The sequence below is a fragment of the Maribacter sp. BPC-D8 genome (genome assembly GCF_035207705.1).
Taxonomy (GTDB): Bacteria; Bacteroidota; Bacteroidia; order Flavobacteriales; family Flavobacteriaceae; genus Maribacter.
This window is the reverse complement of record NZ_CP128187.1, coordinates 3229356-3690728: the sequence shown is the minus strand read 5'-3', so window position 1 is coordinate 3690728 and position 461373 is coordinate 3229356. Positions and strand designations below refer to the sequence as shown.

At 34.8% G+C, this 461373-nt stretch carries 394 protein-coding genes, 2 tRNA genes and 2 pseudogenes (2 of these 398 running past the window's edge); 180 read left to right on the top strand and 218 right to left on the bottom strand.

The window, feature by feature from the left end; translation table 11 throughout:
• The 4 genes from QSV08_RS16150 to QSV08_RS16135 form a co-directional block, all read left to right on the top strand.
• Nucleotides 1–15130 carry the 3' portion of a T9SS type B sorting domain-containing protein gene (locus QSV08_RS16150; protein ID WP_324024746.1) on the top strand. It extends 2210 nt beyond the left edge of the window, so only the last 15130 of its 17340 coding nucleotides appear in the window; its start codon lies beyond the left edge, outside the window; it ends in the stop codon at nucleotides 15128–15130.
• Nucleotides 15131–15151: 21 nt separating this feature from the next.
• On the top strand, nucleotides 15152–16099 hold the full coding sequence (locus QSV08_RS16145; RefSeq protein WP_324028381.1) for a type IX secretion system membrane protein PorP/SprF: 948 nt from the start codon (nucleotides 15152–15154) through the stop codon (nucleotides 16097–16099).
• 44 nt (nucleotides 16100–16143) lie between these two features.
• Nucleotides 16144–16515 (top strand): dihydroneopterin aldolase, encoded by a 372-nt coding sequence (folB, locus tag QSV08_RS16140; RefSeq protein WP_324024745.1) that lies wholly within the window; start codon nucleotides 16144–16146, stop codon nucleotides 16513–16515.
• 88 nt (nucleotides 16516–16603) lie between these two features.
• Nucleotides 16604–16677 (top strand) — tRNA-Cys (locus QSV08_RS16135).
• Nucleotides 16678–16761: 84 nt separating this feature from the next.
• Here the strand turns inward: QSV08_RS16135 and QSV08_RS16130 are convergent.
• Together QSV08_RS16130 and QSV08_RS16125 are read right to left on the bottom strand one after the other, a co-directional pair.
• Entirely contained in the window at nucleotides 16762–17175 is a 414-nt protein-coding gene (locus QSV08_RS16130) for a DoxX family protein (RefSeq protein ID WP_324024744.1), read from the bottom strand.
• 6 nt (nucleotides 17176–17181) lie between these two features.
• The gene (locus QSV08_RS16125) at nucleotides 17182–18342 is read right to left on the bottom strand and encodes an ATP-binding protein (protein WP_324024743.1); all 1161 of its coding nucleotides are present in this window, start codon (nucleotides 18340–18342) and stop codon (nucleotides 17182–17184) included.
• Nucleotides 18343–18466: 124 nt separating this feature from the next.
• Between QSV08_RS16125 and QSV08_RS16120 the strand changes: the two genes are divergently transcribed.
• The 3 genes from QSV08_RS16120 (at nucleotide 18467) to QSV08_RS16110 (ending at nucleotide 22422) form a co-directional block, all read left to right on the top strand.
• Nucleotides 18467–19657: a phosphoglycerate kinase gene (locus tag QSV08_RS16120; protein ID WP_324024742.1), complete on the top strand. Its 1191-nt coding sequence runs from the start codon at nucleotides 18467–18469 to the stop codon at nucleotides 19655–19657.
• Between the two features lie 119 nt (nucleotides 19658–19776).
• Nucleotides 19777–21405 (top strand): LysM peptidoglycan-binding domain-containing protein, encoded by a 1629-nt coding sequence (locus QSV08_RS16115; protein WP_324024741.1) that lies wholly within the window; start codon nucleotides 19777–19779, stop codon nucleotides 21403–21405.
• A 12-nt stretch (nucleotides 21406–21417) separates the two neighbouring features.
• Nucleotides 21418–22422, top strand: a complete 1005-nt coding sequence (locus tag QSV08_RS16110; RefSeq protein WP_324024740.1) for a DUF4837 family protein — start codon at nucleotides 21418–21420, stop codon at nucleotides 22420–22422.
• A gap of 108 nt (nucleotides 22423–22530) precedes the next feature.
• On the opposite strand, the gene QSV08_RS16105 is transcribed toward QSV08_RS16110, so the two are convergent.
• From QSV08_RS16105 to QSV08_RS16085, 5 genes are all read right to left on the bottom strand, one after another.
• A complete protein-coding gene (locus tag QSV08_RS16105; protein ID WP_324024739.1) occupies nucleotides 22531–22707 on the bottom strand; it encodes a DUF6747 family protein in 177 nt (58 codons plus the stop codon).
• Nucleotides 22708–23029: 322 nt separating this feature from the next.
• Nucleotides 23030–25573, bottom strand: coding sequence for an OmpA family protein (locus QSV08_RS16100; RefSeq protein ID WP_324024738.1), 2544 nt, complete (start codon nucleotides 25571–25573; stop codon nucleotides 23030–23032).
• Nucleotides 25574–25906: 333 nt separating this feature from the next.
• The gene (tatA, locus tag QSV08_RS16095) at nucleotides 25907–26092 is read right to left on the bottom strand and encodes a twin-arginine translocase TatA/TatE family subunit (RefSeq protein ID WP_299798826.1); all 186 of its coding nucleotides are present in this window, start codon (nucleotides 26090–26092) and stop codon (nucleotides 25907–25909) included.
• A 166-nt stretch (nucleotides 26093–26258) separates the two neighbouring features.
• A complete protein-coding gene (locus QSV08_RS16090) occupies nucleotides 26259–27191 on the bottom strand; it encodes a type IX secretion system membrane protein PorP/SprF (RefSeq protein WP_324024737.1) in 933 nt (310 codons plus the stop codon).
• A gap of 8 nt (nucleotides 27192–27199) precedes the next feature.
• Complete coding sequence (locus QSV08_RS16085) at nucleotides 27200–34669, bottom strand: gliding motility-associated C-terminal domain-containing protein (RefSeq protein ID WP_324024736.1); 7470 nt, start codon at nucleotides 34667–34669, stop codon at nucleotides 27200–27202.
• Nucleotides 34670–35030: 361 nt separating this feature from the next.
• On the opposite strand from QSV08_RS16085, the gene QSV08_RS16080 reads away from it, so the two are divergent.
• The 26 genes from QSV08_RS16080 (at nucleotide 35031) to purD (ending at nucleotide 61705) form a co-directional block, all read left to right on the top strand.
• Nucleotides 35031–35903, top strand: coding sequence for a M23 family metallopeptidase (locus QSV08_RS16080; RefSeq protein ID WP_324024735.1), 873 nt, complete (start codon nucleotides 35031–35033; stop codon nucleotides 35901–35903).
• 6 nt (nucleotides 35904–35909) lie between these two features.
• On the top strand, nucleotides 35910–37406 hold the full coding sequence (locus tag QSV08_RS16075; RefSeq protein ID WP_324024734.1) for a GH3 family domain-containing protein: 1497 nt from the start codon (nucleotides 35910–35912) through the stop codon (nucleotides 37404–37406).
• Nucleotides 37407–37462: 56 nt separating this feature from the next.
• Complete coding sequence (locus QSV08_RS16070) at nucleotides 37463–39145, top strand: DUF6909 family protein (RefSeq protein ID WP_324024733.1); 1683 nt, start codon at nucleotides 37463–37465, stop codon at nucleotides 39143–39145.
• Nucleotide 39146: 1 nt separating this feature from the next.
• A complete protein-coding gene (locus QSV08_RS16065; protein WP_324024732.1) occupies nucleotides 39147–40142 on the top strand; it encodes a hypothetical protein in 996 nt (331 codons plus the stop codon).
• Nucleotides 40143–40145: 3 nt separating this feature from the next.
• A complete protein-coding gene (rfbB, locus tag QSV08_RS16060; RefSeq protein WP_324024731.1) occupies nucleotides 40146–41150 on the top strand; it encodes a dTDP-glucose 4,6-dehydratase in 1005 nt (334 codons plus the stop codon).
• Nucleotides 41151–41154: 4 nt separating this feature from the next.
• On the top strand, nucleotides 41155–42015 hold the full coding sequence (gene rfbA / locus QSV08_RS16055) for a glucose-1-phosphate thymidylyltransferase RfbA (RefSeq protein ID WP_324024730.1): 861 nt from the start codon (nucleotides 41155–41157) through the stop codon (nucleotides 42013–42015).
• Nucleotides 42012–42557: a dTDP-4-dehydrorhamnose 3,5-epimerase gene (rfbC, locus tag QSV08_RS16050; RefSeq protein ID WP_324024729.1), complete on the top strand. Its 546-nt coding sequence runs from the start codon at nucleotides 42012–42014 to the stop codon at nucleotides 42555–42557. Before rfbA ends, rfbC begins: the two co-directional genes overlap by 4 nt.
• On the top strand, nucleotides 42554–43330 hold the full coding sequence (gene rfbD / locus QSV08_RS16045; RefSeq protein ID WP_324024728.1) for a dTDP-4-dehydrorhamnose reductase: 777 nt from the start codon (nucleotides 42554–42556) through the stop codon (nucleotides 43328–43330). The genes rfbC and rfbD overlap by 4 nt, the downstream gene beginning before the upstream one ends.
• A gap of 186 nt (nucleotides 43331–43516) precedes the next feature.
• On the top strand, nucleotides 43517–43900 hold the full coding sequence (locus QSV08_RS16040; protein WP_324024727.1) for a hypothetical protein: 384 nt from the start codon (nucleotides 43517–43519) through the stop codon (nucleotides 43898–43900).
• Between the two features lie 16 nt (nucleotides 43901–43916).
• Entirely contained in the window at nucleotides 43917–44939 is a 1023-nt protein-coding gene (gene pseB / locus QSV08_RS16035; protein ID WP_324024726.1) for a UDP-N-acetylglucosamine 4,6-dehydratase (inverting), read from the top strand.
• Complete coding sequence (gene pseC / locus QSV08_RS16030; RefSeq protein WP_324024725.1) at nucleotides 44936–46135, top strand: UDP-4-amino-4,6-dideoxy-N-acetyl-beta-L-altrosamine transaminase; 1200 nt, start codon at nucleotides 44936–44938, stop codon at nucleotides 46133–46135. Before pseB ends, pseC begins: the two co-directional genes overlap by 4 nt.
• Nucleotides 46119–46961: an aldo/keto reductase gene (locus QSV08_RS16025; protein WP_324024724.1), complete on the top strand. Its 843-nt coding sequence runs from the start codon at nucleotides 46119–46121 to the stop codon at nucleotides 46959–46961. Before pseC ends, QSV08_RS16025 begins: the two co-directional genes overlap by 17 nt.
• Before the next feature lie 6 nt (nucleotides 46962–46967).
• On the top strand, nucleotides 46968–47756 hold the full coding sequence (locus QSV08_RS16020) for an SDR family NAD(P)-dependent oxidoreductase (protein ID WP_324024723.1): 789 nt from the start codon (nucleotides 46968–46970) through the stop codon (nucleotides 47754–47756).
• Nucleotides 47734–48576: a cytidylyltransferase domain-containing protein gene (locus QSV08_RS16015; RefSeq protein ID WP_324024722.1), complete on the top strand. Its 843-nt coding sequence runs from the start codon at nucleotides 47734–47736 to the stop codon at nucleotides 48574–48576. Before QSV08_RS16020 ends, QSV08_RS16015 begins: the two co-directional genes overlap by 23 nt.
• Before the next feature lie 69 nt (nucleotides 48577–48645).
• The gene (gene pseG / locus QSV08_RS16010) at nucleotides 48646–49659 is read left to right on the top strand and encodes a UDP-2,4-diacetamido-2,4,6-trideoxy-beta-L-altropyranose hydrolase (protein ID WP_324024721.1); all 1014 of its coding nucleotides are present in this window, start codon (nucleotides 48646–48648) and stop codon (nucleotides 49657–49659) included.
• A complete protein-coding gene (locus tag QSV08_RS16005) occupies nucleotides 49653–50534 on the top strand; it encodes a methionyl-tRNA formyltransferase (RefSeq protein WP_324024720.1) in 882 nt (293 codons plus the stop codon). Before pseG ends, QSV08_RS16005 begins: the two co-directional genes overlap by 7 nt.
• Entirely contained in the window at nucleotides 50518–51558 is a 1041-nt protein-coding gene (gene pseI, locus QSV08_RS16000) for a pseudaminic acid synthase (protein WP_324024719.1), read from the top strand. Before QSV08_RS16005 ends, pseI begins: the two co-directional genes overlap by 17 nt.
• A 119-nt stretch (nucleotides 51559–51677) precedes the next feature.
• Nucleotides 51678–52790 carry a hypothetical protein gene (locus tag QSV08_RS15995; protein WP_324024718.1) on the top strand — a complete coding sequence of 371 codons (1113 nt, stop codon included), beginning with the start codon at nucleotides 51678–51680 and terminating at the stop codon, nucleotides 52788–52790.
• Nucleotides 52771–54051 (top strand): O-antigen ligase family protein, encoded by a 1281-nt coding sequence (locus tag QSV08_RS15990; protein WP_324024717.1) that lies wholly within the window; start codon nucleotides 52771–52773, stop codon nucleotides 54049–54051. Before QSV08_RS15995 ends, QSV08_RS15990 begins: the two co-directional genes overlap by 20 nt.
• Nucleotides 54052–54055: 4 nt before the next feature.
• Nucleotides 54056–55441 carry a hypothetical protein gene (locus tag QSV08_RS15985; RefSeq protein WP_324024716.1) on the top strand — a complete coding sequence of 462 codons (1386 nt, stop codon included), beginning with the start codon at nucleotides 54056–54058 and terminating at the stop codon, nucleotides 55439–55441.
• Between the two features lie 4 nt (nucleotides 55442–55445).
• Nucleotides 55446–56714, top strand: coding sequence for a lipopolysaccharide biosynthesis protein (locus QSV08_RS15980; protein WP_324024715.1), 1269 nt, complete (start codon nucleotides 55446–55448; stop codon nucleotides 56712–56714).
• Nucleotides 56714–57208: an acyltransferase gene (locus tag QSV08_RS15975; RefSeq protein ID WP_324024714.1), complete on the top strand. Its 495-nt coding sequence runs from the start codon at nucleotides 56714–56716 to the stop codon at nucleotides 57206–57208. Before QSV08_RS15980 ends, QSV08_RS15975 begins: the two co-directional genes overlap by 1 nt.
• A 64-nt stretch (nucleotides 57209–57272) precedes the next feature.
• Complete coding sequence (locus QSV08_RS15970; RefSeq protein WP_324024713.1) at nucleotides 57273–58019, top strand: glycosyltransferase family 2 protein; 747 nt, start codon at nucleotides 57273–57275, stop codon at nucleotides 58017–58019.
• 21 nt (nucleotides 58020–58040) lie between these two features.
• Complete coding sequence (locus QSV08_RS15965; protein ID WP_324024712.1) at nucleotides 58041–59405, top strand: sugar transferase; 1365 nt, start codon at nucleotides 58041–58043, stop codon at nucleotides 59403–59405.
• An 8-nt stretch (nucleotides 59406–59413) separates the two neighbouring features.
• A complete protein-coding gene (locus QSV08_RS15960) occupies nucleotides 59414–60391 on the top strand; it encodes a UDP-glucuronic acid decarboxylase family protein (RefSeq protein ID WP_324024711.1) in 978 nt (325 codons plus the stop codon).
• A gap of 42 nt (nucleotides 60392–60433) precedes the next feature.
• Nucleotides 60434–61705 (top strand): phosphoribosylamine--glycine ligase, encoded by a 1272-nt coding sequence (purD, locus tag QSV08_RS15955; protein WP_324024710.1) that lies wholly within the window; start codon nucleotides 60434–60436, stop codon nucleotides 61703–61705.
• Nucleotides 61706–61763: 58 nt separating this feature from the next.
• On the opposite strand, the gene QSV08_RS15950 is transcribed toward purD, so the two are convergent.
• On the bottom strand, nucleotides 61764–61985 hold the full coding sequence (locus QSV08_RS15950; RefSeq protein WP_324024709.1) for a DUF6341 family protein: 222 nt from the start codon (nucleotides 61983–61985) through the stop codon (nucleotides 61764–61766).
• 40 nt (nucleotides 61986–62025) lie between these two features.
• Here QSV08_RS15950 and QSV08_RS15945 point away from each other — a divergent pair, with 40 nt between their 5' ends.
• The 3 genes from QSV08_RS15945 to QSV08_RS15935 are packed head-to-tail and all read left to right on the top strand — an operon-like array spanning nucleotide 62026 to nucleotide 64636.
• Entirely contained in the window at nucleotides 62026–62955 is a 930-nt protein-coding gene (locus QSV08_RS15945; RefSeq protein WP_324024708.1) for a DUF6427 family protein, read from the top strand.
• Between the two features lie 39 nt (nucleotides 62956–62994).
• Nucleotides 62995–63597: a DUF4254 domain-containing protein gene (locus QSV08_RS15940; RefSeq protein WP_324024707.1), complete on the top strand. Its 603-nt coding sequence runs from the start codon at nucleotides 62995–62997 to the stop codon at nucleotides 63595–63597.
• The gene (locus QSV08_RS15935; protein WP_324024706.1) at nucleotides 63584–64636 is read left to right on the top strand and encodes a glycosyltransferase family 9 protein; all 1053 of its coding nucleotides are present in this window, start codon (nucleotides 63584–63586) and stop codon (nucleotides 64634–64636) included. The genes QSV08_RS15940 and QSV08_RS15935 overlap by 14 nt, the downstream gene beginning before the upstream one ends.
• Here the strand turns inward: QSV08_RS15935 and QSV08_RS15930 are convergent.
• From QSV08_RS15930 to QSV08_RS15895, 8 genes and pseudogenes are all read right to left on the bottom strand, one after another.
• Nucleotides 64633–65250 (bottom strand): TetR/AcrR family transcriptional regulator, encoded by a 618-nt coding sequence (locus tag QSV08_RS15930; RefSeq protein ID WP_324024705.1) that lies wholly within the window; start codon nucleotides 65248–65250, stop codon nucleotides 64633–64635. The two genes, QSV08_RS15935 and QSV08_RS15930, sit on opposite strands and share 4 nt — an antisense overlap.
• Before the next feature lie 272 nt (nucleotides 65251–65522).
• Nucleotides 65523–66578 (bottom strand): arsenosugar biosynthesis radical SAM (seleno)protein ArsS, encoded by a 1056-nt coding sequence (gene arsS, locus QSV08_RS15925; RefSeq protein ID WP_324024704.1) that lies wholly within the window; start codon nucleotides 66576–66578, stop codon nucleotides 65523–65525.
• 325 nt (nucleotides 66579–66903) lie between these two features.
• On the bottom strand, nucleotides 66904–67239 hold the full coding sequence (locus QSV08_RS15920) for an arsenosugar biosynthesis-associated peroxidase-like protein (RefSeq protein ID WP_081819435.1): 336 nt from the start codon (nucleotides 67237–67239) through the stop codon (nucleotides 66904–66906).
• 234 nt (nucleotides 67240–67473) lie between these two features.
• A pseudogene (locus QSV08_RS15915) lies at nucleotides 67474–68109 on the bottom strand (metallophosphoesterase family protein); the annotation flags it as partial.
• Nucleotides 68094–69434, bottom strand: coding sequence for a sodium:solute symporter family transporter (locus QSV08_RS15910; protein ID WP_324024703.1), 1341 nt, complete (start codon nucleotides 69432–69434; stop codon nucleotides 68094–68096). The gene QSV08_RS15910 and the pseudogene QSV08_RS15915, both read right to left, overlap by 16 nt.
• A gap of 46 nt (nucleotides 69435–69480) precedes the next feature.
• Nucleotides 69481–70905, bottom strand: coding sequence for a SusD/RagB family nutrient-binding outer membrane lipoprotein (locus QSV08_RS15905; protein WP_324024702.1), 1425 nt, complete (start codon nucleotides 70903–70905; stop codon nucleotides 69481–69483).
• A gap of 10 nt (nucleotides 70906–70915) precedes the next feature.
• Nucleotides 70916–74119: a SusC/RagA family TonB-linked outer membrane protein gene (locus tag QSV08_RS15900; RefSeq protein WP_324024701.1), complete on the bottom strand. Its 3204-nt coding sequence runs from the start codon at nucleotides 74117–74119 to the stop codon at nucleotides 70916–70918.
• A gap of 52 nt (nucleotides 74120–74171) precedes the next feature.
• A complete protein-coding gene (locus QSV08_RS15895) occupies nucleotides 74172–74861 on the bottom strand; it encodes a TIGR04282 family arsenosugar biosynthesis glycosyltransferase (protein ID WP_324024700.1) in 690 nt (229 codons plus the stop codon).
• A 374-nt stretch (nucleotides 74862–75235) separates the two neighbouring features.
• Here QSV08_RS15895 and QSV08_RS15890 point away from each other — a divergent pair, with 374 nt between their 5' ends.
• Both QSV08_RS15890 and QSV08_RS15885 read left to right on the top strand, forming a co-directional pair.
• Nucleotides 75236–76750, top strand: coding sequence for a Do family serine endopeptidase (locus tag QSV08_RS15890; protein WP_324024699.1), 1515 nt, complete (start codon nucleotides 75236–75238; stop codon nucleotides 76748–76750).
• A 78-nt stretch (nucleotides 76751–76828) separates the two neighbouring features.
• Nucleotides 76829–77602: a patatin-like phospholipase family protein gene (locus QSV08_RS15885; protein WP_324024698.1), complete on the top strand. Its 774-nt coding sequence runs from the start codon at nucleotides 76829–76831 to the stop codon at nucleotides 77600–77602.
• A gap of 184 nt (nucleotides 77603–77786) precedes the next feature.
• Here the strand turns inward: QSV08_RS15885 and QSV08_RS15880 are convergent, their stop codons facing one another.
• On the bottom strand, nucleotides 77787–78836 hold the full coding sequence (locus tag QSV08_RS15880; protein ID WP_324024697.1) for a ferredoxin--NADP reductase: 1050 nt from the start codon (nucleotides 78834–78836) through the stop codon (nucleotides 77787–77789).
• Between the two features lie 402 nt (nucleotides 78837–79238).
• Between QSV08_RS15880 and QSV08_RS15875 the strand changes: the two genes are divergently transcribed.
• From QSV08_RS15875 to QSV08_RS15765, 24 genes are all read left to right on the top strand, one after another.
• A complete protein-coding gene (locus tag QSV08_RS15875; RefSeq protein ID WP_324024696.1) occupies nucleotides 79239–80708 on the top strand; it encodes a DUF5687 family protein in 1470 nt (489 codons plus the stop codon).
• Between the two features lie 54 nt (nucleotides 80709–80762).
• Entirely contained in the window at nucleotides 80763–81482 is a 720-nt protein-coding gene (locus tag QSV08_RS15870) for an ABC transporter ATP-binding protein (RefSeq protein WP_324024695.1), read from the top strand.
• 433 nt (nucleotides 81483–81915) lie between these two features.
• Nucleotides 81916–84426 carry a tetratricopeptide repeat protein gene (locus tag QSV08_RS15865; RefSeq protein ID WP_416382064.1) on the top strand — a complete coding sequence of 837 codons (2511 nt, stop codon included), beginning with the start codon at nucleotides 81916–81918 and terminating at the stop codon, nucleotides 84424–84426.
• A gap of 3 nt (nucleotides 84427–84429) precedes the next feature.
• Complete coding sequence (locus tag QSV08_RS15860) at nucleotides 84430–84843, top strand: bactofilin family protein (protein WP_324024693.1); 414 nt, start codon at nucleotides 84430–84432, stop codon at nucleotides 84841–84843.
• Nucleotides 84821–85048, top strand: coding sequence for an AtpZ/AtpI family protein (locus QSV08_RS15855; RefSeq protein WP_036150997.1), 228 nt, complete (start codon nucleotides 84821–84823; stop codon nucleotides 85046–85048). The genes QSV08_RS15860 and QSV08_RS15855 overlap by 23 nt, the downstream gene beginning before the upstream one ends.
• A 3-nt stretch (nucleotides 85049–85051) precedes the next feature.
• On the top strand, nucleotides 85052–85444 hold the full coding sequence (locus QSV08_RS20850; protein ID WP_416382016.1) for a DUF6168 family protein: 393 nt from the start codon (nucleotides 85052–85054) through the stop codon (nucleotides 85442–85444).
• 90 nt (nucleotides 85445–85534) lie between these two features.
• On the top strand, nucleotides 85535–86713 hold the full coding sequence (atpB, locus tag QSV08_RS15850; RefSeq protein WP_416382015.1) for a F0F1 ATP synthase subunit A: 1179 nt from the start codon (nucleotides 85535–85537) through the stop codon (nucleotides 86711–86713).
• A 38-nt stretch (nucleotides 86714–86751) separates the two neighbouring features.
• Nucleotides 86752–86946 (top strand): ATP synthase F0 subunit C, encoded by a 195-nt coding sequence (gene atpE / locus QSV08_RS15845; protein WP_027065438.1) that lies wholly within the window; start codon nucleotides 86752–86754, stop codon nucleotides 86944–86946.
• An 89-nt stretch (nucleotides 86947–87035) separates the two neighbouring features.
• Complete coding sequence (locus tag QSV08_RS15840) at nucleotides 87036–87536, top strand: F0F1 ATP synthase subunit B (protein ID WP_073241516.1); 501 nt, start codon at nucleotides 87036–87038, stop codon at nucleotides 87534–87536.
• 8 nt (nucleotides 87537–87544) lie between these two features.
• A complete protein-coding gene (gene atpH / locus QSV08_RS15835) occupies nucleotides 87545–88084 on the top strand; it encodes an ATP synthase F1 subunit delta (RefSeq protein WP_324024692.1) in 540 nt (179 codons plus the stop codon).
• Between the two features lies 1 nt (nucleotide 88085).
• Nucleotides 88086–88895, top strand: coding sequence for a hypothetical protein (locus QSV08_RS15830; protein WP_324024691.1), 810 nt, complete (start codon nucleotides 88086–88088; stop codon nucleotides 88893–88895).
• A gap of 30 nt (nucleotides 88896–88925) precedes the next feature.
• Entirely contained in the window at nucleotides 88926–90506 is a 1581-nt protein-coding gene (gene atpA / locus QSV08_RS15825; protein ID WP_324024690.1) for a F0F1 ATP synthase subunit alpha, read from the top strand.
• 45 nt (nucleotides 90507–90551) lie between these two features.
• Complete coding sequence (locus tag QSV08_RS15820; protein WP_324024689.1) at nucleotides 90552–91109, top strand: hypothetical protein; 558 nt, start codon at nucleotides 90552–90554, stop codon at nucleotides 91107–91109.
• A gap of 89 nt (nucleotides 91110–91198) precedes the next feature.
• A complete protein-coding gene (gene atpG, locus QSV08_RS15815; RefSeq protein WP_324024688.1) occupies nucleotides 91199–92062 on the top strand; it encodes an ATP synthase F1 subunit gamma in 864 nt (287 codons plus the stop codon).
• 133 nt (nucleotides 92063–92195) lie between these two features.
• Complete coding sequence (locus QSV08_RS15810; protein WP_324024687.1) at nucleotides 92196–93416, top strand: TCR/Tet family MFS transporter; 1221 nt, start codon at nucleotides 92196–92198, stop codon at nucleotides 93414–93416.
• Between the two features lie 75 nt (nucleotides 93417–93491).
• Nucleotides 93492–94334 carry an alpha/beta fold hydrolase gene (locus tag QSV08_RS15805; protein ID WP_324024686.1) on the top strand — a complete coding sequence of 281 codons (843 nt, stop codon included), beginning with the start codon at nucleotides 93492–93494 and terminating at the stop codon, nucleotides 94332–94334.
• Nucleotides 94334–94828 carry an RNA polymerase sigma factor gene (locus QSV08_RS15800; protein WP_324024685.1) on the top strand — a complete coding sequence of 165 codons (495 nt, stop codon included), beginning with the start codon at nucleotides 94334–94336 and terminating at the stop codon, nucleotides 94826–94828. Before QSV08_RS15805 ends, QSV08_RS15800 begins: the two co-directional genes overlap by 1 nt.
• Entirely contained in the window at nucleotides 94821–95381 is a 561-nt protein-coding gene (locus tag QSV08_RS15795; protein ID WP_324024684.1) for a hypothetical protein, read from the top strand. Before QSV08_RS15800 ends, QSV08_RS15795 begins: the two co-directional genes overlap by 8 nt.
• 81 nt (nucleotides 95382–95462) lie before the next feature.
• A complete protein-coding gene (locus tag QSV08_RS15790; protein WP_324024683.1) occupies nucleotides 95463–95903 on the top strand; it encodes a hypothetical protein in 441 nt (146 codons plus the stop codon).
• 51 nt (nucleotides 95904–95954) lie between these two features.
• Complete coding sequence (locus QSV08_RS15785) at nucleotides 95955–97415, top strand: lipopolysaccharide biosynthesis protein (RefSeq protein WP_324024682.1); 1461 nt, start codon at nucleotides 95955–95957, stop codon at nucleotides 97413–97415.
• Nucleotides 97412–97846, top strand: coding sequence for a dUTP diphosphatase (gene dut, locus QSV08_RS15780; RefSeq protein WP_324024681.1), 435 nt, complete (start codon nucleotides 97412–97414; stop codon nucleotides 97844–97846). Before QSV08_RS15785 ends, dut begins: the two co-directional genes overlap by 4 nt.
• Nucleotides 97847–97862: 16 nt before the next feature.
• Nucleotides 97863–98804 (top strand): tetratricopeptide repeat protein, encoded by a 942-nt coding sequence (locus tag QSV08_RS15775; RefSeq protein ID WP_324024680.1) that lies wholly within the window; start codon nucleotides 97863–97865, stop codon nucleotides 98802–98804.
• Complete coding sequence (locus QSV08_RS15770; protein ID WP_324024679.1) at nucleotides 98805–99590, top strand: DUF4292 domain-containing protein; 786 nt, start codon at nucleotides 98805–98807, stop codon at nucleotides 99588–99590. It abuts the gene before it with no gap.
• Nucleotides 99591–99594: 4 nt separating this feature from the next.
• Complete coding sequence (locus QSV08_RS15765; RefSeq protein WP_324024678.1) at nucleotides 99595–100818, top strand: murein hydrolase activator EnvC family protein; 1224 nt, start codon at nucleotides 99595–99597, stop codon at nucleotides 100816–100818.
• Nucleotides 100819–101200: 382 nt separating this feature from the next.
• Here the strand turns inward: QSV08_RS15765 and QSV08_RS15760 are convergent, their stop codons facing one another.
• The 5 genes from QSV08_RS15760 to QSV08_RS15745 form a co-directional block, all read right to left on the bottom strand.
• Nucleotides 101201–101794: a hypothetical protein gene (locus QSV08_RS15760; RefSeq protein WP_324024677.1), complete on the bottom strand. Its 594-nt coding sequence runs from the start codon at nucleotides 101792–101794 to the stop codon at nucleotides 101201–101203.
• A gap of 64 nt (nucleotides 101795–101858) precedes the next feature.
• Complete coding sequence (locus QSV08_RS20845) at nucleotides 101859–102179, bottom strand: CPBP family intramembrane glutamic endopeptidase (protein ID WP_416382063.1); 321 nt, start codon at nucleotides 102177–102179, stop codon at nucleotides 101859–101861.
• Nucleotides 102180–102627: 448 nt separating this feature from the next.
• Nucleotides 102628–103008, bottom strand: a complete 381-nt coding sequence (locus QSV08_RS15755) for a hypothetical protein (protein ID WP_324024676.1) — start codon at nucleotides 103006–103008, stop codon at nucleotides 102628–102630.
• A gap of 71 nt (nucleotides 103009–103079) precedes the next feature.
• A complete protein-coding gene (locus tag QSV08_RS15750) occupies nucleotides 103080–103592 on the bottom strand; it encodes an acyl-CoA thioesterase (RefSeq protein ID WP_324024675.1) in 513 nt (170 codons plus the stop codon).
• Between the two features lie 60 nt (nucleotides 103593–103652).
• Nucleotides 103653–104618, bottom strand: a complete 966-nt coding sequence (locus QSV08_RS15745; RefSeq protein WP_324024674.1) for an SPOR domain-containing protein — start codon at nucleotides 104616–104618, stop codon at nucleotides 103653–103655.
• Nucleotides 104619–104710: 92 nt separating this feature from the next.
• Between QSV08_RS15745 and dprA the strand changes: the two genes are divergently transcribed.
• Nucleotides 104711–105829: a DNA-processing protein DprA gene (dprA, locus tag QSV08_RS15740; RefSeq protein ID WP_324024673.1), complete on the top strand. Its 1119-nt coding sequence runs from the start codon at nucleotides 104711–104713 to the stop codon at nucleotides 105827–105829.
• A gap of 181 nt (nucleotides 105830–106010) precedes the next feature.
• Here dprA and trpS read toward each other — a convergent pair whose 3' ends face one another.
• A complete protein-coding gene (trpS, locus tag QSV08_RS15735) occupies nucleotides 106011–106979 on the bottom strand; it encodes a tryptophan--tRNA ligase (protein ID WP_324024672.1) in 969 nt (322 codons plus the stop codon).
• A gap of 71 nt (nucleotides 106980–107050) precedes the next feature.
• Between trpS and QSV08_RS15730 the strand changes: the two genes are divergently transcribed.
• Nucleotides 107051–107791: a lysophospholipid acyltransferase family protein gene (locus tag QSV08_RS15730; protein WP_324024671.1), complete on the top strand. Its 741-nt coding sequence runs from the start codon at nucleotides 107051–107053 to the stop codon at nucleotides 107789–107791.
• A 29-nt stretch (nucleotides 107792–107820) separates the two neighbouring features.
• On the opposite strand, the gene QSV08_RS15725 is transcribed toward QSV08_RS15730, so the two are convergent.
• From QSV08_RS15725 to recA, 4 genes are all read right to left on the bottom strand, one after another.
• Complete coding sequence (locus QSV08_RS15725; RefSeq protein WP_324024670.1) at nucleotides 107821–109341, bottom strand: outer membrane beta-barrel protein; 1521 nt, start codon at nucleotides 109339–109341, stop codon at nucleotides 107821–107823.
• Between the two features lie 31 nt (nucleotides 109342–109372).
• A complete protein-coding gene (locus tag QSV08_RS15720) occupies nucleotides 109373–109939 on the bottom strand; it encodes an RNA polymerase sigma factor (protein ID WP_133685886.1) in 567 nt (188 codons plus the stop codon).
• Nucleotides 109940–109954: 15 nt separating this feature from the next.
• The gene (locus tag QSV08_RS15715) at nucleotides 109955–110380 is read right to left on the bottom strand and encodes a hypothetical protein (protein WP_324024669.1); all 426 of its coding nucleotides are present in this window, start codon (nucleotides 110378–110380) and stop codon (nucleotides 109955–109957) included.
• Between the two features lie 80 nt (nucleotides 110381–110460).
• A complete protein-coding gene (gene recA, locus QSV08_RS15710; RefSeq protein ID WP_282048826.1) occupies nucleotides 110461–111468 on the bottom strand; it encodes a recombinase RecA in 1008 nt (335 codons plus the stop codon).
• Nucleotides 111469–111841: 373 nt separating this feature from the next.
• Here recA and QSV08_RS15705 point away from each other — a divergent pair, with 373 nt between their 5' ends.
• The 9 genes from QSV08_RS15705 to QSV08_RS15665 all read left to right on the top strand — a co-directional run bounded on the left by QSV08_RS15705 (nucleotide 111842) and on the right by QSV08_RS15665 (nucleotide 121298).
• Nucleotides 111842–112873: a rhodanese-related sulfurtransferase gene (locus tag QSV08_RS15705; RefSeq protein ID WP_324024668.1), complete on the top strand. Its 1032-nt coding sequence runs from the start codon at nucleotides 111842–111844 to the stop codon at nucleotides 112871–112873.
• A gap of 243 nt (nucleotides 112874–113116) precedes the next feature.
• Nucleotides 113117–114313 carry a PSP1 domain-containing protein gene (locus QSV08_RS15700; RefSeq protein ID WP_324024667.1) on the top strand — a complete coding sequence of 399 codons (1197 nt, stop codon included), beginning with the start codon at nucleotides 113117–113119 and terminating at the stop codon, nucleotides 114311–114313.
• Nucleotides 114306–114791, top strand: coding sequence for a gliding motility lipoprotein GldH (locus QSV08_RS15695; protein WP_324024666.1), 486 nt, complete (start codon nucleotides 114306–114308; stop codon nucleotides 114789–114791). The genes QSV08_RS15700 and QSV08_RS15695 overlap by 8 nt, the downstream gene beginning before the upstream one ends.
• Nucleotides 114792–114794: 3 nt before the next feature.
• Nucleotides 114795–117140, top strand: a complete 2346-nt coding sequence (locus QSV08_RS15690) for a transglycosylase domain-containing protein (RefSeq protein WP_324024665.1) — start codon at nucleotides 114795–114797, stop codon at nucleotides 117138–117140.
• 105 nt (nucleotides 117141–117245) lie between these two features.
• The gene (locus tag QSV08_RS15685) at nucleotides 117246–117944 is read left to right on the top strand and encodes a CoA transferase subunit A (protein WP_299798695.1); all 699 of its coding nucleotides are present in this window, start codon (nucleotides 117246–117248) and stop codon (nucleotides 117942–117944) included.
• Nucleotides 117945–117948: 4 nt separating this feature from the next.
• Entirely contained in the window at nucleotides 117949–118602 is a 654-nt protein-coding gene (locus tag QSV08_RS15680; protein ID WP_324024664.1) for a CoA transferase subunit B, read from the top strand.
• Nucleotides 118603–119097: 495 nt separating this feature from the next.
• The gene (locus QSV08_RS15675) at nucleotides 119098–119463 is read left to right on the top strand and encodes a hypothetical protein (RefSeq protein ID WP_324024663.1); all 366 of its coding nucleotides are present in this window, start codon (nucleotides 119098–119100) and stop codon (nucleotides 119461–119463) included.
• 190 nt (nucleotides 119464–119653) lie between these two features.
• On the top strand, nucleotides 119654–120133 hold the full coding sequence (locus QSV08_RS15670; RefSeq protein ID WP_324024662.1) for a GNAT family N-acetyltransferase: 480 nt from the start codon (nucleotides 119654–119656) through the stop codon (nucleotides 120131–120133).
• 16 nt (nucleotides 120134–120149) lie between these two features.
• Nucleotides 120150–121298 carry a serine hydrolase domain-containing protein gene (locus tag QSV08_RS15665; protein WP_324024661.1) on the top strand — a complete coding sequence of 383 codons (1149 nt, stop codon included), beginning with the start codon at nucleotides 120150–120152 and terminating at the stop codon, nucleotides 121296–121298.
• A gap of 10 nt (nucleotides 121299–121308) precedes the next feature.
• Here QSV08_RS15665 and QSV08_RS15660 read toward each other — a convergent pair whose 3' ends face one another.
• The 12 genes from QSV08_RS15660 to QSV08_RS15605 all read right to left on the bottom strand — a co-directional run bounded on the left by QSV08_RS15660 (nucleotide 121309) and on the right by QSV08_RS15605 (nucleotide 134863).
• Nucleotides 121309–122466 carry a methionine aminotransferase gene (locus QSV08_RS15660; protein WP_324024660.1) on the bottom strand — a complete coding sequence of 386 codons (1158 nt, stop codon included), beginning with the start codon at nucleotides 122464–122466 and terminating at the stop codon, nucleotides 121309–121311.
• Between the two features lie 82 nt (nucleotides 122467–122548).
• The gene (locus tag QSV08_RS15655) at nucleotides 122549–123094 is read right to left on the bottom strand and encodes a type 1 glutamine amidotransferase domain-containing protein (protein ID WP_324024659.1); all 546 of its coding nucleotides are present in this window, start codon (nucleotides 123092–123094) and stop codon (nucleotides 122549–122551) included.
• A gap of 131 nt (nucleotides 123095–123225) precedes the next feature.
• Nucleotides 123226–123708, bottom strand: coding sequence for a very short patch repair endonuclease (locus tag QSV08_RS15650; RefSeq protein WP_324024658.1), 483 nt, complete (start codon nucleotides 123706–123708; stop codon nucleotides 123226–123228).
• 66 nt (nucleotides 123709–123774) lie between these two features.
• Entirely contained in the window at nucleotides 123775–124521 is a 747-nt protein-coding gene (locus QSV08_RS15645; protein ID WP_324024657.1) for a succinate dehydrogenase/fumarate reductase iron-sulfur subunit, read from the bottom strand.
• A 65-nt stretch (nucleotides 124522–124586) separates the two neighbouring features.
• On the bottom strand, nucleotides 124587–126602 hold the full coding sequence (locus QSV08_RS15640; RefSeq protein ID WP_324024656.1) for a fumarate reductase/succinate dehydrogenase flavoprotein subunit: 2016 nt from the start codon (nucleotides 126600–126602) through the stop codon (nucleotides 124587–124589).
• A gap of 12 nt (nucleotides 126603–126614) precedes the next feature.
• Nucleotides 126615–127295, bottom strand: coding sequence for a succinate dehydrogenase cytochrome b subunit (locus QSV08_RS15635; protein ID WP_324024655.1), 681 nt, complete (start codon nucleotides 127293–127295; stop codon nucleotides 126615–126617).
• A 181-nt stretch (nucleotides 127296–127476) separates the two neighbouring features.
• Nucleotides 127477–127896 carry a hypothetical protein gene (locus QSV08_RS15630; protein WP_324024654.1) on the bottom strand — a complete coding sequence of 140 codons (420 nt, stop codon included), beginning with the start codon at nucleotides 127894–127896 and terminating at the stop codon, nucleotides 127477–127479.
• 111 nt (nucleotides 127897–128007) lie between these two features.
• Nucleotides 128008–128397 (bottom strand): DUF2721 domain-containing protein, encoded by a 390-nt coding sequence (locus QSV08_RS15625; protein WP_324024653.1) that lies wholly within the window; start codon nucleotides 128395–128397, stop codon nucleotides 128008–128010.
• Nucleotides 128398–128409: 12 nt separating this feature from the next.
• Entirely contained in the window at nucleotides 128410–128748 is a 339-nt protein-coding gene (locus QSV08_RS15620) for a cupin domain-containing protein (protein WP_324024652.1), read from the bottom strand.
• A gap of 4 nt (nucleotides 128749–128752) precedes the next feature.
• Nucleotides 128753–131599 carry a WD40/YVTN/BNR-like repeat-containing protein gene (locus QSV08_RS15615; protein ID WP_324024651.1) on the bottom strand — a complete coding sequence of 949 codons (2847 nt, stop codon included), beginning with the start codon at nucleotides 131597–131599 and terminating at the stop codon, nucleotides 128753–128755.
• 82 nt (nucleotides 131600–131681) lie between these two features.
• Nucleotides 131682–133394: a M28 family peptidase gene (locus QSV08_RS15610; protein ID WP_324024650.1), complete on the bottom strand. Its 1713-nt coding sequence runs from the start codon at nucleotides 133392–133394 to the stop codon at nucleotides 131682–131684.
• Nucleotides 133395–133411: 17 nt separating this feature from the next.
• Nucleotides 133412–134863: a M20/M25/M40 family metallo-hydrolase gene (locus tag QSV08_RS15605; RefSeq protein ID WP_324024649.1), complete on the bottom strand. Its 1452-nt coding sequence runs from the start codon at nucleotides 134861–134863 to the stop codon at nucleotides 133412–133414.
• Between the two features lie 147 nt (nucleotides 134864–135010).
• Here QSV08_RS15605 and QSV08_RS15600 point away from each other — a divergent pair, with 147 nt between their 5' ends.
• The 3 genes from QSV08_RS15600 to QSV08_RS15590 are packed head-to-tail and all read left to right on the top strand — an operon-like array spanning nucleotide 135011 to nucleotide 137259.
• On the top strand, nucleotides 135011–136303 hold the full coding sequence (locus QSV08_RS15600; RefSeq protein WP_324024648.1) for an aminopeptidase P family protein: 1293 nt from the start codon (nucleotides 135011–135013) through the stop codon (nucleotides 136301–136303).
• Between the two features lie 9 nt (nucleotides 136304–136312).
• The gene (locus tag QSV08_RS15595; protein ID WP_324024647.1) at nucleotides 136313–137083 is read left to right on the top strand and encodes an exodeoxyribonuclease III; all 771 of its coding nucleotides are present in this window, start codon (nucleotides 136313–136315) and stop codon (nucleotides 137081–137083) included.
• 2 nt (nucleotides 137084–137085) lie between these two features.
• Nucleotides 137086–137259, top strand: coding sequence for a hypothetical protein (locus tag QSV08_RS15590; protein WP_324024646.1), 174 nt, complete (start codon nucleotides 137086–137088; stop codon nucleotides 137257–137259).
• Nucleotides 137260–137274: 15 nt separating this feature from the next.
• On the opposite strand, the gene QSV08_RS15585 is transcribed toward QSV08_RS15590, so the two are convergent.
• Nucleotides 137275–138552 carry a branched-chain amino acid transport system II carrier protein gene (locus tag QSV08_RS15585; protein WP_324024645.1) on the bottom strand — a complete coding sequence of 426 codons (1278 nt, stop codon included), beginning with the start codon at nucleotides 138550–138552 and terminating at the stop codon, nucleotides 137275–137277.
• A 250-nt stretch (nucleotides 138553–138802) separates the two neighbouring features.
• On the opposite strand from QSV08_RS15585, the gene QSV08_RS15580 reads away from it, so the two are divergent.
• Entirely contained in the window at nucleotides 138803–139030 is a 228-nt protein-coding gene (locus QSV08_RS15580; protein ID WP_324024644.1) for a hypothetical protein, read from the top strand.
• Nucleotides 139031–139041: 11 nt separating this feature from the next.
• Here QSV08_RS15580 and thiL read toward each other — a convergent pair whose 3' ends face one another.
• Together thiL and QSV08_RS15570 are read right to left on the bottom strand one after the other, a co-directional pair.
• Entirely contained in the window at nucleotides 139042–140085 is a 1044-nt protein-coding gene (gene thiL, locus QSV08_RS15575) for a thiamine-phosphate kinase (RefSeq protein WP_324024643.1), read from the bottom strand.
• A 98-nt stretch (nucleotides 140086–140183) separates the two neighbouring features.
• Nucleotides 140184–141641, bottom strand: a complete 1458-nt coding sequence (locus QSV08_RS15570; protein ID WP_324024642.1) for a Gfo/Idh/MocA family protein — start codon at nucleotides 141639–141641, stop codon at nucleotides 140184–140186.
• 465 nt (nucleotides 141642–142106) lie between these two features.
• Here QSV08_RS15570 and QSV08_RS15565 point away from each other — a divergent pair, with 465 nt between their 5' ends.
• The 11 genes from QSV08_RS15565 (at nucleotide 142107) to QSV08_RS15515 (ending at nucleotide 151369) form a co-directional block, all read left to right on the top strand.
• A complete protein-coding gene (locus tag QSV08_RS15565) occupies nucleotides 142107–142436 on the top strand; it encodes a HesB/IscA family protein (RefSeq protein ID WP_324024641.1) in 330 nt (109 codons plus the stop codon).
• Between the two features lie 78 nt (nucleotides 142437–142514).
• A complete protein-coding gene (gene sufB, locus QSV08_RS15560) occupies nucleotides 142515–143960 on the top strand; it encodes a Fe-S cluster assembly protein SufB (protein ID WP_324024640.1) in 1446 nt (481 codons plus the stop codon).
• 59 nt (nucleotides 143961–144019) lie between these two features.
• Complete coding sequence (sufC, locus tag QSV08_RS15555) at nucleotides 144020–144772, top strand: Fe-S cluster assembly ATPase SufC (RefSeq protein ID WP_324024639.1); 753 nt, start codon at nucleotides 144020–144022, stop codon at nucleotides 144770–144772.
• Nucleotides 144773–144851: 79 nt separating this feature from the next.
• Nucleotides 144852–146168: a Fe-S cluster assembly protein SufD gene (sufD, locus tag QSV08_RS15550; protein WP_324024638.1), complete on the top strand. Its 1317-nt coding sequence runs from the start codon at nucleotides 144852–144854 to the stop codon at nucleotides 146166–146168.
• Between the two features lie 131 nt (nucleotides 146169–146299).
• Nucleotides 146300–146950: a porin family protein gene (locus tag QSV08_RS15545; RefSeq protein WP_324024637.1), complete on the top strand. Its 651-nt coding sequence runs from the start codon at nucleotides 146300–146302 to the stop codon at nucleotides 146948–146950.
• Between the two features lie 111 nt (nucleotides 146951–147061).
• A complete protein-coding gene (locus tag QSV08_RS15540) occupies nucleotides 147062–147682 on the top strand; it encodes an outer membrane protein (RefSeq protein ID WP_324024636.1) in 621 nt (206 codons plus the stop codon).
• A gap of 92 nt (nucleotides 147683–147774) precedes the next feature.
• Nucleotides 147775–148989, top strand: coding sequence for an aminotransferase class V-fold PLP-dependent enzyme (locus QSV08_RS15535; protein WP_324024635.1), 1215 nt, complete (start codon nucleotides 147775–147777; stop codon nucleotides 148987–148989).
• Between the two features lie 73 nt (nucleotides 148990–149062).
• Nucleotides 149063–149488, top strand: coding sequence for a SufE family protein (locus QSV08_RS15530; RefSeq protein WP_299318741.1), 426 nt, complete (start codon nucleotides 149063–149065; stop codon nucleotides 149486–149488).
• 6 nt (nucleotides 149489–149494) lie between these two features.
• A complete protein-coding gene (locus QSV08_RS15525) occupies nucleotides 149495–149827 on the top strand; it encodes an SUF system Fe-S cluster assembly protein (protein WP_073241624.1) in 333 nt (110 codons plus the stop codon).
• 33 nt (nucleotides 149828–149860) lie between these two features.
• Nucleotides 149861–150367, top strand: a complete 507-nt coding sequence (locus tag QSV08_RS15520) for a DUF2480 family protein (protein WP_324024634.1) — start codon at nucleotides 149861–149863, stop codon at nucleotides 150365–150367.
• 72 nt (nucleotides 150368–150439) lie between these two features.
• Nucleotides 150440–151369, top strand: a complete 930-nt coding sequence (locus QSV08_RS15515) for a DUF3078 domain-containing protein (protein ID WP_324024633.1) — start codon at nucleotides 150440–150442, stop codon at nucleotides 151367–151369.
• 281 nt (nucleotides 151370–151650) lie between these two features.
• Here QSV08_RS15515 and hflX read toward each other — a convergent pair whose 3' ends face one another.
• Complete coding sequence (hflX, locus tag QSV08_RS15510) at nucleotides 151651–152862, bottom strand: GTPase HflX (RefSeq protein WP_324024632.1); 1212 nt, start codon at nucleotides 152860–152862, stop codon at nucleotides 151651–151653.
• Nucleotides 152863–153028: 166 nt separating this feature from the next.
• On the opposite strand from hflX, the gene QSV08_RS15505 reads away from it, so the two are divergent.
• Both QSV08_RS15505 and QSV08_RS15500 read left to right on the top strand, forming a co-directional pair.
• Entirely contained in the window at nucleotides 153029–154006 is a 978-nt protein-coding gene (locus QSV08_RS15505; protein ID WP_324024631.1) for an endonuclease, read from the top strand.
• Nucleotides 154007–154167: 161 nt separating this feature from the next.
• Entirely contained in the window at nucleotides 154168–156369 is a 2202-nt protein-coding gene (locus QSV08_RS15500; RefSeq protein WP_324024630.1) for a S8 family serine peptidase, read from the top strand.
• A 4-nt stretch (nucleotides 156370–156373) separates the two neighbouring features.
• Here the strand turns inward: QSV08_RS15500 and QSV08_RS15495 are convergent, their stop codons facing one another.
• The 42 genes and pseudogenes from QSV08_RS15495 to QSV08_RS15290 all read right to left on the bottom strand — a co-directional run bounded on the left by QSV08_RS15495 (nucleotide 156374) and on the right by QSV08_RS15290 (nucleotide 194102).
• Nucleotides 156374–156883 carry a DUF3124 domain-containing protein gene (locus QSV08_RS15495; RefSeq protein WP_324024629.1) on the bottom strand — a complete coding sequence of 170 codons (510 nt, stop codon included), beginning with the start codon at nucleotides 156881–156883 and terminating at the stop codon, nucleotides 156374–156376.
• A gap of 92 nt (nucleotides 156884–156975) precedes the next feature.
• Complete coding sequence (locus QSV08_RS15490; RefSeq protein ID WP_324024628.1) at nucleotides 156976–157698, bottom strand: 3'-5' exonuclease; 723 nt, start codon at nucleotides 157696–157698, stop codon at nucleotides 156976–156978.
• 164 nt (nucleotides 157699–157862) lie between these two features.
• On the bottom strand, nucleotides 157863–158147 hold the full coding sequence (locus tag QSV08_RS15485; protein WP_324024627.1) for an addiction module antidote protein: 285 nt from the start codon (nucleotides 158145–158147) through the stop codon (nucleotides 157863–157865).
• Between the two features lie 3 nt (nucleotides 158148–158150).
• Complete coding sequence (locus QSV08_RS15480) at nucleotides 158151–158450, bottom strand: type II toxin-antitoxin system RelE/ParE family toxin (protein WP_324024626.1); 300 nt, start codon at nucleotides 158448–158450, stop codon at nucleotides 158151–158153.
• A gap of 181 nt (nucleotides 158451–158631) precedes the next feature.
• Nucleotides 158632–159294 (bottom strand): CPBP family intramembrane glutamic endopeptidase, encoded by a 663-nt coding sequence (locus QSV08_RS15475; protein ID WP_324024625.1) that lies wholly within the window; start codon nucleotides 159292–159294, stop codon nucleotides 158632–158634.
• A gap of 114 nt (nucleotides 159295–159408) precedes the next feature.
• On the bottom strand, nucleotides 159409–160245 hold the full coding sequence (locus tag QSV08_RS15470; RefSeq protein WP_324024624.1) for a LytR/AlgR family response regulator transcription factor: 837 nt from the start codon (nucleotides 160243–160245) through the stop codon (nucleotides 159409–159411).
• 144 nt (nucleotides 160246–160389) lie between these two features.
• Nucleotides 160390–160603 (bottom strand): annotated as a pseudogene (locus QSV08_RS15465) (type II toxin-antitoxin system ParD family antitoxin).
• A gap of 77 nt (nucleotides 160604–160680) precedes the next feature.
• Entirely contained in the window at nucleotides 160681–161310 is a 630-nt protein-coding gene (locus QSV08_RS15460; RefSeq protein WP_324024623.1) for a hypothetical protein, read from the bottom strand.
• Nucleotides 161311–161544: 234 nt separating this feature from the next.
• Entirely contained in the window at nucleotides 161545–163155 is a 1611-nt protein-coding gene (locus QSV08_RS15455; protein ID WP_324024622.1) for an oleate hydratase, read from the bottom strand.
• A 568-nt stretch (nucleotides 163156–163723) separates the two neighbouring features.
• Nucleotides 163724–164254, bottom strand: coding sequence for a hypothetical protein (locus QSV08_RS15450; protein WP_324024621.1), 531 nt, complete (start codon nucleotides 164252–164254; stop codon nucleotides 163724–163726).
• A 197-nt stretch (nucleotides 164255–164451) separates the two neighbouring features.
• Nucleotides 164452–165294, bottom strand: a complete 843-nt coding sequence (locus QSV08_RS15445) for a tetratricopeptide repeat protein (protein ID WP_324024620.1) — start codon at nucleotides 165292–165294, stop codon at nucleotides 164452–164454.
• Between the two features lie 424 nt (nucleotides 165295–165718).
• Nucleotides 165719–166339, bottom strand: a complete 621-nt coding sequence (locus tag QSV08_RS15440; RefSeq protein WP_324024619.1) for a hypothetical protein — start codon at nucleotides 166337–166339, stop codon at nucleotides 165719–165721.
• Between the two features lie 150 nt (nucleotides 166340–166489).
• On the bottom strand, nucleotides 166490–167425 hold the full coding sequence (locus tag QSV08_RS15435) for a hypothetical protein (RefSeq protein WP_324024618.1): 936 nt from the start codon (nucleotides 167423–167425) through the stop codon (nucleotides 166490–166492).
• Nucleotides 167426–168069: 644 nt separating this feature from the next.
• Entirely contained in the window at nucleotides 168070–168756 is a 687-nt protein-coding gene (locus QSV08_RS15430; RefSeq protein ID WP_324024616.1) for a hypothetical protein, read from the bottom strand.
• A 41-nt stretch (nucleotides 168757–168797) separates the two neighbouring features.
• On the bottom strand, nucleotides 168798–169358 hold the full coding sequence (locus tag QSV08_RS15425; protein ID WP_324024614.1) for a hypothetical protein: 561 nt from the start codon (nucleotides 169356–169358) through the stop codon (nucleotides 168798–168800).
• A 175-nt stretch (nucleotides 169359–169533) separates the two neighbouring features.
• Nucleotides 169534–170367 carry an EcsC family protein gene (locus QSV08_RS15420; RefSeq protein WP_324024612.1) on the bottom strand — a complete coding sequence of 278 codons (834 nt, stop codon included), beginning with the start codon at nucleotides 170365–170367 and terminating at the stop codon, nucleotides 169534–169536.
• 17 nt (nucleotides 170368–170384) lie between these two features.
• Nucleotides 170385–170558, bottom strand: coding sequence for a hypothetical protein (locus QSV08_RS15415; RefSeq protein WP_324024610.1), 174 nt, complete (start codon nucleotides 170556–170558; stop codon nucleotides 170385–170387).
• A gap of 224 nt (nucleotides 170559–170782) precedes the next feature.
• Complete coding sequence (locus QSV08_RS15410; RefSeq protein ID WP_324024608.1) at nucleotides 170783–171688, bottom strand: hypothetical protein; 906 nt, start codon at nucleotides 171686–171688, stop codon at nucleotides 170783–170785.
• Nucleotides 171689–172091: 403 nt separating this feature from the next.
• Complete coding sequence (locus tag QSV08_RS15405; RefSeq protein WP_324024606.1) at nucleotides 172092–172682, bottom strand: histidine phosphatase family protein; 591 nt, start codon at nucleotides 172680–172682, stop codon at nucleotides 172092–172094.
• 103 nt (nucleotides 172683–172785) lie between these two features.
• Nucleotides 172786–173427, bottom strand: coding sequence for an Imm19 family immunity protein (locus QSV08_RS15400; RefSeq protein ID WP_324024604.1), 642 nt, complete (start codon nucleotides 173425–173427; stop codon nucleotides 172786–172788).
• Nucleotides 173428–173648: 221 nt separating this feature from the next.
• The gene (locus QSV08_RS15395) at nucleotides 173649–174083 is read right to left on the bottom strand and encodes a hypothetical protein (RefSeq protein ID WP_324024602.1); all 435 of its coding nucleotides are present in this window, start codon (nucleotides 174081–174083) and stop codon (nucleotides 173649–173651) included.
• A 1054-nt stretch (nucleotides 174084–175137) separates the two neighbouring features.
• The gene (locus tag QSV08_RS15390; protein WP_324024600.1) at nucleotides 175138–175404 is read right to left on the bottom strand and encodes a hypothetical protein; all 267 of its coding nucleotides are present in this window, start codon (nucleotides 175402–175404) and stop codon (nucleotides 175138–175140) included.
• Nucleotides 175405–175775: 371 nt separating this feature from the next.
• The gene (locus tag QSV08_RS15385; RefSeq protein WP_324024598.1) at nucleotides 175776–176360 is read right to left on the bottom strand and encodes a hypothetical protein; all 585 of its coding nucleotides are present in this window, start codon (nucleotides 176358–176360) and stop codon (nucleotides 175776–175778) included.
• A 324-nt stretch (nucleotides 176361–176684) separates the two neighbouring features.
• Nucleotides 176685–177908 (bottom strand): hypothetical protein, encoded by a 1224-nt coding sequence (locus QSV08_RS15380; RefSeq protein ID WP_324024596.1) that lies wholly within the window; start codon nucleotides 177906–177908, stop codon nucleotides 176685–176687.
• A 696-nt stretch (nucleotides 177909–178604) separates the two neighbouring features.
• A complete protein-coding gene (locus QSV08_RS15375; RefSeq protein ID WP_324024594.1) occupies nucleotides 178605–178913 on the bottom strand; it encodes a hypothetical protein in 309 nt (102 codons plus the stop codon).
• A 393-nt stretch (nucleotides 178914–179306) separates the two neighbouring features.
• Nucleotides 179307–180281 carry a hypothetical protein gene (locus QSV08_RS15370; RefSeq protein ID WP_324024592.1) on the bottom strand — a complete coding sequence of 325 codons (975 nt, stop codon included), beginning with the start codon at nucleotides 180279–180281 and terminating at the stop codon, nucleotides 179307–179309.
• Nucleotides 180282–180541: 260 nt separating this feature from the next.
• Nucleotides 180542–181261, bottom strand: coding sequence for a hypothetical protein (locus QSV08_RS15365; RefSeq protein ID WP_324024591.1), 720 nt, complete (start codon nucleotides 181259–181261; stop codon nucleotides 180542–180544).
• Between the two features lie 268 nt (nucleotides 181262–181529).
• Nucleotides 181530–182078, bottom strand: coding sequence for a T6SS immunity protein Tdi1 domain-containing protein (locus QSV08_RS15360; RefSeq protein WP_324024589.1), 549 nt, complete (start codon nucleotides 182076–182078; stop codon nucleotides 181530–181532).
• Nucleotides 182079–182339: 261 nt separating this feature from the next.
• Entirely contained in the window at nucleotides 182340–183311 is a 972-nt protein-coding gene (locus QSV08_RS15355; protein WP_055437642.1) for a hypothetical protein, read from the bottom strand.
• 289 nt (nucleotides 183312–183600) lie between these two features.
• On the bottom strand, nucleotides 183601–184164 hold the full coding sequence (locus QSV08_RS15350; protein WP_324024587.1) for a nucleoside monophosphate kinase: 564 nt from the start codon (nucleotides 184162–184164) through the stop codon (nucleotides 183601–183603).
• Nucleotides 184165–184403: 239 nt separating this feature from the next.
• Entirely contained in the window at nucleotides 184404–185009 is a 606-nt protein-coding gene (locus QSV08_RS15345) for a hypothetical protein (protein WP_324024585.1), read from the bottom strand.
• 398 nt (nucleotides 185010–185407) lie between these two features.
• On the bottom strand, nucleotides 185408–186187 hold the full coding sequence (locus tag QSV08_RS15340) for a tetratricopeptide repeat protein (protein WP_324024583.1): 780 nt from the start codon (nucleotides 186185–186187) through the stop codon (nucleotides 185408–185410).
• Nucleotides 186171–186596, bottom strand: a complete 426-nt coding sequence (locus QSV08_RS15335; RefSeq protein ID WP_324024581.1) for a hypothetical protein — start codon at nucleotides 186594–186596, stop codon at nucleotides 186171–186173. The genes QSV08_RS15340 and QSV08_RS15335 overlap by 17 nt, the downstream gene beginning before the upstream one ends.
• Nucleotides 186597–186750: 154 nt before the next feature.
• Complete coding sequence (locus QSV08_RS15330) at nucleotides 186751–187665, bottom strand: tetratricopeptide repeat protein (protein ID WP_324024579.1); 915 nt, start codon at nucleotides 187663–187665, stop codon at nucleotides 186751–186753.
• A gap of 212 nt (nucleotides 187666–187877) precedes the next feature.
• The gene (locus QSV08_RS15325) at nucleotides 187878–188153 is read right to left on the bottom strand and encodes a hypothetical protein (RefSeq protein ID WP_324024577.1); all 276 of its coding nucleotides are present in this window, start codon (nucleotides 188151–188153) and stop codon (nucleotides 187878–187880) included.
• Nucleotides 188150–188770, bottom strand: a complete 621-nt coding sequence (locus QSV08_RS15320; RefSeq protein WP_324024575.1) for a hypothetical protein — start codon at nucleotides 188768–188770, stop codon at nucleotides 188150–188152. Before QSV08_RS15320 ends, QSV08_RS15325 begins: the two co-directional genes overlap by 4 nt.
• 224 nt (nucleotides 188771–188994) lie before the next feature.
• Entirely contained in the window at nucleotides 188995–189534 is a 540-nt protein-coding gene (locus QSV08_RS15315) for a hypothetical protein (protein ID WP_324024574.1), read from the bottom strand.
• A 386-nt stretch (nucleotides 189535–189920) separates the two neighbouring features.
• Complete coding sequence (locus QSV08_RS15310; protein WP_324024572.1) at nucleotides 189921–190397, bottom strand: methylated-DNA--[protein]-cysteine S-methyltransferase; 477 nt, start codon at nucleotides 190395–190397, stop codon at nucleotides 189921–189923.
• A gap of 15 nt (nucleotides 190398–190412) precedes the next feature.
• Complete coding sequence (locus QSV08_RS15305) at nucleotides 190413–191537, bottom strand: hemolysin family protein (protein ID WP_324024570.1); 1125 nt, start codon at nucleotides 191535–191537, stop codon at nucleotides 190413–190415.
• 37 nt (nucleotides 191538–191574) lie between these two features.
• Entirely contained in the window at nucleotides 191575–192918 is a 1344-nt protein-coding gene (locus tag QSV08_RS15300) for a serine hydrolase domain-containing protein (protein WP_324024568.1), read from the bottom strand.
• Nucleotides 192919–192939: 21 nt separating this feature from the next.
• Nucleotides 192940–193929 carry a porphobilinogen synthase gene (gene hemB, locus QSV08_RS15295; protein ID WP_324024566.1) on the bottom strand — a complete coding sequence of 330 codons (990 nt, stop codon included), beginning with the start codon at nucleotides 193927–193929 and terminating at the stop codon, nucleotides 192940–192942.
• Nucleotides 193930–193952: 23 nt separating this feature from the next.
• Entirely contained in the window at nucleotides 193953–194102 is a 150-nt protein-coding gene (locus QSV08_RS15290; RefSeq protein WP_324024564.1) for a hypothetical protein, read from the bottom strand.
• A 374-nt stretch (nucleotides 194103–194476) separates the two neighbouring features.
• Here QSV08_RS15290 and QSV08_RS15285 point away from each other — a divergent pair, with 374 nt between their 5' ends.
• The 6 genes from QSV08_RS15285 to QSV08_RS15260 all read left to right on the top strand — a co-directional run bounded on the left by QSV08_RS15285 (nucleotide 194477) and on the right by QSV08_RS15260 (nucleotide 205003).
• Nucleotides 194477–196150, top strand: coding sequence for a helix-turn-helix domain-containing protein (locus QSV08_RS15285; RefSeq protein WP_324024562.1), 1674 nt, complete (start codon nucleotides 194477–194479; stop codon nucleotides 196148–196150).
• Entirely contained in the window at nucleotides 196151–197839 is a 1689-nt protein-coding gene (locus tag QSV08_RS15280; protein WP_324024560.1) for a helix-turn-helix domain-containing protein, read from the top strand. It begins immediately after the preceding gene.
• Nucleotides 197840–197866: 27 nt separating this feature from the next.
• Nucleotides 197867–199543, top strand: coding sequence for a helix-turn-helix domain-containing protein (locus tag QSV08_RS15275; protein ID WP_324024558.1), 1677 nt, complete (start codon nucleotides 197867–197869; stop codon nucleotides 199541–199543).
• A gap of 279 nt (nucleotides 199544–199822) precedes the next feature.
• Complete coding sequence (locus QSV08_RS15270; RefSeq protein ID WP_324024556.1) at nucleotides 199823–200212, top strand: ankyrin repeat domain-containing protein; 390 nt, start codon at nucleotides 199823–199825, stop codon at nucleotides 200210–200212.
• Nucleotides 200213–200523: 311 nt separating this feature from the next.
• A complete protein-coding gene (locus QSV08_RS15265) occupies nucleotides 200524–201399 on the top strand; it encodes an ABC transporter ATP-binding protein (protein WP_324024554.1) in 876 nt (291 codons plus the stop codon).
• A 1-nt stretch (nucleotide 201400) separates the two neighbouring features.
• Nucleotides 201401–205003, top strand: coding sequence for an ABC transporter permease/M1 family aminopeptidase (locus tag QSV08_RS15260; protein WP_324024552.1), 3603 nt, complete (start codon nucleotides 201401–201403; stop codon nucleotides 205001–205003).
• 133 nt (nucleotides 205004–205136) lie between these two features.
• On the opposite strand, the gene QSV08_RS15255 is transcribed toward QSV08_RS15260, so the two are convergent.
• From QSV08_RS15255 to hemA, 7 genes are all read right to left on the bottom strand, one after another.
• A complete protein-coding gene (locus tag QSV08_RS15255) occupies nucleotides 205137–205925 on the bottom strand; it encodes a PhzF family phenazine biosynthesis protein (protein WP_324024550.1) in 789 nt (262 codons plus the stop codon).
• Between the two features lie 104 nt (nucleotides 205926–206029).
• Entirely contained in the window at nucleotides 206030–206974 is a 945-nt protein-coding gene (locus QSV08_RS15250; protein WP_324024548.1) for a DUF4421 family protein, read from the bottom strand.
• Nucleotides 206965–207867, bottom strand: a complete 903-nt coding sequence (gene hemF, locus QSV08_RS15245) for an oxygen-dependent coproporphyrinogen oxidase (protein ID WP_324024545.1) — start codon at nucleotides 207865–207867, stop codon at nucleotides 206965–206967. The genes QSV08_RS15250 and hemF overlap by 10 nt, the downstream gene beginning before the upstream one ends.
• Nucleotides 207857–208399 (bottom strand): GNAT family N-acetyltransferase, encoded by a 543-nt coding sequence (locus QSV08_RS15240; protein ID WP_324024544.1) that lies wholly within the window; start codon nucleotides 208397–208399, stop codon nucleotides 207857–207859. The genes hemF and QSV08_RS15240 overlap by 11 nt, the downstream gene beginning before the upstream one ends.
• Before the next feature lie 49 nt (nucleotides 208400–208448).
• Nucleotides 208449–209480 (bottom strand): uroporphyrinogen decarboxylase, encoded by a 1032-nt coding sequence (gene hemE, locus QSV08_RS15235; RefSeq protein WP_324024543.1) that lies wholly within the window; start codon nucleotides 209478–209480, stop codon nucleotides 208449–208451.
• A gap of 149 nt (nucleotides 209481–209629) precedes the next feature.
• Complete coding sequence (gene hemC, locus QSV08_RS15230) at nucleotides 209630–211210, bottom strand: hydroxymethylbilane synthase (protein WP_324024541.1); 1581 nt, start codon at nucleotides 211208–211210, stop codon at nucleotides 209630–209632.
• The gene (gene hemA, locus QSV08_RS15225; RefSeq protein WP_324024539.1) at nucleotides 211207–212463 is read right to left on the bottom strand and encodes a glutamyl-tRNA reductase; all 1257 of its coding nucleotides are present in this window, start codon (nucleotides 212461–212463) and stop codon (nucleotides 211207–211209) included. Before hemA ends, hemC begins: the two co-directional genes overlap by 4 nt.
• A 192-nt stretch (nucleotides 212464–212655) precedes the next feature.
• Between hemA and QSV08_RS15220 the strand changes: the two genes are divergently transcribed.
• Nucleotides 212656–213546 (top strand): AraC family transcriptional regulator, encoded by an 891-nt coding sequence (locus tag QSV08_RS15220; RefSeq protein WP_324024538.1) that lies wholly within the window; start codon nucleotides 212656–212658, stop codon nucleotides 213544–213546.
• A gap of 4 nt (nucleotides 213547–213550) precedes the next feature.
• On the opposite strand, the gene QSV08_RS15215 is transcribed toward QSV08_RS15220, so the two are convergent.
• The 9 genes from QSV08_RS15215 to QSV08_RS15175 all read right to left on the bottom strand — a co-directional run bounded on the left by QSV08_RS15215 (nucleotide 213551) and on the right by QSV08_RS15175 (nucleotide 223085).
• Nucleotides 213551–214393 carry an N-acetylmuramoyl-L-alanine amidase-like domain-containing protein gene (locus QSV08_RS15215; protein ID WP_324024535.1) on the bottom strand — a complete coding sequence of 281 codons (843 nt, stop codon included), beginning with the start codon at nucleotides 214391–214393 and terminating at the stop codon, nucleotides 213551–213553.
• Nucleotides 214394–214409: 16 nt separating this feature from the next.
• A complete protein-coding gene (locus QSV08_RS15210; protein WP_324024534.1) occupies nucleotides 214410–215237 on the bottom strand; it encodes an ATP-binding cassette domain-containing protein in 828 nt (275 codons plus the stop codon).
• Nucleotides 215238–215241: 4 nt separating this feature from the next.
• Complete coding sequence (locus tag QSV08_RS15205) at nucleotides 215242–216012, bottom strand: ABC transporter permease (RefSeq protein ID WP_324024533.1); 771 nt, start codon at nucleotides 216010–216012, stop codon at nucleotides 215242–215244.
• A 105-nt stretch (nucleotides 216013–216117) separates the two neighbouring features.
• The gene (locus QSV08_RS15200; protein WP_324024532.1) at nucleotides 216118–217932 is read right to left on the bottom strand and encodes an OmpA family protein; all 1815 of its coding nucleotides are present in this window, start codon (nucleotides 217930–217932) and stop codon (nucleotides 216118–216120) included.
• 26 nt (nucleotides 217933–217958) lie between these two features.
• Nucleotides 217959–219080, bottom strand: coding sequence for a hypothetical protein (locus QSV08_RS15195; protein WP_324024531.1), 1122 nt, complete (start codon nucleotides 219078–219080; stop codon nucleotides 217959–217961).
• Nucleotides 219081–219089: 9 nt separating this feature from the next.
• Entirely contained in the window at nucleotides 219090–219776 is a 687-nt protein-coding gene (locus tag QSV08_RS15190) for a hypothetical protein (RefSeq protein ID WP_324024529.1), read from the bottom strand.
• A gap of 167 nt (nucleotides 219777–219943) precedes the next feature.
• The gene (locus tag QSV08_RS15185) at nucleotides 219944–220444 is read right to left on the bottom strand and encodes a hypothetical protein (protein ID WP_324024527.1); all 501 of its coding nucleotides are present in this window, start codon (nucleotides 220442–220444) and stop codon (nucleotides 219944–219946) included.
• Nucleotides 220445–220460: 16 nt separating this feature from the next.
• Nucleotides 220461–221930: an AAA family ATPase gene (locus QSV08_RS15180; protein ID WP_324024526.1), complete on the bottom strand. Its 1470-nt coding sequence runs from the start codon at nucleotides 221928–221930 to the stop codon at nucleotides 220461–220463.
• An 84-nt stretch (nucleotides 221931–222014) separates the two neighbouring features.
• Nucleotides 222015–223085, bottom strand: coding sequence for a mechanosensitive ion channel family protein (locus QSV08_RS15175; protein ID WP_324024525.1), 1071 nt, complete (start codon nucleotides 223083–223085; stop codon nucleotides 222015–222017).
• 176 nt (nucleotides 223086–223261) lie between these two features.
• Between QSV08_RS15175 and hemH the strand changes: the two genes are divergently transcribed.
• The 3 genes from hemH (at nucleotide 223262) to QSV08_RS15160 (ending at nucleotide 225986) form a co-directional block, all read left to right on the top strand.
• The gene (gene hemH / locus QSV08_RS15170; protein WP_324024523.1) at nucleotides 223262–224305 is read left to right on the top strand and encodes a ferrochelatase; all 1044 of its coding nucleotides are present in this window, start codon (nucleotides 223262–223264) and stop codon (nucleotides 224303–224305) included.
• 94 nt (nucleotides 224306–224399) lie between these two features.
• Nucleotides 224400–225776 carry an MATE family efflux transporter gene (locus QSV08_RS15165; protein WP_324024521.1) on the top strand — a complete coding sequence of 459 codons (1377 nt, stop codon included), beginning with the start codon at nucleotides 224400–224402 and terminating at the stop codon, nucleotides 225774–225776.
• A 69-nt stretch (nucleotides 225777–225845) separates the two neighbouring features.
• Nucleotides 225846–225986 (top strand): hypothetical protein, encoded by a 141-nt coding sequence (locus QSV08_RS15160; protein ID WP_324024519.1) that lies wholly within the window; start codon nucleotides 225846–225848, stop codon nucleotides 225984–225986.
• Here QSV08_RS15160 and QSV08_RS15155 read toward each other — a convergent pair.
• The gene (locus tag QSV08_RS15155; protein WP_324024517.1) at nucleotides 225983–227287 is read right to left on the bottom strand and encodes an alpha/beta hydrolase family protein; all 1305 of its coding nucleotides are present in this window, start codon (nucleotides 227285–227287) and stop codon (nucleotides 225983–225985) included. The two genes, QSV08_RS15160 and QSV08_RS15155, sit on opposite strands and share 4 nt — an antisense overlap.
• A 274-nt stretch (nucleotides 227288–227561) precedes the next feature.
• On the opposite strand from QSV08_RS15155, the gene QSV08_RS15150 reads away from it, so the two are divergent.
• The 3 genes from QSV08_RS15150 to QSV08_RS15140 all read left to right on the top strand — a co-directional run bounded on the left by QSV08_RS15150 (nucleotide 227562) and on the right by QSV08_RS15140 (nucleotide 234702).
• Nucleotides 227562–230705, top strand: a complete 3144-nt coding sequence (locus tag QSV08_RS15150) for a WD40/YVTN/BNR-like repeat-containing protein (RefSeq protein ID WP_416382013.1) — start codon at nucleotides 227562–227564, stop codon at nucleotides 230703–230705.
• 129 nt (nucleotides 230706–230834) lie between these two features.
• Nucleotides 230835–233960 (top strand): VPS10 domain-containing protein, encoded by a 3126-nt coding sequence (locus QSV08_RS15145; protein WP_324024515.1) that lies wholly within the window; start codon nucleotides 230835–230837, stop codon nucleotides 233958–233960.
• Between the two features lie 190 nt (nucleotides 233961–234150).
• Entirely contained in the window at nucleotides 234151–234702 is a 552-nt protein-coding gene (locus QSV08_RS15140) for a CopD family protein (protein ID WP_324024513.1), read from the top strand.
• Nucleotides 234703–234741: 39 nt separating this feature from the next.
• On the opposite strand, the gene QSV08_RS15135 is transcribed toward QSV08_RS15140, so the two are convergent.
• On the bottom strand, nucleotides 234742–237993 hold the full coding sequence (locus QSV08_RS15135) for a ligand-binding sensor domain-containing protein (RefSeq protein WP_324024511.1): 3252 nt from the start codon (nucleotides 237991–237993) through the stop codon (nucleotides 234742–234744).
• A gap of 237 nt (nucleotides 237994–238230) precedes the next feature.
• Here QSV08_RS15135 and QSV08_RS15130 point away from each other — a divergent pair, with 237 nt between their 5' ends.
• The 3 genes from QSV08_RS15130 to QSV08_RS15120 are packed head-to-tail and all read left to right on the top strand — an operon-like array spanning nucleotide 238231 to nucleotide 242015.
• Nucleotides 238231–239643: a sensor histidine kinase gene (locus tag QSV08_RS15130; protein WP_324024509.1), complete on the top strand. Its 1413-nt coding sequence runs from the start codon at nucleotides 238231–238233 to the stop codon at nucleotides 239641–239643.
• A gap of 18 nt (nucleotides 239644–239661) precedes the next feature.
• A complete protein-coding gene (locus QSV08_RS15125) occupies nucleotides 239662–240444 on the top strand; it encodes an enoyl-CoA hydratase/isomerase family protein (protein WP_324024507.1) in 783 nt (260 codons plus the stop codon).
• A gap of 17 nt (nucleotides 240445–240461) precedes the next feature.
• On the top strand, nucleotides 240462–242015 hold the full coding sequence (locus QSV08_RS15120; RefSeq protein ID WP_324024505.1) for a hypothetical protein: 1554 nt from the start codon (nucleotides 240462–240464) through the stop codon (nucleotides 242013–242015).
• On the opposite strand, the gene QSV08_RS15115 is transcribed toward QSV08_RS15120, so the two are convergent.
• Nucleotides 242008–242664 carry a hypothetical protein gene (locus tag QSV08_RS15115; RefSeq protein ID WP_324024503.1) on the bottom strand — a complete coding sequence of 219 codons (657 nt, stop codon included), beginning with the start codon at nucleotides 242662–242664 and terminating at the stop codon, nucleotides 242008–242010. The two genes, QSV08_RS15120 and QSV08_RS15115, sit on opposite strands and share 8 nt — an antisense overlap.
• 88 nt (nucleotides 242665–242752) lie before the next feature.
• On the opposite strand from QSV08_RS15115, the gene QSV08_RS15110 reads away from it, so the two are divergent.
• Nucleotides 242753–243826: a PA0069 family radical SAM protein gene (locus QSV08_RS15110; protein ID WP_324024501.1), complete on the top strand. Its 1074-nt coding sequence runs from the start codon at nucleotides 242753–242755 to the stop codon at nucleotides 243824–243826.
• A gap of 63 nt (nucleotides 243827–243889) precedes the next feature.
• Here QSV08_RS15110 and QSV08_RS15105 read toward each other — a convergent pair whose 3' ends face one another.
• Complete coding sequence (locus QSV08_RS15105) at nucleotides 243890–244324, bottom strand: endo-arabinase (RefSeq protein WP_324024499.1); 435 nt, start codon at nucleotides 244322–244324, stop codon at nucleotides 243890–243892.
• A 279-nt stretch (nucleotides 244325–244603) separates the two neighbouring features.
• Here QSV08_RS15105 and QSV08_RS15100 point away from each other — a divergent pair, with 279 nt between their 5' ends.
• Nucleotides 244604–246004 carry a glycosyltransferase gene (locus QSV08_RS15100; RefSeq protein ID WP_324024496.1) on the top strand — a complete coding sequence of 467 codons (1401 nt, stop codon included), beginning with the start codon at nucleotides 244604–244606 and terminating at the stop codon, nucleotides 246002–246004.
• An 88-nt stretch (nucleotides 246005–246092) separates the two neighbouring features.
• On the opposite strand, the gene QSV08_RS15095 is transcribed toward QSV08_RS15100, so the two are convergent.
• The 3 genes from QSV08_RS15095 to QSV08_RS15085 form a co-directional block, all read right to left on the bottom strand.
• Nucleotides 246093–246773, bottom strand: a complete 681-nt coding sequence (locus QSV08_RS15095; protein ID WP_324024494.1) for an HD domain-containing protein — start codon at nucleotides 246771–246773, stop codon at nucleotides 246093–246095.
• Nucleotides 246770–247354, bottom strand: coding sequence for a lysophospholipid acyltransferase family protein (locus QSV08_RS15090; protein ID WP_324024492.1), 585 nt, complete (start codon nucleotides 247352–247354; stop codon nucleotides 246770–246772). Before QSV08_RS15090 ends, QSV08_RS15095 begins: the two co-directional genes overlap by 4 nt.
• Before the next feature lie 234 nt (nucleotides 247355–247588).
• Nucleotides 247589–247999 carry a BrxA/BrxB family bacilliredoxin gene (locus QSV08_RS15085; protein WP_027065332.1) on the bottom strand — a complete coding sequence of 137 codons (411 nt, stop codon included), beginning with the start codon at nucleotides 247997–247999 and terminating at the stop codon, nucleotides 247589–247591.
• Between the two features lie 130 nt (nucleotides 248000–248129).
• On the opposite strand from QSV08_RS15085, the gene QSV08_RS15080 reads away from it, so the two are divergent.
• The 4 genes from QSV08_RS15080 to QSV08_RS15065 all read left to right on the top strand — a co-directional run bounded on the left by QSV08_RS15080 (nucleotide 248130) and on the right by QSV08_RS15065 (nucleotide 251642).
• Nucleotides 248130–248870: a TerB family tellurite resistance protein gene (locus tag QSV08_RS15080; protein WP_324024490.1), complete on the top strand. Its 741-nt coding sequence runs from the start codon at nucleotides 248130–248132 to the stop codon at nucleotides 248868–248870.
• 24 nt (nucleotides 248871–248894) lie between these two features.
• Nucleotides 248895–249479, top strand: coding sequence for a HupE/UreJ family protein (locus QSV08_RS15075; RefSeq protein ID WP_324024488.1), 585 nt, complete (start codon nucleotides 248895–248897; stop codon nucleotides 249477–249479).
• 85 nt (nucleotides 249480–249564) lie between these two features.
• Nucleotides 249565–250002, top strand: a complete 438-nt coding sequence (locus QSV08_RS15070) for a deoxycytidylate deaminase (RefSeq protein ID WP_073241743.1) — start codon at nucleotides 249565–249567, stop codon at nucleotides 250000–250002.
• 14 nt (nucleotides 250003–250016) lie between these two features.
• Nucleotides 250017–251642, top strand: a complete 1626-nt coding sequence (locus QSV08_RS15065) for a S41 family peptidase (protein ID WP_324028378.1) — start codon at nucleotides 250017–250019, stop codon at nucleotides 251640–251642.
• Here QSV08_RS15065 and QSV08_RS15060 read toward each other — a convergent pair.
• Nucleotides 251639–251842, bottom strand: coding sequence for a hypothetical protein (locus QSV08_RS15060; RefSeq protein ID WP_276491622.1), 204 nt, complete (start codon nucleotides 251840–251842; stop codon nucleotides 251639–251641). The genes QSV08_RS15065 and QSV08_RS15060 overlap by 4 nt on opposite strands.
• Before the next feature lie 36 nt (nucleotides 251843–251878).
• Nucleotides 251879–252457 (bottom strand): MarC family protein, encoded by a 579-nt coding sequence (locus QSV08_RS15055; protein WP_324024485.1) that lies wholly within the window; start codon nucleotides 252455–252457, stop codon nucleotides 251879–251881.
• A 115-nt stretch (nucleotides 252458–252572) separates the two neighbouring features.
• Between QSV08_RS15055 and QSV08_RS15050 the strand changes: the two genes are divergently transcribed.
• Nucleotides 252573–253142 (top strand): DUF3109 family protein, encoded by a 570-nt coding sequence (locus QSV08_RS15050; protein ID WP_303598433.1) that lies wholly within the window; start codon nucleotides 252573–252575, stop codon nucleotides 253140–253142.
• Here the strand turns inward: QSV08_RS15050 and QSV08_RS15045 are convergent.
• Both QSV08_RS15045 and QSV08_RS15040 read right to left on the bottom strand, forming a co-directional pair.
• Nucleotides 253135–255072 (bottom strand): tetratricopeptide repeat protein, encoded by a 1938-nt coding sequence (locus QSV08_RS15045; protein WP_324024482.1) that lies wholly within the window; start codon nucleotides 255070–255072, stop codon nucleotides 253135–253137. The genes QSV08_RS15050 and QSV08_RS15045 overlap by 8 nt on opposite strands.
• A gap of 53 nt (nucleotides 255073–255125) precedes the next feature.
• Complete coding sequence (locus QSV08_RS15040) at nucleotides 255126–255860, bottom strand: LytR/AlgR family response regulator transcription factor (protein ID WP_324024480.1); 735 nt, start codon at nucleotides 255858–255860, stop codon at nucleotides 255126–255128.
• A gap of 308 nt (nucleotides 255861–256168) precedes the next feature.
• On the opposite strand from QSV08_RS15040, the gene QSV08_RS15035 reads away from it, so the two are divergent.
• Together QSV08_RS15035 and QSV08_RS15030 are read left to right on the top strand one after the other, a co-directional pair.
• On the top strand, nucleotides 256169–256309 hold the full coding sequence (locus tag QSV08_RS15035; RefSeq protein ID WP_324024478.1) for a hypothetical protein: 141 nt from the start codon (nucleotides 256169–256171) through the stop codon (nucleotides 256307–256309).
• Nucleotides 256310–256330: 21 nt separating this feature from the next.
• Entirely contained in the window at nucleotides 256331–256888 is a 558-nt protein-coding gene (locus QSV08_RS15030) for a hypothetical protein (protein WP_324024476.1), read from the top strand.
• A 920-nt stretch (nucleotides 256889–257808) separates the two neighbouring features.
• Here QSV08_RS15030 and QSV08_RS15025 read toward each other — a convergent pair.
• The 3 genes from QSV08_RS15025 to QSV08_RS15015 form a co-directional block, all read right to left on the bottom strand.
• On the bottom strand, nucleotides 257809–258732 hold the full coding sequence (locus QSV08_RS15025) for a hydroxypyruvate isomerase family protein (protein ID WP_324024475.1): 924 nt from the start codon (nucleotides 258730–258732) through the stop codon (nucleotides 257809–257811).
• Between the two features lie 81 nt (nucleotides 258733–258813).
• On the bottom strand, nucleotides 258814–259461 hold the full coding sequence (locus QSV08_RS15020; RefSeq protein ID WP_324024473.1) for a gluconate 2-dehydrogenase subunit 3 family protein: 648 nt from the start codon (nucleotides 259459–259461) through the stop codon (nucleotides 258814–258816).
• On the bottom strand, nucleotides 259461–261173 hold the full coding sequence (locus QSV08_RS15015; protein ID WP_324024471.1) for a GMC family oxidoreductase: 1713 nt from the start codon (nucleotides 261171–261173) through the stop codon (nucleotides 259461–259463). The genes QSV08_RS15020 and QSV08_RS15015 overlap by 1 nt, the downstream gene beginning before the upstream one ends.
• 172 nt (nucleotides 261174–261345) lie before the next feature.
• On the opposite strand from QSV08_RS15015, the gene QSV08_RS15010 reads away from it, so the two are divergent.
• The 4 genes from QSV08_RS15010 to QSV08_RS14995 all read left to right on the top strand — a co-directional run bounded on the left by QSV08_RS15010 (nucleotide 261346) and on the right by QSV08_RS14995 (nucleotide 265322).
• Nucleotides 261346–262338: a sugar phosphate isomerase/epimerase family protein gene (locus tag QSV08_RS15010; RefSeq protein ID WP_324024469.1), complete on the top strand. Its 993-nt coding sequence runs from the start codon at nucleotides 261346–261348 to the stop codon at nucleotides 262336–262338.
• Nucleotides 262339–262353: 15 nt separating this feature from the next.
• Nucleotides 262354–262797, top strand: a complete 444-nt coding sequence (locus QSV08_RS15005) for a DinB family protein (protein WP_324024467.1) — start codon at nucleotides 262354–262356, stop codon at nucleotides 262795–262797.
• Entirely contained in the window at nucleotides 262798–264027 is a 1230-nt protein-coding gene (locus tag QSV08_RS15000; RefSeq protein WP_324024465.1) for a nucleoside permease, read from the top strand. It begins immediately after the preceding gene.
• Between the two features lie 155 nt (nucleotides 264028–264182).
• Entirely contained in the window at nucleotides 264183–265322 is a 1140-nt protein-coding gene (locus QSV08_RS14995; protein WP_324024463.1) for a Gfo/Idh/MocA family protein, read from the top strand.
• A gap of 71 nt (nucleotides 265323–265393) precedes the next feature.
• On the opposite strand, the gene QSV08_RS14990 is transcribed toward QSV08_RS14995, so the two are convergent.
• The gene (locus QSV08_RS14990; RefSeq protein ID WP_324024462.1) at nucleotides 265394–265855 is read right to left on the bottom strand and encodes an ASCH domain-containing protein; all 462 of its coding nucleotides are present in this window, start codon (nucleotides 265853–265855) and stop codon (nucleotides 265394–265396) included.
• Between the two features lie 64 nt (nucleotides 265856–265919).
• Nucleotides 265920–267623 (bottom strand): GMC family oxidoreductase, encoded by a 1704-nt coding sequence (locus QSV08_RS14985; RefSeq protein WP_324024460.1) that lies wholly within the window; start codon nucleotides 267621–267623, stop codon nucleotides 265920–265922.
• A 161-nt stretch (nucleotides 267624–267784) separates the two neighbouring features.
• Here QSV08_RS14985 and QSV08_RS14980 point away from each other — a divergent pair, with 161 nt between their 5' ends.
• From QSV08_RS14980 to nadD, 6 genes are all read left to right on the top strand, one after another.
• A complete protein-coding gene (locus QSV08_RS14980; RefSeq protein WP_282048924.1) occupies nucleotides 267785–268837 on the top strand; it encodes a sugar phosphate isomerase/epimerase family protein in 1053 nt (350 codons plus the stop codon).
• Nucleotides 268838–268849: 12 nt separating this feature from the next.
• Nucleotides 268850–269590 carry a 3-keto-disaccharide hydrolase gene (locus tag QSV08_RS14975; protein WP_324024458.1) on the top strand — a complete coding sequence of 247 codons (741 nt, stop codon included), beginning with the start codon at nucleotides 268850–268852 and terminating at the stop codon, nucleotides 269588–269590.
• 12 nt (nucleotides 269591–269602) lie between these two features.
• Complete coding sequence (locus tag QSV08_RS14970) at nucleotides 269603–270427, top strand: 3-keto-disaccharide hydrolase (protein ID WP_324024456.1); 825 nt, start codon at nucleotides 269603–269605, stop codon at nucleotides 270425–270427.
• 132 nt (nucleotides 270428–270559) lie between these two features.
• On the top strand, nucleotides 270560–271417 hold the full coding sequence (locus QSV08_RS14965) for a YicC/YloC family endoribonuclease (protein WP_324024455.1): 858 nt from the start codon (nucleotides 270560–270562) through the stop codon (nucleotides 271415–271417).
• Entirely contained in the window at nucleotides 271418–271999 is a 582-nt protein-coding gene (gmk, locus tag QSV08_RS14960) for a guanylate kinase (protein WP_324024453.1), read from the top strand.
• Between the two features lie 6 nt (nucleotides 272000–272005).
• Nucleotides 272006–272590 carry a nicotinate (nicotinamide) nucleotide adenylyltransferase gene (gene nadD / locus QSV08_RS14955; protein ID WP_324024451.1) on the top strand — a complete coding sequence of 195 codons (585 nt, stop codon included), beginning with the start codon at nucleotides 272006–272008 and terminating at the stop codon, nucleotides 272588–272590.
• Here nadD and QSV08_RS14950 read toward each other — a convergent pair.
• The 4 genes from QSV08_RS14950 to QSV08_RS14935 all read right to left on the bottom strand — a co-directional run bounded on the left by QSV08_RS14950 (nucleotide 272587) and on the right by QSV08_RS14935 (nucleotide 277614).
• Complete coding sequence (locus tag QSV08_RS14950) at nucleotides 272587–273330, bottom strand: DUF6503 family protein (protein ID WP_324024449.1); 744 nt, start codon at nucleotides 273328–273330, stop codon at nucleotides 272587–272589. The genes nadD and QSV08_RS14950 overlap by 4 nt on opposite strands.
• A 30-nt stretch (nucleotides 273331–273360) precedes the next feature.
• Nucleotides 273361–275664, bottom strand: a complete 2304-nt coding sequence (locus QSV08_RS14945) for an inorganic phosphate transporter (protein WP_324024446.1) — start codon at nucleotides 275662–275664, stop codon at nucleotides 273361–273363.
• A 73-nt stretch (nucleotides 275665–275737) separates the two neighbouring features.
• The gene (locus QSV08_RS14940; RefSeq protein ID WP_324024444.1) at nucleotides 275738–276940 is read right to left on the bottom strand and encodes a porin; all 1203 of its coding nucleotides are present in this window, start codon (nucleotides 276938–276940) and stop codon (nucleotides 275738–275740) included.
• 329 nt (nucleotides 276941–277269) lie between these two features.
• Nucleotides 277270–277614 (bottom strand): carboxypeptidase-like regulatory domain-containing protein, encoded by a 345-nt coding sequence (locus QSV08_RS14935; RefSeq protein WP_324024442.1) that lies wholly within the window; start codon nucleotides 277612–277614, stop codon nucleotides 277270–277272.
• Nucleotides 277615–277793: 179 nt separating this feature from the next.
• Here QSV08_RS14935 and QSV08_RS14930 point away from each other — a divergent pair, with 179 nt between their 5' ends.
• The gene (locus tag QSV08_RS14930) at nucleotides 277794–279137 is read left to right on the top strand and encodes a deoxyguanosinetriphosphate triphosphohydrolase (protein ID WP_324024440.1); all 1344 of its coding nucleotides are present in this window, start codon (nucleotides 277794–277796) and stop codon (nucleotides 279135–279137) included.
• Here the strand turns inward: QSV08_RS14930 and QSV08_RS14925 are convergent.
• Complete coding sequence (locus tag QSV08_RS14925; RefSeq protein WP_324024438.1) at nucleotides 279134–280252, bottom strand: DUF3078 domain-containing protein; 1119 nt, start codon at nucleotides 280250–280252, stop codon at nucleotides 279134–279136. The two genes, QSV08_RS14930 and QSV08_RS14925, sit on opposite strands and share 4 nt — an antisense overlap.
• 5 nt (nucleotides 280253–280257) lie before the next feature.
• Entirely contained in the window at nucleotides 280258–282024 is a 1767-nt protein-coding gene (locus tag QSV08_RS14920; RefSeq protein WP_324024437.1) for a 1-deoxy-D-xylulose-5-phosphate synthase, read from the bottom strand.
• A gap of 63 nt (nucleotides 282025–282087) precedes the next feature.
• Between QSV08_RS14920 and QSV08_RS14915 the strand changes: the two genes are divergently transcribed.
• A complete protein-coding gene (locus QSV08_RS14915; RefSeq protein ID WP_324024435.1) occupies nucleotides 282088–282531 on the top strand; it encodes a nucleoside deaminase in 444 nt (147 codons plus the stop codon).
• A gap of 69 nt (nucleotides 282532–282600) precedes the next feature.
• Here the strand turns inward: QSV08_RS14915 and QSV08_RS14910 are convergent, their stop codons facing one another.
• The 5 genes from QSV08_RS14910 to aspS form a co-directional block, all read right to left on the bottom strand.
• Nucleotides 282601–282792 carry a cold-shock protein gene (locus QSV08_RS14910; protein WP_324024433.1) on the bottom strand — a complete coding sequence of 64 codons (192 nt, stop codon included), beginning with the start codon at nucleotides 282790–282792 and terminating at the stop codon, nucleotides 282601–282603.
• Between the two features lie 76 nt (nucleotides 282793–282868).
• Nucleotides 282869–283129, bottom strand: a complete 261-nt coding sequence (locus tag QSV08_RS14905) for a hypothetical protein (RefSeq protein ID WP_324024431.1) — start codon at nucleotides 283127–283129, stop codon at nucleotides 282869–282871.
• Nucleotides 283130–283140: 11 nt separating this feature from the next.
• Nucleotides 283141–284925, bottom strand: coding sequence for a chloride channel protein (locus QSV08_RS14900; protein ID WP_324024429.1), 1785 nt, complete (start codon nucleotides 284923–284925; stop codon nucleotides 283141–283143).
• Nucleotides 284926–285070: 145 nt separating this feature from the next.
• Nucleotides 285071–285532: a hypothetical protein gene (locus QSV08_RS14895; protein WP_324024427.1), complete on the bottom strand. Its 462-nt coding sequence runs from the start codon at nucleotides 285530–285532 to the stop codon at nucleotides 285071–285073.
• Between the two features lie 276 nt (nucleotides 285533–285808).
• On the bottom strand, nucleotides 285809–287566 hold the full coding sequence (gene aspS, locus QSV08_RS14890) for an aspartate--tRNA ligase (RefSeq protein ID WP_324024424.1): 1758 nt from the start codon (nucleotides 287564–287566) through the stop codon (nucleotides 285809–285811).
• 257 nt (nucleotides 287567–287823) lie between these two features.
• Between aspS and QSV08_RS14885 the strand changes: the two genes are divergently transcribed.
• Nucleotides 287824–288171: a toxin-antitoxin system YwqK family antitoxin gene (locus tag QSV08_RS14885; RefSeq protein ID WP_324024423.1), complete on the top strand. Its 348-nt coding sequence runs from the start codon at nucleotides 287824–287826 to the stop codon at nucleotides 288169–288171.
• 78 nt (nucleotides 288172–288249) lie between these two features.
• Here the strand turns inward: QSV08_RS14885 and QSV08_RS14880 are convergent, their stop codons facing one another.
• From QSV08_RS14880 to QSV08_RS14840, 9 genes are all read right to left on the bottom strand, one after another.
• Entirely contained in the window at nucleotides 288250–291753 is a 3504-nt protein-coding gene (locus tag QSV08_RS14880) for an efflux RND transporter permease subunit (RefSeq protein ID WP_324024421.1), read from the bottom strand.
• A 6-nt stretch (nucleotides 291754–291759) separates the two neighbouring features.
• Nucleotides 291760–292926 carry an efflux RND transporter periplasmic adaptor subunit gene (locus QSV08_RS14875; RefSeq protein ID WP_324024419.1) on the bottom strand — a complete coding sequence of 389 codons (1167 nt, stop codon included), beginning with the start codon at nucleotides 292924–292926 and terminating at the stop codon, nucleotides 291760–291762.
• Between the two features lie 25 nt (nucleotides 292927–292951).
• Nucleotides 292952–294292, bottom strand: a complete 1341-nt coding sequence (locus QSV08_RS14870; protein ID WP_324024417.1) for a TolC family protein — start codon at nucleotides 294290–294292, stop codon at nucleotides 292952–292954.
• Entirely contained in the window at nucleotides 294293–294898 is a 606-nt protein-coding gene (locus QSV08_RS14865) for a TetR/AcrR family transcriptional regulator (RefSeq protein WP_324024415.1), read from the bottom strand.
• Between the two features lie 309 nt (nucleotides 294899–295207).
• A complete protein-coding gene (locus QSV08_RS14860; RefSeq protein ID WP_324024413.1) occupies nucleotides 295208–296905 on the bottom strand; it encodes a CRTAC1 family protein in 1698 nt (565 codons plus the stop codon).
• A complete protein-coding gene (locus QSV08_RS14855; RefSeq protein ID WP_324024411.1) occupies nucleotides 296892–298256 on the bottom strand; it encodes a phosphatase PAP2 family protein in 1365 nt (454 codons plus the stop codon). The genes QSV08_RS14860 and QSV08_RS14855 overlap by 14 nt, the downstream gene beginning before the upstream one ends.
• 14 nt (nucleotides 298257–298270) lie before the next feature.
• On the bottom strand, nucleotides 298271–301612 hold the full coding sequence (locus QSV08_RS14850) for a VCBS repeat-containing protein (RefSeq protein ID WP_324024409.1): 3342 nt from the start codon (nucleotides 301610–301612) through the stop codon (nucleotides 298271–298273).
• 67 nt (nucleotides 301613–301679) lie between these two features.
• Nucleotides 301680–303557: a RagB/SusD family nutrient uptake outer membrane protein gene (locus QSV08_RS14845; protein WP_324024408.1), complete on the bottom strand. Its 1878-nt coding sequence runs from the start codon at nucleotides 303555–303557 to the stop codon at nucleotides 301680–301682.
• A 9-nt stretch (nucleotides 303558–303566) separates the two neighbouring features.
• A complete protein-coding gene (locus QSV08_RS14840) occupies nucleotides 303567–306818 on the bottom strand; it encodes a SusC/RagA family TonB-linked outer membrane protein (RefSeq protein ID WP_324024406.1) in 3252 nt (1083 codons plus the stop codon).
• A gap of 444 nt (nucleotides 306819–307262) precedes the next feature.
• On the opposite strand from QSV08_RS14840, the gene QSV08_RS14835 reads away from it, so the two are divergent.
• Together QSV08_RS14835 and QSV08_RS14830 are read left to right on the top strand one after the other, a co-directional pair.
• Complete coding sequence (locus tag QSV08_RS14835; RefSeq protein ID WP_324024404.1) at nucleotides 307263–308279, top strand: GntR family transcriptional regulator; 1017 nt, start codon at nucleotides 307263–307265, stop codon at nucleotides 308277–308279.
• 140 nt (nucleotides 308280–308419) lie between these two features.
• A complete protein-coding gene (locus QSV08_RS14830) occupies nucleotides 308420–309394 on the top strand; it encodes a polyprenyl synthetase family protein (protein ID WP_324024402.1) in 975 nt (324 codons plus the stop codon).
• Here the strand turns inward: QSV08_RS14830 and QSV08_RS14825 are convergent.
• The gene (locus QSV08_RS14825; protein ID WP_324024401.1) at nucleotides 309391–310533 is read right to left on the bottom strand and encodes a lycopene cyclase family protein; all 1143 of its coding nucleotides are present in this window, start codon (nucleotides 310531–310533) and stop codon (nucleotides 309391–309393) included. The genes QSV08_RS14830 and QSV08_RS14825 overlap by 4 nt on opposite strands.
• 74 nt (nucleotides 310534–310607) lie before the next feature.
• A complete protein-coding gene (locus QSV08_RS14820) occupies nucleotides 310608–312884 on the bottom strand; it encodes a TonB-dependent receptor (protein WP_324024399.1) in 2277 nt (758 codons plus the stop codon).
• A gap of 77 nt (nucleotides 312885–312961) precedes the next feature.
• Here QSV08_RS14820 and QSV08_RS14815 point away from each other — a divergent pair, with 77 nt between their 5' ends.
• The 4 genes from QSV08_RS14815 (at nucleotide 312962) to QSV08_RS14800 (ending at nucleotide 315515) form a co-directional block, all read left to right on the top strand.
• A complete protein-coding gene (locus QSV08_RS14815; protein WP_324024397.1) occupies nucleotides 312962–313624 on the top strand; it encodes a metal-dependent transcriptional regulator in 663 nt (220 codons plus the stop codon).
• A 26-nt stretch (nucleotides 313625–313650) separates the two neighbouring features.
• The gene (locus tag QSV08_RS14810) at nucleotides 313651–314472 is read left to right on the top strand and encodes a ZIP family metal transporter (protein ID WP_299319107.1); all 822 of its coding nucleotides are present in this window, start codon (nucleotides 313651–313653) and stop codon (nucleotides 314470–314472) included.
• An 87-nt stretch (nucleotides 314473–314559) separates the two neighbouring features.
• Nucleotides 314560–315000: a hypothetical protein gene (locus QSV08_RS14805; protein ID WP_324024395.1), complete on the top strand. Its 441-nt coding sequence runs from the start codon at nucleotides 314560–314562 to the stop codon at nucleotides 314998–315000.
• A 92-nt stretch (nucleotides 315001–315092) separates the two neighbouring features.
• Nucleotides 315093–315515, top strand: a complete 423-nt coding sequence (locus QSV08_RS14800; protein WP_324024393.1) for a DUF2141 domain-containing protein — start codon at nucleotides 315093–315095, stop codon at nucleotides 315513–315515.
• Nucleotides 315516–315615: 100 nt separating this feature from the next.
• Here the strand turns inward: QSV08_RS14800 and QSV08_RS14795 are convergent, their stop codons facing one another.
• Nucleotides 315616–315912 carry a hypothetical protein gene (locus tag QSV08_RS14795; protein ID WP_324024391.1) on the bottom strand — a complete coding sequence of 99 codons (297 nt, stop codon included), beginning with the start codon at nucleotides 315910–315912 and terminating at the stop codon, nucleotides 315616–315618.
• Between the two features lie 26 nt (nucleotides 315913–315938).
• Complete coding sequence (locus QSV08_RS14790) at nucleotides 315939–316337, bottom strand: TonB-dependent receptor (protein WP_324024389.1); 399 nt, start codon at nucleotides 316335–316337, stop codon at nucleotides 315939–315941.
• 70 nt (nucleotides 316338–316407) lie between these two features.
• On the opposite strand from QSV08_RS14790, the gene QSV08_RS14785 reads away from it, so the two are divergent.
• Nucleotides 316408–316794, top strand: a complete 387-nt coding sequence (locus QSV08_RS14785) for a DUF423 domain-containing protein (protein WP_324024387.1) — start codon at nucleotides 316408–316410, stop codon at nucleotides 316792–316794.
• Between the two features lies 1 nt (nucleotide 316795).
• Here the strand turns inward: QSV08_RS14785 and QSV08_RS14780 are convergent, their stop codons facing one another.
• The 4 genes from QSV08_RS14780 to QSV08_RS14765 all read right to left on the bottom strand — a co-directional run bounded on the left by QSV08_RS14780 (nucleotide 316796) and on the right by QSV08_RS14765 (nucleotide 321019).
• Nucleotides 316796–318334 carry a carboxypeptidase-like regulatory domain-containing protein gene (locus tag QSV08_RS14780; RefSeq protein ID WP_324024385.1) on the bottom strand — a complete coding sequence of 513 codons (1539 nt, stop codon included), beginning with the start codon at nucleotides 318332–318334 and terminating at the stop codon, nucleotides 316796–316798.
• Nucleotides 318335–318439: 105 nt separating this feature from the next.
• Entirely contained in the window at nucleotides 318440–318583 is a 144-nt protein-coding gene (locus QSV08_RS14775) for a hypothetical protein (RefSeq protein ID WP_299319128.1), read from the bottom strand.
• A gap of 7 nt (nucleotides 318584–318590) precedes the next feature.
• The gene (gene feoB / locus QSV08_RS14770) at nucleotides 318591–320777 is read right to left on the bottom strand and encodes a ferrous iron transport protein B (protein WP_324024383.1); all 2187 of its coding nucleotides are present in this window, start codon (nucleotides 320775–320777) and stop codon (nucleotides 318591–318593) included.
• A complete protein-coding gene (locus tag QSV08_RS14765; RefSeq protein ID WP_073241858.1) occupies nucleotides 320774–321019 on the bottom strand; it encodes a FeoA family protein in 246 nt (81 codons plus the stop codon). Before QSV08_RS14765 ends, feoB begins: the two co-directional genes overlap by 4 nt.
• Nucleotides 321020–321352: 333 nt before the next feature.
• On the opposite strand from QSV08_RS14765, the gene QSV08_RS14760 reads away from it, so the two are divergent.
• Nucleotides 321353–323002, top strand: a complete 1650-nt coding sequence (locus QSV08_RS14760; RefSeq protein WP_324024381.1) for a hypothetical protein — start codon at nucleotides 321353–321355, stop codon at nucleotides 323000–323002.
• Between the two features lie 52 nt (nucleotides 323003–323054).
• On the opposite strand, the gene QSV08_RS14755 is transcribed toward QSV08_RS14760, so the two are convergent.
• Nucleotides 323055–323729: an SCO family protein gene (locus tag QSV08_RS14755; RefSeq protein ID WP_324024379.1), complete on the bottom strand. Its 675-nt coding sequence runs from the start codon at nucleotides 323727–323729 to the stop codon at nucleotides 323055–323057.
• A gap of 162 nt (nucleotides 323730–323891) precedes the next feature.
• Here QSV08_RS14755 and rseP point away from each other — a divergent pair, with 162 nt between their 5' ends.
• From rseP to QSV08_RS14730, 6 genes are all read left to right on the top strand, one after another.
• Nucleotides 323892–325244, top strand: a complete 1353-nt coding sequence (rseP, locus tag QSV08_RS14750; protein ID WP_324024377.1) for an RIP metalloprotease RseP — start codon at nucleotides 323892–323894, stop codon at nucleotides 325242–325244.
• Nucleotides 325245–325325: 81 nt separating this feature from the next.
• Nucleotides 325326–325399 (top strand) — tRNA-Asn (locus QSV08_RS14745).
• Between the two features lie 287 nt (nucleotides 325400–325686).
• Complete coding sequence (locus QSV08_RS14740) at nucleotides 325687–326019, top strand: hypothetical protein (protein WP_324024375.1); 333 nt, start codon at nucleotides 325687–325689, stop codon at nucleotides 326017–326019.
• A 155-nt stretch (nucleotides 326020–326174) separates the two neighbouring features.
• The gene (locus QSV08_RS20840) at nucleotides 326175–326303 is read left to right on the top strand and encodes a hypothetical protein (RefSeq protein ID WP_416382011.1); all 129 of its coding nucleotides are present in this window, start codon (nucleotides 326175–326177) and stop codon (nucleotides 326301–326303) included.
• 85 nt (nucleotides 326304–326388) lie between these two features.
• Entirely contained in the window at nucleotides 326389–327315 is a 927-nt protein-coding gene (locus QSV08_RS14735) for a hypothetical protein (protein ID WP_324024373.1), read from the top strand.
• Nucleotides 327316–327359: 44 nt separating this feature from the next.
• Nucleotides 327360–329459, top strand: coding sequence for a tetratricopeptide repeat protein (locus QSV08_RS14730; protein ID WP_324024371.1), 2100 nt, complete (start codon nucleotides 327360–327362; stop codon nucleotides 329457–329459).
• Nucleotides 329460–329929: 470 nt separating this feature from the next.
• On the opposite strand, the gene QSV08_RS14725 is transcribed toward QSV08_RS14730, so the two are convergent.
• Nucleotides 329930–331435, bottom strand: coding sequence for an aminotransferase class V-fold PLP-dependent enzyme (locus QSV08_RS14725; RefSeq protein ID WP_324024369.1), 1506 nt, complete (start codon nucleotides 331433–331435; stop codon nucleotides 329930–329932).
• Nucleotides 331436–331662: 227 nt separating this feature from the next.
• Here QSV08_RS14725 and QSV08_RS14720 point away from each other — a divergent pair, with 227 nt between their 5' ends.
• The 3 genes from QSV08_RS14720 (at nucleotide 331663) to QSV08_RS14710 (ending at nucleotide 335291) form a co-directional block, all read left to right on the top strand.
• The gene (locus tag QSV08_RS14720) at nucleotides 331663–332142 is read left to right on the top strand and encodes a biotin/lipoyl-containing protein (RefSeq protein WP_324024368.1); all 480 of its coding nucleotides are present in this window, start codon (nucleotides 331663–331665) and stop codon (nucleotides 332140–332142) included.
• 107 nt (nucleotides 332143–332249) lie between these two features.
• Nucleotides 332250–333722 carry an acetyl-CoA carboxylase biotin carboxylase subunit gene (locus QSV08_RS14715; RefSeq protein WP_324024366.1) on the top strand — a complete coding sequence of 491 codons (1473 nt, stop codon included), beginning with the start codon at nucleotides 332250–332252 and terminating at the stop codon, nucleotides 333720–333722.
• Nucleotides 333723–333749: 27 nt separating this feature from the next.
• Nucleotides 333750–335291, top strand: a complete 1542-nt coding sequence (locus tag QSV08_RS14710; protein ID WP_324024364.1) for an acyl-CoA carboxylase subunit beta — start codon at nucleotides 333750–333752, stop codon at nucleotides 335289–335291.
• 51 nt (nucleotides 335292–335342) lie between these two features.
• On the opposite strand, the gene QSV08_RS14705 is transcribed toward QSV08_RS14710, so the two are convergent.
• A complete protein-coding gene (locus tag QSV08_RS14705) occupies nucleotides 335343–336368 on the bottom strand; it encodes a LacI family DNA-binding transcriptional regulator (protein ID WP_324024362.1) in 1026 nt (341 codons plus the stop codon).
• Nucleotides 336369–336563: 195 nt separating this feature from the next.
• Between QSV08_RS14705 and QSV08_RS14700 the strand changes: the two genes are divergently transcribed.
• The 4 genes from QSV08_RS14700 to QSV08_RS14685 all read left to right on the top strand — a co-directional run bounded on the left by QSV08_RS14700 (nucleotide 336564) and on the right by QSV08_RS14685 (nucleotide 343595).
• On the top strand, nucleotides 336564–339239 hold the full coding sequence (locus tag QSV08_RS14700; protein WP_324024360.1) for a TonB-dependent receptor: 2676 nt from the start codon (nucleotides 336564–336566) through the stop codon (nucleotides 339237–339239).
• A gap of 179 nt (nucleotides 339240–339418) precedes the next feature.
• Nucleotides 339419–340732, top strand: a complete 1314-nt coding sequence (locus QSV08_RS14695; RefSeq protein WP_324024358.1) for an amylo-alpha-1,6-glucosidase — start codon at nucleotides 339419–339421, stop codon at nucleotides 340730–340732.
• 123 nt (nucleotides 340733–340855) lie between these two features.
• Nucleotides 340856–342460 (top strand): sodium:solute symporter, encoded by a 1605-nt coding sequence (locus QSV08_RS14690; protein WP_324024354.1) that lies wholly within the window; start codon nucleotides 340856–340858, stop codon nucleotides 342458–342460.
• Between the two features lie 10 nt (nucleotides 342461–342470).
• On the top strand, nucleotides 342471–343595 hold the full coding sequence (locus QSV08_RS14685; RefSeq protein WP_324024352.1) for a glycerate kinase: 1125 nt from the start codon (nucleotides 342471–342473) through the stop codon (nucleotides 343593–343595).
• Between the two features lie 53 nt (nucleotides 343596–343648).
• On the opposite strand, the gene QSV08_RS14680 is transcribed toward QSV08_RS14685, so the two are convergent.
• Genes QSV08_RS14680 through QSV08_RS14670 form a run of 3 tightly spaced genes read right to left on the bottom strand, consistent with a single transcriptional unit; the run spans nucleotide 343649 to nucleotide 349610 of the window.
• Nucleotides 343649–345427 carry a hypothetical protein gene (locus QSV08_RS14680; RefSeq protein ID WP_324024349.1) on the bottom strand — a complete coding sequence of 593 codons (1779 nt, stop codon included), beginning with the start codon at nucleotides 345425–345427 and terminating at the stop codon, nucleotides 343649–343651.
• 9 nt (nucleotides 345428–345436) lie between these two features.
• The gene (locus QSV08_RS14675; protein WP_324024346.1) at nucleotides 345437–346735 is read right to left on the bottom strand and encodes a DUF4249 domain-containing protein; all 1299 of its coding nucleotides are present in this window, start codon (nucleotides 346733–346735) and stop codon (nucleotides 345437–345439) included.
• A 25-nt stretch (nucleotides 346736–346760) separates the two neighbouring features.
• Nucleotides 346761–349610, bottom strand: a complete 2850-nt coding sequence (locus tag QSV08_RS14670; RefSeq protein ID WP_324024342.1) for a TonB-dependent receptor — start codon at nucleotides 349608–349610, stop codon at nucleotides 346761–346763.
• Between the two features lie 331 nt (nucleotides 349611–349941).
• Here QSV08_RS14670 and QSV08_RS14665 point away from each other — a divergent pair, with 331 nt between their 5' ends.
• The 6 genes from QSV08_RS14665 (at nucleotide 349942) to scpA (ending at nucleotide 358468) form a co-directional block, all read left to right on the top strand.
• On the top strand, nucleotides 349942–353043 hold the full coding sequence (locus tag QSV08_RS14665) for a PAS domain-containing sensor histidine kinase (protein ID WP_324024339.1): 3102 nt from the start codon (nucleotides 349942–349944) through the stop codon (nucleotides 353041–353043).
• 11 nt (nucleotides 353044–353054) lie between these two features.
• Complete coding sequence (locus QSV08_RS14660; protein ID WP_324024337.1) at nucleotides 353055–353471, top strand: response regulator; 417 nt, start codon at nucleotides 353055–353057, stop codon at nucleotides 353469–353471.
• A 105-nt stretch (nucleotides 353472–353576) separates the two neighbouring features.
• On the top strand, nucleotides 353577–353732 hold the full coding sequence (locus tag QSV08_RS14655; protein ID WP_133671524.1) for a YqaE/Pmp3 family membrane protein: 156 nt from the start codon (nucleotides 353577–353579) through the stop codon (nucleotides 353730–353732).
• Nucleotides 353733–354026: 294 nt separating this feature from the next.
• Nucleotides 354027–354833: a DUF6503 family protein gene (locus tag QSV08_RS14650; RefSeq protein ID WP_324024335.1), complete on the top strand. Its 807-nt coding sequence runs from the start codon at nucleotides 354027–354029 to the stop codon at nucleotides 354831–354833.
• Nucleotides 354834–354939: 106 nt separating this feature from the next.
• Nucleotides 354940–356313 carry a methylmalonyl-CoA mutase subunit beta gene (locus tag QSV08_RS14645; RefSeq protein WP_324024333.1) on the top strand — a complete coding sequence of 458 codons (1374 nt, stop codon included), beginning with the start codon at nucleotides 354940–354942 and terminating at the stop codon, nucleotides 356311–356313.
• Entirely contained in the window at nucleotides 356306–358468 is a 2163-nt protein-coding gene (gene scpA, locus QSV08_RS14640; protein WP_324024331.1) for a methylmalonyl-CoA mutase, read from the top strand. The genes QSV08_RS14645 and scpA overlap by 8 nt, the downstream gene beginning before the upstream one ends.
• A gap of 74 nt (nucleotides 358469–358542) precedes the next feature.
• Here scpA and QSV08_RS14635 read toward each other — a convergent pair whose 3' ends face one another.
• Nucleotides 358543–359787 carry an MFS transporter gene (locus QSV08_RS14635; RefSeq protein ID WP_324024329.1) on the bottom strand — a complete coding sequence of 415 codons (1245 nt, stop codon included), beginning with the start codon at nucleotides 359785–359787 and terminating at the stop codon, nucleotides 358543–358545.
• A 238-nt stretch (nucleotides 359788–360025) separates the two neighbouring features.
• On the opposite strand from QSV08_RS14635, the gene QSV08_RS14630 reads away from it, so the two are divergent.
• Nucleotides 360026–360598: a RidA family protein gene (locus tag QSV08_RS14630; protein ID WP_324024327.1), complete on the top strand. Its 573-nt coding sequence runs from the start codon at nucleotides 360026–360028 to the stop codon at nucleotides 360596–360598.
• A gap of 238 nt (nucleotides 360599–360836) precedes the next feature.
• On the opposite strand, the gene QSV08_RS14625 is transcribed toward QSV08_RS14630, so the two are convergent.
• Nucleotides 360837–361586 carry a hypothetical protein gene (locus tag QSV08_RS14625; protein WP_324024325.1) on the bottom strand — a complete coding sequence of 250 codons (750 nt, stop codon included), beginning with the start codon at nucleotides 361584–361586 and terminating at the stop codon, nucleotides 360837–360839.
• Between the two features lie 483 nt (nucleotides 361587–362069).
• On the opposite strand from QSV08_RS14625, the gene QSV08_RS14620 reads away from it, so the two are divergent.
• The 6 genes from QSV08_RS14620 (at nucleotide 362070) to rimK (ending at nucleotide 368862) form a co-directional block, all read left to right on the top strand.
• Nucleotides 362070–363482 (top strand): arginine decarboxylase, encoded by a 1413-nt coding sequence (locus QSV08_RS14620; RefSeq protein WP_324024323.1) that lies wholly within the window; start codon nucleotides 362070–362072, stop codon nucleotides 363480–363482.
• Nucleotides 363483–363575: 93 nt separating this feature from the next.
• The gene (gene speB / locus QSV08_RS14615; protein WP_324024321.1) at nucleotides 363576–364514 is read left to right on the top strand and encodes an agmatinase; all 939 of its coding nucleotides are present in this window, start codon (nucleotides 363576–363578) and stop codon (nucleotides 364512–364514) included.
• Nucleotides 364501–365478 (top strand): deoxyhypusine synthase family protein, encoded by a 978-nt coding sequence (locus QSV08_RS14610; RefSeq protein WP_324024319.1) that lies wholly within the window; start codon nucleotides 364501–364503, stop codon nucleotides 365476–365478. Before speB ends, QSV08_RS14610 begins: the two co-directional genes overlap by 14 nt.
• A gap of 2 nt (nucleotides 365479–365480) precedes the next feature.
• Entirely contained in the window at nucleotides 365481–365804 is a 324-nt protein-coding gene (locus QSV08_RS14605; RefSeq protein ID WP_324024317.1) for a hypothetical protein, read from the top strand.
• Between the two features lie 116 nt (nucleotides 365805–365920).
• Nucleotides 365921–367447, top strand: coding sequence for a bifunctional GNAT family N-acetyltransferase/carbon-nitrogen hydrolase family protein (locus QSV08_RS14600; protein ID WP_324024315.1), 1527 nt, complete (start codon nucleotides 365921–365923; stop codon nucleotides 367445–367447).
• A gap of 44 nt (nucleotides 367448–367491) precedes the next feature.
• Nucleotides 367492–368862 carry a 30S ribosomal protein S6--L-glutamate ligase gene (gene rimK / locus QSV08_RS14595; RefSeq protein WP_324024313.1) on the top strand — a complete coding sequence of 457 codons (1371 nt, stop codon included), beginning with the start codon at nucleotides 367492–367494 and terminating at the stop codon, nucleotides 368860–368862.
• Between the two features lie 108 nt (nucleotides 368863–368970).
• On the opposite strand, the gene QSV08_RS14590 is transcribed toward rimK, so the two are convergent.
• Nucleotides 368971–369393 carry a hypothetical protein gene (locus QSV08_RS14590; RefSeq protein WP_324024311.1) on the bottom strand — a complete coding sequence of 141 codons (423 nt, stop codon included), beginning with the start codon at nucleotides 369391–369393 and terminating at the stop codon, nucleotides 368971–368973.
• Nucleotides 369394–369499: 106 nt separating this feature from the next.
• A complete protein-coding gene (locus QSV08_RS14585; RefSeq protein ID WP_324024309.1) occupies nucleotides 369500–370441 on the bottom strand; it encodes an NAD-dependent epimerase/dehydratase family protein in 942 nt (313 codons plus the stop codon).
• A gap of 63 nt (nucleotides 370442–370504) precedes the next feature.
• Here QSV08_RS14585 and QSV08_RS14580 point away from each other — a divergent pair, with 63 nt between their 5' ends.
• Entirely contained in the window at nucleotides 370505–371005 is a 501-nt protein-coding gene (locus tag QSV08_RS14580) for a hypothetical protein (protein WP_324024307.1), read from the top strand.
• A 196-nt stretch (nucleotides 371006–371201) separates the two neighbouring features.
• Here QSV08_RS14580 and QSV08_RS14575 read toward each other — a convergent pair whose 3' ends face one another.
• The 4 genes from QSV08_RS14575 to QSV08_RS14560 all read right to left on the bottom strand — a co-directional run bounded on the left by QSV08_RS14575 (nucleotide 371202) and on the right by QSV08_RS14560 (nucleotide 375623).
• The gene (locus QSV08_RS14575) at nucleotides 371202–371906 is read right to left on the bottom strand and encodes a tetratricopeptide repeat protein (protein WP_324024305.1); all 705 of its coding nucleotides are present in this window, start codon (nucleotides 371904–371906) and stop codon (nucleotides 371202–371204) included.
• A 135-nt stretch (nucleotides 371907–372041) separates the two neighbouring features.
• Nucleotides 372042–372416 (bottom strand): hypothetical protein, encoded by a 375-nt coding sequence (locus QSV08_RS14570; RefSeq protein WP_324024303.1) that lies wholly within the window; start codon nucleotides 372414–372416, stop codon nucleotides 372042–372044.
• Between the two features lie 125 nt (nucleotides 372417–372541).
• On the bottom strand, nucleotides 372542–373348 hold the full coding sequence (locus tag QSV08_RS14565) for an SDR family oxidoreductase (RefSeq protein WP_324024301.1): 807 nt from the start codon (nucleotides 373346–373348) through the stop codon (nucleotides 372542–372544).
• The gene (locus QSV08_RS14560; RefSeq protein WP_324024300.1) at nucleotides 373341–375623 is read right to left on the bottom strand and encodes a M28 family peptidase; all 2283 of its coding nucleotides are present in this window, start codon (nucleotides 375621–375623) and stop codon (nucleotides 373341–373343) included. The genes QSV08_RS14565 and QSV08_RS14560 overlap by 8 nt, the downstream gene beginning before the upstream one ends.
• A gap of 120 nt (nucleotides 375624–375743) precedes the next feature.
• Here QSV08_RS14560 and QSV08_RS14555 point away from each other — a divergent pair, with 120 nt between their 5' ends.
• Nucleotides 375744–376208, top strand: coding sequence for a CBS domain-containing protein (locus QSV08_RS14555; RefSeq protein ID WP_036151428.1), 465 nt, complete (start codon nucleotides 375744–375746; stop codon nucleotides 376206–376208).
• A gap of 161 nt (nucleotides 376209–376369) precedes the next feature.
• On the opposite strand, the gene QSV08_RS14550 is transcribed toward QSV08_RS14555, so the two are convergent.
• The 10 genes from QSV08_RS14550 to QSV08_RS14505 all read right to left on the bottom strand — a co-directional run bounded on the left by QSV08_RS14550 (nucleotide 376370) and on the right by QSV08_RS14505 (nucleotide 384725).
• Nucleotides 376370–376720 carry a hypothetical protein gene (locus QSV08_RS14550; protein WP_073241936.1) on the bottom strand — a complete coding sequence of 117 codons (351 nt, stop codon included), beginning with the start codon at nucleotides 376718–376720 and terminating at the stop codon, nucleotides 376370–376372.
• A complete protein-coding gene (locus QSV08_RS14545; RefSeq protein ID WP_324024296.1) occupies nucleotides 376721–377212 on the bottom strand; it encodes a DUF6265 family protein in 492 nt (163 codons plus the stop codon). It abuts the gene before it with no gap.
• A 51-nt stretch (nucleotides 377213–377263) separates the two neighbouring features.
• Nucleotides 377264–377644, bottom strand: coding sequence for a VOC family protein (locus QSV08_RS14540; protein ID WP_324024295.1), 381 nt, complete (start codon nucleotides 377642–377644; stop codon nucleotides 377264–377266).
• Nucleotides 377645–377720: 76 nt separating this feature from the next.
• Nucleotides 377721–379133 (bottom strand): hypothetical protein, encoded by a 1413-nt coding sequence (locus QSV08_RS14535; protein ID WP_324024294.1) that lies wholly within the window; start codon nucleotides 379131–379133, stop codon nucleotides 377721–377723.
• A 163-nt stretch (nucleotides 379134–379296) separates the two neighbouring features.
• The gene (locus QSV08_RS14530) at nucleotides 379297–379806 is read right to left on the bottom strand and encodes an outer membrane beta-barrel protein (RefSeq protein WP_324024293.1); all 510 of its coding nucleotides are present in this window, start codon (nucleotides 379804–379806) and stop codon (nucleotides 379297–379299) included.
• A gap of 204 nt (nucleotides 379807–380010) precedes the next feature.
• Nucleotides 380011–380568 (bottom strand): hypothetical protein, encoded by a 558-nt coding sequence (locus QSV08_RS14525; protein WP_324024292.1) that lies wholly within the window; start codon nucleotides 380566–380568, stop codon nucleotides 380011–380013.
• Nucleotides 380565–380783 (bottom strand): DUF6500 family protein, encoded by a 219-nt coding sequence (locus QSV08_RS14520; RefSeq protein ID WP_324024290.1) that lies wholly within the window; start codon nucleotides 380781–380783, stop codon nucleotides 380565–380567. The genes QSV08_RS14525 and QSV08_RS14520 overlap by 4 nt, the downstream gene beginning before the upstream one ends.
• Nucleotides 380752–380979, bottom strand: coding sequence for a DUF4177 domain-containing protein (locus QSV08_RS14515; protein WP_324024289.1), 228 nt, complete (start codon nucleotides 380977–380979; stop codon nucleotides 380752–380754). Before QSV08_RS14515 ends, QSV08_RS14520 begins: the two co-directional genes overlap by 32 nt.
• 9 nt (nucleotides 380980–380988) lie before the next feature.
• Nucleotides 380989–381561, bottom strand: coding sequence for a pentapeptide repeat-containing protein (locus QSV08_RS14510; protein ID WP_324024287.1), 573 nt, complete (start codon nucleotides 381559–381561; stop codon nucleotides 380989–380991).
• Nucleotides 381562–381569: 8 nt separating this feature from the next.
• Nucleotides 381570–384725: a WD40/YVTN/BNR-like repeat-containing protein gene (locus QSV08_RS14505; RefSeq protein ID WP_324024285.1), complete on the bottom strand. Its 3156-nt coding sequence runs from the start codon at nucleotides 384723–384725 to the stop codon at nucleotides 381570–381572.
• Nucleotides 384726–384927: 202 nt separating this feature from the next.
• On the opposite strand from QSV08_RS14505, the gene QSV08_RS14500 reads away from it, so the two are divergent.
• Nucleotides 384928–387516, top strand: a complete 2589-nt coding sequence (locus tag QSV08_RS14500; RefSeq protein WP_324024283.1) for a cyclic nucleotide-binding domain-containing protein — start codon at nucleotides 384928–384930, stop codon at nucleotides 387514–387516.
• A 4-nt stretch (nucleotides 387517–387520) separates the two neighbouring features.
• On the opposite strand, the gene QSV08_RS14495 is transcribed toward QSV08_RS14500, so the two are convergent.
• The 6 genes from QSV08_RS14495 to QSV08_RS14470 form a co-directional block, all read right to left on the bottom strand.
• The gene (locus tag QSV08_RS14495) at nucleotides 387521–389071 is read right to left on the bottom strand and encodes a M20/M25/M40 family metallo-hydrolase (RefSeq protein WP_324024281.1); all 1551 of its coding nucleotides are present in this window, start codon (nucleotides 389069–389071) and stop codon (nucleotides 387521–387523) included.
• Between the two features lie 216 nt (nucleotides 389072–389287).
• Nucleotides 389288–390583, bottom strand: coding sequence for a Zn-dependent hydrolase (locus tag QSV08_RS14490; protein WP_324024279.1), 1296 nt, complete (start codon nucleotides 390581–390583; stop codon nucleotides 389288–389290).
• An 8-nt stretch (nucleotides 390584–390591) separates the two neighbouring features.
• Complete coding sequence (locus tag QSV08_RS14485) at nucleotides 390592–391554, bottom strand: 2-hydroxyacid dehydrogenase (protein WP_324024277.1); 963 nt, start codon at nucleotides 391552–391554, stop codon at nucleotides 390592–390594.
• The gene (locus QSV08_RS14480) at nucleotides 391547–392041 is read right to left on the bottom strand and encodes a VOC family protein (protein ID WP_324024276.1); all 495 of its coding nucleotides are present in this window, start codon (nucleotides 392039–392041) and stop codon (nucleotides 391547–391549) included. The genes QSV08_RS14485 and QSV08_RS14480 overlap by 8 nt, the downstream gene beginning before the upstream one ends.
• Before the next feature lie 3 nt (nucleotides 392042–392044).
• Nucleotides 392045–393208 (bottom strand): mandelate racemase/muconate lactonizing enzyme family protein, encoded by a 1164-nt coding sequence (locus QSV08_RS14475; protein WP_324024275.1) that lies wholly within the window; start codon nucleotides 393206–393208, stop codon nucleotides 392045–392047.
• Nucleotides 393208–394092 carry a sugar phosphate isomerase/epimerase family protein gene (locus QSV08_RS14470; protein WP_324024273.1) on the bottom strand — a complete coding sequence of 295 codons (885 nt, stop codon included), beginning with the start codon at nucleotides 394090–394092 and terminating at the stop codon, nucleotides 393208–393210. The genes QSV08_RS14475 and QSV08_RS14470 overlap by 1 nt, the downstream gene beginning before the upstream one ends.
• 334 nt (nucleotides 394093–394426) lie before the next feature.
• On the opposite strand from QSV08_RS14470, the gene QSV08_RS14465 reads away from it, so the two are divergent.
• Nucleotides 394427–395062, top strand: coding sequence for a CatA-like O-acetyltransferase (locus QSV08_RS14465; protein WP_324024272.1), 636 nt, complete (start codon nucleotides 394427–394429; stop codon nucleotides 395060–395062).
• A gap of 28 nt (nucleotides 395063–395090) precedes the next feature.
• Here the strand turns inward: QSV08_RS14465 and QSV08_RS14460 are convergent, their stop codons facing one another.
• Nucleotides 395091–396593 (bottom strand): sensor histidine kinase, encoded by a 1503-nt coding sequence (locus tag QSV08_RS14460; RefSeq protein ID WP_324024270.1) that lies wholly within the window; start codon nucleotides 396591–396593, stop codon nucleotides 395091–395093.
• Nucleotides 396594–396801: 208 nt separating this feature from the next.
• Here QSV08_RS14460 and QSV08_RS14455 point away from each other — a divergent pair, with 208 nt between their 5' ends.
• The 4 genes from QSV08_RS14455 to recQ all read left to right on the top strand — a co-directional run bounded on the left by QSV08_RS14455 (nucleotide 396802) and on the right by recQ (nucleotide 401126).
• On the top strand, nucleotides 396802–397488 hold the full coding sequence (locus tag QSV08_RS14455; RefSeq protein WP_324024268.1) for a GNAT family N-acetyltransferase: 687 nt from the start codon (nucleotides 396802–396804) through the stop codon (nucleotides 397486–397488).
• Nucleotides 397489–397753: 265 nt separating this feature from the next.
• The gene (locus QSV08_RS14450) at nucleotides 397754–398086 is read left to right on the top strand and encodes a single-stranded DNA-binding protein (RefSeq protein ID WP_324024266.1); all 333 of its coding nucleotides are present in this window, start codon (nucleotides 397754–397756) and stop codon (nucleotides 398084–398086) included.
• A 133-nt stretch (nucleotides 398087–398219) separates the two neighbouring features.
• Nucleotides 398220–398519: a GIY-YIG nuclease family protein gene (locus tag QSV08_RS14445; RefSeq protein ID WP_324024265.1), complete on the top strand. Its 300-nt coding sequence runs from the start codon at nucleotides 398220–398222 to the stop codon at nucleotides 398517–398519.
• A gap of 522 nt (nucleotides 398520–399041) precedes the next feature.
• A complete protein-coding gene (gene recQ / locus QSV08_RS14440) occupies nucleotides 399042–401126 on the top strand; it encodes a DNA helicase RecQ (protein ID WP_324024263.1) in 2085 nt (694 codons plus the stop codon).
• An 11-nt stretch (nucleotides 401127–401137) separates the two neighbouring features.
• On the opposite strand, the gene QSV08_RS14435 is transcribed toward recQ, so the two are convergent.
• The 8 genes from QSV08_RS14435 to metG form a co-directional block, all read right to left on the bottom strand.
• Nucleotides 401138–402277, bottom strand: a complete 1140-nt coding sequence (locus tag QSV08_RS14435) for a gliding motility-associated C-terminal domain-containing protein (protein WP_324024262.1) — start codon at nucleotides 402275–402277, stop codon at nucleotides 401138–401140.
• Between the two features lie 4 nt (nucleotides 402278–402281).
• Nucleotides 402282–403109 (bottom strand): hypothetical protein, encoded by an 828-nt coding sequence (locus tag QSV08_RS14430; RefSeq protein WP_324024261.1) that lies wholly within the window; start codon nucleotides 403107–403109, stop codon nucleotides 402282–402284.
• 52 nt (nucleotides 403110–403161) lie between these two features.
• The gene (locus QSV08_RS14425; RefSeq protein ID WP_324024258.1) at nucleotides 403162–403842 is read right to left on the bottom strand and encodes a hypothetical protein; all 681 of its coding nucleotides are present in this window, start codon (nucleotides 403840–403842) and stop codon (nucleotides 403162–403164) included.
• Nucleotides 403843–403887: 45 nt separating this feature from the next.
• On the bottom strand, nucleotides 403888–404469 hold the full coding sequence (locus QSV08_RS14420) for a hypothetical protein (RefSeq protein WP_324024257.1): 582 nt from the start codon (nucleotides 404467–404469) through the stop codon (nucleotides 403888–403890).
• Between the two features lie 341 nt (nucleotides 404470–404810).
• Complete coding sequence (locus tag QSV08_RS14415; protein ID WP_324024255.1) at nucleotides 404811–405644, bottom strand: phosphatase PAP2 family protein; 834 nt, start codon at nucleotides 405642–405644, stop codon at nucleotides 404811–404813.
• Between the two features lie 78 nt (nucleotides 405645–405722).
• Entirely contained in the window at nucleotides 405723–406625 is a 903-nt protein-coding gene (locus tag QSV08_RS14410; RefSeq protein WP_324024253.1) for a histone deacetylase, read from the bottom strand.
• Between the two features lie 8 nt (nucleotides 406626–406633).
• A complete protein-coding gene (locus tag QSV08_RS14405) occupies nucleotides 406634–408757 on the bottom strand; it encodes a Tex family protein (protein WP_324024252.1) in 2124 nt (707 codons plus the stop codon).
• Between the two features lie 225 nt (nucleotides 408758–408982).
• A complete protein-coding gene (metG, locus tag QSV08_RS14400; RefSeq protein WP_324024250.1) occupies nucleotides 408983–411073 on the bottom strand; it encodes a methionine--tRNA ligase in 2091 nt (696 codons plus the stop codon).
• Between the two features lie 211 nt (nucleotides 411074–411284).
• Here metG and QSV08_RS14395 point away from each other — a divergent pair, with 211 nt between their 5' ends.
• Complete coding sequence (locus QSV08_RS14395) at nucleotides 411285–411464, top strand: hypothetical protein (protein ID WP_324024249.1); 180 nt, start codon at nucleotides 411285–411287, stop codon at nucleotides 411462–411464.
• A gap of 56 nt (nucleotides 411465–411520) precedes the next feature.
• Here QSV08_RS14395 and QSV08_RS14390 read toward each other — a convergent pair whose 3' ends face one another.
• Complete coding sequence (locus QSV08_RS14390) at nucleotides 411521–413224, bottom strand: DUF1501 domain-containing protein (protein ID WP_324024247.1); 1704 nt, start codon at nucleotides 413222–413224, stop codon at nucleotides 411521–411523.
• Between the two features lie 12 nt (nucleotides 413225–413236).
• Nucleotides 413237–414730 carry a DUF1800 domain-containing protein gene (locus QSV08_RS14385; RefSeq protein ID WP_324024245.1) on the bottom strand — a complete coding sequence of 498 codons (1494 nt, stop codon included), beginning with the start codon at nucleotides 414728–414730 and terminating at the stop codon, nucleotides 413237–413239.
• Nucleotides 414731–414916: 186 nt separating this feature from the next.
• On the opposite strand from QSV08_RS14385, the gene QSV08_RS14380 reads away from it, so the two are divergent.
• On the top strand, nucleotides 414917–415276 hold the full coding sequence (locus tag QSV08_RS14380; protein ID WP_324024243.1) for a YraN family protein: 360 nt from the start codon (nucleotides 414917–414919) through the stop codon (nucleotides 415274–415276).
• Between the two features lie 88 nt (nucleotides 415277–415364).
• Nucleotides 415365–416024: an aspartate kinase gene (locus QSV08_RS14375; protein ID WP_324024241.1), complete on the top strand. Its 660-nt coding sequence runs from the start codon at nucleotides 415365–415367 to the stop codon at nucleotides 416022–416024.
• On the opposite strand, the gene QSV08_RS14370 is transcribed toward QSV08_RS14375, so the two are convergent.
• The 5 genes from QSV08_RS14370 to mfd all read right to left on the bottom strand — a co-directional run bounded on the left by QSV08_RS14370 (nucleotide 416021) and on the right by mfd (nucleotide 422020).
• Nucleotides 416021–417340: a TlpA family protein disulfide reductase gene (locus QSV08_RS14370; protein ID WP_324024239.1), complete on the bottom strand. Its 1320-nt coding sequence runs from the start codon at nucleotides 417338–417340 to the stop codon at nucleotides 416021–416023. The two genes, QSV08_RS14375 and QSV08_RS14370, sit on opposite strands and share 4 nt — an antisense overlap.
• A gap of 163 nt (nucleotides 417341–417503) precedes the next feature.
• On the bottom strand, nucleotides 417504–417836 hold the full coding sequence (locus QSV08_RS14365; RefSeq protein WP_324024237.1) for a hypothetical protein: 333 nt from the start codon (nucleotides 417834–417836) through the stop codon (nucleotides 417504–417506).
• 8 nt (nucleotides 417837–417844) lie between these two features.
• Nucleotides 417845–418174, bottom strand: coding sequence for a hypothetical protein (locus QSV08_RS14360; RefSeq protein ID WP_324024236.1), 330 nt, complete (start codon nucleotides 418172–418174; stop codon nucleotides 417845–417847).
• A 151-nt stretch (nucleotides 418175–418325) separates the two neighbouring features.
• Nucleotides 418326–418652, bottom strand: a complete 327-nt coding sequence (locus QSV08_RS14355; RefSeq protein ID WP_324024234.1) for a TerB family tellurite resistance protein — start codon at nucleotides 418650–418652, stop codon at nucleotides 418326–418328.
• Complete coding sequence (gene mfd, locus QSV08_RS14350; protein WP_324024233.1) at nucleotides 418652–422020, bottom strand: transcription-repair coupling factor; 3369 nt, start codon at nucleotides 422018–422020, stop codon at nucleotides 418652–418654. The genes QSV08_RS14355 and mfd overlap by 1 nt, the downstream gene beginning before the upstream one ends.
• 126 nt (nucleotides 422021–422146) lie before the next feature.
• Here mfd and QSV08_RS14345 point away from each other — a divergent pair, with 126 nt between their 5' ends.
• Entirely contained in the window at nucleotides 422147–423496 is a 1350-nt protein-coding gene (locus tag QSV08_RS14345) for a dihydrolipoyl dehydrogenase family protein (RefSeq protein WP_324024229.1), read from the top strand.
• Here QSV08_RS14345 and QSV08_RS14340 read toward each other — a convergent pair.
• From QSV08_RS14340 to QSV08_RS14320, 5 genes are all read right to left on the bottom strand, one after another.
• Complete coding sequence (locus QSV08_RS14340; protein WP_324024227.1) at nucleotides 423493–424296, bottom strand: tryptophan-rich sensory protein; 804 nt, start codon at nucleotides 424294–424296, stop codon at nucleotides 423493–423495. The genes QSV08_RS14345 and QSV08_RS14340 overlap by 4 nt on opposite strands.
• 58 nt (nucleotides 424297–424354) lie before the next feature.
• The gene (gene pdeM, locus QSV08_RS14335) at nucleotides 424355–425065 is read right to left on the bottom strand and encodes a ligase-associated DNA damage response endonuclease PdeM (protein WP_324024225.1); all 711 of its coding nucleotides are present in this window, start codon (nucleotides 425063–425065) and stop codon (nucleotides 424355–424357) included.
• Nucleotides 425066–425117: 52 nt separating this feature from the next.
• Nucleotides 425118–427589, bottom strand: coding sequence for a ligase-associated DNA damage response DEXH box helicase (locus QSV08_RS14330; protein WP_324024223.1), 2472 nt, complete (start codon nucleotides 427587–427589; stop codon nucleotides 425118–425120).
• Nucleotides 427590–427639: 50 nt separating this feature from the next.
• A complete protein-coding gene (locus QSV08_RS14325) occupies nucleotides 427640–429382 on the bottom strand; it encodes an ATP-dependent DNA ligase (RefSeq protein WP_324024221.1) in 1743 nt (580 codons plus the stop codon).
• A gap of 70 nt (nucleotides 429383–429452) precedes the next feature.
• Nucleotides 429453–430481: a ligase-associated DNA damage response exonuclease gene (locus tag QSV08_RS14320; RefSeq protein WP_324024219.1), complete on the bottom strand. Its 1029-nt coding sequence runs from the start codon at nucleotides 430479–430481 to the stop codon at nucleotides 429453–429455.
• A 102-nt stretch (nucleotides 430482–430583) separates the two neighbouring features.
• On the opposite strand from QSV08_RS14320, the gene QSV08_RS14315 reads away from it, so the two are divergent.
• Nucleotides 430584–431006: a TerB family tellurite resistance protein gene (locus QSV08_RS14315; protein ID WP_324024217.1), complete on the top strand. Its 423-nt coding sequence runs from the start codon at nucleotides 430584–430586 to the stop codon at nucleotides 431004–431006.
• Between the two features lie 50 nt (nucleotides 431007–431056).
• Here the strand turns inward: QSV08_RS14315 and fbp are convergent, their stop codons facing one another.
• Nucleotides 431057–432067: a class 1 fructose-bisphosphatase gene (fbp, locus tag QSV08_RS14310; RefSeq protein WP_324024215.1), complete on the bottom strand. Its 1011-nt coding sequence runs from the start codon at nucleotides 432065–432067 to the stop codon at nucleotides 431057–431059.
• A 107-nt stretch (nucleotides 432068–432174) separates the two neighbouring features.
• On the opposite strand from fbp, the gene QSV08_RS14305 reads away from it, so the two are divergent.
• The 3 genes from QSV08_RS14305 to QSV08_RS14295 all read left to right on the top strand — a co-directional run bounded on the left by QSV08_RS14305 (nucleotide 432175) and on the right by QSV08_RS14295 (nucleotide 435844).
• A complete protein-coding gene (locus tag QSV08_RS14305; RefSeq protein WP_324024213.1) occupies nucleotides 432175–432657 on the top strand; it encodes a GNAT family N-acetyltransferase in 483 nt (160 codons plus the stop codon).
• A gap of 37 nt (nucleotides 432658–432694) precedes the next feature.
• Nucleotides 432695–433942, top strand: a complete 1248-nt coding sequence (locus QSV08_RS14300; protein WP_324024211.1) for an aspartate kinase — start codon at nucleotides 432695–432697, stop codon at nucleotides 433940–433942.
• Nucleotides 433943–434023: 81 nt separating this feature from the next.
• Nucleotides 434024–435844, top strand: coding sequence for a lysophospholipid acyltransferase family protein (locus QSV08_RS14295; RefSeq protein ID WP_324024209.1), 1821 nt, complete (start codon nucleotides 434024–434026; stop codon nucleotides 435842–435844).
• Between the two features lies 1 nt (nucleotide 435845).
• Here QSV08_RS14295 and QSV08_RS14290 read toward each other — a convergent pair whose 3' ends face one another.
• From QSV08_RS14290 to QSV08_RS14205, 18 genes are all read right to left on the bottom strand, one after another.
• On the bottom strand, nucleotides 435846–436346 hold the full coding sequence (locus tag QSV08_RS14290) for a GNAT family N-acetyltransferase (protein ID WP_324024207.1): 501 nt from the start codon (nucleotides 436344–436346) through the stop codon (nucleotides 435846–435848).
• 11 nt (nucleotides 436347–436357) lie between these two features.
• Nucleotides 436358–436681, bottom strand: a complete 324-nt coding sequence (locus tag QSV08_RS14285; protein ID WP_324024205.1) for an ArsR/SmtB family transcription factor — start codon at nucleotides 436679–436681, stop codon at nucleotides 436358–436360.
• Nucleotides 436682–436760: 79 nt separating this feature from the next.
• Entirely contained in the window at nucleotides 436761–437144 is a 384-nt protein-coding gene (locus tag QSV08_RS14280) for a TM2 domain-containing protein (RefSeq protein ID WP_324024203.1), read from the bottom strand.
• Nucleotides 437145–437199: 55 nt separating this feature from the next.
• Nucleotides 437200–437586, bottom strand: coding sequence for a VOC family protein (locus QSV08_RS14275; protein ID WP_324024202.1), 387 nt, complete (start codon nucleotides 437584–437586; stop codon nucleotides 437200–437202).
• A 6-nt stretch (nucleotides 437587–437592) separates the two neighbouring features.
• Complete coding sequence (locus QSV08_RS14270) at nucleotides 437593–438048, bottom strand: DUF1801 domain-containing protein (protein ID WP_324024201.1); 456 nt, start codon at nucleotides 438046–438048, stop codon at nucleotides 437593–437595.
• Nucleotide 438049: 1 nt separating this feature from the next.
• Complete coding sequence (locus tag QSV08_RS14265; RefSeq protein ID WP_324024199.1) at nucleotides 438050–438994, bottom strand: 2-hydroxyacid dehydrogenase; 945 nt, start codon at nucleotides 438992–438994, stop codon at nucleotides 438050–438052.
• A gap of 10 nt (nucleotides 438995–439004) precedes the next feature.
• Nucleotides 439005–439370, bottom strand: a complete 366-nt coding sequence (locus tag QSV08_RS14260) for a cupin domain-containing protein (protein WP_324024197.1) — start codon at nucleotides 439368–439370, stop codon at nucleotides 439005–439007.
• A 117-nt stretch (nucleotides 439371–439487) separates the two neighbouring features.
• The gene (gene mgtE / locus QSV08_RS14255; RefSeq protein ID WP_324024195.1) at nucleotides 439488–440840 is read right to left on the bottom strand and encodes a magnesium transporter; all 1353 of its coding nucleotides are present in this window, start codon (nucleotides 440838–440840) and stop codon (nucleotides 439488–439490) included.
• Nucleotides 440827–441693, bottom strand: a complete 867-nt coding sequence (gene rsmA / locus QSV08_RS14250; protein WP_324024193.1) for a 16S rRNA (adenine(1518)-N(6)/adenine(1519)-N(6))-dimethyltransferase RsmA — start codon at nucleotides 441691–441693, stop codon at nucleotides 440827–440829. The genes mgtE and rsmA overlap by 14 nt, the downstream gene beginning before the upstream one ends.
• A gap of 20 nt (nucleotides 441694–441713) precedes the next feature.
• Nucleotides 441714–442346, bottom strand: a complete 633-nt coding sequence (locus QSV08_RS14245) for a DUF4286 family protein (RefSeq protein WP_324024191.1) — start codon at nucleotides 442344–442346, stop codon at nucleotides 441714–441716.
• A gap of 75 nt (nucleotides 442347–442421) precedes the next feature.
• Nucleotides 442422–444209, bottom strand: a complete 1788-nt coding sequence (locus tag QSV08_RS14240) for a tetratricopeptide repeat protein (RefSeq protein WP_324024189.1) — start codon at nucleotides 444207–444209, stop codon at nucleotides 442422–442424.
• A 115-nt stretch (nucleotides 444210–444324) separates the two neighbouring features.
• On the bottom strand, nucleotides 444325–444651 hold the full coding sequence (locus tag QSV08_RS14235; RefSeq protein WP_324024187.1) for a DMT family transporter: 327 nt from the start codon (nucleotides 444649–444651) through the stop codon (nucleotides 444325–444327).
• 45 nt (nucleotides 444652–444696) lie between these two features.
• Nucleotides 444697–445539 (bottom strand): endo alpha-1,4 polygalactosaminidase, encoded by an 843-nt coding sequence (locus QSV08_RS14230; RefSeq protein ID WP_324024186.1) that lies wholly within the window; start codon nucleotides 445537–445539, stop codon nucleotides 444697–444699.
• Between the two features lie 131 nt (nucleotides 445540–445670).
• Complete coding sequence (locus tag QSV08_RS14225) at nucleotides 445671–448409, bottom strand: T9SS type B sorting domain-containing protein (RefSeq protein ID WP_324024184.1); 2739 nt, start codon at nucleotides 448407–448409, stop codon at nucleotides 445671–445673.
• A gap of 175 nt (nucleotides 448410–448584) precedes the next feature.
• The gene (locus QSV08_RS14220) at nucleotides 448585–451332 is read right to left on the bottom strand and encodes a T9SS type B sorting domain-containing protein (RefSeq protein ID WP_324024183.1); all 2748 of its coding nucleotides are present in this window, start codon (nucleotides 451330–451332) and stop codon (nucleotides 448585–448587) included.
• Nucleotides 451333–451592: 260 nt separating this feature from the next.
• On the bottom strand, nucleotides 451593–452864 hold the full coding sequence (serS, locus tag QSV08_RS14215; RefSeq protein WP_324024181.1) for a serine--tRNA ligase: 1272 nt from the start codon (nucleotides 452862–452864) through the stop codon (nucleotides 451593–451595).
• A gap of 83 nt (nucleotides 452865–452947) precedes the next feature.
• Complete coding sequence (locus QSV08_RS14210; protein ID WP_324024179.1) at nucleotides 452948–454279, bottom strand: HTTM domain-containing protein; 1332 nt, start codon at nucleotides 454277–454279, stop codon at nucleotides 452948–452950.
• Nucleotides 454280–454281: 2 nt separating this feature from the next.
• Complete coding sequence (locus tag QSV08_RS14205) at nucleotides 454282–455208, bottom strand: bifunctional riboflavin kinase/FAD synthetase (protein WP_324024177.1); 927 nt, start codon at nucleotides 455206–455208, stop codon at nucleotides 454282–454284.
• A 53-nt stretch (nucleotides 455209–455261) separates the two neighbouring features.
• Between QSV08_RS14205 and QSV08_RS14200 the strand changes: the two genes are divergently transcribed.
• On the top strand, nucleotides 455262–459026 hold the full coding sequence (locus QSV08_RS14200) for a reprolysin-like metallopeptidase (protein ID WP_324024175.1): 3765 nt from the start codon (nucleotides 455262–455264) through the stop codon (nucleotides 459024–459026).
• On the top strand, nucleotides 459023–459709 hold the full coding sequence (locus QSV08_RS14195; protein ID WP_324024173.1) for a hypothetical protein: 687 nt from the start codon (nucleotides 459023–459025) through the stop codon (nucleotides 459707–459709). Before QSV08_RS14200 ends, QSV08_RS14195 begins: the two co-directional genes overlap by 4 nt.
• On the opposite strand, the gene pth is transcribed toward QSV08_RS14195, so the two are convergent.
• From pth to QSV08_RS14180, 3 genes are all read right to left on the bottom strand, one after another.
• Nucleotides 459706–460335, bottom strand: a complete 630-nt coding sequence (gene pth / locus QSV08_RS14190) for an aminoacyl-tRNA hydrolase (RefSeq protein ID WP_324024171.1) — start codon at nucleotides 460333–460335, stop codon at nucleotides 459706–459708. The genes QSV08_RS14195 and pth overlap by 4 nt on opposite strands.
• A gap of 86 nt (nucleotides 460336–460421) precedes the next feature.
• Nucleotides 460422–461045, bottom strand: a complete 624-nt coding sequence (locus QSV08_RS14185) for a 50S ribosomal protein L25/general stress protein Ctc (protein ID WP_324024169.1) — start codon at nucleotides 461043–461045, stop codon at nucleotides 460422–460424.
• 40 nt (nucleotides 461046–461085) lie between these two features.
• Nucleotides 461086–461373, bottom strand: partial view of a ribose-phosphate pyrophosphokinase gene (locus QSV08_RS14180; protein ID WP_324028377.1) — the 3' portion only. It continues 654 nt past the right edge of the window; 288 of the gene's 942 nt are visible here — the last part of the coding sequence; its start codon lies off the right edge, out of view — the gene reads right to left on this strand; its stop codon occupies nucleotides 461086–461088.

Sequence of the window (461373 nt, the reverse complement as noted above, 5' to 3'; positions counted from 1 at the left end):
GGAAAGATTAGTTGAAGGTAGTTGTGGTGTTGATGTTGGCGAAGATTGTGCCAATAGAGCACTTACATGTACATGGACAGAAGTTGGTACAGGTAGTAACTATTTATTAAATGCACCAGGCGAATACAGACTTTCTGTTATTTATCAAAATGGTTGTACAAGTCGCTTTTTCTTTAAAGGTTTTCAGAATAACTTAGATATAGATTTTAATAATAGAGATATTGTTTGTGATACCGATGGTAACATTACTATTACAAATCTTGGTAGTGGTTATGGATATCAACTTGTAGATAATGATACCAATGCTACAATCGTTCCATTTAGTGCTAACAACGGACCAAGTTTTGATTTTGCTTCTGGTGAAAATGGTTCTTATAGAGTAGAGGTTACTCAACTTGATACTAGCGGTAACCCCATTGAAGATGCTTGTATTTTTACAACTCCAGTAATTGGGGTGCGTGAGCGAGCAATTACATATAATGTTAGTGTAACGCCTGAAACCTGTTTTAATTTAGGAACAGTTAACCTACAGATTACAGATGCAAATCCACCATATGCTTTTGAACTTAGAATAGATGACGGTGCAAATGGAGGATTAGGTACTCTTATAGATAGTCAAAATGGTCATGCAGACAATAACTACACTTTTACAGATGTAAGTGCTGGTGACTATATAGCTTATATTTCTACAGATGATGGATGTTCTTATAGTGAATCAGTAACTGTTATTGATGAAAATGACTTAGAGCTAACCGCAAGGGTATCTCAGCATATTACGTGTAGAGAAGGTAATATTTTAATGGATTCTGATGGTGGTAAAACACCACACACCTATGCCATTTGGGAATATATAGATGATTCTGGTAATATAGTTACTTCTTACCCAACGTATGCTGATATACCAGCAACCGACTTTCAGTCTAGTCAAATTTTTGACATTTTAAATCCTGGTGATTATGTCTTTGTAGTATTAGATAGAAACGGTTGTTATAAAGAATCAAACACGGTAACCATAGAATTTCAGCCTGCTGCTGATTTCGATGCCACTACAGTTAATGATGTTTTGTGTTTTGGTGAATCTACTGGTAGAATTCAGTATAACTTAATAGATAATAATGGGTATCAATTAACATTCTCTCTTTTTGATTCTGATGACCAACCTTTAGCCGAGAATACAACAGGTCTTTTTCCAAACTTGGCAGATGGTGATTATAGAGTTGTAATCAATCAAAGAAAAGGTAGTGCATCATGTGATTATGAAGAGAACTATTCTATTTCTGCACCCTCTTCAGCTATTAGTGGTACTTCGGTTCTGATTCAAGATTATACATGTTTACAAGAGGGTATTATCGAGGCTCAAAACGTTACCGGTGGTACCGCTCCATATGAATATAGTATTGATGGAATCAACTTTGTTCCAGATACGACCGTAAATGCACATCGTTTTGAAAACTTAACAGACGGCACTTATAATCTTATCATTAGAGATGCCACTGGTTGTACGCTAAGTACTGACGAAATTGTGATAGACAGACCAAATCCTCCAACAGATTTAACTATTGTGGAGTCTCAGATTACATGCCCGGCACAAACCGTTAATTTAACGGTAAATGCAATTAATGGTACGGCGCCATATGTATATTCAATTATAGCACCTGCTACAATTGCACCAACAAGCACAACAGGAAACGAAGCCGCTTTTGATGGTTTAGCTCCTGACACCTATACGGTAAGAGTTACAGATGCCGATGGTTGTTTTTATGATGAAAATTATACAATAAATGCAATCAACCCAATTACTGCAAACGGTCAAACTACACAACCAATCAGTTGTTTTGGTGCTGCAGACGGAGTTATTCGTTTTAATGTAAACTTGCAAGCTGGTCAAAACTTTACGTATACAATTACTGGTCCTACAGGAGTTGAAAGAACTGGCGGTACCGAAGCTTTAATTGATAACATCAATAACTTAGCACCTGGTATATATACAATTGATATTGTAGATACAGATACTAACTGTATATATTCTGCTACTCATGAATTAGAAGGTCCTGCTTCGGCATTGGCAATTTCTAGCTTAATAGAAACACAACCTAGCTGTACATCAGATGGCAGTGTAAGTGTTCTAGCAACTGGTGGATGGGGTAGTTATGTATATGAATTAAGCAATCCAGATGCTACTGTATTTGGTTCTAATACTACAGGTTCTTTTAATGGATTATTACAAACAGGAACATATAATGGAACAATTACCGATGCTAACAACTGTAGTATTCCATTCACGTTCGATTTAAATCCGGCAACGGCACCAGTTTTAGTAATTACACCAAATCAAGATTGTTTTGATGATGCTGTATTATTAACCTTGACGGCAAGTGTTTCTTCTGGTGGCGACGGTACTTTTGAATATAGCTTAAACGGTGGTGCTTTTAGTGGTACTAATGTATTCTCTGGTTTATTAGCTGGTACATATACTATTGATGTTAGAGACGGAAATAATTGTACAGATACAGAAAGTATTACCATAGACCCAGCGTTAACGGTAAATGCAAGCGCAAGTGATATTACTGCTTGTGGTACCGATACCGATATTACTATTGTTGGTGCTGGCGGAGATGGTAACTATGTATACGCTGTTGTTGCTGACGGAATTACGCCAACTGCTGGTGATTTCAACGCAAGTAACTCAGTTACTGTTACTGGAACGGGTGACTATGATGTATATGTTAGAGATAATAGTGGAGCAGCTGATTTCTGTGAAACTTTATATGATATTACAATAGACCAGGAAGCTCCTGTTGCTGCAACACCGACTATTGTAGATGTAACTTGTTTTGGTGGTAATAATGGTAGTATTTCATTAGCCCCAAGTGGTGGTGAAGCTCCTTATAGGTATAGTATTGATGGTGGTACTTTTGGCACCGTAAGTTCATTTAATAATCTTACTGCAGGTACATATGATGTTAGAGTTAGAGATGTAAACGATTGTGAAGTTACTTTATCTGTTGATGTAGATGAGTTACCTGAAATAGTAGCAGAAAGTGTACAAACAGAAGCGTATACATGTAATCAATTAGCAGAAATTACTGTTGGTAGCGTAACACCTACAACTGGTGGTTCTGGCTCTTATCAATATAGCTTAAACGGCGGCATTTGGACAGCAGCGACTGCTGGCGGAACTTTCTATACAGATTTGACCGATAACACATACACTGTTCAAGTAAGAGACGCAAACAATATCAATTGTGTTGTAACTCTTCCTGAAATTATCATTGCTCCTTTACCAACCATACCTTCTTTAAGTAGTAGTGTTGCTTATAGTTGTGATGGAACAGGGATTATTACAATTCTTCCAAACGATGCAACGTATACGTATAGCATTGATGGCAACACACCTCAAACGAACAATGTATTTAGCAATGCAATAGTAGGTCAACATACAATTACCGTAGATTATGGTAGTGAGTGTACTACAGATATTATTGTAACTGTCGAAGATGGTTTTCAGTTTGAAGCAGCAATGCTTTCTTATAAAGATTTAGATTGTAATGCAGATAACTCTGGTTCGATCACTTTTGAAGTGGCTAATTATGGTGCAAGCGGATTTGAATATAGTTTAGATGATTTTGCCAGTATTTTAGGTAGTACTACGGTATCACCACAAACGATATCTGGTCTTGCAGCAGGTAGTTATAGAGTTTATGTTAGAGATGCAGCAAGTACTTTACCAGGTTGCGCAAAATTTTTCGATCAAATTATTGATGAGCCTACTTTAGTTGTTGCTGATGCAAATCTTACGCAAGATTTTACATGTAACAATGGTGGTGCAGAAATTACGGCTAGTGCAACAGGTGGTACTCCGGGCTATATGTATCAATTAGAAGAAGATGTGCTCGGAATTGTAACTGCATACCAAACAGAAACTGTTTTTAACGGACTGCCTGCAGGTACATATTATGTTCGTGCGAGAGACGCAAATGGTTGTTCAGACTTAAGCGATACACCAATTGTAGTTACTGCTCCATTAACTCCTGTATTTACACTTCAAGAAACGGTATGTTATAGTGGTAGTAATGATGCAACTATTGTTGTAGATGTGACTGCAGGAAATGGTGATTACCAATTTAGAATCAACGGCGGTTCTTATGTTACTCCGGCTCCAGTAAATGCAACGACTTATACGTTCACGGGATTATCAAATGGTACATATACCGTTGAGGTTACCGATGCTTTTGGTTGTGATGCTGCGGCTCAAACCATAACCATCGAACAACAAGTAACAGTTAGCGCAAGTGCAAGTACAATAACTGCTTGTGGTACTGATAGTGAAATAAATATTACCGCTGCAGGTGGTGATGGTAATTACGTTTATGCGGTCGTTGCTGACGGAGCTATTCCAACAGCTGGCGATTACGGAACAACGAATCCGGTTACCGTTACTGGTTCTGGAGATTACGATGTTTATGTTTTGGACAATAATGGAGGCGCAGATGCGTGTCCTGCCATGTATGATATTAATATTGCTCAAGATGCTCCTGTAGCAGCAACACCAACTGTTGTTGATGTTACTTGTTTTGGAGGTAATAACGGTAGTATTTCTTTAGCACCAAGTGGTGGTGAAGCACCATACACTTATAGTGTTGATGGTGGAACTACTTTTGGTTCGGTTAGCTTATTCAATAATTTAACTGCTGGTACTTATGATGTTCGAGTTAGAGATGTAAACGATTGTGAAGTTACATTATCTGTTGATGTAGATGAGTTACCTGAAATAGTAGCAGAAAGCATACAAACAGAAGATTATACATGTAACCAATTAGCAGAAATTACTGTTGGTAGCGTAACACCTACAACTGGTGGTTCTGGTTCTTATCAATATAGCTTAAACGGTGGTACTTGGACAGCGGCAACTGCTGGTGGAACAGTATTCACCGACTTGTCTGATGGTACATTTACCGTTCAAGTAAGAGATGCAAATAATATTGCATGTGTAATTAATCTTCCGAATATCATTATTGCTCCTTTACCAACAGCACCTTTATTAAGTAGTACTGTTGCTTATAGCTGTGATGGAACAGGGATAATTACAATTCTTCCAAATGATGCTACATACACTTATAGCATTGATGGCAATACGCCTCAAACGGGCAATGTGTTCAATAATGCTACAGTTGGTCAACATACCATTACTGTAGATTATGGTAGTGAGTGTACTACGGATATCATTGTTGATGTTCAAGATGGTAATGCTTTTGATGCTGCAATTTTATCTTATGAAGATTTAGATTGTAATGCAGATAATTCTGGTACGATAACTTTTGAAGTCGAGAATTTCGGAGCAGGTGGTTATGAGTATAGCTATGATAGTGCTTTTGCAACTATCGAAGGTAGTGATACTGCTGCAACACATCAAATAACTGGTTTATCTCAAGGCACTTATACAATTTATGTTAGAGATGTTGACAACCCAATTGCCGGTTGTACTAAAATGTTGACTCAAATTATTAATGAGCCTTCAGTTTTAACGGTTTCTAATACGCCAACACAACCTACATGTATTGATGACGGTGCTGTAAATATTACGGTAACAGGTGGTACTTCTGCATATTCTTATGTAATTGAATTACCAAATGCTTCATCAACGCCTGCACAGAATTCAGGAATATTTACAGGTCTTGATCAATTAGGTTTACATACCATTACGGTTACCGATGCAAATGGATGTACGGAAACGGACACCTTTACATTAACAGCACCTGTTGCTCCAGTAGCAAGTATTTTACCAAGTTCAGATGTATGTTTTGATTCTTCTGTTTCAGGTTCAGCGACTATTGAAGTTGGTGCAACTGGCGGTGTGGCTCCATATACCTATAGAATGGGTACAGGTACATTTACAACTGTTAATACTTTCGCAAGTCTTACGCCTGGTAGTTATACTTTTGAAATTAGAGATACCAATGGTTGTACCGATACGGTAACTTTTGATATTGAAGCTCAATTAACGGCAACACTTACATTGGATAAAGACCTAGATTGTACTGCATCACCAGATGCTACAATGAATTTAGTTGCAAGTGGTGGTTATGCTCCATTTACATATGAATTAGACGTTAATGGTGGTGGTTATGCTGCTTTCGTAGGAACATTCCCACACTCAACGGCAACAGCAGGTACATATAGATTTAGAGTAACAGACGACCAAGGTTGTACTGCTGTTTCTAATTTGGTTACGGTTACAGCAACGGTAAATCCTGTTGCGACTGAAACGGTAACGAACCCTACTTGTTTTGGTGATGCTAACGGTATTGTTGAAATTAACATTGACCCTAATTTTGGTTCTTCCCCTTATGAAATTAATTTTAATAGTGGTGGATTTTCAAATCAAAGAGTCTACACAGGTTTAGCTGCTGGCACATACACATATATTGTTAGAGATTCTAAAGAATGTACGTATAATGGCAGTGTAGATGTTGTTGACCCTGTATTGTTCGATGCAAATGTTGTGGCTACTGACGTTAGTTGTGGAGCAACAGGTGATATACCAGGAAGTATAGAAATTACAATTACAAGTGGTGGTGCACCAAACTTTACATATACACTTTACGATAATCTTAATAATATAGCGACAACAACTAGTCCAAATCCTGTTGTAAACACTACAGCTACTATAGTTAACTTCGGTGGTTTGGTGTTCGGAGATTACTATGTTCGTGTGTTAGATGCGAATGGTTGTGAATACTATGAAAACCCAGTAAGAGTTCTTTCTAACCCATATATTGCTGTTGATGCCGTAATACCTGCTGTTAGTTGTGTAACTGGTGGTACAGTTGAACTTACGGCTAGTGGTGGTTCTGGAAATTATGATTTCACGATTTATGGTGCAGGTACAACGCCAGATACTGAGACACCAGGTGCTACTACTGATGAGGAAGTAGCAACGTATAACGGACTTAATCCTGGTCAGAATTATGTATTCCAGGTGATTGATGTAACAACAGGTTGTTCTAGTTATATTGATGCTGACATTCCTAATTTATCAACTATTGATGTAGTACCAACCCCAACGGTAACCGATGTTGCTTGTTATGGTGATACCAATGGATCAATTGCTTTCCAATTCCAAGGTTATGATGCGGCGGTAACGACCATTAATTATGAATTAAGAGAAAGTATAACGAATACACCAGTTGGTGCTGCATATTCTGGTAGTGTAACGGGTCCAAACGGTCCTGGTCCAACTGCTACGGAAACAGTTTCGAATATTCCTCCTGGAGATTATGTGTTATTTTTCCAAGAAGCGGCTACACCAGAGTGTACAAATACTTTTGAGTTTAGAATATTAGAGCCTAATCCGGTTACATTGACTTTGGCAGACCAAAATAATGGGTACTGTTCAGAGGATGCTAACGTAACTGTTATTGCAGGTGGCGGTAATGGGTCTTACACATATGCTTATGTTCAAGATGGTGCTACTCCAGTATCTGGCGATTATGAAACTAATAATTACAAAGAATTAGATCCTTCTGTAAATACAGATTGGGATATTTATGTGATGGATGGTAATGGTTGTTCAACAGCTTTACCAATAGATGTTACTATTGCAGATGACCCAACCCCAGCTATTTCTGGTTTGGTAATCAACCAATGTACTGCAGATGAGGGTGACTTTATTATAGAAATTACGTTAGACGGCGAAGGGTCGCAACCATACACACTTAGTGTAAACAGTGGTTCATACCAGTCTTCTACATTAACAACTGCAGGTACTACGCATCAGTTTACTGACCTTAGTTCTGGTAGTTATACCGTTCAGGTTCGTGATTTTAACGGATGTGGAAATGTAGAAAACATTGAGATTTTCGCTCCAGTTTCTATTTCTGCTGAGGTTGTTGCACAACCATCATGTGCTGAAGGAGACGGTGAAATCTTAATAAAAGGCTTTGGCGGTTCTACAAATTACGAATATGAATTATTTGAAGGTGGAGTAAGTGTAAACGGAGCGCCACAACCAATGGCTAGCTTTACAGGTTTAGATTCTGGTACGTATACTGCATTTGTATATGATACTACACTAAGCGGATGTAGTGCCCAGGTAATAATATCACTTGAATTAGCTACACCGGTATTGTTTACTACGGTAATGACCGATGTTACTTGTTTTGGTGATTCTGACGGTACTATCGTTGCAACATTAGATGCAACAATGGATAATCCTGTTTATGAATATCAATTATACATTAGAACAGCTCCATTAACATTAACTCCGGTTGGTGTGTCACAAACATCAGGCATATTTACAAATTTACCTGCTGAAGATTATGTAGTAGGTGTTACTTCTGGTCGTGGTTGTGAATTAGAGGTTGATAGTCCGGTAAATACTCCGTTACAAATTACTAATGTGAATGCAAGCGTTGTTGAATTTGGTTGTACCGTTGGTAACAATTCAAACAATGCAACAGTAACTGTAGATACTGCAGCTATTACAGGCGGTAGTAGTACTTATGTTACGTATGAGTTTATTGATAGCAGTTCTGCTATTGTTCAGTCTGGACCATCAAACGTATTAACGGTTATTGATAGAACAGGGGAGACTTATACTATTAATGTATATGATGACAAAGGTTGTTCAGGTAGCACAACAGCTACGGTATTACCTTATGATGAAATGACAGGTGCAACGGCTGCGGTAACTACTACAGTTACGTGTGCTCCAGGAAGTGATGGTGTAATTACAGTTACAGCAACGTCTTCTGCTAGTGATGATACGAAATATGAATATAGTATCGATAACGGTACAAGTTATGTTCCAACCAATGTCTTTAGCGGATTGTCTGCAGGAAACTATAATTTCTTAATAAGACATACAGATACAGGTTGTATTGTAACGGCTTCAGCTATAATTGAAGAGCCAAATACGTTTACTATCGATGTTATAAAAACAAGTGATGTAGTTTGTTTTGGAACGGATACTGGCGAAGTAACTTTTGAATTAGTTGATGCTACATATAGCACAGGTTTTAATTGGGAAATTTTCCGTACCGATAATACTTCAGTTGATAGTGGTTCAGAATTGGCAAATGGTCCAACTCCAATAATTAACTTAGGTGTTGGTGAATACTATGTTTCTATTTCACAAACAAACAATCCGTTCTGTACTAATGTTGAATTTTTCAATATTGCAGGTCCTGATGCTGATATTAGCGGAAACACTGTAGTAACAGAAATTACATGTAACCCAGGAACTGATGGTTCAATTACAATTACTGACGTAGTCGGTGGTTGGGGTGGCTATACGTATTATGTAGGTGTAGGTGTTCCTGCTACTACAGATTTCGTAGCAGATGCTGCTTTCACAGGATTAGGAGCTAATACATACCAAGCATGGGCTCGTGACTCTGAAGGTTGTGAGCGATTGATTCAAGATAATATTGTTCTTGATGTTCCAGATCTTATTGATGCCGATTTACTTGTTACTCAAGAGAACTGTACAAACTTACAGGGTGAAGTAACGGTTAGCAACGTAGTTGGCGGGCAAGGAAGTAACTATACCTACCAATTAAGATTAAACGGTACAGATTTCCGAGCACCACAAAACACGCTAGTTTTTTCTGGTCTAGGTGCTGGCATATATGAAGTAATTGTTTCAGATCAATGGGGTTGTACATTTACAACTGACCCAGTGGAATTATACGAGCAGTTAAGCGCTACTACTTCTGTAGACAAAGCAATTGATTGTACAAGTATACCAGGTGGTACAATTACTATAAATGTAACGGGTGGTTCTACAAACCTTGAGTTTGTAATGACGCCTCCAACAGGTCCTAATGTTACACAAACAAACAATCCGATATTCACAGGATTAACTGTTGATGGTAGCTATAGTTTCTTAGTTAGAGATTTAGATACCACAAACCCTGTTTGTGAATTAACGGTAACGCAAGAGTTAGCTCCTGCAATTCAGCCAGTATTTACAGATTCTCATATAGATATTACATGTTTTGGATCTAACGACGGTTCAATTACATTGACACAGGTGGAAAACGGAGTAAACCCGTTGACATTTACCATATCTCCTGTGGCAGGAACATTTAATGCTAGCAACAATACGTTTGAAGGTTTACCTCCAAATACCTATGTAGTAACAGCAACGGGAACAAATGGTTGTAGTACTGCATCAGGTAACATTGTAATTGATGAACCTTTAGAGATACTTAATGTAACTACTTCGGTAGTAGAATTCGGTTGTACTGTGGGTAATAACCCTAACAATGCTACAATTACTGTTGACGAGACTGCCATTACAGGTGGTAGCGGTAACTATGTAATCTATGAGTTCGTAGATAGTAGTTCAGCTATTGTACAATCTGGTCCGTCTAGCGTGTTAACCGTTATAAACAAAGCAGGTGATACGTACACCATCAATGTTTATGATGACAAAGGATGTTCTGGTAGCACAACGGAAACCATACTTCCTTTTGATGAGATTGTCGATGCAGTTGCAAATGTTTCCAATACGGTTACTTGTGCACCAATTAGTGATGGAGAATTGACAGTAGTCGTAACTTCAACCTTAAGTGATGCTACGAAATTCGAGTATAGCATTGATAATGGCGTAAACTACCAACCAACCAACGTGTTCGGCGGATTATCTGCGGGATCGTATACGATTCTTGTGAAGCATTTAGATACAGGTTGTATCGTTTCTGCGACGCAAACGCTCGTAGAGCCAAATACATTTACCATCGATGTTGTAAAAACAAGTGATGTTATTTGTTATGGTACTGCAACAGGCGCTGTTAACTTTGAATTAGTTGATGCTACATACCCTGGCGGATTTACTTGGACTATTTATGACACCGAAGGTACATTAGCAAATACTGGTGATGATACCATTGTTATCTCTGGTACAGAAGCAACTACAAATGGTCCTACAGCAGATATTAGCTTAGAAGCCGGTAGTTACTATGTTTCAATTAGACAAGATAATAACCCATTCTGTACAAATGCAGAAGCATTCACTATAAACGGACCAACAGCTGATATCAGTGGTGATACCGTTGTAACTGAAATTACTTGTAACCCTGGTGATGATGGTTCAATTACAATAATCGATGTTGTCGGTGGTTGGGGTGGCTATACATACTATGTAGGTGTAGGTGTTCCTGCAACTGTAGATTTCGTGGCAGGTGCTACTTTCGATTCACTTACAGCTGGAACTTACCAAGCTTGGGCTCGTGACGCTGAAGGTTGTGAGAAATTAATTCAAGATAATATTGTACTTGATATTCCAGACCCGATAGCGGCAATATTAGAAGTAAATATAGAGAACTGTACAAACTTACAAGGAGAAATTGAAGTGAGTATGCCTACTGGCGGACAAGGAAGTAACTATACATACCAATTAAGATTAAACGGTACTGATTTCCGTGCACCACAAAACACAAGAGTATTTACAGGTCTTGGTGCTGGTAGTTATGACGTGACGATTATAGACCAATGGGGTTGTCCTTTTACAACTAATGCGGTGGTGCTTTATGAGCAAATGGATGTTTCTACGACAGTAGATAAGTCTATTGATTGTTCATCAATACCAGGTGGTGAAATCACGGTTAACGTAACCGGTGGTTCAACAAACCTTGAGTTTATAATGACACCTCCAACAGGTCCAGCAGTAACTCAGGCGAACAATCCAATTTTTACAGGTTTAGTTGCTGAGGGTACATATAGTTTCTTAGTAAGAGATTTAGATACAACGAATCCTGTTTGTGAAAGAACAGTGACTCAGACATTAGATGCTCCAGTAGATCCAGTATTATTAGACGCAACTATTGTAAACGTAAGTTGTTTCGGTGGTACAGACGGTAGTATTAGAGCTAATATTGATCCCGCTACAAATTCAAATCCTGAGTATCAATATGAATTATATGATATTGCTGACTTGGTTACTCCGATTGCAACACAGACCAATCCTTTGTTTACAGGGTTGCCAGAAGGTGATTATGAAGTAAGAGTTATTTCTAGTAGAGGTTGTGAAGACATCAAGAATGAAACGATCACAGAACCATTAGAATTAACGGTTAGTGCAGTGGCGACAGAATTTAGCTGTTCAGCAGATAATAGTGTTAACACGGCAACAATAACGGCGACTGCTGGCGTAGGTACAGGTACCGCACCTTATTTATACAGTATAGATAATATCATCTTCCAAGCATTGAATACATTTAATGTTAGCGATACAGGAAGTGCACAAACTATAGATGTATATGTAAAAGATGCCAAAGGTTGTACTACGTTCGATACGGTTACAATTCAACCTATCAACACGTTCACAGCTTCTATTGCTAAAGATGTAGCCATTAACTGTACAGTTGATGAAACAATAACAATCACGGTTGCAGATAATGGATTGGCACATAACTACGGTTATGAGTTGTTACCAATTGGTAATGCAACTGGTACATTGATAGGTACGACAGCAACTTCTGCGACCTATGAATTGAATACTGTAGGTTCTTATGTCTTTAGAGTTACAGATCTAGATACAGGTTGTTATGTAAATACAGCTAGTTATACTGTTGCACCGTTCGATTTCATAACGGCTACAGCAACAGCAACAACTGCAGTAACTTGTTTTGGTGAACTTAATGGAAGCTTAGAAATTGATGTTGACGGATATACTGGTAATTATACGTACGAGGTATTCAATGCTGCGGGTACATCTGTTATTCCTGCTACAGCATCAGATACTAGTGTTAATCCAAGAACGATTACAGGATTATCTGGCGGTAGTTACTATGTTACTATTACAGAAACTGATATTCCTTTATGTTCTGAAGACACTAATAGCGTAACTATAATTTCTCCGGACAGACCGTTGATTGGAACTGTTACAACGTTGGCTGAAGCTACTTGTACAGATGATCAAGGTGAAATTAGAGTTACCGCTGAAGGCGGATACAAACTTTATGATATTGTATTAACCAACACAACAACTGGTGATGTATATACAATGGATGACGTAAACGAGGCAGTCTTTACAGATTTAGCTGCGGGTGCTTATACAGTAAGCATTACCGATGATGCCGGATGTGAAGTAAACTATACAGAAACATTGGCAGCTGCGACTCCAATAGTAGCAAATGCTACTCCGCTTGTAACAGACTTAGCTTGTTACGGTGATACAGGAGCAGTAGTTACTGCAAATGTAACCGGTGGCGGTAGCGGCACATATAGCTATCAGTTGAACTATTACGATGCAACTGGTACTACGATTACGACTACTACGGGAGCCCAAACGAATCCTAATTTCAATGATTTAGGTGCAGGTTTCTATAGTGTTACCGTAGTTGACGGATGGAATTGTGATACCACAACAAATACCGTTGAGGTTAGAGAGCCAACCGAAGTACAGGCTAGCTTAATTAGAACCGACGCATTAACATGTGCTGAAGGCGCAGAATTTGAACTTACCGCATCAGGTGGTAGTGGTTCATATGAGTATAGTGTTGACAATATCAACTTCTTACCAATGACAGGCAATGTAGTTTACTTGCCAGAAACAGGTACGTATCAAGCGGGTAGATATCAATTCTATGTACGTGATGCAATTAACGGTTGTGCCTCTGCAATATCTAATGCAATTACTGAAAGCGAAATACCGCCATTATTGTTATTTGTTGATGATACTGCTGCAGTACTGAATTGTACTGGCGAAAGCACGGCTATTATTTATGCGACTGCCGATGGCGGATTAGGAAACTACCAATATGAATTGTTTACTGATAGTTCTTTAAGCGTAGCTTCTAGAATTGCAGGTCCACAATCGCAAGGAGTATTCAGAGATTTAAGTGCAGGTACATATTATGTAACTGTAATTAGTGATGACTGTGAAACAGCACCAGAAACTGTTGTTATTGCAGAGCCAACACCATTGACATATACAGAAAGCGTAATAGATATTACATGTTCTGGTGAAAATGATGGTGAAATAACGGTTACATTATCTGGTGGAGCTGGTGGTTATCAATATGCGATTTCTCCGAACTTAAATCAATTCTATTCTGAAGGTACATTTACAGAATTGACAGCCGGTGAGTATACGATAATCGCACAAGACCAAAATGGTTGTTTTGAATACTTGACATATACTATATCAGAGCCGTCTAGTTTAGAAGTAATGGCAGATACGACACCAGAAATTTGTGTTGATAGTAATGATGGTTCTATCATCCTTGAAATAACAGGAGGTACTGCACCATATAGTACGGCATTGAATTCTAATGACGATGCAGATTTTGTATTGAATAGAACAGAATTCTATGACATGGCAGCAGGTAATTACCTAATAGTAATTAAAGATGCTAATGGTTGTGATACTAACGTAGTAGTTGATATTGAAACCGGAGTAAACCTTAATGCTACTGTAGTGCCTATTTATGAATGCTCTAGTGATACACCAGATAATTTTGTGAATATCACTTTAGAAGATGATAGTGTAATTGGCGATGTGCTTTATGCGATAGATTCTGTTGATCCAGCTGCTTTACAGTTGAATCCTGATTTTAGAAACTCGGCACCAGGTAACCATTATATTACCATTGCACACTCTAATGGTTGTTTACAAACAATTGACTTTGTAATAGAAGCATTCGAACCATTGACACTTGTTTTAGAGCAAAATAACATGAATGAAATAACTGCTGTTGTAGAAGGTGGTCGTGAAGGTTATACTTACTACTTCGATGGTTTTGACAATGGTGATAATAATATATTCTATGTTACAAGAACAGATACCTATGAAGTGCGTGTTGTTGATGAGAACGGATGTTCTACTATTGCTAGCATATTTATGGAGTTCATAGACATTGAAATTGATAATTTCTTTACACCTAATGGTGATGGTCAGAATGATTTATGGATCCCTAGAAACATTGAACAATACCCTCAAATACTAATAAAAATATTTGACCGTTATGGTAGAGTGGTTTCCGAACAAGAAGTTGATTCTGAAGGTTGGGATGGAACATACTTAGACAACGAATTGCCAACCGGTGACTACTGGTACGTAGTTAAACTGAACGGCGATCGTGATGAAAGAGAATTTGTTGGACACTTTACTTTATACCGTTAAAAACTTAACCTAAAAATGATGATGCGGAACAGTCTATTGACACTGGTATTATTTATAAGCGTATTCTCCCTAAGAGGGCAGGAGCTTACTATACCTCAATTATCTCAATATCTTGCCGATAACCCCTTTGTAATGTCCCCAACTTACGCAGGTATTGGTGACCATGTTAAAATAAGACTTAACGGTCTTACACAATGGGTAGGTATTAAAGATGCACCCGATACCCAATCTCTAGCAGCAGATATGCGTGTTGGTGAAAAATCTGGTATTGGTATGGTTTTATATAACGATAGTAATGGTGAAACAAAGCAACAGGGAGCTAGATTCTCATTTGCGCACCACCTTACTTTAGACCGTTATGATGATGAGTTTTTATCATTCGGTCTCTCGTATAATTTTAACCAATTTAGAATTGATAACACAAATCCTGATTTAATTGCCGATCCAGCATATGTTGGCGATAAGGCAACAACAAATCACAACTTTGATATTGGTGCACTATATAGGTATGACAAATTTTATTTCAGTATCAATGCTTCAAATATCTTAGATAAAAATTTAAGTAATTTCAACGCCTTATACGAGCCTAATAGACTAAGAAACTATTATGTGTATACTGGTTATAGATACATGAAGAAAAGAACCAGCAAGATGGAAATTGAACCTTCTGTGTTGTTTCAGTTGTTCGAGAGTGATGGGCGTTCTGTTACGGATTTAAACTTGAAATTTAGATTTTACGATTTTGAAGATTATTTCTATGCAGGTGTCAACTATCGTTTCTTGAACGATCAAATTGGTAATCCGCTTTACATCGCTCCAATAGCAGGTTTAAAGAAAAGTAATTTTTACTTCGGATATTCTTATCAAGTTATACTTAACGAACTTCTTGGGTATAGTTCTGGTACGCATGTAATCACCTTAGGGGTAGATTTATTTCAAGGTATCAGTAATTGTCGTTGTACGTATTAATTCTACATGTAGATTGATTAAATTTGATCTCCAGAATATAAAGAATGGGTAAAGTACAATTAGAGAATATAAAAGCATATGCCCACCACGGGTGTTTGCCTCAAGAAACTAATATTGGTAGTGATTATTTGGTCAACGTTTCTGTTGATACAAATTTATTGATTGCCTCAGTTTCCGACGAGTTAAAAGATACTGTTGATTATGTTCATATTAACAAGATTGTAAAGCAAGAGATGGCAACGCCTTCTAAGTTATTGGAGCATGTCACTAAAAGAATAATTGACCGAATTTTTATTGAAATTCCGACCGTAGATTCTGCTATGGTATCTGTTTCTAAAATCAATCCGCCAATAAACGGAGACGTAGAAAAGGTAACGGTATCATTGAATTTACAAAGAGGACAATCTGTTCAGTAATTCATCAGACTTTAAATAATTATAATTTCTTAGTTTTTAATGCAGCTTAGATTGGGATAATTGTTTATTTTTGCTCTCGCTAAAAAATGGCATCGTGGCCGAGTGGCTAGGCGCAGCTCTGCAAAAGCTTGTACAGCGGTTCGAATCCGCTCGATGCCTCCAAAACCCTCCTAACTAGGAGGGTTTTTTGTTTCTAAGACTTTAGAATAAAAATTAGTCTTCACTTAAACCTAGGTTTATCACCTATTAAAAATGATAGCTCTGAGCTTGTAGTAGAAATACAAGTAAAATTGTTGGTATAAAATAAACCGCTATTGTTTTGGCACCTTCGTAATCTTTTGCAAGTCTCTGCCCGAATAATAGCATAAGCAATGTTATACCTGATAGTATTGCTCCATATAGTGCGAAACTTGATTTTCCTGAACTAAAAATCTCATATACACCTACTACACATAGTAAACCGGCAATAACCTCGGTTACCAAAATAATACCAACCAATAAAGGGACTATATTTTTAAAAATAGTTTTTGAGAAGTGTTCTTTCAGCCAAGATATATTACCGTTCCAATCGGTTATTTTATCAAATCCGCTTTGTAAAAAGGTGATGATCAAAAATAAGAGCAACAATATTACAGTAGAATTTTTCAGTAAAATATTCATGGTGGTTTATTTAAGTTCAGACTTCTTTCTGTGAAGCAGTCTAGTTAGTTTAATAGAAAGGTCGGTAAATATGATTTTAGAATTCCCATTTCTTTCCACATGGTAAATAGCATCTTCCAGCTCTTTGGTAATATCTATAATGTTGTTTTCATGAACAAAAGGTGCAAATTTCTTCAATTGAAATCCTTCGGCATGTATTTTTAGATAAGCAAGTTCTTCTGCACCATAATTAATCATGAGTGCCTGTCTCATAACCGTAATGCAGTAGCTTAGAAAGTTTTTCTGTGTTTCTCTACCGGTTTTTGCAACCTCTTCGCTCCACAATAACAATTCATGAATAGCGGCTTTATTGCCTTTTGCCTTAAAAGCAGTTCGAACCCATTGTACGAACCAATTTTCGAAAACTAAATCTTCAGAATCCTTATTTAAGAGATCAAGAGCTTTATTGTAGTTACCATTTGCCTCATGAGCCAATAGCATTGCTTCTGGTTTGCTAGCACCTTTCTCAGTTAAGGCTGAGGCAATAGCATCTTCTGCTAAAGGAGGAAAATGAACAACTTGACATCTAGATTTTATGGTCTGTATAATTTGCTCTTCGTCTTCACACAGTAGTAAGAAGATAGTTTTATCGGGCGGTTCTTCTATTAGCTTTAATAATTTGTTCGAAGCTGCAGTGTTCATCTTTTCTGCCATCCAAATTAACATCACCTTATAACCACCTTCATAAGATTTTAATGATAATTTTTTTACAATATCTTGTGCTTCATCAACACCTATTTGCCCTTGTTTCTTTTCAATTTCAATGTGGCGATACCAGTCAAAAAGATTTCCATAGGGCTGTTCTAGTATAAACTCTCGCCATTCTTTCATGTAATGGTTACTTACGGCGTGAGATTTTACCTTATCAGAATTAGAAACAGGAAAAGCAAAATGAACGTCTGGGTGGGCAAATGACTTGAACTTTAAATTGCAAGCTTCATTGCCACCATTGTTTTCTCCATTTGTATTTGAACATATAATATATTGAGCATATGCCAATGCCATAGGCAAAAGACCGCACCCCTCTGGACCAACAAATAATTGTGCATGTGGTATTCTACCGGCATCTGCACTTGATGCTAGGTGTTTTTTAATATGTGAAAGTCCTAAAATTTCATTGAATAACATAGATTCAAATATAGTTGTTTAAAGCACAACAAATTTAATGGTATTGGGTGTAAATTATCCTATTCAGCACTTTATCGCAAGCCATTTAATCTTTACATTTGTTACCTAACAAAAGTAATAGCACATGAAAGTATTGAATGACTTTAATTTTGAAGATAAAAAAGCGTTAATTAGAGTGGACTTCAATGTTCCATTAAATGACAAATTTGAAGTAACAGATAACACTAGAATTCAAGCAGCTAAGCCAACAATTATTAAAGTGTTGGAAGATGGCGGTAGTGCTGTGCTTATGAGCCATTTGGGAAGACCAAAAGGAGTGCGCAATCCAGATTTGTCTTTAAGTCATATCGTAGATGCTGTTTCTGATGTTATTGGGGTTACTGTAAAGTTTGTAAGCGACTGTGTTGGTGAAGAAGCTGAAAAAGCAGTTGCAGAATTACAGAATGGCGAGGTACTTTTATTAGAGAACCTTAGATTTCATAGTGAAGAAGAAAAAGGTGATGAAGCTTTCGCAGAAAAGCTTTCAAAGCTAGGAGATATATATGTTAATGATGCTTTTGGTACGGCTCACCGTGCACATGCATCTACTACTGTAATAGCTAAATTTTTTCCGGGTGCTAAGTGTTTTGGTTATTTATTAGCGAAAGAAATAGAGGCTATCGATAAGGTTATGGCTACAGGTGAAAAACCGGTATTGGCAATTTTAGGTGGAGCAAAAGTTTCTTCTAAGATTACTATCATCGAAAATATTCTTGATAAAATCGATGATTTGATCATCGGTGGCGGTATGACTTATACTTTTATTAAGGCGCAAGGTGGTAAAGTAGGAGATTCTATTTGTGAAGATGACAAGATGGAACTTGCGATGGAAATTCTTAAGCAGGCTAAGGAGAAAAATGTTAATGTACACATACCAGTAGATGTTATTGCTGCAGATGCTTTTGATGCGAATGCAAATACACAAGTAGTAGACGTTGACAAAATACCAGATGGTTGGCAAGGATTGGATGCCGGGCCTGATACATTACAAAACTTCAAAAAAGTGATTCTAGCTTCTAAAACAATTCTTTGGAACGGACCTATTGGTGTTTTTGAGATGGAAAAATTTGCAGCTGGTACTATTGCAGTTGGTAATTATATTGCAGAAGCTACTAAAGCAGGTTCTTTTTCATTAGTTGGTGGTGGAGATTCTGTTGCTGCAGTAAAACAATTCGGTTTTGAAAACAAAGTTAGTTATGTATCAACAGGCGGAGGTGCAATGCTAGAAAGTTTAGAAGGTAAAACTTTACCAGGGATCGCTGCTATATTAGACTAGTAAAGGGGTTATCGATAAACGGCATATAACGAAAATTTGTGCATTTTAAGAGAAATTATTTTATTCTCATTAAAAAATGTACGATTTTCGTTTGTTCCGTTAACGTAATTTACCCCACTATGAATAAAGTAACCTATAAGTGTTTTTATTTACTAGGATTAGCTTTGATGCCAGTCTTAGGATCTGCACAACAAGAAAATACTGTTTCTGCTGTTTCAGATTCTTTAAACAGCACTACTATAATTGTCAATGATTCAATCACAGAAGTGGTTCCTTTGAATCAATTAGATGTAGTAAAAAGTTCTAAAACCGAAAGTTTGGTTTTATACAAACCAACAGAATCTTCTTCTTATAATCTTCAGGATAATGCATTAGCAGCTAAGTTCGATAGTCTTTGGATGAAAGAACTCGTAGATGCAGCTCCGCTTTTTAATGAAATGTACCAAGAGGTATTAGAATTAGATACCGTTTCTACCTACGTTTTAGATTTGCCAACAGATACCTTAAAAATGCGTTTGGCAAAATTGAATGCGAAAACGCCTTTCAATGTAGAATACAATAAGTCTTTAGAAAGTGTCATTAAATCATTTCTAACTAGAAAAAGAGGTTTAATGGAGCGTATGCTTACCATTAGCCAATTTTACTTTCCTTTATTTGAACAAGAATTTGACAATAAGAACATTCCATTAGAAATGAAATATTTGTCTATTGTAGAATCTGCTTTAAACCCTAAGGCGCGTTCTAGAGTAGGGGCAACAGGTCTTTGGCAGTTTATGTACGGTACGGGTAAAGAAATGAAGCTGAACATTAACAGTTATGTTGATGAGCGTAGTGATCCAATAAAATCTACTGCTGCAGCCGCTAATTACTTAAATAGATTACATAGAATTTATGATGATTGGGATTTAGCCTTGGCTGCTTATAATTCTGGTCCTGGTAACGTAAATAAAGCTATTCGTAGAAGTGGCGGTCAACGTAATTACTGGAATATTAGAAGAAACTTACCTAGAGAAACTGCTGGCTATGTTCCAGCTTTTCAAGCTACCATGTATATTTTTGAGTATGCAGAAGAACATGGTTTGAAAGCAAAGATAGCGGATCGCGCCTATTTTGAAACAGATACAATTCATGTTAAAAGCTTAATAACCTTTGATCAGATCTCTGAATTGGCAGGTATTGATAAAGAAGAATTAAAGGTGCTTAACCCTCATTATAAATTAGACGTTATACCTTTTGTAGAAGGGAGAGCACATGCGCTAAGATTACCTGTTCATAAAATGGGAAAATTCGTAGCGAATGAAGAAGCTATATATGCTCATGTAGAAAAGGAATTGAAAAGTAAAGAAAGTCCGATTGCTCAAATAACGAAGCAAGCAGATGCAAATAGTATTAGATATAGAGTTAGAGATGGCGATTTTCTTGGAAAAATTGCTGAACGCTACGGTGTGCGTGTAAGCCAATTGAAACAATGGAACGGGTTGCGAAGTAATAATTTGAAAATCGGACAACGATTAACAATTTACCCAAAACATAATTCGGGTTCTTCTGTAAAACCTAAACAAACTCCTTCTAGAACGGCTGTTGCGAGCAATTCTAAAACACATGAAGTTAGAAGCGGAGACTCATTATGGACGATTTCTAAAAAATATCCTGGTGTAACTATAGATAATTTACGAAAGTGGAACGGTATTAGTGGTAACAATTTAAAGCTAGGCACAAAACTTAAATTGTGCGACTGTTCATCGTAAACCAAAACACCAATGAAAAAAAGAATTTCACTTTGTTTTTTAGCAATTTTAGGATTGTCAATTGCCTGTAAAGAAGACGGCAAAGCAGATTACCTACCAGAGTCGGTAGGCGCCATGAACACTTTAACGGTAGTTATAGATAATGATTTATGGAACAGTAATGTAGGCGATGCTATTCGTGAAAACTATACCGCTGCTGCACAAGGTTTAACTTGGGACGAAGCGCTTTTTAGTGTTACCCAAATACCACAACAAATTTTCACGGGATCTATTCGTAATACAAGCTCAGTGCTGTATGTTATGGAAGATACTTTGAATGTAGCCCACATGAAATCTAACATGTATTCGAAACCGCAGAAAGTGGGGGTGATCAAGGGGCGAAATAAAGAAGAGATAATTGCAAATATTAAAAAGACGGCTCCAGAATTTATTGCAGACTTTAAAGCCCTTGAAATTGCAAAAGCCCAAAAAAGATTCGAGAAATCATTAAATAAGGAAAAAGCACTAGAAGATAAATTCGATATTTCGATGAAAATACCTTCTATTTATAGAGTTGGAAGGGAAGAGGATAATTTTGTGTGGATAGATCGTCAAATTCAAAAAGGGAATATGAATATTATCGCATACACCATGCCTTGGGATAGTTTTCAGAACGATTCTACTTTTGTTCAAGACATTATAAAGATGCGTGATTCTATTGGCGGACTTTATATTGGCGGTGAAGATATTCCTGGAAAGAATAATCATATGATTACAGAAAAAGCTTTTTCTCCATATGTCTTTCCTGCTGAGGTTTCAGGTAGAAAAGCAGCAGAAGTGAGGGGAATTTGGGAAATGTCCGCTTATCCTATGGCAGGTCCGTTTTTAACCTATATCATAAGTGATAAAGAGAACAATCGTAAATTGATTGTTGAAGGGTTTGTTTTTGCCCCAGCAACCAAGAAAAGAGATTACATGTTCGAGCTAGAAGCAATTATGAAATCTGTACGGTTCAATGTTAATGAACAAGACAAATAACTAATTTCAATTTAGTTTTATAAAATGCAAAAGGCTCAGGAATTTCCTGAGCCTTTTTTATGTGAAATAGGTTTGTTGTTTGATTACAAACCTTATTATGGTGTTGTATTATAAATTACTGAAAGAAAAGCCGGTAGACACTCTAAAAATTAAAACGTAAGAGGCATAAGCAATCAATAAAAAACACAGCCACGAAAATATTTTAAAGTAGTGCTCTAAAAGAAAACTTTTCCAATTTCTAAAAGCTTCAACGTATATTTCTTTAACTAGGGTAATTTTTTCCATGTTCAATGATTTAGGAGTTCTTGCTGGTAAAGATGTTCAATCTTAATGCCTTTATTGAAAAGCTTAGGTAAAAAGCCCAATTATTCTATAAAATGTAATTGGTTAAAATCTATATCTATCAACAGTAAAAAAACATAGATAAACAGCACACACGACAGGTATTAGAAAATTGACCAAGAGTTTATAATCATAGTTAAGTAAAAAGTAATTTGCGTAAGTAAGAAGACAAGCATGGAGTTTTACTATCTATAAGAACTAAAACTTATTATAACAAAAAAGACCCGCTATTTAGCGGGTCTTTTTTTATTGATGTTATTTTGTATTACATGTCTACGATAATAAACTCTGATCTACGGTTAAGGTAATGTTGCTTTTCTGTACAACGAACTGTTCCATCACAATCATTAATTAACTGTTCTTCTCCATAACCAATGGCGCTTTCAATTCTACTTGGATCAATACCTTGAGCAATGATATAGTCTCTGGTAGATTTAGCACGCTTATCAGATAAGTATTTGTTATAAACGTCATCACCCCTTGAATCGGTATGAGATTCAATTTTAATAACCATATTAGGCGAATCGTTCATTACTTCTACTAGTTTATTAAGCTCTACAGCAGCATCGTCTCGTATGTATGATTTATCAAAGTTAAAGTGAATCATCTCTGTTTTAAGCTTCTTAATGCCATTCTCAACAGCGATCATATCATTAAGTTTTCTCATTGAAACATCTACATTAACAATCTCATTGTCTTTTGTTGCAGCTTCTCTAGTGTCATCAAAGTACGAACCTTTGGTGGTTTTTAAAACATATCTTGTATCAGCATCTAAATCTTCAAAAATGAAGTTTCCATTTTCGTCGGTTTCCATTTCTTTAAGTTTGATGTTGTTCTCATCAAGTAATTCAACTAATGCATTTGGCATTAAATCGCCAGTGATTAACTCGGTAACAATACCCGATATAGCATTTATACTGGTTGGTATTTCTTCGAGCTGTAATGTTTTAAAAGAATAGATATCATCATCACCTTTACCACCATCACGGTTAGATGCAAAGTATCCCTTCTGAGACTCTTCATCTACAATAAAAGAGAAATCATCTTTACTACTATTTACAGGCTTACCTACATTACGTACTTCTAAAAAGCCAGCTTCATCATCAAAGGCAACTTCAAAGACATCTAATCCTCCTAAGCCTACATGACCATCAGATGAAAAGTATAATTTTTTGTCATTTATAAACGGAAACATTTCTTTGTGCTCCGTATTAATTTCAGGACCAAGATTTCTTGGAGAAGAAAAAGAACCATCTTCAAGAACATCTACAACGAAAATATCTGTTTCGCCTAAAGTACCTGGCATATCAGAAACAAAATATAATTGCTTTCCATCAGGACTTAGTGCTGGGTGACCAGTAGAGTAATTGTCACTGTTGAAAGGTACTTCTTCAGCTTCTAACCATTCTCCATCTACTTTTTTAGAACGGTAGATCTTAAGGTGGTTTATTCCGTTTTTATCACGCTTTAGTTTTTTACCATAATTGTTTCTGGTAAAATACATCGTCTCATTATCAGGTGTGAAAGCAACAGATGCTTCGTGATATTTTGTATTTATCTTTTTAGAAAATTTAATGGCATCTTTAAAATCTTGAGATTCTTCATTTACCTTGGCAACAAATAAATCTAAGTAAGGTTGATTGTTCCATTTGTATTTTCTGGTAGTAAATATAGAAGAATCTTTAGCAGATGCATAAACCATTTCATCACCACCATAATACATTGGCGAAAATTCTGAATACTTTGAATTAATGTTCAGGTTGTCGATGTCAAACTTTTCCTCCATTCTTAGAAGACCATCTAAAACTATTTCATTCTGTTCTGTATCCTGTGCAATCTCTTCGCCAGCTAATTTTCTATTATATAACTTTAATAAACGTTTTGACCTTTTATAGTTTCCAATACCTTTAAGAGAGTGAGCATATTTAAATAGGTAGTCAGAACTCATGTCAGACTCATACTTTGTATATAATATGTTGTACCACTTATAAGCGTTTTCCATATCTGTATTAAAGTAATGCGCATCTCCCGCTTTCTTCAATACATCATATGTATAAGCTTTTTCTCCTTTAGATAGAGCTTGCTCATAAAGTTTGGCTGCTTCGGCGTACCACATTTTGTCAAAATACTCGTCAGCTCTTTTTACAAGCTTTGATTTAACAGCTGGGTCATTTTCTTTTGATGCCGTAAGCATATCATAAGAAACATCTTCTACTGGTATAGATGCTGTCTCTAACAAAGTTTCATTAGCTAATACTAGTTCTGGTGTTTTTTCTAATGTTGAGCTTTCTTCTAATATTGTAGTTGTTTCTATTTCTGATTCGGTTGGTAACTCAGCTACTGATTCTGATTCAGTATATAAATCACTATTGATCATTTTTAGTATCCAAACTTCATCATCATAACGATTATCGAATTGTGTAGAACAATCGTTAATAGCATCTTCCCAAGATGTATAATGATTTAAATATAGATAGTATAGTTGGTTTTGAGGATTTTGAAAGTATCCTGCTTCAAACCCTTTTTTATTAAATTTCTTAATTTGAGATTTAAGATTCTTGCTTTTAGAGAATGTACCAGAAATTATATAGTATCCATTTTTGGTTTCTGGAATATCATGAAAAGCCCTGTAAGGAATGGATAGCTCTTCAGCAGCCTTTTGAAATGCCTTTTTGTCATCAGCATCTATATCAGAAGCTATGGCATTGTTAGTATTGTTTGACACCTCAGACTCAAGTTCGTCTTGAAAGCCTTGGGCTTGTGCAAAAACGATAAAGAACAGAAAAAATAAATTTAATACACTTCTCATAGACATAATTCTTAGTTGAACATTACATTCAACTGGGGTTTTAAGTATAGTACCAACGGTTAGTTATGGATTTTTAGTACTATATGTCTAACGAAATTAGCAGTAAAGCGATATTCTGAATATTAATTGTTGTGAAAGAGGGTTTTTATGTCGTGTATGAATAGTATTTAGTAGCCTCGTAACCAATGAGATCCCGATAAACGGTTAATTTGAACGTTTTGTGGAGTGTGCGGGATTATAAAACGCGACCTAATACTCTAATAAAGAATCTAGAAAACAATAAAGTCCTGAAAATCAGGACTTTATAAATTATATGTAAGAATGGTTTGTTACCTATTCCTTTTTCTTTTCTTCTAGTTGCTCATCTTCTTTAGAGGCATCTTTAAATTCTTTTATTCCACTACCTAAACCTCGCATAAGTTCCGGAATCTTTTTACCTCCGAATAATAGTAGAATTACGACTACCACTAATATAATTTGTGGAGCGCCTATGGCCAAAAAAGTAGATAATAATGTCATAAGACTATGATTTAAAATGGATTTCAAAGATACTAAAAACTTATTAGTTTGATGTTAATATTAACATCAAGTGATTTTTTATTTGGTGGAATGAATCACTTACCCCTTCTTTAATTTAAATACCAAATGGTTTTTATTCTATTAAGTCCCGATATTGTTGCTTTAACTAGAAGAAACGTGGAGATTTTATCCTTGTAATTTTTGATATTAATCTATAGCGTAAAAATAGTTCATGTGTGCCCGAGTTGTAGGCTCCCAAGTTATTAGTTGTTAAATCATAGGCATATCCCAAATTGAATTGCGGATTGATTTGAAATCCTAATAAGGCACCAATAGAATCATCCCATCTATAATTTACACCTAGGGTTAACGCCTCATTAAGAAGAAAATTGAAAGAGACATCTGCAATTAATGGAGCTCCTTCAACATATTTTACAAACGTAGAAGGTTTAAATTTTACTGTAGAATTTAATTTGAAAACATAACCTGCAATTAAATATAGGTGCATTCTATCTGAACCGACGGCTTCTTCAATAGCATCATACCGTTTGTTATATAATACATTAGGTGTTGAAAGACCTACATAGGCATTATCTGTATAATAGAATAAACCAGCACCTACAGATGGTAAAAGTTCACTATTTATATTTTCATTGAAAAGAACATCTGGATCACGATACGTTCCTTTAGACCAATCTACGCTAAGAAAACGAGCACCAGCTTTTAGCCCTAAAGCCAATCGATGACCCTTTCTATTTAGAATTAGATTGTGTGCGTAATTAAAGTCTAAATATGTTTCTGAAGACGGACCAATTTGATCCTGTACAATCGATAAACCGATACCGTCATAGGTGCTAAGTGGAGAATCTATACCTAATGAAATAGTTTTAGGCGAACCATCTAGACCAACCCACTGACTTCGAAATAGAGATGTAACGGTTAAATGACCTTTAGATCCCGTATAAGCCGGGTTTACAGTCATAGTATTATAATTGTATTGCGTATACTGTGGTTCTTGCTGCGCATGTGCACTCTCAACCCCAAGTAGGATTAAGAGGAGCGTTGTGCTTATGTATATGTGGTATATTTTCAACTTCATTGCAACATTTATCTAGTTATATATAACCAACCTGTTTTTGCATCATTAATATCTTCATTAGGTACTAGTATATAATAGTAAGTACCTACAGGAAGTTTTTCGCTACCGTTTACAGTGGCTCTACCTTGAGATGTACCGTCCCAATCATTGTTATATCCTTTAGTTTCATAAACTAAAGTTCCCCATCGGTTGAATACCTGTAAGTTGTTATTCGGATAATCTTCAATACACTCAATAAAGAAATATTCATTACTACCATCTCCGTTAGGGGAGAACTCATTAAAAATGACCAAACACTCTTCTTCTAACGGTTCGTTTAAGTTAACGGTAGCTTCATCTTGGTCATTGCCCATATTTTGATCTAGTTGATCAACGTAATCTACACGGGCAATGTTGGTATATTCGTCTGCGTCTTGTACGGTTACCGTTAAAAGAAGTTCTGCAGTTTCGTTAGGTAGCAGCACTGAGATATCCCAGAAGCCTGTTTGCGAATCGTATGTTCCTATGTCAACGCTTTGAGCTGTCAACACAAAACCGTTAGGTATATTTTCTTCTATACTTAGGTTGGTTGCTTCTAAACTACCGATGTTACTTGCAGTTACCGTAAAAATGACTTCGTCTCCGATTGCTGCTGTTTCGCTAGAAACTGTTTTATTAATAGAAATATCTATAGAAGGTGTAGCAACTTCATACTCACTTTCGTCGTCTTCATTAGGAGTATTCGCATTATAATTATCTACGGATGAATCAGAATCTGGTTGATTTACCTGAGTTACCTGTGCTACGTTTTTATACTCATTTTCAGTTCCTGTCGGAATGTCGAGCATTGCGCTGTATGATAGTGTGATGCTCTCTATTTCTAAAGAAGCGATATTCCAGGTAATCGTATTATTAGCAAATGTTCCTCCGTTGGATATTGATGCTACATCTAAAATTAAACCTGATGGTATATAATCTTTTATAGTAATACCAGTTGCAGTTTCGGGACCTGCATTTGCTAAAGTAATTTCATAGGTAATACTTTCATTTATATTCGGGGTCGGATTAGAACCCGCAGCCAAAGTTTTATTTAATGATAAATCAATATTGTTAATAGAAATTGTATCCACCGAATCTTCATCATCTTCAGATTGATCTCCGTCATCATTGTTCGGAGTAGAGTTTGGGTCTGTTTGATCACTCGCAGTTACTTGCGCTATGTTTTTATATTCATCGGTTGCGCCAGTCGGTGTATTTACCGAAACATCGTATGTTAATGAAGTCGTGCCAGAAGTTACAGTTGCCAAGTTCCAAGTAATGGTGTTTCCAGAAATTGTTCCGCCATTTGAAATAGTAGCGACATCGACAGTATATCCAACAGGAACAACATCTTCAATGCTAACATTGGTTGCATCATTCGGACCAGTATTCGCTAAATCAATAGTAAAAGTTATTACATCTGAAATATCTGGGCTAGTATCCGAAACTGATTTATCTAAAGATAGATCTGCTTGTTCGTTAACACTTACCGTATCAACAGCATCTTCATCATCTTCCGATTGATCTCCGTCATCATTGTTCGGGGTAGAGTTAGGATCTGCTTGATCACTCGCGGTTACTTGCGCTATGTTTTTATATTCATCGATTGCGCCAGTCGGTGCGTTTACCGAAACATCGTATGTTAATGAAGTCGTACCAGAAGTTACAGTCGCCAAGTCCCAAGTAATAGTTGAACCGGATAATGTTCCGCCATTTGAAATAGTACCAACATCAACAGCATACCCAACAGGAACAACATCTTCAATACTAACATTAGTAGCGTCATTCGGACCGGCATTTGCTAAATCAATTGTAAAGGTTATAACATCTGAAATATCAGGATTAGTATCTGAAACCGATTTGTCAAGTGACAAATCTGCTTGTGCGTTAACACTAATGGTATCCACCGAATCCTCATCATCTTCAGATTGATCTCCGTCATCATTGTTCGGAGTAGAGTTAGGATCTGTTTGATCACTTGCGGTTACTTGTGCTATGTTTTTATATTCGTCGGTTGCGCCAGTTGGTGTATTTACCGAAACATCATAGGTCAATGAAATCGTACCAGAAGTTACAGTCGCCAAGTCCCAAGTAATAGTAGAACCGGTTAAAGTTCCACCATTTGAAATAGTAGCAACATCGACAGTATAACCAACAGGAACCACATCTTCGATGCTTACATTAGTAGCGTCATTAGGTCCGGCATTTGCTAAATCAATCGTAAACGTTATGATATCTAAAATATCAGGATTAGTATCTGAAACTGATTTATCTAAAGATAGATCTGCTTGTTCGTTAACACTTACCGTATCAACAGCATCCTCATCATCTTCCGATTGATCTCCGTCATCATTGTTCGGAGTCGAATTTGGGTCTGTCTGGTCACTTGCGATTACTTGCGCTATGTTTTTATATTCATCGGTTGCGCCGGTCGGTGCATTAACCGAAACATCATATGTTAATGAAGTCATACCAGAAGCCACAGTTGCCAAATTCCAAGTAATAGTTGAACCAGTTAATGTACCACCATTTGAAATGGTAGCAAAATCTACAGTATACCCAACAGGAACGACATCTTCAACGCTAACATTAGTAGCGTCATTCGGACCGGCATTTGCCAAGTCAATGGTAAAGGTTATAACATCTGAAATATCAGGATTAGTATCTGAAACCGACTTGTCCAAGGACAAATCTGCAGACGTATCAACTGATGCAATTAAAAATGAAACCGTATTACAAAAGCAATTTCCAACTGAAGGTTCTAATTCTATCAATAGATTTCCTCCAGCGCCACAAAAGTCACTCGTTGTAAAAGAAGCAATTTCGTTTATGGTATTACCGCTTAAAATTTCGACGTCTAAACTACCCGTATAAATTGCTGTGCCAGTTTTATTATCAGATGCATCGGTACAGTAAACAGCGTAAGTTGCTCCTGATGCAACTGTATACGCACCTATATTTTCAATACTAAAATCTAAATCATAAGTATAATCTGTACCATTATTTAGATAGGTAGCTTGTGGTGCAGGACTCGCAACCGCAATTTCAGATTTATATGTTTCGACAGGAATAGTAGCATTACCAGTAGCAATTTCTGTGGTACCACACGAAACACCCATACAACTTAAGGCCGTTGTTGTAACATATGTTGTTAAATCAATATCAGCTGTACTTGAACAACTAGTTGATTGATTACTAATATCAAAACTATAAGTTAAGGTGTCGGCAGATGTCGCACCTTGTGGTAATTTTAATTCTATTTCTTGATGACTACCGACTGTATTAGTACTTACGTAAGTAAGAGGTAGAGCGCTTGTCGATGTAAATGAGGAAGCTACATATTGTATACCATCTGGTAAAACTACACGCACATAATCATCATTACCCGAAACACCATCAACTATGATCGTATTTACAATTACTGTCTCTGCTTCACACCCTTCTAGTCTTGCAGTGTTTGAAACAGATAAACTGTTATTGGTACTGTAAGGTGGTTCTGCACCAGTCAATATTATAGGATTAGCAGAAGTTCTACTACCGCTACCTGTCGCTGGATCCCCAAACGGACTATTACCAGTTATTGTATATGCCGTACCTGTGTTTGATACATAATTACATTGTGCATTTAAGGTAAGACTAATAACAGCAATTTGTTCATCTATTGAGGCAGCATTCAATGATCCAGGTATTCCATTTATTGCCGAAATAAACGAGTGGTCTAAAAGGTTTATAGAAACATTATTGCCAGATATTGTTGGGGTCAATGTTTCAATATTACCAGAACCTCTAGGGTATTCAATAGTAAGACCATTGATTAATAGAGCTGAAATATCACCAGGCACATCAAAATCAATAATAGGAGAAATTAAATCTCCTTCGCCAGCATTTCTTGCTTCTAGGGTAATATTAAAATCGGTACAAGTATCAACTGTTGCACTTGGCTGGTTTAGTATTTGTAATTGTATTGCTGCTGGAACAGGATTTAAGGTAAAAACCTCTTCATCAAAATATGGAATGCCACTGTAACTTGTAGGGTAAGCAATACAATCATAATTATGTGAAACGCTTAAGTCAATTGGGCTACTAGAATTGTATGTGCCTTCAAACCTAATTTGTCTACAGATCCAGGTTCCACCTTCCATATCACCAAATTCAATATAGGTGACATCACTTTCGGTGGTGAAAGTTAACGCAGTTTCTGTTGCCCCATCTACTAAGTAGGCATTTGTAATCATATAATCGGAGCCGGTATCTACCCGAAGCCAATTGTTAGCAATTTCTGTTGAATTCTGTTTGCAAATATCAACCGTGAAACCTTCTAATTCTGAATTTCCAATTTCTGTAGGATTATCTGACGTTAAGAAGAAAACAGGTTGGTTGTAAGTAAAGTCTTTAGTATCGCTTTCTGTTTTAGTAACAGGCGAATCTGCATAGGCAAACTCATCATAATTTACTGAAATGTTATGTGAACTTAGTGCAGGGGTAGTACTGGTTGCTGTTAGGTTGATTGAAACACTAGGATATTTATTGCCACCCTGATCTAAATGAACAAATCGAGGTCCGGGAGTTATAGTAACAATATTACCTGAAACCGAATAATTTAATCCATTGTTCCACGATGCCGCATCATTATTCTCTGGCATTAGACTCGGGTAACCGTAGCTACTAACTAGGTCATTGAAATGCATACCGGTTGGTATTTCGATTGTAGTAGAATTCCATAATAATGGCGGTCTAAACTCATCAGGGAATTTATCATCTACCGATGAAGCTTGCGCTAGACCAACATAAAGCCATTTTTCATCACACCCCTCTGTTTTGTTATCAATATCTGCAGTAATATTAATTTCAGTTTGAAAAAAGTGTGCTCTTTCATTATACGCACCACAATCAATTTCATTATTAGAACTGTCTAAACTGTAAAAACGACCTTGAAAGGTGTGAAATTGATATAAAAAAGCTTCTTCAGGGAAGTCTTCTTTAAATTGAAAACTAAGTTCCAATGATATTTCATCAGCCTCTAATCCTTCTCCATATTCATATGTAGGGGAAATTAGTGTTTGATAAGAAGATAAGTCTAAAGTAAATCTATTATCATTAGTGCCAATTGTCGTAAGCACCGGTGTATTCGTAATAGGAAATGTTTGCGGTGTTCCAGAAGAAAGGTCATTTATTGTAATAGTACCGCCTGTAAAATCAATGATGTCTTGCATGCTTTCACCACTTTCAGTGATATAGCGCATTTCAAAAAGCAAATTGTCTTGAGTAGTATTCTGCATAACAGCACTAGTAGTAACAACCATTTCATCTTTTGGCATGTAATATTTGGTAGCATGAGTAGTAGGGTTTAAAACCACTTTGGTACTCATGGTTTCATCGGTCCAACCTGCAGTTGTTCTATTTGCGTCGAAAGAGGTTGTCATTGGAGCACTACAACCATTAGGGCAATGTGTTGTAACATTGAATGATCCACAATGTAAATCGGTATTATAACATGAACTTTCGTAAGAAGTAGCGTAATTTAAAACCAGATTTTCTGGACCCGAATACGTACTGCAATCTATATTTAATGCAAAATCGATTGGTATTCTTAAATAGTAAGAGTTGTATTCAAAATCTTTTAATTGTGTTTCGGTGAATATAATTTGATTGCCTACTTGTGCATAACGGGCATCTGCGCCAGAATCTAACGTAACTCCCGCTGGTACATCAAGTACGGCTTTGTAAATAGTTGACGCATCATTTGAAAACATTTCAATGCCGTCACATGTTGGTGCTTGATTCGATGCAATGAAATTTCCGATAAATGAAAGATTGAAAACAGCACCGTCTTCAGCATCTAAGTCATAATCTTCGGGGAAATCTTCATTAAATAACGCTGCTCTATTTACATAATGTCTTTCAATTTCTTCACGGACAGATTTATTACTGCTACCACAAGTATTTACTGCCCAAGCATCCATATTTAAACTGGCACTTTTCGAGTACTCGGCATCATTAGCATCACATGTAGGTGATAGCTGTAACATGGATAAATCTACATTGATTTCTGTAAAATCTCCAGGTAATAAATCATCAAAGAAACCATCGCCATCTAAATCTTGTAATCCGCCAGGTCCGTCAGGATCCGTAGTAAAGAAATCTTGACCAACAAGATAAGACCCTAAGCCAAGAGAGCTTCCGGTGGTTGTGTTTTCCCATCTTACGGGTGTAAATGAAGATCCACCAGTAAATCTGAAGTTAGATAATTGTCTGTTTGTATCGTTGTCATCTCCGTACATTGGGTTGAACCCTGTAGATGACATTCTATTATCCCAAGTATAGCCTATATTAAAATTAACATTATAGGCATTGTCTGCACTTGCGTCGTTTTCTAATCTGTATATATAAGTTACAGGAGCATCCCATCGAGGGCGAGGGTCACTTATGGTTTGAAAAGAGATGTCTGACCATTCTTGATTAAAACCAATAAACCCAGGTATTGCTGCACCAACTTGGCAATAGGCGCCAGCTGTGCATCCCCATCTAGGACTGTGCTGAGTAGATTGATTGTCTACACAGCTTGTTAATACTAGTTTTTCTACTAGTGTAATATTTTCGTTTTCAAATAAATTGTCACCATCACCAACTTGACCCGCAAAAGGAGCCGAGTTAAGATTGATAGTATAGGAATAGAAATCACCACTTATAGAAGGCGTTAAAACAGTGCCATTAAATGAGAGTTCATAGTTAGCTTGTAAACCCGGACTCACCTCTACCACATGATCAAATTGTGAAATGCTACCGTTACCAGAATTATTGATAACAATATTTCTATTGGTAACATCACCAACATAGGCATCTACGGCTGTAATATCATTTACTGCTAAATATGCTTTTAATAGTGTGTAGCCGTTAGAAGTTAGATCGCTATTGTTTGCTGTTTTGGCCGTTGTATTTTGTATGTAATTTATGGTTTGAACATCTTTAAAGAGTCCGCCATTATATGAGAATTGTACGGCATCGCAATCTCCTGTTTTTTCAAAGGTAAATGTAACAACATCGGAAATTTGCCAGTTTGCATTACTAGGTCTTTCAATTTGAAAGGTTGGTTGATTTAAATCTGTAACATCGAATTCAGATAACTGCAAATCGGCAGACCCCGTTTGAGAATCAATAGCTGCTGTTCCAGTTTTATAGGAAATACCTTCTGGTAAGTCAAAAATAATTTTAAAAGTATGAAGTTGAGCAGCTTTTGCGGTAATTGTAAGAGTGGTACTGCCATCATTTGATCCTCCGCAGACGCCCATATTTGTCGAGCTAATTTCTACGTGGTAATCTGAATTATTTATTTGGGATTGTATGGATTGTACAGCTGCAAAAAAAAGAAGTACGGTGATTAAAACCGCAGATTTTCTTAATTTATGCAAGAGTTTGGTATGAGTTTGAAAATGTGTCATTGTTACTTGATGATCAAGCATCTGTTTAAGTGGTTCGATTTGTAGGTCTTTTAACAGCTAAATCAAATCTAACTTTAAAGAAAGTTTAGGGGTAATTTATGTTGTGAATTGATGGTTTACCGAGGTAACAGCCTAAATACTTTGATGTTTAGATGATTAAGTAATAGGAAAAAAGAAGACTTTAACTTTCTTAAGCAGTATAATAGGCAAGAAGTAATTTATATTTAATTGTTATTTTTTGAAGTAAATATGAGCCAATCATAGGCGTAAGTGAACTAAAATTGTATTAAAAAACGTAAGTAAAGTAAAGTTGAGCATCTCTTTCTAAATTAATCAATTCAAAGAAGCTCTAAAATTAAATTCTAAGTTTATCTTTGTTAAGATGGCCAAAAAGAAAGTCAAAAAAAGAAAGGAAATAAAAAGGAAACTTCTTCATAAGTACCGTTTGGTAATACTAAACGAAAGTACTTTCGAAGAAAAGATTTCTTTTAAGTTAAGCAGGCTGAATGTTTTTGTGACAGGATCTCTTTTTATGATCACCTTAATAGGACTTACAACACTGTTAATTGCCTTTACGCCACTTCGAGAATATATACCGGGTTATTCTTCAACAAGATTAAAGAAAGAAGCCACAGAGCTTACATATAAAACAGATTCTTTAATTCGAACCCTAAATTATACCAATAAGTATTTAGATAATATTCGTATGGTGTTAAAGGGTGATATTGAGAATACGGTGGTAAATAGAGATTCTCTTTTTCAGCAGTTTAAATTAGATCCAGCTTCAGTGGATCTAAACCCTATTAAAGAAGATTCGTTATTACGTGCAGAGGTTGCTCTTGAAGACAAGTACAACTTATTTGAACGAACAATTGATAAGAAAAATTTAGTATTGTTTACTCCGGTTTCAGGATCAGTAACTATGAGCTTCAACCCTAATGAAAAACACTATGCGGTTGATATTACTGCTGTAACCGATAGCCCGGTGAAAGCAATTGCAAATGGTACAGTAATTTTTTCTGAATGGACTGCAGATACCGGTTATGTAATTATAATTGAACACGAAGGCGGATTGTTAAGTGTATATAAGCATAATGGTTCGTTATCGAAGTATCAAGGTAATATTGTAAGGGGTGGTGAAGTAATTGCTGCAGTTGGTAATACTGGTGAACTTACTACTGGCCCACATCTACATTTTGAACTTTGGGATAACGGAACACCTATTGATCCTTTAAATTATATCGACTTTAATTAAAACGAAATGTCACTAAAGACTATTGCTGCTAAAATATTTGCACACCGTATCGCGAAAAGAACCGATAAGTGGGTCAGTAATCCTATTGAGACACAAGAGATCGTTTTTAGAGAACTTATCGCAAAAGGTAGTGAGACAAAGTTTGGTAAAGACCATAACTTAAAAACGATTAAAACGCATAGCGATTTTATCGCTCAAGTTCCTATTAGAGATTATGAAGAACTTAAAGAATATGTAAATTTAGCGGTTGCTGGGCAAGAAGATATTCTTTGGCCAGGTAAACCATTATATTTTGCAAAAACCTCGGGTACTACTTCTGGAGCTAAATATATACCCATTACTGAAGGCAGTATTAAAGAACAGGTAAAAGCATCCAGAAATGCTATTCTTAATTACATTCATGAAACTGGCAAGGCAGATTTCGTAACTGGTAAAATGATTTTTTTGCAGGGTAGTCCGGTTTTAACTGAGAAAAATGGAGTGAAACTGGGTAGACTTTCTGGTATTTCGGCACACTATGTGCCTAATTATTTGCAAAAAAATAGAATGCCCAGTTGGGAGACTAACTGTATAGAAGATTGGGAAACCAAAGTGAATGCTATCGTAGAAGAAACCAAGAATGAAGATATGACGGTTATCGCCGGTATACCTTCTTGGGTTCAAATGTACTTTGAGAAACTAAAGGAAAATACCAATGAGTATGTAGGTGATTTGTTCAAGAATTTTGAACTTTTTATTTATGGCGGAGTCAATTATGAGCCGTATAGAAAGAAGTTTGAATCATTAATAGGTCGTAAAGTAGCAAGTATAGAATTGTTTCCAGCCAGTGAAGGTTTCTTTGCCTATCAGAATTCTCAAACAGAAAAGGGTATGTTACTGCTATTAGAAGCAGGCATATTTTATGAATTTGTAAGGTCTGATGAATTTTTTGATGAACACCCCAAAAGAATCACTTTAAAAGATGTAGAAATTGGTGTTGATTATGTTATGATTATCACCACGAATGCCGGGTTATGGGCATATAATCTTGGTGATACCATTCGGTTTATTTCAACATATCCTTTTAAAATAGTAGTGTCTGGGCGTATAAAACATTTTATTTCTGCGTTTGGGGAACACGTTATCGCTAAAGAAGTAGAAGAAGCAATGTTAGTTGCGACAAGTGTAACCGATGCCAGTGTAAGTGAATTTACCGTGGCACCACAAATTAATCCGCAAGAAAATGAATTGCCATATCACGAGTGGTTTATAGAATTTGAAAAACTACCATCTGATATGGGTCTTTTTATAAAAGAATTAGATTCGGCACTTCAAAAACAGAATAGTTATTATTATGACCTTATTGTGGGTAAGGTGTTGCAAACTTTAAAAGTTACTCCCGTTAAAAGCGGAGGGTTTTTAGAATATATGAAATCAATAGGTAAGCTCGGCGGACAAAACAAAGTTCAGCGACTATCTAACGACCGAAAAGTAGTTGAAAGCCTGTCAAAATATAAGGCATAGAGCAGCTAGCTTTTTAATTAACAAATTATAAATCGTAATTTCGTTTGAAATCACCAATGGGAAAAGCAATTACAACAACAAGAGCACAAGAGTCTACAAATGCTATAGAACGCATGTATATTACTATGCGCCATCTTTTTAATAGAGGTTTTTATAAGCCAAACGGAGTTTCTGGTGAAGCGTTGAAAAATGCTTTACTACAGTTAAGACCAGAAATATATGGTTCTGTAGGAGAAGAAAAAGCCGAATTAAACGGACTTATATACGTTTTAGAAAGATTACCTGAGGGAATAGAACAATGTTCTTTTATAAATCTAACTTCAGATGAAGGTTATGGTATTTCTCATATCAACCCGATCATTCCACCAAAAAGAAGAAGAAACTGTTATCGTATAGACGAAGAGCAGATGAATATTGAAATCACTAGAGGTCGTTCAGATATCTATGATATTCTTACGCACCTTACTTTCTTATTTATTGAATCTGAAAAAATATGTAAGCGTGTTTTAATAACAGATACAGAAAGAACTATAAGAGATTGGGCTAAACTTGAAGCTGCAGTTCAAAAAGAAGAATTGACCCAGGCTGAGAGAGAAATTGCACTTATTCATACAGCAAACATATTAGGCAGGTCTTTTGAGGAAATTTTAGAAGTCTATAAAAAATTCAGTACAAAAAGTAATCCCGATAGATTTCTGAATGTCATTTATTGGTTGGGTAAACTAGCTTTAGATGAAGAAATCTCAGGAGAGAAAAGAGCTGTTACATTTAGTGCTTTGCTAAGAGAACGATTAGGACATCATATTCATGGAGAAAGATGGGCAAATAACATAAAGGAGGTTTTAACCAAAAACAAACTTATGCATAGGCCTATTCATATTATCTCTGCCAATATGCATAGTGTAATGAATTCGTTATTTGCAAAAGCAGCTTTAAAAACGGAATTTCCGAATACAGATTCATTAGAAATTTTTGAAGCCCTTAGTAGTTCTGGCAATGCTGCGCTAAGAAAGAAAGTAACGGACTTGGCAGAGAAGAATGGTATGATCATTATGGATGATACCTCTGGAACAAATATTGATGTACAGATTTTTGATACCGCAAAAATTAAAATCAACAATTGTTCGTATGAATTTTCTGAACAAGATGTTGATAAAAAACCTGTTATATTTGTAATGGATTACGCATTTGGTGAGCAAGCGTATGAGACAATTGATGAGTTATTGAAACCATACAATACCAAAAAGAACAATGTGTCTTTGATAAATGTTGATTCTGTTTCAATAATGGGAAAAGCAGGTATTCTAGAAGGCGGAAAAGGAGATTTAATGATTCCTTCAGCACATATTTTCGAAGGCACTGCAGACAATTATCCATTTAAAAATGAATTGTGTGCCAAAGACTTTGAAGGTTATGGTTTAGAGGTTTTTGAAGGTACCATGGTGACTGTTTTAGGAACCTCACTGCAGAACAAAGATATTCTTAAGTTCTTTCATAAGTCAACTTGGAATGTAATTGGTTTAGAGATGGAAGGTGTGCATTACCAAAAAGCGATACAGTCTGCCTCTAAAATTAGAAAGAGTATAGGTGAAGATGTTAAAGTACGTTATGCGTACTATGCATCAGATAACCCATTAGAAACAGGTAGTACTTTAGCATCTGGAGGATTAGGTACAACTGGGGTAAAACCAACGTACTTAATTACAGATAAAATTTTAAAACAAATTTTTAATACATAGAATGGCAAGCAATCAATCACCATCTACCCAAAACAATTCTGATGAAATTGACTTGGGACAATTATTTCAATTAATAGGAAGGGGCTTTAATGCCATTTTTCGTTGGTTTTTAAAAGTGTTTCTTTATTTTAAGAAGAATCTTCTTTTACTTATTGGTCTTGTGGTTGTTGGCCTTGCGATTGGTTATGGGTTAAATAAAATTATATCTAAGAAGTATAAAACAGAGGTCATCGTTAAACCTCAAATTGAAAGCAAAAACTACTTGTATGATGTTGTAAATGAGTTGCAATCTAATATAGGCTCGAGAGACACTTTATTTTTTAAGTCTATAGGCATAGAAAATATTGATTTTAATGGTTTAAATATTGAAATCTCTAGAGTAGAAGAAGTAGGAAATACTGAAAGTGATACTCAATATTTAGAATTGCTTCAAAGTTTTGAGAATACAGATGCTATTGCAGATATTGTTAGGGCTGAACTACAGAACAAAAGTTCTTTTAATCATAGAATTACATTTTACTACAAAAATCCTACTGTTGGTAAAGTATTTGCAGAAAAAGTATTGAACTATATAAATACAAATACATATTTCAATGGTCTTTTGGAAGTGTATAGAAGCAATGCAACAGCAAGAATAAAGGAAGATGAAAAATTATTGGTTCAAGTAGATGAGATAATAGCTAATTATACAAATGGATTGGCATCTAAAGCCAATAATAGTTCAAACGATAAGATTATTTTAGATAATCAGGAACAAGTAAATATTGCAGATATATTCGAATATAAAACCGGCTTAATTAGAGATATTGAGGCTAAGAAGTTAGAATTAGAGGAGCGAACAGTGCCGGTAAGTATCATTAATTTGGGGCAACCTCAAGTCGAAAACAAATCCTTTTTTGGAAAGAGTATTGTTTTGCTTCCGATAATATTTATTACTGTTTTCTTTATTTTATCTATACTGGTATATTTGAACAGGAAATCTAAATCTCTACTATAATTTATGGTTGACCACCAATCTCATGACACAATACTAATTACTGGTGGTGCTGGTTTTATAGGGAGTAATTTTATTCCTTATTTTTTAGATAGAAACCCTAGTATTAAGGTCGTTAATTTAGATGTATTAACCTATGCTGGGGATCTGAGTAACCTTAAGGAAGTTGAGAACCATCCAAATTATACATTTGTAAAAGGAGATATATGCGATAACCTTATGGTTAAGCAATTATTTGAGGAGTATGACATTAGTGGCGTAATAAATTTTGCGGCAGAATCTCATGTAGATAATTCAATAAATTCTCCGAGACAGTTCATAAAAACAAATATAGAAGGCACTTTTAATCTTTTAGAGAATGCCAGAATTTTTTGGAAGAATAAAAACAATAGGTTCCATCATATATCAACGGATGAAGTATATGGTTCTTTAGGTGAAAATGGATTTTTCACAGAGGAATCGAACTTCCAACCTAATAGTCCATACAGTGCATCTAAGGCATCTTCTGATTTTTTGGTCAGAAGCTATTATCATACATATGACATGAATGTGGTAACCAGTAATTGTTCCAATAATTATGGTCCTAAACAACATGATGAAAAATTGATTCCTACAATAATTAGGTCCGCCATCAATGGTGTAAAGATTCCCATTTATGGGAATGGAAAAAATGTTAGAGACTGGTTATTTGTAAAAGATCATTGTACAGGTATTGACTCCATTTATCACAAAGGAAAAGCGGGAGAAACTTATTTGTTAGGTGGGAATAATGAATACGATAATCTGACGATAGCGACGAAGATTTGTAAAATTTTAGATTTAAAAATTCCTAAAGAAAAGGGAAGCTATAAAGATCAAATTAAATTTGTTGAAGATCGTCTTGGACATGATTTTAGGTATGCAATTGATGCGTCAAAGGTTTCAAAAGAACTAAGTTGGAAAGCCAATGAAAGCTTTGATTCTGGTCTAGAAAAAACTGTTGACTGGTATTTAAACAAATATCAACTTTAAATATATGAAAGGAATCATACTCGCAGGTGGTACTGGATCACGTTTATGGCCATTGACAAAGGCTTTAAGTAAGCAGCTCATGCCTATTTATGATAAACCAATGATATATTACCCGTTGTCCACTTTAATGACAACTGGCATACGAGAAATTTTAATTATTACTACTCCTGATGATTTGCCTTTATTTAAAAAGTTACTTTCAGACGGCAGTCAGTTAGGTTGTAGATTTGAATATGCCGTTCAAAAAGAACCTAAAGGATTAGCGGAAGCATTCATTATAGGTAAAGATTTTATTGGGTCAAGTAAGGTTGCCTTAATTTTAGGAGATAATATTTTTTATGGTAATGGTCTTGAGAGATTGTTAAAGGAAAATTATAAGCCAGACGGAGGTATTATATATGGATATCACGTAAATAACCCAAAGAGATATGGGGTAGTTGAATTTGATAAAGACGGAAAGGCTATTTCAATTGTTGAAAAACCAGAAACACCGAAATCTAATTATGCTATACCAGGAATCTATTTTTATGACAATGAAGTAATTGAAATTGCTGAAAACATAGCGCCAAGTAGCAGAGGAGAAATAGAAATTACAGATGTTAATATTGCTTATTTAAAAAAGGAAAGGCTACAAGTAAGTGTTCTTGATAAAGGAATTGCATGGCTAGATACCGGTACATTCAGTTCTTTAATGCAAGCCTCTCAATTTGTTCAGGTAATAGAAGAGCGGCAAGGATTAAAAATTGGTTGTATAGAAGAAGTAGCTTTTACCCAAGGTTTTATTGATGCAAAACAGCTTGAAGAGCTGGCTGAACCTTTGTTAAAGAGTGGTTATGGTAAATATTTAATGAATTTGATTAAATGAAAATAACCGAAACAAAACTAAAAGGTTGCTTAATTCTAGAGCCTCAAATTTTTAAAGATAATAGAGGTGTCTTTTTTGAAGTCTTTAAAAAGAAAGAACTAAGTGATTTTTTAGGGTATGAAGTTGATTTTGTACAGGAAAATAAATCTCTTTCTAAGAAAGGTGTTTTAAGAGGACTGCATTTTCAAAAAGGAAATAGCACACAAGCCAAGTTAGTTTCAGTTCAAAAAGGCGAGGTAGTCGATGTAATTGTTGATATTAGACCTGATAGTGTAACTTTTGGCGAACATGTTAAGGTGCATTTATCAGATGTAAATAATAAAAGCATTTTTATACCAAAAGGTATGGCACACGGATTTGTAACCCTTACCGAGAATGTAATATTCACCTATCTTTGCGATAACTATTATGACCCTAAAACGGAATCTGGAATTTTATATAATGATTCTGACTTAGCAATAGATTGGGGATTTGCTTCATCTGAATTAATAGTTTCAGAAAAAGATTTGATTTTGCCAACTTTCAAAGAATTGATGCAATGAAGAAGGTCTTAGTTACGGGGGCAAATGGGCAGTTAGGGCAATGTTTACAGAAAATAGCTGCGCAGTTTAAAAACTTGGAATTCACTTTCAAGAATTCTAAAGATTTAGATATTACAGATGCTTTATCAATTAAAAAAACTTTTGATCTCGTTGATTTTGACTATTGTATTAATTGTGCAGCATATACCGATGTTGAGCAAGCCGAAAAAACACCAGATATAGCAATTAGGGTTAATGCAGAAGGTGTCAAAAATCTTGCTTTTGCTTGTAAAAAACATGAAGTTGGACTAATTCATATTTCTACGGATTATGTTTTTGATGGTGAAAAGAAAGAACCCTATTCTGTAGATGATATACCTAACCCAATTAATGAATACGGAAAATCTAAATTGTTGGGCGAAAAATATATTCAGGCGATAATGGATGATTATTATATTATTAGAACTTCTTGGTTGTATTCGGAATTTGGAAAGAATTTTTATACTTCTATCTTGAAAAAAGCTAAGGCAGGGGAGAATCTTTCGGTAACAGATAGCCAAACAGGTTGTCCTACGAATGCAAATAATTTGGCAAAATATATTCTTACTGTATTATCTAGTAATGATAAATTCCCTGGAATTTATCATTTTACGGACGGTGAAATCCTTAATTGGTTTGAGTTCGCTGAGAAGATTCTTGCGAATAATAATTTAACCAAAAATGTAAAACTAGAGAAAGTGAAGAATTATCGTACTTTTGCTAGAAGACCTAATTATAGTGTATTAAAAGAGTGAATGTAATTTGTTAATACTTTTATTATTTTGATTAAAAATTTTACATTCTGTTTTTTTTATAAATTCAATTTTTTTTCAAAAGTAATTATATTTATATTTTTATTTTTGGGTTGCCAATCTTTTGTTTATAAAGAAAGGCATCATATAACTTCTATAGTGTACGAGAGAAAAGATATACTTAGATTTATGGTCAAAGAAGAAAATTTTAAAAAGGAGAACCTATCGCTTTTTTTTAAAAAAGTCTATCTTCAAAAAGAAGGCCTTAATGAAATTAGTATACAAATAGTTGCTAATTGTCCAATTAAGAATGTTGAATTTTATAAAAATTATTATATAATTATAGCTGTTTATCCATTAGATAAAGACATAAAACTTTTAAGTACCGAAAGAATAAAGTATGGCTTTGAAACATTTTCACTTAAAATAAGAAAAAACGAATTAAATGATTTAATTATCGCTAGAAAAATTAAAACTAAACTTAATTTTGCTCGAGCCATTACCATTTCGGTAATTGAATATAAGACCAAGCTTAAGAGTAAAGAAATTGTTTTACAGAACGTAAAATTTTAAATTAATATCTGCACAAATGAAATTTGAAATGAAAAATAAGTCTCTATTGATAACTGGAGGCACTGGGTCATTAGGAAAGGCTCTGACACAGCATATACTAACTAGGTATCCTGAAATTAGAAGGCTGATAATTTTTTCAAGAGATGAGCAGAAGCAATTTCAAATGGCTCAAGAGTTTTCCGAAAGTGAATATCCGCAGATTCGATATTTCATTGGAGATGTAAGAGATCGCGATCGTTTGATTAGGGCCTTTAAAGGGGTGGATTATGTAATTCATGCTGCAGCAATGAAACATGTTCATTTAGCAGAGTATAATCCTGAAGAATGTATAAAGACAAACATTGGGGGTGCTCAAAACGTAGTGGATGCTTGTTTGGAAACGAATGTGGAACGTGTTGTTGCACTGTCTACTGACAAAGCTTGTGCTCCAATTAATTTGTATGGTGCTACTAAATTAACTTCTGATAAGTTATTTGTTGCAGCAAATAATATAAAGGGAGACAGCCCAATTAGTTTTTCTGTAGTTAGATATGGCAATGTAATGGGTTCAAATGGTTCTGTAATACCATTTTTCATTTCTAAGAAAAAGAATGGAGGAATCTTACCAATTACGGATCCTAATATGACGAGGTTTAATATTTCGTTGCAAGGTGGTGTAGATATGGTTATGTATGCTCTAGAAGAAGCTTGGGGTGGTGAACTTTTCGTTCCGAAAATACCTTCTTACCGTATTACTGATGTTGCTGAAGCAGTTGGTCCTGAATGTGAGAAACCTGTGGTTGGAATACGTCCAGGAGAGAAGATTCACGAAGAGATGATTACACCGTCAGATTCTTTTTACACGTATGATTTAGGAGAATACTATGCTATTTTACCAGTTACACACCAGTGGAATTTGGAAGAGTACTTAAAAAAGTTTCAGGCTAAAAAAGTCCCTCAAGGATTTAGTTATAATTCGGGTGAAAATACGGAATGGGAAACTGTTCAAGGTCTTAGAGAGTTAATTAAGGAACATGTTGATTCAACTTTTACATTATGATGAAACCAATTCCATATGGTCGCCAAAATATTTCTCAGGAAGATATTGATGCTGTAATAGCCACATTAAAATCTGATTATCTTACTCAAGGCCCAAGAGTTTTAGAATTCGAAGAAGCCTTTGCTGAGTATGTTGGCAGTAAATATGCTGTTGCTGTCGCAAATGGGACTGCTGCGCTGCATCTTTGTACGCTTGCATTAAATGTTAAGGAAGGAGATAAGGTTATAACAACGCCCATTACTTTTGCAGCATCGGCTAACTGCGTTCGATATTGCGGCGGAGAAGTTGTATTTGCTGATATTGAACCAGATACTTATCTACTAGATATAGATAAGGTTGAAGAGCTCATATTGGCGTCACCAAAAGGAACATATAAGGGAATTATTCCAGTAGATTTTGCCGGGAGAAGTGTAGATATGGAAGCTTTTGCCAATTTAGCAAATAAACATGATTTATGGATTATAGAAGACTCATGTCATGCGCCGGGAGGGTATTTTAAAGATAGTAATGATATAAAACAACAATGTGGTAATGGGAAATTTGCTGATTTGGCTATTTTCTCTTTTCACCCTGTAAAACATATTGCTGCTGGTGAAGGAGGTATGATTACAACAAATGATGAGGATTTGTACAAGTCTTTATTAATGTTGAGAACGCATGGAATAACCAAGGATAGTGAAACATTTAAAAATAGTATAGACTTTGCTGCTGGTGAATCTGGTTTTTCGGAATACCCTACTTGGTATATGGAAATGCAAACTTTAGGCTACAATTACCGTTTAACCGATTTTCAATCGGCCTTAGGTCATTCTCAGCTTTCTCGTGCAGATCAAGGCTTGGAAATAAGAAGAAAACTTGCAAAAGTTTACAAAGACGCCTTTTTTGATAAAAAGTTTATTAAGGGTCAGTCTGATGTAGTGGAAGGCCATGCTTATCATTTGTATGTTGTAGAGGTAGATGATAGAACAGGGCTTTATAATCACTTAAGAGAACGTAAAATATACGCGCAGATACATTACATACCTTGTCACTTAATGCCTTATTACAGAAATCGAGGCTGGCAAGAAGGAGATTTGCCACAGGCAGAGCAATATTATAAAAGATGTATAAGTCTACCCATGTATCCAACACTAGAAACGAAAGAACAGCAATACGTGATAGATCAGGTACTTGAATTCTATGAAAAAAGTGTATAGCAAATTAGGGTTAGGTACGGTTCAATTTGGTATTGATTACGGTATTTCAAATACAAAAGGAAAGACTGATAGTGTAGAGATAGAAAAGATTTTGGATTATGCTGGAAAGAATAGGATCACTTATATAGATACAGCTTCAGCATATGGTAATGCCGAAAAGGTGCTGGGTTCATTTGACTTGAGCTCCTTTAGAGTCATATCCAAATTTATGCCTCCAAATCAAGGCTCAGTAAAAGATGAATTAGAAACAAGTCTCAAAAATCTTGGACTAGAAATGGTTTATGCTTATTTAGCACACAGACCTGAAGAGCTTTTGAAAAATCCAGAACAATGGCTTGACCTTAAAGAATTAAAAGAACAATCAAAGGTTGAGAAAATAGGTTATTCCCTAAATAGTCTTGAGGAGCTAGATACGTTATTGCAAAAAAACATGGAACCGGATTTAATTCAGGTGCCGTATAACCTTTTTGATAGAAGATTCGAAAGGCATATTGTGGAATTGAAGAAAAATGGTTGTGAAATACATGTCCGTTCTGCATTTTTACAGGGTCTTTTTTTTATTGAACCTAAAAACTTGCCCGTTTACTTTGAATCTGTTAAAAATGTGATAAGTGATTTGCAAAATGAATTTGGAGAAAACTTGTCAGGTGCACTTCTGAATTTTGCTTTAGAAAAGGAATTTATTGATGTAGTTGTTGTAGGAGTTGAAAATGTAAACCAACTCAGCCAGAATTTAAAAAATATTTCTTTAAAACAACCTGTAAAGACTAGAATACCAGTAGTTGCAGAAAAAATTTTAGTGCCGTCTTTATGGCCTAAAAAATAGATTACTATGATAAAAACATTCAATCTTGACAACAAGGTTATTTTAATATCTGGAGGGTATGGTTTTCTTGGTCATGCAATTACATTAAGTCTCTGTCATCATGGAGCCAAAGTTTATGTCTTGGGAAGAAGTGAGGAGAAATTTAAAAACACGTTCGCGGCAGAAGATAGTATAGTTAACTTGAATATCAATTTTATAAAATGTGATATTTCAACTACAGAATCAATCAAACAGGCTTTTCAAACTATTGATGAAAAAGAAGGTAAAATAGACGTATTAATTAATAACGCTTTTTATAGTCGTGGTCAATCTCCAGAACAGATGTCTGATGACGATTGGTCTTACGGAATTGATGGATCGCTCAATAGTGTGTTTAGAGCGATAAGGGAGGTAATACCTTATTTTAAGAAGAACGGAAGTGGAAAAATATTAAATGTATCTTCAATGTATGGAGTTGTAGCTCCGCAATTTGAAGTATATGATGAATATCCAGAATTTTTAAATCCCCCACATTACGGGGCGGCGAAAGCTGGCGTTATTCAGATAACAAAGTATTACGCTAGTTACTTGGGAAAACATAATATTAATGTAAATACAATAACCCCTGGGCCCTTTCCTTCAGATAAAGTAAAAGAAAACAAAGGCTTTATAAAAGCCTTAGCGGAAAAAACCTGTCTGGGGCGTGTAGGTTTACCAGAAGACCTGGCGGGTTGTTTCGTTTTTTTAGCGTCAAATGCGGCAGACTATATAACCGGTCAAAATTTTGTAGTAGATGGAGGATGGACAGCAAAATAAGAAAGTTGTTTTTATTATTCAGGCAAGAATGCAATCCAGTCGCCTTCCTGGTAAAGTTTTGATGCCATTACCATTATGGGGAGCTAAGCCTCTTCTAATGTGGGTAATTGAAGAATTACGTAAGTCAAAGCACTGCGGAGAAATTGTTATTGCCACCTCAAAGAATAAGGAAAACGATTCGCTTGAGGATTTTTGTATTAAAAATGAAATAACTTGTTTTCGAGGGGAAGAGGATGATGTGTTGAGCAGATTTATTACAATATTAAGAGATGCGGATTATAACACTGTAGTACGGCTAACTGCGGATAACCCAATTATTGATATTAATACATTAGACGAAACAATAAATTTTCATCTCCTAGAAGAGAATGATTATACTTGTACAGATATTCTGCCAACAGGAATGAATTTTGAAGTAATCAGAGCACAGTCTTTACTCAAAATGCCTGATCAAGTACTTACTGAAAATGACAGAGAGCATGTTACTTTGTTTATTAGAAACAACCAGAAGTATAAGAAAGGAGTTTTTAATCCTGTTCTAAACAAATCATTGAAATATTTAAGATTAACGGTTGATTATGCCTCTGATTTATTGGTGACTTCATCTGTATTGCAATACGGTGAAAGAAATGGATTAAGAGGTCTGAAGCTTGTTCAGGCGGTTCTTATTGATGCTCCTTATATTTTTCAGGCAAATACTAGTAATATTCAAAAAAAGCAGTTTAAAGACGCTAAGAATGAGTTGAATTTTGCAATTCAAATCTTGCAAAAATATGATTTACATCGATCTGTTTCTTTACTAGAGAAACATAAAGATTAAAGTTGAAAATTTTTAAAGATAGAACTGTTCGTTTTATTTTTTCTTTATAAAAACCGGAGAGTAAAAAAAATGACAAAAAAAATTATTTTCAGAGCAGATGGTAATTCTAAAACTGGTCTCGGCCACTTATACCGGTTATTAGCAATCGTAGAAATTGTAAGAGGTCATTATGAATTTATTTTTCTAACACGAGCATCCACTATTTCTTCAATGTTTGATGATAAAATATCCTTAGCTCTGATACCTGAAAAAATCACTTTAGAGGAAGAACCTGATTGGATAAGCAATAATTATCCTTCAGATGAATTTAATGTAATTGCAGACGGATATCAATTTAATTCCATTTATCAAAAGCAATTGAAAAATAAGGGATATAAATTAATTTACATCGATGACTTGGCAAAGGAATATATGTTTGCAGATTTAGTTATTAACCATTCGCCCTACGTCAATAAAACTGACTTTAGAAAAGAATCATATACAAAATTAGCTCTTGGAACCCCATATGCGATATTGAGGCCCCTTTTTTTGAATCAAGCAAAGCAATATAAGAGTGTTAATTTAATTGAAAATGTGTTTGTATGTTTCGGAGGAGCAGATCCATTTAATCTAAGCTTAAAAGCTGTAAAGGCACTCTTGCAAATTAAATCAATTAGAAAAATTCATGTGGTTCTAGGAGGAGCATATAATCATTCAGAAATTTTTGACTTAGAAAGGATATTCTCTAAAAGGATAAAAACTTTTGCTAATTTATCAGAAGAAAGTCTTTTGGAAGTCATGGGTTTTTGCAATTTCGCTATTGCCCCTGCAAGTACGATATTATATGAGCTATGTTGTGTTAAAATGCCTATTTTGAGTGGCTTTTTTGTAAATAATCAAGAATTAATTTATAAAGGGTTTTTAGAAAGTAAAGCTATATATCCTGGGGGAAACATGAAAAATTTTGAAGTTTCTAATTTCTTAGGTTTAATTGAAGCTATATTGAAAGAGGGTAATTTTAATGAACAAGTTGAGGCACAAAAAAAATTATTCGACGATAGAATTGCGTCAAGACATTTAAATTTAATAAAGACCTTATGTTAACAATTGGAGTTTTAGTTAGTGGTGTATTAGGATTTGAAACCTTGTGCAAGCTTGCAGAAGTTCATCCTATTAAATTTATCTTGACGGATAGTAATTCAAACACAATAATTGATTTCGCTCACAAACATAAAATTCCTTTATATGCAGGAAACCCACGAGGAGGCTCAGGACATAATTTTATAAAAAAAATTAACGTCGATGTGATTATATCCATTAACTATTTGTTTCTAATTGAACGTGATATATTCAACCACTCTAATATTCTTACTTTTAATATTCATGGATCATTATTACCTAAATACAGAGGGAGAACTCCACATGTATGGGCAATAATCAATGGTGAAACGATGACAGGTATAACAGCTCACATTATTGATAATGGTTGTGATACTGGTAAAATAATACGTCAAATTAAAATAGCTATTGGAGAAGAGGACACTGGAGCTGTGATTTTAACAAAATATTCAAAGGAATATTTCCCTTTGATTGAAAAAGTCCTTTCTGATATCATATCCAATAAAATTAGCCTTAGGGAACAAGATGAGTCAAAAGCTACTATTTTTGGTAAGCGTACGCCTTTAGATGGGGAAATTAATTGGAATTGGAATAAAGAAAAAATCAGAAATTGGATTAGGGCGCAAGCGAACCCTTATCCTGGGGCATTTACTTTTTTTCAGGGTCAAAAGATTATAATTGATAAAGCTTCCATTAGTAAAGTAAATACATTTGATAATCAGAAAAATGGACAAATTATTAATACTTCTCCTAATGTTGTTGTAAAAGTAAGGGATGGATCGCTAAATTTGGATGTTATAAGGACTCAAAATTGTACTTTTATAAAAGGAAATATATTTAGTAATGAAAATAGGAAATAGAGAAATAGGAGGAGATAATCCTTGTTTCATAATAGCAGAACTGTCTGCGAATCATAACGGAGATTTAAATGTAGCCATAGAAACAATAAGAGCTGCAAAAAAGACAGGAGCTGATGCAATAAAGTTACAAACCTATACGGCGGATACACTGACTATAGATTGCCACAATAAACATTTTAGAATAGAGAATGGAAGTTTGTGGGATGGTAAAACACTATATCAATTATATGACGAAGCGTATACTCCTTGGGAATGGCACAAAAAGTTATTCGAGGTTGCAAAAGAAGAAGGTATAATTTGTTTTTCATCACCTTTCGATTTTACTGCGGTTGATTTTCTTGAAGAGCTAAATGTGCCAGCCTATAAGATTGCCTCTTTTGAAATCCAAGATATTCCATTAATAAATTATGTCGCATCCAAAGGGAAACCAATCATCATATCTACTGGCATTGCAGAAGAGGAGGATATTAATTTAGCAGTTGAGACTTGTAGAAAAATGGGTAATAATGAAATTATTTTATTAAAATGCACATCTTCTTATCCAGCCCCCTTAGAGTTGGCTAATTTAAAAACTATACCAGATTTAAAGAAACGCTTTGATGTTGAAGTAGGTTTTAGTGATCATACATATGGTTCCCTTGCTCCTACAGTTGCCACAGCATTGGGTGCAAACGTTATAGAGAAGCATTTTATTTTGGATAAGTCAATAGGTGGACCTGATGCTGATTTTTCTCTAGATACAGAGGAGTTTACAAGAATGGTTACAGAAGTAAGGAATACGGAAAAGCTAATAGGAAAGGTGTCTTATGAAATTTCTGAAAAAATTAGAAATAACAGGAAATTTGCAAGGTCACTATTTATTGTAGAAGATGTGAGAATAGGAGATTTAATAACAAAGGACAACATTCGCTCTATTAGGCCTGGGTATGGCATGCACCCTAAATTTTTTCACGAAATACTTGGTAAAACTTTTACAGGGTCTTTTAAAAGAGGAACACCCTTAGAAAACAAACATATTAAATAAGTAATACAATATATGTGCAATTAAAGTTCAGAAATAAAATAAGTGTTAGAGAGCTTGAAACACTTGTTCATTTGGGAATCATTTTAATAGCTGGTCTTAGTACTATATTAAGACCCTCTATGGAAAGTAAAATAACGCTCTTTAGGGTGCTTTTGCCTTTTTTATTTTTATGGTTATTTTTTGTAAATACAAAACGCGGCATCAAATTATCAATAATAATTATTGGTTTTTTTTTATATTCTTTAATTGCTTCATTAGGTTCTAGGTTTCATGAAATTAATTGGGCTTATAATTTCTATTACATTACTATTTTCTTCTTTTATTTTTACTATAAAGAAATTATAAAACGTTGCAACAAGGAAACCGTGTACATTTTCTTGTCTATTTTATATAGAACATTAATTGTATTAGGCTTACTACAGTATTTTATTGGTGGGGTATATTTTAATACTCAAAATAGATTTCCGGCTATTAATCTCTTTTTTTGGAATGAAAATGAATACTCGGCTATTCTTGCTATTTTCACTCCACTATTCTTTTTAAAGCAAAGCTCTTATTTTAAATATATTTGGATACTTCTGTCTATATATTTGATAGCCTACAATGACGCAAAATTAGCAATATTATCGCTTATTATTTTTTTTGGAGGATACTTCATTATGAAGTTTAGGCTTTTTAGAATGCGTTATATTGGCTTCGGCTTAATTGTCTTAATTGGTGTTCTGGTTATGTTTTTTGCTCGTGAATACACTATTCAAGGAAAATATACTATTGAATATTTTATTTCGAGACTGGTAAACGGTTTATTCACAGGTACTCCTCTTGAACATATTGGGACTTTTAATTCTCGGTCGAATGCTGTAATCACGGGAATACATGAGTTCTTTAACTCTTATCTGATTGGAATAGGCCCTGGTAATTCTCTGCTGATGATTCAAGAATTAATTGTACCTGGTCAAGAAAAATGGGCAGCATACAGTATGCATAATTTCACGTTACAGCTTATAACAGAAATGGGTTTGTTCGGTTTTGGGATGCTTGGTTTTTTTATACTTGATATTAAGTCTACAATTCGCAATACTTTGTATTCACCAAATTTAATTTGGTTGTTCTTTTTTAGTTGTGTTGTTTCAATAACTTTGTTGTCGGGAGCGTGGTCCAATTACTTTTACCTTTTCATATTGTTTTATGCCCTAGATTTTTTTAAGAATAATGATAAAAGCAATAATTAAAGATTACCATTCAATTTTAAGAAAATCAGAGCAATATATTTTATTAGCACTTTTTTTTACAATTCCGCTTTCTCCAAAATTAACAACAGTTTTAATTATTATTTACTCTTTAGTATCCCTACTTACTTTTGAGCGTAAATATTTTAGAAATATTTGGTTCCGAAAACCTGTTTCTTTGTTGATGCTAGTATATTTAATTTTGATTGTTGGACTAAGTTATTCATCTGATATTACTTTAGGTTTTTCAAAAGTCCAAACACAGTTAAGCTTACTAGTTTTTCCTTTATTTCTTGGGGGAAAGAACTTATTAAAAGAACAAAAAGAGCAATACTTTCTTAGTTTTATTCTTGGAGTAGTATTTACTTCTTTATTATGTTTTGGTAATTCGTTTTATCGCTATTATGAAACAGGGGATCATTATGTTTTGGATGAATTTTCAAGAAAAATTAATATATTTTTTTATGTCGAATTTTCCGATTTTTTAGATTTGCATCCCACTTATTTTTCTATTTATATTGGTTTATCCTTGTTCTATTTATTAAGCTATTATCATAATGATAGAAAGTATGGATTAATTATAAAATGGACTTTGATGATCTTTCTATTTGTAACTTTTATATTTACTTCTAGTAAGGCCGGTATATTTTCATTTCTTATAGCTAGTTGCACTTATTTTATCTACAGTCTTATTAGGAGACCCAATAAGTATACGATTTCCCTTTTGAGTACTCTTATTTTAGGAGTCTCCTTTATTTTCTTAATTAACCCTTTAATGTACCAGCGCACAGAGCAGCTTGTAAGTTCTTTCGATAAGGTATGGATGAAACAAGAACAAACTAACGAATCAAGTTCAATACGTTTTGGATTGTGGAAATTGTCTACGCAAGTTATTAAAAACAGCCCTTTATATGGATACGGTACAGGTAGTGTTGTTAGATCACTTAATGAAAATTGTATAGCTTTGTTTAGTTTTTCTATTTGTGAGGGTTTAAGAAATAAAAATAGTCATAATCAGTATTTAAACTTTTTAGTTTCAAATGGTTTTTTAATCCTCATACCGTTTCTATTAGCTCTATTTTTGGGGCTGGTAAAGGCGCTTAATAATAAAGATCAAATTTTCTTTTTTTTTATTGTTTTTATGGGGCTAAATTTTGTATTTGAAAGTATTTTAGAAAGAGAAAGAGGTGTAGTGTTTTTTTCTGCATTTTTTATTTTGTTTCTTGTTTGTCAAAACTCTCAAAAAGAATTAAAAAATGTCTAACAGTATGGGGTTAAAAGAAATTGAATTATGTTATGATACGCAGTCAATTAAATTGGATGGAGATTGTGTTTGGCCCATTTTAAGATATAAAGTTAATGAGGAGCTGCGTACTAAGGAAGGACTAACATCCAGAACTGTAATAATCAATAAAAGCTTAATCATTGAGCTTTTGGTAACATTGTTTTATGGTTTAAAGGAGTTATTAATAATTAACCGTTATAAGTTTTGGGTCTTTTCTAATTCTGACAGGAGAAAAAAAATTCACGGGAAATACGTTGATCGTGTTATGGAGCCGATTGTGGAGCATGAATTAAGAACTTTAGTTATTGAAAATCCATATCCTCTTGGTCAGCATTATAAAAAGGAGGATCTTAAGAACGGGAATATTATAAGTCAGACTGTTTTTTTTTCATGCGCAAAATTAATTGGTCTCTTTTTAAGTAGAAATGTTAAGGTTGAAAACGAAGAAATACTTATCAAAATATTCAAAGAATCAGGTATTTCTCTAGATTATAAGGCTGTATTAAAAAATCATAGAGCTCAGTATCTATTTATGAAATTAATGCTTAAGGTGGCAACACCAAATGTTGTCTTTTTTGTTTATTCTGCATCTTCAATAGGATACATAAAAGCGTTAAAAGAAAAAAAGATTCCTGTTGTAGAGTTACAGCATGGTGTAATTAATGAGTTGCACTATGCTTATAACGTATTTAAAGATTTTGGAAACAATTTCTACCCAGACTATTTGTTGACTTATGGTGTTAATGAGTCTAAGATTTTCGATGCCAATAATTTTTTCATTAAACCTTCTAATGTAATTCCTATAGGATATTATTTTTTAGAAGAGTTTATTAATTCTCCTGTTGACGATTTCAAGCATCTACCCGATAAAAATGGTTTTACAAAAATCATTGTATTAAGTTTACAGGATCCTTTTGAGAAATTTATGTTTAAATTTTTAAATGATATCGCTTTAAGAGATAAAACTATCCTGTTTTTGTTAGTACCTAGAGATCCTAAGAGGTCATATCAAGAATTTCAGTTCCCAGATAATGTAAGAGTTGAACGAAATTCAAATGTATACGAGTGTTTGAAGATAGCTGATTTTCATATGACAATTAATTCTACATGCGCAATAGAATCGTTATGTTTTGGAGTACCTAATATTCTATACGATTATAAAAATTGGGCTTCGAATTATTATGGTGAAGTCCTTGATGATTCTGGGCATACGGTATTCGTAAATTCCATTAGTGAATTTGAGCATATTATTAAAAACCATCATTTTTACGACAAAGAAAGAATTGTACAGAAATCAAGAAATTTTATCGAAAGCAATTTTGTTAACAATTTAAATGACGTTATTGAGCAAAGGATATTAAGGAAGTAAGGGTATGAATAACAGAAAATTATTTAAGAATATTTCTTTTTTCACGTTGTTCAATGTAGTTAATTCAGCAATACCGTTTCTTTTGCTACCCATCTTAACAACTTACCTTAGTCCGGATGATTATGCTATAATTGATATCTTTTTTAATATATCGTTGATTGCTACACCTGTCGTTGGTCTAAGTGTGGTACAGTCTATAAGCCGTTATTATTTTGAAGATGTTGATTTACCAAAATTTGTTACTACTGTTTTCTTAGTGCTTTTTGGATCAGGTATAATTTTTATATTAATTTCTATTTTTATTACTTACATAGCGCAAGATTTTATTAAATCATATAGTTTCCCCCCTTTTATAATAATTGTAAGTATTTGTTATGTTCTTTTTTCACAGGTCAGTGAGATTTTATTAATATTATGGCGGGTATCGTATAAAACTGTTCAATTTGGAGTCTTTAGAGTGTCTAAAACACTACTGGACTTAGGTTTGTCAGTTCTTCTCATTGTAAGCTTTAAAATGGGTTGGGAGGGCAGGCTAATACCTCAGTTTTTGGTAGCCTTGCTTTTTGGTGCGGTCGCATGCTTTTTGCTTTATAGAAATGGATTTCTAAACATATTGCGTGTTGATAAGGTGTACAGGAAAGAAGCGTTGTCTTTTAGCTTGCCTTTGGTTTTTCACACTTTGGGCGGTAATTTAATTGGTTTTTCTGATCGTTTTTTTATACTTTTTATGCTTGGGCTTAGCGAAGTAGGAATCTACTCGGTAGGTTATCAAATAGGTATGGTGATAGCTTTATTACAAAATTCTTTCAACCAAGCTTGGGTTCCTTTCTTTTTTGGAAAATTAAAAGAAAACAATCATGCTGAAAAGGTTAGAATTGTAAAAATATCCTATGCTTATTTTTTCTTGATTCTTTTTTTGGTATTAGTATTTTATTTAATAACACCGTTGATTTATAAATATTTCATTGGTAAAGCCTTTACCACAGGAAGTGCTGTTGTGCTATGGATTTTATTGGGTTATGCGTTTAATGGTATGTATAAAATGGTTGCCAATTATTTATTCTATTTAAAGAAAACCAAATTAATAGCATACATGACTTTGGGGTCTGCAATTTTGAATTTAATTCTCAATTATTTGTTAATACAGAAAAATGGAATACTTGGGGCTGCTCAGGCCACGACTATTACATTTTTTATATTGTTTTTGGGCGTATTCATACTTAGCTATAAGAATTATAAAATGCCTTGGGGACTAAATAAAATAAATACATAATGATTAAATTATTTAAAAGAATACGGTCTTTGATTTTTACGTTTATAGCAAAGAAATCAAGTGGTAACTTTGGCCCTTCAATAAAAGCTAACGGCTATACAAGATTGAACAAATATACTCGTGTAGGCAAGAATGTTCATTTTAATGGCTTGATTGTATATGGTCAGGGCAATTTTGTTATCGGAGATAACTTTCATTCTGGTTTTGGTTGTAAAGTGTTAACCTCATATCATAATCATCTAGGTGATGCAATTCCATATGATGAAACCTTGATAGTTAAAGATGTTATTATAGGAGATAATGTTTGGATAGGGATTAATGTGACTGTTTTGGCTGGTGTTACAATTGGCGAGGGTGCTATAATTCAAGCTGGTAGCGTTGTAGTTTGTAATATTGAAGAATTGGGTATTGCGGGAGGTCATCCAGCAAAGGTCTTTTCTTCAAGGGATAGAACGAAGTATGATAATTTAAAGAGAGAAGGAAAGTTTATATAGAATAATATTATTATAACATTAGCTTGGTTTAACTGTTGAAGCATATAAATTAAAGAAAACTAAATTGAACAATCTAGTATCAATAATCACTCCGGTATATAATTCCCAAATGTTTTTGGATGATTGTATGAATTCGGTAATAGCTCAAACCTATGAGAAATGGGAGCATATTTTTGTAGATGATTGCTCATCGGATAATAGTGCTAAAATTATAGAAGAATATGCTCAAAAAGATTCTAGAATTAAATTTCATAGACTGTCAATTAATAGTGGAGCAGGTACTGCAAGAAACAAGGCAATAGAACTTGCTCAAGGGGATTACATTGCGTTTTTAGATAGTGATGATACTTGGTACCCCCAAAAATTGCAATTACAGATAAACTTCATGAAAGTAAATAATTACTATTTCACCTTTACCACTTATGATAAAATAGATGAAGTAGGGAATAATCTAAATATCATCATAAAATCAAAAAGGGTTGTTGATTATCATTCTGCTTTATATAAGAATCCCATAGGGTGCCTAACTGTTATGTATGACGTAAATTATTTTGGTAAACAATATATGCCATCTATTCGTAAACGTCAAGATTATGCACTTTGGTTAAATCTTTTAAAAAAAACCAAAGGATATGGTTTGAGTGAGTGTTTGTCAAGTTATCGTGTTGGTAAGGAATCAATTTCTTCCAATAAGTTAAAATTACTTAAGTATGAATGGCAAATTTATAGAGATGTCGAGGGTTTGTCAATTTTCAAATCTGCATTTTATACGGTTTCTGCTATTGTTTTAAAATTGAAAAGTTATTTTTGATTATTATAAGTACAATATAAAATGCCAAATCCTTCCATTTTAAATTCAATTGAACGTAAATTTATTCTCTTAGTTGGGGATTTAATTATAATTATAGCTAGTTTAAATGTATTTGTTAATAATGCAATTGATATTGAATTTATCTCGTTAAGGCTAAAAGTAATCATTACTCTATTTGGTGTAATCTCATTTCTAACACTTTCCTATATATTAGATCTATACAACTTACAAAAAACATTAAAAAGAAAGTACGTAGTATCTCAAGCCCTATATATAACTGCTTTATTTGTTTTTATAGTTTTTATTTTTTCAGTACTGTTTTTTGATACTAGTTTCTGGAGAATACCTTTATTAGTTTTCCTTATACTTACACCAATAGAAATTGCTCTTTGGAGACTTTTTTTTGTTAATGTTTTTAGGGTTATACCGACTACGAGGAATGTATTATTAATTTATGATAAGGAAACAGAAAAACATTTTAGGGAAGTAACTTCTTCTATTGACGGTGAAGATGTAGAAACATTTTATAAAGTCAAGTTAACTTATAATCTTAATCAACATACTGAGATAAGAAAAAAGTTTCTTGTAGCAACTGAGAAAGTTGACTCATGGGTAGTTAATATTAAGAATTATAGTGATTTTCCTGATGATCTGGAAAAGATATTACTAAGGTCAATATTGAAAGGGAAGGAAGTGATTTCTTATACTTCATTTTACGAAAATACTTATGAAGCTTTGCCAATTCAGTCTCATAACGATAGTTTTTATGAGATTCTACAATTGAGAAATAGAAAAATTAGATATTTACACACTATTTTTAGTTTTATTGTAAATTTTATTCTTTCCCTTTTTGTTGGCATCACTCTTTTAATATGTGTTCCATTTGTTTTTATTTTAAATCTTTTTTTTAACAAAGGACCATTGTTTTATACTCAAAAACGTATTGGTCTACACGGAAACGAATTTAAAATTTATAAATTTAGATCTATGGTTGTTAATGCGGAAAAGGAAGGCGCTAAAATGGCTGTTAAGAATGATACTAGAATAACTCCATTTGGTAGAATTCTAAGAATATTTAGAATTGATGAATTGCCTCAAATTATTTCGGTTATTAAAGGTGATATGCAATTTATTGGTCCACGTCCTGAAAGAAAAGTATTTGTTAATCAATTAAATTCTTTAGTCCCTTTTTATGAGACTAGACACTTAATCAAACCAGGTATTACTGGTTGGGCCCAGGTGAAGTATAAATATGGTGAAAATTTGGAAGACTCAATAAAGAAACTGGAGTATGATTTATACTATATTAAAAATCGAAGTATTACCTTAGATTTAAGGATTGTTTTTAAAACAGTAACTACAGTTTTGTTTTCCAGAGGTGTATAATAGAGAATATGAAAAAAATATTAATTACAGGTGCTGCTGGTTTTTTGGGTTCTCACTTGTGCGACCGTTTTATAGCTGAAGGTTTCCATGTCATTGGAATGGACAATTTAATTACTGGAGATCTTAATAACATCTCTCATTTATTTCCGCTTTCGAATTTCGAATTTCATCATCATGATGTAACTAAGTTTGTTCATGTTTCTGGAAAGCTTGATTACATTCTTCATTTTGCTTCGCCAGCGAGTCCTATTGATTATTTGAAGATTCCGATCAAAACGTTAAAAGTTGGTTCGCTAGGAACACTAAACTTATTGGGTTTAGCAAAGGAGAAAGGTGCTAGAATTTTGGTTGCTTCTACTTCCGAAGTTTATGGTGATCCATTGGTTCACCCTCAAAATGAGGAGTATTTTGGTAATGTTAACCCAATAGGTCCACGAGGAGTATATGATGAGGCTAAGCGCTTCATGGAGTCCATTACAATGGCTTATCATAGACATCATGGACTAGATACACGTATTGTTCGTATTTTTAATACTTACGGTCCTAGAATGCGCTTAAATGACGGTAGGGTTGTTCCTGCATTTATGGGACAAGCGCTACGTGGTGAAGATTTAACCGTATTCGGAGATGGCTCTCAAAGTAGGTCATTCTGTTATATCGATGATCAAGTCGAGGGAATATACCGCTTGCTATTTAGCGATTATACAGATCCTGTTAATATTGGTAATCCGCATGAAACAACTATTAAAGAGTTTGCAGAAGAGATTATTGCTTTGACAGGAACCAAACAAAAAGTTATTTATAAGCCCCTTCCTCAAGATGATCCTACACAACGTCAACCTGATATTACAAAAGCGAAAGAAATTCTGGGCTGGGAACCGAAAGTTCATAGAGCAGAAGGATTAAAAATCGTATACGATTATTTCAAATCGTTGTCTCCAGAAGACTTACAAAAGAAAGAGCATAGAGATTTCTCTACTAAATAGAAAATTAAAAGAGCAAGAAGTATTTTTGCAAAAATTGACAAAATGAATATTTTAATTCTAGGATCAGGTGGTCGTGAGCATACTTTTGCTTGGAAATTGGCACAGAGTAATAAATTATCAAAACTTTTCGTCGCCCCAGGAAATGCCGGCACAGAAAAAATCGCAACGAACATACCAATTGGTGTAAATGATTTTGAAGCTATTAAGAAATTAGTTTTAAAGGAGAATATTCAACTTGTTATGGTTGGTCCAGAAGATCCTTTGGTAAACGGAATTCATGATTTTTTTCTTGGTGACCAAGAATTAAAAAATGTGGCAGTTATCGGTCCTGAAAAATTAGCTGCTACTTTGGAGGGTAGTAAAGAGTTTGCGAAGGAGTTTATGATGCGTCATGAAATACCTACCGCTCAGTATAAAAGCTTTACAGCTGAGACTGTTGAAGACGGATTTAAATTTTTGGAAGAATTAAATCCTCCGTTTGTTTTAAAAGCTGACGGATTGGCTGCTGGTAAAGGTGTTGTTATTCTTAATGACTTAAACGAAGCCAAGGTTGAATTAAAATCTATGTTGGTTGATGAGAAGTTTGGAGCTGCTAGTGCAACTGTGGTTATTGAAGAGTTTCTTGATGGCATCGAATTAAGCGTTTTCGTGCTTACAGATGGTGATAGCTATAAAGTGCTACCAACAGCAAAAGACTATAAAAGAATTGGTGAAGGTGATACCGGACTCAATACTGGCGGTATGGGAGCTATTTCACCTGTTCCTTTCGCGAGTAAGGACTTGATGGATAAGATTGAGCAGCGAATTGTAAAACCTACGGTAGAGGGGCTTAAAAAGGATAATATGCCTTATAAAGGTTTTATCTTCATCGGACTCATAAAAGTTGGTGATGACCCTAAGGTTATTGAATACAACGTTAGAATGGGTGATCCTGAAACTGAAGTGGTTTTACCGCGTATAAAAAACGATATGGTAGAATTGCTACAAGCTGTTGCTGATCAGAAATTATCTGAAATAGATTTGCAGTTAGACGATAGAACGGCTACTACAGTTATGACGGTTTCTGGTGGCTACCCTGGCTCATACGAAAAAGGAAAAGAAATCACCGGTATTGATTCTATTACAGAATCACTGGTATTTCACGCAGGTACTACACTTAAAGATGGTAAAGTAGTTACTAACGGTGGTAGGGTAATGGCGATTACTTCTTTTGGCAGTGATTTTAAATCAGCACTGGCGCAATCGTATAAAAATGTAGATAAACTTTCCTTTGAAGGAATGAATTATAGAAAAGATCTAGGTTTTGATCTTTAATCAATAATCTGTTATCAGTTTTTAAAGACTAAAAGCTGATAACAGATTTAATTTGATATTATAAGTAAGAGTGAGAAGTACTCGACTTATCCTCTTCACCATTATCGTTATATTTTTTCAATTGAAGCATCCAATACACAAATGCTACAGAACCTATCAGCATAAATACCCAGTTTAAGATATTTGATAAAGCCCAACTATCTGTAAAACGTAAAAAATCTAACGGTGCAAATAGTACATTTACGAACAAATCTGCGATACCTTCAAAAAATGATTTCATCTTATTACTATATTTACCAGCAAAAATATAAAAAGCTTAGATGATTTCAAGCATTTTTGAGAAAACAAAACCGGTGAATTTCATAATTCTCCTGGTTTTTTTGTTTCTTTTCTACTGGTCAGTCCAATTTTACCTCTTTGATTTATCGATGAGCAATGTAGAAATTGCTCCGTCAATCGGTATTTTGACCATTTTATTATTCAGTGTTTTTATTGTTGACTTTGTTGTTAAACGTAACAAACTTACCAGTACAAATTCTTTTGCAATTTTGTTTTTCACCCTGCTTTTTGTGGTTTTCCCTGAGACACTAGGTGATAATAACGCCATTTTTACCAGTTTTTTCTTATTGCTAGCCATGAGGCGGTTACTAAGTATTAAGTCTTTAAAGAATATTAAACTTAAGATATTTGATGCCGGACTCTGGATATGCATATCAAGTGTATTCTATGAATGGGCTTTACTTTATTTGTTTTTGGTTTTCGCGGCGATATACATTTATGAACCAAAAAATATAAGAAACTGGTTGGTAATCTTATCTGTAGGCTTCTGCTTTTTTATGATACTATACGGTATATTAGTATTGCTTGACAAGCCTGATTTTATTCTAGAGCATTATGATTTTGCAATTAACTATGACGCTATATTCCCCATTAAATGGTGGACTAGCTTAAAAATGACTTTATACGCCTTATTCAATATGGCTCTTGCTTTTTCTGCTTTTGTTCATTTGAGTAAGTCGGGTGTAGGTAAGGTAATTGTTATGAGACTTATTGCATTTTCGTTTGTAATAGGGTTGGTAGTTAATGTACTTGTTACCTCAGAAAATAATAACGCTGTGATGATCACCTTCTTTCCTTCTGTGATTTTTATTGTCAATTATCTAGAATCTATTAAGAAACCTAAGTTGCTTGAATTAATTCTTGTTTCTAGTATTTTGGTGCCGATTATAGTTTTTGTTGTGAAACTTTAGGTTTATCCTTTAAACTTTATCTTTGTAAAAAAGGCTCATATGTTTAGCGAATTCGCATTTAATATATTTAATACCAGTATTGATAAATATCACGTAGAAGATGATGTATATCAAAGTTTTCATAATCCTTATTCGAAAGAAGAGATAGAGCACTTGTTATATCGCAAAAACTGGATTGATACCGTTCAATGGCATTATGAGGATATTATTAGAAATCCGGATATAAACCCTGACGACGCCTTGGTTTTAAAGCGTAAAATTGACGCAAGTAATCAAGACAGAACAGACTTGGTGGAGTTCATTGATAGTTATTTTCTTAATAAATACCAATCGGTAGATGTTAAGGCAGATGCTACTATTAATACAGAAAGCCCTGCTTGGGCAATAGATCGCTTATCTATTTTAGCCCTGAAAATCTATCATATGAAAGAGGAGGCTACCAGAGCAGACGCCTCTTTAGAGCATAGAGAAAAATGCCAAGTTAAACTCGAAATCTTACTTGAGCAGAAAAACGACCTTTTTGTAGCTATAGACCAACTACTTGCAGATATTGAGAGTGGTACGAAGTATATGAAGGTATACAAGCAAATGAAAATGTATAATGATGAGGAACTAAACCCCATCCTTCGTGGTAACAAATAAAACTGTTCATTTATTGGTAATACGACTTTCCGCAATGGGAGATGTCGCTATGACTGTTCCTGTTCTTTTGGGGATTTTAAAAAAATATCCTCAGGTAAAGATTACAGTTTTAACAAAAGGATTTACAGCACCTATATTTGAAAATATACCAAATGTCTCAGTTTTTAAGGCTGATGTAAAAGGAAGACATAACGGCTTTTTAGGACTTTGGAAATTATACAAAGAATTAAAGGCGTTACAGATTGATGCAGTTGCAGATTTGCATAATGTGCTCCGTAGTTCTATTCTAAAACAGTTTTTTAAACTATCAACAATTCCTTTTATACAAGTGGATAAGGGAAGGGCAGCTAAGAAAGCTTTGGTAAATCCTGAACGAACTTCATTTATTCCTTTATCGACTACTTTTGAGCGCTATTCTGAGGTTTTTGATAAGCTTGGGTATCCTATTGCTATAAGCGAGATGGAAACCTTATCTAAAAGACCAATTAGCGATTCAGCAAAAAGCTTAATAAATTTTGATGGAAAGGTGCTGATTGGTATTGCCCCGTTTGCAGCTTTTAGCGGAAAAATGTATCCACTACCAATGATGGAAAAGGTAATAGCTGAGTTGAATTCTACGAGTAAATATCAAATTGTATTGTTTGGAGGAGGGAAAAAAGAAATAGATGTTTTAGCAAAATGGGAAACTCAGTTTAACAATTGCGTTAATGCAGCAGGCAAATTATCATTCTCAGAAGAATTGAGTTTAATTTCTAATCTGAAATTAATGCTGGCGATGGATAGCGGCAATGCTCATTTAGCTGCAATGTTTGGTGTGCCAACCGTAACAATATGGGGTGTTACGCATCCGTATGCTGGTTTTTCGCCTTTCAATCAGCCAGAGAATAATGCCCTTTTATCCGATAGAAAAAAATATCCTGCAATACCAACTTCCATTTATGGTAATAAATATCCTGATGGTTATGATAAAGTCATGGAAACCCTTCTACCCGAAACAATCGTTCAGAAAATTAATGAAATTATAAGTACTTCGGTTTAAGAATTAACCGGCTTGGCTTCTATACCTTTAAAGTATTGACGTAGTTGAGACATAAATCTGTACTTTTTAGCTGACGGGGCTGCACTTGTCATTAAAATTCTAACTCCGAAGTACGAACTCATTAAAAAAGTAGCCGCAGCTTCACAATCTACATGACGATCTAAGTAACCATTAAATTTTCCTCTTTGTAATGTTGTAACCAAGTTTACTTCCCAAACGGTAACAATTTCATTTAAGTGACGCATAATCACTTCATTTTTACCATTGAATTCAGTTAAGAAATTACTTAAAATACACCCATAATCCATTTCATTATGCACGGCAGTTTCCATAGCATCATCAAAACATTTCGTTATTAATTTTAACGGGTTCTCATGCCCCTCTATTGGCTCTATTAAAGTACTATAGATTTTACGTGCTAGTAAATTTTGAATTATTTGAATGAAGAAGTCTTCTTTAGAATCGAAATGATAGTAAAAAGCCCCCTTAGAAAGATCTAGCTTTTTTAGAATATCATCTATACTAGTATCGTAATATCCTTGGGCATAAAACAATTCTAATCCGGTGTTCTGTAAACGTTGCATGGTTGCCATGCGCTTAAGGCTCTTGTTCATAATATTTAGATTTGGGTAAATCCGACCATGTGGTCTTTTTATAGAACGCCAGATTGTTAAACAACTTCAGTATTTATAGATTAGATGCGTCTTTTTTCGATAAACGACTATTTTATCGGTGTATAACATCCTTTTTACACTACAAAACAAACTAAGTGGTCAGTTCTATATGTGATATATTTGGTTTATTTATAGTATAATGAGTTGGTTTAAAACAAAAAACCGTTCAATGTAAATCATCAAACGGTTCTTAATTTTCATCTCGGAATGTGTTATGCTACAGTACCCTGGCAACTACTACCGGCACCTGCTGTACAACCATAACAATGCTGTGATATGATAATGTTTCTATCGTTCAACAAGTCTTCGTTATAATCTTTAATATGCTTCACCTTACTAGCTACTTTTAGGTCTAGCATTTGGTTAAAATCACAATCATAAAGCCAACCATCCCAACTAATAGAAATGGTATTGGTGCACATTACATTTTCTACTGCAGAGGGGTTATATGCTTCCACTAATGAATACATATAATCTTCGTAATTCTCAGATGCTATTAAATAATCTAAGAATCGTGCAATGGGTAAATTTGTGATGGCAAAAAGATTATGAAACTGAATATCAAAATCTTCTTTTAAGGCTTTTTTGAAATCCTTTTCCATCGCTGCTTGGTCACCTGGTAAATATGCACCTGACGGATTATAAACTAAATCTAAACGGAGTCCGCTACCTGGTAAACCATAACCTCTGTCGTTTAATTCTTGCAATGCTTTGATCGACTTGTCAAAAACACCGTCACCTCTTTGCTTATCTGTTTTACCACGGGTATAATGTGGCATTGAAGAAATAACATGTACATTATGCTTTTTAAAGAAATCTGGTAAATGATAATATTTTTTATTAGCCCTAATAATAGTAAGGTTAGAACGAACAATAAAATCTTTAATACCGGCTTTTGCAGCTTCTTCTACAAACCATTCAAAATCAGGATTCATTTCTGGTGCACCACCTGTTAAATCTAAGGTGTGAGCTCCTGTATTTTTAATGACCTCTAAACACTGTCGCATGGTATCGCGAGTCATAATCTCTTTGCGATCCGGACCAGCATCTACGTGGCAATGCTCACAAACCTGATTACACATGTAACCAACATTGATTTGCAAAATTTCCAGCTTTTTAGGGCGTAACGGGAAGTGACCAATTTCGGCAATCTTATCTTTAAAATAAGGAAGCTCTCCATCAGCAAAAATTCCTCCGTTTAATATTTCTAATTGCTTGTTGGAAACTGCTAATTCGTTCCCTTTAGCTTTTAATGATTTTGTAGCCATTCTTCTTTTGTTGTTGGTTGATGGTTGTCTGTTGTTCGTTTATTTTATTACGAATCAACAAACAATTCAACCTATTTTGATTTCTTCTTTAATAGATAGCAATTTCTATTTTGTTATATTTTGGATTAGTAATCATTGGCGAATATTGAGTAAAACTAACAACCGACAACAAACAACTAATATCACAACATTTTATTTCTTTTTCTTAATAATGGATGTTCATGAAGAGCATTCCATTTGCAATATTTTTATAAACTAACTTTAATTTCAAGTTATTGATTATTGAAGAAAGCTGCTAGGAACAACCATCAACGAACAACGAAATTTACATTGACAATTTGTTATACTTATTCATCATCTGTACACCATGCACTAATGTTGCACCGCTTTCTATGGCGGCGCCCACATGTACTGCTTCCATCATCTCTTCTTTCGTAATCCCTTTTTGCAATCCGTCTTTGGTATAGGCATCAATGCAATACGGACACTTAACTACATGAGAGACAGCTAAAGCAATTAGAGACTTTTCTCTAGCACTTAGTGCGCCTTCTTCGAAAACCTTACCATAATAATCGAAAAATTTTGTTCCAAGCTCTTCGCTCCACTCTGTTATTTTACCGAATTTTCTTAAATCTGCTGGGTCGTAGTACGTATTTGCCATCTTTTTTTGTGTTTTAGGTTTTATTGAATCTTTTTGTTCTTGGTTAAAATGAATCGGAATTCCCTGTCCCATTTTTTCGATTTCAGGGAGTATTTCCATATTGTCCCAAATGCCAGAAGTAAGCGTATCGCCATAGGCTTCGGGCAAGTGATTTTTGTACATTAATTTTTGTGCGGTTTCGGCATCATATTCGAATGAATGATGTTTATAGGTTACTTCACCATCTTCAGTATCCAATATCATATACCAAACTCGGGTAGTGCCATCATTTGCTGGCATACCAATAACACCAGGATTCAACCATAAATTTTCCTTTATAGTTTGATGAAAAGGTAAACCACAATGCCCCGCAATAATTATATCACTATTGGTCTCTTGAAAACAGTGTTCTTTACTTTCCGTGGCGTTTGATTTAAATACAAATTCTGAGGTATTACCATAATTTCCATGGACTACCGTAACTTTTTTGCTGCCATAGTCAAAACTGATGTACTCGGGAATTTCCTTCATCCACTCTAAAGACTGTTGCGATAAGTGCCCTTTAGTATATGGAAACCACATTTTCGAAAAATCGTCGCAACGGCTACCACTCTTAAAATCGCAACCACAATCTTCGCTATCGTTTGCTAGTTGCAATTCTACATTGCCAGCAATACTAATCGCGCCCCATTTTTGAAACAGTTGTACCGTTTCTTCTGGTTGTGCACAATAGCCGGTAAGGTCTCCGGTGCTTATACAGTTCTCGGGTTGAATTCCTGCTTCTTCAGCAATGGAAATCAGTTGCTCCAAAGCTTGAAGATTACTATACACGCCACCAAAAAGCAATAGCTTTCCGTTCTTGGCACCAATATGTTTTATTTCTTTATCCATGTAGGTATTATATAAACGAATAGGCAACATAAAATGCCCCAAAAATTAATCCAAAGTAAATCGGCATACTTGCCGGTCGTGAAAATCAAACTATCTGGAAACCAGTTAAAAATTAAAAGGAACCCAAATAGTAATCCTATAAATACGCTTAAGTGAAAACTGATTTTAGGTGCTTTATCCTTCCAAAATATAAAAACGGGAGTTAGCCCTATTACCATGGTTCCGCTAATTGTTGTAGCAGATAAAATCTCTGCATCTAAAAAAACGGGTATGGTTCCTAAAACAGCAATTGCTACCATAGACCAACGACCAAATTTTAATGTATTTCCTAGATTTAAATCTAATGCCAATAATTTTGAAAATGATGAAAATGTGGAGTCTAATGTAGATGCAGCTGATGTGATCATGATGAAATTGATGACTAATAATATTACGGTTCCAAATGCTTTACCAACTTGTACTGCAGCCTGACCGTGCATACCTTGAAATTGTGCATACACGCCGATAATACTAAATAAGATGATACAGATTGCACCTAATACACTTGCCCATAAAAAACTCTTCAATGTTACTTTCGGACTACTGATAAATCCTCTATCGGTTAACACCGGGTCATGAAAGGGGTAACTAAAGGATTGTAGTAATGCAGCGAATAATAAATTTAGCCCTGTTTCAAAGGACCAAATACCTGAATTAACTACTTCGGTAGTGGTGATTGCATTATCCTTCCCAAAAATAGTGAACAATATTACCGCTAATAGTATAGAAAATAGCCCCATTTGGACAACATCGGTAAAAATCGAGCTACTCATACCTCCTTTGAGTACATAGGCTAAAGTTAGTCCGGTAAACACTAAAATGGACCAATAATATGGACTCGTACCCATATCACCAAAGTAAGAACCAATAACCATAGTGTTACTCCAAACCTCATTGAATAGGCGAAATGCTATTAAAATGGAAAAAATATTTACTGCTGATTTACCAAATTTAGAGGATAAGAAATGATGAATACTTGTGTACTTTCCATGTAGTCTCATCTTATAAATTACAAGACCTGCTACAGCAAATGACAGATAATATCCAGCATAAGCAACACCACCAACAATACCATAGTCTAACCCTAAATTTGCGGCGTTGGTTATACTCTTGGCGAATATCCAAGAGATAATCAAACTACCCATTAACATGAACGTATTGGGCGCTTTCTTTTTTTGAACCGCTTTAAAAAACTGATTGGTATCTTTTGCCCATGGGGAAAGGAAAAATAACGCCAAACTTGATGCTATTATTAATCCCCATTGCCAAATCTTTACTTCAGTCATTTCTTTTTGATTTTTCCTAATTCCTAATTCCTAATTCCTAACTCTGTTACTCATCCCACCAAACTGCCACATTTATACTATTGCCTTCCGTGTTATTTGAAGCTTCGGTATAATTGGCATTATTTAAAGCTTCTTCCTCAGCAGGATAAGGCATGCGAATCGGAATCAAATCATTATTCAAACTAGCTGAAATTGTTTTCAATTGAGGGAAACCAGTTCTTCTATATTCAACCCAACCTTCATAACCATTAATGCTATTTGCAATCCATTTTTGAGTAATGATATTTTCTATAGGATTACCGTTTGTCAACGAAGCATCAACCGTTAAATAATCAGCAGGTAAATCTACTAGCCAATATTCAAATGCTTGTGTTACCCCAGTATTATATAGACTTTCAGCATCTGCAGTAATCAACCCTTTTTGGGCGGCTTCCGCTAATAGAAAGTGCGTTTCCATGCTTGTCATGAAGTTGGCGTCTAATAGTCCGGTATTCTCTCTGAAAATAGTACCTAGCAAAGAGTAATCAGCTAACGAGACTCCAACAGATGCATCAATCCCATTTAATAATCCGTTGTAACCACCATCTGTACTATTTGCAAATGGTTGATACAATTGTGCGATACGTGGGTCGTTTAAATCAGTCAAAATTTCATCCATCGTTTCAGAAAGCACGTAATTATTAAAATCACCAATCCTAAGTTGTGCCAGTCTAAAACTATTCGGCTCACCATCGGTAAAATTGAAAATCGCATTTTCGCTATTATCGTTAATGAAATTACCTTCACTTGCGATTGCCTGTAATTGAGAAGCAACATCTATTTTACCTGAAACACGCATTAGATATTTAATCTTCAACGAATTTGCAAAACGAATCCATCCATTTAAATCACCATTAAATAAAATATCACCTTCTAAAGCAATGGTTCCAGAATAGTTCTGTATGGCTAAAATTCCTTTATCAAGATTATCAAATATGCCGCCTTCGTCCATATAAATAGATTCTTGAGAATCATAAACGGCCGTCACGGTTTCTGTATCTCCCTTAAATGCTTCGGAATAAGGAACGTCACCAAATAAATCTGTTAAGCCAGCCGCCATATACGCTTTCATAATTCTTGCGGGACCTTCATAGACAGTATATGCGGTATTCTCTTGAGATAGATTCAATATAATTTCATTATCGCGTAAATTCTGATAGAATATAGGCCACGGATTTCCACCTAATTGTGGAGATTTTAAATCATGCCGGTCAAATAAGTTAAAATCTAATGACGTACTATATTGCCCTAATAAGTTACCTGCCGTAAACCCTTCATAAGACATTTGTTCACCAAAGTCATAGATAACCTGTCTTAACAATAGACTAGGTTGCACTGCTACAGGATCATTCGTATTTGTATTAATTTCTTCAAAATCTTTTGTGCAGCCAATGACCAACAACAAGATTAGAATGCTATATATATGTTTCATCTTCTTTTTCTTAAAAATTAAATCCGGCTTTGAAACCTATACTTCTGGTGGTTGCGTATGACATGTCTTCAACACCACTTATAAATCCTTGTCCTTGTACCGCTAATTGCTCTGGATCAAAATGTGGATTCTCTGTAATTGCAAATAAGTTTTTTCCAATAAGTGATAAACTCAAAGTTGCATCTTGGTTGAATATACTTAGGTTGTCAAAGGTGTAACCAACAGATAATTGACGCAACTTCAAAAACGAAGCATCATAGGTGTTGTTTTCTTCATGATTTCTATCATAAAACTGACGATAGTAACTTTCTGCCGATACTGCCACTGTATTTTCAGTATAAACAGAATTATCTGCAGTGCCTGTATTTACAACGCCTTCCGGTATAATACCTTCTTCTGGTCTATTTGCTGTTTCCGCTAGCTGACCACCAACATTACCTAATGCTCTTGTTCTAGATACAATGATTCCGCCTTGTCGCCAATCGAAAAGAAAACCTAGATTCCAGTTCTTGTAATTGAATTGATTATTAAAGCCCAACATAAAATCAGGATTGTAATTCCCCAATTTTTGCAATTCGTTATCAGGGATGTATCTGCCTTCATCCGTTAAGATAAAATCGCCATTTTCATTTTTAAGATATCCTGTTCCGTATAAATCACCAACGCGACCACCTTCTTCTGCCTGTAAAAATACCGTTTGGTTTTGACTGTCGTAAATTCTAGAGTACGCCAGTGTTAATCGACCTTCATCTTGTGGTAGGCTTTCTACTGTAGATCTATTAGTACTAAAATTTAAAGTGCTGTTCCATTTTAAATTCTCACTTAGTATTGGTGATATGCCCAAAATAATCTCTACTCCTTTAGAGCGAACTTCGCCACCATTAACTACTTGTTGGGTATAACCGGAAGAGATACCGATAGGTAAAGAAATGATTTGATCTTTGGTTAATGCGTTATAGTAAGAAACGTCGAATCTTAGTTGGTCGCCAAAGAATCTTACATCTGCGCCTACTTCAAATGAAGAGGTTAATTCTGGTTGTAGATTAGCATTTGCAATAGTGTTTGAATTACTGAAAGTCGGCTGACCATTAAACGGTGTCTGTGCTACAAAAGCACCTGTAGTCTGATATGGATTTGTATCATTACCAACCTGTGCCCAACTTGCTCTTAGTTTTGCAAATGAAATTACCTTAGGCAAATCAACTACTTCCGATAGTATAAAACTACTAGAAACCGACGGGTAAAAGAATGAGGTGTTATCTACTGAAAACGGAGCAGCCAAAGCACTTGACCAATCGTTTCTGCCTGTGATATCTAAGAATAGAAAGTCTTTGTATCCGAATTTTGCCAAGCCATAAAAACTGTTTATTCTTTTATTCGATTCAAATTCGAATACTTCAATAGGTGAAGCAGCATTCGATAATCTAAAAATACCTGGTTGTGCTAAACTTGTTGTTTGTGCTTGTGAAGTAAATGCTTTTTGATCCAATCGATTTCCGCCAAGGGACACATCAACTTTAAAGTCATTGAATTGATTTGCATAGTTTAATAGAAAATCGGTGTTCACTTCTCTGTAGAAAACATCATGCTCGGCATAAGCACCATTAGAAAAACGATTAGAACTATAGGCTCTTTTCAATTGGCGTAATTCACTTGAATAATCCATACCTGTTCTAATAGATGCCGTTATATGCTCTGAAATATCATAGCTAGCGGAGATGTTTCCGAAAACACGATCTCTATTGAACGAATTGGTATTTTCATTAAGAATGAAATACGGATTATCGAAAAAGGTATAGTTATACGAATACTGTTGTATGCCTTCTAAACCTGGTTGCCAGTAGTTTTTTAAATTCTCAATGTTTAAAGAACGCGGACCCCAAGCGACTAAAGAATAATTTGCGTTTTCAGATCCATAGCCGTTAGAGGGTCTGTTGTCACTATTAGAATTGATATAACTAATAGATGAATTTATGCGTAATCTATCAATAGGTTGAAAATTCAATTTTGCACTTACGGTTTGTCGGTCTAGATTAACACCGGGTATTATAGATTCACTTCTCAAATCGGTAAAAGAAAGACGATAGTTACCTTTTTCAAATCCGTTAGAAATAGCGATGTTGTTGATTAAGGTTGTCCCCGTTTCATAGAAGTTCTTCAAATTATCAGGATTCGATTTAAACTCGGTCGGTGTAATCGTATTTCCATTGTAAAGAGCAGTATCACCACCTCGAACAACAGTACCATCTGCCAATGTCACGGGACTATCATATTGCGGAATAAGATTACCAACATCTAAACGAGGTCCCCAACTGTAGGTGATTAAATCATTTGTTCCACCACCTAATCCGTCTACAAAAGCAAATTCCCCAGAATTCCCTTGTCCGTATTCATTTTGAAAATCAGGTAACTGAAATGCTGAATCTACAAAGAAACTGGTGTTGTAGCTCACGCCTAATCCTTTCGTATTCTTCCCGCTTTTGGTTTCTATGATGATTACACCGTTAGATGCTCTTGTTCCGTAAAGTGCAGCCGCACTAGGTCCTTTTAATACAGACACTTCGGCAATATCATCAGGATTCACATCCATAGCGCCATTTCCAAAATCGATTTCTTGAAATCCGGCTGCAGCCTCATTGGTAAAATTAAAGACAGAATTATTGTTTATAGGCACACCGTCCACAATAAACAGCGGATTGTTATTCGAGAAAGAAGCTTCACCACGAATAGTAATTTTTGAAGAAGAACCAACTCCTGTTGCACCTTGGTTAATCGTTACACCTGCCAATTTACCAGATAGGTTGTCTAAGAAATTCACTGATTTTACCTCGGTTACTCCTTTTGCATCTAAACTTTGAACGACATAACCCAATTCTTTGGTTTCCCTTTTTAGTCCTAATGCAGTCAATACTACTTCGTCTAAAACTTCAGAAGAGTCTTCTAGAGTTATATTTATTGTACTTCGATTGTTTATGGCGACTACTTGTGATTGATACCCTAAAACAGAAAATTCAATATTGCCTGAAAGGTTGGGTACATCGATTGTATACATACCATTTTCATTGGTGGTTGATCCAGTTACAGTGCCAGACAGTAAAATGTTTACGTACGGTATCGTATTTCCATCGGTATCTGTTACGATACCTGTTATAGTTTCTTGAGCATTGACCATGTTTATCATAAACAATGTCAACACTAGTGTTAAGTGTCTCATAAAAAGCTTTAAACTGAAGTTGTATTTGCCCAATTATTGGGCAAAGAGGGAATTAGATAAATGAAACCTCAGGTGAGCCTTTGTTATAAAGAAAGCTGTTAGGAAATAAGGTAGAGAAGTTCTGTTTAGTGTAGTATAGACTTCTGCTTCTTTTTAATAAACCGATGATCAACATTAATATGGTTGATGATAAACCAGAAGAAAACGATAGAATAGATTCTAAATCTCTTTCGTTATCCAAATCTTGTAGAACAGGTAATTTTATTAATTCAGACGCTTCTTCTTGTAACCATAATGAAATTTGGTGGTATAAGCTGAAGCGTTGCCATGGTAAATTTTGAAATTCAGTAACTTCAAAGTTAGATTTTTGAAGACCTAACAAATAGAAACCACCATCATTTGAAGGACCAATTACAGTCTTACCCATAGCTAATTGTTGGGCAGTATGCTTAAGATGCTGTGTATTTAAATGCGGAGTGTCATTACCAATGGTAATGATATTAGAAAAACCTCTTTCAAAAACGTTGGCAATGGCATTGGTAAAACGTTCACCAAAAGTTGCGCCAACTTGATCTTTATCTGAAAAGTGAAAAACAGGTAAACCTGTATTTTTAGCTTTCTTGAGTGTGGTTTGGGTTAAAACATCGAATAACTTTTCACCTTTGGCAATGTGCTTGTTCGCTAAATCTTCTTTAGCGGAATTGGCAAAAACCAGAATTGCAGTTGTACTCAGTGAATTCAATTAAAAGTTATTTCTTGTTGTTAAACTTACGTAAAAATATAGCAAAGGTTTTTTAAGTATGCATAATAACTAAATTAAAACATACGAAATATCTTACTTTAAGTCAAAATGACAGTTTTAGACCACTTGGTCGGTTTTATGCTACCTATTTAGTATCCTATCTTTTATATTCGACTATAAACATGCTAATAAATCAGATTAGTAACTTGTTTTTAGCCGTGATTTTGACAAAATTTTAAGGTTACAGACTGGTTAGTCTAAAAAAAGCCTTAAAATTTCAATCAGTTTTAATTTTTTTTTAGCATTGACATTCATATCCATGGCATAGCTATTGCGATTAGCACATCAGAAGAATTATAAAAATTTAAATACATATGAAATCAGACACAAATACCAGAAGCGCTTGGAAGGTTTACTTCTTCTCAGCAGTTATTGCTCTAGCAGTTAGTTACGGAGTAATACATTTTAACAAACAAGAGATAAAAGAATCTACCGGTGTAACCGTCGTAGAATCTGTACCGGGTGCACAAGCCTTATATACGAAGGACAATGAAGGAAACATTAAGCCTTTAGATTTTACCGAAACATCTGAAAAAGTTTTAGATGCTGTAGTGCATATTAAATCTACCCAAACAGGATCATCGAATCAAAGTCAAGGTGCGCGCGAATTGCCAGATCCTTTTAAAGAGTTTTTTGGCGATATGTTTAAAGGGCAATCTCCGCATGGTATGCAATCTCAACCGAGAGTTGGTACTGGATCGGGAGTGATTATCAACGATAAAGGATATATCGTTACAAATAATCATGTTATCGATAATGCCGATGAGGTCGAGGTAACCTTATATAATAACCAATCGTATAAAGCGACGGTTATTGGTACAGACCCAACTACAGATTTAGCACTTTTACAGATTAAAGCCGATAATTTAAAAACGATGTCATTGGTGAATTCTGATGATGTAGAAGTAGGTGAGTGGGTATTGGCAGTTGGTAATCCGTTAGGGTTGAACTCTACGGTTACTGCAGGTATCGTAAGTGCCAAGGCAAGAAGCATTCATATTAATACAGATAAGTTTGCTGTTGAAAGTTTTATTCAGACAGATGCAGCCATTAACCCTGGTAACAGTGGTGGTGCATTGGTTAATTTAGACGGAAACCTTGTTGGTATTAATACAGCCATTGCAAGTACAACAGGTACATATACAGGATACGGATTTGCAGTACCTAGTAACATCGTTACCAAAGTAGTTGAAGATTTACTGAAATTCGGTAACGTACAACGTGGTATGTTAGGGGTTAGTATTAGAACTATGGACAGTAACTTGGCGAAAGAGAAAAATGTTGATTTTACCAAAGGGGTATGGGTAGAACAAGTTGGTGAAGATAGTGGTGCAGATTTGGCAGGTATGGAATCTGGTGATATTATCGTTAGCGTAAATGGAAAAGAGACAGGAACTTCACCTAGGCTTCAAGAAATTATTGCAGGTAAAAGACCTGGTGATAAAGTTGCCATTGTTGTGAATAGAAATGGTAAGGAAAAAGAATTGGAAGTAGAGCTTCATAATTCGCAAGGCGGTACTGACATTATCAAAAAGGAAGAGAAAGAAGTGTTTAATTTTTTAGGTGCCGATTTTGAGAACGTGGATAAAGACATTGCCAAAAAGTTTGGTTTAGATGGCGGTGTTCAGGTAACTAAATTATATCCTGGTAAGATTAAGAAAGAAACTCAAATGAAAGAAGGGTTTATTATCACGCATATTGATGGTAAACGTGTAAAGGATGTTGATGACGTTGCTGCTATTTTAGAGAACAAAAAAGGCGGAGTAATGTTAGAAGGAGTTTATGAAGATGGCACTAAAAATTATTATGCCTTCGGATTGGATTCATAGTCCACTTTAATGACTAATTTTATGCCGAGCGGATAATAGTATCCGTTCGGCATTTTTTTTGAAATTAATTCTAGATAGATGCAAATAGGTTCTAAGTCCGTAGGTTTGGTGCTTTCCGGTGGGGGCATTCGAGGTATGGCACACATAGGTGTTATAAAGGCAATGCAAGAGTTTGGTCTAGAAGCCAGCGTTGTTTCCGGAAGCAGTATTGGCGCCTTGGTAGGTGCGTTGTATGCAGCCGATAAACCAGTTATTGATATGCTCCGTTTTTTTAAAGAGACTCCGCTTTTTAAATACAATTATTTCGCGGTCGCTAAACCGGGTTTATTGAATAGCGAGAGTTATATATCGTCCTTCAAACAGTATTTTCCTGAAGATAGTTTTGAGGCTTTGAATAGAGAACTTCACGTAGTAGCCACTAATTTGCAAAAGGGCGAAGAGCTTTTTATAGACAAAGGTGAATTGATAAAACCTTTATTGGCATCTGCCGCATTACCACCCGTCTTTAGTCCGGTAGAATATAATGGTGAATTATATGCCGATGGCGGAATAATGAATAATTTTCCTTCAGAGCCGGTTTTGTCTAGAGTAGAATATGTAATTGGCAGTAATGTTTCGGTAGTTTCTAAATTAGAGAAGAAGCATCTGAACAACTCGTTTCAATTAACAGGCAGAGTAACGGGGTTGATGATTTATGCCATCAACCGACAAAAAATAAACAACTGCCACCTTATTCTCGAATCGCAAGAATTGGAACATATCGGGTTATTAGATCGAAGAGGTATCGAAAAAGCTTATGCAATTGGGTATGAGACTGCGGTACGAAAATTTGAAACGATGTTTCCAGAATAGTTCTTTTCTATAGCATGGCACTTAATAATAAGGGGTAATACAAAAAGAAAAACGTCATTACGAACATAGTGAAGTAATCTGTCGAATAGTTGTTCCTATTGGTCAGATTGCATCGTGCCTCGCAATGACGTTTTAGAAGTAATTTTTTACTTCTTATAAGTTTCCCCTTCGGGGATTAATGGGATTACACATCATCATAATCTACCTTAATAGTAGGTGTAGTTGGGTGTGCTTGGCAGGTAAGAATAAATCCGTCTGCGATTTCTTTATCGGTCAAAATTTGGTTCATGACCATTTCTGCTTTTCCTTCCGTTACCTTGGCAATACAGCTACTACAAACTCCGCCTTGACATGAGTATGGGGCATCTATATTTTCTTTCAAAACAGCATCTAGTATCACTGTTTTCTTATCCATTGTAAACTGAAATTCCTCATCATCAACAAGAACAGTAATTGATGTTTGACCATCTGCCTGTACAGGTAATTCTTCTTTTATTTCAGTAGGAGTAAAAAGTTCAAAATGAATTTTATCTTTTTCAACTTCATTCTCTACTAAAGTATCTTGAACCAAACGAATCATCTCTTCTGGTCCGCATAAATAGTAGCCGTCAAAATCAACATCCTTATGCTTATTTAATAATGCATAGTTTACAGTTGAGGTATCTATTCTTCCAAATAAAGCCTTGTCTTCACGTGTTTGACTATTGGTGAAGTACACAAAAAACCGATTGGCATATTCTAGTTCTAATTTTACTAAGTCGGTGTAAAACATCGTCTCTTCGTAAGACTTGTTACCGTAAACCAAAACGAATTTGTTCTTTGGGTTACCGTCTAAAACAGATTTTACAATACTCATAATAGGGGTAATTCCACTACCTGCAGCAAAAGCAGCAATGTTCTGTATGTCTTTCGTAGTATTAAAAACAAAACGACCTTCTGGCTCCATTACTTCTAAGGTGTCACCAACCTTTAATTCTGAATTGGCGTAGTTCGAGAATCCGCCATTATCTACTTTTTTGATACCTATTGTGATACCATCTTTTTCGGTAGATGAACTAATAGAATATGCTCTTCTTAGTTCTTTACCTTTAATTTCTTTTTTTATGGTGATGTACTGACCTGCCGTAAAAGTGAAAGTCTGTGCCAATTCTTTCGGAATTGAAAATGTAACAGCAACAGAAGTTGGCGTTAATTTCTTAATATGTTTTACCGTTAATGGGTGAAAATGCGACATATGTTGGTTTCTTTAAATCGATTTACAAAATTAAGCATGCTTTTGCGATAAAATATGACATTTGTCAAAAAAGTCGGTATTACTGCTTTTTGTTTAACTTTTTAGATAATTACTTTGCTAGCGCTCGTCTGTGCCGAGTGCCGTACCTAGCAAGTATTGGTTAATAAATCGATAAAATATAATTTCCATACTGGTCCCAGTTGGCGTTAATTAGCTAATGGCTTACTGTTGTTTCCACCAGTTTTAAACTGGCGGTAGTGTGGAAGAAAGAGGACTTAATCGGTTAATTTTTTCTGGATACATAGTAAGGTATAAAATAAGAGCTTAAAGAATATTTTGAATTTTGTTTGTAACAAACTCAAGATTTTTCTTACTTATATTCTGAATACTAAAACCAACCGAATGTTTAAACGTTTTTCTTCATTACAATGGAAATCCTTTTTTAGATCCTCTAACCTTGGTAAAAGCCTGGGGATAAAAATAGTAATGGGCTTTTTCGGCGTATATATGCTTTTATCACTTGCTGGTGCAGGAGTAGGAATGTACTTTATCTTAAAAGAAATATTCCCAGATCAGAGCCCAATGTGGAGCATTAGCCAATATTTTATTTACTGGATTTTAATTGAATTATTTCTACGATACTTCATGCAAAAATTACCGGTGATGGATATAAAACCATTTTTGACAACTCCTGTTAAGAAAAGTACCATCGCACATTATATATTGGGTAGATCAGCAGCATCTATTTATAATTTATTAACGCTGTTCTTTATAGTTCCGTTTGCAATTGTTTTATTGTTTAATGGCTACCCTGCAGTAAATGTTTTACTATGGATAGTCGGTATCATGGGCATTATACTTAGTATTAATTATGTGAACCTGCTTGTAAATAAGAATGATAAAGTTCTTATTGGCATAGGTAGTATTCTTGCTTTAGGTTACGGATTGGATTATTTTGGAGTGTTCTCTGTTAAAGAGTTTTTTGCACCTGTTTTTCATGCGCTTTATGCATATCCAATTACGGTATTGATTCCGATAGCTTTAGCGGCAATTATATATTATGTCAATTTTAAGTATTTACGAGATAAGATTTATCTAGATGCTAAACTTCAATCGAAATCAGTGGAGGCAAATACTTCAGATATGTCTTGGACAAAGCGTTTTGGAGAAATGGGTTCTTTCTTGCAGCTTGATTTAAAAATGATTTGGAGAAATAAAAGAACCAAGTCTCAAGTATTTATTTCCTTACTTTTTGTTTTTTATGGTTTGGTATTCTATACAGTAGATGCTTATAGTAGTATGATGCCAATGAAAGCATTTGTTGGTGTATTTATGACAGGAATTTTCTTAAGTAATTTTGGTCAATTTATACCAGCTTGGGATAGTAGCTATTACAGCATGATGATGTCACAGAACATACCAATGCGAAAGTATTTAGAATCTAAAGTTATTTTAATTACTGTAAGTATCGTGGGTATGTTTTTATTGACGATACCCTATGTCTACTTTGGTTGGGAGGCTTTAGCTATTAATTTTAGTTGCGCATTGTATAATCTAGGTGTAAATATACCGGTCATTTTATATTTTGGTTCATTCAACAAAAAAAGAATCGAATTAGATCAGAGTCCGTTTGGTAATATGCAAGGCGCTAGTGCTACACAGTTTTTGGTAATGCTTCCGGTAATGGTGGTTCCAATAATTATCTTTTCCATCTTTTATTACATCTTTAATATTGAAGTTGCAGTCGCAGTATTATCGGTTTTAGGCATCATTGGTTTTGCTATGAAAAACTACTTACTTGGATTAATAACGGAGCAGTACAAGAAAAAGAAATACGGAATGATTGCAGGTTTTAAAGAGAAAGCTAGTTAAGGTTTTTCATTTGACGCATTTCATTTCATCTTAAAAAATTAGAACAATAAGATTATGATTACAATAGAAAATTTATCAAAGAAATACGGTTCACAACAAGTACTTAATATTGAATCTTTAAATATACCAACGGGGCAAAGCTTCGGATTAGTTGGTAACAACGGTGCAGGTAAAACTACACTTTTTAGTTTGTTGCTAGATTTGATTCAGCCAAGTACTGGTCATATCATTAATAATGATGTTCAAGTAAACACCAGCGAAGATTGGAAACCGTTTACATCATCGTTTATAGATGAAACATTTTTGATTGGGTACTTGACTCCCGAAGAGTATTTTTACTTTATAGGTGACCTACGTGGTCAAAATAAAGCCGATGTAGATGCATTATTGGCACAGTATCAAGATTTCTTTCACGGCGAAATTTTAGGGCAAAAGAAGTATTTGAGAGATTTATCTAAAGGAAATCAGAAAAAGGCTGGTATTGTAGCTTCTTTTATAGGAAACCCTAAAGTGGTTATATTAGATGAGCCTTTTGCAAATTTGGATCCGACGACTCAAATCCGCTTAAAGCAAATCATTAAAGAATTGGCAGAACAGAAAGACGTAACGGTATTAGTATCTAGTCACGATTTAATTCATGTAACCGAAGTTTGCGAACGTATTGTGGTATTGAACAAAGGTGAGGTGGTTAAAGACATAGAAACATCTACTGAAACATTGAAAGAACTAGAGGTCTTTTTTGGTGCAGAGAGTGCTAATGTGGTTGTGGAATAAATTCAGGGGTTTATATCGATTCGAGCTCAGTGGAGAACTACATGTGCTTGAAAAGTCAAAGATTTCTCATTATTGCTCGATCAGACGAACTACACTTTATACAAATAGCAATAAAATTCATAAAACCGACCTAGTGGTCGGTTTTTCATTTCTATATTTTATCTGGAGAATAATAAAATCCGTTGAAAATATATTTGATCAGATTATCTGCAGTTATTATATAAATTCTTGGTCATTATAATTCAAAACAAACTACCTAGTCGGTAAAAATTGGTTGTAGTAGTCTATAAATGTTACGAATGCTTAAAAATAAATATGCTGTTTACCGATGAACGGTATAATAATCTGGTTGTTTTTAAGTTAAACATACATACGTAGATCAACTATTTTGAATCTTAGAAACAAACTTATTTTATCGGGTCTTTTATCGAGTATGCTTTTTAATGCATGTTCTGTTAAGAAAGACAAGTTCGTAAACCGTAACTGGCATGCGCTCAATACCAAATACAATACCTTGTATAATGGTAATATTGCTTTTGAACTAGGTCGAGAAACTTTGAACGATACCTATCAAGACGATTATTTTGAAGTCTTACCTGTAGAACGTTTAGAGGTTAGCGGCGAAATTAAATTGGATTCAGAAGACAACAATCCTAATTTTCTTATTGCTGAAGAAAAAGCTACTAAGGCAATTCAACGCCATAGTATGGATATTAAAGATGAAGAGCGAAACCCACAAATAGATGAAGCTTTTCTTCTTTTGGGTAAAGCAAGGTATTTCGATGAGCGTTATATTCCTGCATTAGAATCTTTCAATTATGTACTAAACAAATATTCTGAAAGCGATAAGCTAAACGAAGCTAGTATTTGGAGAGAGAAAGTAAACATCAGATTAGAAAATGATGATCTAGCCATTAAGAACTTAAAACGCTTAATGAAGTATGAGCGTTTAAAAGAACAAGAATATGCCGATGCAAGAGCAATGATGGCGCAAGCGTTTATTAATCTTAATGCACCAGATACGGCAGTTCAAAATCTTAAAATAGCATCGCATTACACTACAAAAAATCCTGAGAAAGGAAGATACTACTATATAATAGGTCAGTTGTATAATCAATTGGGCTTTAAAGACAGTGCTAATTACGCATTTGACAAGGTGATCGAATTAAATAGAAAGTCGCCGCGTGTATACATGATCAATGCTGAAATTGAAAAATTAAAGAATACCGAGGTTACTGCTGAAAATAAAGAAGAGGTACTGGAGTATTTGACCAAATTAGAACTGAATAGAGAGAATAGATCATATTTAGATGGTATATATAGACAATTGGCAGAGTTTCATTTAAAGCAAGAGTCTGATAGTTTGGCATTGGTTTATTTCAATAAGTCTTTACGTGCTTCGCAAAACAAGCCAAAATTGAATGCGCTTAATTATGAGAATTTAGCGGAATATAATTTTGATGAAAGTGTTTATAAACCGGCTGGTGCATATTACGATAGTGTATTGACCAACCTTAATGAAAACACCAAGAAATTTCGTTCTATTAAAAAGAAGCGCGACAATTTAGAAGATGTTATTAAATACGAAGACATTGTTCAATATTCTGATAGCGTAATTACAATATATCAAATGCCTAAAGAAGAGCAATTGGCTTATTTCGGAAAGCATATTGAAGAATTACAGAAGGCAAAAGAAGCTGCACAGAAAAAAGAGAAAGAAAGAATCACCGATGGTTTTGCTGCATTTAGTAATAGTAAAGGTGGTAAAGAGAATAAGGGTAAATTCTATTTCTATAATATTACCAGTTTAGGCTACGGTCAAAATGATTTTAAGAATCGTTGGGGCAATAGAGAATTAACAGATGACTGGCGTTGGTCAGACAAATCGGTAATCAATACCGAAAATGTTGCTTTACAAGATGTAACAAGTGCTAACGATAGTTTAAGTGTGGTAAGTGAAGATGAGAAGTTCTCATTAGACTATTACATGGATCGTTTACCTACAGATGTTGCTGTTATTGATAGCTTAAAGACAGAGCGTAATTTCGCCAACTATCAATTAGGATTGATATATAAAGAGAAGTTCAACGAAAACCTTCTGGCAGCTGGTAAATTGGAAGATGTATTAGCATCTAATGCAGAAGAACGATTGATTCTTCCTTCAAAATATAATTTATATAAAATTTACGAAGAAGTTGATAGTCCGTTGAAAGAGACTATGAAGGCAGATATTATTGCCAACCATGCCGATTCGAGATATGCTGAGATTTTATTAAATCCGCAAGCGGTACTAGCAGATAGTTCTGATAGTCCAGAGAAGCGCTATGAGAGTCTTTTTAAACAGTATAAAGAACAACAGTATTTACAAGTAATTACTGGGGCAGAGCAAAACATCAATAGATTCACCGGCGACCCAATTGTTCCGAAATTTGAGATGTTGAAGGCTAATGCAATTGGTAGACTTCAAGGTTTTGAACCTTTTAAAGAAGCATTGAATTATGTGGCGCTGACGTATCCTAATAATCCAGAAGGTAAAAAGGCTGAGCAAATGATAGCAGAGCAGCTTCCGAAGTTAGAGCCAAAAGAGTTTTCTCCTGAGACAGACTCAAAAGGAACATCAAACTGGAAAGTAGTTTTTCCGTTTAAAAGAAGTAATACAGAACAAGCACTAAAGTTAATAGAATTGTTAGAGCAATCTATCATAGACCTTAGATATAAAAATATAGTTTCTAGAGATATTTACAATCTAGAAAACCAATTTGTAGTGGTGCACGGATTTAAATCTAAAGATTTTGCCCTTGGGTATGCCGAGCTACTAAAAAACAATAAGGATTACCTCGTTGCTGATGAGAATTTTGTAGTTTTATCGGAGAACTATAAGATTATACAAGTACACAAGAATATAATCGATTATAGAAATACGCTTTTAACCCCAAAACCGTGAACAATGTTTTCAGACAGACAAAAACCTAGAGTTATGAATGAAGTAGGAGGTCAACCTAACAGAATAGAGAAGAATACCAAGATTAAAGGAGATATTATATCTGAAGCAGATTTTCGTATAGACGGTAAGCTAGATGGTAATGTAAAAACTTCAGGTAAAGTTGTTATCGGTAAAGATGGCTACATTCATGGTAAAGTAGAATGTGTAAATGCAGATATAGAAGGTAGCTTTAATGGTGAACTTTTGGTGTCTGACCTGTTATCTTTAAAATCTTCTGCAGTAATAGAAGGTACAGTATCGGTAAATAAATTGGCTGTTGAGCCAGGTGCTACGTTTAACGCCTCATGTACAATGGGTGGCGGTAAAGGTGCTGCAGGTTTAAAATCTTCTAATAATGGAGCCGCAAAAGCCTCGTAATGACAATTCTGAACTTTTAAGAAATGCCGCAAGCTTATCTGGTGTTGCCATACAAATGGGTGTCACTATATTCTTGGGTAATCTTTTAGGGGAGTGGTTAGATCAAAAATTTGAAAAAACGTTTTTAGAAGACACATTTACTTTACTTGCTGTATTTTTGTCGATCTATTTAGTCATAAAAAAAGTTATGGCGTTAAATAAATAAACGTTGCTAAAAAATATCATTTTATATATAGTCGTGTTCACTGTTGTGGGCGCGACTTCTTATTTTCTACAAGATTTGGTGCTATCGACTGCACCAACTTATTTTGGTCCGCTTTTGATCAAGGCATATACTTTTCACTTCCTGTTTTCCTTAACATTGGTCGTCATATTCTTAATTGCTTCAAAAAACAATTCATTTTTTGAACAATTAGGTTTTATGTATATGGGTGTACTGGTTTTTAAGATTATGGTTTTCGCGATATTGTTTTATCCATACTTGTTAGATGAACTGATTATGCCTCAAATATATAGGGGTGCGCTGCTTATACCGGTGCTAATTTTTTTGTTTCTAGAAGTGTTTTTTATTTCGAAAATTATGCGCAAAAAAAGACTCTAAATTTTAAAGCTTTAAAATTGGGTAGATTATGCAATAATTAACTACTTTTGCGCAAAATTTCTAGGAGCTAAATTTTTTGATAAAGAACTAATGATGCAAGTTTCAAATACGATTAAAACCTTATTACAACTTCTAATACTTTGTTTTTCATTGCAAAGTTTCGCTATATCTGATACCGAACCAGAAGGAACAGTGAGTACTAAGGAACAGGTAGATGAGTATATTTTACACCACCTTAAAGATTCTCACGATTTTCATTTGTTTTCATATTCTAATGATGCAGGCGAAAGAAAGCACATTGGTTTTCCGCTGCCTGTAATTCTTTGGTCGAACAATGGATTGGCAACTTTTATGTCATCAGAATTTCATCATGACGATAATGGGCAGGTTGTAGTTGAAAGAAATGGCTCTAAATTTGTTAAACTTCACAGTAAAATATACGAATTAGATAATGGCGCAACATCAGTTAGTTTTGATGAGGAGCACCATGCAACTAACGCTCATAAAGCATTAGATTTCTCTATTACCAAAAGTGTTGTTGGGGTGTTATTAGTAGGTCTATTAATGTTATTGGCCTTTTCATCACTGGCGAAACAATACGGAAAGAAAAAAATACCTACCGGTTTTGGTAGAGTGTTAGAGCCATTAGTACTTTATGTAAGAGATGAGATCGCAAGACCTAATATTGGTGAAAAGCATTATAGAAAATTTACAGGATACCTTTTAACAGTATTCTTCTTTATTTGGATACTAAACTTAATGGGACTTACTCCATTCGGATTTAATGTAACGGGTCAAATTGCAGTAACAGCTTGTTTGGCAATATTTACTTTGGTTATCTATACAGTTAGTGGTAATAAAGATTATTGGATGCACATTTTGTGGATGCCAGGTGTACCTGTTTTCGTGAAGCCTATTTTGGCTATTATAGAATTAGCTGGTGCATTTATCATTAAGCCTTTCTCTTTATTAGTACGTTTATTCGCAAACATATCTGCAGGGCATATTGTAGTAATGAGTTTAATTGCTATCATGTTTACACTTAAGAAAAGTTTAGGTGTTGTTGGTGCAACAGGTTTATCTTTGGTTTTATCATTTTTCATCACCCTTATTGAGGTGTTGGTAGCCTTTTTACAGGCATATATTTTTACTGCACTTTCAGCCTTATTTATAGGTATGGCGGTTGCAGAACATGATCACGAGCATGAGCATGATTCGCATGGTCATGAAGTAGCAGATGCTGAAGATGTAAGAGGAGATTTTATTTAACAAGAGTTTTTTTAATTTAATTATATAAATCAATTAGTATGGTAACTTACAATTTAATTGGAGCAGGTTTAATCGTTATCGGAGCAGGTTTAGGTCTTGGTCAAATCGGTGGTAAAGCAATGGAAGGTATTGCTCGTCAACCAGAAGCGGCAGGAAAAATTCAAACAGCGATGATTATTGTTGCAGCACTTTTAGAAGGTTTAGCATTCGGTGCTTTGTTCTTAGGAAAATAAGAACACGAAAACCCAAAGACATTTTCCTGTAACGGTTGGTTACAGGAAATGTTTTTTTAATTATTGATTTAGATTTTAAAGATTAGGATATGGAAGTTTTATTGAACGATTTTTCACCAGGTTTGTTTGTTGTTCAAACAATATTATTATTGGCATTAATTTTCTTAATGGTAAAATTTGCTTGGAAACCAATTTTGAATTCGTTGAACGAAAGAGAAGCTGGTATAGAAGAAGCATTGGCTGCTGCTGATAAAGCACGTACCGATATGCAGAACTTACAAGCTGATAATGAGAAGATGCTTCAAGAAGCACGTGCTGAACGTGAGGGGATGTTGAAAGAAGCGCGTGAAATCAAAGAAAAAATGATTTCTGACTCTAAAGAACAAGCGAAGCTAGAAGGCGATAAAATGTTGAAGCAAGCACAAGCTGCAATCGAAAGTGAGAAAAAAGCTGCTGTTGCTGACATTAAAAGTCAAGTTGCAGAATTGTCTGTAGCTATAGCAGAGAAAGTATTGAAAGAAGATTTATCTAGCAATGACAAGCAATTGAAATTGGTTGATTCAATGTTGAGCGATATAAAACTTAACTAAAAGAAATAATGAGCGAATCTAGAGCTGCATTACGTTACGCAAAGGCAATATTGGATATGGCCAAGGAAAACAAAGCCTTGGATGCTGTTGAGAAAGATATGCGTTCAATCGCCGCTACTATTTCAGGTAGTAAAGAACTTAGAGATGTATTGGCTAGTCCGGTGGTTTCTGGTACTATGAAAAAGAATGCATTACTTGAAATTTTCAAGGGTAGTCATTCTATTACAGAAGGTGCTATTAATATGTTGGTAGACAACAAACGTTTAGGAATGCTAAACGAAGTTGCCTTAAAATACATTATCATCAATGAGCAATTAAAGGGTAAAGATGTAGCGTATGTTACAACTGCTGTTCCTTTAGATGCTGCAATGGAGAAAAAGATATTAAATAAAGTTGCTGCACTTACCGGTAATGAAGTTACCATTGAAAGTAAAGTTGACGAAAGTATCATTGGAGGTTTCATCTTAAGAGTTGGAGATTTACAGTATGATGCTAGCGTAAGCAACAAGCTTAATAATTTAAAAAGAGAATTTTCAAATAGTCTATAATATGAATAGAATAGTTTTTGGACTTGTTTTATTATTTAGCGTAGCTGTTAGTGCTCAAAAGATAGGTGTCAAAAAAGACATTATATTGATTGATAAAGTAGCAATACCTGTTAAGATAGAAACAGAAAACAGAGCTACAAAAACAATGGGTGATTATGATATTTTGTATTCTTTTACAAATACAAACTCATCAGAATTATTTCTTCAAATAAATAGTATTGGTAGAATGTTAGTGCCAAATGGTGCTAAAGAAAGTTGGTTAGAAATATCTAATGCCGATTTGTCAAAAACCAATGCAATTGATATTGATCCTGATTACGGAGTTTCCAAGAAAAAAATCATTAGTTTCTTAATTAATAAGCTTGAGTTTTTTGATTTAGCTGGAAATGTGAATACTGATAAGATTAATGCATTTTTAGAGACTACAACAGAAAGTAAAGCAAAAGCAGTTGTTAATAAAGCTAAAAACCAAGGTAAAGAGTTAGAAGCAAAAGTAGCAGCAATCAACCCTTTTGTACAACAAGATTTAAGTATTACAAAAGGTGGTAGAATGGGAACGGAAGTAATTGGTTCAGTTACTTCACCTAATGAATATCACGAAACAAGATCAACACCAATACAAGTATACGATGTTGATGGTAATTTAATTGCAACGGCTACAACAGATATACAATCACCTGTTATGGTTACATTGCAAAACGGTTCTAGTTTTGATTACAAAGCTAAAAGACAATTAAGCAAGGTTACAAAGCAAGAGTTTTTGACTGAATTGATTGGAGAGTTAATTAAAAAGGGCAATAGTCCTTGGTAAAAAATATTACAGTAATATAATAAGTGAGATATGGCAGGAGTAAAAGCCGCTGAAGTATCAGCAATTTTAAAGAAACAATTATCTGGATTTGATGCTACCGCTACTTTAGACGAAGTAGGTACTGTATTAACTGTAGGTGATGGTATCGCAAGAATCTACGGATTAGCTAATGCTCAATACGGAGAATTAGTTGAGTTCGAAGGCGGACTTGAAGGTATCGTTTTGAACCTTGAAGAAGACAACGTTGGTGTGGTTCTTTTAGGACCTTCTAAATCAGTTGGTGAGGGAGATACGGTAAAACGTACACAACGTATTGCTTCTGTAAAAGTTGGTGAAGGTATTGTTGGTCGTGTAGTGGATACTTTAGGTAACCCTATCGATGGTAAAGGACCTATTGCCGGTGATACTTATGAGATGCCATTAGAGCGTAAAGCTCCAGGGGTAATCTACAGAGAGCCTGTAACTGAGCCAATGCAATCTGGTATTAAAGCAATTGATGCGATGATCCCAGTTGGTAGAGGTCAAAGAGAACTTGTTATTGGTGACCGTCAAACTGGTAAGACTACAGTTTGTATCGATACCATATTGAACCAAAAAGAATTTTATGATGCTGGTGAGCCTGTTTACTGTATCTATGTTGCCATAGGTCAGAAAGCATCTACTGTTGCCGGTATCGCTCAAGTATTGGAAGATAAAGGAGCAATGGCATATACTACTATAGTAGCTGCTAATGCATCTGATCCTGCACCAATGCAGGTTTATGCACCATTTACTGGAGCATCTATCGGAGAATACTTCCGTGATACAGGTCGTCCTGCATTAATTATATATGATGATTTATCTAAACAAGCGGTTGCGTATCGTGAGGTGTCTCTTTTATTAAGAAGACCACCGGGACGTGAGGCTTACCCAGGTGATGTTTTCTACCTACACTCTAGATTATTGGAGCGTGCAGCAAAAGTTATCAATGATGATGATATCGCAAAAGAAATGAACGATTTGCCAGAGGTATTAAAGCCAATGGTAAAAGGTGGTGGTTCTTTAACGGCTTTGCCTATTATTGAAACACAAGCAGGTGATGTTTCTGCTTATATCCCAACAAACGTAATTTCTATTACTGACGGACAGATATTCTTAGAGCAAGATTTATTCAACCAAGGTGTAAGACCAGCAATTAACGTAGGTATTTCTGTATCTCGTGTTGGTGGTAACGCTCAGATTAAATCAATGAAGAAAGTTGCAGGTACATTGAAATTGGATCAAGCACAATTCCGTGAATTGGAAGCGTTTGCTAAATTCGGTTCAGATTTAGATGCAGCTACGTTGAACGTTATTGAAAAAGGACGTAGAAACGTTGAAATATTAAAACAAGCACAGAACGATCCTTTTACTGTTGAAGATCAGGTTGCAATTATCTACGCAGGTTCTAAGAACTTGTTAAGAGATGTTCCGGTAAATAAAATAAAAGAATTTGAACGTGATTACTTAGAGTTTTTGAACGCTAAGCATAGAGGTGTTCTTGATACTTTGAAGGCAGGTAAGTTAACCGATGAGGTTACAGATACATTGACTGCTGTTTGTAAAGAGCTTTCTGCGAAATATAAGAAATAGTAATTAGTTGGAACTTTTAAAAAATAATCTATAAACCATTACAATATGAAAACTGTTTTAAAAAGTATATTTTTTATAAGTCTATTAACGCTAATGTCTTGTGGCAACGGTAAAACAGATTACGCTGAGAATGCTGCTTCTATACAATCTTTAGGAGCTGAATTGCAAAGCGAATTTGGCGATGCCTACTATACTTCTATTAATGTAACATCAAGTGATTTAGGATCGGTAGTAACAGTAACAAATACTGAGGACCCTTCTTCAATGAAAATGGCAGATTGGGCTTACTTTCAAGGTTCATGGAAGCAAAACTCAGATATTACTCTAGAGGTTCCTGAAGGTGCAAAAGCTGAAGATTATATGTTTCAAGTTGGGAAACAAGTAAAGTTTGATGTTCTTGGTAAAATCGTAGATGATGCTAAAGCAAAGCTTAAAGCTGACAAGAAGATTGATGGAAAGGTGCAACTTATTTTAGTAAATGCTCCTAATGATGGTAATTTTGAATCAATGCAGTACTTTTTAACTTTAGAACCTATGTCTGGTGGTACTAGTTTTGATTTTCAATACCAAATGGATGGGACTTTAATTAAATATGATTATTAAAAATAGTTCAGAGTATTGAACACTAAGTAGTACGTACAAAGTGAAGGAGTAATTCATTACTTTGTACTACTTACTAAATACCGAATAAAATGGCAAATTTAAAGGAGATACGTAATAGGATTTCATCGGTTTCTTCAACGATGCAGATTACCAGTGCTATGAAAATGGTATCTGCTGCAAAATTGAAAAAGGCGCAAGATGCTATTACAGCAATGAGACCTTATGCAGATAAATTAACTGAGCTACTACAGAACTTAAGTGCTAGTTTAGAAGGTGATGCTGGTAGTGTTTATGCCGATAATAGAGTTGTGAATAAGGTTTTAATTGTTTCCGTTACTTCTAACAGAGGTCTTTGTGGAGCTTTTAACACTAATATTTTAAAGCAATCGGTTAATCTAGCAGATAATGTTTATGCTGGTAAATCGGTAGATTTTGTTGCTGTTGGTAAAAAAGCAAATGATTTTCTAGGTAAACGTTTTAATGTTATTGAAAATCATAGCGATGTATATGACGATTTAACCTTTGATAATGTTGCTGAAATAGCTGAGCGATTGATGGCCCTTTTTACAGAAGGTGCTTATGATCGTATTGAGGTTGTATATAACAAGTTCAAGAATGCAGCAACTCAAATTGTAATGACCGAGCAATTTTTACCTATTGTTCCATTAGAAGAAGTTGAAGAAACGGCAAGTGCAGATTATACTTTTGAACCTTCGAAATTAGAAATCATTGAAGAATTGATTCCTAAATCTTTAAAGACACAATTGTATAAGGGTATTAGAGATTCATTCGCTAGTGAGCACGGTGCTCGTATGACTGCTATGCACAAAGCAACCGATAACGCAACAGAAATGCGTGATCAATTGAAATTAACATACAACAAAGCAAGACAGGCTTCTATTACTAACGAGATTTTAGAAATCGTTGGTGGTGCAGAAGCATTGAATAGCTAGAACTGCTTTTGTAATTGATGACCAATCTTTTTGAAGTCATTAAAATTTTCAAAATATATTGATTTTAAAACCCCACCTAAAAGTGGGGTTTTTGCTTTTAGTTTACTTTTTTTACCCGACTTTTGTCTTGACCATGAAATCGAACAAAACCGCCTTACTTTTTATTTTCATTACCATCTTAGTTGATGTTATTGGTATTGGTATCATCCTTCCTATTATTCCCGATTTGATTATGGAGTTAACGGGTGAAGGTAATCACACGGCAATTATATACGGTATGTGGCTGACTACGGCTTTTGCGGGTATGCAGTTTTTGTTTTCACCGGTGTTAGGCGAAATATCTGATCGATTTGGTAGACGACCTATATTACTTTTGGCACTTTTAGGTTTAAGTATAGATTACTTGATTCATGCGTGGGCACCAACAATTACTTGGTTATTTCTAGGTCGTTTCTTAGCAGGAATTACAGGTGCTAGTTTCACTGTTGCCTCTGCTTACATTGCTGATGTTAGTACCAAGGAAAATAAGGCAAAGAACTTCGGATTAATTGGAGCGGCATTCGGAATCGGATTTATAATCGGTCCTGGTATTGGCGGATTTTTCGGAGAGATCAATATTCGACTTCCTTTTTACATTGCTGCTGGTTTAACGTTTGCCAACTTCCTTTTTGGTTATTTCTTTGTTCCAGAATCTTTAGCTCCTGAAAATAGAAGACAGATTAATTTTTCAAAGATGATTCCGGGGGTTTCTTTGTTTGCATTACGAAACTATAAAGGCATCCTGTTATTGATATCTGCTTTCTTTTTAGCGAATCTTGCTGGTCAGGCTTTACCATCAACATGGTCGTATTACGGAATTGAGCGATATGATTGGAATCCGAAACAAATTGGGTTGTCGCTAATGGTGGTTGGTCTTTTTGTGGCTATTGTACAAGGATATCTGGTAGGTAAGATTGTAACGAAATTTGGAAAGCGAAAAGTCATCATATTCGGATTTCTACTTTGGACAGTCGGTATGTTTCTTTTTTCATTCGCGAAAGAACCTTGGATGCTGTACGCATTCTTAATTCCATATGCATTAGGCGGTATTGCTGGTCCGACGGTACAAGGTGTAATTTCTAATCAAGTTTCAGAAAAGGAACAGGGAATCTTACAGGGATCCATTACTGGTCTGGTTAGTATTACTGCCATACTTGGGCAATTAATTTTTGCACCTGTATTTTATTATTTTATACGACCTGAGGCTTCTATTTACTTTCCGGGCGCTCCATATGCATTGGCAGCAGTATTTCTCTTAGCGGCTTTTATTTTGGCATCCACAGCTATAAAAAGAATGGATGTAGAGCCAGAATAAAACCTTTTTTCAATTTAGGATGTAACATTTTTTAATTTTTGAATCTAAAGGGTGAACAAAACAAAAACTCTTACGATGAAAACTATTAAAATATTACTATTCGGATTGCTAATTCTTTCCTCTCTTTCAATAACTGCTCAAGCCGAACCTTTTAAAGTTGAAGTTACTGGCGAAGGAGATCCAATTCTATTGTTTCCAGGATTTACCTGTACTGGTGATGTGTGGAATGAAACTGTAAGCGAACTATCAAAAAACTATGAATGCCACGTATTTACCTTTGCTGGATTTGGCGATGTACCCGCTATTGAAAAACCATGGTTACCCAAAATTAAAGACAGAGTTGTAGAATATATTTCAGAGAATAAATTAGATAATGCTGTTTTAGTAGGTCATAGTTTAGGTGGTGCGTTGGCATTGTGGATGGCGGCAGATGGCAATTCATATAAAGAACTAATCATCGTCGACGCTTTACCATCAACGGGTGCTTTAATGATGCCCGATTTTAAAAGTGAATACATGGTTTATGATTCTCCATATAACAAACAGCTATTAGCTATGAACGATACCGATTTTGAAGCTATGGTACAGCAAATGGCGAATAGTATGACTAAAGAACAATCAAATCTAGAAAGAATAAAAGATTGGATGATTCAGGCAGATCGAGAAACCTATGTCTATGGTTATACCGATTTATTAAAGTTAGATTTACGTGAAGATTTGGCTAAGATAAATACACCGGTTACGATACTAGCCGCTACAGAACCTTATGGCTTAGAAATGGCGAAATCTACTTATGAGCTACAATATAAAGCGCTTACAGAATACACTATTGAATTTGCTAATGGATCATCTCACTTTATTATGTATGATCAGCCACAATGGTTTATCGAGAATCTTAAAAATGCGTTGAACGACTAATGGGGTCTAAAGAAATTATATATCAAAAGATTTATAAGGAAAACTACCCCAAAGTTATGCGACTGTGCATGGGGTATACGGTAGGTGATGAGTCTCTTGCCAAAGATCTAACTCAAGAAACTTTTATTAAGGTTTGGCAGAATTTAGACGGATTTAGAAATGAAAGCGGACTCTCGACTTGGATCTACCGAATTTGTGTAAATACATGCCTGGCAGAAATAAGACGAAAACGTAAAAAGGATAAAAATCTACAAATTGATAATCTTCAGGTTAGCGCTTCTAATGATGACTCGGCTGAAAAAGAAGATATGTTAATTCAGCTTTACAAATGCATCAATAAATTAAGTAGTACCAATAAAGCCATAATATTATTGGAGTTAGAAGGATTGCCGCAGCTAGAGATTTCTGAGATAATGGGAATCAAGCATGAAGCCATCCGTACTAGAATACATAGAATAAAACAACAACTTACAAAATGTGTCCATAATGAATAATTTTGAAGATTTACAGAATAAATGGCAAAACCAAACTACAGTTTCTGCCACCGAAGACGGATTTCAAGCGCTTTTAAAAAGTGTAAAATCCATAGAACAAAAACAACGAACAGGTAACGTAGTTTTAACCATTACGATTATCATTTTGGTTGCGTTTCTACTATATGTTTCCGGTTATAAAAGCACTACGTTCTTACTAGGTATAGGTTTAATGATCGGTAGTTTAGTGGTTAGAATAGCTATTGAATTGTATAGCTTAAAGAAGTTAAGAACTATTAATTTCAGCAAAGAATCAAATACTTTTCGCAACGATTTAACCAGTTACTATAGTTTCAGAAAATATACACATTACTTAGTTACACCTTTGGCTGCAGGAATTTATACCGTTGGGTTTATAATTTTATTACCATTATTTAAGGCTACTTTATCAAACGGATTTTATATCTATATTCTATGCTCATCAGTAGTGTTTTTAGTGGTTTTCTCTGTGTTTTTATACAAACAAGCAAAGAGTGAACTCTTAAAATTGAAACAATTACAAATAGAGGACTAAGCCATTAATTTGTGATCACCATGTTAAATGACTTATTAAACCCATATTACTTATTATCTTTATAAGAATAATATGGGTCTAATGAAATACGTACTTAGTTGCTTTATACTTTTTTGTCTTTGTTTAACCAGCTGCACCTCGCAGAAAAAACTACAAACGGAAACTCCGTTCGAAATCGGTAAAGCTAGTAGTCAACCCTATGTTGGTGGACGAGAAGAAAGCGGTTCTGGTACAGAATTACGTATTCCGGTGTCATTCCTTAATACTACTGACATAGAAATTAAAGAGATTTATTTTCGTGGTAAGCAAGTAAAAGCACTTGTAAACACTGTAGATAATCAAGAAATGATTGTGGTTAGAATACCTAACAACAACCCTGAATCATCTGAAACATTAGATTTAAAATTAAATAAAGATGAGGCTGTTATAAGTTATAATGAAGATGGAGAAATGAAATATGCTAAAATAAATGGCATAAAACAAAAGCAACCATTAATTTATAAGGGCGCACCCAAAAACTAACTTTGTAACTAGGCTTTTAATAGGTACTTTTATCGCCTGAATGTATAGTGCTTGAATCCACTCAAAAAACTTTTTAAACAAACTGCAATCTATGGCTTGGCAACTGTCTTGCCAAGGATGCTTAATGTCATATTGGTGCCTATTTATACTGGTGTAATGAAGCCAGGTTCATATGGTGAAGTTGTTGTGATTTTTGCATATTTTGCTATTTTCAATGTCTTCTTAGCTTATGGTATGGAGACTGCCTTTTTTAGATTCTATAAGGATACAGAAAATAAAAAAAGAGTGGTTTCGACATCATTGTTGTCCATTTTGGGATCAACTTTGCTATTTATGCTCATTGGGTTTCTGTTTAAATCTTCGTTATCCGATGTTCTTGAAATATCAAATGAGTATATAGGCTATGTCTTTTGGATATTGGCTTTAGATGCTTTAGTTATAATTCCGTTTGCTTGGTTAAGAGCAAATGAAAGACCTATGCGTTATGCCATAGTAAAGTTGATAAACGTAGTCTTAAACTTAGGGTTGAATTCCTTTTTCTTAATTTTTCTTCCCAAAATTGCAGCAACAGATAGTTCAGGTTTCTTAGGTTCTATCTACAAACCAGATTTTGAGATTTCATACATCTTAATTTCTAACTTGGTTTCAAGTGCTGTTACATTAGTTTTAATGTTAAGGGTTTATCTACGAAGACCATATGTTTTTGATATGGATATTTGGAAGAGAATGCTAAAATATGCCATGCCGGTTATGGTGGCAGGTATTGCATTTACCGTTAATGAAGTGTTAGATAAAATTTTGCTCGAGAAGATATTACCTATAGAAATCGCTAGTGATGAAGTGGGTAAGTACGGGGCTTGTGTAAAATTAGCTGTATTTATGACGCTATTTGCAACTGCATTTAGAATGGGTATTGAGCCCTTCTTTTTTAGTCATTCAGACACCAAGCATCCACAGAAAGCATATGCTCAGATAACAAATTACTTTGTAGTATTAGGGAGTATCATATTGTTGGCGGTAGTGGTTTTTTCTGATGTATTAAAAGTTCTTTTTGTGCGTGATGAAGCGTATTGGGAAGCGATGCCTGTAGTGCCAATAATTTTATTAGCGGCTTTTTTCTTAGGTATCTATCACAACCTTTCTGTTTGGTATAAGGTTACAGACCGTACAAAATTCGGAGCTTATATATCCATGATCGGCGCCGTTTTGACCATAATTGTCAATTTAATTTTCATTCCTTATTTTGGATATATGGCATCTGCCGTGGCAACTTTATTAGCTTATGGCACCATGATGTTGCTTTCGTTTTATTTCGGACGTATGTATTATCCTATCCCATATAACTTCAGAAAAATTATCTTTTACTTAGTAGTATCTATCTTGTTTTCTGCAATATCATTTTACATTTTTGATAGAAATCTTTTTATTGGAATACCGCTATTATTGTTGTTCTTAGGCTTGGTGTATAAACTGGAGTTTCAGAATCTTAAAAAATTATATTTAAATAGATGAACATAAAAATAATTAATAAGTCGAATCACGACTTACCGCATTACGAGACAAGTGCTTCTGCAGGTATGGATCTAAGAGCTAACCTTACCGAGGCTGTTATATTACAACCTTTAGGTAGAGCTATAATACCAACTGGTCTTTTTATTGAGTTACCTGTTGGTATCGAAGCGCAGGTAAGACCTAGAAGTGGTCTTGCCGCTAAAAAAGGAGTCACTGTACTTAACGCACCTGGTACGATAGATGCTGATTATAGAGGAGAAGTCGGAGTGATATTGATAAACCTTGGTAGTGAAGATTTTGTTGTTGAAAACGGAGAGCGAATTGCACAAATGGTCATTGCCAAGCATGAGCGTGCTGATTGGAATCTTGTCGATAACCTTTCTGAAACCGCAAGAGGCGAAGGCGGCTTTGGTAGTACTGGCGTAAAGTAGTTTCTAAATTGTAAATATGAAGAAGTTGATTTTTTTGGGCTTGCTTGTTGGTGTCTTTAATACGCCAATGCAGTCTTATGCGCAAGAAAATCAAGAATTAGAGGTAGAGCAAAGTGCTGAAGTTTTTCTGGAAGAATATTCTGATACTTTTCAAGAGAATTTTTTCGAGGGATTAAAGCATATGGGCATACGAAATTATGACCGTGCCATTACCTACTTTTTAGAATGTAAACGGCTACAACCACAAAATACCGTTGTTACTTTTGAACTTGCCAAGTTTCATTTGTATGATAAGCAATTTATACTCGCTCAAGAATATGCGTTAGAAGCATTGAACGGAGAACCAGAAAATTACTGGTACGCTGAAACTTTGGTTAATATCGTTGATGCTAGAAAATCTGTACTAGAAGAGGTGAAAGCAGAATTACCTTGGAGTAATCTTGAACTAAGGGGTAATTTGGCAGAAATCTATTTTTTAAACGCAGATTATGTTACAGCAAAGTCTGTTTTAAAGGGAATTAAAACGTCTAAAAAACAAAAGTATTTAGAGCAGAAAATTAATGACTCGATTGCGAAACAAGAAAAGTTAGTAGTACCTGTAGCAAATGTAGAGAGAACAGAATCTTCTGAAGATTTAAATAGTGTAGAAGGGTATAAGTCAAAAATTGAAACCTTGCTTAGTTCTGGTTCTGACAATGATATGTTACTTGAAACAACCGAAGAAGCAATGGAGCGTTTCCCTTCTCAGCCTTATTTCTATTATGGTAACGGAGCTGCTTTAAATAAAGCGCTGAAATTTAAAGATGCTATAGATATTTTAGAAACTGCTTTAGATTATATTATTGATGATACTGCCTTAGAAAATGCTGTTTATAAAGAATTGGCAAATGCATATACGGCGACCAATAATACGTCTAAAGCAAATATGTACCTTAGTAAAATTAAATCAGGATTTTAAATGACGAAGTTTTTGAATATGATGAAGATAAAATATGTTTTACTAATGGTTGCGATAGTTTTTATGGCATCTTGTAAAAGCACAAAGGTGATTTCTGGTGGTACTATAGATGCAAAATTATCGTCTAAATCGGTTATAAAAGCGCATTACCAAAATGAAGCAGGTTTTAAAACATTGGCAGGTAGGGTAAAAATTAATTATTCAGATGGTGAATCTTCTCAGGGTGTTTCCGTCAGCTTGCGAATGGAAAAAGATAAAGCCATTTGGATGAGTGCTCCATTGGGCATTGTTAAAGCTTATATTACTCCGGATAGGGTATCGTTTTACAACAAATTACAAAACGAATATTTTGATGGCGACTTTTCTTATTTAAGCGATTTGCTGGGGACCGAGGTTGACTTTTCAATTTTGCAAAATTTACTGACCGGTCAAGCAATAGTAGATTTAAGAGATGAGAAGTATGATATTGGTATATCTGAAGATAATTATAGGCTTACTCCGAAGCAGCAAGGTACTTTGTACAAAACCTTGTTTCAAATAGAGCCTAAGAATTTTAAAATGGCTTTGCAGCAATTATCCCAACCTGCAGACAAACGTTTGTTAGAAATTAAGTATAAAAATTATCAAAGTATAGATAAAGAAGTTTTGCCTAATGAGATTATGGTAAAGGCTATAAGTAAAGATAAGATGAATACGATTGACCTTGAGTTTAAAAATTTAGAATTGAACGGAAAAGTTAACTTTCCCTATTCAATACCAAAAGGGTTTAATGAAATAGAGTTGTAAGCAGATGTTGTTCAAATTAAAATATGGTCTTTTCCTATTAGTGTTGTTCACTACGGTATCCGCTTTTGCACAAACTAGTGAGCAAAAAGCCTTAGAGGAAAAACGCGAGCAGCTGCAAACTGAAATACGCGATATCAACCGATTACTTTTTGCCGAGAAAAAAGAGAAAGGTAATGTCTTGGATCAGATGGAGGCGTTGGATAAAAAGATTACCGTACGCCAACAATTAATTCGTGTTACCAATCAACAATCAAATTTGTTGAACAGGCAAATCAATACCAATATTAGAAATATAGGTAAACTAAAGAACGAACTGCAAGAGGTAAAGGACGAGTATGCTAAAATGATTCAGAAGTCATATCAGAACAAATCAAAACAGAATAGATTAATGTTCTTGTTGTCTTCAGAAAGCTTCTTTCAGGGATTTAAAAGGCTTCAGTATATGAAGCAATATACTGACTATAGAAAAGAGCAGGGAGCGCAGATATTGACTAAAACCGAAGAGCTTTCGCGTTTAAATTCAGATTTGAATGAAGAGCGTAAAGTAAAAGAGGTGTTACTGGCTCAAAACAAAAAGGCGAAAAATCAATTATTTGGTGAAATACAGACTCAAAAAGCATTATTAGGTACTATTCGTAAGAATGAGAGTAAGTATACCAGTGCTATTGATAAGAAGAAGAAAGAATCTAGAAAAATAGATCAGCAAATTGAAAAACTGATCAGAAGTGCTATTGCTGCTTCCAATAAAAAAACAGGAAGTACTACCAAAAATTCTAGCAAGTTCGTGTTAACTCCGGAAGCTACTGTTATCGCAAATAACTTTTCTGCAAATAAAGGTAAATTAATTTGGCCTGTAGAAAAGGGAATAAAAAGTCAAGGATTCGGAGTCTATGCCGATCCTGTTTATCCGGGAATAAAGCACCAAAGTAACGGAGTAATCATTGCTACTGATGAGGGCTCAAAAGCGCGTGCCATTTTTGAAGGGGAAGTCATTGCTATTTTGGCTGTACCAGGTGGTAATAAAGGGGTGCAGATTAAACACGGTAATTTCATTAGTACCTATTATAACCTTTCTGAGCTATATGTCAAAAAAGGAGATAAAGTAACTAGTAAGGAAGAGCTTGGTGTTGTTTATACTAATAAGAACAATGGTCAAACCCGATTAAAATTCTACTTATACCAAGATACCTCACGTCTTAACCCAGAAGATTGGGTGTATCGTCTTTAATATGTTTTTTATAACTATTAAGGGAGTTCTTTGCTAACCAAACGGACTGGTGTCTTAGCTCATTAGACAAATATTGAGAGAACGTAGCTGTGCTTGAAAGTGCTTTTCCTTAAGGCAGTTTGGGATATTTGCAGCTATAACTTTCTTGGCTACATGTTTGACTTTAGCCTACGGCGGATTAGTAAGTTTATTCCATCGCCTTTTTCATAACAGGAAGCATTGGTTTAGCTGCTCTTTATATTTGGAATAATGAGAGTAAAATGGACCTTACTTTTAAAGTAGATTTAAAGCAGTCGGAATTGGAAAAAGACTTATACCGAGAGGCTATTTAGTAAGAAGTGGTTGGTAAGAGAACCTTAAATGATAAAAGATATTCTTTGAGCTATCTCAACCTAACATATTTTCCTTTTAGTGAATTTTCAGAAACATAGATTAAAGGAACATCGCCTGAATTTAGACAATGTAAAAGAAATGGTTTGGTCATTTTTGATTTCCAACCTGCACAGGCGGCAGCAAGCCCATATCTAGGGTCTCCTAATTCTTTTCTTCTGTTTATTCCTAAATTCCAACATTTAGTAATAATTTTATCTTGCTCTTCTAAAGTTGGAATTATTTTATCGTATCCTAATACATCAAGAGTCCCACGCGATTTTGAATAATTTTCTTCACTCAGAATTTCTATAAAATCTGAAATAGTGCTATTTATTCTAAGATAAGCAGCGCAAGAATCTGCTAAAAAGAAATCATTATTAATATAGTTTTCTTTTATGTAGGACTTTGCGTTTTCATTACCTAAATAACCCAAAGCTTTGATGATTTCTATTTCAGTAGCATTATGGTTTTTATCAAACTCCATTTTTAATGCTTCCAATAATTCAGTAGCATATCCGGGTAGTTTATTTTTCTTAATTTCAATGGCTGCTTTTCTTCGCGTAACAGTAGATTTTCCAAGAAGATTTATTTTTAAGTTATCCATTAAATGTTTGTAAAAGTAATTTTTAAAATTGTGAATAAGGCTTAAGCTTTGTTGCCAAGTCGTTTTACGTTAATGTACTATAAATTGTCAGGTTCCATACAATATGAAGCAATATAGGTGGTCCTACTGATTTTGATTTGAAAAACAGTAATCCAGTTATGATTCCCAAAAAGAATGCCGCAAAAGTCTTATAAAAATTGAGCTCTAACATACCATCATTGTAGATGAAGTCAGTTAGATGTATTATGCCGAAAAGAAAAGATGTAATAAAAATCGAAAGTATGGGCGAATATTTTTCTTGAAGCCCTTTTTGTATATAGTTTCTAAAGAAAAATTCCTCAGAAAAAGGAATGATTAGGATAGATGCAATCGAGTTCAATTTCATTAGCTTGCTATAGTCTATTTCAAAATGGAATAGGTTGACGGGTATTTCATGGTAATAAAGAATTTGTAATATTTCCTGAAAGAATACGGCGGACAATCCTAGTAGTAATGCAAAAAGATAAAATTTAAGTGCGGTTTCAGATATTGTTAACCCATTCAGTCCGTTAACTTTGTATATAAAATAGAGAACAATTAATAACTGAGGCAGCGAATTAATGAACTTAGAATTCAGTATTAGCTCAAAAATGTCAAAGTGAATTCCAGTAAGAACCCACATACCTATCAATTCCAAAACAATTGCGAATAAAAATGTATGGAATATTGATTTAGGTATTGTCATATTTAAATACTTGCTAACAATTGGCTAAGCGTGATTAAATCGTTTAAAAAAGTTGGTTTTAAGTCTAAGCAAGAATTAGATTTATTCTCTTCTAATTAAAGATTTTGTTTTAATGTCTTAGAATATATTTATTATAACCAAAACTAAACAAAGCTTGTACTATCAAATTCAGAATTAATGGTATCCAAAGAAAACGTATTAATTCATCAAAATGAAATGCTGTAAAATGAGTCCAAATTTTAGTAATTCCAAACATAAAAATGGATGGTAAAAAGAAGGTCATTAAAACAAGAATTCTGCTTTTAATTCTACTTAAAAATACATAAGGTAAATACGCTATCAGCCATGTCACAGCTGCAATTAATGTTAAGATAATAAACATTCCAGCTTCCCCCTTTGGCTTAATTATAAATCCTAAAAGAATGAATGGAAATATATTCATCATTACGGCCATTAAATACATTCTAAGCGGATAAAAGTATTTTTTCATTACACCTAGATTGCATTTTTATGATAATTCTCAATAGTGATTATTACTATAAAATAAAGGAAATAGTCTTCTTACTTCGTAAACAAAGCTTTAAGTTCTGTTGCATTGTCAGGCGTCATTTTACCCGCCAATACTAAACTTAATTGTTTTCTACGAAGTGCGCCTTCAAAACGGGTAATCTCTAGGGGAGTTTCCGGCGTTAATTCTGGTACTTCAGTTGGCGTGCCTGTTTCATCAACAGCTACAAAGGTATAAATAGCTTCATTTGCCTTAGTACTCTTGCCACTGTAGCGGTCTTCTATCCAAACATCTATATAGACCTCCATAGAGGTGTTATAGGCTCTAGAAACAGCTGCTTCGACAGTAACTACACTACCAAGTGGTATTGCCAAGTTAAAAGCTACATGGTTTACAGAAGCGGTAACAGTAATTCTACGGCTATGTCTACCGGCAGCAATACTAGCTGCACGATCCATACGGGCCAATAGTTCGCCCCCAAATAAATTTTGAAGTGCGTTGGTCTCACTTGGGAGCACCAAATCGGTCATTGTTGTACGAGATGCTGCAGGAGTCTTTGCTTCCATTAATTAGAAATTTTCCGCAAAGATACGGGCATCAAGGGTACTAATAAAATGTGTGTAGGTTTATTTTTCGGTTAATAACCAAGCATCTTTAGACTGCGTACTTTTAATTTCACGCAATGCTTTTAAAGCATCGTTTGCATTGGTATAACTATCAAAAGTTACCATGTGAAGTCCGTAAGCATTCGTGCCATAATAACCTGCATTAAAACCGTTTGCCTTAAGCTGTTCGATTTTTCTATCGGCATTACCTCTAACTCTAAAAGCGCCGGCAACAATAAAGTGCGTTGCCTCATCTTTGTTTATAGCTAGTTTTGAAGTTGTAGTAGCTTCAACGGTAACCGTTGGTAATTCTAATGGCGAAAGGTCGAAGAAGGTAGCTTCTTGTATTTGCTTGTTTACAAACTCTTCAGCATCTTGTCTTGCAACTTGTTCGTTTGTATTTTTTTGTTGGTATGCACGATAACCGGTTACGCCTGTAGAAAATGCTAGCATTAGAATAGCAGCATATTTTAAATAAGGTCTAAAACCTTTAGTTTCTCTACGCTCAGGACTAATAACGAACGGGGTTTTTTCTTCTATTTCTACAACTTCTTCTTTTAAAATTTCTCTAGTTACAGGTATAGAGTTAAAATTAGAAAGTCCGAATGAAGAGGTTAAATAGTTTGTTTCATTTGCAGGTTGAAACAATATTTTGTCTTCATGGTTTCTAGCTAAAGAACCGATATTTTTAAGGTGTAAAGAAGTTTCTTGAATCAAGACTTCTTGCCAAGTTTTCACTTGTTTTTCAATTTCAACCAATGCTGTTTCATAAGAAACCTTCTCTGCATTTGATACATAAGAAACCAAAAGCCCATCATTTGAGATTAGCTGTCTATTGAAAACAATAGATTTATTTGGTGCGCTAAACGTATTGGTAACCACGTTTATTTTGGCAGAATTTTTTTGGGTAAGGAATGCTCCAAATCCAGGAACAACAACACAGTTGTACCTATAAAGTAAATCGCTTATATAGTGTTCTAAAACCATCGGATCACAAATATGAAGAAAATAAAGAGGTATAAAAACACCTTCGGTAACTTTTTATTAACATATTTTTTTCCCTTATTTGTGAACAAGAAATGAAAACTACACAACATACTGCTGATGAACTTGTTGCGATACTTCGGTTACAACATGTTCCAAATATAGGAGATATCCTCGCGAAGAAATTAATTTCACATTGTGGGAGTCCATCCGCTATTTTCGAAGATAAAAAGCAAAATCTTCTAAAAATCGATGGTATCGGCGCCCATACGATCAGACATTTATTTGACTTAGAACATTTAGAAGCTGCCGAGTCAGAATATAATTATGTGCTCAAAAACGATATTAGCTGCACTTATTTTTTAGATGAAGATTATCCTAAATATTTAAAACATTGTATTGACGGACCTATTCTTTTATTTCAGAAAGGAAATATCGATTTACAGAATCGTAAATTGATTAGTGTTGTGGGTACCCGTAATATTACGAGCTACGGAATGGCTTTTTGTGAACAGTTTATTGAGGAAGTAGCTCCGCTAGATCCAGTCATTATTAGTGGTTTTGCATACGGAGTAGATATTTGTATTCAGCGGGAAGCCGTAAAACATGGTTTGCAAACTGTAGGATGCTTAGCGCACGGTCTAAATCAAATTTACCCAAAAGTACATGCCAAGTATCAAGCTGATGTTTTAAAGAATGGTGGATTCTACACCGAATTCTGGAGTACCAGTAACCCCGAACGCGAAAACTTTTTAAAACGAAACCGAATAATTGCTGGCGTAAGTGAAGCTACTGTTGTTGTGGAATCTGCCGAAAAAGGCGGAAGCCTAGTAACCGCAGATATTGCCAATAGTTATAATAGAGATGTTTTTGCCGTACCTGGTAGAACAACTGATAAATATAGTTTGGGCTGCAATAATCTAATTAAGCAGCAAAAAGCACATGTAATGACTTCCGCTGCAGATTTAATTTATCTGCTAGATTGGGATATAGCAGAGAAACAAAATAAGACCATTCAGAGACAGCTTTTTATTGAATTAGATGAGATTGAACAAAATATTTACACTTATTTACAGAATAACGGCAAGCAAATTCTAGATAGTATAGCTTTAGATTGTAAACTGCCAATTTATAGAACATCTTCTACCTTATTGAATATGGAAATGAAAGGCGTAATACGGCCTTTGCCAGGTAAATTGTTTGAGGCAATCTGATATTTTACAAACCACTCGGTTGGTTTTCATGCGTGTTGCTTAAAATCCATCATTAAATGCTCACTTAATCGATATTTTCTAATTTAATATCGATAGATGAATGACAGAAGGTGAATTAATAAAAACAAAAAACCGACCACTAGGTCGGTTTTTCAATTTTATATGTTTTCTGGGTTATTAATTAATATCCCAACTTTTCACGAACTCTTTCTAATACGCCGTCCGCTACTTTTCTTGCTTTTTCAGCGCCTAAAGCCAAAGCATCATCAATCTCGTTTAGGTGGTTCATGTAGTATTCGAACTTCTCACGAGGTTCTTCAAACTTATTTACAATCACTTCATAAAGGGCTTGTTTTGCATGACCGTATCCATAATTTCCGGCTAGGTAGTTGGCGCTCATTTCTTCAATTTGAGGCTGGCTAGCTAGTAGTTTGTATAGCCCGAATATATTATCATTTGTAGGGTCTTTTGGATCTTCCATAGGGATACTATCTGTTTGTATTCCCATTATTTGTTTACGTAATTTTTTATCCGTCTGAAAAAGACTAATTAAATTACCCTTACTCTTACTCATTTTAGCACCATCGGTACCTGGTATGTACATAGTTTCTTCTTGAACCTTGCCTTCTGGTATTACAAAAGTTTCACCTAATTGTGCATGAAAACGAGAAGCAACATCGCGTGTCATTTCTATGTGTTGCATTTGGTCTTTACCAACAGGTACAATATCTGCATCATATAATAGAATATCTGCAGCCATTAGCATTGGGTAGGTGAAGAGTCCGGCATTTACATCGTCTAATCTGTCAGCCTTATCTTTAAAAGAATGAGCAAGTGTTAAACGCTGGTACGGAAAAAAACAGCTTAAGTACCAAGATAGCTCTGTAGTTTGTGGTACATCGCTCTGTCTATAAAAAACGGTATTTTCAATATCCAATCCAAAGGCAAGCCAAGTTGCAGCAACTGCATAGGTGTTATGACGTAGTTCTGCACCATTTTTAATCTGAGTTAATGAATGCATGTCTGCAATAAAAAGAAAAGATTCGTTAGATGGGTCGTTGGCCATATCTATTGCAGGCTTTATCGCTCCTAGAATATTTCCTAAATGTGGTGTTCCTGTACTTTGAATACCTGTTAAAATTCTTGCCATTATCTTAATTTGTATAAAAGCAAAGGTAAAACAAATACGAAAAAACTATCCTAAATAACTACTTTTGATTTATGCTTAAATTGGTTAAACAAACCGGTCAAACGATATACCGTATTTGGTTTTATATTCTAGTGGCCATTCCTATTCTACTCTTTTTTCCATTCCTTGTTCTTTTTGCCTCAAGAGAAGCGTGGTATCCGCAATTTTTTTGGATGGCCAGAAACCTATGGGCTAGATTTATACTGTATGGTATGTTTTGCTTTCCGAAAATAAAATATGAACAACGTTTAGTGAAAGTAAAGAGTTATATGTTGGTGGCAAACCACACGAGTATGTTAGATATTATGTTGATGCTCGTAGTAAGTAGAAATCCTTTTGTATTTGTAGGCAAGAAGGAGTTAGTTAAAATTCCTTTATTCGGATTCTTCTATAAACGGGTATGTATAATGGTAGATAGAGACAATACTCAAAGTAGAACTGGTGTGTATAGAAGGGCTCAAAGAAGGTTGCAACAGGGGTTAAGTATTTGTATTTTTCCTGAAGGTGGTGTACCAGAAGAACATGTATTGTTAGATAAATTTAAAGATGGAGCTTTTAAAATGGCCATTGCCCATAAAATACCAGTAGTACCCATGACCTTTTATGATAATAAGAAAAGATTCTCTTTTACATTTTTAAGTGGAGGACCAGGTAAATGCAGGGCTAAAGTGCATTCATTTGTTGAAACCCATTCAATACGACCAGAAGATACGGCAGAGCTTAGAACAAGTGTTAGAGAAACGATACTTAATGACTTGGTTAAGAATAGTTAGACCTGCATATTTATTGTAACTAGTTTGGTTTAAAACTGAAAAGTAAGTCCGCTATAAACCCCAACTGAATATGGTCTAAAAGTACCATTTACATCAGAAAAGGTATTCAGTTGGTATTTAAAAATAGGCTCAATATTAAACTTGACTTTTTGAGAAAAGTTGTAATTAAGTCCAAGACCCATATTGGCGCTAAAATTTAGGTCGTTAATATTATTTGCCTCTCCTATTTCAGTGGTCAGTTCACCAGAAGTCAAGGATACGGCATTGTCTATTAAAAATAAAGAGCTTACACCACCAATAAGGTTGATGCCGAATTTCTTATCTATAAGCGCGTAATTTAATTCAACAGGTAATTCAAGATAACCGAACTGTTGCGACATATAGCCATCTCTTGATGGACTTTTTGCTGTAACATCTAAAGCCGAACTTATGGTGCTGAATTTGTCTGATGTAACTATTTTACTCGAAATGGTAAGTGTGTTAGATGTTTCTGCATAATCAATAGTGCTTAATTGACCAGTATTAGAAGCAAGAATTGAGGAAGATGAAAAAGCAACATCTTCAGTGTCATAACCATAATCTACCTTATTGATCCCCGAACGTATCGTCAATTTTTTGGTGACTGCATATGCTACCGAAACTCCGTAACTCATATTTACATTTCCTGATTTTGCATTAGGACTAAAAATTGAATTTACCGGAGAGCCTTCGCCAATGGCATTAAAATATACGGGTGCAACATTTGGGCCAGCAGACCATCTATTACTAGCTACCTTTTTCTTTTTTAGCTCTTCTTGATCTTCAATCTCCTCAAAAATAGATTTCTTGTTCGATTCAAGTTCTTCGGTAACTTCTTCAATATTGCTATTTTCAGCTATCGTGTTTTCTGATTTTGAAAGATTATAATCTAAATGAGTATCTGAATCTTTGTTTGTGGTAGCGATTGATTCTTCGGTGTTCTGATTGCTGATGGATGTGTTTTTTGAATCACTAGAGCCAACACCTTTTGTCAGTCTATTTTGTGCAAGTAAGGCCTCATTCGTAGAATTGCTATTTTCTGAAGCATTTTTATTGTATTCAGCTATAGCATCTTTCTCAGGTTCAATATTCTTGTTGTAACTGTTTTTAGTCTTTTGAGCAGCAATCTTATTAGATTCTTGCTGATTGTTCAGTGCCTTGTTTTCAGTACCGTTTATTTCGCTGTCACTAGCTATATTTTGTTCAACCACAGCATTGGTAGTCGTGTCTATGGAATCAATGAAAATTTCAGTTTCGGTAGTTGGTTGTATATCAATGATGGTTTTTGATTCATTTTCAGTGTCCACCAGAATTTCCTTGGTAGTATGTTCTTCTGTAAACGGATTAAAAACTAATAAACCAATCATTATAGCGGCAGCAATACCCCCAAATGACCACCATAAAGGTATGATCCTTTTCTTTTTTCTTTTGTTCAATGACGCATCAATCGCACGCCAGACTTTATTGTCTGGTGTTTGCTTGAAATCCGACAGCTTATCTCGGAAAAATTCGTCTATATTCTTCTTCTGCATCTAGTACTTTTTCTATCTATAATCACGAGGATTATAAAAAGTGTGTTGATATTATAATTAAGATACTTACAATTGATTGCGTGATCTTAGTTTCTATTTTTTCTTTTAATAATGCGCGTGCCCTAGCAAGATTAGATTTTGAGGTACCAATGGTGGTGCCTAAAAGTTCACTAATTTCTTTATGTGTGTAGCCATCCATTACATATAAATTAAATGTAGCGCGGTATTTATTAGGTAATTCTTGAATGTAGCTTAGTAACGTTTGCAAGCTGATGTCATCATAGACGTTATCTACGGTAACTTCTTCTTCGGTATTATCGGTAACTACATTAAGGTATTCTTGCTTTCTATATTTTTGCAGCGCAGTATTCACGGTAATTCTTTTCATCCAACCTTCAAAAGAACCTTTGTTTTTAAACTGACCTATTTTATCATAAATGGTCATAAAACTATCATGTAGGGTATCTTCTGCCTGCGATTTGGATTTGGAATATTTTAGGCATATACCATAGAGAGTTGTGGCATAGGCTCTATATAGTAGCTCCTGTGCTTTACGGTCTCCTTTTTTGCAATTATGTATGAGTTCTTCTAGACTCACAAATGGTTGGTTGTTTTAAGGGTTGTTTACTGGAACGACAATTTCCATATATTCTGCTTCTCCGTCGCTATTATCGCCTTTGTAAAATTTAAATGTATAGGGTTCGGTATAAATTACCTGGAAGTTGAAAGACGCCGTTTCTTGAATTAATTCTTCCATACAATCATCAATATCAGTTCTTACTGCCCCAATGGCAACAACACTTCTAGTGGTCAGGGAATCTTTAACAACGTCAAAACCTTCATAGTATGTACAACTATCGGGTTTTAAATAATTTACAGAAATCTTATAAGTCTCATTAAGAATAAAAGATTCTGGTACTTCTGCATCGACAATCTCCAATGCTGTAAAATGGAAATTGGCTTCATCATCATCAATAGAACAACCATTGCAAATAAATGCTATGACCAAGGTCAACAGCATCATCTTATTTCTCATCATATAACTGTTTTGTCTATAGGATGAAAATCAAGTACAATGGTTGCGTTAATTCATTTATGTTTACTTAAATAAAACTGAATTTAAGCATTTAAGGCTGCAATGGCTTCTCTAATTTTACCATCTAATTCCTCAAATAATTCAGGATTATCTAAAAGTATGTTTTTAACCGCATCACGACCTTGACCTAATTTTGTGTCGCCATAGCTAAACCATGATCCGCTCTTTTTTATAATTTCGTATTCAACCCCTAGGTCGATAACTTCACCAACTTTAGAAATACCTTCACCATACATAATATCAAATTCAGTGGTACGGAAAGGTGGTGCAACTTTATTCTTAACAACTTTAACTCTGGTCTTGTTACCTTGAACATTACCATCGGTATCTTTTATTTGTGTAGATCTTCTAATATCTAAACGAACAGATGCGTAAAATTTAAGTGCATTACCACCGGTAGTAGTTTCTGGGTTACCGAACATTACACCAATTTTTTCACGTAATTGGTTAATGAATATAACAGTACAATTTGTTTTACTGATAGAACCGGTTAGTTTTCTAAGTGCTTGTGACATTAAACGTGCGTGAAGTCCCATTTTAGAATCTCCCATTTCACCTTCAATTTCACTTTTTGGTGTCAATGCTGCAACTGAATCTATTACTACAATATCGATTGCTCCAGAACGAATTAAGTTATCTGCAATCTCTAATCCTTGCTCACCGTTATCTGGTTGAGAAATAATTAGGTTATCTATATCAACACCAAGTTTTTGAGCGTAAAAACGGTCAAAAGCATGCTCAGCATCAATAAATGCAGCAATACCTCCTTTTTTTTGTGCTTCTGCTATAGCGTGTAAAGTCAAGGTTGTTTTACCTGAAGATTCTGGTCCGTATATTTCAACTACACGACCTCTTGGGTAACCCCCTACGCCTAAGGCAATATCTAAACCTAATGAGCCAGAAGGTATCACTTCAACATCTGCAACAACACTATCTCCCAATTTCATTACAGCGCCCTTACCATAGGTCTTATCCATTTTGTCAAGGGTCAACTTTAATGCTTTTAATTTTGCTTCTTTTTCAGAACTCATTTTCTATTTTTTTGGAAAGCTAAATTACCAAATCTTTTTTGATTTGAATAATATTGAATCGATTACGCAACCATTTTAGGCAATTACTATCTTTTATAAAATAGAAGTTACTTCATTGGTTATAAATCGCTGTTTTTAGTGTCGGCGATTATAGGTGGCTATATCCTTTTTCTATTCTTTAAGAATGCTATGAAAAAGAAAAAAATGGAATAGTCGATAAAGAGTCTTGTAATAAGCAAGGCTCTTTTTTTATGAAGTAAAGTGGTTAAGCTTAATAAAATAGGTGCATTTTTCAATATTATAGTTATTTTTGCCCTTTAAAATTTTTCTATAAACCTTCTGCCTGTTGGCAGACTTAAATTATTAGTATAGCATGCAACTGTACAATACGTTAAGTGCAATAGAAAGAGCAGCTTTAATTGAAGAAGCGGGTAAGGAACGCCTTACTATCTCTTTCTATACCTATGCACACATTGGTAATACCAACATTTTTAGAAACCACCTTTTTATCAACTGGAACGATATGGATGTTCTTGGGCGAATTTATGTTGCCCACGAGGGTATAAATGCTCAGCTTTCTGTGCCAGCTGAAAACTTCAATGTTTTTAAAGAACATCTAGATAGTATTTCTTTTCTAGAGAATGTGCGACTCAATATTGCCATTGAACAAGACAACCTTTCTTTTTTAAAGTTAAAAGTGAAAGTCAGAAATAAGATTGTAGCTGACGGATTAGAAGATAATTCTTTTGATGTCACCAATAAAGGTATTCACGTAGGTGCAGAACGGTTCAATGAACTTATTGAAGATCCAGATACGGTTTTGGTAGATATGCGAAACCATTATGAAAGTGAAATAGGGCACTTTAAAAATGCCGTAACACCCGATGTTGATACGTTTAGAGATTCATTAGATATTATTGAACGCGATTTAGCAGATCATAAAAAGGATAAGAAACTGGTAATGTATTGTACTGGCGGAATTCGTTGCGAAAAAGCCAGTGCTTATTACAAGCACAAAGGTTTTGAGCAGGTATATCAACTAGAAGGCGGAATCATTGAATACACCCGACAAGTAGAGAAAAACTATCTTGAAAATAAATTCAAGGGTAAGAATTTTGTTTTTGATCACAGAAGGGGAGAGCGTATTAGTGATGACGTTATTGCCAACTGCCATCAATGTGGCGAGTCTTGCGATGAACATGTAAATTGTGCTAATGAAGCTTGTCATTTATTATTTATTCAATGCCCATCTTGTGCAGAAAAAATGAATAATTGCTGTTCAGACGGTTGTAAAGAAGTGCATGAATTACCTTTTGAAGAACAAAAAGCGTTGAGAAAAGGTAAGGTTGTAAGCAATAAGATATTTAAAAAAGGCCGATCAGAAGTGCTGAAGTTTAAAAAGTAGGCTTTAAGATTCCATAAGGTTTAAGTCATTAAACTATACGATACATTATAAAAAGGCAACGTTTTTCGTTGCCTTTTTATGTTTTTAAAATGCTCTTAGGTTATTGGTAAAGTCGCTATTTAAAACCTTCACCGCTAATTTCACTTTTATTTCACATTAAAAAAACTGTATCTTTACCTATAAGTTTTTTATGAACCTTTTTTGGTGAATTTTATATAATTCGACCAAACCAATATATATAATATGAGTTGTAGTAGTTGTTCTACCGGTAAGGATGGACAACCAAAGGGATGCAAGAATAACGGTACTTGCGGTACAGATGGTTGCAATAAACTGACAGTCTTTGACTGGCTTTCAAATATGTCGCTCCCTAATGGGGAACGACCATTCGATTTTGTTGAAGTTCGATTTAAAAATAGTAGAAAAGAATTTTTTCAGAACACAGAGAATCTTTCACTTTCCATTGGCGATATAGTTGCCACACAAGCACTTTCAGGTCATGACATAGGTATGGTTACCTTAACTGGTGAACTTGTGCGTGTGCAAATGAAGCGAAAGAAGGTATCTTTTACTGAAGAAGAAGCTCCGAAAGTTTACAGAAAAGCGAGTCAGAAAGATATAGATATTTGGCAAAAATGTAGAGATCGAGAAGAAGAAATTAAGAAAAGAGCGCGTGAAATCGCTATTATTTTAAAGCTTCAAATGAAGATCTCTGATGTAGAGTTTCAAGGTGATGGGTCTAAAGCTACTTTTTACTATACAGCCGATGAACGTGTAGATTTTCGTCAGTTGATAAAAGACATGGCAAAGGCGTTCGGTATTCGTATCGAAATGCGTCAAATTGGGTATCGTCAAGAAGCACAAAGGCTTGGCGGTATCGGATCTTGTGGTAGAGAGTTGTGTTGTTCAACATGGTTAACAGATTTTAGGTCTGTAAGTACTTCTGCAGCACGTTACCAACAATTATCATTGAATCCGCAAAAGCTTGCAGGTCAATGTGGTAAATTGAAGTGTTGTTTGAATTATGAGCTAGACGTCTATGTAGATGCTCTTAAAGATTTTCCTGCTCAAGACACAAAATTGTCTACTGAAAAAGGACTCGCTTTCTGTCAGAAAACTGATATTTTTAAAGAAATGCTATGGTTTTCATATAGAGATGATCCTGCTAATTGGCATGTGCTTTCTAAAGATCAGGTTAACGAAATTTTAGAGAAGAATAAAAATAAAGAGAAAGTAGCTAGTTTGGAGATGTACGCAATGGAAATTGCCGTTGAAGAAAAAGTAGTTTTCGAAAATGTAGTAGGGCAAGATAGCCTTACACGTTTCGATAGACCAAAAGGTGGCGGAAACAATAATAAAAATAGGAATAAGAACAAAAACCGCAACCGAAATAAGAACAAGAACAGCAATCGTAATAGAAATCAGAAGAAAGATGCGTAGTATATCTTGTTGTTTTTTAGCACTAGTGCTCTTTGCTTCTTGTGACAGCAATATTATCAAAACCGAGTACCGAACTCTAGAAGACGGTGTTTGGAACAAAGATAATGTGCTGGAATTTTCACTTTCTAAAATGGATACTATTGCGGCTCATGATATTTTCATCAACGTTCGCAATGACAATACTTTTCCTTATAGCAATCTATTTATTATTGCAGCATTGACTACGCCTGAGGGCGAAGTAACCAAAGACACTTTAGAGTATGCGATGTCGTTACCAGATGGCACTTGGCTAGGCAAGGGTAATGGTAGCATCAAAGAAAATAAATTATGGTATAAAGAAAAAATCGTTTTTTCATCTTCTGGCGTATATACTATAGAGGTATCGCAGGCGATGCGTAAAAATGGTAATGTTTCTGGTATAATTGGGCTAGAAGGTATTACCGATGTAGGTATAGAAGTAACAAAAAGCACCCCGTAAACAATGGCAAAAGAGGTAAAGAAAAAAACAACGAATAGTTTTTCGAAATTCATATTATGGTTTTGGATTTTGTTTGGGTCAGGTATTGCTATTGTGGCATTAATTTTCCTATCCGCTTCTTGGGGACTTTTCGGCGAACTGCCTTCTTACGAGTATTTAGAAAATCCGCAGACAAATTTAGCCTCACAAATCATCTCTTCTGATGGTAACTTGTTGGGTAAATTCTATTTAGATGATAACCGTACCGATGTAAAGTTCGAAGAATTACCAGATAACTTGGTAAATGCTTTAATAGCAACTGAAGATGCGCGTTTTAAAGATCATTCAGGTATTGATGCCAGAGGTACTGTTAGGGCATTCGCATATTTAGGTAGTAAAGGTGGGGCCAGTACCATTTCTCAGCAACTGGCACGTCAACTTTTTGTAGGGGTTCGTTCTAGAAATAAGTTAGAAACTATTCAGCAAAAAATAAAGGAATGGGTCTTAGCAATAAGATTAGAGCGTAGCTATACTAAAGAAGAAATCATTAGTATGTACTTTAATATCTATGATTTTGGTAATAATGCCGATGGTATTCGTTCTGCTGCTCGTATTTATTTTGGTAAAGAACCAAAAGACCTTAAAGTCGAAGAGTCTGCCATGTTGGTAGGTATGTTCAAAAACTCATCACTTTTTAATCCTATGCGTAGGGAAGAAATGGTGAAGAAACGTAGAGATGTGGTTTTAGCTCAAATGGCTAAATACGATTTCATCTCTGAAGTAGAGAAAGATTCCCTACAGGCCATGAAGATGGATATCAATTATAATCCAGAAACGCATAGTGTTGGTTTAGCAACTTACTTTAGAATGTATTTGCAACGTTTTATGAAGGGTTGGATAAATAAGAACCCAAAACCTGCGATAGGTGATGAGCCAGATAAGTATAATCTGTATTTAGACGGACTGAAAATCTACACTACCATTGACTCTAAAATGCAGGCTAATGCAGAAGAAGCAGTCAATGAGCACATGACAAAATTACAAGCGGAATTTTTTCATCAAAATACACCAGATAGAAATAAGACAGCACCTTTCTTAGATATTACTCCAGAGGAAACGAAGGGTATTATGGAACGTGCCATGAAGAATTCTGATCGTTGGAAAATCATGAAGGCTTCCGGAAAATCTGAAAAAGAGATTCGCGAGTCGTTTGATAAAAAGACCGAAATGACGGTTTTTGATTGGAAAAGTCCGACTAAAGAAAAAGATACCATTCTTACACCAAGAGATTCTATTCGTTATTACAAGACTTTTTTAAGAACTGCAATGATGTCTATGGAGCCACAAACAGGTCATGTTAAGGCATGGGTCGGTGGTATCAATTATAAGCATTTTCAGTATGATAATGTTATTATGGGGTCAAGACAGGCAGGTTCTACTTTTAAACCTTTTGTTTATGCAGCAGCAATAGATCAATTACGACTATCACCTTGTGAAACTCGCCCAGATACGCAATACTGTATTGAAGCGGGTAAGCATGGTAATATGGAACCATGGTGCCCAAGAAATTCTAATCTTAAATATTCGGGTAATAGCTATACTTTAAAAAAGGCATTGGCAAATTCTATAAATACTATAACTGCACAATTAATAGATGAGGTAGGTCCGAAATCTGTGGTTAGTATGGTGCGTAACTTAGGTTTGAGCGGAGATATTCTAGAAGTACCCGCAATTGCTTTAGGTACTGTAGATGTAAATGTATACGAGATGGTAGGAGCTTATGGTGCTTTTGCTAACCAAGGGGTATATGTAAAACCAGTTATGGTAACCCGTATAGAAAATAAAGATGGTACCGTTTTATACGAATACGTTCCTGAAACTAAAGATGTGTTGAGTAAAGATGTTTCATACGCTATTTTAGATTTAATGAAAGGTGTTACTCAAGGTGGTTCTGGTACACGTTTACGTACAACTGGTTATAATAAGTGGAGAAAAGAGTATGATGAAATTATTACTGGGTATCCTTATAAATTAACGAATCCTATTGCAGGTAAAACAGGTACTACACAAAATAATAGTGATGGTTGGTTTATGGGTATGGTTCCTAATCTAGTTACGGGTGTTTGGGTAGGTGGTGAAGAAAGAGCGGTTCACTTTAAAAGTATTACCTACGGTCAAGGCGCTTCAATGGCATTGCCAATTTGGGGCTTGTATATGACCAAGAATTATGCTGATGAGGAGTTAGGTATTTCTAAAGAAGATTTTGAGAGGCCAAGCAATATGTCTATACAAATTAATTGCGATGAGTTTGCAGCCGATATTAAAGAAGATAATGATATTGAAGATGATCTAGAAGATTTAGATTTCTAGGCATATTCTATTGTAATAATGAAAAGGTCTTGGTGCAAACCAAGACCTTTTTTTATTTTATCCATTTTAAATGGGTAATTTAGTGACTAGATAATTTAATAAAAAATGATACGTAAAACAGTAGCAAACGTAACCGATGCATTAGCAGGAGTAAAAGACGGAATGACCTTTATGTTAGGGGGATTCGGACTTTGTGGTATACCTGAAAATGCGATAAGTGAATTGGTCAAATTAGGTGTAAAAGACATCACTTGTATTTCTAATAATGCGGGAGTTGATGATTTTGGCTTGGGATTATTGTTGCAGCAACATCAAATTAAAAAAATGATCTCTTCTTATGTTGGCGAGAATGATGAATTTGAGCGACAGATGTTAAGTGGAGAGTTAGATGTTGAGCTAACACCACAAGGTACATTGGCTGAAAAATGTAGAGCTGCACAAGCTGGTTTTCCTGCTTTTTTCACTCCGGCTGGGTATGGAACCGAAGTAGCTGAAGGAAAAGAAGTACGCGAATTCAATGGTAAAATGTACATATTAGAAGAAGCTTTTAAGGCAGATTTTGCATTTGTTAAAGCTTGGAAAGGTGATGCTGCTGGTAACTTAATATTTAAGGGGACCGCACGAAATTTTAATCCGTGTATGTGTGGTGCGGCAACAATTACTGTAGCTGAGGTTGAAGAACTAGTACCTGAAGGAGAATTAGATCCAAATCAAATACATATTCCAGGAATATTCGTGCAGCGAATTTTCCAAGGAAAAGATTACGAGAAAAGAATAGAACAAAGAACGGTACGTCAAAAATAAGAGCATGTTAGATAAAAACGGAATTGCAAAGAGAATTGCACAAGAAGTGGAAGACGGTTATTATGTAAATTTAGGTATTGGTATTCCTACGCTAGTTGCTAATTATGTTCGTGATGATATTAGTGTAGAGTTTCAAAGTGAAAACGGAATTCTTGGTATGGGTCCATTTCCTTTTGAAGGGGAAGAAGACGCAGATTTAATAAATGCCGGTAAGCAAACTATTACCGCGCTACCTGGTGCATCTTATTTTGACTCTGCAACGAGTTTTGCTATGATTAGAGGTAAACATGTAGACCTTACTATACTTGGTGCTATGGAAGTTGCTGAAAATGGTGATATAGCCAACTGGAAAATTCCGGGTAAAATGGTTAAAGGTATGGGTGGTGCTATGGATCTTGTAGCATCGGCAGAGAATATCATCGTTGCTATGATGCATACCAATAGAGCAGGTGAGTCTAAACTATTAAAGAAATGTAGTCTCCCTTTAACAGGGGTAGGTTGTGTTAAGAAGATAGTAACTAATTTGGCAGTACTTGCGGTGGTAGAAGAAGGTTTTTTGCTGTTAGAAAGAGCGCCTGGTGTATCTGTAGAAGATATTAAAGCTGCTACTGAAGGTAATCTGATAATTAGAGGAGAAGTTGCAGAGATGAATGTTTAGTAGGGTTGGGTAAATCATCGATGAAATAAGCTTTTTATATTTTTCACAACAGGTTATATTCAGTACACAACATTTATTGTCATGTTTGAGAACAACAGATGTATCTTTAGACCTCAATGAAACCCATAACCTATTAATTGCTTAACCGTCATGAATTCTCAAATTAATCACACAGCAAACGAACATAAAATTCAAGTATATAGAAATGACTTCTTTAGTGGATTTCTAAGACTTACCAAAAAGTTATTTATGTTATAAATTACTTTAAAAAAATTATAAAAGAGCGACTTATTAAGTCGCTCTTTTTTTTTGCCTTTTTTTGGGAAATGAGAATGCTAATAACTTTTATTCTTTAGTTTGATGTTCTAACTTGTCTAGGTTCACCACAATTTTAAGAAGTTTTACCACAAATACTTTATTGTAAGAAAAAGACTACATATATTTGAAGTGTAATAAAAAGTGAATCCCAAATCGCTTTGAAAAACTTAACCTAAAATGAAGTATGTATTTAGTTGCCTAATCTTGTTGGTACTTGTTGCCTCCTGTTCAAAAATTGAAGAAAATAACGACCCTATTATTGGTATTTGGAACCATACAGTTAAAACCGCTACCAATACGAATAAAATGGTTGTTGATAATGAAGAATGGATCTTTAATGATGTCTATCTAGGTCGCTTTCACGGTTATAAAGATGGACAAGTTGTCTATCTAACAGATTTCAACTGGAGTATTAATGGAGATGTATATATCGTTAGCTACCCAGGTACTGATTTCCCCAATGATTTCGTAAAAATGCAAGAGACAGATGAAGGAACAATACTTATGAGAACAGAAGGTAAATTATTTGCCGAAAAACAATAAGAGTTCGCAATTGAAAAATGCCCACGAACTATCGCATGTTATAAACATGCAGTACTAGAAACAGAAAAGTTACCAAATCAACCATTTTATAAAATTTCCCCCGGTTAGGAGCAAAGTAATTTGCTCCTTTTTTTATTTTAGGGGTATGGTACTTACTTATACTTTATGTTCTCTTCAAGAACTAGATCAATTGAGGTTAATTTCGGAACAAACTTTTGTTACTGCCTTTGCTAAAGACAACGACCCCAAAGATTTTGAAACCTATATCGAAAAAGCTTTTCCATTAGAAACCATTAAAGAAGAACTTCTTAATCCTAATAGTGATTTTTACTTTGTATACGCTAATAATGAAGTTGTTGGTTACTTTAAGTTGAATGTAAATGATGCACAGTCAGAACTAAAGAAAGATGATAGCATGGAGTTAGAGCGTATTTATGTATTAGCTAAGCATCAAGGTTTGGGTTTAGGGGAGCAATTTCTACATCACATTAAAATTATTGCTCAAAAACGAAATAAGAAAATGTTATGGTTAGGTGTGTGGCAAGAGAACAAACGCGCCATAAAATTTTATGAACGCCACGGATTTCAAAAATTCGATACTCATCCCTATTTTATAGGTTCAGATGAGCAGACAGATTGGTTAATGCGTTTCAATTTAAGTACCTTGTAGTTTCAAACTAACTTTCATGAAATTACATTTTATCACCTTCGTAGCGCTTCTTGGTTTTTTAAATCTACAGGGGCAAGAATATTACTTTCCAGAACGAAATGCAGATTGGGAAATAAAATCACCAAAAGATTTTAAAATTAAAGATGCCAAGCTAAATGAAGCGGTAGATTTTGCAGAGGCAAATGAATATTCAGGCTCTAGAGATTTGCGTATTGCTATCGTAAAAGGTTTTGAAAAAGAACCTTTTCATAAAATATTAGGTCCGACTAAAAAACGTGGCGGTCCTGCAGGCATGATTCTTAAAAATGGATATATAGTTGCTCAATGGGGAGATACTAAAAGAGTTGACATGACTTTCAGTGTTACCAAGAGTTTTTTGAGCACGATGGCAGGTCTTGCGGAAGATAAAAAGCTAATTACCGATACTAAGAATTTGGTAGGTGACTACATTTGGGATGGCACTTTTGACGGTGAACATAATTCTAAAATTACTTGGGAACATTTATTGCAACAGAACTCCGCATGGTCTGGTGAACTTTGGGGCGGTAAAGATTGGGCAGATAGACCACCAAGTGAAGGTGGTATTGATGATTGGAAGTTGGCAACACCCAAAGAACCTGGTACTGTTATGGAGTATAATGATGTACGTGTAAACGTATTGGCATATTCACTTACACATGTATGGCGTAAACCAATGCCCTTGGTCTTAAAAGAGAAAATTATGGATAAAATCGATGCATCTTCTACATGGCGTTGGTTTGGTTATGATGATGCTTGGGCAGAGATTGACGGACTTCAAATGAAGTCGGTTACTGGCGGCGGACACTCAGGGGCGGGTATATTCATTAGCGCAGAAGATATGGCTCGTTTTGGTATGTTGTTCTTGAATAATGGTAAATGGAAGAATGACCAATTGATTTCAGAGAATTGGATTAAAAAAGCGACAACCCCTTCAACACCTAATGCAAATTATGGCTACATGTGGTGGTTAAATAAAAAAGGCGCTAGACATTGGGAAGGTCTATCAGAAAACATCTACTATGCTGCCGGTTTTGGCGGTAACTTTATTGTTATAGATAAAGAGAATGATGTTGTCGTAGTAACTCGTTGGTTAGAGCCTAGTAAAATTGGTGAATTTATGACTAAAGTAAATGCTGCTTTTTAGTAAGTAGGTATTAGAGCTTGCACAGAATTTCTACTGCTTTTTCTAAAGTTTCCTGTTTTTTGGCAAAGCAGAATCTCAACATATGGTCATTTCTATTATCGACATTGAAAGAGGAAATCGGTATAGATGCTATGCCGTTTTCGGTGATTAAACGCTTTCCAATTACTTCATCTTCTTCATTTGAAATATTGGTATAATCTAATAGTTGGAAATATGTTCCTTGGGATGGTTTGAACTTGAATTTGGACGATTTTATTCCTTCAAGGAAGAAATCTCGTTTTTGTTGGTAAAAATTGTTCAAATTTAGATAATGCGATGGATTCTTTAAATAAATAGCCAAAGCACGTTGCACCGGATGGTCTACACAGAAAACCGCAAATTGATGCACCTTTCTAAACTCAGCCATCAGTTCAGTTGGTGCTACACAATAGCCCATTTTCCAACCGGTTACATGAAATGTTTTTCCGAAAGAGGCGCAGACAAAACTTCTGTTGGCTAAATCTGGAAATCGCGAAGCACTTTCATGCACTTGTCCGTCGAAAATAATATGCTCATAAACCTCGTCGCTCAAAAGAATAATATTGGTGGGTTTTAATATCTTCTCTAACTGCTCCATATCCCATTTGGTAAGAATTGTTCCGCTGGGGTTATGAGGCGTATTTATGATGACCATTTTGGTTTTATCGGTTATCTTACTTTTAAAGGCTGTCCAGTCTATCTTATAATCAGCAGCATCTAATTGAACATAAACAGGTATTCCGCCATTTAAAGTAATTGCGGGCTCATAACAGTCGTAAGCTGGTTTTATGACAATTACCTCGTCACCTTTGTTTACGAAGGCTGTAATAGCCGTAAAAATAGCTTGGGTGGCGCCAACGGTTACCGTTATTTCACTTTCTGGATTATACTCGTAATTGTGTAGCGTTGCAATTTTGCTAGATATGACTTCTCTAAGACCATAATACCCTTGCATGGGCGCATATTGATTATAACCGATGTTAATCGCCTCGCTTACTAAGGACTTTAATTTGCTATCAGCCTGAAAATTTGGAAAACCTTGAGATAGGTCAATTGCTTTATGTTTACGTGCAAGATTACCAACCGTTGTAAAAATGGTAGTTTTTATATCGGGTAATTTAGAAGCTTTGGTAAGTGGTGTATAATCCATAATAGTAAATGTATGAATTTTAAATACGGACATAAAAAAAGCCCAACCTATTGGTTGGGCTTATCAATTCCATTAGAATGAATTATGCATGCTGCATTTCATGTTTTCCTTCTTTTATTTCCTCAATTAATTTGGAATTAAAAGCTGGTAAATCATCCGGATTTCTACTTGTTACAAATCCTTCATCAACTACTACCTCTTGGTCTACCCAATTGGCTCCTGCATTTACTAAATCATCTTTAATGGAATTAAATGATGTCATTTTTCTTCCTTTTACTACTCCTGCACTAATTAATGTCCATGGTGCATGGCAAATTGCTGCTACCGGTTTCTTTAATTTAAAGAAATCGCGTACAAAATCTAATGCAGTTTCTTCTCTTCTTAGTAAATCTGGATTGATTACTCCGCCAGGTAAAACCAATGCATTATAATCTTCCGCTTTTACTTCACTTAGTGTTTTGTCAACCTTATAGCTGTTAGACCAATTTCCATCTGCCCAACCTTTTATTTCTCCTTTTTGTAAACTAACAATTTCCACATTAAAGCCTTCTTTTTCCATGGCTTCTTTTGGAGATTTTAATTCACTTTCTTCAAATCCATTTGTAGCTAATATTGCTATCCTCTTCATATTATATAGTTTTTTAGATTAATAATTATGTTCGTCACTAAGTTAATAATCATACATGCTGATATCCGTTAAGGCTATATTAAATAAGGGTTTACAAGGGTTAAAGATTTATTAAATGAACTTTATAAAACTCATTTTGTGCTCATTTGCACGGTATTTAAATGATTTAAGGTTGTTGCTAAGCAGTCATCAAGATTCTTTTTGATTTCAGATTCCCAGAACCTGAATACCGTATATCCTAAATGACTAAGTTCTCTGTTTACTTCATCATCACGCTGCATATTTCGTTCTATTTTATCAATCCAAAATTCGCGATTGGTTTTCACCTTTGGCTTTCGCTCTGCCCAATTTTTACCATGCCAATATTCCCCATCAATAAATATGACCGTTTTGTATTTAGGCAAGGCAATGTCAGGTTTACCGATCAGCTTTTTGTAATCTATTCGATAGCGATATCCGGCAGCGTATAATGCTTTTCTAAAAGCTAGTTCAGGCTTGGTATTTTTTCCTTTTATTTTGCTCATTATTTTTGAGCGCTGTGGGGTAGTGTAGAAACCAGATTCTTCATTGAACCTAGGTACTTTAATTCTTTCTTTAGGATAGTCTTTTGACATATCTTAAAAATAAAAAATCCCGAACCTTTACGGTCGGGATTTTTAAAAACTTTATGATTGTTAAGTCTAACTTTTAACGTTAGCACTTAAGAACTCGCGGTTCATTCTTGCGATGTTTTCTAAAGAAATTCCTTTCGGGCATTCTACTTCACATGCTCCAGTATTGGTACAGTTACCAAAACCTTCTAGATCCATTTGTGCTACCATGTTTTTAACACGGTCTACTGCTTCTACTTGACCTTGTGGTAATAATGCGTATTGAGATACTTTAGCACCTACGAATAGCATTGCAGAAGCATTTTTACAACTTGCAACACAAGCACCACAACCAATACATGTAGCAGCATCCATTGCCTCATCTGCAGCGTGCTTAGATATTGGAATACCATTAGCATCTTGAGTGTTACCTGAAGTGTTTACAGAAATGTACCCACCTGCATGTTGTATACGGTCAAATGAACTTCTGTCAACAACTAAATCTTTAATTACAGGAAACGCTTTTGCTCTAAACGGCTCAATAGTAATAGTATCACCATCTTTGAACATACGCATGTGCAATTGACATGTTGTTACACCTCTATCTGGACCATGTGCTTCTCCGTTAATGAACATAGAGCACATACCGCAAATACCTTCTCTACAATCGTGGTCAAAAGCTACAGGCTCATCACCTTTGTTAATTAATTGTTCGTTAAGAACATCCATCATTTCTAAGAATGACATATGTTCAGAAATCTCTGTCACTTTATAATCGACCATTTTACCCTTATCTTGGGCATTTGATTGTCTCCAAATTTTTAATGTCAGATTCATATTTTAAGTATTGAGTAATGAGTATTATTTTATGAAGTAAATCATATTTAATAGCTCAATACTATTTATTTATAACTTCTTTGTTTTAATTCGATTTCGTTGAACTCAAGCTCTTCTTTGTGTAAAACGGCATCACTAGGTTCTCCTTTATATTCCCATGCAGAAACGAACGCGAAATCAACATCGTTACGTTTTGCTTCACCTGCTTGTTCTCCACCAATCTCAACAGACTCTTCTCTAAAGTGACCACCACAAGATTCTTCTCTTTCAAGAGCATCTTTAGCGAATAACTCACCAAGTTCTAAGAAATCTGCTACACGACCAGCTTTTTCTAATTCTGCATTAAGTTCGGTTGCAGTACCAGGTACACTTACGTTTTTATAGAAATCTTCACGTAAAGCCTTAATTTCTGCCATTGCTTCTTTTAAGCCTTCAGCGTTACGAGACATTCCACATTTCTCCCACATAATATTACCTAATTTTTTATGGTAATAATCTACAGAGTGAGACCCTTTGTTATTCACAAAGAAATTAATTTTATCTGTTACTTCTTTTTCAGCAGCATCAAATTCAGGAGTATCGGTTGCTATTTTACCTGTACGAATTTCGTGAGATAGGTAATCACCAATAGTGTATGGCAATACAAAGTAACCATCTGCTAAACCTTGCATTAAGGCAGAAGCACCAAGTCTGTTTGCACCGTGATCAGAGAAGTTAGCTTCACCAATACAGTAAAGGCCTTCTACGGTAGTCATTAAGTTATAATCAACCCAAACACCGCCCATTGTATAATGTACCGCTGGGTAAATCATCATTGGTGTTTTGTATGGATCTTGATCAACGATTTTCTCATACATTTGAAATAAGTTACCATACTTCTCTTTTACGATAGCAGCACCTAATTTATATAATTTATCGGCAGAAGCATTTGAGATGTTATGAATCTTAGCTTGTTCAACACCGTAGCGTTGAATTGCAGATGCAAAATCTAAATATACAGCTTCACCAGTTGCATTTACTCCGTAACCGGCATCGCAACGTTCTTTTGCAGCTCTCGATGCAACATCACGTGGAACCAAGTTACCAAATGCAGGGTATCTTCTTTCTAAGTAATAATCTCTTTCATCTTCAGACAAATCGGTAGGCTTTTTCTTGCCTTCACGGATTGCCATAACATCATCCATATTTTTAGGAACCCAAATACGACCATCATTACGTAAAGATTCAGACATCAACGTAAGTTTAGACTGATAATCTCCTGAACGAGGAATACAAGTTGGGTGAATTTGAGTATAACAAGGGTTTGCGAAAAATGCTCCTTTTTTGTGTATTTTCCAAGCAGCTGTAGCGTTAGAACCCATTGCATTTGTTGAAAGGAAATAAACATTTCCGTATCCACCAGAAGCAATAACTACTGCGTGTGCAGAGTGGCGTTCTATTTCACCAGTAACTAAGTCACGAGCAATAATACCACGAGCTTTACCATCAACCTTTACTACATCTAACATTTCATGACGATTGAACGGGGTAATTTTACCACGTGCAATTTGTCTGTTCATTGCCGAATAAGCGCCTAACAATAATTGTTGGCCAGTTTGTCCTTTAGCATAGAAAGTACGAGAAACCAATACACCACCGAAAGAACGGTTGTCTAAAAGTCCGCCATAATCACGTGCAAATGGTACACCTTGGGCAACACATTGGTCAATAATATTTGCAGAAACTTCTGCTAATCTATATACGTTTGCTTCTCTTGAACGGTAATCACCACCTTTTACGGTATCGTAAAATAAACGGTAAGTTGAATCACCATCGCCTTGATAGTTTTTTGCAGCATTAATACCACCTTGTGCAGCAATAGAGTGAGCTCTTCTTGGAGAATCTTGGTAGCAAAATGTTTTTACATTATAGCCTAATTCTGCTAAAGTTGCAGCAGCAGAACCACCTGCCAATCCTGTTCCAACAACGATTACATCAATATTACGTTTGTTAGCAGGGTTAACTAAATCTATGTGGTTCTTATAATCGATCCACTTCGTTTTCAATGGACCTTTAGGTACTTTTGAGTCTAATACAGACATAAGTAATAGGTATTAATGATGATTAAAATGATGAAAAAGGGCAATGAAGATAAATCCTAACGGAATTACGATCGAATACACTTTAGCAAACAATTGTAGTTTTTCTTTTCTCATGCTTGATGCACCGGCAGACTGAAATGCAGAACTGAAACCATGCATAAGGTGTAGCGATAAGAAAATGAAGGCAATAACATAGGCACCTACGCGTAATGGATTTTCAAATTTATGAGCTAATTCCTCATAGTATCTGAATCCTTCACCGTTTGGCAGTAAACCAGTCATGTCTCCTGCAATAAATTTGGTGTTGATTTCTGGTATCCAGAAATCGATAAAGTGAAGTACTAAGAAAGCCAAAATAGCTAATCCGCTGTAAATCATATTACGGCTCATCCAGGATGAATTGGCAGCACCATTGTTTTTTGCGTATGTTTTTACTCTTGCACTTCTATTTTTAGCTTCTAAAATGAAACCCATCACAAAGTGATAAATAACACCGAAAATTAAAACAGGCTGCAAAACATATTGTACGGCCCAAAAAGTGCCCATAAAATGCGAAGCTTCATTAAACGCATCGGGACTTATAACCGATAAGATGTTTATTGCAAAATGCTGAAGTAGAAAAAACATTAAAAAGAAAGCAGAAAGCGCCATTGCGTACTTTCTACCAATCGAAGATTTAAAAAATCCGCTCATTAGTCGTTAATTTTATATGCGAATTTACATCACAAGCTAGTTATTAACAAGAATTAAGCAGTTTTAGTATGTCTATTTAGATTGATTTTAAAATGTATTTTTAGTGTGTTTAAGAATTTCCTCGATTTTTTAGGTTTAAAATGGGAATTCTTGAACAAAAACCGATTTGATGTACGGCTGCTTAATGTGCTTTTTTAGAGATATGTAGTGCCCAATCTACAGCTTCGTCTAAATTATTGAAGTGATTGAATTTTTTTGCAAAAAATAAATTCTCAAAAATTAAACTCGTAATGCCACTTTTTGTCTTTCCAACGATAGCGTAATGCTTCATTACATGACGGTCTTGATAAAATTTATACCAGTCAAAAGGAAATACATAAAATCGATTAACCCGATTTGAAATATAGATTAGAGGATAATTTACGCCGTAAATTTCTTGAGCAGCTTTTATGGTTTTTCTTGAGTCTTTTGGTTTAAAAAAAACGCCATCTTTTATTTCTGCTATAATAATACCTCCTTTGAAAAAATAGAATATACCAAATCCGAACTCTCGTACTTCTTTAATTTGTTGGTATAATTCAATTTCTTTTGCTCTCTTCATTTCTAAATTTCAAACGGATGGCAAAGATACTGGATATTAACCTAATAGCTAATAAAAACATCGACGAACGGTAAGGTTATTAGTTGGGATTCTTTACTTGATGTGTGGTCTTTATTTCTCCATATCCTTTAACTGAATTTCTAAGGCTTTGGTCGATAATTGAACTTCAATCAATGAAAGTACTAAAGAGATCATTAGTGCAAATAAGCTTATACTAAATACCAAATTAGCCCAAAAAGTGAATTCTGCATAAATTAAGGTCATGGTAATTACAGCTAACAGGAAGCTTACAATAGCCGTTGCCTGCATATTTTTTATAATAGTAAGTCGCTTTCTTAATTTTTGTACCTGTAAACCAACCGACTGCGATGCCGTTTCTTGATATTTTTGATGTAATTGTCGAATTAAGGCTGCAATCGCTAAATAACGAGCATTATATGCTAGCATAGTCAATGAAATAGCTGGAAAAAGTAGTGCTGGTATCCCTAAAGTTAATTCCATAATTGGTTTTTCTTAATCTGTTGCAATTCCAAAATAGGTCCAAGTAACGTCTTTATCAAAAGGATTGTGCTGACCGTGAATTTCGCCTGGTTCTATGGTTATGCAATTTCCTGCGCCTACTTCGTACTCTTTGCCAGAGATAGTAAAAACTGCTTTACCGGTTTGGATATGAAATACTTCGAACATAGTATCATGTTTGTGTAATTCTACTTGTTGACCAGGTTTAAAAACGGCAGTGCCATACATCATCAATTGCGGAATTTCTCCACGGTTGATTAATGTTCTTTTTTTAATCTCCGCATTATGGCTTACTCCTAAATCTGGTAGTGTATTCCAATCTACTATTTTCATTATGTTACTCTATTTCGAAAGTGATGTTTTCGCTTGTTCCGTTTCCTTTAATTTCAACAACGTATGATCCTTTAGGTAGATAAGTACTTCCGTTATCAGCTTGCTTCAATATGGTTTTGTGCTTTTTAAGATAATTCAACTTTCCGATTTTTGAAAAGGCTATGTCGTATGACAGAATGTTCAATCCTTTATTCGCTATAATTTCTGTTTCACTAACTACGATGTCGTCAGATGTTTTAATCTTAGCTTGGTACACATCATCGCTATCAGAATAGAAAGTGATGTCTAAACCAGGTGTGCTTGCCTTTGACCAAGAGCTCCAAGAATTCCCCCAACGAGAAGAATACTTTATGTTTTCTAAAGGATAGGTGTGCAATGTCTTTTTTAATACCTTGGGAGTCATTGTTTGTAATGCTGAAATATCTGCCTTGTAAATGCTTCTGCCGTGTGTACCTACTATCAAATGCTTGGCTTCTTTTTGAATTACCAAATCATGTACCGCAACATTGGGCATTCCGTTTTGAAGAGATTCCCATGATGTACCACCATTTAAGCTTACGTATAAACCATTGTCGGTACCTACAAATAATACCTTCTCATTTTCGGTATCTTCAATAATTACATTAACTGCTGCAGTAGGTATGTTTGCTGCAATGTTTTTCCAAGTGGCACCTTTGTCTTCACTTACATATATATAAGGTGTAAAATCATCTGAGCGGTAGCCGTTTAAGGTTGCATACACTCTGTTTTTTTCATGTTTAGAAGCAACTACGCGACTTACCCATAAATTTTGAGGTAAGTTTTTAGAAATCACTTCCCAATTTCCACCACCATTTTCTGTACGTTGAATTAAGCCGTCATCACTACCAGTATACATCAATCCGAATTTGAATGGAGATTCTGATATGGTTGCTAAGGTTCCGAATGCTACGTTACCTTTTTTGCCGCCTTGGGTTAGGTCGCCCGAAATGGTTTCCCAAGTATCACCTTTATTTAAAGAGCGATGCAGCTTATTGCTTCCCATATATAAAATATCTTGATTATGGGGTGATAATAGAATAGGAGATTGCCAGTTGAAACGATATGGAGTCTCGCCTAATTCATGCTTAGGTTGAATATAGGTGCGTTGGTCATTCTCTAAATCTATTCTGAAATAGTTCCCGAATTGATATCCCGTGTAAACGATGTTAGCATTGCGACTATCTACTTGTACTTGCATGCCATCTCCACCCATGATAGATTTCCAAGGATATTGACCTGTTTGTTGCCATTTTGTGTTTTCTTCGGCATTATTCGGACCCATCCAAACACCATTATCTTGTAAACCACCATAAACATTGTACGGTTTTTCATTATCCACTGCAATGGCATAAAACTGACCTACGGTTGGTGAGTTGTTTTTGAACCAATTTTTACCATCATCATAACTAGTATTTACTCCGCCATCATTTCCGTTGATTAAATGTCCTGATAAATTTGGATTTACCCAGACTGCGTGATGGTCAGAGTGTACATTATCGCCATTTATAGAAGTGTAAGTTTTGCCTCCATCTTTTGATGAAATAATAGGAACGCCAGATAAATAGATGGCATCTACATAGTTTGGGTCTACCGTAATTTGTGCAAAATAATAACCGTAGCTATAAAACAAATCATCAATATAATCTTCGTTTTGCTTTACCCAAGTAGTGCCGCCATCATTACTGCGATATACTTCTGCGCCAACTACGGGCGTATCGAATAACATAGAATTTGCATCTTCTAAATACAAAGCAAGGTCTGTTGGTTTTACAGCATTGCTACGTACCATCTGTTTTACATTGGCAGCTCTATATTTTTCATGAAAATTATTGGTCTTTAAAAACTCATTTAGGTCTTTATCGTTCAGGTCTAAGAATTGTTCTTTTGAGAGCGCTTTAAAATCATTTTTGGTCAAGCCGGCTTGCTTCTCTTTCTTTTCTTTGGATGTGTTTCTTCTAAACTGACTGTCATGAACAGCATAAACGGTATTATCATCAAAAACAGCTAGACCAATTCTACCAACACCTTCCCCCGTAGGAAAACCACTTGTTGGAGTTGAAATTTTAGTCCAAGTACTGCCTGCATCTGTACTTTTGTAAATACCAGAACCTTCGCCGTTACCAATAAAATCCCATGCTTTTCTATCTTTTTGCCAAGCCGCAGCATATTGAATGTTATAATTGTTAGGGGAAACGGCGACGTCAATTATACCAGTTTTGTCATTTATGAATAAGGTATTTTTCCAAGTTTTACCACCATCTGTGGTTTTGTAGATACCACGTTCTTTATTGTTCGAATATAAATGCCCCGTTACACCAACGGTAACTTCGTTTGCATTATCTGGATTTACGACGATACGCCCAATATGGTGCGAATCGCTTAAACCCATATGTTGCCAAGTTTTACCTTTATCGGTAGATTTTAGAATACCGATACCTGCATACGATGAACGCGATGAATTATTTTCGCCAGTACCTGCCCAAATAGTGCCACTTTGCCAGTGAACGGCTATATCACCAAGATTTTGTGTTTGAGTTTCATCCATGACTGGGGTAAAAGTATTACCGTTGTTATTGGTATACCATAAACCGCCAGACGCATATGCGACATAGTATTCTGTAGGGTTATTTTCATTGACTGCTAAATCAACAACACGACCGCTCATAACAGACGGACCAATATTTTTTAATGGAATATTTTTAACCAGAGAATTGGTTTTCATCACTTTTTTTGCGACTAAAGATTCATCAACTTTTTGTGAAGAAGTGGGTTGAATTTGTGCCGATGCAATAGTAATACTGGCTAGAAATAACAGGAAAGAGTTTTTCATTTTCATTTGTTTGATCATACTGATGGTAAGTTACTGATTACTTATACCCTTGGCAAATTGTACTATAAAGCCTAATGGGCATTTATTTAAGCGCTTCTTTTAATTCATTCGATTTTAGCTGTATTTCATTTTGAGCATTTGAAATAGCAGTTTTAACGGCTGAATTTTTATTGGTACTTATATCGTTTATAGAGTTGAGAGATTTAATATACCAATCTTCCCAAGCAGAAATAACTAGTTTTTCTTCCTTTTTGGAGCTTCCATTTTTAAGTGCTAATAGACTTAATTTTGATTCATCTTCTAGTCGAACAATAGCCTGTTCTTTTAGAATTTGAATTTGTTCATACGCAAATACATCTGATGCATTTACCAATTGTAACCCGCTAACCAACGCTGCCGTACCTACATTTTTCAAGGTTTCTTGAGATACCTTGTCAATGCGGTCATTATCGGTATGGTAAAACTGATCTGTAAAATGCCAAAGTAAAAGTCCGGGAATATCAGCTTTTAAAAACGGAGTATGATCACTGCCGCCTTCAAAAGGGTTGGTTTTCACTACCCAATTGGCATATTCGCCTTGTTTTTTAAACGTAGATATTATAAAATCGTTCAGGTAATGCGGTTTCATATCTGCTAATTTCAAAACCTCGCCGCCCCATTCGCTGTGCTTGTCTTTTCCGCGAGTCCAAATAGCACTTGGGTCTGGCATTTTTTCAATTAAGAATGTACCGCCAGTTACTGCTGTATTTTCACCGACCATGTCTAAACTAATTCCCCATTTTATTCCTTTTGCACGTTCGCTATCTTCTTGAATATATCGCTGTGTAGAAATGATTTCATCGCCCCATAAAAAAGTCATGGTTCTTTTAAAACTGATTTTACCTTCAGCAAACAATTTAGCAGCTGTTTTAGCCATTTCTAACTGTGTGCCAACACCTGTAGCATTGTCATTCGCACCTGGTTCTTGAATATGCGCACTGAATACCAAACGCTCATCTGGTAATTCGCTACCTTTTATATTAGCAACTATTGTCAGTTCTTCGGATGGATATCTTTTGGTTTGAATATTCACTTGAACTTCTGTACTACCCTTTTTAAGTTCTGCTATTAATTTCTCTTTCGCTTCGTAGGATAGTGCAATGCCCCAAAAATTACCATCATCTTGAGAAGGAAGACTTCTAAACTGAATAGAGGTCTTGTTTTTTTCAGGCTGTAAGTAATCCGGATTATCATACGTAAGAATGCCGACAGCGCCTTTTTCAACCGCTAGTTTATACAATCTTCGAACACTCATTTCTGCAAAGACTACTTTGTCTTTTATTGAAGTGTTCTTTAAGTCTTCAATAGATTTTATCCAAATAACTTGTGTTTTCACACCTTCTTTTGGAGTAGAAACTGAATTTAAATAGGTCATGTTCCTATTCGTTTCTGAAAGTAACAAAGGCTTTTCTTCTCCTACAATTTGTAATGAAGCAGATCCAGGTTCCCATGTTTGGTGGGTCATTTTCCGTTTTTCAATACGGTAGGTCAATCGATCACTATCCTTTGCTTTTTCCTCTAAAACATAACCTGCAGCTTGTAAACTATCTGCAATAAGGTAAATGGTTTTATTGAAGCCTGTATTACCCACAACACGCCAATAATCTTCTACAAAGTCTGTAGTCTCATAAGCGAGTTGACCAGTAATTTCTGGACGAACAATATCGAAATAATCGACTGGTTTTTCTTCAGTATGCTGAGAGCACCCTGTTAAAAAAGAGAAGCAGAGTAATGCGGGAACAATACCCTGCTTCATTATATTTTTTAGTGAACCTATTCTTCCCATTTCCACTCGTTGCCAATGATTAATTTTTCCTTTAAATCATTCTTGATCATAAATTCTTTAGTGGTTTCGCTATCCATTTTCGTAGCAGGTAATGTATCTGCATTTGCAACGGCATAAAGCATCATAGTACCAAAACGAGCCGTGTTTTTCATATGGTCTTCATTTACCAAATTAAAATCATCACAGTCAGAATGGTAGCAGCCGTAAATAGAACGGTCCAAATTACTGTGTACAGATAAAATTGGAACACCTTCTAGCATAAAAGGTTGGTGATCACTATGTAAGCCAGATTTGTTTGAAAACTTATTTTGATAAATAGTGTCTTGTTGTTGAATGGCAGCACCTAAATCTGCAAAGAATTGTTCGTCATCTAATTTTCCGCCGGCATTCATGCCTATTGGGTTGCCAGACATATCTAAGTTCATCATGTATTTGATGTTCTCAATAGTATTGTTTTCAATAGCTTGTTCTACTAAAAATTTTGACCCAAGTAGTCCTTGTTCTTCGCCCATGAACATTACGAATTTCACAGTACGTTTTGGGTGAAGGTTATTTGCTTTAAATGCTCTTGCGATGTCTAAAACAGCAAATGATCCAATACCATTATCAATAGCACCTGTAGCTAAATCCCAAGAATCTAAATGTCCGCCAATTACTATTTCTTCTTGCGGAATTTCAGTACCTGGCAATGTTGCTACCACGTTTCTTGCCTTGATAACATCACTCGTATTGGTCATGTCAATTTTAGCTGTAGCCTTTTTAGTTTTTAAAGTTTCTTTCAATGCCATACCATCTTCTTTACCAATACACACAGCGGGGATCGGTATCAACTCTCCTGTAACCGATGCAGTACCTGTTAATAGAACTCCGTTGTCAACTTGGTTAATAATGATGATACCAATAGCACCATATTTAATGGCTAAAGCTGTTTTTTCACTTCGGTGTAAATTGCTTAAACCCTCTTCACTATCTGGTAAAAGAGAAATGTATACTAAAGAAATCTTTCCTTTCACAGCATCTGGGTTAGCAGCATAGTCTGCATCTAAGCCGTTGCCCATGTCAACAATCTCTCCGGTAACGTTTGCTTTAATTGGGGCGTGACCAAGTGTCACTACCTTAATGTCTTCATCATTAATTTTCAAAGAAACCTCGCCTCTTGCCCAAGCTTCTACTTCAAAAGTTTGGTAGGCTACGTCTTCAAAGCCGTATTCTTTAAATTTATTGAAGGTGTATTCTTCTGCTTTTGCTCCGTTAGTAGAACCTGTTAGTCGGTGTCCGATAGTTTCTGTTGCTTCTTTTAACGAACTATAACCTTTAGAGTTTGCTTTGATCTCGGTATCGATACGTGCAAAAAGTTCAGATTGAGTTTCTTCTTTTTTGGTTTCTGAGCATGCCTGTAGGCATAAAGCGCCTATTAATAGGTAAGCGATTTTTTTCATGAGTTGTTTGTGTTTGGTTTAGGTATACAAGTTAGCTAATTTGTAGCTAAGAATAAGAGAAGGTGTTCTTGTAAATCTGATAATTCGATGCCGTATTTTCTGAGGAAACAACACATAATGCTTAATTTTATATCAAAATAAGAATTCATGAAATACGATCAAATACCTAACTCCCTATTTATAAAGAACCGTAAGAAGTTTATGGACCGCATGCAGCCTAAAAGTATTGCTGTTTTTAACTCTAATGATATTTACCCGATAGGTGCAGATAGTGTGTTGCCTTTTGAGCAACATAGAGATATTTTTTACCTTTCTGGGGCTGATCAAGAAGAAACTATTTTAGTGTTGTTTCCTGATGCGATTAATAAAAAGCATCGCGAGGTGCTGTTCGTTCGCGAAACAAATGAGCATATTGCTATTTGGGAAGGTGAAAAATTAACGAAAGAGAGGGCTACAGAAGTTTCAGGTATTGAAACAGTTTGTTGGTTACAAGATTTCGAGAAAATCTTCTTCGATTTAATGACTGAGGCTGAAACTATTTATTTCAACACTAATGAGCATTACAGACAGGCGGTAGAAACGCAAACTCGCGAAGACCGATTTATTGAAAAATATAAGCATCAATATCCAGCACATAAAGTAGCAAAAAGCAACCCTATCCTTCAGGAAATTAGAGGAATTAAGGAACCTGAGGAAATTGATATCATGCAAACTGCATGTAATATCACCGAAAAAGGATTTCGTAGACTTCTTAGTTTTGTGAAACCGGGTGTGATGGAATATGAGATTGAAGCAGAACTATTACATGAATTCGTGCGAAACAGATCTAAAGGTTTCGCTTACCAGCCAATTATTGCTTCTGGTAATAATGCGAATGTATTGCACTACTTAGAGAATAATAAGCCTTGTAACGAAGGTGATTTAATTCTGATGGATGTTGCCGCGGAGTATGCGAATTACTCTAGTGATTTAACCAGAACGATACCTGTAAGCGGAAAATTTACCAAACGCCAAAAAGAGGTGTATAATGCTGTATTACGTGTTAAAGACGATGCTACTAAAATGTTGGTGCCAGGTACGCTTTGGGCAGAATACCATAAAGAATGTGGTAAATTAATGACTTCAGAATTACTCGGACTCGGTTTATTGGATAACGCAGATGTACAGAATGAAAATCCTGAATGGCCTGCATACAAAAAATACTTTATGCATGGTACTAGTCACCACATTGGTTTAAACACTCATGATTACGGAGCATTGAAAACACCAATGAAAGCAAATATGGTATTTACTGTAGAACCGGGTATTTACATTCCGGCAGAGAATATGGGTATTCGTTTAGAAGATGATGTGGTAATTCAAGAAAAGGGAGAGCCTTTTAACTTGATGGCGAACATCCCTATTAAGGCAGATGAGATTGAAGAATTAATGAACAAATAAAAACGGAATATGAAATTAGTATCGTGGAACGTTAATGGCATAAGGGCTTCTGTAAAAAAAGGATTCGAAGATATCGTTAAAGATTTTGATGCAGATGTATTTTGTGTTCAAGAAACAAAGGCGCAAGATGATCAGGTTGCCGAAGCATTGAAAGATATTACCGATTACGAGCTGTTTAGCAATAGTGCAGAACGAAAAGGTTATTCTGGTACCGGAATTTTATCTAAACAAGCACCTGTGAAGTTCGATAAGGACATGGGTATTGAAGAACATGATTTAGAAGGAAGAATTACACATTCTGAATTTGAGCATTTTCACTTGATCAACGTCTACATACCTAATAGTGGTAGTGGATTAAAACGTTTAGATTACCGTGCCGGATGGGATAAAGATTTTACCAACTACCTAAAGGAGCTATCAAAATCAAAACCTTTGATAATTACAGGCGATTTTAACGTAGCACATACCGAGAATGATTTGGCAAACCCAAAAAGTAATTACAATAAAACAGCGGGATTTACACAAGTCGAAATTGACGGATTCGAGCACATGCTTAAAGAAGTTAACTTGGTAGATAGCTTTAGAAAATTACACCCTACAACTTTCGATAAATATACCTTTTGGAGTGCACGTGGTGGCGCACGTGGTAGAAATGTTGGTTGGCGTTTAGATTACTTTTTGGTAAGTGAATCTATTTGGGATAAGGTAACATCTGCCGAAATTCATGATCAGGTATTGGGTAGTGATCATTGCCCTATCAGTTTAGAAATAGAGTTTTAAGTATGAGTTTATTTATATTCCTTCAAGAGGCTTCCGAAATTGAAGAGAAAATTAAAGAAGCACCCAATAGTGCTTATGAGATAGGTGTCGTTATCGGCACCTATCTACCTTTGGTGGTAATGATTTTAATCGCATATGCTTTTTACTATTATTCGAAAAAGAGAAAAAATAGGTAATAGGGATATCAAAATTTATTGAGGCTTTCTTCTACCTATTACATTGATTGCTAAAAATACAACCAAAGCTGGCAATACCCAGCCCAAACTATATTGTTGCAGCGGAATCCAAGAGAAGGTATCTGCTGCGGGCGATAATGCGCTTATACTACCTAAGAAATCTGGAATACTAAATAGTATGGTAGTAATCGTAACCGCTCTGAAAACAAAAACGGATGCATATTTGTCTGGCACTACATTCAATAATATTAGAATAATGGTTATCGGATAAATAAACATTAAAGATGGTATAGCTACGGCAATAATATAAGCTACATTAAATTGCCCTACTAAAACACCTAGTACACTGCCTAGAATTGCTGTTATTGTGTAAATAGATTTGGAGTCCTTAAATCTAGACGCCACAAAATCTGCAGTTCCCGTAACGATACCTACAGCAGTTGTAAAACAAGCTAAGCCAACAAGAATACTTAGAAATAAATTACCAATATTACCTAAACTCTGTATGGCTAAACCAGATAATATTTCTGTTCTTGTGGTATCGGCATCGAAGACAGAATGTACTAAGGATCCAGAAAGTATAAGTCCCATATAAATTAAAAACAGCGATAAGCCTGCAAACCAAGCTGCGTTGCGTATCAGTAGTTTTTTATCTTCATATGAGGCATCGGTATATTTTAAATTGATCGATATAATAATTACCCCACCAACAACGACAGCACCAATAGCATCAAATGTTTGATAGCCTTCTAGTATTCCGTTTGTAAACGGACTAGCGATAGCTGTGTTTCCGAATTCGAAAGGGAATGAGAAAACGGTAATCCCAATCACTAAAAGCAAAATTAGAATTATAGCAGGCGTTAATATTTTACCTAAAATGTTTAAGATTTTAGAACGGTTTAAGGCAAATAATAAAACCAAAGCGAAGTAAACGCTACTTGTAAACCAAGATGAGATATCCCAATAGGGCTGAATCGCCATTTCGTGCGTTACCGAAGCTGTTCTAGGGCTAGGCAGTGCTATAGCAATAGCATAAATGAAAAAGGCATAGATTAAACTGAAGGTTGGCGATACTTTATTGCCAAAATCTATTAGTGTTCCCTGAAGTTTTGCATGTGCCAAAATACCAAGTACCGGTATTGCAACTGCAGATAGTCCGAAACCTATGGTAACTATGAGCCATTGGTCGCCAGAATTAAAGCCTAATAATGGAGGTAAAATTAGATTGCCGGCTCCAAAAAAAAGAGAGAACAATGCAAAAGCCGTAACGAGGGTTTCCTTCTTTCTAAACATGAATACAAATTAAGTGAAAGATTATGAAATAACAGGTAAGGCAAGGTTTTTCATTTTCTGAAACACCAAAAAAAAGGGCATTGACAACAGGTTAGGTAAAACTCACAACAATTACTAGTACAGGCCTTTAATATGCTGTACTTTAACCAAAGGAAACAAAACGTATGTTAATTTCCTTGAAATTCAATCTAATATATAATCGCATTTTCTCGATTACCCAAATCGAAATTTTTGCATAAAATCCTACAGCATGAAAAAAATATTCTGCAGCATCTTCGGCCATCACTATTCAATTTCTAAAAAAGTGACGTCTCATATAAAAGAGTACAAATGTATTCATTGTCAAAAAGAAGTAACTACCGATGTAAGTGGTAACCTTTCTGCGTTAACACCTGAATTACAAGATATCAATAGAACTTTAGAACATATTTACCAAAGAAGACATACTGCGACTACTGCAACGCAACAAGTAGCTTAGTTTATCCTTTTTTAGTTAAATGAATTCCAACCCTGTGCGGTTAATGGAATCTTCGTATTACTTCTAGAAATTAAGAATGCCCCTTCGTCTTTTCCTGTGGTATGCCCTATGACGGTCAAGTTTGGATTACCCTTAATTTTCGCGAATTCTTTTTGGTCTATCGTGAACAATAATTCATAGTCCTCACCGCCACTAAGTGCGACAAGGGTGCTATCCATTTTAAACTCTTCACAAGCTGAAATTACGGTAGGGTCTAAAGGAATTTTGTCTTCGTATAAGTCAATACCTAATCCGCTACTTTTACTTAAATGTAAAATCTCAGATGATAGTCCGTCACTAATATCAATCATTGATGTTGGGTGAACATCTAATTTTTTCAATAGTTCAGTAATGTCTTTACGAGCCTCTGGCTTTAATTGTCTTTCAACGATATAAGAATACGGCTCTAGATCTGGCTGACTATTTGGATTTACTTTAAAAACTTCGTTTTCACGTTCTAATACTTGTAGCCCCATGTATGCGGCACCTAAGTCTCCACTAATAACTAGTAAATCGTTTGGCTGAGCACCTGAGCGGTAAGCAATATCTTCTTCATTTGCGATACCAATTGCGGTAACGCTAATCATTAATCCTGTTTTTGATGAGGTGGTGTCACCACCAACTAAATCGACATTATATGCTTTGCATGCTGTTGCCACGCCAGCGTAAAATTCTTCAAGTGCTTCTAATGGAAATCTGTTTGAAACTGCAATTGAAATAGTTACTTGAGTCGCCGTAGCGTTCATGGCGTAAATATCAGAAAGGTTGACCATAATAGATTTGTAACCTAAATGCTTTAGTGGCATATAGGCAAGGTCGAAATGTACCCCTTCTATTAAAAGATCTGTGCTTATAACTGTTTTTTTGTTTTCAAAATCTAAAACTGCAGCATCATCACCAATACCTTTTACAGTAGATTCTTGTTTGATTTTAAAATCTTTAGTCAGGTGTTCTATGAGTCCGAATTCACCTAATTTCTCTAACGATGTTCTTTCTTGTTCTTTATCTTCTAGCATGCTGCAAAAATAAGAAGTAAAACAAGATGAATGGTATAAAAAAATCCGAAGCTGAAAAGCTTCGGATTTAATATTGAAATTGTAACTATATTTTGGTCTTATCCTACCGAATACCCATCTCTATAGGTACGTTTCACGTATTTGTTTGCAGGTTCGAAATTGGTAACCTTCATATTTGCTGCATCCCACTGTAAACGTTTTCTGCCGTGGTATTGTTTTCCTCCACCCCAAAAGCTTTGGTTTTCAACGGTTGGGTCTACTTCAAAGTATGATTTTAATGCTAAGTTTCCGATAAGGATACTTTCTGTAAACGGACCAGCATAGTCAAAAGAAGAGCTAGTTTCTGCATTTCCGTAGCCTGCCATACAAGCATTTACCCATTGTAAATAATGACCTTCTGGGACACGTGCTATAGTTTGTTCTACTTCAAATTGTTCGTTAAGGGTTAATGGTAATAACCTCGGGTTTGCACCGTAACAATCTGCCATTAATTTTCCTTTTGTACCAATGAATAGTACGCCACCATCCCAGTTTCCTAAAGCTTCGTCATCGCCTAGTTCTTCTGGTCGTTCAGGTAACAGTCCGCCATCCATCCAAGTAACTTTTATTTTACCTTTACCATCTGTTCTTGGGTAGCTTAGGTGTATTTTACTGGAATTAGGAAAACTTTTCGGGTAGTCTTTATACTGAAAATTGCCGCTGAACGAGTCAGAAACGCTACATTCCACGGTATCAGGATATAAAATTGGTAATATTCTATAAACAGGATCCATAATATGACATGCCATATCGCCAAGTGCACCTGTTCCGAAATCAGACCATCCTCTCCAATCAAAAGGAAGGTAGGCATTATTATAATCTCTTGCTGCTGCGGTACCTAACCAAAGATCCCAATTTAAGCCTTTCGGAATTTTGTCTTTTTTGGTAGGTGTTTGTAATGCTTGTGGCCAAATAGCTCTATTTGTCCAGCATTTTACGGTATGTACTTCACCAATAATGCCTGTATCATAAATTTCTTTCATGGTGCGAACTCCGTCACCAGAGCCACCTTGGTTACCCATTTGTGTAACTACTTTGAATTTTTTCGCTGCTTCGGTCAACATTCTTGCTTCCCAAATATCATGCGTCAATGGTTTTTGAACGTAAACATGTTTACCCATTGACATTGCCTGGTAAGCTGCAACGGCATGGTTGTGATCTGGTGTAGATACAGATACGGCATCAATATTTTTGCCTTCTTTATCTAGCATTTCTCTAAAGTCATTGAAATAACTTGCTTTTGGGAAAGCTTCTCTAGATGCAATTGCTTGTCTATTATCTACATCGGCAAGTGATACGATATTTACATTCGGACTCTCGGCAAAAGAAGCAATATCGCTTTGACCTTTACCACCGACGCCAATACCGGCAATATTTAATTTATCGCTTGGTGCGACAAACCCTGTTCCACCTAAAACGTGTCTAGGTACAATCATAAAACCGGCTGCCGCCATACCCGTATTCTTCATGAATTTACGGCGGGTGTTGTTTTTGTCGTTTGATTTGTTGTTTGACATAATAAGTTGTTGTTGTTTGATTTGGTATTGAAGGTAACTCAATTCTGTTAGATTGAACCCTGTTTAGAGCTGGCTTGAATTTTAATTCACCCTAAATTTTAAGTTTAGTAGTTGATAATTAGTTAATTAAGTATTTATTGAGATGTAGTTTTTAACACTTTCTTAGCTTTTTTCAGTAATGAAATAATGTTATTTATACTTAGAATAATCAAATTTTATAACCTTTAATTGCTATGTATATACAGGCGCAAGTGTAATAGTGTTGAAAAAGAATGAATTTAGTTTTATTCGATGTTCAATTTTTAATAAAAACAAGTAGTTGTTCTTCTTCAATTATAACTGCGGTGTTCTTTCTAAGCATAGTATTTCTCTATTAATATATACGTTATAATAATGTTAGGTTCTATGAAAAAAACGGACTTATGATGTATATTTGTAAACTATTTAGATTAAATCTAGTTAATTATGATTGAAGTATCAGAAACGGCTAAACAGAAAGTAATCAACCTAATGACAGAAGAAGGTTTTGATGCTACGACGGATTATGTACGTGTTGGGGTAAAGAGTGGTGGATGTAGTGGATTGTCATACGAGTTAAATTTCGATGATAAGAAAGACGACGCTGATAAAGTATTCGAAGACAATAATGTACGTATCATCGTAGATAAGAAAAGCTTTTTATATTTAGTAGGAACGGTGTTGGAATACTCTGGTGGATTAAACGGAAAAGGGTTTGTTTTTAACAATCCGAACGCACAAAGAACGTGTGGTTGTGGCGAGAGTTTTTCATTGTAAAAAATAAGTTTTGAATATGTAAAATGATATGTGAGTAAGTTTTTAACTCATTTTCTTTTTACTTATTACATAGAATATATGGCATATACAGAAGAAGAATTAAAGAAAGAATTGGAAACCAAAGAGTATGAGTATGGTTTCTACACAGATATTGAATCTGATACATTTCCTGTTGGTTTAAACGAAGAAATTGTTATTGCGATTTCAAAGAAAAAGGAAGAACCAGAATGGATGACCCAGTGGCGTTTAGAAGCTTTCCGAATTTGGGAAAGTATGGAAGAGCCTACATGGGCGAATGTGCATTATGAAAAGCCAGATTTTCAAAAAATCAGTTATTATTCTGCGCCTAAATCTGCTGACCCTAACAAAACGTTAGATGATGTAGATCCAGACTTGTTAGAAATGTATCGTAAGCTTGGTATTTCTGTTGATGAGCAAAAGAAATTACAAAATGTAGCTGTTGATATTGTTGTCGATTCTGTTTCTGTAGCAACAACTTTCAAAAAGACACTAGCAGAAAAGGGAATTATTTTTATGCCTATTTCAGAGGCTATAAAAGAGCACCCAGAGTTAGTGAAAAAGTACATTGGTTCTGTAGTGCCACAAAAAGATAATTTTTATGCAGCTTTAAATTCAGCTGTATTTACCGACGGTTCTTTCTGTTATATTCCAAAAGGAGTAAGATGCCCAATGGAGCTTTCTACGTATTTTAGAATCAATCAAGCAGGTACAGGTCAATTTGAGCGTACATTGCTAATTGCAGATGAAGATAGTTATGTAAGTTACCTTGAAGGTTGCACTGCTCCGTCAAGAGATGAAAATCAATTACACGCTGCCGTAGTAGAGCTAATTGCTTTAGATGGTGCTGAAATAAAATATTCTACCGTTCAAAACTGGTTCCCTGGTAATAAAGAGGGTAAAGGTGGTGTTTTTAACTTCGTAACGAAAAGAGCTATTTGCGAGAAAAACGCGAAAGTATCTTGGACACAAGTTGAAACAGGTTCTGCAGTAACATGGAAATATCCTTCTTGTATTTTAAAAGGAGATAATTCTATCGGTGAATTTTATTCAATCGCTGTAACGAACAATTACCAACAAGCAGATACAGGTACCAAAATGGTTCACCTTGGTAAAAACACTAAGAGTACTATTATATCAAAAGGTATTTCTGCTGGTAAATCTCAAAATAGTTACCGCGGATTGGTACAGGTAAATAGCCGTGCCGATGGAGCGCGTAACTTCTCTCAATGCGATTCTTTGTTAATGGGTAACGAATGTGGTGCACATACCTTCCCGTATATCGAAGCAAAGAATAAAACTGCAATGATTGAGCATGAGGCTACAACTAGTAAAATTGGTGAAGATCAAATTTTCTATTGTAACCAAAGAGGTATTCCAACAGAGAAAGCGATTGCATTAATTGTAAATGGTTTCAGTAAAGAAGTATTAAATAAATTACCAATGGAATTTGCTGTAGAGGCACAAAAATTACTGGAAATTAGTTTAGAAGGTTCTGTAGGATAAAAAGTAATTAAGATTTTAGTAAAACGCCATTGGCGCCACAATATTTAAAGTAACATATTATGTTGAAAATTAAAGATCTACATGCTAGCGTAGACGATAAGGAGATATTAAGAGGAATAAACCTAGAGGTTAAAGCAGGTGAAGTACATGCTATAATGGGACCTAACGGTTCTGGTAAAAGTACATTGGCTTCTGTAATTGCCGGAAACGAGCGTTTTGAGGTTACTCAAGGTTCAATTGAATTAAGTGGTGAAGATTTAGAAGAAGTTTCTCCAGAAGAAAGAGCACATAAAGGTGTTTTTCTTTCTTTTCAATATCCAGTTGAGATTCCAGGTGTTTCTGTAACCAACTTTATGAAAACTGCTATTAACGAATCTCGTAAGGCTAAAGGTCTTGAAGATATGCCTGCAAAGGAAATGTTAAAGCTAATTCGTGAAAAATCTGAGTTATTAGAAATTGACCGTAAGTTCTTATCTAGATCATTGAACGAAGGTTTTTCTGGTGGTGAGAAAAAGAGAAACGAGATTTTTCAAATGGCAATGTTAGAGCCAAAGGTTGCTATATTAGATGAAACCGATTCTGGATTGGATATCGATGCTTTACGTATTGTTGCTAGCGGAGTTAACAAGCTAAAAAGTAAGGATAACGCAGTTATCTTAATTACGCACTACCAACGTTTATTGGAGTATATCGTACCTGATTTTGTTCACGTTTTACACAATGGTAAAATTGTAAAGTCTGGTGGTAAAGAACTTGCTCTAGAGCTTGAAGAAAAAGGATACGACTGGTTAAAGCAAGAAACAGCGGTGTAATTAAGTATACAGTATTCAGTGGCAGTAATTAGAGATTACGAACTGCCGACTGCTACTGTAAACTGGCAACTGAAAAAATATGGATTTAAAAGATAAATTGATTTCCTCTTTTATGGCGTTTGAGAACAACGTGGATGTTGAACATCCGGTACACGATGTTCGTATGGCAGCGATAAAAAACTTTGAGGAAAAAGGATTTCCTTCTAAAAAGGAAGAGGCTTGGAAATATACTTCATTAAATAGTTTACAAAAAATAGATTTCAGCATATTCCCTAAGGAACAGAATGCGTTGGAATATAAAGATGTAAAACGCTATTTTATTCACGAAATTGATACCTACAAGATTGTTTTTGTTGATGGTATTTATAGCTCTTACCTTTCTGAAACTACGCATGACGGAGTAGATATCTGCTTAATGAGTGCAGCGCTTACAAAGCCAATGTACAAGCAGATAATTGATGTGTATTTTAATAAAATTGCATCTAAAGATGAGTCGTTAACTACCTTGAACACTGCGTTTAGTAGAGAAGGAGCTTATATCTACATCCCCAAAAATAAAATGCCTAAAAAACCAATTGAGATATTACATTTCTCTACTGGTAATGAGGCTTCTCTTTTATTGCAACCAAGAAATTTAATTGTAGTAGAAGAAAATGCTGAGGTTCAAATTATTGAGCGTCACCAGAGTTTAACATCAAACGACACACTTACTAATGCAGTAACCGAAATATTTGCTGCTAAAAGTGCTATCGTTGATTTTTATAAAATTCAGAATGATGCGGCTACAGCTTCATTAATCGATAACACGTATGTTGACCAAAAAGACAAAAGTGTTGTTAACGTTCATACCTTCTCTTTTGGTGGTAAATTAACGCGTAACAACCTTAACTTTTATCAGAATGGTGAGTATATAGATTCTACTATGAATGGTGTTACTATTCTAGGGGAAAAGCAGCATGTGGATCATTACACATTAGTGCATCACATGCAACCTAATTGCGAAAGTCATCAAGATTATAAGGGAATTTATGGCGATAGCTCTACAGGTGTTTTTAATGGTAAAATTATCGTAGATAAAATTGCACAAAAGACAAATGCATTCCAAAAGAATAATAATATTCTAATTAGTGATAAAGCAAGCATCAATTCGAAACCTCAGTTAGAGATTTTTGCCGATGATGTAAAATGTTCTCACGGTTGTACAATTGGTCAGTTAGATGAAGATGCTTTATTCTATTTACAGTCAAGAGGTATACCGAAAAAAGAGGCAAAAGCTTTATTAATGTATGCTTTTTCTAACAATGTTTTAAATACGGTTCGTATTCCTGAACTGAAGACTAGAATAAATAAATTGATTGCTAAGAAGCTAGGGGTGAACCTTGGTTTTGATTTATAGATAAGAACGATTTTCTTAAATCATATTGTTATAAAACTTTAAAAAGCGACACTTCATCAGTGTCGCTTTTTTTATGAAAAAATTTACCTATAAATTAACGTCATAATAATAAACCATTAACCAATTTCTTTATGAATAAACACTACTTTTTTGCGCTTACTTTTCTTCTTTGTAATGCTTCCATTTTGGCTCAAGAATCTAGATTCGGTGTAAAAGCAGGATTAAATGTATCTAATATAGATACCAATGATTCATTTTACGGTGATAATAGTCAGTATAGATCTTCATTTCATGCAGGGATTTTTGCTGAGATACCGTTAAGTTCTAAATTTTCTTTTCAGCCAGAGTTACTATATTCTTCTATTGGTGCTGTATATGAATACGATCTTAACTTTAGAAGTTTTGATTTAGAACCTTTAACTGCGGACTCTTTTAAACAGGTGACTAAAAATAATTATTTAGCAGTTCCTTTAACATTCAAGTGGTACGTAGGAGAACGGTTTTATATTAATGCAGGACCTCAAGTAAGTTTTCTTTTAAATACGGTAAGTAAAGCTAAAGGAGATGATTTGCCTGAATCTATTTCTGAAGTCTATAGGTCTTCGGGAGATTTTAAACTGGATTATGGAGCTGTACTTGGAGCTGGCTATGTTATAAATGATGATTTACATATTGGTCTACAATATTATAGAGGATTGAAAAATTTATTTAACGATTCATTTATTGACCGTAAAGCTTATCATTCTGTATTTCAATTAACTGCAGCATATTCGATTTTTTAAAATACTTTCAATTAAAATTAACGGTTCGTTAGGTTATTCTTAACGAACCGTTGTATTTTCTTACATTGTCAATTAGTTATTTTCGTTGAATAAATAATTAACTTGAAATTTATGAAACGACTTTTACTTACCTCATTTTTAGTATTTACCGCTATTGTTTTACATGCTCAGGATCAAAAATGGAGTGTTGAGGCTAATTACCCTTTAATCCTCTCTAATAACACTACGCCCATTGAATTGAACGGTGTATTAGATTTGGGAATTAAATATCGATTTGTAGAGTTTGGTGCCTTTAAATTAGGGGCAAGTTTAAATGCTTCGTTTTTAAAAAACTATGATAATTTTACTTATGGAAGTGAACAGGGTAATAATGTTGAATTCGATTATAAAGCAAAACAGTTTTTATTTCAGCCCAAAATTTTCGCGGAAATAGCAATTCCAGGATTGGCCAAACTTAAGCCTCAAATAGGTTTAGGTTATGCCATAGTTGTAGATGATTCGTATTTGAAAGATGGTGGAGGTGTTCAGGTAGATGAATCAATTACCGATAGTGGATTAAACTTGAACTTAGGCATTAGTTATGATTTGTCGAGTCGATTTTTTATACAAGTCCAATATGATTTTTTAAATATTAATAGGAAAGGGGAGAACACAAGAAACAATCAAACTTATACTTATGATTTTAATGAAAAAATAGGTTTAATAAAAGCCGGTGTCGGATTTCGTTTCTAAATCTCTTTAAATACATATTATCACAAAAGGATAATGCAGTATACCCGATATGTTTTCATTATCGGGTATCTTTGTATATAAGAAGATTGACTATGCTAGATATTAAAAAAATAAGAGAAGATTTTCCAATTCTTAAGCGCGAGGTGAACGGTAAACCATTGGTTTATTTAGACAATGCCGCTACATCGCAAACTCCGCAGCAGGTTATAGATGCAATAGTAGATTACTATCAGAACTACAATGCAAATATTCACCGTGGGGTTCATACGCTTTCTCAAGAAGCTACTGATAAATACGAGCAGGCAAGAATAAAGATTCAGAAGCATTTTAATGCCGCTAAATCTTACGAGATAATTTTTACATCAGGCACAACGCACAGTATCAACCTTGTTGCAAACGGATTCGCTTCTTTAATCAAAAAAGGAGATGAGGTTTTAGTTTCTGCGATGGAGCATCATTCTAATATTGTGCCATGGCAAATGTTATGTGAACGTACTGGTGCTATTTTAAAAGTAATCCCTATGAATCAAGAAGGGGAATTACGAATGGATGTTTATGAGGAACTTCTAAACGATAAAACGAAACTGGTTTTTTGTAATCATATTTCAAATGCGTTAGGGACTATTAATCCGATAGAAGAAATTATAGAAAAGGCGCATAAGGTTGGTGCTGCCGTATTAATTGATGGCGCACAGGCTGCACCCCATTTAGTTGCAGATGTTCAAGCTTTAGATGTTGATTTTTATACCTGTTCTGCACATAAAATATGCGGACCAACTGGTGAAGGTATGTTGTATGGTAAAGAAGAGTGGCTAAATAAATTGCCGCCTTACCAAGGTGGTGGTGAAATGATTGCAGAGGTTACTTTCGAAAAAACTACCTATGCCGATTTACCACATAAATTTGAAGCTGGTACGCCTAATATTTGTGGTGGTATCGCTTTTGGTGCTGCATTAGATTATATGAATGCTATTGGCTTTGATGAAATTGCCAAATATGAGCATGAGTTACTAGAATATGCTACGCAAGAGTTACTGAAGATAGACGGACTCAAAATTTACGGTACGGCTAAAAATAAGACTTCTGTTATATCATTCAATATCGAGGGTATTCACCCATATGATATAGGTAGTATTCTAGATAAGTTGGGTATTGCTGTTCGTACAGGGCACCATTGTGCACAACCGATTATGGATTTCTATAAAATACCAGGTACCGTACGTGCTAGTTTTGCTTTCTATAATACCAAAGAAGAAGTAGATGTACTTGTTGCAGGTGTTTTGAAAGCAAAAAGTATGTTGTTGTAATACAAAGTTTAACAGGTAATGTTAAGGTTTGAAATCCTTCAATTGTTATCGTATTTTTGCATAAAATAAAGCAATGGAAATTAAAGAGATACAGGAAGAGATTATAGATGAATTTTCTATGTTCGATGATTGGATGCAGCGCTATGAGTACATGATCGATCTTGGCAAATCACTTCCATTAATTAACGAAGAGTTTAAGACTGACGATAACATTATTAAAGGTTGTCAAAGTAAGGTTTGGGTACACGCCGAATTAGAAGATAATAAATTGGTTTTCACAGCAGATAGTGATGCTATTATTACTAAAGGAATTATTGCCATTTTAATACGTGCATTTAGCAACCAAAAACCACAAGATATTTTAGATGCCGATACGCAGTTCATTGATGAAATTGGGCTAAAAGAGCATTTGTCGCCTACAAGGGCAAACGGTTTGGTAAGTATGATCAAACAATTAAAGTTATACGCAGTAGCGTATCAAACACAAATTGAAGACTAGAAGATTATGAGTGATGAAAATATAGCTGAAGACAGCGCAGAATTAGGAGAGAAAATTGTTAAGATTTTAAAGACCATATATGATCCAGAAATTCCTGTAGATATCTATGAACTAGGGTTGATCTATGATGTTTTGGTAAATGAAGATAATGAAGTTAAGATTTTAATGACACTTACTTCTCCAAATTGTCCGGTTGCCGAAAGTTTACCTGCAGAAGTAGAAGAAAAAGTGAAATCTTTAAATGCGATTAAAGATGCTGAGGTTGAAATTACTTTTGATCCGCCGTGGACACAAGATTTAATGAGTGAAGAAGCAAAATTAGAATTAGGACTTCTTTAATTAGATTGTTTTCTCAATTTAAAAGATGCCTTTATGCAAGATGAAATTGTAAATAAAGTTGCCCAAAGCAAACTGATTACTTTTAACCTAGAAGATTACTATCCGCTAGGTAATAGAGTCGTGCTAGATATTAAAGACTGGCTTTTTGAAGGTTTTATATTAAAGGAAAAAGAATTTAGGGCTTTTGTAGAAGCACATGATTGGTCTCAATACGGGGGTACTTATGTTGCTATGCACTGTTCTACCGATGCTATCGTACCCGGTTGGGCATATTTATTATTAAGTGTTAAGCTTAGTGGTATCGCAAAAAAAGCTATTCAAGGTACTTTAGTAGATTTAGAAACGAGTATTTATCAATCTATAATTGATGCTATTGACGTTTCTGAGTATCAAGATCAACTAATTATTATTAAAGGGTGCAGTAAAAAACCTGTACCTGCGAACGCCTATCTGTTTCTCGCAGAGCGTTTAAAACCGGTTGCAAAGTCTATTATGTATGGCGAAGCTTGTTCTTCTGTACCATTATATAAAAGAAAATAACATAATCGTGCTTAAAGAAGTTCTCAAGTATTATTACCTTTGCGCCACTATAAATTATAAACATTAATTATTATGAAGAAAATTGTATTAACTCTAGCTCTTGCATTTGTTGCAACTGTTGGTTTTTCTCAGACAGAAGAAGAACTAAAAGGTCAATTAGGTGCAGCGAAAGATTCTATCGCAGCTATTCAAGGAAGAGCTGACGCTATTCAAGGTGAAATAGATGCACTACCAGGTTGGAAAATAGGTGCATTCGGTACTATTGGTGCAAACCTTAGTAGCTTTAACAACTGGTACGGTCAAGGTACTCCAGATTTATCTTCTGGTAGCATCGGTGTAACAGTAAATGCTTTTGCTAATTTGAACGAAGAGAAATTCTTTTGGAGAAACTCTGGTAACTTAAATTTAGCATGGGTAAAGTTCGACGATAAGAGTATTGACACTGATGATGACAGTTTCAAAAATGGAACTGATGTATTTAATATTTCTTCTCTTTACGGTAGAAAGCTTAATGAAAAATGGGCTATTTCTGGTTTAGCTGAGTACAGAACTACAATTCTAGATAACTTTAATGATCCAGGATACCTTGACTTAGGTGTTGGTGCTACTTGGACTCCTATTGCTGATTTAGTTGTTGTAATTCACCCATTAAACTACAACTTTGTATTTAGTAATGGCGATTCTGTATTTGAATCTTCTTTAGGTGCTAAAATCGTTGCTGATTATACGAGACAAATCGGAGCGGTTAACTTTAAATCTAATCTTTCTATGTTTCAAAGCTATGAGAGCGGTAACCTTTCTAACACAACATGGATCAACTCATTTGGTTACACGTTATGGAATGGTATTGGTTTAGGATTTGAATTCGGTTTACGTGATAACAAGCAAGAAGCTTTAAATAATGCTTTAACACGTGCTATCCCTGATCCAACAGCTACATTCGATAATGTTGACAATAAATTACAGACTTACTTCTTAGTTGGTCTTAACTACTCTTTGTAGTCTCAGAGATTATATTAGAAAATAGTATATAATAAAAAAGCCCTCTACATAGAGGGCTTTTTTCGGTTAAGTATTATCGTAAAATTTGGGATTTTACTTTTTAGTTTTCATAAGTTAAATATCGATTTGGGGTCAAGACTTATCTTAAAGTACACTGTAAAATTAACTCATATGGTCTTGTTGAAAACAATTTATGTTGTGAACTGATCTCATATTGTGGTGAGATTTACCAACGGTTTAATTTCTTCGATGAACTACCTAAATTTGATTATAATTGGGTTCTAATACTCGTCTAAATGTTCTGGATATAGAAAATTATTATAAGGAAAACGAGTTACGTGAATATCTCTTACCTCGTCATACACACGTTTTCTAAATTCATCTAGATTTTCTTTGTTCAATGCGGATATAAAAATAGCACGGTCGCCCACTTTTTCCATCCAAGTTTGTTTCCAATCATTAATGGTAAAATGTCTTCCGGTACGTTCTGTAATTAAATCATCATCATCAATAGTATCATGCTCGTACTGATCAATTTTATTGAAGACCATAATTGTTTTCTTATCTGAACTTTTGATTTCAGATAATATCTTGTTAACAGATTCTATATGCTCATCAAACTGCGGGTGAGAAATATCTACTACATGTAATAGTAAATCTGCCTCGCGCACCTCGTCTAACGTACTTTTAAAGCTTTCTACAAGCTGTGTAGGTAGTTTTCTGATAAATCCTACTGTATCACTTAATAGAAAAGGGAGATTTCCTATAACAACCTTTCTTACTGTTGTATCTAATGTGGCAAATAGCTTGTTTTCGGCGAATACCTCACTCTTACTAATAACATTCATTAATGTAGACTTACCAACGTTGGTATACCCTACCAAAGCAACACGAACCAAAGCACCACGGTTACCTCTTTGGGTTTCCATTTGGCGATCAATTTTTTTAAGCTTCTTTTTTAGTAAAGTAATTCGGTCACGAACTATACGTCTATCTGTTTCAATTTCAGTTTCTCCAGGTCCACGCATTCCAATACCACCTTTTTGGCGCTCAAGGTGTGTCCATAGTCCGGTTAGTCTTGGCAGCAAATATTCATACTGTGCAAGTTCTACCTGTGTTCTGGCATAACTTGTTTGTGCACGCTGCGCAAAAATGTCCAATATTAAACTGGTACGATCAATAATTTTACAACGTAATTGTTTTTCAATATTACGTTGTTGACCAGGTGTAAGTTCATCATCAAAAATTACTGAACCAATTTCATGCTCATCAACATATTTTTCGATTTCTTCCATTTTCCCAGTACCTATTAAGGTTTTCGGATTTGGGATATCCATACGTTGGGTAAAACGTTTGAAAACTTCACCACCAGCAGTATAGGTAAGAAACTCTAGTTCATCTAGATATTCCTTTACCTTTTCTTCATTCTGGTCTTTATTGATGATACCAATAAGAACCGCTTTTTCATAATCTATACTCTTCTTTTCTATCATAAATTCCGTAAAGTGTAAAATTAAGCATTTACCGATAAGCTATTTCGTATTTTTATTGACTCGATAATCGAGATTTTGTGCTCTGAGGCTTTCCAAAGAATATTTAATTAATACTCGTTGAATGTCTCTTTGCTTCTCTAGAGTTAGTTTCTCCTTAAAATAATACATGCGATTTCCATTCTTTAAGAAAAAGACAAAAAAACAGCGTTATACGATTGCATTCTACAATTTAGAGAATCTATTTGATCCAGAGCGCAATACCAAAATATTAGACAAAGATTATACCCCTAATGGTGCAAAAAAGTGGACTGTAGAGCGCTATCAACGTAAATTAGAGAAACTCTCGAAGACTATAGTTAAGATAGGTGAAGAAGACCACCCTTACCCACCTGCACTAATAGGGGTTGCCGAAGCCGAAAATAATAGTGTTTTTAAAGCATTGTTAGATACCGATGCTATGGATGATTTGGATTATGGATTTATACATTACGATTCACCAGATGAACGGGGTATAGATACAGGTCTTATTTACCGAAAGCGCTTTTTTAAAGTATTACACTCAGAACCATTGTTATTACTAGTTGATAATGCTGGCGGAGTTAGGGATACAACCAGAGACATACTATATGTAAAGGGAGAATTGAATAAAGAATTGGTACATGTGTTTGTAAACCATTGGCCATCTAGAAGAGATGGTGGTGTAGAAACAGAATACAAGCGGATTATTGCTGCCAACGAAATAGTTGAGAAAATTAAACTAATAAAGGAAACCGAATTGGACCCCAATATTATTGTAATGGGAGATTTTAATGATGATCCGTCTTCAACAAGTCTTCAAAAGATGGCAGAAGGGGCTGGTCTATTTAATCCTTTTGAGAAAATACATATACCTAATAGTAAAGGCTCTTCTGTATATGGTAGTAAATGGAATATGTTTGATCAAATATTGTTATCGAACTCTTTTTTTAATTATGAAAAGAATACACATAGTTTCGATAATGCAGCAATCTTTGATCATAAGTCTTTAAAAGAGAAAGAAGGTAAGTATAAAGGTACGCCCTACAGAACATTTGTATCTGATCGGTATATGGGTGGTTATAGCGATCATTTTCCGGTTTATGCGATGTTTACCTTCAATTCTTAAAGTACCGTATATCGAGAGAAAAATCTTACACATCATAAATTGATGCTTTCACAACAGTTTGAACATTATGTTTAAGTATTTCGTCGAATAAAAGTGGTCATTCACCGAAACGTTCAACAAGGTTAATATGTTTGTAGTCCAAATCCTACAATTTAAAACCTATGTTGACTACCTACAACTTAATCTACCGTAAAAGTAGTATCATAATACTGATACTTTTTGTGTTCTCGGCAACAAATGTTATTACTGCGCAGACTTCGCAACAACGATTGAAAATTGCAGAAAATAATAAGAGAACCGAATTGGCAAATTTCAAGTCGAATTTGGTTTCTGAGTATGCTCTTGAAAGAACTCATCTTAAAGAGGCAGCAAAACTGAACAACTGGAAAATCAAAGAAACTTTAGCGAACGGTAAAAAAATTGAATTGCAGGGTATAGGGGTCGATGGTAGTCCTTTATATTATGAAACTTATTCTGATCAAGCTGGGCTAGTTTCTAGAGCAAGCACTTTAAATACAGATGGTTTAATGGGACTTCATTTAGATGGTGATGGAATGAAAGTTGGTGTTTGGGATGCTGGTGTTGCTTTAGAGAATCATATCGAATATACATCTAGGGTTACTATTGGTGATGATAATGCCGAAGTTGATACACATGCTACCCATGTTACAGGAAGTATAATTTCTACGGGACTTAAAAGAGATGCTAAAGGTGTAGCGAATATGGCTAAAGTAGTTTCTCATGATTGGACAAGAGATAAGATTGAAGTAACGGAAGCAGCTGCTGACGGACTTCTTCTTTCTAACCATTCTTATGGTATTAAAGCGAGTCGTGTACCAGACTGGTATTTTGGTGCTTACACGAAAGTAGCTCAAGATTGGGACAAGATCATGTACAATGCGCCTTACTACTTAATGGTAACTGCAGCAGGTAATGCACAAAAGAGTAGAGATAACTTAGAACCTACATACGGTCAATCTGCTGATGGTTTTGATGTATTGTTAGGATTCACCATTTCAAAAAATAACATTACCGTTGCAGGTGCAAATTCTAAGATTGATGGAAACGGAGATTTAAAAAATGCAGATGTATGTACTTACACTAGTTTTGGTCCTGTAGATGATGGTAGAATTAAGCCAGACATTGCAGGTAACGGTGGTGCTGTTCTTTCTACAGATGCGGCTAGTAATACTAGTTATGAAACTTCTTCTGGTACTTCTATGGCTACGCCAGGTGTTACTGGGTCATTATTGTTATTACAACAGTACAACAAAGAATTATATGGTGAATATATGAAAGCAGCCACTTTAAAAGGTTTGGCTTTGCATACTGCAGATGATGTTGACGCCTTAGGACCAGATTATAAATTAGGTTGGGGAATCATGAATTCGAAAAGCGCTGCTGAGGTTTTAAACAATAAAGATTTCTCTAGCCACATTGCTGAAGAGACATTAGAAAACGGAAATTCATTTTCTTTTGATGTAACTGCAGAAGGTAACGAAACATTAATTGCTTCAATTTCTTGGACCGATGTACAATCTAGTTTTATTAATTCGGGTGAATTGAATAATACGACTGCAGCACTGGTAAACGATCTTGATATTAGAGTTACTAAAAACGGACAAACATTTTTACCTTGGAAATTGAACCCTGCGCAGGCAGAAAGTGATGCAACTAAAGGAGATAATTTGGTTGATCCTTTCGAAAGAGTTGAAATTCCTAATGCTAGCGGTACGTATACAATTACGGTTACTCACAAAGGAGAGCTTGTAAACGATATGCAAGATTTTTCATTGATCGTTTCAGGTGTTGCTATGACTACGTGTTCTATAAATGCACCAGAAGTTGGTCTTGATGAAGCTGAAATGTCTACCGTAAAATTAGCTTGGAATGCTTCGGAAGATGCACTTTATGAAATTCAGTATAAAGAAGTTCACCAACAAGAATGGTCTACAGAGTATATTTCTGTAAACAACTTTAGCTGGAAGGGTTTGTTGACAGATACTACGTATTCTTTCAGATTAAGAACATTCTGCTCACAAAACATCGCTTCTGAATTTAGTGAAGTAGCAACATTTACTTTTAAAGGTGAGGAAACGGAGTTAGAAACCTTAAATGCTTTAAGTGCAGATTCTGATATTGCGTTTAGCGTGTATCCAAACCCTGCGGTAGATGAAATTCAATTGAATGTAAAAACGTCTGATACTACTACCTATAGAATAATGAGTACAGGTGGTGTAGCGTTAAAAATGGATAAAGCTTCAGATGCTAGAATAAACGTTTCAGATTTACCTTCAGGTTTGTATATTTTACAAATTCAAGATGCTGATGTAAGCAAGAGTACGAAATTCTATAAGTACTAGAAACTTATTTTATTCTTCTAGATTGTGTCGTAAATGAAAGTCCTTGTTGGCCAACGGTAGAATTCATAATACCTTCAAATAATGGTTCTGGACAATCTTTTGGTGCTTGCCATTCAAAAATAAAGTTCGAACCGGTACCGCCTTCAACATCCATCTCGTCAATAATAATTTCTGCTGTTTCTAAAGGTGCCAAATAAATAGGATGGCTAAAGTAATTTCTTAACGAAACCCCATGAGTATCAAAATACTCGGCCTTAGATAGGTAAATAGTATCGACATCGCTTGTATTTCGTAAACTAACCATCGCCGTTAAATTATGGGTCTTATGCTCAGAACTACTATAAATTTGAGAATAGATAGATAAATAAGACTTACCATGCTCTAAAGAATCTTGAACTTTCATGGTAATTTTTCTCTTAGACCAGTTTTCTGGATGTATAGAGCTTATTTCCTTTTCTTGAATACAGCTTGCCAGTACTAAAACTACAGAGAATAATAAGATGATTTTTTTCATAGGTATGGCTCGTTTAGAACAAATGTCGTTACTAACAAAATTACATCATTAGTCCTGTTTTTATATCGGTGGATGCTAATTTTAACAAGATGCTATTCATTAGCTACTTTCTTTACTTCATTATCGGATAAAAGAGCTTGATTTCTTAATCTTAAATAGACCTGTGCAGTGGTTAATACGTCTAATTCGCAATAGGTAACAATACGGTTTAAATCATCTTCTTCATAATACACAACCCTAACCATGCTACCGTCAATATCTTCTTTAGGTGAAGGTATGCCCAGCACATGTGCCATAAGTTTTAAAGAAGTATAATGTTTGTAATCGCCAAATTTCCACAGTTCCATGGTGTCTATGTGCGGAATCTCCCATGGTTTTTTGCCAAATAAGTCTAGCTTTTGAGGTAACGATATACCATGAATAATCATTCTACGAGCGATGTAGGGGAAATCGAATTCCTTACCATTATGTGCACAGAGTACATTTTTTGCATGATTGAAATGCTCGTTTAATAGCTCTTTAAAATCTTGTAGAAGTTTAGCTTCTTCTCCATAAAACGTGGTGATTCTAAAACTACGCACCTCTTTTTGAAATGTAAAGTAACCAACAGATATACAAATGATTTTACCGAATTCTGCCCATATGCCGGCACGCTCGTAAAACTCTTCTGCAGTTACATCGTTCTTTCGTTGGTATTGAGATTTGTGTGCCCACAGTTCTTTTGTAGTTTCATCTAATTGGTCAAAAGAACTTTTTTCAGGTACGGTTTCTATATCCAAAAACAGGATGGTGTCTAATTGTAATTTATCAGGCATAGAAGGTTAAGATACTAATAAGTAGGAAATTAACACAATTTCGCTGTTGTTGTACTTACATCTTTACTTGATTTGGCTAAAGTTTTGAGCTTTTATATGTGGCGGAACATCTCTGTATTTGACACTTAGTGTGTGAAAAAACACTATTGAGGTATGTTATTTTTTCAGACAGACGTCGGATTCACTTGAATTTGTCCTCCTATCGCTTTTAATACTTTCATAATTGTGGCAAATTGAGGTTTTGCTCCATCTGATAATGCTTTATATAAACTCGGTCTACTCAAGCCAGTTTCCTCTGCAATTTTTGTCATACCAATCGCTTTTGCGATATTTCCGATTGCATTTATTACATCTGAATTATCTCCTTCTTCTAAAACCGTATTTAAATATTCTGCAATCATTTCTTTGCTTTCTAAATAATCAGCTATTTCAAATTTTGAAGTTCCCATTTTTTATTTATTTAATTCTTTCCAAATACTTTTCGCTTTCGCAATGTCATTTTGTTGGGTAGATTTATCTCCGCCAATCAGTAGTACTATTATTTTTCCATCTTTTTCCTTGAAGTAAACGCGATAACCTTTGGCAAAATTAATCCTCATTTCTCGAATTCCGTCACCGACTGGTTTGCAGTCGCCAAAATGTTCGTCAGTTTCTAATTTTTGAATTCTGAATATGATTTTAGCTTTAGCTCTAAGGTCTTTAAGCTTTCTCAGCCATTTGTCAAATTCAGATGTTTTCTCAATAAAGAACATAAATAGTGTATCTACTTGGATACAAATTTAAGAAAAAATAATTTAATAAATTTTACTCATATTAAGTTTTCTGTAGCGTGTGTTTTAATGTACCACAACAATTGTAATAGTAAATGGTTTCATAAATATTTTTAGCTTCTAATCAGGTGAGTTTAAGATGAGGTATGGTTTCCAATTACCATCAAGCCAAGCCGTAGTAAATACAAATCAAAGAAATGGTATCAAAAAAACCATGTACAGCAATTACAAACCACAAATCGTATTTACGCAGGTAAAATATCAAAGCTATGAGCCCTCCAATAGTACCTGCAACAATTTGTCCGGTAATGCCTTGGTAACTATGCATAAATCCGAAAAAACAAGCTAACAAGACAATATTAAGAACTATACTGAATTTGCTTTCTCCGAAGAATTTTACAAATTGTCTCATGAAATAACCACGAAAGATAATTTCTTCTCCAAACCCGGCAGTAGCCCACACGACTACTACGGCAATTAAGCAAGCGGAAAGATTTCCTTCTAATTCTTTAAAACTTGAATAGTCTATCGGGACTCCGGTGAGTTTTGTAATTCCAGGAACCAATAAAAAGACATAAAAACTAAAGAGACCTAGTGCTGCTAATGGCGCTAATACGAAGATGTTTTTGACCGTAAATTTTTCGCGTCGAAAGCCTAGAGCTGAAAATGGTTTTCCCTTGTATTCTATATAATTTGATAAGATGATTAATAGAGAAACAACGATGTTTTCTATATAACTTAAATTGAGTGGTCCGAACCATATATAGCAGATGACTGCAATGGTAATTAATGGAATTACTATTTGGCGTAAGGTTACTTTGTTCATTATTGTTGGTTTTAAATTCTAAGCGAATTAATGAACAAAAACGCTGAGACCCCTTTTAATTACTGATGTTCTTACTGAATGGTAGTAGATTAATAACTGAATAGTCGGTGTTTATTATTGAAACCAAGTCATAAATTCTTTTCGTTTGTACCGACTGATGTTTATTTCTTTAGTAGCATCATTTTCAATAACAGCTTTTAATTGAATACGTAGTTTACCATTTTCAATTTTCTCTATTACTTCTACAGCATCTTTATGAACAATAATTTGCCGATTGGCTCTATAAAACAATTGATTGTTTATTTTTTCTTCCAGCTCATTTAATATAAAATCGGTACTAATAGTTGTGCCATCATTTTTTACAGCAAATACAATTTTGTTTTCACTGTAAAAGCATGCAATATTCTCATAAGCGAGCTTTGTAGTTTTTGCACCGCTTTCGATAGTTACAACAGCATTTTTTAATGATGTCTTATATAAATTGTATACATCTTGAGCATACGATACCCCAATAAGAATAAAACTTAATAGTAAGGTAATGAGTAGACCTATTAGTAAATAGTAGAACTCAATCTCACCGTCTACGACTAGACTAAAAATAAAATTTATAGGAATATACATGAGGGTAATATAGCCTAGCGTTGAAGCCATGAACCATGCTATAGTTGCCATTTCAACTTTTCTGGAGAAATGCTTTTTCTTGTAATATTGAAAATTAACCTCGGTTATAATACCAATGAGAATGCATAAAATAATAGATGACAAAAAACCTTCAATGGGAAAGCTATAAGAATCACTACCAGGAAAACTTTCACGCTCTGCTAAATGGTTTATTACCAAAGAGAAAATAATCAATACAGTTACTTTCTTAAACCAACGCCATGCAGAGCTACTGACAAAGGTGTGCCAGGCTTTTTTTAGGGTATTTTTGGTCGGTGATTTGGTGCTCATTAATTAGAAGCTCTTTTTTTGATAGCAGATGAATATTTATAGTGGTTATTTTGCCTTAGTTATTATTCCGTCATTCTTTTCTTCAAGTTCATTCTTTCGTGTACTATTCTAGTTATTTCAACAGCTTTGTTTGTTAACCTATATTTAGCCATTCAAGTGCTTCTTGGCTTTTAAAGCTTCAAGATGTGTCTTTGGGTCAAAGTCGTGAGCTATTCCGCTTTCTATTCCTTCTTGAATTGCTTGTTTCAATGCAATTACTTTGTTTTCTTCCTCTTCTAAAAGTCTTAGTCCTGCTCGTATTACTTCACACAAATTCGTCAAAATAATTTCCGAGAGATACTGATGTGTTTTTGTTCATTTCAAAGCTATTTGATATAAATATACCAATTGTTGAAAATTGCACACAACGCCCCTTGATTAAGCACTAAACCGTAATTATTTTTCCACTTTGCTTTTTACAATTTCTAATAATTCTTCTTTGGTCATAAAAGTGTTCATTAAATCTTCTAAAGCACCTTCGTTAGTTACTTCTCTAAAAAAGACTTCGTGGTCAGTTCCAAATAATGTTGGATTTTCAGGATTTGGGTCAGATAGAACTATATAAAAATTGTCAGGAAAACTATAGCTGTAAAACAATTGTATGAAATCAGGTTCATTATTATTTGTTAATTCTATAATCTCTTTTAAGTCAACTTCATCATAATCTTTAAAATCACTATTCCATTCGTCAAAATCTTCAGTTCCTTTTTTATAAGGTGTAAATAATTCTGCTTTCCAAAACATTTGTCCAAATCCTTCTTCCGTCAAACAATAATACTTTTCAATAATTTTATCGTAAAGAGATTGTTTGTCAGATTTTAATAAATCTTTATTTTGGTCTATAAAATCTCCTATTCCATAAATAGGTTCTTCATCTTCGGCTTTTGCCCAAGGCGAATCAGTTGGTTTTTGATACAAAACTGTGTTAAATGTAATTGAAATTAAATCTTCTTCTAAAGACTTGCCTTTCACTTTATCGATATTTCCTCCAAGTTCTATGATTCTATTCAGTATTGTTTCTTTCATTTAGATTTGCTCATTTTTTACTTACACAAAGCTATAGCATCAATGTAATTGTTGATTTCGTCTAGACACTAATATACCACTAAAGAATAAATACAGAATTAGCTCGTAACTTTCTATTATGGAAAACTACAAATGCAATAATTGATTAGAACTAATTAGAAATAATACGGAGAAGAGAAATCTTCAAATCAACGGATATAACCCCGTTGATTTGAAGATTGTAAAGTTTGATAGTTAACCTAAAATTGCTTTTGCATTTTTTAAATTATCCCATATATGGTGTTGACCAAAGTACATTTCAGGTGGCTCTATTGATGGGTCAATTAATTCGTTAATCGCTAATATTGCTCCACGAACACTATATTCAGTCGTGAAAACTATACCGTCTGGTATTTCAACAAATTGCCCTAAGAGCGCAAAATTTTGCGAGCCTTTTGGTACCACAGGTGGTCTATCACCTTCGGTTCTAGGTAGAAACTGAGAGATGCCGTATGGTAGTCTACAAGGCACACAGTACGATGTTTCAAGAAGTTCTGTTTTCTCGTTCTCATCTAGATCTCCCCATAAATGCCCTAAAAGCTCTTCTAAAATTTCTTTTCCAGTACATTCGTACATTGGTTTTTTTACAAATTGACCAAGATTATCTTCACCCAATGCTGAAACCCAAATTACACAAGTATCTTCTGCTTGCCCAGGGAAAAAGGGTTGGCGATAGGTATGTACGTGCAATATCCATGGAGATTGTGTCAAAGGCAAGGGACTTTGTACTCCCATTGGCCGTTCAACTAACCATTGAAATTTTCTTTCAAAAAGGTTTCCTCTAAAAGTGACCGTAAAGTGCATCATTCTAGAAAGAGAAACGTCACGTAAATAGCGGTCTGGTCTGCCTAAATCTGCTTGTTTTGATACGATGTTTTGCCATAATTCATATGCTTCGCCTGGTTTTTCTACTGCTGTTGTAGCTACAGGCTTATCATGTGAACCGTAAGAGTGATTTGATACAATTGAGCCGATTGTCAAGAATGCCTTGTCTTCTGGTCTAAGCTCTATTGCATCTAATACCTTACCATCTGCATTTTTTAAATGTAAGCGTTCTACCCAACGTTTATCATCACTTTCTTTGAAGTCTACATCTGTAATACAAGTATTATAATGTATTTGAACTCCTTTTTTTGTGATGAGTTTAATAGCAGGTAGTACGAACGAGTGGTAGTTTGTGTAACGTGTACGTTCTAAAGAAGTCATTTTCTCCATATCAGACATACGGTGGTAAAATAGTTTCATGTAACGTTTCATCTCTATCGCAGAGTGCCATGGCTGAAAAGCAAATAGCGCACGCCACATATACCAGTAATTACTTTTGAAAAAATCTTCGCTGAAATAATCGGTGATTTTGGCGTCTGCCGGAATCTTTGATTCTGGTATCTCTATTAATCTAGCCATTTCAAGAGCTTCTTTAGTACCTAAGCCCAAGTCATGTCCAGAATCTTTCTCACCGTTTGCATGTAGTAGTCTAACCACGGTGTTCATATTGCATTCTGCAGCATTACGTTCATAGTCGTCTAAACAAGACCCAAGTTCGTCATAAGGTATTAATGACCACAGCTCTTTTGTGCAGCAATATACTTTGTCTTCGTACATGCGACTTCCACGCATAAGGTAAACGGGTTTGCCATCGATCATTTCAACAGATGCATCCATTGACCCTCCAACTAAATCTGTCTCAGGGTTTTTTTCAAAAATGTGAATATTTTCCGGCTTAAAACCGGCTTTCTGAATTAAATAGACAGCAACTGATAAAGAACTTAATCCTAAGCCGTTTAAATAAATATTAGAATCCTTCATAGTTTAAAATTTTGTTGATTAAAGTGTTACTATGTTTAAGAGTAGTGGTAGTTTAAATTTCGATTGTTTTGCTACTAATCTTGTAAGAATAAACCCGCCCTTACAAATTTTTCAGGACTTTCTAAAAACTCAGACTCAGTCAATTAATTAGATCCCTTGACGTGTCACCGTACTTTATTTTAAACAAAATTAGTTTTAGTTTAAATGATAAAGAATGACTTTGGTCAGTTGTGTGTGATAAGCTTATATATGTAGAAATTTGCGTGTTTGTTATAGCAGAACAACGGCCATAAATTATTTACAGCTTAGTTTGACTTTTATTAAAATAGGTGATTTTAAGTATTAATCAGGAAGAACAAAAGGGAGCATTAAGGCTACCATGAGCGATGCCTCTTTAGGTTTCTACAATCTCGGTAGTTCTCGAGATTAACGGCTTAATAAATAGGCACGGACTTATTTGCTTAGCCCTGAAGTCGGCTTTGTGTTTTGATTGTGTTGTAAAACGTTACTTTTAAAAATAATACCGATTGTACTTTTCCTCTTCTTTTAGTCTATAAATTGTTTAAAATTAATCATTAAGCTTTTTTTTGGTCCATTGTTTAATTTGCCAAAACAAAGCGGAAATTGAGATTATAAGTAATAACGTATTTACAATTATTAATAAAATATTATTTGAAACATCTAAATGTGTTTCATTTTCAGTTCCATAATTATCTTCTAAAATCGGATGATGCCAAATCCATATAGAATCATTGCTTGGTAAATAAAATGTGCTATCACTTTTTGTTAGAGATAAGAAATGATCGAAATCTTTTTTTTGTTTTTTGGTCGAAAAAACTACATCTCGATAGTCTAATAAACTTATATGATCCTTTTTATTATGATAATAGATGTAGTACTGTTTTGCTTTTCCTGCTCCGTCAATATTTGAAGTTTGAATGTCAATGGAATCTATTTTTACTTTTTGTTTTTCAAATTCAGTTTTATGAATTAGTTCTTTACTTTCTTTTTTTATTGTAAAAAAATAGAATGGAGAAAAAGTAATTATTAATAGCGTTATAAAAACAAGAATAGCCTTAGCAATATTTTTTAGATTCATTGTTTATTTTGGTGACAGCATTATGTTTTACAACGTTAATTATATGGCGAATAGGCAGAAAATAAAGGGTTGCTTTCAGTTTGGCTATAACCTTCTAGTGTATGATTTCGTTGCGAGTTTAAGCAAAAAGTTAGCAAATGAATCACAGATAGAAATACCGCGAGGACTTTCGTAAGTAAGCATTAACTAGCAATGAATTATTCACATAATTTTTTAAGTTTCTCAAAATCTTCATCAGCTTCGAAATGCTTATTCTTTTCAAGGTCTAACATAAGTGCTTTCTTAAAGTCTTTACAAGCATTTTTTTCCTCACCAAGTTCCAAATAAATACCTGCTCGATTGAAAAGTCCAATATCATAGCTTTTTTTCAAATTCAAAGCTTTATTGATTTTTAATAATGCTTCTTTTGGTTTCTCAATTTCTCTATAAAGACTTGCCCAATTGTTATAAAGAATGTGAAGGTTTGGCTGATTTGGAAATTCAGTCACTATTTTTTGATAATCTGCTAATGCTTCATCAAACAATTCTAATTTAGTTTTTATGTTTATCAGATTCGCTAATGACTTGAAATCTTTTGGTGTTATTTCTAATTGTGATTCTAAATCTATTTTGGCATTCCCATATTTCTCTAACCTGATATTTGCATAAGCTCTATCAAAGTAAATATCAGAGAAAGTAGGTTTTTTTTCGATTATTTTAGAATAGTCAGATATAGCCATTTCAAACTTTCCATTATCCATATAGGTGTCAGCTCTCGAATAACGGACACTTAAATTATCAGGATTTAAATCCAAAGATTTAGAATAATCATTAATTGCGAGGTCATATTCTTTTCTCATTCGATAAACATTTCCTCTGTTTGAATATGGCCCTGGTGAATCTGGATAAAGAGTTATTGCTTTTTCAAAAATTAAGAATGCTTCGTCTATTTTTCCTTTTTTAGCAAGTTCAATTCCTTTTGAGTTAAGTTCTTCTGCTGTTTGAGAAATTAGATTTTGCGTTGTAATCAATAGAATTGTTATGACTAAAATTTTCTTCATTCTGTTTTTTCTAGTTGGTGTTAACGTACATATAAATAAACCAGAGTTACGTTTATCTACCACTTTTGTTATTAAAACTTACCTAGCTAATATACCACTAAAGAATAAAACTACAGTTAACAAGGCGCCTTGCATGAGTGAAAACCACAATCATAATAATCATATTCAATAGAAATGGCTATAAACATCAAACCGACTAATTAGTCGGTTTTTTGCTTCTAAAATGTGGTAAGCATTCTTTTAAAAAACGACAGTATTCGCAATTTTATCGACAAAGTGCAAAGCGTATGAAGTTAAATAGGCGTTTTGAGCACACAACAAACCAAGTAGTTTGTTTTTTGGTTGGGAACAGTAGCTATTTTAGAGCAAATTTCACTGTTTAAACGAACTCTTATGGTTCAATAACCACTGTTTTAAGTAGATTTTAGTTTGCCATATCAAGGTCATTAGAATAGTTCTCTTTCCAATCTTCAATGTTTGCATAACTTTCTAACGGCCACATCTCAGAATAACTTAGTTCTAGTTGTTGAACATATTCCACAGTATTATTTGAGCAGTTAAGCGTAGATAATGTACCTGTTAATTTATTGTCATTCAGTTTTCCTGAAAATGAAAAAACATGTACATCAGATTGTTGCCAATCCTTAAAACCTTTACTTTCTTTAGTCCATGCCTCAATGTATAAGCTATCATTAGTAGCTAAAGAGCCGCTTGTTATTACTCCACTTCTATCAGGTTCAAGGCTGCTTTCATAGACGTTGAAAAAACCTAGTATTTGCTCTTCTAATTTCCATAGTTTTAATGAGTAACCATAAGTATGGTCATTTGTATTCACAATATTTTCATACAAACCAATTAGTTCTACTGGTGCTTGAGAATTACCTATTGTGTCAAAAGAAGCTTTACAAGCACTATTTTCTAGTTTTCTTGTAATTGGTTTTTCTTGAATTAGGGTTTCATTTTCTTCTTTTTTATCAATATTTTCTTTGCATGAATTTAATATCAATAAAAGGATTAAAGCTTGGAGTAGTAATAAATGTTTCATGGCTTAAAAAGGTAGTTAATTACTAGATAAATCACAGAAAATATTGAGCTGTTTTTGATAACGTTTTGCAATGCCAAGTAGGGGGCAGGCAAGAAAATATTCATAAACCTATGAATATGGCACTTTTAATTATAGCCGGTGCGATGGTAGTTATTTCCAAAATTGCCATTTCTTTTTCTTAGGTTTTTCTTTTACGATTTCTGGTATTTCAAGGTAATTTTTTATGGGATATGATAAATCTATAATGTTTGTATTTTGTTCTTCCCATTTTGATTGATTTTTTATAAAATAGTCACTGTCTAATCTAAAATACCCAAAAGATTTAGGTAACTCTGGTATTGTTGTAAAATTAAGATTCGTTATAATTTCATAACCGAGTAATTCTTTTTCTTTTTCTTGCTTTTCTGTTTCATTTTTTATGGAGCCCATAAAACTTCCTCTAATCCATACAGTAGGATTTTCTATGTAATAGTTTGTAATTTCTCCTTCCCAAGTTTCTCCATAATTAACCACTAAAAAATGACTATTTTTTATGGTCTCTGGTGTTGGTTTGTCTTCAGAATAAATACGAGTAGTTGCAAAATAATAAGTCCACATATTTTGACTATCCTTTTTTTTATTGATATCTAAAAGAATTGTAATACTATATTTTCCATTTTCACAGGTTGTAAGTATACAATCTCCTATTTTAAAAGGTATTTCAACGATGTACTCTTTTTTAATTCTTTTTTTCCTCTTAGGTGGCGTTTGAATTTTAATGTAGAATAATTCAATTTCTTTTATGCGTTCATTTGCTAATTCTTCCCAATCTTCTTTTATGTCATCCTTATCATTTAATATATTGGCGACAATTTTTATGGTCTCATTGTCTATCGCTTTATATTCCCAACATGCAAAAGCATAGGCAAGCCATTCTTCGTTGCCATAAACGGGTTCATTATTGTCATTAAATAACCCAAACTTAGAAAGAGTATCTCGTTTAATTTCATCAATGCTAAGCTCTTGTTTATTATACAGTTTTTCAAAAAAACCATAAACGTCCATCGCAGAATCATTGCCTAATATTTCAGCACTCCAAGTTCCCATATTTTTAAAATTACCGCCAACAATCGTATAAATGTAATTGTTGATGTCGTCTAGTTACTAATATACCATTAAAGAATAAACCTACAATTAGCTTAGAACTTTCTATTGCGAAAAACAATGATTGCTTTTAATTGTAGAGGGCTAATTAGTTATTAATGGCTCTTAGAAGATAAATGGTCTTAAAAACAAGAAACCGACCATGTGGTCGGTTATTTATTGCTATAATGCGTCGTAAAACACTGAGAATAGCGACGGAAATTGCACTTGTATGGACAAAATGTAAAGCGAACGGAGTTAAATGGGTGTTTTAGGTAGTAAACAAACTAGCTGGTTTGTTGTTTGAGTGGGCAAAGCAGCCATTTTAGAACAAAATTTGTTGCTTAAACGGGCTCTTATGGTTCAATAACCATTGTTTGCTGTGCAGTTAACAGCTAATAACCATAGCCCTCAATGCTAGGTGTTATATGACAGCAAAGTTTTAAAAGGAAAGAACAAAAAAATTGCTTGATCGAAGTCTGTAGCAAATTGATTAAACCAGCTTACGGCATAGCTAAAACAGGGTTAGATTATGATAGAAATGATGTGGGTAGATTGAGTTAGATGTTAATCGGTTTTCAGCTCAGCTCTTTGCTTTATCAAGTATTTTATTCAAATTCTATAGCTATTAAATTCTGATTATTTTTGTTAAAAACTAAAGCCATTGTCAAAGCAACCTTCTCTCTAATTTGCACAACGTTTACTTTTATTACTTGACCGAAATTATTGGTGTCCTTAAATTCAAAACCTTGAAATTGAGATTGTTTTATAATTCCGTATTCATTTTCGAGATTACTGAATAATTGAGCTAAATCTTCTGGTTCTAATTCAATACTTTTATCGAATAGGTCTTTTAAGTTTGTATATTTTTTACCTGCCAATAATTCAGATATCAGATTTATATTCGGCATTAGTTTTTCGATTTCCTCTATTTCTTTGTCTGAATAAGAAAACTCAGAACTAGTTCCGTTATCCAGATTTATTTTAACCCTAACTTGATTATAGTTTGATTTTTCGTTGTCTAAACTTGAATAAAATAAATAAGCAATATTACCAGAATGTGGCATTAACCTTTGAGAATTGTTTTCAAGTAAAGTGCTTTTACTCATTTCAAGTTCAAAGTAGGTTTTAGTTTCTCCGTTTTCAGAGTCAAACCCCTTATGTCTTCGACATTCGCCGCCATAAAAATTTAGTACTTGTTGTACTGAATTCACCTCTTTTTCAGTTACGCCGATGTCCTTTTTGCAAGAAACTGTTATAATTGATAAAAATAGGAAGGTTAAAATTTTGTTCATAGGTTTCATCATATGTGCTAAAACGTTTTTGTGTGTAGTTTTTACCCAAAAAGATTAGGGTTTATTCCAAGCATAATTCCCCAAAATGATCCGTTTATTCCAAGTACTAAACCAATTATTGAAATCAATCGATGTTTTGTAGAAACACTTTGTTTTACTAATATTTTGAGTGATTTAGTTTCTATTTTTCTATTGCTAAATGGTTTTCCAGATTTCAGAATTGGATTTTTTGATATATAATCATCTAGATTTTTTATAAACAATGTATGTTTTCCGTTTTGATTTGTTTCAAACTTCCATTGCTCAACTGTTTTTACTCTTTTTCTTAGAGAACTATACCTAATTAAATTTTCTGTCAGGTTAATTTGTTTTCCATTTGGTGTAATTATACTAGCTTCAAGACCTGAAATTTTGAAGTCAGAACTAATACCCAGCATACATATGGCGTGAATTCCGTTTTTTGTTATTTCAAAATCTTTAGTTTTTTCAGTTAAATCGAAAACTGAAATTTCTTTCAATTTCAATTGATTTATGACAAGTTTAATTGAATAAATTAAAAGTGGAAAGCTTAAAACTCCAATAAAAATGAATAGTGTCTGCATCTTTTATATTAAGCAAACCTTGGCGAAAAACCTGAAGTCCGTATTAATCATAGTAATTGATACCCAACGTTGTTTTCCGTTTAAGTTATTTTTCATCCAAGTTAGAAGTCCGGCGTAACATTTACGACTGAGTGGGAAATTCATCTTCCGGTTTATTATTATTTTTAAAGCTTTTTTAGATTTTTGAATATGCCTCCCTCACAGCATCTTCACCATATTTACGCTCCAACCTTCTTAGTGTAAAGTGTGAAGTCGCCATTTTCTGAAAATGATTGATAAAAATAAAGTTCATAGAACCGCCACCTAGTGCTCCGGCAATTGGAACAGCTTGTGCCATAAACTTCTCGCTAATTAATACACTAAATCTCGCTGCTATTTGGGTGATGAATTTATTCATAGCACTAGAACCAAAAACAACAGAACTATTTGCTGCAGTCTTAATAGCCGCTTGTAAGCTAGCCGAAGTAAGATTCTTTAAAGTTGATGACAAAGCAGCGCGTGCTACATAATAGCTTGTGTCCATACCATCATCATCTTTTGACTTACCGCCTAACGCAAATACTTCCATACATTGCATTTGCCCTTCAAGGGAATAAATATCCTCACCCTGGCTTCTAGCTATATCCATAATACTGCGTAAAATGTACTTTGTGGTAATGGTCATTTCAGAAGCGAAAATGGCTGTTCCAATACCCGTAGTCGAGCCAAAAAAACCACCAACAGTTCCTGAGCCAATAACTATAGCTTTATACGTAATACTAGAAGGTTCTTTTAACGGTTTGTTTTTTGAAATGGTAAGGAGATTAGCCTTTAATAATCCCAGCAATATTTTTTCTGTAGATTTTTGAAGGACATTTAGCGCTTTTTCAGGAATAAATCTAGCTCCTGTTTCTAAAGAGTTTCCAATAATATTAACTCCTTTTATAGCCCAACCTATATGCTCCATTGAAGCTTTACACTTTTTAATGGTTTCAAGGTCTTCTCTAGAAATGACATTTTTTACGAGCATATAATTTATCGTTTATTTTAACTTAAGGGTGTTGACATGTTAACAGCTCTTACCTCTTCTTTAGGCACGCAAACAGGTCCATTTTGACCTGGTAATTCTATATACCCATCTTCACAAGGTAGCGAGTCCGTTTCGCAACCTAAGAATACCACTCCAAAAATAGCTATCAATAAAATTCTTTTTAATATCATCTTTTATTTGAACTTTGATAATGTGTTTGTGTATGAAAGGTATCTTGTAAATACACACTATTTTTTTCGGATAAACACAGAGCCGTATTTTTATATTTTGTTTTTAACTTATAAATTTTAAAAGCCAATTTTGAAAATTTGGCGGTCTTTGCAAATAAGTACAAACCATTGAATTTAGCACTTATTAGCTATATTTTATATACCGTATTGTAAGGCGTTTATTTTTAAGTGTTTTGAATCATATAACAAGCAATTTTTGATTCGGGCTCAAAGAACACATATAAATCTCCATCTCCCCAGAAATTCATTTTCTCAAAGTATTTTATGTACCATTTATCAGCTGGTGTGATATTGGTTTTTTTAGTTTTTATCTCATCACTACTTTGTAATTGACATAAAAACCTCATTGTTTTATGTGTTTTTGGACATTTTGGAATATCCGAAAATTGAATCCAATTAGGTATTCCTGAAAATCCAATTCCATAACCAATAGCTTTATCCTCTTTTGTTGTAAAACGGATTTTATTGTATTCTATAAATGAATCTGATTTTAAATCGTCATAAGCTGTAGAAAGAGAGTTTACTTTTTCTAAATTCAATATTTTGGGAGAATTCGGCTCAGAATAGTCTAGCCATATTTTATCCAAATCTAAATATATTGGGCAAATAAGGTTTATGTCAAATGGAAGCCAATCAAAGGCTTTACTTTCTTTACTTAATTTTCCTAGATATTGAAAAGAGCCTGGACAATTGTTTGCCGGAATTGAAAAGTCAGATGGTATATTTCCACCAATCCAATTTTCTCCATTTTCAGTTTTTTCAAAATTGAAAACCTTGTTAATTCTTAAATCCCTATATTTTATTTGGTCGTCTTTTATGATCAGTTCTTCATTATTTCCATCCTCATCTTTGGATTCGGCAAACTCTAAAAAGTTATTTTCATCATAAGTCAAAATGATATGAGAATACATACTTTCTGCTGTTTGTTTATCTGTTATTTGTGTTTCGATAAAACTGAGACAATGTTCCTTACCATCTAAATTTACCTCCCAGCCAGCCAGATATTGTTTTCTTAATTTGGTTTTTTTAGGAGTAGATTTATTCCCGAATATTTTCTTTAGTATACTCATTTTAGTTTTTTGGGTATTGACTTACAGCCATTGTGCAATTAGATATTTCGTCTGCTCACTAATATACCACTAAAGAATAAACCTACAATTAACTATCAACTTCCGCAACCAAAAAACCATAATCAACATTAATTTTTGGTGCTAATTAGAAATTAATTGAACTCAGAAGAGAATTATCTTAAAAATAACAAACCAACCAATCGGTCTGTTTTTTACTGGTAAAATGAGTGAAGAGTTTTTGAAACTAACGACAGCAATCGCAATAACATCGATTAAATGCAAAGTGTACGAAGTTAAAGGAGTCTTTTAGGCACTTAACAAACTAGCTGGTTTGTTTTTTTAGTGGGAAAAGCAGCCATTTTAGAACAGAATTTGCTGTTTTTTATGCAAAATGCTGCTAAGTTTAGTCTGCTAAACCAATGTCTCGCCAATCATGTATGATTTCGAAATTGTCTATATAAAAAGTAAAAAAATTACCGCCACCATTTGGTGGTTGGTCGTATTGTCTTGATATTTCTTTACCTGCCAAGAAGCAGAAAAGTAATGTTCCAACACCGCCATGAGCGACCACCGCAATATCGCCAGAACTCTTATCTGTTGAAATTATATTTTTCATGGCGGAAACAATTCTGTTTTGAGCGTTAATAGCTTTTTCCCAGCCTCTAATGGACTGATTTGGATTTGCAAAGAAATCGTTCGCTGTGGCTTGAAATTCTTCTTCATATAGAAACCCTGTAGATGATCTGTCGTTTTCTTTTAAAGATTCGATCTTTTGTAATGCAATACCTAAATGGTTAGATAAAATGAGACCGCCGTCAATGGCTTTTTGCTCGTAACTAGCATAAACTGCTGTAATATTCTTTGTTTCAGTATTCGAATTGAACAATAAATGGCGTTCTTTTCCCTTTTGCGATAAACCCCATTCGGGTACAGGTTTGTTTGGGTCAACTACTACATTTGCATGTGTTATAAAGAGAATTTTTCTTCTATGCATTTATGAATTGTTTGACAATAAAGATTAGATAATCTTGAAGTGTAACGTCTCAGGTAAAGCAAGAATCTGTTTGATTTTCACCTCAGTTCTTTGTTAGCAGTAATTATTTTAGTGTGTTATTCAACTTTAGCACATTTTCCCTGTAATCAGGATATTTATTTATGTTTCTAACACTATGGTTTTGATTGTTTACAATCCCTATTTTTTCATCAGTATAAAATTCCCCATGCATAACTAAACCGTTAGCTATACATTCGGATATGTATTCACTTTGATTTTTAAATTTAGGTATTGATTTTAAATTTTTACTGATAAGCTCTTTTGTAAAGTCAAGCTCATTTTTTGTAATACCAACCATTGGTAGTAACAATAGAAAAATAAAATCATATTTTTCAAAAACACTGATTTCGTCTAAAGTCAAATACCAGGCTTCAAAGTGTCCGCCTAAGTTTCCAATATATTGCTCATTTATATAAAACGTGATTTCCTCTTCAAGAAATTCTATTTGAAAGGATAGATTTTTAGACAATTTTCCGCCAATAAACCTTTGTTTTCCATTTATTGATGAAAAAAAAGTTTCTGACCACTTGTTAATTTTATCAGTGTCAACTTGTATAACATTTGCTAAAGCTTCGTCAATGTTTAGTTCATTAATTTCATCAAAACCTCTAAACCACGAAAAGTATGAAAACCAAAAAAATGTTTGATTTTCCATGATGTCATTTCTAGTGATTAGATTTTCCATTGATCTTGGTTAATTTGTGCTAACGTTCAGTATATGTAACGTAGGGCAGTTTTTAAGCACTACATTTCGGGTTTAACACTTAGCTCAATTAAATATTTTTGCTTTTATCTTTTTGACTTAAATGCCAAATTTTATATTTAGCGGACTTTGTAAATAAACACAGACCTTTCGTTTAATCACAAAAGCCCTATGTTTTCTTATACATGGTTACAAAACGTTTTTTATTTTTTTATTACACCTTTTCCTCTGAATTCTTTATTGTTAATTTTAAAGTTAATAAAAGCAGGTCTATCATTGCCTAGAGATACTTTTACTGATTTCTGAACTATTTCAGTAATTAGATATTTTTTATTAGCAATATTCAAAATCAAAGTGTCTTTTTTGCATATTGTATCGTTTATAGAATCAAAATATATTCGACCATATTTTTTTACGCTTTTAGAATTTTTATCAATAGAAATTTTACCAGTTATTGAATTATTATAGTTTACTGTTGCAAGTTGTAATTCGTCATCTGTATAACCATCAAAAGTAATCTCTTGATTGAATTGATAAAGAGGTAAGCATTTATCTGATACTTCTTTTTTCTTACAACTAAATAAAACTAAAAGGAATAGAATTATATAATATCTATTTTTTGTATTTGATGTATCCATAAAAATTTGAATTAAAAACCTTCTTGCTAAAGGTTCTGTTATTAATTTTATTCCAGCACCAATATCAAAAAGTTATTTCTTTTTTTGAATTATCAATATTCAAGTCATCTTCATAGACAATCCAATGATAATTTGTGAGGAAGCCAAATATACTAGCTTCATCGTCTAACATATCAGAATCTATCATCATTATAATATCCCATCCATTATTATAGTCAGATTGAATTTGATTTAGAGTGTCATTATAATCGAAGCCAGTTATATATGAAGTTTCATCTTTCACATTGCTAGCACCATATTTTTATGATGCTTATATTACTTCTTAGGTTTTAGTGAGTGTTAATGTTTTGTAACGCTTAAGCTATGGTTAGCACGGGGTTAAAAAGCAATTAATTTCCGATTAAGCACTTAGCCAAATTTTTTTTTGTTCTAAAGTAAAATAAAAAGATTTGGCGGACTTATTAAAAATACACTAATCTTTGGTTAAGCACCAAAGCCCGTATTAATTATAGCCATCCTAAGTTAGTATTTGTTTTTTCCGTCTGAGTTAGAAGTCGGGACGTAACAGTAACGTTTGAGTAAAGTCCATATACTTGAACTTGCTCAAAAGTCCTTTTTGAGATTACTACATACAGAATTTTGTTAGATTCATTTGCTAACAAATCTCCCAGGAAAATCTTTTTTAAAAGCAAACCAGATTAGTCCTGCACTTCCAATAAATGTCCATTTATTGGAATATACGGAGCCTTCTACTATGGAGTTATAAATGGATGCTATTATTCCTATTACTCCTAGTGTTAATAATAAATATTTAAAAAATTTCATAATTTAATTGTTTTAGGTATGTAAAATTAGTAGCACAATAAATCGAAATGTTACACTTTTTAAGGAAAAATTTAAATTCCATAAAAGAATATTAAAAGTATTTAATGTTCAGTTTTATTTTTTTATCCAAAGCTAAATCCATAAGATTTAGCGACACAATAAATATACACAGACCTTTCGGTTTCACCTTAAAGTCCGCATTACGTTTAGGCTTTGTTGTAGTGCGTTTTTATTCCGTAATGTTTCTTTTATTTCCGCAGGCAGCACATAGTTTTGCTTTCGGCGTTCTATACGGTTTTCCACAATTCTCGCAATCTGGTCCAATCATTCCAAGAGAATGGTGCGCTATTGCATTCGGTTCAGTTTCTCCAAATCCAGTCAAATCATTGTAGTAGTCCAAAAGCTCTTTGAAACGTTCTTGTCTGTCTTTTTTTAAGACCTTAAAGCCTTTTGCATATAGTTTAGAGGCTATGGCATGTTCTTCTTTATTCAGCATTGGAACTTCCATTTTGCACCTCCAGCAATATTTAATTTCCATACTATTCCGTCTTGTTTTTTAGAAATTCTGATGTCCTTCCATTCCAACCACATTTTGAGCAATTCCCGTTTTCAAATTCGTGCTCACAGTTTGAGTGTCCATACAATTTATGAGCGCAATCCGGACATAATTCTTTCATTTCCGAACTATCTTTAAAATAATCGGATTTACATTCTGCGCAGTTTGTTTGTTCTCGGTTCATTGATTTCTTAAATGCACTACAACGTTAAATATATGGCAAGTAGGGCAGAAAACAAGCGATTATTTTCGGTTAAGCCACAAGCCAAATCTTTTGTGTTTTGTTTTAATTTTTCTCTTTTAATACCAAATCAAAAGATTTGGCGACTTTGCAAATAGACCAGAACTTTTGGGTAAAACACCTGAATTTTATACTTTCCTTTCGGTAAAGTGCTTTTCAGATTAGATTCAGTTTGTTTTAAAATTGGAATTTTTAATAAATCAACAGAATATTCTTTTGTTTCGTTTGGCTTGAGTTCAATTTCATATTCTTTTAAGTCATCTGGTGAAAATAATTGAGAACTTAAAATATGGCTTGAAATTTGGCTTGTTAATTCCACATTTTTTAAATCCATTATTGATGCTCCAGTTCCGATTGGATGTCCCCAATAATCTCTAATCATTATTTTTTCGTTTTTATCAGATTCGTTTTTCCAAATCAGTTTTATTTCAATTGGTTCTCCAGCATAATATTCTTTTCCCGCTTTAATATTAAATTCAACTTTGTCAGAAGTCGGATAACCAGAAAATTGAGTTTGAGCATTTAATTCCGCATTCAGATTTTCTTTTTTCGCATCTTCTTTAACTCCTTTTGCAAAGCCATACATTTCAATTCCGAAATAAGAAATTCCGATAATTATAATTCCAATTATTGTTATTAAAATTCCTTTTTTCATTGGTCTTGTCTAATGTGTGGTAACGTCTCGTATATGAAAAGTAGCGCTGAAAATAAGCGATAACTTTACGGATGATACACAAGCCGAATTTTTAAATTTTATTAATTATTTTATTTTTGGGAATTTGTCAAATTTAAAAATTTGGCGACTTCCTAAAAATGCCCGAACCCTTGTGTTAGCAATTACTCGCGCTATTTTTTATATACATTGTTATGTGTGGTGACTCTATTCTTCATTTGGATTAATTCATCTATTCTACCATATCTCCCATCCCATAAAAATCTTTTGGTTATCTATGTGAAAATAAAGTTTTTGCTATGATGCCTAGTTAAATTCAGCTTTTAGGGCTATATTCTTCTGATTCAATATGATAATTTCAAAGTCGGATTTATCTAAAACTAATGTAACCTTCTTATCATCCGTCTCTTGTATATCATAAGGAACGGCTTTGCCGACTTTCTCACCTTTTTTGTAGGCAAGTACCAAACATGGGCACTGGATATTTTCTTCAACAAATGATATTTCCACTTCTTTACGATCACGATACACCATCCATTGCGGACGATCGTACTTTTTACTTCTTGGATGGAAAACTGCTATGTCATACCTGAATGTGCCCATAGGAGGTAAATCAATAGAGGTTTTCTTTCGTTGCTGACCAAATAGCTCACCAGATTCATTGACAAAAACACTAGGTCTTTCTAGATCTGTAATCTGATAATACGAGTTTTCGTAATCCCTATTACCCTTTTCAGAATAAATTGTCTGATTTATGGTTAATGGGTCGACTCCTGTAAATTCTGTCAACCTCCCTGCCATCGCCTTTCCCCAACCCATGGAATTGTTAGGCATATCTCCTTCGTACACATGATCAAAACCACAATGAATTAATATCTTTTCGTTGGGGTATCGATTTAGATAGGATTCAATATTCCTGGCTTGATTAATTTCTCTTTCTTTCCCATTAGCATGTCCACTGCTTTCGTACCCAAATATATTGAACCCCATATCAAAGGCAGTTCTTATTAAATTGCCAAATTGAGGTTCTTGTGTAGAATATCCAGAATCAAGAATAGGATAACCATTGGCTTGCATAATTGAATCTGCTTGAGGCGTATTAAAATATCCTTCCATTCCTAAGTGCTTAAAGCCTCTTCTTTTGAGTCCTTCAAGTAGTTGAGTGGTAAAAATTCGATGTTGGGGCATTTGATGAGCTTCATTTATGATGACTACTTGGTGCTCTTCAGCTTCATTCAATATGTAATCTATTGCATCCATTGCTTTGTAGAGGACAAAACTATCTCGTTGTTCCTGCGTAAGTCCAATTTCAATTGATTCTTTCGTATCCCAAATCTCATGCATCCTTTCTATGTTTCCGATTTTGGCAAATTCCCATGCTGTTCTATCGACATTTGTAGGAAAGGTATCCCAATATGAAGAAAAATTGTACGGCATCTCATTTGACTCTGTATCAAAATGAAAGTCAAACTCCACAAAATCTAACTTTTTCTGATCTTCATTTTTAGTATTACAGGCAATGCTCAGCAAAGAAATAGCAATAATAAATATGTGTTTCATTAATTAGTTTTTTATATTTTCGGTGTTTTTGGTTGTTTCATCACACATAACGTATGGCTATCTGCACAATTACATATATCCCCAAATATTAATGAGTATATGTAATTGATCGAATCACTAATATACCACTATAGAATAAACCTACAATTAAGTATCATTTTCCGTAGGGAAAACCACAATCATAAAAATCACATTCAATAGAAATGGCTAAAAACAACAAACCAACCAACCGGTCTGTTTTTTACTGGTAAAAGGAGCTGTTAATTGTAGAAACCAACGACAGCAATTACAATTGTATCGACAAAATGCAAGGTGTGTGAGGGTAAAAGGCTTTTTTGAGCACACAACAAACCAAGTGGTTTGTTTTTTAGTTGGGTAAAACAGCTGTTCTAGAATAAACTTTGATGTTCAAACGTACTCTCATGATTCAATAACCACTGTTTTCTGTGTAGATATATTGCTAGTTTCCATAACCCTTAATTCAAAGTATTTTATGGCAGAATAATTTTAAAAGCAAAGAACAAAAACTGGCTTTATTTCAGTCTATAACAAATTGATTAAATAAGCTTAATGAATAGCTAAATCAGGTTTAGGTTATGTTAGAAATTATGTGGGTAGATTGAGCTAGATTTTTTTCAGCTTAGTTCTTTTTTAGCACAAGTAGTTTTAGTGTACTTTAAATTTAGACAGGTCGTCATTCGATTTAATATATACACGTTCCTTACCGGTGTCAATTTTTCTCAGGATTAATTCCCCAGAGTCAATTGAGACTATTTTAAATTCGGGTTTGTCCATTTGATAAATCGTATCATTAGAAACCCGAAAGTCGAATTTCATTCCAATTCCACTTTTAAATTCCGTGTACGTTGTTTCTCCTCCAAAAACCAAATAAAAATTTCTTATTTCACGTTTTGGTTTTTCCAATTTAATTTGTTCGTATTCTGTACCATTTTCCGTTTCCGTTTGAATTGTCATTGTTTCAAAAGTATATTCACTTTTTGGCTTAAATTCCCATGAATATTTCCAAGTCCCAACTAAATCTTCATGATTTTGGGATTTACAAGATGTGAATATGAAAATTGTAATAAGTAAAATTAAAGTGTATTTCATCTCTATTTGTGCTAATGCCTGAGCTATACGTACTGCGGAGGCAAGGAAACTTTTTGTTTCCGCCTGAGCACAAAGCTAAAGCTTATTGCCCGCCCGAACGTGCCTTATCGGTATGGGCGGGTTTAGTTTTATTTTTTGTTGTTCAAAGCTAAATCCATTTCCGATAACTTTTGGGATTAGCGACCTTATAAATATACACAGACCTTTCGGTTTTACTCTAAAGTCCGCATTGCGTTTAGGCTTTGTTACAACACGTTTTTATTCATCAGGTAATAATCCAGATGTAAATCCACTATTTTTTTCCCATTCCTTAACTTGTTTCATTTTCTTAATCTCTAAAAAATGTCCAGTCCATGGGTTAAATGAGTAAACATTAAACTTGTAAGTTATTCTCGAACGACCTTCTTTTTTTATTTCATCTATTTGGTTTGTCAATTCTGTAATGTAGTATCTAAACTGTCCATTATAAAAAACTGCTTTATCAAAATTTTCCCATGTTAAAAATTCAGAAACATCCTCTGCTTGTAAGCCGTGTTTTTTTGCTACTGAAATAGCTTCGGTTTTGTTAATTTTAAAAGCAGTATTATTCGAATCTACTTTTTCAAATCCATTGTTGTTAAATCTGTCGTTACTAGGATCGTAATTGCCTTTTTGGTCAAGGTTAATTCCAATCATTTCGCTTTGCCAATCTGCGTTTTCTAATCTCACTTGATACCGAAAAAGAAACTCTGTTGGTTTTCTTTTCATAGGTTCTGTCCAATTACCAACATAACCATCTTTGTCATAAGCTGAATTGTTAAAATCAAAGCGCACTTGATTGTCGTAAAAATCCTTACCATAATTAGAAATAATCAAGCTATCTGCCTTTTTTTTCATTTTCTCAAGTATTTCGTGGTAAGGAAATAGCTTTCTATTCACTTCACAAATTGCATTATCATAGTCTCGAGTGAATAATAATTGTTTATTGAAGTTATATTCTTTCCAAATTCCGATTCGTTTTCCACTTTGTTTTGTCCAACCTTCCGTATTTAATCGTGTCGTATCTTTTATAAAGTGTACACTTCTCCATACAGAATCTTTGTTTTTGAAGTTCTCTTGGTATATATGATAAACTGAATTTTTGATAATTTCAATTTCAGATGAATCCGTTTCAATATTTTCACGACTAAATTGTCCCAAAACAGATAGTCCAGAAACTAGAGTCAAAAATGTCAGTATTATTCTTGGTTTCATAAATGTGTGGTAACGTCTCGGTTAAGCTTAGTGCGGAGGCAAGGAAACCTTTCGTTTCCGTCTGAGCACGAAGCTAAAGCTTATTGCCCGCCCGAACGTGCCTTATCGGTACGGGCGGGTTTAGTTTTATTTTTTCTTGTTCAAAGCTAAATCCATTCCCGATAACTTTCGGGATTAGCGACCTTATAAATATACACAGACCTTTCGGTTTTACTCTAAAGTCCGCATTGCGTTTAGGTTTTGTTACCACACGTATTTTTTCAAGACATCCAGGTTCCTATAATTTTATCTATTGCCCAATTACCGTTTTCATTTTTTTTAATAAAAATTCTGAATCCATTTCCGTTTAGAATTCCTGTTGTATAGCCTCCATTTAGCACTCCATAAGTTTTTGATTCATCAAATAATATTCGACTAAATCCAATGTTCGCTGCAATAAAATAATCATATTCTGTTTTCCAAAACTCCCTTCCTTTTGGAAATTCCGAACGATATTTAAATTTTATCTTTTCATCGTTAGATATTAGCATGTTTAAGTCAATTCTATAGTTTAGTCCTAGCTTTAAATTTATGGAATCTTGAATTTTAAAATGGTCAGATAATTTAGTTGCATCATCTTTTTCATATGCACTAGCAGAGTCGGAAACAACTATAAATATTGGTGCCTTATCGCTTTTCAAAGAATCTTTTTTTCTTTTCCGTTTTTCCATTTGATTCTTGAACTTGTCACTTTTCATGTAATCTTCTACAGCTTTATCTATGTCGTTTTTGTATTCTTCTTTGGCGAAAAACTCAGATGATGGTGGAGGGGGCGGAGGAAGTCGTTGATCGTAGTAAATCGAATCTAAAATAGCAGGGAATATTTCATAGAAAACAGTTTGTTCAAACTCGGCATCACTTATGACTTTTTCTTTTTTACAATTACAGAAAAACAAGGTCAAAATCGAGAGTGTGAATATTGATGTTAACGTTTTTTTCATATGTGTGCTAACGTTTGGGCTAAGCGTAGTGCGGAGGCAAGGAAACTTTTGGTTTCCGTCTGCCAACATAGCTAAAGCTTATTGCCCGCCCGAACGTGCCTTATCGGTACGGGCGGGTTTAGTTTTGCTTTTTCTTGTTCTAAAGCTATATCCATTCCCGATAACTTTCGGGATTAGCGACCTTATAAATATACACAGACCTTGGCGTAAAAACCACAAGTCCGCATTAATTATAGGTATTGTTGGTAGTAGTTTTTAAGTACTATATTTATTCTATTTTACCTGTTAATTGAGCAATGATAGAAATATGTTCTTTAATTTTAACCTTTTTAAGAAATTCTACTTTTTCTGAGCCACCAAGAGTTAAAAGAGGTTCGTAGCCATAGCATTCATTTTGTTTTAATTCCCCTAACTTTTTCTTAGCTTCATAAAACATATTAATTTTCAATCTTTTTTCTAAAAAACCATTATCGGTCATTTTTAAATTAAAAAACACAGAAGGCTTTCTACCTATAATTTCGGAAACCTTATATCTAATATTAATTAATTTAATAGATTCATTTTCCCAAACATATAAATTACCAAAAGCATCTTTAGCAAAACAATTAGAAGGTTCTTTAAAGGGAGTGTAAACTTCCTTTAAAACTTCCTGGTACTCGATTGAATTTACCAAGGAAAAATATCCGTCTATAAAAGTTGCATTAGAGTAGTTTTTAAATAAAAAATTGATTTCTTCTGGAAAATCATTTTTAGATTCGAAAAAAGAATTTTCATTGTTTTTTTCAGAATTAGCTAATGCAATAAACTTCTCTAACATATTCAATATTAATTTTCTGAGTTCAATTAAATTACTGCTAACGTTTAGTATAAGGAACGTAGGGCAGTTGATATGCACTCCGTTTCGGTTTGGCGGACTTTGTAAATAAACACAGAACTTTGGAGTTTACACAAAAGCCCTATGTTTTTTTATACATTGTTAGCAATAGTTTTTTTATTTTTTCTAGAAATTAAAAAAATAATCCTTTCATTTTTCATGAGAGGATTATGATAGTAATTGTTTCATTATAATAATCTACTTCTATTGATTTAAATAGACTATTTCATGTAAACCATCTGTATGATACGTTTTGGTAACACCATTTCTAGTTACAATTAGTTTTTCTTTTGCAAGGTATCTATAAGCGTCTTCACCTTTATCTATTTTAGATTTTTCGATCATTACAATCTTTTCCAGTTTGATATTTGCTATAAAACTGAAATCACCTTTTGATCCTTTTAATGTAAAGTCTTTGGCAAAGGTATATCCCATTGTTTCTTCTGTCATAGTCTCATGTATAACACCTTCTACTTTACATGCATTGGGTCCTTCAGGTGCATCAATAGGTGACATTAATAAACTGTTTTCGTCTGTAACAACTGCTCCTGATGTAGCGATATCGCCATTTAAACCTATCATCATTGAATAATCAACTGAGATGTCTTCAGTATGGATTTTTCCCCAATACCAATTTTTAAATACACCTGCTAATCTTTTATCTCCCCAGTTATGGTCATGATATCCAATACCTTTAACTTTAATCGCTTTTCCTCCTTTATATAGCTCTCCTTCTATTGGTCCAGATGGAACAGCTACTGTCCAATGCATTGGCACTGGATATCCTTCTGTTGTAAATGGATGATTCTTTTTCTTTAATTTTAATTTAGCACCATACCCATCAATCATAGTATAAAGCTCATAATGATCGCCACAATCTTTACAATACTCTTTACCAAGTGTAACATCACACTTTTCATAACTAGTGGTCACATCCTCCTCTTTATATAGTTTTATCTTACTAATTTCTGGTTGTCCGTGTGGATATATATTTAATCTAACAGACGGTTGTCTTGGGTTTAACCTAGTATCGTTAAGAGAATACATTACTACAAAGTGATCTCCGTTATCAAAATGTGCATCAAAGTACCACCAATCAAAATGTTCTTCTCTGTTTGTTACAGGGAAATCAATATGTGTTGCGTCTGCTTTTGTGTAATCAATTTTTTTTTCCATAATATTTAACTTTTAAATGGTTGTTAATAATTTCATATTATTCAAGAGGTTAATTTTTGTACTAAGCTTTTGAGTAGAGCAAGTGTTGTTCTAATTATTGCTAACGGTCTAGTGTATGAAACGTAGCGTGAAAAAAGATACTACATTTTGAGTTTAGCACAGAGCCAATTTTTTATATTTTGATTTAATTTTTCAGTTCTTAAAGCCAAATTAAAAATTTGGTGGTCTAAGCAAATAAAACCCAAACCTTTCGGTTTAGCACTTATTAGCTATGTTTTCATACACCGTGTTATGCACTTTTTATTTTGTCTATAAAGTAATCAATCATACTTGATTCCTTTCCGTAGTCAATGCTTATCAAAGTATAATTTAAATCTTTTTGCATTATGTCTACAATCAACTGATATTCATTTTGTTTAGTAATTATTTTCTTTTTTATGGTTTCAATGGTTATATCATATTTTGCAGAATAATTTTTATCGATTTTTAAATATTCTTTTTTGGCTAGGTAATCTATGTTGTCCAGTTTTAGATGCCAAAATTTATCAATATTAATAATTTTAATCAAAGAATTGTATTGTTCCTCAGTTCTAGGATAATTAAGTATTGTTATATCAGAGTGGTATTTAGATATCTCTTTAGTAATTAGTTTATTAATAAGGTTGGTATCTAAAAGTTTCCCTTTATCAATACAGTCTTTAATCTCTTTTCCTAATACAGATTTTTCTCTTATCTCACTTCTAATTAATTCCCTTAAATCAATATTTTTGGAGGAGTTTATCTCATTTAGTTTCTCACAAAAAGTTTGACTTCCAGAATTATAATCAGCTATTACAATTTGTATTTTCTTCATTTTTTTAAAACCTGAGTCTAATTGTGCATAACGGCTGGGCTATGAACAGTACGGGTGAAAACTAGCGTTTGCTTTCCGCCACGCACGTAGCGAAATCTTTTGGTTTTGTTTTTTCTTTTTTTGTTCCAAAGCGAAATCCCAAAGATTTCGCGACTATATAAAAATACGCAAACCTTAGCGTTCAATACCTAAGCCCGTATTGTTTATAGGTTTTGTTGTAGCACGTTTTTTTTGTGCGCTTACTTCCAATAATAGTTCAGTCTGATTCTATAAGTGGAAGCTCCAAAAATCATATTTAATTTAATCAATTTTTCTTCAGTTTCCCACGTTGTATTTTGAAATAGAAAATTTGGTCCACCATGGTCATTTATAGTTTTTACAGGTTCTTCGCTTTGCTTAGTCGGTTGTCCGAACTGTTTAACTAACTGTTTCTTAATTCGCCCATATTCCGTTTTGTATGCGTTTAATTTTACAGCTTCGCTTTCCCATTTTATTTGGTCGTTATTGTAATTTCCGTAACGATTATTTTCCCAATCGTAACTTACATACCTTAAAGTCGAATCTGGTTTCGAGTAAAAATACTCGGCGTAAATTGGTAATAAATGTGTTTTCTCTCTGCGAACAATTAATGGGTTTGACATTTCAAATTCCTTTACTTTAGGAAAGATACTTTCAGATAAACTAACATTCTTTTCCAAAAGCTTTAAATCTGGATTTAATTTAGATTCAAATCCCTTTACTTCATCAACCTTCGATTGTTTAGTCCATAAATTCAATCTTTTTGAACTTGAACATCCAGTCACAATAGAACCAATTAAAAGAAGAAAGATGATTCTGTTTGTCATGTTTTTAAATGTGCTACAACGAATGGCTATGTGTACAATTACATATATCCCCAAATATCAATGAGTATATGTAATTGATCGTATTACTAATATACCACTAAAGAATAAACCTACAATTAACAAGCGGCTTTCCGCAGGAAAACCACAATCATAAAATCACATTCAACAGAAATGGCTAAAAACAACAAACCAACCAACCGGTCTGTTTTTTATTGGTAAAAGGAGCAGGTAATTGTAGAAACCAACGACAGCAATTACAATTGTATCGACAAAATGCAAGGAGTGTGAGGGTAAATGGGTGTTTTGAGCACTTAACAAACCAAGTGGTTTGTTTTTTGGAGGATTAAACAAGCAATTTTAGAACTGATTTTACTGTTTATTGCGCTTCTATAGCCCTGTTAGTTCTCCAAAGCATCTTTAAAATCTACTATTTCTGATAGGTAGATTTCATTTAAATATTCGTTGTAATAATCGTCTCGTTTAAAGGCTATATTACTTTCTGCTTTAAGAATATGGGCTTTGGATTTCTCCAAATCTCCAAGTTTTTGATATGCTTTTGCAATGCCGAAGTGGGACTCTGGTACGCTTTCCGATGGCTGTAATGCGCGTTGAAATTCGGTTATTGCTTTTTCGTAATTACCCAATTCATATTCGCAAATTCCTAGGTAGACGAACGTATGTATATCTACCCAATCTTCTTTTTGAGTTTTAATGTTACGGTTAAACATTTCAATCGCTTTTGGGTAGTTTTTTTTGCCGAAATAACATTCTCCACGTAAAAAGTCAATATCCTCGCCCCAGGGTGCGTCAGAGACGTTTGGGGTAAGGTTATCAAGTTTATCAAAGTCGAGTAGGGCTTTGTCGTAATCACGCATTTTACGCAATCTGATCCACCCACGATACCCTAAGTGTTTAATAGGGTCCATTTCAACAGCTTTATTTAAATATTCAAACCCTTTATTAAAATCTCCGGCTTTATTATATGAAACGGAACGCTCCATCCAAGCATCGCTATTTTCTGGGTCGTATTCTAGTGCCTTTTCATATTGATGAACAGCCACAAGAAAGTTCGATTTCTCGGTATCTGGTTTTATTTGCCACCAAATGGTTGATCCAATAACCACAAATAGAATTACGGACCCCAAAAAAATGAATAGGTATTTAAAAAATTTCTTCAATTTTTCCGTTTTTAATTTTTAATCGTATAAGGTTGTAGGTCTTATACTCTTTGTCCCTTTTCCAATCGGTTAAACTCAGTGCAATGGTCTCCAATTCTTTTATTAATGCACCATTATTGAATACGGTAGGTTCGTAATTTTCGTCTATTTGAAATGTTTCCATTTCGCAAAATTCACCTGTTTTGGTAATGTACAGTCTCAAGGTTATAAAACCGCTACTTGGTGCTATATTGGTTTCAGCTAGTTGAATTTCTTTAAATACCTTTCGCAGTGTGGGGTTTTCGCCTTCAATTCTGCTATTAATATTATTAGCCCAGTAGGGCATGGTTTTTTCGTCGCAGTCGTTATTTTCTTGCGAAAAGGCTAGAAAGGGCAAAAGAATAAAAAGATAGCATTGAAGTTTTCTCATTGTAAAGTTATAAAACTCGGTTACGAACGTATTCTGATTATTAATTTGGTCTCAAAAAATCTGATTTTAGAATCTATGAGCCTAGAATAACATTGTCTCAGATTAAGAAATAATTCGTCTCTTTTTTAACTTAGGTTTTTGTAGACGCCCGTATTTATTCACGTTGCATTTCAATTAGTTGTTTAATTTCGTCCGCTCCTGTTAAGTTCGGCTTTATTTTTTTTGAATTATTAATATCTTTAATCATCTCTTTAAAAAAATAGGTAGGATTGGGTTGTTTTTTTATTAGAGTAATTGCCTGAATATATGTTTCCATTGCATTACTTTCTTTGTCGGTCATTAATTCAGCTAAGCCTTTATTTGCAAGTACCCAACCTAATTCAAATTCCGCATTTGCTTTATCACAATATTCGATACATTTTTCATAATCTCCACTTTCAAAGTTCGTCCAACCTAAACCACCGTATAATTCCGCTTTTTGTTGTTTGTCTGATTTAGCAATTAAAATTCTTGTTTCTGTGATTGCGACAATTTCTACGATAAGATTAATTCCGTTTAATGAGCTTGGATTTTTTATACCTAAATACCAACTACCAGTCTTTATATCATCTACTTTTACAACAGCTTGTTTGGTGTTTTCAGCCATACCTTCGGTATAATGCTGGTAATCAATTTTATTTATAAATGGTTGTAAATTGGTATGGTCAAGTAGATAAAAGTCCGCAGTTGCAATTCCTTCGGGAACATTTATCGCAGAAAGTGAATTTGATGTAATTCCACTTGGGTCAGCAATCATTCCAGTTAACTGAACAGCTAAGTTTAAGTTAGCAGTCCCACTTTGTCCTTTAGTAGTGGCAAAACTATAATACCAATGCACAGTATTTGGTGGTAAGTCAAACTTAATATAAGTTCTTGATTTTCCTCCGAATTGAGACCGAGTTCCTCCATTTAGATAAATATCCCGAGTGTCAACTAATTTTTTTGTTTCTTTAACAATTTCATAATCTTGAGAGAAACCAAGTTGGATGAAAATAAGTAGTATAATTGTTAATATGTAGTTTTTTTTCATATGTATGCTAACGGCTCCGTATATGAAAAGTTATCGCTGAAAGTAAGCGATAACATTTCGGATTAAATACAAGCCGAATTTTTAAATTTTACTAATTATCTTATTTTTCGAAATTTGTCAAATTTAAAAATTTGGCGACTTCCTAAAAATGCCCGAACCTTCGTTATAGCAAAGATTCGCGCTATTTTTTATATACGTTGTTACCTGCAGTATTATTTTTGCTGCACCTTGTTTTTGTTTCCTTTAATTACTGTTTTGTTATCGGTACTTTTAGTTTTTTTTGTTCCTTGCTTTACTTCATTTTCATCTCCTTTGATTTTAGCATCATTTTTGCCCATAATTTTATCTTTTATTGTTAAACCTAATAGGGTTGCCATTAATGTTACGCATAAAATAATTGGCTCAAAATCGTAATTTGAGTTTATAAGCCAAATAACTGATATTATTAAAGCGACAATATTAAGTCCGATTATTATCTTTGTCTTCACTTGATTATTGATTGGTATTCAGAAATTAATTTAGAAATCATATATTTTCTGGAGCTATAAATTTCTCCAACTGTTGTTGTTACAAAAGCTTGAATGTATGCTTCTTCACTAACATTTTCCAAAAACATTTCGTATCCGCCTTGTATTATTGGATATGCACTATCCACAGTTTGTCCAAACTCCAAACGATAAGGATATTGAGTTGGTGAATGGTCACGCTGCTTCATAAAAAAAGTATCGTGTTCAATTCCCTTTCCTAATTTGAATTTTGGAAAAACCTTGAAATACGGCTGATTAAAATACCTGATTTCTCTTGTCAGATTTGTAATGGTTGTTCCAAAAGAAACTCCAACGCCTTGATAACTGCTGAACTCTCCTAAAATCGTTAAGTATAGATTTGCCCCTTTTTCAAATTCTTTATCCATTCCTTTTGATTTTTCTTCAATGAGTTTTGTTACTTCAAGTGGTAATTCAGATATTTTTTTACTAAAATCAATTAGAAATTCTTTTAATTCTTCGGAATTATTCGGATTGATTGTAATTGTCGAACCAGTTACGTTTTGTACGACAATATTTCCGTCTCCGTCTATTGTTGCTTCATTCTTATTATCTAGCATAATCGTGGTTTTTCATATTGCAGGTAACGCCAAAGCTATGATTAGTGCGGGGCGGAAATCCAGCAGATTTCCAGCTACGCACAAAGCTAAAACTTTGGGTTTCGCTTTTATTTTTTTTGTCCAAAGCTAAATCCCAAAGATTTAGCGACATCATAAATATACACAGAACTTGGCTTTAAAACCTAAGCCCGCATTAATTATAGGTATTGTTGTATGTAGGCTTTTCAGTCTGCCGAAATCCACTTTTTACTATCCTTGTCATAGTTAAAATCGTATCCGTAATAGGATTTGAAGCTTAGACCATAACTCCCGTTTTCATAAACTTTGTACGCGTATTTAGTTCCAATTTTTGTTCTTTTTGGAATGTCAACATTTTGCTCTTTTTCAAGCTCTATCAACGATTTTGGATTTTCTTTATTTTCTAATTTGTACTTATCAATTAGTTTTACTATTTGAAATCCTTGTTTTTTTGCGTTTTCAACTTGCCACTCTCGTATTGGATTAGCTACTGACCAAATAATCAATAGTTGAATTAGAGAAATTATAAAATAATACTTGAGTTTTGTTTTGTTTTTTTTGTCAATATATGATGAAATCAGAATTCCAATAATTAGAACAATTAATAACAACACTATATAATGCGTTACTCCAAAAACAAATTCCCATGCAAAAGAATAATTCCAAACGTATAATGTCAGTAATACCATCGATAAAATTCCAAAAAGTATTAGAATTTTTTTTGTGGGATTTAAAATATTTTTCAAATGCAATTTCTTTTTTTCAGCTTACATACAACAATGGTATATGTGTACAATTACATATATCCCCAAATATCATTGAGTATATGTAATTGTTAATTTATCAGTACACTAATATACCACTAAAGAATAAACCTACAATTATCATTTCACACTCCATTACGGGAAACCATAATCACCATAAATTATTTAAGTCTAGGTAAGAAATGGCTAAAAACAGCGAACCGACCAACCAGTCGGTTTTTTACTTGTAAATTGAGTTAAGAGTGCTGGAAAGCAACGACAGCAATCGCAATTGTATCGATAAAATGCAAGGTGTTCGGAGTTAATTGAGTGTTTTAAGCACTGAACAAACTAAGTGGTTTGTTTTTTGATAAAATAAACGAGCTGTTTTAGAATAGACTTTGCTGTTTCACGGGGCTTTCGTGGTTCAATAACCACTGTTTTCTGTGTAGCCCACCAGCGTAACCGGTAAGTGAACCATCGGTACCAATAACTCGATGGCAAGGCACTACGATCCATAACGGATTTCGGGCATTTGCAGATGCGGCAGCTCTGGTGGCATTGGGATCACCCAATAACTTTGCAAGCTCTAAATAGGATCTAGATTTTCCGTAGGGTATGTTTTGTAATTCTACCCAAACCTTCTTTTGAAACTCGGTACCGTGTGGGTTCAGTTTTAAATTGAACTCGGTTCTTAGTCCTTCAAAATATTCGTTTAATTGATAAACGGCATCCTCTAAAGATTCTGGTATAACATCGGTAAGTGGGGCATCAGAATTTAAAACAGTAACTTCGGAGAGTCCGTCAGTATCGCCAATAATTTTGGCAACTCCGAGGGGTGTATTTATGTAAGCAACATCCTCCATAATTGTTCTTGCTATTTATTCGTCTGGTGAAGTAGGCTTTTCGATTACTCCCGTTGCCTGAGCGCGTTTTTCCCAATTTTTACGAGCAAGACTCTGCAAATCGGCAACATTGTCGCTCTCATCCATTATTTCGAGCCCTAGAAGGGTTTCAATAACATCTTCCATCGTTACAATACCACTTACAGAACCATATTCGTCAACTACAAGGGCAATTGCCTCACGTTTTGCAATGAATATTTCAAATAATGTTGGGATCGGCGTACTTCTACGGGTTACTAGAATTTCACGTTTAATATCTTTCAACGGAATTTCTCCGTTCTGGTTGATCATTTCTTCTAGCACATTATCCTTTAAAACAAAACCGGTAACATTATCCATATTATCGGTGTACACAGGAATTCTAGAAAAACGCAATTTCGGATTGTCAGCAAAGAAATCGGCTATCGTTTTCTCGTCTGACGCTACTTTCATAACCGCTCTTGGCGTCATAATATCTTTCACCAATACTTCATCGAACCTTAATAAGTTTTTAATGATGGTAGATTCAGATTTTTCAAAAACACCTTCTTCATGTGCCATATCGGTCATCGCATGAAAATCTTCGCGACTTAAAACGCTACCATGGTGTTTGCCACCGCCTACCATTTTGGTAAAAAGACGAAGTATCCATAACAGACCCGTATATTTTAAGCCCAAAACCATAATGTTTAAAGCCTTGGTAGAGAAATTAGCCAATTGTTTCCAATACGTTGCACCAATTGTTTTTGGTATAATTTCAGATGCCACCAAAATAAGAATGGTCATTAAAGTAGACACCACACCGACCATTAAGTCTTCGGTGAAGGTAACGCCAAGTATTGTTTTGGTTTCGCTACCGTATAACTCGGCATAGGCAACTTTCGCTTGTACACCTACCAAAATTGCACCAACCGTGTGGGCAATGGTATTTATAGTTAAAATAGCAATTAAAGGTTGATCGACATCTTTTTTAAGTGCTTCTAGTGTTGTTGCATACGCATGACCTTCTTTCTTTTTTACATTGATGAAAGTAGGGGTAATGCTCAACAGTACTGCTTCTAATATAGAACACAGAAAAGAGAAGAAAATAGAAATGAATGCGTAAAAAAGTAGTAGTCCCATGGGGTTATTTTATGAATCGAAGATATTAATAAAAACGTTAAGGTTGGTGCTGTTTTGCGTTATCAAATGCCTGATAAAATATTTGTTGGATTGATGAACGGATATTCAGCTTGTAAATATTGCGATTTTCTCTCGTAGGATACACTCTATTTGATAGAAATATATAAACTAATTTGTTTTCGGGATCTGCCCAAACAAATGTGCCTGTAAAACCACTATGCCCAAAACTTGATGCACCAACTTCTGGAGCAGGGTAGGCATCGGCAATTTTAAAAGTGTTGTTCTCTAAATAGGGTTTGTCAAAACCCAAACCTCTTCTATTTTCGTTTTCGGGATATTGAACTTTTGAAAATGCTTTAATGGTATTTTCAGCGATGTATTGCTTGCCGGCATATAGTCCGTTTTGCATGAACATTTGCATAATAATTGCCAAATCATCTGCAGTACCAAACAGCCCTGCGTTGCCAGAAATGCCACCTAATAAAGATGCGTTTTCATCATGTACCCAACCTTGGGTGAGCGTATGTCTGTAAATAGTATCTGTTTCTGTAGGTACAATTTTGTTGCTGAAATTCTTGATACTCGGCAGAAAACCGAAGGTTTTCATACCAAGTGGTTTGTAAAATTCTTGCGCCATATATTCTGCATATGGAACACCTGTAATTTGAGTAATGAGCTCCGGAAAAATTAGAAATGTGAGTCCCGAATAGGTATATTTTTTCTCTGCGGATACTTCAGAACGATTTATGATGCGGTACATTTTTCGGTTAAATCTATTTTTTACATAGATACCTTCAAAAGCTTCGTTACTAAATCTATTATTCTTTTTACTGCGGATGAATCTCTTTTTAAACTGACCGTTATTTTTTAAAGTTTTATTGAGAAAAACAATGTAAGGTTCTAAACCGGCTTGATGCGCCAATATCTCGCGAAGCGTAATATTTGCTTTGTCTTTGTGACTTCTCCAAGGTTTCCAATAGGTGCTAAAAGGAACGTCTAAATCTAACTTGCCTTCATCAACCAATTTCATAATTGCAGGCAGCGGACCTAAAATTTTGGTGACCGATGCCAGATCATAAATGTCATTTTCTGCTACGGGCTGAATGCTATCGTAGGTGTGAAATCCGTAAGCTTCATGAAAAATGATATTCCCTTCTTTCGCAATTAAAACCTGAGCACCGGGGAAAGCATTATTTTTTATACCAGTTGTTACAATACTGTCAACTTTGCGATATACAAAAGCAGAATCTAGCTCGTAAGCAGCCAAAGAAGATGCTTGCAAACTAGAACCAACCGGAAGCAATAAAGTTTTTGTCGTAGCTTCTTGCGAAACAAGAATGCTACTTAATAAACCAAATAGTATAAAAATTAATTTATTCATTCGATGAAATAGTAGTTGTTTTTATCCTAAGAATTTTACAACGTCTTTAGCGAAGTAACTTGCGATGATATTTGCACCAGCTCTTTTGATTGCAGTCAGCTGTTCCATCATTACCGCATCATGATCTAACCATCCTTTTTCAGCGGCAGCTTTTACCATGGCATATTCACCAGAAACTTGATACACCGCAACTGGCACATCAACCTCATTTTTGATTTCACGAACAATATCTAGGTAGCATAATCCTGGTTTTACCATAACGATATCTGCACCTTCTTCGATATCCATCTGCGTTTCTCGAATAGCTTCAAATCTATTCGCATAATCCATCTGGTAGGTATTTTTATCCTTAGGTACATTTTTAATATCAACAGGAGCAGAATCTAAAGCATCTCTAAACGGACCGTAAAATGCACTTGCGTATTTGGCACTGTATGCCATAATACCGGTGTTGGTATAACCTTCATCTTCTAAAGCCTCGCGAATACTGAGGATACGACCATCCATCATATCACTTGGGGCAACAAAATCTGCACCTGCTTTGGCGTGCGAAACACTCATTTCTGCCAAAACTTCTACACTTTCATCGTTTAGAATTTGTCCGTCTGCAACAATACCATCATGACCGTAAGAAGAATAGGGGTCAAGGGCAACATCGGTCATTACCAACATTTCTGGACAAGCATTTTTAACCGTCTTAATTGCCAATTGCATTAATCCGTTTTCGTTCAATGCCTCAGAACCTTGATTATCCTTTAAATTATCGGGTACTTTTACAAAAAGTAGAACAGAACGTAAACCCATTTTCCAAAGTTCTTTAACCTCTTTAGTCAGGTTGTCAAGACTAAGGCGGTAGTAATTGGGCATTGAGGCGATTTCCTCTTTAATACCTTTACCTTCAACAACGAAAAGCGGGACTAAAAAATCACTTGGCGAAATTATAGTTTCTCTTACCAAACTACGTATAGCTTCTGAACTTCTAAGTCTTCTATTTCTAATAAGTGGGTACATAATTCTATTTTTTATTTCAATATTTATTCAGATTCCTGACTTTTTTTGATAATGCTTTTTAAGCGTTCTTTTCTAAGCGCAGCTTCCTTTTTCAATTTGTTCTTCTTTCTATCCATTAGCTTGGTATGCTTTGCTTTGTTCACTGTGTTTTTAGCCTTGCCTTTTTTTGCCATACCTGAATATTTAGATTCAAACGCTTTAGTGCTTTTCCGCTGTAAAGTGTAGACGTTACGTGATCAAAGCATATGTATAATGTAGTTGTACAAAAATACGTGAATTTGAATAATAGCTACAGTCGTTAGTACTTATTTTTATGGGGTAGCGGTTAAAAGATTCTTAATGCCTAATGAAAGTCTATATGGGTTCTTACACCCGCTTTAAGTATTAGAAGGCAGAGTAGATATAGGTTTTTTTAGTTTTTGATTCCCTATACAAAATGCTATTTCAGTTCTATTGTGCAAATAAGAGAAGCCTGTTAAAAGGCGCTGTTTTCAAATTAAAGCTATAATTTGTAGCCGAATTCTTATTTGAGTATAAATTGATTGCAATGTTGATTAAAGAGAGTCGAGTTAGAAAGGTTTGGCTGGGTACCTTATTCCTATTCTCATTGCTATATAATCTTTCTGCTCAATCTGTAAATATTGAATTGGAACAAAGAATAGATTCCATCTACGAATTAAGCGTAACGGACTATAAGAAGAGTGTTATCGCATCTCAAAAATTACTTAAAGAGATAGATGATTTTAAAGAACCACAAGAGAAAGTAAAAATTTATTTGGTTACCAGTAATGTGATGTTATTTAATGGTGAAATTAAAGAGTCTATCATAAATCTTAAAAAAGCGATAACCTTAAGTGAGGAAAAAAGTTATAACAAACTTTATTTGCAAGCTAATTTAGTTCTTGCTAAAGCCTATGTAGCTAGTTATGAGTATGAAAATGCATTTAATGTGTATTCAAATATAATTACAACAGAGGAGTATAGTGTTTTGCCAAATAACCACTCTTATAAATGGGCAACAATGAGCAATTTTGCCCATTTGAATTCAATAATCGGAAGAAAGGATCAAGCCTTAAAATTATATATTGACTCTTATAAATTAGGAAAAGATTCAATTAATAATGTGTATTGGCAGCGTGTTTCGCTTGATATTGCTGATCTCTATAATTTTTTCGATAAAAAAGATTCAGCTCAAATATACTTAAGAGAATATCATAAATTAACTGAGAATCATAAACCGAGCTTAGTTACTGATTATATTCCTTGGTATGAGGGTAACTTGGCCTTCTATAACAATGATTTTAAAAAGGCTATAAATAAATACAAGAAATATGAAGAGCTTATTAAGATTGATTTTGGAATAGAAGATGAGGAGATATTAATAAGAAAAGGTCGCTCTTATGTGGAATTAGGAAAACTTGATAGTGCTTTAATAACCTTAGAAGCAATTCAAGAAATGGATGAATTTTCGAAGTTTGAACGGTATTTGAACCCTGATTATTATAGAATTTATTATGATATTTATTCTACTAAAGGTCAGCTGGAAATAGCAAGTGCATATTTAAAAAATTATGACCAAGCTCAACTAAGACGAAACACATTTGCTTTTAAAACAATTGACGAATTACATAATTTAAAAACAAAAGAGGTTCAGGTAAAGGAAAATGTGGAAAAGTCAAAACTTCAGCAATACATTAAATATTTATGGGTAGCCGTAGTTGTAATCATATTAATAGCCACTTTATTTTTGGTAATTAGGCAAAGGAGAGATGCCAAAAAGTTTGACGAACTGATGAAGCGGAGTAGTATCGAGTTTAACCAGACTATTAAAAATACAACCGAAGTTCAAGATGTAAACTTGGCAGATAAAACGGTAACTTCCATTCTTTATAAAATAAACGAACTACAAAATGATGGTTTCTTTTTAAAACAAAAAACTTCGCTATATAATACCGCAAAGAAGCTAAAAACAAACACCTCTTACCTCTCTAATATTATCAATAATAACCTCGGGACTACTTTTTCAGCTTTTGTAAATGATATAAGAATCGATTATATCGTAAATGAACTAAAAACGAATAAGCAGTTGCGCTCGTATTCGGTAAAAGCTATTGCAGAAGAAATTGGGTATAAAAGTGCGGACTCATTCTCCAAATATTTTAAGCAAAATACAGGGTTATCGCCATCATCGTATATTAAAAAATTGAATAAGGATAGTTAAATGAGTTTTCAAAATTTAAAATGGTATAAATCCATCATTATTCTATTATTAATCTTTATTGGGTCTACTGAGAAAATTCATGCTCAGCAAGATATGGAAGGCATATCTGATAGCTTGATTACCAATGTTCAAAAAATCTACAATGAACCTTATGAGAAAGGGGAGCAGAGATTAATTGACATGAATAAAATATTCAATAATATTGATAAATATAATATCAAAGAACAAGTAACGATATACCTTGTTTTAATTGATTTTCAAATTGCTGATGGTTTGTATAATGAAGCTATTAATAATTGCCATATTGCCCGTAAAATGGCAGAGAAAAATGACTTTGCGTACGAAGCGGTACTTTCTGATTTTTATTTGGCTAGTGCATATGGACAGAATTATGAATACGATAAATCTTTTGAACTATCTAAATCTTTAGCTCAATTAATTAATGATAGTAATTATGAGTATTTGGCTATTATATCTGAAATAGAAATGGCATGGTTTTATGAGATTATTGGCAAGTACCGCGATGCATTAGACATAAGACTTAAGATTGTTAAAACAAAAGGAGACTTTTTAAAAAATAGATGGAATCCAGTATACCATCGTCAGTTTTTAGGTATGTCTAATTTATATAATGAACTGGGAATGAAAGATTCAACCTTGTTTTATAGAGAGATATATGAAAACAATATTGATGAGTCTACTGGGGATGAGCTAGAACATTTTTTACTATTAAAAAACGAGGCCGATATTGATTTTAAAGATGAAAAGTTTAAAAAGTCTATTGATAACTATAGAATATATAATCATTGGTACTTTAATAGGTTCAATGAATATGATTCTCCTTTGCTTATCAATAAAAGTAAAGCCCATCTTGCTTTGGGTGAAGTGGATAGCGCATTGAACAACTTAAATCTTATTAAAAGCGGTCCAATGTTTTTAAAGGAACAAAAATATATTTCCCCAGATTTCTATAAATTATATATAGATATTTATAAAAAGAAGGGTGAAGATGATTTAAGAAAAGAATATGAGCAGAAATATTATAAAGCTCTAGAAACCTATAACTCGTTTAAATTTAACACGCTTGATAATCTTTACGATATTGACAAGCAGCGTATACAAATAGAGAACGCCAATGCAGCCAACGATTATAAGAGTACATTAAATTACCTATGGATTGCCTTGGGGTCAATAGTTATGTGCTTCATAGGTTTTACGCTATGGAAACAAAAAAAGGAAAAGAAAAAGTTTGATGCATTAATGCAAAGAACAGAGAACAAAACACCGCTTAACACTTCACTTGAACCAAGTACGAATACTACTGAAATAAAAGATGAAAAGGTAGAGGCATTGATTCATCAAATTAAAGAACTACGAGAACAAGGCTTTTTTCTAAAACAAAAGACAACCTTATATAATACAGCAAAGAAATTAAAAACCAATACTTCTTACCTTTCGACGATCATTAACAATAATTTGGACACTACATTTTCTGCTTTTGTGAATGATATTAGAATCGATTTTATCATAAACGAACTAAAAACGAATAAGCAATTACGCTCATATTCAGTGAAAGCAATAGCCGAAGAAATTGGTTATAAAAGTGCCGATTCATTCTCCAAATACTTTAAGCAAAATACAGGGTTATCGCCATCATCGTATATTAAAAAATTGAATAAGGATAGTTAAATGAGTTTTCAAAGCTGTAAATATTTTATGTTAAGAAAGAACTTAAAGTTCATCTCTATTTTTTTAATGCTCTTTTGTTTTTTAGGGAAAGCACAAACTGAACAAGATTTAGAGGGTATATCAGATAGTTTATTAACTAATCTTCAAGAATTCTATAGTGAAATTTATGAGACAAGTGAGCAAACATTATCTGGCATATATAAAATACATAAGAATATTGATACCTATAATGTAAAAGAGCAAGTAGCTATATACCTTGTTTTAATCGATTTTCAAATTGCTGAAGGTTTATATGATGAAGCTATCATTAACTGCCATATCTCACATGATATGGCTAAAGAAAATGGTTTTGCTTATGAAACTGTGCTTTCTGATTATTATTTAGCCTTGGCATATGAACAGAATTATGAATACGATAAATCTTTTGAACTATTTAAGTCGCTGGCTCAATTAATTAATGATAGTAATTATGAGTATTTGGCTATTCTATCTGAAATTGATATGGCATTGTTTTATGAGATAATTGGTAAATACCGGGATGCATTAGACATAAGACTTAAGATTGTTAAAACAAAAGGAGACTTTTTAAAAAAACGTTGGAGTCCAGAATACTATAATCAGTTTTTAGATATGTCGAATTTATATAATGAACTGGGAATAAAAGACTCCGCTTATTATTATAGAGACTTGTTCAAACAAGCTATTAAAGATTATCCTGAAACTTCTGTGGAACATTATTTTCTGATAAAAAATGAAGCTAATATAAGTTTTAATGAAAGAGATTATTCTAATGCTATTAACAAGTATAGAGTTTATAGTAATTGGTATTTTAACAGGCTCAAAGAATATGACTCTCCGGGGCTTATTAAAAAGAGTAAAGCCCATCTAGCCTTGGGTGAAGTGGATAGCGCATTGAACAATTTAAATTTGATTAAAAGCCGACCAATTTTTGAAAAGCAAGAAAAAACCATTTCCCCAGATTTCTATAAACTATATATAGATATTTATAAAAAGAAGGGTGAAGATGATTTAAGAAAAGAATATGAGCAGAAATATTATAAAGCTCTAGAAACCTATAACTCGTTTAAATTTAATACGCTTGATAATCTTTATGATATTGACAAGCAGCGTATACAAATAGAGAACGCCAATGCAGCCAACGATTATAAGAGTACATTAAATTATTTGTGGATTTCCTTGGGGTCAATAGTTATGTGCTTCATAGGTTTTACGCTATGGAAACAAAAAAGAGAAAAGAAAAAGTTTGATGCATTAATGCAAAGAACAGAGAACAAAACACCGCTTAACACTTCACTAGAACCAAGTACGAATACTACTGAAATAAAAGATGAAAAGGTCGAGGCATTGATTCATCAAATTAAAGAACTACAAGAACAAGGCTTTTTTCTAAAACAAAAGACAACCTTGCATAATACAGCAAAGAAATTAAAAACCAATACTTCTTACCTTTCGACAATCATTAACAATAATTTGGGTACTACATTTTCAGCTTTTGTTAATGATATAAGAATCGATTATATCATTAATGAGTTGAAAATAAACAAGCAATTGCGTTCGTATTCTGTGAAAGCAATTGCCGAAGAAATTGGTTATAAAAGTGCCGATTCATTCTCCAAATACTTTAAGCAAAGCACCGGTTTGTCGCCTTCTACTTTTATAAAAAATATCAATAAAAAGGGTTAAATGCCACTTTTCATGCAGCGTTGATAGTAATTCATGTTTTATCGCTTCATTTAAAATAAATACCTGATAATCAAATAATTAAAATTAGTTCGAGCACCCTATTTTTATAAATTTAGGGTAGTATGACTTGTTTTAAAGAGAGAAACAGCCCTTTCTTTACCAAAAAGATTACCGTTCACTTTTAAAATTATACGATCGTGTTAAGCTAATATTTTAATAGAAGTTCGGAGTCCTTTTTTAAATCAATAATTACAAATAGTTAATCTTAAATTTTAAATCATGAAAAAATCAATTATCGTTTTCGGCATTTTAGTTAGTACAGTATTTAACACAGTAAGTGCAAACACTGACTCAGGAAATAGAATCTCTAAAATCAACCAAACAAATATTACGCATATATCGCCAATGGTATTAGCGATTGTTAAAGATGATGTAGCGGTTGTGAAAAGTTTTATCGCTTATGGGGCCGATATAGAGCAAGTATCTAACACCGGAGCTCAAATGACAGCTTTAATGTACGCTGCTCGTTACAACCAATTAGATATTGTAAAAATACTAGTTGCAGAGGGTGCAAGTACCGCAAAAGAATCTAAAATTGGTGCAACAGCCTTAGATTATGCTAAAGTCTCTGGAGCAACAGAAGTAGTTGGGTATTTAAACAGCTTGTAAACTTCTAAACAAGTCATCAAATAGAGCTATTCAGATCTATAAATTATCTGAATAGCTTTAACTAATAAGAAAAAACTTTCCATAAAACCTCACTTTTAAGCTAGCGTTATGTTTATATTTTTTAATTATCTAATAGCTAAGTTGTTGTATTTATTTTGGCTTCCTGGTTTTTATAAATATGGAATGCTTTTACTTGCTTGTAAGTTATTAATTACACTTTATTTGCGGAAGAAACTACAAAAAATGTAACATTTCTAAATTTTTGAATACTTATAAATAAACTGAATGCTAACCATCAAACTTTAAATAATATGCTTTCGATTACAAATTTGAATAAAACGTACCCAAACGGTACAAAAGCCTTAAACAATGTTAACCTAGAAATTGGTACCGGTATGTTCGGCTTACTTGGTCCGAATGGTGCAGGCAAATCCTCTTTAATGAGAACTATTGCCACATTACAACAGGCAGATAGTGGTCATATTGAATTTAACGATATCGATGTTTTCGCAGAACCCGATGAGATCAGAAAAGTATTAGGTTACTTACCTCAAGATTTTGGAGTCTACCCAAAGGTATCTGCAGAAATGATGCTAAATCATATTGCAAAAATAAAAGGTATTCAAAGTAAAACAGATCGTAAGGCGTATGTAGCCGATTTATTGAATAAGGTAAATCTCTACAAATTCCGTAAGCGTAATCTTGGTGATTACTCTGGTGGTATGCGACAACGTTTTGGTATAGCGCAAGCATTGATCGGCAACCCTAAATTAATTATTGTAGATGAGCCAACAGCTGGTCTTGATCCTTTAGAACGTAATCGTTTTCATAATCTATTAAGTGAACTTGGTGAAGATGCCGTAGTAATACTATCAACACATATTGTAGATGATGTTATTAATCTATGTACCAATATGGCCGTATTTAATGAGGGTAGTGTAGTGGTGCAAGGGCATCCGTTAGAACTCTCAAATTCATTGAATAATAAGGTATTCCGCAAAAATATTGCTAAAGAAGAGGTTGAAAAATACCAGTCAGAATATAATGTATTATCCACTTATTTACGTAGTGGCAATCTATATGTAAATGTGTACGCAGAAGGTGTGCCAGGTGAAGGGTTTGAAGAAGTTGCCAATAATTTAGAAGACTTCTATTTCTATAGTATTAACCAACCTCAAACTGTTTAATATGAAAGAAATATTCTTATTTGAGCTAAAGTATAGGCTTCGACGACCGGTCACTTATATCTACATATTTATCATGTTTTTAATACCCTTACTAATTGCGGTATTCGATAAATCTAATACAGCACAGTTTACCAATAGCCCCAGTGATATAGTGGGTGTAATTGGAGTAATAAGTATTATTGCATTGTTTTTTTATGCGGCCATAATGGGTGTGCCTGTATATAGGGATGAAGAACATAAAACAGCCCAGACTTATTTCTCTTTTCCAATTTCAGAAAAGAACTATATTCTTGGTCGTTTTTGGGGAAGCTTTACTATTGTTACTATAATGAATTTGGCAGCTATGTTTGGTGCTATGTTTGGTTATGTACTAGGTGCAATTTTAGATCGACCTGATTATGGTACCTACACCGATTTTAACTTTTGGTCCTACTTTTTTCCGTTTTTATATTTTTTAATGTTCAATGCATTTTTAATCGGTAGTATCTTCTTTTGTTTGATGACCTTTTTTAAGCGTATGTCCATATTGTATTTAGGTGGCATTTTACTTTTGATTATAACTACGATAGCAAGTCAATTAATGGTATCATTAGATACGCAATGGTTAAGTATTTATGTAGACCCTTTTGGTGAGTCTGCTTATGGATATATTACTAAATATTGGTCTGTATCAGAATTAAATACAAATCAACTGGCTTTAACGGGTAAGTTTATGCTTAATCGTTTATTATGGTTAAGTGTTGGTATTGTAATTTTCACATTTACCTTATTAAAATTTTCATATAAGGGCTTTTTGACTTCAAGTAAAAAGAAGAGTAAAAAGGAAAACGACGATGTTTATGAAGTCTCAGAAATTGTAAACGTAAATCAAAGTTTTAGTAAAAAAGCACAAAGAGAAAACTTGTGGTCATTAAGTAAAATAGAATTTTTGTCGGTAGTAAAGGAGCCAGTTTTTTTAGTGCTTATTATAATCGGTGTATTGGTAGCTTGCTTTTCAACGTATCAAGCTAACCAGATGGAAGGCACGCCTTCGTTACCACTTACGCGATTTATGGTAACTAATATTGGAGGCATTTTACGTATGTTTTCTATTATTATTCTAATTATCTATGCAGGTGAGGCGGTACATAGAACTCGTAGTAATAAAACATTTGAATTTTATGATGCTTTACCGGTAACCAATACAACACTTTATTTGTCAAAAATAATATCACTTATTGGGGTTGCTTTAGTACTCGCTTTAGTAAATATTGTAATTGGTATTTTATATCAAATAGGTAATGGGTATTTCAATTTTGAATTGGGCATGTACTTAATATATAATCTTACAGATATATTCCCATTTTATTTGGCTATAGTTTTATTGGCCTTTTTCATTCATGTGTTGGTTAATAACAAGTTTTTAGGTCACTTTTTAGTGGTTATTATATACATTGGTTTACCATTAATTCTAAATCTTGCATTTAAGAGTAATAATCCTTTACTAATATTTGGACGAACAACGCCAAGCTTTTTAAGTGATTTAAACGGATTTGGACATTATTTGACAGGACAATTTTGGTTAAGTCTTTATTGGATTCTTTTTACCGGAATTTTAGCAAGTATTGGTGGTTTGTTTTGGAGTAGAGGATTCTTTTCTTCTGCAAAAGAGCGTTTATCTATAGCTAAAGATAGGTTCAGCGGTAAAACAATAAGGTATACGTTTTTGTTTGTATTTGCTTTCTTCTCTGTAGGTGCCTACAGTTATTATAACCTTAAAGTTTTAAATAGTTTACAAGATGGCGATTATTGGGAGCAAATAAATGCTGATGCAGAAAAAAAGTATGGTAGGTTTAGTGAGAAGCCTCACATAGAAATTATTGACTTAAAAGCAGATGTTGATATTTTTCCAAAATCACGAGGTGTTGATGCAAAAGGAGACTTTACAGTAATCAACCCTTCAAATGTACCAATAGATACAGTTATGATGGAGGTTAGATTTTCTATAACTGATACAAAGATTACCAATGTAATTTATAATGGTAAGGTGATTAAGCCAGTATTTAGCGATTCTATTTATCGATTTTTTCTATATAAACTTCCAGAACCATTGCAACCAAAAGATACTGCCAACTTAATTATTGAGACAAAAGCACGTACTCATGGTTTCGCTATGGATAGAGAAACTGATATTTTAGGAAACGGTACTTTTTTTAATGATGGAATTTTTCCTGCTTTTCATTATGAAAAAGCAATAATAGATAATGGTGTTCGTAAGAAATATGGTTTAGAAGAATTAGATTTTATCTATCCGCCAAGAACAGATAGTGTTGCTTTAAAGAAAAATGGTTTTAATGAAGATAGTCACTTTATGAATTTTGAAGCTACTGTTAGTACGTCTAAAGGTCAGATTGCTGTTGCACCTGGTGTTTTGACTGAAAAATGGGATCATGACGACAGAAGCTATTTTAATTATAAGATGGAAGAGAAGTCTGATTACTTTTTCAGTTTTGTCTCTGCAACTTATGAGATCGAAAAAGATACTTGGACAGCGCCTAGCGGTAAAAAAGTAACTATCGAGATTTATCATTCTCCGAAGCATAAAGATAACTTAGAGCACTTTATAAAAGGTGTCAAGGTTTCGTTGGATTATAATTCTACTAATTTTTATGAATATCCTTATTCTGTGGTAAGAATTATCGAGTTTCCAGCTCATACCGTTTTCGCGCAGTCTTTTGCGACTACAATACCTTTTTCTGAAGATTTTGGTTTTGTGTCAGATTATTCCAATCTAGAAAGCTTTAATCACGCTTTTAGTACAACTGCTCACGAAATGGCTCACCAGTGGTGGGGTCATATTGTAACGCCAAGTAATACCAGAGGGGCTAACATAATTTCAGAAACCTTAGCAGAGTACGTTTCACTAATGGCAATGAAACACGAATATGGCGAAAATGGTATTAAAGGGTTTTTAAAACCTTCATTAGATATTTATTTATCTAGAAGGTCAATGAGCTTTAAACCTGAGCGTACATTGATGGATGTTGAAACTGGTCAGCATATTTGGTATCAAAAAGGATCTATGATTATGTATGATTTGCAAGATGTCATTGGTGAAGATGTTATAAATGCGGGACTTAAAACATTCTTGAATGAATACAAGTATTTTGAAAAAGGAGTATACCCCACTTCTGAAGATTTCTATAAAGCTATTTATAATGTTACTCCAGATTCCTTAAAATATAAGGTTGACGATGGTTTCAAAGAGATAGTTCTTTACGAAAATCGTGTGATGGATGCTAAAACCAAAAAGCTAGATAATGGCAAATGGGAAACCACATTCACAGTTAACTCTAAAAAGATTTATTATGATGATACTGGTAAGGAAAAGCTGATTGATGATAAAAAGAACTTAGTTGACATTGGGCTCTTTGGCGAAGATATTACCGGTGACGATGGGGTAACTATCAAGAATCCATTTTACTTTGAATTAAAGTGGCTTTCTGCAGGTGATAATACATTTACTATTGTTACTGATGAAAAACCTTTAAAAGCGGGTATTGATCCTTATAATAAGTTGATCGATCGTAATTCTGATGATAATCTAGAAACGGTAGAAGAGTAGTTTTTTCAAATTAGTTAAGAAGAGTTTAAGTATAAACCTGTTCGTTAATGGCAATTGTCATAAAGCGGACAGGTTTTTTCTTTTCGAGAACTTTGATAATAGGCTGTATTGTTTAAATAGCGTGATAAAAATTCTATATTTCTATTTCGCCAATTAAGTAACAAACTCCATTACCGGATATTTTTACGCGGTCTCCAAGATATTCGCATTGTATATCGCCACCACGTTCAGATAGTTGTTTGGCAGTTAGTGCTTTTTTATTCAATTTCTCTGACCAATAGGGTGTTAAAGTAGTATGCGCAGAACCCGTAACCGGATCTTCTGGAATACCGCATTGCGGTGCAAAAAAGCGTGAGACAAAATCTACATCATTGCCTTTTGCCGAAACAATAACCCCTCTACAATCTAATTCATTCAATAAATGAAAATTAGGTTTTATGTTTTCGATTTCCACTTGAGATTCATAAATAAGCATATAGTCGGTCTTGCCTTTATAAGTTTCTAACGGTTGCTTGCCAATTGCTTTTGATATTTTGATTTGTTCTGATACAGGCGTTAAATCATCTGTGGGGAAATCCATGGTTAACAATCCCGATTCACTTTTTTGGACTAATAACTCTCCACTTCTCGGTGAAATAAACCGTAAGGTATTTTCATTGTAACCGTAGTAATTATAGAGCACGAAGGCAGTTGCAAGTGTTGCATGTCCGCATAAGTCCACTTCTATTTCTGGGGTAAACCATCGTAACTCATAATGGTCATTATTCATAACCGCAAAAGCTGTTTCTGCCAAATTATTCTCAGCAGCTATCTTTTGCATTAAATCGGTTTCTAACCATTTTTCAAGAATACAAACTGCAGCCGGATTGCCGCCAAATAACTTAGAGGTAAACGCATCGATTTGATATATTTTTTGCTTCATGGAATTGAGATTTACTCGATATTCGAGATTAAAATGCTTTGACGCTTGACTAAAAAATTACAGTTATTCTAAAACGAATGCATCTAGCGATTACTCTGTGGTTTTTATTCTAGTCCGAATTTACGACTTATCTCATCGGCTTTTTGAATCCACTTTTTGGGTGCATCAAATCGATAACCTACATAAAACTCAAGAAAGCTTATGGAGTCGTCTAAAATGAAATTTTCATCAGAAGTGTGACTCAATAGTTGCGTATTGATATTTACCCCACTAAAGAAATTTTCTGAATTATAGCCTCCCGTCATTCTAAAAATCAGTTGCGCCAAACCATTAAACGAAGTATCTCCGTCTGTGCTAGAATAGTTAAAACCTAATCCGCCAGTTGCACCAGCAGAAACGAGGTAATTTTCATCGAAAACCCAGTTGTAATAATACCCAGGACCAATAGCAACCTTCAAAGATTTCTCCAATTGATTATCGATAATTGGGTCTTCTAACTTAAACTTGGTGTAGTAGTACGATATGCTAGGAATAAAACTACCGACACTTTGTTTTTGCCATTCGTTTTGAAATCCGATAGCACGAAATGAAAAATCTTCATTAAAAATATAACTAGATGTTCCTCCAATCTTAAAAGTTTTTAAATCATCGATAGGTAAGGTTAAATCTGCCGTTCTAACAAAGAATCCTTTTTGCTTATAAATATCTAAGGTCTGCATGTACTGACCAAAAAATGTACGAATGTTGAAGGTGATTAATTTAGAATCTCCGTTGTCTTTGTTCTCCGATAGAAAGTTAGGTGCATACCCAAAATCAACTTCTAAAAAGCGAAATAGAACCGATAAGCCTAAATAACTTTTGTCGTTCGGTATAAACTCTGTTTTAGCGCGTGTTATCTTGTCTCTAAGCGTAAAACTATTAGAAGTGGTCTGTAAAGACAGCCTTACAGTAACTTTATCAGGAAAGGCTTCTTTGTAGTGTGAATTTTGTGCAATAGTTACTTGCATAAAACATAGCACACTCAAAAATAGAATTATTCTTACACCCATTCTTTTGGTTTCATCAATACATCAATTAAGCGTTCTTCTTCGCTACCCTTTTCTGGATGATGGTCATAATGCCATTGCACATGTGGCGGTAAGCTCATTAATATACTTTCAATACGTCCGTTTGTTTTTAATCCGAATAGCGTTCCTTTATCATGAACTAGATTAAATTCTACGTATCTGCCTCTTCGAATCTCCTGCCAATCCTTTTGTTCCTTAGTGTATTCAAGGTCTTTTCTTTTTATAACGATTGGTACATAACAATCTAAAAAGCTATTGCCAACTTCTGTAACGAAGTTGTACCAGTCTTGCATATCCATTTCTGGAGTTGCTTTGCAATAGTCAAAAAATAGACCACCGAGTCCGCGTGCTTCGTTTCTATGGGTATTCCAGAAATACTCGTCGCAGCGTTTTTTGTAGGTGTCGTAAAATGTGGAGTTGTGTTTGTCGCAAGCCGTTTTACAAACTTGATGAAAATGAACGGCATCTTCGTCAAATAGGTAATAGGGAGTCAAGTCTTGACCGCCGCCAAACCATTGATCTACAATTTCACCGTCTTTACCATACATTTCAAAATAACGCCAGTTTGCGTGAACTGTTGGCACCATAGGGTTCTTCGGATGCAGTACTAAACTTAATCCGCAGGCGAAAAAATTAGCATCTTCCACTCCGAAATATGCCTTCATACTATGTGGAAGCTCTCCATGTACCCCTGATATATTTACACCACCTTTTTCAAAAACAGCTCCGTTTTCGATTACTCTAGTACGACCGCCACCACCTTCTGGGCGTACCCAAATATCTTCTTTAAAAGTGGCTGTGCCGTCTACTTCTTCTAATTTAGAAGTAATCGTATCTTGAAGTTGTTCTATGTAGGCGTAAAATTTATCTTTCATTCTGTAAAACATAAAGTTCCATATCTAACGGGTCTTCGTTAGGCGGTGTGTGTTCTTTCAATAGTGTCTCTTTCCAAAGATAACCACAATTTTCTGCTACCTTAATACTACCAAGGTTAGATTTATGAGCTATGATTCTAAGTCGCTGTAAGTGTTGCTCGTTAAAGCCCCATTCTGAAATGGTTTTAACTGCTTGTGTAGCAAAACCTCTATTGTTGAGGTCGTATGATATGCAATAGGCAATTTCGGCTTCTTTTGCTGCTCGTTTCAGTTCTTTTAAATAAACCAGACCTATAATTTTTCTGTTTTCTGGTTCTTTAAGTGTGAATAAGTACTCTTTACCAGATAGAAAATCGGATACTTTTTCAAGAACGAAAATATTGGATAAGGTCGGATTAAGATTTGCAGCTACCGTTTTCGGGAAGTATCTCTTTATGTGGTCTGCATTGGCAGATATAAAATCGCATAAACGCCATCCATCGCTCTCTGAAATCGGATTTATTTCGAAATCTAGTAGTTGAAATGAATTCATTATGCGATTATTATATCGGCTACTTTAATTCTCTTTAAACCTGTTAGGGTTAGTCTTGCTTGTATTCTTTTACTGCATCAATAAACGCCTTGGCATTTTCTACAGGTATGTTAGGTAGAATACCGTGACCTAAATTAACCACGTAGCTATCTTTGCCAAATTCATTGATCATTTGGTGTACCATCTTCTTGATTTCAGAAGGTGGAGACAACAAACGCGATGGGTCAAAGTTACCTTGTAGTGTAATTTTTCCACCACTTAAATAACGTGCATTTCTAGCAGAACAGGTCCAGTCTACACCTAATGCCGCAGCACCAGATTTTGCCATATCACCTAAAGCAAACCAACATCCTTTTCCAAAAACGATAACCGGAGCTTCATCTTTTAAAGCATCGATAATTTGCTGAATGTATTGCCATGAGAATTCTTGATAATCGGTAGGCGATAACATGCCGCCCCAAGAATCAAATACTTGTACCGCATCAACACCTGCAGCAACTTTTGCTTTAAGGTATGCAATGGTTGTATCTGTAATTTTCTGAAGTAATTCGTGTGCAACAACGGGTTGCGTAAAGCATAATTCTTTAGCCTTATCAAACGTTTTACTTCCTTGACCTTGTACACAGTAGCATAAAATCGTCCAAGGGGAACCTGCAAAACCGATCAACGGAACTTCGTCGTTCAGTTTTTCTTTAGTTGCTTTTATAGCTTCCATTACGTAACCTAATGTTTCGTGAACATCTGGTACAATAACACTGTCTAAATCTTTTTGATTACGAATCGGGTTCGGTAAATACGGGCCAAAATTTGGCTTCATTTCCACATGAATATTCATTGCCTGTGGGATCACCAAAATATCACTGAATAATATAGCGGCATCCATTCCGTATCTACGAATAGGTTGAACCGTAATTTCTGATGCCAATTCTGGAGTCTGACATCTGGTAAAGAAGTCATATTTTTCTTTGATGGCCATAAATTCAGGTAAATATCTACCTGCCTGACGCATCATCCACACTGGTGGTCTTTCTACCGTTTCACCTTTTAAGGCTTTTAGAAATAAGTCGTTTTTTAAGCTCATAGTTTATGTTGTTCGTCATTGCGAGGAGCCTTTTCGCTCCGAAGCAATCTGTTTGTTTGGTGTTCCTAAGAAACAGATTGTTTCGCTATGCTCGCAAAGACGTTAATTTTTATTTTTTTAGCCAACAGCCAACAGCCAACAGCCAAAAGCTAATCTAGATAATCTCCATTCACCAACTCAATAACACTTTCTACAGTAGGTATTTTGGCAACTTTAACTTCTTTGAAATGTTCTCTAGCTACTTTTGCAGTGGTTTCGCCAATACAATAGGCTACTCTGTCTGTAGAATTCTCTTTTAAATAGCTTTCTACGTTCGATGGACTAAAGAACATGATCCCTTTTGCGCTTGCTGGTATAGCTTTACCTGAAAGTCTAGTTCGGTAAGCTTCTATTGCGTTTACCTCAATATTATTTTCTGCTAAAATACTTGGTAGTACATCTAAACTTAGATCACCATGAAAATAGGTGACTTCACTACCATCAATAAACTCTACTAAATGCTTCGCTAAATCTTTTGCATTATTTTCATAATGTGTCACTTTACCGAAAGTGTTTTTTATTAATCTACGTGTTTTTCTGCCAACACAATAGATATTTTCAAAGTCTAACTCAGCAACATCTCTACTTGCCAATACTGCTTCTACCGCATTTTTACTGGTAAAAACAACATTTTTATGTGGCTGTTTCAAGATAATAGGAGAAATACGATTCGGATTAATTTTTATAAAATCATCTGAATCGGCATTAACCGATATGTTTAGCATTAATTGTTGTGGTGGAGTCAATTTCTTGGTAGAAAATATGTTGACTTCTAATCCGGCATTTGCCAGTTCGGTCATTAATCGTTTACCACCTCTCGCTAAAATACTTTTAGCACAGTCGATACCCAAATTTTGATGCTTACCAAGTGGTGCGGTTAATTCTGCTTCCAGTTTTTTACTACCGTCAACATTCAATAATACACCTTTTAGGGTAACAATATTTTCTTTGTTGATATATGATAATGCTCCGATCGGTGCACTACAACCACCTTCTAATTCTCTAAGAAATTCTCTTTCAAGAGTAACACAGGTATCCGTTTCTTCGTGATTTAGCTGTGCACAAGCTTCACGAATATCTTCGTCATCTTCCATCGCAACTACCATAATAGCACCTTGTGCAGGGGCTGGTAACATCCAGGTAAGTCCGATTGTGTTTTCTGGTTCTAAACCGATACGTTCTAGACCAACAGCGGCGAAAATTGCACCGTTCCAGTCATTTTCGTATAGTTTTTCTAAGCGTCTATTTACATTTCCTCTTAAATCGACAACCGTATGTGTTGGATATCTATTTAACCATTGCGCTTGTCTACGTAAGCTACCAGTGGCAATAACGGCATCACGAGAACCTAAAAACTCCTCATTATCATTAAATGCCATAATGTCCATGTAATTACCACGCTTTAAAACCGCAGCTTTTACAATACCTTCTGGTAAGGCAGTAGGTACATCTTTCATAGAATGTACGGCAATATCGATATCACCATTGATCATGGCAACATCTAATGTTTTGGTAAACACTCCCGTAATTCCTAATTCATATAGGGGTTTATCTAAAATTAGGTCTCCTGTAGATTTTACAGGAACTAATTTTACTTTATAACCTAATGCTTGAAGTTGACTTTTAACGGTTTTCGCTTGCCATAGCGCTAATTCACTATCGCGTGTTCCTAATCGTATTACTTTACTCATTGTTCGTCCAATTCTAATTGAAATACTTTTTGGATAAATTCTAAACTTGAATTGGAATCTACCGTGTCATCTTTTAGATGATTTGCAAATTGTTTGGTTATTTTTTGAATGATGCGATTGGTAACTATATCTGCTTGGTGCGAATTAAAATCGACCGTTTTTTTAGATTGATAGTCTAACTCTTCGTCCTTAATAGTTTTCAATTTCTGCTTTAGCGCCTTAATTACTGGGGCAAATTTTCTAGTTTCTAACCATTGGTTAAAATCATTTTTCACCTCTTCGTTTATAGCCTCTGCATCTGGTATAAATTGCTTTCTACGCTCTAAAGTTTCATCGGTCATTTGAGATAAATGATCTAAATGAATTACGGTAACATTATCCATTTCTGAAATAGAATCATCGACGTTCTTTGGAACGGAAAGATCTAATATCAATAATGGTTTGTTCGTATAGATTAATTCTTTGGTAATCGTAGGTTTTTGTGCACCTGTTGCAACTACTAAAATATCTGAAGTTCTTATTTCTGATTGTAAATCGCCATAATCTTTAACCTTAAGGTTGAACTTGCCTGCAATTTGCTCAGCTTTATCTTTAGTTCTATTGATTAGGGTGATATGCGGATTTTTAGTGTGCTTTATTAAATTTTCGCACGTATTACGACCAATTTTTCCGGTTCCGAATAAAAGAATATTCTTGTCGGTAACATTTTCAACATTACGCATAATGTATTGTACAGATGCGAATGCTACAGATGTTGCGCCAGATGAAATTTCAGTTTCATTCTTTATGCGCTTGCTCGCTTGTATAATACTATTGCAAAGTCTTTCGATAAACGGATTGGCAATACCCAATTCTTTAGAACGCTTAAAACTTTGCTTTAATTGACTGATGATTTCAAAATCGCCAAGTATCTGGCTATCTAATCCTGTACCTACTCTGAATAGGTGATTGATAGCTTCTTTATTTTTGTACACATATGCTACTTCCTGAAAAGCCTCAACGGTTCCGTTAGAATGGTCGCATAATAATTTAATTAGTTGAAATGGGTGTTGCGCAAAGCCATGTAACTCTGTTCGGTTACATGTTGATGTTGCCAATAACCCATCAATGCCCTGTTCTTTAGCTTGTATTAAAAGTGACTTTACAGCCACTTCGTCTAAACTAAATTTACCACGAGCCTCAGCATCAGCCTTTTTGTAGTTAAGACCAATGGTGTAAAATGAGTTATGTTTAGAAATGTGATAGTCTTTCATAAAGCGGATACAAAAATATGAGCATCCACTCAATAAAAACAACGCTAGCGGTACAATTAGTATCGTCTGCCGAATTTTTAGTCAAAATATGATAAATATCAGTTTATTAGCCATAATTTTATGATGGTTTGAATGAATACGGACTGTTTTATTTAGATGCTTTCTAAATAGATATAAAATTGATTTTATAAAATGGAGGTAAAAAGTAACGCTCAAGGGTCATACGACGAAGTTTTAATTGAAGACGGATTTTACATACTCAAATTTCAGAATGAAGAGGATACTATGGTGCAGTACACCCGTGAAATCAATAAACGATTTATTCAGATTCATTTTTGTTTAAAGGGTAGTGGTAGCTATAACTTTAATCAGGGTAATTATAGTTTAGATGTCAAAGAAGAGAATTCTTTGTTGCTATATAACACACAGTTAGACTTGCCGTTGAATTTAAGTCTTAGCCCAAAATCATCGCTGGTTTCTGTAGTAATGACCTTGCGAAAGTTTCATTCTTTATTTACTGCAGAGGCAGATTATATTCCGTTTTTAAGTTCAGATAATAAAGAGAAGAAGTATTATTCTCAAGAACCATTTTCACCTTCGATAGCAGTTATCTTGAGTCAGATCGTGAACTATAATCTACATCCTTCTATAAAATCACTTTATGTAAAAGGTAAAATTTACGAATTAATAGCCTTGTATTTTAATAGAAGCCCCAATGCAGATATAGAACAATGCCCTTATTTAGCAGATGAGGAAAATGTAAAAAAGATTAAAAAAGCTAAAGAACTTATTCTAGCGAATATGGCAGAGCCACCAACATTGGCTGAGCTGTCAAGTGAAATTGGTTTGAGTTTAAAACGCCTAAAAGAAGGGTTTAAGCAAATTTATGGTGATTCGGTCTACAGCTTTTTATTTGACCATAAGATGGAGTATGCCAAGCGTCTTTTAGAAACCGGTCAGTATAATGTCAATGAAATCGGACTCAAAGTAGGGTATAGTACCTCTAGTCACTTCATAGCTGCCTTTAAGAAGAAGTATAATACCACACCTAAAAAATACCTATTGGCGTTAGCGGGTAGTTAGAAAGTTATAGTGGTCTTGCAACCATAATACCTGTGTTGCTTTTTATGCCTTTTAAATATGCTGCGAGCGGTTTTTTAGAAACTTCAACTTGCATAGATCCGGTCGATGCATGTAGTAAGTGAATTCTACCATCTTTTTCGCGCGTAGCGATACCGGTATGGGTAACATCTAATCCGTTTATAGAAGTAGCAAGTGCTATAATGTCCCCAGATTGAATAAGATGCTCATTCTTGGCAATTTCGTCTTGTGCCAATACACATATAGCCTGATTGTTTAAATAGTTTTCAGAAGCTTTGATCTTTGAGAAATTAGCATCATCCGACAAAAACGGATATAGATCTCGGTGCGTGCTCATAAAATCAATATCTTTTGTGATTTCTGTACCACCAATTTCACCAGTTATATCTTTTAGAAGTCCTTTGTCTGCATTGTTGGCAATCCATTCAGAAAAGTAATGTAAACGCGATGCGTAACCTTCTAGTTCGCCATCTTTGTATCTAATAATCTCTAGGTTTTTAACGAATGCATCAAATGACAGATTATCTTGTCTCAACAACTTAGAAAAGTCTAATACATTCTCAACGAATGTGGTACAGTCTAAACCATGTAGGTTAACGACCAATGTTTCGGTATCACCAATCTCTAGTGTTTTGGCAACATACGGCGTTTTCATAAACGTTTTACCAACGCTCACCATAGTTTCGCCGAAATCACCATTATACATTCCGTCAATTTCAGCTAGTTTGCTCTCAACGGCTGCTTTGTCTTTTGGTGAGCAGGTGATTTGTTGCGCTAATATGCTGTTAGTAGCTAAAAGGAAAAAGAGTATTAAAGAGAAATATTTCATAACATGGATTAATACACTAAGAACTTAGCATGCTGTTTTTAACTTGTTTTACCACTTCAATATGATCAAGTCCGAAATCTTTCCAAGCGAGTTCCATTTCTTTCATATCAAAATGTTTTACTATAGTGCCGTAATCCATTTTTTTGCCCTCAATTGTAGGGTATCCTATGACATAAATACTATCTGCCAATTCTACGGCTAACTCTATGTCGTGCGTTGAATAAATGATTGTATTGAATTCATGAGAAGAGGTAATTAGATTAAAAGCCTTTTTTACATCTTCAATGTTTCCGATATCTAAACCCGAAAAAGGTTCGTCTAAAACCATATAATGACCAGAACAGAAAATTTGCTCAATTACTGCAGTTCGTTGTCTTTGGCCACCAGACAATTCATTAGGGTATTTGTCTTTTTCATTTTCTAGTCCCCACTCTTTTAAATACGTCATTATCTGTTTATGCTTTTGCTCTTTCGGCATATTTTTCTTGCGTAGTGCAAACAGCAATGATTGATAAACAGTCTTATTTCGAAACAAGGTATACTTTTGGTCTACAAAGCCTATATCACCTTCGTTTACTTCTTTGGCATCGTTTTCAGTACCTGTGTTGGTATCTGCAATAAGTACTTTGCCTGATGTGGGTTTAACTAAACCGGTAAGCGCTTTAAATAATGTAGACTTACCTCGCCCAGAACGACCAACAATAGCGATTACTTGACCCGTAACTTTGCCCTCACGAACGACATCTTTTTCAGTAAGGTTAATATCTTTTATAATTGTCTTATCACCGTATGCAACACTTAAGTCTTCTACGTATAATAAGGTATTTTGCATATCGTACGCCATGGTATTATATTTTAGAATATCTGAAAAATGCTTTTCTTAGGTAGTTTAAAATGAAGTCAATAAAAAGACCTACTGCGAGTATAACAATTTGTAATGCTATAATTCTACCGTGATTCATAAACTTGTCTGAGTTTTTGATCAAAAACCCTAGACCTCCAGCTGCTACAAGAATCGATTCTACGGTAACTAACATCATCCATACTATAGCAAGATTTTGTCTAATTACATCAATTACATAATCTATGCGGCCTTTTACAACAACCTCCCAAAGAACTTCCCAACGGCTACAACCTAATGATCTTGCGTGGTCAAATTCTTCTTGCGGAATTGCATTTAACATACTTAACAACGAAGTCGTTAAATAGGTGCTCATAAAAACGACCAGAACCCATATTTGCATAGATCTGGCATCGCTTATAAGAATGGCTAGGTAAAATGTAATACCTGTTAAAGGAAGGTATCTTAGTTTGCTAATGGTAATGGCAACAGGCTTAAGAATAGGCACAGTAGATAAATAACTGATAACTAAAGAAATTACAATAGCAATAGCAATTGCTGAAAAGCAAAGTAATAACGAGCTGCCGATATGTACGACTAGCCCTTCGTTATATAATTCAGTAAAACCTTGCAAAACCTGTTGTGGAGACGGAAATAAGTGTCGATCTCCCATGCTTGAAAGAAACCAAATACCAAATACCAGTGCTACCCAACCTACAGCAATTAATAGCCTTGGTTTCTTGCCAATATTTTCAAAAGGAATAAATAAATTCTTCATTTGATTTATGATAAACTAGTTCTATAAAAAAGAACCGTCCCAAAAAGGAAAAAATCAATGTTCTTCACATTCTTGGGACGGTCATTAAATCTTAATAAGCGAATGTTATTTTAATAATTCTATAACAACACGTCTGTTTTTAGCTCTACCACTATTGCTAGTGTTTGCAGCTACAGGTTCATCTTCCCCTTTACCAATAACGGTTTGGAAACGAGATTGTGGAATTCCTCTACCTCTTAAGAAGGTAACAACAGCTTGTGCACGTCTTTGAGATAAATCGTAGTTTGCTTCAGCAGAACCAGTATCATCTGTATGACCTTCTAATTTTAATTTCGTGTCTTCTGCCTGTACCAATAAGTTATAGATGCTTTCTAAAGTGCTTGCAGATGAAGCAGAGATATTTGCACTGCCAGTATCAAAACTAATATTCCACTCACCAGAAGCTAAAACTTCAGTTGCTTCTTTCGTGTAATCGGCTTTATAAGCTGTACCCGACTCAATATCGTTGATGTTTTTAATGAAATACAGATTAACTGCTTCATCATAAGGTACAATTCGTTTTACAGATTCATTAAACCCAAAAGGATTCAACTCTAATAAATAGCTAGATACTTGGTTGTAAACTGCTTTGTATCTATTTGTACCATCTGTAATACCATAATACTGCATTACATCAGAATAGTTAAATACTCTAGATCCACCCATGTTATAGTCAATACCATTCTTGCTGCCTTTTTGACCTTTAAACATATCGTACCAGTATTTTGGTGTTTCTAAGTCATAAGTTTCAGCAACAGCTTCTGAAGCTCTTACTTGCCACTCGTCATATTGCTTCATTTGATTAGAAGCAGTAAGTGCAGATTTCAAAATATTACTTACAATTTTCGGATGCGCAACTGACCATTCTTTAACTGCAATAACAGTAGTAGCCATTTGGTTGTTGAATTCTTTAGTTGACGCGATATCAGTAAATCCGCTCAAGGCATCAAAAACCATTTTATCACCAGGTGTCCAAGTAGCACAACCATCGATTTTTTTGTTGATAGTCTTACCAGTAAGTTTTCCGTTTTTAACTTCTTTCAAAGGAACGGTCCAACCAGATTTTTGAGATTTAATCAACTCTTCTGCAGACTTGATATAATCATCATCTTGAGAAGGATAAAAGTTTACCGCTTCTGGATCATACGTATTAGAATCAGGATTCACTTTAAGTCCGTTTGCAAAAGCATAGTTCAATGCAGTAACCCAGTCACCATCACCTAAAACAGTAGATATTAAAGCACCTTTCATGCTTTTAGGATCAACCTTCCAGCTTGGTGGGCCAATTAATTTATCTTCACCATAGCTAATACCTACAGCACCTACTACTTGTACATGATACTTGTCTTTTCCAAACTTATCATCTAATGCTTGTTGCATTGTACTGATATAGAAAGGAGCACCATCACCCATCATTATGATAGCAAATGCACTTTTGTCAGCATCAGGAAATTCTTCACCTCGGTCGTATTCTTCAACAAATTTCATTTGCATGTTACGAAGCTCAGAAAGCCAATCTTGACGAATTATTTCAAGGTTAACTCCGTTTTGTTCCATTAAAGAACCTTTTGTTGTTTTTGGTCCTCCGTTAGCTACGATGATACCCGATTGTGCGTTCCATGCATATGCTGCAATTCGCACTAAAGGTTGATCTTCTACAGCACTAGATTCACTTTTAGATGGTAATTCCATCTTAGCAGAAGTAATAACATTGTTAACTTCTTTTTTATCAACATTAATGCCTTCTAGTACTTTGGCTTCACCAACTCTTAAGCCAGGAGCAAAGTAGTATACTGCACCTAAAATACCGCCTAATAGTATAACAGCGATAATAAGTTCTGATAGCGTAGTAAGTTTTTTAATCCTTAAAATTTTACCCATTTTTAATTGTATTTATATAGTTATGATTAGTCAAACATTTTTCCAAAACCACCGCTTTCTTGCTTGTCTTCAGTAGTTAATTTGTAATTCGGGTTGTTGTATTTACCTGAATCTGGAACATAATCTTTACCCGTTTTAATTTTATCGGCTAAAGTATCAAGTTGCGAATATAGTTCATCGCTATCAACATCGTATTTGCTGGTTAGCATATCAATGTCAGATAGGTTTTCTTGAGTTCTGGCAATATCCATAGCAATGGTCTCTGTAATAACGTCTAAAGCGTATTCTAGTTCCCAATCTTTTGTAAAATGCATTGCAGATTTTGCGCCTTCAGTAGCTTCTTTTGCAGATTTTGCGAAAGCATACTCTTTTTCTAACATTTGAATAGTAACTTCAAAATCAGATATTTTAATATCAATAGCAGTGCCGGCCAAAGTTAACTTACGGTCTAGTTTACCCATAACATGTGCTCTACTGCCATATTTCTGAATAAAACTTTTACTCTGCTCTAGCTGGTGCGTTACGCGTTGCGATTCTGATAACTTTTTTGCTAAACTACTATGTAACTCAACATATTCATCAGTGTCTTTGCCTGCCGACCCGCGCTCTCCTACTATACGCTCCATTTCAGTTTTTAACTTCTGGGCTTGTTTTTGTAGAGAAACTACTCTGGACTGATATTCTTTTGACTCTTTTTCAGCTTTATAAGACTCCGCTTCCATATTGCTTTTTAGAGCCTTTATCTTTGCTTTAGATTCTTTAAAAACCTTTCGGTTTTTTAGCATCTTTACTTTTTGCTCCTGTAATTCTCCAAAAGGGTCATAACGTATTAAAGATTTATGAATGCTTCTTGTTGCTCTTCTTAATCCTTTAAGAATAATGGGTAGCATCATAATAAAAAATATGACAAAAACTGCTACGCCGGCTAACGCAATGATCTGCCCAAGTGCTGTAAATAGCGGAGGTAGTATATATACCCAAGCACCGTAGCCAAGTGCTGCAAATAAAGCGATTTTTAAAGCTGCATTTAAGCCTTTTTCTCCATTACGCCAATTATTTGGGTTTAATGAAATCTCACCCTTTTCATCATCGAAATGTTTTAAAATCGGTAAATCGAGAATGTGACTTTTTGATTCTGCTGTGTTCATTCTATTCTGTTATAGATTGTTTTTTATTCCTTCAATTACTACATTGATTGTATCAAGAATTTTGGTTCTTGCCAAATTGTTAGCCACGATTTTTTGTTCTACATCTGAAATGTCTTTTATCAAATCAGAATCAATCGATTGTAATTGATTTTTTTTGTTGCTTAACTGTATCTGTAATTCAGAAATTTTATTATCTAATTCTGAAATTTCAGAAGTTAGACTTTCTTTTTTACTCTTTAAACCATTCTGGATAGTGGTTTTTTTAGATTGCCCTTTACCGTGATATTGCTGATGAACTTTGTCTATTTCTTGAATATAAAAGTTAGACTGTTCTAAAAGAGACTCTTTCGAAACATTCGCATCGATACCTTTAGCCATAGAAAAGGCCATTTGGTAAACAGAAGAATCATTCTTGCCTACTGACTTTATTGCTTTGAAAAATTCGTAAAAGTCGTATCCGGGTTTGTTTAAAGAGTCAAAACCAGATTCATACATTTCAACTACTTTGCCCAGTATTGAGTTGTCTACAGCCGTTTGTGTTCTAGGTTTGGGTGGGTATTTATTTTTTGGTTTGGGATTAGAATCCGATGGAAAGGAAATTGTTTTCTCTTCTTCTTCAGGAATTATTTCTTTCTCTATTGATGAATTTTCATCATTTACAAAAAGTGCTTTCCAATTAAATTTTTCTTTTGCCATTAAAACGGGTTTGGTTGATAAAATCTTTCCCTTACAAGAAATGTAGGTCTAAATTTATGTATTTTTTAGTAATTATAGTCTTTCAATAACGTTTGGTACTTTGCTAACGCTAAATAGTTGTTACTATTATATGTAGCCTCAAATGAATTTTTGTTACAATTAGCCTGTTATTTACTCAATTTGGACCATGCTATTTTTAGAATAATAAATAAAACGGCAAAAACTACAAGTACTTGGGTAAAGCCGCCTAAAATTATAACTCCGAAATAAGTTCGCTGAAGTACAAAAATCAACATGAATACTATAGAAATTAATATAATAAGGCTCGATAGTTTACCAAAACCAGGTAGCTGAGACATTTTTACTTTTCTACTTAAAATAAATAAGGTGATAATCATTGCTACTATTGGTAAAAAGTGAGCAACGATATTTACATTTAGTATACTGGCACCTAAAAATAATATACTATAAAGAATGAGTAAAATTGCCAAAACACCAGGGATGGTAACACCATAAACCAAAACTGACATTACATATTTAACATTTGAAATGTTAGTTCTATTTACTAGTACATTTGATAGTAAGGCAACTATAATTATTACTGCAAAATAAGCGATAGCGAAAATATGGTTGTTACCAAACCAATCAATTAGGTCTTGTGTGGTCATTTTTTTTATTTAATTATCAATCATTAAAAACAAGGATGTCTTTTACCGTTTTTAAAATTTCAGGAACGTCTGGTTCAGTTATGGTTATTAAAATATTTTCGGTAATCGAATCAAGAAGCACAATTCTATTTGCTTGTTGTTCAATTATTTTTTCAAAAAGATTACGCATGGTACGGGCATTACCAAACCCACGATGTTTCTTTTCATATACTCTGGTAATAATTTCTGAAATTTTATCTTCTGCATCTTCTGTAAGTTTAAAATCGGCTTTGTTAGCGATTAATTTGAAGATTTCTAATAATGTTTCAGGTTTGTAATGTTCGAAGGTAAAATATCTATTAAATCGAGATTGTAAACCAGGGTTCGATTGAATGAAGGTTTCCATTTCGTCGGGATAACCCGCGACTACTACAACTAGATTCTCTCTTAAATCTTCCATTCGTTTTAAGAGTACTTCGATTGCTTCTGAGCCAAAATCATTTAATCCTCCAGAAGTTAGGGAATATGCTTCGTCTATAAATAGAACGCCATCGGTAGCGGCGCTTATAATTTCATCAGTTTTAATTGCAGTTTGCCCAACATAACCAGCGACCAAACCTGATCGATCAGTTTCCACTAAATGACCTCTTTTTAAATATCCTAAATGCTTGAAAATTCTACCTAACATTCGAGCAATGGTCGTTTTTCCTGTTCCAGGAGGTCCCATAAATACGGTGTGTAAGGAGTTTTGACTTACTTTTAGTCCGTTCTCTTTACGTAACTTTTGTACTTTTAAAAAGTTGGTTAAATTCTCGACATTTTCTTTAATAGCCTCAAGTCCGATAAGCTCATGTAGCTCGGTCATCACCTTTTCTAATGTGTCATCGATTGGCACATCTTCATATTTTGAATTCGCTATATGTAGTTTAGGGTTGTTTATTTTATTTGAAATAGTAGCGAGTACATCTTTTTCTTCTTTAGAAACTTTACCGTCTGATTGAGCCATTAATAATGCCATTCTATTTAAAAACGATGCAATATTTAGAAACTCATTACTGTTTATTTTTTTTAATATTATACTTGAAGAAAATTCTTCGTTAATGTCATTTATAGGTTGAAAAAAAGAAATATTTTCAATTACCTCAATATTTTTATCGAAGAGTTTAGATGAGGGTAGCTGCTGAAGAATCTTAGAATTATAATTCTCAGAAAGATCTTTTCCTTGTAGCTTTTCATAGATGTAAATTAATATGAATTTGCTAGTTAATGAGGTGTTCTCGTTGGTAGAAGCAAAGAAGTGGTATATTTTTAGAAGGTCAAATAATATAATATTTTGAGCAGTGTAGTCAATATTATGGTATTCTTTATGAGTGATCGATTTTACACCTGGTCTAAATTTTGTATTTCTATTTAAAGCCTTACAGGAGTTTAAAATTTTATTTCCTTCTATTTTTAAAGTGTCAATTAATTGAGGTGTTATTGTTGTAGGGTTGGTATGGTTATTCACGGAATAATGATTAATTAAATATGAATTTAGTACTTAAAAACGTAAGTGTTTTATTTTTTTGAAATTACAGAAGGTGCGGCTAAATTATGAATTGTTATTCTCTTCTGTAGATTTTTCAAGTAAAACCCTATTTCTCGCAATGCTCTCTGGGTAGTTCTGTTGTAAAAATGTAATCAGTTTTTCACGAACAAGTACACGTAAATCCCAAGCGGTAGGGGAATCTTTTGCGCTCATAAGAGCTCTTATTTCAACACAGTTTTGCTTACTCTCTGTTACTTGTAGTACGTTTACTTCTTTGTCCCAAAGATCTGTATTTTCTAAGATTTTGGTCAATTCTTCTCGCAAAGCATCAAAAGACACGTTGTAATCGGTATAGAGAAACACAGTCCCTAAAATATCAGATGAAGTCTTGGTCCAGTTTTGAAAGGGTTTTTCAATGAAATAGGGCGTGGGTACAATCAACCTTCTTTTGTCCCAGATTTTCACTACCACGTAGGTCAATGTTATTTCTTCAATACGACCCCATTCTCCTTCAACAATAACTACATCATCTATTTTAATCGGTTGCGCAATGGCAATTTGAATACCTGCCAATACAGTACCAATCATTTTTTGTGCAGAGAAACCGATAATGATACCCGCTACACCTGCCGATGCAAAAATACTTACACCCAATTCTCGTATACTTTCAAAGCTCATTAATACCGCGCCTGCTGCTAATATGATTATGGTAATCATAAATATGCGCTCTAGAATATTGAACTGCGTGTATATTTGACGTGCTTTTAAATTGTTTTTGACATTGACGTCATAGTTTTTGACGACTATACTTTTTGCTATTTTCAATAAATTAAGCAGTAGCCAGGTTACAGAGATGATAAATAGAATAGTACTCGCTTTTTTAAACCAATATTCATGATGTTCTACTTGAAATAGCGTACGTAAAGATTGTGAGCGAATTAATATTGAAAGGAATATAAATAAAATGGGTCGACTAATTTTTCTAAACGCTCCATTGGGCAATAGATATTTTGGATCCTTGCCATATTTTTTAATAAAGTATGAAACAATCCAATATGCAATAAGAACACCTAAGGTAGTAGCTAGAAATAAGTATAGGGCACTTTTAGGAACAGTATCAAAAAAAGTATTCATTGTAAAAGTGTTATAGTTTTTGACGAATTACAACTTACTAAAATTAAACAGTACTAAAAATTAATTGGTCAGTTATTAGATTGCTTTATGAGAGTATAGAAAAACTATTGCCAAAAATTAAAATATCATCGATTTGCATGTGTTATTTTTGCAATCAAATAATAAACACATACGCTATGAAAGGTATATTATTGGTCAATTTGGGTTCTCCAGAAAGTCCTACAGCAAAAGATGTTAAGCCCTATTTAGATGAATTTTTAATGGATGAGCGTGTAATTGACGCTCCTAAATGGTTAAGAACTATTCTGGTAAGAGGAATAATTTTGCAGACTAGACCAAAGAAATCTGCCCAAGCGTATGCTAAAATATGGTGGGAAGAAGGTTCTCCGTTAGTGGTTATATCAGAGCGTTTCTCTAATAAATTAAAAACACAGACCGAAATGCCAGTGGCTTTAGGTATGCGTTATGGCACCATGTCTATTAAAAAGGCAATGCAAGAATTAAAAGATAAAGGTGTTGACGATGTACTTTTAGTTCCGTTATATCCACATTATGCGATGTCTAGTTTTGAAACGGTAGTTGTAAAAGTGTTAGAAGAGCAAAAAGAAGGCTTTCCTGAAATGAAAATTACGACGCTACCCGCTTTTTATAAGCATCCGGAGTTTATTAAAGCGCTTTCAGAAAGTATAAAAGACGGACTAGAAGGTTTTGACTACGACCATATTTTGTTTTCATATCACGGTATTCCTGAGCGTCATATTCGTAAAAGTGACCCTACCAGTTTTCATTGTAAAATTGATGGCACATGTTGTAACGTAAATTCTGTTGCGCATAATACATGTTACAGACACCAAGTTTATGATACTACAGAAATGGTAAAAGCATATTTAGGATTAAAAGAAGAGCAAGTGAGTTCTTCATTTCAATCACGTTTAGCTGGTGACCCATGGTTGAAGCCTTATACTGATTTTGAATTTGAGCGCTTAGCAAAAGAAGGCAAGAAAAAGTTAGCCGTTATAACACCTGCATTTGTAAGTGATTGTTTAGAAACATTGGAAGAAATTGCAATGGAAGGTAAAGAGCAGTTTATGGAAGCTGGTGGTGTTGAATACAAGCATATTCCATGTATGAACGATAATGACACTTGGGTGAAGGTAATGGCGAAGTGGGTTAATGATTGGCAAACTACTGATAAGTTAGATGTAGCACCAAGCACATAAAGCGTATTGTTTAAAGTAGTTTATTAGTCTCATAAAACGCTTAGATATTTTGCTTTTTGAAGTGAAGTAGAATTAAATAAATAAAATTTAAAAGATGGCAAACGTTTCCGCAGAACAACTGGGCACGGATTCTATATCAAGTTTGCTTATAAAACAAGCGCTACCTGCCAGTATAGGCATACTGGTAATGTCGTTGAATGTTCTGGTAGATTCCATTTTTGTGGGTAATTGGATCGGTTCTATTGCCATTGCCGCAATTAATGTTGTGCTGCCAATTTCCTTTTTTATTGGTGCTTTAGGTATGGCAATTGGTATTGGCGGTGCGAGTATTATTTCGCGTGCATTAGGTGCTAATAATAAAGAAAAGGCACTGCGAACTTTTGGTAATCAAATTTCGTTTACCATACTGATTACTGTCATTATGGTGGCAGTAGGGCTAACTTTCGTAGATACCCTAATACCAGCTTTTGGTGGTAAAGGTTCTATTTTCGAGCTCGCTAAAATCTACTATGTAATTGTATTGTATGGTGTGCCGTTTTTAGCACTTAACATGATGGGTAACACTGTAATTAGAGCAGAAGGCAAGCCTAAGTTTGCCATGATAGCGATGATTATTCCGTCAATTGGTAATCTGGTCTTAGATTATCTATTTATTAATGTATTGGACTACGGAATGGAAGGTGCCGCTTGGGCAACTACAATAAGTTACTTTTTGTGTTTCAGTTATATCTTATACTTTTTTCTTTCTAAGAATTCAGAATTAAAACTGAATGCACAGTATTTCAGAATCGACTTTTCGATTATTAAGGAAATTAGTTCTTTAGGGTTTGTAACCTTATCTAGACAAGCAGTAGTAAGCGTCATTTATTTACTGATGAACAATATTCTTTTTGATTTAGGAGGTGAAGCTATGGTAGCTGTTTACGCCATAATAGGCAGAATGTTGATGTTTGCCCTTTTTCCTGTATTTGGTGTTACACAAGGCTTTTTACCTATTGCAGGATTTAATTACGGTGCGGGAAAGTATGATAGGGTAAAAGAATCTATATATACTGCCATAAAATATGCTGCTATATTAGCGACGGTAGTTTTCACGGGACTCATGATTTTTCCGGCAGATATTGCGGGACTCTTTTTAAGTAATAAACCAGATATGACTGCGCTAGAACTTGCTACGAATGCCTTTGTTCTAGAAAACACTCCGTCAGCCATGCGTTGGGTGTTTGCAGCAACACCGATCATTGCACTACAACTTATTGGTGCCGCTTACTTTCAAGCAATTGGTAAGGCTGTACCAGCTTTGTTATTAACCTTATGCCGACAAGGCTTTTTCTTTATTCCTTTAATCTTAATACTACCTAATTACCTTGGTGAATTAGGCGTGTGGATTTCCTTCCCCATTGCAGATGTACTTGCAACTATTGTTACTGGGTATTACTTGAGAAAAGAGATCAATAAGAATTTGGTTTAATCTTTCTAAAAACCAAACCTCAAAAAACATTTTCCGTAAGTAGCTTTAGAAACACTAAAGAATACTGTTATGAATTTTATTTTATCACAATTAATTGCCGTTGCTATATTTCTATTAGCATGGAAACTTAAAGAATTGATAAACAATCAAAACACCTATATAAAACTACTTAAGGAAAATGCTGTAAAAGTATCTAAGGTTAAATATTAGTTGGCTGGTTGTGCATGTAATAACTCCATTCCGGTAGACGATCTAGGTTTAAAACCTGTCCAGTCTTTTTCATTTGAATTTTCTTGTACATCTAAAAATTGAGCGTTGTCTTGGTTTTTAAGATGCTTGCCTATAAATGCAGTTACAAAGTGCTGATTTATGTTGTTTATTTTACGTTGATCCCATGATGGCTCTGCATATCTATAATACTCATCAATATGTAAACCTGGAGCCAATGCTTCTGCAGGCGGTGGGTTAGGAGCAACATTATGTCTTGCGTTTTGGTACGTCAGTATATATCTATCTGCATTTACTGCACCGTCGTAAATTGCTTTAATACCTTTTTCATATCCTGAAATATCATCTTGGCTTCCGGCAACAAAGAAAGTGGGAGTTTTTAATCCTTTTAATCCTTCTGCATCCCAAACACCACGTTCCATTCCCCATGGTGCAAAAGCTACGATGGCTTTAATTCTAGAATCAGCCATTTTTTGGTATTCTGCATTACCTGCTGTATTTACCGATATTGCAGAACTACCACCGGTCATACCAGTAAAAAATTGACCTAAGCCTGCGCTATATCCGGCTCCGCCAACATTTAATACTCCGTAGCCTCCCATAGAATATCCTATAATAGCGGTGTTGTTCGCATCTACTAATCCTTCGATTTTATTCTTAGAACCTTTGGCGCCTAATTTTTCCATTTCATTAATTACGAAACGAATATCTTTTGGTCTGTTTAAAAGTGTACTTTGAAATGCGTTGGCATCTTTAAATGTAGAATCTGTATGGTCGATCGCCGCAACAATGTATCCCTTAGACGCTAAATTCTCTGTTAAGTATGTCATTAAAAAACGTGATCCTACATAGCCGTGAGATACTACCACCAAAGGGAATTTGTTCCCTTTTAGTGCTTCTGCATCTCTATAAGCTCTTCCTTTAAAAGTAAACGGTGTTAATGGTCTTAGCGAATCTCCTCTGGTGCCCATTACTTCATCATAAACTACCGTTTTTGCATCAGCACTTACACTTGCAGGGTACCAAACCTCAATAGTAATTGGTCTATCATAAGTTGGGTCTTTGCCTTCTTTTGAGTTTAAAATATCAACTTGATTTGGGTTCACTAAGTTTACTGTTTGTACGCCGACTTTATATTCGCCTCTAGCACTTAATTCAGGTGCATCGGGCATTTGGTCTCCGTATAAAAAATCTTGGGTTTGGGCATTTATTGAGTTAATAGCCAATCCGTTAAAAAGAATGGCAATTAGCGATGCCGAAAATAATAGCGTTCTAAATTTCATAATTGTTAGTTTGTTGGCTAAAATATATGAATACTTTAAATAATTAGCACTTTCTGTTGAATATGTTGAACAAGTATTTTTCTAAAGGATGCTACTCTTGCTTGTTCTTTAATACATAGAATTATCGACCACTACTGAGAATTAAATATTGAAATGTATAACTGGTTCTCAATTTGATAATTATGCTTGTTTAGAAATGCTAATAAAATCTTAAAATCAACATTTAGACAACAAAATGTTTAATTTTAGAGAAGACTAACATCAAACTATCAAAATGAAAAAGCACCTTACCAATGCTGGCATTCTTATGCTGGTATGTTTTCTATTGCCATTATCGTTACTTTCTCAGAGAAGAAGTAAATCTCAAAGTACATCACCAACCTACCCAGAAGAATTATACTCTAGTTTAGAGTATCGTTCTATAGGTCCATATCGTGGTGGCCGTTCTGCCGCAGTAACAGGTGTGCCTGGTGAGCCAAATTTATTTTATTTCGGCGCAGCTGGTGGTGGAGTTTGGAAAACTTTGGATGGCGGACGAACGTGGGATAATATATCTGACGGATATTTCGGCGGAAGTATTGGTGCTGTTGAGGTAGCGAAAAGCGATCCAAATGTAATATACGTTGGTGGTGGTGAAAAGACTCTAAGAGGTAACGTGTCTTCTGGTTACGGAGTTTGGAAAACCGAAGATGGAGGTAAAACATGGATTTCTGCTGGATTAAAGAACAGTAGACATGTACCAAGACTTCGCGTGCATCCTACAGATTATAATACGGTTTACGCTGCCGTACTTGGTGATATTTATAAGCCAACTAAAGACCGTGGTATTTATAAAAGTACAGACGGTGGTAAGAATTGGAAGCAGGTTTTGTTTGTAAATGAACAAGCAGGTGCTGTTGATTTAACTTTTGATCCCAACAATCCAAGAATTTTATATGCTTCTACATGGCATGCACAACGTACGCCTTACAGCTTAATTAGTGGTGGTGATGGTTCTGCACTTTGGAAGAGTATGGACAGCGGTGAAACCTGGACGGAGATTTCGAAAAATGAAGGTTTTCCTAAAGATACTTTAGGTATTATCGGTGTTGCCGTTTCTCCTAAAAACTCTGAAAAGGTTTGGGCAATAGTAGAGAATAAAGAAAAGGGTGGTTTATATAGTTCAGAAGATGGTGGTAAAACATGGTCTTTGGTAAATAAAGAACGTAAAATTCGCCAACGTGCTTGGTATTATACTAGAGTTTATGCCGATACACAAGATGAAGATATAGTATATGTGCTAAACGTAAATTATCATAAGTCAACCGATGGCGGTAAGTCATTCAATACCTTCAACGCGCCACATGGTGATCATCACGATTTATGGATTTCTCCAGAAGATTCGCAACGTATGATTATTGGTGATGATGGTGGTGCCCAAATTTCATATGATGGTGGCGAAACTTGGAGTACCTATTATAATCAACCTACGGCTCAATTTTATAGAGTAACTACAGATAACTCTTTCCCGTACAGAATATACGTGGCACAACAAGATAATTCTACATTACGTATTGACCACAGAAGTGATGAAAATAGTATTGGTGATGGTAATTGGGAAGAAACTGCGGGTGGTGAATCTGCGTGGATTGCTGTTGATCCTAAAGACAATGATATAGTTTACGGTGGTAGTTATGACGGATTCTTAACTCGAGTTAATCACAAGAAGAAAACGGTAAGGGGTATAAATGTTTGGCCAGACAACCCAATGGGTGCTGGTGCAGAAGCAATGAAATATCGCTTTCAATGGAATTTCCCTATTCTTTTCAGTAGACATAATCCGAAGAAATTATACACATTTTCTAACTACGTGCATGTTACCGAAAATGAAGGGCAAAGCTGGAAAGTTTTAAGTGGAGATTTAACGAGAAACGACCCAACAAAATTAGGTTCTAGTGGCGGACCAATAACGCAAGATAATACGAGTGTTGAGTACTACTGTACCATTTTTACGGCAAATGAAAGTCCGCTGAAAGAAGGTATTCTTTGGGTAGGTAGTGATGACGGATTAATACATGTTTCTAAAGATTCTGGTGCTACTTGGGACAATGTTACACCTTCGAATATGCCAGAGTGGAATATGATAAACAGTATCGAGCCTTCTAATTTTGACGAGGGTACATGCTATGTAGCTGCTACGAGATATAAGTTAGGCGATTTTCAACCATACTTATACAAAACAACTGATTACGGTAAAACGTGGACAAAAATAACGAACGGTATTCCTTCAGAACATTTTACGAGAGTCGTTCGTGAAGACCCTAAAAAGAAAGGTTTATTATACGCAGGTACAGAAACAGGTATGTATGTTTCTTTTAATGATGGTGCCAGTTGGTCTCCTTTTCAAATGAATTTACCAATTGTACCTATAACTGATTTAACCATTAAAGATGATAATTTAATTGTAGCTACTCAAGGTCGTAGCCTGTGGATTATCGATGACTTAACAGTACTTCATCAATTAGATGAAAGTAAAAAGAACTCGAATACTGTTTTGTTCAAACCAAAAGACTCGTACCGCACAAAAGGTAGAGCATCCAAAAAACCTTCTAAAACTGCAGGTCAGAATTTAGAGAATGGTGTAATTACTCATTTTCTAATGAAAAACTATACTGAGAAAGACACGGTTCAGTTAACGTATACGAGTATGGCTGGCGATACACTGGCAAATTATAGTACTGCTGCTAAGAAAAAAGACAAGAAGTTAGAAGTGAAGAAAGGCGGTAATACTTTTGTTTGGGATACTCGTGGTAAAGGAGCTGAGAAACTAGAAGGAATGATTTTCTGGTGGGCTAGTTTTGACGGTGCTAAAGCGGTACCTGGTAATTATAAAGTTCACCTAAATGTGAATGGTTCTAATAGCAGCGAAACATTTACCATTTTACCAGATCCAAGAGCAGAAAGTTCGGTAGCTCAAATGCAAGAGCAGTTCGATTTTATTACCGATATAAATACGACTATTGAGAATGCGCATCAATCTATTAAGAAGATTAGAAATGTTTCTAAGCAACTGAATTCGTTTACTGAGCAGTATAAAGATGATGACAGAACTAAAGATTTGGTCGAAAAGGCAAAAGCCATGAAAGACAAACTTGGCGAAGTAGAAAAAGCATTGTACCAAACTCAGAACAGAAGTGGTCAAGATCCGTTGAATTTCCCTATTAAATTGACCAATAAATTGGGTCATTTAAATAGTTTGGTTTCCATTGGTGATTTCCCGCCAACAGAGCAAGATGTTGCTGTGAAGAACGAATTGACGACTAAAATTAATAAGGAACTTGAAATTTTTAATAACGTAATATCATCAGAGCTTCAAGAATTTAATAAAGGTTTTAACGAGCTTAAATTAAATTACTTGTTCATTGATGAAAGTAAGTAAATAAATAAATTTTTGTCATTACTAAATGTCACATTGAGCGCAGTCGAAATGCCTTGGTTCTATAACTCTTGGTTCTCGACTGCACTCATATTTTGAATAAAGACCAAAACAATATCCAAACAAACTATCATGAAAAAACAATTACTCTTGTTTATGGCGGTGCTTGCAACCACCATAACTTTTGCGCAGACAGCCAATGATTATTTTAATCCTTTAAAATTTAGAAATATTGGTCCGTTTAGAGGTGGGCGTTCGGTAACTGCTACGGGAGTTATTGGTGATCCCATGACCTATTATATGGGTACGACTGGTGGCGGAGTGTGGAAAACAGAATCTGCAGGGCAACGTTGGGAGAATATTTCTGATGGCTTTTTTGAATTGGGCTCAGTTGGCGCAGTTTCTGTATCGGCATCTAACCCAAACATCGTTTATGTAGGTATGGGCGAACACGCTCCACGTGGGGTAATGACATCTTACGGAGACGGAGTATATAAATCTACCGATGCTGGTAAAACTTGGAAGAAAGTAGGACTTGAAAAAACCCAACATATTTCTCGTATTATCATCCATCCTACAAATCCTGATATTGTTTATGTTGCTGCACAGGGAGCTCTTTTTGAAGGCAATGCCGAACGTGGTATCTATAAATCAATTGATGGTGGTAAAACTTGGAAAAACACCTTGTTTGTAAACAATTTAACGGGTGCTTCTGAACTTTCTATGGATGCTAGTTATCCTGAAATTATGTATGCTGCCATGTGGGAACATCAACGTAAGCCGAATATGGTGGTTAGTGGTGGTGTTGGTAGCGGATTATACAAATCTACTGATGCAGGAGATACTTGGAAAAAAATTCATGAAGGGCTACCAGAGGAGAAAGGAAAAATGGCGATAGCTGTTAGTCCGTCGAATTCCAACAAAGTTTATGCGCTTATTGAAAGTGATTCAGATGCCGATAAAGGTGGATTGTTTGTTTCTAACGATGCTGGTGATTCTTGGACCATGGTTAGTGGTGATAACAGGTTGGTGCAACGTGCGTGGTATTATATTGAGGTTTTTGTAGATCCTAATGATGAAGATACGGTGTATGTTTTAAGTGCTCCGGCTTTACGTTCTGAAGATGGTGGAAAAACATGGGAAAATGTTGAGGTTGCCCATGGCGATACACACGATTTATGGATCAACCCTAACAATTCTAAAAATATGGTTTTAGCAGATGATGGTGGTGCATCTGTATCTTTTGATTATGCTAAAACATGGTCTACACAAAGTAATATGCCTACTGCACAGTTTTATAGAATTAGTGTAGATAACTTATTTCCATATAATATTTATGGCGGTCAACAAGATAATAGGTCTGTTAAAATCGCTAGTCTTTCTGCGGGTAGCCGAAGTATTACTACTAGAGATTGGACCGATTCTGCAGGTGGTGAAAGTGCTTTTTTAGCTTTTGACCCAGACAACCCAAGGTATGTAATGGGTGGTCAATATTTGGGTACGGTTGAGGTAATGGATATGGAGTCGAAAGCAGCAACTCAAATCATGGAAGCACCAATTCAATATTTAGGTCGCGAGGCAAGAGATATGAAATACTTGTTTAATTGGAACGCGCCGATTATAGCTTCTACACATGAGTTGGGTACGTTTTATCACGGAGCGCAATATGTTTTTAGAACTCGTGATATGGGTGTTACTTGGGATAAAATTTCTGATGATCTTACTCGAGATATCGATGCAAAACAAGGCAATGGTGGTGGACCATATACGAACGAAGCTGTTGGTGCTGAGAATTATGGTACGCTAGCGTATATTTTAGAATCTCCGCATGAAAAAGGATACATCTGGACAGGTAGTGATGACGGATTAGTACACTTAACTAAAAACGGTGGCGAAACTTGGGAAAATGTAACGCCTAAAGGATTAAAAGAATGTTTGATTAATGCAATTGAGGTTTCTCCGCATGATCCAGCAACTGCTTATATCGCTACAACACGTTATAAGTTTAATGATTATACGCCTGGTTTTTACAAAACAATCGATTACGGTAAAACGTGGACAGCAATCAACTCCGGAATTCCTTATGGTGCTTTTACTCGTGTAGTTCGTGAAGACGAGTTTAAGAAAGACTTGCTATACGCAGGTACGGAGAAAGGAATCTATGCATCATGGAATGGTGGTAAATCTTGGGAGCCTTTTCAATTGAATTTACCGAAAACACCTATTACAGATTTAAAACTGCATAAAGGTGATATGGTAGTTGCTACTTCTGGTCGTTCTTTCTGGATTCTTGATGATGTTGTAGCTCTTGGGCAGTATCAGCCTTCTAAAACGGGACTTCAAATTTTGAAGCCTAAAGATGCCTACAATGGTTCTTGGGGAAGTCCGTTGAGTGGTAATTCTGATAAATTTACAGGTAGCGATACTTTTGAAGGTATTAACCCTGCAAACGGAGTGGTGTTGTACTATGAGCTTCCTAAATTAAAAGATAGTACGGCTATTGCTTTAGAAATTTTAGATGCTAAAGGGAAGGTGATTAGAACAATTAGTTCAGAAAAAGACCCAACCTACAAGCCACATAATGGCGGTAGTGCGCCACCAGCACCAGTGTTGAGTAAGAAGACAGGGTTGAACCGTTTTGTATGGGATATGAAAAATGCGATAATGCCAGGTATACCAGGTGTGTATATTGAAGCAGGTTTTAGCGGACATAAAGTCTCTCCGGGTACGTATACTTTTAAATTAAAGGTTGATGGACAAACAGTTTCTACTACAGGTACAATTAATGAAGTGCCTACCTATGAAACAAAACCTGGTCAGTACGAAGAATATGATGCTTTTATGACGACTGCAGAAGCAGAGTTGACCGAAATGCATAATATGATCAATCAATTATATGCTGCTCAAAATGATTTAGCCGAAGTGTTGAAAAAGGTAACAGATCCTACTGCGAAAGCTGCTGGTGAAAAACTATTGACAGACATGAAAGCATGGGATGGTGATATGGTACAGCGTAAATCGCAAGCGTATGATGATGTAGAGAATTTCCCTAACAAGTTTTCTGCAGAATATATATTTATGATTAACCAGACGAATAGTGGTATTCCAAGATTGAACAAGGGGAGTAAAGACCGTAAGACTGAATTAGACGCACAATGGACCGGTTTAAAAGCCAAAGGCAACCAATTCATCAATATAGCTATACCTGCATATAATAAAACGTTATGGGACGCTGGAGTTGGTGCGATAAGATTATAAGATAAGTTCTATCCGCTTTTGCTAACTTTGGGCTTAGTTTAGGACTGGAATTTAGAAAAGAGAGTTGAGAAAAGAGAACTGAGAGATTAGTTTTGCACTTGAAATTGTGTTTTGAGCTTGAGCTTGAATTTTGAACTTGAACTTGTTTCTTGCACTTGTCTCTTGAACTTGAACTTGTTTTTATTACCCTATGACAGAATATTACAACTATATAAAATCCCTGCATCTCATCTTCGTAATAACGTGGTTTGCAGGGCTTTTTTATATTCCAAGATTATTCATTTACCATATAGAAGCCAACTTAAAACCATCACCTGAGAAAGAAATTCTTTCTAAGCAATTGAAGTTGATGACTAAAAGGCTGTGGTATATTATCACTTGGCCATCGGCTGTATTAGCAGTGTTTTTTGCTATTTGGTTGCTTATTATTTATCCTGGTTGGCTTACCCAACCGTGGATGCACATAAAACTAGGTTTCGTATTGTTACTGATTTTATATCACCTTAAAAACCATCAAATATTCAAGAAGTTTCAACAAGATGATATTCAATACACCTCCAAATTCATGCGTATATGGAATGAAGGTGCTACGCTGATTCTATTCGCTATTGTGTTTTTAGTGATTTTGAAAAGCTCCTTTAATTGGATTTTTGGAGTGGTAGGTATTATAGTTTTAGGTGTACTTTTAATGCTAGGAATAAAGCTATATAAGAGAATTCGAAATAAAAACCCCGAGGCATAACTGTCTTAATATTAATGTTTAATTCTAATTTTTCAGAAATTAAGAGATAAGAGATTTTCTAGCATTTTGTGCTGCGATTTTAGCTTTTGGAAGAACTAGCTTAAAAGTAGCTCCTTTTCCTTCACCTTCTGATTCTGCTATAATGGTGCCGCCATGCGAATTGGCAATTTGTTTTACCATATAGAGCCCCAAGCCTGTACCTTTTACATTATCATGAAAACGTTCGAAAGGGGTGAATAGTTTTTTTAGAGCTCCCTCATTCATTCCTGATCCATTATCAATGACCATAAAGCTGTTCGTGTCACCATTATTTTCATACGTGACTATTATTTTTGGGTTTTCTTGGTCGCCCATATACTTAATAGCATTATCTAAGAAATTACCAAAAACTTGAATTATTCTATTGCGATCGCCAAAAATATCGGGCATATTCTCAGTAATTATAAGTTCTATATTGAGCTGTTTCAATTTGCCCTTAATTAAATTTCTTGATAGGTCTAATAGTTCGTTGGTTTTTAGTAACTCATTTTTGTTGTCGATTTTACCTAGTCTGGCAATTTCTGTAATATCAGAAATTAATTCATTCATATTGTTGCAAGAAACATCGATAAGACTCAAGTATTCGGCTAGACCTGGGTGGTCTTCTAAAGAAACTTCTAAAGGGATCAGACTTGCAAGACCTTTGATATTCCCTAACGGACTTTTTAAATCATGAGAAACGGCATACGTAAATCGTTGAATTTCTTCATTTTTAGATGCTAAGTTGTCTGCAGCTTCAACAAGTTTGTTTTTTTGATATTGTAATTCTTTAGTTCGTTCAGCGACGTTTAACTCTAATCTTCGTTGATTTTTTCGAATATTTAATAATTTAATATGTTGCGCGATATAGAATAATAACAAGACAAGCACAATCATTAATGCCTTAAACCACCAAGTTTGCCAGTAGGGTGGTGTCACGGTAATATAAAGGTCTATTTCGTTATCGACCCAAACACCATCAGAATTGGTAGATTTTATCCTTAATTTATATTCTCCAGGATTTAAGTTTGTGTATGTCGCTGTAGGATTATTACCGACATAATTCCAATCTTTTTCAAAACCTTCAAGGTAAAATGCATAATTAACACTTTCTGGATGTCGAAAAGTAAGGGCTTTAAAGTCTATATTAATTACAGATTGGTCGTAGTTAAAGGTTAGGGAGTCTACTTGACTAATATCTTTTTCTAATATCCCAAAATCATCATTCGGTAAAACTGGTTGATTAAAAAGTTTTAAACCGGAGACAAATAGGGTAAGTGTGTCTTTTCGTTTTTCAACATCGCTTGCAGTAAAAATATTGAAGCCGTTAATACCGCCAAATATATATTCGCCTTTTTTAGTTGTTATAGATGAACTTGCAATAAATTCTTTTGACTGAAGACCATCGCCTACATCATAATTAATTGTTTCTCCGGTATTGGTATTATACCTAATAATACCTTCTTCGGTGCTCAACCATAAATGGCTATTTTGGTCATCTATAATACTTTTAATGGCGTCATTTTTTAAACCATCACTCTTGGCGATTACTGAAAATGAATCGGTAGCTGGGTTATATTTGTTAAGTCCGCCTTGGGTTCCGACCCAAATGGTATCCTCATTATCTTGAATGATAACATTGATAAAATTATTACTTAAAGAATTTTTGGTATGATAATGAACCGATGTCCATTCACCATTATTTTCTGTCAATTTAAATAGACCAGTGTTCAATGTTCCTACCCATATATTGCCCTGGTTATCTTCAAAAATTTGGTATATGGAGTTAATTATACTATCATCAACTTCTGAATTGAGTATTATATTTTGATGAGTTTTTGATTTGGGATCATACACTTGAACTCCTGAAAAGTAGTTTACTATCCAAATTCTTTCTTTTTTATCCTTTAAAAGGTCAATTATTATATTTGATTTTAAAAATGAATTCTCAGACGTCAGTACGCTCGTTTTTTTAGTTTTTGTATTGAGAACGGCTATACCATTTGTCCAAGTTCCTGCCCACAACTCGTCATCTTTGGTCTGTAATAAGGAAAGAACTACATTACTGGCAAATGTTTTGTTATTTAGTGAATAGTTTTCAAATATATCTGAAGAACGGTCCCAGTAATCAATTCCTCCGCCATCTGTGCCAATCCAAAGGTTGCCTTTATCGTCTTCAATAAAGCAATTCACTAATTTATTACTAAGCGATTTAGGGTTGAATGGGTCAGAATTTATATGTTTAAATTTAAAATATTCTTTATCATAAATATTTAGCCCGCTTTTATAAGGCGCTATCCACATTGTGCCATCTCGTGTACATAATAATGCCCATATAGAATTACCAGAAATGGAATTGGGTCTTGTTACACTGTACTCAATATGTCTTATAAAATCTAGATTTTCATTGTAAATATGTAAACCATTATTTTCGGTGCCTATCCACAATTCATTATCTAGTGTTTTTTCTAACGAGCGTATACCAAAACCTGGGCTGACCTCTTTTTCTTTTGAGATACTAATTGAATTTTCTGCTATGTCCAACTTAAATAGTGAGCCAGTTCCAGAACCTAATAATAAACTATTTTCTGATGAATTTATGCCAGTGATGAATGCCTCTGTTTGTAATACTTCACTAATAATCTCCATATCATAATTTAGTAGGAGGGTATTGTAAGTGAAAACAACAAGAATACGGTTAGCATCTAAAACATCAATTTTAACAACTTTATTAAGTCGAGGGTTTTCAACTTTAATGTATTCATTAGGTGGAGAAAAATGTTTTACTTTTCCGGTTTTTATCTCGTAACTATAAAGACCACTAGATTCTGATCCTAACCAGAGTAAGCCATCTTTCTTAACGATAGTCTCAAATACTTCGTTTTTGATAGCTTCACCTTCATTTATTAAAGGATAAGGCGTTATAATATTTAAACTACGATCATAAAGACTTATTCCTTCATTTGTACCGATGATAATATTTTGTCCATCTTCATATAAAGCTACAACGTATTCATGGTTGAGCCCAGTTTTGCCATCTAAGCTTTTGGTGTAGATTTCAAAATCTTTTCCATCATATCTGTTCAGTCCATTTCTGGTGCCAATCCAAATAAAACCAAAACTATCTTCTAAAAGTACGGTTGCACTACTTTGAGACATACCGTCTTGAATATGCTGAAAAGTAAGCGATTCAGCGTATTGAGATTGTACTAAAATAGGTGTACTAAGGGCAATGAGTACGGTGAATATGTTTAGGAAGAATTTAGAAAGCATGCCTTTATTTTAGTTATGTCATAAATAATAACATGTTACTAACGCAAATAAAAGTAAGAAATTACTTTCAAATATTAATTTTTTGAGATAATTTTTTGAAGTGTAAAATAGTTTTTAACCTTTAGTTTGGACGTGATTTGTAAAATTGAATCTTTTGGTTCGATATTTGTTAACTTTAAACGAAATAATTGAACCTTGCTAACGAGAGTATCTTTACGGTCACGCATTTTCCTTTCCATGATATTTTTGGTGCTAATAGCATCGGTTTTGATTGCTGGTGTTACGGTGTATCAATATCGTGAGCAGTCTAAAGATTACCATGAGAATAGAATGGAGCGTAAAGAGGAGCAAATACGCCAAAGTATTGATCTTGCCATTCAGAAAACGACCTATCCGGTTACTACCGAAAATCTAGACCTTATATTTAAAAATGAAATTTATGAGATTGCAGTGGTGCAAAACATGAATTTCAATATCTATAGCTTAGATGGGGAGCTAATAAAAAGTTCACGCCCAAAGTTTGCCAATGATTCTATTTCTATGTGTTTGGATTCTGAAATATTGAATAAATTAGAGATTAGCCCCAATAAGCATTACGTACGCGAAAACGCTTTGGCAGGAGATAAATACAAAGCATCTTTCTCTTATATCGCGGATCAAAAATTTAAACCAATTGGTATTCTTAATCTACCATATTTCGAAGATAATTCATTCAACGATTATGAATTAAAAGAGTTTTTATTTCGCTTATCTGGTGTGTATTTATTGATGTTGCTCATGGCAATTGCTTTTGCATTTTTTATATCGAAGTATATTACCCGATCCTTAGAAACGATTTCTACGATGATGGGGAAAACAAACTTGAACAAACAGAATAAAAAGATTTATATAGATAACCCTGGGGAAGAAATAGAAAAGCTAATTGCCGCCTATAATGCTATGATTGATGAACTTGGTCAAAGTGCTGTAAAATTAGCACGTAGCGAGCGTGAACAAGCATGGCGCGAAATGGCAAAACAGGTGGCGCATGAAATCAAAAACCCGTTAACACCTATGCGATTAACCGTACAGAGTTTTGAGCGCAAATTTGATCCGAGTGACCCTCAGATTCATGAAAAATTAAAGGAATATTCAAATACCTTAATTCAGCAAATAGATACCATGAGTAGTATAGCCTCTGCTTTCTCGAATTTTGCTGAAATGCCTGCGCAACAGAACGAAACTTTAAATGTGGTCAAAATTGTAAAATTGGCGATAGATATTTTCAATGAAGATTATATACATTTCATAGCCGATGAAGAGGAAATTATTGCGAAATTAGACCGTACACAGTTAATACGTGTCGTAACCAATTTGGTTAAAAATGCCATACAAGCAGTACCAGATGTTGAATCGCCTAGAGTTTTGGTCAGTGTAGCATCAGAAGGTGATATGGTTAAAATATCAGTGGCAGATAATGGTTACGGCATTGAAAAGGATAATGAAGAAAAAATATTTGAACCGAAATTTACTACTAAAACTAGTGGTATGGGATTAGGTTTAGGAATGGTAAAAAATATTGTGGAAACTTATAAGGGATCTATCAACTTTACGTCTCATTTAGGTAAGGGTACGGTTTTCTGTGTAAAGTTTCCGAAAGAGAATACATAAATCAACAAATCAACAACTATGTCATACAATACAATTCTTATAGGTAAAGAAGATACAACGGCAATTGTGACGATTAATCGTCCGAATAAATTAAATGCTTTAAATAAAGAAACCATTGGTGAATTACATGAAGCTTTTAAAGATTTACAAAAAGATAAAAGCGTTAAAGCTATCATCTTAACCGGTAGTGGCGAAAAGGCATTTGTAGCAGGTGCAGATATTTCTGAGTTTTCTGATTTCAGTGAAAAAGAAGGAAAGAAATTAGCCGCGAAAGGTCAAAAACAACTATTTGATTTTGTAGAGAAATTAGATACGCCTGTTATTGCAGCAGTAAATGGTTTCGCTCTTGGTGGCGGATTGGAATTGGCAATGGCATGTCATTTTAGAGTAGCAAGTGATAATGCCAAAATGGGACTGCCAGAAGTTTCTTTAGGTGTTATACCTGGTTATGGTGGTACACAACGTTTACCGCAGTTAGTAGGTAAAGGTAGAGCTATGGAAATGATTATGACCGCGGGTATGATTACTGCAGAACAAGCACATGCTTACGGCTTGGTAAACCATGTAACTACCCAAGAAGAATTATTGCCTTTATGCCATAAAATTATATCTAGAATAACCAATAACTCATCTGTAGCCATTGCTCATGCAATAAAAGCAGTAAATGCTGGTTTTAAGAATACTGTAAATGGTTATGAGCAGGAAATTGAAGCCTTTGGTGCTTGCTTCGGTACAGATGATTTTGCCGAAGGTACTACTGCATTTTTAGAAAAAAGAAAGGCAAATTTTCCGGGTTCATGACATAAACCAAATTGGTTATGTTTAAACGTAGCGCATTCTTATTCTTATTCCTGATTAATGTAGTTAGTTCTTTTGCGCAAGAAGAACTTGTCTCATATACTATTGGCGAAAAATTTCACGATAAATATAGATACTCTAATATGCTTGCTATCGCAGATGATGGTAGCGAGGGTACTGTTGTGGTACGTGCTTATTATACAGGTATTATATTAAGACCAAAAGGGTATTTTATTGAACATTATAATAAAGATTTAGAACTAGTATCTGAATATAATTATAAGTTGAAAGATGCCAACTTTATAGATGCTTACGTGCGTAACGGTCAAGTGTATTTATTGTTTTTAGAGTATAGCTATAAAAATAAGAGTTACCAGTATGAGGTGCATAGAAGTCCGTTTTCACAATTTCAGTTTACAAAAGAAACAATTCTGTCTATTGCATCTGATCCGGTAGAGCAGCCTTTAGACCGTAATTTTTATAATCGAAACTTCTCATCTGGCTTTACTACCTCAATTTTATTCAACGATGATAAATCGGCTTTTGCCATAACTACGCATTACAAGAAAAGAAAAGTTGATCAGCATAAAATTCATGTATTCAATGCCAACTTAAATAAGTTAATGGAACATGATTTTTCTGATGAGGTAGAAGAAAAGAACTATGCATTTGAAAATATCGCCTTTTCAAAAGATTTACAGAATGTGTATTTGGTAGGTAAGGCATACTTTAAAAAGAAACGTTTTAATGCTACAGAGCGTAAGTTTCAATATGAAATGGTTCGAATTTCTAACAGCGGCAGAAGCGTTCAGTCTTTTTATACTCCGGGTAAATTTCCTGAATCTTTAAAGCCTATTTTTAGAGGTGATGAATTGCTTTGTATCGGTTTTTATGCGGATAGAAAAGATAATCGTTATAACGGAATTTCTTATTTCAACTTAGACCCGAAATCTTTAGAGATGAAGACTGAAAAATTTAATCCCTTTTCTGAACAGTTTATGATGGATAAGTTTGGGCGTGAAGATGATAAGGCGATAAAAGATTTAGTGTTTAAAGGAATGGATATCACCAAAGAGGGGAACATTCTATTTAATGCCGAAGAATATTTTACAAGTAATAGTGTACAATCTAACTCTAGTGGTGGGCGCGTTATGGTTACTAGATACCACCATAATGATATTATCAGTGCAAAATTAAGCGCAACCGGAGATTTGGTTTGGGCTAGAAATATAAATAAAACAGAGGTTACACAAGGTGACGGTGCTTATGCATCTTATAGCTCATATACCAAAAACAATACTACATACTTTTTTATAAGTACGTCTTCAGAAAACCCGCAACAACTGAGCGATGATCGTATTATGTTTAAACAAGGTTTAAGTAGAAACAGAAATGTATTCTTAATTCGCTTGGATGAAAACGGACATATGAAATACAGCAAGGTTATTGATGATACTGAGGCTCGTTTACCGTTAATGGTATCTGTACCATACATTGATCACCAGAACGATGAATTAAGGTTCTACGCTAAAAGAGGTACAAAAAAGCAATTGGTTCAAGTGGGTGTTAAATAATCTGATCTCGTGTTTTAAAATTATAAGAGATTCTAATGCCAAGCCCTATGGTTCTAGTATTATAATTTTTATTTGAGAATTGCTGCGGACTATAATCGAGTTGGTCTAGTGCCTTGCCGGCATTTAAACCGTTATATATAAGATAAAACCCATATGTAGCATTGTTAGACCATTTAGATTCTTCGATACCTAAAGCAAAAGACCAATAATACATTTTCGATTTTATAGCTTTTTTTATAGCTACATCATCAGAATCTAAGAAATTACCTTTGGCACGTATTTTTCCGAAATGATATTTCGGTATTAAAACAACCCGAGTACCTTCTTCTTCATAAAAGAGCTTGGGTGAGAAACCCCATATAAATCCTTCAAAATGCTCGTTTAAATAAGCATCATATGTGGAAGGTCCCGTTTGTTCTGCGAAATGTTTTTCTCGTGAATTTATACCGTAATAGTAAGACACATCAACTTCAGGAGCAATAAATTTGAATGAAGTCAATTCAGTGCCGAAAGTTATTTTATGATACGTATTCTTGTTAAATTCTTCATCAATAAATACATCATATTCACCATAAAGACTTGGTGAGCCTAATTGGCTAAAGCCATAAAAATTCAGAAAAATAACGATTAGAACGCTTAGGTTTTTCATTAGACTAATTTAAACAATAATCAACTACAAGTTTTAAAATAGTATATTATTAGGATTATTTCCATAATTTTGGAATAAATCCTATTTAATGAATACTAATTCTTCGGTGAAAGGAAGAGGTGCCCAAAAAAATACCAGCAATAAATTTTCTGCATATAGTTACGAAACAAGAGACGATTTTCTCGAATTCTGCCGTGTAGAAGGCGAAGTTGCTGATAGAAATAAGACCCAATACCTTCCTATTTTTCCAAAAACGATAGTCAATAAAGTCACTAGTCCTGATGTAGGTATGAGTTACTCCATGAACATGTACCAAGGTTGTGAACATGGTTGTATATATTGCTATGCCGGAAATGCACATGAATTTTGGGGTTATAGTGCCGGATTGGATTTTGAACGAAAGATTTTGGTAAAACACGATGCGCCTAAACTATTAGAAGCTAAATTAAGAAGTAAAAGCTGGAAGCCGAGTACCATAGTGCTTTCTGGTAATACAGATTGCTATCAGCCTGTAGAGCAAGAATTTGAAATAACCCGTAAGTGTTTAGAGATTTTTTTGAAATATAGGCATCCGGTAGGTATCATTACTAAAAACGCTTTGATTTTGCGTGATTTAGATATTCTAAAAGAACTGAATGAATATGGATTAGTAGGAGTAAACATTTCCGTTACTTCTTTATCCGAAGAAACAAGAAGAATATTAGAGCCTAGAACTACGACCATTAAGAAAAGATTGGAAGCTATACGTGTTTTGTCTGAAAATGGAATCCCTGTAAATGCAATGCTGGCGCCAATTATACCAGGTATCAATAGTCACGAGATTTTGAGTTTGGCAAAAGCGGTGTCAGAGCATGGTGCTTTATCTATGGCATTTACCGTAGTTAGATTAAACGGGGCAATAGGTGAAATATTTACAGATTGGATCCGCAAAACACTGCCCGACAAAGCAGAGAAGGTATTACATCAAATTCAAGAATGTCATGGCGGTAGATTAAACGATAGCAGGTTCGGTTTAAGAAGTAGGGGTGAGGGTATCATAGCCACGCAAATTCATGATATGGTGCGTTTGGCAAAGCGTAAATATTTTGAAGGCAAAACATTCCCAAAGCTAAATACTACTTTGCACGAATCTTATAAAGATGGGCAGTTAAAGTTATTTTAATATCTGTTTATGGTTTAATTCCCTGAGGCTTACCTCGTACTCTTAGGATGAGGTTGTAAATTATTATTCCATTTTTCTTGGGTGTATCGATTGCCCTACGAGTTTCCAGCTGCCATTAATTTTTTCTAGAATGCGCATTTCGTAAGTATAATTGGTGACTCCGTCAGTATTGGTAGATTCCTCATCATGGCTTACCCAAGCGTGATTGTCACTTATGTTCATCTTATAATTAGAATTTTTAGATGTACCGCCTTTACCAACCATATGTTCTGGAGGGGTGATCATCATTTCTGGTGGTACATCCATACTATTTCCATCTGCCATAGAAACAAAAATTCTACTATAAGGTTGAATTGACCAGCAAGAAGCATGTACTTCTATATCACCTGAACGCCATGTTGAAGATTCTTTCTCTAAAAGTGAAATAATTGCCTCTTCATCAGTTTGTGCGTAACTAGAGGTGAGGGTGAACAGTAGCAATAGAAAAGCGTATTTCATGAAAATTTATTTTAGTTATTTAAATATAGGTTAAATATGGCTATTTCTTAATTGATCGATCTAACTGTATGAAAACGAGATAAATATTGTAAATAAGTCAAAAATTTAAGCTTTTAAATTAGTAGATGAATTTTTAAAAGCGTGCAATAGTTGTAGGTAAAAATTTTCTTTAAAAAGTTTTGTTAAAATAAAATCCAAAAGATACTTCTAAGCGTAGATAGGGAGAAGAAATAAATAAGAGCATTATTTCTGAAAACCAAGAATACTACCAAAAACGAAATGAAAACATTAAAAAACAATACCGAAAAAACTGAAAAGAAGCCTTTCTTTTCACGAATTAAACATCTAATTGAAAATGCCAATGCATGGGGTATTTTTGTAATGGGTAGCACATTCGTGCTAATGTTTGGTTCAGCTTACTTAGCATACATATTACAAAACGACTTTACTCAATTACACTTAGAGAGAAGAAGCACCATGATCGGATTTATTTTCATGATCGTAGCAGCTGCTTTTTTTGTATTTAAATTGAGTTTCTTCATTTACACCTTTATAAGATTTTTAAGATATAAGGCAATACCATCTGTTTCTGATAAAGAATTACCAACAGTTACGGTTATTGTACCTGCATATAATGAAGGTAAACAAGTTTGGGCTACGTTAAAGAGTTTAGCTGAAAGTGATTACCCAGAAGAAAAAATTCAATTATTGGCTATCGATGATGGTAGTAAAGATGATACTTGGAACTGGATGTTAGAAGCCAAAAAAGAATTAGGTGATAGAGTTTCTATTTGTCAGCAACCTAAGAACATGGGTAAACGTCACGCATTGTACAGAGGTTTTAACGAAGGTACAGGTGAGATATTCGTAACCGTTGATAGTGATTCTATCGTAGATAAAGACACATTAAGAAATTTAGTTAGTCCGTTCATCGTTGATGAAAACTGTGGTGCTGTAGCAGGTAATATTCGTGTATTAAATAATGACAAGATTCTACCTAAAATGCTAGACGTAAGTTTTGCACTTAGTTTTGAGTTTGTACGTTCTTCTGAAAGCACATTGAATTCTGTTTTATGTACCCCAGGTGCTTTAGCAGCTTATAGAGCCACTGCGGTTTTTGCTTGTTTAGATGAGTGGATCAATCAAACGTTTATGGGTCAAGCTTCAGATATTGGTGAAGATAGAGCTATGACGAATATGATCTTAAAGCAAGGTTTCCACGTTTTGTTCCAAAGAAATGCATTTGCTTATACTAATGTTCCTGAAAAGTATAAAGGACTTTACAAAATGTTCATTAGATGGGGAAGAAGTAATGTACGTGAGAATATTCAAATGTCTAAATACGTATTTACTAACTTTAGAAAAGGTCCAAAAACAGGTACAAGATTATTATTCTTTAGCCAATTCTCAAGAATCGTATTATGCTACCCATTTGTATTGTTTATGCTGGTATTCGTAGTTACACACCCATTATTATTCTTAAGTTCTACTTTTGTAAGTATATTGGTTTTATCAACTTTCCCTGTATTGTTCTATGCTAAAAGATACTCGTTATCTGAGTCTATTTGGGCATATTCATACAGCGTGCTTTTCACGTTCGGTCTTTTCTGGATTACGCCTTATGCAATTGTAACAGCAAGTAGAAGCGGTTGGTTAACAAGAGAGTTGCCACAGAAATAGTAGAATACTATATAAAATGCAAAAAGGGTCTCAATGTAAATTGAGACCCTTTTTTAATGGTTTGATGTTGTTGAATTGTTCTGTAAACTTAACTTAAATTTTTTAAAGGATTCCATTCTTGATAGAATTGCTCTAAAAAATCAATCATATATTGGTGTCTTTCTTCTGCCAATCGCTTACCGGTTTCTGTGTTCATTTTGTCTTTAAGCAATAAGAGTTTTTCATAGAAATGATTTAAAGTAGGTGCTTTTGACTTTTTGTATTCTTCTTTACTCATTTCTAAATTTGGAGGTATACTTGGGTCATAAAGTGCACGATTTTTGAATCCGCCGTAATTAAAAGCACGGGCAATACCAATAGCACCTATGGCATCTAAACGGTCGGCATCTTGAACCACCTTAAGCTCTTTAGATGAGAATAGCTTCTTCTTCATCTTACCGTCGGTTAAACTGGCTTTAAACGAACTGTATTTGATGATGTTGGTAACATGGTTGATGGTTCTTTTAGGTACACCAAGACTCAATAAAAAATCTTCTGCCATTTTCGGGCCCAAGGCTTCATCGCCATCATTAAATTTAGCATCTGCAATATCATGAAGTAGCGCACCAAGACTAACGACTAAGAGGTTTACATCATCTTCGTCTTTTGCGATTAACATGCTGTTATTGAATACCCGCTGTATATGAAACCAATCGTGCCCACCTTCGGCATTTTTTAAAGTCTCTTTGACAAAGGTTATGGTTTCTTCTACAATTTCTGAATTGGTCATTTAAAGGAATTTATACCGCTAACTACGGATGCTTCTATTTGTGTAATTAGTTCGTCTAAGTCGCCTGTGTTTTCTAAAGGTTGTTGAACCTCTAATCGAACTTTGGCACCTAATCCCATCGGAAATTGCCCGAAGCGAACCAATTTCCATGAATTATTGATACTAATAGGAACAATCAATGCAGATGGAGCTTTTTTTAGTAGCATCTTAAGTCCCATCGGTTTAAATGGCTTTGGGTGTCCATCTCTACTTCTAGTTCCTTCCGGAAAAATTACGGCACTTCTTTTATGTTCTTCAATATAGGTACCCAGTTTTCCTATTTCCATTATTGCCGATTTACCATCGTTTCTGTCAATTAAAACAGAGCCACCGTGAACGAGGTTAAATGATACGCTAGGTATGCCTTTTCCTAATTCTTTCTTACTAACAAATTTTGGGTGGTGTTTACGCATATACCAAATAAGTGGTGGTATATCGTACATACTTTGATGATTGGTTACAATAATTAATGGTCTGTCTGTTGGTAAATCAAAGTTATTTGTAAAGCGATAAGTTGTACCTAAAATGTTGGTACTACGCATTAAAAAAAAGTTCAATTTACTGACTGATGGTTTTAATCCGTTGTATCCAAATATCTTAAATCCGATCCATTGAATGGGATGAAAAATAAGGAGGCATAGCCCAAATGCGACGAAAAAAAAGGGGGTTATAATGTAAGAAAGCAACTTCTGCATAGTACAAAAATAAAAAACCGCTCTATTAGAGCGGTTTTTTAATCCTATTATTTTGTAAGAAAATAGCTTATGCTATAAAATCTAGCAAAATTCGTCGTAAGCTTGTGCTAAATTCTGAGCAATCATTTCAGCTGGTCTACCTTCAATATGGTGACGTTCGATCATGTGAACTAACTCGCCATTTTTGAATAAAGCCATAGAAGGAGAAGAAGGAGGGAAAGGAACCATAAGGTTTCTTGCCGCGTCAACAGCTTCTTTATCTACACCAGCAAATACAGTAACTGCAAAATCTGGTTTTTTATCGTTCTGCAAGCTCATTTTAGCCGCAGGTCTTGCATTTGCCGCAGCACAACCACAAACAGAATTTACAACTACTAAAGTTGTTCCTTCTTTATTGATGGCATTTGCTACTGCATCTGCTGTATATAATTCTTCAAATCCGGCAGAAGCCAGATCATCTCTCATTGGTTTTACTAATTCCGCAGGGTACATATTGTTATTATTTTAATTAAACTATTACAAAGATAATCAATTAGTCGCAGCAGTGCTTCAGACCTTAACTTTTCATTAGTCTAACTTTCTATTGGTAATAATTTATCTTTGGCAAAATTGAGAATACGAAATGATTAAATGGTTGGGAGCTGTAGTAGGCTTTTTTTTGAGAGGTTTATCTGGAGCGGTTTTAGGCTTCTTTGCTGGTAGTATTATAGACAGCTTTTTTGGATCTAGTAAAGGTAGTGCGCGAAGTGTGTTCGAAGATTATACACGACCAAATGTAACTGCGGCAGATTTTGAGCTAAACTTACTATCGTTATGTTCACTTGTTATTAAGGCAGACGGACAAGTGAGTCAGTCAGAAATGGATTATGTACGCCAGTATTTTGTTAGCACCTATGGCAAAGACAAGGCGAATGCTATTTTTAGAAGTTTCAATGAAATAAATAAGAAAGGACAAATATCTGCACAAAACGTTTGTACGTTTTTAGCTCAACGCACCCGTTATGAAGTTCGTTTGCAGTTATTGCACTTTTTATTCGGTATTGCTCAAGCAGATGGTAGCATCAGTAACCCCGAAATTCAAAAAATTCGAGAAATAGCCGGTTACCTTAGAGTTTCGCTTAATGAATTTGAAAGTATAAAAGCTATGTTCGTGAAATCGGCGAACAATTCTTATAAAATTTTAGATATTGAGAAATCAGCAACAGATGCTGAGGTAAAGAAAGCCTATAGAGAAATGGCTAAAAAGTATCATCCAGACAGGGTGAATACGAAAGATGAAGCTATTAAAAAAGGTGCTGAAGAGAAGTTTAAGCAGGTGCAAGCCGCTTATGAGACGATACAAAAAGAGCGCGGGTTAAATTAGAAGAATTTTTTTTAAGATAGTAGCATGCAAGAGTTTTGGTTTTATATAGAATTAGGTCTGCATCATGTTTTAGACATAAATGCATATGATCACATACTTTTTCTAACTGCACTGGCACTTCCTTTTACATTTAAAAGTTGGAAGAATGTATTGCTTTTAGCAACCGTTTTTACTTTTACACATTGCTTGGCATTAGTATTTTCCGTTTACGAGATTTTAGAGATAGAAGCCAGTTGGATAGAGTTTTTGATACCTGTAACGATACTGGCAACCGCTATTTTTAATTCGATTGATTATAAAAATCAAAATGAAAATAGAACTATTTGGTTTCATGTTTTAGCTACCGGTTTTTTCGGACTAATACACGGATTCGGATTCTCTAACTATTTTAAAATGATGATTATGGGAGAGGAAGATAAATTAGCACCTTTATTAGGTTTTGCTGGCGGGATCGAATTGTCTCAGGTAGTTATTGTTCTATTAGTGTTGATTTTGGCTTATGTAATTCAAAGCATTTTAAAAGTCAAGCAAAGCTTATTTATTATGGTCGGTAGCATTATCATAATACTGGTTACGCTACCGTTGTTATATGAAACATTTCCTTTTTAGATTGTTAAAGTTTACCCTAAGATATAGTCGGTACTAATCAAAGCAGGTACCTTAGGGTTAAGTGCTTATATAAAGCGTACTGTAAATGAAGAAAGAAAAACAATTAAAGTATGATAGGGCTTATTTAAGAATGGCCAAAGAATGGGGTATGCTTTCTTCATGTAAGCGTAAGCAAGTAGGTGCCATCATCGTAAAGGATAGAATGATTATTTCTGACGGATACAATGGTACACCAACCGGATTCGAAAATTATTGCGAAGATGAAGAAGGGTATACGAAATGGTATGTCTTGCATGCCGAGGCCAATGCTATTCTAAAAGTAGCAGGTTCTACTCAATCTTGCCAAGGTGCTACTTTATACATTACATTATCGCCTTGTAGAGAATGTAGTAAGTTAATTCATCAGTCTGGCATTAAACGTGTAGTGTACCAAGTAGGATACAAAGATGATTCGGGATTACAATTTTTGGCAAAAGCAGGGGTTGAATTACAACATATGCCAGAAATAAATGTTACTATCTAACGTTTACACTAATGATGAATAAAAAATACAGTGCTCTATTTCCTTTAATTATCGCTATTGCGCTCGCATTAGGGTTTTTTATAGGCGGAAAACTGAATTTTAATGACTCTCCAGAACGTCTTTTTTCTACAAATTCTAAGAAAGACAAACTCAACAGACTTATAGATTACATTGACTATGAATATGTAGATGATGTAAATACAGATAGCATTGTTGATATTACTGTGAACAGTATTCTAGAAAAACTTGATCCACATTCTGTTTACATTTCAGAAAAAGAAATGTCTGGTGTAACCGAGAACATGAAGGGCGATTTTGTGGGTATTGGTATTAACTTTTACTCTTATAACGATACTATTGCAGTTATAAAAACTGTCAAAGACGGACCAAGTTTTGTAAAAGGAATTTTAGCAGGTGATCGTATTCTAATGGCAGATAATGATACGCTGTATGGCAAAGACTTCCCCAGTGAAGTTATTGTAGAGAAATTAAAAGGTCAAGAAGGTTCTTTTATTAATCTTACCGTATTTAGAAAAACAGAAAACAGAACGTTCAATGTAAAGGTGAAGCGTGGTATTGTACCTTTAAAAAGTGTCGATGCCTTTTATATGCTTAATAGAGATATCGGCTATATAAAAGTAAATCGCTTTGCTGAGTCTACTTATAAAGAGTTTAAAGATGCTTTGGTACGGTTACAAAAGCGAGGTGCTATAAAATTAGTGCTTGACCTGCGAGATAACCCTGGCGGCTATTTAGGCATGGCAGAAGAAATGGCAGATGAGTTTCTAGAAGATGGTAAACTTATATTGTTCACTAAAAATAAAAAGGGAAAAATCAATAAGAGCTTTGCTACCGATGAAGGTAGTTTTGAAGATAAACCTATTTATGTTTTAATAAATGAAAGATCTGCCTCGGCTAGTGAAATTGTTGCTGGTGCGTTGCAAGATAATGATGTAGGTACTATTGTAGGTCGTAGATCTTTCGGTAAAGGTTTGGTGCAGCGAGAAATGGCTTTAGGTGATGGCTCGGCAGTTAGACTTACGGTTTCTAGATATTACACCCCTACAGGTAGAAGTATTCAAAAGACATATGCAAACGGGACAAAAGATTACTATCAACGTTTTACAGATAGATTCCATAGTGGAGAAATGATTTCTGTAGATAGTATTAAAGTTGCAGATTCATTAAAGTTTACCACACCTAAAGGAAAAGTAGTTTATGGCGGTGGTGGTATTATACCAGATGTATTTGTGCCGATCGGAAGTAATGAAGAAGAAGCTGTTGAGAGTATGGATAATTTAGGCTTCTTATCCTTTTTTGTGTTTGAACATTTAGACGAGGATCGAGAAAGATATGCTCAATACACACAAGAAGAATTTGTGAACGATTTTAAAGTTGACGATATTCTCTTTGAAAGATTTGTACAATATTCGGTAGACAGAAATCTAAGAATGAATTTCTATGAATATGAGCAGAGCATCAAACGATTTTTGAAAGCTAATATCGCTGAGCAACTATTCAATACTAATATACATGCCAAAATTAAAGCAGATGAAGATCTTATGCTTCAAAAGGTACTAGAATTAGATGGCGGCGGAATTCAGCAACAAGAATCTGGCGAGATTAAAGCCAATAATTAATCCTTATTTATTTTATCTTGAATCTTTCTGCTGGTAACAAATACCAAAAGAAGTACAATGGCACACAACGACGCCATAATTCCGATTAATGCTATTGTACTATTTTTCTCAAAAGGGTCTGCAAAATTCACTAGGGTTACATTGTAGGCTATAAGTGCTACTGCAATTACTATGAAAATTATGGATAACGTCTTGCTCATAAACTTGTTTTTATAAAAATACAACCTTCTTACGGTCTAGAAAAGCTCATTAATATTAGCAGCGAATAATTTAACAGCAATTGCCATAAGAATTACTCCGAATACCTTTCTAATTACATTTACTCCGTTTTTACCAAGCATTTTTTCGATTTTCACAGATGATTTAAGTACTATGAAAACGAAGACAATGTTGACAATAATAGCTATAATAATATTTTCAACAAAGTACTCTGCTCTCAACGAAAGTAAAGAGGTAAGGGTACCAGCACCAGCAATTAATGGGAAGGCAATAGGTACAATAGAAGCACTTTCTGGTTCATCATCTTTGTATAATTGAATACCTAAAATCATTTCAATGGCTAAAAAGAATATGATGAACGCACCGGCAACGGCAAATGAATTTACATCGATGCCAATAAGATTTAAAATTTCTTCACCAAGAAACAGAAAGGCTACCATGATTACAGCCGCAACAACAGATGCTTTTTCAGACTGAATGTGTCCTACTTTTTTTCTAAGCCCAATAATAATAGGAATACTGCCTAAAATATCAATAACGGCAAATAGTACCATACTAGCGGTTGCAATCTCTCTTAAATCAAAATGAAACTCCATACTTCAAATTTTTTGCAAATTTACGCTTATAAATATGCACTTAGATATTTATTCTTAAAATTTTCTAAGATCATTACTTTTTAAAAAATGTATCTTGCGCCCTTTAAATTAGGTCATGTTTCAATTAGGGAAAACCATAGTATCTGAAGAGATTATAGAAAACGATTTTGTTTGCAACCTTAGCGCGTGTAAAGGTGGTTGCTGTGTCGATGGCGAAGCAGGTGCGCCAGTTGAAGATTCAGAAACTGAAATTATGGTCGATATCTATGCTAAAGTTAAACCATTTTTAAGACCCGAAGGTGTTGCTGTTATTGAAGAGCAAGGTGCTTTTGTTAAGGGTGAAGATGGTGAGTGGGAAACCCCATTAGTAAATGGAAGTGAATGTGCCTACGTTATTTTCGACGATAAGAAAATAGCTAAATGTGGTATAGAAGAAGCTTATAACCAAGGGGAAATTAAGTGGAAGAAACCTGTGTCTTGTCATTTATACCCAATAAGAGTTCGTGAGTATACCGAACTAACTGCAGTTAACTATCATAAATGGCAAATTTGCGACCCAGCATGTGCTTTAGGTGAAGAGTTAAAAGTGCCTGTTTATAAATTCGTTAAAGAAGCTTTAATTAGAAAATTCGGTGCACCTTGGTATAACGAATTAGAAGAGGTTGCTAAAGACCATCTTAAATAGTAGGTATATAGATTACTATCTGTGTGCCCATAGGGTTGGTATCATCGTCAAACTTATCAATGATATCTACATGAAAAAAGTTTTCATAGTCACGAGAAAAATTTGCTAGTCGTTCTTTGGTAATATCAATACCTACCGACTTTCTCTTGAGAACCTTACTGTCCTTTATTTTTTCTGCAGCATCTCTACCTACACCATTGTCGGTAATGATTATTTCAATAAAGCCACTTTTACCCTTTTTTATTTCTAAGTCTATATTCTTTGCTCCTTCTTTTGATGACAAACCATGCCACAAGGCGTTTTCTAAAAAAGGTTGAAGTATAAGCGAAGGTATTTTTATGTTATGCGTATTTATGTCGTCTTTAATATGAATGTTAAAGTTGATTTCATTAGAAAACCTTATGTTTTCTATATTCATATACAGCGCTACTGTTTCTAGCTCATCTGCCAAAGAGATTTCTCGTTGAGACGACGCCTCTAGTATTTTGCGTACTAGCTTCGAGAATTTATTTAAATAATGAACAGCATTCTTTTTCTCATTATTTATGATATATAATTTAATCGAGTTTAGAGAATTGAATAAAAAATGCGGATTCATTTGACTACGTAGCATACTTTGCTCTAATGTCAATAGTTTTTTCTCTGCGTTTAATTGACTTTGTCGGTATAGAATATACAAAATACCTACAAGTAGAATTAAGAAGATGCCAATGATAGTCAGCATGGTTCTATTTTTCTTTAGCTTTAAGCGTACCGTTTCATTTTCTTTGGCTAGACGATCTAACTGGTTGGCTCTCTTTTGAGATTCGTATCGTAAAATCATGTCATTTACGTATCGTAGATTAAGAGAGTTGGTAATGCGCTCTTCGTATTTTCTAGATTCTTTAAAATAGCGCATGCCTTTCTGGTAATCATCTCGCTTGATCCAAAGCTCAGATAAAAATTTATTCGCTTCGGCTATTTCTGCATAGAATTCGTTAGATGTAGCTAAGCTTAAACCTGACTCTAAATTAGTTTCTGCCGCGTCATAATCGCCAAACCGTATTAATGACCACCCTAAGTTTATATAAATAGTGGTTATGATTTTTTGGTCATTAATAGAAATGGCTTTTAATAAATTGTTTTCTAAAATAGAAATTGCTTCTTTTATTTTGCCCATGTGTACATACACGTGTGCTATATTATAATTGCATATTATTTTTCCGCGGTTAGAATTAATGATTTCATTGTAAACAAGTGCTCTTCGAAAGTTTTTTAAAGCAGGTTCAAGTTCTCCTTGATATTCATAACACTCGCCTAAATTTTTATGGCTAATAGCAAGCCCCTGTTTGTCGTCCAATTCTTTTTGAAGGATCATCGACCTTTCATATTTCTCAATGGCCAGATCATACTGTTCTAGCATTTGATATATTCCGCCAATACTGTTTAAAGATACAGTTATGCTTCTTTTTACACCATCATTTGGTTCGGTCACATTTTCAGCTAACTCTAATGCTTCTTGGCTGCTATCTAAAGCAGATTTTATTGCATCAGTGTTCCTGTAAACTGTACTTAGCATATTTAAACTATGTACTCTAATTTCAATGTTATTGGCTTTAATAGATGCTTCTAAGGCACTTTGATAAAGTTCTATTGCTTTTGGGTAAATTGATAAGTCACGATAGAGATTTCCTAGTTGGTTTAAGGCGTACGCTTCACCTAATAGATATTTATTGTTTGTAGCCCTGTTTTCTATATAGCGTAACGCAGTACTGTCATTACTGTAGGTGGCTAAGAGCGAATGTATTTCTTGACATTCTTTCGGAGTTTTAGATAAAAGAGTATCTACTATTTCTTTTAAATTTTCGGGTATATCTTGAGAATAACTATGGTGTTGTGGTACTAAAGTATACAGAAGGAAAAATAGAAATTTGAACTTGAATTTATACACTATAGAATTTAAATATAAGCTTAAGATTGGTTATTGAACTTGCTATTGTAATGCTACAACATATCTAAAAAATCTGATTTTTTTTGTCTTGAGACAGGTATTTTATGATTAGACTTTAAAACCACGTAACCATCAGTCTTTAAAAATTCCTTTATTTTATTTAGGTTGATGATATATGAATTGTGAATTCTAAAAAAAGAATCTGCCGGAAGCAACTCATTGACTTCCTTTAGTTTCTTGGTAAGTACTATTTTTTGACCGTCGGTTAAAAATATGGTGCTGTAATTACCGTCAGATTCGGCATAAAGAATCTCATCGCTCTCCAAAAATAATAATTTACCATCGGTGTTTAATGTAATACGTTTATGTATTGACCTAGAGTTATAATTTAAAAGTGCCATTTCTAATTTCTCAACAGAAAAATTCTTGCTATTAAATTTTTTGATCTTAACAATGGTTTCTTCTAAATCATCGGTATCTATCGGCTTTAATAGATAGTCTAAAGCCTGACTTTTGATAGCTTTTAAGGCATATTGATTATAAGCGGTGGTGATTACTACAGGAAAATTCTTATTGGTGAGTTTTTTAATAAACTGAAAGCCATCCATAGTAGGCATTTCGATATCTAAAAAAAGACAATCAGGAGTATTTTTTTCTAAGTATAAAAGTGCTTCATTCGGATTCGTAAATGAGGCGATAACATTGATTTCGTCGCTGAAGTTGGTAAGCTCCCACGTTAGGCTCTGCAGGGCTTTAATTTCATCATCAACTATTACAGCTTGTAACATAAAAGATCGGGTATCAAGTTAGAAAGTTATGAAAAATTACGGGTTTGTGGGGCTTTCATAATCGAATTTGTATCAATGGATGATATTTTAGTGTAATCGGTATATTAAAGTAGCAAAGGGGTAAATAATGTCTTAACCCTTGTTTTTAGAGAGAAAAAGACTACAAATCATCTTATTTGTTCGTTGTGTTAGAATTTCGTTTTCCGATTATACATAAAAAGAGACAGGTTATACAATATAGACCTATGCTTTTTCAGCTTAAAATTATCTTTAGCAAAGAACTTCAGTATGTTATAAATCAAATTGACATGAAAAAGTGCGGTCTAATGTTAGCATTATTTATTGTGGTCTTAATGGTCGCTTCGCAATTTATGCAAGATGAAGATGGGGTGAATGAAAATATGACGGTGGTAATGGAGGTTCAGAAACCAAATATTGTTAAACCTTGACTATAACTCTTTCTTACAACTATGTTTAAGATAATTCAGTTTATAGCTAAGTTTTTAAAAATATTTTTTTTCGGAATTGTACCCTTTATTTTGCTTTCAGGAGGAACAAAAAGTGATTTTGAAAGCACAAGAGTTGAAAAAGGTACATGTAGTTTTAATATTGATGGTGAATTAAGTTTTCATTTAAATGGCATAGCCAGCTTTACAAAGGAAATTGAAGAGGACAAATTCGGTAATACAATAGACAAGTTGTTGTTGAGTTTTAGTTCTGGAAATGATAGGAAGAAACAAACTTTAGAGTTTATTATAGCTTCCAAAACAAAAATGAGTCATGATGTACCAGTAGGTGTACATAAAATAAAGAATTTAGATCGTTTGCTTAATAAGTTTAACGGTGTTTACGGTTTTGCAGATTTGGGAGGTATTAGTGAACTACCTTTTTTTATTAAATCTGGTGATATTACAATCACCGAAAGTTTTTCTAACAAGGTCAATGGCAAGTTAGAAGTACAATTAAAAAATGCTGACGGAGAATCTTTGAATGTTGAAGGTTTTTTTAATGCAGAAATAAAAATTTAAATTTAGTACGGTTCTTTATAAGGTAGTGTATGTTATCTTATATCTAATGTTTGAGCGCCAAAATAAGTATAACTACGATTCGTCGTATGATTACGTTCTAAGAAAAGGTTTCGGGGGAACTACCTTTATTAGGCTTGGTGGGCATTTTTCATAATAGAAGCATTAGTGGGGCCGTACATTTTTATATAAAATGTCAATCTACTTACCTATTTTTAATCTTCAATATGTTTTTGTAACGGTTATAAAAATTACCGTTGTTGCTAAATTTTAAATAGTAGCTTTTTTATTCGTGAGTTTTATAGAAAAGGAAGATTGTAGTATTCAAATTTACATCTACAATAATTTGATTGCTAAACTTTAAGAAGTAGTAGGAAAATAATTATTGAATAAGAAATAAAAAAGACCCCATTAATGGGGTCTTTTTTATATACGGCTAAGCCGAGGTTAAGTAAGGGGAATCTTATTTGTCGTTTTTGATATACGGCTTTAATACAGTCGAAAATAACAACGCTGCCGCGTAAATCATCAATATTGTGATGTAGTTTTCCATAGCTTAAGTATTAGAGTATAAATTATATACGCATGAAAATCGATTTTGGATTATGGAAAATGAATGGTATCATTAAAAAGACTATAATAAGTTAGTTTAACGGTACTTTTAAAATTGAACCATTTATATTGTAGTCGCATTTGAAATAATTCAAACGAATTTGACTTTATCTTTTTATAGATATAAAAAGATATTTTTGATGCCAAAAGCAAAACGGCATAGACGAGTAATGTGTGTAGGTATTGGGACATATACAAAAGAACGAATAAGTAAGTAAATTCTTACATTATGAAAATGCATTTCATCGAATAGTTATAATATTTTCGATGAAATGCATCTTTTGATCTCTTATAAATGTATTAAATGCTAATTATAGAAAACTATCCACTTGTTTATAGGCTTCTATAACGGCCTGTTCGCCTTCTTTTCCGTCTCTTGAGTTTCCGTGTTCCATGCCCAATACTCCTGTAAAACCCTGTTCGTGTATCCATTTAAACACATTATGGTAATTGATTTCACCACTAGTTGGTTCATTTCTACCAGGATTGTCACCTATCTGAACATAAGCTATCTCAGACCAAGATGCCTCCATATTCGGAATTAGGTTTCCTTCTTGAATCTGTTGGTGGTAGATATCAAATAAAATTTTACATGAAGGTGAATTAACAACTCTACATATTTCAAATGCTTGAGGTGAGTCGGTCAAAAATAACCCGGGATGATTTCTGAAATTCAATGGCTCTAAAACCATGATAATATTATGTGGTTCTAATAATGCAGATGCCTGCCTAAGGCTTTCTATAACATTGGCAGTTTGGTAGCCCATGCGTAGTTTTAGGTCTAAATGACCTGGTACTACGGTCATCCATTTTGCATTAACTCGTTTGGCTACTTCAATTGAGCTTTTTATATCATTTAAAAACTCTTCTCGTTTAATTAAATCTCCAGATGCTAGGTTCGGTGTTTTCCAATGAATCTCATGTGCTACAAAAACACCCATTTCAATACCACGTTTTTTCATGGTTGCCGCCATTTTTTCTTGCTGCTCAATTGGTCGTTTGCGCATCTCATTATCTTCAAAAGCAGTATAACCTTGATCTGCCATAAAGTTCAATTGATCAATAGGATCATCTCCGGCAAGGTGTTTAAACATACCAATATGTGGTGCATATTTTAAATTGTATTTATGCGCTGCCGTATTATTGGTTAATGTATTGGCAAATGACACAGTACTTGCTACTGAAAGTGCGCCGGTAGTTAATGCAGATTTTTGAATGAAACTTCTTCTTTTCATGAGTTGTGTATTTTAAATGAAAATAGCCAAGAGCGATAATAAATCATGCTCTTGGCTATTAAATGTTAGAATATTATTTGGTTATAAGGACCATGCCTTACCGCCAGTAAGCTCTTGTAGGTCACCACAAGGTACATATTCTCCTGGTACAGGTAAATAAGCTAAAACCTCTTCGCCTACATATTCAGAAGCTTTATAGCCCCAAATAGTCATACCTCTTAGGTTATTGGCAAATGCAAATCTTGAAACTTCGTCATCTAACTTAGCAGTACCGCCATCGGTAATAGCCTTTGTGTAGTTATTAATAGACTCAAACATTTCAGTCTGTTGATCCTTATTGTATTTCAAAGAGCTTGCTAAAACTGGTTCTAAATCTTCAGCAGTTAAATCTTCAGCTTTTTCTTTACCAGAATCGGCCAAGGCTTTATCGATAAATTTGTTCATAGACATTTTAAAGAAATCTTGTTGTTCCTTTTCCATTACATCTTTGGCAAACCTGTCAATAAAAATATCAACTTGTACTTCTGTAGCAGAAGGAGTATCTGTTTTTGGTAAAATAAGATTCACCAATTTTGAAAGAACAGACCCTTCATTTTGAGCTAAAAATTCAGGTGTCCAAGTAAGGGCTGGCTCACTTTTACAGCTTTGAACAATTGATAATAAAGTTGGGGTGGCCACCATATATCCAAGTGACATACCCATATTTTTTAATACGCGTCTTCTATCCATTATATGTTTCCTTTTTTAAGTTCTTTAACTGCATGGTCTGCAGCTCTAGCCGTAAAGGCCATGTAAGTTAGTGATGGGTTTACACAACTAGCAGAGGTCATAAATGACCCGTCTGTTACATAAACATTAGATACATCATGTAATTGGTTGTTTCCGTTAAGAACAGATGTTTTTCTGTTTCTTCCCATACGGGCAGTTCCCATTTCATGTATACCTAAACCTAAAGCACTCTCGTTATCATATCCTTTTACATCTCTAAGTCCGGCTTTTTCTAACATATCAACAGCCGACTCTAAAATGTCTTTACGCATTTTAAGTTCGTTTTCTTGAAGCTCAGCATCAAAAGTAACCGTTGGTAGACCCCAATCGTCTAATTTGTCGTAGTCTAATGTAAATCTGTTGTTTTCGTAGGGTAGAACTTCTCCAAAGCCCATCATACCAAACGTCCATCCGCCTGGCTTTAAAACAGCATCTTTTAATTCTTTACCGTGAGATAGTTCGGCAATAGATTCTTCCCAGTTACCTCTAGAGGCACTACCTTGATAACCAAATCCTCTTATGTAATCTTCTCTATCAGAATCTCCGCCTAGGTTTCTAAATCTAGGAATGTAGATTCCACTAGGTTTTCTTCCTTTATAATATTTATCTTCAAATCCGTCAAATTTACCAGAAGCTCCTACTTGAAGTTGGTGGTCCATTATATTACGGCCCAATTGGTCAGATTGATTACCCATACCGTTAGGGAAGGTTTCTGATTTCGATTGCATTAATATAGAAGTAGATGCAATAGTAGATGCACATAAGAAAATAACCTTTGCCTTAAATTCAAAAGTTTCTTTAGTATTGGCATCAATTACCTTTACACCTGTAGCTTTCTTTGTCTTAGGATCATACATAACCTCATGTACAATAGAATCTGGTCTAAGAGTCATATTACCTGTAGCCTCAGCTGCTGGTAATGTCGAAGACAAACTACTGAAGTAAGCTCCAAAAGGACACCCTCTTATACATCTGTTTCTAAATTGACATTTGCTTCTTCCGTCAAATTGCTTGGTACCTGTAAGGTGTGCTGTTCTACCAGCAGTTACTACACGCCCATCGAAATTCTCTGCAACTTTTTCTCTGAATTCTTGCTCTACACAATTCAGGTCCATCATTGGTAAAAATTGACCATCAGGTAATTGTTCTAAGCCTAGGTTTTCGCCACTTACACCGATAAAGGTTTCAACCTTATCATACCAAGGCGCGATGTCTTTATAACGAACAGGCCAATCTACGGCAATGTTCTCTTTTTTATTTGCTCCAAAATCAATATCACTTAAACGATAACTTTGACGACCCCACTGTAGCGAACGACCACCTAGGTGATACCCTCTCATCCAATCAAATCTCTTTGTTTCGTTGTATGGGTGCTTTAAGTCATTTACAAACCACATATTACTTGCTTGGTTTGTGGTGTAACCTGTTCTATTTTGCTTTGGTTGTTGCGCTATGATTTCTTTTGTCGGTTGACCCGCATTTGGGAAATCCCAAGGGTCTTTATTAGCAGTCTCATAGTCATCAATGTGTTTGACCATTCTACCACGTTCTAAAACTAGGGTTTTAAGGCCTGCCTCGCATAGTTCTTTTGCGGCCCAACCACCACTTATTCCAGTACCTACAACAATTGCGTCGTAAGACTCTTGTTCTTCGTTATAATAAAATTTGCTCATAAAAGTTGTTTAATCTCTAAATTTATTAAATATAAAATTAATTCTATACATTTAAAGTCCATTATTCTTGCGAAATTCGCTATTACTAACGTTAAGTTAGAATAATGTATCAATTCATAATTTTAACGTCAACAGTTAGGGTTATATTTCAAACAACAACAAACTACCAAAAATGAAAAGAAAAAGTTTTATTCGAATTGCCTCTATTGTGGGTATTGGAATCTCGTTATTAGGAACTTACGCGTGTAAGGAAACTAAAAAAGAAAAAGTGGAAAATTCTGAAGTCGTAGCAAAAGACAGTAATGTTGCCCCATTTTTTAAATTATCTCTAGCACAATGGTCAATGCATAAAATGATCAGAGAAGATGGCGTCGATCCATATTCTTTTGCTGAAAAAGCTAAAGATTGGGGATTTACCGGTTTAGAATATGTAAGTCAGCTATATAATCCTGAATTAGAAGAAGCAGGTTATTCTGAAGAGGCTATGGCAAATTTTGTTGCAAAATCTAATGCAGAGGCTGAAAAATACGGAATGAAGAATGTGTTGATCATGATCGATGGTCAAGGTAATTTAGCTGTCAATGATGAGGCTGAAAGAAACGAAACTGTAGAGAAGCATAAAAAATGGGTAGATGCGGCCGCAGCAATGGGTTGCCATGCTATTAGAGTTAACCTCAATGGCAGTAACGTTCCAGAAGAATGGATCAAGAATTCTGTTGACGGACTTACCAAATTAGCGACTTATGCAAAAACTAAGAATATTAATGTATTGGTAGAAAACCATGGCGGATTATCATCTAACGGAGAATTACATGCTCAGGTGATGAAAACTGTTAATATGGATAACTGTGGAAGCTTACCTGATTTTGGAAACTTCTGTATTGAACGTAAGCCAGAAAGTAGAGATTGTTTAAAGGAGTATGATAAGTACAAAGGCGTGAAAGAATTAATGCCATATGCTAAAGCAGTAAGTGCAAAATCTAACAATTTTGATGCTGACGGATATGATACAGGTATTGATTACGTACAAATGCTAAAAATTGTAAAAGAAGAAGGTTATACCGGATTTATTGGAGTAGAATACGAAGGTTCTGAAATTAGTGAAGAAGATGGTATAATTGCTACTAGAGATCTTTTGTTGAAAGCAGCAAAAGAAATAAAATAATCAAGAGTATGATTTATGGAGACTTTTTTTAATGAAATATTCGATTATAATTTTCACTGTAACAAGAAACTTATAGAACAGTGTTTGACACTAAATGTAGTGCCGCCAGAAACCATGCGCTTATTTAGCCATGTATTAAATGCGCATCATCTTTGGAACGCTAGAATTTTAAATAAACCTAGTGATTACGAGGTTTGGCAAGAACATGATGTAAAAGACTGGGCAGATATTCATTATGAAAATCAACGTAGTTCGTTCGAAATAGTTACTAATGCCGATAATTTTGATAAGCGTATAGATTATGAGAATACCGAAGGGCGATTGTTTACCAATACCTTGCAGGATATTCTTTTTCATATCATCAATCATTCTACAAGTCATAGAGGGCAAATTGCTGTAGATTTTAGAAATAATGATGAAACACCTATAAGCTCAGATTATGTTTATTACAAAAGATAGATGAAAAATAAAGTCAGAGCACAGCTTTGCTTCATGATGTTTTTAGAATTTTTTATTTGGGGTGCATGGTTCGTAACTCTAGGTACATTTTTAGGAAACAATTTAAAAGCAACAGATGGCGAAATAGCATTGGCATTTTCAACACAATCATGGGGAGCTATTATTGCTCCCTTTGTTATTGGAATAATTGCAGATAGATATTTTAATGCAGAGAAAATCTTAGGAATTTTACATCTTCTAGGTGCGGTTCTTATGTATTTTATGTACCAAAGTAGCGCCTTCGATAGTTTCTATATTTTGGTTTTAGTATATATGATTTTATATATGCCAACCTTAGCCTTAGTAAACTCCGTATCTTTTAATCAAATGAAAAATCCTGCCAAGGAGTTTTCTATGGTTAGAGTATTCGGAACTGCAGGATGGATAATTGCTGGTCTTTCAATTAGCTACGTTTTTAGCTGGGACCAAGGTGAAAATATAGGGCAGGGTTTATTGAAAAACACTTTTTTAATGACTGCGATAGCATCTTTAATATTAGGATTTTTCAGCTTTACATTACCTAAAACACCACCTAAAGCAGCTAGTTCAGAAAAACTAGGATTGAAAGAAATTTTAGGTTTGGATTCTTTGAGTTTATTCAAGGACAAGAATTTTCTAATCTTCTTTATCTCGTCAGTTTTAATATGTATTCCGCTGGCATTTTACTACCAAAATGCGAATCCGTTTCTAGTAGAAATCGGCATGGATAACCCGACCGGTAAAATGACATTAGGTCAAATTTCTGAGATTGCCTTTATGTTATTACTGCCTTATTTCTTTACCAAATTCGGATTCAAGAAAACTATTCTTTTGGCTATGTTAGCTTGGGTAGTGCGTTATTTACTATTTGCATTTGGTGATGTCAACGAACTTGGGTTTATGCTCATCATCGGTATAGCACTGCATGGTATATGTTATGATTTTTTCTTTGTCTCAGGGCAAATATATACAGATAGTAAAGCTGGTGAGAAATTCAAAAGTTCAGCACAAGGACTTATAACTTTAGCAACCTATGGTGTGGGTATGTTAATAGGGTTTTGGGTCGCTGGAAAAATATCAACGGCTTATTTATTAGATGACGGTAAACACATTTGGGAAACCATTTGGATGTATCCGGCTGGTTTTGCGTTGGCTGTATTTATATTGTTCGCCATTTTCTTTAAAACCGAGAAAATAGAATATCAGTCTTAGATAAATTCTTTAATTTAAACGCCTGAAAATTGTTACTCATTAGATACTATAGCTGTTCTTTAGTAGTTAAATGGGGTAATTTTTTTCGGAAATTAAAACAACTATAAATCCGAAGGGATTTTAAAAATAATATTTTCAACAAAAACAACAACAAAATGCCAAAGAAAATAAGATTAGGAATATTAGGTGGAGGTGGAGATTCATTAATAGGTGTGTTGCACAGAGTAGCATCATTCATTAATGATAATTATGAAATAACAGGAGCTGTATTTAATCCTGATTATGATGCCAGTATAGCATTCGCTAAAGAAATAGATGTCCCTTTAAATAGAATATATAAAGATTTTGACACTTTAATCGAGGAGGAGTTAAAACTACCAGAAGATGAACGTATTCAAGTGTGTTCTATACTAACCCCTAACTTTTTGCACTACCCAATGGCAAAGAAGTTGTTAGAAAATGGTTTCCACGTTATCTGTGAAAAACCGATGACCACTACTTTAGCTGAAGCAAAAGATTTGCAGAAATCCCATGAAAAAGCAGGTACTGTTTTCGCTTTAACGCATACATATACAGGTTACCCAATGGTACGCCAAATGCGAGAAATGATCAAAGCAGGTGCTTTAGGTAAAATACATAAAGTAGATGCCGTGTATTACCAAGGTTGGATCAACACTATTATTCATGACAAAGAGAAAAGATCTTCTGTTTGGAGATTAGACCCAAAGAAAGCGGGTATTAGCTCTTGTATGGGTGACATAGGTGTTCATGCTTTTAACCTCGTAGAATATACTACAGGGCTTAAAATAAACGAACTGTTGTGTGACTTCAACTACCTTTATGAAGATAACCAAATGGATGTTGATGGTACTGTTCTTATACGTATGGGAAATCACGTAAAAGGTGTTATTAGAGGTAGCCAAGTAGCTACTGGTGAAGAAAACGGATTAGCCATTTCAATCTATGGTGAGAAAGGTGCTTTCCGTTGGGAACAGGAAAAACCTAATTTCCTTTACAAGTTAAGTGATACAGAGCCTGCTCAGATTTACAAGCCTGGTCATGCTTATAATTCTGAATTGTCTTTAGATGGTACTAAACTACCAGCTGGTCACCCAGAAGGTATTTTTGATTCTATGGCGAACATCTATAAAGGTGTTGCAAGAGCTATTAGAGGTGAAAAATACAATGATGGCGAATTCCCAACTATGACAGACGGTGTTCGTGGTATGAATTTTATTGAAGCAACCGTAGATTCGCATAAAAGCGGAAATACTTGGGTAGCTTTAGAAAACTAAACAGCTATTACAGAGAATAAAAAAGAGCCGCAATTTGCGGCTCTTTTTGTTTTATAAACTTTAAGTGATAATTAAGAATTTACCACTTTAAAATGTTGGCATACAACGATCATACTTTCTCTTGGTTCTCTTTTGAATTCTTGTAATTCTCTGGTGAAAAATTCCCAATGATATTTTTTCCAGCTGTCTAATGATTTGTCTCCATTTGCTTCTAATTGAGCATAAGAAGAATCAATACTAAAATACGGTTTAAGAGAAACGGCGGTGGTAGCTACTATACATTGTGCTTCACCACTCCAATTCGTAACTACTATATAATCTCCTATTTTGGGTAAAGGTTCATTACGGTTTTGTAAGCCTAGTAAAGAATGTGAAATTGCCTTTCTAGCTCCGCTCTGTATTAATCTAGCGTTTTCGTTGGCATCCTGTTCATTGTCGCCAAAATACATTGTTTTCGGTGTCTCGTGAAAGACATCTTCGAGGTGATTTTTTAAATAATCACCCCACATATTTCTGGCTGAAGCATTTTCCATAAATTGATATTTTCTTTAAGCTATAGGATATAATAAACGTTATAGTTGGTAATTAATTTTAATGCTAAGCAAATTTACTTGCTTTTAATTGTTCGGCTGCATGGTTTGCTGCTCTTGCTGTAAAAGCCATATAGGTTAATGACGGATTTACACAGCTAGATGATGACATAAAAGCACCATCGGTTACGTAAACATTCGGTACTAAATGTACTTGATTATTTTTATTTATAATCGAGGTCTTAGCACTGTGTCCCATTCTTGCGCCACCCATTTCATGAATACCTAAGCCTGGTCCGCTAGGTTCATCATAAGAAGAAACATCATTAAAACCGGCTTCTTCGAACATCGTTACAATTTCTTTTTTAATGTCTTCACGCATTTTATACTCGTTCTCTTTAAACTCAACGTCAAAAGCCAATTGTGGTAATCCCCATTTGTCTTTTTCAGTAGGGCTAAGAGTAACTCGGTTATCGTCATATGGTAAGAACTCGCCAAACCCTGTTACACCTATTGTCCAACTTCCTGGTTTTAGTACAGATTCTTTTAGCTCTTTGCCGTAACCTAATTCACCAATTTCTTTAGACCAGTCTCCTCTACTTGCAGTACCTTGGTAACCGAAACCACGTAAATATCCTTCACGCTTTGTTTTCTCGTTAAGGTTTACAAATCGAGGTATGTAGAATCCGTTCGCACGTCTTCCTTTATAATACTTATCTAAGTAACCATCAACTTTAGCAGTTGCTCCAAGTTTGTAATGGTGGTCCATTATACCTCTTCCTAAAGCATCAGAATCATTACCTAATCCGTTAGGAAAACGCTCAGATTTAGATTGCAATAAAATACCAACTGACGCCATTGCTGATGCACATAGAAAAATCACCTTTGCCTTGAATTCAATTTTCTCATTGGTTTCAGCATCAATAATTCGTACGCCTGTTGCTTTTTTTGTAGTATCATCATAGATGATTTCATGCACGATAGAATTTGGTCTTAAAGTCATGTTACCAGTACGTTCTGCAGCTGGCAATGTAGATGAGTTACTACTGAAATAACCGCCAAATGGGCATCCGCGCCAGCAACGGTCTCTATTTTGGCATGTACCACGACCTTCAAAAGTTGCATTAGGATCTGTAATATGAGCTGTTCTGCCAATGGTAACTAAACGACCATCATCAAACTTATCGGCAGTTGTTTTCTTAAAATCCTCTTCAACACAATTCAATTTCATAGCGGGTTGAAATATGCCATCGGGCAATACATCTAAGCCTAACGCCTCGCCACTTACCCCAATATATTCTTCAACCTTATCGTACCAAGGCGAAATATCTTTATATCTAACAGGCCAATCTACGCCAACACCGTCGTTTTTATTCGCATTAAAATCAATATCGCTCCATCGGTAACTTTGTCGCCCCCAAGTAAGTGATCTACCACCAACTTGATAGCCGCGAATCCAGTCAAAACGTTTTGTTTCTACATACGGGTGTTCAAGATCATTCACAAAAAAGTGCTTTGAGTCTTCTGTCGGAGCCCAATTTACCCGTTTTTGTACATGATATTTTTTCTCGTCTTCTTTAGATAATTTACCTTTTAAAGGATAATCCCATGGGTCATCATTCATCGTAGGATAATCTACTACATGCTTTACCATTGGACCGCGTTCCAAAACAAGCGTTTTTAAGCCCTTCTCTGTTAATTCCTTAGCAGCCCAGCCACCACTTATTCCTGTTCCGACAACAATTGCGTCGAATATTTCATCTTCATTCATGCTTGAAATTTTATCTTTTTCTGATGGTAATCCTTATATTTATAGCAAATCTCCAAAGTATTGAGAAGAACCTGATACAATTCTTAAATATAAGATTTTTTGAGAGATGTGACATCCCAAATTCAACAACAAATTCAAACAACAACAGATAGTATATTTTTATGAAAACAATCAAAGGACCAGCCGTATTCTTGGCACAGTTTGTAGACAGTAAAGCTCCATTTAATTCTTTAGACGGAATGTGTAAATGGGCAGCTGATCTTGGATATAAAGGAATTCAAATTCCGACGTGGGAAACTTTTTTAATTGACTTAGACAAAGCAGCAGAAAGTCAGACCTATTGCGATGAGCTGAAAGCCAAAGTAAACTCTTACGGTTTAGAAATAACAGAACTTTCTACACACTTACAAGGGCAATTAGTTGCAGTAAACCCAGCATATGATTTAATGTTCGATTCTTTTGCTCCAAAAAATGTTCATGGAAACCCAAAAGCAAGAACAGAATGGGCAATAGAAACCGTTAAAAAAGCAGCAACCGCAAGTAGAAGACTAGGGTTAAATGTTCATGCTACTTTTTCTGGATCATTATTATGGCATACAATGCACCCTTGGCCGCAAAGACCAGCTGGTTTAGTGGAAATGGGTTTTGAAGAATTGGCGAAAAGATGGACTCCGATTTTAAATCATTTTGATAAAGAAGGTGTTGATGTTTGTTATGAAATTCACCCTGGTGAAGATTTACATGATGGCGATACTTTCGAGCGTTTTCTAGAAGCTACTGGTAATCATAAGAGAGTGAATATTCTTTATGATCCTAGCCATTTTGTATTGCAACAATTAGATTATATCACGTACATAGACCATTATCATGAGTTTATAAAATCTTTTCATGTGAAGGATTCTGAATTTAACCCAACAGGTAAAAAAGGTGCTTTTGGTGGTTATAACGATTGGGGAGATAGAGCGGGTAGATATCGTTCATTAGGTGATGGTCAAATTGATTTCAAAACCATATTTTCTAAATTGACACAATACGGTTGTGATGTTTGGGCAGTTATGGAATGGGAATGTTGTATTAAGAGTCCGGAGCAAGGTGCTCGTGAAGGAGCAAAATTTATTTCAGACCATATTATCGAAGCTACTGAAAAGACTTTTGATGATTTCGCAGGTGCCGAAATCGATAAAGAAATGTTGAAGAAAATGTTAGGACTTTAAAATAGAACACAAATGAAGAAAGTTATAGCTAGTGTCGCCTGTTTATTGGCATTCGTTGCATGTAAAGAAGAGAAAAAAGAAACTACTCAAACTGCCGTTGTTGAAAAAGTAGCGGTTGTTGAAAATGATTGGGAAGTATTATTCGATGGTTCCTCATTAGATCAATGGAAAGAGTTCAAAACTGACGGAGTTAGTGATGCCTGGAAAATAGATGGTGATGCATTGGTGTATACACCACCTGCAGAAGGTGAAGAGAATCAAAACCATGACCTTGTAACAAGACAAGAGTATACCAATTTTGTATTAAGTTTAGATTGGAAAATATCTGAAGCTGGTAATAGTGGTGTATTTTGGGGTGTAAGTGAAGATGAGAAATTTGGTACAGGTTACCAGACAGGTCCCGAGATTCAAATTTTAGATAATGATAAACACCCAGATGCTAAAGCAGGTACAACGCATCAAGCCGGTGCTTTGTATGATATGGTTTCACCAGCTACCGATGTTACCAACCCAGTAGGGGAGTGGAACACTATGGTAATTACAGTAGATCACAATGCGCACATAGGTAGTGTAACTTTAAACGGAACTGTAATGGTAACTTTTCCTGTAGCTAATGAAGAATGGGATGCTATGGTTGCAAAATCTAAATTTGCAGGTTGGGACGGATTTGGAAAATATACTACAGGCAAAATCGGATTGCAAGATCACCATAATGTAGTGTCATTTAGAAACATAAAAATTAAACAACTTTAATTGTATTTAGGTATGAAAAATAGATACTCATTAGTACTGTTAGCTGCTTCTTTAACAGTAATATCTTGTCAAGAAAAAGTAACGGTAGATGCTGATAGTCGCATTGAAGCGGTAAAAGATAGTGTAATCGTTTATGAAGAATACATGGGCGAAGAACCGACTACCCCTGAGGGAACTGAGTTTTATGAGCCTAAAGTTACCGTTGTTAAACCTGCTACTTCTAATGCTGCTCCAAGTGATGCCATTGTACTTTTTAATGGTGCAGGCTTAGAGAATTGGATCAGTACCAATGATAGTACAGCTGCCAAATGGCATTTGAATAAAGATGGTAGTATGACGGTAAATGACAAAACCGGTAATATACAAACCAAGCAAAATTTTGGAGACATACAGTTGCATATAGAATGGAAATCTCCTTTGCCAGTGCAGAGAGATAATCAGAATAGAGCAAATAGCGGTGTTTTTCTAAACGGCATATATGAAGTGCAAATTCTAGATCAAAATGACAATCCGACGTATGTTAATGGTCAGGTAGGTTCTATTTATAAACAACATGTGCCTTTAGCTATGGCTTCTGTACCAACCGGCGAGTGGAATACGTATGATATTATTTATCATGCACCAGTATTTAATGTAGATGGCGGCAAGATAAAGTCAGGAGATATTACCGTAATTCATAACGGAATTTTGGTTCAAGATCATGTAGAGCTAAAAGGTACGACCCCTTATGTTGGTTGGCCTAAAAACCCTGCTCATGGTAAAGGTCCATTAATGTTGCAAGATCACGGCGACGATAGTCGCGTTAGTTTTAGAAATATTTGGGTTAGAGAACTTTAATATTTTATCAATTAGAATTTAAGGAGTAAACAAGATATTTTTCTGTTTACTCCTTTATTAATTACGTAAGGTGAGATGATTATCGTTGAAATTTTCATTTACCTTACCTTTGTCTTAATCTAAAATGTATTTATGATTCAATCAATGACCGGCTTTGGAAAGCATGTAGTTCAATTGCCTAATAAAAAAATTACGGTAGAAATAAAATCGCTTAATAGTAAGAGCATTGATTTAAATGCACGTATGCCTTCAAGTTATCGCGAAAAAGAATTAGAACTAAGAAAATTGGTCGCTAATTCATTGTTGAGAGGTAAGGTAGATTTTAACCTATACGTTGAGCTTACAGGCGATACAACTTCAACCCAGGTAAATGAAGTTGCAGTAAAACAATACATGAACCAATTAAAGAGCATTGCCGATGGCGATGATTTAAGGTTGTTAGAAATGGCGTTGCGTTTTCCTGATGCTATGAAGACCGATAAGGAAGATATAGATGAATCTGAATATGAAGCTATCAAAGAAGCATTGCAAGGTGCTTTGGTAGAAATTAATGAGTTTAGATCAGAAGAGGGTAGTGTATTAGAAAAAGATTTTCTTGATAGAATAACATCGTTGAAGAATTTGTTAGATGAGGTTATAAGTATTGATCCCGATAGACAAGCTACCATTCGTGAACGTCTAGAAAAAGCGGTACAAGATTTAAAAGCAGATGTTGACGCTAATAGATTTGAGCAAGAGCTTATTTACTATCTAGAGAAGTATGATATTACTGAAGAAAAGGTCCGCTTAGCGAATCATTTAGACTACTTCGGTAAAACATTACAGTCAGACGATAGTAATGGTAAAAAATTAGGCTTTATTTCTCAAGAAATTGGTCGTGAAATCAATACAATCGGTTCTAAAGCAAACTTTGCGCCAATGCAACAGATTGTTGTGCAAATGAAAGATGAGTTAGAGAAGATTAAAGAACAAATGTTAAACGTATTATAGATGAAAGGTGGTAAACTAATCATTTTTTCTGCACCCTCAGGAAGTGGGAAAACAACCATTGTACGCCATTTATTGGCACAACCAGAATTAAATTTAGCTTTTTCTGTTTCTGCTACCTCACGACCAAGAAGAGGTAAAGAGAAGAATAAAGAACATTATTATTTCATGTCTGTTTCTGAGTTTAAAAATCATATCAAGAATGATGATTTTTTAGAGTGGGAAGAGGTTTATAGAGATAATTTTTATGGTACCTTAAAAAGTGAAGTAGAACGTATTTGGGCAGAGGGAAAAAATGTAATTTTTGACATTGATGTAGTTGGCGGATTAAGAATAAAAAAGAAATTCCCAGAACAGACATTGGCTGTTTTTGTAAAGCCACCTAGTGTCGATGAACTTAAGATTAGACTTAAAAAACGAAGTACCGAAAGCGAAGACAAAATAAACATGCGTATCGCCAAAGCTTCTGTAGAATTGGCAACTGCACCACAGTTCGATAAGATTATTAAAAATTATGACCTTGATGTTGCTTTACAAGAATCAATAGACCTAGTAGCAGATTTCATTTCTGACGATAAAGAATAAGTGCACATGAAGAAGGTAGGATTATACTTTGGTACCTTTAACCCTATTCACATCGGTCATTTGGTCATAGCGAACCATATGGTAGAGTTTTCAGACTTAGATGAGGTTTGGTTTGTAGTAACGCCTCAAAGCCCTTTTAAGACCAAGAAAACGCTTCTGGACAATCACCAAAGATTTGAAATGGTATATGAAGCTACAAAGGAGTATACCAATTTGAAGCCTAGTAATATTGAGTTCAACCTTCCACAACCGAATTACACGATAAATACGCTTGTTCATTTAGGGGAGAAATACCCAAAAGGATATGATTTTTCATTGATAATGGGTGAGGATAACTTAAAAGGACTTCATAAGTGGAAGAACTATGAAGCTATCTTAGATCTTCATCATTTGTATGTATATCCAAGAATATCTGAAGGTGCAATAGAGCATCAATTTAAGGAGCACGACAAGATTCATCGTGTAAACGCCCCTATCATGGAAATCTCTTCGACTTTTATTAGAAAAGAGCATAAAAATGGTAAAAACATTAAGCCATTATTACCGCCAGAAGTATGGAAATATATGGATGAAATGAATTTTTATCGCTAATCTATAACATTCGCTTTACGCAGATCATCAGTAGCTAAAAATACATCACCTTCATTGTAATACCACTTACGTACTTTAGGTATCTTAATTCCGTTTACGGTTATCATTTCAGAAAGTAGAATGTATTCACCGTCATTTTTGCTTTCATCATGAAAGAACTGATATACTTCCATCGCATAGGTCTTAGGGTCGAAATAGAAATACCAAGTATCATTACCTACTTCTTTCTCGTAAGTAGCTTTTAATACCAAATACTCTTTTCCTTTAAAGGTCTTTTTAATCACCTTGTCAGCTATCAATGTCCCGGGATCTTTCAATTTCATAGGAAGACCATATAGGTATGTATAGTAGTTCTTCATCATTTTAGCACGATCACAGCTAATGTTCATGCTATCTTTTATCTTCGGATAAATAGATGTGCTGCCATTTAGTTTTAAGGTGCATTCACCATTATCTAACTCTGACTCAACAGTATAATTATCTTTTTTCACCGTAGTCTTAAAATAGTTACTAGGCAATTTCATTTCAACGACCGTACTGCGTGGACTGCCCTTAGGGTTTTCCATTTCTATAAGCATTTTGCCTTTGAAGGTAGGCCAATTGTCTTGTGGGTCATGAAACGCTATGGCTTTTTCAAGAAGTTGTTCACTGCTAATTTCTTGTGCAAAAATAAAAGTATTAGCTAATAGTGCTAAGAATAAAAAAAAGTACCTCATCATCATTTTAATTTGTGATGACAAGGTACTTATAATTTAAGATTTTAAATACAGTTACAGTTTTTTAGGCTGATCTATTGTAGCTGGTGTTATTGAACCATCATGTTCATTATGGTATTGCTGCAATAAGTTCATTGTAGAAGTTATTAAATCTTTTGTTTCTAAAAGCAATGAAAAGTAAAGTGTTGTGTTTTTAGGACTAGACTCTTCTGTTCTTGTTCTTGCTATCTGTGTCTGAATTTTATCAGAAACCATTGCGAATAAATCTTCTTTCTGATCTAAAACTAAACCTATTTGTTCGAAAGATTGATTGGCAAAAGCTGTTTGTGTCTGATTTAAAATCTCCTCTAACTTTAAATCAATTTGTTTCAACTCTTTTATTTGGTTGTATTTTAACTTTTTGTGATTGTTATTGACATGCTTATGGCTAACCTTACCAATGTACTCTAATGATTGAGCAATATCAGTTAAGTACCCTAGAGCGTTAATATAAAAATTACTGGCGCCAACACTATTTTCATCTAAATTTTTAATAAAGTAAAAGATATGGTCACGTAAATCATCAATCTCATTTGAAAGTTTCTCGCCTTGTTTTTTATTCTTTTTTAATAAATTAACATCTTGTTTCGCAAGACCGTTAATAGAGTTTGTGTAAATTTTATTTGTTCTTTTAAGAACATTAGAAATGTTTTGAGCACTTTCAATAATTACACCTTGTATAGAGCTACTTTCAGCTCTGTTTAAAGAATCTTCTTCACGTAATTCTTTCGCCTTTTTATTATGTGAAATATAGTTTCTTGTAAGTAGTAATATCGCAAGTAGTAAAAGTATTGCTATGGCCGCACCTTTACCAAAACTAATTAAAGACAATATAACTCCAGATGCTATGAAGGCAATTATTGCTGTACCAAACCATCCGCCGATAACGTTCAGTACCCCTGCTACTCTATACACAGCACTTTCAGCACCCCAAGCTCTATCTGCTAAAGATGTACCCATGGCAACCATAAATGTTACATACGTAGTTGATAATGGTAATTTATATGACGTTGCTATTGATATTAGAATACCTGCAACCATAAGGTTTACTGCAGCACGAACCATGTCAAAAGCAGGCAATTCATGAACTTTGTTTTGAGACAAAGCAATTACAGGTTTACTAAATTGATTATCAATTTTATCTTGAAGAGATTTTGGTGTAATGGCGGTAATTAACTCAGAAGCTGATATTGCAAATCGTACTAAGCCTCTCGATAGAAAATTTGGTTGAAACCTTTCTTTTGTGTCTTCTTGACTTGACAGGTCTAAAGACGTTTTTACTACTCTTTTAGCTTTGCTTGAAAACCAAAGGGTAAGCACCATTATCATACCTGCTATAAATAATAACAATGTAGGTGTAGGTACTTTTTTTGCTAAGATACCCATGCTAAATTCTGATGCAGCAACACCAGATGCCATCCATGCTTCGTATGATTGCCATGCAGCGATTGGGACTCCAATAAAATTAACCAAATCGTTACCTGCGAAAGCTAAAGCCAAAGCAAATGTGCCAACTCCAATAATTAATTTAAAAATATTTGTATTGGCAAATGTCATTAATAGATAAGATACCCCTGACCAAATTACAAAGTTAATGAGTACTAAGATTAACACTTTAGTCTCTAATAATTCTTTTATTGTAATACCACCAATAATATCGAAGCTTTCGCCAGCAAAAGTGGTTCCGCCTATACCCTTCATTAATATGAAATAGGTTATAGATGATAAAGCAAACCCGCCAAAAAGAGCACCCACCCAGGTTGGTTTTTTCTCAAAGTTATAAGATAAAAGTAATCTTGAAACCCATTGTACCAATGCACCTATCGAAAAGGCAACAACAACAGAGAGTAATATTCCGAATATAATTTGAATGGCTTTGTCATTATTAATATAGTGGACTACATCGGTAAAACTTCCATTATCTGCGCCAATTTTAATTAATGACATGGCTACAGCTGCACCTAAAAGCTCAAAAACTATCGAAACAGTTGTCGATGTTGGCATACCAAGGGTGTTAAAGAAATCTAACAACAAAATGTCTGTAATCATTACCGCCATAAAAATGAACATGATTTCATCGAAATAAAATTCACCTGGGTTAAAGATTCCTTTTCTAGCAACCTCCATCATGCCGCTAGAGAAAAGTGCTCCTGCCGCAATACCAAAACTGGCAATTATCATTATAGTTTTAAATGAAATGGCTTTTGAACCAATTGCCGAATTTAAAAAATTCACAGCATCATTACTCACACCCACTACAAGATCCGCTACAGCCAAAATGGCAAGTGCGATAAGCATTAAAAAATAAATATTGTCCATAATTTATTACTCTAAGAATTTGCAAATATCATTATCGAAAACTGCGGTAATGTTACCTAAAGGTTATTATTTGTTAAAAATGAATATCTACTTGTAATCTATACATTAATCCATCTTGACCAGCATCTTCAGAAAGGTAGCTTAAGTCCGTTTGTACTTTTAATTTATGACCTACAATGTATTTTGAAAGCCCCATAGTGTATTGTGATTGCGGATTTCTACTTGTTATTTCTTCATCAAGTTTAATATTTGTGAAACGACCAGAAACCTCCCAGTTACTTTTAAATAAATATCCTGTTTGTAGATTTATACCATCTCCTACTTGTACCGCATCACCCGTAAGTGAACCATCAGAATTAATGGCAATAGGATTATCGGCAGTTCTATGAGCATATTCTCCCATAAATGAAAAACCTTTGTATTTGAACATGGTATCTATAAACAATGTATTAATGTCAGTTTCGAAAAAACCAGTGTCAGTTACCATATAAGACCCTTGATTACTTCTTGTTTTTACGGCATTTTGATTGCTGTCAAAAGTTGCTGCAATCATTAATTTAGGCGTCTGTTCTCTCTTCTGATCACTCCCTTTATACTCGCCTTTGCTTAAAAACTTTCCAAAAGGTAATAATTCTAAACGAGTCGTATATTGGTGACCACCTAAATTACCTGTGGTTATGTTTCTTCCTTCCCCTTGAGAGAGAGCGAAAATTTCCCTAACCAAAAATTTATCGGATAAATAAATATGGTGTCTTAACTGAAAACCCATATCTCGATCAATAGTAAAACTACTATTTAGAAGCGAACGGTCAACCTGCATTAAGTTACCAGATGAAATTACACGTTCTATATTTCCTGGCAGTTTGGTTTGACCGAACCATAAAACAAAATTTTCATAAAAATTCCACTTTACTACAGCATCTAATATATAGCGTGGTGCGTTGCTTGTAAATTCTGAAGCACCTGAAATATCTCGGTTCGAAAGTCCCAGTTCTATTTTATATTTTAATTTCGGAGAATAGGCAAATCCATCAAATTTAAGTCTCGCCCTTCTTATTAGAAAACTTTGTTCGGGGTTGGTTAAACTACCATCAACTGCATCCCAATTACTTGTTGCCAGTATTTGCATTCTGGCACCTACATTCATAGACCAGGTGCTGTCTTTTCCAACTAAGTTGAATAAGCCTTTACCAAAAGAGGGAGCATTTGTTTCTTGGCTTAAAGCGCCAAAGGAAACTAAAAAAAATAGGCATACCAGGGGGAAGTTGATTTTCATCAAGTTATTAGTTTTTGTCGAATGCAAAAGTCTTGATTGTATGTTAAGTTAACGTATTCTTAATATTAACTTTTAAATAAACTTATTTATTGCTGATTATTAGGCAGATAGGTTGTTTTTGCTTGTGTAAAATATTACAAAAAAAGCTACCTTATAAAAGGTAGCTTTAAGATTTCAAAACCTAGTCGACAAAAACTAATAGTGAGAGAAATCTGATTGTCTAATGAAGCTGACCAAAATCACAATTATTCATTGTTTAAATATCATGCTAACATTAAGTAATATTTAATTTTATTTAAGCGCGATTATTAATGGAACCGTATGCTTAGTTATTTCGAAGCTGTTAAGCTTGCTATGTTTATGGTTTTAGCTTTAAGACTAGCTTGTATGGTACTTGTTTTTCCGATAGCTACAATAATAGGAAGTTCAATGGTTTCATAACCAACAAATCGAACAACTATATTATATGAACCCGGAGTAAGATTGTCAAACTCAAAATTTCCTCTAAAGTTAGTGCGTGTCGTTAATTCGGTATTTTCGATAGAAACAGTGGCCATTAACAAAGGCTCATTGAATTGTTCGCCATCTAAAATATTTCCTTGAATAGCACTTGTTTCTTGCCCAAAAGTAAAAGAGCAAATCATTAAAGTAAAAATGTAAATTAAATGTTTCATTTAAGGTTTTAATTTCTTTTACAAAGAAACTACAGCTAGGTTAAGTTAATGTTAGGTGCGGATTATTAAAGCATGTATTAATTGTTAACATATCGTTTTGTAAAATGCTAAAATTGATTTTATCAACTCTACAATGAGATATCAAAAATGTATCTTGCAGCCTGTAAAATCGGATTAACATGAATTGGGAGCAATTACTTTCTTTACGAAGACAAGGTGATAAAAATAAAAGATTACGTAATGAACAAGATGAAACCCGTTTAGGCTTCGATGTTGATTACGATCGTATTATATTTTCATCGGCTTTTAGAAGTCTACAAGATAAGACTCAAGTAATTCCGCTTTCAAAAACCGATTTCGTGCATACTAGATTAACCCATAGTCTAGAGGTTTCAGTTGTAGGTAGAAGTTTAGGTCGATTGGCCGGTAAAAAAATTATTGAAAAACATCCATATCTAAAAGAGGTTCATGGCTATCAATTCAATGATTTTGGAGGTATTGTAGCTGCTGCGGCTTTGGCACATGATATTGGAAATCCACCTTTTGGTCATAGTGGAGAAAAAGCTATCGGGGAATATTTTAAAACCGGAAACGGATTAAAGTTCAAAGAGCTACTTTCTGAAGTTGAATACCAAGATATTATTGATTTCGAAGGTAATGCAAACGGATTTCGATTAATGACACAAGATAGGGCAGGGGTTTCTGGCGGACTGCGTCTTAGCTATGCTACCTTGGGTGCTTTCATGAAATACCCGAAAGAATCGTTACCTAAAAAACCTAGTAACCATATCTGTGATAAGAAATTCGGATTTTTTCAGAGTGAAAAGCACACTTTTGATGAAGTAGCCAAAGATTTAGGATTACCGACAAGAAGTAATAACGGTACTATTTCTTATGGTAGGCATCCGTTGACATTTTTGGTAGAAGCTGCAGATGATATTTGCTATACCATAATTGATTTTGAGGACGGAATCAACTTAGGACTTATTTCTGAAGATTATGCCTTAGAATACCTGATAAAACTAGTTAAAGACACCATAAATACCAAGAAGTATAATTCTTTAGAGTATATGGAAGATAGGCTTAGCTACTTGCGAGCTTTAGCCATTAATACACTTATACAAGATGCAGTTTCTATATTCGTCGAGAACGAGGAAAGTATCTTAAATGGCACTTTTGAAGTCTCCTTATTAGATAAAAGCGGATTTAAAGCTCAAATCGAAGATATCATTAGTCTAAGTGTTCAGAAAATTTATCAATCTCAAGAAGTGGTAGAAAAAGAGATAGCGGGTTATACTATTATTTCTGATATTTTAGATGTTTACATCGATGCCTTGATCGGTAAGAAGAATAACAAAGCTTCTAATTATCATAAACTTATTTTAAGAACCTTACCAGGGTTTTATCAAGATACAAATGCATCGCTTTATCAAATTGTATTGAATACGTGTTGTTACGTAGCAAGCCTTTCTGATAGTGCTGCAGTACATATTCACAATAAGATAAAAGGAAAAACGCTTTAGAAGCCGTAAAGAATACCTACGCCTAGTACTTGCTTGAACTGTATTTTTGGTATACCAGGGTTTACAATGGTGCCGTTATCGTTTTTAACGATATCAAAAAGAATATCGTCATCATAAATCATTTGTGTACCTAAACTTGTACTAATAAATTTATTGACCTTCATGTTAATGGTCAGTTCCCAATCAACATCAATGTTACCAAAGCTTTTTATATAATCAGAATAAAGATTAAGTCTACTTTTTAATTCTATGTTATCTGCAACGGTATAGTTGAAATTATTAGTAATAAGTATGCCAATCTCCAATAAATGATTCTCTCCAGGAGTAATAACGTTACCATCTGCATCTAAAATGGCTTCTTGAACACCAAAAGATCCATTATCAGCTAAATCTTGATCTAGTACAAATGTTGATTTCTGGGTCAGTGGAGATAGGTAAAGATTGAATTTTTCATCTTTACTGATATACGATGTACCCGCACCGAATAATAAATAGCCAGGTGCCATAAACCTTGAAATTGGCGTATCTCTATCTGGGTATTTGTAACCGTTAGAGAATTGGGTGTTAAAGTTTAATTGTACGGAATAAAACCACCTACTATCATTGTCTTTCTTAAAACCTAAGTTAGAACTTAAACGAATTACATCTTCCGTTTTTCTTAGTTTTTGACCTTCTTGAGCATTTAATCCGTAACGTAATTCTAGATTATTATCCCATTGAAAACTACTGAACTTATATTTTCGTGCAAATTTTAAAAACCCCAAGCCACTAATAGCATTATCACCACCCGCATTCCAATTTACAAAGGCAACTTCACTAATATTGATACCAAAACTATTTTCGTTTTCCCAAAATGATGGTACTCTAAAACGTTGAAAACCTTTTTGAAGGGTTTTTGTTTTTTTGAAGTCAATTTTGGGTATTTGCAGGTTTACGTCTTTTCTAGGGGAATAAATTTTATCTACTGTTCTACGAATTACAATAGTGTCTACTGCGACACTGTCTACAGTAACGCTATCTAAAATAATAGGTGCCGGTATGGTATCTTGACCAAACGTTAATGACATTACCAAAAGTAGTAACGGAAGTAAGAATTTAAGCGATTTTGAAGCCATTATTTTCATAGAAATTGTTGTACATATTGTTTTACGGACATCTTATCTATCCCTGCTTTTATATACAGTTTTTCGGTAGCACCGTGTGTAATAAAGGCATCAGGAATGCCAAATATCTTAATTATTTTATGGATTCCAATATTATTTGCAAATTCTAACAAACCACTTCCAAATCCGCCAGTAGCAGCACCATCTTCAATTGTAATAATATGCTCGAATTTCTGTAAGATTTCTTTTAATAAAGTTGAATCTAAAGGTTTTATAAACGGGAAGTTATAATGGGCGATTGCGGGGTTGCTATCCAATTCATTTATTAGTTCAGAAACCATTTTGCCGATGGGTCCTGTGCTTAAAATGGCAATTTTGGTTCCTTCTTTTAAAAGCTGTGCTTCTCCGATATTGAGTTTTTTCATCGGTACTTGCCAGTTCACTTCTTTTCCACGACCACGAGGATATCTTATAGCAATAGGATGGTCTAAACCTAATTGTGCCGTGTACATGATATTTCTTAACTCTATTTCATTCATTGGAGAAAAAATAATCAAGTTAGGAATGCATCTTAAGTATGAAATATCAAAAACACCATGATGTGTTGGTCCGTCTTCACCAACCAAACCTGCACGATCTAAACAGAAAATTACGGGTAGGTTTTGTATGGCTACATCGTGTATAACTTGATCATATGCCCGTTGTAAAAAAGTGGAGTAAATATTACAAAATACCACTAAACCATCGGTTGCCATACCTGCTGCCATGGTTACCGCATGCTGTTCGGCAATACCAACATCGAAAGCCCGATCTGGGATAGCCTCCATCATAAATTTTAAAGAACTACCCGTTGGCATTGCCGGTGTAATCCCTACTATTTTTTCATTTTTTAGCGCAAGTTCTACTAAAGTTTTACCAAATACATCTTGAAATTTAGGAGGTTCAATGGTGTTAGTTTTCTTTTGTAGCTCACCAGTTTGTTTATCAAACTTACCAGGTGCATGGTAAGTAACCTGATTTTCTTCTGCCTTTTGTAAGCCTTTACCTTTCGTGGTGATTACGTGTAATAATTTAGGGCCTTCAATATGCTTTAAACGTTCTAATTCTTTTACTAAAGCAGGCAAGTCATGACCATCTATAGGGCCAGTATAATTAAAATTTAGGCACTCGAAGATATTTTCTTCTTTTGCGGTACCTGTTTTTACATTGGTCAAGTATTTTTTTAATGCGCCAACACTTGGGTCTATACCCATAGCATTATCGTTGAGTACGACAAGAATATTTGCATTGGTGACACCAGCATGGTTTAAGCCTTCAAATGCCATACCGCTGGCTATTGATGCATCGCCAATAACGGCAATGTGTTGTCGTTGTAATTTTTCTTGTAATTGTGCAGCCAAAGCCATGCCTAACAAAGCTGAAATAGAGGTAGAGCTATGCCCCGTGCCAAAAGCATCGTATTCGCTTTCTTCCATTTTTGGAAAACCACTTATGCCGCCTAATTGTCTATTGGTTTCAAAAACCTCTTTTCTGCCGGTCAGTATTTTATGTCCGTATGCTTGGTGTCCTACATCCCATATTAGCTTGTCTATGGGTGTATTGAATACATAGTGTAATGCTATGGTCAATTCTACTACACCTAAACTAGCACCTAAATGCCCTTCTTTGACCGATACAATATCAATAATGAACTCACGTAATTCAACAGCTAGTTGCTCTAAATCCTTTACAGTTAAAGTTTTTAAATCGTTAGGTGATTTGATATGTTCTAGAATTGATTTCAAATTGTCTCTATAATGGGCACAAAAATACTTTTTTAAAAATGAAACTATCGTATTTTTGAGGCTATGGTTTTACCTTACGATGATACTTATTTTATGAAAAAGGCACTTCAAGAAGCAGAATATGCACTTGAAGCTGGTGAAGTGCCTGTAGGTGCAGTTATTGTAGTGCAAGACAGGATTATTGCAAGAACTCATAATTTAACCGAAAAATTGAATGATGTTACGGCACATGCCGAAATGCAGGCTATTACTTCTGCAGCTAATTTTCTAGGTGGTAAGTATTTAAAAGATTGTACGTTGTATGTAACTTTAGAGCCGTGTCAAATGTGTGCTGGCGCGTTGTATTGGAGCCAGATTGGGAAGATTGTATATGGCGCTACAGATGAACAGCGAGGTTGCGGAGTTATGGGAACTACACTTCACCCTAAAACTAAAATATCTGGTGGTATTCTCGCAGATGAAGCTTCTAGTTTATTGCTTCAGTTTTTTGCAAAGAAAAGAAAATAGGATATTGCGTATCATTAGATAACCACGCAAGAGCGTGGTTATCTAATTATTTTTAAAAAGAGAACATTGTTAAAGTACCTGTACTTGTCCGGCAACTGTACCTTTTTTTCCTTCTTCCTCCTCATAGCTCACTTTATCACCTTCTCTAAGTTCGGTGCCGTGTAAAGAGGTGGCGTGAACAAAAATATCTTTCCCAGTTTCTTCATTGGTTATAAATCCATAACCCTTAGATTCATTGTAAAATTTGACGGTACCAATCATTGTATTGAAATTTTAATGTTAACATTCTAATTTACAATATTTTACGATTCATTGGTAGAGAATTCAATTATTAATTTTACGGAGTGTCTTGATTATCAGTCTTTCTAGGCTCTTTGCCTTGCATTTTTCGCACATTTTCATCGGTAAGCATGTAATCATTGAATTTTTTACCCTTGCTCTCTTTGATTAGAAAAAGCGGCATAGCAACTAAAAATAGTAATAAAGTGCCTGAGCCTATATATTTGTGAGATAGCGCAACTTCACTAGCATCTAAATTGAATCCGTAGATAATTAGTCCGATTGAGATTAAAACTATGGCGATTATTACATATTTCATGTCTTTATTTTTTACTTGGTAAATTTTATAAGCTCTCTTCTATAAGCGGTTAATAGTTTTGATTTAGAAACAAACCCCATGTATTTTCCGTTTTTAACTACGGGTAAATTCCAAGCACCGCTATCTTGAAATTTTTGCATTACAATTTGCATGCTGTCCAGGCCATAATAAATGTGATCGGGTGCTTTATGGGTAAATGTTTCCACTTTTGTAGTGTCGTACAATTTGGTGTCGAACATGAATTCCCTTATATCATCTAATAAAATAATACCCAAAAACATGTGATTTACATCTACTACAGGAAAAATATTTCGTGTTGATTTAGCAACCGAATCGTGTAGCATTTCACCCAAAGTCATATCTGGGTGTACGATTTTAAAGTTGGTTTCTATAACCATATCAATATTCATAATGGTAAGTACAGCGTGATCTTTATTGTGTGTCAATAAATCGCCACTTTCTGCTAATTCTCTAGTGTAAATTGTATAATCTACGGTGTTTTTGGTGATGATGTATGATATGGAAGCGGTAATCATTAGTGGGACAAAAAGTGCGTAGCCTCCTGTTATTTCAGCAATAAGGAAAATTGCGGTCAACGGTGCATGTTGCACACCCGCAATAAGACCCGCCATGCCTATAAGGGTGAAGTTACTTTCGGATACCGAAAATCCTAATCCGGAATTATTGATCAGTTTTGCTACTACGTTGCCCAAGGCACTACCCATTACCATTGTTGGTATGAAAATACCACCAGCACCACCGGCAGCCAAAGTAGTGGTCATCGCAACCGCTTTGAAAATAGTAATGCCGACCAAAAGTGCAATTACAACCCAAATATTACCAATATAAGCATCAAAAGGCGTTTTACCCAAAGCTTTAATATGATCACCAATTAAAAGGTCGTTGATAAAGGAAAAACCTTCACCATACAGTGGAGGAATCGTATATAGCATTATACCTATAGCAAGACCACCAACGAGTAATCGATATTTAGGACTCTTTAAGGGCTTAAAAAGATTAATAATACCAAAGTACATTTTTGTAAAGTAAATTGAGGCTATAGCCGTGCCTACCCCTAATAGAATGTAAAACAAGGTGTCTTTAACCTCAAATGGTTCTGTAATCGAGAAATTGAAAAGATTCTCGTTCCCCATAAAAAAGTAGGAGGTAAGTACACCGCTTATCGAAGCCAGTAATAAGGGTAACATCGATATCATGGTCAAGTCTAAACTAAATACTTCTACAGCAAAAATGATAGCGGCAATCGGAGATTGAAATATAGAAGAAATCGCACCTGCCGATGCACAGGCAATTAGTAAAGACCGCGTTTTAGAATTTATATGAAAAAGCTTACCTAAATTAGAGCTTAATGCTGCGCCTGTTGCCACTGCCGGACCTAATAGCCCTACAGATCCACCAAACCCTACGGTTAACGGCGCAATAATAAGTTGGGTGTACATCTGCTTGGCATCAATATTTGCCTTGTTTCTTGATAAGGAAAATAGAATAGAAGAAACAGCATGCTTTAATTTCTCTTTATGAATGAATTTTACATAAAGATATACCAACGTAAGACCAATAATAGGCAGAATGAAATAGAGCTGATTGCTTGAGAAAATAATCCCTTTTTCAAGAGATGCTTCAATAAAATAAGTGATGTTTTTTAGGGTAACAGATGCCAAACCAGCCAATAGACCAACGATTACACTTAAGATGTAAATGAAGGTTTTTTGAGAGATATGTTTATATCTCCATTTGTAAATGCTTTTTAAAATGTTATTCCTTTGGATGGGCATGGTTGAGCCAAATCAATGATAGGCATCAAAGGTATTTAATTACTTGCTATGATTTTGAATTTAAGTTCCTCTAAATCTTCAAGATAAATTTCGTGTATCCCTTATTATTAAAATAGTCATTGCTGTAATAAATAAAAGAACTTAGTTATTGGTTCAGTGATTTCAATTTGCTTTCTTCCCAATTAGCTGCTCTAATTGTATAACCCTCGTAAAAAACTGAAAGTTTAATTTTTTGATGTATTAAATCTTCAAGATTAGGTTTTAAAAGTTGTTTTGAAAACTTACCGCCCCCATCAGTATTGTCAATAACTAAAAGATTGTTTTTGATTGATATTAAACCCATATAATCCAAGCTGTCATTTTTTGTTTTTCTTTTTAAATAAAGCTTGTTTTCTTTTATTATATACCCGTTACATTCGTATTTTTCTTTAAACTCGTGATAATAGCAAATACGGTTGCTATCTATAAAAAATTCACCATAATGGTCTGATACGCTTTCATAAGTTAAATACCAGTTACCTTGAATTTTAGATTTTATTGAATCTTGGCTTGTACAAGAGAGAAAAATTATTGTTATTAAAAAACAGTAAATTTTTTTTATGCCCATTTGTGATTTTTATTTTAAAACCATTTAATTCCCTCTAAGGTTGTAAAGTAAGAATTTTTGATTTCCGGAAAACTTTAAGCAAGACAAACTAGTAGAAAGGGTTCTTTGACTATTTTGTCTGATAGTACTTTAAGAATAGGCGGCGAGGATAGTAGATTCTTCCTCGAGAAAATAAAACATAACCAAACTTTAGAAAGTTTTATTAAATGATAAAAAGAGATTTGCTAAAGATAATCCCGCACTAGGCGGGATTTTTACTTTTATATCAAAAAGATTTTATTTCAAATCTATATCCAACTTCAAACTCAATTCTTTCAATTGAGCATTATCAATCGGTGCAGGTGCATCAATCATTACATCGCGACCACTGTTGTTTTTAGGGAATGCAATAAAATCTCTGATGGTTTCTTGTCCGCCTAAAATAGCTACAAGTCTATCCAAACCAAATGCTAATCCGCCATGTGGTGGTGCGCCGTATTGGAAAGCATCCATTAGAAATCCGAATTGTGCTTTTGCCTCTTCAGGTGTAAAACCTAAATGCTTAAACATTGTTGCTTGCATATCTTTATCGTGAATACGAATAGATCCACCGCCTATTTCGTTTCCGTTCAATACCAAATCGTATGCATTTGCACGTACTGCACCTGGATCAGTATCTAATAATTCTAACTGACCTGGTTTTGGAGAAGTAAATGGGTGGTGCATGGCATGATAATGCCCAGTTTCTTCATCAAGCTCTAATAATGGGAAATCAACAACCCATAATGGTGCAAATTCATTTGGTTTTCTTAAACCTAATCTCGTTGCCATTTCCATTCTCAAGGCACTTAATTGTGTTCTTGTTTTATTGGCATCACCAGAAAGTACACAGATAAGATCACCTGGTTTGGCACCAGTTGCTGCTGCCCATTTTGCTAAATCGTCTTGGTCGTAGAATTTATCTACGGTAGATTTAAAGCTTCCGTCTTCATTACATTTTACGTAAACCATTCCGTTAGCACCAACTTGCGGGCGTTTCACCCAGTTTACTAAAGCATCTAATTCTTTTCTAGTATATGAGGCAGTATCTGGTACGGCAATACCTACTACTAGCTCTGCCGAATTAAATACTCCGAATTCTTTATGCTGGGTAACACTATTTAATTCAGCGAATTCCATTCCAAAACGAATATCTGGCTTATCGTTACCATATTTAGACATGGCATCATCATAAGTCATTCTAGGGAACGAATCGATCTCAACACCGTTCACTTCTTTTAAAAGGTACTTGGTTAAGTTTTCGAATACGTTAAGTATATCTTCTTGCTCAACAAAAGCCATTTCACAATCTATCTGTGTAAATTCTGGCTGTCTGTCGGCACGTAAATCTTCATCTCTAAAACACTTTACAATCTGAAAGTATTTGTCCATACCACCAACCATAAGCAACTGCTTAAATGTTTGTGGCGATTGTGGTAAGGCATAAAACTGCCCTTCGTTCATACGACTTGGTACAACGAAATCTCTAGCACCTTCAGGTGTAGATTTTATTAAATACGGAGTCTCCACCTCTATAAAGCCTTCGCCCGATAAAAACTTACGAACCTCCATAGTTACCTTACTTCTAAAAATAAGATTGTTTTTTACAGGGTTTCTACGGATGTCTAAATACCTGTATTTCATACGAAGATCTTCACCACCATCTGTTTCGTTCTCGATTGTGAAAGGCGGAGTCTTAGATTCGTTCAAAATAGTAAGTTCAGAAACTAAAACTTCTATATTACCGGTTGGGATGTTGGCGTTTTTAGAAGATCTTTCAATAACCTCACCCTTTATTTGAATAACAAATTCTCTACCTAAATTTCTTGCCTGCTCTAATAGCTCGGCATTTGTGCGGTCTTCATCAAGTACTAGTTGTGTAATACCATAGCGATCCCTTAAATCTACCCAAACTACGAAACCTTTATCTCTTGTTTTTGCTACCCAACCAGATAGGGTAACCGTTTGGCCAATATGTGATTCTCTTAACTCCCCGCAGGAATGGCTTCTATACATAGTACTTGCTTTAATGAATTGGCAAATTTAAGAAGTCTATTTCATTATAGTTCTATATAACAGGTAGCTTTTATGCGCTGACCGGTTTAGTCAATGATATATATCTAAAAATGTTAAATTATTAATATATAGCTAGTTATAGTCACAATGTAAAGTTAATGTAAACTAAAAGTTACCAAATCATTGATTAATTAAGAAATAAATGTATTTTTGTAGCGTTACTGTTAAGTAGAAAATTAATTTAAAAAATATACTCCATGAAAAAAATACTAATTATAGCCGTAATGGCATTGTCTTTCGGAGCTTACGCTCAAGTTGATCCTACTTTTGAAAAAGATGGTGAGAAAGTAAAAGCAACCTACTTTCATGCAAACGGAGAAAAGTCTCAAGAAGGTTTCTTTTTAAATGAGAAGTTAGAAGGGGAGTGGAAAATGTTCAATGAAAAAGGAGATAAAATTGCTATGGGTAATTATGATAAGGGTGTAAGAACCGGTAAGTGGTTATTTTGGGAAGGTGATGTAAAAAGTGAAGTAAGTTTTGACAATAACAGAATCGCTAGTGTTTCTAAAGCAAAAGCTAAAGATCCTGTTGTAACGAATAAATAATCTCAATCAAATACAACAATAATAAAAAAAGCCCCGTATCATTTGATACGGGGCTTTTTTATTTCAGTTTTTTTTAGATTAAGCTACATGTTCTAATTCTTTATTTTCTTCATTACTATTTCCGCCAAAACTGCTAAACTTTATTTTTATACGGTATACTATATTGAATAGTACCGGTACAATTATTAGGGTTAAGAAGGTCGCAACGATTAATCCGAAGATTACCGTCCATGCTAATGGTCCCCAGAAAATCACGTTATCACCACCAATATAAATATGTGGATTAAACTCTGAGAATAGCGCAAAGAAATCAATGTTTAATCCGATCGCTAGCGGAATCAATCCTAATACGGTTGTAATGGCAGTTAATATTACCGGTCGTAATCTTGCCTTACCACCAACAATCATAGAATCGGTCGCATCTTCAATTGTCAACAAATCACTGTCTTCCATACCAAGTCTTATCTTTTTACGGTCGACCAGAATTTGGGTGTAATCGAGGAGTACCACTCCGTTATTCACCACAATACCTGCAAGTGAGATAATACCCATCATAGTCATCATAATTACGAAAGACCATCCGGTGATCATTATTCCTCCAAATACACCGATAAAGCTTAAGAAAATTGCAATCATAATAATTAATGGTTTCGAAATACCACCAAATTGGAAGATTAGAATAAGCATAATCAATCCTAATCCAGAGAAAAAAGCACCTACTAAGAAAGTTTGTTGCTTTGCTTGCTCTTCTAATTGACCTGTATAATCAATTTTTACGGTTGCGGGAGCTCCGTCAAAACTTCCCATCTCATTTTGAATTTCAGCAACAATTGCACCTGCATCTGTAAAGCCAGGTTTTAATCCCGAATAAATAGTAACTACACGTTTACCATCGCGGTGTTTAATAGCACTAAAGCCTGATGTGTTTTTCTCGGTTGCTACAGCAGAAATCGGAATCTCCTTAATCTGTCCGTTAGAAGGGTCTCTAAAAATGATATTCTGATTGAATAGCGCACTTTTATTGTATCTCAAATCTTCATTGAATCGGATGTTGATATCATAATCTTCACCGTCTTCTTTATAAACACCTGCTTTTTCACCAAAAATAGAACGTCTTAACTGATTACCGACTTGACCAACGGCAACACCTAATTCACCCGCTTTTTCGCGATCCACAATTACTTGCATAGCTGGTTTGCCTTTGTTTACATCAATTTTCAATTCTTCAATACCAGCAATGTTTTTAGTATTGATGAAGTTTTTAATGTCTTCAGCAGTATTGATCAGTTCATCATAATCATTACCCTCAAGTTCAATATTAATAGGAAAACCTGCTGGCGGACCATTGGCATCTTTCTCTACCGATATGGCAACACCAGGATAAATACCCTGTAATGCGGCTTGTACACGACCACGAATATCTTCGGTATTTAAACCATTACGAAATTTATACTCGCTAAAGTTTACGGTTACCTTACCCTTGTGAGGCATTTCGGCAGACGAACCACCGTCGGTAAGCGGATTACCTGCGCCTTCACCAACTACTGATACAGCAGATGCCATCATAAAGTTTTCACCCTTTTCATTCTTGTACATATCATCATTCATGATAGCGTACACTTGGTTTTCTACCTCTTTGGTAATCTCGTTGGTCTTTTCAATAGAAGTACCTTCTGGGTATTCTACATACACATAGATTTCATTTGGTTTGTTATCAGGGAAGAATTCAATTTTAGTTCTACCACTACCAACAGACATACCAAATAGCATGAATACACCGATCAACATTAAAAAAGTGATACCAAAATACCAGTATACATTGCCACCTTTTAAGGCATGTTTTAAACGACGCTCATACCAATTTTCAAAACGAGCCATGGTTCTCTTTTGAAATCTAATAGCTGAGCCTTTAATAATGTATTTATAAGCCCAGAACATTATTCCGGTTAATATTAATACAGAACCTAAACCACGCATAGCGCCACCAAAAACTAGTATTAATGCTCCTAGACCACCTAGAATAACACTCATTCTAATTAATTGTTTTAAGGTCAGTTCTTTTTCATCGGTGCTCATAAATTTAGAAACCAACATAGAGTTCATGAAAATTGCCACGAATAATGACGAGCCCAATACTACAGAAAGTGTAATAGGGAAGTAGATCATAAACTGCCCAAAAATACCAGGCCAAAGTCCTAATGGTACAAACGCTGCTACAGTAGTAGCGGTTGATATAATGATAGGGTAGGCAATTTCACCAATACCTTTTTTAGCAGCTTCGGTTCTTGACAAACCTTCATCCATTAATCGGTATACATTTTCAACTACTACAATACCGTTATCTACTAACATACCAAGCCCCATAATCATTCCGAAAAGGATCATCGTATTTAAGGTATAACCTAGCCATGATAATATTACAAATGACATAAACATAGACATTGGTATCGCGAAACCTACAAATAATGCATTTCTAAAGCCTAAGAAGAACATTAAAACAGTTACTACGAGTATAATACCGAAGATGATGTTGTTTACTAAGTCATCAACCTGATTCAGTGTTCTAGTAGAAGAATCATTTGCAATAGAAATATTTAAGTCTGGCGGAAAGTAATCGGCTTTCTCCTTTTTTACCAATTCCTTTATTTTATCTGCTGCAGAAATGGAGTTTCTACCGGCTCTCTTTTTAACATCGAGCATTACTACATTATTCCCGAATTCTCGAGCATAGGTAGTTTTGTCTTTTGCTTGAAAGTTAACCGTAGCAATATCCTTTAAGTAAACAGCACCGTTTTCAGACTTAACCACAAAATTGTTCAGTTCTTTAGGATCTTCTACTTCGCCTAGAATACGAATGGTACGTCTTTGTCCAACAGTTTTTAAGTTACCGGCAGACATCGTCATATTACCATTACTAATAGCACTGATCACATCTTGAAAGCTAATTTTTGCAGCCATCATTTTGTAAATGTCGACACCGACTTCAACTTCTAAATCTTGTGCACCACGTATATCTGCTTGTTTAATTTCTGGTAAGTCTTCTACTTCATCTTGTAAATATTCAGCAAACTCTTTCAACTTTTCTACAGGGTAATCTCCTGTAAAATTGATATTCATAATAGGCACTTCTTCTGAGAAATTCAGGTCGAACACATTCGGTTCTACTTTAGCACCGTTAAAAGTAGGCCAGTCTTCACTCGCTTTTTCACTATCTACTTCATCTTTTACTTTTTGCTTTGCCTGTTCTACAGTAATTTCTTCATCGAACTCAACGGTTAAAATAGCGTAATCTTCTTGAGAAGTTGAGGTAACTTCTACTACGTTACTAATGTTCTTTAACCGATCCTCTAAAGGATCTGTAATCAGTTTTTCAATATCTTCAGCAGTGTTACCTGGGTAGGGTGTGCTAATGTAGATTTTGGTCTCTATAATTTCAGGAAAATCTTCTCTTGGCATCGCCATATAGGCGCTGAATCCCAACCAAAGAAAAATGGCAATCATCACATAAATAACCGAGGGGTTATCAATGGACCAAGACGATAAACCGAATTCCTTATCGGCGTTCTTTTGTACTTTGCTCATCGCTCTTTATTTTTTGATTTTTACTTTTTGACCATCTTTTACACTTCTAGCACCTTCTTTAATAATTTGGTTGCCATCTGCTAAACCAGATAATACTTCAATATTCGCACCTTGTGTTTTACCAGTAATAATTACGCTTCTTTTTACCAAAGCCTCACCATCTGCATTCGGCTCTTCTGCAACGAATACATACTGCTCGCCATCTGCATTTTCTGAAATTATACTAGTTGGTATTAATATAGCATCTTCACTTGTATAGTCGTTAATAGCGACTTTAGCAGAAAGATTCGGTTTAATCTTACCTTCTTTATTTGGTACAGGTATTTCAACTTCGAAAGATCTATTCGAAGGATTGATAAAGTTGCCTGTTTGTCTAATTTTAGTAATGATGCTATCACCTAATACTGGAAAATATACCAAAGCCTCTTTACCTTTTGCGACACTACCTAAATATGATTCTGGTACTTCTACCTCAATATACATATCAGATAGATTTACGATACGAAATACCTCTGAACCTGGACCAGGGGCAACTACAGTACCTTGATCTTTAATTACATTGTCAATAATACCAGAGAAAGGTGCTCTTATGGTTGATTTTCCCAACTGGCTCTGCGTTTGAGAAACCATATTTTCTGCAGCTTCATAATTGGTTTTAGCTTGTAAATATTGAATTTCTGAACCTATATTCTGGTTCCATAAACGCTCTTGACGCTCAAAAGTAGTTTTTGCCAAAGCAGCTTGAGATTTCATTTGACTTACTTGGCTAGACATACCGCCATCGTCAATGGTTGCTAATACCTGCCCTCTAGAAACCTTGTCACCTTCTTTAACATATACTCTTTGTAGGGTACCTGCCATTTCTGGGTATATCAATACATTTTGTTTAGTAGATACATCACCCTGTAATTCTAAGTAGTGATTAAATAGCTCTTTTTTAGCTGTCAATGTATTTACCAATGGTAATTTCTCTTCATTACCCAAAACGGCTATTGCAGAATCTAAAGATTTTAGTTGTGCATCAATCAGTTTTTGTTGTGAGGTAATATCATTTTTCTTAGCTCTTATTGCCTCTAGATTTTGCTGCGCTATAATATCTGCTACCGATTGCTCACCACCGCCACATGAGTATATGCCAATGGTCGCAATTAATAAAATTAGTATTTTTTTCATGATTGTATTTTTAATGATTGATTATTTAGTTTTTTGTATTTAGAATGATTTCCAATTCGGTCTTGTTATTAATTACCTCTACCATTGATTGTAAGTACTCTTGTTGGGTGCTATACAATTGTGTTTGTGCCTGTCTTAGCTCAAAACTAGTGGCAAGACCTTCTTTGTACTTGATTTGGTTTTTATTTTCAATACGTTCAGATAGTGTTAGGTTCTGCTTCGCAGTTTCGTAATTATCTATAGCTAGTGTATAATTATTTTTAGCATTCTCTAACTGTAATCTAATTTGTTGTTCAGCTTCGGTTAATTGTGTTTTTGCTTTTTCTAAAGCAATTTTAGCGCGTTGGGTGCTGGCACTTCTTTTAAATGAACTGAAAATGGGAATATTTAGGTCAAAACCTAAAATAGAAGAATCGAACCATTGTTGATCTCCGCTGAAAAAATCGAAGCTTTCTGAGTAAGCCGAACTACCATAGTTTACATAAGCATTCAAAGTAGGTAGCGCACGACTTCTTGCTAGTTTCCATTCAAAATAACGTTGTTCGTTTAAATTTTCGGCAAGCTTGTAATCTACATTATCATTAATATTGAAGTCGATACCAAGAATACCTAAGTCCATTTTTGACATGGTAAGATCTTCTAGGTTTTCTTGTAATTGTGTTGGTGCATTTAAGTCTAGACCCATACTTACATTCAACATTTGTAATGTAATATCCTTTAGTCTAAGAGCACTTTGTAATTGATTTTCTACAGATGATAGGGTAATTTGAAGTTGGTCAACACTTTCTTCTTCTCCAAGGCCGTTTTCAAATAACTTAGAAGTCTCAAAAAGATTTTTTTCGAGTGTGCTTTTATTCTTTTCTAATATTTCTATACTTTCTTCTGCTAAAAGTACATTGCCGTAAGCTTCAACTACTTGTTTTCTCACGTCTAGTTCTGTTTTCTCTTTGTTGTTTGCGCTATAGCTTAAAAATGTTTTTGTTGCTTGCACACCAACAATGTATGAACCATCAAATATTTGTTGGGTCAATGTTGCAGTTGCAGTTGCTGATTGTGGTTGAGAGAAAACTACAGGTATAAATTCGCCTGCTGCACCACCTACCAATTCTGCTGGTAATAGTGTTACAGGTTGTTTTAATTGATTAGAATACCCAATAGATCCGTTAATTTGTGGAAGTCCGTCTGCTATAGTTTCCCATTTTTGCTTTTGGGCATCTATGATATCTCTATTCGCATTAATCGCCGAATAGTTGTTTTCTAATGCAAATTGAATCGCTTCTTCTAACGTAAACGAATAGGTTTGCTCTTGTGAATATCCTAAACTAATACTTAGAATAGTGATTAAGATTACTAATTGATTTCGCATTTATTCTTGATTTGAATTGATGATATTATTTAATATGGTTTTCCCTTTTGGTGTTACAATACCTCTAATATGATATTCTAAAAATGAGTCCATTAGTTTCCCTATCGGAAATTGTTCTAACGGAAACATGTTTTGGTCTTTTACACTATTTAGACCGGTAAAATAAATACGAGCAACAAACTCCGGATTTATGTTATCTCTAAACAAGCCTTGTTTTAAACCACCTTCAACATTTAATAATATGCACTTATGCATTTTATCGAATTGCATTAGCTTAAGATTCTTATGAATTTTCGGATAGTATTTCATTAATTGGTACTGCGGAGAGCTCTTTTCATCATTTAAATGAGACATTACATACTTTTTAATCTCATACAATTCTTCAATAGCGTTTTTCTTCATCGCTATAATTAAGTCAATACCATTGCTTAAATCGCAGAACTTATTCATTACGCAATCTTCCACTAACGAAGTCTTATTACTGTACTCGCTGTATATGGTTTTTTTAGACATGCCGATTTCATTGGCAATATCGTCCATGGTAATACTCTTAAAACCACGCTCTAAGAAAAGCTGTGAAGCTGTATCCCTAATTTTTTCTTTCATAACGGCTGCAAATATACATCAGGAAACTTTAGAAACTAAAAAAGTTTCCAAAGTTTTACAATTTTTTAATGTTCGGTGGTTATTCAACGAATTTTTGAGGATTCGTAACTAACTATATATAGCTTTAATGACTTGTAGCTAGAACTATGGTTTTTTGAAAAAACCAGGTTGCGCTATTATACATAGAGGGTATAAAAGCGTTTTAAAATGTATTAATTAGAAAAGGTGAGGTATTGAATACTGATGTATTTTGAAGTAGGTATTCTAAAACAAATAGATTGTAATGGCCTTTAGTAAAGTAAAATAAGCTTATTGCCTTTTCCTTTTTGCTACAAAATAGAGAACAACAAGTGATAATAAAGCACCAATTAAGTACCATATATTAGAAGTTTCCTTTTTCGGTTGATTGATTTCGACAATTTCTAACTGTTGGTTCGCCTTTATATTGGTTAGAATTTGAGTATTACCGCCTGTCCAGTTTACAATTACCGAATCAACAGCAGTATTAGCTCCCAAACCAAAGTGTGCGATCACCGAATTTTGTGATAAATGACTAGATCCACCACCATCAATTTCTCTTATAATTCTTTTTCCATTAGCAACTACAGTTACGCGAGAGCCAATGCCATTTGCTTCAGAATCCAAACCCTTAAGAGCAACTTTTAACCAATTACCTTTTTCTAGATCATTTCTAAAAAGTCGCGTGGTAGATGCTATGGGGTAATTTAAAATAGGTTGTTGATTTACCACTAGTAAATCCATATCACCATCATTATCCATGTCAAATATTACTGATCCTCTACCAATTCCATAATCGTTAATGGCTAATTCCCTTCCTTTTTCAGTAAAAGTATTGTTGTTATTTTCAAAATAGAAATTGCCCATAGGTGTACAATTCGGATTCAGGTCTCCGTTAGAAACAAACAGATCTAAATCTTCATCATGATCAAAATCTGCAAAATTCGCACCCCAACTAATCGCTAAGTTATAAGTACCTAATTCTTTTGCCTTGTCAACAAACGGTTTACCAATACCTTGGTTCTCCATTAGCATATTGAACTTGATGTTGGTAATATAATAATCCATCCACCCATCACCGTTATAATCGCCAACAGCCGCACCCATGGCGTTAATTTTCAAGTCCATCTCGGTTTCCTTGCTGGCATCATCAAAATGGTCATCAGGATACTCATTTCGGTATAGAAAATTAGGAACAGCTTTATAACCAAAATCTTGATTTACCAATAGATCTTGGTCATTATCATTATCATAATCGGTAAAAACCCCACCAAAACCAAAACCTTTATGCCCTAAGCCATATTCATCATACACGTTTTGGAAACTTTTACCTCCTTTATTTTCTAGTAAATAACTTCTAGCTGTTTGGTTTGCGCTAACTATGGTAGCATCTTTTATAATACCCAATTTGCCTGTAAATTCTTGAAAATAATTACCTACAAATAAATCAGGATATCCATCTGCATTAAAATCACCAAAACTTGGTCCTGTACTGAAGGAGTTTAAGTCCTCTAAGCCATATTCATTCGTAACATCTTTAAAGGTGGAATCTCCATTATTTAAGAAGAGTAAATTTTTTGCCCTTGGTATAACGCTTTTACCATCGGTAGTAGTAATGGTCGTGATGAACAAATCTCTATATCCATCTTTATTAATATCGGCACTTACGACACCTTGGGTAACATATTCATTGGTAATTTGTAAACCAGAACCATCAAAAATATCTTTGAAAGTACCGTCACCATTGTTAAGGTATAGTCGGTCAGATTTTATACCACTCGTTATATATAAATCTTCGTAACCGTCATTATTGACATCAAAAACGGTAACACCACCGCCAAACGTACCTTCATAGACTTCGTATTGGTGAGCGATACCAGCAGCTTCTGATACATCGGTAAAGGTTTGTTGCGCATAGCTCATCAATCCGAATACCAGAAAGAAAATGCTACTGCTTATTTTAATAAGGGCTGAATTATTTTTTATCATTGTTCTTCCATTCAAGAGCATAAACGTTTTTTGCAATTTCCACTCCTTTTTCTAAACCTACTTCGTTGTCTAATTGTGTGTGTATACCGCCATAAAATCTAGAATCTGCAGTTTCTAATGCGGCATCCCAAAAGGTATCGAATGACCGAATTACAAAATCGGTTTCTTTGAGTTCGTCGCGTTCTCTGCCTTCATGAGCTTTATCTGTAAATGTAAATTCTTTTCCGAAGTTATGCTCTAATACTGTGGCGGCTGCTGCCGCTTGAATCGCGTGCCCAGATGGAAAGGAAGGAAAAGGTGGGTCAGGCCAGAAAGATTCCCATTCTTCATCAATATATTTTGGTACAAATGTGTTTGGTCGTTCTGTAAAAAACTGATATTTCCATTTCCAGCAATTCACGAAAGCATCTGATACTGCCATCCCTACTTGAGCATAGATTTTGGCACTTTCGATAAGTGAGATATCATGCCCATCTATAGCTAAGGTGGCAAAATAATAAGAATGCCCTGGTGGCGTAAAACTAACATCTGGATCATCGCCCCACCAAATAGCAGCTTCTTTTTCTAGCTGTGTCAATTCTAAATCTTTCAGATATACATTTTCAAACTGCTTGTAATATGGAGAACCAACAGTTGTATCATACGGAATCATCTTTGGGTCTTCGAGTTCTTTATTTGTGGACGCAAAAGTTCTATTTTCTCCCCAATGTGGGTGTAATGGATGGTGGCTGAACGATTGAGCGAATAATGGAGGTTTCCAAGAACCTGGTCGTTCTGGGTGTACCATAGTTTTGTCAAAATTTTTCAAATACCCTCTATGTCCGCCATCTGTTTTTGACCATTCGAAGATAGTTTGTGCTACAGATTTACCAAAAGCCACAGAACGGGAAACGGTTTCTTTATCTAATCCGTTTTGAAATTGTGTAAATATTACTTGTTCAAGGGAGTCAATTTTTTGAATATTTTCTTCGGATGTTTGAACGTAAATATTCTTTAAAATTTCTGATTGCCCGGCATTTAATGCTAGTACCCAATTATATTCTTTTGAATCATCTGCAATAGGAAGCTTATCTAAATCCTTTAATTGCCCATTCATTGAATTATAATCAGAAAAACCTGGTACAATAGCCTCATACATGGTAAGACCGGTATAGCCAAATGCTCTAGATGCAAAAGTGGGGGAATTCGAGGGTGTATATCTGGTAATGAACAAGGTCATATTTGCCCATTCTAAAGCAACTTCTTTATCACTCATTTTTGACTGCTCTTTTGTAGAACATGCCATTATAAGCAGTAGCAACAACAGTATGGTAGAAATTCTTATAAGTGTTTTATTTATGGTACTAGTCATCGTTAAATTAAGAGCTATTTTAAAAGTTTATAGGTTTCAGTTGCTGCGCCGTAACTAGTCAATATAAGTTCATCATTTATCAATATTGCATGGGTATTGCTTCCTTTTATTGATAGTCCAGATTTTGGTTGCGATACATATTTAAAAGTACCGTCGCCGACACCTAAAAGTACTGTGCCGTAGTTGGCATCAAACTTCCCTATTCTAAGTTTATAAAAATCATTGTTGCCTAAAAGTAGCAAATCTACAATCCCGTCATTGTTGAAATCTGAACTTATAATTTCTGAAACGGGGGCGTATTGCGATTCAACAGGTAATGGTATGTTTTGGTATTTGCCATTTGAGTTGCTCATTAAAACGGTAGTTTTTTGATGTGTTATGGTTAGTTTATTGGCCTTCTGCAATTCGGTTTCAGTGAAAATGTCTTTTAAAGTTGCATTGGCGTATTTTTCATAACTATTAAACTGTTGTCGTTTACCTGAAAGTTGACCTAGCAACTCATCTCTTGTGATATAGGGGTAACTAGTACCATCCATATAAAAATTCAAAATAGGATCTACAGAACCATTATTGTCAAAATCTGAATAATACAATTCAGCGGGAGTATCGTTGCTCAATTTAAATTGAGTATTGCTACCTATATTACCTGCAATTATATCTGGTTTGCCATCTTTATTAAGGTCAGTTATCTGCAGACTTGTCCATAATCCAGATAAAGGCTCTTCAAAAAACTGATTGGTTTCATTAATTAATTTACCATTTTTATTGAGGTAAATAGAAATAGGCATCCATTCACCAACAACTATTAAATCATCGATTTGGTCACCGTCCATGTCTGCCCATACGGCATCGGTGGTCATCCCTAAATTTTTCAGTTCTGGCTGAATAGCATCGGTCTTGTCCGTAAAATTTCCTTTGCCATCATTTATTAGAATATAGCTTCTAGATGATTCAGGAAAACGGCCGGGAGTAATAGATCCACCAACGAATATATCTAAAAAGGTATCATCGTTCACATCTGAAAAAGCAACTGAACCTGTGTTTGTTGGTATACTTGGTAAGGCAGATTCAGATTTTACAAAATTACCTTTGCCATCACCTAAATAAATTCGGTCTTGTAATAAAGGGTCATTTTGGGCAAAGTTATGGTAGCCGCCACTAGCAATGTAAATATCTAAATTACCATCATTATTTACATCAAAAAGTGCGAAGTCTGAATCGAAGCTTTCTTTGTCTACATCAAAACTAGCATTGACTTTTTTAGTAAATTTCTTAGGGTTGGTCTGAAAAAATATGGTTGTTGCTTGCCCAATGCCACCACCAATGATAATATCTTCTAATCCGTCATTATTAATATCTCCCTTCGCCATTGGCGGACCGTCATGAGATACTTGTTTTAATAAAAGTGATTGCCTTTTAAAGTCATTTACTGATGATGATCGGTGCTGGTAATTAATAGCACTTGCGACCTTTGAAAATAAGACTTCTGATTTGTCTTTTACTAAAACTGATTTTTTCGCATTACCTTCTTCAAGTACCAATAATTGATTTGTAGAAACTTGTGTGAGGGTTTCTGTGTTACCCGAATTCCAATTAATTACTAGGGAATCTATTGTAGTATTATCAGCCAATCCAAAATGTAAAATGGGCGAAACAGTTGATAGATAACCTTGAGTAGGCATCTGTTCAATTATTTGTGTTTCTTCATTACTGAAAATACTTACTTTAGAACCAATACCATTTGTATTTTTATCACTTCCTTTAAGTTCTATACTCAAATAATTATTGGTTTCATTTGGCGAATCGTTTCTGTAAATAAAAGCGGGTTTATTAATGTTATTTACCACCAAATCCAAATCACCATCATTATCTAAATCGGTATATATGGCTCCGTTACTATTTGCGGGTTGATCTATTCCAGCACTTTTAGTATTGTCTGTAAAATTTACGCCGTCTTTATTGCTGTAAAAGAAATTGGTTAGGTTAGAGGCTGGCATTTCTTTTATGAGTTCAAGAACATCTTGTCGTTGTAACCTGCCTTTAGATTGAACGTAACTATCCATGTAGTTGATGAAATCTAAATTGGTGTAATCTCTAAAATATCCGTTAGAAATAAACAAATCTTTAAATCCGTCATTATCAAAATCTGCAAATAGAGGAGCCCAACTCCAATCTGTATTTGAGATACCTGAAAGTTGTCCAATTTCACTAAAGGTATCATCGCCATTGTTCAATTGTAGCATGTTTCGCATATACTGATGATGAAATCCGCTTCTTATATTTAAATCGAATTTTTCATAATTATCCGGAGATAAAAGTAGCTTTTGGCGTTTGTTATCTTTTGGCAACATATCTAAAGTGAAAATATCTTGTAGGCCGTCATTATTAATATCCGCCACATTATTTCCCATAGAGAAGTGACTTATATGTCCCATTTGGCTGCCCAATTGGTCTGTAAATGTTCCGTTTTGATTATTAATGTACAAGTAATCTGGCACGGTGTAGTCATTAGAAATGTAGAAATCTTGCCATCCGTCGTTATTGATGTCACTTATTGCAATACCTAATCCGTAGGTTAAAGCAGAACCGCTAACGCCTGCTTTTTCGGTAATGTCGTAAAATTTATTATCTCTTTGTTCAAATAGGCGAGTACCTTGAAACGGGTCGTCTTTTTTTAAAAATGCTTTTGTACTAACTTCATTTAATACTGGTAATGATTTCGGATTATGGTTTAGTAACAGCATGTCTAAATCGCCATCTTTATCATAATCAAAAAAATAACCTTGGTTGCTGAATGCAGCACTTGCCAAACCATATTCTTCAGCTTGCTCTTTGAAAATAGGAATGTTATTATCGTCGTTACCTTGATTGATAAAAAGTTGATTTTTACGCTTAGCATCTGGTAATGCTCCTGAATAACATAGGTATAGGTCTAATTTACCATCACCATTTACATCTGCAGAAGTAATGCCTGTTTTCCAGGGTCCTGGTCTGCCATTGACTTTTGAAATTGCGGTTACGTCTTTAAAAGTAAAATCGCCTTCATTTAAATAGAACTTATTTTCAGCCATATTAGAGGTGAAATATAAATCTTGTAATCCGTCATTATTAAAGTCTCCTGTAGCTACGCCACCACCATTATATAAGTATTCATATACCAATACATTAGCATTTAGCCCCTCTTTTAATGTGTTCTGAAAAGTTACGTTCGTTTCACTGTCAGATAACAGTGTAAATAAAGATGGTTTTTCTGGCTTATCTATAGTAGCCGTTACTTCATCTTTTTTAGACTTTTCTGTACAGCTTTGAAGAAGTGTACATATAATAAGAAAATAGAGAGTTAGATTTTTTGTCATTTGCTTAAAAGTAAAAGATCTATCCCAAAAGGGGATAGATCTTTAAATTAACTCAATTTAAACTTAACTAATAACCCGGATTCTGAATCAATAGGTTATTTCTGTTGATTTCATCTCTACTAATAGGCATGAAATACATTTTGTCATCCCAAGTTCTAGTTTCATTATCATTATTATCAACAACGGTATAGGTGTAATCATATACTGTTGTGTCATATTGATAAGGAGCTCTTGGTGTAGCACCTGCTTTAAGGGCTGCGGTAACTTTCATTACTTTAATACCTCTACCCAATGTTTGGTCAGCGATCATCCATCTTCTGGCATCATGGTATCTATGCTCTTCATAAGCTAATTCAACCCTTCTTTCGTTGATATAGTCTTCTAAAAGCTCAGTGCCTGATGATTCAATTGCTGGCATACCTGCTCTATAACGAATCTTGTTCAGCCAATTTCTAGCTTCACCTTCATCACCAAGTGCAATCGATGCTTCTACATAATTCAATATAACTTCAGTATAACGAATAAACGGCCATGGCACTACCTGTGCACTTGATTGATTGTCTACTAATGATGGATCTGAATCAATAAATTTACGAACGTAATATCCTGTTCTACTTCCATTCCAGTTTTCAATTGGAGAATCACGCATGTCAACACCTGCAATAATTCCGCCACTACCATCTGCATAAGTACCTGTTTGAATTTCATTGTAAGGATCAATAGCAGCTACATCATCTGGTCTTGGTTTCCAAGCAGCACCGTCGTAAAGAACAGTTGCAGTCAATCTTGGGTCTCTGTTGTCATAAGGAGCAGCAGCGTGCTCAGGATTGCTCCAATCGAAATCAGAACCATCCATCATTTGGTAATCATCTACCAATTGTTGAATAGGTGTATTACCTGCCCAGTTATGGTAACCGTTTGGACCGTTATTAATCCCTTGGTGAATACCACCTAAAGGCCAGTTACTCTCAGCTGTAAATAATGGTGAGTGTGTTCTTTCAAATAAAAGTTCAGATCTTGCAGCAGCATCACCAACAGCACTTCCACCTCCCATAGCAATGGAGATATAAGTCTGTTCAGCTTCTTCTGCAGATGCAGGCGCTGCTAAATCTAATTTGTAACCAGTTGTTGCATCTAATACTGCCTTGGCTGCAGTTTTAGCTAACGTCCATCTAGCATCTCTATCGCCAGAAGTGTAAGCAACTAATTCTAGATTTGAGTAACCACCCAATGTTGCCGATTTTGCGCTAGCTGTAGGGCCGTCGCGTAAATCACTTGCTGCATATGTAAGTACTCTAGATTTTAAACCCATAGCACTTAACATTGATGCTCTACCAGGTGTAACGTCTTTACCGTCTAACAATGAAATTGCTTTGTCTAAATCATCAGTTACGAAAGTTACGTTCTCAGCGTATGTTCCTCTAGCTATTGTATAGTCGTCGTCAAGACCATAAGGAGCATCTATTAATGGTGCACCACCATAAAAGCGCATTAGTTGATGATAGTAATAAGCTCTTAAAAAATGAGACTCACCTAGTAATCTATCTTTTAGTGCTTGGTCATCAAAAGCAGCATTTGGTAATTCTTGTATTGCGATATTCGCTTTACGAATAGCTAAATACAACTCGTTCCATTGCGGAATGATATTTACATTCCCCGTACCTGACGGTGAAAGTGAACCTTCGTTAATTACATTAACCCCTCTACCAGAGTGGGTAAACATTGCTTCGTCCGTTAATGAAGATAAACCCTCTTCCTCAAATCCTCCATAGCCTAGAGATGAGTACACATTAAATACAAAAGCTTCTGATAAAGCCCCATCTGCCCAAGTAGCATCTGCGGAAATTGCATCTAATGGTGAAGTTTCTAAAAAATCTTCATTACACGAAATAGGTACTAACGCTAGCGTTAGTAAGCCTAAGAGTACTAATTTTCTTTTTTTCATGATTTTTTTTTAAAATGTTAAACTAAAACCTGTGTTAATAATTGACTGTTGTGGGTAGAACTGACCACTATTACTAGTCGACTCAGGGTCATAGATATCTTGAGCTGCCCATGTAGCCAAGTTAAGGCCGCTCATGTATACCTTGAATTTAGAAAGTCCGAACTGACTAATCATTTCTGACGGGAAATTATATGCTAGTTGAACATTCTTAAGTCTTATATAATCTTTACTAAAAAGGTTATATGTATTATTTCCATAATCACCACCTGTATAATACGTATCTCCTCGACTTGCTAGTCTTGGGTGTACACTACTTGGGTTATCTGGACTCCATCTATTATCGTAGCTATACTTTAAGAAGTTACCGATATCTCCAGATTCTGTTTGAATGAATAATTTGGCACCTGTTGCACCTTGTAATAAAAGTGAAAGGTCAAAATTCTTATAAGAAGCATTGAAGGTAACACCAAAGTTGAAATTAGGATTGATGCTGTTTGTTAGTCTTACTTGATCTAAATCATTAATAGCACCATCACCATTAACATCTTTAAATTTCATGTCACCTGGTTCTAATTGAGGCTTAACAGCACTATAGTCTAATGTATTTGCGCTTACGGCTGCTTCATCAATGAACACACCATCTGACTCATATACTAAGTACGAACCAATTGGCTTTCCTTCTTGTAATTGATAGTCTGGAGCTCCAGGAATTTCATCTAAAAATTCAACACTGTTTTGAGCATAACCACCATTTACACCTACATCCCACTTAAAACCATCAACACTACCGCCGAAATAGTTTAAAGCAAATTCAAAACCTTCATTATTTACCTTACCAGCATTAACTGGAGGTAAAAGGGCAGAAATACCTGAAGAACCTGGTGTAGAACCTGTTTTCTGAATTAGAATTTGATCACGTTTGTTTAAAAAGTATTCTAAGGTGAAACTCAATTTGCCATCAAGCACTATACCATCTAAACCAATGTTATAGTTTTTAGCACGCTCCCAAGTAAAGCTTGGGTTAGCCAATAAGTTTTCGAATAATGTAGTTTGTACTTGACCATTTACAGGGTACTGTCCGAACTCATAAATAGACTGATATGCATATTCCTGTAATTCGTCATCTGTAATCTCGCCATCACCATTGGAGTCAAAAGAAACTTGATCGTTACCCATTTCACCGTAAGAAGCTCTAAGTTTTAAGTAACTGATTGAATCTACATTGAACCAATCTTCGTTATTAATGTTCCAACCAAGTAATAAACCTGGGAAGAAACCGAAACGATCATCACCTGGGAAGATGTAAGAACCATCAACTCTCCAAATAAATTCAGCCAAATATTTTTCTTTGTAGTTGTACTGAGCACGACCATAGTAGCCTAAACGAGTTCGGTTATATCCATAACCATCTGTTTCTTGTGCAATTTCACCACCAACGCCAAGTTGATCAACTGCCGTAGAAAGATAATTTCTTCTAAATGCTGAGAAAAACTCACCTTGAAAATTTTCACGTGTAATACCTGCTAAAAGACCAATGTTATGATCTTCACCAATGGTTCTATCATAAGTTAATATACCAGTAAGGTTAGTGTTTAGTACATTATTAGATGATTGTAATAATCTTGCGTCTGTAAAATTTGAACGAATAGATCCGCTTAGTTCAGGAGTTCCTGTTGCAATGTAGTTTGCACGGTCTAATGAATAAAGTGTCCATGGTGTTTGCCATAATTTTCTACGTAACTGGCTTTGATCTACACCTGCGGTTAAATTTAATTTAAGACCTTCAACCCATGGGTTCGTAATATCAACCGAACCAGTAAATTGTAGGTAATCTGTAGGTTGTTTGTCATAACCAGTAGCATTGGTTGTAACAACAACTGGTTGTTGACCATTTTCAATATCAGGTCCTGGTAATCCGTTTGGCCATATTGCAGGTTCATTTGGTCTACCTCTCATTAACATTCTAAAAATAGCACCTGCACCTTCAGTAGGGAAAGTTCTATCTTCCTTCCTGTATGACATGCTCAACTTTGTAGAAATGTAGTCGTTAATTCTAGCATCGGTATTTAATCTAAAATTATATTGCTGATACCTGTTAGCAGAATTCTTATAGATAGCACCTTGATCAGAATAGCCTAAAGAAGCATAATATTTTAAATCTTCATTACCACCACTAATAGATAGATTGTGTCTTTGTTGTTCTGCCCAATCTTTAAAAGTTGCACCGAACCAATCTGTGTCTGGGTATAACCATGGATCTGCACTAGTTCTATAGTTGTTAATTGTCTCTGGACTAAAAGCTGCATTTACAGTTTCTGCAGGGCTGCTGCCAGGTATTGTATAGCTACCAGAATTTTGAAATGCAGTATTTGCTGTACCCCATTGCGATGCTGGTATGTTACTATTGTAAATTGCCAGTTCGTTCATTATGGTTTGGTACTCTACAGCACTAGCCATTTCTGGAGTTCTTGTCGGTCTTGTAAGTCCGAAATCGGCTTTGTAGTTTATTTGCATTTTGCCAACTTTACCAGTTTTAGTGGTAACTATAATTGCACCGTTTGCAGCTCTTGCTCCATATATTGCAGCCGAAGCATCTTTAAGTACAGAAATATTAGCAATGTCATCTGCATTAATACGACCTATACCACCATCTCTATCTGGTATACCATCAATTACAATTAATGGTTGGTTGTTACCCAAAGTGTTTGTACCACGAATGCTAATAGTAGATTCGTCATTACCAGGCTCACCACTGGTTTGTACGATTACTACCCCAGGTAGTCTACCTGCCAGCGAGTTCGATACACTAATTGCGGGCGAACTTTCTAGAACGGGACCTTGTACCGCAGTAACTGCACCTGTTACAGTTGCTTTTTTCTGTGTACCATAACCAACGACAACTACTTCGTCTAGGTTGGCAACGTCTTCTTCTAGAGAAACGTTGATGGTACTTTTGTTATTTACGGGTACTACAACAGCTTTAAAACCAATATAGCTAAATCGTAAACTAGAATTGCCATCATCGATGGTGATGGTAAAATTACCGTCAAAATCTGCTTGTACTCCCGTTGTTGGGTTATTTGCATCAATGACAGATACACCCGGTAACGGCATGTTGTCTGAGGCTGATGTAATAGTACCTGAAACAGTTGTTTGTGCGTGGAGACTGGTCAAGAGAAATCCACTAAAAAATAAAATCATCGTTAAGCCTACATGATTTCGAATCATGGAAAACTTAGGAAAGTTTTTTTGATAATTCATAAAGTTAGTTGTTACAGTTGTTAGTTATTGTTGTTGGCATTGGAATCATAATCTCATGGAAGCATTTTGAGATAAAAAGACTATGATACACTATGCTACTATAGACAAATATATAAATTAATGTTAATTTAATAAATTTTGCTTGTATATATTTAGAATATGATATTTGAAATACAAAATATTAAGGATCTGTTATCGTTAACATTTTATTAGGAGTCCCTATTTGTAGGGGTTTTCGTTTGGATATGATTTTTTTTCAATCAAAAAAAATTTTTAAAAAAGTTTCGCTTGAAAGCTTAACTTCATTTTTAATTACGCCTAATCACAGATTTATTATTAATTCTTCTTTGCTGAATTACCGTTTGAGAGTGAAGTTGAAAATGGTAAAATTTTGGTATATTTTATTAAATTGTATATTGACGGCTCTTAATTTGATTATAATTTATGCCGGTTATTAGTAGAATTTTAAATCTAACCCACAATAATAACCTTACAAAACACGAGCAATTGGTTCAGGGAGTTATTGAATCAATTGAAGGAGGAGAATTGACCGTCGGTGACCGCTTACCTTCTATAAATATTATGGTCGAAGAAATTGGTTATGCTCGAAAAACTATTTTTAAAGCCTATGAAGAACTTAAAAATAGGGGCTTAATTGAGTCTAGACAATTAAAAGGGTATTTTGTTATTAGCCAAGCAACTAACATTACTAAAAGAATGGCGTTGTTGTTGTTCGCTTTTCAAAGTTATCAAGAAGAATTTTACAAAACCTTTCGAAAAGAGATGGGTAAACGTTTTCAAATCGATGTTTTTTTTCATCATAATAATCCGACCGTTTTCGAGACTATTATGACCAATATTAACGGTAAATATGGAATGTATGTTGTCGCGCCTATTCAAAATCAAAAAACTGCTCAGTTACTGCAGAATATTGAGCCTAAAAAATTACTGCTAGTAGATCGTTATTTGAATTTAGGAAAGTCTTTTTCTTATATTTCTCAAGAATTCGAAGATGTTATTTATTCTTCTTTGGTGCAATTGCTTCCTGAAATCAAAAAATATAATAAGATTATACTTTATTTTAATGAAGAGAGTGATTATTCTCCCTTAACCATTAAAAAAGCTTTTGAGAAATTTTTAAAGGAGTTTTCAATCGATGGTGTAGTTAAAGAGAACTATACTATCGGTTCTGCTACTAAGGGCAACCTTTATTTTGCATTAGGTGATACTATTCTATGGCATATTTTACGTGATTCTGTGCGTAAAAAGTTAGTGATCGGAGAGGATATCGGTATACTTTCACAGAATGATAATGTTTCGAAAGAGATTGTTTTTGGTGGTATTACTACTATTTCTACAGATTTTAATGAAATGGCCAAGGCAGCAGCTAGACATATAAAAAATGAAAGTGTTACTCAGGTAATTATGCCATCAAGGTTAATTAAACGCGCTTCTTTATAACATTATTCTACTTCAATTTAACGCTGAGGTTAGAATCTTAATTTTCTTGATTATAATAGGGTTTAGAGATTTGTTCCTTCGAGAGTAAAAAGGGGGTAATTCAATCTTATTTGTTCTATTTTTGAAAAAAATTGCGAGGAATGCATACTATTACTGAATATAGAGAAGAGTTTATTGCGTATTTGGACTCAATGAAAATTACAAAGGAACCTAGAAACCTTTATGAGCCCATTACTTATATTCTTGGTTTAGGTGGAAAGCGCTTAAGACCGGTTCTAGTATTAATGACTGCTGAGATTTTTAAAGGTGACTTTAAAAAAGCTTTAGATGCTGCAGTAGCTATTGAGGTTTTTCATAATTTTTCTTTAGTACATGATGATATTATGGATGATGCTCCTGTTCGTAGAGGGCAAACTACCGTTCATGAAAAATGGGATATAAATACTGGTATTCTATCTGGTGATGCGATGTTAATTATGGCGTATCAGCTTTTTGAAAACTATGAGCCTAATGTATTTAGAGATCTTGCCAAATTGTTTAGTAAAACAGCATTAGAAGTTTGCGAGGGTCAACAATACGATGTCGATTTTGAAACAAGAGACGATGTAATGTTACCTGAATATTTAAAAATGATCGAGTACAAAACTGCTGTTCTTGTTGCTGCAGCTCTTAAAATGGGAGCTATTGTTGCCGGTGCTTCAGATACTGCGCAAGAACAAATGTATAATTTCGGATTAAATCTTGGTATTGCCTTTCAATTGCAAGATGATTATTTAGATGTATTCGGGGATCCAGAAACGTTCGGTAAACAAGTAGGTGGCGATATTATTGAGAATAAGAAAACGTATTTATATCTAAAAGCTTTGAATTCTGGTTCTGAAATAATGAAGCAAGAATTAGAGCATTTATACTCTATTCAGCCAAAAGAATCAGAATCTAAGATTAAGGCTGTACGCTCAATTTTTGAGAAAACAGAAGCCGATAGGGCGACTAAAGTTGCTATTTCAGACTATACCGCCAAGGCATTTGAAGTATTGGATGAAATGGAGATAGAGCAGGAAAACAAAGATTTGTTAAAACAATTCGGCGAAAACCTTATGAATAGAACGGTTTAAAATAACCTTCTAAACAACGCTTTTATAAATGGAGCTTTCGGACAAGAATTTATGTAAATGATATCTTCTTTTAAACTTGTTTTTTCATCAAGAAATTTAAATACCATTTGCGGTTTTAAAGATTTAAAAATAGATTCGAAAATGGCATGTCCGTTACCATTATTATGATGTAAAACATCTAAAAAGAGCATATCATAAAACCAGAACTTATTTTTTAAATTCAGTTTTTGAAGCGGCTTACCTTGTTTTATAAGTTCAATTAATTTCGGAATCTTATTTGCAGTACTCATTAAAGTGTAGCCTGTGCTTGGTTTTGCCCATCCGCCTGCGGTACCTATATATCTAATTCTTTTGGTGTGGTGTTCTCGAAAGTCATACGCTGTCATTGGTATGCTACCCGCTTCTTTTTCAATAATCTCATAAGTTTCGCATTTAAAACGATCTTTTATATATGCTGTTATAGCAGCTTCATATTCAGCTTTTCGTAATAATTGTTCTGAGAACAAGGTGTATTCAATTAACGCGGTGTCATTTGAATAGGGTAGTACATACATAAAACGGGTATTTCCTTTTTGAGGGATGGAAAAATCCATGTAAGTAACTTCATTGGCATTGAAAATAGGCTTTTCAGTTTTAATCACCCATCCCACAAAATGCTGCTGCAATACCGGATATTTTTTTTGCCCAGTTGCCATTTTATAGTCAAAAAGGCTATTGAATATGTACTTGCCAGAATACGTGTTATTCGTAGTTTTTACAGTAACCTCGGTGGCGGACTCATTTAAGTCTACCATACCTTCTTGAACAAAAGTGATGTTCGATGATTCTTTTATTCGACCTAGGTAATGATTGTAAAAATCAATACTGCGAATCATTTTATAAGAATACGGATTGATATCTGTTCTTTTTAGAATGTCTTCACCTTGAAAGTGAATAGAATGCCATCTTTTATGGATAATAGCTTCAAACTGACCATCGCCCTCTTCCCAAAAACACCATGTTCTATCATTACTATTTTTGGGATCTTTGTCAAGAATCAATATCTTTTTATGATCAAAAAACGAATCATTAAGCATGGCATCAGCTAGTAATAAACCAGATGCACCTGCTCCAATAATGATATAATCGTATTCGTTCATGATTTTTTGAAACTTTGCTCAGTGTACAAATGCTGAGAATCTCAAAAATACGAAATAGCAATTGTCTTTTGTGCTTAATTCAAGGTGTAACGTAACCCAAAAAATGATCTTATACCTTGGTTTGGTCCATATACATATGAAGGGTCAAAAGTCAACCCATTTGGGTTGTTTGGTGTGGCTACAGCATTGCCATTAGTATCAAAAGTAACTTCTTTATCAAATGGATCGTTTGCACGTGCTATTATAAACGGATTTCCTCTATTTGGGGTCCAATCTAATAAGTTTTTCACTCCGCCATAGAATTCAAAATTCTTTAAACCATCATAAGTGAATTGAATGTTTTGAATACTCCATGCCGGTGAAAAATCGCTTCTAGGGTCGTTTTCGCCTAAAGTAGGTAAACGCATTGGTCCGTATAAATTTCCTGTATAATCAATGTTTACATCCCAAGTGCGAATATCATAACTAACACTCCAGTTTGCAGAATAACTTTCTGTAAGAATTTGCCTTTCTTTTACTCCGTCTTCAGTATTGCTCACATTCTGTAAAGTACCACCTAGCATGAATTTTAAACCGTTGTAAAATGAAACATCTACATTAGCGCTCACTCCTTTTGAAATAGAGGTGCCGTTTAAATTATCATATATAATCTGATTTGGGTTTGTATCGTAATCAGGGATAATTACATTCTGAAAATTTGTATAAAATACAGAGGCATCTAAACTTACAAAAGTGCCATTGTCACCATAAATTTTCTTCAAATAATTTAGGTTTACATTAAATGAACGTTCTGGTTTTAATTCTTCGGCAATAATAACATCTCGCGAGCCAGTAAGAGCCGCATGTTCTTCTGTAAATAAGTTTACTACTCTAAACCCAGTACCAGCGTTTAAACGAATAATATCATTGTCAGTGAATTTAAAACGATATGCTCCTCTGGGCGTAAAAATGTTACCGTGGCGGTCGTCATAGTCGTATCGACCACCTAATAATAAAGAGTGCTTTTTATTTAAGGCTATTTCATCTTGTACAAAAATACTCGGTATTAAAACTTCGTCTGGCTGATTACCATCAGTACTCAACGTAGCTGGTGTATTGTCATCGTAGTAATTGTAACGTAAGGCAGTACCTGCTAAAAGACTGTGCTTACCAACAGTTTTGTCCCATGTTAATTGAGTAAACCCTATACGTTGATCAGCTAAATAGGGAACATCGCCGTAAACAGAATTTTGTTTATGATCATTATATGAAAATGAAAGCATTAATTGCTCTTCTACCGGTAATTGATATTTACCTAAAACTTCCCATCTACGGGTGTAAATACTTTCTCCATAAATTTCATCTCCACCTCTAAAGTCGGGAGTCCATTGCATTTCGCCACCCCATCTATCTTCGTAAAAAAAGCGCCCGGCTAAAGAAAGAATACGTGAGTTTTTTCTAGTAAAATTCCATTTTTGAAAGACTGAAATTCGGTCTTGTAAGGTTAGGTCGGTAAAATTATCTCCATTATTATCTATTGGGTTATCAAATTTAAAATAGTTTACTCCTAAGAGCACATTAGTCTTTTTGCCAATATTGAATTTAGTGCCAACATCAAGGTTGAATTCTCCCCAAGAGGTAACAAAACTATCCGCGAAAAAATCAGGTGCAGACAGGTTATTTTTTGTGATGATATTAATGAGTCCGCCAACGGCTTCACTTCCATAAAGTGTAGAGGCAGGACCTTTCACTACCTCAATTTGTTCAATAAGCGAATTTGGTATACCAGATAATCCATAAACAGTACCTAGGCCACTTACAATAGGCATACCGTCAATAAGCACCAATGTGTACGGACCTTCTAAACCATTAATATGAATATCACCTGTATTACAGACATTGCAATTTATTTGTGGGCGAACACCGTTTACATTTTGCAAAGCTTCAAAAATACTAGCCGTTGGGTTTTTCTTAAAGAATGTGGGTTTGTATACTTCTACAGGAACTGGACTCTCTAATCTACTTACAGGTTTTAATGTACCGGTAACGACCATTTCATCTAACGATTCGGTAGAGGGTGATAAGCTGATATTAACAATTTTGTCTTCGCCTTCGGCAATTGTAATTGTTTTGTAATATTTCTCAAAGCCAATGTTAGAAGCTATAAGTGTGTATTTTCCTGATGGAATGTTTTTTAAAGTGTACTGCCCATTTTCATCTGAAGCAGTACCTATTTCGGTTCCCTTCAAGTAAATATTTACATAGGCTTCTGAACCGTCTTTTGATGAAGCAGTGCCAGATATCGTAGAATTTTGCGCGCTTATGATACCGAAAGATAAAATAGAGCAAGCGAAAAATATTATTTTAATCATCTAAATTTAATTTTAGACAAATCTAAATAATTGTTTTTATGTATAAAAATGTATTTTTGTGTTTATATTGTTTTAACATGACATTATCTGAAGAAGATTACATAAAAGCTATTTATCATTTAAGCGAGTTCAATAGTACCTCTGTTGCTACCAATGCAATAGCCGAGCAGATGAAAACGAAGCCGTCGTCGGTTACCGACATGATTAAAAAGCTGGCTGAAAAGTCTTTGGTGAACTATAAAAAGTACCAAGGTGTATCGCTTTCAGAAGAAGGTAGGTTGGTAGCACTCTCTATCATTAGGAAACATCGTTTATGGGAAGTATTTTTAGTAGATAAATTAAATTTTTCTTGGGATGAGGTGCATGTAGTGGCTGAACAATTAGAACATATAAAGAGCGATGCTTTAATAGATAAATTAGATGCCCATTTAGGATTTCCAAAAGTGGATCCGCACGGAGACCCGATACCTAATAAAGACGGAGTATTTACTAAATCTGTAAAGAAATTAATTAGCGAATTACCTGTTGGTAGTCAAGGGGTTTGTGTTGGGGTCAATGATTCTTCGGCAGCTTTTTTGAAGTTTTTAGATAAGAATAAAATTGCCTTGGGCGATACTTTTAAAATATTGGAAATTGAAGAGTTTGATGGTTCCGTAACTATTTCTACGCGGTCAGGGTCTATCAGAATATCCAAACAAATTGCAACAAATTTATTTTTAGAGATAGTAGATGAAGAGTAGTTTTTAACTGATTAATTTTTAAAATTATGGATGAAATTATAGCGTATTTTGAATCGATAGACCCAGTGTTGGCTGCGTTTTATGCGACATTATTTACTTGGGGACTAACTGCAGCCGGTGCTGCTTTGGTTTTTCTCTTTAAAACAATGAACCGTGCTGTTTTAGATGGTATGTTAGGTTTTACTGGTGGAGTGATGGTTGCGGCTAGTTTTTGGAGCTTATTGGCACCTGGTATTGAAATGAGCCCAGGTGAAGGATTCGTAAAAGTGATACCTGCAGCGATTGGTTTCTTTCTAGGAGCCATGTTTATTTTCGGATTGGATAAAATTTTACCGCATTTACATATTAATTTTAAGGAAAGTGAAGCAGAAGGGGTAAAGACGCCTTGGCACAGAACCACTTTGTTAACCTTAGCGATTACATTGCATAATATACCAGAAGGTTTAGCCGTAGGTGTTCTTTTTGGTGGTGTAGCCGCTGGTTTTGACGGTGCATCTATTGGTGGTGCTGTTGCATTGGCACTAGGTATAGGTTTACAGAATTTTCCAGAAGGTTTCGCTGTAGCTATGCCGTTACGAAGACATGGTTTAAGTAGAACGAAGAGTTTTATGTTCGGTCAGGCATCTGCACTTGTAGAACCTGTTGCTGCTGTTTTAGGTGCATGGGCAGTCATGACTTTTCAACCTATTTTACCTTATGCGCTTTCATTTGCTGCTGGCGCAATGATATTTGTTGTGGTAGAGGAAGTAATACCAGAAACACAACAAGATAAATACACCGATATAGCTACAATGGGCTTCATTGGCGGTTTCATAATTATGATGACCTTAGACGTTGGTTTAGGTTAGAATTGAAGTGTTTTTGTGATGTAATAATTTAATCCCAATTTTAGCGTTTAAGGCAATAGTATTGTTAACTTGATACTTTAAATTTTTATGCATTCTTCTAAGAAAAATTGGATCTGGACAATTACGTTGATTTTAACGATTATTTTTTGTGCAGCTGTTTTAATGCTTCACGTAAAGAACTGGGTTACTAGTGATAATACTAGTCTTGGTCTACGCTCGGGCTTTTATAACGTTGAAATCCCTTTAAGTGAATTAGATAGTGTGGTATTCGTAGAAAGAATTCCGCCAATGCAGCGTTTACATGGTTTTTCTGCTTTAGAAAAGGAGAAGGGTGTCTTTAGGGAGTTTAAAGATTCTTTGACCGACAAGAAGGTGCATGTGTTTGTAGATAACATCAATCAGAATAAAGTAAAGTTGGTTTATAAAGATTCTAGCTATGTATACTTTAACCTAAAAGATTCCGTTGAAACTGTTCAATTGTTTCAAAAACTTAGCGCTAAAACAGGAGCTTTAAGTGTACCTAATTAGGTGAGAATAAACTAAAATTTAAAAACAACCTTAATGTATTCAATCCTTTTTGGTATAACTATTGAAACTATTTTTGATTTTAAATAGCACCCATGATTAAAAAGAATCTATTTGTATTATTTATCATATCATTAATGTCTACCGGACTTTTCGCACAACATAATGTTAGTTTAAATATTGACGGAGTAGCCTCTGAGAAAGGGAATATCTGTTTTGCGGTATATAATGATGAAGGTTCTTTTTTGAAGTTCGATAAAGTCTACAAATCTGGGTCGGAGAAAGCACTTAAGGGAAAAACATCTTTTGATATTACAGATTTACCAGAAGGTGATTATGCTATTGCTATTTTTCATGATGCCAATGGAAATAAAAACTTAGACACTAATATGCTAGGCATTCCAAAAGAGCAAATTGCTTTTTCAAAAGGGAAAATGAAAATGTTCGGTCCGCCAAAATATAAGGAATGCGTCTTTACCGTAAATTCTAATATGGAGATGAATATTAGTTTGCAATAGAGCTTTCAAATCTTATCAAATATTTCCTTCCCATTAAGTTACTTAATTTTTTATTGATTTGAGTCGAAATAAATCAGGAAATTTAAACTAGAATTTATATTTATCCTCCAATAGTCCAACTATTTGTTGATGAGCTGTAAGTATTGGATTCCCCAAGACCTAATCCATACCAAACAATATAAGTTGAGTCATTTTCTATCTGATAAAAAGCAGGACTGTCCATAGCTTCTTTCAAACCAATTTCTGATATGTTTTTTGGCAATCTTCCATTTTCCTTTTTAAATCTTTCGACCTTTTGAATTAATATATAGGCATGTTCTTCCTTCTCGTCTTTAAAAGTACAGCTGTACATAAACAGAAATAAAACTATTGCTAATATTTTAAAACGTGTTTTCATTTTTAATTGGAGAATATTAGTTTGAATTAATAACTCGTTATTTTAATTACGCCATTAGAAGCCTGGGTGCCATAACCTGCAGCATCTGCGCCAGATAGAATTACTATCTTCTTTACGTTGTAACTATCTATCAGTTCGTTTACAGAATGAAACGAATTTCCGATTACTTGATTATTTAAAACGTATAATGGTTCTTGATTTCCGCCAGAATCGAACGAGTTAGAAGTTTTATTTAAAATGGGAACATTGTTTTGTAGCACTATTCCTGGTTTTTGTCTTATACGTTGTAATAGCGAAATATTGGCTCTATTCTTTTCTCTTAATTCAGTATCTAATGATGATTTGTCTTTGGTTGTACTCTTTGTAGGTCCGCAACTACAACATAGTAGTACGGCTATTAAGCAAAGAGATAGATAGGTTTTCATTTTTGTTGGATAATGGTTTCTGTAATTTATGAATTAAAAGGAGATGACAGTATCTTTGAAATAAAAAAATATGGTTTTAGTAGCGCAATTGGTAGGAGCTTTGTTGGGTTTGTTAGCTATAGTATTTGGTGCTTTTGGTGCACACTTACTTAAGAAAACATTTACAGCTGATCAATTGAATAGTTTTGAAACGGGAGTAAAATATCAAATGTATCACGCGCTATTAATATTAATGCTGAGCTTTAACCTTAATCTAGAAACGGGTCTTGAAAAAGCTATTATCTATTGTCTTATTATTGGAACCATCCTATTTTCTTTCAGTATCTACGGATTATGCATTTCTGCATCCAAAGGAAATAAAATAAAAATATTGGGTCCTATAACCCCTCTTGGCGGACTCTTTTTAGTAGTAGGCTGGGGGTTATTATTCTATAGTTTTATTAAAAACTTGATTTAACTTACTCTGCAGAGGCAGCTGTAAATTCTTTAATTGCTGTATTCGGTTCCATAATAGCATACCCTTCCCAGAAAGTTGGGTCGTATTTAGGCATATAAGTAGGCGATATGGTGTTGTTTTCGGTAAAACCGTCAAAGGTAGCCTGATTAATATTTTCGGACTCAAATACAATCATTTCGTTCTTTTCTGTACTAATAATAACAAAATCCATATCTCCAGCTAATTCGTTTTGCTTATTTCGACCTTTAACGATTTTGTTCTTTTCAATAATTTTTAGTGGTCTTCTAACGCCGACCCGCATACCATTTTCAGATTCATAGTAACGTACACCATAAAAGCCATCTTTACCCTTGTTGTAAATTATTTTCCCCTTGGATAGGTAGTTGTTAGTTGAAATACCCAGTAGACTAAATTTACTAGTAGGTTTAACATTAGAGTAGTCCACTTGTATTACTGCAAAGTCATCTGCATTTACATATAAAGTCCCTTCGTAGTCTGCTGATCCGTCTGGTTTAAAAGAAATTACATAGACCGGGTTATCGCCTAAAAAGGTAAATTCTTGAAGTGTATAATCGTATTTTCTTTGCTTCTCAATAAAATTAAGTTTTGTACCTTCTTGTGTTGGTAAACCACTAAATATTTTTGCTAATTGACCTCTTTTCCAATTACCATAATTTTTTTGCTGCTCTTCTTTACTTTTCTTTTTCTCTTCAAGCTTTTTATTAACAGCTGCTACATCGGTAGAATCCACATCTTCTTCAAAGAGTGTGCTTACTTCATCAGAATCTATCTTGAAGGATAATAAGCCAGATTTAATTTTAAAATAAGAGCCAGGTTTTACGTTTTCTATTAAAATGTCGTTTAATCTTTCTTCGATTTTTTCATAATCAAATTCTGTGCTTTCGTCATATAATTTTGAGGCTTTCAGTAAATTAAATTTTTGTAGTTCTTCGTCATGATTGCCATATAGGTCTCCTACGATTTCAGAATAATAACTATCATTTTTTGGAACCGTAGTAATGATGCTATCTATAAATTGTTGATTCAATACATCGATAGAAGATTTTTTGACCTTAAAATCACTTTTCGTCCAACGATCAAAATTTGATGTTCGGTGAAAAAGTCTTTTTTTCGAGAGATCATTAGAATAGTTCTTTTCTAGATTATCCTCAACGAAATCCATAATCTCATCTGCAGTATAATTCTTGTTAGAGACGATAACTTCTCTTAACTCTATAGCTTTAGGTACAAGTGCAATTTTGGTTGTAGTAAATTCAGAAATGGGTTTAGACAAGGTCTCGTACCCCATTATAGATATAATAAGAGAGTCAGATTCTTTTATGACATCACCGAATACCAAATTGAAACTACCTTCTTCATTCGAAATAGCCCACTTATCTTTTAATTGCACTGAAGCAAAAGGTATAGGTTGTTGGCTAACACTGTCTATGACAGTTGCACTTAAGCTCTGTGCATTGGCGTTAAATAGGTTGAAAATTAGAAATGTGAAAAAAGCTAGAAGAGGTAATTTAGTGTTCATAGATTCGATTATTCTTACGCAATCTAGACGAACCAATGTAAGTAACGTTACAATTTTAGAAACTGTTGTGAACGTTTTAAATAAATTTTAACAAAAATCTAAAGCTTAATGACAGCCGCAACCATCTTGCCCGCAAGCCTTTGAACTCTCTTTTTTGCTAGACCAAATAGATTTTGGAATAAAAAATTTAGTAACTATATAACCAACAGAAATAGCTAAAGTGATGTAAACTAAGATGTGTTGTATCATGTGTTTTTTATTTTAATAATTGATATGCTATTAAAGCTACAATATAAGCAAATAGGCTCATAATTACTAGCTGACCTGCAGGCCATTTCCAAGAATTTGTTTCTCTTTTTACCACGGCAAGTGTACTCATGCATTGCATAGCAAATGCATAAAATAGAAGTAATGAAACACCAGAAGCCAAATTAAATAGTGGTTTTTGAGTTCTAGGGTTTACTTCTGCAGCCATTCTGTTTTTTATGGTTTCTTCTTCATCATTACCCACGCTGTAAATAGTTGCCAATGTACCGACAAAAACTTCTCTAGCTGCAAATGAGGTGATGACGGCAATACCAATTTTCCAATCATAACCTAGTGGTCTAACAATTGGTTCTATTGCTTTGCCCATATGACCCATATAAGAATGCTCTAATTTATACCCTGCTATTTCTTGTGCTAATGCGCGTTCTTCAAGTTCTTTTTGTTGGTCTGAAGCATTAGGGGCATTTATATCTAAACCATCTTGATGGGTCTCAAAATAAATTTCACTACTAGTACTGAAACCTTCTTGTTCTACGCGGTTGTTTACAATGGTCTCTGCGTTTTTAAATTCGTCAGAAGATCCGTTAGAACCTAAAAACCATAGGATTATTGAAATTGCCAAGATGATCTTACCTGCTCCGAAAACAAAACTTTTTGTCTTTTCAAGAACGGTGTAGCCAACGTTTTTAAGTAATGGTAATTTGTAATTCGGCATTTCTACCACGAAGAAAGATTTGCTCTTAATCTTAAGTATTTTATTTAAGATTACTGCCGATAAAATAGCAGCTCCAAAGCCCATTAAGTACAATGACATTAAGGTTAGTGCTTTATAGCTCAAACCCAAAAAGCTACCCTCGGGTATGACTAAGGCGATGATAATTAGGTATACTGGTAATCTTGCAGAACAGGTAGTAAACGGAGTAACAAGAATAGTAATTAATCTTTCCTTCCAATTTTCAATGGTTCTGGTAGCCATTACAGCTGGTATGGCACAAGCGGTACCCGAAATTAACGGAACAACACTTTTACCGCTTAAACCAAACGGACGCATTATCCTATCCATCAAAAATACAACCCTACTCATGTAGCCTGTTTCTTCTAACAAGGCTATAAATAGAAATAAGAAAGCGATCTGCGGAATAAAAATTACAATACCACCAATACCGGCTAAAATACCTTCGGCAATCAGATTTGTAAATACTCCTGGTGGCAATGTGTCTTTTACCCATTCTGTAGCTGATGCAAAGAATCCGTCAATTAAATCCATCGGGTATTCACTCCACCCATAAATCGCTTGAAATATGGTCAACAGTATTAGAAAGAATATAAGGTAGCCAAATACTTTATGCGTTAAAACCTTGTCTAGCGTCGCTCTAAAACCTTTGGCAGCATTAACGTCGACCTTATAAGTCTCTTTTAAAATGCCATTAATAAACTGGTATCTTAAAATCGTTTCTTTTTGTTGAAGACGTTTTAATTCAGATTTAGATTTAGTGGCAAACGAAGAGGCGTCTTTAAATAACGTCTTTTCAAGAGGCATGAAATTGACATCTTGTGTTATTACCAGCCACAATTTGTACACATCTTCTTTTGGGAATGCGGTAGCAAGTTTTTCAAAATACTCTGGTGCAATTACAGAAATATCTACATTTTGAGTTTTTGGTAAATTCTTGTGATCGGCAATTAACTCTCTAAGCTTGTCGATACCAGTTTCTTTACGGGTACTAACTAATGCAATTTTTGAGTTTAATTTCTTTTCTAATAATTCTATATCAATAGTAATACCCTTGCGCGACATACGATCTGCCATGTTAATGACTAGTATGGTGGGTATTTTTAAATCTTTTATTTGCGTAAAAAGTAGTAGGTTTCTTTTTAGGTTCTCTACATCAGAAACTACAATAGCGACATCTGGGTGATCCTTGTCATTTTTATTAAGAAGCAACTCGACGGCAACACTTTCATCTAACGAAGTCGTGTTTAAACTATATGTACCTGGTAAATCTAAAATATGGGCTTTTACACCTCTGGGCAGTTTACAGATTCCTTCTTTTTTCTCAACCGTAATACCTGGGTAGTTACCTACTTTCTGGTTTAACCCGGTAAGTTGATTAAAAACCGAAGTTTTACCGGTGTTCGGGTTCCCGATAAGGGCTACATTAATTTGTTTGCTCATATAACCGTATTATCTTCAATAATATCAAGTGCTATATGTAAAGCCATTTCTCTTCTAATGGCAATATGTGATCCGTTAACATTGATATAGATAGGGTCGTTTAGTGGAGCTACTTGCACCAATTCTACAACGTTGCCAGGTAAACAACCTAGTTCTAGCAGTTTAATAGGTAGTAGGTTTTCAGTGAATTCTTTTATAATCCCCTTTTGACCTCTTTTTAAATGTGCGACTGTAGTTTCCAATCTTTATTTAGATTCATTATAAGTAAGGCAAAAGTAATGGAAATAATATTATTCCCTATACTTTTTAGCATAATTAACGGCTAATGTTTAGGCTAATCAATGGTTTTGCAAACCGATGTCGTTACAGATTAAAATCTGTGAAATATTATCTTAACTATACCGTTGATAATGTGTATTTTATTTACATATTAATATTATACGATTGATTTAATGAGATATTCGGAATTGCCTTGTGGTTATACATGTCTGTGCTTTTAAAAAAAAGCGCAATCCAAATACCTTAAAAGACCAAAAAAGAGTAATCAACTTAATTAAATACATAAATAACCAATTATGAAAAAACCATTATTAGTGCTATTCCTTTTTGGAACGGTGTCCATTTTTGGGCAATCAACCAAAAGCAAGAATATTAAAGTGGCAATTCCTAGTTATGCAAAAAAACCTGTTCCCCAGAATGTAAATACGTATATGGGTGGGTTTGCAAACTCAAAGAATGCTGCTTTACCTTTTACTGAAGAAGCTTTTAAAAATGCTTTGAAATTTCAAGATTTCACAAAATTGACAGATGAGAACGGAACGCCAGATTTTCTATTTGCCTTGAACGGATTGTCGATAAAAGATTTAAACTTAACAATATCTCGAAGCAAGGCGAATGAAACTTATAGTGTGTCTATTGTACCTAAAGCGGATGCTGCAATAGGGATATTGACCATGTTAAATGGTGAAAGTGTGCATTACAATCGTATTGCGGTTCTTCCAAAGGCAGATTCGCAAGGAAAAGTTATTCCTGTAGTTCTTGATTTTACGTTCGATGAAGAAGAGAAATATTTGACTTTTGCAAATGATGAACAGGCAAAGGGTACACCCTATTTGGTTGAAGAATATTTAAGAGTAAACCTTGGTGATAATTTTTTGACCGAAAAATTGGCGCCTGTACTTTATGAGGATTATGATATTAGATCGAATACAGATTTTGAAAAATTCTATTTTATAAAAGATAAGAAGACCGAAGGTCTAGAAGATGAAACAAAAGCCAAGGTTGCAGACTTTGAAGAAATGTCTACTGCTTTTACCAATTTAGAACAATTAAGAGCAGGTAAAGAACAATTACAATCTTATAGAACGTATTGGGAAGAAAAATTAGCTGTTTACGATTTGTCAAGTAAAGCAGGTAAAAAAGCTGGATGGGGTTTAATTATGAACCTATACAATGTTGCTTTGATGCAAGAAGATTTTGAAGCTGCATCTAAGTATATAGATATGGCTTTGGAGACCGAAGAAAAGAAATGGATAACAAAAGGGAAACGAAATGATTTTAATAAACATTACGAAAGGTATGTTTTAAATTATGATAAAGATTCTGGAGAGCGTATCTATTCTGAAGGGTATACTGTTGATCCAATATTAGCAAAAATCGCCAAAAAAGAAGCTATTCAAGGCAATAATGTAGATAAGGCAGTAGGGTATGTAATAAAAGATGATGGTGAAAAGATGGAAGGTAAAATTTCTATGCGTTTTTCACCTCAAGAACAAGAAGGCGGTAATATTATGGACATAAGTGGCGATACTACTGCAAAAAGGGTAACAGTTACTTATGTAAATGCAAAAGGTAAAACCAAAAACGCTTCATTGAAGTGTAAAGAGGTATCTGAAATCGTTATTGAAGACAGAGTTTTTGAGCCTGTAAACCCTAAAAAAGGTGTTCTTAAAACCTCTGACGCTGGCTTGTCTGGTTTTAATTTGAACACTACCGTTTTTATGGAACGTGTTCACAGTGGTACAGGTATAACGCTATTTAAAGACCTTACTGGTGTTGATACGTATTACTTTGCTATAGATGGCGTTAAAAAGGCTGAAACAGCTAGTGCAGAATTTTTTGCTAGTTGTCCGGCACTTGCAAGCCGTATTGAAGGTGGTGAGTTTTCAGTATCTGAAGAAGATCAGATAAAAATTGCAAAGGCTTATTCAAACGAGTGTAAATAAGTTCGAATAGTTATACTTATAAAGTCCCCTGTACTATGTGTATGGGGGATTTTTACTTTTTATGAGATTCTTGAAGTATTTTAATATCCTCCATTAATTTCTCAATATCCTCTTTTTTGGTACCATCGTAAAAACCCCGAATTCTCTTTTTTTCATCTACTAAAATAAAGTTTTCGGTATGGATCATATCAAATGGTCCGCCATCACCATCGGTCTTTACGGCTAAATACGATTTACGGGCAAGGTCATAGATTTGTTTCTTATCACCAGTAACTAAATTCCAGTTGCTATCGTCAACCCCTTTCTCAAGGGCATATTTTTTTAATTGAGCAACAGAATCAATTTCTGGCGTTACCGAATGCGATAATAACATTACATCAGAATCATTACCAAGCGATTGTTGTAGATCTACCATGTTTTTGGTCATTATTGGGCAAATAGTAGGGCAGGTAGTAAAGAAGAAATCGGCAACATAAATTTTACCTTCGTAGTTATCTTGGGTAATAGTTTCTCCATTTTGGTTCGTTAAAGAGAAATCTGCGATCGTATGGTATTTTCTAACATGCTGTATTTCTTCAGAAACCAATTCTGCATTTACCATAGCAGGCGAATATACCGGTAGCAGCTTTACAGGTTGCAGGGCGTTGTAAAAAAGATACATGATAACTGCAGAAATAGGTATCAGTACTAGGCCAAATAATTTGAATTTAGCGAAAAAAGACCGCATAAGAATTTTTTACAAAGGTACGCTAGGGCTATTTACTTTTCAAGTGAATTGACCCTGTCAGCTGATAAATTATTCATAAAATACCACTACCTCAGAGTGTTTCTTTTTTTTAGCGGTTGTAAAAATGTACTTTTGTGCGATTTTAATTTTCAGGAAAAAAGAATGAGCCCTATTATAATAAAGACAATACAATTTTTTTTAAGCCTTTCTATACTTATAGTACTACACGAGTTAGGGCATTTTATACCAGCAAAATATTTTAAAACAAGAGTAGAGAAATTCTACTTGTTCTTTGATGTGAAGTTTTCGCTTTTCAAAAAGAAAATAGGGGAAACCGAATACGGAATCGGTTGGTTGCCATTGGGCGGATATGTAAAAATATCTGGAATGATTGATGAAAGCATGGATAAAGAAGCCATGGCAGAAGAGCCTAAGGAGTGGGAGTTTAGAAGTAAGCCGGCTTGGCAACGTTTAATTATAATGTTGGGCGGCGTAACGGTAAATTTCATTTTGGCCGTTGTTATTTTCATTGGTCTGGCATATGCTTATGGAGAAAAATATATTGCGAATGACAGTTTAAAAGACGGAGTTTGGATTACTGATACTACTTTGGGTGATGCATTGGGAGTCAAAACAGGTGATAAAATTATTGCTGTAGATGACAAGAAAATTGTTTCGATAAATAGTATTGTTCCTGAAATCGTGTATGGTGAAAACATAACTATTGAACGCGACGGTAATACTATAGAAAAAGAAATTCCGGTTGATTTTATTGAAACAATTTCTGAGAATAAGGAAAGCGTAAGGTTTATTAGTCCAAGAAATCCTTTTATTATAAATACTATTCCTGAAGATTCTCCAAATGTAAATTCAGGATTTCTAAAAGGCGATGCTTTAGTAGCTGTTGAAGGAGCTCCTGTAGAATATTTAGATCAAGTAAGACCTTTGTTAGAAAGTAATAAGGGTAATACCATTAATGTTATCGTGAAACGTGATGGAGTTGATGTACCATTAAAGGCTAAAATATCCGAAGAAGGTAAGATGGGAGTTTCACTTGGTTTGGATAATGAAGAGGATTATGCTGAAAAAGGCTATTTCAAAGTAGAAACATTAAAATACACTTTCATAGAATCTATCCCAGCGGGCTGGAACAAAGGTGTTAAGACTCTTACAGATTATATTAAAGGGATGAAGAAGATCTTCAACCCTGATACAGGTGCTTATAAAGAGGTTGGTGGTTTTGCAGCTATTGGTGGTATGTTCCCAGATACTTGGAACTGGCCTCAATTTTGGGGTACAACTGCGTTTATATCGATTATTCTAGCATTTATGAATATACTACCAATACCTGCATTAGATGGCGGACACGTAATGTTTTTGCTTTATGAAATTATTACAGGTAGAAAGCCAAGCGATAAATTTTTAGAGTACGCTCAAGTAACAGGATTCTTTATTTTAATAGCGCTTTTGCTGTTCGCAAATGGTAATGATGTCTATAAATTGATATTTAAATAAAAAAAACTTAATTCTTTTTTTGGGGAGTTTCAAAAAACTACTATATTTGCAGCCGCTTTAGGAAACTAAAACGGGTTATTTTCCTCCTTAGCTCAGTTGGTTAGAGCATCTGACTGTTAATCAGAGGGTCCTTGGTTCGAGTCCAAGAGGGGGAGCAAAAAGCGAAATCCAATCTATTTATTTAGGTTGGATTTTTTGTTTTTAGTCAATCTTGGCGTGGCTTCGCACTGTTTTATTTTGATTCTTCTTTTTCCAATAAAAAAGTCAACTTATTAGGTTTTTTTATGTGCTATACGTATACGATACTCTCTATTGAAAGAAATCAAATACCGAAAACAGGTTAAAGAGGTAATGGATCTAGTGGTAATTGAACAAGGTGTTTATACATAAGTTAATTAAAATGAAGTTTGAAAAATTGAAATAAACAGGTTTAATATACAAAGTGATGAATATCGAGTACCGCAAGCTCTACATTTGTTCCACGACTCAGAATATTGAAGAAAGAAGGGCTGACCATATTTCTAAATTAAATATAGGTACTGGGAGTTTTTTTCATCAAGCAATCGGGACATATGGTCCCGAAGTTTTCCAATGGGAGATTATTGATACTGCTACTGATTTAAATGAGTTAGCGTTAAAAGAATCTATGCATATAACACCATTGATATTGGCTATAATAAAGACGTTGGAGGGGGTTTTAGAAAGAAAGTATATCAGTATACAGATTGGGGTTGTAATATTGGTGAATGGCCTTCTCTATCTTGGGCTGCTTTAACAGTTCTAGGTAATTCAACCTCAATTTCAAATGCGTGTCTTGGTTATAATAAAACCTATAAAGGATATTATTGGAGTTATGAAGAGGTTAATAATTTAGATGCTAAAACAGATGATAGAATTAAAACAGTTTGTCAATATAATCTAGAAAATATTTTGATTTATACTTATCTATCAATAGTTGAAGCATCAAAGATTACAGGAATATCCAAAACTTGTATTTCTCGATGTTGTAGAGGTGAACGAAAACAAAGTGGCGGGTATTTATGGAAATATAAAAAGTGAATAAAAAATATAAAGAGGGTGTTTTTAAAATCACACTTTTATTTTGTTAGCTTTATCTTTAGGTAATTTTTATTTGTAAACCTTTATGACTAAAATTGACAATAAGATAAATCATATATTAAGGAAGTTAAATGAACTTGACTATGTTGATATTGTTCCTTTTCTCTTGAAAAAAGGTTTTGATAGACATCAGGCTAAACAATTAATAAAGTATTTTGAGGATAATAATCTTGCTTTACTTAATTACAGTAACGAATTAAAATTTACTTCAATTCCAGAAACGTCAATCCCAGTAGATTTACGTAACTTAAGTATTCATGCAAAAATAACTGTAGAAGGAAAATCATACTTGAAGACCCATCCAACTTTTGTTGAAAAATTAAGGTATGATTGGAAAACCCGATTATTTGTTGCGATACCCATGATAATAATAGCGCTTTCAATTAATTTATTCTTTTCAGGTTTTAATTTTCAAGCTACAAATTCAATTGATTTTACAGTTTTTGTTCATGGTCAAAAAGGATTAGACGACTTAATTTTAAAAAATGAAGGTAAAGTTGTTTTACTGCTTAAATCAGATAAAAGAGAGGCTACCATAAATGAAAAAGGAGAAGCTACCTTTAAGGAAATACCATCAGTTTTTAAGGATAAAAAAGTGAATATTATTATAAATCATAAACAACCATATAGACCGACCAAACTAGACAGTTTATATACAATTAATGATAAATCTTCTATTTATTTAGAGGTTAAATTATATGAAACTGATTCGATTTACGGAAGCATTTTTGATTCTAAAAACAATAAGGGTCTAGATAGTGTTAGGGTAAGTATCAGAAATGTTTCAACTTATTCTGATAAATTTGGATATTATGAGTTAAAAATCCCAAATAAATATCGGAAAAAATTTCAAGATGTTCGCTTTGAGAAAAATGGATATAAAGCAATTGTAAAAGGAAATGTTCCTGTACATACAAAACAAGGTTTGGACATTTTATTAATTAAAGAATGAGATTAACATTACTATTAATTCTATTCACCTTTGTTATAACAAGGATGAACTCACAAGAGGATACATCTATTTTTGGAAGGGTAGTAGTAATGAATAGCAAATATGAAAGCGGAAATTACGAATTTATAGAAAGTTCTCTAATAGAAATTGATTGTCCTAGCGGTAATTGCAAATCTCAACTTACCGATTCAGATGGTAAATTTCATCTTATTGTTTCTGACAAACCGTTGTTTTCAAAAGTTAAATTAAAAGTTACGAAACCGGGATATTCTATAGTTGATGAAAGCCAATTAAATCTCATTTTAGGACAAAAAGATGAAGTTTTAATAACTCTTTCTACAGAAGCTCAATTAGAAAGAAACCGATTGAAATATGAAAATAATCTTCAAAACTATATTTCAAAAGAATACCATAAAAAATCTATAAAAATTAAAGATAGTGTTATTACAGCATTAAGTGATTTGTTTATAGATGAATCATTAGAAAACAGAGAATTAGAAACTCAGTTGTCCAATAAAAATAATCTTATATCTTTAATTGCTAATAAATGGGCAAGAACCATATTGGATGATAAGTCATCTTCTTATCGAGAAGGTTTTGAATTTATAAAAAATGGTGACTTTGCTTTAGCGCTTGAGGAATTTGAAAAACTTGATGTAGAATCAAGATTAAGAAAAAACCAAGTAACAATTCAAATCACTAAGAATAATATATCCAATCAAAACAAAATTAAAAATGAGGCTTCTAAACAGTTTGAAGAGGACTTATTAATATTACTTGAGAAAGCAAGATTAAAATTATTGAAAAATGATATTAACGGCTCTATAGCAGATTATGAATCTGGGATAAAATTCAGCCCAGATAACTTAACTTTTAAACTTGAACTTGCTTCTGTTTATCAAATTTTAAATAATAAAAAATTAATTGGTCTTTATACTGATGTGTATCAAAATGAGAGTGACTTGTTTTTTAAAAGCTGTGCTCTAAATAATCTTGGGGCTTATTACGCTACAATTTGGGAAATCAAGAAAGCGGAAAGTTTCTTGTTGGAAGCAAAGAATATTCGGGCAGACCTTTATTATAAAAATGAAGCAAAAGGCAATTATATACATACTCTTATAAATCTGTCAGTATTATATTATTATAACAAAGATTACAATCCTGAGGTGGCGGGTCAATATATAAAACAAGCATTAGATATATCTGAAGACCTATTTAATTCAAACAATGAAAATTATTATGACACATATATAGGTGCTATTCTAAGCTACATTAAAATTTCAAGAGTAAATTTAAGTATAACGGAAATTAATGATTACTATGAGAAAATTGAATTTTTATATGAAACTCATGGTAAAAAAAATAATATTAATGAAAGGATAGATTTTCTTAATAGCTATGGTATTTTTTTGAGAGATCAAGTTAAAGATATTAATAAAGCAAGAAATATTTTTGGTACTGCTATTAATCTCTATATAGATACAAAAGAATTAGATATCTTCTTTCAAAACAGTAAAAATTTTAAAGGCCATATTAATAGTAAATTGATATTTCTTTATAAAAATGCTATTAGAACTTTAAATCCAGAAAGGGATGAGGAATATATTCTGGAGCTTTATGGCGCCATATATATGATATTAGATTATTATAAGGAGAATTCCCCAGTAGCATATTTCAAATTGCTGATTCCAGTTGTATTAGACAATACATTATTTCAGTTTAGGTCGGGCACTTACGATAGAATAGGAATTGAAAAAAACTATTCGGAACTTGAAAAAATGATAGCCAATGAGTTATCTGTTTATGAACAGTTGGAATATATGGCTTTATTAAATAGACAACGTTCTGTTTTTTATTTAAAAATTAAGGAATATGATGAAGCTTTAAAATACAGTAATGAATCTATTGAATATTATCTTGAACTTTTTGACAAGAGACCTAAAGAATGGATTTTAGATATATTAATTGGCGAATGTAATTCTGTTAGTATTTATATATTGAAAAACGAAAGAGAATGCGATGGATACTGGATTGATAAATTAAAAAAATCAAAAAGAAGTTATATCAAGTATTTTGAAAATACGAAAATTGAACAAGTAAGAATTGATTATGTAAGTTCTTTAATTGAAATACTTAAGAAATAATTTAATATTACTTTTATATAAAATAAATTAAAATTAGGCATACAATTCGGATACCCATTTTGTGGGTGAGTTGATAAATATTTGGAAAATAAGTAGTTATTCACCTTGGTTCGAGTCCAAGAGGGGGAGCAAAAAGCGAAATCCAATCTATTTATTTAGGTTGGATTTTTTGTTTTCAGTCAATGCTGGTGCGGCTTCGCACTGTTTAGTCTGAAATACTACTTTCCAATACAAGGATCTCTTTCAAAGTAATTATTAGAAATTCGGTGTACTATTCGGTATTCCACTAAAACTTGCGGGTATCTTATTATTTAAATCAGAATTTAAAATAATTGTTTCTCTTGATTATTAAAATAAGGTAATTATCTAGGTTAGGGAATTTTTAAATAGAAGAAATAGCACATAATAAAGAAGGCTACTTAATTATAAGTAGCCTTCTTTATTATTTTATAGATAGTGTTTTGATTGAACTACATGGTAAACCAATCTGTTACTTCTTCAATAATCTTCTGGTCACCGCTATTTTTAAAATCAAATTCATTGCTTTTTGGATTGTAGACGTAATCTTCGCCCCATTTTTTAAAGTTTTGGGCAACTTGATTTATTGCGTCACAGATATAGACTAATTCTTTGTTAGAAGTGATCGGGTGTAGCGATAAGCGAACCCAACCTGGTTTGTCTGTCAAATTGCTATTCTCAATATCTTTGGTCATAGTAGTAGACGAGTTAGTATCCATGCCAAATAAATAATGGCAATAGGTACTTGCACACGACCAGCCTCCTCTAACTTGAACTCCGAATCTGTCATTTAGTAAGCGGACTACTAAGTTGTAATGCGCCCCTTTTATTCCGAAAGAAATAACCCCTATACGTTTTGCATCATTTTCTCCTAAGATAAACAAGCCTTCAATTTTGTTAAAAGCTGTAAAACATTGCGCTAATAATTCTTCTTCGCGTTTTTCAATGTTGGTAGTTCCCATTTTTTCTTTAAGACGTATAACAAGCGCTGTACGCATTACTTGAAGAAAACCTGGAGTTCCGCCATCTTCTTTAGTTTCAATGTCTGTATGGTAGCTGTATGCACCCCATGGGTTGGTCCATTTTACATTTCCACCGCCAGGTACATCTGGGCAATCGGTATTATAAAGATTTTTATTAAAAACTAATACCCCACAAGTACCAGGCCCTCCTAAAAATTTATGTGGCGAAAACAAAACAGCATCTAAATATGCCTCTGGATCTCTAGGGTGCATATCTATTTCTACGTATGGCGCAGAAGCGGCAAAGTCCATAATACAAATACCTTTATTTTGGTGCATTACTTTTGCTAGTTCATGGTATCTAGAAATTATTCCGGTAACATTAGAACAGGCTGTAAAAGCTCCTATTTTTTGAGGTCTATCTGCGTATTTTTCAACCTCAATCCTCAATTTTTCAGGACAAATAAGGTTGTTTTCATCCGAAGGTACAATCACTACATCTGCAATGGTTTCCATCCAAGGGACTTGGTTGGAGTGGTGTTCCATGTGAGAAATAAAAACAACAGGGCGTTCGTTTTCTGGTAACTTTATGTTGTTTTTGATAGCGTCTGGCCACCTGAGTCCCATAATACGCTGAAGTCTAGAGAGTACCCCAGTCATACCTGTACCAGCCGTTACTAATACATCGTTTTCATTTGCATGTACATGCTTTTTAATTATTTCTCTGGCATGTCTGTAGGCATAGGTAGAGGCTTTTCCGGTTTCGCTTGAAAATGAATGCGTATTGGCAATCATCGGGCCTATTTTGTTTCTCATGGTATCTTCAATGGGTCCATATAGTCTACCACTAGCGATCCAGTCTGCATAAAGTAGATTTTGAGTGCCGTAAACCGTCTCAAATACTGCATTTTCACCTACTACGTGAGATTTAAATTTGGCGAAATGATGTTCAAGAGAAGATTGCTTTGCATCTTTTACAGAGTTGGCTGAAGTCATAATAAAAGTATTTAAATGAAAACTGGGGTGAAAGATACTAAGGGTAGTACAATTACATTAGTTAAGTCAGTATTTTTTTGTCTTTCTTAATAGTATAAATGTGCTAGGAGCGAACTTGATAATTTTATAAGTCATAAAAGAGTTGGTCATTTTTACAAGGTGAAAATCATCGCCAAACTTTTTCAATATCTTTGGTACACACTATAAGTCGTTTTATAATATAAAATATGCCAAACTATTTAATTACCGTAAACGAAGAAGAGCTAGACTACAATAGTAGCGATGTTGATTCTTTAGATAGCATAAATGTTAATGCACAAACCCTTCATGTTTTAGATAATAATACTGCTTTTGAGGTGGAGATAGTGCATTCAGATTTTATGAACAAGACGATGTCATTGTCTATCAATGGAAATATTTACGAAGTTAAACTTGAAGATGAGTACGATCAGCAGGTCAAAAAAATGGGATTACTAGCAGTAACGACTCAGAAATTGAATGAGGTAAAAGCTCCAATGCCCGGGTTAATTGTTGATGTAATGGTTAAGGTAGGTCAAGAGATTGTAGAGGGTACTCCCTTATTAGTTTTGTCTGCCATGAAAATGGAAAATATTATTCTTGCCCAAGGTGAGGGAATTATTAAATCTATTGAGATTAAGAAAGACGACGCTGTAGAGAAAGGACAGGTGATTATTGAAATGGAATAGAAAATATATTAAGGCATCCTTATGGGTTTTTAGAATATGAATATCTTAAATATTCGAGAAAAGTTCCCATTAGTTAAATCTCGATTATCGAGTAAATTAAGTTTTAAATGAAAAAAATATTAATAGGCAATAGAGGTGAAATAGCTTTGCGAATAATGAAGACTGCCCAGAAAATGGGTATTAAAACAGTTGCCGTTTATTCAGAAGTTGATCGTCATTCGCCACACGTAAAATTTGCCGATGAAGCGGTTTTACTAGGTCCTGCACCATCATCAGAATCTTATCTGGTAATGGAGAAAATTATTAATGCAGCTAAAGTAACCGGAGCAGAAGGTATTCACCCGGGTTACGGATTCTTAAGTGAAAATGCAGTGTTCGCGCAAATGGTTGAGGATAATGGCATCGTATTTATAGGACCCAAACCTCATGCTATTAAGGTGATGGGGAATAAGCTAGCCGCCAAAGAAGCAGTTCGCGATTATGATATTCCTATGGTGCCAGGTATTGAAGAAGCTATAACCGATGTTGCATTAGCTGAAAAAGTAGCTATGCAAATAGGTTTCCCAATTTTAATAAAAGCTTCTGCAGGTGGTGGCGGTAAAGGCATGCGTGTGGTTGAAAACTTGAAAGATCTACCAGAACAAATGGACAGAGCTATCAGTGAAGCACTAGCTGCATTTGGTGATGGTTCTGTTTTTATAGAAAAGTACGTAGGCTCTCCCAGACATATAGAAATTCAAGTACTTGCCGATACACATGGTAATATTGTTCATTTATTTGAACGTGAATGTAGTGTGCAAAGAAGGCATCAAAAAGTAGTTGAAGAAGCTCCTTCAGCAGTGCTTACCCCAGAAATTAGAAAAGTTATGGGTGAAGCTGCTATTAAGGTAGCAAGAGCTTGCGATTATGTTGGCGCAGGTACGGTGGAATTTTTACTGGACGAAAAAAAGAATTTCTACTTCTTAGAAATGAATACTAGGCTGCAAGTTGAGCATCCGGTGTCTGAGTTAATATCTGGTATTGATTTAGTAGAACAACAAATAAAAGTAGCTCGTGGCGAAAAGTTGGCTTTTACCCAAGCGGATTTAAAAATAACAGGTCATGCGCTTGAAGTTCGTGTATATGCAGAAGACCCGTTAGCTAACTTTATGCCGAGTATCGGTAGGTTAACTACTTATAAAACTCCCATTGGAGAAGGTATTCGTGTTGATGATGGTTTCGAAGAAGGTATGGAAGTTCCTATTTATTATGACCCCATGATTTCTAAGTTGATTACCTATGGGAAAAATAGGGAGGAAGCCATACAATTAATGATAAAGGCAATTGATGGTTATAAAGTAGAAGGTGTTGCCACAACTTTGTCTTTTGGCAAATTTGTATGTGAACATGAAGCTTTTACATCAGGAAATTTCGATACACATTTTGTCAAAAACTACTATTCTCCAGAGCATTTAGAAAAGCAATATGCTGAAGAAAGAAGAATAGCAGCATTAGTAGCCTTAAAGCTGTATTTAGAAAATGATAAAATAGTAAAAATTCCGACTAAGGTTTCTTCGAATTGGAAGAAGAGTAGAGCTTAAAATTGCAAATTGATTTGAAAAATTAGAATGAAAGATAATAAACAGATACTAGCAGAGAAACTGGCATTGGCTAAATTAGGTGGTGGTCAAGCACGTATTGATAAACAGCACGCCAAAGGAAAGTTGACTGCTCGTGAACGTGTTCATTTTTTGTTAGATGATGGCTCATTTGAAGAAATGGGCGCTTTGGTTACACACCGTACCAAAGATTTCGGTATGGAAAAACAAGTTTTCTATGGTGACGGAGTGATAACAGGTTACGGAACTATTAACGGAAGACAAGTTTGCGTTTTTGCACAAGATTTCACAGTTTTTGGTGGTGCGCTTTCTGAAACCCATGCCGAAAAAATTTGTAAAATAATGGATATGGCTATGAAAATAGGTGTGCCTATGATTGGTTTAAATGATAGTGGTGGTGCTCGAATTCAAGAAGGGGTTCGTTCATTAGGCGGCTACGCTGATATTTTTCATAAGAACGTAATGGCATCGGGAGTAATTCCGCAGATTTCTGCTATAATGGGACCTTGTGCCGGTGGTGCAGTTTACTCGCCTGCAATGACCGATTTTACCTTAATGGTAGAGAACTCTAGTTATATGTTTGTTACAGGTCCGAATGTGGTAAAAACGGTAACCAATGAAGAGGTGACGTCAGAAGAGCTTGGTGGTGCGTTGACCCATGCGACCAAGTCTGGAGTTACACATTTAACGGCTGCTAACGATATTCAATGTATCAATCAGATTAAACAGATGATTATCTATATACCTCAAAACTGCGAAGATAAACCATCAGATTTGCCATTTGAGTTAGGTAATGAGGTTCGCGATGTATTAGAAGATATTGTTCCTGAGAATGCAAATCAGCCTTACGATATGCGTCACGTAATCAACGGAATTATCGATGAAGATACCTTCTTTGAAATTCATGAAGCATATGCCGACAACATCGTTGTAGGTTTTGCAAGACTTGGAGGTAAAAGTATTGGCATTGTTGCCAATCAGCCTATTAGTTTGGCTGGTGTTTTAGATGTTGATAGTTCTAAAAAGGCAGCACGTTTTACTCGTTTTTGCGATTGTTTCAATATTCCGCTTTTAGTTTTGGTAGATGTTCCAGGATTTTTACCCGGTACTGATCAAGAATGGAACGGGATTATAACTAACGGCGCAAAATTATTATATGCTCTTAGTGAAGCAACGGTGCCTAAAGTAACCGTAATTACTAGAAAAGCGTACGGTGGTGCTTATGATGTAATGAACTCTAAACATATTGGAGCGGATTTAAATTATGCTTGGCCAGGTGCAGAAATTGCAGTGATGGGAGCAAAGGGAGCAAGTGAAATTATTTTTAAGAAAGAAATAAGTGCAGCTGATGATCCTGTGGCGAAATTGGCTGAAAAAGAAGCAGAATATGCAGAATTATTTGCTAACCCATATAGCGCTGCACAAAGAGGGTTTATAGATGAAGTAATTCAACCAAAAGACACCAGAAGAAAACTTATAAAAGCATATACAATGCTCGAGAATAAAGTAGCTACTTTACCAAAGAAGAAGCATGGTAATATTCCGTTGTAATGTTCGACTTTTAAAAGCGCATACCTATTTATTTTAAGAAGTCCCGCAACGTTACACCATAAAAGAAGAATCCCTAACGATAAGGCTGGTTTTGATCTCAACGGTTTTTGTGATTACATCATTGGTAGGGTTTTCAAGTTCTTGAATTAAAAAACGTACTGCCGTTCTACCTATTTTATCACCTGGTTGATCTACTGTGGTTAAAGCGGGACTCACGATGGTGGAGTTAATGGAGTTGCTAAAACCTACTACAGCTATTTCTTCGGGTATTTTTACCTTGAACTTATGTAGTGCCTTTATTGCGCCGATGGCAGCATTATCTGTTATTGCGAAAATAGCATCAGGGCGCTTCTTCATGCTTAATAGAATATTGGTCAATCGTCTTCCGTTTCCTAAAGAAATATCCTCTGTGCTTAAAATAAGTTTATCACGCACGGGTATACCATATTGGTTTAAGGCTCTTAAATAACCAGCATACCTTTTTTCAGAATTATAAGAATTCTCTGTTTCCTTAATGATAGCAATACGCTGTTTACCCAGTTCAATTAAATGCTCAACGGCATTAAATGCAGCTTCCTCTTCATTTATTACAACTTGTGTACAGGGTATTTTACTAGAGACCTTATCGAACAACACGATTGGTATGCGATTTAATATTTTTAATATTTCTTCAACATTGGTTGTCTTTCTAGACAAAGACATCAATACACCATCTACACCAAATTGGGTCATGGTATTCAGCATCTCCACCTGTTTTACTTCATTATTGTTAGATTCTGAAATAATAACACGATATCCGCGTAGCTCGGCTTCCTCTAAAATTCCCTTCAAAATAGTTGAGGTAAACAAATGAGATATGTTCGGTACAATTACACCAAGTATATGAGTTTCACGCGAGCGAAAGCCTCTAGCAAATAAATTGGGTACATAATTCATTTGCTTAGCGAGCTTTCTAACCCGCTCTTTAGTGCCTTGGCTAATATCGGGGTGATCGTTGAGTGCCCTAGAAACTGTGGAAATTGATAGACTCAATTCTTTAGATAACTCTTTTAATGTGGTATTTCTCTTTTTGCTCATAATTGAAAATCAGTGAATTATGATGATTTTATCAGAAATACAATACTACAAAATAAATTGCAAACGTTTGTGCAAACGTTTGCATAGAAAATTCGTTAATATTTGGTTAACAGAATGCTATATTCATATAATTTGGTCTCATAATCAACGATTTGATAATTTAAATCGACTCAACTTAAAAAAAACTCAAACATTATGAAGAAAATTATTTTTGCGGTAATCGGACTTCTTATCAGTGCAGGCTCCTTTGCACAGACCGATATTTCAGGAACCGTAACAGACAATTCAGGAGAGCCAATTCCCGGTGCTAACATTTTAATTACAGGTAGTACATCGGGTACAACATCAGATTTTGATGGTAATTTTACTTTTTCAACAGACCTTACCGGTGCTCAAATATTACGTGTATCATATATAGGGTTTACATCTGTTGACAAATCATTAGATTTAAACGGTACGGCACAAACTGTAAATGTTGTGTTGCAAGAAGGTGGTCAGCAACTTGATGAAGTTGTTTTAACAGCTTCTAGTACATTTCGTTCTCAAAAGCAGGCTCCTTTATCTATTAGCTCTGTTAAAATGAAAGAAATTACTAAGCTTTCTGCTAATAGTCAGGCAGATATTCTTAGAAGTGTACCTGGTATTACCGCTGAAGGTGGTGGTGGTGAAACGGCAAGTAACATATTCGTTAGAGGTTTACCTTCTGGTGGTCAGTATGTTTTTAACCCTTTACAGTATGACGGTATGCCTTTAATTAGTTCTTTCGGACTAAATTCTTCTGCGCATGATGTGTATGCAAGACCAGATATAGGTTTTAAAGGTGTTGAATTTGTTCGTGGTGGTGCAGCTGTATTATATGGTGCTGGTTCTGTTGCCGGTATTATCAACTACACAAGTAAAACGGGTGATACAAACCCTGGTAACATTATTAATATTGAAGTTGCCAACCAAGGTAGAATTAAAACAGATTTCTATTCTGGTGGTCAACTAGGTGGCGAAGATTCTAATACGTACTATGCTTTTACAGGTTTTGTACGTCATGATAGAGGTCCTATAGACGTGGGTCTTCCAACTAAAGGTGTTCAATTTAGAGGTAATATTAAAAAGAAATTCGATAACGGTTCTTTTACTTTAAGCGGACAGTTTATTGACGATAAGGCACAATTTTATCTTCCTATACCTCTAAGTGGTGGTGGTAGAGAGCGTATAAACGGTAATGATGGTAACCCAGTTGAACAATTGTTATCTGGTGACTTAGCGAATACTTCATTCAATACTCCTGGTGGAACATATAATAGTCCGATTGCAGATGGTGTTGCAACTACAGGTGGTTACATTATGGGAGATTTCAATTACAGATTTGACGATGATCTTAAATTGACTTCTAAGATTAAATATGCTAACTACAAACACAATTTCGCATTATATGTTGGTGGTAACGGTAATAACGGAAACCCTATCACTTTAGATAATTATGTAGAAAGTATTGCTCCTGGTAACTTAGGGTATACTGCTGCTTACCAAAGTGGATCAGGTTCTCAAATTAATGGTAATGATTTAGTAATCGATAATTTACATGTAGATCGTTTACGCCCAATGACAGATTACTCTGGTGAGATCAACCTTACAAAATCTATTGAAACGGCAAACGGCGGTAACCATAACATTACTGTTGGTTCTTATATCGCTCGTACAGAGGCTGAAGATGTTAACTATCAGTACAGAGTATTGACAGAATTCAACAATAACCCACAATTGGTAAACTTAAATTATACCGATGCTGGTGGCGATAATGTAGTGTATTCGCAAGGCGGACTTTATAACCGTATTGGTCAGACGGCTAATAACTTTCTTTCTCAAAATAGAGTGGCATTATATGTTACAGATGAGATGATTTTAGACAGATGGCGTTTTGATGTTGGTTTCAGATGGGAACATACAGATGGTATCAACAGTCGTGGTGGTATTATGAGCGAAAACGTTTATTCTACTCCAGATATTACTACAGAACTTAGTGATGTACAAACTGCAGATGGTTCTTTCTTAAGAACAGAAGTAAATGCGAGTGCTTGGGCATTGTCTTTAGCTGGTTTATATGAGTTAACTGAAACAACCAACCTATATGCTAACTTCTCTAAAGGATATTTCTTTCCACAATTAAGAGGTTTTGCTCCGGTACCTGGTATTTCTGAAAGTCCTTACGATGCTGAAAATATTATTCAATTTGAAGCTGGTGCCAAATTCGGTAACGAGAAATTCTCAGGATCTGTTGCAGGGTACTATGTAGGTCTTAAAGATCGTGTATCTATTCGCCAAGCAATTGTAGGTGGTCAATTAATAGATGAAACAAGAGCAGAGCAAAATACAAGAACAATAGGTATTGAAGCTACTGGAGATTATTCTATTGCACAATACTTAAATCTTCGTGGTAATGTAACATATCAAGATCATGAGATTACAAAAAATACCGATTTCGATTTAGTAAATGGTACTTCTACAGAAGCTAATGTTGGTAACGAATTGGCAAGACAGCCAAACTTATTAGGCGGATTAGGATTGTATTATGATAATGCTGCTTTCGATGCAAATTTCGGATTCAACTACACTGGTGCAAAATTTACAGATGATACCAATAATATAGAATTAGATGCCATAACAATTGGCAGATTAGGTGCAGGTTATACATTTTCAAAAGAAGATAACAACCATTCGGTTCGTTTAGGGGTGTCAGTTTTCAACCTATTCGATAGTGATGGTATCACAGAAGGTAATCCTAGAGCAGGTTCAGCTGGTCAAACAGAATCTCAATTTTTTGTTGGTAGACCAATTTTACCTAGAAGATTGTTTGTTACGGCAACCTTCAATTTCTAAAAAGTATTTGTTGTTAGTTTAAGTTTAATTGATGAACACATTGGTCGTTGAAGAATTGCCAATGTGTTTTTTTTACTCGATAATCGAGAATTAAATGCTCCGACGCATGCGTCGAAATAGTAATTATGTTTTCAATTTAATGCCTCGCGGGCTTGTCCCGAGGTTATTTACTAGATAATATGAACGAAGAATTATATAAAAAAGCAATTGCAGTTTTAGATGCAAATTTTCAAGAAGGTGGTTTTACTATACCTAGTGCAGGTTTATATCCTTTTCAATGGAAGTGGGATTCTGGATTTATTGCTATAGGTTTTGCTCATTACGATGTTGAAAAGGCAAAAACTGAAATGAGAACTTTGCTAGATGCGCAATGGGGTAATGGTTTTATACCACATATCGTTTTTCATACAGAGAACGATTCTTATTTTCCAGGGGCAGATTTTCATCAATCTGAATTGCATCCCTTGTCCTCCAAAAAATATAGGTCTACAGGTATGACCCAGCCGCCGGTAACAGGTTTTGTGCTACAAGAAATGTATCGTATTGCAGAAGATAAGCAAGATATGCTCAACTACATCAAAGAGGATATCGATAAAGTTTTTGAAAATCATGTGTATTTCTATGAAAATAGAGACCCTCAAAATGAAGGTTTGGTATACATCTATCACAACTGGGAATCTGGTACAGATAACTCCCCTGTTTGGGATGATATCTGGAAAACCATGAATCCGCCAGAATATACTTTTGTTCGAAAAGATACTACCCATGTAGACGCTTCTCAGCGTCCGACTAAAAGAGAGTATGATCACTATTTACATATCATAGATATTGCTAAGCAAAACAATTATGATGATGCCAAAATAGCAGAGCTTTCCCCGTTTTTGGTTCAAGATCCCTTGTTTAATGCAATGCTGATAAAATCTAACCAAGCATTAATTGAATTATATGAAATAATTGGTGGCAATGAAGAAAAAATTAAGACCATCTTAAAATGGCAAGCTAAAAGTATAAAAAGCTTTAATGAAAAGTTATTTGATGCTGAATTAGGTGCTTATGTACACTACGATTTAAGAAATGAAAAGCCTATTCGTCATATAACATCTTCTTCTTTTTCACCATTATTCGCAAACATTCCTTCTCCAGAAAGAGCTGAAATTTTAGTTAAAACAATGATGGATAAATTCGGTGGAGACGATAAATACCTATGTGCTTCTTTTGATCCTACAAACGATCGATTTAATCCTAAAAAATACTGGAGAGGTCCCGTTTGGATCAATATGAACTGGATGCTTTTTCTAGGACTTAAGAATTACGGATTTACTGATGTTGCCGCACGTATGAAGCAAGATAGCATAGAGCTAATCGAGAAATATGGCTTCTACGAATACTTTGATTGTAGAAAAGACACTGGTGAAGATAATACGCCTGGTTATGGTGGAAATAATTTTTCTTGGAGTGCCGCTTTGTTTATCGATATGGTAAATACGCCATAGTGCTTTGTTATAAATTGATTTAAAGATTTAAAAATGAACTACATTGATTATTTTTTAATCGGATTTTACATAATGGGTATTTTAGGAGTAGGTCTCTTGATTAAAAAAAATAAAAACTAGGATATGAATTACGTTGATTATATTATTATTGTCGTTTACCTAGTGGGTTTTTTAGGCTTGGGCTTCATGTTCAAGGATAATAACACAGGTGGAGATTATTTTTTAGGTGGTCGTAAAACATCATGGTTGCCTTTAAGTTTGTCTGCAATGGCTACCCAATTATCTGCTATTAGCTTTATTTCTGCACCTGCATTCGTTGGTCTAAAAGAAGGTGGTGGTATGCAATGGCTTACCTATGAATTAGGTGTACCCTTGGCAATGGCATTTTTATTAATTGCAGTGCTGCCAACGTTATATAAGTCAGGTATTGTTAGTGTTTATGAATACTTAGAAACACGATTCGATGCTTCTTCTCGATTACTAATAAGCTTTGTTTTTCAAATTAGTAGATCGGTAGCTACAGGGGTTATGGTCTATACCATGGCGTTAATTTTACAAGCTACTATCGGTTTAGAGTTTTGGATTTCTATTCTAATTATTGGTCTTATAACCATGGTTTATTCTTTTCAAGGCGGAATGAAAGCGGTAATCTGGGGAGATGTCATTCAAATGAGTATCCTATTTATCGGTATTATCATTTGTTTGTATTTCGGATTTAGTGAACTCGGCGGAGTAGATAATTTTCTAGCTCATGTAGATACCGATAGAATTACTGCGGTTGATTTCAGTAAATGGGGTTTCAATAATGCCGATGGAAATGATGAATTCGGATTTTGGCCTATGGTCATTGGTGGATTTTTTCTTTACGCTTCTTATTACGGTACAGATCAAACGCAATCGCAACGATTGTTGTCATCTAGTAGTATGCCGAACCTGAAAAAGTTGATGATGGCGAACGGACTCCTTCGTTTTCCTTTTACATTGACCTATTGTATTATGGGTCTTGTGTTGGGTACATTATTATTGCAAGATGTAACTTTTCAAGAGCAGATGGAAACGGTGTATCAAGCAAATATTGGCTCTCTAGCAGGTAAAAAAGCAGATTTAATGGTGCCGGTTTTTATCATAAAATACCTTCCTAATGGAGTGATAGGTATATTGATAGTCGCTATAATGTCCGCAGCAATGTCTACGTTGAGTTCTACAGTGAATTCTTTATCTGCGGTAACTATGGAAGATTTTGTAAAAAGATTCAATCCAAACATGCCCGATAAAAAATATATGACCTACTCAAAATTACTATCTATTTTTTGGGGTCTGGTATGTCTGTTCTTTGCATTTTTTGCAGGTAATATAGAAGGTACGGTTATAGAAGTAATTAATAAAATTAGTTCTGTCTTTTACGGACCTATTTTAGCAGCTTTTATTTTGGCAATTCTTACTAAAAGAACACATGCACTTGGTGCCAATATCGGTATCGTAGTAGGGGTGTTGTTCAATATTTATTTATGGTTATACGTGCCACAAATATTTTGGTTCTGGTGGAATGCTTTAGGTTGTTTGGTAACAATTCTAGTTGCTCTTGCTGTGAGTTATACCGTAAAAAGAAAAGTGAACGAAGGTTTAGAGGTTACCTATTACTCTGGTAAAAAAGAGGTGGCAATATTATTAGGGTATTTTGTAATCATTGTATTGTTCAGTATTTCATTACCTAATATTTTGAATTAAAAATATGCCGATGAAATTCGTAATAGCTCCCGACAAGTTTAAAGGTTCCTTAACCGGATTCGAATTTTGCGATGCGGTAGAAGAGGGTATAAAAATGGTTTTTAAAGATGCTGAAATTATAAAAAGACCTTTGGCTGATGGTGGCGATGGTACCATGGAAGTCGCTAAACATTATATAAAAGGAGAAACGGTTACTGTAACCGTAAACGACCCGCTTTTTAGACCCATTAATGCTTCTTATTTATATTCTGATGAAACCAAAATAGCCTACATAGAAATGGCTGAAGCATCAGGATTAAAACTGCTGAATGTTGAGGAGTTTAATTGCATGGAAACTACCACATCTGGTACAGGGGAACTTATTTATGATGCATTAGAGAAAGGAGCGACAGAAATAATTTTAGGTATCGGTGGTAGTGCTACCAACGACGGTGGTATGGGTATGGCAAATGCTTTAGGTTATCGTTTTCTAGATAAAAACAATCAAGAACTATGTCCTATTGGTAAGAACCTCAATAAGGTGAAATCAATAGTTGATTCTAATAAGCATAATCGCCTTGATAGTATAACTGTTAAGGTTGCCTGCGATGTTACCAATCCGTTTTATGGATTACAAGGTGCCGCCTATATTTATGGAGCACAAAAGGGAGCTTCTGAAAATGAGATTATTTTACTGAATCAAGGTTTATGCAATTTTGCCGACATAATTAAAAATCGGTATCAAATCGATTTACAAAAAGTAAGTGGCGCCGGTGCAGCTGGTGGTGTTGGTGGTGGCGCACTTGTTTTTCTAAATGGCGAATTAATTTCAGGTAATAACTTAGTAAAAGAACTAGCAGATTTTGATAACGCCATAAAAGATGCAGACTGGATTATAACTGGCGAAGGTCAGCTAGATGAACAAACCCTTTCTGGTAAGACTATTGACGGAGTTGTTACTTCGGCATCCTCCAAAAATATACCTGTTGCAGCCTTGTGCGGCTCGGTAAGTATAAGCGTAGTACAGCAGAAAAAATTCGGACTAGCCTATGTTTCTTCAATAGTAAGAGGTGTTTCTACTTTAAGCGAGGCGATGGAAAATAGCAGGGAAAATCTTGTCAATGCTTCGTATAATTTTGCGAGGTTATTGAGGTGATAATTACCCTTTATTACAAAAATCGAAGATTAGCATAACTTTAATTAATCTATTTAATTTAGGTCAACATTGCTCACCGTAATTTCCTTAACCACATGTATTGGCTTACCGTAAGAAGTGAATCCGTTTAAAATAACCTCATAGGTTCCTTCTAAGTCAGAAGTAAAAAACTCAAAATCATAAGAGCTATCTTGAATATTTAAATTCGGGTTCCAGTATATCATTCTTCTGTAATCAGGTATTCTATTAAAAGAATTGTCTTCTGGCTGATATGTTTGTACGAAGTAATTCTTTTTAACCATAGGTTGGTCGAATGGTACTATTAAACTGTTTTTAGCAGTATAGGTTTCAAGGAAATCGCCGTCAATAGTTTCTATAGCGATAATACCTTGATATTCTTTTGTGCCTAAACGAAATTGGTCTCTCGTTAAACTTATTTTTTCAATCTTTCGAGCGTCATAGGTTCTAATTTGTTCGTGGTTGGGTATGAAAACTCCGTCAATTAAAACAATAGCAGGGAAGTCGTTATATTCTTCTTTGTAAGATTTAAAATCTTGTCCTATTCTTATGTAAGCATCATTTGTGTTTGCTTTTCTAAATCCAGCAAATTGTACCACTTCAGCCAAAGTTTCTTCAAGGGTTGGGAAACGAGTATACTCATCAAGAATAATTACTTCGGGTATTCCTCCATTAAATATATCTATTGGGTTGCTTTGCAAGATAGAATCGGGTTTTGAACCAAAGAATTGATTCTCTAGTTGGTTTAAAACGCTTCTATTTTTAATGTATTCAGCTTGTTCTTTTGATAATGAAAAATCTGAAAATGTCAACTCGGTTAAATCAATATTTCGTGGCTCGCCTTTTTCAATTGTATATGTTTCTTCTTGATCCTCAATCTGAATAATTGCCCTAGGGTCTTTACGGTCTTTACGGAAATAAGCGTAAAAATTTCCGTTTTGGTCTGTTTTAGAGAACTTCAATAGAGATTCTTTACCAGGTATAGAAATGGTAACGGGTATGTTTTCAGCAGGTGTGCCTGACGTACTATTTTTTACAGTACCATAAAAAAGTTCTCCTCGTTGTTCGGGTAGAAAAATGCTATCACCTATGGTTTGTTTTATTTCTTTATCTGCATTAAAATATGATTTGCCATAAGCTATAGAACTCATCGCTGTGGTGGTAGCTATTTCTTCTTTTCTTTTTACTTTAATAGTATAAGAGCCATGACCCAAAGTGCCCTTATAATTTTTAATATTGAGGTTGACTTTCTCTCTTGGTGTATAGGTAGTTTTATTTGTTGAAAGTGTGATTATTGATGAATCTGAAATGGAATTGGTTTTTGAAGATGTTGCAGATAAACCTAAGTCAGGGTTGTTCAATAAGACAGACTGATCAGCCAAATACGGATTAATGATGATAATATCATCTTTAAAAACTTGAGATAAACCAGCGTTTTTCATCCATTGGGTATAACCTAAAAGTTTATATCTACCAGAGGGTATGTCTGTTGACACAAAGAAATCGCCATAACCTTGTCCTTTTTCTAATTTTACTTTATGCTCAAAAACAAACTCTTTAGTTTCGTTTACGAGGGCTACATATCCAATTTTGCTAACGTCTGTAAGGTTATTAGTTTGTGCATTGAAGCAATGTATAGCATAGTATAAATACTCACCAGATAGCACTAAAGGACCATTATGATCTATATAAGCTTTCTCTTGAGGCACCTTTTTTAGGTTCATTAGTTCAGAGCCATCTTTGATTACATATTGAGCATGACCAAGACCGGAAATGAAAACGAGAAGTAAAGTAAGTATTTGTGTTGTTTTCATAATTTTTATTTATTCTACCCAAAAGTCAGGTTTTACATTACCACCTAAAACCGTACAGTCTCCGCAAACTCTAGGTACAAATATGTGGGGTCCGCCGCATACAACGTCATTCACATTTGGTTTTACGTAACTAATTAAATTGAGGTCTATTTGTTGAATAACCGACTGAGGACACGGATTTGGACCTCTTGGACCAGAGAAACAAAAAGATACATGAGATTCTGGTGCGGTCAATTCTCTACAATTAAAAGGATATGGCGGTAACTCTTCTTCAGGATAAAAATCTGTATAATTAAAAAACACTCTGTTTCTAGATACAGATAGCACATCAAAAAAACCGATTACAGTTCCTTGACCACCATCATCTGAAGAAAGATTGCCTTGTAAAAAACCAGGTTGTACTTGAGAAAAGATGCTACCTGTTTGGCTAAAATTATTTAATTGATCATAGAAACTAAAAGAAGCAGCGCTTGATACTAATTGTTCGATTTCAACACTATATCTGTGGCTAATAATGAAGTTCTGTTGATCTATGAACCTGACCATAAACTTTTTAATATTACTGCCTAAATTGCTTTGTTGCGCTTGAATAATGGTGTTGGAAAGATTGTTGCCATAACAAACTTGTTGTTCTTCTTCTCGTTCTACAATTTCTAAATCATAGGTAACTAAGGGCAGGGCACATGGTTCATAATTAGTGAGTTTAAAAGCTTCTGGAGTCCAATTTGGTGCAATAACTTTATAAGTTTCATCATAGGTATAGCGTAAGTTTTGCACATTGCCAGATGCTACTGTATTGTCAACAAAAATACCAATACCTTGTGCTCCAGATTCACTAGTTGTTTTTTCTGCATAAATGTTAGAAATACTTGCTAGGCCTTCAATTTGCATCTTAGTTGAAGAATACCTTTTACCATCAGATGTGCTTATACTCAACTGGTAAGTGTTGTCTATTTCGGCTGCAAATTCGAGGTCTGATTCATAAATACCTGCACTTGTTTCATTAAATGAGTATGTAGTTCCATTATCACTCTCAATAGATACGGTCGCATTAGTTTCATAACGTACCAAATCTCTATTGATATCTCGTATTGGGGTATACGGACTATAAACAGAATCGATACCTAAATCTACTATGGTGTCCATTCTGCTTAAGGTTACTTTGTGGTTTTTTATTTCATTGGTCAGCGTAGCTTCCACAATTAGAATTTTTAGAACTTCATCATCTGACTCAATGCCAAGGTCAACCTCCTCAATACAAGAAATGAAGGCGGAAATGCAAATTATAAATAGAATAAACTTTTTCATTACTAATGATTTTTTTCGAGTACTATTAAAATTTGAAATTATAAGTAATGGACGGAATAGGAACTGAGAATATAGAACTTTGCAATGCCTTGACCTCGCCATCATCAGTTACAAAAAATACGGAGTATGGATTGTTTCTGCCTAGTACATTATACACCGATATAGTCACGAAACTATGTGCCAATTTCTTTTTCTTATGATTTCCTTCAATATTCAGACCTAAGTCTAATCTGTAGAAATCTGGAATTCTAAATTCATTTCTATCACTAAATGCTACAAAATCGGCATTGTTGAACCTAAAAGTACCTACTGGGTACGTAATTGGTCTACCGGTTTGATAAACAAAATTTGCCGATAAGCTGTATCTCTTTGTAAAACGGTAATTGGTAATGACACTAACGTCATGTGGTTTGTCGAAATTAGAAGGGAAGAATTTGCCGTTGTTAATACGCTCTTCGCTGAATTCACTATCGAATCTGTACAAAGATCTAGAGTAGGTATAACTTAACCATCCGTTTAAATTACCACTTTTCTTTTTTAATAGAAATTCTACTCCATATGCCTTTCCATCACCCTGTAATATTTGTGTTTCTACATTTTCATTTAAGAAGAGGTTGGCACCGGTTTTAAAATCTAGCACATTTTCCATCTTCTTGTAATACCCTTCAATACTTAATTCATACTCGTTTTCCTTAAAATTTTTATAGAAACCTAAAGAAGCTTGGTATCCTTTTTGAGCGTCAATATTTAAATCAGAAAGTTTCCACGTATCAATGGGTGAAACTGTAGTATTGTTAGAAAGGGTATGTAAAAATTGATATGAATTATTAAGACTTGCTTTTACTGAAAAATCTGGCGTAAATAAATACCTGGCAGAAATTCTAGCTTCTGGTCCGCCAAAAGTTTTTATATTTTCGCCGCTAGAGTAAGAGATGGTGTCTTGAACGGTAGATTCATTCTTTGGCATGTCATCTTGATAAGTTCTCTGAGTTGATTCACCTAATGCAGCGAAAAAGGCATAACGTACACCGAGGTTAACCGATAATTTTTCATTTAATGTTATTTCATCGCCTATGAAAAGGGCTCCTTCTACGGCTTGTTCATTATCAATATACAATGCATTAATATCTGAATCTCCGCTATCAGGTTCAATACTTCCCGGATTTACGGAGTAATACTTCGCAGAACCACCATAATCAAGCGTATGCTTATCGTTTAACGAGGTGCGTAATTTATATTTTAATTCGGTTTCATTTATGCTATAATCTAAATTGAAGTCTGTATTTGTTTCGCCGTCAAAATCAATTCCGAATCCATAATTACTGTTATTAACGATAAGCGCACTATTTGTTTTGTTACCTATTCTATGATCCCAGCGAACAGAAAAAAGACGATTATCATAATTATACAAAGAATCTGAAGTAATGCTAAAGGCATCTCTACTGTAGTACGCCGTAGCTTTTACCTCATTATTCTCATTTATTTTATTATGATATTTAATAATGCCATCAAAAAAAGAGGCATTACTATTACTTAAGGCTTCGTCGTCTAAGGATCTTAAAATCCAATCTGCGTAGGCGCCTCTCCCGCCTACTATAAGAGAAGATTTTTCTTTTTCTAGCGGAATTTCTAATGCCAAGTTTGCCGTAACAGGACCAATTGATCCTTCACCAGAAAGTTTTTCAACATTCCCGTTTTTTGATCTAATGTCAAAAACAGATGAAAGTCGCCCACCAAACTCCATTGGTATTGCGCCTTTGTAAATATCGACTCCTTTAGTAGTAAAAGGGTTTAAAGCCTGAAAAATCCCGAAAAAATGCTGCGGATTGTAGATAACGGCGTCATCTAACAATACTAGATTTTGGTCTGTTTTACCACCACGTACATTTAAGCCCATAGCGCCTTCGCCTGCAGAAGAAATACCAGGTAACGCTTTGGCAACAGACAGAATATCTCGTTCACCCAATACTAAAGGAATGTTTTTAGATTCTTCAGAATCTATTTGTTCGCTACCTGTAATAGCATCTTCTACATTTTTATAAGCGTCGGCTTCCACCACTACTTCATCTAGTTGTTGCAGCCCTTCTTCCATCAATAAATCTAAGTTTCCATTGTTGAACATGACTACTTCTCGTTCTGTAGATTCAATACCCATAGCGCGAATACTTAAAACATTGTAACCTGCAGGTAATGTTAAATTGTAATTTCCACTGGTATCGGTTACCGTAATTTGATTAGATCCCTTAACACGAATAGCTAAATCTTGAATGGCATCTGCTGTTTTTGAGTTTATAGCTCTACCGGTCAGCTGATAGGTTTCTTGAAGATTGTTTGGGTCACTCTTACCTACTTTCGCAACATTATAATTTCGTTTGTTTTGGTTTGTGGTGTTGTAAAAAGTAGGGGGCGGAACATTTGATTTTTGTTTTGCTATAGTATTTACTTGCTCTTTTTCTTCACGCCCAAAAAAACCATTTGGCAGTTCATCATATACAATAGTGTTTTCTAAAAGTACAATTCGTTTAGATGTTTCTATAATATAGAAGTTTAGTGAAGTGTCTTCGAAAATGGACTGTAAAGCACTATTGATATTTTCTTTATCAAAGGTTTCAGTAACGGTAATTCCGTCAATCCACGATTTGATGAAATAGAATTCAAAATCTGTTTGTTTCTCAATATCAACAAGTACTTCTTCTAATGGTATTGCAGCATATTGACCATTAATTGTTGGTAATTCTTGAGAATAGGTATTTGAAATTCCGATAATAAACAGAAGAAATAATAAAAGATATTTATGAAGTCTAATTGTGTTAGAGGGCGAAGTAGTTACAATAATTGACGGCAAAAGGCAATTATCATTTTGTTGTTCGGTCATGGTGGTTGGTTGGATTCCTACAAGGTATGAAAAAGAATAATATCACAAAATGTGATTTTTCGAATAATCATATCAATTATATAGATTATTGAAAATAAGAAGTTGATTTTTTACGAATGCCATTATGTAAACTTAATTCATTTGTTAAAAGCATTTTATGATATTATAAACCTGAATTAATTTTGAATTAATATGTGTGACATAATTTCTTCGTATTACTAAAGGTGATTATATTTTTACAGATTACTTTTTTATGCATCCTATCGTCATTTCATTACATATCAGTATTTTATTACTATTTTTAACTTAAATACTTGTTAAAATTAATAGATTGAGTCAATACCCTAAGAATACCGAGCTTCTAGAAAAGCACCACCAAATTTTTATTGAACAAACGCCAACAGCAATTGCTATGTTAGACACTAACATGGTGTATTTGGCAGTTTCAAAACGATGGATAAAAGATTTCGTTTTTGAGGATGAGGATATTGTAGGAAGGTCACATTATGATATTTTTCCAGAAATAGGGGATGATTGGAAAACTAAAAATCAAGAATGTCTTAATGGAGCAATCGATATTTGCGATGAAGCACCATTCACACGTGCAGATGGTTCTATTCAATGGATTTATTGGGATGTTCGCCCGTGGTATAATTCAAGTGGTGAAGTTGGCGGACTCTTAATGCATACTGGTGATATAACAGAGCAAAAAGAAAAGGAACTTGAGAAAAAACGTGTTGAATCTATTTTAAATGATACCAGCGAAATTGCACGTATATCAACTTGGGAGATAAACCTTTCTACTCAAGAACTTTTATGGAGTAAGATGGCTTATAAAATCTATGAAGTTACAGATGATTATAGACCAACAGTAGATGGTGCATTAGAATTTTTTAAATATGATGAAGATAAACAAGCTGCTAAAATTGCAATTCAAAATGCAATTGATTATGGTTCTGCTGTAGATATGGATGTAGAAATGCTTACTGCAAAAGGGAATACTATCTGGGCGAAAATTTTAGGTAAAGTAGAAAGTATATCTGGAGTGCCAACAAGATTTTATGGTATTTTACAAGATGTAAGTAGTATTAAGCTTACCGAACAAAGTCTTAATAAGGCACATTCAGAACTTGAGGCAATTTTTAATTCTAAATCTACCGCTATAATTACCACTGATAAAAACGGAATCATTAATCGTTTTAATAGTGGTGCTGAAAAATTGTTAGGGTATACTGCCGCAGAAATGATTGGTTTGAAAAAGCCAGAAGTTTATCTGCTCTCAGAAGAATTAGAGCAGTTTAAACAAGATATGATAAAAGAATTTGGTAAAAATGCTGCTGATATAAACTTTAATTATAGAAACGAGAATGTTAATGATACTAGACAATGGACCTATAAAAGAAAGAATGGCACTACGTTCCCGGTATTATCGACTTTAACAGCAGTTAATAACAAGAAAGGTGAAAATGAAGGTTTTATTGCAGTAGCAACCGATATTTCGAAAATTAAAGAAGTAAAAGATGAATTGCGTAGAAAAAACGACCTCTTAACTTTAGCCGAGCATATTAGTTTAATGGGGCATTGGCAATGGAATTCTGTTTTAGATAAAGTACAATGGTCTCAGAATCTTTATACAATTTTTGAGCTCGAAGAAAATGTAGTTGATTTAAAATTTGACACCTATTTTAGTTTTGTACATCCTCAAGATAAAGATTTGGTTACCGAGTACTTTGATAAATCAGCTAAAGATGGTACGTTCTACAGCTTTAGTCACAAAATTATAGCTGGTAATGGTGTCATAAAGACCATTCACTTAGTTGGTAAGGTTACCACGAACGAAAAAGGCGACATGGTCGAAATGTTTGGCACATGCCAAGATGTTACCGAAATTAGAATGGTGGAACGTAATTTGCAAAAAGCCAATTCTGAATTGCAGGCTATATTTAATTCAGATTCCATTTTAATTGTAACAACAGATAAAGATGGTATCATAAATCGTTTCAATCATGGTGCGGAGTCGTTATTGGGCTATTCTGCGGCTGAAATGGTTGGAATAGAAAAACCTCGAAAATATGTTGACAATGACGAAATCGTAAAGTTCAGAAATGATATTGCAGTTCTGAGAGGTAAAGACCCATCTACATATGATTATTATAAAAATATATCCGAAGATGGTTTAAACGACACCCGTGAATGGACCTATTACAAAAAAGATGGTACGCCAGTTTCTGTACTCTCTACATTAACGACTATTAAAAATAGCGACAAAGATAATGAAGGATATATAGCAATTTCAAAGGACATTTCTGAAATAAAGGCTGCTGAGAATGAATTGCTGAAAAAAAATCAGCTTTTAAATTTTGCCGAACAGATTTCAATGATGTCCAATTGGAAATGGGATACGGTAGCCGATAAAGTTGAATGGTCACAAAATTTTTATAAAATTCTAGAACTTGACGAAGCCATAATTGAACTTAATTTTAACTCGTATTATAGGTTTGTTCATCCAGAAGATATCGAAATTGTTAACAATCATTTTGAGAAGGTAGAGAAGGATAAAAAGTGGGAAAGATTCACACATCGTATTATTACCACTTCGGGTAAGGTTAAAACAATTCTGCTTTTAGGAAAAGTTTTTACTAATGAAAAGGATGAAATTGTAGAAATGATTGGTACTTGCCAAGATGTAACCGAATCGAAAAAAGCTGAACAGAGATTGATTGATGCTAAAGAAGAATTAGAAGTTGTTGCGGAAAAACTTTCGTATCAGAACAAGCAACTGGCAGATTTTACACATATAACTTCACATAATTTAAGAGCTCCTGTAGCGAATTTAAACTCGTTAATGGAGATTTATAAGCTAACAGATGATGATGAAGAACGCCTAGATATATTCAGTAAATTCGATACCGTAATAGATCGTCTTACTTTAACATTGAATACATTGATAGAGGCATTAAAAACCAAAATCAGCGATACTCAAGAAGAATTGGAAAGTGTAGATTTAAATGATATTTTTGAAGATACGACCCAAACATTAAGTGGTTCAATACTAACTTCTAGAGCTGTTATAAAAGGAGATTTTACAGAAGTGCCAACTATAACCTACAATAGAATATATATGGATAGTATTTTCCTGAATTTAATTGGAAATGCTATAAAATACAGGGCAAAGGACAGAACGCCAGAAATAATAGTAAAATCTAGAGTTAAGAATGGTAGAAATATCATTACATTTAAAGACAACGGCTTGGGAATTGATCTTGAAAGACATGGTCATAAGTTATTCGGACTTAACAAAGTCTTTCACAGACACCCAGATGCAAAAGGTGTTGGTTTATTTTTAACAAAAACTCAAGTTGAGGCTATGGGTGGTACAATTACCGCCACAAGTGAAGTCAATGTTGGCACAACTTTTACAATAATTTTTTAATGAAGCTTACTATGAATAATGTTTTAAAAACATGTATTGTTGATGATGATTCTATTTACCGTTTTACAATGGTAAAAGCACTAGAATCGACGAAATTGCCTATGGAAATCATGGCGTTTTCTGATGGTGAAGAGGCTATTGATTTTATGCTTGATAATCTTGATCAAGATTCTGTTTTTCCAGATGTTATTTTCTTGGATATTGATATGCCAATTATGGACGGATTTCAGTTCATGGAAGAATACATAAAAATTAAGCCTAGAGTAGGTAAAAAGATTACTATTTATATGGTATCGTCTTCATTAGATCCTGTAGATATCGAAAGAGCAAAGAAAATTAGTGCAATTTCAGATTATATCGTAAAACCAATTAGTTTAAATAGGTTGAAAACTATTATTGAAGACTTATTAGAAGAACGGAAAGATTAAATTATTAAGAGGTGTGTTATTGTTTTTAGGTCATTATACTATTTAATGGAGTTAAGCTAAACGGCTTAACTCTAGTATTTTTGGGTGAACCTAAAAATTAAAAATATGTCATTACTCACTATAATTTTAAATATATTATTACCACCATTAGCTGTTTTTCTAAAGCATGGTATTGGTACAACATTGTTAATTAGTATACTATTAACCATGTTAGCATGGCTGCCAGGTGTAATTCATGCTTTTGTTGTAAATCAAGAATAACGCTTATCGCATATCGCATATAGTCTTGCTTATATTAATATAGGTGAGACAGGTAAACCGTACTAACCATTATCACAAGATGATGCTTAGTGCGGTTTCTTTTTATTGCTAACTTTCTATATTTGAAAATTAGTTTCTTATTAACATTAATTATGATAACCGAACTGCTAAGCCGTTCTTTTATATAATAACTTTGGCGCGTTAGGTATAACTATCTCATTCGACTATTATTTTTCAAATCATTAAGTGTTCAATAGATATTTATCATTCATTTTTAATTTTATTATTTATAATATGAATAAGTTTTTAAGTATTGTTTTCGGAGTTATTTTTTTATCGATTGTTGGTTGTAAAGATGTTGATAAACGTAATAATAGTGAAGGGGAAAGTGAACAATCTACGCAAGAATTAGATAAGGAAAGCGCAGCGACAATAGTGCAAAATACTATTAAAGCACATGGCGGAGGTCGCTATGATAGTGCCAATTATGAATTTGTATTTAGAGATAAATTATACATGTTTAATAATGCTGGCGGTTCTGCTTATCGTGTTAATTTTAAAGATAGTCTAGGCAATAGAATTGAAGATAATTTTAAAAATGGTTCATTTAGTAGAACTATTAATGACAAAATAGTCGACCTCTCTGAAAAGGATATTTCAATACATAGTAATGCCTTAAACTCGGTTATCTATTTTGCTACATTACCACATAAACTAAACGATAAGGCAGTACATAAAAAAGATGTTGGTGAAACCGTTATTAAAGGTGAAGATTATGATGTTATAAGGGTCACTTTCGGTAAAGAGGGTGGTGGTAAAGACCACGATGATATTTTTATGTATTGGGTAAATAAAAAATCAAACTATATAAATTATCTAGCGTACAGTTATAGTACTAATAATGGGGGTGTACGTTTTAGAAGTGCATATAACCCAAGAACTATCGACGGTATTCGTTTTCAAGATTATATTAATTGGGAAGCTCCTGTTGGTACTCCACTAAAAGAGCTTCCAGCTCTTTTCGAAAAAGAAGAGTTGAAAGAGTTGTCTAGAATAGAAACAGAAGATGTTCGTAATCTTAATGCGGAAGGTATAGAGTAGGCCCTATTTAGAACACAATTTACTTATCGTATCTTTGAAAGACTGCGTTTGATACATTTTCAATGCACATTAAGCAAACTTGTTTTTTAATTAAACTCCGTCTTGTATGAAGGGTAAGACCTTATTCGAAAATTTCAATCCCGTTTCTGAAAAAGAATGGAAACAGAAAATTCAATATGATTTAAAGGGGAAAGATTATAATGAAGAAGTGGTATGGAATTCTCCTGAAGGTATTAAGGTAAAACCTTTTTACCATGCCGAAGATTTAGAGCACATAACAGTTGGTTCTTCAAATATAACTTCTTGGAATATTGGTCAGGTTATCTACGCAGGTAATGCTATAATGGCTAATGAAAAAGCACTGAAATATATAGCAAAAGGGGCAGAAGCTATTCGTTTTGTTATACCGACCGGTGCAGTAGATACTTCAGTTGTTTTGAACAATATTGATCTAAATGCTATCAATGTTTATTTTGATATGCAATTTTTGTCTAAAGATTACATTACTCAAACTCTAGATAAGGTTACCGATGCTAATAAGATACATTTTCAAGTTGATCCTATTGGTAATTTGGCGAGATCTGGAAATTGGTATGAATCTATGCCTTCAGATATTAATCTAGTTAATGATTTAGCGACACTTAATATTGATAATTTATTGAGTGTAGATGTTTCTCTTTACCAAAATGCTGGTGCAGACATGGTGCAACAATTGGCAGATGCTTTATCTCATGCCAATGAATATTTAAATATTTTACAAGAGCGCGGAAATCTCTCTAAACTTAAAAGTATAGATTTTAAGATAGCTGTAGGTGGTAATTATTTCTTTGAAATTTCTAAGATAAAAGCGTTGCGTAATCTTTGGAGTGTTCTTGCACAAGCATATGATATTTCTATTCCATGTCATATTATTACACAACCTTCTAGACGAAATAAAACCATTTACGATTATAATGTAAACTTGCTTAGAACTACTACCGAGTGTATGTCGGCCGTGCTAGGTGGGTCTGATGCTGTATTTAATTTAAATTACAATTCTGAATATAAAAAAGATAATGATTTTGCAGAACGTATAGCTTTTAATCAGCTTATTTTACTGAAAGAAGAAAGCTATTTTGATAAGGTAGAAAACCCTGCAGAAGGCAGTTATTATATTGAAACAATAAGTACGCAATTAGCTGAGAAAGCGTTGATTTTGTTTAAGACAATTGAAAAGGATGGCGGATTCTTAAAACAGCTAAAAAATCATACAATTCAGAATAGAATTGCTGATAGTGCTCAAAAGCAACAAGAGAAATTCAATACTAAGAAAACAGTTTTGGTTGGTTCTAATGCATTTCAGAATGAGAATGATAAAATGGCACAAGAAATAGAATTGTATCCGTTCGTAAAAAAGAACCCTCGAAAAACATTGATTACTCCGATTATCGAAAAACGATTGGCAGAAGAACTAGAGCAAAACCGTTTGTCACATGAGTAGAAAAGATTTGCAACATATTCAATTGAATGATTCTCGAGTTCAAGGTAATAATCAGAAGAATGTTGTCTCAGAAATAGAAGAATCAACATTTACTACGGCAGAAACAATTTCATTAAAAAAGAAATATGCTAAAGAAGATATAGCCGATATTGAGCATTTAAATTTTGCTGCAGGTATACCACCATTTTTACGCGGACCCTATTCGACCATGTATGTTTTACGCCCATGGACGATTAGACAATACGCTGGATTTTCAACGGCTAAAGAAAGTAATGAGTTTTATAGAAAAAATTTAAAGGCAGGTCAAAAGGGATTATCGGTCGCCTTTGATTTACCGACCCACAGAGGTTACGATAGTGATCATGAACGCGTAGTGGGCGATGTGGGTAAAGCAGGTGTGGCTATAGATAGCGTTGAAGATATGAAAGTACTCTTCGATGGTATTCCCCTAAACGAAATGTCGGTTTCTATGACCATGAACGGGGCGGTATTGCCAATAATGGCATTTTATATCGTGGCTGCTGAGGAACAAGGTGTTTCCTTAGATAAGTTAGCGGGTACGATACAGAACGATATTCTTAAAGAATTTATGGTGCGTAACACCTATATCTATCCGCCGAAACCATCTATGCAATTAGTGGCAGATATATTTGAGTATACCAGTAAATACATGCCTAAGTTTAATAGCATTAGTATTTCTGGTTATCACATGCACGAAGCGGGTGCTCCGGCTCATTTAGAATTGGCATATACGCTTTCTGACGGATTAGAATATATAAGAACTGGAATAAAAGCAGGATTACAGATTGATGATTTTGCACCACGACTTTCCTTTTTCTGGGGAATAGGGATGAATCACTTTATGGAGATAGCCAAAATGCGGGCAGCAAGAATGCTTTGGGCGAAAGTGGTGAAAGAATTCAATCCGAAGAACGAAAAATCGTTAATGCTTAGAACGCATTGTCAAACTAGTGGTTGGAGCCTTACCGAGCAAGATCCATTTAATAATGTAGCAAGAACGACTATAGAAGCTTCTGCAGCCGTTTTTGGTGGTACGCAAAGCTTACATACAAATGCTTTAGATGAGGCAATAGCGTTGCCTACAGATTTCTCTGCGCGTATTGCAAGAGAAACTCAGATATATCTGCAACAAGAAACGAATATTACCAAGATTGTAGATCCATGGGCTGGTAGTTATTATGTAGAGAAACTTACGGATGAGTTGGTGCATAAGGCTTGGGAGCTTATGGAAGAAGTTGAGAGTCTTGGTGGTATGACCAAGGCGATTGAAACTGGTATACCTAAAACTAGAATTGAAGAAGCTGCCGCTAGAAAACAGGCACGAATAGATAGTCAGCAAGATGTAATTGTAGGTGTTAATAAATATCAATTGACCGAAGAAGATGAACTTCAAATTTTAGAGGTTGATAATAAAGAAGTTCGTAGACAGCAACTGCAGCGATTAGATGAAATAAAGAAAAGTAGAAATACAGCTGTAGTTCATGAAAAGTTGAAGGCACTGACCATAGCGGCTAAAAGTAAGTTTGAAGATGGTGATTCGCAAGAAAATTTATTAGCTTTAGCAGTAGATGCCGCAAGGGAAAGAGCAACTTTAGGTGAAATAAGTAGTGCTTTAGAAGAGGTATTTGGCAGACATAAGGCAATTATAAATTCATTTACAGGCGTGTATTCAAGAGAAATAAAAGATGATTCAAGTTTTAAGAAGGCTCAAGAGCTAGCTGATCAATTTGCGGAAAAAGACGGTCGTAGACCACGTATTATGGTAGCCAAAATGGGACAAGATGGTCATGACCGTGGAGCAAAAGTTGTGGCTACAGGATATGCCGATCTAGGATTCGATGTAGATATAGGTCCGCTTTTTCAAACTCCGAAAGAAACTGCTAAGCAGGCAGTCGAAAATGATGTGCATATATTAGGAATTTCATCGCTCGCTGGCGGACATAAAACTTTGGTGCCAGAAGTGGTTAAAGAACTTAAAAGCTATGGTCGTGAAGATATTATGGTTATTGTTGGTGGGGTAATTCCAAAACAAGATTATGATTTTCTAAAGGAAGCTGGCGCTACTGCCGTATTTGGACCAGGTACTAAAATTAGTGATGCAGCTATACAATTGTTAGAATTGCTTTTGGAGTAAACACTGACATTAAATCGAATAAAAAATGCCGAACAATTCAATTGTTCGGCATTTTTTTATGTCAATTGTAGTGGTTACGCAGCGGCAACCTCTACGTTACTTTCTTTATTCTTTAGCCAGAAGTATAGAATGGTAAATAGAACTATTAAAATAGCAGGGAATAGTACCATAGTACCTAAGGTTTCTTGACCTGAAATCAACTCTAATTCATCACCTGTAAATCCTTGTGCTTCTGCAGCAGCTCTATCAGCATCGATCCAACCACCAATAATCGGTTGAAAGATAGAAGATGAGAACATACCTATAGCTCCAATGATAGACATACCTAATGCACCTGTTTTAGGTGTTTTTGTTGCAGCTAAACCAATCATGTTTGGCCAGAAGTAAGCAACACCAAGTGCAAATATTACAGCGGCAACATAAGCCATAGCTCCTGTTTGTGTGCTAAATAAATAGATACCTAAAGTCGCTAAAACCGCAGACCCTAATAGAACTCCCGTTTGGTTAAATTTAGCAACCATGCTTCCTCCAAAGAAACGTGCTACAGCCATTAACCCTGCAGTCAATGCTAAAATTAAAGTTGGCTCAGCACCACTTTTAGAAAGAATAAGACCTACCCATTGGTTTGGTCCAAATTCAGAAATTGCAGTCAGTGCCATACATATTCCTATAAACAAGAATAGGGGAGTAAACATTCCTTTTAAGTTTCCGCTAATGGTAGCAGCTTCTTCCACTTTTGCTTTAGGCCAAGTTTGACCATAAAATAAAAATGCATAAATAACAGCTGGTATTAGTAACAACCATACTTGGCTTTGACCAATGATACCGAAATCTGTCATGAATCCAGATAGCAAGCTACCTACAGCAATACCACCAGGAAACCACATGTGAAACCTGTTTAGCATCGTACTCATTCTATTACCTTTATAAGCATCGGCAATCATAGGGTTACAAGCAGCTTCGGTACACCCGTTACCAAGACCTATTAATAGGTTAGCTACTAAAAGTCCCATATAACTTCCAGAAAAAATCAAAAGCAAAATACCAACTGCATGCGCAAAAAATGCAAACTGCATAATTACTTTGCCACCTACTTTATGATAAATTAAGCCACCGATTACCATTGCAATTGGGAAACCTAAAAACCACATAGAGGTTATTAGTCCCGCTTGACTAGCGCTTAATTCTAATTCAGTTTTTAATTGGTCTAATATACCTGCCGCAATGGCAAAAGAGAATGCCGTGGTAATTAATGCGAAACAGCTGGCATAAAAGAGCCTATTCGCATTTACTTTAGAAGTTGAGTTAGAACTGTCCATATTTAAATTGATTTAGTTGTTGTTTTGCATAATTTGCTAAACTAATAAAAATGAAATAATAACAGTGCTTTTTTAGTAAAATGATACCTTAAGTGCGACAGAAAGCACAAAAAATAGTGTTTATACAATTTTTGGTGTTTTTTATGCAATGCGATATATTTCGATTTTAGAGGTATTGTGTTGATAATGAAGTATTAGGTACCTTGTAGTCTTAATAACCACCTTTAATTTAAAAACTATGAAATATTGTGTTTTAATGCTTTTAGCCGCTTTTGTTCTGAGTTGTGGCGATGTAAACAAGCCAGCTAAGACAGAAAATGATACCGCGAGTGCTAATGTAGACACTAATTATAACCCAGAAGCTGTTTTAGATAGTTTAGGGATTGTATTGCGTGATCAAGGTATACCGGTTGCAAATTATGTACATGCGGTAAGAACAGATAATCTTATGTTTTTAGCGGGTAAAGGTCCAAAACAGGCTAATGGTGAAAATATTATTGGTAAACTAGGCGATAGTTTAACTATTGAACAAGGTTATCAAGCTGCTCGCGAGGTCGGTATTAATCAGTTGTCGGTTTTAAAAGCTGAACTTGGTGATCTAAATAAAGTGAAAAGAATTGTTAGTGTACATGGTATGGTTAATGCCTTACCAGATTTTAAAGACCACTCGAAAGTCATTAATGGTTATTCAGATTTAATGGTTGCCGTTTTTGGGGATAAAGGAAAACATGCACGAGCGGCAGTTGGTATGGGGTCTCTACCTGGTAATATGGCTGTTGAGGTTGAAATGGTCGTTGAGGTTTATGAGTAAATTTTTTATGTTGTCATTTAGTAATGACTAATGTATTTAAATAGAATAGATCTTACTGATCTAATTCTTATTCTCGCTAAAAATAAATACCACCAAAAAGGCAACAATTAGACAAATCGCGAAAAATCCGAAAAGATTAATGTAGTTAGACATAAGTAGGAAATTTCAGCTAAACTATAAAAAGTATAACAGGGTAACAGCCTCCTTTTGGTATTTTCGATGAATGGTATCGTTTGAGTTATAACCCCATCACTATTCTTTTGCTCCAAATTTCATACATAGGTTCGCCTTTGCTATTTTTTCCTGTATGGTGCCAATCATCTCCTTTAAGTTTATAATTGAATTCTAATTGTGCACCGACTCTAGAATTATCTTTAGAGAAGAACTCTATTTCTTCTTTGTAGATTCCGTTTTCAGCAGTGTAAGTTCCGCCGCCAGTGCCTGAAAATTTAAAGGATTCTGTATCGTATGCTATCCACTGAAAGGTATTGTCCATCAAAAGTTTTAAGGTTTTTCTGGTATTTTCTTCTCCTCTTCTTTCTTGACCGGTATCTGGTCCTCTGGTTGCAAATAGCCAAGCACCGTCCAGATCTTGAGTTGCAGGAAATATAGGTGCTAAACTTAGTTGTTGAAACCAATTTATTTTAAGCTTCTCGCCATCCATTTCAATGGGAATAGAAAGTTGCCTTACCACATCATTTTCGAAGTCAGAATTAAATTCTAAAAGAACCACTAAAAGGGTGTTTGATGCCGTGTTTTCAATTTGAATAAATCCGCCCACAGTTTTTATAAAATTTGCGGGTTCAATTTCATATTCATTATAAATAAAATAGTTATCATTTATCTTTACTTGATGTACTGTTTTTGTGCCATTATTTTCGACAGTATCTGCATAAATTCCGGGTGGAATTTGACCATAAATTGTCAAATTGATGGTCAAGAACAAAAGAAGAGACATGTATATACTTTTTGATTGTATTTTTTTCATTTTATAAATTTTTAACGATGTATTTTAAAGTATTAAAAATAAGGTAGTTACAATTGTATTATTAGTTCATTTTATAAAAATATTTAAAAAATTGTCGCTGGTCGTAAAAAAAATAAAAAACATTGTTTTTTCATTTTTTTTGATTTCATTTGTCCTGTTCTAATACACTACTTTGTGTAGTAGAAATTTCAAGCTTTTAGCTGAACATTATGTATCGTTATTCTATGTTCGGGTTTGAGGGAAATTGGAAGTATTTCCCACAAATGGCTTATCAGATAGGTTGCCGATTAATTAAGCAAACTTCCAACACATTTTCTGCAATTATGCAAAGTCAGCATGATTACTTTTTTATACCTACTACTCAGAAGCAAATTCTAGTGTGATTTCTTGCCTATTAAAGTTACGTTTTCTTAACTTTAAGTCTTTAGGTTAGTTACTATATTTATCATAATCATATTTCATCATTATATAATATTCAATTTCATGAATACCAAATACATTGATCTTATTGATCAAACTTATTATTTTCCACAAGAAGAGTTTAATTTAAATGGCGAGCACTTACAGTTTCACGGTATACCGTTAAACGAGGTGGTCGAACAATTCGGTAGCCCATTAAAGTTTACCTATTTACCGAAGATTTCTGAGAATATTCTGAGAGCCAAAAATTGGTTTGCAAATGCAATAGAGAAGAATAACTATAAAGGTAAATACCATTATTGTTATTGTACTAAAAGTTCGCATTTTCAACATGTAATGCACGAGGCGCTTAAGAACGAGATTCATATGGAAACCTCTTCTGCTTTTGATATCAATATTATAGAAAAACTTAAGAAAGACGGTAAATTAACCGATCAAACGTATGTAATCTGTAACGGATTCAAACGCGAAAAATACATTGAAAATATTGCTCGTTTAATCAATAACGGACACCAAAACTGTGTGCCTATTATTGATAATTACGAAGAAATAGATTTATTATCAGATGCTATCAATGATACTTTTAAAGTAGGTATTCGTATAGCATCAGAAGAAGAGCCAAAATTCGAGTTCTATACTTCTCGTTTAGGTATTGGGTACAAGAACATTGTTCCGTTTTACGAAAACCAAATAAAAGATAATGATAAGGTAGAGCTAAAGATGCTTCACTTTTTTATCAATACTGGTATTCGTGACAATGCGTATTACTGGAACGAGCTTGTAAAATGTTTAAAAGTATATGTTCGATTAAAGAAGATATGCCCTTCATTAGATAGCTTGAACATTGGTGGCGGTTTCCCAATTAAAAACTCATTGGCTTTCGAGTACGATTACCAATACATGATCAACGAGATTTTAAATCAGATCAATATTACGTGTTCAGAAGCAGATGTTCCCGTTCCTCATATTTTTACTGAATTTGGTAGTTTCACCGTAGGTGAAAGTGGTGGTGCTATTTATGAGATTTTATACCAGAAGCAGCAAAATGATCGTGAAAAATGGAATATGATCGATTCATCTTTCATAACTACATTACCAGATACTTGGGCAATCAACAAACGATTTATCATGTTACCAATTAACCGTTGGAACGATGAGTATGAGCGTGTATTGTTAGGCGGATTGACTTGTGATAGTGATGATTACTATAATAGCGAGCAAAACACGAATGCTATCTATTTGCCAAAATATAAGAGAGAGAAACCATTGTATATCGGCTTTTTTAATACAGGTGCATATCAAGAATCTATTGGTGGGTATGGCGGTTTACAGCACTGCTTAATTCCGCAACCAAAGCATATATTGATTGATAAAGATGAAAATGGCAACTTCACTTACAAGCAATTTCGGGCACAGCAAAAGGCAGAGGACTTACTAGATATCTTAGGGTATGATGTTACCGCTGAAGATGAATAAAAATAGTTCGGTTACAACGACCGATAGTTATAGAAATACGTATATAGAATTGAAAATAGTATTAAAAAACCATTTAATAATAGCTAAAATATCATGAGTACATCTAAGAATTATGCCGGAATTTCCGATGAATTCGCACAACTTGAGAAATCGAAAATTATCTTGATACCTGTTCCTTATGACGGAACCAGTACTTGGGGTAAAGGAGCGGACAAAGGTCCGGAAGCTTTTTTAGAAGCTTCTGAAAACATGGAATTGTATGACATTGAAACCGATTCTGAGGTTTATAAACAAGGTATACACTTAACCGAGCCTATAACTGAGAACAGTTCGGCAGAGGCTGTGGTTAACGAAGTTCATGCTGTTACTAAAGACTTTATTAAACGTAACAAGTTTGTAACCCTTTTTGGAGGTGAACATTCAATTTCAATTGGCTCTATACGTGCCTTTAATGAATGTTTCGATAACTTAACGGTATTGCAAATAGATGCACATGCCGATTTAAGAGAATCGTATGAAGGTACCAAGTATAACCATGCTTGTGCTGTATATGAGGCAAGCCAGACTACCAATTTAGTTCAAGTAGGTATTCGTTCTATGGATGTTATTGAAAAGACGGTAATGGACGAAGAGAAAACGTTCTTCGCACATGATATGGTCAATGATGAATATTGGACAGATAAGGTGGTTGAAGCTATGACAGAAAACGTATTTATAACGTTTGATCTAGATGCTTTTGACCCTTCTATTATGCCTTCTACAGGTACTCCAGAACCAGGCGGATTGCTTTGGTACGAAACAATGGAATTCTTAAAGCAGGTTTTTGAAGAAAAGAATGTGGTAGGTTTCGATATTGTTGAACTATGCCCAAATAAAAATGATAAATCGTCAGATTTTTTGGCGGCAAAATTATATTACAAAATGCTCAGCTATAAATTTGCAGGGCAAGATTTTGAACAAGAGTATGATAATACTTTTGACATAGATTATAAAGCTAACACTAATTCAAAATTTGAAGATGACGAAGAATAAAGGTGCTATCACCAATTTTATAGAAAAATACTATTTACATTTCAATGCCGCTGCTTTAGTTGATGCTGCAAAAGGTTATGAAGAGCAATTAGAGAATGGTGCCAAAATGTTGGTGTCATTAGCTGGTGCTATGTCTACAGCTGAAATAGGTAAAATATTTGCAGAGGTTATTCGTCAAGATAAAGTGCAGATCATATCTTGTACAGGCGCAAACCTAGAGGAAGATATCATGAACTTGGTAGCACATTCTCATTACAAACGTGTGCCTAATTACAGAGATTTGACTCCGCAAGACGAGTGGGATCTGTTAGAGAAAGGGTTGAATAGAGTAACAGATACTTGTATTCCTGAAGAAGAAGCATTTAGAAGATTACAAGAGCATATTTTCAAAATTTGGAAAGATGCCGATGATAAAGGAGAGCGTTTTCTACCACATGAGTTCATGTACAAAATGTTACTTTCTGGAGTGCTTGAAGAGTATTACGAAATTGACCTTAAAGATTCGTGGATGTATGCTGCTGCAGAAAAGAACCTACCTATCATTTGCCCAGGTTGGGAAGATAGTACTATGGGTAACATTTTTGCTTCATATGTAATGAAAGGTGAGTTGAAAGCTAGTACTATGAAATCTGGTATCGAGTACATGACCTTCTTGGCAGATTGGTATACTGAAAATTCACAAGACGGAATCGGATTCTTCCAAATTGGTGGTGGTATCGCAGGTGATTTCCCTATTTGTGTAGTACCGATGTTATATCAAGATATGGAACGTACAGACACTCCTTTCTGGAGCTATTTCTGCCAAATAAGTGATAGTACAACTAGTTATGGTTCTTACTCGGGTGCAGTGCCTAACGAGAAAATAACCTGGGGTAAATTAGATATTAATACGCCTAAATTTATAATTGAGAGTGATGCGACAATTGTTGCACCTTTAATTTTTGCTTACCTATTAGACATGTAATTATGGACAAGAACGCACATTTAAACAGAGTCATTGTGGACTTTAAAAAATTGACGCCAGAGGTTCTTAAACTTTTGGTAGACAGATATCCAGATGGGTATGATGATCGTAATATCATCTCTTTCAGAAATGGACAAGGAGAACGTATCGAAGCAGTTGAGGTTTTAACTGAAGACACCAAATATTTGGTAAAAATCAGTGCCAAGCTTGAGTATACAATGGAAAATTATGATGTGGATGATTATGAAGATTTCGATGATGATGATCCAACAGCAGTAGTTGAGCCAGATCCTGAAGATATGGTCGATGGTACAGACGAAGATTAATTCTTCTAATACACTACTAAGATTGCATATTTAAATTCCGGCTTGCTTCTAGTAGGTCGGATAAATAAATCACACATAAAAATTAAACTAAATATCGTTGTGCTTACAACAGATAAATGAAAATTGACGAAATTGAAAATATCGAATTAAAGTTTTTAGATCTTGATGATTATCAAGAGCTAAAAACAGCTATGATTTCTGCTTATGCCAACATGCCTGGTTCATATTGGAAAGAGGAACATATAAAATCTTTAATCGATAAATTTCCAGAGGGTCAGGTAGTTATCAAAATTAATGGGCAAATAGCTGGCGTAGCGTTGTCTATAATTGTTGACTATGATTCTTTTGATGATACCCATACCTACGAACAAATTACCGGTAAGTACAGTTTCGATACGCATAATGATGAAGGCGATGTGCTTTATGGTATAGAAGTTTTTATAAAACCAAGTTTTAGAGGTTTACGTTTAGGGCGTCGTTTGTATGATTACAGAAAAGAACTTTGCGAGAAGTTGAACTTAAAGAGTATCGTATTTGGTGGTCGTATGCCTAACTATCATTCACATGCCGCAGAACTTTCGCCAAAAGAATATATTGCTAAGGTTCGTCGTAAAGAAATTCATGACCCGGTACTGAGTTTTCAAATCAGTAACGACTTTCATCCTGCTAAAGTAATGAAAGGGTATTTAGATGGTGATAAAGCTTCTCAAGACTTTGCTATTCTTATGGAGTGGGATAATATCTATTATCAAAAACCTAATAAAAAGGCGGCTACCAAAAAATCAATTGTTCGTTTAGGGTTGATTCAATGGCAAATGCGCCCTTATAAAGACTTAGAGGAACTTTTACAACAAGCGGAATTTTTTATAGATTCTGTTTCTGGTTATAGGTCCGATTTTGCGCTATTTCCAGAATTTTTTAATGCTCCCTTAATGGCAGGTAACAATCATATGTCTACAGCCGATGCTATAAGAGAGCTGGCTAAACATACTCAAGCCATAGTTCAGAAATTTTCTGAATTTTCCATTTCTTATAACATCAACATTATTTCTGGCAGTATGCCTGAAATGATAGATGGGCGCCTTTATAATGTAGGTTATTTATGCAGGCGCGATGGTAGTATGGAGCGCTATGAAAAATTGCATGTGACTCCAGATGAAGCAAAGGTTTGGGGAATGCAAGGTGGTACGCAGTTAAAGACTTTTGATACTGATTGTGGTAAAATAGGGGTTTTGATTTGTTATGATTCTGAATTTCCTGAATTAAGTAGGTTATTAGCGGATGATGGTATGGATATTTTGTTCGTACCTTTCTTGACCGATACACAAAATGGATATTCTAGAGTACGCCATTGTGCTCAGGCTCGTGCAATCGAAAATGAATGTTATGTAGCCATTGCTGGTAGTGTAGGTAACTTGCCAAATGTTGAGAATATGGATATTCAATTTGCCCAGTCGATGGTTTTTACACCGTGTGATTTCTCTTTTCCAACCAATGGTATTAAGGCAGAAGCTACCCCAAATACAGAAATGATTTTAATCGCAGATGTGGATATAGACTTATTGCGAGAGCTTAATCAATTTGGCGCGGTACGCAATTTAAAAGATAGAAGAACAGATTTATTTGAGTTAAAAAAGAAATAATAAAAACTCCGTCATTATAACAGGAGCTAAAAAAAACAATAAAATTGGATAATTTACAGATTATAGGTAGTGAAGAGTGGTGTGTGTTTAATGATTTGGGTATACCTGCGATTAAAGCAAGAGTAGATTCAGGTGCTAAAACATCTTCCATACAAGCTACCAATATTAAAATGGTATCAAAAGGTGGTCAAGAATGGGTGAAATTTGAGGTGAGTCCGCTACAAGAAAACCGCAGTATTGCTATTGAATGCGAAGCAAAACTAGTAGCTCGCCGTATGGTAAAAAGTTCATCGGGTATATCTGAAGAGCGTTTGGTCATCAAAACACCAGTTACTATGGGTGATGATACTTTTGAAATAGAGGTTACTTTGGCAAATAGAGATACGATGGAGTTTCGTATGCTATTAGGTAGAGAAGCTTTAAATGAACGTTTTATTGTAAACCCTGCTGTAAATTATCAATTGCATTCATTTGAAGATAGTGATGTAAACAAATTATACGCTCCTTATTTTAAAGAAAAAACGGGACTGAAGATTGCACTTTTAGCAAGTAATCCTAATTTGTACAGTAATAAAAGAATCATGGAAGCTGCCGAGGCTAGAGGGCATGAAATACATTTCTTAAATGTAGAACAGGCCTATATGAAGCTTGATGCGCATTCTCCTGAAATTAGATATCGTGGTGGTATTATTCTTAAAGATTATGATGCGGTTATTCCACGTATTAAACCTTCAGTTACTTTTTACGGTTGTGCATTAATCCGTCAATTTAATAACTTGGGTGTGTATTGTCAAAACTCATCTGAAGCAATTACGCAGTCTAGAGATAAGCTGTTCGCTTCTCAGTTGTTTTCTAATAATGATATTCATATTCCTATTACAGGATTTGCAAAATCACCGATGGATACCAAAGATTTGATCAAAATGGTTAATGGTGCTCCGTTAATTATTAAGCTTCTAGAAAGCACACAAGGTAAAGGTGTTGTTCTTGCAGAAACAAATAAGGCTGCAGAAAGTGTTATTAATGCCTTTAAGAGTGTAAACACCAATATTTTGGTACAAGAGTTTATTAAAGAAGCAAACGGGCAGGATATTCGTTGTTTCGTGGTAAACGGCAGAGTAGTGGCTAGTATGCAACGCCAAGCTCAAAAAGGAGAATTTAGGGCTAATATTCACCAAGGTGGTATTGCTTCTATTATTAAAATTACTGCAGACGAGAAGAAGCTAGCTTTAAAAGCAGCCAAAGTATTGAACCTTGCTGTTGCGGGTGTAGATATTATACGTTCTAATAAAGGACCATTATTGTTGGAAGTAAACTCATCGCCAGGTTTAGAAGGTATAGAAAATGCTACAGGTAAAGACATCGCCAATGCTATGATTATGGCAATTGAAAAGCGATTGAAGTTTATCAACTAAGTTCTAATTTTAAGAATTGTAAATACAAAAAAGAGGTTACCTGAAAAGGTAACCTCTTTTAATTTTATTAGTTGAACCTTGAAAGTGGTTCGGGCATAATTTATAGGATTATCCCATAAACATTAAACTCGATATAATAGCCCAAATACCAAGACCAATAGCTGCTATTCCAAATTTGCCTTGTAATGGTGCAAGTTTGGCTTTTAGCTCTTCTCCTTTTTTCATCGCTTCTGCATTTTTAGATAAAAGCATTTCTTGAATCATGCCATAACCTAATAAGAAGCCTAATACTGCAGTAACAATACTAACAGCAATCCAAGTAATCCACCAAATTGGAAAACTACCAAGCATACCAAGGTTTAATACTGCGCTAATGATACCCCAGATACCCCAGATACAGAAAATTAGTCCGATCCAACCTTGATAAGGTGTTATTTTGTCTAATAGCTCTTTTGCATTTGGTTTTTTTGATAAAAGCAATGAAGGCACTGCTAATATTCCAAGAATAATTAATGTAAGTCCGTAAATCATAATTTTAAATTTTAGGTTGGTTTCCTGTGAATAACGGTAATTTATACTATAAAGTATAAAATCGAAAAACAAGAATGCCAAAAACGAGCTAATGTTCCGTTTTTAACTACTCCTTTATATTTTCTAACATTACTTGCGTCGTTTTTTGAAGGTCGAATTCAGCTTTCCAGCCCCAGTCGTTTTGTGCTGTAGTATCATCAATACTGCATGGCCATGAATTTGCGATTTCTTGTCTAAAATCTGGTTTGCAGGCTATTTTAAATTTAGGTAGCACGACCTTAATGTTTTCTGCCATTTCTTTGGGCGTAAAACTCATTGCCGCCAAATTATAGGCAGAACGTTCTTTAATGTTCTCTTTTGGTGCTTCCATTATCTGTAAAGTGGCACGTATGGCATCGTCCATGAACATCATAGGTAATTTAGTGTCCGCTTCTAGAAAACAAGTATAAGAGCCTTCCGTAAGAGCTTTGTGGTAGATTTCTACGGCATAATCTGTTGTTCCGCCACCTGGCATGGTCTTCCAACTAATAAGTCCCGGGTAACGAATGCTTCTTACATCCACATTAAACTTATTAAAATAGTATTCGCACCAGCGTTCTCCGCTTTGCTTGCTTATGCCATATACGGTACTAGGTTCCATAATGGTGTTTTGAGGAGTATCTTCTTTGGGAGTATTCGGACCGAAAACAGCAATACTCGATGGCCAGAAAATCTTTTCTATTTTTTTGTCTTTTGCTAAATTCAATACATTGAAAAGCGTATTCATATTTAGGTTCCATGCACGCATGGGGAATTTTTCTGCTGTAGCACTCAACATCGCCGCCATTAGGTAGACCTCAGAGATATCGTAATAGGCGATTACCTCTTCTAAGGCATCGTAATTAGTTGCATCTAAAATTTCAAAAGGTCCAGATTGCATTAATTCATCGTTACCTTCTCTAATATCGCTGGCGATAACATGTTCGTTACCGTGTTTTTCTCTTAGGGTTAAGGTTAGTTCTGTTCCTATTTGACCACAGGCCCCAATAATCAATATGTATTTTGACATTAAAATTTGCGTTAAATGAATTTGAGATAAAGATACCTTTTCTTAAAATTTGTACATTCGCTTATGTCCAAAATTATCTTTTTTTTATTAATCGTTACACTAGTTACTTCTTGTAAAGATGCTGCACAAGAGAATACTACTATTCGAGAAACTCGTTGGGAAGAAACAACAGATAGCCTGTCTACTAAAATTCGAGTCGATGCTAAAGCACAGAATATCTTAAAAGACTGGCTAGAGTATAATACCTTAGAAAAGAGTTTTGATAAAATTTATACTTCTGAAAATATTGAAGATTTTCAGTTTGTGGTAGATGAGTTAGTAGAGAATCAAAAACTAATGGAAGATGGCGAGTATCCAGAAAAATTCAACATTCCGCAGATAAAAGGCAGACAGAAATTATTTAAAACCTATGTCTTAAAAACTAAGGGTGATTTGGAGTATATGCAAAATCCGAAGGAATCTATGAAACAAATGATTACTGCTTATAACGATTTAAGAAACCAATTTAATGTAGTAGTCAATAATACCTTGCCAGATGAATTACTTAAAAATAAAGACAATTAATCTAGTTCGATAAGCTGCTTAATGCACAAATGAAGGTTTCTGAATGATAGAAATTTTGAAGGGGATTAGAAAGCGGTATACTGTTTATTATTAATAACTGTACCAACTGATTTGCTCTTAAAAGCGCTTAAAAATAAATCAACAAAAAAGGCGAATCTGTAAGATTCGCCTTTTTTATTTCAATAATAATATACTATTATTTTTTCTCTTCAGGAGCTTCTTTTCTTGAAGTCAGAGCTTGTTTGCTCATACTAGCCAAGTTGAAATTAGGGTCAATTGCCAATGCCTCGTCTAAAGTAGCGATTGCTTGATCAATATTATTCTTATCCATACCATATTGAATAAGTGCTTTTACATGAATAAAGGCAGCTTTTAAAGGAACTTCGTAAGGTTGTTGGCGTTCATAGAATGCATATTTCATGTCATCTGTAGCATTTTTAATACCATATTCAACATGTTTCATAGCACCTAAGTTGTCACCGGTTTGTACTTTCAAATCTGCCAATTCATAGGCAAGGTATGCATTTGGCTCTCTCGCATTTAATGCTTCAAATTGCTCTAAGGCTCTTTTTGGCTGATTCATGGCTTTTAATGAAACCGCTTTTACTTGAATGGCTAAATTAGAATCAGAATCTACTTTTTCGATTCCGAGAATGTTTAAAGCTTGTAAATGTTGATTGTCATTTGCATAAATATAGGCAAGGGTATCATTACATTGTTGAGATGGAGATAAGATATTTAAGTGTGTTAATGCATTGATTACACCATCAACATCGCCCTGTAAACGCATTTGATCATAAAATGCTTCGTAATGCTTTAGTAATTCTGATTTTGTCTGTGAATATCCATAACTACCTGATAATAATACTGCAGCTACAACTATTAAAACTGATTTTTTCATCTTTCTTGTTCTTTTTAAAGTGCGCTAAACTATTAAATTAATCTGTATGATCCTGTTAAGGAAAGGTTTAAATCTTAGAAATGAAAAAGGCGCCCTACAAGGCGCCTTTTTTAAACTTCAATAGTTTTTAAATTCTTAAGCTAATTCTAATCTGTTATTAGATTTTTTAAAAGAATTTAAAAGCTGTGTATAAAAGCCAATACTCTTATTGTCTTTTTCAACACATGAAATTAGAAAGTTACACAAGTTGTTAAATAATAAGTTTGTGTAAAATGTTGGTAAATAAGTATTTACCGTTTTAGGGTCATACAGGCTATCGTCTTCTATAACTTCCATTTTAATTCTATGGCGGTGATAGTCTATAGTTACATTTGTTGCATTATAGTATTTTTTCAATAATGCAATATGTAGTTCTTCGTACTTTTTAGAACCGTTTGGGTTCTTGCAACTTAGGGAGATGAGCTTCTCTAATTCAACTAAAACCCTCTCCCGTAATTTATCTTTCTTCATAATATTATGGTTTTATATTGTTAAACAAAGGTATGTCATACGTCGATAAGTAGTTGAAAGCCAACAATATATTAACGCCGTTTTTAGGTATTTGTTGTGAAAGGTAAGCTAAGTGTGGTGAAGGGTTAATTTATAGATGTAAGAAAGTTATAGTCATTAATAAGAAAAATACTACAAAACGATATTAATTTTTGATTTTTACCTGTTGCGGAGTATTTTGGCGCAGGTATGCCTCTTTTTTCTGCTTGTAACGTATAATATTCTTTTTTCGTTGGATGCTCAGGGTATACTGCATTCAACACATCATTATAATGGTCGCTTTCAATAATCCTTTTTATAATGCCAATGCAATCATCTAAATGAATCAGATTGACGGGTGCGTCCCCACCACTAAGGTTTTCTCTGCCCGACAACATAGTCACGGGGTGTCTGTTTGGTCCAATTAATCCGCCAAATCGAATAATCGTTGTATTTAATTTTTTATCGTTTTTTAAAAGGTCTTCGCATTGTACTAATTGTATGCCAGATTCAGTGGTGGGTTGAGGTGCCGTTTTCTCGGTTACGATACCTTCTGCATCACCATAAACAGCAGTGCTACTTGCAAAAATGATGTTTTTTACTGCTGACTTTTTAATAGCATCGTGCAGTAATTTAATCTTTGCGATGTAACTTTCTTTAGGACCTTTTCCTCTTAATTTCGGAGGAATATTTATAACAAGCACCGAAACCGAATCAAGAAATGCATTGATATCACCATTAATTTTATTTTCAGATAAAGCCATTTTGAACGGAGTGATACCTTTTTCTTTTAGGGTCGATATTTTCTCATCAGAAGTAGAAGTTCCATTAACAGTATAACCACTAGCAATTAAACTTTCAGCTAATGGTAAGCCTAGCCATCCACAACCTATAACGCCGATTTTCTTAGTCAAATTTTACTTTTTGTATAGTTAATATAGCATCGTTCAACACAAATGGCATTGGTATTTGATTTTCTTTTCGCTTTGGTATCGAGAATAACCCATTTTCAAGTAAATCATTAGAAGCTTCATAAACCGTAAGTTCCAAATCTTGATCTTGCGGAACTTCTAGGGTAATATCCGTATAATTTTTATCGCTTATGTAATGGGTAATCAGCCTACCGCTATTTCTGTTTTTAAGAAAATGCTCAGATAGTTCAATGCCATTTACATCTGCCTTTTGAATATCAACAGCATTGGTGAAAACCTCTAAACGATTTATAGGTCGATTCGGAGTAATGCATAAACGAACTGTGCGAATGTTATTTGCAATAGTATCTAGTTGCACCTCAATTGTTGGTTTTGGTACATTCTTTAACGGAGCTTCATTTGTAAACGTAAAATTAGAACCGTATTTGCTGCTAATGGTCTTTTTAGAAAGTAGCGTGTCCGCTACTTTTTTGGTGATGTATTGCGAAGTCCAGTCAGATGGGCGATGTTCGTAAGTTGCCCACTTTGCTTTATTCTCATCAGTATCTAAAACATATAATAAACTAGTAGGTTTTGGTCTATCATTTGTAAAACCAGAATGCATATGTGCAGATGCCATAAAGCCGGCAAATAATAAGAAACTTAGAAATGCCAAAGCGCCTTTTTTTCTGTATTTGGTAATCAATGGTAGTAATAAAAAGAAGATTAATGTCGTCAATAGGGTAGTGGCTACCAACATTTTTAAACCTAAACCAACAGGAAACATTTTTACGAATGGTGCGAATATGAAAATGGCTGGAATACCAAGAAATACAAGTAAAAATGCATTCGGATTCTTTTGGTTGATATGCACGTAAAAGGCAACCAAAAAGCTGTATACTGGTATAATAAAAAATGCGGCACCTTGTAAATACACCGCTACTAGTGCGCAAATGATAATCCATATAATAAATGGGGCAACCAGTAAATTTGCCGTTTTAATCACTTTAAATTTATAATAGGCGTAGAAACAAGTGCCCAAAGAAAATAATGTGAAGGCAAATATATACGCGTGACCGTTATAGGTAAAACCATGTAGAATATCATTATATGCTGGGTATACCCATTTTAAAAATTGCCAACTAAAGAACCCTAACACTCCGTTAACCACCAATGTGAAGAGTACGGGGATAAATCCTTTTATAATATCTTTTCCATTCAGCACTTTTTTTCTGAAACCAGAGATTAATAGGATGATGAAAAAGAGAATGGCTATAACAAGCATGGGCATGATCCAAGTAAACGGATATGACACCATTTTAAAGAAGGGCACATTGAAATATACATTATCATCAAGGCTTTTTAAGTTGGTGATATCAGCATTGCTGAAATAGCTTAATAATGGCATTAGGTAGCTACCTTGGTGAGCCAATGTATTTCTGTCTAATCTTTCATAATTATCTATTTGCGTATGGTAATCGAAATGGTCATCAATAAATGCAAAGTTGAAACCCTCTACATCACCATCTTCTCTAAATACGGTTAAATCGGTATCATTGGGTAACATTTTATAAATGCTATAGGCAAGTGAATTTGCTACAGGGAACTCAGGATTTGCAGCTATAAATTCAGAAATCAATTTGCTGTTCCCTCTATTGGTCTCCATCAACATATAACTTGGTCCGCCACTGCCACGAGCTTCAAAGTTCAAGACTAAGCCAACATCTTTCAACCATTCGTGTTTATCAACAAATAAATCGGCACCGTTGAGACCTAACTCTTCAGCATCAGATATGAGAATGATAATATCATTTTTAGGGGTAACATTGGTTTTCAAGAAAGCTCTTATGCCCTCTAAAATTGTAGCGACACCACTACCTGCATCACTAGCACCTAATGAAGAATGCGGATTACTATCATAGTGACTTAATAATAATAACGCTTTGCCCGATTCGCTACCTTTAATGCGTGCCAATACATTTTCGGCTTTGCTCAAATTACCCCAATCGCCAGCGGTGTAGCCTTCTTGTAAAGAAGTTTCTAAACCTAATTTTTGAAGTTCTTCGGTAATATAATTGCGAACGGTAGTGTGTGCAGGAAATCCAACGCCATGTGGTTCTTTCGATATTTCTTTTACATGTTGTAAGGCTCTATCTGTAGAAAACTCAGTTTCTACGACCGTTTCGCCCTCATTATATTGTGGTAGTAACACTCTAAAACTCCAATATGTGGCAAGGATAATAAGAAGTAAAGTTAATACGGTTGGTGTTTTTCTCATGATTATGATATTCTTTAAAAAAGTCCTAAAATACTGAGTATAAATAGGTATACATCGAAAAATATTAGTAAAATTCGTTTTATTTGTTATCTTTAGTAATCAACCTCTAAATAAACTATCATGGGAATCAAAAGCTTTCAAGGTGTTCGAAAAGTATTTAAAAAGGAATTTGAAGCCCCAATATTGGTCGCTGATTATATGACCACTAAGTTAATCACTTTTTCGCCAGATGATTCAATTTTAGCCGTAATGGAGAAATTTGCCAAACATCATATATCTGGTGGACCGGTTTTAGATAATAACGGATTTCTGGTCGGGATCATTTCTGAAGCAGATTGTATGAAGCAGATTTCTGAAAGTCGCTATTTTAATCAACCTATTTTAGATAAGAGTGTAGAGAATTTCATGACAAAGTCGGTAGAAACGATTCCTCATGATATTTCAATTTTTGATGCAGCAGGTATTTTTGCACAACATAATAGAAGAAGACTACCAGTAATGAAAAACGGAATATTGGTAGGGCAAATAAGTAGAAAAGATATCGTTGTGGCAGCACTTAAATTAAGTGGTCATAATTGGAAATAGATTTTTATTAAGTACAAAGTAAGAAGTACAAAGTAAGAAGTACAAAGTAAGAAGTACAAAGTAAGAAGTACAAAGTAAGAAGTTAACTCATAAAAAAAGTCTCCTAAAAGGAGACTTTTTTATATAATGTTTACAACCAACAACCAACAACCAACAACCAACTATTCTCTCTTTACAATCATATAGAAATCATTATCTAGAGGTAAATACCCTAAATCATATAGAAAGTAATAGGTAGTCCCTTTTTTTGTGGTGTATAGATTGGTGATAAAGTCGAAGTCAAAACCTTTATCTATAAGCCGCATACGGGTGGTTTTCGTTTTGCCGTCTTTTAATTTGTAGCTATCAAGAATACGATAGTTTTTGCGAAGCTTATTATTGATATTTCTAATAAGGTTTTTGCTATCTGGGTTTACTTTATTGTTATATGTATTGCGACAGTAATCATTGCAGAACTTTTTGTCGACTCTGCCCATGACTTCTTTTCCGCATTCTAAACATTCCTTTTTCATCTATTGCCTGTGGTAATTAAAGGTGACTTCGTTCGATGTTCCGTCTTCTTCACCAACCTCAACATACATGTTTATTTCTTTGTCAGATATGCGCTCAATAGTAAAGTCATCAAAGTAATATTTGTTCTCTTCTATTTTAACTAATCTAAATTCTATATTTTCATCTCGTTCTTCCCAGCCACTTAAATTAGCATCGAAATGTTTGAGTTGTAGAATTAGCGTGCCGTCAATTTCTATAAGATGTCCGAATTCATAAAAACTTACTTCACCTTTATCAAGTAATCGAAAAGAGAACATCATGGAACCATCTGCAGGCGGACTCCATATTTCCTCCGCAATTCCGCCAAAGGCTTCTCCTTTCCAATGTCCTGCAAGCCAATCTATATTGTTTAATTTCGCAGCGGGACTCATCATTCCTTCTTCAAAAGAAACGGTATTTTGTGACTGTAGTAAACACGTCGAGGAAAGTAAGAAAAGCAGTAAAAATTTCATGTTCTAGTATTTGCAACAAGATACAAATTAAACGTTTACAAACGGCTTCACTTATTTTTCATAAAACTCTATAGGCAAGTCATCTGGATCGGCAATGAAAGTGAATCGCTTGTTGGTAAACTCATCGATACGAATAGGTTCTGCTATTACATCGTGTTTATTACAATGTGCAATAATCTTTTCTAAATCATCAACCTCAAATGCTAAATGTCTTAATCCGCATGATTCTGGTCTAGACGGTCGTTTTGGCGGATTAGGAAAAGAAAATAATTCAATTATATATTCACCTTTCAATGCCAAATCTAATTTGTAAGATTTTCGCTCTTCTCGATATACCTCTCGAATGATCTCTAACTCTAAAACTTCTATGTAGAATTTTTTAGAAACTTCGTAATTAGAGCAGATGATGGCGGCGTGGTGTACTTTGTTCATTGGGTTGTTTGGAGTTTTACAAGAGTATTAGTTAAATTAGATATTCTATATTCGTAAAAGAATGCTTAAGAAAAAATTATTTCTCTTCCCATATTTCAAGATACCGTAAAGGATACTTTCGATCTATTAGGCGCTGTTCATCTCTCATATAGTTAGTTTCTAAAGTTTTATAATCGATTGCAAATTTTTTTAAAGATTCCTCGTTCCGAAGAATAAAAACAGCTTCATGAAGTCCTGAAATCGCTTTAAAATATGTTTCAAAATTTAGTTCATTTTTCAACATAAATTTAATACCGTAATCATTATTTGCACCTATCCTTTTCTCGAGTACATTCGATAATTCTTCGTATGAAATATGTAAATCATCAATTTGACATCCATTTTTAGTTACTATAATATTTATCTCGTTTGAATATTCTTTTATTTGTTCAAGGTATAATTCTAGTTTAAAATCTTCATGAAGTTGATTAAAGGTTATTAAATGTGTTTTTTCTCTATAAACATAGTATCTATGGTCATATTCAGCTTCTTTAGGAATTACGATATAACTAATCATTTCAATATCATTTAGCGCCATACTTTTATTGATTTGGCGAACAAAACTCATAGGTATTTCTCTATCGACCTTTAAATTAACGGGCATTCCAAGTTGTAGCTCAAGAGGTAATTTGTTTTTAATTTTTAAAACCTCATTTGTAAGTGATGCAATAGTATTCTCATTGTCATCAACTAATATGATTGGTTTATTTTCATTCTTAGTTTTAACCAAAGATATATTTGGCACATAATATAATCTACGACTCTGAGTCTGATAAACATTAGATGTTGGAAGACGTAATTGATATCTTTTTTCTAATTGTTTGCTAACTACTTTTTTATTTAAAATTTTATAATCAACAATATTGATTTTTGAAAGTCCAAATGATAGTAATGAAACGACTGTAAATGATAGCATTATCCATTTATAGGCTCTTCTTTTAAAAGTCAAAAGAATTGAATTCCAAACTTGAAAAAACATTACAATGACTATAAGTATAAACACATAGTTGTTATAAGGGTACATACTAACTACATAATATCCACCAGTACCTGCCATTGCGAAAAGAATGCCGTACATGGTTGCTGTTTTTGAAAACCAAGCTAAAACGTACCAATTAAAAAACCTTTGTTCATGTATTATAGATTGAAGTCTTCCAGCTTTTAGTTTGTGTGCTTTTAAGGGTCTATGGAACCAATAAATGAAGCAAAAACTTTGACCTACAATTATAGAAATAAATGCAAATATGAGATTGTAGAAACTTACTTCAGAATCACTTAGTAGCCATAAGTCATTATCTGAAATTGAAAACCATCGAATGGCTTCACGTGTCATATATTGTAGACTATAAAGATAAAAAGCAAGAACTAGACCTAAAATGATGCCAATAGGGTATTTGTATTTTGGAACGGATAACGAATCAGGTTGTAGAAATCCTTTTTTTAAGGTCATGTAATGTTAATTAACAGGTCTTGTTTTAAACATATAAGATATTAAGAAGTTTTAATATAAGCTTGCAAGTTGCTTTTAAAGTAGGGATAGTTGATGTAGTAAAACAAAAAAGGGTGGCTTACATATTTGTAAGCCACCCCTGTATTATTGTAAAAAAGTGTTCTTATAACTTATAAGTGACTCCGATTCTACCTCCACTTACTACGTTTCCTCCACCAACTTGAAGGTTGATGGCAAATTTATCATTGAAGAAATAACGTCCACCTACTTGTAAACCAATACCGAAATTGTCAACGTCAACACCATCTACAGTGCTACCGTTAATTTTGGTAGACCAGCTGTAATAAGTCAAATTAGCGCCTGCATATAAATCCCACTGACTTGGAATTTCGAAAACTTCATTGAAGTGATAATTACCATTTCCTGTAATACCGAAAATAGTACTCTTGTAGTCACCACCAAAACCGCTACCGTAGTTGTAGGTTTGATACGATAATTCGCCTCCAACAGAGATATTCGGTGCTACCCCATATTCTAATCCTGCGTAAATAGGAGTTCCCCATCCTGAAAAGCCAAATCCTGCATTTGCTTGTAAAGCTCCTTCTTCTAATGGTGATTGTGCGTACGTAAAGCCAATAGTAAACAAGGCTAGTAATAGAGTGATTTTTTTCATGGTTAATGTTTTGATTAACAATTAATTGATAAGTGTTTTTATACTATTTAAGATGTAAATATTTGCGAAAGGTAATTAATTATTTTAAATGTTAATATTTATTAATCGTCTAATTTTGGGTTGAAATTGAAGGTTGATGGTAGTGACACTATTATCTAATTAACCATTTCTAAAACTAATTATAAAACCCTACTTTATTTCTAATTATTCCCGAACCTCATAAAATTCAATGGCTTGCACATAATTAATTGCCCCTTGTATAGTCAAATCATTTACAAAACGGTCTAGCTTTGGATGATTTACTTTCATCCAATTCACTAAAGAATCTCGGTCTTGCGCCCATGTATTCCAATTAACTTCTATGTATTCTAATTCTTCAATTTTAGAAATTTTACCTGAGGTAAAAGAAACTTTGACTTTAAATTGTAATGGATTATTCTTTAAAAAGGCATTACGAATATTCTTTTGAGTGATAGTTGCAATGACGTCATCGTTTTCTTCAACCAATTCAATTACTTGATTCGATGGTTTAAAAACGGAATCCCATTTATAAAATTCATAAAAACTATTCTTGTCAAAAGGCGTTAAAAAATCACCATTAACCATTGTAATACTATCATGTATTACTGTTTTAATTTTATTGAATTCACCAGAATCAAAAGCATTGTAATATGTAGTAACAGCCTCTTTGTGACTTAATTTTTGATTGTCACAGCTATTCAATACGCCAATTAGAAATAGAATTAAAATGGTGTTTTTCATTGGATAACTTTTATCATCTCTTTTATTTTCAATGCCTTTTCAAAATGATCTAGCTTATGTTCTAAAATCCACCACTGGGCTACTTCCATTAAAAGTTCAGGATTGTCATTTTTATTTTTGAAGAAAGCGTAGAATGAAAGACCTACATTTTCTCCTTTCGCGGCAATTTTAGCATTACAGACTTCAATGATTTTTGATTTTATTTCTTGGTTCATTTTTTAATCTATTTTTTTTCTCAAAAATCAATTCAAAATAGGAAGCCGAGCCATAAGTTGATGTGCCAGGTGCAAATATTTGAACAAACCGCCAGCCTTCTTTTGCTTTGGCGGCAATAATCTCTTTGTAGTTTGATTTTGGCTTGACTTTAAATATTCCTCCTATGGATATTTTAATATATTGATATTCGTACATAGTTTTATTTTATTTTAAAATCTTCAATTTGTGTTTCTGCAATAATCCTTCAAGATTATCTTTTGAAAATATGGCTCCTGCCATAGAATTATTATCAGGGTCGATACTAAAATTTGTTGCGCTACTAAAATCAGCTTTTTGCAGATTAGTTCTCCCAAAAACAGCTCTTTCTAGATTGCATTCATCAAATTTGGATTTGCTTAAATCGCAATCTCCAAAATCAGCTTCTTCAAGTTTACAAGACGTAAATACTTGACCTGCTAATTTTAATTCTGTGAAGATTGCAAAACTTAAATTACAATCAAAAAAAGATAAATCCATCAAAAAGGCATTGCAGGTATTAAAGGCTAGCCCCATTAGTTTACTGTGCGAAAATTTCACTTCTTTAAAAGTGGTATTTACAATATTGGCATTGCTTAAATTACAATCAATAAACTCGCATTCTAAAAAGGTTTGGTTATCTACATATCCCTTAGAGAAATCACATCCTTCAAAAATGCAATTCTCGTATTCCGCTCTAGGTAATCTAGTAGCGGTGTAATTTTCTCCTTTAAAGGTTTTATCTAGTATTAGTTTTTGCACAAGCGCTTTTAGTTTTGTTTTTCAGATAAGATGATTGCCGGAATTTCTAAACTTTGAAACATAGTATTATATGCCTCCATTTCAGAATTTATAATTTCATCATGCGCAGTTTTAAATGTATTCCACATTGCTAATAGGTCTTTTAATCGCTCTTTCGCACCAGCGGTAACTTTCGGTTCTGCAGCATCGATATAGCCTCTTAGATTCAATAATTGTGAATTCAGCTTATTTTCAAAATTGATGACATCTTGAAAGGTTTTTTGGTTAGGCTGAATTAAGTTTTCTTCCCAAGTGGTAATACGTTTGGTCAGTGAATCGCCCTGTGTTAATAGTGCTTCTGCTTTCTCATTATCTGCAAGTAATTTACCATACTGTTTTAATTGCGATTTTGCCGATTGCATGTTATTTACCGAATTGTGAATTTCAAGTACGGTAGCTTCTATGGTCATCATCATAGATTGTTGCTCTGCATAATCTGCCTTGCTTGCTTTCACCTTTGGGTGTGGTAAAATAGTTACGGTAGTTTCTGCTGTTTGCTCGCCTAATGTCAATCTCAACTGATAATCGCCAGGGCTAACGGTAGAACCATTTAATCCGCCAAGAACAAATACCTTTTCAACTGCAGGTAAGCTTTCCCTTTTAAAATCCCAAGTGAAACGGTTATATCCTTTTTTAGAGGCAAGAATAGCTGGTTTTGATGGTCCGCCTGGCCACGTTTTAAATTTCTTGTCTTTTTGATTCGTTACTGTACGTATTACTTTACCATCTTGTAGCACTTCTAATTTAAGTTCGGTACTGTCTTGTTCTTGACTCAAGTAGTAATCAAAAGTAACTCCGCTTTTCGGGTTACTTCCTAATCCTGGTAAAGGTTTTTCACTAGACCCGCCACTAAACAAATAGGTGTCTTTTGGTTTAAAGATATTTAATGCTTGTTTTGGAGTGCTGCTATTTTGCAACGCCGCCAAATCATCTAAAATCCAAAATGCACGACCCGCAGTTGCAGCCACCAAATCATTATCTTGTATAACCAAATCATTAATTGGGGTTAGGGGTAAGTTTAATTGTAAAGGCTGCCAATGTAAACCGTCATCTAACGAAACAAATAAACCGGTTTCTGTACCTGCGTAAAGAAGCCCTTTTACTTTTTTGTCTGCACGAACTACTCGTGTAAATGTATTGTCGCCTGTGATGCCATTAGTAATTTTTGTCCAAGTATTTCCATAGTCCGTGGTTTTGTAGATGTAGTTGGCAAAATCCATCGACTTATAGCGCATTAATACAATGTAAGCTGTTGCTGGATCATGTGGAGATACCTCAATACTATTTATAATACCTTCTTTTGCACCAGCGGGAGTAACATTTGCCCAATTCGCTCCGCCGTCTTTGGTTACATGCACCAAACCATCGTCGCTACCAGACCAAATAACACCTTCTTCATGCGGAGATTCAGTTAAATAAGTTAGTGTATTGTATATCTCACCACCGGCAGCTTCATTGGTAAACGGACCGCCACCAAGACCATGCTTGTCTTTTTCGTCTTTGGTTAAATCGGGACTTATAACTGTCCAACTTTGACCTTCATCTGTTGATCTAAAAACAACGTTGCCACCATGGTAAATGGTTTTTCTGTCGTGTGGAGAGGTAATTATCGGTGCATTCCAGTTGTAACGGTATTTTGCATTTTCTGGAGAGATGCTCAAACCTAATTCTGGGTATTCTTTTATAGATTTAGATTCTTTCGTATTCGGATCCCATTTGTCAATATTACCTTGGTATGTTCCACCATAAATCAACTCTGGGTTATCTGGGTCGAATGCTAAAAAGGCACTTTCGCCACCAGCTACAGCATACCAATCTTTCCAGTCTATGCCACCATCATTTGTTCTAGATGCAATCGCAACAGTAGAATTATCTTGCTGACCACCATACACATTATATGGCACTAGATTATCGGTAATTACTCTATAAAATTGAGCTGTATTTTGATTTTCTTGCGTGCTCCAACTTTTTCCTCCGTTATTAGAAACATTAGAACCACCATCGTTTGAATTTATCATGCGTTGATTGTTCAATGGGTCTATCCATAAATCGTGATTATCACCATGCGGAGTAGAAAGCGGTGAAAATGATTTACCGCCATCTATTGATTTCGTTACAGGCGCATTTAATACATAGACAATATCTTCATTTTGGGTATCTGCAAAAATCTCCATGTAATACCAAGAGCGTGTAATATTGATACGGTCTTTATTGATAAGCGTCCATTTTTTACCTGCATCGTCAGAACGGTATACACCACCTTTTTCTCCCTCTGCTTCGATAACAGCAAATACACGTTCTGGGTTGGCCCGAGAAACAGAAATACCTGCTTTACCCATTTCTTTAGGTAGCCCTTCTTTTAATTGTTCCCAAGTTTCACCACTATCTGTCGATTTGTAAATTCCTGAATTTTTGCCTCCAGATTCCATCGTCCACGGAAAGCGTCTGTGTTGCCACATTGCTGCGTATAAGATAGTAGGGTTGGTCATATCCATCGATAAAGCAGAAGCTCCAGTTATAGTATCTACAAACAGAACATTTTTCCAAGTTTCGCCACCATCGGTAGATTTATAAATACCGCGTTGCGATGATGGTCCGTATTGTGCACCTTGAGCAGACACCAATATGATATTGGGATCAGTAGGGTCTATAATAATGTCAGAGATATGTCTTGTTTCATCAAGCCCCATATGTTTCCATGTCTTACCAGCATCTGTAGATTTATATACTCCGTCACCCATAGAGGTCATAACACCACGGGCAGCATGTTCGCCCATACCGGCAATTACAATGTTCGGGTTGCTTTCAGATACGGAGATTGCTCCAACTGTAGCAGTCTTTAAAAATCCGTCAGAAATATTTTTCCACGTGATTCCGTCATCCGTTGTTTTCCAGATTCCGCCACCAACAGTACCCATGTAGTACACCATTGGTTGTCCAAGAACCCCAGTTGATGCAACACTGCGCCCGCCTCTGAACGGACCAATATTTCGCCATTTTAGTCCCGTGAAAAGAGAATCTTCTAATTTAATGGTCGGTTCTGAAATTTTGTTTTTTCTACGTTGAGATTGTAGGGCTAAAGGTGCCATAATGATGAGCACGAGTAGTAGTCTGATAGTTTTCATGGTGTGGTCTGATTTGTTGTTGAGTAGGGAAGATAATAAAAGCCTTTGTAAATCGGTAGTCTATAAATTGAATTTGCTTATTCTAAGTTTAAGGGCTTAATTTTTATCGTTTTAACTAATATCAATTTGCTAAAATGCTAAATTGGTTTTAATGTTGGTGCCGCTTCTTTATTCGCTTTTATCTGGTTAAGTTAGAAGGAGTATGATACACCAAACTAGAGATTTAAAGCAAGAAATAACTACTGAAAAATTAAAAGAATACTTTCCGAACGGAGAATTGAAAACATACCAAAAAGGGTATGCTATCAGTTATATTCATAAAAAAGTTAGAACCTTTAGATGGCTGATAGAAGGTAGTGTCAATTACTATATTTCACTTGACAACCCAGAGAGCGATATTCTCGTTTGCCAAAACTCAGAACCTTTTTCTACTATTGGATTAAACGGATTCAATACACCCAAACGGTTTACTTATAAAGCAACCGTAGCCTCACCAAAAGCATCTTTTTTTGAAATACCATTTCATGAGCTAGATGCCTATTTGAAAAAAGGGCATCAGAATATCTTACTTAAAAACATTGGAGCAAAATTGTATCGTGTTTTGCATACGGCTTTAACTAAACAAACGGAATTGTTGAGTCCTGTACGGTTTCAGCCCTTTGTAGAAGATCGACAGTTTTTTATATCTCCCGTTGCCGAACAAGAAGAGATTGTTTCATTAATGCGACGTTCTCCTTTTCTTGATTATTTTGAAGAAAAAAACTTAATGGCGTTAGCTGCGTTGGCAGAACGTAGAGAATATGAGCCAGATGAAGTTTTGTATGTACAAGATGGTTCAAGTAACGGATTGTTTATTCTTATTCATGGAGAAGTAACGGTTAAGCGAATAGAGAATACGATTGAGATCAAACAACGTTCTATTAAGAATTCCGGATTTATATTTGGATGGTCTTGCCTTTTAAAGGAAAAAGATATTTGTTCAGCTATAACGAATACAAAGACTTCGGCTTACTTTATCCCTGATGGCGAGTTAATGAAACTATTTCAGATAGATGATGCTTTTGAAGGTCAGTTTTATCAGCGATTATTGTGGCTAATGGGGAACCAGTTAAATGCTGCTTTTGTAAGGTATGTTGGCTTGTTGGGTAAACATAATCTACAAGCGGTCTATCAATTGATCAAAAATAATAAATCGCGGTTATTGTTATCCTCACCTTTACATCAAGTGCCGCATCTTTTAAAAAGTAATACGACTAAGCAATTCGCCTATGATGCGTTGACTAGTTTGGTAAAAAAAGGGACTGCTTTAGAACGCCATATTGCATCGTTGAGTTTAGAGTTATTGGGTGAGGATCAAAAGGAGCATGAGTTTATAAGCGGTTTACAGCAGATTTATGAGAATGTGGCTGAAAAGAACAGTAAAGATGCCAAGCAAAATAGAAAGGTCTGTGCAGAGCTAACGATGAAAGTGTTTAAAAACGTGCCTTATATTGTTGAAGGTTGGGAAAACTTACCTGACGATACTGGTAATATTTTTATCTATAACCACTTAATCAATGACCCGCATTATACCTTAAATAATAATTTTCAGATTACCCTAGATTCACATTTTCTAAGTGCCATGGTTTTGCATAAAAAGTATGAAGAGCCAGGTATTCGTACGGTTAGAATAGGGCAAGGGCAAGAATACGGTCATCAGAATTACTACGATAACCTTGGCTATATAAATGTGTATACTAAAGAATCTGATGAAACTTCTAACAATAGAAAAGAAGAGGCAAGAAGCATCTTCTATAATGAAGCCTCAAAACATTTGCAGCAAGGTTATAATTTAATAATTAGTCCCGAAGGCACTTCTTATAGAACAGACGAATCTCCGGGTCCTTTTAAAATGGGCGCTTTCAAATTGGCATTACATACCGATCCAGAACCTTATATAATACCTGTGGTTATGGTGAATTTTGATCAGAGAATAGGGAAGTCTTTATACTACTGTGCTATAAAAGAACCTTTTTTACTGAGTGAAAAAGTACCTTCTAAAAGTAACGAAGATCTATATGCTTTTATGGAGCAGTATCAGGCGGAATATCAAGGGTATGTGAAAAAGGCTATCGAAAGAGCGGAGCAGTTAAATGTATCTAGCTCGGGTGCCGACAATTTAGAGGAGCCACCTGCTATTTGGTGTAATGAGATCAAAAGATTGAAAAGACGTATTGATAAGTTGCCGACTCAAGAAAACTTAATTGCTTTTTACGGCAGTTCTTCGGTGCGTTTGTGGGTAAATATGAAACGTGATTTGAGTCCGTTCAATGTGGTGAACCTTGGTTTTGGCGGATCAACATTCGCTTGGTGTATTCATTATTTTGATGAGATTTTTACCGAAGCTAATCCGTCTAAAATTGTGTTGTACGCAGGAGAGAATGATTTGAATAGTGGTAAAACTCCCCAAGAGGTACTTTCTGGTTGTATGGAATTGGTGGGCTTAATAACTAATAAGTATCCTGATGCAGAATTGGCATTGATCAGCTTAAAACCGAGTGTAGAGCGAGAAGCTTTGATTCCGCTTATAATGGAAACTAATTTAATGCTGTCTAAGTATTTTATTACCGAACTGAATGCACAATACATTAACGTATTTGCACAGATGATTACGACGGATAATAGACCGATACCAGAATTATACCTTTCTGACGGATTGCATTTAAACAAACAAGGCTATGCACTGTGGAGTACTGCCATAAAGAAAGCACTACAAGCAGCGGATAGCCTTGAGCTTGAAAATCAATTATAATTAGTTATTCGTCTTGACCACCTTTGCGTTGTGGTGTTCTTGGTGTTGGCCATTCTCCTTTTTTACCAGATCTTGGGTTAATACCTAACACAGCTTTTTCACGCGATGTTTTCTCAGGGTCTTCACAAGCCATGTAAGTTAATATGGCAGTTAGAATAGCATTGTTACGTACATCATCGAATACTATTTTGTCATAGGTATCTAAATTGGTGTGCCAGGTGTAATTCCAATAATCCCAACTAAGAGAGCTTAATGAAAACGCAGGTGCACCAGCAGCTACAAAAGATGCATAGTCTGATCCACCACGACTAGGAGAACCTGGAAAGGTAGTTTCTATTTCATTTTTATACGCTTCTGGTACGGCTTCTAACCAACGCCCTAAATAATCATAGGCATGTAGAAAACCTTGTCCCGATAAACGAACAACACGACCTGTACCATTATCTTGATTAAAAACAGCTTGTACACCTGCTACAATTTCTGGGTGATCTGCTACAAATGAGCTAGAACCATTTAAGCCTTGCTCTTCGCTTCCCCAATGTCCAATTAAAATAGTTCGTTTCGGATTCGGATACACCTTTTTAAGAATACGTGCAGCTTCTAACATGGTAATTGTTCCTGTGCCATTATCTGTTGCGCCTGTTCCACCATCCCAAGAATCGAAATGAGCAGAAAGAATTACATACTCATCTGGGAATTCGGTACCTGGTATAGTTGCTATGGTATTGAATGCTGGTACTACACCTAAATCTTTAGATTCCGCCACTATTTTAATTTTGGTATCGGCGCCATGTTCTACCATTCTGTATAACATTCCGTAGTCTTCTAAAGAAATATCTACTGCGGGAATTTTATCCGTACCTGCACTGAAAATTTTATTAGCCCCAAAACCTTCAGACCATCTAGATTGTGCAATACCTACGGCACCTGCTCTTTCAAATGCAGAATTGATATTTCTACTCGTGTAGCCTGTATTGTTAATATTCTGTCTCCATATTTTTTCGATAGAATCGCGCTCCGTTTTCATTTTCTCGAAGGATGCTTTTGTCGCATATTCTTCCCAGTTTTCATCTGGTCTACCTGTAGGTTGCAACATACTAATCATTACTATTTTTCCTTTCACATTAGGAAGCCATTTTACAAATGATAATGAGTCTTTAAAGCTTGGTAATGTAATTAATGATGCAGTAACACCTTTAGCGCTCGTACCAGGATTCCATGCTAATTGAGTAGCGTGAAGTGATGCTACTCGTGGCGATACCATGTCTACATGAGTAATACCTCTTTGCCAACCCTTCCAAGTTCCCCATTGTTGGTTTTCGGCAGAAATCCCCCATTTTTTATAGGTGTTTATTGCCCAGTCATGTGCTGTTTTCATTTCTGGAGTACCTACTAAGCGTGGTCCGTTGAGGTCCATTAATTCGTAAGCCAATTGCTCTAATTGAGAATTTTCAACGCCTTCTTTTTCAATGGCATTAACGATGTCTTCTGTGGATTGAGAAAATCCGAAAGTGGCGCATAATAAGTATGCACCAAAGAGTAGTCCTTTTTTCATGTTCAAGATAGTTTGTTAGTTGAACTAAGGTACTCATTTAAGGGCGTAAGCGATGTGTTAAAATTTATCGGATTTCTGAAGGAAACGAGGTAGACTTTCTTTGATTAAATAAGCCCAATTTTCCTCACCCATTTATTCTTAAGTGCGATTTAGTTATTGAGTATTAATTAGTTTAAGGTAAATGAATTATCGATAGATGAAAGATTTTTAAAACTATTATTTGAGCTTCTTATCTAGTGCTAAAATAGTCTGCAATAGTACATTGGCACCATTTGCCATATCAATTGCTGAGGTAAACTCTTTCGGAGAATGACTAATTCCATTTTTACTCGGAACGAATATCATTCCCGTTGGTGCTATAAGTGCCATGTCTTGCGCATCATGACCAGCGCCACTTGGCATTGATTTGTAACTCAATTTAAGTAACTGAACACTTTTTTCGATTTCAGATTGTATGGTTGAATCCATAATAGCTGGGTCTGCTGTAGTATCCAGTTTTTTAAAGGAAATTTCAACTCCCGATTCTATACTAATTTCTTCTGCTCTTTTTTCGATAGCAGTATATACCTTTTCAATAACTTCAGAAGACAAATCTCTAATTTCAAGACTCGTAACCACATGACCAGGAATTACATTCGGTGCACCTGGTTCTGACTTTATTCTGCCTACCGTAGCAACTTGTGCACCATCAAAACTAGTGGCAACTTCATTAACGGCAATGATGAATTTTGAGGCTGCTAAGAGCGCATCTTTTCTAGCATTCATTGGTGTAGTGCCGGCATGGTTGGCAAAACCGTTGAATTCAACATCCCACCATTTTAGTCCTACAATCCCTTTTACAATACCAATTTCTAAATTTTCTTTTTCAAGAGTGCCTCCTTGTTCAATGTGTAGTTCTATAAAGGCAGCAACGTCTCCTTTTTTACGAGCCACTTCTGCTAGTCTGGTGGTATCTCCGCCTAATCTCATCATACCTTCGCCAATGGTATATCCTGTTGAATTTTTAACAGTAAAAGCACTTTCTTTCAAATGTCCGGCGATTGCCCTACTACCTACAACACCACCTTCTTCATTAGAGAAGATTATAATTTCTAATGGATGTTTCGTTTTAACGTTGTTTTCATCTAGGGCCTTAAGAATCTCTAATGAAGCCATACTGCCAACACAACCATCATAATTACCACCATGTGGAACGCGGTCTATATGTGAGCCAAATGAAATAGGTTTCATATTTGGTTTTGTCCCTTTTCGTATTCCAATAACATTGCCAGCAAAATCGATATGGGTTTCAATATCCATGGCTTTTAATTGTTCAATAACCCATTGCTGGGCAGCAACATCGGCATCACTAAAAGCAACACGTTCTGTTTCGCCATTTTCTTGAATCCCAAACTGAGCAAGATTCATAATGCGTTTTTCCAATCGGTCTTGATTCACCGAGATTTGAGCATTTATACTCAATAATGGACAAATAATTAAAATTAGGGTAATTATGATTTTAAAAGTTCTCATATTTATTTTTAGCTTATTCCTAGTTCATTTCTATTAAAAATACAATTCGCCATTGGGACTTCATCTCTTAAAATTGCCAATGTGTTCGCAATTGTCATTGTACACATTTTGGTGTACGTAGTTTTTGTTAAACTACCTAAATGGGCAGTAACAAGAACATTGTTTAATTGTAATAAGGGCTCGTTCTGAGCAGGTGGTTCTTGAGCCAAAACATCGGCTGCAAAGCCCCCTATTTTGTTATTCTGTAACGCGTTGAGTAATTCTTTCTGGTCAATGATTCCACCTCTAGCTGTATTGATTAATAAAGCTGAAGGTTTCATTTTTGCAAATGCCAATACATTAATAAGATTTTCTGTTTTGGGACTTAAGGGAAGGTGTAAACTAATACTGTCTGATATTTTTAAAAGTTGGTCGAATTCAACAAACGAGTAAGGAACATCTTCTTTTTTAGAACTCCAATATACTATATTCAAACCCAAGGCTGTAGCGATTTTGGCTACTTTTTTACCAATATTCCCCATACCGATTATACCCAAGGTTTTTCCGTGGGTTTCATCACCAACATATGTGCCTCGATCTGTCCATCTGTTTTCTTTGACCATGGTTACGGCAGTATATAAATTGCGCTGAAGCATTAGTAACAGCGCAATGGTATGTTCAGCTATTGTGTCCGCATTAGAATTGGGTGCATTTACTACTTTAATACCTCTTTTGGTAGCTTCAGAAACATCAATATTATCTAAGCCAACACCGCAACGTGATATTACTTTTAAGTCAGATAATTGTTCCATTAATGAATCTCGTACCTGACCTTTACCGCGTGTAATGATAGCATCAACCTTGTTGTTCTGAATTTGACTTTTTAGTGATTCTTCATCATATCCAGTTAAAATATTCATGTCTAATGCTTCTTCCAACATGCGCATTGCATCATCGGCAACCGTTTCCAGCAAAAGGATATTCTTACTCATTTGATTTATGGTAAAGGGTAGCGTCTTTAGATTTGTATCCGCGGAAATCATTTCTTCCCGACACATAAATACCTTCTTTAAACAATTCGTCTTCAAAAATCTTCGGGTCTATATAGTCACCAGGTACAGAAGAAAGCTCTACTAAGTTTCCCGATGGGTCACGAACAAACATTTGAATGGCGCCATCTGGTAATTGACGCACATTGCCCCAGGGTTTAATATCGATAGCACCAAGCTCCTTCATCCGAAAGAACATCGAATTAATATCATCCACTTGGACACAAATATGACCTCTGAATGAAAATTCATCTTCCCACTCGGTTAAATGTAATTGTTGCTCTTCGTTAAACTTAAAAAAGGCTGTTGGGTAATCAAATAAAAATGCAGGAATAGCTTCTAAGCCCAATTCTTCTTCATAAAATTTACATGCCTCTTCTAAATTGCTTACTACCAAAGCAACGTGATTAATATGTACCGCCTTTGCCATAATTTATTGTTTAAAGTCTTTTACAAAATCCCAATTCGGAGTCAATCCTAATCCTGGTCTATCGGGTGCTATAAGCATTCCTTCTTTGTCGACCGTAATGTCTTCTTGAACCAAATCATACATCATTGGGTTTCCTCCTAAAGAGAACTCAATAACATTTGCAGACGGTGAAGCGAAGGCAACTGAAAGACCTGCCATAAAAGAAAATGCAGACCCCCAACAGTGTGGTGCCAATTCTAACTGATAGGTATGTGCCAATTGCGATACGCGCATGGCTTCAGTGATTCCGCCAATAATAGCACAATCGGGTTGCAATACATCTAAAGCACGTTCGGCTATTAAATCGCGAACATCAAAAGCGGTGTACTCACTTTCACCTGCCGCAATGGGTATAAAAGTATTTGCACGAACCTCGGCAGTGCCTATTTTGTTATCGGGACTAATAGGTTCTTCGAACCAATAAAGATTGCAATCTTCTACGCCTTTGGTAAATTGTTTTGCTTCGGGCACACTAAAAGTACCATGAGCATCAGTCATTAATTTTATATGGTCAGGTAAAGCCTCACGAGCTGCTTTTACCCGTTTTATACTTTCAGCAACGGTTTGGTCCATAATGCCAACACGCATTTTTACTCCGCTGAATCCTTTAGAGGTGTAGCCTAATAATTGGTCACCAATGGCGTCTGCTTTTGCCCATCCGCCACTTGCATATGCTGGCATTTTATCGCGACAGCTTCCACCTAACAAGTTAACAACGGGAGTTTGTAACGATTTTCCTTTAATATCCCAAAGAGCAGTGTCAATTCCGCTCATGGCAGAAATGGTCAATCCCCTTCTTCCTAAAATCGGAAATTTTCTACCTCTAGAAAGTGAATAGTGGTCTCTGGTGCCATTATAGACATGTTCCCAAATACGAGAAATATTGCGGGCGTCTTTACCAATAAGTTGAGGTTTTAATTCATTCTCAATACAACTAACGATAGATGCGCATGAACCCGATGAACCCACTGCTGCTTTTGCTTCGCCAAAACCTTGTATGCCGGTATCTGTAGTTACAACGACCAAAGTCATATCGAAATTTGTCAATAAGCCATAGTCAGAAAAGTGTTGTTTTTCTTTAGGTATAGGGCAGCGTAACCAAAATGCTTCTATATTGGTGATTTTCATTAGATAAGTGTTTTTAGGGTATCAATAGATTTTTTGGTAAGCATCGTATAAAACTCATCGGTAGTGGCTGAACTACCATGGTCTTCCAAGAATTTCTTCTGTTCGGCAGTTAACCCTTCGGGATTTGCTTCAACCGAATTCTGAAACGGATTAGCGGGAGTTCTATCTAAAGGAGCACAAAATTCTACGGATAGTACTTTGTTGTATTCGATTTCTTTAAGCGTGTCAATTATTTTAGACCAATTTAAATGACCCATACCCGGAGCCATTCTGTTATTGTCTGCAACATGAAAATTCACTAGTCTCTTACCAACTTTTTTTATGGTGTCGTACATATTCACCTCTTCTAAATTCATATGAAAGGTATCTAAGCAGACTCCGCAATTAGGACCCACAGCTTCAGCTAACGCCAATGCCTGTTCACCACGGTTAATGAAATAAGTTTCAAAACGGTTTATAGGTTCTATACCAATTTGTAGACCGTGATCTTCGGTGTATTTATAGATTTCTTGTATTCCCTCAACTGCCCATTCCCATTCCTCGTCTTGTTTGGCATCGGGTACAATTTTACCAACGGTAGCTGGCACTAATGAAATAACATTGCCACCTAATTGATAGACCATTTTTGCAACGTCTTTTACATACTGAACCGACATTTTTCGTTGTGCTGGATCCTTCGCAAGTAAATTTCGTTGCTCTAACATTAAGGTGACGGAACCCCAACATTTTATACCGTACAAATCTAAAAGCAGTTGCGTTTTTTTAATGTCGTAACTCTCAGGTGCACCTTGTATTTCTATGTGCGTGTAATCTAATTTGTTGATTCTATTGAGTGTGTGCTCAAGAGATTCGGCACGCATCCAATTATGTATGGCTAATTCCATTGTTAAATACTATTGATTTGTTATCCGATAAATTCTATTTTTCTATTAGATCCATCGCAAAATGGTTTGTTTTCTGAAATTACGTAACGACAAAACTGATGGTATCTTCTTTTGTGTCAATTTCACCTTATGCTAATTGGACCTGTATATTTTAAAGGTTTTAAGGTAGGAAAAAAATGTTTCTTTTGATTGGCATGTTGACATCGAATTGTGAAATAGTGTCATTTGGTAATACTGTATCGAACTAGTTACTTCGTTTTATAATTTGACTTGCAGGTTGTATATTTATTGCTTTAAGAAACCAGTTAAAATTTGATATTAAGATAACGGAATAATGAAGAAGGAATTAAATATTGAGGAATGGAATAGGGTAGGTCATTTTAAGTTTTTTTCGCAATTCAGCGAACCTTTTCATGGGGTAACCGTAAAAGTGAACTGTTCTATAGCCTATGATTATGCAAAACAGTCTGGCAACTCTTTCTTTCTAGTTTATTTACATAGAACTTTAAAGGCTGCTAATGCCGTAACTCCATTCAAATATCGAATTGAAGATGGTAAGGTGTTCGAGTATGATCATGTGCATGCATCGCCAACCATTGGTAGGGATAATGGCACATTTGGTTTTTCTTATATAGAATATAAAGAGTCTTTTACTGAGTTTAGAGACGCAGCTAATAAAGTGATTGAAGTGGTTAAAAAGTCAACGGGACTAGAATTACCCGAATGCGGTATCAACGTATTACATTGTTCTAGTATGCCGTGGCTCGATTTTACATCGGTTTCTCATGCACGACATTTTGAATTTGCAGATAGCTGCCCAAAAATTTCATTTGGTAAAATGACTGGTGAAGGTGAGCATAGATCTATGCCTGTTTCAATACATGTACATCATGCTTTAATGGATGGGTATGAAGTAGGTTTATTTGTAGCCGAGTTTCAACGATTAATGTCACTAGACGGAGAGGTTTAGAAGGAGAATTAAATAATATGTCTGTTAATTATATTTTAGGTGCTACCTGCTCATTTGTTGCGGTTTTGAAGCTTAAAATGAACTCTGTGCCTTTATTTATCTCGCTTTTACAACTTATTGTACCACCGTTCATTTCTACGAAATCTTTAGTAATCATTAAACCAAATCCAGTTCCTTTTTCACCAACTGTACCTTCTCTAACTGTTGGGGCGTTATTGCTTTTAGATGTGTTTTGCCAGTCGGTATTCATTCCTAATCCAAAATCTTTAACTCCTATTTCAACGATATCAGATGTGCATTTAGAAGACAATATTATTTTTTGACCTTTCTCACTAAACTTGATAGCATTAGAGGTCAGATTACGAAGTATGACCTTTAACATGTTTTCATCAATAAAGAGTTCTCGACAAGAAATTGCCAGTTCTATTTCTATACCCTTATCATTTGCCATCCTTTCAAATTCCTTTTTTATGGAATTAAATACCGTATCTAAATCGCATAATTTTTTGTCTAAGGAGACACCTTCTAGTTGATTATATGACCAATCAAGCAATACATTAACCATAGAAATTCTATCGGTTACTTCATTTTTTAATTTTTTTGTAATCTCTTTTAGTTCACTTTCCTCTAACTGACTTTCAATCATTTCTATAATCGTACCCACATTATTAAGAGGTCCTCTTACATCATGGGTAAGTAGTGAGAATAATTTGTTTTTCAGCTTATTTACTTTTTCAAGTTCCTCATTTTGATATTCTAAATCTTGCTTTGCTATTTGTAGATGTTTGGTTTGTTTCTCAACTTCTGTAGTAAGTTTGCTATTGGCTTCAACCTGAATTTTTATAGTATTATCCTCAATAGATTTGTACTTGTAACTAATTAATAGAGAGAAAAGTACTAATTGAAAAGTCACAAGAATTGAGGTTAGTAATATAACAAGGTCGGTATCTACATTAAAATACTTTTGTGAAAACCATGCTCCAATATAAAGGAATGAACCGAGTAGGTAAGGTGTATAAGAATACAAATAATACTTGTTGAATTTTTCAGAGTTGTAAAGTCGAAATCCTGAAAATAGACAAAGAAAGGTAGTTGATAACGCCGTAATTGCAGCTGTTATTATTAGAATATTACGTAACCATTCAAGCTTGATTATAAAATGATTTAATATGTATACTACAGGTAAACCTGCTAAAATTAAGATAAGCACTTTGTAAATTGAAAATAGTGTTCGGTGGTTAATTGGTGATATGTTAAAATAGCTCTTTGTGAACATTAATAGACCAAAAGTGGTAATGATTGCTGTAATGGGGGATACATTATAAGCCATTAACTTTACTTGTTCACTGAATGAAGCATCATGGATAAAAATGAGACTATAATGTAAAGTCAACCCGATGATTAGAATAAAATAGTAGAGTAAGATTTTGTGTCTTAAAACTATATAAGACAATAAGTGGTAAATACCAAAAACGCCGTAAATGGACGTAAATAGTATGGTGGTAAAATGCTTATAATTAAATATATCCATTTAAAAGCTATCAATTGATTACGTATATAGAATTGGTTTGAAGTTTTTTTTATTATCTCTTCTCTCTGAATTTAGAATTTTTTATTGAGAATGAGCCAATGTTAGGTAAGCTTCTTTTTATATAAGTATTAAATTCATTTTTATATTTAGTAAGATGCGATATTGTTTTAAGATTGAATAATTTGCGCAAAATTTGATTCGTAGTAAAATGGTAAACTTAGAAGAGCAACTTAAGAATCCGGTTTGGTATTCCTTAAATGAAACACATAAAAAGTTTGTTGTTGTATATGACGGTGTGCAATTTTATGATCAAGCGGTCTGCACTTTTGGGTCTTTTTTCGATGAATCAAAGACAGAAAAAGCTTCTGATGAATATATAAAAACGACAGATAGTTTCTTCTTCGTTTCAGAGAATCAGACTCCGTTAATTGATGAAGCTAAAATTGCTCTAGAGAAGAAAATTGATGGTTGCCAAATGGTATTAAATCAACTACCAGAAGTTTCAATAACAGAAGATATTGTCTTACTGACCGATGAATATATTAATGAGGTGTATGACTTAATCTGGTTGGTAATGCCTGGTTATTATCGTAGAAGAACTTTTGAAATGGGTAAATACTTCGGAATTTTTAAGGATGGTAAATTGGTTTCTATTACCGGTCAACGAATGCAGACCAATCTTTTTATAGAAGTAAGTGCAGTTGTAACTCACCCAGATTATACCAGAATAGGATTGGCAAAACAACTTATCGCGCATACTACAAAAGAGATTTTAAAAGTAAATAAAACACCTATTCTGCATACCAATAAAGGAAATTTGGCTATACCACTTTATCAAAAATTAGGATACGAATTAACCAGAGATATGAACTGGTGGTTGTATCGTAAAGTTTAATTAATCTCATTTTCTAAGGTTAACATTCCGGATTTTTTTCTGCATTTTTCAACTATTTAATAGATTATTCTATTTTTTATTTCATTTTGATATATTTTTAAATAACTGTATAATAGCATTATAAAAGTTTATAAACGACTGTAAACGATAACAAACGAAAGTAAGCGTTTGCAAACCGATTAATCTTTCAATGCGGTTCTAGGTTTGCAGTGTCGAGTCACAATGGCTTGATAGTATGAACTGTTAAACCATAAAATTTAGAGAGATGAACGCATTAAAAAACAAAGTACAGTTGATTGGTAATTTAGGGCAAGACCCAGAAATCATAAACTTAGAAGGTGGTACCAAATTAGCTAAATTTTCTATCGCCACTACAGATAGTTATAAAAACGCGAAAGGTGAAAAAGTTGATGATACCCAATGGCATAATATTGTAGCCTGGGGAAAAACGGCTGAGATTGTAGAAGACTATTTAGCCAAAGGAAAACAAGTTGCCATAGAAGGTAAACTCACTCACCGTTCTTATGAAACAAAAGAAGGTGAGAAAAGATATATTACAGAAGTTAGGTGTAATGAGTTGTTGATGTTAGGGAAGTAGGTTGATACGTCTTCACAAGGAGGTGCGACGAAGTGATCTGTTAGTTTGGAACACGAAATTGACAGATTGCTTCGTGCCTTGTAAAGACGTTTAACTTGAGTCATTATTACTTGAAGTATGACAATTAAAATCAATGAACACATCATTTATTTACTTTCTCACAAATAAGAATAAAACGGTTTTATACATTGGAGTGACGAGTGATTTGGTAAAAAGAATATATCAACATAAATCAAAGTCATATAGAGGATTTACATCTAAATATAACTGTGATCAACTGGTTTATTTTGAGGAATTTTTAGATGTCAATTTGGCGATTGCTAGAGAGAAACAACTCAAGTCGGGTAATAGGAAAACCAAGGAAGAACTAGTTAACAAATTAAATCCAAATTGGAATGATTTGTCGGATGGTTGGATATTTGACTGTCATTAGACGTCTTCACGAGAAGGCATGACGAAGTAATCTGTAAGTATGGAACACGAATTTGGCAGATTGCTTCGTACCTCGCAATGACGTTTGGGTTGAATCATCTGGACTTAAAAGTTAAGTTTTTTATTATGAACGTCTTCACTAGGAGGCACGACGAAGTGATCCGTTAGTTTGGAACACAAATGTGTCAGATTGCTTCGTGCCTCGCAAAGACGTTTGGGTTGAACTTTCTGAACTTATAGTATTGATTTTTATTTTAACGTCTTCACGAGGAGGCACGACGAAGTGATCTGTAAGTATGGAACACGAATTTGGCAGATTGCTTCGTGCCTCGCAAAGACGTTTGGGTTGAATCATCTGAACTTAAAAGTTAAGTTTTTTATTATGAACGTCTTCACGAGGAAGTACGACGAAGTGATCTTTATGTTCGGAACTCGAATTTGGCAAATTGCTTTGTGCCTCGCAAAGACGTGATCTTGTTAAAACCTTTAATAAAGACAATTTCAAACACTATTTTTGCAAAACATGATTACAATAGAAAAAGACTTAATACCATTATTAAAAAAGCATTTTGGTTACGATTCATTTAAGCCGAATCAATTATCAATAATTGAAGATGCACTTAGTAAAAAAGATGTTTTGGCTATTATGCCTACTGGTGGTGGTAAGTCGCTTTGTTATCAGCTTACGGCATTGGCTTTAGAAGGTACTGCAATTGTGATTTCTCCGTTAATTGCTTTAATGAAAGATCAGGTAGATGTCTTAAAAGCTAACGGAATTGCAGCTGAATATTATAACAGTTCTCAGACTCAAGAAACACAACAGGAGATTCTTGGTAAATTAGAAAGAGGAGAGTTGAAACTTTTTTATGTGGCTCCAGAGAGTTTAGGCTTTTTTAATAACATTCTTGGTAACTTAAAGATTAGTCTTTTTGCTGTTGATGAGGCGCATTGTATTTCTTCTTGGGGGCATGATTTTAGACCTGCATATACTCAACTTGGCGGACTAAAAAGAAGATTCCCGAATATTCCGGTGATGGCACTTACGGCTACTGCCGATAAGACTACCCAAGACGATATTGCAGATCAATTACAAATTCCGAATGCTGAGCGTCACTTAGCATCTTTCAATAGACCTAATTTATATTTGGATGTAAAACCTGCTCAAGATCGAATAAAACATATTCTCGATTTCTTGGATGATAGACCGAACGAAAGTGGAATTATTTACTGCCTTAGTCGAAAAAGCACGGAGTCTATTGCCGAGAAATTACGTAATGCTGGTTTTAAAGCCAAGGCCTATCACGCAGGTATGTCTTCAGATGACCGCTCTACTGTTCAAGAAGAATTTATTACTGATAAGGTGCCTATTATAGCAGCAACCATTGCTTTTGGTATGGGTATAGATAAGAGTAATGTACGTTGGGTTATTCACTATAATCTTCCAAAGAATATAGAAGGGTATTACCAGGAGATTGGTCGTGGTGGTCGTGACGGACTCCCAGCTCACGCTTTACTATTTTACAGTTTTGCCGATGTAGCTCAGTTACGTAGGTTTATCAATCAAAGTGAAAATGCAGATGTTGAATACGCTAAATTAGATCGTATGCAGCAATTTGCAGAGGCATTGAGTTGTCGTAGAATCGCTTTGTTAAATTATTTCGGAGAACAAGTAACAGAAGGGTGTGGCAATTGCGATATCTGTAATTCTCCACCTGCTTATTTCGATGCTACGTTATTAGCGCAAAAAGTATGCTCTGGGGTTGCTCGTTTAAAGGAGCGAGAACCTATGGGTATGGTTATCGATGTTTTAAGAGGTGCGCAGAATGCACATGTTTTAGAAAAAGGGTATCAGAACATAAAAACCTATGGCGCTATAAAAGATGTCTCTTGGTTAGACCTGCAGCAATATGTTATTCAGCTATTGAATCAGGGTGTATTAGATATTAACTTCAGGGAAGGTGCAAGACTCGGATTAACCGAACAGGCAAAAGAAGTTTTATTTTCTGGAAAAAAAGTGCAGCTAGCAGTGTTGCAAAAAGAAGCAGAAAAGAAAAAGGCTGCAGCAAAATCACGAACTACGAAAACCAATTTATTCGAAAAGCTTCGTTTACTTAGACAACAAATCGCAACAGAACAGAATGTACCTGCTTATGTTGTTTTTGGTGATGCGAGTTTAAAAGATATGGAAGCTAAACTACCTAAAAACAGGGAAGAGTTTATGCTAGTCTCTGGAGTAGGGCAGGCGAAGTTAGAAAAGTACGCAGATGTGTTTATTGCTGAAATCACTAAAAATGCTCCTGCTAAAAAATCAAAAAAAGCGACTCATGACAAGACTTTTGAATTGTTCAATAATGGGTCTACGGTTTCTGAAATCGCTACATCAAGAAATTTGTCCGAGAATACGATATACGGACATCTAATGAAAAAGCATGCCGAGGGTGAAGATCTTGATTTAAATCAGTTTGTTGATTCGAAAGAGATTGCTGAGATAGAAAAAGCAAAATCTGAACTTACGGAAGCTACAGGTCTAAAAGACTATTTTGAATTCTTTGAAGAAAAAATGCCGTATTGGAAAATTAAGTTTGCCCTGTATATGTTAGATTCTTAAAAGTCTCAAAATTATCTGTCTAAATATAAAAACCCTTGAATGGTCAAATTCTTATCGCCTACAGTAATGAGATAATAATATATTCCCTGAGGTAAACCATTTTTTTTCTTGATAGCAAGTAAATTAGAACCTGCTTCACCATCAAACTCATTAGTATAATTTTCTTGTTCAAAAACTTTAAGTCCGTTTCTGTCAAAGATTTGTAAGTGATTATATTCGAAATCGCTTAATTCTGGTATAAAAAGAAAATCATTTATACCATCACCATTTGGAGAAACAAGGTAGTGATATCCCTTATGTGAAATAGGCGAGTTATTTTTTAAAATACCGAAAGTTAATGCGCTAAAATCATCAGGATTGAATTCTTTTGAAGTGATAAACCCTTCTTCTAAATCTCCTGTGCGCTCAACTGTGCTCATATCTATCCACAGTTTTAATTCTTTGTCAAATCCAACAATGGTTATTTTACTGATATCGTCGGTGAAATTTCGTAATTCACTTCTTTCATTCCAACCTATGGTAATTAGTGTAGGGCTTTTACCTTCTAAAACCCAATATTCGTTCTCGTTTACAAATAGCAAATTTGTATTTTTTTGAATATTATTAGAATAGATTTGGGTTGCATTTTCAAAGTGATATGCGCTTTTATATGATGTGTTTGTTGATTGTGTGTCAATACCTAAAGGTCGTAAGTAGAATTCATCACCGATAGGAAAAAGAAAATTTGGAATATCTGAAATAGAAATAAATCCATTCACTTTAGAGAAATTAGTTTCTCCATTGTAAAAAGAAGTTGAAATAAGTTCTAAAAAATTCGAATTATCGGTTTTTAAGGTGCTGATGTTTCCGTATACAAAATTGGTGTTATTACTTACTGAAATTGGCATCTGTAGAAAAATACCTTTATCACTATTAATTTCAAAATCATAAAAATTGGGTGAAATGCTACCAGAAATTATATTTTGATAATTTCCGTAGAAACCGACAAGTCCTTTTGAATTATTAAATAAGCCATCATTTTCTAGTGAAGAAAAAAAACCCATTTGACCAGAGTGATGAATTCTTAGATCACCAAAATTTCTAATATTCTGTGCTTCTGATTTTTGCGTAACAACACCAATAAAAATTATGAGGAGTATGACTTTTCTCATGATATTAAAAATTAAGTATTGTGAAATAGCTGGTTCTGTCTACATAATTAGTTGTAACTAATCTTTGAACTATGGCAACGCTAAATGTCTTAGTTCCATTTTCACTACTATTTGAAATGATTGCCGCACCAATATTCTGATATATTGCCTTTTTTATTTCTGTAACACTACCTCCACTTTTATTTAAAGTAATTGTATTTCCTGTCTTGGTAATTGTCTGTGTTTCGTTTAAAGAATCGTCATCATCTTCGACATTTAAAGTAATCTCATTGCCACTACTAATGCAAACATTACCTGCACTGCTTGCAGTTGATAACGATTGATTGTTTGTTATAAAAGTTGACAGGTCAACTTCAACAATATCGCCATCTGCTTCAACAGCCAAGATATTAGTTGCAATGCCACTAATGGTGCCTGTGCCATAATCAGATAGTCTAACGGTTCTTCTTGCAACATCTAGCCGCGCATGCGCAGAATTTGTTTTTAAACCTAGGCGCGAATTAGTGCAATCTGAAAAAAGATTGCCATTATCTTGAGAAGGATATTTATTTGTTGTTGTATAGAAAATAGATTCTTGTGTACCTGTGTAAACCATGCTTGCCCATATAATGCCATTCCAAATTTTTGGTATACTATTTTCTGAATCTGAAGTATAGTACCATACATCGTTTTGGATGGGGTTAATGGGCGCTGCAGAAGCGTTGGTGACGGTATTATTATTTACAGTGACAACGCTTTCTTTTTTATAGATGGCTTTAGCTATTTGAGCAACGACGTTAAAATTGATCATCATTGCACAAATAACCACTAAACTTTTAAAGTTTAAAAGCATGTACGAGTTGTATTTTTTGACTACAAATAAATTAAAATTATGTACAAATGGTTTATTTGATATATTGAACTTCAACGATATCTCCTGCGTATATAGCATATCCGTTTTCAACTAAAGTTACAGTAGAAGCTGTTACTGTATAATCTACATTGGCAATTAGTTTGGCTCCATTTCTATAAACCCAAACTTGACTAAATGAAGGTAAAACAGGTGCTCCTGTAAGTGCGTATGCTGTTTGAGCAGGGGTAGCGGTAAAAGCTTCTTGTCCGCTTTTAATAAGGTCAGATGCAAGTAATTTTTTTGTTGCGCCCGTTGCTTCATCTCTTACAAGTATCGTATATCCGGTACCAGTGCCTGCATCAGATTCAGTTGTTGCATCGGTAGAAGCGGTTTCAGTACTAATTAATTCTATACCATTAAGACCGAAAATATTTCCGTCCACATCTATAAAAGTATCGTCTGTAAGTGTACCACCCAACTGCCATGTGGTTGTGGTTACGTCAGCAGTGGTGTTCGATAGCATGGTAATACCATTTTGTGATTGTAGGTATTTGATTGTTCCTTTATTATCAATGACTCGAACTGCGCCTGCAGTTGTGGTTGTACCCGGGTTAACGTCGGCTAGCTTGGTTACATCACCAGTAGTTTGTTGAGCACTAACAGCTATACCTGAAAGCATTAATAGACCAAAAGCAAGTGTTTTATAATTTTTAGTTCTCTGTTTTGTAAGCATAATTATTGAGTTTATTAGGTTAAAAAATGTATTCATGATTATTAATTATAAGATTTGTACAATTCGTATTTTATCATTTTGGTAACATATGACTTCACTCTCTAATTCTATAGTGTTGTCATTTATGGTAGTAAAGTCTATTCTTACCCCGTTTCTATAAATTGCTATTTTTCTGATATCAACAATGGGTAGGGGAGTATTAAATTGTTTTTGGCCATTATTTGCTATAATAACTATATTTTGCTGTTCTCCTTGCGCTCCACTTAAATCACCAGAAGTAAACGAAGTGCCATCTGTTGATGTAATAGTGAATGAACCATCTTCATTATCTATGATTGATATTGTATTGGAATTAGTATCGCAGAGGTTTATCCATTGAGTACCATTAAACGTGAAAACGCATTGGTTGTCTATATTGTAGACCATAGCACCGTTTAATGGTGTTATTTGTAGCATTTGCGTATTAGATACTCTAGATAGAACTAAGACCTTAGAAGTACTTTCTAATTCTAAAAGCGAAGAATTGTGAATTGAACTTACATCATCACCAATTTTCACTTGTGCATATGAGCAATAAGTGATAGTTAGAAAAAAGGTAATTAATATATAAGTTTTATACGATATCATAGCATAACTAATAGTAGGTGCCAAATATCAATATATTGGTTATGATGTTCTAATAATTGTTGTAAAACGTAAGAAAAGGACTATGAAACTTTGTAATTTAGTTGTAGGAAAAAACTTATAATAATTTAAATCAATATTTGTTGCCTAACAAAATTTTCAATACTTAGTTAAATGCGTTTTTATTCAAAAAATTGAGGCTTTAGATGTGGAAGATTAAGATGAGTAATCCGTAATTTTTCAAAAAGCAGTATGAAGCCTGAAACTAATTAGTATATAGTTGTAAGAGAGCGAGTTATTATTTTATTCTAAAAGAAAATGGGATAGGTGTAAAATTAACTTTATTAAAAATTAACCGTTACGCCCAATTGACCAGGTCCAAAATTTAGATTCCAACTTACCATTTTTGATTTGTCGTTGTATTTCTCATCATACCTTTTATCTAGGTACCTATCTATAGATTCCACAGTTGCAATACTAATGGCAAAAGCGAATACCATATCACTTAAATAATGTTGACCATCCCAAACACGAGAAATACCAGGAATTGCACCTAAAGTATAAATACCTGCTTTTACCCACGGATTTTTAAATTGTTTACCAATTGCGTAAGCATTGGTAAAGGCAAGTAATGCATGCCCAGATGGGAACGAATGAAAGTTTCTGCTTGAATTAAAAGGATCAAAGGTGTCTTTCCCCAAATCTGCCAAAGGTCTTGCTCTACCTACTACAGATTTTAATACTTGTTGAAGAAGTCCGGCTGAAGTAGCTGATGATATTAATAATACTCCCGTTCTTCTTAATTTTTCGTTTTTGGTAATTAACCCTACGGCGTATACACCTGATGTCGCTAAATAATTATTCTCTGGACTACCGTAGAATTCACCATAATCTCGAACAACCTGTGGTACGCCTTCTCTGTTATTTCTTATAAACCTCGATGTTTCATCATCTACTAAATAAACTAAGCCTGTACCAGCTACAACAGCACCAAATTGAGCCCATTGATCACCTTTCCAATGAAACGGACTCGCATAAGAATGACCTACACCTCTAAACATACTGCCAACATCATACTTAAACATATTCCACCGTGTTTCTGTAGAATCTTTAACGGAGTCTTGAGCGTTTAATGAAATACAAAAGGTTATGCCTAAGAGGATTATTAGATTTTTCATATTGCAAATTTAAAGTTATACTAGTTTAAAATAGAATCAAATAGGTATTTTGTTTTGCTCAAAAAGTCTGAAATAGCCCTAAAAATAAAGTTTCTGTGCCAATCGAAAAGTATTGGCGTGTGCTTCAACAATGATTTTAATGTCTGGCGAGTAGCCACCACCCATACTACATTGTACCGGTATATTTAAGTTGTGACAGGTTGTTAAGACAAACTCATCTCGTTTTTTACATCCTTCCAATGACATACTAAGTGTGCCCAATTTGTCACTTTCTAGAATATCAACACCGCAGAGGTAAAAGATGAAATCTGGTTTTACGGTATCAATTAATTTGGGTAATTTTTCCTTTAGTATAGAAAGATATGTTTCATCTGTAGTTCCTTTTAGTAAGGGAATATCTAAGTCTGACTGTTCTTTTTTAAACGGATAATTACTTTCTCCGTGCATAGAGAATGTAAAAACTGCATCGTCATTCTGAAATATTTCTGCAGTTCCGTTTCCTTGATGCACATCTAAATCGATAATGAGAATTTTCTTTGCAAGACCTTTTTTCAATAAGTATCTAGCGCCTATTGCTTGGTCGTTCAACATGCAAAAAGCTTCACCATGATCGCTATAGGCATGATGTGTTCCGCCTGCAATATTCATCGCAATTCCGAATTCTAATGCAAAATCGCATCCCTTTATCGTTCCGTCGGCAATAATACGTTCGCGCTCTACTAAATCTTCCGATAAGGGAAAACCTATTTTACGTGCCATTTTTGGCGAAATCATCATATTCAACAAATCGTAGAAATACTCAGGATCATGAACTGCTACAATATGTTTGTCATTTGGTATTTCTGGTTCAAAGAAGTTTTCTTCGGTGCATGTACCTTCATAAATTAATTGCTGCGGTAATAGCTCATATTTTTCCATAGGAAAGCGATGTCCCTCTGGCAATGGATGTTTGTATATAGGATGATTCGCTATTTTTAGCATCGGTTCAATTATTTATGCAGCTTTAATTGAATACGTTTTCTTTGAACATCAACTTCCAAAACCTTTACAATAATCTGCTGATGTAAATGCACATGTTCGTTTACATCTTTTACGAATGAATCAGACAGGTTAGAAACATGTATTAGTCCGCTTTCTTTAATGCCGATATCTACAAAACAACCGAAGTTGGTAATGTTATTTACAATGCCAGGTAACAATTGCCCGCTATGTAAATCTGTAATCGATTTAATGGTTTGGTCAAAGGTAAATACCTTTGCTTTTTCTCTACGGTCTAAACCTGGTTTTTCAAGCTCTGAGCGAATATCTTCTAAGGTAGGTAGCCCAACTTCATTGGTACAATACTTTTGAAGATCAATTTCTTTAAGTACAGTTTTGTTCCCTATCAATGATGTTATTTCTGTTCCTTTATCTTTTGCCATCTGCTTGACTATGCCATAACTTTCTGGGTGTACGGCAGAATCATCAAGCGGATTCTTAGCATCTTTTATTCTTAAAAAAGCTGCACCTTGCTCAAATGCCTTACCGCCCAATCGCGGAACATCCATTATATCTTTTCGGCTTTTGAATGCACCTTTCTCTTTTCTCTGAGCAACAATATTCTCGGCTAATTTCGGACCAATACCAGAAACGTAACTCAATAACGGAACGCTAGCTGTATTGATGTTCACTCCCACAGAATTTACACAACTTTCAACAACCGTATCTAGAGAGTTCTTTAATTTGCTCTGATCAACATCATGTTGGTATTGCCCAACACCAATAGATTTTGGATCAATTTTTACCAGTTCGGCAAGAGGATCTGCCAAACGCCTACCGATAGAAACGGCACCACGAACAGTAATATCGTAATCTGGGAATTCATCTCGAGCAATTTTAGAGGCGGAATAAATAGATGCCCCTGCTTCACTTACCACAAATACTTCGACGGGATTATTGAAGATTACCTTCTTTACCACCTGTTCTGTTTCTCTAGATGCTGTACCATTACCAATAGCTATAGCTTCAATTTTATATGCATTTACCAGAGAACTCAATTTCTTTATGGCGCCATCAACATCATTTTGTGGCGCATGCGGATAAATAGTTTCGTTATGTACCAAGTTACCTTGTGCATCTAAGCAAACCACTTTACAACCTGTTCTAAAACCTGGGTCGATGGCAAGAATACTTTTTTCCCCTAATGGAGCGCCCAATAACAATTGTCTTAGATTGTTAGAGAAAACTGCAATTGCTTCATCATCTGCTTTTTCTTTGGCTGCTTTTAATAGTTCGTTGGATAAGGATGGAAAAAGCAACCTTTTGTACGCGTCTGCAATGGCAAGTTCAATTTGTTTGCCGCAGGCATTATTTGTTTTTATAATTCTGTTTTCGATTCTATCGAGTAACCGTTCGTCATCTAGCTCAATTTTAACCCGGATGAATTTCTCCGATTCGGCACGTAAAATAGCAAGTAATCGATGGGACGGACATTTATTCAACGGTTCGCTCCACTCAAAATAGTCACGGAATTTCTGAGCCTTTTCATCATCTTTTTTCGTGCCAATTACTTTGGTGCTAATAATGGCAAATCGCGCTAATTGAGATCTTATTGAACTTCTTATATCTGTACGTTCATTGATCCACTCAGAAATGATATGGCGCGCTCCTTCTAAAGCATCATCTTCATTTTCTACCTCTTTGCTAAGATATTTAGAGGCTGTAGACTCGATATCATCATTACGCTGTGCCATAATGATTTTTGCTAAAGGCTCTAATCCGTTTTTGCGCGCAACTTCAGCTTTTGTTTTTTTACTTTTTTTGAAAGGGAGGTATAAATCTTCTAACTGAGTAAGGTCTTCAGAATTCTCAAACTTTTGTTTTAGCTCAGCGGTTAATACGCCTTGTTCATCAACAGCTTTTATAATGGCTTTTTTTCTCTTTTCTAATGCTTCAAATTGTTCTTTAAACTGAACGATAGCACCAACTTGTACTTCATCTAAATTACCAGTTCTTTCTTTACGATATCTAGAAATGAAAGGAATGGTACAATCAGCATTTAAAAGCTCAATAGTATTTTGAATTCCCTTCTCAGGTAGCTGGGTATATTTAAGTATGTAGGGCAGTAATTGCATGTAAAATCGTTTAGAACTTTTAAAAATACCCATTATTAGGTAATGAAATCAAGCAGTAGAAGGTATTTGTGTAGATTTTAGTATTCTTTCTTTTCTTTTTTGAAGGTTTACCGATGCCGTTGTAAAACTTAATATCATGATTACGGCTATAACAGGGGTCTACTTAAAAGTAAAAAGCCTTGGTGAATATTCACCAAGGCTTCTTTAATTAATTAAAATTGTTATCTAGTTGATTCCTTCTCCATTACCAACACTATCCTCATCTGGATTAACGAATACCAATTTTCCATCGGCATTTTCAGTCATTAGAATCATACCTTCACTATCTACACCACGTAATGCTCTTGGTGCCAAGTTGATCAATACAGTTACTTTTTTGCCGACAATATCTTCTGGCTTAAAGCTTTCTGCAATACCGGAAACAATAGTTCTAACATCTAAGCCTGTGTCTACTTTTAAAACTAAAAGCTTCTTTGCTTTTGCCATTTTTTCAGCTTCGATAATAGTACCCACACGCATATCTAGTTTAGAAAAATCATCGAATGTAATGGTATCTTTTTGTGGCATCAGTTTTTTGTTTTCGTATTCGTTCGCTTTTTTGGTCGCTTGTAGTTTATCTAGTTGTGCTTGAATTTCACTATCCTCAATTTTTCTAAATAATAGCTCGGCTTGGTTTATTTGATGTTCAGGTTGTATCAATGCTTCTTTTGTTGAAACATCATCCCATTTTAGACTTCGGCTACGCTCAGTCTCCGAGTTTGAATCGATATTTAGAATATTCTTAAGCTTGTTAGATGTAAACGGTAAAAATGGTTCACTTAAAACAGCTAAACCTGCTGCTATTTGTAAAGCGATATTCATGATTGTTTTTACACGTTCTTCATCAACCTTAATCACTTTCCATGGTTCTGCATCGGCTAAGTATTTATTACCTAAACGAGCAAGATTCATTAATTCTTGACCTGCTTCTCTAAAACGGTAGCGTTCAATAGAACTTGAAATGATTCCTGGATATTTTGATAATTGCTCAAGTGTCTCAGTATCCACATCGGTTAAGTTACCTGCAGCGGGTACTTTACCATCGTAATACTTGTTGGTCAATACCACAACTCTGTTTATGAAATTACCTAAAATGGCTACTAATTCATTATTGTTACGTGCTTGAAAATCTTTCCAAGTGAAATCGTTATCCTTGGTTTCTGGTGCATTCGCCGTTAAAGTATAACGAAGCGAATCTTGCATTTCAGGAAAATCGACTAAGTATTCATGTAGCCACACTGCCCAATTTTTAGAAGTAGAAAGCTTGTTTCCTTCTAAATTCAAGAATTCATTTGCCGGTACATTTTCCGGTAGTATATAACTGCCTTCTGCCTTTAACATAGATGGGAAAATGATACAGTGAAAAACGATATTATCCTTCCCGATAAAGTGAACTAATTTTGTGTTTTCATCTTTCCAATAGGGTTCCCAATCTTTTCCTTCACGGGCAGCCCATTCTTTGGTAGATGAAATATATCCGATAGGTGCATCAAACCAAACATATAATACTTTGCCTTCACCACCTGGCACAGGTACGGGTATTCCCCAATCTAAATCTCTAGTTACGGCTCTTGGCTCTAATCCGCCATCGATCCATGATTTACATTGTCCGTATACATTAGGTTTCCAATCGTCTTTATGTCCTTTTAATATCCAATCTCTTAAAAAGTCCTCGTATCTATCCAAAGGTAAAAACCAATGTTTTGTTTCTTTAGTTGTAGGTATAGTACCAGTTATAGTTGATTTCGGATTTATTAAATCAGTGGCATTTAAACTAGACCCACAATTTTCACATTGATCTCCGTATGCCTCTTCATTACCACATTTTGGGCATGTACCGATTACAAAACGGTCAGCCAAAAATTGCTGTGCTTCTTCATCATATAATTGTGCGGTAGTTTCCTCAATAAAATCTCCTTTGTCATAAAGGTTTATAAAGAATTCTGAAGCCGTATCATGATGAACCTGTGCAGATGTTCTCGAGTAATTATCGAACGTTATACCGAAATCCACAAAAGACTGCTTAATTATAGCATGGTATTTATCAATAATATCTTTTGGGGTAACCCCCTCTTTTTTAGCTTTCATTGAAATGGCTACGCCATGTTCATCGCTACCACAAACAAAGGCAACGTCTTTACCTGTTAATCTTAGGTAACGAGCGTAAATATCTGCTGGTACGTAAACACCGGCTAAATGACCAATATGTATTGGACCATTTGTGTATGGTAATGCAGCAGTAATCGTATATCTAGAGGGTGATTTAATATCGGACATCAAAATAAATTAAGCTACAAAAATACTGAATTTGAAGGGAGAATAACTAATTACTTCGCAATTGTAACTTGTTCTAAAATCTAATTTTGGTCAATATTTTAAAGAAGATCGATGTAAAACCGATTTACGCCAGTAAAAAATATACTAAAACGGTTTAAAATCTGTTCTATTGTAAGAAAAAACCTATTTATTAACTAAATCTTATAAAGATATGGGTGTTGGTAATTCAAAAAAGCTAAAGCTTGATAATAGTTTAGAGAAGCTTAATGTAGAAATTAAAGACAAAGAAAGTACTAAAGAAGATGTTGTGCTTCTGTATAAGGATAAAAACCATCGAGTAAAAAAAGAATTGCGGTTTGAGTCTAAAATGAACAATACTAAATTAGCATAATTAAAAAGCCCTATTCAATTTACTTGAATAGGGCTTTTTACATAGTGGGAAACAGATTAAGCTACCATCACTGATTTACTCATTTTTTGGTTTTGTACATTAATACGATAAATGTATTTACCTGTTGATAGCTGTTCGGGCATGCGCTCTCGTATATTTATTTCGGTAGAACCTTCAAACATCATTTCGTTAAAAACGGTGCCGACTTTCTGACCAAGAATATTAAAAAGTTCAATATCTACATGTGCCGAAAATGGCATTTCTAAATAAATATGCGGTGTACTATCCGTAGGATAAAAAGGTTTGTGTACAACAGCATTTATTAAGTCTGGGTTAAAAGGAGTTTCTGCCTCTTCATCTGGGTAAACAGGTGGTGTAACTTCACCATCGCTATATACAATATCAGGGAAAGCTTCTCCACTACAACTAAAGCCTAAGTCTACTGGTACATACGGTTTGTAATTTAATAAATGCGCTTCAACCAATGGTATGTCTACACATAGCCATTCTGCAAGAACGGTGGCGTAAAGATCTCTAAAATCCATTGTGTATTCTAAGTTTCCACGTCCATCTGGGTCGTCTAGGGTTGGGTGATCGCCAACAAATGCACTACCATTTAAACCTGATCCAAAAAATAAGGTAGGTGTTGCTTTACCATGATCGGTACCATTAGAGCCATTTTCAAAAATTCGTCGTCCGAATTCAGAAAAGGTCATGCTCAATACCTTATCATCTTGTTGGGTAAAGGCAAGATCTTCATAGAAATTGTTTACCGCTACAGATAAATTGGTCATTAATTTGGCATGTGCCTGTGGTTGATTACCATGAGTGTCAAAACCACCCATTGAAATCATAAATACTTTAGTACCTAAGTTTCCTTTTATCAACCTTGCAATAAGTGCCAATTGGCGGGCAAAGCTATTGTCTTGATATTCTACTTGATTTTGCCCACGTGTATAAGCATCGTGAATAATACCAGAATATTCATATGTTGTATTTGCTACTCCTCTTAAAAACTTCAACTGGTCACCGTACATACAGTCGTTGAACAAGGTATCATCTAAACCATATACAACGCCCGATTCTGCAATTTCTTCTAGTTGATCAACATTAGAAGTTACAAAAGCATAGTTAGTTTCGTCTCCTTGAAAAACCAAACTACCAAATTGACCTATTTGAATAGCGGCTGGTGCAGCTGGCGGATTAACTAAATAATCTGGGTACATGTTTTCAAAATGTCTACCCATCCATCCGGTATTTAAACCGCTGAATCCTGTTGTCTCTATATCTGTATTCGCAAAAATATCTGATCCTGTAAAGTGTGATAAACTTTGACCTTCATAACCTACACCATGTACGGCCTTAAACTGACCTTCTTCCCACATTGGTGCCAAAGAACTCATATACGATGGTACACCGAATTCATCAGTCAATTTTAAAACTTTACTTTCTGGTACATATATATTGGGTCTGGCATTAGCATAACTATCATATTGTTCAATAGGTATTACTGTACTTAAACCATCATTACCACCAGATAGGCGAATTAAGATTAAGATATTATCTGTTTCGGCAGCTGATATGCCTGCCGATAATGGCGATGGGGCAGAAGCCGATAACATATTTGCACCTAGCATCATTGAGCCAGAGCCCGCAATGCCCATTGCTTGTAAAAAAGAGCGTCTGCTCCATGTTTTATGTTCTTCATCATGACCTTCGTGTTGTAGGCCTTTGAATGGGGAGTGGTGTGTATTGCACATAAGAAGTAGGTGTTATTTTAATTGAAACTCAGGTTGTCTAGCTAAATACTGAAAAAGGAGGTATACTTGAAACGGACCTTGTTGCCAAGTAGCCAACGTCCAAGATTCTTGATTACCACCTTCGTAGTAAACATCTTCTACATCACCTCTGAATATAGAAAATGCCTTGGCATATTCTTCTTCATTTAGAAGTCCCTTAGTTAAAACGAAATCTATAATTAGTCTAGCAACCTCGTCGGGGTTTGAACTTGTTAAACCTGCATTTCCTGATATTTCGAGTCCGAATGTTCTAAATTGCTCATTGTCGGCCATATAGAATTCTTCTAATATGCTTTCAATGGTAAGCCAACGCCCAATCATAAAATTGGTGTTGATCCAAGACCTGTCTCTTTGCCAACCGGCAACATCAAAAGGTTCAAATATTTCTTGGCTTAATAAGGCACTGTAATTGACCATTTCGGCAACATTCGTGTCTGTATAGCTAAAGCCTGATTCGTTTAGTGCGTTAAAATAGAAATCTACCGGACTCTTTATAATTACCCCAATAGCTTCATCATCGAAAAAGTGCTGACTCTTAAATAATAGTCTTAAGACTGGTGCTAATTCAAAGTCGCTGGTTACTAATGTGGCAGCCATGCCGTCAATAATCATTTGTGCGTTATTCGCATCATCTTTAGAATCTGGATGTACAAAAAATTCATATAATTTACGGCAGATGAATTCTGCTATTTCGGGAGCTCTTTGTTCGAAGAGTATGTTGATAACATCATCATAATCCCAATTACCGGTTTGTCCTAGTATGGTTTTTGAACCTTCATCATGCTTGGTAGCATCGAAGGCTACAGGTGAACAACCAACTTCGCCACGTTCTACATAACCACTTAAGGCCTTTGCTGTTTCAATGATATCTTCTTCAGTATAGCCGTTGCCTTCACCCAAAGTAAATAGCTCATATAATTCACGAGCATAATTTTCATTAGGGTTGTTACCATTGTTATACACACCATCTAGGTAATATAACATGGCATTGGTTAAGCCAATTTCACTAGTAAAGGTTTTAAAATTACCTAAAGAGTTGCGTTGAAGACAGTCTATATATTGGTATAAAAAAGAATTACAATTATAAACATCTAATTCAGTAACAAAATGATTGCTCCAGAAAAAGCTTAAACGATCTCTTAAATTGTTATTCAAAAGACCATTGGCATAAGCCAATTGAAATTCAGATTTTTGATCTCTCTTTAGTTGATTGCTTGCGTCGCTATCTGCAGGGTAGTTGTCATTGTTCCAATTCGCCCATGCAGGTGTAGCTATTTCAGGCATATTCAAAGCTTCATCTACCAAACTATCTACCAATGCAGCGGCAGATTGACCGGTTGCTTGATTAATAGTGGCCACTGAGGCACTAAAACCTAATCGGCGGTATAAATGAGCTGCTCTCAGCTGATCTAAATTAGCTGTATACGGAGCAAGAGTAGAAGTATTACAATTAATGAAATATTCCATATTCTTAAATAGGCATTTGTATTACGTTCGTAGAGTTGGGGCTTCTATGCTAAACGTCTCGAAATTTGGTATAGTATTTAAAACTATCTATTTTCGATAATCAGATTTCAAATAACGATATTTATTGATAAAATGGCGATGAAATTCCTGTTTTTTCGATGAATTACACAATCTGCGAACTATATCATGGGAAAACACAATGAATTTGGTAAAGAAGGAGAACAGATAGCGGTAGATTATCTTAAAAAAAACGGGTATGCCATCAAATATAAAAATTACAGATATCTACAAGCCGAGATTGATATTATAGCTGAAAAAGGAGATGTATTGGCAATTGTTGAAGTGCGTTCAAGAAGTTCAGATTTTATTCAAAATATTGCTGAGACGGTTACACCTAAAAAAATTAAGCTGTTGGTTATGGCGGCTGACCACTATGTTACTGATAATAATTTAGACGTTGAGGTACGTTTTGACATCATTACCATACTCAAAAATAAGAGCCAATTTGAGTTAGAACATTTAGAATCTGCCTTTTACCATTTCTGAGTAATCTACTAAAAGAGTAGATTTATTAAAAAACATTTTGTTTTATTTATAACAAGTTGTTATATTTGCACAACAACCATACAGTAAAATGAAAACAATATCATCAGTCGTTGAAGAGTACATTAAGAAAAAGCCATTTTTACAAAGTGCTCTAGCACAGGGTATCATCAATCTTACATCGCTATCTAGAATAGTGAAGCCAGAGATTGAGCATGAATTAGGTAAAGACATTCGTAATGGCGCAATTGTAATGGCATTAAAACGCCTGTCTGATGATTTGGAATTTAGGGCTACCCATAAAATTCTAAAAGTGTTGAAGAATATTGGTGAGATAACCGTAAGATCTTCACTTACTGATTATACTTTTTTAGCTTCAGATAAAATATTGGTGCACCAAGCTAAGTTGCTCGAAGAGATTAATAATAACCAAGATGTTTTTTATACCTCTAGCCGTGGTGTAAACGAAATCAACATAGTAATTAGTAATGTGATGGATAAAACAGTTGAGAGACTGTTTAAAGATGAAAAGTGCACTCAAAAAGCGGAAGAGCTTTCATCGATTACCGTAAAATTACCTGCAGAAAATGTTTCAGTACCTGGTATTTACTATTTTATTTTTCAAAGATTAGCTTGGGAAGGCATTGTTCTTTACGAAGTAATTTCAACCACAAATGAATTTACAATTCTAGTAAATGATGCTCAAGTAGATATTGCCTTTAAGACAATAAAGGATTTAAAGGGGCTTTAGTTTTCTAAAAACTCTACAACTTCTTTATCAGATGTTGGTTTTGCCAAAAATCGTTTTTCACTATCCAATATAAAATAGGTAGGTGTGCTTTGTATGCCAAAAGTATGTGCATACTCACTTTCCCATCTACCTAATGCTATGGCGTGATGAAAACCTGGTAATGTTGCAGAAACTTCTTTCCAGTTTACATTATCATCTTCTAGCCCTACAGCGATAATTTTTAGATTGTCGTACTCTTTGACTTCTTCATGTAACGCAGGAAGCTCTTTTAAGCAGTGCGAACAAGTACTACTCCAGAAAACTAGCAAATAGTTCTCGGCTTCTTCCATTGCTAAAAGCGATTGTTTTTTACCATTTGACTGCCAAGTAATATCTGGGGATACTGCTCCAATTCTTAATCGAGATGCCAGTTCTAGCTCATCGACCAATTTTTGATTATTATTGGTTATTGCCAATTTCTTCAAATGGTTCTTGAAAATATAATCTTGCACAGCAGGCATATCATTTACTTCGGCTATTTTCCATAATTGATGCATAGCCCTTTCTTGAAAACCAATCGGAGTAGTTTTTATAAACTCAGCTGTGGTCTTTACGTTTTTGTTTACCTCAATTGCTAATTGCTCTTTTGTAGTGATATCGGTAGGTAGTGCCGAAAAAACATAACTAGCGAATTTATCGGTTAAGAAATTAGAACCTTGTAGAACAGGATCATTAATTACTAAATGGTCAAAATGATGTTGCTTTTTATTTTTAAGAAAGGTTTCTAAACCTTCAAATTCTGACGGAATGTAACTTCTGTTGGCCTTAATGAATTTATGGGCAATAGTTGTAGCATGCTTTTCTTCAAAAGAGGTCTGTATCGCATTTAATTCTTTTATAATGCTTGTATATTCTTTATTCGATTCGTTGTTGGTTTCGTAAAACTCTATAAGCTTATCCTGGGCAGCAGTTATTTTAGAAAAGTATTCTCGGTACCACTTATTTTCTTCAGAATTGGTAATGGTCAAGCCATCTTTAAGATTGAAATTGAATTTTACATCTTCTTTTTTATTGTAAATGACATCGATATAAAACTCATCTTGTGGTACGGCATATACCAATCTATACATACCTGCTTGAGCGGTTAAAGGCATTTCTAGCTTAAATGAACCATCTCTTACGGCGCTGTCAACGCTATAACGTTCACCATTTGGTGTTAGCTCATAGGCAATCAACCATTTAAAATCTTTAGGCGGAGAAAAGTTTCCGGCAATTGAACCTTGGGCTTGTATACTTAATGAAATAAATAGGAGGCAAATACTAATAAGAACTTTCATACTTTTTTTAAAACAATTATCGGACCAATATGTATTGTACTAATTACAAAGTGTACTATTATGTTTCTAGAAATCCACATAAAGCGCTGATGTAATGAAGTGTACTATAAAGACAATAAAAGTAATATTCAGAAAGCAATTGTGGGCTTTAATTTTGAAAAGCTTATGAAAATTCTTTTTTGATCTCCATATGACCAAGTGCTTCAGCTATTTTTACAAGCTCCTTATCGTGAAGAAAACCATCAGAAATAGCCACCTCGTTTAAAAGTTTGGCAACTTCTTTCTTTTTAGGTAAAGTCATTTGGCTAAGAATTTGAAAAGCTTTGTCTTTATTCAAATTTCTAGCTTGACCTACAAAGAAACTATCAAAAGTAAAACGATCCATTAGTTGCGTAAGATATCGCATTTCTGCAGGGTCTACTTTGCTATCTGCTAGAATAACATAGTCTACCATTTTTACTACAGCTAATTTCTCTTCTTTTGTAAAATCTATCATTCTCTTAATTACTCTGTTTCTTCTCCAAGTCCAATATTAATAAAGGTCTCTATAATAAGATCCATTTCTTTTTTATGGATGGCACCATCAGCTATAGCAACTTCATCTAGAATCTCTGCTAAGGCCTTCTTTTGTTCGTGTGGTAAATTGTAAAGTGTCACTAAAGCATTATCATACTCTAATAATTTTGCGCGTTCTAAAAATGCATCGTCAAAACCAATTTTGACTTTAAGTTTATTTAAGGTTTCTACTTCTGCAGGATGAATTTCACCGTCGGCCTCTATAACTTCATAAATCATCTTTACAAAGGCTGCTTTTACAAACTCTTCAAACTCCATACTTTTTATTTTTGGAGTTGAAAGATAAGGAAAATGGTAAGACTTTTTAATAAGGTTGTCAAAGGAGTTTTACAACATTGTTAAAAGTTATGAGTAGTAGCTGTTATCATGTGTGAAGCTAAGATATTTGCTCAGACACATTTAACATTTATTAAGCTTTTTTAGAGAGCCCTATTTCAGAGAATACATGTCGTATTACATCACTTTCTTTTTCATGAATGTAACCGTCAGATATGGCTACGTCTTTTAATATTTCGGCGAGTTTGCTTTTTTTCTCCTCAGGCATATCTTTTAAGATGTTTACACTTTGCTCTAAATCGATACTTCGTGCCTGAATCAAGAAATTACTATCAAAATCAATGATCGTCATCAATTTTGTTAGTGCATTAATTTCGCCCTTATGCACTTCGCCATCGGCTACAATAACCGAATCGATTAAATGAACCATCGCTAATTTTTCTGGTATTTCAAATTCCATTATGCGGTTGTTTTTTCTTTAATTTCAAAAGGCTTTAATGCCAAATATGCTCTATCAGTAGATCTTATATTTTCAAAAACCAATAATAAGCGTAATCCGTTTCGGGTCTTTTTTTCTTTGATTTTACATTGCTGTGCATGCGACTGTACATATTGTAAAACCCTAGTAAATGTTGAAGTCTGATAAAATTCTGATTGTTGGTCGCTTAAAAAGTACCCGATCATTTTACCTTGTTTCATCACTATTTTCTCAAGACCAATGCTATTTGCTATCCATTTTATTCGAACAGAATTTAATAGATCTTGAGCTTCTTCTGGTAATTCGCCAAAGCGATCAACTAATTGTACTTCAAACTTTTGAAGCGCTGCTTCGTCTTTTACCTGGTTCAGCTCTGTATATAACGTTAGTCTTTCTGTTATATTATTGATGTAATCATCAGGAAAGAGCAATTCGAAGTCAGAATCTATCTGTGTTTCTTTAACAAAAATCTTCTCATGCTTACCTTCTACCTCTTCGTAAAGGTCTTTAAATTCATTCTCTTTTAATTCGTCGATGGCTTCAGCTAATATTTTTTGATATGTTTCAAAACCTATTTCATTGATGAATCCGCTTTGTTCGCCACCTAATAAATCTCCTGCACCACGAATCTCTAAATCTTTCATGGCAATATTAAAGCCGCTGCCTAGTTCTGTAAACTGAGCCAAAGCTTCAATTCGTTTACGGGCATCATTGGTCATTGATTCGTAAGGCGGAGTAATAAAATAACAGAATGCCTTTTTATTTCCACGACCAACGCGACCACGCATTTGGTGCAAATCGCTCAAGCCAAAATTGTTGGCGTTGTTTATAAAAATAGTATTGGCATTGGTAACATCTAATCCGCTTTCTACAATAGTGGTCGATACCAAAACATCGAATTCGCTATTCATGAAACCAAGCATTAAAGCTTCTAGTTTTTTACCTTCCATTTGACCGTGACCAACTGCTACTTTTGCATCGGGCACCAACCTTTGGATCATGCCGGCAACTTCCTTAATATTTTCAATTCTATTATGAATGAAGAATACCTGTCCGCCACGTTCAATTTCATAACTAACGGCGTCTCTTATAATTTCTTCATTAAAACGTACGACTTGACTTTCAATAGGGTATCTATTTGGCGGTGCAGTAGTGATAGTTGATAAATCTCGAGCAGCCATCAAACTAAATTGAAGCGTTCTCGGTATCGGTGTTGCTGTTAATGTAAGAACATCGACATTTTCTTTAATCGACTTTAATTTGTCTTTTACAGCTACCCCAAATTTTTGTTCTTCATCAACAATTAATAAGCCAAGGTCTTTAAACTGAACATTCTTATTTACAAGCTGATGTGTACCAATAATGATGTCGACCTTACCTTCGCCCAATCGTTGAATAGTTTCTTTCTTCTCTTTTGCTGTTCTAAATCTATTCAGATAATCTACCGTTACCGGCATATCTTTTAAGCGTTCTGTAAAAGTACGATGGTGTTGAAATGCCAATATGGTTGTAGGTACTAAAACTGCTACTTGTTTGCCATTATCAACTGCTTTGAATGCTGCACGAATTGCGATTTCTGTTTTTCCGAATCCTACATCACCACAAATTAAACGATCCATAGGTCGCTCGCTTTCCATGTCTCTTTTTACATCTTCGGTAGCGGTACTTTGGTCGGGCGTATCTTCGTATATAAACGAAGCCTCTAGTTCATTCTGCAAATAACTATCTGGGTTATATTGAAATCCCTTTTCTAGTCTACGCTTTGCATAAATTTTGATAAGGTTAAACGCAATTTTCTTTACACGCGATTTGGTCTTGTCCTTAATCTTTTTCCAAGCTCCAGAACCTAGTTTGTAAATTTTTGGCGGTGCACCATCTTTACCATTGAACTTTGAAATCTTATGTAATGAATGTATGCTAACGTATAAAATATCACGCTCACCATACATTAACTTAATAGCTTCTTGCTTTTTGCCTTCAACATCTATTTTCTGTAATCCGCCGAACTTACCAATACCATGATCAATATGGGTTACGTAGTCACCAATCTCTAGTTTGTTAATTTCCTTCAGTGTAATGGCTTGCTTTTTGGCATAACCGTTCTTTAAATGGAATTTGTGGTAACGTTCAAAAATCTGATGATCGGTATAGCAAACGACTTTTTGATCATCATCTATAAAGCCCTGAAATAGCGGAGAAACAATAATTTGATAATGTACATGTTCGTTGACCTCTTCGAAAATGTCATGAAAACGTTTGGCTTGCTGCTCACTGGCACAAAAGATATAATTGGTGTAGCCTTTGTCTTTATAACTATTTAAATTCTCAATTAATAAATCGAACTTCTTATTAAAAGAAGGTTGTGGTTTAGAGTGAAATTCGACAAAGTCAATAGCATCTCGCTTAGCATCTTGCGTTAAAAGTGTAAAGCCAGAAAGTTGTTCTCTAAATTCAGCACCGCCCATAAATAACTCTTCGGGCTCGGCATGCTTAATGTCTTTTGATAATTTGGTAAATGCTTCTTTTGCCTTTTCAAAGAAATCATTTAATCTGTCGTATAAATAATCTGTGTTTTTGGCAAAGACCAGTGTATTTGATGCAACGTAGGTCAAAAAACTCTGTCTCTTGTCAATCAAAAACTTGTCAGCCATATTTGGCACAATGGTAATTGATTTTACCTTTTCTTTCGAAAGTTGTGTTTCTACATCAAAGGTTCTAATACTGTCTATTTCATCGCCAAAAAACTCTATTCTATAAGGCTCATCGTGCGAGAAAGAATACACATCTACGATACCACCACGAACCGAAAACTCCCCAGGTTCTGTTATGAAATCTACTCGTTTGAATTTGTATTCGAATAAAATTTCATTTAAAAAATCTAAAGAAAGTGTGTCCCCTAATTTCATTTTTAGGGTATTCTTGTCTAACTCTTTTCTGGTGACTACTTTTTCGAAAAGTGCGTCGGGGTAGGTGACTATTACCGCTGGTTTTTTTCTAGAGTTGATTCTGTTTAAAACCTCGGCACGTAAAAGTACATTGGCATTATCTGTTTCTTCTATTTGATAGGGTCTTCTGTAACTACCTGGGTAGAAAAGTACCTTGTCTTCGCCAATAAGGCGTTCTAGGTCATTTAAATAATAGGCAGCTTCTTCCTTGTCATTAAAAATCGCCAAGAATGGTCGGTCTTCTGCATTGAATATACTGGTAAGCACAAATGAAAGTGATGAGCCTACAAGACCTTTTAATTGAATGTTTTGGGATCCTGATTTTTCAGAATCGGCAATAGTATTTTGCAGTTTCCCTATCTGGGGAGACTGATTATACCGTTGTTGGATAGAAGAATGACTCAACAGTTTAAAATTTTTACAAATATACGCATACCTAAGAAATGGATACGACTCATTATTATCGAATATGGGTTACAAATTACCTCTAAAAAGTTGCACCTTGGAGTATTGTAGAAAAAGTAAAGAGATATGGAAGATAATGAGTTTGATGTTTTTGTAATAGGAAGCGGTATTGCCGGACAAACGGTCGCGAAAGCCTGTACTGAAAAGGGATTAAAAGTTGCCATTACCGATAATCGTGAATTTGGTGGTACTTGTGCAAATAGAGGTTGTGATCCTAAGAAAATACTACTTGGTGCAATAGAAGCATATGAGTTAAGTAATAACTTGAAGGGAAAAGGTATTAGCAAGACTGCGAAAATTGATTGGAAGCAATTGCAAAAGTTCAAACGAAATTTCACCGCTAATATACCTGCATCTACAGAACATAATTTGGCGGAACTGGGAATTACGTTATTTCATCAATCTCCCGCGTTTTTAGACGAGAATACTTTGTTGGTGGAAGGAAAGAAAGTTGTTGCCAAGAAAGTTGTAATTGCCACAGGTTTAGTGCCACGAACTTTAACGATGCCTGGAGCAAAACATTTTAAAGAAAGTGATGATTTTTTAAATTTAAAAAAGCTACCAAAGAAAATTGTTTTTGTTGGAGGAGGATATATCGGGATGGAGTTTGCTCATATGTCAGCAAGAGCTGGTGCCGAGGTCACCGTAATCGATACAGGAAATAGACCTTTGCATGCTTTCGATGCAGATTTGGTAAATGAACTTAGAAAGCACTCTGAATCTTTAGGAATAAATTTCATTTTTGAGGCTACACCAAAGGCATTGAAAAAGAAACGAAAAAAACTCACACTAAGTTATGAGTTAGAGGGTAAGGAACAAACTATTGACGCCGAAGCTGTTTTTAATACCGCTGGTCGTGTACCCGCATTAGCAGGTTTAGATTTAGAAAAAGGGAATGTTCATTTTGGAGATAAAGGTGTAGAGACCAATGCTTATTTACAAAGTACTAGCAACCCAAATGTTTATGCTTGTGGCGATGTGTCTGATAAGAACTTACCACTGACTCCGCTTTCGGGTAGACAAGGTTATGTGGTTGCAGAAAATATTATAAATGGAAATGATAAAGTGTTAGAGGCTCCTGTAATTCCATCTGTGGTATTTACTTCTCCGAACTTGGCTACGGTTGGGTATTCTGAGGAAGAAGCGCGTAGCCGTTATAAAAATATAAGAGTAAATTTTGAGGTCGCAACCGACTGGTTTAATGCAAAGCGAATAAATGCACCATTGTATGTGTACAAAGTGATTATGAACGATAGAACCGGAGAAATTGTTGGTGCGCATCTACTAGGGCCTGATGCCGGTGAAACTATTAATATATTTATGTTGGCGATCAATAATAAAATGACAGATAAGAATATAAAATCTACTATATTCTCTTATCCGTCTTGGGGTAATGATATAAAAAGTATGGTCTAAGATTTCTCTTGTAATCGTTCTTGTAGCTTTTTAAACGGACTAGTTTCTCTGTTTTTGAACGCATGAAAGGCAATGGCGATAAATAGAATTAGAGTACCCGTCATTGCTGCGTATGCGATATAAATATTCGATTCATTATGTCTTACATAAATTGCGAATAATGCCCAAATGCCTACAAGAGCGAATTCGCGCATATTTCTTTTCCAAATCATTAGCAAATTAATGATAGTAGCTGCTACAATCATATTTATTGTCCAGGCTTGTTCTGATAGTACTCCGCCGTTCCAATCAAGTTTGCTTAAAAAAGCAGAAATATTTGCAATAGTAGCAACAGATATCCATCCGCTATAAAAACAAATAGGCCACCAAACAAAAGCAATTACAGTTACTGGGGCATCCCAACGTTCCATATTGGTATTTAGAATAATCTTAATCAATGATAGCAATATCCCGAACATAATAACTACAGATAAACCAGTGTAGTTGTACATGAAGGCAATTACCCAGCAACAGTTTAAAATATTCGCTAAGGCAAACCAATAGCCAGTTTGTTCAATAAATTCACTTGGTTTATCACTAAAAAATGCTCTTTTTACTTGAAATATACCATAGCCCAACAATGCTAAAAAGATTACACCCCAAATGGCAAAAGCATATGCTGCGGGAGTAAACAGATTGGCATACTCTGCGCTCATTTCTCCAATTGTAGTATCGTTTAGCGAAAATGCTTGCGAAATGTAATTGACTACAATGACTAAAATTACAGATGCTAAATTGAGAACGGATAGTTTCTTTTTCATACGTGTAAAACTATAATGGTTATCTTATAAAGTTATGCTCTTTAGCGCATTAAACGAACTATTTTCGGTAATTACGCTTCTTTTTCACCTCTTTTATAGGAACTGGTAGTACAGCATCGCCTAAGAGAACAAAAATCTCACAACCATCGCAAGGTTCTAAAGTATATGTACCAGTAAATTCTCCAAATGCGGGTACTATCATTTGATGTTCCGTTTTGTAAAAGCAAGGTAACCGAACAGATTGCCTTCCTAGTCCGCTAAGCTTAATTGCAGGGTGTATATGTCCTGAAAAATTGAATAAACCATCTCGTTCTTCTGGGTGATGGGTGAGTAGAAAAGAATCTACAATCATTTCGGGAATCACTTTAATATTCAATTCTTCATATTTCAGCGGAGAGATTATATCGTGGTTACCACTTACTAAAATGATTTCTTTTGGAGTAGCCTGCACCCATTGTTCAAAAAGAAGCCATTCTGTGTTTAATGAAGAATGAAATAAATCGCCTAAAAAAACTATTGATTCTGGTTTAAAATGATTCACTACCGAGGTCAATGAATCAAAATTTTGCTGCACTGCCTGTTGCGGAACTGCGGCGCCATATTTTCTAAAATGCGATACCTTGCCCAAATGCACATCGCTAATTAATAGCATTGATTTCTCTGCCCAAAATAGGGCTCCAGAAAAGTGCATTTCAAAAGTTTGATTTTGTAGGATAATGGAATGGGTCATCGATGCAAAATTACAAGAAAGTCCCGATTTAAAATTCATTTAGACATCAAGAATAAAAATTCCCCCTTTGGGGGTTAGGGGGCAAGGTTATTTATTTCTTCATCAACAATGCAGCCATTTTTTTAATTCGGTCAGCCAATTTTTCACTAGATAGTTTTTCGCGCCCCACACGTTCCGTAATCAAAGGGAAAGAAAATGGTGTGGGTTGCTCGCACGCTTTCCAAACAATTTCTTGTGTAGCAATACGCTCTAATGAAAGTCGTAGACGACCTTCTTCTAATTGGTGCTCAAAAGTCTCGGTAAATGCTTGCTGAAACAATAAGTTATCTGGTTCGTAATCTCTAAAAACATCGAATAATAATTGAGAACTGCTTTGCAGATGCTTCATTTTAATACCTTTTTTTGGGTATCCGGTAAAGACCATACCGCTTATAATAGCCACATCTCTAAAACGACGGCGCGCCATTTCCGTAGCATTTAGACTTTTCTGTAAATCGTCGAGCATAAAATCTGTGGTGAACAAATCATTATCCAGCACTTGCTGAATATCTATTGGTTGATCTGATAGTAGCTCAAAACCGTAATCGTTAAATGCCAATGAAAAAGTAATAGGGGAGAGCAAGCTAATGCGATATCCTAACAGACTGCCCATGGCTTCATGTACAAAACGACCTTCAAAAGGATAAAATAGGTGGTGGTAACCATCTCGAGTTTTAAAAGTTTCAATTAAAAATTCTGATGGTTTGGGTACAATGCTATCTCTTCGTTGTCGGTCAAAAAGAGGTTTCAAAGCTCGTATTTCTGCAGATTGATTTTTAATTGGCTCGCTAGAACTATACAATTCATTTCTCAATAACTCAGACATTTGAGCAGATAGGGTGAGTCGGCTTCCCATCCAACTAGAAATTTTATTCGTTTTTTTGTTCGAGTTTTTCACCTGAACCGTCATTTCTTTTATCCTGATGAATTCTAGATTTCTACCAGCAAAGGTAAACACATCACCTCTGTTCAATTTTGAAATAAAGAACTCTTCAATAGAACCTATATATCCGCCTTTTTGATACTTGACGGCTAAATTGACATCGCCAACAATGGTGCCGATTTGAAAACGGTGCCGCATAGCAACACCACGATTGTTCACTTTAAATTTACCGTCTTCTTCAATCTCTACTTTTTTGTATTCGTCGTAGCTCTGTAAACTCTGACTGCCAATTACCAAAAAGTTCAATAACCATTGCCATTTTTCTTCAGTAAGCGTTTGATAGCAAAACGTTTGTTTTATTTCTTTATAGATTTCTTTTGGGTAGAACCCGTCAGAAATCGCCAAAGTGGTCAAGTACTGTAATAGCACATCATAACTGTTGAGGTAGGGCATACGATCTTCGACCGTATTCATTTTTACCGCTTTTTGTAACGCTGATGCTTCTATAAGTTCAATGGCGTGTGTTGGTAGAAAATAGATAACACTTTCTTTGCCTGGTCGGTGACCACTACGCCCTGCACGTTGTAAAAAACGAGCTACACCTTTTGGTCCGCCAATTTGAATAACAGTTTCTACGGGAGCAAAATCCACTCCCAAATCTAAACTTGAGGTGCAAACAACTGCCTTTAGCTGTTCATTACGAATGGCATTTTCAACCCAAACTCTGGTTTCTTTATTAATACTACCATGGTGCATTGCCATTTCACCTGCATACTCAGGGTGCTTTTCAAGAATTTTTTGGAACCAAATTTCGCACTGACTTCTGGTATTCGTAAATAGTAAAGTAGTTTTGCTGTTATTTATAATTGGCACCACTTCTTCCAATAAATGAAGCCCCAAATGACCGCGCCAAGGGAAAGTTTCCATCTTTTTAGGAATGATACTTTTTACCGTAATCTTCTTATTAATGTTCGCTTTGATGAGAACGGAGTTGTCAAGTGCTTGTGACTCTATGCCCAATAGAACATCTCGTGCTTGCTCTAAATTACCAATGGTTGCAGATATGCCCCAGATTCTTAATTGTGGCGATATATTTTTCAAACGTGATAAAGCAAGTTCCATTTGCACACCTCTTTTGGTGCCCAAAATTTCATGCCATTCATCTACTACAATAGCGGTACAATCTTTGAAAATTTTCTCATATCCTTTTGTGGCTAGTAATAGTTGCAAGCTTTCGGGAGTAGTAATCAACAAATCGGGCATTTGCTTTTTTTGTTGCGCCCGCTCTTTGGTAGTCGTGTCGCCAGAGCGAATACCAACGGTCATTTGTGTGCCTAAATCTAAGGTAATACGTTCTGCAGATTGTTTTATTTCTTGGGATAATGCACGTAGCGGAGTAATCCAAATAGCTTTTAATCCCTTTTTGTGCTTTGTCTTATAATCAGGATTGTTTTTTATGTAATTCAACACAATAGGAAACCAAAGTGCATAGGTTTTTCCACTACCTGTCGGAGCGTTTAGAAGTCCGTTTTTACCCTGTAAAAAGGCCTTCCAAGTATCTTTTTGGAATTTAAATGGTTTCCAATCTTGTTCTTGAAACCAATTTTCGGCGATATCGTAAAGTTCTTGTCTTGTAGTCATTGCGAGTAAAGCGAAGCAATCTGTTTATATAAGTTAGTTTTTAGTATTGTTTAATTAGGTATTAGAGCCTTTAAATCCTCCAGTGTATTTGCTTCATGAATATTCTTATCTTTTCGCCATCGTAACATTCTTGGGAAACGAGTTGCGATTCCGCTTTTATGACGCTTTGATAACGCGATACCTTCAAAGGCGATTTCGAACACGTGATGCGGAGTAACACTTCGTACGGGTCCGAATCTCTCTAAAGTGTTTTTCTTTATCCAAGCATCTAGTTTTCTGAATTCGGCATCTGTTAATCCGGAATATGCTTTTGCAAACGTTACCAGTTCTTTTTCCCCTTCTTCATTATCTCTCCAAAGAGCAAATGTGTAATCTGTAAATAGATTACTTCGTCTACCATGTCCCCGCATCGCATATGTTAATACAGCGTCTATAGTTAATGGATCTACTTTCCATTTCCACCAATCGCCTTTTTTTCGTCCTACCAAATAGGGAGAATCTTTTCTTTTGAGCATGAGTCCTTCACTATGCATTTCGCGAGAACGGTCTCTTTCTTGAGCCAATTCATCCCAAGAATTAAAATGCATTGTTTCGGATAGGTGAAGAGGGATATCACTTCGGCTCCGCTCAGCGACCGCACTTCCGCTTCGCTCAGTAGTGTCAACATTTTTATTGTCTTTTTTGTCAGAATCCAGATGATTGAGCGTAGCCGAAATCACACTTCGGCTACGCTCAGCGACCTCGCTTTGGCTTCGCTCAGTGACACCTTTAAATAGTTTTTCTAAAAGTTGTCTGCGTTCTATAAAAGGTGTTTGACGAATATCTTTTCCTTCCCACTCTAAAATATCATAAGCTTTTAAAATAACAGGAACTTTCTTTAATAATGCTGCGGATATATTTTTACGACCAATTCGAGTTTGTAAGTCATTGAAAGTGCCAATAGTTCCATTAGGATAAGGAAGAATTTCACCATCTATAACAGTTCCATTAGGTATAATGCTAACGAATTTCTCAAATTCGGGATACTTATCTGTTACTAATTCTTCGCCACGACTCCACACAAATAGCTCATCATTTCTTAGAATAACCTGTGAACGAATACCATCCCATTTATGTTCTGCCGACCATTCTTCAACATCACCTAAATCTGAAGCTTCGCCTTCAATTGCATAAGCCAAGTAAAATGGGTAGGGTTTTGATAGGTAATCACTCTCATTTTCTTCAAGTACCAATTGCTGAAACGAAATAGTGTTCGGGTCCCAATTACCCATTAGTTTATAGGCTAAAATATCTTCATCTATTTCAGTGGCTTTTGCCAATGCACGGGTCATTAGTTTTTGACTTACTCCGATTCTGAATCCGCCAGTAATCAATTTTGTAAATACAAAACGTTCGTAATAGTTAAGTACTTTCCAGTTTTCGTATAAATATGCTTTTTTGTCTTCGTCGGTTTTCTTTTTTAAGGCAATCATTTCCTCTAGAAAGACGGTCAGACTTTTATCTGAAGATTGATTTGCTGCAGGTATGACCAAGGCAATAGTTTCTGCTAAATCTCCTACAATATGATAGCTTTCTTCAAATAACCACAGCGGAATATTCGCCAATTCAGATGCCCAAGTTCTTAGAAGGGTAGTATTAACAGGTCGTGGCGGTCTACGATGAGATAAAATTGCAATGGTCCATACTTTATCAGCATCGTTAGCTTTTAAAAAGTAGTCTGTCAATGCCTGTACCTTAACCGTAGTTTTATTGGTACTATCTAATGTTTTTATGAGTGAAGCAAAATTTTTCATGAGCCCCTTTTCCCCCAAAGGGGGTATTTAATTGGATTATAAATTAAATTTATTTTCAGCATAAATATTCTTAAGTTTCTATTAGTACTTTTTCTTCTTCCGATGTTGATGAACTATCTTCTTCGCCATATTGTGTAGCTTCGGTACGGGCGTCATAGCCTTGCTCACGTAAATATTTTGAGAATATATCGGTGTATCCGTGGGTGGTAATGATCTTTTCTGCGCCTGTAGCTTCAATACTTTCTAGAAGTCCCGACCAGTCGCAATGGTCACTTAATACAAAACCTTTGTCAATTGCTCTTCGTCTTCGGGCGCCTCTAAAGGTCATCCATCCGCTTGCGGAAGCAGTTACATACGGCACCATTTTTTTTATCCATGTACTGCCATGTGCATTTGGTGGTGCTAAAACGATATTGCCAAGTAGTTGTTCTTTTTTCGTTTCTTTAGTAATAAGAGTCGTTTTAGGGAAATCTACTAATGGTCGCAATACCTCGGTCATATTCTCAATGGCACCATGAGTGTATATTTCACCAATGTCTGTATTCAGATATTTTAATAAGCGTTGAGCTTTCCCTAAGCTATACCCAAAAAGAATAGATGTTTTGCCTTCAGCTTTATTTTCTGCCCACCAGTTATTAATATTCTCTAATACCTCTGCTTGTGGCGTCCATTTAAAAGCTGGTAGCCCAAAAGTACATTCGGTAATAAAGGTGTTGCATTTTATAGGTTCGTACGGAGTAGAGATACCATCGTTTTCTGTTTTATAATCGCCTGTAAATACCCAGACCTCACCTTTATGCTCAACTCGTATTTGAGATGAGCCAATTATGTGACCTGCTGGGTGCAGACTAAATTTTACGTTATTTATTATAAAAGTTTCGCCCCACTCTTTTCCTTCAACATTAATTTCACCTAATCGATGTAGAATAATTGGAACATTTCTATGGTGAGTAATATACTTTTTGTGACCGTATCGACTATGGTCGGCATGACCATGCGAAATAATGGCATGGTCTACTGGTTTCCACGGGTCAAGATAGACCTTGGCTTTTTCGCAATAAATGCCATTGGCAGTAAATTGTAATAGAGGAGTTTTCATAGCGACAACAAGTTACAAATTTCGCATGCAAACAAAGTTGATGACAAACTAAACTATGACCTCTAAAAAATTTATATTTGCTCAATAATTAAAAAATAAGATATGTCTTTTGCAGATTTATATAGTAGCGGTGAGCACAGAAGAAACTTAGCTCATTTTGCAGCTTTGGCAACTTTAGCGTCTATTGACGGTGAAATTAGCGTTGAAGAAAAAAAATTATTAGACCGTTTCGCTACTAAATTAGATATCACTGATTCTGAGTATTTAGAGGTGTTTAAGAAAGAAAATAAATATCCTATCGATTCTACACCAGATTCTGAGAAACGATTAGAGCGTTTATACGACTTGTTTAGAATTGTATATTCTGATCATGAAATTGACAATGAAGAAAGATTGTTAATTAAGAAATATGCTATTGGTCTTGGTTTTACAGACGAAAAAGCAGATGCTGTTATTGAGCGTTCTGTAGCTATTTTTGGTGGTAAAATAGATTTCGATGATTATCTATACTTAGTAAAACACTAAGCTTTTATAAAAGTGAAATAAAAAAGGGAGCTAAAGGCTCCCTTTTTTTATTAATGATATTTATTTAAAAATTCTTGTAGTTTTTCGACCATGTTTTTGCTTCCGCAGAAGAACGGAACCCGTTGATGGAGTTCTGTTGGTTGAATATCCATAATACGATTTTTACCGCCTATTGCTATTCCGTTTGCTTGCTCGGCTAAGAAAGCCATAGGGTTACATTCGTATAACAATCTTAGTTTTCCACTTTGACTTACACTACTTTTTGGGTACATGTATATACCACCTTTGATCATGTTTCTATGAAAATCAGAAACTAAAGAACCTATATACCTAGAAGTGTAAGGTCTGTCGTCTTCTTCCATTTGGCAATACTTAATGTAATCTTTTACCCCTTGGTGAAAATGCACATAATTTCCTTCGTTTACAGAGTAAATTCTGCCATTTTCAGGAAACTTCATATTTGGGTGAGATAGATAAAAAGTACCTAATGCCGGGTTTAATGTAAAGCCATTTACACCATCACCAGTTGTATATACTAGCATGGTAGACGTACCGTACACTACATAACCTGCAGCAACTTGCTGATTACCTGGCTGTAAAAAATCTTCCATGGTAACGGGTGTACCTACGGGAGTTATACGCCTGTAAATAGAGAAAATAGTACCAACCGAAACATTTACATCAATGTTAGAAGACCCATCTAAAGGATCTATAAGTACTACATATTTATTTTGGTGATTGTCGTCATTACTATTTATACTAATGAAACTATCTTCTTCTTCAGAGGCGATACCGCAAACTATTTCTCGGTTTTTTAAAGTCTGAATAAATTTGTCATTAGCGAAAAGGTCAAGTTTTTGTTGATCTTCACCTTGAATGTTGGTTTCGCCAACTCCGCCTAAAATATCGATTAGACCTGCTTTGTTCACTTCGTGGTTAACAACTTTAGCAGCTAATCTAATAGCATTGATAAGCTTTGATAATTCACCTGAGGAATATTGAAATGAATCTTGATTTTCAATAATAAACTCCCCTAGGGTCTGATTTCTTTTTGGAGACATCTTTTAGTTTATGGTTTATACAAATATCGTGTATTTTGTTAAACGTTCAATTTTCGTTTTAATTACATTTTTTAAATTTATAACTTTGTGTTTTATTTGTAACAATTATGGATTATACAATTAGGGTTGCCCAAAGAGAAGATATGAAGCAAGTGCTTCACTTAATTCAAGAACTCGCCTCTTTTGAAAAGGAAGACGATGCCGTAGAAGTGAGTGTGCAGAATTTAGAGGAAGATGGTTTTGGTAAACAGAAATTGTTTCACTGTTTTGTTGCAGAAAAGAATGATAAAATTGTAGGTATGGCTTTGGTTTACCCTAGGTATTCTACTTGGAAAGGACCAGTTATTCATTTAGAAGATTTAATTGTAACAGAAGAAATGCGTGGTAGTGGTTTAGGTACGGCTCTTTTAAATGAGGTTGTTAAATACGGCGATGTGTTAGGTGTAAAGCGAATAAGTTGGGAAGTGATTGATTGGAACGAACCGGCAATTGGTTTTTATGAAAGTAAAGGAGCCAATGTAATGAGAGATTGGGATGTTGTTCAGTTAGATGAAACCGGCATGAAAGAGTATTTAAGCGCATTAGCTTAATTCAAAAAGGACTATAAAATTTAGATAGCAATAATATATGAGAGTTTTTAAATTTGGAGGAGCATCGGTTAAAGATGCAAATGCGGTTAAAAATGTAGTTGAGGTTTTGAAAGAGGTAGGGTATGAAAATACGTTATTGGTAGTATCGGCAATGGGTAAAACCACCAATGCTATGGAAGATATTATAAATGCTTATTTCAATGATAAAAAAGATATACCATCTAAGGTAGCCGAAATGGTTGATTATCATTTAGATATTGTATCTGAATTATTTCCGAATGCACAACATGCTATTTATAAAGAAATAAAGGTGCTTGTTGATGAAATCAACGGCTTCTTAGTCTGGAATAAATCGCCCAATTATAACTTCGTTTACGATCAAATAGTTGGTTACGGAGAATTGATTTCTACTACGATTATCAGTGCTTATTTTAAAGAAATAGGTATTGCCAATAATTGGTTAGACGTTAGAAACTTTATAAAAACAGATAGCAATTATAGAGATACTACGGTAGATTGGGAGCGTACTCAAAAGAACGTTACTACGATCGATCAAAAAGTATTGAATATTACACAGGGATTTTTGGGTAGTGATGATAATAATTTTTCTACCACATTGGGTCGTGAAGGTTCAGATTATTCTGCTGCAATATTAGCTTATTGTTTAAATGCCGATTCTGTTACGATTTGGAAAGATGTACCGGGTGTTTTAAATGCCGATCCTAGGTATTTTAAAGAAACGCAATTGCTTAATAATATATCTTATAGAGAAGCTATTGAGCTAGCATTTTACGGGGCATCTGTAATTCACCCAAAAACATTACAGCCTTTACAGCGAAAAGAGATTCCGCTTCATGTAAAATCATTTATTGATCCTACAGGTAAAGGAACTACGGTTGGCAAAGGTGTTGGTATAGAGCCAAAAGTACCTTGTTTTATAGTGAAGAAGAATCAGGTTTTAATGAAGTTATCTTCTCTTGATTTCTCTTTTATAGTTGAAGATAGTATTAGCGAGCTATTTAAATTATTTCATCAACATAAAATAAAGGTAGGTTTAATTCAAAATTCTGCTATTAGCTTTTCAGTTTGTATCGATAATAAATTTGGAGGCTTAGATGCACTTCTACAGCAACTAAAAAGCAAGTTTAAAGTGGCTCATCATGAGAATGTTTCCCTATACACGATTAGACATTTTAATACTAAAGCGTTAGAATCGTTGCAGAACGGTCATGAGTTATTATTAGAACAACGTGGTACAGAAACGGTACAGTTGGTTGTGAAGTAATTTTAAGGTCATTTCAATAATTTTTAATAGGTAGCTACAAAGGCTATTTTCCTATATTTACAGTCTAATCGATGATGATTTATGGGTTTAGTTACCGCCAAGGAAATTGCCAATGCTATCAATCTCTCCAAATACGGAGTGTTTGGTACTTTTATAGGCTGGGTATTACTGAAGGTGACACGTTTGTCTCGAATTAATAGAGATTATGATAGCATTGCCCATTTAGAAGGTGAAGAATATGCCAATGCTATTCTAAAGCTTTACGAAATTGATTATGAAATTCCTGAGGAAGATTTTAGACGTTTGCCGAAAGATGGTCCGTATGTGACTATAAGTAATCACCCGTTGGGTGCTATTGATGGTATTTTGTTGTTCAAATTAATGGTGAAGCAACGACCAGATTATAAGATAATGGCTAATTTCTTATTGCAAAGAATGAAGCCGTTAGAGCCTTTTGTTTTACCGGTAAATCCGTTTAGCGAACATAAAGATGCCAGAAGTAATTTAGCCGGATTCAAAAAAACTTTAGAGCATTTAAAAAATGGTCATGTATTAGGGGTGTTTCCTGCTGGTGAAGTTTCGACCCATAAAGATGGTAAGCTCATTGTAGATAAACCTTGGGAAGAAGCTGCCATAAAATTGATTAGAAAAGCAGATGTGCCTGTTGTTCCTATTTATTTTCATGCCAAAAATAGTTCGTTGTTTTACCGTATTTCTAAATTAGGAGATTCGTTAAGAACGGCAATGATTCCTTCTCAGGTATTTTCGCAAAGAAATAGACCAATTAAGGTGAGAATAGGGCAGCCGATTTCTGTCGCTACCCAAAAAGAACAACAGAGTTTAGAAGAATACACAGATCTTCTGCGTCGTAAAACCTATATGCTGTCTAACGCATATGAGAAAGAGCGTTTAATAGATCAAATACCGACTTCCCTTAAAATACCTAAGCAACCTAAGAAAATTGCAGATGCGGTTCGTAAAGAGGTTATGGAAGGAGAAATAGAAAAACTTAGGGAGAAAGATTGTCGCTTGCTTCAGAGTAAAAATTATGAAGTCTTTCTAGCTACTGAAAAGGATATGCCTTTTATTTTGAAAGAAATAGGAAGACAGCGTGAAGTAACCTTTAGAGCCATTGGTGAGGGAACGAATAAAGCGATTGACCTTGATAGTTTCGATAGTTATTATCATCATCTTTTTTTATGGGATTCTGAGGCTAAATGTATTGTAGGTGCCTATAGAATGGGAATGGGTTCTGAAATTTTCCCTAAACATGGCATTGATGGTTTTTATCTTCAAGATCTTTTTAGGGTAGAACCTGAGTTGTATGATATGATGGAGCACTCTATTGAAATGGGTCGCGCCTATATCACTAAAGAATACCAGCAAAAACCAATGCCATTATTTTTACTTTGGAAGGGGATTGTGCATACGACTTTAAGATTTCCAGAACATAAGTATTTAATAGGCGGAGTAAGTATCAGTAATCAGTTTTCAAACTTCTCAAAATCGTTGATGATTGAATTTATGAAGTCTAATTATTGGGATCCTTATGTAGCGCAATACATAAGACCTAAAAAGGAATTCAAGGTAAAATTGAAAGATGCCGATAAGGAGTTTGTTTTTGATGAAACCCAGGCAGATTTAAATAAGTTCGATCGTTTAATAGATGAAGTAGAACCAGGTAATTTGCGTTTGCCGGTATTAATAAAAAAGTACATTAAGCAGAATGCGAGAGTGGTTGCGTTTAATGTGGATCCATTATTCAATAACTCGGTCGACGGATTAATGTATATTAAAATTGCGGATTTACCGGAAAGTACCGTAAAGCCAGTTATGGAAGAGTTTCAGGCAGAATTAGAGCGAAAATTACATGAATCTCAAAATACTGATGTTGAGGAGTAATTTAATCTATACCTACAACACTACTACGTCTTTCAAAAAGCACATTATCGACCCATTTACCGTGTAATTTACCAATGCGCTCGCGTTTGCCAATCTTTCTAAAACCTGTAGCTTCATGTATTTTTATGCTGCCATAATTGGTAGGGAAGATACCAGATTGTAACGTCCAAATGCCCTCTTGTTCGCTCGCCGTTATAACATGCTCTAACAATAATTTGCCTAAACCTTTGCCACGGCTATTTTTGGAAATATAGACACTTATTTCTGCGACACCACCATATACACATCTGTTAGAAACGGGGGAGAGCGCAACCCAGCCCATAATTTCAGTATTGCTTTCGGCAACAAAACGGCAGGTGCTCATATGTGCTTTGTCCCAAGCTTCAAAAGTGGGTACATTGGTTTCAAAAGTGGCAATGCCAGTATCAATGCCTTCTTTGTAAATATTGGCAACGAACTCCCAATCGGTCGGTAACATTGTTCTAATAGTTATAGCATTCATTTTGAAGTTTTTTAGCAACAGTTGCTTTTAGTGTTGTCGAAGAAAGAATTCAATACCGTTTGTATTTCGGTCCATTTTGGTATATTTATGCAATAGCATACTTTTTTACCTTCAATTTCACCTCTAATTAAATCTATACTCTTGAGCTCTTTTAAATGCTGCGAGATAGTTGGCTGAGCTAAACCAATTTCATCAACGATGTCATTACAAATACACGCATCTTGCTGACTTATATATTGTAAAATGGCAATACGTGCAGGGTTTGACAATACCTTGAATATAATCGCCAACTGATTCTGTTCTACATTAAATATTTGTGTTTTAGTAACTCCCATTTCGTATTCATATATTCGAATATTACGATAATAAATATTATAAAAAAAGCCAGATAATAATTTATCTGGCTTAGGTTATTTAGAACCAAGGCTTTCTGCCTACCTGGTAGGTGTTATAAAACTCTTCATCTGATTTTGTTAGGTATATGATACCTTCAATGATACCAACTACCCACATTGCAGATGCACCGACACCACAAGTTACCGCCCCTAATACTAGCGTAATAACTAACATTATAATACCTTCTTTTTGGTATCCTAGAATGAATTTATGAATCCCTAAAGAACCAACTACTATTGCTAAGATTCCAGCAAGCATTTTTTTGTTTTCTCCTCCTGGACCTCCGTTGAAAGCTTCTCTAGCTCCTGCAGAAAATTCATTTGCTGTTTTTTTAGCTCCTTCGCTAAATTCCTTAGCAGATTCTTCTGCCTTATCTCCAAAATCTTTATTCTCGTCTGACATTTTTTTTGTTGTTTGGTGGTTATTATAGGTGTTAAAAGTAGTAATTATTTAAACATCATAGAAATGCTTTATCAATTGGTTCCCAAAGTTCTAGCTTATTTCCGTCGGGGTCTAAAATCCATCCGAATTTTCCATATTCGAATTCTTGCATCTCACCGACCACCGTAACTCCTTCTTCTTTTAGTACCTCTAATAGTTCTACAAGATTTTCAACCCTAAAATTCATCATAAAACTAGATTGGCTAGGTTTGAAATAATCAGTATCAGCATTCATGGGACTCCATTGTGTTGAGCAATCATTTCCTTCTTTGTCTTTCCACCAAAATGTACAGCCATATTGATCTGTATTCAGCCCTAAATGCTTGTTGTACCAATTTTTAGATTGATCAGGATCTTTAGTTTTAAAAAAGAATCCACCTAAACCTGTTACTCTTTTTTTCATATCGATTTATTTTTTGATATTCTTCTCGTATAAACTAATCCATTCTGTCGGAGTCATTTTAGTGCATAGTTCTGCAATCAATTCATAGGGAATATCATGCATACTTTTAAACCGAACACAACTTTTGCCCATGTCTAACTTGTGTTTGCAATGAACTGGGTATTCGTTCTTGAACCAGTTCATTAGAGCAGTGTCTGCATAAATACCGGAGTGGTAAAGTGCTATAAAGTTCTTCTGAGAAGCCAAATTAATAAAAGGCAACGGTAGTTCTGCTTGCACATGATACCTTGTCGGATATAATGAATGTGGTACTACATAACCCAACATGCCATAACTTAATAGCTCTTCAAAACCAACGGGTAAATTCTTTGAAATAATACCTCTTAGCTTTTCAATTACCACTTTGCGTTCTTGTGGTAGTTGAGCAATATATTCATCTGGTGTTTTGGCTTCGTATTTCATGCTACTCCAAAAATTTAGCTTTTATCTTGTCTACTACAGTCTGTGCTAATTTAATTTTGCTTTCAACCGTCCACCCTGCTACATGGGGTGATAGTATTACCTGATCAGATTTAATTAGGTATTGAAATGCTTCAGGTAAATTATCATCTGTGAACATATTTTCGAAAGATGCTTTTTCATATTCCAACACATCTAATCCTGCTCCTAAAACTTTACCAGATTTTAAGGCATCTACTAAATCTGTAGTTATAATACATTTACCTCTGGCGGTATTAATAATCCAAATCGGATTTTTAAATTTCTCAAGAAACTCTGAATCGACCATACCTATAGTTAATTCTGTTTGCGGTACATGTAAGCTTATGACGTCGACCCTATTTTGAAATTCTATAATACCTACTTGACGCGCATTTTCATCTTCTACACCACCTTTAATATCGTAGCAAATTACTTCTTCTACGTCAAAACCTTTTAGCTTTTTAGCAAATGCTTTACCCATATTACCATAGCCGATAATACCAACAACCTTGCCTTCTAGCTCAATGCCACGGTTGCCCTCACGATTCCATTTTCCGCTTCTAACTTCTTTGTCTGCTGCGTTCAGTTTATTAAACAGCGATAAAAGCATACCTAAAGCATGCTCGCCTACAGCATTACGATTGCCTTCGGGTGCGGCAGCAAGAAATATACCAAGCGACTTAGCGTGTTGGGTATCTATATTTTCTAGCCCGGCGCCTAGTCTGCCTATAAATTTCAAGTTCTTTGCTTTGTCTAAAAATGCAGCATCTATCGAAAATCTACTGCGAATTATGAGTCCGTCGTAATCTTCTATTTTGGCTTCGATTTCTTCTTTTGTAGAGCTATAATCTTCATCGTTTTGAAAACCTAATTCAGAAAATTGCTCAATTATTAGTGGGTGATTTATATCTACGTGTAATACTTTCATTTATGCTTAATTATATTTTGGGGTAATCTGTTTGTGTTTTTTCGTCTTTAACGTTACCGGTATGTGCGGTGCTTAATTTTTCAAATAACATGAGTTGTACCACTTCATTATTTTTGGTCATGGGGCAGTGCTCAATACCTTTGGGTACTATAATAATTTCACCTTGTTGAACAACTTCTGTGCGATCTCGAAACTGCATATAAAGCGTGCCCTTTACAACCTGAAAAAGTTCGTCTTCATTTTCATGTGCATGCCACACAAACTCACCTTTGATTTTTGCCAATAGCACTTGCATATTGTCAACAATACCTATTTGGTGTGGATGCCAAAAATCATTTACATGATCATACTTTTCTCTTAGGTTAATACTTTTCATGTGTGTTCGTTTTATCCTGTTTTAGGATAAAAGGGTCGTTTGTTTTTTGTGAATGTAAAATTTGATATAGTAAGATACGCAAAGCACTACTATTCTAAAAAGAAGATGAGCTGTTTATTAAATGCCTAAAATCAATTTTGCAATAGAGAAGTAGATTAAAATACCGAATATGTCATTACTGGTTGTAATGAAAGGTCCGGTTGCTATGGCAGGATCTATACCTCTTTTGTCTAAAAATAAAGGAACGAAAGTACCAATGAATCCTGCTACTACGATTACTGCAATTAGCGAAATTGAAATTGCCAATGAGGTAGGGAAATCTCCTTTCCATATCCATGTAAAAATCAATAATAAACACGAAAGAATAAATCCGTTAAGTAAAGCCAAAAGCATTTCTTTAATCAATCGGCTACCTATACTTCCTTTAATATCATCATTTGCCAAACCTTGAACAATAATAGCACTAGACTGAACCCCAACGTTGCCTGCCATTGCGGCTATAAGCGGAGTAAAAAGGAATAACACGGTATATTCGCGAAACATTTCTTCAAAACCTCCCATAATTACCGCTGCCCCTGCACCACCAAAAAGACCTAGAATTAACCACGGCAAGCGTGCTTTTGTAAGATCCCAAATACTATCATCTGCTTCTACATCTTGTGATATACCCGCTGCCATTTGGTAATCGCGTTCAGCTTCTTCTTTTATAACATCTATAATGTCATCAATGGTAATACGACCCACCAGTCTGCCTATTTCATCAACTACAGGTATGGCTTCAAGGTCATATTTACTCATTATTCTCGCCACTTCTTCTGGATCTTCGTTGACGTTGACAGAATCTACGTTCTTTATAAAAACGTCTTTAATATGAGATTTGGTTGAAGTGGTCAGTAAATCTTTTAACGATAATCTTCCTTTTAGCTTGTCTTCGTCATCGACTACGTAAATAGAATGTACACGCGTAACATTTTCTGCCTGTGCCCGCATTTCTTTTACACAGGTAAGCACATTCCAGTTTTCATTGACTTTTACAAGCTCTTTTGCCATAAGTCCGCCAGCAGAATCGTCTGCATATCTTAATAGATCAACGATGTCTTTCGCATGTTCCCTATCTTCAATTTTAGAGATAACGTCTTGTATCTGATCCTTAGGTAGCTCGCCAATGATATCAGCAGCATCATCGGTATCTAATTCTTCTAGTTCACCAGCAATTTCTTTTGTAGAAAGACTACTTAATATAGCTTCACGAACGTCTTCATCTAACTCGGTAAGTACATCTGAGGTTTTGTCACTATCCAATAACTTTATTAGATAGGTAGCTTTTTCCTTATCTAATTCATTAATGATTTCGGCGACATCGGCATAATGTACAGCACCTAGCATAGAATTAAGTTCAGCATCATTGTTCTGTTCAATGAGCTGCTCTATTTCTACTACAAATTCTTTGGTTAGCTTAAAGGGTGTCATCTGCTATTTTGTTCGTCAATGCTATAAAATCGTCGACCGCCAATTGTTCTGGTCGAAGGTCAAATATAGTATCTTCTCTTAACTTATCTGATAATGTAAATGTTTTTAAACTGTTACGTAATGTCTTTCTACGTTGATTAAATGCAGTTTTTACCACACGATACAAAAGTTGCTCATCGCAAGAAAGCTCAAAATTTGCTTTTCGGGTTAATCGTAGCACGCCCGACTGTACTTTTGGCGGAGGATCAAAAACATCTGGTTCAACGGTAAAAAGATATTCTGCCTCATAGAAAGCTTGTACCAAAACCGAAAGAATGCCGTATGCCTTACTGCCTTCTGGTGAGCAAATACGTTGCGCAACTTCTTTCTGAAACATCCCCGAAAATTCAGGTATTTGAGTTCTAAGGGTTAACATTTTAAAAACTATCTGTGTAGAGATATTGTATGGAAAGTTGCCAGTTATACCAAATTGCTCATCGCCAAAAAGGGTTGAGGTATCATAATTTAAAAAATCGGCTTCAATGACTTTAAAAGTGCCATCACCTTCAAATGCTTTTGGGTGTTCTAACGGAAAGTTCTCGTTGAGGTAGGTGATAGACTCTGTATCTAAATCCATAGCCACTAAATTACTATCTCTTAAAAGAAGGTATTTAGTAAGCACCCCAGTACCCGGACCAATTTCTATTACATTCTTATAATCTTGTTGTAATAGTGTTTCGGCTATTTGTCGGGCAATGTCCTCATCTTTTAAGAAGTGTTGACCTAGGTATTTCTTTGCTTTTACAGGACCTTTTTCGTATTGCTTTTTATGCGCATACTTATCACCTTTATTCTTCTTTCTTTTCGTTCCCATAGCTCTAATTTAACGGTGCCTTATTTTGCAATATATGCCCAAGCATTTTTTCCTGAAGCTAATTGAATTTCAATTCTCTCGTAAGCTTCACCTTCGTACCTATCTGCTTTTTGTAATTCTTGATGAGATAGGGTATAAACTTGTCCTTTTATGGCATCTTCCTTAACTCCTGTGTGCTGTAAAGTAGGGTAGAGGTCAGCGACTTTTATGTCAGATAATGTATATAAAGGTAATTCGTCTTCGAATCCGTTTAAAGGTCTTGCGAAAACTCCCAATTGTACTTCTAATTCTTGTAAAGTTCCGTATGTAAATAGATAGTGTGTGGCAGTTGCTCTTTGAACAAAGAATTCATCTACCACTTCTAATTCGGTTTTAAAAGATACCAGCTGACCAGCAAACTTCTTCTGAATACTTTCTATTAGCGCAGGTGCGTCTTCTTCATAGTATCTTTCTAAGGTAGCTTTGTCTTTTACAGTATATTGTACCGAATAAGTGAAGCCGCCCATATCTTCTTCAACTAATACTTTTGAGAATTTTGCGCTTAAGAATTTACCAGTTGATAGCACTTGTGGAATATGAGTTTCTTTCATCCACTGCAACCAGGTTTCATGTGCAGTTTCTTCTATATTCGTGGTAACGTTATATATATACATGGGTTATATCAAGTTCTATTTGAAATGCAAAGTTAGTTCAACTAGGTCTTATAATGAATTCGATAACGTGCGATTTTAATTTATGGCGTCTCCCCTTAAAATTCTAAAGTTCTTTCTGGCTTCAGGAAAGTAGTAACTGTCCTGATAATTGTAAATAATCTTCTCGTACTGCTCTTTTGCTTTTTGAGGGTCGTTCAATACTTTTCTATACAATTCACCCAAAGCATAATAGGCATCATCAGCTAGAATTCCATTACCGTAAAATGTGATGATTTTCTGATAGTTTAGTTGTGCATCTTCGTATTTCTTTTGCTTCTCAAATAATTGCGCTTGTTTTAAAAGCGCCTCGTCTTCAATTTTTTCTCCTTTATGATTTTCTAAAATATCGCCCAATGCCGTTATTGCCTCATCGGTTTTATTCTGGTAGGCTAAAAAGTCGGCTCTTGCATATTTTTTTAAAGCAGTTTGCGTAGAGTCTTCAAGTGAATTGTCTGATATCAACAAGCTCAACTGCATGGCATCGTTGGCAATTAGTTGCGAGGTAGAACTTCGCAATACCTTTAATTGTGTTAAAGCCCAATCGAAATCTCCTTTGTAGAAACTAGTTTGTGCTACTTTATAGCGGGCATCTTGACCAAGAACATCGTTCTTTAGTTTTTGCTGAATCTGTGAGAAGTAGATGAGTGCTTCGTTGAACTTTTTGTCATAGACCAAAATATCACCTAATGCTAATTTTAAATACGCGGTACCTCTGTCGCTTAATGGTAACTCTAAGCTATTTTTCAGTAATTTTTCTGCAGGTGCCGGATCGTTCTTTGTAAACGTTAGAAAATTAGCATAGGCTACTTGAAGTTGTAACGATTGCGTTTTGTAGCCATACTCATCTACTAAAGCATCGTATTTTTTTTGAATAGCATCTAATTGATTGCCAGAAGCATTTAATAGTTCAATATCAATAAGGTTCAATTCGGCATCTAACTGTGTTATTTTATTACTTGTATTTTCAATAATATAACTGTAAATATCTTTGGCAACTTCATGTTCTTCATTATCTAGGGCATCATTGCCTAAGTTTTCTAAGCGAGTGGTAGAGCTACCGTTCATGCGTTTGAAAATGGCTTTCTCTTGCCTAAACGCACTGCCGTATTGCTTTTGCTGAACGAACAGCCAGCTTAAAAGTTCGTTCCAAAGAATATCAGGATTCTTTTGTGCACGCTCTAAGAGTACTTTTTTTAATAGGATGTTGTTTTTGTCTTCCGCATCTTCAGAAATGAAATCATCAATACTTCTTAGAATATTCGATTTAGATGTTTTACCATCAATAACAAGATTTAGATATGAATTATACATCGCTTCTACATTGCCTTGTTCCCCATAAATTCTAGCAAGCTGAAAGTTGAAGTTCAATGCCGGATTTAGCTTCATTGATGTTTGAAAGGCTTTTATAGCCATGTCTAAAAGACTGTATTTTTGAAATTGTAGGCCTATTGCGTATCCATAATTAGGATTTTTAGAGATGATATCTAAGGCTTTGTCATAATAGGTTTGTGCCATTTCTTCTTTTTCTTGAAGGGCATAATTGTAACCTAAGTCTATTAATAATGTTGGGTAGGGATTTCGGTCTTTTAGACGTTGGTTTAAAAAATATTCAGCTTCTTGGTAGCGTTCTAATTGCTGATAGCAAGCAACCAAATCTTGAACGTATTCCGTTCTTCTAGGGTTTTTCTCTACGAGCTTTTCATAAAAAACAACAGCTTTTTCAAAATCACCATCAGCAAAATATTGCTTAGCCAAGAAATCATCTTGGGCAAAGGCGAATGTAGACAGTGCTAAATATGTTATTAGGAAAAAGATGAAGCGCATAATCAAATATACATAGAATGCAGTAAGTTGTTGTTAAGTAGATGCTAACAAGCACTTGATTTTATGTGATAATAATTTTAATTTTTAGTGAGCGAAACTTGTAATGACTATCTCATTAATGCGATACTACTTTAAGACCTATGATAGAACCAATTAATGTGGTAATAAAAAGTATGCGTAAAAAAGTAGCTGGTTCTTTGAATACGAATATACCGACTAACACTGTGCCTACGGCACCAATCCCTGTCCATACGGCATATGCAGTACCGATTGGTAATGTTTGTGTCGCTTTCACTAATAGTATCATACTTATTGCGAGTGCTATTAAAAACCCAATATACCACAGGTACATTTCATTGCCTGTAGTTTCTTTGGCTTTGCCTAAACAGAAGGCGAAGACTACCTCAAAAAGACCGGCGATTATTAATAGTGCCCAATTCATAATTGTATAGATTTAGTAAAAGTAAAGGTCGATATTCTCTTTTATTTATTCATTGTAATGAAGGTACTTTTTTGTTGTGGTGTCTTCGCAGATAAATGAAAGATCTTCATTGTAAATCGCTTGGTAATCAGCATAAACTTGGTTGCAATTACTTTCGTTATAATGAATTATAACGACTAGTTTTTCGTCATCTAAAAAACTTTGAGCTCCAGAGGTATCCCACCAATTTTTCTCATCGTTGTATGATTCATAAGTGACACCATCAAAATCTTCTGCGTTTTCAACGAAGTTCTTAGCCATACACTTCATTCCTTTTTCATGTACATAATTGCAAAGTTCTTGATAGTAGGCAATTCCTTCTTCTTTCGAAACTTCTATACCATATGTCTCTCGCGTGTCATCATACAATGCCCAATCCATATTATCAAACTCTATCCAATCAAAACCTAAATCGGCAATTTTATCAATTCGAGCTTTCATGACATCGATTATTCCGGTTGTAGTAGTGTTTACGAAATATTCACCTGGCCACTCAGCCCATTGTTCGGTAGTTAAAAAAGGTTGAAGTTCATTAAAATCATCTCTCCAATCTTCACCTGTACCAATACTGATATAGGCTGCTAATTGATTTCCGTTGGCTTTAATTTCAGCTATTGATTCTGCAACGTCATCTTCGAATGGGTCAACTAATACATATGCATTTGTAGCATTTAAAGCAATGTAGGCTACTTGATCTACTTCGTAATTTTCAATATAGGCGTGATTGAAAACGGCAATAGCATTTGATGAACCTTCGGGAGAATTGATTTCTTCTAAGTTGAGGTTGTCATCACTTTCATTGCAAGAAGCTATTATACATACTAGTAGGAGGGAGATAATTTTTTTCATGTTTATCGAAGTTACGATAAATGTGAAGTTTTAAAAGATGTTTTCAATATCAATACAACTGAAACCAGTTTTAATGTATTCTTTTAGAATGTGCTGGTCTTAAAGAAATAGATGTGGTTTTTAGGGTTGGTTTATCTCTTAAGAGAGAAGTGACCTGTAATTATAGCGTTACCTTCTGCTTCAACAAACCTATACCAGTAATCTGTTGCTGTAAGTCTTCTACCATTAAATGTTCCGTTCCAACCTCCATTTTTGGCGTCGAATTGATAGAGGAGTTTTCCATATCGATCATAAATGGTAACTGTGCCCTCTAGGGTGAAGAAGTCTTGGTCAACCTTCCATACATCATTAGACCCGTCTTCATTAGGGGTAAAGAAATTGGGAAACTTCAATTTTATCGCTTCATCAGAATTTTCGCAAGCAATAAAATCTATGGTTACTTGAAAAGTAGATTCGGCAAAGCAAGTATCATTCTCGTCATAAATAAAAATGGTCTGGGTTTGTGTTATTGCCTCGCCGCTATTCATTAAAATGCCTGTACCACCACTTTGAGTGTAGTAACTACCGTTGTTTAATTGTGGTAATGTAAATACGCCACATTCTGTAATATCATCCAATTCATCTACCGTTAGAAGTGGTTCTATGGTGACTGTAAAGTTAGTTTGGTCTGAACAATCGCCTATACCTGCATAAATATAAATAGTCTGTGTTGTGGTGATATTTTCTCCAGGCTGTAATTGAGTGCCTTCGGCATCGGGTTGTGTATAGTAATTATTGCCTAAATCTAATTCTGGCAACGTAAAACTTCCGCATGCTGTTGTGTCGTCAAATTGTTCTGCGGTGGCAGGTGTTGTGGTAATTAAGTTAAACGAAGTCTCGTCTTCGCAACCGCTTGAATTGGTAACACGAACGGTTACGGTTTGTGTGTTAGGTATGGTGTTGGTATAGTTGTCGGTTAGAACTAGAAGATTACCTGTAGCATCAAAATAGGAAACTGTCAAACCTGTTTGGCTTTCTACTGTTTGAGATTCTAAATTCGCTAGATTAATAGGGAAAACGGCAAATCCGTCCCCATCCAAATCACACGCTGTTATATTATCTATTTCATTGGCGGTAGGGGCGTTATCGTTAACGCTTACTGTAATCGGATTTCGTTCTAAGGTTAGGTCTGTTACTATGGTGCTGGTAATTTCACAAGTATACACTCCCGCATCTGTTACACTTAATGGATCAAGTATTAAATCTGCATCGCTTGCCCCTGATATGGGTGAGCCATCTTTGAGCCATTGATAAACATTGGCTGCGCCACTGACTATAGTTGATAACGTTATGCTAGATCCTACGCAATTATCAAAAAATTCAATATCATTTACTTTGGCTTGGTCTGCATCTGAAAACCCAAGAATATTTTGATCGTAATGGTCGAATTCATCCTCAAAATCGCCAAATTGAAATCTATTATCATTTATATTTAGAATATCGTTTGTAGAAAGCACTCCGGTAAAGTTGGGTAAATTGCCTTCAAAAAAATTCTCTCCAAAATGGAGATAACTTGCACTTGACCAATTGCTGAATGATGGAGATAATTCACCTCCAAATTGATTATTTACAATTACTAGTGACTCTAGAGTAACCCATGCGGAATAAGTGTCTGGAATTTCTCCGTTGAAATCATTATCGTTCAAATAGACAGAAGTGATACTTGACCATTGAGAGAATAACGGAGATAATTCTCCAGAAAAGAGATTGTCGCTTAAAGTCAATCTTTCTAAATTAGAAAAAGAGGCATAACTATCTGGAATGTTACCTGAAAATTGATTTTGTCCCAAGTTTAAGGTTATGATATCGGTCCAAGCTGAAAAAGAAGGGGAAAGGGTACCGCTAAGTTCATTGCCCCCCAAATCAAGGTATTGTAAATTAGTAAGGTTCTCAAAGCTTTCAGGAATTTGACCTGTTAGTTGATTGCCTGCCATAACAAGATTTATCATACTAATCCATTCCCCATATTCCGTTGGTATAATTCCTGTTAAGTTATTATTTGAAAAATTTATGTATTCAGCATTTACTAGTGTCCTTAATTCAACGGGTAATCCGCCTGTTAGCTCATTGAATGATAAAATTAGAATCCTCAATTCAACTAAAGATTGAAGTTCAATTGGTATCTCACCCGTAAGTTGATTATTTCCTAGACCTAGTTCTGTAAGGTTGATAAGATTGCCGTATTCGGGATATACATAACCGGTAAATTGATTTACGCCTAAACGTAAAATTCTTAAGCTAATCATGTCGGTAATTTCAATTGGTATTTCTCCAGTTAATAGATTACCTCTAAGTCTTAATGTTTGAAGGTTTGTTAGTTGAGAAATTGTTACCGGTATTTCACCATTAAATTCGTTGTTTTCAAAATCTAAAAAAACGAGTTCTGTAAGATTATCAATAGTATCTGGAATAGGACCGGTAAACTGGTTTGCTTTTAATCGTAGATATCTTAGTTCGGTTAACTCAGTTAATCTATCGGGTATTTGCCCGCTTAGATTTTGTATGCCTACATCAAGAACTTGTAAAAAAGCCAAGTCTCCTATTTCGTTGGGAAGCTCTCCTGTAAGATTATTTGAGCTTATATTAGTATTTGTAGGGTTCATGTCAATGCCAACAACATTGCCGCCAACTACAGTTAAACCATACCAGTCGTCAGTTACTGGTCCTGCAAAATTCCAATCATTAGTAAGGTCTGCATCATTTTCGCTAATCCAATTTGGACCATCTGTAGCATTATAAAAGGCTTGAAGTGCTACTCTTTCTGCCGGGGTAACTTGAGAGACTAATACATTAATAAAAAGAAAGGGAAGCAGAAAAATAAATAATCGCATAAAATGATAATTGAAATTGTCTTTTTTAAATATTAATTATTAGAGGATTACTAATGTAATCTATGAAATCTTATTCTATATAAATCAACTAATATTTTCACTAGGTGATTTGATTTTTAAAGATGGGTTGTTTTTTAAATGAATGTTTTAGGTAAAAATTAGTTATGATTATAAATTATATAATAAGGGAAAAATGTCCAGTAACAATTGTATTTCCTTCTTTTTCAACAAACCTATACCAGTAATCTGTTGCTGTAAGTCTTCTACCATTAAAAGTGCCATTCCAACCACCATTTTTGGCGTCGAATTGATAGAGGAGTTTTCCATATCGATCATAAATGGTAACTGTGCCCTCTAGGGTGAAGAAGTCTTGGTTAACCTCCCATACATCATTAGCGCCATCTTCATTAGGGGTAAAGAAATTGGGAAACTTCAATTTTATAGCTTCATCAGAATTTTCGCAAGCAATAAAATCTATGGTTACTTGAAAAGTAGATTCGGCAAAGCAAGTATCATTCTCGTCATAAATAAAAATGGTCTGGGTTTGTGTTATTGCCTCGCCGCTATTCATTAAAATGCCTGTACCACCACTTTGAGTGTAGTAACTACCGTTGTTTAATTGTGGTAATGTAAATACGCCACATTCTGTAATATCATCCAATTCATCTACCGTTAGAAGTGGTTCTATGGAGACCGTAAAGTTAGTTTGGTCTGAACAATCGCCTACACCTGCATAAATATAAATGGTCTGTGTTGTGGTGATATTTTCTCCAGGCTGTAATTGAGTGCCTTCGGCATCGGGTTGTGTATAGTAATTATTGCCTAAATCTAATTCTGGCAACGTAAAACTTCCGCATGCTGTTGTGTCGTCAAATTGTTCTGCGGTGGCAGGTGTTGTGGTAGTTAGGTTAAACGAAGTCTCATCTTCGCAACCGCTTGAATTGGTAACACGAACGATTACGGTTTGTGTGTTAGGTATGGTGTTGGTAAAGTCGTCGGTTAGAGCTAGAAGATTACCTGTAGCATCAAAATAGGAAACTGTCAATCCTGTTTGACTTCCTATTATTTGAGATTCTAAATTCGCTAGATTAATAGGGAAAACGGCAAATCCGTCCCCATCCAAATCACACGCTGTTATATTATCTATTTCATTGGCGGTAGGGGCGTTATCGTTAACGCTTACTGTAATCGGATTTCGTTCTAAGGTTAGGTCTGTTACTATGGTGCTGGTAATTTCACAAGTATACACTCCCGCATCTGTTACACTTAATGGATCAAGTATTAAATCTGCATCGTTTGCCCCTGATATGGGTGAGCCATCTTTGAACCATTGATAAACATTTTCCGTACCACTGACTATAGTTGATAACGTTATGCTAGAACCTACGCAATTATCAAAAGTTTCAATATCATTTACTTTGGCTTGATCATTATAGAAAAACCCAAAAAGTTCTTGGTTATAATAATCAAATTCATCTTCAAAATCTCCAAATTGAAACCTGTTATTGTTTATTTGTATGAATTCTCCTTGAATCTCGTCAGTGAGAACAGCTGTGAAATCTGGTACTGGACCTTCAAATTGGTTGTATTGAAAATTAAGTCCTTGAGCATTGGTCCAATTAGCAAAATCTGGAGATAGTTGACCGCTGAATTGATTGTGACCTATATTGAATATTTCTAGATTAGTCCAACTGGAATAGGTATCTGGTAGTTCGCCACTAAATTCATTATCACGTATATTTAAAAATGAAATATTATTCCAGTTTGAAAAGAGAGGAGATAATTCTCCTGAAAAATTATTATAAGATATTTCGAAATTGGTCATATTAGTAAAACTAGCATAGCTTTCAGGTATAGTGCCTGTAAGTTCATTTGATCCAGCTTTAAAAGTTAGTAATTGAGTCCAATTACTAAAGTCAGGGGATAGTTCACCTGATAGATTATTGTTAAGAACTTCAAAATATCTTAGTTGCGTTAGATTGGCAAGTGAAGCCGGTATTGTACCTGTTAGTTCATTTACATAAAGACGCAAACTTTGCAACTGAGTAAGGTCTCCGAACGATTCTGGTATGCTTCCAGAGATATTAGCTGAACTAATGTCCATAAACTCTAAATTACTCAGGTTTCCAAGATTGTCTGGTAGTGTACCATTTAAATCGTTTCTCCCAATATTTAAAAACCTTAAGCTTGTCATGTTACCGATTTCTGGAGGAATAGTCCCGGTAAGTAAATTGCCAAATAAATAAAAGGTTTCAAGATTAACAAGGTTTTCGTATTCTGGATATATAAAACCTGTTAGCTGGTTTGAGCCAAGTTTTAGAGTTACTAGTTGAAGCATGTTAGTCAATTCAAACGGAATTTCTCCTGTTAATTCATTGGCAGAAAGTTCTATAGCTTCAAGATTGTTAAGGGTTGTTATTGAAACTGGTATTTCACCATCAAGATTGTTACCAGTAAGTAATAAATTCACCAGGTTAACTAATTGAGAAATCTCGCCTGGTATTTCTCCAGATAAATTATTGGCCACTAAATTGAGATAGGAAAGCTCGGTTAAATCAAAGAGGCTGGCAGGTAAATTTCCCGAAAGGTTTTCGCCTGCTAAATTAAGTATCCTTAAAGATGTGAAATCACCAATTTCATCGGGTATTGTGCCTGTTAGATTATTTGCTTCACTTATTAATTGATTAGGATTCATGTTAATACTTATCACATTGCCGCCAAAGATTGTTAGACCCTTCCAGTCGTCAGTTACAAGGCCAGTAAAATCCCAATCGTCTGTTGTGTCAGCATCATTCTCGCTAAACCAATTTGGACCATCAGTTGCATTGTAAAAGGCTAATAATGCTGCTCTTTCTGCCGGAGTAACCTGGGCTTGTGATAAATGCACAAATGTTAGAGCAAAGAATAATAAGCAAAATCTCATGCAATTATGGTTGAATTTGTTGTAAGTAAACAACGTGAGTCAGCACAAGTTACAATTTTCAATTGCTAATCTTTGTAGGGATTATCTTAATTTATTTGAGAGCGTTAAAAATTCGATGAACCGTTCAAATTTTTAGTTCCGTCTGTTTAAAAAGAAATTAAAATCGACATATAATACCATTAATCTTCGTCCAAATTGTAAACACAATCAGACCGCTCAAAATACCTTTTAAGCTATAAAGTAATGTAAAAAAACTAGTATTAATCAATCATATCAAACCCACAATAAGGTACTAACACCTCAGGAATTTTAATTCCGTCTGCAGTTTGGTAGTTCTCTAGAATACCTGCTAACACACGAGGTAAAGCCAAAGAACTTCCGTTCAAAGTATGTGCTAGTTGGTTTTTACCGTTTTCATCTTTAAAGCGCAGTTTTAATCTATTAGCTTGGTATGTTTCAAAGTTAGAAACAGAGCTAATTTCTAACCATCTGTCTTGTGCAGTTGAGAACACTTCAAAATCGAAAGTTAATGCAGCTGTAAAACCTAAATCACCTCCACAAAGTCTTAGAATACGGTACGGTAATTTTAATTCTCGTAGAATGTTCTTTATGTGATCAACCATACCATCTAAGGCATCGTATGATTTAGTAGGGTGTTCTACGCGTACAATTTCGACTTTATCGAATTGGTGTAAGCGGTTTAAACCACGTACATGTGCGCCATAACTACCTGCTTCTCTTCTAAAACACGGAGTATACCCTGTATATGTAATAGGGAAATCACTTTCGTTTACGATAACATCTCTAAAAATGTTGGTTACAGGAACTTCTGCAGTAGGTATTAAATAAAGATCATCTGCGGTTACATGGTACATTTGACCTTCTTTATCTGGCAATTGACCTGTACCATAACCAGATAGTTCGTTTACCAAGTGTGGCACTTGAATTTCGGTATATCCCGCTTCGGTATTTTTATCTAAAAAATAGGCAATTAAAGCACGTTGTAAACGAGCGCCTTTGCCTTTGTAAACAGGGAAACCTGCACCGGCTATTTTAACACCTAACTCAAAATCTATGATATCATATTTCTTCGCCAACTCCCAATGCGGTAAGGCACCTTCAATTAATGTAGGTATTTCACCTTCATTGAATATCTCTTCATTGTCCTCTTCTGTAGAACCTTTCTTTACAGAAGTATGCGGAGCATTCGGTAATTGATATAGAAGGGTTTGTAACTCTTCTTCCGCTAAGTTTAAGTCATCACCTAATTGTTTAGACTCTTCCTTTAGCTTTACTGTTTTTTCTTTTAGAGAATTAGCTTCTTGAGCTTTTCCTGTTTTGTACAATACACCAATTTCTTTAGAAATTTTATTCGATTCTGCCAAAATGTTGTCCAAACTTGTTTGGGCAGCACGTCGGTTTTCATCTAATTGAAGCACTTTTTCAATTAAGGGTTGTGCATCAATATTTCTTTTTCCAAGGGCAAGAATAATATCTTCTTGATTATCTCTAATGGTCTGTATTTGTAACATTATGGATGTATTGTATTTGACTGCAAATTTACGTTAATCTTATATTTATAGAGGATACTTTTAGTGACTAAACATAGATTAAACTATTTTTTAGAATTTTCGAAGTTTGAGGGGAGAATCCAGTCGTGATGTTTTGTTTGATACCAAGTCTCTGACGCTAGATCAGTTTTAGAATCTATAAAGGGTACAAAAGGTTTGCGGTTGATGCTGATCTTAGAGTTTTCTAGGTATACTGAAACATCTCTATCATTTTGCTTAAAGTCTTTCTTTAGATATTGGGCAAACTGCCATGCAAAATCTGGGTAGGCAAATATTTTACGTTCTTGACCGCGAGAGACATAATCTTTTGGTTTAATGATAAACGTTTCTTTAGTGTCTTTGTCTACCACTTTAAAGGTGCCTTTTCCTTGTCTGCTACGTAACATCATGCGCCAGCTCATTCGGTGTCCCTCTTCTGTCCAAAGCACATCTCCATCAATAGCGTGATGTCGAATGGGGAGTAGTAATTGAATAATAAAGTATACAGAAAAGCCTAATAGAAGGGCATTCTTGTGTGTTGGAACAATTAGTTCTGACGCAGTATACGGATTCTTGGATTTGAAAAATATCTTGCGAATAGTTTCGGGTTCAAAAAAGAAGACACTAAAAGCAATCGATAAGTATGGAAAAATTCCAATTTGAAATATGACGGAATTGAATAAGTGAAAGAATAATGAAATAAAGAATGCCGCTTTTCTTGTTGGTTTCCAAAGTAAAGCTGGTACAATGAGTAAATCAAATAAAATACCAACAGATCCAATTATACTATGTATCCACGGTTCTTGTAAAATATCACCAACTAGCCAGTAATTCTTTTTAGAATTCATTAATACAGCTATCGTGCTGAAATCAAGCCAATCGCCGTACATTTTAGCAACTGAAGCGTAAACGTAAACTATAAACAATTGTAGCACTACTGCCCATTTTACATAGGCATACATAGAATTGCTTTCTAGTTCAGGTTTCATTTTAACATCATATGACCTACTTCTTTCCGCAGGAAAAAAGCACATGATTAATGATATTAATATAAGTAAGTAGTAATGATTGTTATAAGCCGTTTTTTGCATCAAATACGTTGCAGTCCACAGCACTGTAAATGAAATTATACTAGCCCTGTATTTGAAGCCTACGGCAATACATAACCCAAGTAGACCCATTAGGCAGAAGTAAAAATACATGCCATAACCAGGTAATGGTTGTAGAAATTCGAAATCTATGAAAGGGAAAGTGTATTCTGGTGTAATTAGGTTTCTTTTTACCCAGCCTGTAGCAATAGCTCCAAAACATTCTAAGGAGACGAGTATGCCGAAAAATATACGAAAGATGATTAACGGGCTATTATCTATGCGTTGAAATAATAACCTATTGAGCATAATTACTTTTTAATATAGTGTAGCGATTTTTCTTTGTCTTTGGCCAATTGTGCTTTTAGAGCATCAATAGATTCAAATTTATGCTCATCTCTTAAGCGAACCAAAATATTAACCTGAATTTTTTGGTCATACAAATCTTCATCAAATTCGAAAAAATTGATTTCTATCGATTTCTCTGTGCCATTTACGGTTGGGTTATAGCCAATATTCATCATGCCATAAACAACCACTCCATTTAAAATGCTGTTTACAACGTAAGCACCATTTTTAGGTATAAGCTTGTAATCTTCGGCTATAGATAGGTTTGCCGTAGGGTAGCCTAACTGTTTGCCAATGCCTTTGCCTTTTGTAATGGTACCCGTAAGCATATATTCATAGCCTAAATAGCTATTAGCGGTTTCAATATCACCATCTTCTAATGCTTTTCTGATTTTGGTAGAACTTACCGATACATCATCAATTTCTTGAGCAGGAATTTCTTCTACCGAAAAGTCATACGTGTTGCCAAAAGTGATTAAATCTGTGATATTGGCATTTCTATTTCGTCCAAATCTGTGGTCATACCCAATAATTACCTTTTTTATATGTAAGGTGTTTACAAGCATATCACGTACGAACTCAATAGCTGTAAGTCTAGAAAAATCTTTTGTGAAAGGGTGAATTATAAGAACGTCTAGACCAAGTTTTTCTAAAATATGAATCTTTTCGTCTATGGTATTCAGTAGTTTAATATTCGCATCTTTTTGTAAGACCATTCTCGGATGCGGAAAAAACGTAAGAACCGAAGATTTTAATTCGGTACTTTTGGCATGATTTATGATTTTACTAAGTATTTTAAGGTGACCTATATGTACACCATCAAAGGTGCCTATGGTAATGACCGTAGGATGTTCTTCTTTATATTTAGAAATGTTGCGGACTGTAATCACCTATGATAGAAAATAAAAAGACTTATATTTGATTTTGAGTTAAAAGCCTCTTAATGATTGCAAAATTACGCCTAGTTTTTACAATTACCATAGTATTTCTTTCCTTTTCCGGTATAGCACAAACTGCTTATTGGAAAAATACGGAATTGAATAATAAGGCTAAGCAATTCACTAAGCAACAGTTAAGAGTAAATAAAGGAACGGCTTTTACCCTTAATCAGCAACAATTTTTACAAGCACTTTCAGGTCATAAAACCTCCAATATCATTTATTTTCCAGATGAAACGGGCAAGCTAGTTCCTTTTCTAGTAGAAGATTCTCATCTTTTTTCTGAAGAATTAGCACTTAAATATCCAGCTATAAAATCATATAAGGGTATTGCCCTACACGATGCCACTACCCAAATTAGGTTTAGTGTTTCTCCAAAAGGTATTCAAAGTACAATGAGTACTTCTGGTGAAAACGGAGCGTTATTTATGCAGAAATCTGCTGACGACACTTATATATTATATCGTAGAACAGAGCAAGACGAGCGGGATATTGATTTTGTGTGTAAAACGATGCCAGAGGTTAAAGAATATTCGCAAAACCTTACGGCTAAATTGGTAGATGATCAAACACTAAGAAAATTTAGAGTCGCTATTTCAGCTTCAGGTGAATACACGGCATTTCATGGAGGAACAAAGGCTGATGCACTTGCTGCTATTAATGCAACATTAACTAGAATTAATGCTGTATTTGAACGCGATTTAGCCATAACCTTAGAATTGATTGCAAATACAGACTTAGTAATTTATACAGATGCAGAAACGGATCCTTATACAGGCAGTTTAAGCTCTCAAGTTCAAAATACATTAACATCTGTTATTGGAGAAGCTAATTATGATATTGGGCACCTTTTTAATCAACAGAATAATACCTTAGACGGTAATTCTGGTTTTATTGGCGCTGTATGTACAGATAGTAGAAAGGGTAGTGGTTACACAACATTATCTTCACCGGTCGGTGATGCTTTTGATATTGATTTAGTTGCTCATGAAATGGGGCATCAATTTGGGGCAAATCATTCTTTTTCACATATTTCAGAAGGTACAACGGTACAGGTCGAGCCAGCCAGTGGTACAACAATCATGGGGTATGCAGGTATAACAGGGGTCAATAATGTAGCCTCTAATAGTGATGATTACTTTCATTATGTAAGCATAGTTCAAATACGAGATTATTTAGAAACTGTTTCATGCGGAGTAACTGAGGCACTTGTAAATAATCCGCCTACTATTGTTCCATTAACAAATTACACTATACCTAAAGGAACTCCTTTTGTTCTTGCGGGCGAGGCGACTGATGTTGATGTGGCAAATGTGCTTAGTTTTACTTGGGAGCAAATTGATAATGGAATAGTTACTCAGGCTACATTTGGACCTGATAACCCTGCTGGGGCGAATTTTAGATCTTTGCCGCCTACGCTGATTCCTGAAAGGTATTTTCCTAGTTTAAATAGAATTTTAAGTGGAGAGCTAACTCAGACAGTACCGACTTCTGGTTCTGCTTGGGAAACCCTTTCTAATGTAGGGCGTGAAATGAATTTTTCATTGACCGTACGCGATAATGCTTTAAATGGCGGACAATCAGATTCAGATGAGATGTCAGTTTCGGTAGTCAATGAAGCCGGACCGTTTTTAATAAGTTCTCAAGCCGTAGAGGAGTCTTTTGAAGCTGGATCAGTGCAAACCATTATTTGGGATGTTGCCAATACTGATGTCTCACCCATAAATGCTGAGACTGTTTCTATCTTTTTATCTACCGATCGTGGTATAACTTTTCCTATTTTATTAGCAGAGAACACTTTGAACGATGGTAGTCAGACTATAATTATACCAAATACTGCTACTAGTACGGGACGTATAATGATTAAGGCAGATGACAATATTTTCTTTGCTGTAAATGATGCAATTTTTTCTATTACTCCTTCAGAGATCGTACTTAATTTTGAAGAGGTTGTTTTTGATATTTGTAAACCAGATGATCTAAGTGTTGATTTTACATATGAGACCAATTTAGGTTTTGATGAAGAAAGTACTTTTAGCGTACTTGATTTGCCAATAGGTCTTACAGCAACTTTTACACCTGCTGTCGCAGATGCAGACGACACTTTGGTTACAGTTGATTTAGAAGGAATTGATACGGTAGATCCTGGTATTTATCCTGTTCGGGTATTAGCTACAGCAGCTACGGTAACAAAAGAAATTACGCTGCAGTTAAGAATTTATGATGATAATTTTGAAGAGGTAATTCTAGTTTCTCCCGTCGATGGTTTTGAGAACGCGTCTACCGATGTCTTGTTAGAATGGGAAACATCTGTTGGTAATACGCAATATGATGTTGAAATTTCAGATGATGCTGCTTTTACGAATATTATTGAGTCAATCGCGGTTAATGGTGGTTCGTTTTCGCCTACGCTTTTAGATAATAATAGTACTTATTTTTGGAGGGTAAAGCCAAAAAATGATTGCGGTGAGGGCGTTTTTAGTACCCCTTTCAGCTTTTCTACAGTTCAGTTTAACTGCGCTACAAAAAACGCTATAGGTATGCCAATCGCTATATCAAGTAGTGGTACGCCAGTTATTACTTCTAAAATCGTGTTTTTTGAAGATTTGCCAGTAGCCGATATTAATGTAAGGCTAGATATCGAACATACCTTTTTAGCTGATTTGGTAATTACTTTAACATCGCCAGCAGGCACTACGGTGACATTGGCTTCTAGTTCATGCGGTGATGCACGAAATATCAACGCAACTTTTGATGATGATAGTCCGGCTTTTACTTGTTCGGTTAATCCTGGTATTAGCGGTTCGGTAAAACCTTTAGGAAGTTTGAGTTCTTTTAATGGAGAATCGATATTAGGCGAATGGATTTTAGAAATTAAAGATAATGCTCCTTCAGATGGTGGTAGTTTAAATTCTTTTATTCTTGAGGCTTGTGTAGAGGGAGATTTTAGACAAGATGCTGATAATGACGGAGTGTTTGATGATGGTGATGATTTATGTTTGGGTACACCTGCCGGTCAAGAGGTAGATGCTTCTGGTTGTGCTATATATCGTTTTCCTGTTGAGAACTTTATTATTAGCTTAGAAAGTGAAACGTGTAGAGATAATAATGATGGTTCGCTCTCTATTGTGCCAAAGCTGGCGTTAGATTACCAGGTAATAGTTTCTGGTAATGGATTAAATCTAACACAGAATTTTTCAAATGCCTTTAATTTAGCCAATCTAGAGTCTGGCACATATACTTTGTGTATGACGGGGACAGATGGTGTTATTGCGTATCAAGAGTATTGTGTTGAGGTGCAGATTACAGAACCTTCGCCACTTAATGTAACTTCTAAAATTGCGGTAGATGGCTCTCAAGTAACACTTGAAATGAAAGGGGCATCATTTTATACTATAGAACTGAACGGAGTAGCGATACAAACAGAAGAATCTACAGTAGCGCTAGATTTAGATAAAGGATTGAATACTTTAAAGGTTTTTACAGATATACCATGCCAGGGTGTTTATGAAGAGCAGATAGGTTTTTATGTACAGCCAGTTGTATATCCTAATCCTGTAAAAGATATTGTTCAAGTCTATTTAGGTGCTCAGCAAGAAGAAGTAACTGTAAGTATTTTTAGTGCCGACGGCAGATATATTTCTAGTAATTCTATGCTACCATTAAACGGAATCATAAGTTTAGATTTGAGTCCACTGTCCACAGGTATTTATTACTTAAAGTATGAGGGTAGAACAATAAATGGAACTTCTAAAGTAATTAAAGAATGATGCGCTTTCTAGTACTTATTACGTGTTTGTTTATGGCTGTTACCAGTTGTAAAAAGAAAAGTGCTGCAAACCCACCTGAAGCAGTGCTCTTGGTTTTTCCAGAAGAGAATTCTGAATGCACTACAGGTACGAGTTTAGGCGAAGAGACGAGTAGAGTTGAGTTTCGCTGGGGATCGGCAGATAATACGGAGACCTATGAATTACGTGTTACTAATATCGCCACTGGTACAGTACAGACCATTGTATCGGCATCGAATTCTGCACAATTACCTTTGGCAAAAGGCGAGCAATTTTCATGGTTTGTACGCTCTAGAAATAGTGAAGTAGAGCAAACGGTATCTAGTAAAGAATGGTATTTTTATAATTCAGGATCTAGAACCACATTTGCACCTTTTCCAGCAACTATTATAAGTCCGGCTTCTTCAGATAATGTTTTTAAAGATATTAATAACGAGGTTGAACTCTCTTGGTCTGCTTCTGATTTAGATAATGATATCGCTAGTTATGAAGTGTATTTCTCTGTAGAAACACCACCAATAACCTTAATTCGAGAATTGTCATCACCAGTAACAAGTATAAAAGTATCTGTAACATCAGATACGGTGTATTACTGGAGAGTTGTTGTTATTGATGAAGAAGGTAATAAATCAGATACTGGTGTTTTTACGTTTAAAGTTCTTTAAGAATTATTGAATTGATTCATAGTTCTAGCAATACCCGCTAGAGCAAACGAATTTATAATCTCGGTTGATTTCTTTAATCGTTCTGGCATTAGTGCTTTTTCTTCTTCGCTCCATTGCCCTAATACGTATTCTACCTGTCTGCCTTTACCGAAGTCAGCTCCAACTCCAAAACGATATCTGTTGTAAAGTATAGTCTGTAGAAACAGCTCTACATCCTTTAATCCATTATGACCTCCATTACTACCTTTAGTTTTGATTCTAATGGTGCCGAAAGGTAAATTGATGTCATCTGTTATAACTAGAATGTTACTTTGAGGTATGTTTTCTTTATCCATCCAATACTTCAAAGCCTTCCCACTTCTGTTCATATATGTAGAAGGTTTAAGGCAAATAATAGTTCTTCCTTTTACTTTGTATGACCCTATATCACCAAGCTTTACAGTTTCAAAAGTAAAGTCATTTGTGCGGGCTACTTCGTCTAGTACTTTAAAGCCAATGTTATGTCGGGTCTCTCCATATTCATCACCGATATTACCAAGGCCAACAATTAAAAATTTCTTCATGGGATCTTTCTCTTCAAGTATGATGTTCTGTTTTGTAAAAAGTGCTTTAAAAAAACTGAACATTTGTATTGTGATTTAATTGATAAAAATACAAAAGCATCCTGATACAAGTACCAGGATGCTTTATTATGAATCTTAAACTGTAAAGACTACTCTTGAGCAGCTTCTTCAGTTGCTCCTTCTTCACCTTCTTCACCTTCTTCACCTTCTTCATCCTCAACAACAGCAGTACGTGCAGTTTTAACCTGTACTACAACTTGGCTATCTGGGTGTAATATTGTGAAATCATCATTTAATAATGATGCTACATCAATGTTTTGACCGATTTTCAACTTAGAGATATCAATGTTGAAGAAATCAGGTAATTTGCTAGGTAAAGCTTTAATAGAAAGTTTACGTTTTCTGAACAATAAACGTCCACCGTTACGTTCACCTGGTGAATTTCCTTCTAATGTTACAGGAATATCCATAGTAACCATTTTATCATCGAATAATTGATAAAAATCAATATGGATGATAGCATCTGTTACAGGGTGAAACTGAATATCTTGCATGATAGCTTTAACAGAATCTCCACCATCTAATTCAATTGCAACTGTGTGCGCATTTGCAGTGTAAACCAAATCTCTGAACGCTAGTTCATTTGCTGAAAAATGTAATGGTTTATCCCCTCCGTATACTACGCAAGGAACCTTTCCAGCATTACGTAAGGCTTTGGTTGCTTTTTTGCCTACGCTTTCTCTTTCTGATCCTTTAATTGTAATTGACTTCATTATATGTATTAAAAATTAATATTCTTGTTTTGCTTCTAACTTACATTAAGAACTTAGAAGAAATAGAGTTATTGTTGTGTACTTTATCCATTACCTCGGCAAATAGATTAGCGCAACTTAATACTCTTACTTTATCACTCTTTATTTCGATCGGAATAGAATCTGTAATGATCAATTCCGTTAATTTCGATTTTTCAATTTTCTCGTATGCATCACCTGACAATAAACCATGTGTACATATTGCCCTTACACTTTTAGCACCACGTTCCATCATTAAATCAGCTGCTCTGGTCAATGTGCCTGCAGTGTCTACCATGTCATCGACAAG

Bases quoted from the DNA above. Each gene is read 5' to 3' on its own strand.
- QSV08_RS16145 (WP_324028381.1), top strand. From the start codon at position 15,152: ATGCGGAACAGTCTATTGACACTGGTATTATTTATAAGCGTATTCTCC.
- folB (WP_324024745.1), top strand. From the start codon at position 16,144: ATGGGTAAAGTACAATTAGAGAATATAAAAGCATATGCCCACCACGGG.
- QSV08_RS16130 (WP_324024744.1), bottom strand. From the start codon at position 17,175: ATGAATATTTTACTGAAAAATTCTACTGTAATATTGTTGCTCTTATTT.
- QSV08_RS16125 (WP_324024743.1), bottom strand. From the start codon at position 18,342: ATGTTATTCAATGAAATTTTAGGACTTTCACATATTAAAAAACACCTA.
- QSV08_RS16120 (WP_324024742.1), top strand. From the start codon at position 18,467: ATGAAAGTATTGAATGACTTTAATTTTGAAGATAAAAAAGCGTTAATT.
- QSV08_RS16115 (WP_324024741.1), top strand. From the start codon at position 19,777: ATGAATAAAGTAACCTATAAGTGTTTTTATTTACTAGGATTAGCTTTG.
- QSV08_RS16110 (WP_324024740.1), top strand. From the start codon at position 21,418: ATGAAAAAAAGAATTTCACTTTGTTTTTTAGCAATTTTAGGATTGTCA.
- QSV08_RS16105 (WP_324024739.1), bottom strand. From the start codon at position 22,707: ATGGAAAAAATTACCCTAGTTAAAGAAATATACGTTGAAGCTTTTAGA.
- QSV08_RS16100 (WP_324024738.1), bottom strand. From the start codon at position 25,573: ATGAGAAGTGTATTAAATTTATTTTTTCTGTTCTTTATCGTTTTTGCA.
- tatA (WP_299798826.1), bottom strand. From the start codon at position 26,092: ATGACATTATTATCTACTTTTTTGGCCATAGGCGCTCCACAAATTATA.
- QSV08_RS16090 (WP_324024737.1), bottom strand. From the start codon at position 27,191: ATGAAGTTGAAAATATACCACATATACATAAGCACAACGCTCCTCTTA.
- QSV08_RS16085 (WP_324024736.1), bottom strand. From the start codon at position 34,669: ATGCTTGATCATCAAGTAACAATGACACATTTTCAAACTCATACCAAA.
- QSV08_RS16080 (WP_324024735.1), top strand. From the start codon at position 35,031: ATGGCCAAAAAGAAAGTCAAAAAAAGAAAGGAAATAAAAAGGAAACTT.
- QSV08_RS16075 (WP_324024734.1), top strand. From the start codon at position 35,910: ATGTCACTAAAGACTATTGCTGCTAAAATATTTGCACACCGTATCGCG.
- QSV08_RS16070 (WP_324024733.1), top strand. From the start codon at position 37,463: ATGGGAAAAGCAATTACAACAACAAGAGCACAAGAGTCTACAAATGCT.
- QSV08_RS16065 (WP_324024732.1), top strand. From the start codon at position 39,147: ATGGCAAGCAATCAATCACCATCTACCCAAAACAATTCTGATGAAATT.
- rfbB (WP_324024731.1), top strand. From the start codon at position 40,146: ATGGTTGACCACCAATCTCATGACACAATACTAATTACTGGTGGTGCT.
- rfbA (WP_324024730.1), top strand. From the start codon at position 41,155: ATGAAAGGAATCATACTCGCAGGTGGTACTGGATCACGTTTATGGCCA.
- rfbC (WP_324024729.1), top strand. From the start codon at position 42,012: ATGAAAATAACCGAAACAAAACTAAAAGGTTGCTTAATTCTAGAGCCT.
- rfbD (WP_324024728.1), top strand. From the start codon at position 42,554: ATGAAGAAGGTCTTAGTTACGGGGGCAAATGGGCAGTTAGGGCAATGT.
- QSV08_RS16040 (WP_324024727.1), top strand. From the start codon at position 43,517: ATGGTCAAAGAAGAAAATTTTAAAAAGGAGAACCTATCGCTTTTTTTT.
- pseB (WP_324024726.1), top strand. From the start codon at position 43,917: ATGAAATTTGAAATGAAAAATAAGTCTCTATTGATAACTGGAGGCACT.
- pseC (WP_324024725.1), top strand. From the start codon at position 44,936: ATGATGAAACCAATTCCATATGGTCGCCAAAATATTTCTCAGGAAGAT.
- QSV08_RS16025 (WP_324024724.1), top strand. From the start codon at position 46,119: ATGAAAAAAGTGTATAGCAAATTAGGGTTAGGTACGGTTCAATTTGGT.
- QSV08_RS16020 (WP_324024723.1), top strand. From the start codon at position 46,968: ATGATAAAAACATTCAATCTTGACAACAAGGTTATTTTAATATCTGGA.
- QSV08_RS16015 (WP_324024722.1), top strand. From the start codon at position 47,734: ATGGAGGATGGACAGCAAAATAAGAAAGTTGTTTTTATTATTCAGGCA.
- pseG (WP_324024721.1), top strand. From the start codon at position 48,646: ATGACAAAAAAAATTATTTTCAGAGCAGATGGTAATTCTAAAACTGGT.
- QSV08_RS16005 (WP_324024720.1), top strand. From the start codon at position 49,653: ATGTTAACAATTGGAGTTTTAGTTAGTGGTGTATTAGGATTTGAAACC.
- pseI (WP_324024719.1), top strand. From the start codon at position 50,518: ATGAAAATAGGAAATAGAGAAATAGGAGGAGATAATCCTTGTTTCATA.
- QSV08_RS15995 (WP_324024718.1), top strand. From the start codon at position 51,678: ATGGAAAGTAAAATAACGCTCTTTAGGGTGCTTTTGCCTTTTTTATTT.
- QSV08_RS15990 (WP_324024717.1), top strand. From the start codon at position 52,771: ATGATAAAAGCAATAATTAAAGATTACCATTCAATTTTAAGAAAATCA.
- QSV08_RS15985 (WP_324024716.1), top strand. From the start codon at position 54,056: ATGGGGTTAAAAGAAATTGAATTATGTTATGATACGCAGTCAATTAAA.
- QSV08_RS15980 (WP_324024715.1), top strand. From the start codon at position 55,446: ATGAATAACAGAAAATTATTTAAGAATATTTCTTTTTTCACGTTGTTC.
- QSV08_RS15975 (WP_324024714.1), top strand. From the start codon at position 56,714: ATGATTAAATTATTTAAAAGAATACGGTCTTTGATTTTTACGTTTATA.
- QSV08_RS15965 (WP_324024712.1), top strand. From the start codon at position 58,041: ATGCCAAATCCTTCCATTTTAAATTCAATTGAACGTAAATTTATTCTC.
- QSV08_RS15960 (WP_324024711.1), top strand. From the start codon at position 59,414: ATGAAAAAAATATTAATTACAGGTGCTGCTGGTTTTTTGGGTTCTCAC.
- purD (WP_324024710.1), top strand. From the start codon at position 60,434: ATGAATATTTTAATTCTAGGATCAGGTGGTCGTGAGCATACTTTTGCT.
- QSV08_RS15950 (WP_324024709.1), bottom strand. From the start codon at position 61,985: ATGAAATCATTTTTTGAAGGTATCGCAGATTTGTTCGTAAATGTACTA.
- QSV08_RS15945 (WP_324024708.1), top strand. From the start codon at position 62,026: ATGATTTCAAGCATTTTTGAGAAAACAAAACCGGTGAATTTCATAATT.
- QSV08_RS15940 (WP_324024707.1), top strand. From the start codon at position 62,995: ATGTTTAGCGAATTCGCATTTAATATATTTAATACCAGTATTGATAAA.
- QSV08_RS15930 (WP_324024705.1), bottom strand. From the start codon at position 65,250: ATGAACAAGAGCCTTAAGCGCATGGCAACCATGCAACGTTTACAGAAC.
- arsS (WP_324024704.1), bottom strand. From the start codon at position 66,578: ATGGCTACAAAATCATTAAAAGCTAAAGGGAACGAATTAGCAGTTTCC.
- QSV08_RS15920 (WP_081819435.1), bottom strand. From the start codon at position 67,239: ATGGCAAATACGTACTACGACCCAGCAGATTTAAGAAAATTCGGTAAA.
- QSV08_RS15910 (WP_324024703.1), bottom strand. From the start codon at position 69,434: ATGACTGAAGTAAAGATTTGGCAATGGGGATTAATAATAGCATCAAGT.
- QSV08_RS15905 (WP_324024702.1), bottom strand. From the start codon at position 70,905: ATGAAACATATATATAGCATTCTAATCTTGTTGTTGGTCATTGGCTGC.
- QSV08_RS15900 (WP_324024701.1), bottom strand. From the start codon at position 74,119: ATGAGACACTTAACACTAGTGTTGACATTGTTTATGATAAACATGGTC.
- QSV08_RS15890 (WP_324024699.1), top strand. From the start codon at position 75,236: ATGAAATCAGACACAAATACCAGAAGCGCTTGGAAGGTTTACTTCTTC.
- QSV08_RS15885 (WP_324024698.1), top strand. From the start codon at position 76,829: ATGCAAATAGGTTCTAAGTCCGTAGGTTTGGTGCTTTCCGGTGGGGGC.
- QSV08_RS15880 (WP_324024697.1), bottom strand. From the start codon at position 78,836: ATGTCGCATTTTCACCCATTAACGGTAAAACATATTAAGAAATTAACG.
- QSV08_RS15875 (WP_324024696.1), top strand. From the start codon at position 79,239: ATGTTTAAACGTTTTTCTTCATTACAATGGAAATCCTTTTTTAGATCC.
- QSV08_RS15870 (WP_324024695.1), top strand. From the start codon at position 80,763: ATGATTACAATAGAAAATTTATCAAAGAAATACGGTTCACAACAAGTA.
- QSV08_RS15865 (WP_416382064.1), top strand. From the start codon at position 81,916: ATGCTTTTTAATGCATGTTCTGTTAAGAAAGACAAGTTCGTAAACCGT.
- QSV08_RS15860 (WP_324024693.1), top strand. From the start codon at position 84,430: ATGTTTTCAGACAGACAAAAACCTAGAGTTATGAATGAAGTAGGAGGT.
- QSV08_RS15855 (WP_036150997.1), top strand. From the start codon at position 84,821: ATGGAGCCGCAAAAGCCTCGTAATGACAATTCTGAACTTTTAAGAAAT.
- atpB (WP_416382015.1), top strand. From the start codon at position 85,535: ATGATGCAAGTTTCAAATACGATTAAAACCTTATTACAACTTCTAATA.
- atpE (WP_027065438.1), top strand. From the start codon at position 86,752: ATGGTAACTTACAATTTAATTGGAGCAGGTTTAATCGTTATCGGAGCA.
- QSV08_RS15840 (WP_073241516.1), top strand. From the start codon at position 87,036: ATGGAAGTTTTATTGAACGATTTTTCACCAGGTTTGTTTGTTGTTCAA.
- atpH (WP_324024692.1), top strand. From the start codon at position 87,545: ATGAGCGAATCTAGAGCTGCATTACGTTACGCAAAGGCAATATTGGAT.
- QSV08_RS15830 (WP_324024691.1), top strand. From the start codon at position 88,086: ATGAATAGAATAGTTTTTGGACTTGTTTTATTATTTAGCGTAGCTGTT.
- atpA (WP_324024690.1), top strand. From the start codon at position 88,926: ATGGCAGGAGTAAAAGCCGCTGAAGTATCAGCAATTTTAAAGAAACAA.
- QSV08_RS15820 (WP_324024689.1), top strand. From the start codon at position 90,552: ATGAAAACTGTTTTAAAAAGTATATTTTTTATAAGTCTATTAACGCTA.
- atpG (WP_324024688.1), top strand. From the start codon at position 91,199: ATGGCAAATTTAAAGGAGATACGTAATAGGATTTCATCGGTTTCTTCA.
- QSV08_RS15810 (WP_324024687.1), top strand. From the start codon at position 92,196: ATGAAATCGAACAAAACCGCCTTACTTTTTATTTTCATTACCATCTTA.
- QSV08_RS15805 (WP_324024686.1), top strand. From the start codon at position 93,492: ATGAAAACTATTAAAATATTACTATTCGGATTGCTAATTCTTTCCTCT.
- QSV08_RS15800 (WP_324024685.1), top strand. From the start codon at position 94,334: ATGGGGTCTAAAGAAATTATATATCAAAAGATTTATAAGGAAAACTAC.
- QSV08_RS15795 (WP_324024684.1), top strand. From the start codon at position 94,821: ATGAATAATTTTGAAGATTTACAGAATAAATGGCAAAACCAAACTACA.
- QSV08_RS15790 (WP_324024683.1), top strand. From the start codon at position 95,463: ATGAAATACGTACTTAGTTGCTTTATACTTTTTTGTCTTTGTTTAACC.
- dut (WP_324024681.1), top strand. From the start codon at position 97,412: ATGAACATAAAAATAATTAATAAGTCGAATCACGACTTACCGCATTAC.
- QSV08_RS15775 (WP_324024680.1), top strand. From the start codon at position 97,863: ATGAAGAAGTTGATTTTTTTGGGCTTGCTTGTTGGTGTCTTTAATACG.
- QSV08_RS15770 (WP_324024679.1), top strand. From the start codon at position 98,805: ATGACGAAGTTTTTGAATATGATGAAGATAAAATATGTTTTACTAATG.
- QSV08_RS15765 (WP_324024678.1), top strand. From the start codon at position 99,595: ATGTTGTTCAAATTAAAATATGGTCTTTTCCTATTAGTGTTGTTCACT.
- QSV08_RS15760 (WP_324024677.1), bottom strand. From the start codon at position 101,794: ATGGATAACTTAAAAATAAATCTTCTTGGAAAATCTACTGTTACGCGA.
- QSV08_RS20845 (WP_416382063.1), bottom strand. From the start codon at position 102,179: ATGAAATTGAACTCGATTGCATCTATCCTAATCATTCCTTTTTCTGAG.
- QSV08_RS15755 (WP_324024676.1), bottom strand. From the start codon at position 103,008: ATGAAAAAATACTTTTATCCGCTTAGAATGTATTTAATGGCCGTAATG.
- QSV08_RS15750 (WP_324024675.1), bottom strand. From the start codon at position 103,592: ATGGAAGCAAAGACTCCTGCAGCATCTCGTACAACAATGACCGATTTG.
- QSV08_RS15745 (WP_324024674.1), bottom strand. From the start codon at position 104,618: ATGGTTTTAGAACACTATATAAGCGATTTACTTTATAGGTACAACTGT.
- dprA (WP_324024673.1), top strand. From the start codon at position 104,711: ATGAAAACTACACAACATACTGCTGATGAACTTGTTGCGATACTTCGG.
- trpS (WP_324024672.1), bottom strand. From the start codon at position 106,979: ATGGCAAGAATTTTAACAGGTATTCAAAGTACAGGAACACCACATTTA.
- QSV08_RS15730 (WP_324024671.1), top strand. From the start codon at position 107,051: ATGCTTAAATTGGTTAAACAAACCGGTCAAACGATATACCGTATTTGG.
- QSV08_RS15725 (WP_324024670.1), bottom strand. From the start codon at position 109,341: ATGCAGAAGAAGAATATAGACGAATTTTTCCGAGATAAGCTGTCGGAT.
- QSV08_RS15715 (WP_324024669.1), bottom strand. From the start codon at position 110,380: ATGATGAGAAATAAGATGATGCTGTTGACCTTGGTCATAGCATTTATT.
- recA (WP_282048826.1), bottom strand. From the start codon at position 111,468: ATGAGTTCTGAAAAAGAAGCAAAATTAAAAGCATTAAAGTTGACCCTT.
- QSV08_RS15705 (WP_324024668.1), top strand. From the start codon at position 111,842: ATGCAACTGTACAATACGTTAAGTGCAATAGAAAGAGCAGCTTTAATT.
- QSV08_RS15700 (WP_324024667.1), top strand. From the start codon at position 113,117: ATGAGTTGTAGTAGTTGTTCTACCGGTAAGGATGGACAACCAAAGGGA.
- QSV08_RS15695 (WP_324024666.1), top strand. From the start codon at position 114,306: ATGCGTAGTATATCTTGTTGTTTTTTAGCACTAGTGCTCTTTGCTTCT.
- QSV08_RS15690 (WP_324024665.1), top strand. From the start codon at position 114,795: ATGGCAAAAGAGGTAAAGAAAAAAACAACGAATAGTTTTTCGAAATTC.
- QSV08_RS15685 (WP_299798695.1), top strand. From the start codon at position 117,246: ATGATACGTAAAACAGTAGCAAACGTAACCGATGCATTAGCAGGAGTA.
- QSV08_RS15680 (WP_324024664.1), top strand. From the start codon at position 117,949: ATGTTAGATAAAAACGGAATTGCAAAGAGAATTGCACAAGAAGTGGAA.
- QSV08_RS15675 (WP_324024663.1), top strand. From the start codon at position 119,098: ATGAAGTATGTATTTAGTTGCCTAATCTTGTTGGTACTTGTTGCCTCC.
- QSV08_RS15665 (WP_324024661.1), top strand. From the start codon at position 120,150: ATGAAATTACATTTTATCACCTTCGTAGCGCTTCTTGGTTTTTTAAAT.
- QSV08_RS15660 (WP_324024660.1), bottom strand. From the start codon at position 122,466: ATGGATTATACACCACTTACCAAAGCTTCTAAATTACCCGATATAAAA.
- QSV08_RS15655 (WP_324024659.1), bottom strand. From the start codon at position 123,094: ATGAAGAGGATAGCAATATTAGCTACAAATGGATTTGAAGAAAGTGAA.
- QSV08_RS15650 (WP_324024658.1), bottom strand. From the start codon at position 123,708: ATGTCAAAAGACTATCCTAAAGAAAGAATTAAAGTACCTAGGTTCAAT.
- QSV08_RS15645 (WP_324024657.1), bottom strand. From the start codon at position 124,521: ATGAATCTGACATTAAAAATTTGGAGACAATCAAATGCCCAAGATAAG.
- QSV08_RS15640 (WP_324024656.1), bottom strand. From the start codon at position 126,602: ATGTCTGTATTAGACTCAAAAGTACCTAAAGGTCCATTGAAAACGAAG.
- QSV08_RS15635 (WP_324024655.1), bottom strand. From the start codon at position 127,295: ATGAGCGGATTTTTTAAATCTTCGATTGGTAGAAAGTACGCAATGGCG.
- QSV08_RS15630 (WP_324024654.1), bottom strand. From the start codon at position 127,896: ATGAAGAGAGCAAAAGAAATTGAATTATACCAACAAATTAAAGAAGTA.
- QSV08_RS15625 (WP_324024653.1), bottom strand. From the start codon at position 128,397: ATGGAATTAACTTTAGGGATACCAGCACTACTTTTTCCAGCTATTTCA.
- QSV08_RS15620 (WP_324024652.1), bottom strand. From the start codon at position 128,748: ATGAAAATAGTAGATTGGAATACACTACCAGATTTAGGAGTAAGCCAT.
- QSV08_RS15615 (WP_324024651.1), bottom strand. From the start codon at position 131,599: ATGAAAAACTCTTTCCTGTTATTTCTAGCCAGTATTACTATTGCATCG.
- QSV08_RS15610 (WP_324024650.1), bottom strand. From the start codon at position 133,394: ATGAAGCAGGGTATTGTTCCCGCATTACTCTGCTTCTCTTTTTTAACA.
- QSV08_RS15605 (WP_324024649.1), bottom strand. From the start codon at position 134,863: ATGAAAAAAATCGCTTACCTATTAATAGGCGCTTTATGCCTACAGGCA.
- QSV08_RS15600 (WP_324024648.1), top strand. From the start codon at position 135,011: ATGAAATACGATCAAATACCTAACTCCCTATTTATAAAGAACCGTAAG.
- QSV08_RS15595 (WP_324024647.1), top strand. From the start codon at position 136,313: ATGAAATTAGTATCGTGGAACGTTAATGGCATAAGGGCTTCTGTAAAA.
- QSV08_RS15590 (WP_324024646.1), top strand. From the start codon at position 137,086: ATGAGTTTATTTATATTCCTTCAAGAGGCTTCCGAAATTGAAGAGAAA.
- QSV08_RS15585 (WP_324024645.1), bottom strand. From the start codon at position 138,552: ATGTTTAGAAAGAAGGAAACCCTCGTTACGGCTTTTGCATTGTTCTCT.
- QSV08_RS15580 (WP_324024644.1), top strand. From the start codon at position 138,803: ATGAAAAAAATATTCTGCAGCATCTTCGGCCATCACTATTCAATTTCT.
- thiL (WP_324024643.1), bottom strand. From the start codon at position 140,085: ATGCTAGAAGATAAAGAACAAGAAAGAACATCGTTAGAGAAATTAGGT.
- QSV08_RS15570 (WP_324024642.1), bottom strand. From the start codon at position 141,641: ATGTCAAACAACAAATCAAACGACAAAAACAACACCCGCCGTAAATTC.
- QSV08_RS15565 (WP_324024641.1), top strand. From the start codon at position 142,107: ATGATTGAAGTATCAGAAACGGCTAAACAGAAAGTAATCAACCTAATG.
- sufB (WP_324024640.1), top strand. From the start codon at position 142,515: ATGGCATATACAGAAGAAGAATTAAAGAAAGAATTGGAAACCAAAGAG.
- sufC (WP_324024639.1), top strand. From the start codon at position 144,020: ATGTTGAAAATTAAAGATCTACATGCTAGCGTAGACGATAAGGAGATA.
- sufD (WP_324024638.1), top strand. From the start codon at position 144,852: ATGGATTTAAAAGATAAATTGATTTCCTCTTTTATGGCGTTTGAGAAC.
- QSV08_RS15545 (WP_324024637.1), top strand. From the start codon at position 146,300: ATGAATAAACACTACTTTTTTGCGCTTACTTTTCTTCTTTGTAATGCT.
- QSV08_RS15540 (WP_324024636.1), top strand. From the start codon at position 147,062: ATGAAACGACTTTTACTTACCTCATTTTTAGTATTTACCGCTATTGTT.
- QSV08_RS15535 (WP_324024635.1), top strand. From the start codon at position 147,775: ATGCTAGATATTAAAAAAATAAGAGAAGATTTTCCAATTCTTAAGCGC.
- QSV08_RS15530 (WP_299318741.1), top strand. From the start codon at position 149,063: ATGGAAATTAAAGAGATACAGGAAGAGATTATAGATGAATTTTCTATG.
- QSV08_RS15525 (WP_073241624.1), top strand. From the start codon at position 149,495: ATGAGTGATGAAAATATAGCTGAAGACAGCGCAGAATTAGGAGAGAAA.
- QSV08_RS15520 (WP_324024634.1), top strand. From the start codon at position 149,861: ATGCAAGATGAAATTGTAAATAAAGTTGCCCAAAGCAAACTGATTACT.
- QSV08_RS15515 (WP_324024633.1), top strand. From the start codon at position 150,440: ATGAAGAAAATTGTATTAACTCTAGCTCTTGCATTTGTTGCAACTGTT.
- hflX (WP_324024632.1), bottom strand. From the start codon at position 152,862: ATGATAGAAAAGAAGAGTATAGATTATGAAAAAGCGGTTCTTATTGGT.
- QSV08_RS15505 (WP_324024631.1), top strand. From the start codon at position 153,029: ATGCGATTTCCATTCTTTAAGAAAAAGACAAAAAAACAGCGTTATACG.
- QSV08_RS15500 (WP_324024630.1), top strand. From the start codon at position 154,168: ATGTTGACTACCTACAACTTAATCTACCGTAAAAGTAGTATCATAATA.
- QSV08_RS15495 (WP_324024629.1), bottom strand. From the start codon at position 156,883: ATGAAAAAAATCATCTTATTATTCTCTGTAGTTTTAGTACTGGCAAGC.
- QSV08_RS15490 (WP_324024628.1), bottom strand. From the start codon at position 157,698: ATGCCTGATAAATTACAATTAGACACCATCCTGTTTTTGGATATAGAA.
- QSV08_RS15485 (WP_324024627.1), bottom strand. From the start codon at position 158,147: ATGGGAACTTCAAAATTTGAAATAGCTGATTATTTAGAAAGCAAAGAA.
- QSV08_RS15480 (WP_324024626.1), bottom strand. From the start codon at position 158,450: ATGTTCTTTATTGAGAAAACATCTGAATTTGACAAATGGCTGAGAAAG.
- QSV08_RS15475 (WP_324024625.1), bottom strand. From the start codon at position 159,294: ATGAACAAAGTAACCTTACGCCAAATAGTAATTCCATTAATTACCATT.
- QSV08_RS15470 (WP_324024624.1), bottom strand. From the start codon at position 160,245: ATGAGCACCAAATCACCGACCAAAAATACCCTAAAAAAAGCCTGGCAC.
- QSV08_RS15460 (WP_324024623.1), bottom strand. From the start codon at position 161,310: ATGAAAGAAACAATACTGAATAGAATCATAGAACTTGGAGGAAATATC.
- QSV08_RS15455 (WP_324024622.1), bottom strand. From the start codon at position 163,155: ATGAAGGATTCTAATATTTATTTAAACGGCTTAGGATTAAGTTCTTTA.
- QSV08_RS15450 (WP_324024621.1), bottom strand. From the start codon at position 164,254: ATGAATCTAAAAAATATTGCTAAGGCTATTCTTGTTTTTATAACGCTA.
- QSV08_RS15445 (WP_324024620.1), bottom strand. From the start codon at position 165,294: ATGAAGAAAATTTTAGTCATAACAATTCTATTGATTACAACGCAAAAT.
- QSV08_RS15440 (WP_324024619.1), bottom strand. From the start codon at position 166,339: ATGAAACATTTATTACTACTCCAAGCTTTAATCCTTTTATTGATATTA.
- QSV08_RS15435 (WP_324024618.1), bottom strand. From the start codon at position 167,425: ATGGGAACTTGGAGTGCTGAAATATTAGGCAATGATTCTGCGATGGAC.
- QSV08_RS15430 (WP_324024616.1), bottom strand. From the start codon at position 168,756: ATGAACAAAATTTTAACCTTCCTATTTTTATCAATTATAACAGTTTCT.
- QSV08_RS15425 (WP_324024614.1), bottom strand. From the start codon at position 169,358: ATGCAGACACTATTCATTTTTATTGGAGTTTTAAGCTTTCCACTTTTA.
- QSV08_RS15420 (WP_324024612.1), bottom strand. From the start codon at position 170,367: ATGCTCGTAAAAAATGTCATTTCTAGAGAAGACCTTGAAACCATTAAA.
- QSV08_RS15415 (WP_324024610.1), bottom strand. From the start codon at position 170,558: ATGATATTAAAAAGAATTTTATTGATAGCTATTTTTGGAGTGGTATTC.
- QSV08_RS15410 (WP_324024608.1), bottom strand. From the start codon at position 171,688: ATGAGTATACTAAAGAAAATATTCGGGAATAAATCTACTCCTAAAAAA.
- QSV08_RS15405 (WP_324024606.1), bottom strand. From the start codon at position 172,682: ATGCATAGAAGAAAAATTCTCTTTATAACACATGCAAATGTAGTAGTT.
- QSV08_RS15400 (WP_324024604.1), bottom strand. From the start codon at position 173,427: ATGGAAAATCTAATCACTAGAAATGACATCATGGAAAATCAAACATTT.
- QSV08_RS15395 (WP_324024602.1), bottom strand. From the start codon at position 174,083: ATGGATACATCAAATACAAAAAATAGATATTATATAATTCTATTCCTT.
- QSV08_RS15390 (WP_324024600.1), bottom strand. From the start codon at position 175,404: ATGCTGAATAAAGAAGAACATGCCATAGCCTCTAAACTATATGCAAAA.
- QSV08_RS15385 (WP_324024598.1), bottom strand. From the start codon at position 176,360: ATGAAAAAAGGAATTTTAATAACAATAATTGGAATTATAATTATCGGA.
- QSV08_RS15375 (WP_324024594.1), bottom strand. From the start codon at position 178,913: ATGACAATTCAAACGGAAACGGAAAATGGTACAGAATACGAACAAATT.
- QSV08_RS15370 (WP_324024592.1), bottom strand. From the start codon at position 180,281: ATGAAACCAAGAATAATACTGACATTTTTGACTCTAGTTTCTGGACTA.
- QSV08_RS15365 (WP_324024591.1), bottom strand. From the start codon at position 181,261: ATGAAAAAAACGTTAACATCAATATTCACACTCTCGATTTTGACCTTG.
- QSV08_RS15360 (WP_324024589.1), bottom strand. From the start codon at position 182,078: ATGTTAGAGAAGTTTATTGCATTAGCTAATTCTGAAAAAAACAATGAA.
- QSV08_RS15355 (WP_055437642.1), bottom strand. From the start codon at position 183,311: ATGGAAAAAAAAATTGATTACACAAAAGCAGACGCAACACATATTGAT.
- QSV08_RS15350 (WP_324024587.1), bottom strand. From the start codon at position 184,164: ATGAAGAAAATACAAATTGTAATAGCTGATTATAATTCTGGAAGTCAA.
- QSV08_RS15345 (WP_324024585.1), bottom strand. From the start codon at position 185,009: ATGACAAACAGAATCATCTTTCTTCTTTTAATTGGTTCTATTGTGACT.
- QSV08_RS15335 (WP_324024581.1), bottom strand. From the start codon at position 186,596: ATGAGAAAACTTCAATGCTATCTTTTTATTCTTTTGCCCTTTCTAGCC.
- QSV08_RS15330 (WP_324024579.1), bottom strand. From the start codon at position 187,665: ATGAAAAAAAACTACATATTAACAATTATACTACTTATTTTCATCCAA.
- QSV08_RS15320 (WP_324024575.1), bottom strand. From the start codon at position 188,770: ATGCTAGATAATAAGAATGAAGCAACAATAGACGGAGACGGAAATATT.
- QSV08_RS15310 (WP_324024572.1), bottom strand. From the start codon at position 190,397: ATGGAGGATGTTGCTTACATAAATACACCCCTCGGAGTTGCCAAAATT.
- QSV08_RS15305 (WP_324024570.1), bottom strand. From the start codon at position 191,537: ATGGGACTACTACTTTTTTACGCATTCATTTCTATTTTCTTCTCTTTT.
- QSV08_RS15300 (WP_324024568.1), bottom strand. From the start codon at position 192,918: ATGAATAAATTAATTTTTATACTATTTGGTTTATTAAGTAGCATTCTT.
- hemB (WP_324024566.1), bottom strand. From the start codon at position 193,929: ATGTACCCACTTATTAGAAATAGAAGACTTAGAAGTTCAGAAGCTATA.
- QSV08_RS15290 (WP_324024564.1), bottom strand. From the start codon at position 194,102: ATGGCAAAAAAAGGCAAGGCTAAAAACACAGTGAACAAAGCAAAGCAT.
- QSV08_RS15285 (WP_324024562.1), top strand. From the start codon at position 194,477: ATGTTGATTAAAGAGAGTCGAGTTAGAAAGGTTTGGCTGGGTACCTTA.
- QSV08_RS15280 (WP_324024560.1), top strand. From the start codon at position 196,151: ATGAGTTTTCAAAATTTAAAATGGTATAAATCCATCATTATTCTATTA.
- QSV08_RS15275 (WP_324024558.1), top strand. From the start codon at position 197,867: ATGTTAAGAAAGAACTTAAAGTTCATCTCTATTTTTTTAATGCTCTTT.
- QSV08_RS15270 (WP_324024556.1), top strand. From the start codon at position 199,823: ATGAAAAAATCAATTATCGTTTTCGGCATTTTAGTTAGTACAGTATTT.
- QSV08_RS15265 (WP_324024554.1), top strand. From the start codon at position 200,524: ATGCTTTCGATTACAAATTTGAATAAAACGTACCCAAACGGTACAAAA.
- QSV08_RS15260 (WP_324024552.1), top strand. From the start codon at position 201,401: ATGAAAGAAATATTCTTATTTGAGCTAAAGTATAGGCTTCGACGACCG.
- QSV08_RS15255 (WP_324024550.1), bottom strand. From the start codon at position 205,925: ATGAAGCAAAAAATATATCAAATCGATGCGTTTACCTCTAAGTTATTT.
- QSV08_RS15250 (WP_324024548.1), bottom strand. From the start codon at position 206,974: ATGGGTGTAAGAATAATTCTATTTTTGAGTGTGCTATGTTTTATGCAA.
- hemF (WP_324024545.1), bottom strand. From the start codon at position 207,867: ATGAAAGATAAATTTTACGCCTACATAGAACAACTTCAAGATACGATT.
- QSV08_RS15240 (WP_324024544.1), bottom strand. From the start codon at position 208,399: ATGAATTCATTTCAACTACTAGATTTCGAAATAAATCCGATTTCAGAG.
- hemE (WP_324024543.1), bottom strand. From the start codon at position 209,480: ATGAGCTTAAAAAACGACTTATTTCTAAAAGCCTTAAAAGGTGAAACG.
- hemC (WP_324024541.1), bottom strand. From the start codon at position 211,210: ATGAGTAAAGTAATACGATTAGGAACACGCGATAGTGAATTAGCGCTA.
- hemA (WP_324024539.1), bottom strand. From the start codon at position 212,463: ATGAAAGACTATCACATTTCTAAACATAACTCATTTTACACCATTGGT.
- QSV08_RS15220 (WP_324024538.1), top strand. From the start codon at position 212,656: ATGGAGGTAAAAAGTAACGCTCAAGGGTCATACGACGAAGTTTTAATT.
- QSV08_RS15215 (WP_324024535.1), bottom strand. From the start codon at position 214,393: ATGAAATATTTCTCTTTAATACTCTTTTTCCTTTTAGCTACTAACAGC.
- QSV08_RS15210 (WP_324024534.1), bottom strand. From the start codon at position 215,237: ATGGCGTACGATATGCAAAATACCTTATTATACGTAGAAGACTTAAGT.
- QSV08_RS15205 (WP_324024533.1), bottom strand. From the start codon at position 216,012: ATGAAGAATTTATTTATTCCTTTTGAAAATATTGGCAAGAAACCAAGG.
- QSV08_RS15200 (WP_324024532.1), bottom strand. From the start codon at position 217,932: ATGGGTAAAATTTTAAGGATTAAAAAACTTACTACGCTATCAGAACTT.
- QSV08_RS15195 (WP_324024531.1), bottom strand. From the start codon at position 219,080: ATGAACACAGCAGAATCAAAAAGTCACATTCTCGATTTACCGATTTTA.
- QSV08_RS15190 (WP_324024529.1), bottom strand. From the start codon at position 219,776: ATGGCAAAAGAAAAATTTAATTGGAAAGCACTTTTTGTAAATGATGAA.
- QSV08_RS15185 (WP_324024527.1), bottom strand. From the start codon at position 220,444: ATGACCACACAAGACCTAATTGATTGGTTTGGTAACAACCATATTTTC.
- QSV08_RS15175 (WP_324024525.1), bottom strand. From the start codon at position 223,085: ATGAATACTTTTTTTGATACTGTTCCTAAAAGTGCCCTATACTTATTT.
- hemH (WP_324024523.1), top strand. From the start codon at position 223,262: ATGAAAGGTATATTATTGGTCAATTTGGGTTCTCCAGAAAGTCCTACA.
- QSV08_RS15165 (WP_324024521.1), top strand. From the start codon at position 224,400: ATGGCAAACGTTTCCGCAGAACAACTGGGCACGGATTCTATATCAAGT.
- QSV08_RS15160 (WP_324024519.1), top strand. From the start codon at position 225,846: ATGAATTTTATTTTATCACAATTAATTGCCGTTGCTATATTTCTATTA.
- QSV08_RS15155 (WP_324024517.1), bottom strand. From the start codon at position 227,287: ATGAAATTTAGAACGCTATTATTTTCGGCATCGCTAATTGCCATTCTT.
- QSV08_RS15150 (WP_416382013.1), top strand. From the start codon at position 227,562: ATGAAAAAGCACCTTACCAATGCTGGCATTCTTATGCTGGTATGTTTT.
- QSV08_RS15145 (WP_324024515.1), top strand. From the start codon at position 230,835: ATGAAAAAACAATTACTCTTGTTTATGGCGGTGCTTGCAACCACCATA.
- QSV08_RS15140 (WP_324024513.1), top strand. From the start codon at position 234,151: ATGACAGAATATTACAACTATATAAAATCCCTGCATCTCATCTTCGTA.
- QSV08_RS15135 (WP_324024511.1), bottom strand. From the start codon at position 237,993: ATGCTTTCTAAATTCTTCCTAAACATATTCACCGTACTCATTGCCCTT.
- QSV08_RS15130 (WP_324024509.1), top strand. From the start codon at position 238,231: ATGATATTTTTGGTGCTAATAGCATCGGTTTTGATTGCTGGTGTTACG.
- QSV08_RS15125 (WP_324024507.1), top strand. From the start codon at position 239,662: ATGTCATACAATACAATTCTTATAGGTAAAGAAGATACAACGGCAATT.
- QSV08_RS15120 (WP_324024505.1), top strand. From the start codon at position 240,462: ATGTTTAAACGTAGCGCATTCTTATTCTTATTCCTGATTAATGTAGTT.
- QSV08_RS15115 (WP_324024503.1), bottom strand. From the start codon at position 242,664: ATGAAAAACCTAAGCGTTCTAATCGTTATTTTTCTGAATTTTTATGGC.
- QSV08_RS15110 (WP_324024501.1), top strand. From the start codon at position 242,753: ATGAATACTAATTCTTCGGTGAAAGGAAGAGGTGCCCAAAAAAATACC.
- QSV08_RS15105 (WP_324024499.1), bottom strand. From the start codon at position 244,324: ATGAAATACGCTTTTCTATTGCTACTGTTCACCCTCACCTCTAGTTAC.
- QSV08_RS15100 (WP_324024496.1), top strand. From the start codon at position 244,604: ATGAAAACATTAAAAAACAATACCGAAAAAACTGAAAAGAAGCCTTTC.
- QSV08_RS15095 (WP_324024494.1), bottom strand. From the start codon at position 246,773: ATGACCAATTCAGAAATTGTAGAAGAAACCATAACCTTTGTCAAAGAG.
- QSV08_RS15090 (WP_324024492.1), bottom strand. From the start codon at position 247,354: ATGCGTAGTACCAACATTTTAGGTACAACTTATCGCTTTACAAATAAC.
- QSV08_RS15085 (WP_027065332.1), bottom strand. From the start codon at position 247,999: ATGTACCCTGCGGAATTAGTAAAACCAATGAGAGATGATCTGGCTTCT.
- QSV08_RS15080 (WP_324024490.1), top strand. From the start codon at position 248,130: ATGATTAAATGGTTGGGAGCTGTAGTAGGCTTTTTTTTGAGAGGTTTA.
- QSV08_RS15075 (WP_324024488.1), top strand. From the start codon at position 248,895: ATGCAAGAGTTTTGGTTTTATATAGAATTAGGTCTGCATCATGTTTTA.
- QSV08_RS15070 (WP_073241743.1), top strand. From the start codon at position 249,565: ATGAAGAAAGAAAAACAATTAAAGTATGATAGGGCTTATTTAAGAATG.
- QSV08_RS15065 (WP_324028378.1), top strand. From the start codon at position 250,017: ATGAATAAAAAATACAGTGCTCTATTTCCTTTAATTATCGCTATTGCG.
- QSV08_RS15060 (WP_276491622.1), bottom strand. From the start codon at position 251,842: ATGAGCAAGACGTTATCCATAATTTTCATAGTAATTGCAGTAGCACTT.
- QSV08_RS15055 (WP_324024485.1), bottom strand. From the start codon at position 252,457: ATGGAGTTTCATTTTGATTTAAGAGAGATTGCAACCGCTAGTATGGTA.
- QSV08_RS15050 (WP_303598433.1), top strand. From the start codon at position 252,573: ATGTTTCAATTAGGGAAAACCATAGTATCTGAAGAGATTATAGAAAAC.
- QSV08_RS15040 (WP_324024480.1), bottom strand. From the start codon at position 255,860: ATGTTACAAGCTGTAATAGTTGATGATGAAATTAAAGCCCTGCAGAGC.
- QSV08_RS15035 (WP_324024478.1), top strand. From the start codon at position 256,169: ATGAAAAAGTGCGGTCTAATGTTAGCATTATTTATTGTGGTCTTAATG.
- QSV08_RS15030 (WP_324024476.1), top strand. From the start codon at position 256,331: ATGTTTAAGATAATTCAGTTTATAGCTAAGTTTTTAAAAATATTTTTT.
- QSV08_RS15025 (WP_324024475.1), bottom strand. From the start codon at position 258,732: ATGAAAAGAAGAAGTTTCATTCAAAAATCTGCATTAACTACCGGCGCA.
- QSV08_RS15020 (WP_324024473.1), bottom strand. From the start codon at position 259,461: ATGGATAGAAGACGCGTATTAAAAAATATGGGTATGTCACTTGGATAT.
- QSV08_RS15015 (WP_324024471.1), bottom strand. From the start codon at position 261,173: ATGAGCAAATTTTATTATAACGAAGAACAAGAGTCTTACGACGCAATT.
- QSV08_RS15010 (WP_324024469.1), top strand. From the start codon at position 261,346: ATGAAAAGAAAAAGTTTTATTCGAATTGCCTCTATTGTGGGTATTGGA.
- QSV08_RS15005 (WP_324024467.1), top strand. From the start codon at position 262,354: ATGGAGACTTTTTTTAATGAAATATTCGATTATAATTTTCACTGTAAC.
- QSV08_RS15000 (WP_324024465.1), top strand. From the start codon at position 262,798: ATGAAAAATAAAGTCAGAGCACAGCTTTGCTTCATGATGTTTTTAGAA.
- QSV08_RS14995 (WP_324024463.1), top strand. From the start codon at position 264,183: ATGCCAAAGAAAATAAGATTAGGAATATTAGGTGGAGGTGGAGATTCA.
- QSV08_RS14990 (WP_324024462.1), bottom strand. From the start codon at position 265,855: ATGGAAAATGCTTCAGCCAGAAATATGTGGGGTGATTATTTAAAAAAT.
- QSV08_RS14985 (WP_324024460.1), bottom strand. From the start codon at position 267,623: ATGAATGAAGATGAAATATTCGACGCAATTGTTGTCGGAACAGGAATA.
- QSV08_RS14980 (WP_282048924.1), top strand. From the start codon at position 267,785: ATGAAAACAATCAAAGGACCAGCCGTATTCTTGGCACAGTTTGTAGAC.
- QSV08_RS14975 (WP_324024458.1), top strand. From the start codon at position 268,850: ATGAAGAAAGTTATAGCTAGTGTCGCCTGTTTATTGGCATTCGTTGCA.
- QSV08_RS14970 (WP_324024456.1), top strand. From the start codon at position 269,603: ATGAAAAATAGATACTCATTAGTACTGTTAGCTGCTTCTTTAACAGTA.
- QSV08_RS14965 (WP_324024455.1), top strand. From the start codon at position 270,560: ATGATTCAATCAATGACCGGCTTTGGAAAGCATGTAGTTCAATTGCCT.
- gmk (WP_324024453.1), top strand. From the start codon at position 271,418: ATGAAAGGTGGTAAACTAATCATTTTTTCTGCACCCTCAGGAAGTGGG.
- nadD (WP_324024451.1), top strand. From the start codon at position 272,006: ATGAAGAAGGTAGGATTATACTTTGGTACCTTTAACCCTATTCACATC.
- QSV08_RS14945 (WP_324024446.1), bottom strand. From the start codon at position 275,664: ATGGACAATATTTATTTTTTAATGCTTATCGCACTTGCCATTTTGGCT.
- QSV08_RS14940 (WP_324024444.1), bottom strand. From the start codon at position 276,940: ATGAAAATCAACTTCCCCCTGGTATGCCTATTTTTTTTAGTTTCCTTT.
- QSV08_RS14935 (WP_324024442.1), bottom strand. From the start codon at position 277,614: ATGAAACATTTAATTTACATTTTTACTTTAATGATTTGCTCTTTTACT.
- QSV08_RS14930 (WP_324024440.1), top strand. From the start codon at position 277,794: ATGAATTGGGAGCAATTACTTTCTTTACGAAGACAAGGTGATAAAAAT.
- QSV08_RS14925 (WP_324024438.1), bottom strand. From the start codon at position 280,252: ATGGCTTCAAAATCGCTTAAATTCTTACTTCCGTTACTACTTTTGGTA.
- QSV08_RS14915 (WP_324024435.1), top strand. From the start codon at position 282,088: ATGGTTTTACCTTACGATGATACTTATTTTATGAAAAAGGCACTTCAA.
- QSV08_RS14910 (WP_324024433.1), bottom strand. From the start codon at position 282,792: ATGATTGGTACCGTCAAATTTTACAATGAATCTAAGGGTTATGGATTT.
- QSV08_RS14905 (WP_324024431.1), bottom strand. From the start codon at position 283,129: ATGAAATATGTAATAATCGCCATAGTTTTAATCTCAATCGGACTAATT.
- QSV08_RS14900 (WP_324024429.1), bottom strand. From the start codon at position 284,925: ATGCCCATCCAAAGGAATAACATTTTAAAAAGCATTTACAAATGGAGA.
- QSV08_RS14895 (WP_324024427.1), bottom strand. From the start codon at position 285,532: ATGGGCATAAAAAAAATTTACTGTTTTTTAATAACAATAATTTTTCTC.
- aspS (WP_324024424.1), bottom strand. From the start codon at position 287,566: ATGTATAGAAGCCATTCCTGCGGGGAGTTAAGAGAATCACATATTGGC.
- QSV08_RS14885 (WP_324024423.1), top strand. From the start codon at position 287,824: ATGAAAAAAATACTAATTATAGCCGTAATGGCATTGTCTTTCGGAGCT.
- QSV08_RS14880 (WP_324024421.1), bottom strand. From the start codon at position 291,753: ATGAGCAAAGTACAAAAGAACGCCGATAAGGAATTCGGTTTATCGTCT.
- QSV08_RS14875 (WP_324024419.1), bottom strand. From the start codon at position 292,926: ATGAAAAAAATACTAATTTTATTAATTGCGACCATTGGCATATACTCA.
- QSV08_RS14870 (WP_324024417.1), bottom strand. From the start codon at position 294,292: ATGCGAAATCAATTAGTAATCTTAATCACTATTCTAAGTATTAGTTTA.
- QSV08_RS14865 (WP_324024415.1), bottom strand. From the start codon at position 294,898: ATGAAAGAAAAAATTAGGGATACAGCTTCACAGCTTTTCTTAGAGCGT.
- QSV08_RS14860 (WP_324024413.1), bottom strand. From the start codon at position 296,905: ATGATAAAAAATAATTCAGCCCTTATTAAAATAAGCAGTAGCATTTTC.
- QSV08_RS14855 (WP_324024411.1), bottom strand. From the start codon at position 298,256: ATGACTAGTACCATAAATAAAACACTTATAAGAATTTCTACCATACTG.
- QSV08_RS14850 (WP_324024409.1), bottom strand. From the start codon at position 301,612: ATGACAAAAAATCTAACTCTCTATTTTCTTATTATATGTACACTTCTT.
- QSV08_RS14845 (WP_324024408.1), bottom strand. From the start codon at position 303,557: ATGAAAAAAAGAAAATTAGTACTCTTAGGCTTACTAACGCTAGCGTTA.
- QSV08_RS14840 (WP_324024406.1), bottom strand. From the start codon at position 306,818: ATGAATTATCAAAAAAACTTTCCTAAGTTTTCCATGATTCGAAATCAT.
- QSV08_RS14835 (WP_324024404.1), top strand. From the start codon at position 307,263: ATGCCGGTTATTAGTAGAATTTTAAATCTAACCCACAATAATAACCTT.
- QSV08_RS14830 (WP_324024402.1), top strand. From the start codon at position 308,420: ATGCATACTATTACTGAATATAGAGAAGAGTTTATTGCGTATTTGGAC.
- QSV08_RS14825 (WP_324024401.1), bottom strand. From the start codon at position 310,533: ATGAACGAATACGATTATATCATTATTGGAGCAGGTGCATCTGGTTTA.
- QSV08_RS14820 (WP_324024399.1), bottom strand. From the start codon at position 312,884: ATGATTAAAATAATATTTTTCGCTTGCTCTATTTTATCTTTCGGTATC.
- QSV08_RS14815 (WP_324024397.1), top strand. From the start codon at position 312,962: ATGACATTATCTGAAGAAGATTACATAAAAGCTATTTATCATTTAAGC.
- QSV08_RS14810 (WP_299319107.1), top strand. From the start codon at position 313,651: ATGGATGAAATTATAGCGTATTTTGAATCGATAGACCCAGTGTTGGCT.
- QSV08_RS14805 (WP_324024395.1), top strand. From the start codon at position 314,560: ATGCATTCTTCTAAGAAAAATTGGATCTGGACAATTACGTTGATTTTA.
- QSV08_RS14800 (WP_324024393.1), top strand. From the start codon at position 315,093: ATGATTAAAAAGAATCTATTTGTATTATTTATCATATCATTAATGTCT.
- QSV08_RS14795 (WP_324024391.1), bottom strand. From the start codon at position 315,912: ATGAAAACACGTTTTAAAATATTAGCAATAGTTTTATTTCTGTTTATG.
- QSV08_RS14790 (WP_324024389.1), bottom strand. From the start codon at position 316,337: ATGAAAACCTATCTATCTCTTTGCTTAATAGCCGTACTACTATGTTGT.
- QSV08_RS14785 (WP_324024387.1), top strand. From the start codon at position 316,408: ATGGTTTTAGTAGCGCAATTGGTAGGAGCTTTGTTGGGTTTGTTAGCT.
- QSV08_RS14780 (WP_324024385.1), bottom strand. From the start codon at position 318,334: ATGAACACTAAATTACCTCTTCTAGCTTTTTTCACATTTCTAATTTTC.
- QSV08_RS14775 (WP_299319128.1), bottom strand. From the start codon at position 318,583: ATGATACAACACATCTTAGTTTACATCACTTTAGCTATTTCTGTTGGT.
- feoB (WP_324024383.1), bottom strand. From the start codon at position 320,777: ATGAGCAAACAAATTAATGTAGCCCTTATCGGGAACCCGAACACCGGT.
- QSV08_RS14760 (WP_324024381.1), top strand. From the start codon at position 321,353: ATGAAAAAACCATTATTAGTGCTATTCCTTTTTGGAACGGTGTCCATT.
- QSV08_RS14755 (WP_324024379.1), bottom strand. From the start codon at position 323,729: ATGCGGTCTTTTTTCGCTAAATTCAAATTATTTGGCCTAGTACTGATA.
- rseP (WP_324024377.1), top strand. From the start codon at position 323,892: ATGAGCCCTATTATAATAAAGACAATACAATTTTTTTTAAGCCTTTCT.
- QSV08_RS14735 (WP_324024373.1), top strand. From the start codon at position 326,389: ATGACTAAAATTGACAATAAGATAAATCATATATTAAGGAAGTTAAAT.
- QSV08_RS14730 (WP_324024371.1), top strand. From the start codon at position 327,360: ATGAACTCACAAGAGGATACATCTATTTTTGGAAGGGTAGTAGTAATG.
- QSV08_RS14725 (WP_324024369.1), bottom strand. From the start codon at position 331,435: ATGACTTCAGCCAACTCTGTAAAAGATGCAAAGCAATCTTCTCTTGAA.
- QSV08_RS14720 (WP_324024368.1), top strand. From the start codon at position 331,663: ATGCCAAACTATTTAATTACCGTAAACGAAGAAGAGCTAGACTACAAT.
- QSV08_RS14715 (WP_324024366.1), top strand. From the start codon at position 332,250: ATGAAAAAAATATTAATAGGCAATAGAGGTGAAATAGCTTTGCGAATA.
- QSV08_RS14710 (WP_324024364.1), top strand. From the start codon at position 333,750: ATGAAAGATAATAAACAGATACTAGCAGAGAAACTGGCATTGGCTAAA.
- QSV08_RS14705 (WP_324024362.1), bottom strand. From the start codon at position 336,368: ATGAGCAAAAAGAGAAATACCACATTAAAAGAGTTATCTAAAGAATTG.
- QSV08_RS14700 (WP_324024360.1), top strand. From the start codon at position 336,564: ATGAAGAAAATTATTTTTGCGGTAATCGGACTTCTTATCAGTGCAGGC.
- QSV08_RS14695 (WP_324024358.1), top strand. From the start codon at position 339,419: ATGAACGAAGAATTATATAAAAAAGCAATTGCAGTTTTAGATGCAAAT.
- QSV08_RS14690 (WP_324024354.1), top strand. From the start codon at position 340,856: ATGAATTACGTTGATTATATTATTATTGTCGTTTACCTAGTGGGTTTT.
- QSV08_RS14685 (WP_324024352.1), top strand. From the start codon at position 342,471: ATGAAATTCGTAATAGCTCCCGACAAGTTTAAAGGTTCCTTAACCGGA.
- QSV08_RS14680 (WP_324024349.1), bottom strand. From the start codon at position 345,427: ATGAAAACAACACAAATACTTACTTTACTTCTCGTTTTCATTTCCGGT.
- QSV08_RS14675 (WP_324024346.1), bottom strand. From the start codon at position 346,735: ATGAAAAAGTTTATTCTATTTATAATTTGCATTTCCGCCTTCATTTCT.
- QSV08_RS14670 (WP_324024342.1), bottom strand. From the start codon at position 349,610: ATGACCGAACAACAAAATGATAATTGCCTTTTGCCGTCAATTATTGTA.
- QSV08_RS14660 (WP_324024337.1), top strand. From the start codon at position 353,055: ATGAATAATGTTTTAAAAACATGTATTGTTGATGATGATTCTATTTAC.
- QSV08_RS14655 (WP_133671524.1), top strand. From the start codon at position 353,577: ATGTCATTACTCACTATAATTTTAAATATATTATTACCACCATTAGCT.
- QSV08_RS14650 (WP_324024335.1), top strand. From the start codon at position 354,027: ATGAATAAGTTTTTAAGTATTGTTTTCGGAGTTATTTTTTTATCGATT.
- QSV08_RS14645 (WP_324024333.1), top strand. From the start codon at position 354,940: ATGAAGGGTAAGACCTTATTCGAAAATTTCAATCCCGTTTCTGAAAAA.
- scpA (WP_324024331.1), top strand. From the start codon at position 356,306: ATGAGTAGAAAAGATTTGCAACATATTCAATTGAATGATTCTCGAGTT.
- QSV08_RS14635 (WP_324024329.1), bottom strand. From the start codon at position 359,787: ATGGACAGTTCTAACTCAACTTCTAAAGTAAATGCGAATAGGCTCTTT.
- QSV08_RS14630 (WP_324024327.1), top strand. From the start codon at position 360,026: ATGAAATATTGTGTTTTAATGCTTTTAGCCGCTTTTGTTCTGAGTTGT.
- QSV08_RS14625 (WP_324024325.1), bottom strand. From the start codon at position 361,586: ATGAAAAAAATACAATCAAAAAGTATATACATGTCTCTTCTTTTGTTC.
- QSV08_RS14620 (WP_324024323.1), top strand. From the start codon at position 362,070: ATGAATACCAAATACATTGATCTTATTGATCAAACTTATTATTTTCCA.
- speB (WP_324024321.1), top strand. From the start codon at position 363,576: ATGAGTACATCTAAGAATTATGCCGGAATTTCCGATGAATTCGCACAA.
- QSV08_RS14610 (WP_324024319.1), top strand. From the start codon at position 364,501: ATGACGAAGAATAAAGGTGCTATCACCAATTTTATAGAAAAATACTAT.
- QSV08_RS14605 (WP_324024317.1), top strand. From the start codon at position 365,481: ATGGACAAGAACGCACATTTAAACAGAGTCATTGTGGACTTTAAAAAA.
- QSV08_RS14600 (WP_324024315.1), top strand. From the start codon at position 365,921: ATGAAAATTGACGAAATTGAAAATATCGAATTAAAGTTTTTAGATCTT.
- QSV08_RS14590 (WP_324024311.1), bottom strand. From the start codon at position 369,393: ATGATTTACGGACTTACATTAATTATTCTTGGAATATTAGCAGTGCCT.
- QSV08_RS14585 (WP_324024309.1), bottom strand. From the start codon at position 370,441: ATGTCAAAATACATATTGATTATTGGGGCCTGTGGTCAAATAGGAACA.
- QSV08_RS14580 (WP_324024307.1), top strand. From the start codon at position 370,505: ATGTCCAAAATTATCTTTTTTTTATTAATCGTTACACTAGTTACTTCT.
- QSV08_RS14575 (WP_324024305.1), bottom strand. From the start codon at position 371,906: ATGAAAAAATCAGTTTTAATAGTTGTAGCTGCAGTATTATTATCAGGT.
- QSV08_RS14570 (WP_324024303.1), bottom strand. From the start codon at position 372,416: ATGAAGAAAGATAAATTACGGGAGAGGGTTTTAGTTGAATTAGAGAAG.
- QSV08_RS14560 (WP_324024300.1), bottom strand. From the start codon at position 375,623: ATGAGAAAAACACCAACCGTATTAACTTTACTTCTTATTATCCTTGCC.
- QSV08_RS14555 (WP_036151428.1), top strand. From the start codon at position 375,744: ATGGGAATCAAAAGCTTTCAAGGTGTTCGAAAAGTATTTAAAAAGGAA.
- QSV08_RS14550 (WP_073241936.1), bottom strand. From the start codon at position 376,720: ATGAAAAAGGAATGTTTAGAATGCGGAAAAGAAGTCATGGGCAGAGTC.
- QSV08_RS14545 (WP_324024296.1), bottom strand. From the start codon at position 377,212: ATGAAATTTTTACTGCTTTTCTTACTTTCCTCGACGTGTTTACTACAG.
- QSV08_RS14540 (WP_324024295.1), bottom strand. From the start codon at position 377,644: ATGAACAAAGTACACCACGCCGCCATCATCTGCTCTAATTACGAAGTT.
- QSV08_RS14535 (WP_324024294.1), bottom strand. From the start codon at position 379,133: ATGACCTTAAAAAAAGGATTTCTACAACCTGATTCGTTATCCGTTCCA.
- QSV08_RS14530 (WP_324024293.1), bottom strand. From the start codon at position 379,806: ATGAAAAAAATCACTCTATTACTAGCCTTGTTTACTATTGGCTTTACG.
- QSV08_RS14525 (WP_324024292.1), bottom strand. From the start codon at position 380,568: ATGAAAAACACCATTTTAATTCTATTTCTAATTGGCGTATTGAATAGC.
- QSV08_RS14520 (WP_324024290.1), bottom strand. From the start codon at position 380,783: ATGAACCAAGAAATAAAATCAAAAATCATTGAAGTCTGTAATGCTAAA.
- QSV08_RS14515 (WP_324024289.1), bottom strand. From the start codon at position 380,979: ATGTACGAATATCAATATATTAAAATATCCATAGGAGGAATATTTAAA.
- QSV08_RS14505 (WP_324024285.1), bottom strand. From the start codon at position 384,725: ATGAAAACTATCAGACTACTACTCGTGCTCATCATTATGGCACCTTTA.
- QSV08_RS14500 (WP_324024283.1), top strand. From the start codon at position 384,928: ATGATACACCAAACTAGAGATTTAAAGCAAGAAATAACTACTGAAAAA.
- QSV08_RS14495 (WP_324024281.1), bottom strand. From the start codon at position 389,071: ATGAAAAAAGGACTACTCTTTGGTGCATACTTATTATGCGCCACTTTC.
- QSV08_RS14490 (WP_324024279.1), bottom strand. From the start codon at position 390,583: ATGAGAACTTTTAAAATCATAATTACCCTAATTTTAATTATTTGTCCA.
- QSV08_RS14485 (WP_324024277.1), bottom strand. From the start codon at position 391,554: ATGAGTAAGAATATCCTTTTGCTGGAAACGGTTGCCGATGATGCAATG.
- QSV08_RS14480 (WP_324024276.1), bottom strand. From the start codon at position 392,041: ATGGCAAAGGCGGTACATATTAATCACGTTGCTTTGGTAGTAAGCAAT.
- QSV08_RS14475 (WP_324024275.1), bottom strand. From the start codon at position 393,208: ATGAAAATCACCAATATAGAAGCATTTTGGTTACGCTGCCCTATACCT.
- QSV08_RS14470 (WP_324024273.1), bottom strand. From the start codon at position 394,092: ATGGAATTAGCCATACATAATTGGATGCGTGCCGAATCTCTTGAGCAC.
- QSV08_RS14465 (WP_324024272.1), top strand. From the start codon at position 394,427: ATGAAGAAGGAATTAAATATTGAGGAATGGAATAGGGTAGGTCATTTT.
- QSV08_RS14460 (WP_324024270.1), bottom strand. From the start codon at position 396,593: ATGGATATATTTAATTATAAGCATTTTACCACCATACTATTTACGTCC.
- QSV08_RS14455 (WP_324024268.1), top strand. From the start codon at position 396,802: ATGGTAAACTTAGAAGAGCAACTTAAGAATCCGGTTTGGTATTCCTTA.
- QSV08_RS14450 (WP_324024266.1), top strand. From the start codon at position 397,754: ATGAACGCATTAAAAAACAAAGTACAGTTGATTGGTAATTTAGGGCAA.
- QSV08_RS14445 (WP_324024265.1), top strand. From the start codon at position 398,220: ATGAACACATCATTTATTTACTTTCTCACAAATAAGAATAAAACGGTT.
- recQ (WP_324024263.1), top strand. From the start codon at position 399,042: ATGATTACAATAGAAAAAGACTTAATACCATTATTAAAAAAGCATTTT.
- QSV08_RS14435 (WP_324024262.1), bottom strand. From the start codon at position 402,277: ATGAGAAAAGTCATACTCCTCATAATTTTTATTGGTGTTGTTACGCAA.
- QSV08_RS14430 (WP_324024261.1), bottom strand. From the start codon at position 403,109: ATGCTTTTAAACTTTAAAAGTTTAGTGGTTATTTGTGCAATGATGATC.
- QSV08_RS14425 (WP_324024258.1), bottom strand. From the start codon at position 403,842: ATGCTTACAAAACAGAGAACTAAAAATTATAAAACACTTGCTTTTGGT.
- QSV08_RS14420 (WP_324024257.1), bottom strand. From the start codon at position 404,469: ATGATATCGTATAAAACTTATATATTAATTACCTTTTTTCTAACTATC.
- QSV08_RS14415 (WP_324024255.1), bottom strand. From the start codon at position 405,644: ATGAAAAATCTAATAATCCTCTTAGGCATAACCTTTTGTATTTCATTA.
- QSV08_RS14410 (WP_324024253.1), bottom strand. From the start codon at position 406,625: ATGCTAAAAATAGCGAATCATCCTATATACAAACATCCATTGCCAGAG.
- QSV08_RS14405 (WP_324024252.1), bottom strand. From the start codon at position 408,757: ATGCAATTACTGCCCTACATACTTAAATATACCCAGCTACCTGAGAAG.
- metG (WP_324024250.1), bottom strand. From the start codon at position 411,073: ATGTCCGATATTAAATCACCCTCTAGATATACGATTACTGCTGCATTA.
- QSV08_RS14395 (WP_324024249.1), top strand. From the start codon at position 411,285: ATGGGTGTTGGTAATTCAAAAAAGCTAAAGCTTGATAATAGTTTAGAG.
- QSV08_RS14390 (WP_324024247.1), bottom strand. From the start codon at position 413,224: ATGTGCAATACACACCACTCCCCATTCAAAGGCCTACAACACGAAGGT.
- QSV08_RS14385 (WP_324024245.1), bottom strand. From the start codon at position 414,730: ATGGAATATTTCATTAATTGTAATACTTCTACTCTTGCTCCGTATACA.
- QSV08_RS14380 (WP_324024243.1), top strand. From the start codon at position 414,917: ATGGGAAAACACAATGAATTTGGTAAAGAAGGAGAACAGATAGCGGTA.
- QSV08_RS14375 (WP_324024241.1), top strand. From the start codon at position 415,365: ATGAAAACAATATCATCAGTCGTTGAAGAGTACATTAAGAAAAAGCCA.
- QSV08_RS14370 (WP_324024239.1), bottom strand. From the start codon at position 417,340: ATGAAAGTTCTTATTAGTATTTGCCTCCTATTTATTTCATTAAGTATA.
- QSV08_RS14365 (WP_324024237.1), bottom strand. From the start codon at position 417,836: ATGATAGATTTTACAAAAGAAGAGAAATTAGCTGTAGTAAAAATGGTA.
- QSV08_RS14360 (WP_324024236.1), bottom strand. From the start codon at position 418,174: ATGGAGTTTGAAGAGTTTGTAAAAGCAGCCTTTGTAAAGATGATTTAT.
- QSV08_RS14355 (WP_324024234.1), bottom strand. From the start codon at position 418,652: ATGGAATTTGAAATACCAGAAAAATTAGCGATGGTTCATTTAATCGAT.
- QSV08_RS14345 (WP_324024229.1), top strand. From the start codon at position 422,147: ATGGAAGATAATGAGTTTGATGTTTTTGTAATAGGAAGCGGTATTGCC.
- QSV08_RS14340 (WP_324024227.1), bottom strand. From the start codon at position 424,296: ATGAAAAAGAAACTATCCGTTCTCAATTTAGCATCTGTAATTTTAGTC.
- pdeM (WP_324024225.1), bottom strand. From the start codon at position 425,065: ATGAATTTTAAATCGGGACTTTCTTGTAATTTTGCATCGATGACCCAT.
- QSV08_RS14330 (WP_324024223.1), bottom strand. From the start codon at position 427,589: ATGACTACAAGACAAGAACTTTACGATATCGCCGAAAATTGGTTTCAA.
- QSV08_RS14325 (WP_324024221.1), bottom strand. From the start codon at position 429,382: ATGAAAAATTTTGCTTCACTCATAAAAACATTAGATAGTACCAATAAA.
- QSV08_RS14320 (WP_324024219.1), bottom strand. From the start codon at position 430,481: ATGAAAACTCCTCTATTACAATTTACTGCCAATGGCATTTATTGCGAA.
- QSV08_RS14315 (WP_324024217.1), top strand. From the start codon at position 430,584: ATGTCTTTTGCAGATTTATATAGTAGCGGTGAGCACAGAAGAAACTTA.
- fbp (WP_324024215.1), bottom strand. From the start codon at position 432,067: ATGTCTCCAAAAAGAAATCAGACCCTAGGGGAGTTTATTATTGAAAAT.
- QSV08_RS14305 (WP_324024213.1), top strand. From the start codon at position 432,175: ATGGATTATACAATTAGGGTTGCCCAAAGAGAAGATATGAAGCAAGTG.
- QSV08_RS14300 (WP_324024211.1), top strand. From the start codon at position 432,695: ATGAGAGTTTTTAAATTTGGAGGAGCATCGGTTAAAGATGCAAATGCG.
- QSV08_RS14295 (WP_324024209.1), top strand. From the start codon at position 434,024: ATGGGTTTAGTTACCGCCAAGGAAATTGCCAATGCTATCAATCTCTCC.
- QSV08_RS14290 (WP_324024207.1), bottom strand. From the start codon at position 436,346: ATGAATGCTATAACTATTAGAACAATGTTACCGACCGATTGGGAGTTC.
- QSV08_RS14285 (WP_324024205.1), bottom strand. From the start codon at position 436,681: ATGGGAGTTACTAAAACACAAATATTTAATGTAGAACAGAATCAGTTG.
- QSV08_RS14280 (WP_324024203.1), bottom strand. From the start codon at position 437,144: ATGTCAGACGAGAATAAAGATTTTGGAGATAAGGCAGAAGAATCTGCT.
- QSV08_RS14275 (WP_324024202.1), bottom strand. From the start codon at position 437,586: ATGAAAAAAAGAGTAACAGGTTTAGGTGGATTCTTTTTTAAAACTAAA.
- QSV08_RS14270 (WP_324024201.1), bottom strand. From the start codon at position 438,048: ATGAAATACGAAGCCAAAACACCAGATGAATATATTGCTCAACTACCA.
- QSV08_RS14265 (WP_324024199.1), bottom strand. From the start codon at position 438,994: ATGAAAGTATTACACGTAGATATAAATCACCCACTAATAATTGAGCAA.
- QSV08_RS14260 (WP_324024197.1), bottom strand. From the start codon at position 439,370: ATGAAAAGTATTAACCTAAGAGAAAAGTATGATCATGTAAATGATTTT.
- mgtE (WP_324024195.1), bottom strand. From the start codon at position 440,840: ATGACACCCTTTAAGCTAACCAAAGAATTTGTAGTAGAAATAGAGCAG.
- rsmA (WP_324024193.1), bottom strand. From the start codon at position 441,693: ATGGGAACGAAAAGAAAGAAGAATAAAGGTGATAAGTATGCGCATAAA.
- QSV08_RS14245 (WP_324024191.1), bottom strand. From the start codon at position 442,346: ATGTATATATATAACGTTACCACGAATATAGAAGAAACTGCACATGAA.
- QSV08_RS14240 (WP_324024189.1), bottom strand. From the start codon at position 444,209: ATGCGCTTCATCTTTTTCCTAATAACATATTTAGCACTGTCTACATTC.
- QSV08_RS14235 (WP_324024187.1), bottom strand. From the start codon at position 444,651: ATGAATTGGGCACTATTAATAATCGCCGGTCTTTTTGAGGTAGTCTTC.
- QSV08_RS14230 (WP_324024186.1), bottom strand. From the start codon at position 445,539: ATGAAAAAAATTATCTCCCTCCTACTAGTATGTATAATAGCTTCTTGC.
- QSV08_RS14225 (WP_324024184.1), bottom strand. From the start codon at position 448,409: ATGCGATTATTTATTTTTCTGCTTCCCTTTCTTTTTATTAATGTATTA.
- QSV08_RS14220 (WP_324024183.1), bottom strand. From the start codon at position 451,332: ATGAGATTTTGCTTATTATTCTTTGCTCTAACATTTGTGCATTTATCA.
- serS (WP_324024181.1), bottom strand. From the start codon at position 452,864: ATGTTACAAATACAGACCATTAGAGATAATCAAGAAGATATTATTCTT.
- QSV08_RS14210 (WP_324024179.1), bottom strand. From the start codon at position 454,279: ATGCTCAATAGGTTATTATTTCAACGCATAGATAATAGCCCGTTAATC.
- QSV08_RS14200 (WP_324024175.1), top strand. From the start codon at position 455,262: ATGATTGCAAAATTACGCCTAGTTTTTACAATTACCATAGTATTTCTT.
- QSV08_RS14195 (WP_324024173.1), top strand. From the start codon at position 459,023: ATGATGCGCTTTCTAGTACTTATTACGTGTTTGTTTATGGCTGTTACC.
- pth (WP_324024171.1), bottom strand. From the start codon at position 460,335: ATGTTCAGTTTTTTTAAAGCACTTTTTACAAAACAGAACATCATACTT.
- QSV08_RS14185 (WP_324024169.1), bottom strand. From the start codon at position 461,045: ATGAAGTCAATTACAATTAAAGGATCAGAAAGAGAAAGCGTAGGCAAA.